Here is a 460,100-nt window from a genome sequence, read left to right on the forward strand (position 1 = left end):
ACAGGAGGGTGCGCGAGCTGTCGGTGTAATACTGCGCGGCGTAAGTGTCCTCGAAGGGGCGATACGCGTAGCAGATCACCATGACCTTGTCCTGCCACTGCCGGTCCGGTGGAACCCGGTGCTGCATCGTCGAGTAGAAGCAGTTGATGATGTCCTGCTCGACCTCGGGGGCCCCGATACCGATGCGATCCAAGAATTCCGGGACGCGGGTGTTCTTGCCCGATGCGTCGACCACGAATTCGGCCGGCACCACCTCGAAATCGCCGTCCTTGCTGACGGCGACCCCGACAATGGCGTTGTTCGCCCGGTCGAAGACGAGGTCGTCGACCTCCGACTCGTAACGGAAGTCGATCCGCGGCTCGTCGTCAAGGCGGCGCCGTACGCACCACTCGAGTAATGGCCGCCCCGCACAGACGATTTCGATATCGCTGGTGCCGGGCTTCTTCCAGCTTCCGCCCAAGCGGATTCGATACTGCGCTGCCATGTCGACCTTGAACGCGCCCTCGCGCACCATGTCGTCGACGATGCCGGGAAAGAAACGCTCCAACTCGATCTGGCCGGCGGTCAGCAAGTGGTGCAGGTGCCAGCCCTGTGCCGCTCCGGGCCTGCCCTCGCGGCGACGATGCGGGTCGTCCTTTTCGAGCACGATGACCCGATCGAAAGTCTCGGTGAGCACCTTTGCCGCGGCGATGCCCGCGATGCTGCCGCCGATGACCACCGCGGTCCCGCGACCGCGGCTGCGCACGTCGGCCATGTCGATGCTTGCGTGATCGAGGTGAACCGGACCGCGGCGCCGCGCCGCCCCACTCGGGACGAACTTCTCGTAGTAGAGCCCGACACGATGAAAACCGTTGTTGTCCAACCAGGTTCGGGTGGCTTCGACCATCGGGCCCGGACCGCAGAGGTAGACGTCGGCGTCGCCCCCGGACAGCATGTCCTCGTTCAGAAGATCCGTGACCAGGCCGGTCGGTCCGTGCCATTCGGCGTTCCGGTGCGCGACGATGACGTGCACCTCCAGTGCCGTCACCCGGTCGGCCAGCGCCTTGAGTTCGTCGAGCTTGCAGAGGTCTTCGCTACAGGTCACGCCGTAGAGCAGATAGACGCGGTGGGCGGTGTCGGCGCTCAGGCTCTCGGCCATCGCCAGGATCGCCGACAAGCCGGTGCCGCCGGCGACCAGGATCACCGGCCGAAGGACGGGGCGCAGGTGGAAGTCGCCTTTGCTGCACCGCAGGGCGATATGGTCACCGGGCTTGGCGCGGTCGCGCAGGTAGTTGGACATCACCCCGTCCGGCAGCAGCCGGATGATGAATTCCAGTTCACCGCCGCCGTCTGCGGGGTGCGCGTAAGAGTAGTTGCGCCAGGTATTGGTGCCGGGTACCTGCAGCTGGGCGAACTGACCCGCCTGGTAGTTCAGCGCCCCGGTCTTCGGCGAGACCTTCACCCGCAGCACCGCGGTGCTGGGCGACAACAAGTCGACCCCGGTCACCACGCCGTCACAGGCAATCAGCAGCGCCGCGTTGTCGTCTGCCGGATACTGCAGTTCGATCCGGCAGTCAGAGTTGGCAAACGTCTGACAGGTGAGGATCTTTCGCGCGTCCCGCTCCACGTCGGACAGACCTTCGGTGCGGCCCATCTCGTACTGGCCCGCGGTGCAGGTAGCGACACAGGTGCCGCAGATCCCGCTTTGGCACTCGCTGACGATGGCCACGCCGTGTTCCTCGGCGGCGTCCAGAACGGTCTGGTCTGGCCGTACCGGCATCGTCTTGTGCGTTCCGTCCGAATACCCGACGGTGACTTCGCGATCCGCCATTGGCTCGCCCTTTCCCGACCCGGAACCGCTAGACGATCGCAGCGACCGGCTTCTTGGCAATGCGCGCGTTGAGTCTGGGCATCACTTCTTCGGCCAGCAGCCGCAGTGACTCCTTCCACGGCCCCGGATTGTCGCTGTAGTCGAATCCAAGCACCAGCAGGTGACCGAACCCGCCCACTTGGTCATAGGTGGCTTCGAGTTTGTCGACCACCGTCTCCACCGAGCCGACCACGAAGGTGTTCTCGGCCAGGTACTCCGCCGTCACGTCGTCGTCGGGTACCGAGGGGTTGTGCTTGTAGAACTTGGTCATGCCGAACATGCGGAACGTCGGCAGCACATACTCGCGCATGGCACGACCCATCGTGCCGTCGACGGCGTAACGGAAGGCCTGCTCGTCGGTCTCGGCGACGAAAACCTCACGGACCAACCGCCAATCACGGCGGTCGGGAGTCCGGCCACTGCGTTCCGCGCCTTCCAGCACCGCATCCCAGTGCGTGGCGACGTATTCGGCGTTGAGGTCAAGGCTCATCGGTAGGTAGCCGCGCTCACCCGCAAGCTTGAGCGTCTCGGAGCCCGCGCTGAACCCGGTGACGCCAATGGGAGGATGCGGCTTCTGAAAGGGCTTGATATGACGCCGCATCAGGCCCTCGAACATCGGCGCGATCCCGTTGGCGTTCCAGTACTTTCCGCGGTGTTCCCAGGGCTCGTCTTCGGTCCAGATGCGCAGCATGATTTCGAGCGCTTCCCGAGTCATCTCGCGATGCTCGCCGTTCTTTCCGTCCACGTCGTACAGTGCCCAGTCGCCCGGGATTCCGCTGGCTCCCACACCCAGCATGAATCGGCCCTGGGCAAGGTGATCGAAATAGGCGACCCGATGGGCTAATTCGACCGGATGGTGGTACGGCAGCAGATGTGCGCCGGGCGCGAGTTTGATGTTCTTTGTTCGCAGCAGCGCCTGCGCCAACAGCAGGTCGGGAGCGCAGATCGGCTCCCAGGGCACGGTGAAGTGTTCCCCGACCCACGCTTCGACGTACCCGAGTTGATCGGCCAGTTCGATCATGTCGAGGTCCCATTGGGTGGCGTCGTAGAGGCTCTGCTCCGGTGGATGGGCCGGCATCAGGAATATTCCGATCTCCATGGGGCGTCCCTTCGGTGTTTTCTCGTTGACCGCGTGCCTGCTGCTGTAGGTATACCACAGTACTAGCAAGATACTTCGCTAGTTACAAGAGCCAATTTGCATGGGAGTTTGCCTGCATCGTGTTCACATAAGCGCGTATTGGCTATGGACATCTTGACGGAATGCCGCGTAACCTCGCACAGGTCACCCGTTCGAGCGCGCGGTGAGCGGTAAAAGGAGGCGCCATGAACGTCAACGGACTCCGTCCGGTCGATCGCCGGGAGAGTTCCGGGCCGCAATTCGACTTCATCGGATACGAGACACTCGATGACGGTCGGATCGCGGCGATCACTCTGGATCGCCCGAACCAACGCAACGCGCAGACGCGCGGAATGCTGGTCGAGTTGGACGCCGCCTTCGAGCTGGCCGAGGCCGACGACGCGGTCAGGGTCGTCATTCTGCGGGCGGCGGGTTCCGCGTTCTCGGCCGGTCACGACCTCGGGTCCGCCGACGATGTGCGGGAACGCTCACCCGGCCCGGACCAACACCCCACCTATCAGTGCAACGGAGGGACGTTCGGCGGGGTGGAGTCGCGCAATCGTCAGGAGTGGCATTACTACTTCGAAAACACGAAGCGGTGGCGCAACCTCCGCAAGATCACCATTGCGCAGGTCCACGGCACGGTCCTATCGGCGGGGCTGATGCTGGCCTGGTGCTGTGATCTGATCCTCGCGAGTGAGGACACCGTGTTCGCCGACGTCGTCGGGACGCGGCTGGGCATGTGCGGGGTGGAGTATTTCGGCCATCCGTGGGAGTTCGGCCCGCGTAAATCGAAGGAACTTCTGCTCACCGGGGACTGCATCGGCGCCGACGAAGCGCACGCGCTGGGGATGGTCAGCAAGGTGTTCCCGGCAAATCAATTAGGCTCTAGCACAATAGAATTCGCTCGACGAATCGCCAAAGTCCCCACGATGGCCGCGCTGCTCATCAAGGAGTCGGTGAACCAAACCGTCGATGCGATGGGCTTCACCACCGCGCTGGACGGCTGCTTCAAGATCCACCAGCTCAATCACGCCCACTGGGGTGAAGTCACCGGTGGCAAGTTGTCATACGGAACGGTTGAGTACGGACTCGACGACTGGCGCGCCGCGCCGGAGATCTTGCCCGCGTCCAAGCACCACCCGTGAGTCCGGACGCCATCCGTGGACATCACCTACCCACCCGAAGCGCAAACTTTCCGCTACCGGATTCGCGCGTTCCTCGCTGAACACCTCCCGCCCGGCTGGTCGGGGCCCGGAGCAATGCCGCCGGTCGAGCGCGAGGCGTTCGATTCGCGGTGGCGCCGCGCTCTGTTGGCCAGTGATCTGGTCGCCGTATCCTGGCCTACGGAATACGGCGGAGGTGGTCTCTCGCCGGTCGAACAACTGGTGCTGGCCGAGGAATTCGCCCGGGCGGGTGCGCCCGAGCGGGCCGAAAACGACCTGCTGGGAATCGATCTCCTGGGCAATACGCTGATCGCCCTGGGCGCGGAAGCGCAGAAGAAGCATTTCCTGCCGCGGATCCTCACCGGTGAAGATCGTTGGTGCCAAGGATTTTCGGAACCCGAGGCCGGCTCCGATCTGGCGTCGGTGCGGACCAGGGCCGTGCTGGACGGCCAGGAGTGGGTGATCAACGGGCAGAAGATCTGGACGTCGGCCGGTCTCACCGCCAACTGGATCTTCGTTCTGGTGCGCACGAATCCCGATGCGCCCAAGCACAAGGGTCTGTCCTTCTTGCTGGTGCCGATGGAACAACCCGGCGTCGAGGTTCGCCCGATCGTCAACGCGGCCGGACACTCGTCGTTCTGTGAAGTCTTTTTCACCGATGCCCGCACCGGATCCGCCAACGTCGTGGGCGGGATGGGTAACGGATGGCCGACCGCGATGACGGCGCTCGGGTTCGAACGCGCTTCGCAGCTCACCACCGCGGCCATCGATTTCGGACGCGACTTCGAGCGGCTGCGCGAACTCGCACGCGAACGCGGAATGAACACCGACCCGCATATCCGAGATGAGTTGGCGTGGTGCTTTTCCCGGATACAGATCATGCGGTACCGGGGCTACCGTGGCCTTACTTTGTCGCTGAACGGGCGACTGCCGGGCGCCGAAGCCGCGATCACCAAAGTCATTTGGAGCGAATACTTCCGGCGCTACACCGATCTGGCCGCCGAAATCTTGGAACTGGATGCGCTTGGCCCATTGGGTCCCGGCAACGGCGGGGCGCGCCTGGTTCCGGAAGCGGGCACGCCGAACTCTCCCTCCTGCTGGATGGACGAGCTGCTCTACTCCCGGGCGGCCACGATCTATGCCGGCAGTTCGCAAATTCAACGCAATCTGATCGGCGAGCAACTACTCGGGCTGCCCAAGGAACCACGTCGGGAAGCCAGGCAAGGCTGAAACCTCCAATGGACTTCCGTTACAGCACCGAACAAGACGACTTCTGCGCGTCGCTGCGTGGCTTCCTGCGCGAGCACGGTGGTGGTCCGCGCAGCACGGACGCGGCCCACGGCACCCGGCTGTGGCGACGGCTATGCACCGAGCTGGAGCTGCCGGCGTTACACACGCCCCCGGAATATGGCGGTATCGGCGCCACCCTCGTCGAGACCGCGATCGCATTCAGCGAGCTGGGCCGCACACTGGCCCCGGTTCCCTTCGCGGCGACGACGTTCGCGATCGAGGCGATTCTGCGGCTGGGCGACGACGAGCAACGCAAAAGCCTGCTGCCCGGTTTGCTTTCCGGTGAGCAGATCGGCGCGTTGGCGGCCAGCGGTCACCGGGTGACCGATGCGTCGGCCGCGACGGTGGCCGCGCAACGCCACGGCGGTGCGGTGGTGCTCACCGGCGAGTGCACCGCGGTGTTGCATGGCGGCATTGCCGATCTCTTTGTGGTTCCGGCCGTGGGCGACGACGCGAGAGTGCGCCTGCACGTCGTCGCCGCCGACTCGCCCGGCGTCACGGTCGTCGGTCTGCCCTCCTTCGACATCACCCGCCCCGTCGCCACGCTGCGGCTGGCGCAGGCCCCGGCCGATGCCTTGACGGCCGGCTCCCCCGACGACGTTCAGCGGGTCCTGGACGTGGCGCGGGTGCTGCTGGCCGCCGAGATGCTCGGCGGCGCCGAGGCGTGCCTCGAGCGTTCTGTCGAATATGTCTGCAGCCGAAAGCAATTCGACCGCCCCATCGGATCGTTCCAGGCAGTCAAGCATGCGTGCGCCGAGATGCTGATCGAGATCGATGCGACTCGCGCAGCGGTGATGTACGCCGCGATGAGCGCGGCCGGCGGCGACGAGCTGCGCATCGCGGCTCCGCTGGTCAAGGCGCAGGCCTCGGATACCTATGTGTTGTGCGCCGGCTCCGCCATCCAAGTCCACGGCGGCATCGCCTTCACCTGGGAACACGATCTGCACCTGTACTTCCGCCGGGCCAAGAGCACCGCCGCGCTTTTCGGCAGCAGCGCGCGCCACCGCGCGCTGCTCGCCGACCGCGCGGGCCTCTAGGAATCCGTGGCTGACACCGGCATCACTTTCAGCGACGTCCTGGCGCGCCATGCCCGGGTGCGGCCCGACAACCTCGCCCTGGTCGATTCACGCCGGCGGTGTACCTTCGCGCAACTCGACGAACGGGTGACGCGGCTGGCGAAGGTGCTGTCCGCGAACGGGGTCCGGCTGGGCGACCGCGTCGCCGTGGCCGGCCTGAATTGCCTTGAGCTGATCGAAGTCTGGCTAGCCACCCTGCGGCTGGGGGCCGTGGCGGTGCCCGTCAACTTCCGTCTGGTCTCCGACGAGATCGCACATGTCCTGGCCGATAGCGGTGCGGTCGTCGTGGTCGCGGACCCGGCTCGTGCGGCGGCCGTCGCGCCGGCGCGCGCCAAAGCGCCGTCGGTACGGACCGTCCTGACGATCGGTGATGGCCTGGACGAACTCATCGCCGGTGCGGACGGTCCCACTGTGAGCGTCGCGGTCGCGGACGAGGCGCCCGCGTTCATTATGTACACCTCGGGCACCACGGGTTTTCCGAAGGGCGCGGTGATCACCCACCGCAACCTGTACCTGCATGCCGTCAGCGTGATCGCCACGCTCGGTCTCGGCGGGGACGACAACTGCTGGATGGCACATGCGCCGCTGTTCCACGTCGCGGCCGTGTCGGGGATGTTCCCGACGTTCCTGACCGGCGGCACCGTCGTCGTCGCGCCATCGGGCGGCTTCGACCCCGCGGCGACCATGCGAATGATCGCCGACGAGCGGGTCACGTCATGCTGGATGACGCCGGCACAATGGCAGCTGGTGTGTGCGCTGCCCGACCCGCAATCGTGGGACCTCGGCCGGTTGCGCCGGGTGTGGTGGGGCGCGGCACCCGCGTCAACCACCTTGCTACGCACTATGTTCGAAGCTTTCCCGCACGCCGAGGTGATCGCCGCCTTCGGGCAGACCGAGTGCAGCCCGATCACCTGCCTGCTGCGCGGCGAGGACGCGATCCGCAAAATCGGATCGGTGGGCACCCCGATGCTCAATGTCGAGGTCCGCATCGTCGACGACGAAATGAACGACGTTGCGCAGGGCGAAGTCGGTGAGATCGTCTATCTCGGACCGTTGGTGATGAAGGAGTACTGGAACCGGCCCGTCGAGACCGCCGAGGCTTTCCGCGGCGGCTGGTTTCATTCCGGCGATCTGGTCCGACAGGACGGCGACGGCTACATTTATGTCGTCGACCGTAGGAAAGACATGATCATCTCGGGCGGAGAGAACATCTACAGCGCCGAGGTGGAGAACGTCGTGGCAGCGCACGACAAGGTCGCCGAGGTCGCGGTCATCGGAGCGCCCGACCCGAAATGGGGCGAGATCCCGATGGCGGTGATCGTCTCGCGCGATCCCGCGAATCCGCCGACCGACGACGAAATCGAGACGCACTGCCGCGCGCACCTCGCTGCGTACAAGCGTCCGCGCCGTGTCGTGATCGTGGAAGCCTTGCCGCGCAACGCCAACGGCAAGGTGCTCAAGAACGATTTGCGGCGCCGGTACGGTGCCCCGGATTCCTACGATGCGGGCCCGGTCGACACTCCCCTGTTGGAGGAGACGATCGGGGTGAACTTCGAGTGCACCGCGCGCAGCCACCCGAACGCCGAGGCGCTGGTCGATGTGGCCGGCGGCCGGCGGTGGACCTACGCCGAACTCAACGCCGAGATCGATTGTGTGGCAAGCGCATTGATGGCCGTCGGCATCGGGCCCGGGGACCGGGTCGGAATCTGGTCGCCCAACTGCCCGGAATGGGTCATCCTTCAGTACGCCACGGCCAAGATCGGCGCGATCCTCGTCTCGGTCAATCCCGCGTATCGAACGCACGAATTGTCGCACGTGCTGCGCGATTCGCAGACTCGGCTGTTGGTGTCGGCGACGACCTTCAAGACCTCCGACTATCGCGCAATGATCGCCCAGATTCGGGCCGAACTCCCGGAATTGGCCGACGTCGTGTTTCTGGGCACCGACGACTGGGACCGCTTGCGGCAGCGGGCCGATGCGGTAACCCGGGACGAATTACGCTGCCGGCTGGCCGGACTGAACCCCTCGGACCCGATCAACATCCAATACACCTCGGGCACAACGGGTTCCCCCAAGGGCGCCGTCCTGTCGCACCGGAACATCCTCAACAATGGGTACTTCGTCACCGAATGCATCGGACTCGGACCCGGCGACCGGCTGTGTATCCCGGTGCCCTTCTACCATTGCTTCGGCATGGTGATGGGCAACCTGGGCTGCACCACGCACGGTGCCACGATGGTGATTCCGGCGCCGGGTTTCGATCCCGCCGCGACGCTGGACGCGATCGAATCCGAGCGCTGCACCGGCCTCTACGGCGTGCCCACCATGTTCATCGCGATACTCGGCCACCCCGACCTGGCTCGCCGCGACGTGTCATCCCTGCGGACCGGGATCATGGCCGGCGCGTCGTGCCCGGTGGAGGTGATGCGGCGCTGCGTCGACGAACTGAACCTGGCGGAACTGTCCATCGCGTACGGCATGACGGAGACGTCCCCGGTGTCTTGCCAGACCCGGATCGACGACGACCTCGCGCACCGAACCGCCACCGTGGGCCGGGTCCATCCGCACGTCGAGATCAAGGTCATCGACGCCGGCAGCGGCGAGATCGTCAAGCGGGGCCAGCCGGGCGAGCTGTGCACGCGCGGCTACTCGGTGATGCTGGGCTATTGGCACGACGACGACAAAACTCGCGAGGTGATCGATCGCGACGGCTGGATGCACACCGGCGATCTCGCCGTGATGCACGACGATGGTTATTGCGCGATCGTCGGGCGCATCAAGGACGTCGTGATCCGCGGCGGCGAGAACGTGTATCCGCGTGAGATCGAGGACTTCCTGCACACCCACCCCGACATCGACGACGTACAGGTTGTCGGTGTTCCCGACGCCAAGTACGGCGAGGAGATGTGTGCCTGGATCAAGATGTGCCCGGACCGCCCGCCGTTAGACGCCGAAGCCGTCCGGGCCTACTGCGCCGGGAGACTCGCGCACTACAAGATTCCCCGCTATGTCCACATCGTCGACGAGTTCCCGATGACCGTCACCGGAAAGGTGCGCAAGATCGACATGCGGACCGAAACGGTCCGCATGCTCGGGTTATGACCCGACGCTAGGCGCCCAGCGCTGCCAGCGCCGCGTCGTAATCGGGCTCCTCGGCGATCTCGGGCACCAGCTGCGCGTAGGCGACGTTGCCGTCGGCGCCGATCACCACGACGGCCCGGCCGAGCAGCCCGGCCATCGGACCATCGGTGATCGTGATGCCGTAGTCCTCGCCGAAGCTGTCCCGGAACGCCGACGCCGTGGTGACGTTCTCGATGCCCTCCGCACCGCAGAACCGCTTCTGCGCGAACGGCAGATCCTTCGACACGTTCACCACGGTCGCACCGCCGCCGGCGGCCCGCTCGTTGAATTTCCGCACGCTCGTCGCGCACACCGGCGTGTCCACCGACGGAAAGATGTTCAGCAGCACCGACTTACCGCTGAACTGGTCGCTGCTGACCGCGCCCAGATCGGAGCCGGTCAAGCTGAAGGCTGGAGCTTTCGATCCGACGGCAGGAAGCTCGCCGACGGTGTTGATCGGGTTTCCACGCAAGGTTATTTGTGCCATGGGCACAGTCTGCCAAGGCCGACCGGGCGGCCCGGGATCAGGTCCCATGTCCTGATTCGTGGGGTACTAGGCCTAGACGACATGCCCCGCTACGGCCAACACTGAATCCATGGTTCGTAAGGTCGTTATCGTCGGCTTTCCGGGTGTGCAGGCACTCGACGTCGTCGGGCCCTACGACGTGTTCACCGGCGCATCGTTGCTGACCGACGGCGGCTACGACGTCGTCCTGGCCTCCGTCGACGGCCGGACGATCACCACGCCGACCGGCCTCGGATTCGTGGGCACGCCGCTGCCCGATCCCGACGACGAGATCGACACGGTCGTGTTGCCCGGCGGTGGTGGCTTCGACGCCGCTCGGCAAGACGCGAACCTGGTGGCCTGGGTCAAGGCCGCCGCGGCCAGTGCGCGCCGCGTCGTCACCGTCTGCACCGGCGCCTTCCTCGCCGCCGAGGCGGGGCTGCTGGACGGCTGCCGCGCGACCACACACTGGGCCTTCGCCGACCGGATGGCCAGGGAGTTCCCCGCCGTCGACGTCGATCCCGATCCGATCTTCGTCCGCAGCTCCGACACGGTCTGGACGGCCGCGGGTGTCGCGGCGGGCATCGACCTCGCGCTGTCGCTGGTCGAGGACGATCACGGAACCGAGACCGCGCAGACCGTCGCCCGCTGGATGGTGCTGTATCTGCGCCGCCCCGGCGGGCAGACCCAATTCGCGGCGCCGGTATGGATTCCGCGCGCCAAACGCACCTGCATTCGCGAGGTGCAGGAGGCCATCGAGTCGCAACCCGGCGATGCGCACAGCATCGGTGATCTGGCCCGCCGGGCGACGATGAGCCCGCGGCATTTCACCCGGGTGTTCACCGACGAGGTCGGCGAGGCGCCGGGCCACTACGTCGAACGGGTCCGGACCGAAGCCGCGCGCCGGCAGCTGGAAGAGACCGACGACACCGTCGTCGCGATCGCGGCCCGGTGCGGCTTCGGCACCGCGGAAACCATGCGGCGCAACTTCATTCGCCGTATCGGCGTTTCACCCGACCAGTACCGCAAGACCTTCGCCTGAGGCCTGAAAGGAGCGCACGATGACCCAAATCGCATTCGTGGCCTACCCCGGATTCACCGCGCTGGACATGATCGGCCCGTACGAGGTGCTGCGCAATCTGCCCGGCGCCGAGGTGCGATTCGTCTGGCACGAAACCGGGCCGATCACCGCCGACTCCGGCGTACTGGTCATCGGCGCCACGCATTCACTGGCCGAAACCCCTTCGCCCGACATCATTCTCGTGCCCGGCGGGCCGTCGACTCCGGTGCACGCACGTGACGAGGTGCTGCTGGACTGGCTGCGCGGCGCGCATCGAACCGCCAGCTGGACGGCGTCGGTGTGCTCCGGTTCGGTGATCCTGGCCGCGGCCGGGCTGCTCGAGGGCCGGCGGGCGACGTCGCATTGGCTGGCTATACCCATGCTGAAGGGCTTCGGCGCCATCCCGGTCAGCGACGAGCGGGTGGTGCGTGCGGACAACGTCATCACCAGTGCGGGGGTATCCGCGGGACTCGACCTCGCGTTCCGGCTGGCCGGTGAGATCGGCGGCGAGGGCCGCGCCAAGGCGATTCAGCTCGCGATCGAATACGACCCGCAGCCGCCGTTCGACTCCGGCCACATGTCGAAGGCGTCGGCAACCACGAAAGCCGCTGCCACCGCGCTGCTCTCGAAAGACAGCGCCAAGCCGGCCAACCTCAAGGCGACGACGATGATCGCCTGGGATCAGGCACTGGCGGCGGTCCGGTCCCGTCGACGCAAGCGACAGCCGGACCTCGCTGCGGTCTCTCCGAAGGCCTAGCTCGGGTTGGGTTGCAGGAACTCCGTCGACGCGAACTGCCCGCCGGCCTGCATCCAGGCCGCGACGGCACCGGGCGCATCGCGGTTCGGGTTGTAGATGTCCTCCTCGCTGGAGAACAAGCCGTTGCCGGCGTAGACCAGTCGGGTCCAGTTCGGGAACCAGAACGGCTCCCCGTTCGGGTCGGTCGGGTGGTCGAGCAGGTTCTTGATCATGATGACGACGGCGTCGTTCTCGTCGTCGTAGGCAATCCAGTCGCTGGGAAAGCGCATGTGCGGGAATGGGGCCATCACGGCAACGATCCATTCCCGGACCGCCTCGCGGCCGTGAAAGACGCCGTAGTGGTGTTCGATGTAGACAACGTCCTCAGTGAATAAATCCGCAAAAGGAGCCCAGTCGCCGGAGGCGCTGCACCCCTCCGCAACAGTCGTGTAGTGCTCGACGGCTTGCTCGATTTCGGCTCTGCTGAAGTTGCCCATAGCGGACACACTAGAACGTGTTCTGATTTTTGGTGGCCCGTCTGGATAGGGATATCGCATGAGCGTGTTGGACCTGTTTGATCTGCGCGGCAGGACGGCTCTGGTGACCGGGGGGTCCACCGGTATCGGCAAAAAGGTGGCCGAGGCATACCTGCAAGCCGGTGCCCAAGTGGCCATCGCGGCACGGCATACGGAGGTCTTGGAAACCGTCGCCGCAGAGCTCGCCACGGCCGGCGGCAGGGTCCTGCCGATCAGTTGTGACGTCACCCAACCCGATCAGGTGAACCGCATGGTCGAGCGGGTGACCACGGAGTTGGGCGGCATCGACATCGCGGTCTGCAACGCCGGGATCATCAATCTCAAGGCGATGCTGGACATGTCACCGCAGGAGTTCCAGGCCATCCAGGACACGAATGTGACCGGCGTATTCCTCACCGCGCAGGCGGCCGCCCGGGCGATGGTCAGCCAGGGCCGCGGCGGCGCCATCATCAACACCGCCTCGATGTCCGGCCACATCATTAACGTCCCGCAACAGGCGGGCCACTACTGCACCTCCAAGGCCGCGGTCATCCACCTGACCAAGGCGCTGGCCGTCGAGCTGGCGCCGCACAACATCCGGGTGAACAGCGTCAGCCCGGGCTACATCCTCACCGAACTCGTCGAACCGATGGCGGAGTATCACCGGCTGTGGGAGCCGAAGATTCCGCTCGGCCGCATCGGCCGGCCCGACGAACTCACCGGCCTCTACGTCTACCTGGCCAGCGACGCATCCAGCTACATGACCGGTTCGGACGTCGTCATCGACGGCGGCTACACCATCCCGTGATATCGAGTCACTGAACCAGGCAGGGGCGGCCGAAGCGGGTTCGTACACCCGGTGAATACAGGCCGCGCAATCGATCGCCGGCGGGCCGCACCGCACTGGCGTCGATCAGCTCGTCGCGCAGCTCGACGATGTGCGCCGCGCGCAACGGCCACGGTCCATGCTCGTTGGGCACCCACCACGTCCGGCCGGCCCGGCGGGTGTGCGCGCCCCAGCGAGCGGTGAGCCAGATCTCCAGCGGCGTCGGCTCCACCACATCCCCGATGGCGACGGTCAGCCGGCTGCACAGGCCGCGGTGCGGCCACCGGCGCACACTGTCATACGTGATGTGGCCGCTATCGCGGGTCAGCCGCATCTTCGCCCAGGTGTAGGGGACGCCGAGGCCGATCCGGGTGACGGGTACGACGGCCAGGCGAGCGGTTTCCAGCGACCGGAACAGGACGCCGTGCCGGCCGGCGTCGTCGATCGAATACAGCCGGACGTTGGTCTCCGGGAAGCTACCGAAGTACGGAAGTGGCAGCGCGGTACCGACTTTGGTGCTCGTCATCATGAACGGGACCAACGCCACATAGGTCAGCCCGTCGGCGAAAACGTCGGGACGCGTCCCCGGTGGATAGAGGTGCGCGATGCTGTCGGGTTGGACCGGCCAGTGCACGAACGTCAGGTCACTCCACCGCTGGTCGAAGGTGACCGGGCCGGGCAGCGGCGGTGGAGTGACGGGGTAGCCGGCGAGCGCCTCATCGGGTTGGCCGGATGCGGTCATCTGGTCATCGTGACATGCCCGCGCGGCCTATCCCTCGATCTCACCGGAGATCCCTCGCTCGATGCTGGCCTGGGTGGTGGCGGGCAACACGATCAGGCCGTCGAGTTCTTTGCGGGCCGACTCGTAGGCGTTCTGCCGTTCCGGCGGCGCGGCGGCGGAGTCCGACGCCATCCGCAGCAGGCTCTGGGCGCGCGCGATCCGCTGTTGTTCGTCGCGGGAGAAGTCGTTGCGGCGTCTGCGTATTGCCTCCGCCTCGGCGACGTTGAACGCGGTCACGTAATCCTCCACGGCGACCTGATAGCTCCCGGCGGCTTCGCGGTCGTCGAGCAGATCCTCGGCTTTGACGGGCCGCAACAGGTCGGCGCGCAACTTGGCCTTGTGAAAGGCGACGGTCAGCGGATCGCGCAGATTCGTCATCAGCGGGAAATCGAGCAGCTTGACGAAGTCGAGCTCGTACTCCAGCCAGCGTGCGTCGGTGCGCTGGTGCTCGTCCAGGATCCGACGCAGCGATCGCCATTGCGCGGCCGAGGTGTTGGCGGTGAGTTCGGGCGGCGCGGGCGCCGCGGGCTCGGTCGCTTCCTGGGCTCGGCGCTGATGGGCACCGAACGCGCGCACGGCACCGATGGCCAGGCCTACGAACGGCAGCAGCAGGATGAGCAACTCCGCCAGCCGGATGAGCAGACCCATATGGCCAGGATGCCACTCCGGACGAGTTGTTAATGCGAGCCCAGTGCGCCGCTGAGGTATTGAGCGCGGCAGGCCAGGCGGGCCAGCTTCCCACTGGTAGTGCGGGGAATAGCGCCGGCCGGCAGCAAGCGCACGTCGGAAACGGTCAGCCCATGGCGGTGCGATACCGCGGCCTTGATCGCCTCGGTCGCCGGCCGCGGATCGTCGCGACTGGTGCCTGCCGCGCGCTCGGCAACGATCACCACGCCGTCGTCGGCCGGCACCGAGAATGCCGTCGCATACCCGCGTCGCACCATCGGCGAGGCCTCGGCGGCGGTGGCCTCGATGTCCTGCGGGTAGTGGTTACGGCCGTCGACGACGACCAGATCCGCGATGCGGCCGGCGATGTAGAGCTCGTCGTCCAAATACACGGCCAAGTCGCCGGTCCGCAGCCACCAGCCGCCGGCCGTCGAGCCTTCGGCGCGGCTGCCCTGAGCCAGCCGCGATTGCAGTCGCGCGTGGAATGCCCGCTCGGTTTCCTCGGGGCGTCGCCAATAGCCGCGGCCGACATTGTCGCCCTGCAACCAGACCTCGCCGACCGTGCCGTCGGGCAGCTCCGCGGCCGTGTCGGGGTCGACGATCACGGCCCGCAGGCTGCGAGCGGGCCGGCCGCACGACACGTGCCCAACGGCGCCGGGCGCATCCGCGCCGACCCGGACCGCGCGCCGCGCGCCCAGCTGTTCACGATCGAGGTAAACAACCTTCGCCTCGGCGCTCGGTTCGATCGTGGAGATCAACAGCGTCGCCTCGGCGATGCCGTACGAAGGCTTAAATGCCTTGCGCGGCAACCCGTATGGGGCGAACGCTTTGTTGAACGTCGCGATCGCCTCGATGCTGACCGGCTCGGAACCGATGATCAGCACGACATTGCTCAGGTCGATCTCGTCACCCGCCGCCGGCAGGCCGCGCTGCGCCGCCCACTCGTAGGCGAAGTTGGGTGCGGCGGTGACGACGTTGCCTTCCCTCGAGCCCGCGGCCAACGCCTGAATCCACCGCTGCGGCCGGCGCACAAACGCGGTTGGCGACATCAGGGTCGAATGGCCGCCGTACACAGCGGGAAAGCCGATCATCGACAGCCCCATGTCGTGATAGAGCGGCAACCAACTCACGCCGTGGGTGTTCCGGTTCAGCAGACCGATCGACAGAATCATCTGCGTCAGGTTGGTGCCCACCGCTCGGTGCGTGATCTCCACGCCAACCGGCGGCCGGGTCGAACCGGACGTGTACTGCAAGTGGGAAACCTGATCGATGTCCACCGGCACGGGGGCGAACGACTCCCCCGCCGCGTCGGGGATCTGATCGATGACGACGACGTGCGGCTTGCGGGGCTGCGCGGTCTGGATCAGAAAGTCTTCGACCGCGTCCTTGGCCGCCGCGGTCGTCAGCACCACGGTCGGCTCGGAATCGCGAAGTGCTGTCTCCAAACGCTCGGCATGGCCCGGCAGTTCGGGCGCGAACAACGGCACCGCGATGGTTCCCGCCTTGATCGCCGCGTAGAAGCCGGCGACGTAATCGATGCCCTGCGGCGCGAGAATTGCCACCCGGTCGCCGTCGCCCGCGAAGTGCTGAACACGCGCGGCGATGGCTTGCAATCGGACACCCAGCCGGGCCCAGGTCACTTCGAGGACGTGTCCTTGCGCGCGGGCGTAGTCCAGGTAGCGGTATGCGATGGAATCGCCGACATTGCGGATGTTGCGCTCGATCAGAGAAATCAAGGTGGTCCCCGGCGGCATTGCGATGTTGCCGTCGGCGTCCAGGCAATCCTCTATTCGTAGCAGGCCTTTTGGAGCCACGGAGTCCTGTCGGGAACCGTCATCCATATCCGCAGTCTAGGTGCGCCGCGATACCGCCCTTTCGGATCCGGCCGTCGGCTAGAGTCCGAGGCGATACCGCCGCGGGGGCTGTAAGGAGCAACCGTGGACTCGTCCGATCAACAGCCCGAGACCCGCGAAGACGCACTGGCCCGAGTGCTCGCCTACCGCGCCCGGGGACGGGCCAGGGCGATGCCGGTTCGGGCGAGCTTTGCCGTGCTGGGCGGTGTGTTGCTCGTCGTCTCCATTCCGCTGATCGTGTTGCTCCCCGAAGCCGGGATCCCGGCGTTGCTGGTCGCTTTTCGCTTGCTGGCGGTCGAAGCGCTGTGGGCTGCGCGCGCCTACGCGTGGACCGATTGGCGCTTTTCCCAAATGCAGCACTGGTTCCATCGCCAGTCCCGCGGTGTTCGCGTCGTCATCATCGGCGCCTTGATTCTGCTGGCAGTGGCAATCGTCGTTGTCTTTGTCTACGAGTTCATTTAAAGCCACGCGGCGGCAACCAATCTAGAGTTACCTGAGCGTTTCCACTATTCAACGAGAGCACGACGCTGGCGCAGAGTCGCGGTTAAGGCGGGGCCATGACGACTACAAAAGACGAAAAAGACGAACATCTCGGACGTCGCGGCCTCATGCAGCGGCTCACCATGCTCTGCGTCCGGTACGTCGAACGCTTAATGCCGGACCCGTATTTGTTCGCGGTCATTTTGACTCTGATCGTGGTCGGACTCGTCGCGTTACTGGTGCGGGGTGCGACACCTTCCGCGGTTCTCAAGGCGTGGTACGGCGGAGTATGGGGAGCTCAGAACATCTTCACGTTCGCGTTCCAGATGGTGCTGATCTTGGTCACGGGTTACACACTGGCCGAGGCGCCCATCGTGAAGCGGGCCATCATTCGTCTCGCAAGCAAGCCGACGAATCAGGTTCAGGGCGCCTTGCTGTGCTTCGGCGTCAGTAGCGTTTTCTCGTTGCTGAACTGGGGATTGGGCTTGGTGGCCGGCGCGCTGGTTGCGCGTCAGGTCGCAAAGCGGCTTTCCGGTGTGCATTTCGGCTACCTGATCGCGACCGGGTTTATGGGCTACCTGGTCTGGACGCAGGGCTTGTCGTCGTCGATCGCGCTGGCGAACACCGATACGACCAGTCCTATCAACGTGATTCACAAGATGACCGGCACAATCGTGCCGCTGCGGCTGACGATCTTCCAGCCTTACAGCTGGGTCGCCGTCATCGCCATGGTCGCACTGGTCGCCGTCACGATCTGGCGGATGGAGCCCGACGAAAGTCTCGAGCCCGATCCCGCGGTGTTCGACGAAGAGCCCGTTCCGGATCCGCCACAGGGCCCGCCGACGTTCGCCGAGCGGCTGGAGAACCTCTGGATCCTCAACGTCCTCGTATTCGCCGCGGGCATAACGTATTTCGTGCTGAGCGACTTCGCGCTGAACATCTCGTCGATGATCATGTTGTTCACCGTCACCAGTGCATTGCTGCACGGTACGCCGATTCGCTTTATTCGCGCGTTCTCCGGTGCGGCGAAAGTGTCCGGCCCATTGCTGCTGCAATATCCCCTGTACGGCGGAATCGCCGGTCTGCTGGGTTATCTGCCGGCGGGGTCAGGTCGAGCGCTGCAGACGGTGCTCGCCGAGGCCCTGGTGCGCGGCGCGGATCAGTTCACGCTCCCATTCCTGACATTCGTTGGCTCCGTTCTCATCTCGCTGTTCGTCCCGTCGGGCGGTGGGCACTGGGCGGTGCAGGGGCCGATCGCGGTGGGCTCGGCACTGGCCATCGGCCAGCACTCGCCGGCGTATCTGGGACTGATCTCGATGTCGGTGGCGGTCGGTGAAGGTGTCGCGAACATGATTCAGCCGTTCTGGCTGTTGCCGGTGCTCGCGATCGCGAAGCTCAATGTGCGCCAGGTGATGGGCTTTACGGTGATCGCGTTCCTGATCGGTTTCGCGGTATCCGGCGCCGCGGTCCTGATTGCACCCCACGTCTTGTGACGTCGTCAGCCACGCCTCGCCTCTCGCCCATCGAGCGGGTGATCGCCGCGTATCGCACGATCGCCGAGGCCGACCGGCCCGAGGTCTGGATCACGCTGCGCGAACAGCCCGATGTGCTCAGCGACGCCACAGCCGTCGAACAACGCCTCGCCGCTGGAGAGCGCTTGCCCTTGGCGGGGCTGGTGGTCGCCGTCAAGGACAACATCGACGTGGCGGGGCTGCCGACCACCGCTGCGTGTCGGGAGTTCGCCTACCGGCCGGCTAGCACTGCGGTCGCCATCCAACGACTCCGCGACGCCGGGGCGGTCGTTCTCGGCAAGACGAACCTCGACCAATTCGGTTGCGGTTTGGCGGGTACCCGCAGTCCCTATGGCGCCGTGCGTAATTCGCGTCATCCGGAATTGGTCTCGGGTGGGTCGAGTTCCGGTTCTGCCGTCGCCGTGGCGCTGGGCATCGCCGATATCGGTATCGGCACCGACACCGCCGGGTCGGTTCGGGTCCCCGCTGCCTTGAACGGGCTGGTCGGCATCAAACCCACCCTTGGGATCATCCCCACCCACGGGGTCGTCGCGGCCTGCGCGAGTTACGACGCCATCGGCGTGCTTGCGGCCGACCTCACCCTGGCCGCCACCGCGGTCGCCGTGATGGCCGGACCCGATCCGCGCGACCCCCGCAGCCGCCCTTGGCCCGCCGATGTTCGCCTCGCGGCTCCCGACGCGCCACGGCTGGCGATCCCGGAAGCCGCGAACCTCGCCGCACTCAGTCCTGGCTACCGCGACGCGTTCGAGCAGTCCGTGCGTCTCGCGATCGATGCCGGGCTGAGCGTCAAACCGATCGATATCTCCGTGCTGCTGGACGCGGCCCTGCTGCTCTACGACGGCGCGATCGTCGCCGAACGCTATGCGTCGGTCGGCGAATTCCTCGACACCGCACCGGCGAGCGCCGATCCCATCGTTTCGTCGATCATTACCGCGGCGCGTGAGGTCACCGGTCCCGCCTTCGCCGCCGACCTGAACGCGTTGGCCCGCGCACGCGCCGATGCCGCGCGCCTGCTCGACGGTTTCGATGCTTTGCTGCTGCCCACCACCACCGAACATCCCACCCTGCGTGAGGTGGGCGCCGATTCCGTCGGGATCAGCCGTCGGATGGGCACCTACACCAATTTCGGCAATCTGCTCGACATGGCCGCGGTCACCGTTCCCGTCACGCCGACACCGGCGGGCACCCCGTTCGGAGTGACGGTCGTGGTTCCCGCCTTCGACGACCAAATCGCCGCCGACATCGGTGCACGGTTAACCGGCACCGCGTCCGCATTGTTGACTCGAACCGGCGTCGCCCTAGCGGTATTCGGCGCCCACCGACGCGGACAGCCGATGCACTGGCAGCTCGAGCAACTCGGTGCCCGGTTCGCCGGGCAGATCGCCACGACCGACGCCCGCCGGGGCGAACTGTTCCGGGTCTCCGAGGCCGGCCTGGGCCGCTTTGTGGAGGCTCTGCCTGCGCCCCTGGCCTTGACCAATATCGAACTCGAGGACGGCCGCATGGTCACCGGTGTCACCGGCACCGACTGATCCACGCGAAAGGCGTTGGTGGCGGACTACATCCAGAGTTTCGCGATCGAACCGGCCAGGGCTTCCGGGTCTTGCTCATCGGTGTTGCAGCTGATCGCTACCGATGTCGTTCGGTCCTTGCTGACCCGAAATGCAGTGACGAACCCACCCCATTCGCCGTCGTGATCGAGTGTTCCATTGGCTAGCAGGAAGATTCCCGCGCCGTACCTGTCACCGCCGCCCGCATCGGTGGGCACCGCCCCGCTCAGTTGCGCGTCAAGCAACGTGGCGCCGCCCACCCGGCCGGTTCGATAGTTGTCGGCCCAATAGACGAGCTGAGTGGGCGTGGTCACGATGCCGCCGTCACCGACCTGTTCCCAGCCGGTTGTAATAGCGTGGTAATCGTCGCTGTCCGCTTCATAGGCGACGGCCTTGCCGGGAATCGGTGCGGTGGGATCCACCACCATGGCCAGGCCGAGCGGATGGAAGATCTGTTCGGCAAGGAACTGCGGCAACGGTTCTCGCGATACCCGGCTGACGATCTCGCCGAGCAGCAGGTAGTTGGAGTTCGAGTATTCAAACTGGGAGCCGGGGGTGAACGTCAGCTTCGGCATTGCCGCCACCGCCCGCACTGCCTGTTCCTGGGTGGTGCGGTCGCTGAACGCAAACCCCTGCGCCTCGAGCAGTCCCACGTAGTCGGGGATGCCGCTCGTCTGGTGCATCAGTTGTCCGACGTTGACGGTGCCCGCCCACGACGGCAGTTCGGGCAGGTGCCGGGACACCGGGTCGTCGAGCGTCAGCTTGCCGGCGTCGACCAGCAACAGCGCCGCCGTCGCGGTGAACTGCTTGGATACCGACGCGATATCGAACACGGTGTCCGGGCGCAGCGGCGTTTCGGTCGACAGGTCGGCCAGGCCGCGCACCCCCGTCCACACGGCCTGGCCCTTGACACCCACTGCGGCCGAGCACCCCGGGGCCCCTTCGTCGATAGCGTCATTCAGCACCTTCTGGCTTGCGGCCTTCGCGACGTCAGTGTTCGCGGGGCCGGCGGAGGTGGTTTTCGGCGCAGCCTGCTGGCCACCGCCGCAGGAGCTGAGCGACAACACGATCGCGAGAAGGAGCACCGTGCGTTTCGCCATACCGTGAATGATGGCGTTTCCGGTCGCTATGCACTACATCCAGAGCTTGGCTATCGAGTCGGCCAGGGCTTCGGGGATCTGGTCGTCGGTGTTGCAGCTGACGGCGACCGAGGTCTGCCGGTCGTTGCTGACCCGGAATGCCGTGACGAAGCCGGGCGAGGCGCCGTCGTGGTCGAGGCTGCCGTCGGCCTTGATGTAGATGCCGGCGCCGTAGCGCACGGGGATGCCGGGGCCGATTTCCACCGCCCCCGCCAGCTGTTCCTCGAGCAGCCTGGGCCCGCCCACGCGACCGGTTCGGTAGTTGTCGCCCCACTGCACCAGCTGACTAGGTGAGGCTTGGACCGCGCCGTCGCCGATCTGCTCCCATGCCGATGTGGTCGTTCGGTATCCGTCGCTGCCGCCCGCATAGGAGACGGCCTTGTGCGGAACCTCGCCGACCGGGTCCATCACCATCCCCACACCGAGCGGGCCGAAGATCTCAGCGCTGAGGAACTGCGGCAGCGGCACCCCCGACACCCGATGGACGATCTCGCCGAGCAGCAGATAGTTGGAGTCGGAATATCGGAATTGAGTGCCCGGCTTGAAATTCAGCTGTGGCAGCGCCGCCACCGCCTGCAACGCTTGGTCCTGGGTGGTGCGGTCACTGACCGCGAACCCCTGCTTCACCAGCAGCCCTTCGTATTCGGGGATGCCGCTGGTGTGATGGATCAACTGGGCGATCGTGACGGTGGCGGCCCATTTGGGGAAGTCCGGCATGTGCTGGGAGAGCGGGTCGCCCAGTGTCAGCTTTCCCGCGTCGGCGAGCAACAGGATCGCGGTGGCGGTGAACTGCTTGGACACCGAGCCGATATCGAACACGGTGTCGGGGCTGATCTTGGCGCCGGTCGCCGTGTCGGCGATTCCGCGCACTCCAGTCCAGACGACGGTCCCTTTCGAACCCACCGCGGCCGAGCAGCCCGGCGTCGCGGCGTTGACCGCGTCTTCGAGCACCCGCTGACTCTTGGCCTTGATCAGTGAGTTGTCGTTGGTCGTGACGACGGCATTACTCGTCGGGGTGGATTTCCCTGCGGGGGTACCGGTCGGTCTGCCGCAGCCGCAGAGCGCTAACAGGAGGGCGCACAGCACCAGCGATGCCCGCGCGTGCCGATGGAGTCGCCGTACCGCGGCATGCCCTACGACGTCAGCAGGCAGGTTCGAAATCATCTGTCCACCAAAGTGTTTCATCGTGCATTCGAAATTCTCGCCCGGTGTCCGGACCCGGTCCGTGACAGTCGCCCGGACCTCCCACACGGTGAGTATGCATGCGCGGTGGCCGCCGTGTGCCGGATTTCACCGGCCTCGCCGCCGGCGCCAACGGGTCCGCACCGCCGGGCCGGGTTGCTGGCCCTGGCGGTAGGGTACGCGGCTATGTCAGGTCGCAAGTTTTCGTTCGAGATCAACCGGACCAGCAGCGCGCCTGCCGCAACCGTGTTCGGGCTGTTGGCCGACGGCGCCAACTGGTCGAGCTGGGCCAAGCCGATGGTCCTGCGATCGAGCTGGGCACGCCAGGGCGATCCGGCACCGGGCGGTGTCGGGGCGATTCGTCAGATCGGTGTGCCGCCGCTGCTGGCGCGGGAAGAGATCGTCGAGTACGAGCAGGATCGCCGGCAGGTCTACAAGTTGGTTGGGCCATCACCGGCCAAGGATTACCTCGGCGAAGTGGTCTTGACGCCGAACGCGGCCGGCGGTACCGACATCCATTGGTCGGGCTCATTCGTCGAGAGAATTCGCGGAACCGGGCCCGCGACGCGGGCGGCGCTGGGTGGTGCGGTCAAGCTTCTCGCGGATCGGCTCGTGAAGGCCTCCGAGCGCTAAGGGTTGTTCGCCTGTTGTTCGACCTGCTGACCCTGTAGTTCGTCTTGGAGGGCCTGCTGCTGGGCCGCCTCGTTTTGTTGTTCGGCCTGCTGCTCGGCCTGCAGCATCTCCTGCTGGGCCAATTGCTGTTGAAGTTGCGCTTCGTCGTCGCCGTCATCGGTGGCGAAGCCGCCGCCCGCGAGATTCGCCGGTGACTGCGGCAGCGGCGAGTCGATCGCGGTCAGGCGTACCTGTCCGAGCGCGGCGGCGGGATGTGCCGCGTCGGCGAACGCCAGCATCGCGATGGCCGCGACACCGGCAAAGATGACTCGCATGAGCTGGTGGTGCTGACTAGGGGTGGTCATCCTCCAGGTATGCGCCCCGTCCTTAGCTCTGAGCTGGGAAGCGGCTAGCGCCAGATTATGAAAACAGGCGCTGTCAGTTGAGCCGGCGTTTGTCGGCTCGCGCCCCAACTACTAAGCTGGCCTAAGTGATTGACGTCGTCATCGCCGGTGGCGGTCCGAACGGGCTGATGCTGGCCAGCGAATTGGCATTGAACGGAATCCGGCCGGTGGTGCTGGACGCGCTGCCCGGCCCTAATCCCATGCGGCGAGCCAACGGCGTTATCGGCCAAGGGGTTCGGATCCTGGACCATCGCGGTCTCTACGGCACCCTGGCCGGAACCGCGGAGCCGCCCCGGCTCAACCCTCGCGCCATGTTTGCGGCCTTCCCGTTGGATCTCACGTCGATCGCCGACTCGCAGGTCTTCCTGCTGCCCGTCCAGCAACCCAAGCTGGTACAGGTGCTTGCCGAGCGCGCCGTTGCACACGACGTCGACCTTCGATGGGGCCACGCGCTCACCGGCTTCGACCAGGACGGCGCCGGTGTGACGGTGGATGTCGACGGGCCCGGCGGCGCCTATCGGCTGCGGGCCAAGTACCTGATCGGCGCCGACGGCGGCACCAGCATGACGCGCAAGTTGGCCGGTATCGATTTCCCCGGGATGTCGTCGCACGACGTGGTCGCCCGGATGGGATTCGACATCGTGCCGCCAGACGAATGGATCGATCCGGTCAGCGGCGTGTTGGACGTGCCCGGGTACGGACGGATCCCACCGCTGGGGTTCCATCGGGTCGAGCGCGGCGTCTTGGCCCTCGGCGCGCTCGGGCGCCGGGCGGCCGTGATCTGTTTCGAATTGGACCCAACCGCCCGCGCGGAGCCCGCCGAGGACAATTTCGACGGGCAGCCGATGAGCCTGGAAGAACTGGAAGCCAGCGTCAAACGGGTGCTGGGCGCGGACCTGCCGCTGCGGCCGGTGTCGCCCGAGGCTGACCTCGACCTGCGGCGGTTCGCCGGCATCAACTCACGGATCGCGTCGCGGTATCAGGTGGGACGGGTGATCCTGGTGGGCGACGCCGCGCATGTCCACTCCCCGATGGGTGGACCGGGACTCAACCTGGGCCTGCAGGACGCGGTGAACCTCGGCTGGAAACTCGCGACGGTGCTGCACGGGCGCGTCGACCCCGCGTTGCTGGACACCTACGAAGCAGAGCGCCGGCCCGCTGCCGAGCGGGTCATCATGCACAGCCGGGCGCAGCTGGCACTCGTGCGGCCCGGGCCCGAGGTCACCGCATTGCGGCAGCTGTTCTCCGAGCTGCTCACCGATTCCGATATCGCCCGTCGCCTCAGCGACCTGATATCCGGGGCCGAAAACCGTTACAGCACAGACCCCGACGCGCATCCGCTCACCGGGCACTGGGTGCCCGACTTCGGCGTGACGGACGGCGGCCAGACCAGGCGTATTGCGGAGCTGGCCCGCACTGGACGGCCGGTACTTGTCGATCTCACCGACTCCGGCTGCGTGGCTGCCGCGGTTGCCGATGCCGCAGACCAGCTCACCGTCGCGCTCGGACATTCGGATCGCGAACTGCCAGCCACCGCGCTGCTGGTGCGCCCCGACGGCTATGTGGCGTGGGCATCCTCGGCGGCGTCGCCCGATGTGGTGGAACTGCGCCGGGCGCTCACGCGCTGGTTCGGACTGGGTGGGACTACTTGGCGTTGAGCTCGTCCTGGTACTTCTTGGTCATGTGCTCGACGGCCTGATTCTGTGACTCAGCGAGCCCTTCGCGGGCCTCGCTGGCGCGCGCGGCGGCATCGAGTGTCGGCTGCGCCTGGCCCTGGAAGTGCGGCATCACTTCGGCGGCGAACAATTCGGCCGACCGTTTGGTAGCCGCCGGGTCGGCCCACTCGTGGCCCATTTGCAGCATGCAGCCGAAGCCGCCGGACTGATCCCACATCCGCTGGACCTGCGCCCGCGCCCGCTCCGGGGTGCCGATCACGCCCGCGCCGTTCTCGTTGATGACGTCGATCATCTCGTCGATCTGTTCGCCCGGCATGGTCATCTGCGGGAAGGCGGCCACCTTCTGGAAGTACCGGAACCAGGGCTCCAGGCCGAACTTCACGTCCTCGCGCGCCTGCTTGTCGGTTTCGGCGATATGGAACGGCCCGACCAGGCTCCAGTTCCGGCGATCGACCGTGGTGCCGAACACCGCGGCGCGTTCTTCGACGATGTCCCAGTGATATTGCAGTGCGTTGAAGCCCTCGATGGTCAGCGTCGCGCCGATGGAGAGCAGGCCGATGCCGTGCCTGCCGGCGAGTCGCGCACCCGTCGGCGAGGCGACCGCTGCCACCGCGAGAGGGACCCCGCCGTCGGAATACGGGGCGAGCTGCAACTTGGCGTTGTGCAGTTCGTGCGTCGGCGTCTTGGCGCTCACCGTCTCGCCCCGCAGCAGCCGGACCACGATGTCGAGGTTGGTATCTAGTAACTCGCGGGTGTCGGTGGGTGTCAGCCCGATCATCGACGAGTCGCTGGGCAGCGAGCCGGGTCCCACACCGCCGATCACGCGGCCGTGAGTGAGGTGGTCCAGCATCATCAACCGGTCGGCGACCCAGAGCGGGTTGTGGTACGAGAGCGAAATGACGCCGGTGCACAGCTTGATCCACTTGGTCCGCTCGGCGGCCGCCGCGATGAAGATTTCCGGCGAAGCGATGATTTCGCTGCCGGCCGAGTGATGCTCGCCGATCCACGCTTCGTCGAAGCCCAGGGCATCGAGGTGTTGGACGAACTCGAGGTCGCGCTGCAGCGCAAGCGTCGGGTTGGTGCCCGCGCGGTGAAACGGCGCGATGAAATATCCGAACCTGAGCTTCGCCATCGAAGTTCTCCTTGCAGTCGCGTTGCGGAGAACCATAACTCAGGCCGGCGAGCCTCAGAACAAGATCAGCGGCGCGACGTCGTGGATTGTCTCAAGCGCCGCGGTTCGTGGATATTGCTCAGCCGAGGGGCCAAGTCGACATCAGTTGCCGCCACAGATGTTGCCGATGCAGCCACCGCCGCCGCCGGGTCCGCCGCCGCCACCACCGACGCCCGGGATGCCGCCGCTACCGCCGCCGGGCCCGCCACCACCGGTGGGACCGCCGGGGACGGTGCCGCCTCCGCCGCCCGGTCCACCACCCCCGGTCGGGCCGCCCGGGACGGTGCCACCGCCGCCGCCCGGCCCGCCGCTGCCGGTCGGGCTACCGGTATCCGGGGCCGTCGAGGGCGCAACGCTGGACGTCGTGGTGGTTGTGGTCGTCGTGGTGCTGCTGCTAGGAGCCTTGTTGCCGCCGCCGCCACAGCCAACCGTCAGAACGAGCATGGCCGCTCCGCCGAAAACCGCAACTGCCGTCCGAGCTTGCGTTCTCATCAGACTCCCCTCCCGAAACTCCTGTGAACTCTGTCGTTCGTACCCGCTGGTGTGTGCCGCCAACCGCACGAATAGGGGTGGACATGCCAGTGGCCCATCTCGTAGGCGAGATGGGCCACCGGTTGCTTGGATGCGGGTTTGGCGCCTAGCCGCAGTTCAGGCCCGAGATGCAGGCGGTGAGGACGGCCTTGTGCACGCCGTTAGCCGACACGTTCGGAGTCGCGGGCGCGACGTTCGACGAAACGTGGGTGGGAGCGGGGGGCGGGGGTGCGACTTCGCTGGGGCTGATGCCGCCGAGTCCGACGATGAAAGCAACTGCACCCGCCGCACCGAAGGTCGTGATCGTCATCTTGGTCTGAGACTTCATTGGAGTGTCCTTTCGCCGTTCTGCCAGGTCTGCTGCACGTCTGTACAATAGGTAATGTACACCTATGCAACTATTGCCGGAAGGGAAAGTGGCCGGTGTGATCGCTTTCACGTTTTGAGTCGGGTGCGACGCGCGGGACAGCACGATGACTGCCGTCGTCCGGCAAGAAAAGAGATCGCGGCACGCCGACCCGCGGCATCGCGAAATACTAAGCCCGCCAATGAGTTTCGCGGACTTCTAGGACTAGATGGCTAGTCGTCCTTGGTGATCAGCTTCCGCAGCGCCACCCGATCGGGCTTGAGCAGCTCGGCGATACGCGGCTTGTTCACCTCGGCAACAATGATCTCGCCGACCTCCGGGTAGACCTCGCTGAAGATGCCGTGGGACTTCATCTTCTCGGTCTGATAGAGGTTGTCCTCGGTCGGTGTCACGTAGTAGACCGCGTCGGCCTTGAAGCGGTTCACCAGCCAGAGGTGGATCAAGGTCATCAGCCGCTTCTGCCGCAGCTTCTCGGCGAAGGTGTTCTGGTCGCGCACCTGCAGGATGCTGCGGCCGTGCCGGTCCTTGATCGGATCGACGATCACATTGGCCAGCTGCTCATCGTCGTTGCCGAGGATCCCGAGTTCGAGCACGTCCGATCCGGCGCGGCGCGGCCGCAGCGTCACACGGAGCTTTTCGTCCAGCTGGTAGTGCTCGCTCCACAGCGCCAGCCACTCCTCCAGCAGCTTCTTCGGCACCTCGGTCTGGACCAGGTGCTGGTGCTGGGTCGAGCCCTTGCCCATTGCCTTCGTGGTCGCGGTGCGGCCCGACGAGGCGGCCAGCGCGGCGTCGCTGCGCGGCCCGCCGACCAGCGTCTGCGGCGTCCGGTACGGCGATTCGACCAGGCGCATCTTGCGCTGCAAACGAGCCAGCGCCAGCATGCCGTCCTGTCGGAGGTTGGTCGCGAACTCCTCGGCGGCGACGCCGTCGATCTGGTGTCCGCCGTAGGTGATGAAGTTGAAGACGAAGCCCATCTTGCCGAGCTCCACCGGGAACTGCTTCATCTCTTCGTCGGTCATGCCGGTGGTGTCCCAGTTGAACGACGGCGACAGGTTGTAGGCCAGCATCTGGTCGGGGAATTCGGCGTGGATCGCGTCGGCGAACTGTTTGGCGTCGGCCAGATCCGCGGTCTTCGTTTCCATCCAGAGGATGTCGGCGAACGGCGCGGCCGCCAGCGACTTCGCGATCGCATACGGGATGCCGCCGCGGACCTGGTAATAGCCCTCCGGGGTCCTCGCAAGTTCCGGGCTCCATTGCGCGTCGGCGCCCAACTCCCGCGCCTTCTCCCGGGCCGCGTAGTGCGACGTCCGCGCGGCGAACCGGCGCCACTCGTCGGGGCTCATGCTCGCCGGCTCGCCTTCGCTTTCGCCGAACGCCAGCACTTCGGCCACGGCATCGCTGTAGGTCATCAGGCCGGCGTCGTCCTCCCAGGCGGCCACGAACCGCGACTCGACCTGGTCGAACAGGTCGTCGATCGAGCCCTGTCCGTTCTCCCGCCACTGGGTGACACCTTCGGAGACCAGGGCGAAGATCCCTTGCCGCTCCAGCCACGCGTTGGCGATGCCGTACTCGCCGTCGGCGAGGGCATAGAGGAGATGACCGTTGAGCTCCTTGACACCCAGCTCGTAGAAACGGCGCATCAGCGCGAGGAAACAGCCCTTGTACGACGGGATGTCCAAGTTGGTGGCCCCGAGCAGGAACGCCTGGTCGCGTTCATCGGAGTTGCTGTCGATCAGGTTGGCCGCCTCGGCGTCGGTGCGCGCGACGATGATGCCCGGCACCCGCATCACGTCGAGCTGGAATCGGGCGGCGTTGAGGCGCTTGATCTGTTCGTCGGATGGCACCAGAACCTTGCCGCCCTGATGACCGCACTTCTTGGTACCCGGACGCTGGTCTTCGATGTGGTAGCCGGGAACGCCGACCTCCACGAACCGGCGGACCAGGTTGCGCACGTGCGGATCCCCGCCGTGGCCGGTATCGGCATCGGCGATGATGAACGGGCGGAAGTCGTACTCCTTGGCCGTCGCGCGTTGCTGCTCGCTCATCTGGCGCCGCTGGAACTGCTGGTTGCGGTCCGCGGTCAGCAGCGCGCGCACCAGCACCGCGGCATCTTCGGGCACCTGGCTCAGCGGGTAGCTCGCCAGGTCCGGCCCCGGGTCTTCGGTGGTGGACCCCTTGGCGGAGGTAGCCCAGCCGCCGAGGTAGATGCCCTCGATGCCCATTCGCTTCATACTCACCGCCTGCCCCGGTGAGTACGGACCGAAGGTCGTGATGCTCTTCTTCGCCGCGAAAAGCTCGCGCAGGCGGGGATAAAAGGCCGTCGCCGCCTCGCGGGCCACGGTGTAGTCGGTCGGTATCGTGCCGCGTTGCTCTACTACCTGGCGGGCCGTATAGAGGCGAATCTTCCCGGTGAAGCGTGGGTCGTCGAAGTATCGCTGCGTGGCGGCGACGTCTTCGTCGAACGGTGCGGGGACCTCAGTGTCCGCGTCGATGATGGCCATTGCTTTACGCTCCCCTTCCAGCGCGATTCCGCTGCACGTGAGTCTAGCCCCGGACCCGATATTTCAATCATGAGTAATTGACCGGGCGCCGAGCCGGGCCAAATCTGTTGCCACACGGTGTACTCCGGGCGCCTGCGGCCAGCGCGGTGGCTGCTTGGGCCCGCCTAAGCGATTGCGGTGCAATGCTTTTCGACAGATTTCGGGTGCCGGCGGTCCGGCGGACGGCCGTCAGGTGCCTACGCAGCAAACTGCATAGACGGGTAGATGTAAAGAAACCCAGCCTAGCCAGCAAACTTCGAGTAAGGTCGGTCCGGTGCAGACGGAATTGCGGTACGAGCGTTGGTATGTGCTGTTATCCACTCCGCTGGGGCTTGGGCCCAACACCAGCGAGGTGCGGGTCGAAGACGGGATTCTTCACGTGAAGATGGGTTGGGCGTTCGATGCCCATATCCCGATCGCGTCAATCAAAAGTGCCGAAGCGTCCGACGAGCGCACGTTCACCGCGGGCGTGCATTACTCGAGCGGTCGCTGGCTGGTCAACGGTTCTGGAAAAGGACTGGTGGCTTTGACGATAGAGCCGCCGGTCCAGGCGAAAGTCCCGCTGAGGACGGCGGCGCTGCGCTCGTTGGTGCTCAGCGTGACCGATCCGGAGGCGCTGATCGCCGCGTGCACAGTCGCGACCGCCTAGCTTGAACGTTGTTGTAACCAAGCCCGCTGGCGGCGGATGAACTCCGCGTCGACGATCTTCCCGTGACCCGGGACGTAGATCGTTTCTCGCCCACCGATCGCCCCCACCCGATCAAGCGTTGCCGGCCAGGCCACCAGATCGGAGTCGGCATCGATCCACGGGTCGGCGGACTCTTCGACGAGGTCACCGGTGAACACCACCTCGCGGTGATCGTGATCGTCCAGCCCCGGCACCACCACGATCAGGTCCGACGTGGTGTGGCCGCGACCCGGGTGAGTGACCCGCACATCGCGGTCGCCCAGGTCGATAGTGGCGTCATAGAGGCCGTGCTGCGGCGGCCGCAACGCCGCGATTGCCCGGTCGATCTCGGCGGCGTCGGCACCATAACTCAGGGCATGGGCGCGAATCCGGTCGTGGGCCGACGACAGGTAGTCGACAACTTCCGGCGCGCAGTAGATGTCGGCGTCCGTGAAGAATGCGGAACCCAGAACGTGGTCGAAATGCTTGTGCGTCAGCACAATATGGGTGACCGGGCCCCCGGTGAGCTCTCGGACGTCCTCGTCGATCGCGGCCGCCTCGGTCATCGTGGTGCCACTATCGACAAGTAAGGCGCCAGCACGTCCGCGCACCAGCCCGACGGTGACGTCGCAGAACGCAAGCCGGCAGCGGTGCACGCTGGGGGTCAGTCGTTCCCAGGCGAAGCGCACAGAAGGCAATTTAGCGCGCGTGCGGATGAGGCGGTTGACGTGTCGGGAATTTCCGACATATAGTGCCGAGCGTGGCGACTCCGGATCGCGTCTTTCTCGCCCTGGCGAACCCGGTGCGACGCGAGCTATTGGAGATTCTGACGCGGCAGCAACTTTCCGCGGGCGAACTCAGCGACCGGTTCGAACTCAGTCGCCCCGCGGTCGCCGAGCATCTCAAGGTGCTCCGCGACGCCGGGCTGGTCGCCGACGAACCGCAAGGCCGCCGCCGCATCTACCGCCTCACCGCGGAGCCGCTCGCCGAGCTCGGCGAGTGGCTGCATCCCTTCGAGAAGTTCTGGCGCGGACGGCTGGCCGCGCTCGCCGACGCGGCAGAGGAGCTGGAATGAACCAGACGACATCACCCGCGACCATCAGGGTCGAGCAATTCGTGGCCGCGCCGCCGGAGAAGGTCTGGCGATTGCTGACCGAACCCGATCTGCTGCGGCTCTGGTGGGCCGACGGTCAGGTGGCGGCGGTCGTCGGCCACCAATTCACCCTCGACATGCCCGGCTACGGCAAGCAACCCTGCAAGGTGCTCGAGGTCGACGCACCGCGCCGTTTCGTCTACACGTTCACCTCCGCGTGGACGCTGCGCTGGCGCCTGGAACCCGAGGGCACCGGCACCCGAGTGTTCTTGGAGCACAGTGGGTTTGACCTGAACGACACGAGGATGGCGGCGGCCTTCGACCGCATGGGACCCGGGTGGCGCGACGTCATCCTCCCCCGCCTCGCCGAATCCGCCACACCGGCGTAGGGAAGGATCGCGATGCGCGCAGTCGTCATCACCAAGCACGGGGATCCATCGGTCTTGCAGGTGCAGCAGCGCCCGTACCCACCCGCGCCGGGGCCGGGCCAGCTGCAGGTCGCGGTACGTGCGGCGGGGGTGAATTTCGCCGATCACCTCGCTCGGGTCGGGCTGTATCCCGACGCGCCGAAACTTCCGGCGGTCGTCGGTTACGAAGTCGCCGGCATCGTCGCTGCCGTCGGCGACGACGTCGACCCCGGCCGCGTCGGCGAACGGGTCTTGGCCGGAACACGATTCGGCGGCTACGCCGAAACCGTCAACGTGGCCGCCACCGATTCCGTGGTCCTGCCCGACACGCTGAGCTTCGAGCAGGGCGCTGCCGTCCCGGTCAACTACGCAACCGCCTGGGCTGCGCTACACGGCTACGGTTCACTGCGCCGTGGCGAGCGGGTGTTGATTCACGCCGCGGCCGGAGGCGTTGGGACGGCGGCCATCCAGTTCGCCAAGGCAGCCGGTGCCGAGGTCCATGGCACTGCGTCTCCGGCCAAACATCAGCGGCTCGCGGAGCTCGGCGTGGACCGTGCGATCGACTACCGCCGCGATGGCTGGTGGAAGGACGTCGGCCCCTACGACCTGATCCTCGACGCCCTGGGCGGGACGTCGCTGCGGCGGTCGTATGAGTTACTGCGGCCCGGCGGAAGGCTTGTGGGATATGGGGTTTCGTCGCTACAGGAGGGCGAGAAGCGCTCGCTGCGCCGGGCGGCCCCGCAGGTGTTGTCGATGCTGCGCGGTTTCAACCTGATGGACCAACTCTCGGCGTCGAAGGCCGTGATCGGCCTGAACATGCTGCGATTGTGGGACGATCGCGGCACGCTGGAACCATGGATCACTCCGCTGACCCAGGCCTTGCAGGACGGCACCATTACGCCGATCGTGCACGCGGCCGTCCCGTTCGACGAAGCGCCGACCGCTCACCGAATTCTGGCGGCGCGGGAGAACATCGGAAAGGTGGTCCTGGTCCCATGAACCTGACACTTCGGCGTATCGCCGTCGGCGGGCTGGCGTTGGTGCTCGCGGCCGGCGGCGGTGTGGCGCACGCGGCGCCGGACTCACCGCTGACAATCAGTAGTCCGGCCTTCGCCGACGGTGCGCCGATTCCGTCGCTGTACACCTGCAAAGGGATGGACATGTCCCCACCTTTGACCTGGTCGGCGCCGTTGGGAGCGGCCCTCGTCGTCGACGATCCCGATGCGCCCGGCGGAACATACATCCACTGGATCGTGATCGGAATCGCCCCGGGTTCGGGCAGCATCGGCGACGGCGGGACTCCACGTGGAGGGGTCACTTTGCCGAACTCCAACGGCCAGGACCTGTACGGCGGGCCCTGCCCGCCGCCCGGTAGCGGAGTGCACCACTACCGGTTCACCCTGTACCAGCTTCCCAACGACTACCAGTTGCCCCGTGGACTGGCCGGCGTGCAGGCCGCCCAGACCATTGCCGGCGCCGCGACCGCGCAGGCGCAGCTGACCGGAACGTTCAGCAGATGATCGGCTATCGGTCGTCCAGAATCTGATAGGCCGCGTTGTAGCCGGGAGTGAACGTAATACCCGGGCCGCCATGGCATCCCGCGCTGCCCAGGTACAGGCCATCGATCGGAATCGGCATGTCGAGGAAGCCTTTCGGGCCGGGACGGTTGGGCCCCATCAGATCCGGGTGCAACAGACCGTGGCAGAAGTCGCCGGCGGGTGCGCCGAACATCGTGTTCATGTGGTACGGCGCGAACGTGATATGGCGGATCATGATGTCCTTGAAGTTCGGCGCGAACTTGGTGATCTTGTCGATAACACGCTGTGCCATATCGTTTTTCAGGTGGCCATGCTGGTCCCGGTCGACTTCGACGGGGAATGCATAGGCGAATGCGCTCGCCGCGTGCTTGCCGGGCGGCGCCATGGCGGGATCGTGCACCGACGGGATCTGCATTCCCATCGACGGGTTGTCCGGAACGAGGCCCCGTCGGCAGACCTCCCACTGCCGCTGCTGCTCTTCGGGTGAGCCGAAGATCCCGACCGACTGTTGCATGCCCTCCTCGTTGAGGAATTCATACGGTGGCGCGAACTCGGGCAGCCCGTCCAGCGCGAAATGAAGTTGTACGAATGAGGCGCGGTGGTCGCGCCCGGAGACCCGGGAGACCAGTTCCGCGGGAACGTGTTCGGGTGCGATGAGCTCGGTGAGAGTCACGTCGGGCGACAGATTCGACACCACGATCGGCGCCGAGATCGTCGAACCGTCCCGCAGCCGGACGCCGGACACCTTCTGATACTCGACGAGGATCTCCTCGGCCTTGGTGCGGAAGCGGAGCTCGCCGCCATGGGATACGAAAAGCTCGCGCAGGTGTTGGGTGAGCGCGCCGATGCCGCCCTTGAGCTTGGTCATCATCGCGGTGCTGTCGTCGGGCACCGCAAGCGCGAACGCCAGGCACGCGGCACTGCCCGGGGTGTAGGGGCCGCGGTAGGTGGAGTTGACGGCCAGGAACGCCAGCATTCCGCGCATCACCGCGTGCTTGTCCTTGTCCGGCAGATAGCGGTCGATCACGTCCATCGACGCGCCGAACAGCATTTCGTGAATCGCTCGGCGCTCGGCGTCGTTGGTTGCGCAGGCGTACATTTCGTCGATCGTCTTGGGTGGCTGGCACACGTCGAAGCGGCCGAGCGCCCGTGCGGGTGCCTGGCTCCAGCCGATCAGCTCGGCCATGCCCATGACGGCTTCGACGCCGTGCTTCTCGCCTAGGTGGGTCATCAGCTGCATCGGGTCGCGATAGAAGATCATCGGCTCTTCACCGTTTTCGCCGATGTTGACCGACATCACGTCGGGCTCGATCGCGGGCAGCGTGTCGAGTCCGAGGTCTTTGGTGAGTTGACTTGCCATCGGGAACTGCACCGAGCCGGCGATCTCATAGTGGAAGCCGTCGATCAGTTCGACCGTCGCCGCCATGCCGCCCGCGTACGTATTGGCCTCCAGGCACACGGTTCGTAGGCCGGCGCGCTGCAGGATCGCCGCGGCGGTAAGCCCGTTGTGCCCGGCGCCCACCACGATTGCGTCGTATTCCGTCTTGCTCATAGTCCTGGCCCTGCCCTCCGTCGGTGGTCTGCGCGTGACAACAATATGTCAGTACTGACATAATTGGAAGATGTCAGTTCTGACGCAAGTGGTGAGATACGATCGGCCTGCCATGACTGTGCTAGCCGGTAGGCCGGCCAACCGCCACGAGCTGCGTCGACGATCGACGCACGAGGCGCTGCGCCAAGCCGCGCTAAAGTGCTTCGCCCACAAGGGCTTTGCGAACGTGACGGTCACGGAGTTGGCGGCCGAGGCCGGTGTCACCGAACGCACCTTCTTCCGGCACTTCCCGACCAAGGAGTCGGTGCTGTTCCAGGACTACGAGACGCAGTTGCAATGGCTGGCCGAGGCACTCGCGCAACGACCGGCTTCCGAGTCGCTCTTCGATGCCGTGCTGGCCAGTGTTGCGGCCTTCCCGCACGACCTCGAAGTGGTCCGGCAGGCCGCGACCGCGCGCACCGAGTTGATCAGCGCCGAGCGCATCGCCGGCCATTTACGGGTGGTGCAATCCTCGTTCGCCGCGGTGCTGACGGATTTCGTCACCAAACGGAACCCGGACGCGCCCGACATCGAGCTGGGCGCCGAGGTCGCGGGCTCCGCATTGGCCGCGGCTCTCGTTGTGGCAGTGGAGCATTGGGGCCGCAACGGCTGTACCGACGACCTCGGCGGGCTGGTGGCGGCCAGCCTGGATTTGGTCCGCTCGGGCCTGGCGCCGTTGGCTTAGTCCGCCGTCGGTGTGCGGGACGCGAGCCGCAGCAGACCCCGGCGCAACTCGTCATCGCGCTGCCGGGCATCGAGTTCGACGAGTGCGATTTCGGCGACCGCCGCAACGAGCAGCGCCGCGATCGGTTCCGGCGACGACCATCCGAGCGCCTGGAGGTCGGGCATCATCAGGGTGGCCGCACTGTGATTGCGTGCCGCGACCAAATCGGTCAATCCGGCCTCGGTGCGGGACTGAACGAGCAATGCCTTGGTGGCCGGTTCGGCCAGGCAGCCGTCTAGATAGGCGTTCATCGCGGCCTCGAGCCGGTCGTGTCCGGGCGGCAGCTCGGCCATGGCGGCCTCGATCGACTCCACGAGCTCGTCGTGAAATCGGATATGCAAGGCCCGCAGGTACTCGGCGCGGCTGGGCCAGTGCTGGTAGAAGCTGCCCTTCGCCATGCCGGCCTCGGCGACAATGGCGTTCACCGAGATCCTTGCCAGGTCAGCGGTTCCCAGCAGGCGCTGCCCCGCGTCCAGCAGCGCATTGCGTCCGGGCTCCGGCGATCTCACCGTAATCCCGCTTTCCGCTGGCTGCGTCGCGCCAGCATTTCGCCGTATTGCTCGCAGACGTCGATGACCCCGGTGAGTTGATACGTGATCCATCCCTTGTGGGTCGATGGCAGGTTCTTCTCGAATAATCGGTGACCGAGGATTTGCATGGCCCATCCGCCGATGAACATCGGGGCACCGACCTTTGGCTTGGCGAACATCAGCGGCAGCCCGGCCGCGATGATCGGGATGCCGAAGCGATGGGTCGTCCTGACCCCCTTCGACGTGTGTTGCGTGCGGTAGTAGGCCATCTTGTCGGCAAACGGCGCTTCGGGAGGCGGGGCTTGACCCATCGCGATTCCCTCCTTGTCATGACATTCCTATCGGGGTACCGTACGCCATGACCGACCAGTCGGTCAATCGAGTGAGAGGGACTCCCATGCCGACAATCCAAACCCGGGCAGGCCGGGTTGCCTATGACGAGATTGGCAGCGGGCCAACGGTTGTGCTGCTGCACGCAACGCTGCACGACCGCCGGGACTTCGACCCGATCCGCGAGGCGCTGGCCCGCCGCTACCGCACCATTGCAGTGGACTGGCCGGGGCACGGAGACTCGGATCCCGTGGGCTCGGCCGCTGAGCCCAGTGCCCCACTGTTCGCCGATGTACTCGAGGATGTCGTCGACGGCTTGGGTCTGACGCGGGCTGTGCTGATTGGAAATTCGGTCGGCGGGTTTGCCGCCGCGCGGTTGGCGATTACCCGGCCCGATCGTGTTGCGGGACTCGTCCTGGTCAACACCGGCGGCTTCGTGCCGTTGGGCCCGACGACGCGTGCCTTCTGCCGGGTCATCGGCTCGCCGGCGTTTGTCCGGCTCGGTGCGTCGGCATTCATCCGGGGCTACATGAAGGCCAAGAACGACAGCGATCGGAAGATCGCCGAGCGCGCGATCGCGGCGGCGAAAACGTCCGAAGGGATTCGGACGTTGACCGGGCTCTGGCGAAGCTTCGCGACGCCCGCACACGATTTACGAAGCCGCGCAGCGGAACTGACCGTCCCCACGCTCATCGTATGGGGCCGCAAGGACATCGCGATACCGCTGCGCGCCGGACGCGCCACGCATGACGCCATCGCGGGTTCGCGCCTCGAGATCCTGGACACCGGGCACGTGGTCTTTTCATCGGACCCGGCGGGCTTCTTGGCGGTCGCCGAGCCGTTTCTGGAATCGGTCGGTAGTAGCGAGATGGGTGCGCCTCGAAAGCCCTTATAGCACAAGTGATGTCAGTTGCGGTACTCGGCGGCCTCGACGAAGCGGCGCACGCCTACACTGGCTCTGGGACCGGCAACTCGGACCCTGCCAAGTCGCTGCCAAGGCGAGCGGACGCCGGATCAGGACTCCTCAAGACGGCCATCGCGGCTGAGCTGCCCAACTGGATACCGGTAGCGACCGCGTCGAAGTTATCGAAGTACTTGGACGATGCGGCGACGACCAGATTGTGACCGATGTTGTTCTGGTAGGCGATGTACAGCGTGTCGTTCAAAACCTTCATCGTGATGCAGTTCCCCACAATCTGCTGGGGAAATTGCCTCACGGCGAAACTGCTGCCGTCGTTTGAGGAGGCGATGAACAGACTCTGATCGGGTTTCTGTCCGGCGACGTAGAGCTTGCCATTGAAAGCGGCCATCGCGACGCAGCTCCCCAACTGGATGGAGGCAATTTGGGCGGCGCCCCAAATGTCGCCGTCGCTGGAGGTGGCGACGTGCATGGTCTGACTGGCGTCGTCGGCCTTGTAGGCCAGGAACAGCGTGTTACGCAAGACGGCCATCGCGGCACAGCTGCCCAACTTGATGTAACCAACCGTGGTGGTTTTCTCGGCAGTGTGGACCTTCAAATTGTGAGTGGCGTTGTCCTGGTAGGCGACGTAAAGCGTGCCATTGAGAACGGCCATCGCGATGCTATTCCCCACGAGCTCCTGAGGAAATTCATCCGTATCGAAGGCTCTGCCGTCAATTGCTGAGTGCAAGACCAGCATACGCGGATGGTTCGGATCGGTGACGTTCGGAGTGGCCACGTAGACCTTGCCATTGAATTGTTCGGTCGCGACGCAGCTCCCCAACTGCTCGTCGATGGTGGTGATACCCGACCAGTGGGTGCCGTTGTTGGACGAGGCGATCTGCATATTCTGACTGCTGTCGGTGGCCTTCCAGGCCAAGTAAAGCGCGTTATTGAAGACGGTCATCGCGGCACAGTTGCCCAACGGGACCGCGGGAGATGGGGTGGTGAAGACGTACTCCTCTCTGGGGGTGAGCACGACGAGTGTTCGACTGGAGCTGTCCTGGTAGGCGATGTGCAGCGTGCTATTCAAAACGGCCATCGCAATGCTGCTCCCCGGACTCTGCCCGGCTAATCCCTGGTGGGCGAAGCTGCGGCCGTCGCTTGACGAGGCAAAGATCAGAGCTGGCGGCAAGCCTGCAACCGGGCGGCCTTGAGCTGCGATGTAGAGCTTGCCGTTGAAAACGGCCATTGCGACGCAGCTCCCCAAACGGATATCCGTTTGGGATGGTGGCGACCAGCTGATGCCGTCGGCGCTCGTGGTGACGCACATGGTGCCGTCGCTGGCCGGGTAGACGACGTACAGCGTGCCGTTCAAAGCGGCCATCGCGACGCAGCTTCCCAGCGGTATTCCCGAAACGGTGCCGGTGGTCCATACGTTACCGTCGCTCGACTGGGCGTACCTCATACCACCCTGGGGCGTTGGGGTGACGAGGTTGAGCTGGTTATTGCGGACAGCCATTGCGACACAGCCGCCCAACGGGACGGATGGAGAAGGGGTCGTGGGTGTGCGGAAGTTGACGCCATCAAGAGTGGACGAGACGCGCAGCGACCCGTCGGGCGCCCGGAAGGCCAGGCACAGAAGGTGATTGAGCTCTGCGCTCGCGATGATGGCACCGACCTGGATCGGGGGCGCCACGACGAAATTGTGAAATGTGTAGCCACCGGAGTGTGCGATGCACAGGTTGTTAGTGCCGTCGTTTGCTGGGAAGGCGAGTCTGAGTTGCGTTAGGCAGCCGCGCGCATCGACGAGTCCATGTCCGTATTTCGGGTTGGGAACTGGGTCGCTGGGTTGGTCGCGCAGCGGCTTCGCGACGTCCTTGAGCCGCTGTTTGATCTGGGGAGCGGTCATCGACGGGTATGCGGTCCGAATGAGGCCGACAACGCCGCTTACGTACGGTGCTGCTAGCGAGGTGCCGCTACCCTCTTGTAGCCCACCGCCGTTCATAGTCGACTCGATACTGATGCCTGGGGCGACAAGGGTCAGCCAGTCGCCGTAGTTCGAGAACGAACAGCGGCGGTCGTTTTGGTCAGTCGCGCCTATGCAAACCACGTGGGCCATGGTGGCCGCATACATGCCCGGATACGGAGTGAAGGGGGCTGTCTGCCCGTCTGGAATGTTGCCGCTTGCAGTGACGATCAACGCGCCCGAGGTGCCGGCGGCGGCGATGACCCTCCTCAGGTTGACGTCGTCAGCGGTAGCTATAAAGGAGCAGTTGACGATCGCGGCGGGACCCGGAGGTGTCACGGCCCATTCGATCCCCTGTGCGACCGTAGCCGCATCCCCGTCTCCCACACCGGGCAGTGCTTTGACCGGCAGTAGTCCGCAGGTCCAGTTCACACCCGCGATCCCCGTGCGGTTGTTGCCAATCGCGCCGATGATCCCGGCGATCTTGGTGCCGTGGCCCTCGACAGCATCGTCGTCCTGGGGCGGATGACCGGGGTTGAGGATGTTCCACCCCGTCAGTAGCTGACCTGATAGCTCGGGATGGTTAAAGTCGCAGCCTGTATCGACGACCGCGATCACCACTCGCCTGTCGCCTGTCGTGACGTCCCAGGCCCCCGGACAGTTAATCTGCGGAGGTCCCCACAGGTCCTGGAAATTGGGGTCGTTGGGTATTGCGTTGACGGTGACGCGCGCGTGCGGTGATGACTCAACGACAGAAGGCAGCTTGTTGAGCACGGCGAGGACCACCTCTACCGTGTTTAGCTCCTCGAACCGGATGACCGCGATACCGGCGAGCTCCGGGAGCGCCTTCGCCTCAAATACGCGAAATAACGCTCGAGCACCGAACTGCTCCAACGCATCATCGAGTTCTTCGATTCCGATGCGGCTGGGAGGTGGCTCATCGGATCCCAGCGCCCTGGCGCGGTAGACAGGCAGTTGGCGCACGAATTCAGAGGCCTGCAGGTGAACAACAACCTCACCCGGGACGTAAGAGTTAGCGTCAAGATCGGCCATGGCGCGACCTCCTTAGATAGTCAGTCGCATTGGGGGCCTCAAAAGTAAGCGAATGACGGTGTCCTGCACCCCATACGTTGGGCAACGACGGCTTGAACCTAAGACGAACAATGTGACCGTCGTCACATTGAGTCGCTGCGTACGACTGGCATGTCGCAGCCGCATCTTCCGGCCTAACGTCGTGTCCGGGCGGGCACCGCCCCGCTGACCAGAGGAGAGAAAATGCCGCTGCTGTACTTCGACCTGATCGAGGGTCGCACGCCGTCGGAGCTCCAGGCGTTGCTGGACGCCGCGCATGACGCCGTCCTTGGCGCGTTTGCGGTGCCGCCGGGCGACCGCTATCAGGTGGTGCGCACCCATCCCGCGCACGAAATCGTGGCGTGGGACACCGGTCTCGGCATCGAGCGCTCGGCACGGCTCGTGGTGGTGCACGTGGTGAGCAGGCCGCGCACCCGGGCCATGAAAGAACGGTTCTACGAGCTGCTGGCATCGAATCTTTCCGACCTGTGCGGGGTCGACCCGACCGATCTCATCGTGTCGATCACCGAAAACGGTGACGAGGATTGGTCTTTCGGTCATGGGCGGGCGCAGTTCCTGACCGGAGAACTGCAATGAACACTCGGCTCACCGAATTGTTCGGCATCGAACACCCGATCCTGCTCGCGCCGATGGCGATGGCCTCCGGCGGCCGGCTGGCGGCGGCGGTGACCGCGGCCGGCGGGCTTGGCTTGATCGGTGGCGGGTACGGCGACGGCGACTGGCTCCGGCGCGAATTCGATTTGGCTGAGGGGGCAAGGGTCGGATGCGGATTCATCACCTGGAGCCTGGCGCAAAGCCCCGAACTACTCGATCAGGCTCTCGAATGGCAACCAGCCGCAATCATGTTGTCGTTCGGTGATCTTCGGCCATTCGCCGAGCGCGTGCGCACGGCGGGCGTCGCACTGATCGCCCAGGTGCAGAACCTCGAGCACGCATGCCAGGCCTTGGACACCGGCGTGGACATCGTCGTCGCGCAGGGCGGTGAGGCCGGGGGTCACGGCATGACCGCCCGGTCCACCTTCACACTGGTGCCCGACGTCGTCGACCTCGTCGCCGCGCGCTCCCCCGAAACGCTGGTCGTGGCCGCCGGCGGTGTCGCGGACGGCCGCGGACTTGCGGCGGGGTTGGCACTTGGCGCCGACGGCGCGCTGGTCGGCACCCGGTTGTGGGCCAGCACCGAGGCATTGGTGTCACCGCGAGCGCAGGAGCGCGCCATCGCGGCCAGCGGCGACGATACCTTCCGCACCCGCGTGTACGATGTTGTGCGACAGCTTGATTGGCCCGCCGACTACAACGCCAGAGCGCTGGGCAACCGATTCCTCGACACCTGGCATGGGAACGAGGACCAACTGTCGGAGGCCCTGCCCGAAGCAGTCGAGACCTTCGAGAAGGCCGTGGCCGCAGAGGATTTCGATGCAGCCGCCATCCTGGTCGGCGAGGCGATCGGACTCGTCCACGATGTTCGACCGGCTGCCGACATCGTGCGCGACATGGCGGGTGATGCCGCGCGAATCCTCGGCCGGGCGTGACGGTCAGTACAGGGGCGACCAGTCCGACGTGCGCAGCAACCGGCTCTCCCACTGATCGCGGTATTTGAGCGCTTCGAACATGTAGCTGCCCGGCGCCCGGTACTCGGGCGGCACCTCTTTGGTCAGCAGATGCACGAGTGCCGCGTAGTTGTTGGAGTCGTCAATCTTCTGCCACAGCATGGCTTCTCGTCGTTGATAGCTTCCGTGGGCGACTTGGAAACAGGCCTGGATGTCCAGTATCCGCATGCGTGCGGGCGCCGTAGAAAGCGGCCGATAGTAGATGTCGTGCCACGAGCGGATGTAGTCGTCGAGCGGCGAGGAGGGCCAGCCGGTGTCTTCCATGAAGAGGCTCAGGGGGTGTTTTCCAGCGTTGGTGGGCACAGCCGCCAGGTCGACCGACTGCAGCGGGGACCACGCCACCGGCAGCAGCAGCTTGCCCGTCACCTCGTGGCGCAGGTTGTCCAGTTCACGCATCCACGGTCGCAGGTCGCCCCGCTGGGTGCGCCGCGCCAGATTTTCCCAGGACGCGCCATCGGCGATACCCGTGATCGTGACCACGGTGTAGGAGGGCCCGGTGCCGTGTGCGTGGTTGGTGTACCAGAGCAGCCGGGCGTTGTCTTCGTTGGCCAGCGTGGGCATCCAGCCCTCGCGGTAGGCAGCCTCGAAGTCGTCTTGCCGGGTGCCCACCACCTTGTGGGTCTCGTGCAGAAACAGCACTTGGACTCCTAGGTGTCATTGGCGATCAGCGTGGCGAGCTGATCGCGGTTGACCTTGCCGGTTGCGCTGTAGGGGATGTTGTCGACGATCGCCAATCGCTCGGGGAGCTTGAAGTAGGCGATCAATTCCCGGCAGTGTGCGCGCAACTCGTCGAGTGTCACCGGGGCGCACACCACCACGGCGGCACCGACTCGCTGGCCCAACTCGTCGTCGGCGATCCCGGCCACCGCGACATCACTGACTGCCGGATGTGAACGCAATGCTTCCTCGACCTCGATCGGTCCGAATTTCTCTCCCCCACGATTGATTGTGTCCTTCAACCGGCCGCTAGGGAAGATGTAGCCGTCGGCATCTTGGCGGGCCAGGTCACCGGTGCGCAGCCAGCCCTCGGTGACGTTCTGGGTGGTGTTCACCCACAATTCGCCGACCGCTCCGGCCTCGACGTCGTCGCCCGTGTCGGGGTCAGCCACCCGCACGTCGACTCCGGGTAATGGCTGCCCCACGGAGCCGGCGCGCGCGGGGTCGCGGTGATCCTCCGGCAGCAAAGTTGTGTAAGCGCCCAGGGTTTCGGTCTGCCCGAATACGTTGGCCAGCCCCACGTGCGGCAGCGCCGCCATCGCCCTGCGCACCAGGCTCGGCGGCGCGGCCGCAGCCCCGTAGGCGATCGCGATCAGCGACGACAGATCGGTGCCGGCGAAGTCGGGATGGTCGATGATCCGCTGCAGCATCGTCGGCACCATGAAGGTCGTGGTGACGCGGTGCTGCGACACCAGGCGCAGCCATTCGCCGGCGTCGAACCGCGACTGCACGACCGCGGTGTTGCCCGAATACAAGCTGCCGAGGACTCCCAGCGCGCCGCCGACGTGGAACAGCGGGACGGTCAGCATGCTCACCGAGGGCTTCGCGCCCGCCCGGAAGGGTCGCGACATTCCGGTGATGCGCCTGGTGAGCTGACGTTCGCTGATGCTGACGGTCTTCGGGAGTCCCGTTGTGCCACTGGTGAATAGGATCAATGCGTCCCGGTCGTCAGCGGTATCCGGCGCGATGGCTTCGTCGGCGGGCTCCGAGTGGCCGACGAGATCGGCCAGCGTCAATACCGTGGGGGCGCCCGCTTCACGGACCCGGTCGACGTACTGCTCCCCCGCGACGGCCACGTCCGCGCAGGCGGCGTTCTTGCGCAATCCCTGCAACTCCGGCGGGGTGAGCGCGGGATTCATCAGCGCGGGTGCGGCGCCGATGCGCGCCGCGCCGAGCAATGCGGCGATCGACAACAGACTTCCACCGTCGACGACGGGGATGCGCTGTCCGGGCGTGACGCCGTGGGCGGCCAGGCTTGTCGCGGACTGCCGCACCGCCGTCGCCAGCTCGCCATAACTGACGGTGCGGCCATCGACGATCAGCGCGGGCCGGGCGGGATCGCCGCTCGCGGCTGCGTCGTGGATCGTCCCGGTGTTCATGGGCGCCTTAGTACAGGGGTGACCACTCGGAAGTGCGCAGCAGCCGGCTGCTCCACTGATCGCGCAGGTCCAGGGCGTCGTACATCCAGGTGCCAGGCGCGCGGTACTCGGCGGGGATATGGCTGCGGAGCAGGTCGAGCAGCGCGTCCGGCCGGCTGATGCGCTGCATCAGGATCACCTCGCGCCGTACGTGGCTGCCGAGGGCGGGCTGGAACGCGGCGTGCATCGTCAGCATGGAGGAAGGCTCCTCGAGGCCCCTGGCGTACACCTCGCCGCAGCGGACGATGTACTCCTCGAACTTATCCTCGTAGGGCCACATGGTGTCTTCCATGTAGAGGGTCATCTCGTGCTCGCGCCCGTCGGTCGGCACCTCGCCGAACTGCACGTCAAGCAGTGGCGACCAGGGCAGCGGCATCAGCAGCTTCGCGACGACCTCGTGGCGGAGTTCATCGAGACCCCGCATCCACTCCTGAAGGTCGCCCTTCTGCACCCGCAGGGTCAGCCGCTCCCATGCCGCGCCGTCACGAACCGCGGTCACGGTGACGACGGTGTACGCGGGGCCACTGCCGTGCGCCTGGTTGGCGTACCACAGCAACCGAGCGTCGTCGCCGTCCCCGAGCATCGGCATCCAGCCGTCGCGGAACGCGGCCTCGAAGTCGTCTTCCTTGCGGCCGCGCACCGTGTGTAGTTCGTGCATGAACAGCACGCACAGACCTCCCATTCGCGGCACCGGGCTGAAGACCGCTCAACGGACGGTAACCCCGGCAGTTTTGCGCGTCCAGGCCGGGTTAGTCATATGCGCAATTACGCCCGGTTGGTGACCTAGACAGCCGAGTTGAGAATCTGGTTTGCTCAAGTCGGTACCGTCCTTACCGGGCAGGAGTTACTCATGGCCAGGCTCGACGTGCCGGAGGGCCCAGGTGGCGAAGCCGCGATGATCTGGACGCTACGGCCGCAGCTCGGCGGCATGGTCGAACGGATGATCCGGGGCGCGTATCAGCAAAGCATGCTGCCGGCCGACGAGCGTGAGCTGGCCAGAATGCGGATCGCGCAGATCAACGACTGCGTGGCCTGCTCGGGCTTTCGCGCGCAGTCGGTGCTGGATGCCGGTGTCGCGCCCGAGCTGTACGACAACGTCGCCGGGTACGCGACCTATCCCGGATACACGCCACGCCAGCGCCTCGCGATCGAGTTCGCCGAGCGCTTCGCCAACGACCATGCGTCGATGGATGACGCGTTCTTCCAACGACTCCGAGAATCGTTCTCCGACGAGGAGATCCTGGATCTCACGCTGTGTGTCGCGGTATTTCTTGGGCTGGGGCGTTCCCTGACGGTGCTGGGCGTCGACCAGTCCTGCGACATCGACCTCTGACCACCCATCGGAAAGGAATCCATGGACATCGCCACCGTCGACGAACTGCTGAGCACCACACGGGCGGTTCGTAAACGCCTCGACCTGACCCGGCCGGTCGGGCGCGACGTGATTCTGGAGTGTATCCAGCTGGCGATGCAGGCGCCGACGGCCAGCAACACGCAGGACTGGCGCTGGCTGGTGATCACCGACGCGGACAAGCGCGCGGCCATCGCCGAGATCTACCGCAGCATCGGCTCGGAGTACCTGGCGTACGCGGTCGACAACGCGACGGACCCACAGACGCGGCGGGTGTACCAGAGCGCGGTGAGCCTCACCGACACGCTGGCACAGGTTCCGGTGCATGTCATCCCCTGCCTCACCCAGCGCATCGAGAGCGCGGAACCGGGCATCGCCGCGGCGGCATGGGCGTCGATCATCCCGGCGGGCTGGAGCTTTCTACTGGCCCTGCGCTCGCGCGGGCTGGGATCGGTGTGGACGACGATGCATCTGTTCAAGGAGCAGGAGGTGGCCGAGCTGCTCGGGATTCCGCCGACGGTCACGCAGGCCGCGCTGTTCCCCGTCGCCTACACGATCGGCACCGACTTCCGGCCGGCCACGCGGCCGCCCGCGGAGACCATCACCTACTGGGACAGCTGGATACCGGCTGATGGAGAAGGCTGATGCAGTCCTACACCGTGCGATTCCACGTCGACGCGCCGCCGAAAAAGGTATGGCGAGTACTACATCCGCCGGCGCCGCCCAATGCGCCGCGCCCGCGGGTGCTCGAGTGGCCGGGCGGCAGCATGGAAATCCTGAACGAAGGCAACGAAGCCGGCGAAGGCCTGGTCCGCACCTGCATCTTCGAAGTGCCCAAATACCTGCTGACCCGCGGCCGGGCGCGGTCCTGGGAGACCGTGACCGAGGCGGAGCTCAACAAGCTGTCGCGGTATGTGGCAGTGGGCGCGCCGCTGTGGTCGCGCGCCGAGGGCTACCACCAATTGGAGGAGCAGGCGGACGGCACCACCGTGCTGACCTTCCACGAGACGTACCACGCCTACAACCCGGTGCTGCGCTTCTTCCTCGAACGCCCGGTGCACGCGAAGATTTCGCGCGACAACCTCGCGGTCTATGAGCACGCGCTCGGATATGCGGGCACAGTTCGGCGGTTGGCCTAGGCGTTTTGCCGCTGCTCGGGCTGATTTCACAGCGATGTGAATTAGCTTCGTGACCCCGGTACCCTCGGTATCTATGGGTGGAGTACCTACTGCGGCGAAGTTGGCTGCTGCGAGTCTGATGGTCGCCGGCTGGGCCGCGTCCACCGTCGTTGCCAACGCCAATCCGGACGACACACCGGGCCCGGCACCGGGCCAATCAGCGTCGCCATCTCCGGCAGCCTCACCGGCGCCCGCGGCATCGCCATCGGCATCACCGGCACCGCCCGCGGGCGCGCCGAAGACGGTCATGGACAAAGACGGTCTTTACGCGGTGGGTACCGACATCGTGCCGGGCATCTACAGCAGCGGCGGTCCCATCGGGAACGGCACCTGCTACTGGAAGCGGACGTCCAATCCTGACGGCGCCCTGATCGACAACTCGCTCACCAAAAAGCCGCAGGTCGTCAAGATCGAACCGACCGACAAGGCCTTCAAGACGGACGGCTGCCAGCCCTGGCAGCTCACCCCGGACGCCGCTGCACCCGCCGACGTGCCCGGGCCGGTCGCGGGCGCCCAACTGCAAGGCACCCTGGGCACGCTCAACGGTCTGCTCGGGCCGAACGGAATGCGAGTACCCGGCACCTGAGGCTAGGGATAGCGTGGCGTCGTGGCCAGTGCGCAGCAGATCGTCGTCGTCGGTGCCGGAGTCAGCGGACTGACCTCCGCCCTGTGTCTGGCCGAAGCAGGGTGGCCGGTCCGGGTGTGGACCGCCGCTATGCCCAAGCAGACGACATCGGCGGTGGCCGGCGCGGTGTGGCTCCCGCCGCGGCCGGCTCAGCGAGCGACCAAAACACTGGCGTGGACCGAATATTCGCTCGGCGTGTTTCGCGAGCTGGCCACCGATCCCGACACGGGGGTGCAGCTGGCGCCGGCGCTCGGCGTCGCCGAATCGACCGCGACCGAGGCGATGTCGTCGGCCGCGCACCTGATTCCCGAACTGCGGCCGGCTGAGCCGACCGACCTGCCGGAGGGCTATCGGGTCGGGTTGCGCGCGACCGTGCCGATGATCGACATGCCGCACTACCTCGACTACCTCACAAAGCGACTCGCCGCGGCCGGCTGCCAGATCGAGGAAAACCCCGTGCAGTCATTGGCCGAGGCCGCCGACGCCGCACCGATCGTGATCAATTGTTCCGGCCTCGGCGCCCGGGCGCTGGTGGGCGACGAGACGGTGCGGCCGCTGTTCGGCCAGCATGTCATCCTCGCCAATCCTGGTCTGCGGCAACTATTTTTAGAGATCAGCAATGGCCCGGAATGGGTCTGCTACTTCCCGCACCCGCATCGGGTGGTGTGCGGCGGGATCAGCATCCCGGATCGCTGGGACACCACCGCCGAGCCCGACATCAGCGCGCGCATCCTGGCGCGCTGCCGGCGCATCGAGCCGAGGCTCGCCGAGGCCGAGGTGATTGAGACGATCACCGGCCTGCGGCCCGATCGTCCGTCGGTGCGACTGGAAGCCGAGCCGCTCGGGCGAGCACGCTGCATCCACAACTACGGGCATGGTGGTAATGGCGTGACCCTGTCCTGGGGTTGCGCCCGCGATGTAGTGCGCTTGGTCAGCCCTGATCGCTGACCGGTGATAGTGCTGTCTCCACGGTCGCGTACGTCGGCAGCAGCGGACGCAGCCCGCACGCGGCGATGGTTCGGTCCACGATGGGTTGGCACGTGACCAGCCGCAGCGTGACGCCGCGATTGCGACACTGCGCCGCCTCGTGCGCCAGCGCGGCGTAACCGCACGACCCCATGAAATCGAGGTCGCACACGTCGATTACGAATGGACCGGGGGCGACGGTTTCGGCGGCACCGCGGCTCAGCACGTCCTGCCAGGCGGTCTCGTTGCTGGCGTCGATGTCACCGCCGACGTGGACCACTACCGAGGAACCGGTGCGCTTGATGACCGTGCGCAGGCCGCTCGGCGCATGACCAAGGTACGACCCGTTGTTGGGCCGCGAGATTCCAATTTCGGCAGTGTCCATCTCTGCGACATCCCGTCGTCGTGGGCTGTATCGGGCGACGCCGTCCTTGTCCCGATAAGGTCGGCAGGGTTGTCGTCAAACCGACCGCCGTCGGTTTTTCGTCGTTGCTGACCATATGTGCAATTGAGATTTACCGAGGTGAAATTGCGCAAATTGCCCAATTTCCCTGCGCCCGGCTGGCGGCCGAAGGGCACTGAAACCCTTACTATTTCGGTAACGGTAGCAACGACGAACCGAAACGGCGGAACACCGTGAGCATCGATTACGCGCTTAACGCTCACATTGCCACCATTACGATCCACCGCCCCGAGACGCGCAACTCGCTGGATATGGAACACTTCCGCGATTTGGCACACGCATGGGCAGACTTCCGCGACGACGACGGCGCGTGGGTCGCCGTGGTCACCGGCGTCGGGCGGGATTTCTGCACCGGCGCAGATCTGAAGAAATTCATTCCCGAACTGACGGGCGACCTTCCCAAACCAGACGGCTGGGAGGCGCTTGACGCGATCCATGCCGTACTGCATCGCTTCCCGGTGTACAAGCCGATCATCGCCGCGGTGAACGGCACCTGCGTCGCGGGCGGCTTTGAAATGTTGGGCTGCACCGATATCCGTGTCGCTGTGCCCGAAGCGCGGTTCGCGGTGATGGAACCCAAACGCGGGCTCTTCGCCGGCGGCGGCAGCACGGTGCGGCTGCCGCGCCAGATTCCCTACGCCCTGGCGATGGAGCTGCTACTGACTGCCGACATGGTGGACGCGCAGCGTGCTCTTGCGATGGGGCTGCTGAACCAGGTCGTGCCGGCGGAGGAGCTGATGGCTACCGCCTACGACTACGCGGAGCGGATCGCGGCTAACGCGCCGCTCGCGGTCTTTGCGACCAAACAGTCCGCGGTCGAAGGGCTGACGCTCGATCTTGAGTCGGCCTACGACAACGAGACTCGGCACAGCGACCGGGTTTTCGCGACCGAGGACGCCAAGGAAGGCCCGCGCGCCTTCGCCGAGAAACGCCCACCGCGGTGGCAGGCGCGCTGACGCCTACCGGTTGGTGGCGCGGCGGACGTCGCGGCTCAACAGCGATAGCAACCAACTGACGATCGACAGCACGATCGCGGCCCAGATCGCGGTCCACCAGAAGTGATCGATCTGCAGTCCCCAGTGGGTGGTGTTTTGGGTGATCCAGGCCGTGACCCATAACATCAAAGCGTTGACGACGATGTGGAACAGACCCAGCGTCACGATGTAGAGCGGGATCGACAGGAACTGCACGATCGGCTTGATGAACGCGTTGACCAGGCCGAATACCACCGCCACCGCGAAGATGATGGCGACCCGCTGCAATGTCGTATTGCCCCCGACGAAGCTCAGGCCGTGGACCAATTTGGTGACGACCCACAGCGCGAATCCGGTCAATGCGGCGCGAATCAGAAAAGGGCCCATGCCGAACATCCTCTCACCGAAGTGGCTGCGGGGCAGCCATAGTCGAGCTAGTTCAGCGCGTAGAAGCGTTGTGCGTTGCGCCCGGCGATCTTTTCCCGAGCCTCTTCGCTGATGTCCGCGCGGGTGCGCAGGTGCTTGGTGCTCTCCGGCCACTCGCCGTCCCAATGGGGGTAGTCGCTGGCGAACATGATGAAGTCGGCGCCCAGCACGTCGATGACGCCGGGCAGGATCGGTTCTTCGGGCTCGCACGTGACGAAGATGTTGCCCGCGGACAGGTATTCGTGCGGATCGCGCCGCCAACCGTGCTCGACCCAATCCCCTCGCTTCTCGTAGTGCTCGTGCAGACGGTCGATGAAGAACGGGACCCAGCCCGCGCCCGCCTCGAGGAAAGCAACCCGCAATTGGGGATGGCGCTCGAAGACGCCGCCGGAGACCATCGCGGTCATGGCCGTCATCTGGTCGAACGGGAAGCTGATGCAGTGCACCTGGATGTAGTTGGTGAAGCGGTCCACGCCGATTTTCGGCAGATGAATTCCGGGGGCGCCGTGGACGCCCAGCGGCATCCCGAGTTCCACCGCGGCGGCGTAGAACGAGTCGAGATCGGGATGGTCCAGGTTGCGGGTCTTCAGCGCCGGCGGGACGAGAATTGCCACCAGCCCGAGGTCCTTGGCTTCGGTCATGACGTCAATGGCCAGCCGCCCGTGCTCGATCGGCGTCACGGCCACGCCCCGCAACCGGCCGCCCGACGAGGCGCAGTAGTCCGCGATCCACTGGTTGTAGAGCCGCGAGAATCCCGCCGCGAATTCGGGGTCTTCGAGGCTCGGCGCGCAGAGCCCAAGGCTCGGGTACAACACCATCGTGTCGATGTGATCGCGGTCGGCGTCACCCAGCACGCCGTCGGGAGACGAGCAGTTGATGTTGGGCGACTTGCTGATCCCGTGCTCGGGCGGACAGCCGGCGCCCGGGCCGCGGTCCTCCGGATAGTTGCGGCCTTCGATCATCAGCCGCAGACGCCTGTCTGTGCTGGGCTTTACGTGGTCGGGCCAGCGTTTGATCGCCTCGATCGTCAGCGAGGAATTTTCGGCGACATGTCCATCGGCATCGATGATTCGCATGTATCGCGAACTTACTCCGGCGGCGTGCATGGTCAAACGGCTCGCGTTGCGCCACGATGCTCACGTGACAACTCAACGCCTCAGTGGCGATCAACGAAACTCGTTCATTGCGGCGATGTTGGGCTGGACGATGGACGCCTTCGATTACTTCATCGTGGTGTTCGTGTATGCCGACATCGCGAAGACTTTTCACATCAGTAAGGCCGAGGTCGCCTTCGTCACGACCGCCACCCTGATCATGCGCCCGGTGGGCGCATTGTTATTTGGGCTGTGGGCCGACCGGGTCGGCCGGCGGACCCCGCTGATGGTGGACGTGATCTTTTACTCGATCGTCGGCTTCCTCTGTGCGTTCGCGCCCAACTTCACCGTGCTGATGATTCTGCGGATGCTGTACGGCCTTGGCATGGGCGGTGAATGGGGACTGGGCGCCGCGCTCGCGATGGAGAAGGTTCCCGTCGAGCGGCGCGGCTTTTTCTCCGGGCTGCTGCAGGAGGGCTACGCATTAGGCTATCTGCTGGCGAGTGTGGGATCGCTGGTGGTGATGGACTGGCTGGGGCTGTCGTGGCGCTGGCTGTTCGCCCTGTCCATCGTCCCGGCGTTGATCAGCCTGATCATCCGCTACCGGGTGCAGGAGTCCGAGGTGTGGGAAGCCGCCCAGGACCAGATGAAGCTCACCAACACCAAGCTGCGCGATGTGCTGCGCGACGGCAAGATCGTTCGCCGGTTCTTCTACCTGGTGGCGCTGATGACCGCCTTCAACTGGATGAGCCATGGCACGCAGGACGTCTACCCGACATTCCTGGGTGCGCACGCCAACCACGGCGCCGGCCTGGACAGCGTGACGGTCAAGTGGATCGTGGTGGTCTACAACATCGGTGCGATCGTCGGTGGCCTGTTCTTCGGCACGCAGTCGCAACGCTTCAGCCGGCGCTACACGGTGGTCTTTTGTGCGATTTTGGGATTGCCGATCGTCCCGTTGTTCGCCTACTCGCGCAGCGCGGCGATGCTGTGCCTCGGCGCGTTTTTGATGCAGGTCTGCGTGCAGGGCGCCTGGGGGGTGATTCCCGCGCACCTGACCGAGATGTCGCCGGACGCCATTCGCGGCCTCTACCCCGGTGTGACCTACCAGCTCGGCAACTTGCTCGCCGCGTTCAACCTGCCCATCCAGGAACACCTGGCGGAGACGCACGGTTATCCGTTTGCGCTGACCGTCACGATCGTGCCGGTGTTACTCGCCGTGGCGTTCCTGACACTGATTGGTAAGGATGCGACCGGAATTCGCTTTGGTACCGCCGAAACCGCTTTTCTACCAACAAAAGTGACGTGATCTAGTGGCGATCGCGAGCGCGGCGCAGCCGGGCGAGGCGGGTCGCCACCATCGGTTCACAGGGGTGCTTGCTCGCTCAGGGCGCGTCGCAGCATGTGCATCGCGACCGTCGCCGAGCGTTCGCGGACATCGGAGCGGTTCCCGGGCAGTCGCAGGGTTCGGGTGTCCGTGCGGCCTTCGGCAAGCCGCACGGTGAAGCAGACCGTTCCCACCGGCTTCTCCGGCGTTCCCCCGCCGGGCCCGGCGATGCCGGTGATCGCGACGGCGGTATCGGCGCCGAAGCGCTGCAACGCGCCGGCGGCCATCGCCTCGGCCACCGGTTCGGACACCGCGCCGTGCGCGTCGATCAGCGCGGCATCGACGCCGAGCAGCTGCACCTTCGCATCGTTGGAGTAGCTCACCACGCCGCCCATCACGTACTCGGATGAGCCGGGCCGGTCGGTCAGCCGCGCGGCCACCAGTCCCGCCGTGCAGGACTCCGCGGTGGCTATCCGGCGGCCGGACAGTAGCCGCGCGACCACGTCGTCCACCTGCGATCCGTCCTCGGAGTACAGCTGTTGCCCGTGCCGGTCGCGCAGCAGCCGGGTCAGTTCGGCGTAGGCCTCCCCCGCGTCGGGCTCGTAGCGGGTGACCATTTCGATCTCGCCCCGCCGCAGGCAGGTGGTGATCTCCAGCGCCTCGAATCCGGCGACGGAATTCTGCGCGTCCCGCAGCGTTTCGGCCAGCCCCGACTCGGGCAGCCCGAACATCCGGATGGTTTCCTGACGGTAGATCGTCCGGCCGGCGATCGCCTGCTGCGCAGCGGGAGTCTGGATGGCCGTGTGCCACATCGGCTGAAGCTCACGCGGGGGTCCGGGAAGCACGATCACCGTTGGCTTTCCGGGCACCACGACGCCGGGGGCGGTGCCCACCGGATCCAGCACCTGGGCGCCGGCGGGAACCATCGCCTGCTTGCGGTTCGCCGCGCGCACCGCATCGAAGCTTTCCGAATCGAAGTGCGCCATAAGCTTTTTGAGAATGTTGGCGATCTTGGCTTCGACTTCTTCGTCGAGCACCAGCTCGCGCTCGCAGAAGCGGGCCACCACCTCGACGGTCATATCGTCGGCCGTCGGACCCAGTCCACCGCTGGTCACGATCAGGTCCACGCCCTGCGCGGCCATGAAGCGCAGTTGCGCCTCGATGTCAGAGGGGCGATCGCCGCAGATGGTGATGTGGGCCAGCTCTACGCCCAGTTCGAGCAGCCGGTCGGCGATCCACGGGCCGTTTCTGTCCTGGACGCGTCCGGTGAGGACTTCGGTTCCGGTGACGACGATGCCTGCGCGTGCGCTCACCGGCACGAGCCTACGCACCCGCGCTGCCTGGCCGGCCGGGCGGCGTCGAGTGTGAATTCTTGCCGACCTGGACGCACACCCGACGCCGTCAGTGCACACGCGACGGGCGCCGAGCGGGCTCAGGCGAAGCGCCGCGGCCCTAACCCTCGGCGAGGTAGCGCTCGACCGTCGCGACTTTCTGGGTCATCGCGTCCTGGACGCCGACTCGCAGGTCCGCCTTGATCACCGTGCTGACCCTGGGGGCACGAGCGGCGACGGCCTCGACCGCGCGCTGCACGACCGCCATCACTTCCTCCCAGGTATCTCCCTCGATCACGGTGAACATGGAATCGGTCTTGTTGGGCAGCCCGGAATCGCGCACCACCCGCACCGCTTCGGCGACGATCTCGCCGACGCCCTCACCGACCCCGAGCGGGGTGACGGAAAACGCGACTAGGACAGACACGTGACGAGCGTACCCATCCGGCCTGGCAGCATCGAACCATGCGGGTTCTGGTGCAACGGGTCTCGTCGGCAGCGGTGGCGATCGACGGCCGGGTGGTGGGTGCCATCCGGCCCGAAACCCAGGGGCTGCTGGCATTTGTCGGCGTCACCCATAGCGACGATGTCGACAAAGCGCGCCGGCTTGCCGAAAAGCTTTGGAATCTACGTATTCTCGCCGACGAACATTCCGCGGCCGATATCGATGCGCCGATCCTGGTGGTCAGCCAATTCACGCTTTACGCCGACACCGCGAAGGGCCGCCGGCCATCGTGGAACAAGGCGGCTCCCGGCGCTGTGGCCGAGCCCATGGTCGCGGCGTTCGCGGACGCGTTGCGCGGGTTGGGCGCCCACGTCGAAACCGGCGTGTTCGGGGCGAATATGCAGGTCGAATTGGTCAACGACGGACCGGTAACGGTGTTTCTCGAACTCTGAACTGGCCCTCACAGGTACCTTGGATCTTGGCCTATCGAAACAGGAGGGGCGACCATGAGCACTGCGCCGGCATCCGGGCCCGAATTCGGCTCGCTCCGTTCCGATGACGACCAATGGGACATCGTCAGCAGCGTCGGTTACACCGCTCTCCTGGTGGCGGGATGGCGTGCACTACACGCCGTGAGCGCGCAACCGCTGGTCCGAGACGAATACGCCAAGGTGTTCATCGCAGCGTCACAGGACCCGTATTTGGCCGGTGTGCTTGCCAATCCGGGAACCACCGACGACGAGACCGCGTTTCCGCGTCTCTACGGTGTGCAGACTCGCTTCTTCGACGACTTTTTCGTTTCCGCGGCCGGCGCGGGCATTCAACAAGCGGTGATCGTCGCCGCGGGATTGGACTCCCGCTCGTATCGCCTTGAATGGCCGCCCGGAACAAGCGTTTTCGAAATCGACCTGCCGAAAGTCCTGGAATTCAAGGCTCATGTGCTGGGCGAGCACGGCGCGGTGCCCAAGGCGTCGCGGGTTGAGGTCGCCGCCGACCTGCGCACCGAATGGTCCAGGCCGCTGGAAGCGGCCGGTTTCGACACCGAAAGGCCCAGCGCCTGGTCGGTGGAGGGGATATTGCCCTACCTGACCGATGAAGCCCAGAACACGCTCTTCACCCGGATCAGCGGACTGAGCGCACCCGGCAGCCGAATCGCCATCGGCGCACTGGGATCGCGATTGGACCACGACCAGCTCGAAGCGCTGGAAACCAACCACCCCGGAGTGAATATGTCCGGCGATGTGGACTTCTCCTCCCTTACCTACGAGCCCAAGGGTGACCCCGCCGAATGGCTGGCCGCACACGGCTGGAGCGTGGAGCCGATCCGCAGCACCCTCGACTTGCAGGCCGGCTACGGCATGACACCGCCCGATGTCGACGTGAAAATCGACGGTTTCATGCATTCGCAGTACATAACGGCAACCCGGTAACGGATGGAGTCGACGTGGTGACCATGACGATGCTCTCGCCCGCCGATGCCATAGCCGAGATCGCGGTCAGTTCACCAGGACCGCGAGTCGGTGCTTTCTTCGATCTCGACGGAACGCTGGTCGACGGCTTCACGGCGGCGGTGCACGTCGGCGACCGGATCCGGCGCCGGCAGGTCGGTATCGGTGAGCTGGCCGGCGTGTTCGAAGCCGCGCTGCGATATCGATTCGGCCGCCTGGAATTCGAGCACCTCATCGTGCGGGCCGCCGGCTATTTGCAGGGCCAGTCACTGGTCGACCTCGACGAGTTGGGCGAGCGGCTGTTCGTCGAACGTGTTGCCCCACGCATGTATTCGCATATGCGAGAAATCGTGCAAGCGCATCAGGAACGCGGGCATACCGTGGTGCTCAGTTCATCTGCGCTGTCGATTCAGGCGCTGCCGGTCGCCCGCTTTCTGGGTATCTCCAACGTGCAATGCAACCGCTTCGAGCTTGACGAGCACGGATGCCTGACCGGCGGAATCGTCAAACCGATCGTATGGGGCGCAACGAAAGCATCTGCGGTGCAACTGTTCTGTACCGACAATGATGTTGCGGCGCAACACAGTTACTTCTACGCCGATGGTGACGAGGATGCGGCGTCGATGTCGGTGGTCGGCTATCCGCGACCGGTGAACCCCCGCTCGGGTCTGGCGGCCGCGGCCGCGGCGCACGGCTGGCCGGTGATGTGCCTCGCCTCGGTGCGGCGCCGGCCGATGCGGACGCTGCGCTATCTGGCGAACCACGTTCGCCGCGAGTCTCAGCGCGACGGCGACTAAGGCTTCAGCAGAATCTTCACGACGTCGCCCGATCGCGACTCGGCGGTCGCGTACGCTTTGGCGGCTTCGTCCAACGACATTGACGTGGTGAAGATGCCATCGACGTCGAGCCGGCCGGATTGCAGCAGCGGGATCAACTCCGGCCACGTCCGTTGCACCGGCGCCGTGGTGAATCGCATGCTCGTGCTGCGAATCAGGCAGCCCAAGGCGTTGAGCGGGAACGGATTCATGTCGTGCACACCGACAACCGAGACTGTGCCACCGGGCCGGACGGTGTTGATCGCATCGGTCAGGGAGGCATCCGTGGCGACGGCATCGATCACCGCGTCGGCGCCGCGTCCGCCGGTGGCCGCCATGATCGCTTCGAGGGCAGGCGCTTTGACCGGCGTCGCACCCCACTGCGCCGCGCGGTCCAGCCGGCCGTCGACCATATCGATCGCGAAAACCGTTGCAGCGCCCTGGAAAAACGCACTACGCAGCGCGCATAGGCCGACTGCGCCCAGGCCGATGACCGCGACGGTGCCGCCGAATGGAATGTCGGCGCGCTGTGCCGCAGCCCAGCCGGTGGCCAGGTTGTCGGTAAGAAGCAGTGCCTGTTCGGTGCTGATGCCGTCGGGCATCTTCAGCAGCTGAAAATCGGCGGCGGGCACGGCGAGCAGATCTGCTTGTGCACCACCCAGCAGGCCTCCGCCGAAGATCTGAAAGCCGGAGTAGCACATGACCGGATCGCGGGTGGCACACCCCGCGCAGCTGCCACAGCCCGTCACCGACGACACCATGACCTGATCTCCAGCCTTGACGGTGCGCACCTCGGGCCCGACTTCCACGACCGTGCCGACCGCTTCGTGGCCCAGCGCGATCGGGTCGGGCATCGGAAAATCGGCCTCGTAGAAGTGCAGGTCGGATCCGCAGATGCCGGCGGCGGCGACTTCGACGATCGCTCCGTCGGGGCCGGGAAGAGCGGGATCGGGACGGGTGTCGACCCGGATGTTGCGGGGTCCGTCGACGACTACCGTGCGCATAGCGGTGTGCTCACTTCCTTGTCGAATTACGAACTACGGCGTCGCACAATAAATTGGGACCAATCAGGCTCGCGCACCGCGGCCCAGTACTCGTTGAGGCGCCACGGGCTGACGGTGTGGATCTCCCCGTCGGCGTTCTTGAAGTAGGAGTGTTTGACCGCGGGATGAGACCACACCATTTTCTTGATCTGGGTCTGAGTCCGCTGGTGCCAACCGGTCGCGGCTTCGGTCTTGGGTTCCATCGAGTGCACCTCGGCGTCGGCCAGGCGCTGCAGGCACTGGTCGATGTAGCGCATCTGCAGTTCGGACTGGAAGATCAGGCTGCCGCCGTGCGCGAGGTGGGTGCCAGGCCCGTAGATGATGAAGAAGTTGGGGAATTCGGGGACCGTGATGCCCAGGTACGCGTACGGGCGGCTCCCCCACATCTCGTGTAGGTCAATTCCGTTGCGGCCGGTCACTTTCAGCGGCCACAACACGTCGGTGTGCCGGAAACCGGTGGCGTACACGATGACGTCGACCTCGTGCTCCACACCGTCTTGGGTGACGACTCCGCGGGGGGTGATCTTCTGGATCGCGGTGCGGACCAGTTCGACATTGTCGCGCTGCAGCGTCTGCAGCCAGCTGCCGTTGTCCTGCAGCGTGCGTTTGCCGCAGGCGGGATAGTCGGGCATCACCTTCGCCAACAACTGGTCGTCGTCGCCGACCTGGCTGGTGATCCACTGCGAGAACATCATTGCGGCAGCGGCGTTGATGTCGCTGACGGCCGCATCCTGATCGGCGTAGTTCGGATCGGCTTGGGCGGCGTCGAGGCCCTTATCCGATCCGGGCCACAAGACCAAGAACCGATACCAGCGTCCGTAGAACGGCAGGTTGCGCATCGCCCAGCGCACGCCGTCTCCGACTTCGTCGTGATACATGGGATTCGGGAACATCCACTGGGCGGTCCGCTGGAAGACAGTGAGATGCTCGACGTCCTCGGCAATGGCGGGCGCGATCTGGAAGCCGCTGGCGCCGGCGCCGATCAAGGCGACTCGCAAGCCGGCGACGTCGACCGAGTGATCCCAGGCCGCGGAGTGAAAGGACGGCCCCGCGAAGCTGTCGGCGCCATCGAATTCGGGGATCTGCGGCCGATTGAGCTGGCCGACCGCGGTGATCAGGGCGCGCACCCGAAGCGTGCTGGTCTGTCCGTCCGCGTCGCGCAACGAAACGCTCCAGATTCCCTCGCCGTCATTCCACTCGGCTGCCAGAACCTCGGTGTTCCAGCGGATGTGCTCGGCCAGGTCGTGCTTCTTCATCACCTTGGTGAAGTAGTGCTGCAGCTCGTCTTGCCCGGCGAAGAAGTGCGTCCAGTCGTTGTTGGGTTCGAAGCTGTAGCAGTAGAAATGGTTGGCGACATCGACCCGGGCTCCGGGATAGCTGTTCTCCCACCATGTTCCGCCGGGGCCGGCGTTCTTCTCCACGATCGTGAAGGGGATGTTCGCCTGTTGGAGCCGGACGCCGGCCAGCAGTCCCGATTCCCCGCATCCGACGACGAGGATCGGCAGGTCGGCCGCGCGCTCGGTGGGTATTGCCACCGGGCGGCGCGGGTCGGTCCCGTCCAGGTCGAGTTCTTCGGCGACCAGGGATTGGTAGTCGTCGGGAACGTGTTCGCAGGCCGCCCAGTCCATCATTTCGCGGATGAGTTCCGGGCTCAGCGGCTCCGGCTCGGGGCAGCCGCGGTCGCGATACTCGCTGATGACGGTCAGCGCCTCGGCGCGGGCACGGGCCTTGTCGTCTTCCGACATGAACCCCTGCACCTCGTTGAGGAAGATGCCCATTTGCTTGTAGTCGCGAATGAATCGCGGGTCGCCGGTGATGTGGACGAGCGACAACAGCAGCGTGGGGATGCTGACGTCCTCCAGGGCCGCCGCGATTTCCTCCGTTGACGTGGTGAAAGGGCGGCCGGAGTAGGGGCTGCGCATCGAGCCGATCCTTTCGGGAGACGGGGAAACCTATTACGCTACTCACCGTTTCGTAATTGGCAGCACTACGCTACCCGCTGCCGACGGAGCGGATCAAGAGTCGTCGCCGCAGGGCGCGCGCTCGGGAAGATTTCACGAAGGCGTAGGTGTTGATCTTGTTAGTATTTGGCTCGTAGCTGGCGGAGATCGCTGGTTACGCGTCGCGGCCACGGAGGCGGCGGCCCCGATTCATCCCGACGGTCGATTTCGGTTCATCGCGACAGTTAGGAACGGAATTGAAGCGCAACCGATTTGGTGGGGCGCTGAGCGTCTTGACTAGCGGTGTGCTGCTCCTGTCGGGGTGCGGGGCTGACGAGAATGCGGCCGGGCAGGATTCGACGCCGGTGACGGTGAATTGTGGCGGGAAGGCGAGGCTGAAGGCGAGCGGGTCGACGGCCCAGACCAACGCGATGACGCGGTTCATCAAGGCGTTCGAACAGGCCTGCCCCGGTCAGACCCTGGACTACACCGCGAATGGTTCGGGAGCCGGGATCAGCGAATTCATCGGCAACCAAACCGATTTCGGCGGCTCCGACTCACCGCTGGCAGGCAATGAGTACGCCGCGGCCCAACAGCGTTGTGGATCGCCGGCGTGGGATCTTCCGGTGGTGTTCGGGCCGATCGCAATCACTTACAACGTCAAGGGCTTGAATTCGCTGAATCTCGATGCTCAGACGGCAGCGAAGATCTTCAATGGGGCCATTACCACCTGGAACGATCCCGCAATCCAGGTGCTCAACAAGGGCGTGACGCTGCCCGCCGAGCCGATTCGTGTCGTGTTCCGCAGCGATATGTCCGGGACCACGGATAACTTCCAGAAGTACCTCGATGCGGCGTCCGGGGGCGTTTGGGGTAAGGGCTCCGGGAAGGCGTTCAACGGCGGCGTCGGCGAGGGTGCCAAGGGCAACGACGGCACCTCGTCGGCGGTCAAGGCCACCGAAGGGGCTGTCACCTACAACGAGTGGTCGTTCGCCAAGTCGAAGAATTTGAGCATGGCAAAGATCGTCACCCCGGCCGGTCCGGACGCGGTAGCGATCAGCACCGACTCGGTGAGCAAGACGATTTCGGGCGCCGCGGTCATCGGCCGGGATAACGACATGGTGCTCGACACCGTGTCGTTCTATAACCCCACGCAGTCCGGCGCCTATCCGATTGTGATGGCGACCTACGAGATTGTCTGCTCGAAGTATGCGGATCCGCAGGTCGGCACCGCCGTGCGCGCATTCCTAGAAAGCTCCCTCGGTGCCGGCCAGGACGGCTTGGCGGACAACGGGTACATACCGATTCCCAACGCATGGAAGTCGTGGTTGTTGGCTTCGGTCAATGCCGTCGCGTGACGCTGGACTTAGAACCGGTTCTCATCCGCGCGACCGCCGGTCATTGTGCCGATTTGGCATGGCTGCGGCCCTGTGCTGATTCCTCTGGCTGCGAAACAATAGGACGACTTGGGGTTCGGGTGCGGCCACGTCGCTGACCGCGCTGCCGACGGTGTCGAGGGCGAACGGGAGGTGACCGCTGTGGCTCCCTTACTCACGGCCTGCAGCGGCTTCCTCTTCGCGGTTTTGTGGATGGATTTGATGTTCGACGTCCAGGTTCTCGCGCATCGATCCGCCGGTGATGAACTGCCCGAGCCGGTGCTCGCCTCCATCGCGGGGTATTACCACCGCGCGACCACCGCGGCGCGCCCGATGAGTCGGCTGATCGCTCTGGTGATGTTGATTTTGTTGGGCGCGTTGGGGTTTCAGGCGACCCTGGGGCGCGATCCCGGTTGGCTACTCGTGGTTTCGGCCGGGCTCGCCGGTATCCCGACGATGCTGGCGCTGACCCAGACGGTTCCCGACGCGATACGGCTTGGACACCGCACCGACAGCGTGGCCGAGCAAAGCCACCTGGCGCGGTCGGTCTGTCGCGATCACCTCGTCTGCGTCGGGTGCATGCTTGCGTTCCTGGTCCTGTGGGTGGCCCGCGCCCTGGTCATCTGAGACCGCAGAGCAACGCGCCGTAGTCGCGGGGCGCTAGTCAGGGGCCCCTGGCCACGTCATGGCCGCGCGTACTAAACTAGAACACGTTCCAATTCGGCCGGCATCCCAGGAGTTTGTAATGCACACCCCTATTTGCGACGAACTCGGCATCGAGTTCCCGATCTTCGCCTTCACGCACTGTCGCGATGTCGTGGTGGCGGTCAGCAAGGCCGGGGGGTTCGGCGTGCTCGGAGCGGTGGGCTTCACGCCCGAGCAGCTGGAGATCGAGCTCAACTGGATTGACGAGAACATCGGCGACCACCCGTACGGCGTCGACATCGTGATCCCGAACAAGTACGAGGGCATGGACTCGAACCTGTCGGCCGAGGAACTGACCAAACAGCTTCAGTCGATGGTTCCGCAGGAATACCTGGACTTCGGCAAGAAGATCCTCGCCGACCACGGCGTCCCGGTCGAGGACAGCGATGGCGACACCCTGCAGCTGCTCGGGTGGACCGAGGCGACAGCCACGCCACAGGTCGAGGTGGCGCTCAAGCACCCCAAGGTGAAGATGATCGCCAACGCGCTCGGCACGCCGCCGGCCGACATGATCAAGCACATCCACGAGGCCGGACTCAAGGTGGCCGCGCTGTGCGGCTCCCCCTCGCAGGCGCGCAAGCACGCCGACGCGGGCATCGACATCATCATTGCTCAGGGCGGCGAGGCCGGCGGGCACTGCGGTGAGGTGGGCTCAATCGTGCTGTGGCCGCAGGTCGTCAAGGAGGTGGCTCCGGTCCCCGTCCTCGGCGCGGGCGGCATCGGCAGTGGCCAGCAGATCGCCGCGGCATTGGCGCTGGGCTGCCAGGGCGCATGGACCGGCTCGCAATGGTTGATGGTCGAGGAGTCCTCGAACACGCCGGTTCAGCAGGAGGCCTACGTCAAGGCCGGCAGCCGCGACACCGTGCGCAGCCGCTCGTTCACCGGCAAGCCGGCCCGCATGCTGCGCAACGACTGGACCGAGGCATGGGAGAACCCGGACAACCCGAAGCCGCTCGGTATGCCGTTGCAGTACATGGTTTCCGGCATGGCAGTGCGCGCCACGAACCGCTACCCCAACGAATCCGTCGACGTAGCGTTCAACCCCGTCGGTCAGGTCGTCGGGCAGTTCAGCAAGGTGGAGAAGACGTCGACCGTGATCGAGCGCTGGGTGCAGGAGTACCTGGAGGCAACGGCCAAGCTCGACGAGCTCAACGAGGCCGCCAGCGTCTAGCGACGACTACTCTTCGTCGACGTCGTACTTGCCGCCGGTGAAGACTTCCTTGGTCCGTTCCACGGCGTGAGTCGCGATGTCGATCGAGTTCTCGACGATGCCGCTGACCCCGCCCTTGAGGTCGCCGCGGATGATGTCACCGGCGTTTTCGACGATGTCTGAAGCCTTTTCGACGGCATTGGTCGCGATGTCCTTGACCGCGTCCACGGCGTCTCTGGGATTGACCGCCACCGGAGTCTCCTTATCGTTGCGGGTCTTGAAAAGAACCTAGCTACGACTCTAGAGGGTCAGTAGTTGACCAGGGTCCGCCAATAGTCCTCGGGGATCTCGGCGCCGGAACGCAGAACACGGGCCAGCCCCACGGCCATCGCGATGCCGAGCAGACCGAGCCACAGCCCCGCCAATCCGATAACCGCCCAGAGCGCGGCGGTGACGGCGGGCCACGGCGACAAGACCGCGAGCACCGGAGCGAAGAAGAAGCCGGTCCCGATGTACCAGGCCGAGCCGGCCCGATCGGACGCCAGCACGAAGCGCAGCCACCGGGGAACCGGACCTTGCGTCGGCCGACGTTCGCGCATGATCGTTATCCCGACGGCGGGAAGAACCCTGCTCCGGTGAACCAACCCTCTTGCCAGCCTTGAGCTCCCAGGCAGAGCATGGGGAGTCCCCGGTCCGACTGTGCCGCGCTCTGCGGGCCCGGGCACTTCGCGCCGGCCTGCTGAACGCCGTACAGCGGATACGAGATCACCCAGTAGCCGATGGTCGCCGCCGGGAACTGGTTGGCCGGCGGGAAATGGCAGGCTTCGGCCTGGCCGCTGGGGCCCCGGCCGAAGATGAAGCGCTCGTAGTTGTCGCACGGTGCGCCCAACGAGGCCTGATAGTTCATGTTCGGCACATCGCCCTCGTAACCGGCTGCCGCACACGGCGCCACCGCGACGGCGCCGGCCGTGATCACGGCGACGGCGAGTACTTCGCGAATCATCCGCTCCACCCCTTCGCGTAGGCGTCACCCGGTCCGTCGTGCCGGTGACCTGGACCAAAGCATATCTATTGTGGTCCAGGCCACAAGGCCTGGGCGACCGAACGCGGCCGTGGACCTGCCTGCTGCCCGCCGACGGTGTCCTCCCGGCGGCTTGCACCACGCCGTCGGTGAACATGTTGCAATTTGGTCGATCGAAGTTGTGTCAATGCTTCCCAACAGTGGTGTTGCAGTGGTTTATTTGGCACAAGCATTACGACTAGAAGACTTCGTATCGAGGAGTGGGCCTTGTCAACTACTAAGACGACCACCAAGCCGAGCCCGAACCTGCCTGCCGGGTTCGATTTCACCGATCCGGACATCCATGCGCAGCGACTGCCGGTGGAAGAACTGGCCGAGCTGCGCCGGACCGCGCCGATCTGGTGGAACGAGCAGCCTGCCGGTTCCGGCGGATTCGACGACGAGGGCTACTGGGTGGTGTCCAAGCACAAGGACGTCAAAGAGATTTCGCGGCGTAGCGATGTGTTCTCCAGCCTGGAGAACACCGCCCTGCCCCGCTACAAGGACGGCACTGTCCAGCAGCAGCGAGAGACGGGGAAGTTCGTGCTGCTCAACATGGACGCCCCGCAGCACACGCACCTCCGCAAGATCATCTCCCGCGGCTTCACCCCCCGTGCCGTCGAACGGCTTCGCGACGACCTGAACGAGCGCGCCCGGCAGATCGTCGCGAAGGCGGCCGCCGAAGGCTCCGGCGATTTCGTCGAGCAGGTGTCGTGTGAGCTTCCGCTGCAAGCCATTGCCGGGCTGATGGGGGTGCCCCAAGACGAACGCATGAAGCTGTTCCACTGGTCCAACCAGATGGTGGGAGACCAAGATCCCGAATTCGCCCGCAACGACGCGATGGGCGCCTCGGTCGAACTGATCACCTACGCCATGCAGATGGCCGCCGATCGGGCGCAAAACCCCGGGGATGACATCGTCACCAAGTTGGTCCAGGCCGACGTCGACGGTCACAAGCTGTCCGACGACGAGTTCGGGTTTTTCGTCATCCTGCTGGCCGTGGCCGGCAACGAGACCACCCGCAACTCCATCACCCAGGGCATGATGGCCTTCACCGATTTCCCGGATCAGTGGGAGCTCTACAAGAGGGAACGTCCGGCCACCACCGCCGACGAGATTGTCCGGTGGGCCACTCCGGTGACGTCGTTCCAGCGCACCGCACTCGAGGACTACGAGCTGTCCGGGGTGCAGATCAAGAAGGGGCAACGGGTGGTAATGGTTTACCGCTCGGCCAATTTCGACGAGGAAGTGTTCGACGACCCGTTCACGTTCAACATCCTGCGTGATCCCAACCCGCACGTAGGATTTGGCGGCACCGGCGCGCACTATTGCATCGGGGCCAACCTGGCGCGGATGACGATCGACCTGATGTTCAACGCGATCGCCGACGCCATGCCCAATCTGAAATCCGTCGGCAAGCCTGAACGGCTACGGTCGGGCTGGCTCAACGGAATCAAGCACTGGCAGGTCGACTACCACACCAGCGGGTCCGGGGAATGCCCCGTCGCCCATTGAGGCACTGAGTCGATCGGGGGGTAGTCCATGCCGACACATCAAGCCGTCCAAATGCAGTCCCCTGGTGCGCCTTTGGAGCTGGCAGAGGTTGAAACCAAACCGCCGGGCCGTGACGAGGTACGGCTGACGGTCACGGCTTGTGGTGTGTGCGGCACCGACCGTGCGTTCGCCAACGGCGGCTTCCCGAGCATGACGTGGCCGCTCACCCTTGGCCACGAAATCGCCGGAACCATAGCCGAACTCGGTGAGGGCGTGGAGGGCTTCGCGGTCGGCGAGCGGGTCACCGTCGGCTGGTTCGGCGGAAACTGCAATCGTTGCGGACCCTGCCGCAGAGGCACCTTCATCCATTGCGCGAACATGAAGGTCCCGAGCTGGCAGTACCCCGGCGGTTACGCGCAGTCGGTGACGGCGCCGGCCAACGCGCTGGCCCGGATTCCGTCCGAGCTGTCGGATGTGGAGGCGGCCCCGATGGGCTGTGCGGGCGTCACGACGTACAACGCCTTGCGTCACACCAAGGCGCTACCCGGTGACCGGGTCGCGATTCTCGGTGTCGGCGGACTCGGGCACCTCGGGGTGCAGTTCTCCCGGGCGATGGGCTTCGAGACCATCGCGATTGCCAGGGGCAGCGGCAAAGAATCCGATGCCCGGAAATTGGGCGCGCATCACTACATCGATTCCACCAGTGGCGACGTCGCCGCAGCGTTACAGGCGCTGGGCGGCGTGACCGTCGTGCTGGCCACCGCCTCGAGCTCGGCGGCCATGGCCGAAACGGTTGGCGGATTGCTGCCGCAGGGCGAATTGATCACCATCGGCGTCACCACGGAGCCGCTGCCGATCAGCCCGGTACAGCTGATCACGCCGGGTGTGAGCATCGTCGGCCACCCGTCCGGCACTTCGAAAGATGTCGAAGACACAATGCATTTCGCGGTGCTATCGGGAGTGCGGGCCTGGATCGAAGAGTTGCCACTGGCGCAGGCCGCCGCTGGATACGCCGCGATGGAGCAAGGGCGAGCGCGGTACCGCACCGTTTTGACCATGTGAATACAGTCGGTCTGTGACCGACGTGTGGACTCTCGACGCTGCTGACGGTGAACTGCGGCTACGTACCGGCGTCAAAGGCCGGGCCGCGCGGATGGGCCATCGCCTCACCATCGCGATGGCGCGCTGGACGGCTACCGTGCGATGGGCCGGCGCCGATCCCGTCGCGGCCGAGCTTACGGTCGAGGCGGACTCGTTCGGCGTGCTCAGCAGCCAGGGTGGTGTCAAGGGCCTCTCCGGTCCCGAGAAGGCGCTGGTGCGCTCCAACGCATTGAGCTCGCTGGGCGCGGACCGCTTCCCCGAAATCCGTTTCACCGCCGACGCCATCGAAAAAACCGAAAACGGCTACCGGCTCAGCGGCACGCTTGAGATCCGCGGAAAACGGCGAGAGCACGTAATCGATTTGCACACAGAAGATCTCGGTGACTCCTGGCGAATGTCTGCCGAATCCACGGTCCGCCAGTCCGACTACGGCATCAAGCCGTACTCGCTGTTGATGGGCTCGGTGCAGGTCGCCGACGACGTGACACTGTCTTTTACCGCGGTTCACGCCAAGGACGATTGAACGCCACGGGCAGTACTCGTCGGCGCGTGTATCCTCGGTGGGGATTCATTACCGCCGCTAAGTATCTATTACCTTGTCTCGCCGAAAGGGATCAAAATGCCTCGTACCGAAAACGATTCGTGGGATCTGGCGACCAGTGTCGGAGCGACCGCCACCATGGTGGCCGCCGGCCGGGCCGTCGCCACGAAGGCCGATAAGCCGCTGATCGACGATCCCTTCGCCGAACCACTGGTACGAGCCGTGGGAATCGAATTCCTGGCGCGATGGGCCAACGGGGAGATCGACGCGGCCGACATCGACGGTGCCGACGAGGCGTGGGGTTTGCAGCGGATGGCCGACCTGATGAGTGTGCGGACGCCGTACTTCGACGCGTTTTTCCGGGACGCGATGGACGCGGGTATCCGCCAGGCCGTCATCCTGGCGTCGGGACTGGATGCGCGGGCCTACCGGCTGTCTTGGCCGGACGGAGCCAAGGTATTCGAGATCGACCAGCCCGAAGTGATCCAATTCAAGAACTCAACGCTGGCCGATCTGGGTGCACAGCCGACGACGGAGCTGCGCGTGGTACCGATCGATCTGCGCCACGATTGGCCAACGGCGTTGCGCGAAAAGGGCTTTGACGCCTCCCAGCCCAGCGCATGGATCGCCGAAGGGCTGCTTGCGTTCCTGCCGCCGGACGCGCAGGATCGCCTGCTGGACAACATCACCGGCTTCAGCACGGCCGGAAGTCGGCTTGCTGCAGAGATTTTCGGCGCTCGCTCGGACGAAAGCGGTGAGCCGGCGCCGGACGCGGTTGCGATCGCCGGCGAGCGCTGGCGCGCGCACGGGTTCGATGTGGAACTCGCCGACTTGCGTTACGACGTTGAGCGCAATGACGTTGCCGCATACCTGGATCGCCACGGCTGGCAGACATCGGTCCGGACGCTGAATGAACTGTTCGCGGCCGACGGCCTACCCGAAGTACCTTCGACCGCAGGCAATCCGGCCGCTGACGCCTACTACTGCACCGCGATCAGGCAGTCCTAGGCCGCGGGGCCTTTAAGCGCCGCGCGTTAAGGCTGTGCCGGTGCAGCCGGCGTCGTCGGCTCACCGGTGTCGCCGGGGATATGCTCGAGCACTCGTGTCAAGTACGGTTGCGGGCCGTTCGGGTCGGGCTGCTGCTCGGCGGGAATACCCGCCTCCGCTGCGCCGGGCCTGGAAACCGGTTCACCGGTGGCAGCCCACCGCGGTGCGGGCGGCTCGGGTGCAACCGCGGGCGCCACGGCTTCGGCGACCTGCGGTGTCTGCTCGTGCACGACATGCTTGCCCGGGGCGCGTCCCGCGTCGGGAGCAAGCTGAATACCCACGGCAACGGCCAGCGACGAGACAAAAGTGATGGCGCCGGCGGCCAACACGGTCACCGCCCCCGCGTAAGACAAGTGGCCGGGCCGCCGTGGCGGCGCGGCCGGTGCGGGTTCGCTGGTCTGCGGGATCAGTTGCTCGTCGGTGAAGTCGGTGCTGCGAGCCGCGGCCAGTGCCGTGCCGCGCGCGACCGTCACCTGGGCCATGGTCTGCGCGAATACCGGCACCGGCAAAGCCTTTTCGAGCTGCCAGGAAAACCCGTCGATGTCGCTGTCCGCGCCCACGACAACCACGCCGCCCGGACGCCAACCGGTGCGGTCGAACATTCCGGTCAGCCAGGATCGCAGTCCGTCGAAGCCGCCGCTGATCTGTTTGACGACCGTTTGGGTGTCGCCGTCCTGCGTGTCGACCATGACGACCGTCGCCCGCTCGTGTTCGAGAAGGCAGACCGCCGTCCGCTCGTACCCGATGACGGGCGCGATCGCCCGCGCCAGGGTCTCGACAGCCTCGAGCAACCGAACCGGCACCACATTGTCGAACCCGGCGTCGGTCAACGCCTCCAGCAGCAGTGCGGCCTGGGCGGCCGCTTCGTCGTTCCACGTCACCCCGATGACGCGCAGATGGTGATCACTCGCATTGGCCTGCGCGTCCACTCGCAAGACCTCTTGTGCCACCTGCTCGGCGGTGCTCACGGCGGGTACGCCGTCCTCGGCGTGCAGCGCAGACTCTTGGTGGTCCAGGATCGTGCCGTCCGCGCCGTGTCCTTCAGCGAGGACCCACCCGAAGGTGGTCGGCGTCAGTGATAGCCCTAGTACCGTTTCCAAAATTTGCACCTCAATCGTCCCGGACTCCGCGGCCCCTGCCGAACCATCACGCACCCGAAAGTCCGCGGTGCGGTGATTCGTGAGGGCCGGAACGGACCGGGTTTGCGTTCGGTCTCCATCGGCTTGCTCCGAGAGAGCCTACGCGTTCGTGGAGGGTTCGGCTGCACCGATCTCAGAACCCGGGAAACTCGGGCGTGCCCGACATCGGCGACGGAATCGAACTAATTGTCGACCGCGTCACGTGGTGCGGCCACGGCTCACCGGCGCTGGTCCTCAGTCGTACCACGCATCAATGCGACTAACCGTCCGGCCGATTGGCCGGCGCCGTAGGGCGTGTCGAAATCGGTGGACGCCGCGAATTGACAACGTTTGTAGCCCACGTTGTCGCATGCCACTCCCCTGGTGCGTGGATTTCGAGGCAAAGTCTGCTACCTGGCGTTTTACCCGGCGAGAACCCCGAACGAGAGCGCGGAAGAGGGCGCGAGCTTTCCGGATCAGTTATTGCACTAGGGTTATTTCTGGTACCAGCCGAAACAAAACTGGGATGACAACGCGTCCCAATCGACATTTCAGCTATTCACACGGTAAATTCTGCCGAGGGCACCGCGCGACGACATACGACCGACAAGGGGCACAGGTATGACAGACGTGAGCGAGAAGATCCGGGCCTGGGGGCGCCGGCTTTTGGTCGGTGCGGCAGCGGCTGCGGCCCTGCCGGGTCTGATCGGTCTTGCCGGCGGCGGGCCCACCGCGAGCGCATTCTCGCGACCTGGCTTGCCCGTCGAATACCTGCAGGTCCCGTCGGCGGGGATGGGCCGCAGCATCAAGATCCAGTTCCAGAGCGGCGGCAGCGGATCACCCGCGGTGTACCTGCTCGACGGATTGCGGGCCCAGGATGACTACAACGGCTGGGACATCAACACCCCCGCCTTCGAGTGGTACTACAAGTCCGGCCTATCGATCGTCATGCCTGTTGGTGGACAGTCGAGCTTCTACACCGACTGGTACCGCCCGGCGTGCGGGAAGGCCGGCTGTTCGACCTATAAGTGGGAGACGTTCCTGACCAGCGAACTGCCCGGGTATCTGGCGTCCGAGAAGGGCGTCAAGGCCAACGGCAGCGCCGCGGTCGGCATCTCGATGGCCGGTGCTTCGTCAATGAACCTGGCGATCTACCACCCCGCTCAGTTCGTCTACGCCGGTTCGCTGTCCGGCTACCTCAGCCCGTCCACCGGGCAGAGCTGGATTGGCCTGGCGATGGGCGATGCCGGCGGCTACAAGAAGGAAGACATGTGGGGGCCGGACAGTGACCCCGCATGGCAACGCAACGACCCCTTGGTCAACGTGGGCCAACTCGTCGCCAACAACACCCGGCTCTGGGTGTACTGCGGCAACGGGACTCCGAACGAACTGGGCGGTGCCAACTTGCCGGCCACGTTCCTGGAGAGCAACTTCATGATCGGCGTCAACAAGAAGTTCCAGGACGCCTATAACGCAGCCGGCGGCCACAACGCCGTGTTCAACTTCCCCAACTACGGAACCCACAGCTGGGAGTACTGGGGAGCCCAGCTCAACGCGATGAAGGGTGACCTGCAGGCCACCTTGGGTGCGACCCCCGGCGGCGGTGGATAACCCCCTTAATTTCGGATGTCGCTACTGCGCTTGACGACAATCGTCAGGCGCAGTAGCGCGTTAAGGGCGTTGCTGACCGCGCTGCCGGTCGCCACACTGCTGACAACGCAGGCCCGAGCCGATACCGGCGCACTGACCGAGCTGGTCGACGCGGCCGCGCAGCGACTACAGGTCGCCGAGGCGGTGGCCGCCTACAAGTGGAATGCGCATGCGGCCATTGAGGATCCAGACCGCGTACGACAACAACTCGCCAAATTGAGCGCCGACGCCGCGGGTGAACACATCGACCCGGACTACGTCACCCGGGTGTTCGGGGACCAGATCAACGCCACCGAGGCAATCGAGCACAGCCGCTTCGCCCAGTGGAAGCTCAATCCGTCGAGCGCACCCGCAAATGCCCCCGACCTGTCGGTGTCACGGTCGAGGATCGACGGCCTCAACCAGACGATGCTGAACCAGATCGTGGTCCACTGGGACCTCCTGCACTCGCCGGCATGCGCCCCGCAACTCGACGCCGCACGGGCCGCCGTTATACGTACTCGCCTGTTAGACAGGCTCTATCAGCAGGCCCTGACGCTGGCGACGCAGTCTTATTGCACCTAACCATCCGGCCGCGGACAAGCCGCCGTTGAGGTGTGCCGCGCCGATTTCATTGCCATAGAAATGCCATAAATTTCTTATCTCGTGAATCAATCAAATCGGTAACGCTTTCTATACACATGCCGAATTGCTTGACATGAGAAACTTGGGGAAGCCTCTCGTGAAGTACGCCGTCGTCGGCGGGTTCATCGCGGCGACGCTAGGCCCGGCGACCGCCGAGGCCGGCGCAGCGCCGACACCCAACTGGGACGCAATCGCGCAGTGCGAATCCGGCGGCAACTGGCACGCCAACACCGGAAACGGCAATTACGGTGGGCTGCAATTCAAGCCGGCCACTTGGGCCGCATACGGCGGTGTCGGAAATCCTGCCGCAGCCTCTCGCGAACAGCAAATCGCCGTTGCCAACCGGCTTTTCGCCGACCAGGGTGTAGAGCCGTGGCCCAAGTGCGGTGCTCAGTCAGGCCTCCCGATCGGGTGGTACTCGCACCCCGCGCAGGGCATCAAGGAGCTCATCAACGGGCTGATCCAGGCGGCCATTCCGCACCCATGATCAAATCGGGCGCGGCCTAGGTTCACGGCCGAGCATGTGTTTGGATCGGGCCATGGAAGGTTCGGCAACAGTACATATGGCGGCACCCGCGGAAGCGATCTGGAACCTGATTTCAGACGTCCGCAACACCGGGAAGTTCTCGCCGGAGGTTTTTGAAGCCGAGTGGTTGGGTGATGCGACGGGCCCGGCCCTCGGTGCCAAATTCCGCGGTCACGTCAAGCGAAACGAGATCGGGCCGGTTTATTGGACGGTCTGCGAAGTAACGGCGTGCGAGCCCGGCCGTGAATTCGGCTTCGCGGTCCAGCTCGGCGACAGGCCGGTCAACAACTGGCACTACCGTCTGGCGCCGTCGGGTGCCGGTACGGATGTGACCGAGTCATTCCGGCTCACTCCCGCCCCGTGGCTCGGGGTCTACTGGTTGTTTGGCGGCTTTCTGCGCAAGCGCCGCAACGTCCGTGATATGACCAAGACGCTCAACCGCATCAAAGATGTGGTCGAGGCGGGTTGACCGGAAAGGCGTGTATGCCAGGCTTCGAAAATAAGGGCGCTAAATCGGTCTTCATCACCGGCGCGGGCAGTGGGATGGGCCGTGAAGGAGTCCGGCTCTTCCACGCCAACGGGTGGCGGGTCGGTGCCGTGGATCGCAACGTCGACGGATTGAAGGCGCTCGGCGAGGAGCTTGGCGACGAGCGCCTGTGGACTCGCACCGTCGACGTGACGGTCAAGGCGGATCTGGACGGAGCCTTGGCCGACTTCTGCGCCGACAACGCCGGTGGCGGGCTGGACATGATGTGGAACAACGCCGGGATCGGTGAGTCCGGCTGGTTCGAGGATGTGCCGTATGAGGCCACGATGCGCGTCGTCGAGGTGAACTACAAAGCCGTGCTGACCGGCGCCTACGGCGCACTGCCCTATCTCAGGAAGACTCCCGGCAGCCTGATGTTCTCGACGTCGTCGTCGGCGGCGACCTACGGCATGCCGCGCATCGCGGTGTATTCGTCGACCAAGCACGCGGTCAAGGGGCTGACCGAGGCGCTAAGCGTGGAATGGGAGCGCCATGGTGTGCGGGTCGCCGACGTGCTGCCCGGGCTGATCGACACCGCCATCCTTACCACGACGCCCAATCACTCCGCCGATGGCGGCGCACCGATGACCGGCGACGAGCTGCGTGCGACCGCGCCGAAGAAGGGCCTAATGCGGCTGATGCCGGCGTCGAGCGTGGCCGAGGCGGCGTGGGAGGCCTACCACAACCCCAAGCGCCTGCATTGGTACGTGCCGAAGAGCATTCGCATCATCGACCTGCTCAAGGGCCTGAGCCCCGAGTTCGTCCGCGGCCGCATCGCTAAATCGTTGCCCGGACTGATGCCGAAGCGGCCGTAAGGAGCCGAAGTGGTGCAGTACAGGTTGGTCGCGGTCGCATGTGTCCTGGCCGCCAGTGTCGCGGGCTGCGCCGAGCCCCAGACGACACCGCGTGCCGCCGCGCACCTGACCATCGACGGGGCCAGCCATGCGGCCCGCCCGCCCGCGTGCAGCCAGCTGCAGTCCTACCGGACCATCGACATCCGTGACCGCGACGGCCAGGTCGAAGCGGTCGTGCTACTCAGCGCTGCTCGGGTCATCCCGCAATGGGTGAAGATCCGCAACGTCGACGGATTCACCGGGAGTTTCTGGCAAGGCGGGGTGGGCGACGCTCGCGGCGACGTGACCAATGGCGAGTACACGATCACCGGCAGCGCCTACGGCATCAACAGCAGCAACCCCAACAAGGTCATCACCACGGACTTCAAGATCACCGCGGAGTGCTGAAACCGCCCATCGCAAGACGGCCGCTTCGGGCATACGCTTTGCGAGACCACGTCCGAGGGAGGCGCTGTGAAGGAGCGGTTGCACTGGCTTGCGATGCACGGATTCATTCGGGGCGTCGCGTCCATCGGGCTCCGTCGCGGTGACATGCAGGCAAGGCTGATCGCCGACCCGACGGTGGCCGCCGACCCGATGCCGTTCTGCGACGAACTGCACGCGCTGGGTCCCATGGTGCGCAGCCGCGTCGGCTTTCTGGCTGTCGATCATGGCGTAATCCACAGCCTGCTGCGATCCGACGACTTCCGGGCGCTGGTGCTCGGATCGAATCTGCCGGGGCCGGTGCGATGGCTGGAGCGCCACGCTCGCGACGATCTGCTGCACCCGCTGCGTGAACCCTCGTTGCTGGCCACCGAGCCGCCGGACCACACCCGCTACCGCAAGACGGTGTCGGCCGTGTTCACGTCGCGGGCGGTCGCCGCGCTGAGTGACCGAGTGGAGGAAACGGCGGCCAACCTCCTGGACGAGCTGGCCAACGAGTCCGGCGTGGTCGACGTCGTCGGACGGTACTGCTCGCAACTCCCGGTCGCCATTATCAGCGACATCTTGGGGGTGCCCGAACAAGACCGGCCCCGCGTCCTGCGGTTCGGCGAGCTGGCCGCCCCGAGTCTGGACATCGGATTGCCGTGGCGCCAATACCGCAGGGTGCAGCACGGGATCGCCGGATTCAACGCCTGGCTCGTCGACCATCTAGAGCAACTCCGCCGCTCGCCCGGTGACGATTTGATGAGTCAGCTGATTCGGACGGCCGAAAGCGGCGTGGGCGAAACGTATCTCAACGAAAAAGAACTCACCGGGATTGCGGCGCTGGTGCTGGCCGCAGGGTTCGAAACCACGGTGAACCTGTTGGGCAACGGGATTCGCATGCTGCTCGACACGCCCGAGCATGTCGAGACGTTGCGGCAACGTCCCGAGTTATGGCCCAACGCCGTCGAAGAGATCCTGCGACTGGACTCGCCAGTGCAGTTCACCGTGCGTAAGGCCGTCAATGACGTCGAGCTGGTGGGCAGGCAGGTCAACCGCGGAGACGTGGTGCTGCTCTATCTGGCTGCCGCGAACCGGGATCCGTCCGTGTTCCCCGATCCGCATCGCTTCGACATCGAACGCCCCAACGCGGGAAGGCATCTCGCATTCTCCGGCGGCCGGCACTTCTGCCTGGGTGCCGCACTTGCCCGCGCCGAGGGCGAAGTCGGGCTGCGGGCCTTCTTCGACCGCTTCCCCGACGTGCGGGCGGCCGGTGCTGGGACCCGTCGGGACACCCGGGTACTGCGGGGCTGGTCGAGTCTGCCGGTAGCGCTCGGCCGGGCGCGATCGATGGCTCCCGTCGACGTTTAGGGACTCAGGTAGCGGCTCAACCAGTCCAACAGGCGTTGCCACGCGTCGGCCGCGGCCGTTGCGTTGTAGCGGGGGCCGGTGTCGTTGAAGAAAGCATGGTCGGCGTCGGGTTCCACCACCAGGTCGTTGACCAGCCCGAACCGGTCCAGGGCGGCCTTGGCCGCGGCTTGCGAACCGGTGACCCTGCTGTCCAGGGCACCGTAGATACCCAGTACCGCCGCCTTAGACCCGGTGAAGTCGGGGTTCGGCGGTAACGGCCCGTAGAACGGCACCGCGGCCGACACTCCCAGCGCGCCGGCGCCCAGCAGTTGCCACACCAGTCCCCCGCCGAAGCAGAAACCGACCACCCCAACCTTCTGCCCTCGCGCCCGAAGCTTCAGCTCTGCGATGCCGGAGTTCATGTCGTGGGTGAACTGTTCCGGCGCGATAGCGCCGAGCGCCGCGGTCGCCTCGGCCGGATCGCGGAACGCGGCGGTGCCACCTTTCTCCGAGAGCAGGTCGATGGCGAGCGCCGAATACCCGGCTCCGGCCAGCCGGCCGGCGACCGATCGCACCCAGTCGTTGAGTCCCTTGTTCTCGTGGATGACCAAGACGCTGCCCTTGGGATTGGCGGCCTGCGCCCACGCGCCTTGCAGCTGACCCGCTGAGCCGGCCCACGAGATCGACGATGTGGGCAGTGCGTGCGCCATGCCGGGCGGTTGTGCTGGGCCAGTTGAGGTTTGGGGTGCCGACGGGGATTTGGGAGTGTCCGACTGTTCTTGCGCCACGGAGCAGGCGGCGAGTAGTGCGGCCGCTGCGGCGGTCCCCAATCCGAGCAGTGACAGCCGCCGCATGGCCTCGCGTCTGGTCAGCAGGCCATCGACGTGGTCGGTCGCGATCTCGTCGGCGATGTAGTGCTGCAGCGGGTGCACCTTCGCGAGTATCCGCCTGCGGCAGCGCGGTTGACACCCGTGCGGTGAGCGAGTTTATTTGCCGGTATGACTGAAGTTTCTATGATCGCGGTCGAGGATGTCGTAGTCGGGTTGTGGCGGGCGTTATCGCGGCGGGATTGGGATGCGGTCAAGACGTTCTTGGCGGACGACTGCCTCTACGTCGACATGCCGGTTCCGGCGGTGTCGGCGCGCGGTCCCGAAGACATCGTGAAACGACTCAAGATGGGCCTCGAGCACTTGGCCGGCTACGAGAACCATGACGGTGTGCTGTTGTCCAACGGCGCCGACGTAATGTACGAACACTCCGAAACTTGGACGTTCAGTTCGGGTGAACAAGGCGTCCTGAGATTCGTCACGGTACATAAAGTTGCCGACGGCAAGATCACCGTCTGGAAAGACTACTGGGACATGAATAGCCTGGTCAGCTTCGCGCCGCCGAACCATTTCGAGGCGTTGGCATCCGCCGATACATCATGGGTCTTTGATGCTACCGGTTTGATCTGAGGCGTCTTTGATCGCTCGTGGATGAATTATGCGGTTACTGGTTACCCGTGAGTATCGTCTAGCGCCGTGCAGCAGATCTCGGTTATGATCTGCACCGGCCGATCGGGTCTGAATGCGGTGGTGGGCGCCATTCATGCCAGCTATTTGTAGTTCGGAGTCTGGAGCGGCCATTTTTTGCGCCTCCTGACGCCGTGTCCCGGCTTGGCATGAGCCGGGTGATACCTGGATGAACGGAGTGCAATGTCGCGCATAACCAGCAAAGTCGGTGTCGCCATGATTCTTGGCTTCACCGCCATGACGGCTTCTGGATGTTCGCCGGTGCTGTCGCTTTTCTCTTTTTGACGCCGTGCTGCGCGGGGGAACTCCTCGGCGCTTCGGGCCTGATCTGAAACAGCGCGCGCTGGCGCCGCGGGTGCGACGGGCGCGCTGGTGGGTGGTATGTCCATCTCGGGCCGTCGCGCCGCCGCACCCGTGCGGCGGCGCCATATGAGTTTGCTGTGAACGGTGTTGGAGTGCGTGCGTCCGAGCGGGTTTGTTCTGCTCGACGACAGCCGCAGTTACTCACGGATACCTAGACCTGCAACTTAACTTGATTACTGTGTGCACCGGTTCGGGTCTGAATGCGGTGGCGGGCGCCTTCATGCCAGCTACCACTCTTGCGGGTTGGGGTTGGCCTTTTTTGCGTCCCCTGATGCCGTTGCCGCTCCGGCTTCATTTGAGCCGGGTGGGACCTTGATGAACGGAGTGTTTAATGTCGCGCATAACTAGCAAAGTCAGTGTAGCTTTGATCCTCGGCTTTACCGCCGTGACGGCCTCCGGCTGCTCGCCAACCTTTTCGCTGTTCTCTTTTTAAGCCCCGGACTACCTCGGGGTCCTTGCCGGGTTCCCGGCAACCCAAATCTGCGTTGCGATGATTTCGCTCGCGACCAGCCGTCGGATAAGAGTGCACGTCAAAGCAGTTTTTGACCGGTCGGGCGGCTCTGGGCATCGTTCGCCTCGGCGACACGGGCACATTACTTACTGGTAAAGCTGGCATGTCTAGCAGATCTCGGGTTACTATCGGCACCGGCCGAATCGGGTCTGAATGCGATGGTGGGCGCCTTCATGCCAGCTAATTGTTGTTCGGAGTCGGGAGCGGCCGTTTTTTGCGCCTCCTGACGCCATACGCCCGGCTCCAACTTGAGTCGGGTGCAAACTGGGACGAATGGAGAGCGTTATGTCGGGCATAACCAGCAAAATCAGTGTCGCCGTAATCCTTGGCTTTACTGCGATAGCGGCGACCGGATGCACGCCGGTCTTATCGCTCATCACCATATCCATGTAAGCCCGAGTGGCTTGTCGCACTGTGCGCCGGCCTCGCCCCGGTAAACGCTGGTTCAGCTGTTTGCTACGGCTCAGGGCCCTGTACACGACATGACGCCCTCGGGTAGGCATCATGTGTGTCCGCGCGGTGCGGGCGTTCGTCCACGCGGTCCCGGCAGTCAGTCGCTTCGAGCGGCGGGCGTGTGGAGCAGGCAGGTCGCCTGCGGCGTTTGGCGAACGCACCTGATGCGCCGAGGTACCGCAAGGGCGCTCTTTGAAGGGTGCCCTTGCGGTGTTCGTGCGCCGCAAGCTGCCCAGACGCCGCCAGCACGGTCGTGGCGGCTGCGGCGATCTGCGCGCCGCAATGTCGCCGTGTGAATGGCTGGGGGCACTTCCCCCGCCGCCGGCGTGCGTCCCGGTAGGCCCTCTCGCAGGGTCTACTGCCATCTTGGTGATGATCGTGCCGGACTATTAAGTGGAAACGCGGGGCTCCGCGTCTTCGTCGTGTTCAAAAGGGACTTCTTCCGGCAGAGCACAACCGGAGACCGGATTCCACGAGCGTCGATGCGCCAACCGCCACAAACGGCGTCGTGATCTGCGACGCTTCAAAGACATCGCGACGGGGAGGAGGACCAGATGCCGCGCTTCGAAACCGAAATGGAAGCCTGCCCCCATTGCCGACGAGCAGCCGAGGCCACGGTCGAATACGTCCGGGACGGCGACGGCAACGTCATCCGCAGGCGGGTACGTGACATTAACTGCCGATACGGCGACTGCCCGGGTAGCGAAGTGCCCCCGCACTGGGGCTAGCAGCAGCTGCCGTTTGAGTCCTCGCGGTCGCGGACACGCGGGGTATCAGCCGGCTTTCCGGGCGCACCCGGCCCGCATCCCCTTGCGCCAGCTGACTTCCCGGTGATCTTGATTTGAAAAACATTGTGCGACAGACACTTTCAGAGCGATATACCCATTCCCTGAGGGGTGGGTCGGAATCGTACCGATTGAATGAAAGAGGCCAAAAAAAGTTTGCGGTGATTTCGGGAAAATACTCGTGATCAAGCTCTTTGCCGTCGTATTGTACGTGTGTCTCGGGCATCAGATCGGCTCTCTGGCAACAGATTGTCCTTAGACGAAACGGGGGTAACACCATGTCACGTCTCAGCAGTAAAATTGTCGTCGCCTTGATCCTCGGCTTCACCGCGCTTACGGCATCAGGGTGCACGATCCCGCTCACCATCGACCCAGGTGGTTCTGGCTTAGTCTTCACGCCGTAGCAAGGCGCTCAGTAGTCGTGGGGTGACTCCGCGATAATCCTTGTGCAAGCAGGGATTATCGCGGATCCCTCGCTATGGCCCGGCCGGAACCGCCGCCAATACGTTCGTGGTATGCGTGTGGTGCATGCGTCGAGTTAGGGATGCATCGCACGACGGGCCGCGTCACGGGTTTAGGCATGTGGAGTTGGAGCGCGGTCGCTGGCCACAGTCAGGCTCACCGAAACCCACTGTGCAGCAAGGTTGATTCGGCGTATTCCATCAGCGGAGTGGTCCTGGTAAGGGCGATGCGCACGACAGCGCGACTGTGCTCGCGGCGTCTGCGCAGCTCTGGGAGCCAGGGCGAAGGCGGACCGGTAATGCTGTGGTACAACGTATTTCGGCTGCGCGCCGTGACCGTCTTCGGGCGCAGCTAACAACAGGTGCGCCCGAAGGGACGCGATCGGCTTATTGGCAACGGAGATGAATCAGACGGTTATCAGCCTGGAACGCAGGTGAATTGACCGCAATCGATCGTGAGTGGGACCGTGCACCCAGATGCTGTTGCACCGGTAAAGGCGAGGATCAAGGCGACGATGATTTTGCTGGTCTGACGTGACATAGCAGTTTCCCCCGTTCGTCTTTTTGAACGATCTGTTGCACAACCCTTGCGCGGGAACGTATTGTCCCCGGTTGGCGGGGCTCTTCTTGGGTGGGCCAATGAGTTTCGTGCAATAGAGACACGAAACGCCTTTGCTATGAGGCCAATTCGTGCAGCACGCAAAGCCGGACCGGGTCACGCTTGCCTTTGACCTTCACCCAGCCATGGCGGCTGACCCGCGCGGTCGTACCGAGCGCCGTCGAGGTGCTGGGGCCGACCACCACCTGACCCGGCTCTGCCAAGTTTTGCAGGCGCGCGGCCAGATTCATGGTGTCCCCGATCGCGGTGAAGCTGCGCATCTGCTCGGCACCGATGTTGCCCACCAGGGCCGGCCCGGTGTTGATCCCGACCCGAAACCGCGGCCAGTCCGCGTGCCCGAATGCCGCCTCCTCGACGACGGAGTGCAGCGCGAGTGCGGCGCCGGCGGCCCGCAAGGCGTGATCGGCCTGGCGAGCCGGAGCGCCCCAGATCGCCATCACCGCGTCGCCGACGAACTGCAGGACGGTGCCCCCCGCCTCGAGAATGATCGGAACCACCGCGCCGTAGTAGGTGTTCAGCATGGTGACCACCTGATCTGGAGATGTCGCTTCTGCGAACGGGGTGAAGCCATGCAAGTCGGCCATCAACACCGTCACCTCGGCGATCGCGCCGCCCAGTCCGGCTTGGTCGGGGTCGGCGAGCAGCGCGGTTGCGACCGCGGGCGACATGTAGCTGCGGAACAGGCCGTCCAGGTGGTGGTAAAGCCGGGCGTTTTCCAAGGCGATCGAGGATTGGGTCGCGAACGAGCGCAGCAGCGCGACGTCGGCATCGTCGAACGCGCCGTGTGCTCGATACGCCTCGATCACCCCGGCGACCTGGCCCTTGACCAGCAGGGGCAGCTCCAACGCGTCGTCGCAGGCTGCGTCGTCGCCGAAGCTGAGTTCGCCGTCGCGCACGATGCCCAATCGAAATCGGTCACCGGGGAAGGCGTCGGCGATGGCCGCCATGACCCGGTCAAGCAATGCGTCCTCGTCCTGGATGACACTGGATTCCCGGCCCAAGGCGATCAGCGTGCCCAGCTTGCGGACGCGCTCGCGTTCGGTGCCGAGCGCCTCCGCGCCGCGCTTGAGGACGGCGACCTGTTGTTCGGACAGCTCGAACCGGTCGGCAAGCCGTGCCGCGGCGGCGCCGGGCGCCACCTGGTCTCCGCGCTCGCGGCGCTGCAGCACGTCGACCATCTCCTCGAGCGCCACGGCGTAGTCGCGCCGCAGATCGGCGATTGTCTGTTGGGTGGCCAGTGAATCGAACAGCCCCCGGACCGAGCCCTCGCGGCGGAATTGAACCCGCGCGCTGTAGGCGATGAAGCAGAAGGCCAGCGTCATGAGCACGTGCCACAGCCACCACGAGGCATGCCAGCTCATGCCCAGTGCCAGCGCCACCGACGCCTCCGCCAGCAGCACGAAGGCGCTGAGCACCGACAGAACGACGACCGCGGGGCGTCGGCGATAGATCGGGAAGTAGGCCAGCGCCGCCACCGTGAACAGTGCACCGCCCACCAATGCCCCGACCTGCTCCATGCCTTCCAGCACGGCTTGATTCGGTAGCCGGTCCAGCATGCCGCACAGAATCAACACCGCGGAGGCCACCATCAGGACCCAGACCAGCGCCGACAACCGTCTTCGCCACGACCAGAGGCGGGCGTTTCTTGCCGGGGTGAAGTTGATCGACGAGGCCAGGGCGATCACACCGGCCAAGATGAGGCCCATCCGCGTCGGCAACATGAACTCCGCATCGGAGGTGTCCATCAGCACCCCGGGCGTGAACAGTGCGTGCACCCCGAAAAAGCCGGCTGTCGTGGTAAACACGAGCGACACCAGCCAAAGGCGGGCATCGTCGCGTGCGCGCGCCTCGCGGCCGATCAGGGTGCCCAGCACCACACAGACCAGGGCCGCCGACAGGACCAGCACGAAGTGCGCCACCCGGTTGTCCCATTCCAGGTCGACTTTGGGTATGTCGAGCAGCAGCCACAACGCCAGCATCGGAAGGGCCATATGTATCAGCCAATTTGCGGTACGCACCCGCGAACCCGGGTGTGCAGTGGCGCTGGTCATCCGCGGCCGGCCGCGCCAGCCGAACCGCCGGCTCATGGCCCGCATCGAACAAGCCACCCCCCTCGCTGGATTGCCTCAGGACCGGCCGCCCTCGGGCTGGTTCGATTCCAGCAAACGACGCGGTCGAACGGGAAATTCCCCTAGATCGGCAATCGCGAAGACAACGCGCGATGTCGTTGGGACCCCATCAACTAGACCGCACCGAGGCGATAGACGCGGGCGGCGTTCTCGCGGGCAATCAGGTCGACCACCCGGATCGCATCGGCCTCGCTCCAGTCGCCATCCTCGACGAATCCGCGCAGCACTCGGTGAATACCCTTGCGCCACAACGTAGCACCTAAATAGTGCAGTTCGACAGGCCCGAAGCCGTCCGACGAGTACAGGATTTTGCGAAACGGTGCCATCTCCAGCAGCCGGGCGATGAACGCCGGCGCCCGAGCGCCCAGGTAGTTGATGCTCAGTCCGCCGTCGAGATAGACGTTGTTGAAGGCCTGCGCAAGGTAGCCCGCCTCGCGCTCGAAGGGGTAGCAGTGCAGCAACATGATCGGGGTGTCGCCGGATTGCCGCAGAAAGTCGAGCAGATAGAGCGGATTGGCTTTGTGGAGATCGCAGTCGCGGTCGCCGAAGCCGATGTGGAATTGCAGCGGCTTGCCGAGCCGCAACGCCTGGTGCAACCCGAAACGCAGCAGAACTCGATCCTGCAACCGGGTTCCGCCGAGATCGCGCCACCGGTCGGCAGCCTCGACGACTTCGGCCGCGCGCGGCTCGGTGAGGTCGCCGTCGAAACCGCCGCGGTAAGCCAGGATGGACTTGGTGCCGACGGCACCGGCCGCACGCTCGTGCAGGATCTTTTCGAATGCCGACGGGTAATCGCCGGGCGTCGCTGCGGCCTGTTCGGCCACCTGCTCGAGGCGAACGATCTCGTGTGCACGGTTGCCGGACAGTGCGCGCAACTCCGGGATATCTGTTGTGCCAAGGCCGATTCCGGTGTCCACCAGCCAGTCGCTCACCCCGGCAGCCGGCAGAAACAGCCGCGCCAGCTCGCTCTCGGTGAATTCGCTGCGACGCTCCCAATAGACCTGTGGATCAACGTGTTGAGGCAGTTCCAGGACGGGGGCGCAGTGGGCACGCACCGCGAAACCGAGCTGTGAGTCGAAACCCGAGTCCGCCAGTGGCTCGGTATTGGCCTCGTTGAGCGCGTTTTCGAACCGTCGCCGATCCCCCGGCTCCAGCCAGCAACCGTGGACGTGGTGGTCGATTAACGCCACGTCGCCGATGTGGTGTGCCAGAGCCGACGAGTCAGCCACCGCTAGAGGCTCCACGCCATCCGGAATTTGTCCGCCAGCCGCTCCGGGCCGAGGTCGCCATAGCGCTCGTGCTCCAGGCGCCGGACCGCGACGACCATGTCGACCGCGGAATCGCCCAGGATGCTTCGCAACAACGCCGAATCATCCAGTGCGGCAATCATATCCACTTGGGAATGGGCAAGGTCCACGATACCGGCGCGCTCGCGCTCGGAATCGGAGAGCTTTGCGGGATCCACTGTCGTTTCCGGTGGTAACGCGGCGTTGCGCTGGATTCCGTCCAGCGCCAGCCCGAGGATCGCCGCCGATGCGAGGTAGGGATTCGCCGACGGATCGACGATCTTCACCTCGACATTTCCGCCATAGGCGCTGCCGGATCCGCCTTTGACGAAACGCACTGCGGCCTCGCGGTTCTCGATGCCCCAGCAGGCGTAGGCCCCGGCCCAATTGCCCGGCTGCATGCGTAAGCCGGAAACGATCGACCCACACAGCACACCCTGGGCCTCGGAGAGACCGTGAATCACCCCCGCGACCGCGCTCTCCCCCGCCGGCGCCATGCCGCCGGGGCCCGGCCCGCCGGAAAACAAGGGACCATCCGGCTTCGTCAGCGAGAAGTGTTGGTGTGCACCGGATCCGACACTGCCGGCGAAGGGGGCCGGGGATAGGCTGATGCGCAGTCCGTGGCGGCGGGCAGCACGGCTGATGATGATTCGGGTCAGCACCAACTGGTCGGCCGCGGCTACCGGCGGCAGCGGCGACAACGAGATCTCGAACTGGTTGGCCCCGTACTCGGGATGGAACTGCTCGATCCCGACGCCGGAGGTCGCGGCCGCGGCGATGACATCCCGGACGAACGCCTCGTGTTCGAGCACACCGGCGAGGCCGTACTGCGCCCACAGTGTGGACGGCAGCCGTCCGCCGCCGGGGTCGACCAGAACGAACTCGATCTCGTGGCCGACAACCGCCTCGATGCCGGCGTCGCCGAGGGCGGCATCGACCCGGCTCAACGTTCCGCGGCCACAGGTGGCAACCGGTGTGCCGTCCTGCTCGAAGAATCCCGCGGGCGCCCAGGCCAATCCGTCGCCAATGACGCGCAATGCCGACACGTCGATGCGCACGCGTTGATCGCCGATCACGCCGACGTCGTCGGTGAAGGCGATGCCGGTCTGGTCGATCGCGAAGGCATGCCACGAAGGGCTGGCACCGAGGCCGGGATCGGCGAAGGTGCCGGTGCGCCGGAGCGGCACGGCCTTCGCTTGGGTGAGCCCGGCGGGGTTCACGACGGTGCCGATGACGGTGTCGACGCCCTCGGCCTCCAGCTGGGCGACCGCCGTCGCGGCAAGGGGCGCGGCCGTCATCGCAGCCTTACCGGCGGGTGCGATTGACGCCTATGCCCGGCTGGGAAGGGTCAGCAGGCAGGTCTGGCCGATGTCGAGGGTCCGCAGCATCCGTCCCATGCCGACCCAGAGCGCGCATGACATGGCGAGGTCGGCGAGCAGCTCTTCGGAGAAGTGCTCGTTGGCCCGGCTCCAGAAGTCTTCGTCCTCGCGCAACTTGGTGTGCTCGGTGCCGAACCGGTGCGCGAACTCGGCCGCTAGCCGCTCCTGCTCGTTGAACCCGGGCCAGGTGCGCCATTCCAGCGCGTGCTCGTAAAGCTCTTCGTCGACGCCCGCGGCCGGCCCGTCGGCGTCGCGGGTGTTCATGCACACGGTGCACTCATTGTCGTGCGCGATCACGGCGCGGGCGATTTCGCGGGTGCGCATGGGCAGCCGGTTCTTGGTGTAGACCGCCTGGCTGAAGTTGGCGATCGCGCCGCCGAGGTCCGGGGACTTCGTGGCCCAGCTGTAGATGTCGTCGTCAGCGAATGTTCCGATTCGGCTCATGGCGTGATGGTACGCCCGCACCCCGGTTTTCTGGAACACGTTCTAGTGTGCGCCACCGGTTCCGGCCGGGAGCCGGGCGGTGCTGGGCGCGTCGTCGTGCCAATCGCGTTGGGCCAGAACGCGGTGTGCGATGTGCTGCAGCGCGGTTTCGACTTCGCGGCGGTCCGGACGGCCCTGATAGCTGGGCGAACGGGACAGCTTGTCGACGATCCAGGCCAGCAGCAACGAATAGACGTAGTCGACTTGCTGAGCCCCGGCCGGGGTCAGCCACATCTGATCGCCGTTGCGCTGCGCGTAGCCGCTCGCGACCAGGCGTCCGAAGGTGGGTTCCAGCACCTCGAACGGGATTCGCATCGACTCGCCGATATCGCTGAGGCGCGCCGTTCCGTACATCTGAGCGAAGCGGTAGATGCGCATCACGCCCCACAGTCCGGCCACGTCGAGGCGACAGTCGGGCCGCATCGAAATGCTGCGCAACCGCATACCGGGGTCACCGCGCAGCATGCGCGCAATCGCGTTCTCCAGCAGTCGTTCCGGAGTGTCGGTGGTCGGCATCCCGAATCCATCGCCGATATCGACTGCGCTGTTGTGGATGTCGCGCAGCGGGACCTCACGCAGGAACAACGCGAGGACAAACCCCAGCAGGGCGACCGGCGCGGCCCAGAAGAACACCTCGCTCAGCGACTCCGAATAGGCCTGCACGATAGGGGCGGCCACGTTGTGTGGCTGGCGGTGCAGGGCCCCCGGTGAGCTGACCGCTTCGGGCGGTGCGCCACTGGCCGCCAGGGCCGCGGGCATGCGGCCGTCGAGGAAGTTCGAAAACAGCGAACCGAATATCGCGGCGCCGAACGAACTGCCGATGGTGCGGAAGAACGTCACACCCGAGGTGGCGACACCGAGATCCTCGAAGTTCGAGGTGTTTTGCACGATGAGAACCAGCACCTGCATCGACAATCCGATGCCGGCACCCAGGACGACGAGATAGAGGGACTGAACCAGCGCCGAGGTGGACGGTGTCATCCGCGACATCAGCAGAAACGCCAGCGCCATCAGCGCGGTGCCGGTCACCGGAAAGACCTTGTAACGCCCGGTCTTGCCGACCAGGGTGCCGCTGCCGGTCGAGGTGATCAGCATCCCGACCACCATCGGCAGCGTGCGCAGCCCCGACGTCGTCGCGGAGACGCCGTTGACGTACTGCATGTAGGTCGGCAGAAACGTCATCGCGCCCAACATCGCGAAGCCGACCACGAACGACAACACGCAGCAAACCGTGAACACCGGGCTGGCGAACAACCGCATCGGCAGGATCGGCTGCGGGACACGGCTTTCGACCCAGACGAACGCGACCAGCGCCGCGGCGGCACCGACGAACAACCCGATGATCGTCGCCGAATCCCACGGGTAGAGGGTGCCACCCCAGCTGGTCGCCAGGGTGAGACCGGTCGCGCCCAGGCCGATCAACACGATTCCGCCATAGTCGATGACGGGCTTGGCGGACGACGCCAGCGCCGGAATAGCCGCGGCGGCAACGAAAATGACCAGCACCGAGACCGGAACGTTCACCCAGAACGCCCACCGCCAGGTCAGGTAGTCGGTGAAGTAGCCGCCCAGCAACGGGCCGACGACCGTCGTGACCCCGAAGACCGCGCCCAGGATGCCTTGGTAGCGGCCGCGTTCGCGCAACGGGACAACCTCACCGATCAGCGCGCTGGCCGTGACGGTGATCCCACCACCGCCGATGCCCTGCAGCGCACGCGATCCCACCAGCATGGCCATCGACTGGGACAGCCCGCACGACACCGACCCGATCACAAAGAACACGATCGCGGCCTGAAAGACGCGCTTGCGGCCGAACACGTCGCCGAGCTTGCCGACCAGCGCGGTGACGATCGTCGACGCCAGCAGATAACTGGTGACGACCCAGGATTGATGGCCCGCGTCGCCCAGATCGGCGACGATGGTCGGCAGCGCGGTCGCGACGATGGTCTGGTCCAGCGCCGCGAGCAGCATTCCCAGCACGATCGCGACGAAGATCAGGTTTCGCCGTTGCGGGGTGATCAGCGCGCCGCTGGCTCCCGGATCCCCGCCGATGGGATTGGCTTGGGTCGCCGCGCTGGATGCTGCTCTCGGGCTCGTCATGCCTGCCTTCCCGTCGGCGTCCGATGCTAACGGGTGCCCGGGGTAAACCCGCGGCAATCTCGCCGCGGGTTGATTAGTGGCAGCCGGTTACGCGATCGAGCCCGGCGGGCGGGAAACGCATTGCGCCAAGTACAGCGGCTCGCCCAGCTTCTCCATCAGCTGAAGCTGCGTCTCCAGATAGTCGACGTGGTTTTCCTCGTCGGCGATGATCTTCTCCAGCAGGAAGGCGCTGGTGCTGTCTTCTTTCGCGCGGCACATGATGACGCCGGGCTTCAGACGCGCCAGTACCTCGTACTCGATGGCCAGATCCGCCTCGAATTGCTCGCGCAGCGTCTGGCCGATGCGCAACGAGAAGAGGCGTTGGTAGTTCGGCAGGCCGTCCAGCAGCAAGATGCGGTCGGTGATCGCCTCGGCGTGGCGCATCTCGTCGAAGGACTCCGAACGGGTGTGCTCGGCTACCTCGGTGAAGCCCCAGTTCTCTTGCATCTTCGAGTGCAGGAAGTACTGGTTGATCGCGGTGAGCTCACTGGTCAATTGCTCGTTGAGTAGACGCAGAACGTCCGCATCCCCTTGCATGATCACTCCTCCGGTGTCAGGGCTGTATGTCGGAGCGCGGCAGGGGCGCTGGGCTGGAGCGCACCATGCCGGCCGTAACGGCACTTTGCCACGCAAATTGGAATAGTTCCAGCAAGGTATGGCTGCGCTCACTAGCCCAAATGGCTATACGGCGAGTAGTTAGGTTCGACTAACCTACTTAGGCTAGACTCACTTAACATGAGGCCGGTTCGGGCGACTGATCGCGTCTGTGAGGTGCGCTGATGTACGTGTGTCTGTGCGTCGGGGTCACCAACCACACCGTGGCCGAGTGCGTGGCCCGTGGTGCCTCCACCTCCAAGGAGGTGGCCGCCGCGTGTGGCGCGGGCGGTGACTGCGGACGATGCCGGCGCACACTGCGGGCGATCATCGAGGCGTCGAAAAAGGTCGAACCCGAGTTCGAGAGCGCGGCGTCGCTCTAGCCGCGTCGCGCTTCGTCAATTCCTTTTGCGCAGCGCGTTAACCATTCTTTCGTTCGGCGAATGAGGCCAGGGCCGCGGCATTGGCCTGAGCGCCCATCAGCTCGGCGAAGTGGGCGTTCTCTCGCGCGGTCGCGGCCACGATCTCGGGCCGGATCGGTTCGGTCATCGTGTGTTTGACGGCCATCAGGCTCGAAACCGGCCGGAAGGCAAGGATTTCGGCGTATCGACGGGTTTCGGTCAGCAGCTCTTCCGGCTCGCAGACCCGCCACACCAGGCCCATCCGCAAGGCCTCCTGCGCATCCACCCATTCCGAGGACATCAACAACCATGCGGCGTTCTGACGGCCCACCAACTGCGGCAGCAAGTAGGACGACGCCGCTTCGGGCGCCACGCCAAGACTGGTGAACGGACACTTCAGCCGCGCGGTCGACGACATGAACGCCAGGTCGGCGTAGCCGAGGATGGTGGCGCCGATGCCCACTCCGACACCGTTCACGGCGCAAATCAGCGGCTTGGGAAACGCGCTCAACGCGTCGATCATGCCGGGAAATCCGTGTTTGCCAGGAGTGAAGTCGGGGTCGGTGATGCGTGCCTGCATCTCGGCGAGATCGGTGCCGGCGGAAAAGCCGCGCCCGGTCCCGGTCAAGACGACGACCGCGATCTCCGGATCGTCCGCGGCGGCCAACAGCGCCTCGGCCGTGGCGTCGTAAAGCGCTTCGTTGAAGGCGTTGAGCGCGTCGGGCCGGTTCAGCGTCAGGGTGCGTACCCGGTTGGTGTCATCGATCAGCAGCGTCACCGCTGCAGCCTAACGTCGCGACGTCGGCGGCCTGAGCTCACCCGTTGCTGTAGACGCGGGTCGGTGCGATCAGCACCACGGCGCGACGTTCCAAGGCCATCACCCGGTCGTATTCGTCCCAGTCGTCGTGGGTTCCGCCGGCCGCGGTGAAGACCTCGCGAAGCAGCAGCCGCAACTGGTCGGCGTCGGCAAGCCACGGCTGCGAGTCGTCGGGGCCGACCAGCTCCGCGCGTCCTTCGGCGGTCGCCCATTGCCAGCCGTTGCGGTACGTGACGGCCAGCTGCGGTCGCTCCCGGAGATTGGCGAGTTTGACTTTGCCGTACGTGGTGAAGCCGAGGACCGGCTCACCGGTGTGTGGGTGCGGTAACAGACCGACGTTGACCAGCGATGCCTGCACGGTTCCGTCGGCGCGCACCGTCGAGATCACCGCCAGTCCGCTTTCCGCCGCCGCCAGCGCCACAGCGTCTTCGAGTGTGGTCATCTGTTCCCCTTACGTATGAAACGGCGTCCTGAACACGTAGCGGCTCGTTGCCGCCGAGTCGATGTTCTCGTTGGCGCCGAACGCACTAGTGCTGGCGACCATCCGGCCCAGGCGGTCCTTCAAGTCGTCATCGTCGGCGGCGCCGAAAAACGCGTGCAGATCGGCTATCGCCTCCGCGGGGAACAACTCCTCGACGATGCCCGAGATTCCCGGGGCGTCCGGAGTCAGCGCCCGCACCACCCAGTTCTGTGTGTAGCCGAACGTCGACTGGGTTTCGATCGCCACGGATGTCTGGTGCAGCTGCCATCGGTCCAGCCAGAACGCCTGCTCCATCTCGGCCGGCCGGCGCAGCAATACGACGTTCGCGAAACCGATTGTGCGACAACCGGGTTCGATATTCGGACCGGGTAGCGGGGTTGATTCGGTGACCAGGTAGGCGGCCAGCTGCTCACATTCCGCGGCAAGCAACTCCAACGCGGCGGTCAGCTGTTTGCCATAGCACTGCTGGGTCCACATGCTCACCACTGCGGCGACGGGCGGATCCAGCACCGTCATCGTCATCAGCGAGTTGCGCACCGCGTCGTCCCGGACGTTGATGGCCAGGCCTGGCAGGCCCAGATCTAACAGTGCATCCGCGACCGGACCCCGTTGGCGGGCACACCATTCGTCGTTCGAGTCGGCGCGCCTGAGCACCGCGATCACCTTTTCCATAGGCAGAACCTACAGCCGGTGCCTGGCCTATTTGACCAGGCGCACCTGCTGTTCACTGCCGACCGACTCCCCGATGATGGCGGCCAGCCTTCGATAGGATTCGTCGCGGCCACTCGACGAGCGGAACACCAGCCCGATTCGCCGGCCTGGGCGTGGTGTCGCAAACTGTGCGAGCCCGAGCTGGCTTCGAACGGCTTCGACGGGTGCGGCGCTCTGCGGAATCAGCGTCACCCCCAGCCCGCCGGTCACGCATTGCACCGCCGTCGCCAGCGAAGCGGCCCGGGTGTCGGCGAGTTCGGCTCGGACACCGGCCTTTTGGCAGACGTCGAGGGCCTGATCGCGCAGGCAGTGCCCCTCGTCCAGCAGCAGTAGCGGCAGGTCCGCCAGCGCCGACGCAGGCACCCGTCGTTTGCCCGACAGCGGGTGTCCGGGCGGTACCGCGAGCAGGAAATCCTCCTCGTAGATTCCGACCTCGGTGATTCCAGCGACGTCGGCGGGCAGGGCGATCAGGGCAGCGTCCAGCGATCCGCCGCGCAGGGCCGTCAGCAGGCGTTCGGTCTGGTCCTCGATCACCCGCAGGGTCAGCGCCGGAAGTCGACTGGAGAGTCCGGCCAGCACGGTCGGCAGCACGTAGGGCGCGACCGTCGGGATCATGCCGAGGCGCAGGGTGCCGTGCAGCGGATCCGACGTTCCCGCCGCGGCGGCCGTGAACGCCTCCGCGGCCTCGACGACGGCTTGGGCGAGCGGCAACAGTTGCGCACCTTCCGGTGTCAAGCGGACACGCCGCGTCGAGCGCTCGACGAGGTGGGTGCCCAGGCCCGTTTCGAGCGCGGCAAGCGACTGCGAGAGCGTCGACTGACTGACGCCGAGAGTCGTTGCAGCGCTGCCGAAATGATGCCTCTCGGCAATCGCTGCGAACGCCCGCAGCCCGGCCAGGGTCGGCTGAAAACTCTTATCGGTCATGGCTATAAGTATAGTGCGATATATCACCTTTACTTCAGGTGCCGCTCCCGGCAACATGGTGGAGGACACTCAAATTTGACTAATTCCAGAAAAGGAGCGGACATGACACTGCTAACGATCGGCGACCAGTTCCCCGCTTACGAGCTCACCGGGCTGATCGGCGGCGACCTGTCGAAGGTCGATGCGCAGCAGCCCGAGGACTACTTCAAGACCATCTCCAGCGGCGACCACGAGGGCAAGTGGCGAATTGTCTTCTTCTGGCCGAAGGACTTCACCTTCGTGTGCCCGACCGAGATCGCCGCGTTCGGCAAGCTGAACGACGAGTTCGAGGATCGCGACGCGCAGGTGCTCGGCGTCTCGGTGGACAGCGAATTCGTGCACTTCCAGTGGCGCGCCCAGCACGAGGACCTCAAGAAGCTGCCGTTCCCGATGCTCTCGGACATCAAGCGCGAACTCGCGTTGGCCACCGGAGTGCTCAACGCCGGCGGCGTCGCGGACCGGGTGACCTTCATCGTCGACCCCAACAACGAGATCCAATTCGTCTCGGCGACCGCAGGATCCGTGGGGCGTAACGTGGACGAGGTGCTGCGGGTCCTGGATGCTCTGCAATCCGACGAGCTGTGTGCTTGCAACTGGCGCAAGGGCGACCCGACGCTGGATGCCGGCGAACTGCTCAAGGCTTCGGCGTAATTGGAGGTTGTGATGAGTATCGAGAATCTGAAGGAAGCACTGCCGGAGTACGCCAAGGACCTGAAGCTCAACCTGGGCTCGATCGCCCGCAGCACCGTGCTGAACGACGAGCAGTTGTGGGGCACCCTGCTGGCCAGCGCCGCGGCGACGCGAAACACCCAGGTGCTGACCGAGATTGGCGCCGAAGCGGCAGACAATCTGTCTGCCGAGGCGTACCAAGCGGCGCTGGGGGCCGCGTCCATCATGGGTATGAACAACGTGTTCTACCGCGGGCGCGGCTTCCTGGAGGGCAAGTACGACGATCTGCGGGCCGGACTGCGGATGAACATCATCGGCAACCCGGGCGTGGACAAGGCGAATTTCGAGCTGTGGTCGTTCGCGGTGTCGTCGATCAACGGGTGTTCGCACTGCGTTGTCGCGCACGAGCACACCCTTCGCGAGGCCGGTGTGGATCGCGAGGCGATCCTGGAAGCCCTGAAGGCAGCAGCGATCGTTTCGGGTGTGGCACAAGCGATCACCACCGCGCAGACACTGGCGAGCGTCGGCTGATCGTCGCTTCGTGACCGCAGCCTGGGTAGCGCACGCGATCTGGTGGCAGGTCTATCCCTTGGGGTTCGTGGGAGCGTTTCCCACGCCCGAGGGATCGGCGCCGCCGGGTCCGGGTGAACACCGGTTGCGGCGGCTCGTCGAATGGTTCGATCACGCCATCGAGCTGGGGGCATCCGGTATTGCGCTGGGGCCGATCTTCGCCTCGCGCACACACGGTTACGACACCACCGACCATTACCGGATTGACCCCCGGCTCGGTGACGACGCCGATTTCGATTATCTGATCGCGCAAGCCCGCGCCCGCGGCTTGCGGGTGCTCCTCGACGGCGTCTTCAACCACGTCGGTGTCGACTTCCCGCGCTACCGCGACGCGACGCACGACGATGCGGCCGCGGGCTGGTTTCGCGGAAGCCCCGGTCGATTTCACACCTTCGAGGGCCATTCCGAGCTGATAACCCTCAACCACGGCAACCCGGACGTCGTCGACTACGTCGCCGACGTGATGGCGCACTGGTTGCGGCGCGGTGCGGATGGCTGGCGCCTGGACGCGGCCTACGCTGTCCCGCAACAATTCTGGGCGCAGACGTTGCCGAAAGTGCGCGAGCCGCATCCCGACGCCTGGTTCGTCGGCGAAGTCATCCATGGCGACTACGCGGCGATCGTCGAGGAAGCCACGTTCGACTCGGCTACCCAGTACGAGCTCTGGAAGGCGATCTGGAGCAGCCTCAACGACGGCAACTTCTTCGAGCTCGACTGGGCCCTGCAGCGGCACAGCACGTTTCTGGCGAGCTTCGCGCCACTGACGTTCATCGGCAACCACGACGTCACACGCATCGCCAGCAGCCTGGAGAACACCGACCATCTGCCGCATGCGGTGGTGCTGCTGTTGACGATCGGCGGTGTGCCCAGTGTGTACGCCGGCGACGAGTTCGGATTCCGGGCTGTCAAAGAGGAGCGCTACGGCGGTGATGACGCAGTGCGCCCGGAGTTCACCTCTCCCCCATTGCAATTGGGCGAATTCGGCGCCGAGATGTGGCGACTGCACCAGTTCCTGGTGGGACTGCGCCGGCGCCACCCTTGGCTGCATGCGGCCACCACCACGTCGCTGTTGCTGGCCAACCAGCACTACGTCTACGAGACGCGCAGCGGCGACGATGCGCTGCTGGTTGCGCTCAACATCGACGACGAGCCGCTGCGGCTGGTGCTGTCGGAGCTCGGCCCCGCACGTGCCGAGGTAATCGCCGGATCCGCCGCCCCACCCAGCGACGTCGTCGACGAGGTGACCGTCGAGCCGCACGGCTGGCGAATCCTGCGACCCGCCTAGTCGCGTAGCTGAGCCAGCGTCAGGGCGTCCTGTTGGCCGCGGTAGTAATTTTCGAGCAGCTTGGTGAAGTCCTGGCGGTCGTCGGTGGCGAGGGCGAACAGCGTCATCGACGAGCGCAGCTTGAGATCGTCGGGTGAACCGAAGATCTCGGTGATCGAGCGGCCGTGCACCTGATTGACCAGTTGGGTGCACTCACGCAGTCGCGGCCCCAGCAGCTCGTGGCCCAGATACGCGCGGGCCTCCTGCAGCGACGAGATGCCGTAGTGGACCGCCGTCGAGCTGCTGCCCAGACCGCGCAGCTGCGGGAAGACGAACCACATCCAGTGACCGCGTTTTCGTCCGGCGCGCAACTCCTCGACAACGGAGGGGTAGACCGGGGCCTGCGCGACAACGAAACGTGTCAGATCGAACGGGTCGTCGGCCGAGTCCATATGACTACGGTGACATACATGGCCGTCAAACGACGCATGCCCAAAGCCCGCGACCTGGCCCCGCTGATGCAGTTCAAGCGCCCGCAGCTCGACGCGACCAAGCGCCGGCTCGACGCGGCTTTCACGATCGACGATCTGCGACGCATCGCCAAACGCCGCACCCCGAAGGCGGCATTCGACTACACCGACGGCGCGGCCGAGGACGAGCTGTCGCTCGAGCGTGCCCGACAAGCCTTCCGCGACATCGAGTTTCACCCGACGATCCTGCGCGACGTCAGCAATGTGACCGCCGGCTGGAACGTGCTGGGTCAGCCCGTCGTGTTGCCGTTCGGCATCGCACCGACCGGATTCACCCGGTTGATGCAGACCGAAGGCGAGATCGCCGGAGCCGCGGCGGCAGCCAGGGCCGGTATCCCGTTCTCGCTGTCCACTCTTGGCACCTGCGCGATCGAAGACCTGGTGACCGCTGTCCCGCAGGGCCGCAAATGGTTTCAGCTGTACATGTGGAAGGACCGGGAGCGGTCGATGGCGCTGGTCAAGCGCGCCGCCGACGCGGGATTCGACACCTTGCTGGCCACCGTCGACGTCCCGGTATCCGGGGCGCGGTTCCGCGACAATCGCAATGGCATGACGATCCCGCCGTCGTTGACGCTGCGCACCGTGCTCGACGCGGTGCCACATCCGAAATGGTGGTTCGACCTGCTGACCACCGAACCGCTGGCCTTCGCGTCGCTGGATCGCTGGCCGGGCACCGTCGCCGAGTACCTGAGCACGATGTTCGATCCCAGCCTGACCTTCGACGACCTGGCCTGGATCAAGGAGCAATGGCCCGGCAAGTTGGTGGTCAAGGGGATCCAGACGCTCGACGATGCACGTGCGGTGGTGGAGCGCGGCGTCGACGGCCTGGTGTTGTCCAACCATGGCGGGCGCCAGCTGGATCGGGCCCCGGTGCCCTTCCATCTATTGCCGGCGGTCGCGCGCGAGCTCGGTAAGGACACCGAGATCCTGGTGGACACCGGCATCATGTCGGGCGCCGACATCGTGGCAGCGATCGCGCTGGGGGCGCGGTGCACGCTGGTCGGGCGGGCCTATCTCTACGGGCTGATGGCCGGCGGCGAGGCGGGCGTCGACCGCGCGATCGAAATCCTGGAGAGCGGGGTTCTGCGCACGATGCGGCTGCTGGGTGTCACCTGCCTCGAGGAACTTTCACCCGCCCACGTCACGCAGCTGCGCCGGCTGGGGCCGGTCGAGTAGGCGCGCCGGCTCCGGTTGCGGGCCTACCTGAAACCTGTCAAGGTGGTTACGTGAAATTCGGGTTCGTGTGCGGCCGGGCATGCCTCAACTTCGCGGGCACGCTCAAACATCGGCTCACCGTCCCCGAAGAGCGGTTAACTACTCCCGAGCTCCTGTCGGAGTGGGCCGTTCAAGCGGGGTTGGTGGATGCCGGCATCGAGGTCAGCGATGAGGATCTCGTCACCGCGATCGAAGTGCGCGAAGCGATCTACCGCACCGCAACCGCCCGGCTCGACGGCATCGAGCCGCGGCCGGCCGACGTCGACCTGCTGAACGCACAGGCCTCGCACCCTCAGCTGGCCCCGCGGTTGCTCCCGGACGGCACTACTCGCCGCGAGGGCACCGCGCCGCAACTGCTTGCCAGCCTGGCCGCTGATCTGCTCGGCCTGCTCGCGGGGCCCGACATCGACAACGTCAAGCGGTGTGACCACCCGAACTGCTCGCTGCTCTATGTCGACTCCTCGCGGGCGAAGAACCGGCACTGGTGCGGCATGGCCACCTGCGGCAACAAAGTCAAGGTGCAGGCCTTCCGGGCCCGCCAGCGCGCGTCGGCCAATTGAACCGCCGATTGAGCTAGGTCACACCGCAGGCCAGAGGGCCGTCGGGAACAAATGCCACTCGGCAAAGGTTGAGCGCAACAGACTAAACCTTTGGAGTGCAGATGTCTGAACCTAAATCAGTGCCGGTCCTGTTCGTCACCGACACGATCGTGTTGCCCGGAATGGTTGTGCCAATCGAGCTGGACGACGCCGCGCGAGCGGCCATCGACGCGGCGCGGGCCAGTGAATCGGGTGAGCTGCTGATTGCCCCGCGGCTCGAGGACCGGTATCCGTCGCACGGCGTAATCGCGAAGATTCTGCAGGTCGGACGCATCGCCGGCGGTGGCGGCACCGCGGCCGTCGTGCGCGGTGAGCGCAGGGCGCAGATCGGCGCGGGAGCCACCGGCCCCGGCGCGGCGCTGTGGGTCGAGGTGACCGAGGTCGACGACGCCGATGCCACCGACGAGATCAAGGCGCTGGCGGCGGAGTACAAGAAGCTGCTGCTGGCCATGCTGCAACGGCGCGAGGCCTGGCAGATCATCGACTACGTCAACAGCCTGACCGACCCGTCGGCGCTGGCCGACACGTCGGGGTACGCCTCGTACCTGACCGACGTGCAGAAGCGGCAGCTGCTGGAGACCACCGACGTCGCCGAACGGCTGCGCGTGCTGATCGACTGGACCGGCGACCACTTGGCCGAAGTCGAGGTCAACGACAAGATCGCCGACGACGTGCGCGAGGGCATGGAGAAGACGCAGAAGGAGTTCCTGCTGCGCCAACAGCTCGCCGCCATCCGCAAGGAGCTGGGCGAGGGCGAACCCGACGGGTCCGACGATTACCGGGCCCGGGTGGAGGCCGCCGAGCTGCCCGACAAGGTCCGCGAGGCCGCGCTGCGCGAGGTCGGAAAACTGGAACGCTCCAGCGACCAAAGCCCGGAAAGCGGCTGGATTCGAACCTGGCTGGACACCGTGCTGGATCTGCCGTGGAGCGTTCGCACCGAGGATTCGACGGATTTGGTCGCGGCGCGGGGCATCCTGGACGCCGACCACCACGGGCTGGACGACGTCAAGGACCGCATCGTCGAATATCTGGCCGTGCGTTCGCGGCGGGCCCAGCGTGGGCTGCAGGTCGTCGGTGGCCGTGGCTCCGGCGCGGTGATGGTGCTGGCCGGCCCGCCCGGGGTGGGCAAGACCTCGCTGGGTGAGAGCGTGGCCCGGGCGCTGGGCCGCAAGTTCGTGCGCGTCGCGCTGGGCGGCGTTCGCGACGAGGCCGAGATCCGTGGGCACCGGCGCACCTACGTGGGTGCGTTGCCCGGCCGGATCGTGCGCGCGATCGGCGAGGCGGGATCGATGAATCCCGTTGTGCTGCTTGACGAAATCGACAAGGTCGGTTCCGACTATCGCGGCGACCCGAGCGCGGCGCTGCTCGAGGTGCTGGACCCGGCGCAGAACCACACGTTCCGCGACCACTACCTGGATCTGGACCTCGACCTGTCCGACGTCGTGTTCTTGGCCACCGCCAACGTGATCGAGAACATCCCGTCGGCGCTGCTGGACCGCATGGAGTTGGTGCAGATCGACGGCTACACCGAAGACGACAAGGTCGCCATCGCCCGCGAGTATCTGCTGCCCCGGCAACGGGAGCGGGCGGCGCTGACCGGCGAAGAGGTCACCGTCACCGACGCCGCGCTGCGCAAGATCGCCGCCGACTACACCCGCGAACCGGGGGTGCGGCAGTTCGAGCGGCTGCTGGCCAAGGCGCTGCGCAAAGTCACGACGAAGATCGCCGAGGAACCGGTGATCATCGACGAGCCCGATCTGGTGGATTACCTTGGCAGGCCTAGGTTTACGCCCGAGTCCGCGGAACGCACGGCGGTGCCCGGCGTAGCCACCGGGCTGGCGGTGACGGGCCTGGGTGGCGATGTGCTCTACATCGAAGCCGGGGCAACGGATGGCGAGGCGGGGCTGCAGCTGACCGGTCAACTGGGCGACGTGATGAAGGAGTCCGCGCAGATCGCGCTGTCCTACGTCCGCTCCCACGCTCACCTGTTGGGCGTCGACCCCAAGGCGCTGGACCGGCGCATCCACGTGCACGTGCCCGCGGGCGCGGTGCCCAAGGATGGTCCGTCGGCCGGGGTCACGATGGTCACCGCACTGGTGTCGATGGCCACCGGACGTCAGGTCCGCTCTGACGTCGGCATGACCGGCGAGGTCACGCTGAACGGTCGGGTGCTGCCGATCGGCGGTGTCAAGCAGAAGCTGCTGGCCGCCCAACGTGCTGGTCTGTCAACGGTTTTCATTCCGCAGCGAAACGAGCCGGACCTGGACGACGTGCCGGCCGAGGTGCTCGAGGCGCTGACCGTCAAGCCGATGACCGACGTCGCAGAGATCGTCGCGCAGGCACTCGAACCAGCGGCGCAGACGGCGACCGTCGCCGCCTGATCTGAACGTGGCCGGGACCGCGTAGCAAACGCTGCGCGATCCCGGCCAAGGCCGTTAGAGTGCATGGATGGCCTTGATACTGCGCAAATTGCTCCGCATCGGCAAGCTTCCCGCCGACATGCGGAGCGAAGTCGAGCCTGAGGGAATCATCCACCTCGCCGAGTTCGTTCCCGTCACCTTCCGCTTCAGTGGTTCGATACCCGGGTTCGTCGCCAAGGGCGGAAATATCCGTAGCTACGCCGGTGCGCTGGTAATCACCTCCCAGCGCGTTCTCGGAACATTGTCGACGGTGCCCAAGCTCGCCGGCCGGGCCATCGACCAGCGCTGGGACGCCGCACCGGACGGCCCGGTGACGGCCGAGTTCTCGCAGGACGGTCTGGCGCTGCAGGTGGACGTGAGCAAGGTCGACCCGGCGTTCTCCGGGGAGCTGTCCCTGCACTACAAGACGACGATTCCCGAACCGGTGCTGACCAGCATCCCCCGCCGGTCCTTGGCGTTCACGGTTGCGCGCGAGTGGGTGTTGCGCGCCGTCGGCGTGCCTGCCCCGAGGCCCGCCTAAGGGCTAGGTTGGAGGGCATGACCGGTATCGGGGATCTCAAACGGCAAGTAGTGCATCGCGTTCAACGGCGGGTGGTCAATCCGGTGGGTCGGCAATTGCCGGTGACCATGCTCGAGACGACTGGCCGCAGGAGCGGGCAGCCACGCCACACCCCGGTCGGCGGGCGCGTGGTGGACGACAAGTTCTGGATGGTCTCCGAACACGGTGAGCACTCGGACTACGTCCGCAACATCAAGGCCAACCCCGCGGTACGCCTGCGCCTCGGCGGCAAGTGGCGCAGGGGCACCGCGCACCTGCTGCCCGACGACGACCCGGTGCAGCGGCTGGGTAATCTCCCACGGCTCAACAGCAGGATGGTGCGCATCATGGGCAGCGAGCTGCTCACCATTCGGGTCGATCTGGACTGACCTCGCCACGGGTGTCGGTGCGGACGATTAGCGTCGACGCATGGCATACGACCTCGAACTCGCCAACCGGATCCGCGAGTTGCTGGCACCGCAGCGCGGTGTCGACGAGAAGGCGATGTTCGGTGGCCTCGCGTTCCTGATCGGCGGAAATATGGCGGTGGCGGCCAGCGGCAAGGGCGGACTGATGGTGCGGGTCCCGCCCGAGGACACCGCCAAGCTGTTGGATCGCCCCCACGTCAGCCCGATGGTGATGGCCGGCCGCGAGACCCGCGGCTGGTTGCGGGTCGACGCCGAGGGCGTGAAAACCAAACGCCAGCTTGAGAGTTGGATTTCCCGTGGCGTCGAGTACGCACGCAGCCTGCCCCCGAAGTGACGTTCGCCGGCCCGCGGGGCGGTTAGGCGCGAGTAGGCTGGGGAACGCGACACGAACGGAGCAGCAGCATGGCCGGTTCGACTACATTCGTCATCGTCGGCGGCGGACTTGCCGGAGCTAAGGCAGTAGAAGCTCTGCGCGACAACGGTTTTGACGGACACATCATTCTGTTCGCCGATGAGGCGTGGCTGCCCTACGAACGACCTCCGCTTTCCAAGGAGTATCTCGCCGGAAAGAAGTCGCTGACCGACTTCACCGTGCACAACTCCGACTGGTATTTCGACCAGAAGGTCGACTTGAGACTCGGAACGCCGGTGTCCAGCTTGGATACCGCCGCCCACAGCGTTGGACTTCGCGACGGCAGCATCGCCCACTACGACAAGTTGCTACTGGCGACGGGGTCGGCGTCGCGGCGCCCACCGATCCCCGGATCGGATGCCGACGGAGTCCACTACCTGCGCAGCTATGACGACGCCGAGCGGCTGAATTCCGTTCTGACCAACGGGTCTTCGCTCGCGGTGGTGGGCGCGGGGTGGATCGGGCTCGAGGTGACCGCCGCGGCGCGGCGGCGCGGCGTAGAGGTAACGGTCGTCGAAGCCGCCAAACAACCACTGCTGGCAGCGCTCGGCGAGACGGTCGGCGAGGTGTTCGCCAACCTGCATCGCGACCACGGCGTGGATTTACGGCTGGAAGCACAGGTCGACGAGATCTCCGTGACCGACGGAACAGCGACCGGCTTACGGATGCGCGACGGTTCGACGATCGCCGCCGATGCCGTATTGGTGGCCGTCGGCGCCAAGCCGAACATCGAGATCGCCGAGCAGGCCGGGCTGTCCATCGCAGACGGCGGCGTGCGCGTCGATTCCACGCTGCGCACCAGCGATTCAGACGTCTTCGCGGTGGGCGACATCGCGGCCGCCGAGCACCCGTTGTTCGGCACCCGCATCCGCACCGAACACTGGGCCAATGCGCTCAAGCAGCCCGCGGTGGCCGCGGCCGGAATGCTCGGCAAGTCAGGCGAATACGCGGAGCTGCCCTATTTCTTCACCGACCAGTACGACCTCGGAATGGAGTACACCGGGTACGCACCCACCTTCGAGCGGGTGGTCTTCCGTGGCGACGTCGCCGGGCGCGAGTTCGTCGCGTTTTGGCTCGACGGCGAGAACCGGGTACTGGCCGGGATGAATGTCAACATCTGGGATGTGCTCGACGACGTCAAGGCCCTGATCCGGTCCAAGTCCGCCGTCGACCCCGACAAGCTGGCCGACCCGTCCTCACCCCTCGCTGATCTCCTGGGCTGACGTTCGGTCAGCCGGCACCCAGTCATGATCGATGACTTCCGGCGGGTGCTGCGCCTGCAGCCGTTCGCGTTCGGCGCGGCGGCGTTTGATCCGTAACCGGGCGTCGGCCGGCATCGTGACCAGTTCATCGCAGGTCAGGTAATTCACGTCATCGGCGACATCGATGAGGTCGGCTGTGACCCGGCGAGATCCTAGCTCGCGCAACGTCATTCGCAGCTCATGCGTGAACCGCATCGTGGTGTCGTGGGCAAGCTCGCGCGAAATCCGGGCGTTGGTGGCGATTCGCCGGCCCAGCGTCACGGGCGGGTCTGGCTCGCAGGGCTCACCGGCCGTCTCGGCGGCCGCCATCAACAGCATCGCCGGGTCGTCGCTGAAGACTCGGCTGGCCAGCTCACCTTCCCCGGGCCCACGGTGGCCGATCTTGGCGATCGCCGCATCCAGCAGGGCGGCGGTGGGGGGCGACAGCGCGCGAATGCTGGCGAGGTTGCCTTCCTGGGCCATCGCCCGCAGCGGCGGGTCGGCACGTAGCGCCGCTGTCAGCCCGGCGATCTCGTCGGCGACGCGGTCGCTTTCCATGATTGCGCTCACTCCGGGCACCCGGGAGCCCGCCGCGGTGTGCTCCAGTGCCGCCGCGGTGACACCGGAGTCGATCAACCAGAGCGCCGTAAGAATCCAGCCTTGGTGAATGCGGTCCCGCAGCAACCGGACTCGCACGCCAAGGCCCGCGTCGGGCAACAGGCCCAATTGCGTGGCATCCCAATGTTCGACTTTCGCGGCGGTGCTATACGCCCGGGTGTCGGCCTTGAGGTGGCGCATCAGAGCCAGCGACCGTGTCGTGGCGACCGCCTTGGCTACCGACCCGAGCGCTCCGGCCGCCAGCCGGGGCTGACCGAACGGCAGCACGTCACCGACCTGCGGCTGATCGAGCAGGGCGCGCTCGATCAGGGCCTCGTCGTCCCAGCCGAGCAGCTGGTGGGCGGCGACGACGTTGGCCGACACCCCGACATAGGGCCGGTGACCGAAGACCGCGATGGCCCTGCTGCCCCATTCGTCATCCACCACACCGCCCAACGCCAGCGCCTGACCCATCACCCGGCTGGCGGTGCGCAGCCCGCTCAACTGAACATCCAGGGTTATCGGGGTCAAGATCCCGGGCAGCGCCTCGGTGAGGCCGTTGGTGGCAAAGACCGGGAACCGCGGGTCGATGCGGTCGTCGAACTCGCCCTCGATGCCGTCCGGTGCGGCGCTGCGCAACTCGTCGGACGGCGCGGGGCGCGGGATAACCTCCACGGGAAGCGCCATCTGCACCCCGTGGCTGGTCGCACCGTCAGGACCCAGTCTGCGACCGACGAGCCCCCGCGCGGTATCGGCGACCGCGTCGAACGCCGGCCAGCCGAACTCGAACATCCAATCCTCTTGTACGGCAACAATATCCACCGGAGGAATCAGTTGCGACCAGCTGCGAATCCGGTGACTCCGGGACCGGGGATCGACGGCGCGCAACAATCGCCACGCGGTCACCACGTTGGTGGTGTCCGGAGTGGCCAGATCCACCACGCCGGTGCGGTCGGTATTCAGCGCAAAGACCAGAAAGCGCGCCAGGTCGTCGAGGTGCAGCACCCGCATCGGCTGCGCCGAGACCTTGGTACGCAGCAGGGTCGCCACGGTACGGCACACCATCCAGTCGAGCTGGCGGCCCACCGGCGGCGCGATCCGGATGATCAGACTCGGCCCCAGACTCGTGGACACCAGGTCCTCGGCGGGCTCGTACACCTGCGGGGACCCCGCGGCTTGGGACACGAACAGCAGGCGGGCACCGGCGCGGCCGGCCGCATGCGTCACATGCGCCACCCCGTTGATGCCGGCGCTGCCGGGTGCGTCCGCTTCGACCGGGGCCAGATGAATCACCGCGTCGGCTTCGTCGGCCAGTTCTTGCAGGACGGGGTCGCTCAGCGGTGCGCAGACGAACTCGACCGCCGGGTCCAGACGAGCGTCGGGATGCTCAGAAATGCCGGCGACCGAATGCCCGGCAGCAATCAGCTGCCGTGCAACCAGCCGCCCGACGGTGCCGGTGGCGTCGGTAACCAGGATGTGCACCTGGGCTCACCTCCCCCAACGTCCACTCCGACAATATGCGCGCCACTATCAGAGCGCGACTGTTACGCCGATTACAGTGCTCTGGCCTGGGATTTTATTTCCGGCCTGGGCTATCGCAGCGTGGCGCTGCCGTCCCCGGCGACGGCGACCTTGGCGCCACCGATGTCTTCACGAACAGTTGCCTGCGCCGCGTCGGGGTCGGCGATGACCGCGAGCGCCCGGGACCCGTCGGGCGTGCGCACAGCAACGAAAGCCTTCTGGGGCTGTCCGTCACGATCGAACGGCGTCGTCCACGATTCGACCGTGCCGACACCTTCCCACTGCACCAACCCTTCCCGGGTCGGCTCCCGCTCCACCACGGATTGCAGGTTTTCCCAACGGAATTCGGCCGGTGGTTCGGTGCTGTAAACCCCGAAGCTGTGCTTGGTCAGATAGCCGCCGTTCGCGGTGATCAGGGCGCGTCGTCCGGGATTGGCCACCAGTAGTTCGGCCACGGTGGCAATCGAGTGCATCACGTAATTGCTCCACGGGCCGCCGGCGAACGTCAGCCCACCCGTGACGGTCAGCGGGCGGGCGGGGTCGTCGGTGCTCAATCCGAGCTCGGCCGCCGCCACCTGAACGGCGGACGGGAAGCACGAGTACAGGTCGACGTAGTCGACATCGTCGATCCCCACGCCGGCGAGCTCCAGCGCCCGCGCGCCGGCGATCCGGATGGCCGTGGAACGGTGCAGCTCGTCGCGCTCGGCGATCGAGGGCGTGTCGTAGGCGTCGGTGCCGGCGTGCGGATAAATCCACTGTTCGGCGGGGATGTCCAGGCGTTCGGCCCGCTCGACCGACGTCAGGATCAACGCGGCACCCTGATCCACCATGTTGTTGGAGTTCATCAGCTTCGTATAGGGCCAGCTGATCATCCGGTTCTGCGGGCCGGGCCGCGAGATCTCGGCCGCGGTCGACGGCTTGTGGATCCAGGCGTGCGGATTGCCCACCGCGACGGCGTTGAAGCGGGCCCACAACTCGCCGATGCGGTTGCCGTGGTCCTCGACCGACTCGCCGTTGGCGATACGCAGCGCCTGCTCGAACAGCGGGTAGACGTAGGCCGGCCGGTCCAGCTTGATCCTGATCTCCGCGTCGCCGGCCATCGGGACGTCCTCGCCGCTGACCTGTGCCATCGGCACGGAATCATCCTGAGCCGTCCACTCGAGCCGGCCCCCCTTGGCCTTCAATCCTCGCCTGGTGCGCCAGGTTTCGGCGCCGGTGAGCAGCACCACGCCGGCGCGGCCCTGCTGGATGTCCAGGCAGGCCTGGTTCAGCAGCGTCTGCGGCACGTTGCCGCCGACCGGGCTGTACAGCGTGGTGAACTCCCTCGCGCCGATCCGCTCGCCGACCAGCAGCCCGGCGTCGCGGTAGGTCGCCGACAGGACGTTCACCACCCGGATGGAGTCCACGGCCTCGAGGACCTGGGCAGCGGCGGCTTCCCGGGCCGCGGCGACCATCAGGTCGACGGGTTCGACCGAACGTGTTTCCGGGTTGATCTCGTCACGGTGGTTGACCTGGCCGTACCCGATCAGCACGGGTGTTTTGGGGTCGACAGGCATGGGACGAACTTATCTTGGCGACGGCGCGGGCCCGGCCGGCGGTGTGACTACGCGCTGTCGGCGGCCGCGAAGAGCACCTGATCGGCGATGAGTCGGTCGATCTCCTCGGTGCTCATGCCAAGTAGTTTTCGACAGAGCTCGCGGGTGTCCTGACCCGGCAGCGGCGCGGGACGTTGTGGGGCCGGCGGGATGTGGTGAAACGGCGCCGGCCCGGTCTCGGCCGGCAGCGGCCGTTCGACCAGCGGATGCACCATGTCGCTGAGTAGCTGACGCTCGATCAGCTGCGGGTCCTGCAGAACGTCCGGCGGGCGGTTCATCGGGCCGGCCGGAACGCCGGCCGCCTGCAGCGCCTCGGCGGCGTGTCTCGGGGTATGCGTGCTGGTCCAGGCGGAGAGCAGCCGAACCAACTCCGCGCGATGAGCCGTCCGCGACTCCCCGGTCGCGAAGCGCGGATCGTCAGCCAGTGCAGGCTGCTCGAAAAGTGCTGTGAGACTGTGCCATTCGCTATCTGAGCGGATCGAGATGGCACACCATTCGTCATCGCCGGCGCACGGGTAGACCGCGTGCACGCTGGTGTCGTCGCAGACCTCGGCGACGCCGGCTCCCAAAGCGGCCTGGGTGACGTACAGGGTGTCCAGCTGATTGACGACGACCTCGGCCTGCGAGATGTGTACGTGGGCCGGCTCGCCGGTCCGATCGCGCCGGATCAGGGCGGCCAGCGCGGCGATTGCGGTGACCCGTCCCACGATGTGGTCGGGGAAGATCGTCGTCGCGTCGTAGAACGCATGCCGGGCGCCGGCGGCGCGGGCTTCTTCGGACGCTTCCTCCGATGTCCAGAGGCTGGTCACGCCGGTGGTGGCGCGGACCAGCGGGCCGTAGCCCATCCGCCTGCTCCATGGCCCCCGGTTTCCGAAGGCGCTGCTGCCCGCGAGCACGATGCGGGGGTTGATCTCGCGCAGCGTGTCGAACGAAAACCCAAGCGAGGTAAGGGTTCCCGGCTTGAAGTTGGCGAACACCGCGTCGGCCTCGGCGACCAGTCGGCGGAAGATCTGTTTGCCTTGCTCGCTACGCAGGTCGAGGCCCAGCGCCAGGTGATTGCGGTGCGTCCAGGCGAACGACTCGCTCATCACGGCGCCGACCCGCGATTGCCGCAACCCGTCGGGATAGTTGGCGCTTTCGACCTTGATCACCTCGGCGCCCAGGTCACCGTAGAGCCGGCTGAGTTCTCCGCCGGCCACGATCACGCCCAGATCGAGGATTCTCAAGTCTTTGAACGGATACTCGCCGGCCCGGCCAGACGGTGCTGCCGCCACCGGGTCGGCCAGCCAGTGCGGTTCGTCGGCTCCGACGGCCGGTGCCGGAGTCCGGAAGCCGGAGCGTTCATCGTCGACCACGAAGTATCCGGTCGGCACGTCGGTGTGTACCCCGGGGACGAGCTCGGCATTCGTGATCGCGCCCACGGCCTGGAAGTGCTCGGAGGCCAGGATCCGCGACGGCGTCAGCACCGCGGAGATCGGGACGCCGTGCGCCTGGCCCTCGGCAACCAGCTCCTTCATCGTCTTGTCGGCGAACAGCGCGTCGACCAGCATGCTGATCTGCGGCCACGCCGCGAACCGCGCACCCAGCGTGTCGTAGCTGGGATCCTGAAATTCCTCCGGCTCCCCCAGCCAGCGGCGCAGGCCGCGCCACTGCCGCGGCGCCATGACGCAGAGCCGGACATAGCCGTCCCGGCACGGACAGATCGGGTAGGGGTCCTGGTTTTTCGGGCGCCCCCGCCACGCGCTGGTGCGCTGTCCGGCAGTGGCCTGACCATGCGCGCCGAACGCCGGGTCGAGCGCCATGACGACCGCGTCGAAGCGAGAGAAGTCGATGTAATCGCCTGTGCCGCAACGCAGTCTGTCGTAATACGCGACGAGCGCGGCCCAGGCCGCCTGCACGGCGGCGGTGGCCGAGGCGATGCCGTCGGGCGGCAACACCGGGGTGCCGATGGTCGGTCCGGATCGCGACAGCGCACCGGACATCGCGAACAGCACCGGGTCGGTCGCGCGCCACGACGCGCGCGGACCGGTCGCGCCGAAGTCCGTGATCGACAGCACGACCAGATGCGGATAGCGATCGGCCAACTCGGCGCCCGAAGTCCCGAACGCGACGGCCTGCGCCCCGGCATCGACGACGATGTCGGCACCCTCGACGAGCTCGAAGAAGCCGCGGCGGTCGTCGTCGTCGCGCGAATCCAGCACCACGCCGCGCTTGTTGGCGTTGTGCACGGCGAACGGGATGCTGGCGCCGGCCAGCGTCGGCCGGTCGTCGCGAGCAGGGCTGCCGCCCGGGGGCTCCACCTTGACGACGTCGGCGCCCAGGTCGGCGAGCAGCCGGGTCACCGTGTCGGTGACGCCACCCGACACGTCGACGACGCGCACCCCGGCGAGCAACCTGTCGGCCATTCGCCCACCGTACCGGCCCGCCGCGGCCAAATGCACAGCCGCTCAACCTGGTTCGGATGAGCAGCGCCGACCGGCTACGCTGCGTAGTTTGTCGTCCGACACGCCGGAATGGAGAGATAGGGTCCTGAGCGCGCACTTGAGTTATGTCGAAGCCCTTTTGGTCGGCGCCGCGCAGGGCGTGACCGAACTATTTCCGGTCTCCAGCCTCGGCCACTCGATCTTGGTGCCGGCGCTGGTCGGCGGCCACTGGGCGCGCGACTTGGACGTCTCCGCACCCCAATCGCCGTACCTGGCGTTCATCGTCGGCCTGCACGTGGCCACCGCCGCCGCACTGCTGGTGTTCTTCTGGCGGGACTGGCTGCGGGTGCTGTCCGGATTCGTGTCCTCGGCGCGGCATCGACGAATCCAGACTCCCGACGAGCGGTTGGCCTGGCTGATCGTGGGCGCCACCATCCCGGTGGGCCTGGCGGGCCTGTTCCTGGAAAAGCTGTTTCGCACCACGCTGGGCAAACCGATTCCCGCGGCGGCCTTCCTGCTGCTCAACGGAATTGCCCTCTACGCGGGCGAGGTGCTGCGCCGCCGCGCGGTGGCGGCCCCGGCAGACCAGGATGTCGCCGACGACCGATCCGCGCATACCGGCGAAGCCGTCGACAACCGGCTCGCCGAGGTGCCGCTGGGTCGTGGCGTGTTGATCGGCAGCGCTCAGATCCTGGCGTTGCTTCCCGGTATCAGTCGATCCGGCATCACGATTGTGGCGGGTCTGTGGCGCGGCCTATCCCACGAAGACGCTGCCCGCTTCTCCTTTCTGCTGGCCACGCCGATCATCCTGGCTGCCGGGGTGTACAAGATCCCCGAGCTGTTCGGGCCGATGGGCGCCGGGATCGGTGGCCAGGTTTTGGCGGGCAGCCTCGCCTCGTTCGTCTGCGCCTACCTCGCCGTGCGCTACCTCACCCGGTACTTCGAAACCCGCACCCTGATCCCGTTCGCCATCTACTGCGCGCTGTTCGGGGCGGGGAGCCTGGCCTGGTTGACGTTGCGCTAGAGCGTGCATTGATAGCGCACTTCGCCCACGGGCACGTCGCCGTAGGTCGAGGTGCGTTGCGATCCATCGCAGCGCCAGCCGTCGCGCTCGTAGAACCGTCGAGCGCGGGCATTGCCGTCCAGCACCCACAGGGCAGCCGACGTGACGCCCACACCGCGCAGCTGCGTTCGGGCGGCGGTCATCAGCAAGCGGCCGACGCCGGTGTGCAGGTATGCCGGATCGACGTAGATCTCCATCAGCTCACCGAAATTCGTCAGGTCGTCGTCGCGGCACAGGTCGGTGGTGACCAGGCCGCACACGGTCGAACCGTCCACCGCGACCTGGGTGGACGGTTGCTGAAACCCCATGCGGCCGAACGTGTATCGCTCAGCCCAGGCGTCCGGATCGAGGCTGTCGAGATATTCCTGGGCGAGCAGTCCTTGGAAGGCCCACTGCCACGACCGGACATGGACTCGGGCCGCGTCATGCGCGTCGGCCGGGACGGCTCGTCGCACGCTGGTCATCGTTGCAGTATCGACGCCTGACATCGGCCGTGTCATTGCGTCGCCCGACGCCGAGTGCTGTGCTGGGGAGATGGCAGACACGGCATCCATTGGTCTCAAAGTCCAGGGCAAGGTCATCGTGATCACCGGCGGCGCACGGGGAATCGGGCTGGCCACCGCGACCGCGCTGCACAACCTGGGTGCCAAGGTCGCGATCGGCGACATCGACGAGGTCAGGGTCAAGGAGTCGGGCGCCGCGCTCGGCCTCGACGTGTACGGCAAGCTCGATGTCACCGACCCGCACTCGTTTTCGGAATTTCTCGACGAGGTCGAACGCCAACTCGGCCCGATCGACGTGCTGGTCAACAATGCCGGCATCATGCCGATCGGCCGCATCATCGACGAGCCGGACGCCGTCACCCGGCGCATTCTGGACATCAACGTCTACGGCGTGATGCTGGGCAGCAAGCTGGCGGTGCAGCGCATGGTCCCCCGCGGCCAGGGCCACGTCATCAACGTCGCGTCGCTAGCCGGCGAGATCTACTCCGTCGGTCTGGCGACCTACGGCGCCAGCAAGCACGCCGTGATCGGCTTCACCGATGCCGCCCGGCTGGAGTACCGGCCCGCCGGCGTCAAGTTTTCGATGGTGTTGCCGACGTTCGTGAACACCGAACTGGTCGCGGGCACCGCGGGCATGAAGGGATTCCGGAACGCCGAGCCGTCCGACATCGCCGACGCGATCGTCGGGCTGGTCGCCCACCCCAAGCCGCGGGTGCGGGTCACCAAGGCGGCCGGTGCGCTGATCGCGTCGCAGAAGTTCCTGCCGCGGGTGGTCTCCGAGGGGCTGAACCGCGTCATGGGTGGTGAGCACGTCTTCACCGACGACATCGACGTCGACAAGCGCCAGGCCTACGAGTCCCGTGCTCGCGGCGAGGAGTGACTTTCGCTCCTAGCGGCCGTCATCGGCGGCGCGGAGAATCGGGCAGGTGAGCTTGCAAACCCAGACAACCGCACCCGAAGCACTCTCCGACGACGAACTCATCCTGATCGACAAGTATTGGCGTGCCGCCAACTACCTGTCGGTCGGGCAGATCTATCTGCTGGACAACCCCCTGCTCACCGAGCCGCTGGCGGCTGAACACGTCAAACCCCGGCTGCTCGGGCACTGGGGCACCACCCCCGGGCTCAACCTCGTCTACGCGCACCTGAACCGGATCATCCGCAACCGCGACGCCAGCGTCATCTACGTCACCGGACCGGGTCACGGCGGTCCGGGCCTGGTGGCCAACGCCTACCTCGAGGGCACCTACACCGAGGTGTACAGCGGCATCCGCGAGGACGCCGAGGGCCTGCGCCGGCTGTTCCGGCAGTTCTCCTTCCCCGGTGGTATTCCCAGCCATGTCGCCGCGCAGACCCCGGGGTCGATCCACGAAGGCGGCGAACTCGGCTACGCGCTGGTGCATGCGTTCGGCGCCGCGTTCGACAACCCCGATCTGGTGGTCGCGTGCGTGATCGGTGACGGCGAGGCCGAGACCGGACCGCTGGCGGCCGGCTGGCATTCGAACAAGTTCCTCAATCCGGCCGTCGACGGGGCCGTACTGCCGATCCTGCACCTCAATGGCTACAAGATCGCCAATCCGACTGTGCTGGCCCGCATCCCGCACACCGAACTCGAATCACTGTTGCGCGGTTACGGCTACCGGCCGATCACGGTGGCCGGCGACGACCCGGCCACCGTGCACCGCGAGCTGGCCGCCGCGCTCGATGACGCGTTCGACGACATCGTGGCGATTCGGCGGGCCGCGCGCAGTGGCGAGACGACCGAGCGGCCGGTGTGGCCGATGATCGTGCTGCGCACCCCGAAAGGCTGGACCGGGCCCAAGGTGGTCGACGGCAAACACGTCGAGGGCACCTGGCGCGCACACCAGGTGCCACTGGCCGAGACCCACGACAACCCCGCTCACCGCGCGCAGCTGGAAGAGTGGCTGCGCAGTTATGCGCCCGACGAGCTGTTCGACTCCCGCGGCGCGCTGCGCCCGGAACTGCGCGAGCTGTCGCCTACGGGCCAGCGGCGGATGAGCGCGAACCCGCATGCCAACGGCGGGCTGTTGCTGCGCGAGCTGGATCTGCCGGACTTTCGCGACTACGCAGTGCAGGTCCCCGAGCCGGCGACGACGACCCACGAGGCCACCCGCGTGCTGGGGACGTTCCTGCGCGATGTCATCACCGGAAACCTGGACCGCTTCCGGCTGATGGGGCCCGACGAAACGGCGTCCAATCGGCTCTCCGCAGTGTTCGAGGCGACGGGCAAGGTCTGGCTGTCCGAGACCGAGCCCGACGACGACCACCTGGCGCCCGACGGCCGGGTGATGGAGGTGCTGTCCGAGCACCTGTGCCAGGGCTGGTTGGAGGGCTATCTGCTGACCGGCCGGCACGGGCTGTTCAACTGCTACGAGGCGTTCGTGCACATCGTCGACTCGATGATGAACCAGCACGCGAAATGGCTGTCCACCAGCCGCGAACTGCCCTGGCGAAGGCCGATCGCGTCGCTGAACTACTTGTTGAGCTCGCACGTGTGGCGGCAGGACCACAACGGCGCCTCGCATCAGGACCCCGGGTTCATCGACCTGGTCGCCAACAAACGTGCTGAGGTCGTGCGGGTGTACCTGCCGCCGGACGGCAACACGCTGCTCTCGGTGGCCGACCACTGCCTGCGCAGCCGCGACTACATCAACGTCATCGTCGCCGGCAAGCAACCCGCCCTGGCCTACCTCGACATGGACGACGCGATCGCGCACTGCACCCGCGGGCTGGGGATCTGGGAGTGGGCGAGCACCGCGACCGGGGAGCCCGACGTGGTGCTGGCGTGCGCCGGGGACGTCCCCACTCTGGAGACGTTGGCCGCCGCCGACATCCTGCGCCGCGAACTGCCCGACCTGGCGGTGCGGGTGGTCAACGTCGTCGACCTGATGCGCCTGCAGCCGGACTCCGAGCATCCACATGGGTTGCCGGACAAGGAATTCGACGCGCTGTTCACCCGCGACAAGCCGGTCATCTTCGCCTATCACGGCTATCCGTGGCTGATCCACCGGCTCGCCTATCGCCGCGCCAATCACGCGCAGTTCCACGTGCGCGGATTCAAGGAGCGGGGCACCACGACGACGCCGTTCGACATGGTGATGCTCAACGACCTCGACCGCTTCCATTTGGTCATGGACGTCATCGACCGGGTGGACGGCCTGGCCGGCCGGGCCGCGCTGCTTCGGCAGCGAATGGCCGATGCGCGGCTGGACGCCCGGCGCTACACGCGCGAGCACGGCGAGGACGACCCGCAGATCGCGCAGTGGAAGTGGGAATCGATGTGACCTGGGCGGCAACGACGTGCAGGTAAACTCGGCCGGGATGTCTGAGCACGCCGCAACGGCCTTCGATGCCGTTGACCTTCACCCGATGGTGTCGCAACTGTCGGCGCTGCACCGGCTGCGGCTGTACTTCGATATCGGCGTCGTCGTCGCGGTGCTGGTCCTGACGAACCTGATCGCGCACTTCACCACGCCGTGGGCCAGCGTCGCGACCGTGCCGGTGGCCGCCGTGGGACTGGTGCTGTTGATGCGCTCCTCGGGTCTGGACTGGGCCGACCTGGGCCTGGGCCGCGAACACTGGCGCTCCGGCATGGGTTACGCGCTCGCCGCCGTCGCCGTGGTGGCGTCGGTGATCGCCGTCGGTGTACTGCTGCCCATGACACGGCCGATGTTCCTGAACAACCACTACGCGACGGTCTCCGGTGCGCTGATCGCCTCGATGGTCATCATTCCGCTGCAAACCGTGATCCCCGAGGAGCTGGCCTTCCGCGGCGCGTTGCACGGCGCGCTGCATCGGGCCTGGGGGTTTCGCGGGGTCGCGCTTGTCGGCTCGTTGTTGTTCGGGCTCTGGCACGTCGCCACCTCGCTGGGGCTGACCAGTCACAACGTCGGCTTCACGCGGCTGTTCGGCGGCGGCTTCGTCGGGATGGCGGCCGGGGTGACCCTGGCGGTGCTGGCGACGGGCAGCGCGGGCTTCGTCTTCAGCTGGTTGCGCCGGCGCAGTGGCAGCCTGATCGCGCCGATCGCGCTGCACTGGTCACTGAACGGGCTGGGCGCGCTGGCCGCGGCCCTGGTCTGGCATCTGTCGGCCTGAGCCGCGCTACACCAGCAGCACCGCGGCACCGGCGATGCGGCCCGCACTGAGATCGGCCAGCGCCTGGTCGGCTTGCCCGAGTGGATACTCCGGCGTCGTCACCTCGATGCGATGGCGCCCCACGAAGTCGAGAAACTCCCGCGCGTCGGCCCGGGTGTTCGACGTGACCGAGCGAATTTGGCGTTCCTGGAACAGGTGACGCTGATAGTTCAGGGCCGGGATATCCGACAGGTGAATCCCGGCGATCGCCAGGGTGCCGCCGCGGTCCAGCGCTTCGCAGGCGGGCAGCACCAGATCGCCGACCGGGGCGAACAGGATCGCGGCGTCCAGCGGCACCGGTGGCGGATCCGCGGCACCCTGGGCCGACGCAGCACCCAGCTTCAGCGCCAGCTTGCGGGCCTGCTCGCCGCGGGTCATCACGTGCACCTCGGCACCCTGCGCCAACGCGACCTGCGCGGTGATGTGCGCGCTTCCGCCGAAGCCGTAGAGACCCAGCCGGCCACCCGGCGGTAGCTCGGCCCGCAGCAGTGAGCGGTACCCGATGATGCCGGCGCACAACAGCGGCGCGAGCTCGCTGTCGCTGTAGCCACTCGGCAGGTGGTGTGCGAAAGCCGCTGGGACCGTCGCGAATTCGGCGTATCCGCCGTCGGCGTCCCAGCCGGTGTAGCGGGATTGCGGGCAGAGGTTCTCGTCGCCGCGCCGACAGTACTTGCACACACCGCAGGTGTGGCGCAGCCAGGCGATGCCGACCCGATCCCCCACGCCGAACCCGTCTCCGGCGTCGGCACCGACCTCGACCACCTCCCCCACGACCTCGTGGCCGGGGGTGACGTGCTCGCGGTGCACCGGAAGATCACCCTCGGTCACGTGCAGGTCGGTGCGGCACACCCCGCAGGCGCGCACGGCCACCAGCAACTCGGAAGGCGCGGGCCGCGGCACTTCGGTGGTGACCCGCTCCAGCGGGTTGGTGTCCATCGGCCCGGGCCGATGCACCCGCCACGCGGTCATCGTCGTGGTGGTCGCCTGCGGGGCCATCACCCGATAATGCCGCTATGCGTCGCCGATCCGCATGAGCACAAGGACCTCTATAACGTCTTGGTGCGCGAGGTGGCGAACTTGTAGATCAACAGCAGGATCACCGCGCCGACCAGCGCACCCAGGAACGAGTGCTGGATGGGTGGGTGAATGTCGAATTGGTGCGGCGGGAAGACGATGCTGCCCAGGGTGCCGCCGACATACGAGCCGACGATGCCGAGCAGCACGGTGGCGACCCAGCCCATCGGCTGCTTGCCCGGCACCAGTAGCCGCGCAATCAAGCCGACGACGAGGCCCAAGACGATCAGCCAGATGATGTGCATAATCATGACCGGCTCCTTCGGTATTAGCTGACAAGGGGACCTGGACCGTATACCCCGCGGTGGTCAGCTCAACCTCATCGCCGATTCGCGACATGTCTTGTGGTGCCGAGGCTTAGCGCTTTCGCACCAAGCCGACGATCCAGAGCAGGATCACCGAGCCCAGCAGCGCGGTGAAGAACGTGAACCATCTGCGGCCGTGTTCCACATCGAAGTGCAGCCAGCTGAGCAGCATCCCGCCGATGAACCCGCCGATCACGCCGACGACGATGTTCAGCAAGATGCCGGCGCCGCCGCCTTTCACGATCTTTCCGGCGATCCAGCCGGCGAATCCGCCGATGACGAGGTAGGCGAACCAACTCACTGCCGTCGGCGGGGCAAGGGCGAGGTACTCGGAAGTTGCTATGACGCGCATGCGGGTCTCCCGATGGTGGGTCAGGCGGGAAGCGTCTGCTGCGGCGTGGGGCTCGGGGTCGGAGTGACCTCGCTCGCGGGTGCCTGGCCCGGTGCGGCCGGTGCGGGGGCACCCGGGGCCGGAGCTCCCGGAGCCGGACCAGGCGCGCCGGGAGCCGGCGCCGCTGCTGCCGGCGCGGTGAACGGCAGGATCGACTCGGCCAACGCTTTGGCCCCGACCTTGTCTACCGGGTTGTTGCCGGTCCCGAGCCACACCACAAACCAGCGCTGGGGTGGTCCGGCGGTGGCCGCGTTGGGCGCGCTGACGACGCCAGTCCAGATTTGTCCGTTCGGCTTGCTCGGATCGCTGAACTTGACCTCGTAGAACGACGAGCTCCCGGTGATCCCGTTGGCACCGGTGAGCGGGCCGGATTCCTGGTTGATCCGGGTGCCCGGATACGGCATGAAGAACTCACCCATGTCCGAGCCCAGCCGCACGGCGGCCTTGCCGTCGTTGGCTTCCGCACTGGCATAAAGCTTTTGGTCCAGGCGACCCATCACGATGCGAGTGTCGTTCGCGACCGGCGCCGGCTGACCGGGCTGCGGCGGCGGACCGATCATCTTGCTGAGCAGCGCCGAGCCATAGTCGAGGTGCGAGGCGTCCGACTCGGCCCAGCCGCCGGGAAGCAGGTAGCTGAACCCACCGACCACGTTGGTGACTCGGGCGGCGTTCGGGTCGACGGGCGGCGGCGCAGGAGGCGCGTTCGGATCGACCGGCGGAGCCGGCGGGGGCACCGGCGCGTTCGGGTCGCCTGGTGCCGGTTGACCGGCGGGGGCCGGTGACGCGCCCGGCACTGGCGCCGCGGTCGTCGGCGCGGGTGCACCGGCCGGGGCCGGTGCGGTGGTCGTTGCCGGAACCGGAGTCGGGACCTCGGGATCGGCATTCGCGGGGGCCGGCAACGCGAAGGTGACGGCACTGGCACTGGCCACCGTGGCGATCGCCAGCGTCGCCCACAAACCTTTGCGCCGTTGCGAGTTTGTGTCCACCTGATCCATGGCGACGAACCTACCGTGTTACCGCTGTGACGCAAGGGTGCCGTGCTGGCGATGCGAGGCGGTTTTCGCGATGTTGCCGGAGCGCGACCTACGTCAGGTCTGCGCAGTTCACCGCGGGTCGGTGTGTCGCGGTGCGGCCGGATACAGCGACACTTCGAGCGCTTTGACCGAAAACCACACCCGGTCTCCGGGTGTCAGCCGCAGCTCGGCGGCGGCGTCGACGGTGATCTCGGCGGCCAATCCCGGGGCTCCGTCGGGCTGCTCCTGGGCGCGTACCACGACCGCGGGTCCGCGAACGTCTAGCTCCGCCACGGTGAGGTCGACGCAGTTGCGGGGACTGCCGTGCGGCAGGTCGCGGTAAACGGCCACCGCCGTCGGCGGGAACACCGCGATCGCATCCTGTCCGCTGGTCAGCTCGGCGCCCAGCCGCTCGGCGGGCGTCCCGTACCAGTGGACGCCGGTGCGGGTGTGCAGCGAGCCGTCCGGCCCGATGGTTCCGTTGACCAGATTGACGCCCGCGATGCGGGCACCGAAATGGCTGCGCGGCGCGGTGAGCACCTCGGGCACCGGTCCGACTTCGGCGATCTTCCCGCCCTCGAGCACCAGCGCCCGATCGGCCAGGGTGAACACGTCGAGCAGATCGTGGGTGATCAGGATGACCGCGCAGCCGCTGCGGGCGACGGCGGTGCGCAACACCGCCCGGATAGCCGCGGCGGCCCCGACGTCCAGGCCGGTCAGCGGTTCGTCGAGCAGCAGCACATCGGGCTCGGCGGCCAACGCTCGCGCGATCGCCACCCGCTGGGCCTGACCGCCGGACAGCTGCCGCGGTTTGCGGTCGGCGAACTGCTCGGCGTCCACCTCGCGCAGCCAGCGCAGGGCCACCTGCTTCTCGTCGGCGCGAGCAGACCGGAAGAGGCCGCGACGGCTGTGCGGCCCGAACGCCACGTTGGCGGCGACGCTCAGGTGCGGAAACAGCAGCGGGTCCTGTAACAACAGCCCGACCCGGCGGTCGTGCGTCGCCACATCGATCCCGGCGGCCGTGTCGGTCAACACCCGATCCCCCAGCCGCACGACTCCCTCATCGGGGTGAACCAGGCCGGCGATGACGTGCAGGGCGGTCGACTTACCCGCGCCGTTGGGTCCGAGCACGGCGAGTACCTCGCCTGCAGACACCGAGAACTCCACATCCAACTGGCGGTCGGCGACCACCGCGCGAAGCTGCAACTCGCTCACGGCCCCGCTACCTCGCGTCTGTTCCGGTCAGCCGGCGAGCACCCAGCCCGAGTACCACCAGCGCGGCCACCGCGACGAGCAGAATCGACAGTGCCACAGCGGCATTCGCGTCGGTCACGCGTTGCAGGTAGATCTCCAGCGGCAGGGTGCGGGTGACCCCCTCGCGCGAGCCCGCGAAGGTCAGCGTCGCGCCGAATTCCCCCAACGAACGGGCGAACGCCAGCACCGCGCCGGACATCAAACCCGGCAACAGCAGCGGCAGGGTGACCCGCCACCACACCGTGCTCGGCCGTGCCCCGAGCGTCGCGGCGACCACCTCATAGTCGGATCCCGCGGTGCGGGCCGCGCCCTCGAGGGAGATCACCAGAAACGGCAACGAGACAAACGTCTGGGCCAGCACCACGGCGGTGGTGCTGAAGGCGATGCTGATCCCGGCGGCCTCCAGGTACTGCCCGATCAATCCGAGCCGCCCGAATGCGTAGAGCAACGCGATGCCGCCCACCACCGGCGGCAGCACCAGCGGCAGCAGGATCAGCGGCCGCAGCAGCCGGACCAGCAGCGCCGTGCTGCGGGCCAGCACCAGGGCCATCGGCACGCCCAGGAGCACGCACAACACGGTGCTCGCGGCCGCGGTCTTGAGGCTGAGCAGCAGCGCGGTCTGCGACGACGAGCTGGTGATCAGCGACCAGAAATTCGGCCAATCAACCTTGATCGCGATCGCCAGCAGCGGCAACACCACGAAGGCGGCCCCGACGGCGGCGGGGACAAATACCCACCGGGGCAGGTTCGTGGGTCGGCGCACGATCAGGGTTTTGCGAAGCCCGACTGCGCCAGGATCTTCTGGCCCGCATCCGACGTCACCAGGGTCACGAACTTCTGCGCCGTCGCCGCCTGCGGCGCCTTTTTCAATACCCCGATGGGGTAGACGTTGACCGCGCCGGCGGCCTCGGGAAAGTTGACCGTCGCGACTTTGTCCTTGGCGTTCTTCGCGTCCGTGACATAGACCAGCGCGGCGTCCGCCTGACCGCTGGTGACCTTGTTGAGGACATCGCTCACGCTGGGTTCCTCGCTGACCGGGTTGAGGTGCACCCCGGTGCTGTTCTCGATGCGCAGGGTCGCCGCTCCGCAGGGCACCGGCTTCTGACAGACCACGACGCTGGTTCCCGGTTTGGCCAGGTCGGCAAAGGAGCCGATGTTGCGCGGATTGCCCGGCGCGGTGACGATGACCAGCGTGTTGGCGGCGAAATTCGTCGGGCTCCCGGCCAGCAACCCGGCCTTGATGACGACGTCCATCTGGGCGGTATCCGCCGACGCGAAGACGTCGGCGCTCGCGCCCTGCGTCAACTGCGTGGCGAGTTCGGAGGAGCCCGCGAATTCGAATTCGACACCGCTGCCGGGATTGTCGGTTTTGAACTGCTGACTGAGCTGGGTGAACGCGGGCTTGAGTGAGGCCGCGGCGAACACCACGATCGAGCCCGTCGGCGACGGCGATTGACCGGGTGACGACGACGGCGTCTTCGAGCCACACGCCACCAAGCCCGCGACGAGCGTCGTGGACACCAACCCGGCCAGAATCCCGATCCGACGCATGGTCAGACCTTAACTTGCGGCTGGTTAAGAGGTGCCGACCAAAGAGTTATCGAAATTTGTCTGCGCGTCGCGGCGTCCTTAGTTTCCCCTTAGAGCTACTGTCCAGTAACATCGACGTAGATTTAGGCCATACGCGCTGAGGTCCCGGGCATTGGCCCTGTGGGTTCAACGTTGAACACGAGGAGGTCACGGCAGTGGAGGTGCTGGTCACCGGCGGCGACACGGATCTTGGGCGGACAGTAGCCGAGGGCTTTCGCGATGACGGTCACAAGGTGACCCTCGTGGGTGCGCGGCGCAGCGATCTCGAGGTCGCCGCCAAAGAGCTGGACGTCGACGCGATCGTCTGCGACACCACCAACCCGGCCAGCCTCGAAGAGGCTCGTGGGTTGTTCCCCCATCACCTGGACACCATCGTCAACGTGCCCGATAGCTGCTGGGACGACGGCGACCCTCGCACCTACTCGATATCCGACACCGCCGCCGTGTGGCACAACGCCCTCGACGCGACCGTGCTGTCGGCGGTGCTGACCGTCCAAGCGGTCGGTGACCACCTGCGCTCCGGTGGCTCCATCATCAGTGTCATACCGGAAAACCCGCCCGCGGCCAGCGTCGACGCCGCGATCAAAGCCACGCTGTCGAGCTGGGTTGCCGGACAGGCCGGCATCTTTGGCACTCGCGGCATCACGGTCAACGCCGTGGCGAGCGGGCGCAGCGCCCAGGCCGGATACGACGGCCTTTCGCGTACACCGCCTTCGGTCGCAGAAGAGGTCGCCCGGTTGGCGTTGTTCCTGACGACTCCGGCGGCCCGCCACATCACCGGCCAGACGCTGCACGTCAGCCACGGTGCGCTCGCACGTTTTGCCTAGAGCGCATTTCGCTTCATTTCCCTAGCTGCTGGCGACGGTGAGAGCCGCGGCTGCCCGGCTTGGTTCTTCAACGAGGACGACAAGCCGGCCCAGATCCCCAGTGCGCCTGGGATTCTGGTGATGGGCAACTCCAAAGTCGTTGCCCAACAGATCAAGACGAAAGTGCTCGACGTCGGCGTCGAGGGCCTGATTATTAGTCTCGCCGCGCATGGGTACACACCAGGTGTCATCACTACCGCCGCCGAGCTGTTGCGGCCACTGCTGGACATGTAACCGAGGTCGCATTCGGCGTCGGACATGACGCGAATCACGTTGCCGCGACCAGCGGCAACGTGCCGATGTGGTTGATTGCACAGGCTTACTACCTGGGTTTCGGGGCGGCCGGGTGACTACCGTTATAGCTAACTGACACCGCGCGAGACGAAGCCCCACCAGGAGCATCCAAACCAATGAGCCCTCAGCAAGAAGCTACAGCTGAACCGAAGCGACGGCACCGAGTTGTGATCATCGGGTCGGGATTCGGCGGACTCAACGCGGCAAAGAAACTCAAACGGGCCGACGTCGACATCAAGTTGATCGCCCGCACCACGCATCACTTGTTCCAGCCGTTGCTGTACCAAGTCGCCACCGGGATCATCTCCGAGGGTGAGATCGCTCCTCCGACACGGGTTGTGCTGCGCAATCAGCGCAATGTCCAGGTGCTGCTCGGCAACGTCACCCACATCGACCTGGCCAACCAAACCGTCGTCTCGGAGTTGCTCGGCCATAGCTACGAAACTCCGTACGACAGCCTGATTGTCGCCGCCGGTGCCGGTCAGTCGTACTTCGGCAACGACCACTTCGCCGAATTCGCGCCCGGTATGAAGTCGATCGATGACGCGCTCGAGTTGCGCGGCCGCATCTTGAGCGCCTTCGAACAGGCCGAGCGGTCAAGCGATCCCGAGCGCCGCAGGAAGCTGCTGACCTTCACCGTCGTCGGGGCCGGACCCACCGGCGTCGAAATGGCCGGGCAGATAGCCGAATTGGCCGAGTACACCCTGAAAGGTGCGTTCCGGCATATCGATTCGACGAAGGCTCGGGTCATACTCCTCGACGCCGCCCCGGCGGTCTTGCCGCCGATGGGCGAAAAGCTCGGTGAGCGGGCCAAAGCGCGGCTGGAGAAGATGGGCGTCGAGATCCAGCTGGGTGCGATGGTCACCGACGTGGACCGCAACGGCCTCACGGTCAAGGATTCCGATGGCACCATCCGGCGGATCGAATCCGCTTGCAAAGTCTGGTCGGCCGGTGTGCAGGCCAGCCGGTTGGGGCGCGATATCGCCGAGCAGTCGCCCGCCGAACTGGACCGGGCCGGCCGCGTCAAAGTGCTGCCCGACCTGTCGGTCCCGGGGTACCCGAACGTGTTCATCGTCGGCGACATGGCCGCCGTCGAGGGCGTGCCGGGGGTCGCGCAGGGTGCGATCCAGGGCGCCAAGTACGTGGCCAGCGCGATCAAGGCCGAACTCGCCGGGGCCGACCCCGCCGAACGTGAGCCATTCCAGTACTTCGACAAGGGTTCCATGGCCACGGTGTCGCGGTTTTCCGCGGTGGCCAAGATCGGCCCGCTGGAGTTCAGCGGTTTCATCGCCTGGCTGATCTGGCTGGTGCTGCACCTGGTGTATCTGGTCGGGTTCAAGACCAAGATCACCACGCTGCTGTCCTGGACCGTGACGTTCCTGAGCACGCGGCGTGGCCAGCTGACGATCACCGACCAGCAGGCGTTTGCGCGCACACGGATTGAACAGCTGGCCGAATTGGCCGCGGAGGCCCGGGAGTCCGAGACTGCCCGAGCCGCGAGTTAGCCGACCAGCCGGCCGGCCTGCCACGTGCTGAGCGTCCCGCCACCGGCCAACGTCAGGACGGTCGATTCGCTAGGCATGTCCGTGGATTCCATTGCTGGGTAGCATAATTCGCTAATAGTCGCTCGTGGTGCCGCGATGCGGTCGTCGGCCACCGACCCGGCGCCCAGTTCCACCCGGTGCCGCAGCAGCGGGCGGTCGTGACGGTCGGCCCGTAGCGATCCTGACCAGAAGCCCTCGCACTCATTGCATCTGCCGATCTGCACGCGCTCGCGCAAGCGAATCCGGCCGTCATCTCGCAGTACCACCGCCACCGTCGACACATGCCGCGCATCGGCGGCCACGACCGTCGGCTCGAGATCGACATCGAGACTCCCGCTCACCTCGATGTACCAGTCGGCGTGCGATGTCAGCGTTTTCGCCCCGGGCAGGGCCACGGTGGCGGCGGCGCTGCGTAGTTTCAAAACCGCGCCGGTCTCGACGACGACCCGGATGTTGATCGTGTCGCCGCCCAACGGGGTGGCGGCTGCCGACACCAGGTGCACCGTGTCGGGCGCGGTGCAGCGGGCCTGCATACCGCCGCTGCACTGGATGCGCGGCAAGCGGTCACGCGACGCGACCAGCAAAACGTCAGAGTGCATTGGCCGACAGCTGCGCATGCACCCAGGCCAGCACCTCGGTGGCGGCCGGGTCCTTGGTCAGTGACTGCAGCACAGTCGGTCGGCCGTCGCGCACGGCGTCGGCGTCGCGAGCCATCACATCCAGGTCGGCGCCCACCAACGGTGCTAGATCAATCTTGTTGACTACCAATAGATCCGAATACGTCACCCCTGGACCGCCCTTCCGTGGCACCTTGTCGCCGCCGGCCACGTCGATGACGAAGATCTGGACGTCCACCAGGCCCGACGAGAAGGTCGCGGTCAGGTTGTCGCCGCCGGACTCGACCAGGATCAGGTCCAGCGCCTGGTGCGCGGCGATCAAGTCGTCGATCGCGTCGAGGTTCGCGGTGATGTCGTCGCGGATCGCGGTATGCGGGCAGCCGCCGGTCTGCACGGCGGCGATCCGGTTGTTCGGCAGCACAGCGTGTTTGCGTAAGAAGTCGGCGTCTTCGGTGGTGTAGATGTCGTTGGTCAGCACCGCCAGCGACAGCTCGTCACGCAACTGCCGGCACAGCGCGGCGACCAGTGCGGTCTTTCCGGAGCCCACCGGGCCGCCGACGCCGATGCGCAGCGGCTCCCCCGGCTGCCTGACGCGTTTCGGCCGTTCGGTGTGCGGATGCGGATGGCTGTGGGAATGTGCTGGCATGGCGTTCCTTTCAGGACACGAATAGCGGCCGTTCGCGTTCGGTGTGGCGCTGGGCCAAGGTATCGAGCAAAGGGTCCGACAAGTCGGCCAGTCCGGCGGCCGCCTGCGCGGCGGTGCGCTCGCACACCTCGGCCAGCCGGAACGTCAGCGCCGCGACGTCAGCCGGGTCCAGGGCGAGCAGCCGCTGGGCCGCGGTTGCCGAGCCCGTCATCGTGGTGTAGACGATCGCCAGCGCGCTCTGCTCCGGGTTCAGACCGCTCACGGCGCCCACTCGTCCGGCCGCGACCGCGAGGTGCGGCTGTGCACCGAGTTCGTCGCAACAGATGTCCGGCCAGACCCGTCGTGCCAGCCTCGCCAACCCGCGGCCCTGGCTGCGCGATGCCTGCCGAGCCGCGGGCGCCGGGGTGCGGGCATCGGTCTCCAAATCGGCTTGCCCGGGGTCGAGCTCACCGCGGTGAACCGCCACCGCGATGGACGCGGTGACCAGCCCGTGGCAGCGAATTCTGCGGCGCAAGAAGGCTTCCAGGGTGTCCAGGTTGGTCACCAGGCGGCTGGTGACTGCCTCCTCCACGCCGCCGGAATGCACGTGAGCGCCGGCCGGGAGTCGCGAATCGGCCAGGGTGAGCAGCGTCGCCAGTGCAGACATGTGAGTCAGAACAGGAAATAGCGTTGGGCCATCGGCAGTTCGGCGGGCGGCTGCTCCTGCCAGACCTCGCCGTCGACGCGCACGGTGAACGTATCCGGATCCACTTCGATGTCGGGCAGCGCATCGTTGAGCGGCAACGCGGCTTTGCCGAGCGCCCTGGTGTTGCGTACCGCGACCAATCGCCGGTTTACCGAGAGCTTCTCGGCCAGGCCCGCCTCGATCGCCTGTGGCGCAACGAAGTGCACGGAGGTGGCCGCGGCGGCTGCCGGTGCGGCGCCGAACATCGGACGCGGCAGCACCGGTTGCGGGGTCGGGATTGATGCGTTGGCATCACCCATCGCCGCCCAGGCGATCATGCCGCCCTTGAGCACCGCGTGCGGCCGGACCCCGAAGAACTCCGGCTCCCACAGCACAAGATCGGCCAGCTTGCCGACTTCCACCGAGCCGACCTCGCCGTCGAGTCCGTGCGCGACGGCCGGGCAGATGGTGTATTTGGCGATATAGCGCCGCACCCGCAGGTTGTCGCAGCCGGCGCTGTCGCCCGGCAGTGCCCCGCGCCGGCGTTTCATCACGTGCGCGGTCTGCCAGGTGCGCAGCACCACTTCCCCGATGCGGCCCATCGCCTGCGAGTCGCTGCCGATCATCGAGATCGCGCCGAGGTCGTGCAGCAGGTCTTCGGCCGCCATCGTCGACGGCCGAATCCGGCTCTCGGCGAAGGCCAGATCCTGGGGTACCTGAGGGTTGAGGTGATGACAGACCATCAACATGTCCAGATGCTCGTCGAGGGTGTTCACCGTGTGCGGGCGGGTCGGGTTGGTGGAACTGGGCAGCACGTTCGGCTGGCCGGCAACCCGGATGATGTCGGGAGCGTGGCCGCCGCCGGCGCCCTCGGTGTGATAGGTGTGGATCGAGCGGCCGGCGATCGCGGCCAGCGTATCTTCGACGAAGCCCATCTCGTTGAGGGTGTCCGTGTGCAACGCCACCTGAACGCCGGAATCATCCGCGACGGTCAGGCAGGCGTCGATGGCCGCGGGGGTGGATCCCCAGTCCTCATGCAGCTTGAAACCCGCAGCGCCGCCCCGCAATTGCTCCCAGAGTGCCTCGCCGTTGACGGTGTTTCCCTTACCCAGCAGCGCAAAGTTCACCGGCCAGCCGTCGAGCGCCTCGAGCATCCGGGCCAGGTGCCAGGACCCCGGGGTCACGGTGGTCGCCTTGCTGCCCTCTGCGGGACCGGTGCCGCCGCCCAGGATCGTCGTGATCCCAGACCCCAGCGCCTCGGACATCAGCTGCGGGCAAATCAGGTGCACATGACAGTCGACGGCGCCCGCGGTGACGATGCGGCCGTTGCCCGCGATGACTTCGGTACTGGGTCCGACGACCAGATCCGGATGCACACCCGTCATCGTGTTGGGGTTGCCGGCCTTACCCAACGCAATGATCCGGCCATCGCGAATACCGATGTCGGCCTTGATGATTCCCCAGTGATCGACGATCACCGCACCGGTGATCACGGTATCGGGTGCGCCCTCGGCCCGAGACGCACGTCCCTGGCCCATCGACTCGCGCAGCACCTTGCCGCCGCCGAACACCGCCTCGTCACCGGCCAGTCCCGGTCCCCCGCTGTGGTCTTCGGTGATTTCGACCAGCAAATCGGTGTCGGCCAGCCGGATTCGATCGCCGGTAGTCGGGCCGTACAGCTGGGCGTACTGCTCCCGGGACAGGTATGCCATCAGATGTCCAGTCGTCCAGGCGGATTCAGCGTCAGGCCGTGCACCTCGCGACCGCCCCCGAGCGGGACGAGGCCCACGGTCCTGGCGACGCCGGGTTCGAACCGGACCGCGGTGGCCGCCGGAATGTCCAGCCGGAAGCCGTGGGCCGCGGCGCGATCGAACGACAGCGCCGAGTTGGCCTGCGGAAGGTGGACGTGACTACCCACCTGCACGGGCCGATCACCGGTGTTGAGGATCTGTATCTCGATCCGTTGCGCGCCCGCATTGATTTCGATATCCCCAGCGCCGTAAAGGATTTCGCCCGGAATCATAGGATCGGGTGGTGGACGGTGACCAGCTTGGTGCCGTCCGGAAACGTCGCTTCGACCTGCACGTCGTCGAGCATCTCCGGTACTCCCTCCATCACGTCATCGCGACCGAGCACCTCGCACCCGCTGGTCATCAGCTCCGCAACGGTGCGGCCGTCGCGTGCGCCTTCCAGGATGTGGTCGGTGATGAGCGCGACGGCTTCGGGATGGTTGAGCCGCAAGCCCCGGGCACGGCGGCGGCGGGCCAGCTCGGCAGCGTAGGACAGCAGCAACCGTTCCTGCTCGTGCGGCGTCAGACGCATGCTCTGCGATATTGCCATGCCACCGCATCGGTTGCCTCCCGTGGACGCGGCGGTGACGCTCAGCCGTCGCTGCGCTGGACCTCGAGATTCTGCAGCCGCACTTGGCCCCGAGCGACGACGCGTTTGTTGTCGTCGGTGATGGTGACCAACCACAACTGCTGGCGCCGGCCGCGGTGAATCGGCTCACTGGCGCCGAACACGGTTCCCGAGCGGATCGACCGCAGGAAGTCTGTGTTGTTGTTCACACCCACGACCTCGCCGCCGCCCTGGGTGGCGAGCCAGATAAAGGCGGACACGCTCGCCATGCTCTCCACCATCGCGCAGTAGACACCGCCGTGGACGAGGCCCATCGGCTGCAGCAGTTTGGGTGTGACCTCTAGCTGGGCGCGGGCGCCGTCGGGGCTGAGCTCGGTGAACCGCAGGCCCAGCTCGTTATCGAATGGTGCGGTGAAACCGTGGGGAATCACCGCGTCTGGCGACGTTGACACGCTCTGTTGTCTACACCATCGCCAAATCCGGTGATCGCGAAGAGGTGGCAAAGAACAGGCGAGCCCCGTGCACTAAGGCACGGGGCTCGCCGATCGAGTAGACCGGGGGTCACAGCAGCCCTCTGGACACTCCGGCGGCCTGTTGCGCTCGACCTCCATGAGTATAGGCAAGGCTGCCCTAACTTTGCAAGGGGTAGTCTGGACCCAGCCGACCGGGCGCAGGCGTACGGATGGTCGGACACCGATTAGGCCGGATGTCTTTACGACCGGCGGTAGTAAGCCGGAGTACGCTTGTTTCAACGCTGATGGAGATGAACGAACTATGGCCAAGCTGACACGGCTGGGGGACCTGGAACGCGCGGTGATGGACCATCTGTGGTCCACGCCCGAACCGCAGACGGTCCGTCAGGTGCACGAAGACTTGTCAGCGCGCCGCGACCTCGCGTACACGACGGTGATGACCGTGCTGCAGCGGCTGGCCAAGAAGAATCTCGTATCCCAGATCCGCGACGACCGGGCGCATCGCTACGCACCCGTGCACGGCCGCGACGAGCTGGTCGCCGGCCTGATGGTGGATGCGCTGTCCCAGGCCGAGGACTCCGGCGGCCGGCAAGCCGCGCTGGTGCACTTTGTCGAGCGTGTCGGCGCTGATGAGGCCGAGGCGCTGCGGCGCGCGCTCGCCGAACTGGAAGCAAATCAACGCAATACGCGATGAGCTGGCGCTAGACCCGCGGACTGAGGGACACTGGTGATGTGTCCGCGTTGGCCTTTACTTTCCTCGCGGTGCTGCTGATCGGCCCTACGCCAGCCCTATTAGCGCGAGCGTCCTGGCCACTGCGTGCACCGCGTGCGGCGATGGTGCTGTGGCAAGCCATCGCGGTGGCCGCCGTGCTCTCGGCGTTTAGCGCCGGTATCGCGATCACCACCCGAATCCTGATGCCCGGCCCCGATGGCCGGCCCACGGCCAGCATCGTCGGTGCGGCCGGGCGGCTCGGCTGGCCGTTATGGACGGCCTACATTGCCGCGTTCGCGCTGACCGTACTGGTGGGGGTGCGCTTGGTGGTCGCGGTCCTGCGGGTCGCGATTGCCAACCGGCGCCGGCGGGCTCACCACCGGATGGTGGTCGACCTCGTCGGGGTAGGACACGACGCGGCCCTTGCTCAACCCTGTGCCCGCACCCGCGACCTGCGCGTCTTGGAGGTGGCGGAACCGCTGGCCTACTGCTTGCCGGGCGTCCGCAGCCGGGTCGTCGTCAGCGAAGGGACGCTGACCACCCTCAACAACGAGGAAGTCTCGGCCATCCTGACCCACGAGCGGGCTCATCTGCGCGCCCGGCACGACCTGGTTTTGGAAGCGTTCACCGCCGTGCACGCCGCCTTCCCGCGGCTGGTCCGCAGCTCCAATGCGCTGGGCGCCGTGCAGCTGCTGGTCGAACTGCTCGCCGACGACGCCGCGGTGCGCGCGGCCGGACGCACTCCCCTGGCCCGCGCGCTGGTGGCCTGCGCCGCCGGGCGGGCGCCGTCCGGTGCGCTGGCCGCGGGCGGTCCCAGTACCGTGGTGCGGGTGCGCCGGCTGTCCGGAAGGGGCAACAGCGTGCTGCTTTCCGTGGCCGCCTACCTGGCCGCGGCCGCCGTTCTGGTGGTGCCCACCGTCGCGCTGGCGGTGCCCTGGCTCACCGAGCTCAAGCGACTGTTCAACCTCTAGCGCAGGCCACGGCGAATCCCTTTGGCGGACCGTAACTCCGCTGTGCCACAGTGTGACGGAAACCGTGTAGCAAAAGTTCTCCAACCTTGAGAGGCGAAGACATGAGTGCCCAGGATTCCAAGGATTCGAAGACTGGTACCGCGCAGATCGGCGTCACCGGGCTGGCAGTCATGGGCTCGAATCTCGCCCGCAACTTCGCCCACCACGGCTACACCGTGGCGCTGCACAACCGGTCGATCGCCAAGACCGATGTGCTGCTCTCCGAGCACGGCGACGAGGGCAACTTCGTCCGCTCGGAAACCATCGCGGAATTCCTGGACGCGCTGGAGAAGCCCCGCCGGGTGATCATCATGGTCAAGGCGGGCGACCCCACCGACGCGGTGATCAACGAGCTCGCCGACGCCATGGAAGAAGGCGACATCATCATCGACGGCGGCAACGCCCTCTACACCGACACCATCCGCCGCGAAAAGGCGATTCGTGAGCGCGGGCTGCACTTCGTCGGCGCCGGGATCTCCGGCGGCGAGGAGGGCGCACTGAACGGTCCGTCGATCATGCCGGGCGGGCCGGCCGAGTCCTACAAATCGCTGGGCCCGCTGCTCGAGGAGATCTCCGCGCACGTCGACGGCGTGCCATGCTGCACCCACATCGGCCCCGACGGCGCGGGCCACTTCGTCAAGATGGTGCACAACGGCATCGAGTACTCCGACATGCAGTTGATCGGCGAGGCCTACCAGCTGCTGCGCGACGGGCTGGGCAAGTCCGCACCCGAGATCGCCGACGTCTTCGCCGAGTGGAACAAGGGCGACCTGGACAGCTACCTGATCGAGATCACCGCCGAGGTGCTCAAACAGACCGACGCCAAGACGGGCAAACCGCTGGTCGATCTCATCCTGGATGAGGCCGAGCAGAAGGGCACCGGCCGCTGGACCGTGAAATCCGCGCTCGACCTGGGCGTGCCGGTGACCGGTATCGCCGAGGCGGTCTTCGCCCGTGCCCTGTCCGGGTCGGTGGCCCAGCGCAAGGCCACTACGGGGCTGGCCTCCGGCGACCTCGGCGAAAAGCCATCCGACGCAACGCAGTTCACCGAGGATGTGCGCCGCGCGCTGTACGCATCGAAGATCATCGCGTACGCCCAGGGTTTCAACCAGATCCAGGCCGGCAGCATCGAGTACGACTGGAACATCACCCCCGGCGATATGGCCACCATCTGGCGTGGCGGCTGCATCATTCGGGCGAAATTCCTCAACCGCATCAAAGACGCCTTCGACGAGAACGCCGACCTGCCGTCGCTGATCGTCGCGCCGTACTTCCGCGAGGCCATCGAGGCCTCGATCGACAGCTGGCGCCGCGTCGTGGTGACCGCCACGCAGCTGGGCATTCCGATCCCCGGGTTCGCCTCGGCGCTGTCGTACTACGACGCCCTGCGCACCGAGCGGCTGCCCGCCGCGCTGACCCAGGGCCTGCGCGACTTCTTCGGCGCCCACACCTACGGGCGCATCGACGGCGACCCGGACAAACGCTTCCACACCCTGTGGAGCGGAGACCGCACCGAAGTGCCGGCCTAACGGGCAACTAAGGTTTTGATCGAGGGGCGCTAAAGGGTGGGGCGAGTGCGATGAAGTTTCTGAACGGAGACCGGCCCGGCTACGACCTGACCTATAACGACGTGTTCATCGTGCCGAATCGGTCCGATATCACGTCGCGGTTCGATGTCGATCTGTCCACCGGCGACGGGTCTGGCACCACGATCCCGGTGGTCGTCGCCAACATGACGGCGGTGGCCGGGCGGCGGATGGCCGAGACGGTCGCGCGGCGCGGAGGCATCGTGATCCTGCCGCAAGATCTCCCGATCACCGCGGTCCAGCAGACCGTCGAGTTCGTCAAAAGCCGTGACCTGGTGCTCGACACCCCGGTCACGCTGTCGCCCGACGATTCGGTGTCGGACGCGTTCGCGCTGATCCACAAGCGGGCACACGGCGCCGCGGTGGTGGTCTTCGAGGGCCGCCCCATCGGCTTGGTCACCGAAGCGTCCTGCGCCGGCGTGGACCGCTTCACCCGGGTTCGCGACGTGGCCGTGTCCGACTTCGTGAGTGCCCCGCTGGGCACCGAGCCGCGCAAGATTTTCGACCTGCTCGATCACGCCCCGATCGAGGTCGCCGTCATCACCGCGGCCGACGGCAAGCTCGCCGGCGTCCTGACCCGGACGGGGGCGGTGCGTGCCGGTCTGTACACCCCGGCCACTGACGCCGTGGGCCGGCTACGCGTCGGTGCTGCCGTCGGCATCAGCGGCGACGCGGGCGCCAAGGCCCGTTCGCTGGCCGAGGCCGGCGTCGACATGCTCGTCATCGATACCGCGCACGGGCATCAGCAACGGATGCTGGACACGATCAAAACCGTGGCGTCGCTGGAGTTGGGTCTCCCGCTGGCGGCGGGCAACGTCGTGTCGGCCGACGGCACCCGGGACCTGCTGAGCGCCGGGGCCAACATCGTCAAGGTCGGCGTCGGGCCCGGCGCGATGTGCACCACCCGGATGATGACCGGCGTCGGGCGCCCGCAGTTCTCGGCTGTGCTCGAATGTTCTGCTGCTGCACGGGAACTCGGCGGTCACGTCTGGGCTGACGGCGGGATCCGCCATCCGCGGGATGTTGCGCTGGCCCTGGTCGCCGGGGCGTCGAACGTCATGATCGGCTCGTGGTTCGCCGGCACCTACGAGTCGCCCGGCGACCTGATGCGCGACCGCGACGACCAGCCGTACAAGGAGAGTTACGGCATGGCATCCAAGCGTGCCGTAGTGGCCCGCACCGGCGCGGACAGCGCGTTCGACCGCGCCCGCAAGGCGTTGTTCGAGGAGGGCATTTCGAGGTCGAAGATGGGGCTGGACCCCGACCGGGGCGGCGTCGAGGACCTGCTCGACCACATCACCTCGGGCCTGCGCAGCACCTGCACCTACGTCGGTGCGTCGACCCTGACGGAGCTGCACGAGCAAGCCGTCGTCGGTGTGCAGTCGGCCGCGGGCTTCGCCGAGGGCCACCCGCTTCCGCTGGGCTGGTGACGCCGCTAGTGCAGGAAGGCACGTCGTAGCCGATCGGGCCAGATGTCTTCGCTACCATGTGAATTTCTAGATCTACTCGCCCGCAGCAGCGCGCTGCGCGGCATCAAGCGAAAGGGATGACGTGCCGCAGGCACCCGTCGCGCCCGCCGGCTTCCGGGCGAAACGGCGACCGGCTCGACTATCGTCTCCCGGGCCATCGCGATAGCCGCACCCGCCATGAACCTCACAGTCACCCTCGTCAGCGTGCTCGCCATTGCGGGGCTGACCTTCGGCAACGCGATATTCGTGGCGGCCGAGTTCTCGCTGACGGCGTTGGACCGCAGCACCGTGGAGGCCAACGCGCGCAAGGGCGGTCGGCGCGACCGCTACATCCAGCGCGCCCAGGACCGGCTGTCGTTCCAGCTATCGGGTGCTCAGCTGGGCATCTCGATCACCACGCTGGTGACCGGTTATCTAACCGAACCGATGGTCGCCGACCTGCCGCACCCGTGGCTGGACGCCCTTGGTGTGTCGGATTCGGTGGGCGACGGGATCACCGCGTTCATGGTGATGGTGATCGTGACATCGGTGTCGATGGTCTTCGGCGAGCTGGTGCCGAAGTACCTCGGGGTGGCGCGCCCCCTGTCGACCGCGCGTGCCGTCACCGGTTTTCAGCTGATGTTCTCGTTGCTGTTCACTCCGGTGATCCGGCTGACCAACGGGGCGGCGAACTGGATCGTGCGGAAGATGGGCATCGAACCGGCCGAAGAGCTGCGGTCGGCGCGCTCACCGCAGGAGTTGCTCTCGCTGGTGCGTAGCTCCGCGCGCGCCGGCGCCCTGGATCCCGCGACCGCCGCGCTGGTCCGGCGATCGCTTCAGTTCGGCGCCCGGACCGCCGAGGAATTGATGACGCCGAGGTCGAAAATCGTGGCGCTACAGACCGACGACACCGTTGCCGACCTGATTGCCACGGCCGCCGAATCCGGGTTCTCCCGCTTCCCCATCGTCGACGGCGATCTCGACGAGACGGTCGGCATCGTGCACGTCAAGCAGGTGTTCAACGTTCCGCGGGCAGAGCGCGCGGCGACACTGCTGACCGCGCTCGTGCAGTCGGTGCCGGTGGTGCCGTCGACCCTGGACGGTGACGCGGTGATGGCCGAGATCCGGGCCAACCCGCTGCAGACCGCGTTGGTCGTCGACGAATACGGCGGCACCGCGGGGATCGTGACGGTCGAGGACTTGATCGAAGAGATCGTCGGCGACGTCCGCGATGAACACGACGACGCCACACCCGATGTCGTGGCGGCGGGCAACGGCTGGCAGGTGTCGGGGTTGCTGCGCACCGACGAGGTGGCCGCCGCCACGGGTTTTCGAGCGCCCGAAGGACCATACGAAACGATCGGCGGCTTGGTGCTGCGCGAGCTCGGCCACATCCCGGTGGTCGGCGAAACCGTCGAGCTGACCGCGCTCGACGGAGACGGCTTGTTGGACATCTCAATTCGCTGGCGGGCGAAGGTGATTCAGATGGACGGCCGGCGGATCGATCTGCTGGAGCTGACCGAACTGAGCACGAGTACCGAAAACGCGGAGCAGGGCCAACGATGAACGACACGCTCGGAGTGCTGCTGGCGATCATGCTGATCGCGACGAATGCCTTCTTCGTGGGCGCGGAGTTCTCGCTGATCTCGGCCCGGCGCGACCGGCTCGAGGCACTGGCCGAACAAGGTAAGAAGCGAGCGGTCACCGTGATCCGCGCGGGTGAGCAGCTGGCCTCGATGCTGGCCGGCTCGCAGCTGGGCGTCACGGTGGCCTCGCTGCTGCTCGGGCGCATCGGTGAATCGGCGGTCGCCAACCTGTTGCATTCGGCGTTTGGGCTGACCGGGATGCCCCTGGCGTTGCGGCACACGTTGTCATTCGTGATCGCGCTGGGGTTGGTGGTGACGCTGCACGTGCTGCTGGGCGAGATGGTGCCCAAGAACATCGCGCTGGCCGGCCCGGAGCGCACGGCGATGCTGTTGGTGCCGCCCTACCTGGCCTACGTGCGTGTCGCGCGGCCGTTCATCGTCTTCTACAACAGATGCGCCAACGCGATCCTGCATCTGCTGCGCGTGGAACCCAAAGACGAGCTCGACATCACGGTCTCACCGGACGAGCTGAGCGCGATGATCGCCGAATCGGTGTCCGAAGGCCTGCTGGACCCCGAGGAGCACACCCGGCTGACCCGAGCGCTGCAGATCGGCAGCCGGGTGGTCGGTGATGTGGCCGTCTCGCTCAACGACGTGCGGGCGGTGCCGGTGGCAGCGCCGGGATCCGGGCCCACGATCGGCGACGTCGAAAGCGCCCTGGCGCAGACCGGCTACTCCCGCTTCCCCGTCGCGGCCGCTGACGGGAGGTTCATCGGCTACCTGCACATCAAAGACATGTTGACGCTCGGCGACGATCCGCACACGGTCATCGACCTCTCGTTGGTCCGCCCGCTGCCGCGCGTGAGCATCACCTTGCCGCTGGCCGATGCCCTGTCGCGAATGCGCCGCACCAACAGCCACCTGGCACTGGTGACCGACGGCCGCGGCGTGGTGGCGATGGTGGCGATGGAGGACCTGATGGAGGATCTGGTCGGCAGCATGCGCGATGCACAGTGAAACCATCCGCCGGGCCGCCCACCGAAGAGGGCCTGGTCCAGCCCGTATGATTGAACGGCGCCGGTCCCAAGGTGGGGGCGAGGGGCAGGGTGCGGCGGCGGAACACGCGTTGCCAGAAGGCGCTCCCCAGGGCCCGTCGGGAAGCCCGCGGCAAAGCCCGTCAAACCGCATCATGACCTGCCCATTGCGGGTTGGACGTATGGGATCGTTCGGGCCGTCGGCCGGTAGGCTGACGGCGTAGCTAGTTGGGGCCAGTCGGGAGCGAGTGGGACCAATGAGGCAACTATGGAGGAGAAAGATGACTGACCGCGTGTCGGCGGGGAATTTGCGCGTTGCCCGAGTGCTCTACGACTTCGTGAACAACGAGGCCCTGCCCGGCACGGATATCGACCCGGACAGCTTCTGGGCCGGCGTCGACAAGGTAGTCACCGATCTCACCCCGCAGAACCAGAGTTTGCTGAACACCCGCGACGAGCTGCAGGCCCAGATCGACAAGTGGCACCGGCAGCGTGTCATCGAACCGCTCGACGCCGAGGCCTACCGTCAGTTCCTCACCGACATCGGGTATCTGCTCCCCGAGCCCGACGACTTCACGATCACCACCTCCGGGGTGGACGACGAGATCACCACGACCGCCGGCCCGCAGCTGGTGGTGCCGGTGCTCAATGCACGCTTCGCGCTGAATGCGGCCAATGCCCGGTGGGGCTCGCTCTACGACGCCCTGTACGGCACCGACGTCATCCCGGAGACCGATGGCGCCGAAAAAGGCAGCAGCTACAACAGGATTCGCGGCGACAAGGTGATCGCCTACGCGCGCAACTTCCTCGACCAGGCGGCGCCCTTGGCGGCGGGCTCGTGGGTAGATGCGTCGGGATTGAGCATCGAAGACGGCCAGCTGCAGATCGCCATCGGTGCGGATTCCACCGAATTGGCCAGCCCGGAGAAGTTCGTCGGTTACCGCGGTGAGCTCGGCTCCCCCAACTGGTCGGTGCTGCTGGTCAATCACGGGCTGCACATCGAGATCCTGATCGACCCGGAGTCGCCGATCGGCAAGACCGACGCGGCCGGCATCAAGGACGTGGTCCTGGAATCCGCGATCACCACGATCATGGACTTCGAGGACTCGGTCGCCGCCGTCGACGCTGACGACAAGGTGCTGGGTTACCGCAACTGGCTGGGCCTGAACAAGGGCGACCTGGTCGAAGAGGTCAGCAAGGACGGCAAGAGCTTCACCCGGGTGCTCAACCAGGACCGCACCTACGCCACCCCGGACGGCGGCGAGCTGACCCTGCCCGGGCGCAGCCTGCTCTTCGTCCGCAATGTCGGGCACCTGATGACCAACGACGCGATCGTCGACGCCGAAGGCAACGAGGTGTTCGAGGGCATCATGGATGCGCTGTTCACCGGTCTGACCGCGATCCACGGGCTCAAGGCGGGCGGCGGAAATGGGCCCCTGACCAACAGCCGCACCGGTTCCATCTACATCGTCAAGCCGAAGATGCACGGTCCCGCCGAGGCGGCGTTCACCTGCGAGTTGTTCAGCCGCGTCGAGGACGTGCTGGGGCTGCCGCAGGGCACGATGAAGGTCGGCATCATGGACGAGGAGCGGCGCACCACGCTGAACCTCAAGGCGTGCATCAAGGCGGCCGCCGACCGGGTCGTCTTCATCAACACCGGCTTCCTGGACCGCACCGGCGACGAGATTCACACCTCGATGGAGGCCGGTCCGATGATCCGCAAGGGTGCGATGAAGAACACGACCTGGATCAAGGCCTACGAGGACGCCAACGTCGACATCGGGCTCGCCGCCGGTTTCTCCGGCAAGGCCCAGATCGGCAAGGGCATGTGGGCGATGACCGAGCTGATGGCCGACATGGTCGAGCAGAAGATCGGCCAGCCGAAGGCCGGCGCCACCACCGCGTGGGTGCCTTCCCCGACGGCGGCCACCCTGCATGCGATGCACTACCACCAGGTGGACGTGTTCGCCGTGCAGAAGGAGCTCGAGGGTAAGAAGCGCACGACGATCGACGAGTTGTTGACCATCCCGCTGGCCAAGGAGCTGGCTTGGGCTCCCGAGGAGATCCGCGAGGAGGCCGACAACAACTGTCAGTCCATCCTGGGCTACGTGGTGCGCTGGATCGACGAGGGCGTCGGCTGCTCGAAGGTGCCCGACATCCACAACGTCGCCCTGATGGAGGACCGCGCCACGCTGCGGATCTCCAGCCAGCTGCTGGCGAACTGGCTACGCCACGGCATCATCACCAGCGAGGATGTCCGCGCCAGCCTGGAACGGATGGCCCCGCTGGTCGATCAGCAGAACGCGGGCGACGCGGCATACCACCCGATGGCGCCCAACTTCGACGACAGCATCGCGTTCTTGGCCGCCCAGGAATTGATCCTGTCCGGTACGCAGCAGCCCAGCGGCTACACCGAGCCGATCCTGCATCGACGACGGCGTGAGCTCAAAGCCCGCGCTGGTGCCTGATTCGGGCTCTACCCGCCGCAATGCTTCTGATGACTAGACTCGGCGCCGGTTTCACCACTGGGCAGATGACGGTTCGACGGAAAGGCAGCGGGCGCCGGTATGGGTAGGCACAGCATGCCCGGGAAGTCGGCTGACGAGCCTTCCGACGACTCCTCGACACCCAAGTTCACCGCTCGCGACCTCGTTTCCCGCTACCAGGAGGAGCGGGATAAGCCGGATCCGCGGGACATCGACGAGGACGACGACGACTACGGCCACTACTCGGACCCGGACGACGACGACGGAGACGGCGACGAGCAGGACACCGACGCGAACATCACTGACGACGAGGGCCACCCGGACGACGACTTTCGCCGCGCGCCCCAATTCGGCGACAGTGCGGACGACGACTACGCCGACGAGTCCTCCCCCGGCGCTGATGCGCGCTTCGGGCAAGACGACGAATATCCCGAATTTCCGCCCCGGCCGGAGGGTTCCGGGCCGGCCGACCCCAAGTCGGGTCTCTTCGAGTCCGGCCACCGCGTACTCGGTGACTGGCGGGGCGGACACCGCAGCGCCGGCGGGCGACGGGGAGTCAGCATCGGGGTGATCGTGGCCCTGGTCGCGGTCATCGTGGTGGTCGGCACCGTCATCCTGTGGAGTTTCTTCGGGGACGCGTTGTCCCATCGCTCGCGCACGGCCGCCGCGCGCTGTGTGGGAGGCAAGGAAACCGTTGCCGTCGTTGTCGATCCGTCGATCGTCGACCAGGTGCGGCCGTTCGCGGAAAGCTACAACTCCTCGGCCGGCCCGGTCGGTGACCACTGCATGGTGGTGGACGTCAAGCCGGCCGGCTCCGACGCCGTCATCGCCGGCTTCATCGGCAAGTGGCCGGCGGAATTGGGTTCCCAGCCGGCGCTGTGGATCCCGGGCAGCTCGGTGTCGGCGGCGCGACTGGCGGCGGCCGCGGGCCAGAAAACGATCAGCGACAGCCGCTCACTGGTGACGTCGCCGGTGCTGCTCGCCGTTCGGCCCGAACTGCAGCAGGCGCTGTCCAACCAGAACTGGGCCGCATTGCCCGGCCTGCAAACCAACCCGAACGCCTTGGCGGGGTTGAAGTTACCGGCGTGGGGATCGCTGCGACTGGCGTTGCCGACGAGCGGTAACAGCGACGCGGCCTATCTGGCGGGCGAAGCGGTGGCGGCCGCATCGGCCCCGCCCGGTGCGCCGGCCACGCAAGGCACCGCCGCACTGCGGTCGTTGACGAGCGCTCAACCCAAACTGGCCGACAACTCGCTGACCGAGGCGATGAACGCGCTGCTGAAGCCCGGCGACGCGGCGACCGCCCCGGTGCATGCGGTGATCACCACCGAGCAGCAGATATTCGAGCGCGGCCAATCGGTGCCGGACGCCAAGAACACGTTGGGCTCCTGGCTACCGCAGGGCCCCGCACCGGTCGCCGACTACCCCACCGTGCTGCTCAGCGGCTCATGGCTGTCGAAGGAACAGGCCTCGGCGGCGAGCGAGTTTGCCCACTTCATGCGCAAGCCCGAACAACTCGCGAAGCTGGCCAAAGCCGGTTTCCGGGTGAACGGTGTCAAACCTCCGAGCAGCCCGGTGACGAGTTTCGCGGCCCTGCCTGCCACGCTTTCGGTGGGCGACGACGCCATGCGCGCCACGCTGGCCGATGCGATGTCCGCGCCGTCCAGCGGGCTGGCCGCGACCATCATGCTCGACCAGTCGATGCCCGGCGATGAAGGCGGGAAAACCCGGCTGGCCAACGTGATCGCAGCGCTGCAAGACCGGATCAAAGCTCTGCCGCCGACCGCGATTCTGGGATTGTGGACTTTCGACGGCCACGAGGGCCGCTCGGAGATCGCGACCGGCCCACTGGCCGATCCGGTCAACGGCCAGCCCCGCCCGGCGGCCCTGGCCGCCGCGCTGGACAAGCAATATTCGTCGGCCGGCGGCGCGGTGTCGTTCACCACGCTGCGCATGCTCTACCAAGATATGCAGACGAATTATCGTGCTGGACAATCAAATTCGATTCTGCTGATCACGGCTGGGCCGCATACGGACCAATCCCTGGACGGGCCTGGGCTGCAGAATTTCATTCGCACCAGTGCCGACCCGGCCAAACCGATCGCCGTCAACGTGATCGACTTCGGCGCCGATCCGGACCGGGCCACGTGGGAAGCGGTGGCACAGCTCAGCGGCGGCAGCTACCAGAACCTGGCGACCTCGGCGTCGGCCGACCTGGCCACGGCCATCAGCACATTTTTGAGCTGACGCAGCGAGTCTGCCAGCCACTGCACAGTCGCGTGCATCAAGCTGGCTGATACGGCGTGGCCGGTGGTCCCGACGGTCTGACGGTGGAGGCGGTAATGAACGGCGAGGGTGGTCGGGGCGACGATCTGGGCGTGCTGGCCGGTCGGCTGCTTTTTGCGGTGCAGGGCGAACTCTTCCACCGGCTGCGCGACGAGGGATTCGACGACATCGTCCCCCGCCATGGCGCCGTGCTGGCGTTCCTGCGTCCCGAAGGTGTTCGGGCGACCGACCTGGCGCGGCAATCGGGTCACGTGAAGCAGGTGATCGGCGTGATCATCGACGACCTCGAAGCGCTGGGTTATGTCGTACGCACGCCGGATCCACTCGACCGTCGAGCCAAGCTCGTGGTACCCACCGGTCGTGGCCGCCGGCAGATGGATGCCGCCGACGCGATCATGGCCGACATCATGAAACGACACGCACGCAATCTCGGCGCGGCCAACTTCCGCGGGTTCCTCGCCGACTTTCGGGCAGTCATCGACCACCAGCTCGCCACGACGGCCGACGACGAGGGCCCGATCGCGCCGATCTAGGTTCGATTCGCGCAAACGTCAGCCGCGTGCAGGCTATTTGCTGGACAGATAGTAACGCATAGTTATAGTCAGAAATAGTTACTAATACCCCCGGCGTTCAACTAATCGTGATGCTCGGGTGGGGGCATCGGAGCGCGAGGGAGATGACATGCCTGGGACGAGATTGGTCTTGGTCCAATGAACGAGTCCGCGGCGATCCAACGCCGATTCGAGCTGATCGACGGCGCCGGCGGGTCACCTTCCGGCCCGGCTGATATTGAGCCGGGTTCTCGATCCACGGGCGGGCGGGTGCCAAATGCCTCGGCATTAGCGCAATTTCTGCGTAACCGTCGCGAACAACTGCAGCCGACCGACGTCGGACTGCCCAGTGGGGGTCGCCGCCGGGTCGTCGGGCTGCGCCGCGAAGAAGTTGCGGCACTGGCCGGCGTCAGCGTCGATTACTACCTGCGCATCGAGCAGGGGCGCGAGAAGAGTCCTTCAGATCAGGTCTTGGACGGAATCGCGCGGGCATTGAAGCTCGACGACGATGACGCCGCCTACTTGCGGGACCTGGTGCGGCGGCCGCGATCCGGAAAGCGCTGCCCGAAGGATCTTGCGCCGGAGATCCATTCGCTGATCAACAGTTGGCCGTTGACGGCGGTGCATATTCATGATTGCTCACTGAATTTGGTGGCGGCCAATCCCATTGCGGGCGCTGTTTTTCCGCAGCTAGATATTGGGGACAACGCGCTACTATCGCTGTTTCTGGACCCGGGGTCCCGGAACTTCTATCGCAACTGGGACAGACTTACGACCAGGGCGGTGTGCTGGCTTCGCGTTTATGCGGTGCGCAATCCGGACCCGGGTTTGACCGCAGTGATCGACGAACTCCTCAAACGAAGCGAGCGCTTTCGGATGCTGTGGTCGCGCCCCGATGTCACGCACGACAACAGCGGGAAAAAGAAAGTGATGCATCCGCAAGTCGGGCCGATAACGCTGCACTTCCAACATATGACGCTCGAGCCGAGCGGACATGTGCTGGTTCCGTTCTGGGCGCAACCGGGATCGTCTTCCGAGCGCGCCTTGCGGCAGCTCTGCGGAGCATAACCTCGAATTGCATGGGGGGTGCAATGCACCCAGGAACATTTCGGCCTGTGCCGATATGCGCGGCTGGCCGACGATTGGAACGTGGACGCGAACAAACGCAGGCCAATATGCCTTTGTGCCAACGGAATCGAGGGCGCAGTGACAACGTCGAAAGTCATCCTCGATCCGTTTGCCGGAGACTGCTTTGGCGGTCTGTTCGGCACGTATCGTCGGGTCCGTGGGGGAAGAATCCGTCGATTACGACGAGAAAGATGGCTATTGCGTGCTGATAGCTGCGTTCGAATCCCGTTGCGAGACAAATTGATTCTCGACTTCTAGGAGTATTCGCATGCAAACAATCAAGACGATCGATGTCAAAGGTCGGCGTACCCGCGTCTTCATCGAGGGCGACGCGGACCGGCCCCCAATCCTGTTGCTGCACGGCCTCGGTCGCAGCTTGGAGGACTGGGAGCCGCAGTTTTTGCCGCTCCGACAGGCCGGCTATCGCGTCATTGCGCCCGACCTGCCGGGCTTCGGATTCTCGGACCGCCTTGCGACCTCGACCACGCTGCCCGGTCTTGCGCGGGCCGTGCTCGAAACCCTTGATGTGATTGGTGAGTCCGGGCGCGTGCACGTGATGGGTAACTCGATGGGCGGTGCGGTTGCTCTGCAGATGGCGGCTCTGGCCCCCGACCGGGTGGCCACGCTGAATCTGGCGGGCAGCGCCGGATTCGGTTCCGAGGTCCATCCGCTAATCCGGTTGCTAGCCATACCGGTCATCGGTGCGCTGGTGGCCCGTCACCCCACCCGCGCAGGTGCTCGGATGCAGGAACGACTGATCTACGTCGACTCCTCCTTTGCGACCGAGGAGCGGATAGATCACGCGGTGACGCTCGCGCGGCAACCCCAGGCCGGTGTGGTTGTGCACGAAGCCGCTCGATGGGCGGTCGGCATCAGGGGCGTCAGGCCGCAATGGCGAGAGGAATTGATGTCCAAGCTGTCCAAACATCCTCGTCCGACGTTGGTCGTCTGGGGCGATCGCGATCGCATCCTGCCGGCAAAGCACATCGACGCCGCACAGCGGTTCCTGCCACACGCCAGGGTGCACGTCCTGCGAGCGGTCGGCCACGTGCCACAAGTGGAAGCCGCCGAGCGGTTCACCGAGTTGAGCCTCGATTTCCTTCGTTCGCAGCCCGCACTGTCCGCTTGATCTCGATCACCGAATAGCACCGAGAGGGGAAGAACTATGGGCATGCTTGACGGCAAGGTCGCCTTCATCACCGGCGCCGCGCGGGGACAGGGACGAAGCCACGCCATTCGTTTGGCCGAGGAGGGCGCCGACATCATCGCCGTCGACCTCTGCGGGCAGATCGACTCGGTTCCCTACGCATTGGGTACCGAGGAGGACCTCGAACAGACGGTGAAAGCTGTCGAAGCGGAGGGCCGGCGCATCGTTGCCCGCACGGCAGACGTTCGCGACGTGTCCCGGCTGCGCCAGGTCGTCGCGGAGGCCACCGATCTACTCGGCCCGGTCGACATCATCGTGGCCAACGCCGGAATCGCCGCGCCCGGCCCAATGGCGTCCGATCCCACGTTGGTCTTCCGCGACATCGTCGACGTCAACCTGATCGGCGTATGGAACACGGTGATGGCCGCCGTGCCCAGCATGCGGGCGGCGGCCAAGGGCGGCGCGATCGTCCTGATCAGTTCCACCCAAGGGCTCAAGGGCACGGGCGGCGACGGGTCGGCAGGGGCTACCGCGTACACCGCCACCAAACACGGTGTCGTCGGGTTGATGCGGTCCTTCACGTACTGGCTGGCCAAGGACAACATCCGGGTCAACACGCTGCATCCAACCGGTGTCGAGACACCGATGATCATGAACGAGGCCGTGGACGCCTGGGTGGCCGAGAACCCGGAAGTGATGGTGGCGGTGACGAATCTTATGCCGGTGTCCATGATGCAGCCGGAAGATGTAAGCGACGCGGTCCTGTGGCTGGTCAGTGATCACGCCAAATACGTCACCGGCGTAGCTCTACCGGTCGACGCGGGGTTTGCCGTGAAATAGACTGGGGCGCTTGGGTATTGGATGAGGAGACGATGTGACGAAACGGACGGCGCTGGTGACCGGCGCCAATGGAGGCATCGGCTCGGCAGTGTGTGATCAGTTGCGTGCCGACGGTGTAGCGGTCCGCACGATGGATGTGGCGGGCCCTGCCGACGTGATCGTGGACTTGTCCGCCGACCCGATTCCGGTCGAGGCGACACAGGACGTCGACATCTGCGTGTCGGTCGCGGGCGTCGTCAGCACCTTCGCTCCGGCGCATTCGATGTCGGCGAAGAAGTGGTCACGCGATATCGACGTCAATCTCACCGGATCGTTTCGCGTCATTCAGGCGTGCCTGGCGGGGATGCGGGAACGGCGGTTCGGGCGCATCGTCGCGATCTCGAGCATCGCGGCCCAACTCGGATCCCCCGGCAAGGTTGCCTATGCGGCGTCGAAAGCCGGCCTCTACGGGATGATACGAACCATCGCGATCGAGAACTGCTCGCTCGGTATCACCGCCAATTGTGTGTTGCCGGGCATGATCGGCACCCCACCGGTGCTGTCACTGCCCGAGGCCGACCAAGAACGCATTAGGGCCGCGGTGCTCAGCGGACGCTTCGGCCGTCCGGATGAGGTGGCCGATCTGGTCGCCTTCCTTGCGCGCGATGCCTCCGGTTACATCACGGCACAGGAGATCGCCATTGACGGTGGGCTGCAGTTGAACTCGCTCTATGTCGGCCCCACCCGCGCCGATGGTTGACAGTCGCGTGGCAGCTGCGGCGGGCACCCGGAAGGCGCGTGGTGCGCCGCTCGACGTGGTGGTCATCGGCGCCGGTGTCAGTGGGCTCTGCGTCGCCCATCAGCTGCAGCGTGCCGGGTTTACCTACCGGGTTCTCGAGCAGGCACGCGACATCGGCGGAACCTGGCGCGACAACACCTATCCCGGATGCGGATGCGATATTCCCGCACCGCTGTACTCCTTCTCCTTCGCCCAGCGGGCCAACTGGTCGCGGCTGTTCGCATCCCAGCCCGAGATCCTGCAGTACCTGCACGAGGTCGCCGCGCAGCGCGGCGTCACACAGCACATCGATTTTACGACCAGGGTGATCTCGGCGCGCTGGGGAGAATCCCGGCAATCCTGGACGGTGGAGACCTCGTCGGGTGCCGTGCTGGAATGCCGCTATCTGGTCTCGGCGACGGGGTTGCTTCGCCGCCCCCGCTATCCCGACGTCGCCGGGGGCACCACCTTCGCCGGCAACGCGTTTCACTCCGCCCGGTGGGACGATTCCGTCCCGCTGCGGGGCAAACGCGTCGCGGTGATCGGCAGTGGCGCCAGCGCCATCCAATTCGTGCCCCGCATCGCGCCGGATGTCAAGCAGCTCACCCTCTTTCAGCGCACCCCTGGGTGGATTGTGCCGAAAGCGGATCGGACGTTCTCACGTCGTCAACAGCAGCTGCGCAGATTCGCGCCCTACCGCTGGTACACCAGGGCGCGGCTGTTCTGGATCCACGAGCGGCGTGTCGACGGTTTCGTCGATACCGCCACCGGGATGGCGGATGCCGAGCGGCTGGCACGAACGATGTTGCAGCGCAAGATCACCGATCCGCGGTTGCGGGCAGCTCTCACGCCGGACTACGCAATCGGCTGTAAGCGCCTGCTGATATCGAACGACTACTACCCTGCGCTGAGCCGCGACAATGTCACCGTGGTGAGCTCGCCGATCGCCGAGATGACGGCCGACCAGGTGAAGACCGCGGACGGGCAGGCGCACGCCGCCGACGTCGTCATCTATGCGACCGGGTTCGACACCCAATTCGCATTCTCCGACATCGAGATCGTGGGACGCGACGGTGAACGGCTGGCTGATCGTTGGCAGCTAGGGCCCTCGGCCTACCTGGGCACGACCGTGTCGGGGTTCCCCAACTACTTCGTCATGCTCGGCCCCAATTCGGGGCTCGGCCACAACTCGCAGATCTTCATGATCGAAGCCCAGACGCGATACGTCCTGAGCTGCCTCAAGATGGCCCGGCGCCGAAAGCTTGGCGTCCTGGCGGTTCGGCCGTCGGTCGAGCAGACGTTCAACGACTGGTTGCAGGGACGTCTCGCCCATTCGGTCTGGCAGGCGGGAGGATGCCGCAGTTGGTACCAGCATCCGGCCACCGGCAAAAACACCGCACTCTGGCCGTCCTCGGCAATTGCGTTCTGGCGCAAGACACATCGAGTGCGGTTGTCGGACTATCACGCCAGGCCCCGCATCGATTCCCGCGATGCCACCGCAGTCGCCCGGAGCAGGTGAATAAGCGCCCTCCCCTCGCCTATCGCGGCGGACCCACCGGGGGCCTACCATCGTGAACATCGATGGAGGAGCGTGGGTCATGGGTCAGGAGTTCAGGCCGGATTTCACGCCGGATCCACGGTTGTATCCGTTCGGGCCGCGCTGGTTCGACAGCTCTCGGGGACGCCTCCACTACATCGACGAAGGAACGGGCCCGCCGCTGCTGCTGTGCCACGGCAACCCGACATGGAGCTTCTTGTATCGCAATATCATCACGGCCCTACGCAGCCAATTCCGTTGCATCGCACCGGATTATCTGGGTTTCGGGCTGTCGGATCGCCCGGCGGAATTCGGGTACAAGATCGACCAGCATGCCCAGGTGATCGGCGAATTCGTGGATCATTTGGGGCTGGACGGCTACCTGACGATGGGTCAGGACTGGGGCGGACCGATCAGCATGGCGGTCGCGGTCGAGCGTGCCGAGCGGGTGCGCGGCATCGTGTTGGGCAACACCTGGTTCTGGCCGGTCGACGTGCTGACGACCAAGATCTTCTCGCGCGTGATGTCCAGTCCCCCAATGCAAAAGGCGATCCTGGAGCGCAACTTCTTCGTGGAGCGACTGATCCCGGCGGGCACCGCGCAACGGCCGGGGACCGCCGTGATGGATCACTATCGGGGCGTTCAGCCGAGCCCGGCGGCACGCGTGGGGGTAGCCGAGATGCCCAAGCAGCTGCTGGCCGCCCACCCGCTGCTGGAACGGCTGAGCCGTGACGTACCGGCCAAGCTCGGTGCGAAGCCGACGCTGCTGGTGTGGGGCATGAAAGACTTCGCATTTCGGCCCGGTCCGAGCATCCCGCGCATGCGGGCCACCTTCCCCGATCACGTCCTGGTCGAGTTGCCCGCGGCCAAGCACTTCATCCAGGAGGACGCGCCCGACGAGATCGCCGCGGCGATCATCAAGTGCTTCGGATAAACGGCCTAGAGACTAGGCGGCATGCTTGGCCAGTGCGATGCCGACTCGCACCTCGATGGCGCTGAACGTGATCGTGGGTGCCCGCGGTGGGGCCGCTGACCGGTAGGTCTGGCCCGTGGGTGTGGTGAATTCGGCTGTGTGGGAGTGGGTTTCGTCGATACTGGAGGTTACTCGCCAGCCGTCGGCCTCCTTGGCGTAGTTGCACCGCTCGCACGAGCCGAGACCGTTGGCCGCGGTGGTAGGTCCGGCCTCGGCCCAAGGTTGCGCATGGTCGCGATGTCGGATCGGCGCATCGCAATAGGGCGTGCGACAACGTTGGTCCCGCAACTCGATAAAGCTGGCCAGACCACGCGGGAAGAGCCGCGCGCGTGACTCCATCGCCACTAGCGCCCCAGAACGGGGATGGGCATAGAGCCTGCGCAGCGTCGCTCGGGACCGCCGGTCGGTGACGACGCGAGAAACCATTGCGCGGGCCACCGCTGCCGGAATGGGACCGTAGCCGCAGATGTCGGCCGGCGTGGTGGCATCGCCCAGCAGCGTTTCATCCGAGAGGACGAGGTTGACCGCTATGGGCGTGGGGACCGCGGCGTCGCGCCCGGTGACCCGCTCGCCGAGGGTGTCCACCATCACTTGTCCACGTGAGCGTCCATCGCTGCGCATATCGGCTTCGCGACGCAGCGTCGCGTACACCGAAACTCCCTGGGCCACCGGCAATAACGCGGTCAGATAGGTCATGGTGTCGGGCGCCGGCCGGATGGTGACGGTGCGTTCGCTCTCGGCCCTCGCAGCTCGTTCGACGACTGCATCTGGGTCGAGCCGGTAGGCGACCGCTTTGGCCGCCGCGGCCACTCGCGCATCGCCCATGGCGTTGAGGCTGGCCGGGTCGGCGCACAGCTCGGCATCTAATGTGCGACGGTCCTCGACGTCCAAGCAAGCGCTCTCACGCACTATCAGCGTGGCCCGCCACTCCGAGAGTGCGCCGGATTCGAGTGCCGCCAGAGTATGAGGCATCTCGTGTACCAGGGCTTTAGCGAAGCCAAGATGTCGGACGCCCCGGGCGGGCGAGTCCCGTCGCGCCAACGCGATCTCGCTGGCCACCCCGCGCCCGCGCTGGGCCGCGGGCATCCCGGCACCCGCCTCGGCGGCTCGGCGTGCCGTGTCAAGCGCGGCCGCCGCTCGAGCCTGGTGCGCGGCGGCAGCGGATTTGATTCGCTCCAGGTCAGCGATGCGCGCGATCAGCGCCGATTGATGGGCCAGTGAGGCGCCCTCCGCAAAGTCTAAATCGAACATGTGTGCGATGCTACCGTGATCCACTGACATTGATTCTGTTCAGGGACCGGAGGGCTCGCGCCAGCGTGCCACGGGCGTCCGAACGGGCTGGTCAACTCGTACTTGAGCGCAGCCCACTCACGTGACAGACGCTGGTAGCTGTCCAACAGCTCCATCAGCTCTGGAAACGTCGCGCCGCGGGTTACCGCAGCGTCGAGGTGGTCGAAGACTGTCTCGTTCCGGGCACTTGTCGAACGCATGCCCGGACACTATGGCCGCACACCGACATCGTTCGTGCCGATGGGCGTCTCATCATGCGTACGTCTCGATCGGTGGGCACGAGCACATGAGGTTGCGGTCCCCGTAGGCGCCGTCGATACGACGCACCGGCGGCCACACCTTGGGCCGGAAGCCCTTGCCCAGCGGGTAGGCGGCCCGTTCCCGCGTGTAGGGGTGATCCCAGTCTTCGACCAGCAGGCACTCGGCGGTGTGCGGTGCGCCCCGCAGCGGATTGTCGTCGGCGGGCCACTCCCCTGCGCCGACTCGATCGATCTCGGCGCGGATGGCGATCATGGCTTCGCAGAATGCGTCGATCTCGCTGCGATCCTCGCTCTCGGTGGGTTCCACCATCAGCGTGCCGGCGACCGGGAAGCTCATGGTCGGCGCGTGAAAACCGTAGTCCGCCAACCGCTTTGCAACATCGTCGACGGTCACGCCGGTCGACTTGGTGATGCCGCGCAGGTCCAGGATGCATTCGTGGGCCACCATGCCGTTTTCGCCGGTGTACAGCACCGGGAAGTACTCGTCGAGCCGGCGGGCGATGTAGTTGGCCGAGGCGATCGCGGTCAGCGATGCCGCCCGCAGCCCGTCGGCGCCCATCATCCTGATGTAGGCCCAGCTGATCGGCAGGATCGAGGCCGATCCGTACGGCGCCGACGACACCGGGTGACCGTCGGGTAGCTCGGGTGCGTGCGGGTGACCCGGCAGGAACGGCGCCAGATGTGAACGCGCAGCGACCGGACCCACACCCGGACCGCCGCCACCGTGCGGGATGCAGAACGTCTTGTGCAGGTTCAGGTGGCTCACGTCGCCGCCGAACTCGCCCGGCCGGGCCAGGCCCACCAGGGCATTGAGGTTGGCGCCGTCGACGTACACCTGGCCGCCGGCGTCGTGCACGGCCGCGCAGATCTCGGTGATGTCGTGTTCGTACACCCCGTGCGTGGACGGGTAGGTGATCATCAGCGCCGCCAGCCGATCGGCGTGCTCGCCGATCTTGGCGCGCAGATCGTCGAGATTGACATCGCCGTTGTCGTGGCAGCCCACCACGACCACCCGCATTCCGGCCAGGGCGGCCGACGCCGCGTTGGTGCCGTGCGCGCTGGACGGAATCAGGCAGACGTCGCGGTGTGGTTCGCCGCGGCTCGCGTGATAGTCGTGGATCGCCAACAGGCCGGCGTACTCACCTTGCGATCCGGCGTTCGGTTGCAACGAGACCGCGTCGTAGCCGGTGATGTGCACCAGCCAGGTCTCCAGATCGCTGATCAGGCGGCGCATCCCCGGCGTGTCGGCCGCCGGCGCGAACGGGTGCAGCCGGGAAAACTCCGGCCAGGTGATCGGCTCCATCTCGGCGGCGGCGTTGAGCTTCATCGTGCACGAGCCGAGCGGAATCATGCTGCGGTCCAAGGCGATGTCCTTGTCCGCCAGGGTGCGCAGGTAGCGCATCATCGCCGTCTCGGTCTGGTACTGCGTGAAGGCGGCGTGGGTCAGGAATTCCGATGTGCGCGTGGCGATATCGGCGAAGGCCGGTTCGGCGGGCGGCGCTCCGAACGCCTCCAGCACCGTGGCCACGTGGGCGTCGGTGGTGACCTCGTCGCAGGACACCGACACATGGTCGGCGTCGACGCGCCAGAGGTTGATGCCCCTGGCTTTGGCCTTGGCCAGCACTTCGTCCGCGCGTCCCGGCACCCTTGCCAGCACCGTGTCGAAGTACGTGTCGTACACCAGTGCCTCGCCCAATGCGGCGGCGATGGATTGGGCGCGGCCATGTACCCGGCGGGCGATCGCGGTCAGTCCGTCGGCGCCGTGGTAGCTGGCGTACATCGCGGCCATCACGGCCAGCAGAACCTGCGCGGTACAGATGTTGCTGGTCGCCTTGTCGCGGCGGATGTGCTGCTCGCGGGTCTGCAGCGCCAGGCGATAGGCCGGTGAGCCGTCGGTGTCGACCGAGACGCCGACCAGCCGGCCCGGCAGCTGACGGGCGTGCGTGGCGTGTACCGCCAGGTATCCGGCATGCGGGCCGCCGAATCCCATTGGCACACCGAATCTTTGGGTGCTACCGAAGGCGACGTCGGCACCGATCTCGCCCGGCGGGGTGATCAACGTGCAGGCCAGCAGGTCGGTGCCGATCGCGACCAGTGCGCCCCGCTGGTGAGCCTCGGCGATCAGCGCGGACCAATCCGTGATCCGGCCGCTGGCTCCGGGCAATTGGGTGATGACACCGAAGAAGTCGCCGTCCGGCAGGCCGTCACGCAGATCGGCGGTGACGATCTCGATACCCAACGGTTTTGCACGGGTGGCCAGCACGGCGGCGGTCTGCGCGAATATGTCGGCGTCGACGGCCAGCCGGTTGGCCGCACCGCGCGCCGCCCGGTGCATCAGCGTCATGGCCTCGGCGGCCGCGGTGCCCTCGTCGAGCATCGAGGCGTTGGCGATTTCGAGCCCGGTCAGATCGCTGACCATCGTCTGGAAGTTCAGCAGCGCTTCCAGCCGGCCCTGGCTGATCTCCGGCTGGTACGGCGTGTAGGCGGTGTACCAGCCGGGGTTTTCCATGATGTTGCGCAGCAACACCGGCGGGGTGAGCGTGTCGTAGTAGCCCTGCCCGATCATCGACACCGCCACCGTATTGGTTTCGGCCAGTGCTCGTAGCTCGGCGATCGCTTCGGCCTCGCTGGCGGCCGGCGGTAGTGCGCCCAGACCCGGTGCGATACCACCGTCGGAGAGTTTGTCGAGAATGCCGGCCGGGAGGGCCTTGGCGGCCAGTTCGTCAAGCGAGCCGATACCGATCACGTCGAGCATGGCCTCGATGGCCTGGCTGTCCGGCCCGATATGGCGGGCTGCGAAGCTTGATTCGTTGAGCACTGGCACTCCTGACATGGAAAGAGGGACTATCGGCCCTCTCCCTCTGTCCCTACCCATGTCATGGGCGCCTGAGAGATTCGGCGCGTAGTCCCCCCAAGCGCCTTTCCCCATCGGCGGGTGTACCGCGCGAAGCGGCACCGCTTTCCAGAGGCATCGTCGCCTTGGCGCGGTCCTGTTGCCTGAGAGGTTGACGGAGAGGTGTTGCTCCTTCGGCGTCCATGGCTGGCGGCCACAGAACTCTCCCGCGCGGGCGTGATGCACCGCCCAGTTTACCCGGGAGTGAAGCCCGATACACGAAATAACCCAACAATGCGTGTCGAGCAAATAAACAGTGGGTAGCTAGCCGATTTTGCGGTCGCGATGCTTGCGCCGCGAGGCCAGCTCGTCCTCCGGCGCCGCAATCGACTCGCCACCATCGGCGCGCTCACCTGGGAAGTCGGCGATAACGCCGGTCAACTCCCGCATGGCGCCCGACACGGCGATGCCGAACACGCCCTGGCCGCCCTGCAGCAGGTCGACCACCTCTTCGGCCGACGTGCACTCATAAACGGTGGTGCCGTCCGAGAACAACGTGATGTTGGCCAGATCCTCGACGCCGCGCTGACGCAGATGGTCGACGGCGACGCGGATGTTGTGCAGCGAAATGCCGGTGTCGAGCAGCCGCTTGACGATCTTGAGAACCAGGATGTCCTTGAAGGAGTACAGCCGCTGGCTGCCGGATCCGGCCGCGCTGCGAATCGATGGCACTACCAACGAGGTGCGTGCCCAGTAGTCCAGCTGCCGGTAGGTGATTCCGGCGATCTGGCAGGCGCTCGGCCCGCGGTAGCCGACCAGCTCGTCCGGCACCGAATCGTCAGGAAATAGCCCGGGCTGCACGGGGCCGCTGGCCACGGTGACGCTCGGTTCACCGTTGGTCGCGGCGTCCGCGTGGTCAGCAAGGTCCAGCTGTTCTTGACGTGGCTGGTCGCTCACAGTGGTTCCTCTCGCCGTTCACGCTCTCGTCACTAGCTGCGTCCACTGACTGCCGGTACAGCAGCGTTTGGCTAAGGCCCGAGTGCTTGAGAGCTTACGCTGTTCGATCGCCGCCGTGCCTTAACTCGTCCTCAAAGTATGGCCGCCTTAAGGGCTACCGGCGTGCTATCCATCAGGCGTGTCGACATCACAGTGTCAGATGAGACGGATCCGTGATATCGACGGCCGAGCTAACTGCGGGCCGGCGACCCTACTGACCCGCTGTTTCACGATGTGCGTCGATGCGGGGCCGTTGGGATTGCGGGCTTAGGTGGCCTTGAAGTCGTCGGGCGACACGCTGTCGAGAAACTCCTTGAATTTCTCCACCTCGTCCTCCCGCACGGCGGTGTTGGACTCCTCGTCGCTCTCGTCGGGGATCAGCAGACCCGCCTGGGCGAGAACGGCCTCCTCGACGTAGATCGGGACACCGACCCGAAGCGCGATCGCCACCGAGTCCGAGGGCCGCGCCGACACGGTGATGTTGCGGTCGAAGACGAGGTCGGCGTAGAAAGTGCCTTCCTGCAGATCGACGATCCGGACCTCTTTGAGTGAATGCCCAAGTGCTGCAATGAGATCCCGAATCAGATCATGGGTCAGCGGGCGGGGCGGCTCGACACCTTGTTGCTCGAGCGCAATGGCGGCGGCTTCGGACTGTCCAATCCAAATCGGCAGGTAGCGGTCACCGTTGGCCTCACGCAACAACAGCACCGGCTGGTTCTGCGGCTGCTCGACGCGAATGCCGACAACACGAACTTCACCCATTTGTGTCTGTCCTCCGCACATGCCGCCGTGTCCGACTTTCACTCGGCGCGACGACCCGGTGGAGCACCCTTCCTCTCCGTGCCGCCGAACACCAAGTGTTGAGGGAAGTCTAGTCCTCAGCGTCGCAGAACGTCGCGAACGGCCGACTTGATCAGCGACGTGTGCAAAGTAATTGCGAGTGCGGCAACCTCGCGCGCCAGGTCGTCGGCGCGATCGCGGGCGCCCGCCTTGTCGGCCTTGATTAGCGGCCCGGCGATTTGGGCGATCAGGTCGGACTGGCGGTCGGCGGCCGAGCGGAAGGCACGCAGATGCCGCGGCTCGACGCCGTAGTCGGACAACGCTCGTGCGCACTGCAGGATTACGACGGTGTGCTCGTCGAAGAATCCCCCCGGACCGTTGGTGATCACCCCGGCTTTGGCCAGTGCGGTCAGCAGGTCTTCGTCCACCCCCGCGCGTTCCAGGAGGTCCTCCCGACTCAACCGGATGCGAGTGGGGGCCACCGCGGCCGCGTCGGGTCCGGTCTCGGGGGCGGCGTCGCTGTCGGTCACCGAAACCAATCGCGGTACGCCATAAGGCGATCCGAACGGCGGCAATTCGCCGTCGGGCTGGGCATCCAGCTGCGCCCGGATCACCTTCAACGGTAGGTAATGGTCGCGCTGCGCGGTGAGGATGAAGCGCAGTCGCGCACAGTCATACGCGGTGAATCTGCGGTATCCCGACGCGGCGCGCTGCGGTGTCACCAGTCCCTCTGCTTCCAAGAACCGAATCTTGGAGATCGTGACATCGGGGAAATCCGGCCTCAACAGGTCCAAGACCGCCCCAATCGACATCCCGGCCAGGGCCGAGCTATCGGGTGCGCTCACTAGCCTCCGGATCCTCCGTCGTCGTCACCTTTGGGTCCCGTCAGGAACACCAAGCGGAACTTGCCGATCTGTACTTCGTCACCGTTAGCCAGCACTGCCGAGTCCACCGGCTCGCGATTGACGTAGGTGCCGTTGAGGCTACCCACATCGACCACGTGGAATTCGTTGTTTTCCAACCTGAATTCGGCGTGGCGGCGGCTCACGGTGACGTCATCGAGGAATATGTCGCTGTCGGGGTGCCGGCCGGCCGAGGTGATGGCCTGGTCGAGCAGAAAGCGCGATCCAGCGTTGGGCCCCCGCTTGACGACCAGCAACGCCGAGCCCGCCGGAAGTCCTTCGACCCCGGACACCGTGCTCTCGGAGCCCGACTGCGTGGGGGCGTCCAGTTCGTTCAGGAAGTCGGCGCGGAAAACCGAAGTCGTTTCCACGGTGACTTCGTCAGAAGTCTGGTCATTGTCCATATCCGTCACGCGCTGCTCCTCACTGGCCGCTGTGGCGTTGTCTGACCGGGCCGTTCGGCCGGCTGCCCACTAGGTTTCTGCAACGGTTTCTGCAACCCTGTATTGCCGATTACTTGCCTTTTAACGCTGTTGTGTTGACCGTACCGCGCGGTGGTTCCGAATGCGCTAGCCACCGGCAGGATCGAAAGTCGATCGGTCGGCCGGCCCCCTCTCCCCGGCGCGCAGGGTTGGCAGGGACATTAGCAACCGTCACTCGGTCAGTGTGCCGCGGTAGGCCTCGGCATCGAGCAGCGCGGAAATGGCGGACTCCAACTCCGAGCCGTCCGAGACCTGGATGTCCAGCAGCCAGCCGGCTTCGTAGGGATCGGAATTGACCAGCTGTGGACTGCCTTCCAGGTCGCCGTTGACGGCAGTCACCGTGCCGGACAGCGGCGCGAACAAGTCCGAGACGGATTTCGTCGATTCCACTTCGCCGAACGATTCGCCCGCGGTCACCTCGGTGCCCACGTCGGGCAGCTGGACGAAAACGACGTCGCCCAGCGCCGATTGCGCGAAGTCGGTGATTCCGACCCGCACGGTGTCGTCACCGCTCCGGCGAACCCACTCATGTTCGGCGGTGTAGTGCAGATCGGGCGGGATATCGCTCACGGTAATCCTGTTCTGGTCTTCCAATAGGGACGTGCTCACTTGACGGGCTGAGCGTATTGGTGCGGTTTTGGTTGTCGCAAGGTGGTCACGTCGATGTGGTCGCTCTGCTGCACGGACATTTTTCCGCCGACCCGCTTGATGCTGTCCTCGGCACCGCCGGGAATGTTCATCGCCGCGGCGAGCGTGGGCGGATCGCCAATCGCGAGAATCGAATACGGCGGCGACAGCGCCTTCGTGTCGATGGTCAGCGAACCGGGCGTGCCGACCACCCAGGTGTCGACGCCCACCCGCACCGACTGGTGTCCGCCGTTGACCTCGATCGCCTCCGCGCCGGCGGCCCGCAACTCATTGATCACGTCAAGCATTACCTCGGGTGATACCCCGGGACCGGGGTCATCGACGGTGATGGTGACGCCGGGCCCGGTCGCGCCCACGGCGCCGACCAGGATGGACAGCGCGGCCAGTCGGGCCTGCGCACTTTGGATCGCGGCCTGGTCGGTGTTGCCGGACGCCTGCAACGAATTCAGCGTGTTCTGCAGTTCGTTGACTTCGCCGTTGAGCGTGCCCTCACGCTGTCGCAGCGAATCCAGCAGGACGAGTAGATCCGCGGGGCGCGCCGTGTCCAGGGAGTCGCCCGACCGGGTCTGGCGGACCTGGGTGACGATGGCGACGCCCAGGACCAGACAGAGCAGGACGGCCAGGGTGCCGAACATCAACCGCGACCGCCCACTGCGCAGCATCCCGGACAACCCGGTCCGGCCCACCGCTCCGATCTCGGGGCGCGGACTCTTCGCGGGCAGTTCGTGGCGACCACGCTGCGCGGCGTCGTCGGCATCGGGTCTGGAGTCGTCGTGCCGGGTTGGCGCGTCAGCACTTTCGCCGGGCGTGCCGTCTGGCTGGTCCTCGCTCACGCTGACCTCATTTCGGTCACGCCCCGAAGAGCCGGCGCCGCAGCGCGGCGGCGTTGCCGAAGATGCGGATGCCCAACACGACGATGATGGCCGTGGACAACTGCGTCCCGACGCCCAGCTGGTCGCCCACGTAGACGATCAGCGCCGCCACAAAGACGTTGAACACGAACGAAATCACGAAGACTTTGGGGTCGAAGATCCGCTCGAGGTAGGCGCGCAGTCCGCCGAAGACCGCGTCGAGCGCGGCGACGACCGCGATGGGCAGATACGGCTGGACGACCTCGGGCACAGCGGGATGGAAAACCAGACCCAGCACGATGCCGACCACAAGCGCCGCGATACCGATCATGCGCGGCTTCCCGTCCGCATTCCCCCCTGGGGGCGCTGTCTTGCGAGGACTTTTCTCACTAGGGCCCAATCTGTTTGGCGAACTTGACTTCCCGGACCGATCCGGCCGGCAGCGAGAGACCGTCGGAGACGTCCACCGCGATGCCGACACCGTAGGAGACCTCCAGCAGCCTAAGACGCTGCAATCCGGGGCTGCCCTCGAAGACGTCGCGCATCGCGTTCGGCGGCCCGACCGCGAGGATCGTGTACGGGCTGCTGGTCGGGTTGTTGTCGACCAGGATCGCTCCCCCGGCCTGGCGGATCGTCACATTCGGTCCGATCCGCACGCCGCCGACCGCTACCGCCTCGGCACCGCTGGCCCACAACGAGTTGACCACGAGCTGCAGATCGCGGTCGAGGATGATTTGCCGGCTGCCGTTCACCCGCTGCTTGGACACATCGGAAAGATTCGGGCTGGCACCGGGATCGGTAATTTTCACCGTCAATCCGGGACCGATGACCGCTGTGCTGGACGCCGCCAGGCTGAGGCTGTCCAGGCGGCTCAGCAGCCGCTGGCCCTCGGCGTCGTCCGCCAGCGCGAGTCGCTGTACGTCGTCGACCTTGCTCGACAGCACGCTGCGCTGCTGAGCCAATTTCGTGTCGGATTCTTCCGTCGACCGCACGCTGCGCGCCAGCACCTGCTGAGCCGTGTGCACCCCGGGTTCAACCGAACGGGCCTGCGCGACCGCGGCGGCGAAGACGGTGGCGACCAACATCGCCGCCAGGGCCTGCCAGAGCCAGCCGAAGACGCGCGTCCGCCCGCGCTGCGGTGTGGTTTCGGCGGCGCGCCGCTGCGCTGCGGCGGCGTAACCGGGATCCAGATGCTCGGACAGCAGCGCGCGCAGCAGCGACGGCACCGGGATGAGTGTCGGGCGCGCCGCGGCGTGCGCACTGCGGCCAGCATTGGGGTCGTAGCCGCCGAGCATGCGGTCCGGTTCAGCCATGCTCACCCGCCTCAGACGCGATCGACCGCGTCGGGGGCTGCGTGACCTTGGGCATCCGGCGCATCACCAGAACCATCTGGACCGCATACAGGATGAATGACCACAGGTAGGCGTACATACCCCAGATCAAAAAGCCCCAACCGCAGGCGCCGATCACCCGGCTCCACAACGCGTCCCACGTACCCAGCAAGACGAGTGGAAAGCCGGACATCAGGGCGAAGGTCGCGGCCTTGCCGACGTAGGTCACCGGCAATGCCGACAATCCGCGACTGCGCAGCAGCGGCAACGTCGCCGCCAGCAGCACGTCGCGCGCCAGCAGCGTGATGACGAACCACCACGGCACGATCCCGGTCAGCGCCAGCACGACGGGCACCGTCACCATGTAGAGCCGATCGACCGCGGGGTCCAGCAGGACGCCCAGCCGCGACGATTGGTTCAGCGTGCGGGCGATTTTGCCGTCGGCCCAGTCCGACGCGCCGCTGAACATCAGGATCGCGACCGCGAGTGCGTTGGCGTGCGCGAACATCAGCACGTAGATGAAGACCGGGATGAGCACCAGGCGCAGGGCGCTCAACAGGTTGGGCACTGTCAGCACCCGGTCTGGCGGAACCGGCTCCATGAGCCGTGACATTAGCCCGGTGACGATGCTGTCCGCACCGCGGGACGAGCCGCACGATGCGGTCTAGCGGAATACCCCGGGCAGGCTCAGCGTGGACAACGTGTCGTCGGACAACGGGTTGTCGTTGACCATGTATGTCCACGTCGACGTCGGTCGTGCCAGCTTGGACAGATCCAGGCCGGGTTCCTCTTCGAGGACGTTCGCCGTCTCGAATGTCTGCTGAGCCGCCTCGATCGCGTCGGCGGCAAGCGAGGCGAACGCGTCGACCGCCATCCGGTGGAATTCGTCGAGCGGGTTCTGCCGGCCCAGCGCGCGCAGATGGATGCTTTCGCGGATGTCGGCCAGATACGCCAGATGATCGGCCCAGCCGCGGTCGAGGTGATAGAGCATGATCTGCCGGCAGATCGTCTCCAGCCGTTCCTCGGAGATTCCCTCGGTCTCGGCCAGCTCCTCGTAGCGCTTCGGCGCCAGGTCTTCAAGCTCTTCGCGCGCAGTTGCGGTGCGCAGCAACGTGTTTCGGCGATCGACGATGATTGCGCGCTGTTGGGCGATCAGCTGGTTGTAGCGCCAGGTGTTCGCGTGGACGTCCAGCAGCCGGCCCTCGGCGACGCGCTGCGCGTGATCGAGCAGCCCGTTGGTCTTCGGGCTGACGATCATGCCGTCCTCGTCGGTCTGCTCCGGCAACTTATTGCGGTCGAGGTTGGCCGCGACGACGTCGTCCTCCCAGCTCGAGAAGAACACCGACGAGCCCGGGTCGCCCTGGCGTCCGGCACGACCACGCAACTGGTTGTCCAGCCGCTCGGTGTGATGCCGGCCGGTGCCGACCACGTGCAGCCCGCCCAGTTCGGCGACCCGGTCGTGATCGGCTTCGTCGGATCCGCCCAGGCGGATATCGGTGCCCCGCCCGGCCATTTGGGTGGACACCGTGACCACGCCGTACTTGCCGGCCTCGGCGATGACCTGGGCTTCCTCGGCGTCGTTCTTGGCATTCAGCACGACCGCGGCCACGCCCCGGCGTACCAGCCGCTCGTGCAGATCCTCGGACTCCGCCACATCGCGGGTGCCGACCAGCACCGGTTGTCCGGTCTCGTGCACCTCGGCGATGTGCGCGACGATCGCGTCGTTCTTGGCCGCGGCGGTGACGTACACCCGGTCGGACTCGTCTTCGCGAATGTTGGGCTCGTTCGGCGGAATTGGCGACACACCGAGCTTGTAGAACTGGCGCAGCTGCTCGCCGGCGGCCAGCGCGGTGCCGGTCATCCCGCACACCGTCGTGTAGCGGTTGATCAGCGCCTGCACCGTGATGGTGTCGAGCACCTCGCCCGTCTCGGTGGTCTCGATGCCCTCCTTCGCCTCGACAGCGGCCTGCAGGCCGTCCGGCCAGCGCTGCAGCTGCGCGATGCGCCCGCGGGAGGAGTTGATCAGGTGCACGGCGTCGTCGCGCACGATGTAGTGCACGTCGCGGTGCAACAGCACGTGGGCGTGCAGCGCGACGTTCACCTCGGTGAGCGTGGTGACGACGTGTTCCTCGGAGTACAGGTCGATACCGCCGAGCGCCTTCTCGACCTTGCGCGCGCCGACATCGGTCAGGTGCACGTTGCGGCTGTCGGAGTCGGTGTCGTAGTCCGTGTCGGGGGCGAGCTCGCCGACGAGTTTGATGATCTCCAGCCGCGGCGTCTCCCGGTGGGTGGTGCCGGCCAGCACCAGTGGCACCAGCGCCTCGTCGACCAGCACGGAGTCGGCCTCATCGATAAGGGCCACATCGGGATTCGGCGACACCAGGTCGTCGACGTCGGTGACCAGCTGATCCCGCAACACGTCGAAACCGATCTCGTTGACCGAGGCGTAGGTGACATCGCAGTCGTAGGCTTTGCGGCGCTCGTCGCTGGTCGACTCCGCGGTGATCCAGCCGACCGTCAACCCCATGGCCTCGAGCAGCGGGCCCATCCATTCGGCGTCGCGGTGGGCCAGGTAGTCGTTGATGGTGACCACATGGACGTGCCGGCCGGCGATCGCGTATCCGGCGGCCGCGATCGCGCCGGCCAGGGTTTTGCCCTCACCGGTCGCCATCTCGATCACGTCGCCGTCGAGCATGCGCAGCGCGCCGAGCAGCTGAACGTCGAACGGCCGCAATCCCGTTGACCGCTCCGCGGCTTCCCGGGCGATTGCGAGGAACTGCGAGATGTCCTCGGAGTCCGCCAGATCGTCGAGGTTGAGCAACCCGGTCGCCTTGCGCAGCTGCTCGTCCTTGAGATCGGCGGCCTTCTCGTCGTATTCAGACGAGTCGCTGACCTGCGAGAGGGAGCGCGAGCGGTTCTTTTCCGTACTAGCGCCGAGCAGCTTCCAAAATCTGCTGCTCAGGCGGCCCGGTTGGGTGCGGGTGGTCTTTGGCACAGGTCAACGGTACGCGGTGAGCAGCACAGCTCCGGTTAGGCCAGGTTCGATCGGCGGGGATAGGCGATGGCCGGGTCGGTGAGCACGTTGACCACCGCGGGCAGGCCGCAGGCGAAGGATCGTTCCAGCGCGGGCCGCAATTCGACGGGCGCCGACACCAGCTCGCCGTGGCCGCCCAGGGCGCGCACCACCTCGTCGTAGCGGGTGCCCGGACGCAGCTCCGCCACCACCGAGTAGCCGTAGATCGCCTCCATCGGATGCTTTTCCAGCGCCCAGATTCCGTTGTTCCCGATCACCGACACGACCGGCACTTGGTGGCGCACCAGGGTGTCCCACTCCATGCCGCTGAAGCCGAATGCGCCGTCGCCTTGCAGCAGCACGACCTGACGCTGCGGGTGAGCCAGTTTGGCCGCCAGCGCGTAGCCGGGGCCCGACCCCAGGCAGCCGAACGGGCCGCTGTCCAGCCAGCAGCCCGGCTGATAGCTGTCGATCACCCGGCCCGCGTAGGAACCGAAATCGCCGGCATCGATCACCACAATGGCGTCGCGGTCCAGCATCGGCGCCAGTTCGGCGTACACCCGCATCGGGTGCAGCGGGATTCGGTCGTCACCGAGATCCGCCGCTTCCTGACCACGCGCGGCGGTCTCGGCGGTCCGCAGCGCATCGATCCAGTCGCCGTGGTCGGTGCCGCTCGGCCCGGACAGCGCCGAGAGAATGGCCGTCAGGTCGCCGTACAGACCCGCGGCGATCGGCCGGGGATGCTCCCGCTCGGGTTCGACCCGATCCGCCACGATGAGTTGGGTTTCGGGCCCGAACACCTTGCCGAAGCCAAGCCGAAAATCCATCGGCACCCCGACGACGAGGGCGACGTCGGCCTCGCCCAGCGCCTTGGCCCGCGCCCGCGAGAACGCCAACGCGTGATCGGCCGGCACGACGCCGCGGGCCATCCCATTCATCAGCACCGGGATCCGCCGCTCCTCGGCCAGCCGCAGCAGCGCCGCCTCGGCGTGTCCCCACCACACGTTGGTGCCGGCCATGATCACCGGCCGCTGGGCGGCAGCCAGCAGGCTGGCGGCGCGGTCCAGCGCGTCGCCGTCGGGGGCTTGCGGCGTCGGCGGCACGGTCAGCGCGCCGGGGCGGCCGTCGTCCTCGGAGACGGCGAACACGTGATCCATCGGCAAATCGACGAATCCCACCCCCGACGGCGCGCCAACGGCGGCGCGCAGTGCCTCGTCGACGAGCCGGCCCGTATCGGCGGCGGACTGCGCGGTGGCCGCGAAGCGAGCCAGCGGTGCCACAAACGGCACGTGGTCGATCTCCTGCAGCGATCCCATGCCCCAGCGCTGCGCGGGCGCCCGTCCGCCGAGCACCACCAGCGGTGACTGGTTTTGCTGCGCGGCCGCCATCGCGCTCATCCCGTTGGTGACGCCGGGGCCTGCGGTCAGCGCGGCCACGCCCGGCACCCTGGTCACCTTCGACCAGCCCTCGGCGGCGAACGCGGCGGTCTGCTCGTGGCGGGTGTCGATGAGTCGAATGTCCTCGTCGCGGCAGCCGTCGTACAGGGAAAACAGGTGGCCGCCGGACAACGTGAACAGGGTGTCGATACCGCTGGCCCGCAGGCGCCGGGCGATGAGTCGGCCGGCATGGACAATCTGGCTGGACGGAGCGTCGATGCTCATCCTGGCAGCCTATCGGCCGGTCTCGGGTACCTTCGCGGGGAAGCATTCGCCATGAGGCTCCGCACGATGCCTCGATAGCAAGGAGACGTCGACCTTGGGCCCGAAGCTGTTCAAGCCATCCATCGACTGGTCGGAGGCATTTACTGATTCCATGCGGTGGCTGGCCATCGCCTGGGCGATCAGCGCCGTTTGTGTCCTGGTGGTGCTGGTCGCGTTCCGGTATTTAACGCCCTGGGGCCGGCAGTTCTGGCGGATCACCCGTGGGTACTTCGTCGGCCCGGCCAGCGTCAAGGTGTGGCTGGCACTTGGGGTGCTGCTGCTGTCGGTACTGCTCTCGGTGCGCCTGAGCGTGCTACTCAGCTTCCAGAGCAACGACCTGTACACATCGCTGCAGAAGGCATTCGAAGGCATCGCGTCGGGCGATGATGAGGTGAAGAAATCTGGGATACATGGATTTTGGATCTCGCTGGGAATCTTCTGCCTGCTTGCGTCGCTGTGGGTCGCGCGATACATGGTCGACATCTATCTGACCCAGCGCTTCATGATCGCGTGGCGCATCTGGCTTACCGCGCACCTGACCGACGACTGGCTGGACGGCAAGGCCTATTACCGGGATCTGTTCATCGACAACACGATTGACAACCCCGACCAGCGTATCCAGCAGGATATCGACATCTTCACCGCGAATGCCGGCGGCACCCCGAACAACCCGTCCAACGGGACGGGCGGCACCTTACTGTTTGGGGCCGTCAATGCGGTCGCCTCGGTGATCTCCTTCGCCGCCATCTTGTGGAACCTGTCGGGCGGCTTCAATATCTGGGGCTTCAATTTCCCGCGTGCGATGTTCTGGACGGTATTGATCTACGTGCTGATCGTGACGATCGTCGCGATTTGGCTTGGGCGCCCACTGATTTGGCTCAGCTTCAACAATGAGAAACTCAACGCCGCCTTCCGTTATGCGCTGGTGCGCTTGAGAGACGCCGCGGAGGCCGTGGGTTTCTACCGCGGCGAGCGGGTCGAGCGAGCACAGTTGTGGCGGCGCTTTACGCCGATCATCGACAACTACCGAAAGTACGTGCGGCGAACCATTATCTTCAACGGCTGGAACTGGTCGGTATCGCAACTCATCGACCCGTTGCCGTTGGCGATTCAGGCGCCACGCCTGTTCGCTGGGGAAATCGCTTTCGGTGATGTGACCCAGACGGCCACGGCATTCGGCCAGATTCACGAATCGCTGTCGTTCTTCCGGAACAACTACGATGCCTTCGCCTCGTTTCGGGCGGCCATCATCCGATTGCACGGATTGGTCGACGCCAACGCCCAGGGCCGTGCGCTGCCCGCGGTGCTGGTCAAACCCAGCCAAGACAAGACGGTAGAGCTCGCCGGTATCGAGGTGCGCACGCCGGCCGGAGATCAGCTGATCGACGCGCTCGATATCGAACTCGACAGCGGCGACACGCTGGTGATCACCGGGCGTTCCGGTGCCGGTAAGACCACCCTGCTGCGCAGTCTCGCCGAATTGTGGCCGTACGCGTCCGGGACGCTATGCCGCCCGGACGGCGACAACGCGACGATGTTCCTGTCGCAGCTGCCGTACGTGCCGCTGGGCAGCCTGCGCGGCGTGGTGTGCTACCCGAACCCGACGGACGCCGTCTCCGACGGCGAGCTGCATGACGTGCTGACCAAGGTGGCGCTGGCCCCGCTGATCGCGCGGCTCGATGAAGAGCAGGACTGGGCCAAGGTGCTCTCGCCGGGTGAGCAGCAGCGCGTGGCGTTCGCCCGGGTGTTGCTCACCAAACCGCGGGCGGTCTTCCTGGACGAGTCCACCTCCGCACTCGACGAGGGACTGGAATTCGCGCTGTATCAGCTGCTGCGCAGCGAGCTACCGGAGTGCGTCGTGGTCAGCGTCAGCCATCGCCACACCGTCGAGCAGCATCACGAGCAAGAACTGCAACTGCTCGGCAGCGGCCGTTGGCACCTCGGACCGGTTGGCCAGGAGCCCGCGACGGTTTAGCGGTGTGCGGCCGCGTGCGTTCCGGCGCGGCGACCGAAGAACGATCCCTCGCCCAGCTGCGTGCCGCTGGCATAACCCTTGCCGTCCTGGGCGATGTTGGACGCACACGCGCCGACCGCGTACAGGCCGGGCACCACCGTGCCGTCTTCGCGCAGCACCTGACCGTCCACCGAGGTGGCCAGCCCGCCGACGGTGAATCCGGCGTACATCGCCTTGCCCAGTGACATGTCGAACGCACCCCAGGGGCCTTTGTCTTGCGCCGCAAGGAATTCCGGCTGCTTGTGGAAATCCGGGTCCTCGCCCTTGGCCGCGAACTCGTTGTAGCGGTCCAGCGTCGCGACCAGGTTGCCTTCGGGGATGCCAAGTGCCGCTTCCATTTCGGGGACGGTTTCCCAGCCGTCGATCAGTGGCACCAGCGGCATCGTCGGGTGCTCCAGGTGCGCCTCGTCGACGATCAGGAATGCGGCGCTGTCCGGTTGATCCATGATGAAGCCAGACGTGCGGGAGTGATAGCAGTCCTCGGTGACGAACCGCTGGCCCAGCTTGTTCACGATGATCCCGGTCAGCAGAATCGACGGCGGGTACGGCGGAGCGGTGATGAAGATCTGGTCCATGTGCTGGGTGGCGCCGCCGGCCGAGACCCCCATCCGGATGCCGAGGCCGTCGTCGTAGGTATTGCCCAGCACGAACGGCTTCTCGGCGAGCTTCGGCGTGTACTTGGCTACCATCTCCGAGTTCATCACGAATCCCCCGGCGGCAATGACGACCGACTTTGCCTTGATCGCACCGGTTTCGGCGAACTGCTTCCACGTCGCACCGGTCACCGCCCCCAAATCATCCACGATCAGTTCGGTGGCACCGGTCTCGTAGCGGATTTGCACACCCAAGCTCGCGGCCCGCTTGACCAACAGGTCGATCACCATGCTGGCCCCGCCGGTGTCGCCGGGCACCGGCACCTTGTGGCCGCGCGGTGCCGGCACTGCCTGCTCCAGGAAGGGCCACACCTTCTCGTTGCCGGTGAACATCAATCCCTCGGTGTTGGGCTGAATCACCGCTTTGCCCGGGAAGTAGCTGCGCTCGAACTGGAAACCCAGATCCTCCAGCCAGTTGAAGTGCTCGACGCTGCCGTCGCTGTACGCACGAATCTTCTCGTGGTCGGGTTCGCGAGACACTGCGACGAGGTACTTGTACATCTCCTCGGCGGAGTCGTCATGGCCGGTGGCCTGCTGGACCGCGGTGCCGCCACCCAGGTAAAAGTGGCCGCCGGCCATGGACGTGGTCCCGCCCGCCGCGGCGGCGCGCTCGACGACCAGCACCCGCGCGCCGGCGGCCGCCGCACTCACCGCCGCGCATCCGCCGCCGATGCCGAAGCCGATCACGAGCACGTCGACGTCGTCCGACCAGGACGTCACCGTGTCCGCGTTGACCGTTGCTGGGATCTCGGTGCTCATTGGCGCCACTCCTCCTGATCGCGTTGATCGCGGCGTTCCCCTCGTCGCTGCGCGGCTGGGGGTGCCCCCACTGCACCGTCGCCGGCGCAGCTCACCCTTGCTCCTGTTTGATGTAGTCGTAAAACGCCCTCATCTCGGGCGAAATGTATGCGATCTCCACAAACGGCACAGCCGCCTGCGGGGCTGCGAGGTAAGCGAATTGGATTCCGCCGGGCATCACGCCCTGCTGCACCACCTCGGCGCCGTGGTTCGCGGCGTCGGCCAGTGCCGCATCGAATTGCTCGGGGCTTTCGGCCTCCATGCAGATGTGGTGCAAACCCGGCCCACAGGCGCGAAGAAATTCACTATAGACGTTCTCCCCGCTGACCGGTTCGATCAGCTCCAGCTGCATGTCGCCGAGATAGCTCAAGGAGATGCTGGCGACGAAGTCGGCCGGCTTGCCACGGTAGCTGCAGCTATCCGGAGCAAAGTGCACCTCGGGTATCCGCACCCACTTCCGGGCGCCTAATAGGCCGGTGAGAGCCGTTTCGGTGGCATCCAGATTCTGGGTAACCCAGGCGATCTGTATCGGTGATTGAACTTCAAGCGTCATCGTTTGGCAGGATAGCCCAGTCTGTCGGCGCCCAGAAAGGGCCAGAAAGTCTTTGCCGTAATCCGGTGCTCGGCGCCTGGAAACGTCGGGTGAACATGTTCTAATTCGGCCGGCCGGCTCGGTGCGGTCAGTGCTGGGCGAGCATGTCCACCAACAGGCCGAGCTGAGTGTCGAAGACGGCCTCCGGATCGGTCACGGTGTCGGCGCCGTACTGGCCGAACACCTCGAGGCTGATGGCCCCCAGCACCCCGGCCCAGAACAAGAAGCACTTGGCGATGACGGCGTCGTCGCCGGGAAAGCTGAACTCTTGCCGGATCCGGTCGAAATCAGACGACATCGGTTGGGAGACAACAGTATTGGTCAGCCTGATATCTCCGGTGGTGATCCCGGCGGCGATGGCGTCGAAGATGGCTCCCACCACGCGGGTGCCGACGCCGACGGTGCGCTCGGCGGGCGCGTGATATCCGGGAACCGGGCTGCCGTACAGCAGCGCCCATTGCTCGGGATGCTCCACCGCCCAGCGCCGCGCCGCCCGGGCGATGGCGACGACGTCGTCACTCCACAGTTCGTCCGCGGTGTCGCGGGCCCGGTCCACCGCGTTGGCCAGGTCCGAATAGGCGTCGATGAGCAGCAGGGTGAGCAATTCGTCTCGGCTGGACACGTATCGGTACACCGCCGAGGAGACCATGCCCAGGTCGCGCGCGATCGCACGCAGCGACAGCCCGGCCGCGCCGCGATCGACCAGGTGGCGACGGCCCAGCTCGACGATGCGCGTCTCGATCTGTTCCCGCGACTCCTGGCGTTTGCCCACGTGGCCAGTGTGACACAAATCGAGATCACCGCTCTTGCTTTTCGATGAGTGTTGTGCCATTGTGACCAAGCAAGAGAGCACTGCTCTCAAGTGTTCCGAATGCCGGCCGAGAGGATCCACGATGTCCACCCGCTACGAAGAACCCAACCGGGCCGCCCGCGCCGGTAACGCCGTCATCCGCTTGCTCGCCGACCTCGGGGTCAGCATCGCCGGAACCCGGGCGCTGCGGGTCCGGGGACGCAAGTCGGGCAAGCAGCGCGCCGTGGTGATCAACCTGCTGACCATCGACGGTGTGGACTACCTCGTCTCGCCGAGGGGCAACACGCAGTGGGCGCGCAACGTCAGGGCCGCCGGCGTCGTCGAAGTGGGGCCGCGCTGGCGGCGGCGACGCGTCGAGGCCATCGAGGTCGACGACGCGGCCAAGCCGGCGTTGTTGAAGCGCTACCTGGACAGGTGGTACTGGCAGGTCAAGGGCTATGTGGCCGGCCTGACGCCGGAGTCCAGCGAGGACGAGTTCCGGGCCGGCGCACCGTCGATACCGGTGTTCGTGCTCAGGTCACTCTGACGTGGCTAGCCGGGGTTGACTTGCCCTGACATGTCCTGGTGAACCTGTTCCGAGGTGGACCGCCACGACACGGCCGCGGGAAAGTCGCCCCACATGCTGTTGAAGATGCCGACGATCTGTCCGGGACCGCCGCCGGCCAGGTAGACCGGTCCGCCCGAGTCGCCCGGGTGGCTCTGGACGCCGTGGGACATGGTGAACCAGCCGTTGTTCACGGCTTCGACGGTCCCGCAGGTCTCACCGGTGGACACGCCGAAGTGGCAGACCGCCTGCCCGGGGGAAAGCGCGACGTTCGGGCTCGACACCAACGCACGTCCGCCCGGCAGAATGTTGTTCAGCGGAATATTGGGATCCAGCGCGATCACCTCGTAGTCGCTGATCGCCTGGTCGACGGCGACCGTCGAGCCGCTGGGGGTGTCGTCGCGAAAGGTCGCGAGATGGCCGATCGGGTTGCGGTTCTTGTCGGTGACGATGTTTCCGGTGCTGCGGCAGTGCCCCGCGGTGTAGGCGATTCTCGCGGCCTGATCGACGTAGCCCAGCGTGCACAGCCGGTTGTCCTGCAGGATCTCCATGCCCGGGGACACCACCACCGCGTCCGCGTGGGCCGTGGCGGCCGGCACACCAGGCGTGCAGGCCAGGGCAGTAACCGCGGCCGCCAGTACGCGAAGGGCCATGCGATACACCATGGACGGACTCCGTTCCGTCAAGGCCGGCGCGTGCTCCGACCACAAGTTGAGATTACGTCGTTACTGATTTGTCATCGACCGATTCGCGGTCGGCGTTACAACGACGAGGCCAGCCGAACGGAGTCGTCGGTCTGAGCAGCCAGGCGCGGAGTCCAGCCGGGCGGTCCGAATACATAGCCCAGCCGGTCGCGAAGCCGGCTCGCCGAGCGCCAGTCGCGGGCGATCGCGACGTATTCGCGCGTCTGCAGGTTCCAGATGTTGAAGGTGTCCACCTGCTTGGTGAGGCCGTAATGCGGGCGGAACAGCTCGGCCTGGAAACTGCCGAACAGGCGGTCCCAGATGATGAAGATGCCGCCGTAGTTCTTGTCGAGGTACACCTGGTCCATGCCGTGGTGCACCCGGTGGTGTGACGGTGTGTTGAAGACGAACTCGATCGGCCGTGGGAGCTTGCCGATTCGTTCGGTGTGCACCCAGTACTGGTAGATCAAATTCACCGAGAAGGCGAAGAACACCATCCAGGGCGGAATCCCCAACAGCGGCAACGGAATCCACATCAGGATCTCGCCGCTGTTGTTCCACTTCTGGCGAAGTGCGGTCGCGAAGTTGAAGTACTGGCTGGAGTGGTGGGCCTGGTGTGTGGCCCAGATCAGCCGCACCCGGTGGGCGATGCGGTGGTAGGCGTAGTACAGCAGGTCGACGCCGACGATCGCGATGACCCAGGTGTACCACTGGTCTACCCGCAGGTGCCACGGCGCCACGTAGGCATAAATCGCCGCATACCCGAGCAGAGCCAGGGTCTTCCAGCCGGCCGTGGTGGCCACCGAAACCAGCCCCATCGAGATGCTCGCCCACGAATCGCGGGTCAGATAGGCACCCGACGCCGGCCGGGGGTCCTCGGCCTCGAGGCGCTCGAGCTTGCGTGCCGCGGTCCACTCGAGAATCAGCAACAGCAGAAAAAACGGTATCGCGAACAGCACCGGGTCCCGCATTTGCGGAGGTAACCCGAACCAGAACCCGGTGGCGGCATTCACACAGATAGATTACGACGGTCGGCTGCCGATGCCGGCCACCCCGACCTGTGAGGTGGTGAGCACGTGACCGCTGTGCTGGTGGTCGGCTCCGGTTTTGCGGGGTTATGGGCGGCGCTGGGCGCTGCCCGACGACTCGACGAACTCGCAGTGCCGGCGGGGACGGTCGATGTCACCGTGCTGAGCGCTACCGGATTCCACGACATCCGGGTCCGCAATTACGAGGCGGATTTGAGCGCCTGCCGCATCCCGCTCGCCGACGTTCTCGAACCCGCCGGCGTGGCTCATGTCGCCACCGAGGTGACCGCGATCGACGCCGGCGCGCGCACCGTGGCCACCGCGGACGGTGCGGTGTACGGCTACGACCGGCTGGTGCTGGCCTCGGGCAGTCGGGTGCTCAAACCCGCCGTACCGGGTCTGCCGGAGTTCGGCTTTGACGTCGACACCTATGACGGCGCCGTCGCGCTGCAGCGGCATCTGCAGCGGCTTGCCGACGCTCCCCCGGCACCTGCGGCGGCGACGGTCGTCGTGGTCGGGGCCGGGCTGACCGGCATCGAGACGGCGTGTGAGCTGCCGAACCGGTTGCGCGCGTTGTTTTCTCGAGAGCATGTCACTGCGCGGGTGATTCTCGTCGACCGCAATCCGCTGGTCGGCTCGGACATGGGATCTTCGGCCCGGCCGGTGATCGAGAAGGCATTGTCGGACAATGGGATTGAGACGAGAACGGGGGTCGGTGTCGCCGCGGTCAGCCCCAGCGGCGTGTCGCTGTCCTCGGGTGAGCAGCTGGAAGCGGCGACGGTGGTGTGGTGTGCCGGGATGCGGGCCAGCTCGCTGACCGAACAGCTGCCGGTCGACCACGACCCGTCGGGTCGGGTAACCGTCGATGACTACCTGCGGGTGATCGGGGTCGAGTCGATCTTCGCCGCGGGAGACGTGGCGGCGGCCCGCATGGATGACCAGCACCTGTCGGTGATGTCGTGTCAGCATGGGCGGCCGATGGGCCGTTATGCCGGCTACAACGTCATCAGCGACCTGTGTGGCGAACCGATGCTGCCCCTTCGAATCCCTTGGTATGTAACGGTTCTCGATCTGGGACCGGCTGGCGCCGTCTACACCGAAGGGTGGGACCGGGTGGTGGTCTCGACGGGTGCGCAAGCCAAGACCACCAAGCAGACCATCAACTCGCGGCGGATCTATCCCCCACTGACCGGCATCCGCGCCGACCTGCTGGCCGCGGCCGCACCGGAGCTACAGGCCCGCCCGTAGTCTCGTCACTCGGATTGCAATTCGTCCCCGGCGTACCACTGCACCGCGCGAACTCCGGGTTGCAGGGACAGCTCGGCCACCAATCGTTCGAGCTTGGCCGGTGTGCGACCATCCACGAGAAGGTGTGCGGTCAAGGTGATCTCGTCGTCTGCGGCCTGTCCGGTGTGGATGCCGCGCAGCGTGAGGTCGTTGCTGCTGGCGTGCTGGACCAGTTGAGCGCGGGCGTACTTCTCGGATTTTGGGCGACAGATCGCCTGCACCAGGAAGGGTTGACGGCCCTCGTCTTCTTCGGAGTCGTTGTCGTGGTCGATCGCCCGCCCCAGCGGGCGGCCCACCACGTGGATGGTGATGACGGCGGCGGTCGCGATCAGGGTGAATAGCAGGTTGCCGGAGGCAGCCAGCACGCCGATCGCCGCGGAGCACCACAGCGTAGCGGCGGTGTTGAGGCCGCGGACGTTGACGCCCTCGCGCAGGATCACTCCACCACCGAGGAACCCGATACCGGACACCACATAGGACGCGACCCGGGTGGGGCTGCTGTCCTGGGTGGCAACCGCGTACAGCACGAACAAGGTCGCACCGGCGGCGACCAGTGCGTTCGTTCGCAGGCCGGCCCGGCGCGCTCGCCATTGCCGTTCCATGCCGACCAGGGCGCCGCAACCCACCCCGACGCCCAGCCGGAGCGCGAAATCGGCGACGCTCAGCGTTTGCGTCATGCCGGTGTCCTTCCCCGAAGCCCTTCCCCGTGGCTATGCGGCGAGTAAACCACCATTAGGTGAACGAGAGATGGATTCCAGCCCGACCCGTTGCGCGGCGGACATCCGGACGAAACCCAGTGTGCTGCGCGGCGATCCGCCTATCGCACCGCGGCCTGTTGACTGCCGCCGAGTTGTTGGGGGCAGTAGTACTTCGCCGAAATTCCCACGAACAGGGTTGCATGGTCCGTGGTCAATCCGGGGTTTTCCTTCTGCAGGTTTTGGATGAGGTCCGAGCCGGCCTTGCCCGCTCCGATCCAGCCGCACACCGCTTTGCCGAACGCGACGGCCCGACCCGAGTCGGTGTAGTGGATGCCCGCGCTGCGCACGGTCGCCAGGAATTCGGCGTCGTCGGCGCCGACATCCGGATCGCCATGGGCGGGCGCCGCCAGGCCGATCATTGCGGAGACACCGAGTAGCGCTAGAAGCCGTCGCATCAACTCAGCCGACTCCTTATCAGGCCTTCGAAAGTTGGTGCGGGCAATAGAACTTCGCCGAGATCAACGCGAAGTTCGATGCCATCTCCATATCCATGCCGGGATTGCGGCTCTTCACGTCGTGGAGCAGCTCCAAATTGTCCTCGCCGTTGTTCAAGCAGGAGCACACTGCTCGTCCTGCCGCGACGGCAGCACCCTCGCTGGAGAAGCTGAAGCCGGCTTGCCGCAGTGCGGCAAGGAAGCCCGCATCATCGCCATTCGGCTCCGGCACGGGATCGGCGTACGCCGGCCCTGCGAGACCGATCATGGCGGCAACGCCAAGTATCGCCATTAGCCGTTTCATAGTTCATCGTCCTCCCATCGCGAGGGCATTTTCGGTTCTAGGGTGATAGTCAAAGTCCTTGTCCCCTATCCTAATTGCGCTTCTTCGGACGGGATGACCTTGGACTTCCCCTTTTTCAGGTGCACCGCGTGGATTCCGGGCTTCTTGGCCAACTGCTCAAGCAGCGCATCGAGACCTGCTTGATCGACGTTGTGGTGCTGCACCGTTTCGGGTTTCTCCGATATCTGTGCGACCAGCCGTTTGAGGTTTTCCGGCGAGTTCTTGTCCTTCAGATCTTTGATCGGGGTCATCCGATTGCGGATACTGTTGCCCACCACGGTGGGACCTCCCGCGCCGAGTGCGCTGCCCAGCATCCCGGCCATTCCCATCGAACTGAACAGACTGCCCTCGCCGAGCGCGGCCGCGGGAATGGCCTCCGGACCGGCGGCCGTCAACGCGGCCGCCACCGTCCTGATGGCCGGGGTGGCCGAGGCCCAGCTGGGTGGGACTGTCAATGATCCGACCAGGGTGCCGCGGGAAAAGCCGGCCGTCGGGGTGATCGCATCGAACAAGGTGCCCCGGCTGAAGCCCAGTGCGCCCAGGCCGGCTCCCAGCGCGTCCTTCGGGAGTGCGCCATACGCCGCGGGTGGGGCGAACTTGAGCCACTGCGACACCGGGAAGTTGATCAGCAGACCTATGTCGTTGTACTGCGTGGTGAGTCCCAGCGGGATCTTCAGGGCGTTGTAGAACTGCGTGTAGAAATTTGCCCCGCCCGGAACGGTATTCAGCAGGTTCGTCCAGAAGTTCTGGTAATCCGTGGCCAGCTGTGCGAGCCACGCCAGTGGACCGCTGTAGCCGCTGGGCGTCGTGGTGGCCGCGGCGGCCAACGTAGTCGCCGCGTTGCCGGCCGCGGTGTTGGACGACGCGGTGACCGCGGCCGCCTGCATCGCAGGCGCCTCCTCGTTGGTGGTCTGGGGTGCCGGACTGAACTCCTCCAGGCTGTTGGAGGCCGTAGCCGAAGAGGCGAAGTAGGTGTCCATCGCCTCGCCGTCTTGGGCCCACATCTCGCCGTATTGCGCCTCGGTGGCCGCGATCGCCCCGGTGTTCTGCCCGAGGAGGTTGGTCGCCATCAGCTGCGCGAGTAGTTCACGGTTGGCCGCGATCAGCGGCGGCGGCACGTGCGCGGCGAATGCCGTTTCATACGCGCCGGCCGCCTGGGTCGCTTGGGCCGCGGTTTGGGCGGCCTGCGCGGCGGTCTGTTGCATCCAGGCCACGTACGGAGCGGCCGCGGCCGCCATGGCAAGCGATGACGGGCCCACCCAGGGCCCGGTGGTCAGATTCGAGAGCACCGACGAGTAGGAGGTCGCGATCGACTGCAATTCGGCGGCCAGGTTCGCCCAGGCCGTCGCCGCCGTCACCAACGACTCCGCTCCCGGACCGGTGTACATGCGGCCCGAGTTGAACTCCGGTGGAAAGGCTCCGTAGAACATGTCGTTACCCCTTACCTGGCGGCGAACGGTTGGCTGGACGGTGCTGGGCTGCTGTGCGTCGTGTTCATCGCGATCAGTCCTCCAGAGCCGGTATGACGATGATGGTGGCGGCGGCGGGGTCGGCTTCGGCGACGAGGCCGCCCAGGGCGGCCGCCGTGGCGGCATTGCCGCTCACCGTGTGGGTTGCGGTGGCGGCAACGGCGCGGCCGGCCAGGCTGGATAACGCCATCTGGCTGAAAACGCCTTCCTCACCGATCAGTGAGGCGGCCGGGACACCGGCCGCCAGGTTGCTGGGCAGCGCCTGCGCAAGCATCCTGATGTTCGGCGCGGCCTCGGTCCAGCCCTGCGGCACCGACATGCTTCCGACCAAGGCCGACTTGCCCATCGACCCGGTGACCGGGCTGCCGCCGACCGCGGAGCTGAGCATCCCCCGCACGGCGGCGCTCCTCGTCAACGGCTCCAACTGGCCCGAGATGTATTTCGGCCCGGCCAGATAGGCCTGGGCAGCCTGCCCGTTCTGGGCCCAGGCGTAGGTCTGTCCGAACGACAGGAACGGACCACCGGGGATGGTCGTCCATGACTGGGGGGAGAACACGCCGGTGATGGCGCTCCAGATGGTGTTCCAGTTGGTCACGGCCGGCGGCACGGTCAGCCCCGTCGACGGGGCGGCCGCCGCCGCGGCGTTCGTCGACACGGCCTGGGTGAGGTTGAGGGCGGTGTTGGTGCCCGACGCGGTGCTCGACTGGCCCACCGCGGCCGCCTGCAACCCCGAACCCGAGTCGTTCGTGGTCTGCGGCGGCTCGCTGAACGGCTGCAGCTGCGACGCCGTCGCCGACGAGCCGGCGTACCCGTACATCGCGGCGGCGTCCTGCGCCCACATCTCCATGTACTGGGCTTCGGTGGCCGCGATCGCCGGGGTGTTTTGGCCCAGGATGTTGGTGGCGATCAATGTCGCGAGCAGCGAGCGGTTGGCCGCGATGACGGGCGGCGGCACCGTCGCCACGAAGGCCGCCTCGTAGGCACCCGCCGCCAGCTTGGCCTGGGTGGCCGCCTGCTCGGCCTGAGCCCCCGTCGCGCTCATCCACTGCACATACGGTGTAGCCGCGGCGGCCATCGCGATCGAGGAGGGACCGGTCCAGGGCCCCACGGACAGGCTCTGAATCGTCGAGCCGTACAGAGCCGCGGTCGAATAGAGCTCGGCGGCTAACTCGTCCCATGCCGCCGCGGCGGCCAGCATCGGCCCCGATCCCGCACCGACATACATTCGACCGGAGTTGATCTCCGGTGGTAACGCCCCGAAGTCCAACATTTCTTACCTCCGCTCCCTCATTTGGCCGCCATGGTAGGCGTCGTTTCGCAACCCTCGCCGCAAACCCGCCGCAGCTCTAATGAAATCCATCGAATCCGCGTTGTATACACGTGTTTAACGACGATGGGACCGTGCTGTCCCGACTGAGAATTTCTCAGGATCCCCGTCCGGTCTCAAAGCGAACTCGTGGCATCAATATTGCGATCATTATGAGCAGAATTTATTGGCGATGCGTTCCCGCCGGGTGATCGCGGTGTAAAAAAGAAATCTCATTGGGTTAAGTGCTCGTGTGAGAACTTCGACGTGATTCAGCTAACAATAGCTAGGACTAAACTAGCAGCATATACACACTGACACCACCATCTAGCGACGGACCATGGAGGGGTCCGCGCTATTCGAAATTGCTTAATACACGGCGATCGGCACTAACCCGGATCGCGTTAAGAGTCATTAGTTGAGGATATTTATCGACGCGAACGCGATTTCTCTAACCTCCCATCGAGGTGCGCTAAGGAATTTGATTTCAGGAACGCAAAAATAGCGCGATGAAGCGTCGCACTTTAAATTTGCTTAGGATTTCAGATGACGTGTCGGTTTTATCCTCGCCGGCAACCGACAGCACTATCGGCACTTACCTCATTACGGGTAAGCCATTCAGCCTTGGGCCCGCAGGAATTGGCGCACTCTTATATCGCCGGCAATTCCGACGTGGCGGGCCAATGAACATCTGGCGCGCCGTAGCCGTGACACCGCCCCAAAAGTCCCCTGCGGCAAGAGCATCGCCGGTGCTGGACCGGGTCTGCGCCTCAGGAGCAGCGGCCTGCGCTCGGATCAGCGCGCCACGCGCGTCGATAGCGCCGAATTGAAGGTCAATGGTTCATAGCGTGCTCCCCTAAATTTCACCTAACGTAAACATGTAGAACTGCTACGAGGCTTATCGATTTCTGCGGGTTAGCTGTGGGCTGACGGGCCACGAGTAAGTGTCATTGCCGTTAGCGAGGGTGGCAGCCGACCGGGTACACCCACGCGGGCGTCGGTGTCCGACAGCTATCGGCGACAGCGGGAAGAGCCAGCGCTCGTGCTCAGCTGCTGGGGTAAATGCCGGCGCCGCGGGGGTCGGAGCCGCCGCTGTCGGTAGACAGGTGCTCGGGGCAGTAAGCCATGGCGGCCGCCTTGGCGAACTTGGCGGCGCTGGTCATCGTGAAAGCCGGGTTGAGATCTCGGATGTCTCGGATGATGTCCAGCTCAGGGGTGCCGGAGTTAGCCAAGTCGCAGACCTTTTGGCCCGCTTTGATCGCATGCTCCGGGTCGTGATAAGTGATGCCTGCGTTGTTGAGCGCGGCGAGGAAGGTGTCGTCAGCCGGGTCGGCGTGTGCCGGTGCGGCCAGGCCGATCAGGGTGACGACGCTTGCCAGAAACGGGAGGGCCTTCATATGTCGTCAACCGGCGGCAGGCGGGCGTCCGATAATGCGGGGGCGGAACCCGTATATCGGCTCGGCGAACTCGTCCTCGTGCGCACCCGGAAGGCCGGCCAGCGGCACCCCGGGCATGCCCACTGCCCCGGCTTCTTCCATCACCATCGGGGTCGCCGCGCCAAAGCTGTGGTACGCGCCCGCCCCTACCTGAGTCGTTGCCGCCACGGTGCTCACCGTCGCTCCGCTCGCAGCCCACGCCGGCGGGACGGACAAGCCCCCCACCAGGCTCGCCTGTCCCACTGCCGCAGTTGCTGCCGCGCCCGGCAGGCTCGTCACTGACGACACAGCGGCGGCACTGCCTAGACCCGCGGACAGATCCTCCAGGCCGGACGTGGTCAGGCCACTTACAGCCGCGTTCTCTGCGGCTGCGGCAGCCGGATCGATCATCGTCGTCGGGTTCAGAATGCCGTTGGTGGTGAAGGCGTTGGACAGGCCGGAGACGCTGTTGTTGTTCAGGAAGGCGCCCAGCAGATTCTCACTATTAGGTTGATTGCTCAGCAGATTGAGCAGCCCGGAAAGTCCGGTGGTGTCGTCACCCGAGCCGGGCGTGAATATGCTGTCCCCCGCACCGGCGGCAAGCGGGGCGGCCAGGGCGTTGTTGACCGCGTCGGCCTGCAAGGCCGTTCCGTCGGCGGTCGTGTCGGCCTGCGGATCGCTGAACGCCGTCATTTGGCTCGCCGCGCGCGACGCGGTTGTGTAACTGGTCATCGCGGAGGCGTCCTGGGCCCACATCTCGCCGTATTGGGCCTCGGTGGCCGCGATCGCTCCGGTGTTCTGGCCGATGATGTTGCTGGCGACCAGGTTCGCCAGCTGAACGCGGTTGGCCGCGACCAGGGGCGGCGGCACCGTCGCGGCAAACGCGGCCTCATACGCGGCGGCGGCCGCGTTGGCTTGCGCGCCGGCCTGCTCGGCCTGGGCGGCGGCGGTTTCCATCCACGCGATATACGGTTCGATCGACGCCACCATCTTCGCCGAAGCCGGGCCCAGCCAGCCCTCACTGACGAGCGACTTGATCACCGCGTCGTAATTGGTTGCCGCAGCACGCATTTCAGCAGCCAGCGCGTTCCATGCCGCCGAGGCCGCCAGCATCGATCCCGATCCGGCGCCGGCATACATTTTGGCCGAGTTGACCTCGGGCGGTAATGCCCCAAAGTTCAGCATGACATCTTCTCCTGAAGTCTCTTATCCGGCGGCCGGTGGACGGGGCATGACGACGGGGCGAAACCCGTACCTGGGGATGGCGCGGCGCAGCCGGCGGCCGGTGCCACCCAGTGGCCCCGCGACGCCTCCCGGTCCGCCTGCCGCGGGCGTGCCGGATGTCCCGATGTCACTGAGACCGGTTACCGGCGCCGGCCCTTGACCGGGCGTGATGTTGGCCGCGGTAGCCCAGCTCTGCGGCACCGACATCGAACCCACCAGATGCGCGTTGCCTATTGCGGCAGATGCGCCACCCAGGCCGGTTGTGCTGGATGACAGGTTGGCGGCGGAAGTGACGCCTTCGGCGCCGACGGCGAAGTCGTCTAGACCGCCCAGCGTCGTGGCCGTCGCATGCAGGAAATTGAAGTTCTGCACCGTTCCAATGATGGATTGCGGGTTGAACGGACCGCCGGCAAGCGAACCGTTCAGGATCGAGTTGGCGAAGAAGTTGCTTTGCAGGAACTGGCCCAGGGCCGTGTTGTTGTTCCCGTCCAGAAATTGCGTTAGGTACCAGTACAAGCCTCCCGACGCTTGCGGCGCGGCAAGAGCATTGACGTCATTGGCTGAAACATTGCTAGCCGACAACAGCGACTGCGCATTCCCGGCAGCCGTATTTGCCGCCTGGCTGACAGCTTCGTTTTGTCCCTCCGCCGCGTCGGGGGTGGTGTTCGTCTGCGGCGAGGTGAACGGCGTGATCCGTGCCGCGGAGTTCGACGCGACGGCGTAGCCGTTCATCGCCCCGGCGTCCTGCGCCCACATCTCCATGTACTGCGCTTCGGTGGCCGCGATCGCCGGGGTGTTCTGCCCGAAGATGTTGGTGGCCACCAGATTCGCCAGCAGAGTGCGGTTGGCCGCGACGACCGGCGGGGGCACCGTCGCCCCGAACGCCGCCTCAAACGCCGACGCGGCCGCGCTGGCTTGCATGCCGGTCTGCTCGGCCTGTGCGGCCGTGGTGTTCAGCCAAGTCAGAAAGGGTGCGGCCGCGGCCAGCATCGACGCCGACGACGGGCCGAACCAACCTGCGCTGGTCAGCTCTCTGATCACCGACTCGTAATCGGTTGCCGCGGAACGCATTTCGGCAGCAAGCGCGTTCCATGCGGCGGCAGCCGCGAGCAACGGCCCCGAGCCGGGGCCGGAATACATCTTTGTCGAATTGACTTCCGGCGGTAACGCCGCAAAATCGAACATGGTTCCCCCTCGGCGCTCAGCAGGTGGCCGCTACGTTGGCTGCCTCAGTAGCCGCACACGAACCGACAGTGGTCTGTACGTCGACAATGGTCATCGGAGTTCTCCTCAGGAATACGGGTGAGCCGGAGGCGCGACCCTAGCCAGGACATACACCGATTCCGCAACGTGGGTAGGCGACCCGGTGCAAACCGATAGGCAAGAGCGTGGTCGGCTCGAACGAAAAGTCATCGATCGAGAATAGGGATTATCACCTGGATTAATTTCGTTCTCACCTCCTCATCGCCTGGGCACACCGAGATGCCTTTTATTCTGCACGAAGAGGCGAGGACACCCGGCGCATTCGCCGGATCCGGCACCCCTCTCATCAGAGCTTCGGCACCACACTGCGTATCCGGCGAAACGCCAGAAGCCACTTGGGCTCAACCCTTAAGCCGGGAAGAGCTGTCCTGACCCTGGGCGTCTTTCGACGTTGGAGGTCAGTGGCCTGTATCCGTAATGGAAGCCTCACCTAACGAGGTGCTTGCACCGCAATCGTGGCATTCGAGACACAGTCAGTCAAGCTTGCTGCGAGGCGTTCGCAACAATTCACTGCGCCGCTACACCGATTCCATACGGGAGCCCCGTGGCCGTGTTAGGAGACGGCTTAGCTCGACTTCTTCTCGGCGACTGCCGCGCTGAGGCCCTCGAGCAGGTCTTCCCCGCTGAGCTCCCTGAACCGGAGCAGCTGAAGCTCGGTGAATTCGGTGGTGTCGGCGGCCAGTACCGCGTCGAGGTCCTCGTCGTCGAGACGGAAGCTCCGGTGGTCGCGGGCCTTCTCCACCACATTGCGCACGAAGCCGGCATTACCGAGCGTGTCGATACCGCGAATCAGGTCCCCGTCCTCGGAGTAGCTCTCGTCGAGGTAGAACCTGGTGTACGACGGCAGCAGGTCCTGGGCCGCTTCCTCGGTGATGACGTCTTCGTTCTCCTGGCCCATCAAGCGGGTCAGGGCCACCAGCTCGTCCGGCGTGTAGCTGAAGAACTCGATGAGGGTCGAAAAGCGCCGTCGCAGACCCTGATTCACCTCGAGCATCTTGTCCATCGCCTTGGCGTAGCCGGCGCCGAAGACCACCAGATCGTCGCGGTGGTTCTCCATGTACAGCAGCAGGGTGTTGATGATCGCGTTGCCGTACGGGTCGCCCTGTTGGTAGCCCTTTTCGTGCAATGTGTGCATCTCGTCGAAGAAGACCGCTCCGCCCAACGCCTCCTCGAGCATCTCCTCGGTGTTCTTCTCCGCGTCGGCCATATAGCGGCCCAACAGCTTGGTGCGGCTGGTTTCCACCACCACCGGCTTGCGTAGCACGGTCAATCCGCACAGCTGCTTGCTGAACGCGCGCGCCACCGAGGTCTTTCCGGTCCCGGGTGGGCCCAGCAACAAAGTGTGGCGCGAGGTCACGGGCACCGGAAGGCCCATTTTTGCGCGGGCAAGATTCACCCTGGTCGTGGACTTGATGAGTTTGATCTCTTGCTTCGCTCGCTCCATGCCCAGCATGGCGTTGAGTTCCTCGTCGCCCTCTTCCAAGTACTTGGCCGCCGTCTCGGCTTGCCGAGCCGCCTCGTTCTCTTCGCGGGTCGGGGCGCTGTCCGGGTCCCACGGGTCGGTGCGGGCCTCGATGGTCTCCGGATCGGTGAGCAGCAACTGGTAGTTGGGGTTGTCCAGAGCTTCGCGGGCCGGACCGAACTTGGGGTCCCGCGAGTACACCCGGCGCAGCACCTCGACGGCTTCTTCCTCGCGTCCGAGGTGCCGTAGGCACATGCCTTGGGTGTACAGGGCGACGTTGGCCGCGCCCGGTACCCGATCCGCCTCGGTGGCGTCCTGGCTGCGCCGAACCGCCTCCTCGAACACGCCGAGCGACGCCAGCGCCGTGGTCGCCATCGCCGCGCCGGCGGCCTTCAACTCGGGGTTGCGCCAGATCTTTCCCTCGGGGAATTGCACGAGCACGTCCGGCCATCGCCCGGCGCGGAAGTACAGAATGCCTCGCACGTAGGCGATCAGCTCTTCGTCGATGGGTTGGCGGGGTTCGATGCCATCGAGCAGCTTGACGGCTTCCTCGTAACGCTTCGCCTCGGCGAGCACCGCGGCGTACGCGCACGCGAGTGACTCCACGCTGAGGACCGCCAGTCGCAGAAACAACCCGTCGGAGACGTCGGGATGGAACTGTATTTCCGTGACACCGAGCCGACGGGTTTCCCAACCGAACGTGCTGACCGCCGCCCAGGCTCCGGAAACCACCTCGATGCTCTGGTCACCCGCCAGCAGCCGTGCCAGCCAGGCGTCGCACATCGCCGGGTCGCGCGTGGTGGCCGTGGTGAACATCCGCAGCGCCACCTGCGGGTTATGGCTGGGCTGTAGCCCGTTGACGGAGATTCCCGACGCCAAGAGGCCGGCAACCATCGCGTTACGGGCGTCCTCCGCCGCTGATTGCGGGCGGCTCATTGACCTGCAAGCAAGCGCTCAGCGCCCTCCCGCACCTGGCCTACCTGAAGCACTAGATCGTCGTCCGAAAGCAGCCCCCGGGTGGGCACGACCAGCAGCGGGCGGGTCGTCGGCGCGGGCAGGCTGGCGCGCACCGCGGCCAGCTGGCGGCCGGTGAGCCGGTTGAGCCCGGACGACACGCCCCTGGGCAGCCGGCTATCGCTGTGATAGCGCACCCAGCCCGACACCTCGGGCTGACCGTCGTCGGCGGTGAGCTGGATGGTCACCACGGTTGCCTCGGCGTCGGGCAGCCATAGCTCCTCCAGCGTCTCGGTGGTGATGTCCGACGGCGTCAACCAGAAGCTGGTCGCGAACCCGTTGAAGTGCTTGAGGTAGCGCCAGCCGGGGCGGCTCCAGGTCGGTTCCAGGTCCGCGAGCACGGCGCTGTCGACCTCGGTGATCTCCTCGGAGGTCAACGGCCGCGGCGAGCAGCCCGGTGCGTCGAGATCCTGGACCAGCCGCTCGGTGGCCGCGACCAGCGTCGAAGCCAGCGAATCACGGGCCGCGACCGCTGCGACGTTGGACTGCGGGTTCATCCGCAGCACCAGCCAGGTGCGGCGCACGTACGACGCGGGCTGATCACTGACCAGCCCCCACTCTTCGGGCCCCAACTTGTCGAGCTTGGACAGCTCCGCGGCGTTGCCGCCGCGGCGCATTTGCACCGAAACGATGTCGATGCCGTCGAGGTTGACGTCGAACTGACGTAGTCCGGTGGCGACCGATCGCACCAGCAGGCTGGCCGGCGGTGCGCTCTTCTGGCGGTGGCGCACTGCCGCGTCGTCTTCGCCGTCGAGTGCGATCACGGTGACCAGGCGTCCGTCGTACTCCCGCACGCCGACCTTGTCGCGTCCGAATCGGCGCTGGTAGTCGAGCGCGGGCGTGCACCCCGCAGCCAGCGTGGTGCCCGGGTCGGCGGACCAGTCCCAGAGCCAGCCGGCCAAGCCGGAAGTCACGGTGAGGCCGTGATGGGTGACCAGCGACAGCAACACGATGATCGCCGAGATGCCGACCCCCACCCACCAGGCGATGTGGTACTGGCCCTGCCACGAGTCGGGGCAGTGACTGGCGATCAACAGGATCCCGACGACGACCAAGAACACGACCGTGACTCGCGCCCACGACAAAGACAACCCAAACCTGCGCTGAGCCTTCATTGCTTTTACTGCTCCGCCCTTATTGTTGCTGCCTGCGGCGTTTCATCAACGTCGCGATCCCAAATACTGCACCGCCGATCAGTAGTGCACCGGTCAACCCCCCGGCCGCCACCCACACCGGCAGCATGTCGCGGTGCGGGGGCGGTTTGGGCACGTTCAACGGTATCGACAGTTGCTGTGGCGGCTTGATCGGGCCGTCGGGAATGTCCCAGGTCAGCGCTGCTACCGGGTCGACGACGCCGTAACCGAGCTGGTTATCCACCCCGCGGGAAGGTGCCCGCGCGGAGCGCTCCAGCCGGTTGATCACTTGGTATGCGGACAGCTGGGGGTACTTGGCACGGACGAGCGCCGCCACCCCGGACACGATCGCGGCCGAAAAGCTGGTGCCGCTGGGGACCAGCAGCGAGTTGTCGGGCCCGTCAATCGCGTTGATCAGACCGTCGTCCCGGGGTGAGAGCCCGATGACGTCGCTTCCGGGTGCCGCGATCCCGACCCACGGACCGGCGACGCTCGATGGGCCCTGCCCCTGACTGCCCTGCGTCTGCGCGTGACCTTCCGAATCCACCGCACCTACGGTCAAGACGAAATCGCTGAACCAAGACGGCGTCACCACGGTGGTGACGGCGTTCCAGTCGCGCGGGTCTTTGGGCTTCAGCGGGTCGAAGATCGGGTTCTGCTTGCAGTCCTTTTTGCTGGTGTCGCCGGCGGCGGCCACGATGACGGCGTTGCGCTCGACCGCCGCGTAGCGGACTGCCGCTCCCAGGGCGCGCTGGTCGATGATGTTGCGCGCGCTCATGCAGGTCACATCGGAGATGTTGATCACCGAGGCCCCCATGTTGGCGGCGTGCACGATCGCGCGTGCCATCGTCTCGACGCCGGAGATCTTTGCCGAGGTCTGCGGGTCCTCATCGCCGGTGTAGGCGTCCTTGAGGCCGAAGGCCCCGCTGGACTGACGGATCGAGATGATGTCGACATCGGGGGCGATGCCGCTGTAGGCATCGGGGCCCGCGGACGGTGCCGGCGGTGGCGGAGGAGGCGGCGGAGGTGCGGGCGTCGGTGTCGGTGCCAGCGGGTGCGGATTGCCGACCTGAATCGTCTGCCCGCCACCGGAGTAGCTCGGAATCGTCACCGTGCCGCCGCCGTGGTTAGCGGCACCCGGCACCACCGGCGGTCCCGGCGGTGCTCCCTGCGGTGCCTGTGACGGTGAGGCCGGCGCGACCGGCGCAGGTGCACCCTGTGACGGTGAGGCAGGCGCAGGCTCCGCCGGCGGCGGTGGCTGGGGTGCCCACGGTGGCGGAGCCTCGGAAGGCGGCGAAGCGGGCACCATCGTCACGGTCTGGGGCAACGGCGACAGCGTCACGGTCTGCGGCGGCGGAGCTTTCGGCGGCGCTTCCGTGGTGGGAATGGTCACCGGCTTGCGCGGTCCCGCCACCGGTGGCGGTGGCGCGCCATTCGCCGGCGCCGCACCGATCATCGACGCCACGATGGTGCCGTGGGCGTCGCAGTCGGACAGCCCGTCGCCACCCATGATGTAGTCCCCGCCGGGAATCAGATGCGGAAACCGGGGGTGCGGAGTTACACCCGTGTCGATGACGGCGACCTTGACCCCGGCGCCGCGACCGAACTGCCATGCCTCCTGCATATTCAGCATGTCCATGTACTTCGGCTGCAGCTTGAAATCGGTGCCGGGCAGCACCCCGACCTCGGTGCAGTACGAGTTCTGCTTCATCGGCGCCGGCGGCCCCGGCGGACCGTCCGGCGGCACCGCCGCCGGGTCGATCGTCGGCGGCGATATCGCGTACGCGGGCGGTAACCCGGCTAGTGAACCCGATGTGAGCAGGAGTGCGGCGATCGCCGCACAGGATGCGCGCCTACGCCACACCTTGCCGTTACCGGTACCGGATTGCTGCATAAACATTCATCAACCACAACGCCAGCGGGAAGATCGGCATCAGGCAGATGTATTCGATCCATTCCACAAACTTGCGGAACAGCGGGCTGTAGATGCTGTTGGGCACGGTCGCCGCGGACACCAGGCCCGCCGCGGGCAGCAGCACCAGGATCCCCACGCAGATCGACACCGACAGCGGCGACTGCAGCTCCAGGGCGTAGCGCACCACGACCGTCGCCACGATCGCCACGGACGTTCCGGCCAGGGTGATCGCCTGCAGGCGATCCACGTAGGAGCGGCCGCGCAGCATCAGGAAACCAGCGCTGAAGCCGGCGAGTAGCAACGGCAGCCACCGTTGCCCGGTGTGCGGATCCGACAGACCCACCAGCGAGACCACCATCAGGACGCCGAATCCGAGCAGCAGGCCCGACAGGAACGACCGGGCACGTTCGGCTTGCAACAGCACATCGCGTACCGACGCGGGTCCCTCGAGGACCGGCGGGCCGCCGCCGGTGCGGGTCACGGTGGTGGGCAGATCGGGCCGGGCCTCGAAGACCCAGCGGCTGGTGGCCGACGGGAACACCGGCAACCGGATGCCGGACAGCCGCCGCGACATGGCCGGTGCGCACTGGTAGCCGATTACGCAGACCAGCACGGTGGTCGTCAGCATTGTCACTGCGCTGGTCATCGCGACCATCCGCGCCAGGGCCGCAATCGTTGTCAGCGAACTGACGGCAATGATCGCGGTGTACAACCCCAGCCGTCGTCCGGTGAATCGGAGCGCCAGTATCGCGGCAATGGTGAGGACACCGAAGCCCAGCACTGCGTGCGGCGATCCGACACCACCGGGTGGCGCCCCGGCGGCGGCAACCGCCAGCGGTCCGAGGCTGCTTACCAGCATGATGTCGGCGACACGCCGGTCGGCCTGCGATTGAGCGCGCATCAGCAGCATCATCGAAACGCCCAGCACGATCGCGGCGATGACCGCGGCGTAGATGGTGGTCAGCCACGAGTTGTGGTGCCAACGCCACCAGCCCAGCAACGCCGAGGCGAGGAAGACGCCGCCGGCTACCATCGCGGCGCCGACCTGCACGGCAACGACCGGGTCGATCGCGGCGAACCGCTTGCTCAGGTTCTGCGAGACCGCGGTGGAAATGTGCTCGATGACCTGCGAACGCTTTTCGGTGTCGGCGACGAACCGGATCCACAAGCGGTCGCCGTCGAGCACGTCTTGCTCCGTCAGCGACTGAGTGGCCCGCAAGGGCGACCCGTCGACCAGGCACAATGCCCACTTGCCGCGACCGGTCGCTTCCAGCGGGGTCTCGCCGAGCTCGCGCAGGCGACTGTTGACGACCTTCAGCAGCGGGTCGGTCATGACCGAAACCGGGGCGTTGGCGTCCAATAGGACACCGATCTGGACACCCGCGCCGGCCATGATGCCAACGACGACTGCCCGTGGCTGTGAGATTCCCTCAATATCAGTCTGTGGCGCATCAGCTACCGCAGTCATCGGGCTGCACCCCCTGTCGTGGTGAATGTGTGGCTCCGGGTCGCCAGTCGCGCGGAGGGCTCTGTCGATCTACTCACCGGGGCTCCGGAAAGTAGTAGTTCGACGTTTTCCAATTTCATTTACCCTGCCTCGCGATTCGTGAATCCGGTGACACTGTCTTTCATATTTGCTGCTTATTATGAATGAAGTATGACGCCTTCGTGGCCTGGCCGCACCCCGAGTTCAAAAGCGTTACAAGCCTTAACAATTGATACTTCTCGTTACACCCTGCTGTGGGTCTTCCACTCGCCGTAGGGAAGCGTGTCCAGCACGGTCTTGACGCCGACTTGGACCAGCTGCGGGGTAGCTGGGCAGATGGCGAGCCAGGCCTCCCCCGAACCTGCGGTCCGCGCCTGTTGGTAAAGCGCGATACGGCCACCCGACCCATCTTTTAGTGATAACACCGAGGCGCTGGGGCCCTTGGCGTCGTCTCGGTATTGGCGCGCATACACAGCAACCTCGGCGGCCGGATCCGAAAGCGCCTGGCCAAGCGCGGCAACGGTGGCGGCGCTGATGCCCATTCGGCGCAGATCTCCACCGGAGAACACGTTGAAGCCGGACTCTTGCCACGACTTGGTGGCTTCCAGCATGTCGTCGAGCGGCACGTTGACCGCGTTGATCGCGGCGGGCTCTGCGTGGTGAATCGACTCCAGGCCGTCCAGCACGAGGGCCGCGATCGACGCGCTGTCCGCGACGGCGACGTCGTCGACGGTGATATCGGCACCAACGCGAACCGCCGAGACCCAATGCTGGCCGCGTCGGGCGAGTACCACCCGGAACTCGTTGTCGGGGATATCGCGCGAGCCCGGGGGCTGAGTCTCGTCATCCACGACGCCGTAGAGGAGCTTGCCTCGCGACAGCAGTGCGATGACCTCTAGGTCGGGCGCGGAGAGCACCCGCATCCGCGCCGCTACTTCTTCATTGACGTCGTCGCCGACGACAATGCCCTGCTCACGCATCACCTTCATGCCGGGATGATCGTTGAGCCAGTCACTGCTGTCGGTCGATACGTAGGGCCGGCACCGCAGCTCCGGAGCGACGTGCCGAATATCGAGTAACGCCTGGAGCATCCAGAAGCCGTCGACGTTGACGGTGATGTCGGTGCGAGTGCTCTGTTGGTCCATCAATACCCCAGACGGTTGTTGTGCACGGTAACCGCAGGACGCGGCAGCACACCGAACGGAAGGTGTGCTGCCGCGCCTGAAGTTTTGGGTGTCAGGCCCAGCTGGACCCGACGGCGCTGTCAGTGCTGGCCATGTTGTTGCCCGCGGACTGCACCTTCTGCCCGTGCTGGTTGGCCTGCTCGTAGATCACCTGGAAGTTACGACCCAACTGGGTGATGAACTCCTGGCACGCCACCGAACCGGCGCCACCCCAGAAGTCACCGGCAGCCAGCACATCGCGAACGATGGCCTGGTGCTCGGCCTCCAACGAAGCGGCCTGCGCGCGGATGAGGGCGCCGTGCGCGTCCACATCTCCGAACTGGTAGTTAATGCTCATAGCGTTTTTCTCCTATTGGTCTGAAGGTTACGCAGCCGTAGCTATAACGGCTAGTGGCCGAGGGCCTGCTGCGAGGCCTGCTCTTGCGTCTCGTAGTTGTTGGCGTCACGGATCAGTCCGTCACGCACGCCGTGGAGCATGTTGACAATGTTGTTGAACGCCTGGTTCATCTGACCCATCGTGTCGTAAGACGTCGCCTGAGCCTGACCACTCCAGCCCGCACCGGCGATGTTCATCGACGACGACCACATCTTGCGGGCCTCGTCCGACACCGTCTGCGCGTGCATCTCAAAACGGCCCGCCATCGCACGCATCGCGTGCGGGTCGGTCATAAAACGTGTTGCCATGTTGCCTTTCTCCTTAATATCTTGCGACTCGAGATTTTGTTGTGATGGACAGTGCTGGTTCGGGTGAGTTACGAGTGTCGATGCAACTGCCGAACCGGATACCTAAGGATGTTCCCCCTCCTAACCAGCACCCACCGGACCGTCTACTCAGTGAGACGGCTTGCCCGACCGCTGGATGGCTGGCGTGGAACCCACGTCGATGTGAGTGTCCTTAGCCTCAAATGACGAAACCGGTTAGCCCGCTGCTGCGGCGTTGGCGGCTTCAGTCGCGGCGTAAGAGCCGGAGCTGGTCGACAGCGTGTTCACGAACTGCTCGTGAATCGCCGTGGCCTGGGCGCTGACTGCCTGGTACATCTGTGCGTGTGCGGCGAACTGAGCGGCGGTAAGTGCCGAAACTTCGTCGGCAGCTGCCGGCACGACCCCGGTCGTCGGAGCCGCCGCAGCCGCGTTTTGGGCGCTCAGAGCAGATCCGATCCCCTGCAGGGTCCCGGCTGCCGCGGCCAAAGCCTCCGGCTGTGTCGTCACGAACGACATAGTTTTTCCTCCTCCATAATCCCCAAACTCTCTGATGAGAGTAGTTGAACGTGTTCCGTAAAGCCTGGTCCGTGGACCGCCCGTTTGCAATTGTTCACGGAACGGTACGGCGAATTCACCTTTGGTAACGACACAGTAACAGCGTAAGGCCTCATTTGGGGCCCCTGAGCAGCGAAATCACAGCACTGGCGCGGTCTGACCTCCCTGGTTGTCGAATGCCTGCTGGCAGGCGCGTTGCCGAGCGTTGAGGTGGTACCCGCGGCGATAAAATCTCGTCGCCGATAACTCGCCCGAAGCCCGATAGGTAGCTAACGGTTTGTCGCCGCCCGTGGGTGCCCTGCCGGCACTCGCTACCGCGCATGTCAGATCCCATAAACGTGCCTGTATGCGACGCGCACACAACCGCGTTCCAGCAACTACCCGCGTCACGGTCGCGCGCCCGGGAGAACACTCTGCCGCTGGGTGATTCGGTCGGTCAGCCGGCGAAGGGTGGGCGGGCCATGACGGTGGGGCGGAAGCCGTACCGGGGGCCCGCGGCGCCGACGCCGTGCGCGCCGCCCATGCCGGCCAGGGGCATGCCGCCGAGCAGGTTGCCCGAGCCGGCGGCTTCGGGGGCCGCGCTGATCGCGCTGACGGGCACGGCCGAGGCGTGGCTGATCGCGGGTGCGGCTCCAGACCACATGGCCGGGACCGACAACCGCCCGACCGAACCCGCGTTGCCCAGACCGGCTGCCACCGCCGGCGCCGCGTGGGCGCCGCCGCCGAGCATGCCGCCCAGACCGGCCAAGCCCTTGGGAGCCGCCGAGGCCGCGCTGGCGACCGCACCGCCGAGTTGCCCGGTACTTTTGGCGATCTGCACACCACTGTTACCCATACCAACGGAGAAGTACGGCAGACCCTCGGTGTTATAGGCGAAACCCACGAACGGGCTCAGACCGTTGACGAACGTCGCGAAGCTGCTCGGCAAAATGGTCTGCCCGGTCAGCAGGAACCACGCCTGAGTGAACGGATCCGTGGTCGTGGCCGCCGCCGCCGCGGGAGCCGCCGCGGCCTGCAGCGTGTTGGGCGTCTGAGTGATCGCATCCGCGGTCGTCTTCGCGGCGTTGCCCGCCCCGGTGGCCGACGCGGCCGACGTCGCCGCGCCCTGCTTGGCCTGGGCATCCGCGGTGGTCACCTCGGGAGCGTCTTGGAACGGAGTCACCTTGGTCGCGCTGGAGGACTGAGCCGCGTAGTTGTACATCGTGCTGGCGTCCTGGGCCCAAAACTGACCGTACTGCGATTCCAGCTGGGCGATCACGCTGGTGTTTTGGCCCAGCACGTTGGTTTGGCGCGCCTGGGTCAGCAGGGCCCGGTTCTGCGCGATCAGCGGCGGGGGCACCACCGAGGCGAACGCGGTCTCGAACGCCGCCGAGGCCGAGCTCAGCTGCTGGGCAGCCTGTTCGGCCTGGGACGCGGTGGTCTTCACCCACGTCACGTACGGAGTCAATGCCTGGACCGCGGCGGCCGAGGCCGGCCCCAGCCACTCCTCGCTGGACAGCTGAGAGATCACGCTCTCATAGCCCAAGGCGGCCGAATTCAGCTCGGCAGCAAGGGAATTCCACGCCGAGGCCGCCGTGATCAACGACGTCGAACCCGCGCCCGAATATAGGCGCGCAGAGTTGACCTCCGGCGGCAACGCCCCAAAATCAATCGACATAACTGTGCCTCCTGGATGCTGGCCGGACTGGATGGTGGTTCACGTTGCTCGCGGTGAATTCAATGAGTTTGACATGAGTTTCGACTTGGCAAAAAGTTAGTTGGCTGGCGCCCATGGCCGCTCGCATCGCGACCCTTAGCGCATTGCGGTCGCGCCCAGGCAAGCCGCGCCGGGAAGATGCGCATGCGTTGGCCAGGCGCGGCGTGGCAGATGCTCCGTCACGTGCTTGACGTGTGGAAACAATCGCATTCCGGACTGCGATCATCGGGTGGCCTCCATCGACCGGGCCGCCGATTGCGCAGACTCCCCAGGCCGGCGAACACCGCCGCGGGGATAAAATCCGGTCGCGGCTAAAGCCCTGGGCGTGAGAAGCCAAGATTCGGCGTTGACCACGAGTTATCCGGCCGATGGTGGTCGGACAAGCACGTTGCGCTTGAAGCCGTACTTGTGGGTGAAGCCGGCGGCGGCGCGTCGTCCGGCACCAGTCATGGGCATGCCTTGCAGGAGGCCATTGTTGGCCGGTCCCGCGGCGCTGGTGGCGTAGTTGACCATGGTGGCCTGAATGGCTTGTTCCTCGACCGCGGCGGGTGCGGCGCCGGCCCAGGTGGAGGGCACCGACAGTCCGCCGACCTTGGCCGACGAGGCCAGGTGCGCCGTCGCCGCCACTCCGCCGGGATGGCCGCCGCCCAGGGCGGCGAGGCCGGAGAACTGCGGTGTCGGGTACCACGCACCACTGGCGCCGGCCGTGGTACCGATACCGAACGTCGTCTGCTGCTGGATGGAATAACCGAAGCTGCCCAAACCCGTCCCGAAGTAGGGCAGGCCGCTGAGCTGTTTGAAGATGGTCTGCGGGACGTTGGGACCCCATCCCATCGGGTTGTCAGGAGTGGGAATGGTGAACCAATTGGACCACCACGGGGGATCGGTCGCCGTGGCGGAGGGATCGGCGGCCGCCGTTGCGTTCGTCGAAAGTTGTTGCGCTGCTTGCGGAACCGCGTTGGTAGAGCCCACTTGCGTGGTGGCATTCGCCGCGCTCTGCCCGGACTGGCCGGCGGGCTCGGAGGCGGCTTTACTCACCGCAAGGGCCTGGTCGGCGGTTCCGTCGGGGGTGGTGGTTTGCGGCGACGACGTGAACGGAGGCAATTCCGTGGCGGTCGCCGAAGCCGCGGCGTAGCCGTACATGGCACCGGCGTCTTGGGCCCACATCTCCAGGTACTGGGTCTCGGTGACCGCGATCGCCGGCGTGTTCTGCCCGAAGAAATTGGTCGCGATCAAATTCGCCAACAGCACCCGGTTGGCCGCGATCACCGGCGGCGGCACCGTCGCCGTGAACACTGCCTCGAACGCGGCCGCGGCCGCGCGGGCCTGCGTGGCAGTCTCCTCGGCCTGAGCGGCCACCCCGCTGAGCCAGCCGACGAATGGTGACACCGCTGAGACCATCGCCGACGATGCCGGCCCGATCCATGGTCCGCTGGTCAGTTCCGAAACGACCGAGCTGTAGCCGCTGGCAGCCGTGGCCAATTCTGCCGACAGCCCATCCCAACCCGCGGCTGCGGCCATCAGCGGACCTGACCCGGGACCCGTATAAATCAGGGCCGAAGTGATCTCTGGCGGTACGGCGCCGTAGTCCATCTACGCAGCACCCGGTTCGAACGGCATGTGTTCCTCGCAAGTGGAATTAGTCGACGACCTTGACCGAATTGTTCGGTTGCGAGGCTAAGGGGCGTGACTGTGTCCCAGGGGTCGCGCGCCTCCATCGATCACGCGACAGCCGCGCCGACGCATGCGGTTACGCGACAGCGGTTCAACAGGGAATTCGAGGTGCGCCCGGCCGCGTTTGCGCTTCATCACCTGCGCGAATGCCAGGCGGCACCGCCGTCGGGTGGTTGCCGGTCGCGAACGTTGGTGGTGTTGCGGCGGGAAGGAAAACTACGGCGACGGATAAAAATCCGCTCGCGGATAAAACCTGGGTAGCACCACTTTGCCGCGGCGCGTCAATGGCCGCGAAACGTGCCTCCGGCGCGTGCTACCCGGCGAAGGGTGGGCGGGCCATGACGGTGGGGCGGAAGCCGTAGCGGGGGCCCGCGGCGCCGACGCCGTGCGCGCCGCCCATGCCGGCCAGTGGCATGCCGCCGAGCAGGTTGCCCGAGCCGGCGGCCTCGGGGACCGCGCTGATCGCGCTGACCGGAACGGCCGCGGCGTGGCTGACCGCGGGAGCAGCCCCGGACCACAAGGCCGGGACGGACAACCGGCCGACGGCGCCCGCGTTGCCCAGACCGGCCGCCACCGCCGGCGCCGCATGGGTAGCGCCACCGCCGAGCATGCCGCCCAGACCGGCCAACCCTTTGGGAGCGGCGGCCGCCGCGCTGGCGACTGCGCCGCCGAGTTGCCCGGTACTTTTGGCGATCTGCACACCGCTGTTACCCATACCAACGGAGAAGTACGGCAGACCCTCGGTGTTGTAGGCGAAACCGGCGAACGGGCTCAGACCGTTGACGAAGGTGGCGAAGCTGTTGGGCAACGTGGTCTGCCCGGTCAACAGGAACCACAGTTCGGTGAACGGGTCCGTGGGCGTCGTCGCGGCCGCTGCTGCTTGTGCCGCGGGAGTCGCCGCGGACTGCAGGGTGCTGGGCGTCTGCTGGATCGCACTCGCCGTCGTGCTCGCGGCGTTGCCCGCCCCGGTGCTCGCCGCCGACGAGGTCGCGTCGCCCTGCTTGGCCTGGCCGGAGGGGTCGGTGACCTCTGGTGCCGATTTGAACGGGGTCACCTTGGTCGCCGAGGCGGACTGAGCCGCGTAGTTGTACATCGTGGTGGCGTCCTCGGCCCAAAACTGACCGTATTGGGCTTCGAGTTGCGCGATCACCCCGGAATTTTGACCCAGCGTGTTGGTTGCCTTCGCCTGGGCCAGCAGGGCGCGGTTTTGTGCGATCACCGGCGGCGGCACCGCCGAGGAGAACGCGGCCTCGAACGCGGCCGCTGCCGAGGACAGCTGCTGGGCAGCCTGTTCGGCTTGAGTCGCGGTGGTCTTGACCCACGTCACGTACGGGGTCAACGCCTGGACGGCCTTCGTCGAGGCCGCCCCCAGCCACTCCTCGCTGGACAGCTGAGTGATCACGTTCTGGTAGCCCATCGCCGCCGAATTCAGCTCGGCAGCAAGGGAATTCCATGCCGAGGCCGCCGTGATCAACGACGTCGCACCCGCGCCCGCATATAGGCGCGCAGAGTTGAACTCCGGCGGGAACGCCCCAAAATCAATCGACATGCTTGAGCCTCCTGGATCCCGGCCGGGTTGCCTGACGCATTGATTTGATCGCGAATACCGTTCTGGATCTATGCGTTTCGACTTTTGACGACGCCCGTTGTCGGGTGTCCACGGCCGTTGCCTACGTGCCTGCCGCGCTGGCACTCTGGCAGTTGGACATATCGGGCCGAGGGGTTACGGGTGAATCGGGAGGTGAGCGAAATGCGCTCAGCCGGAACCGATCAGCGACTCGTACCGGAATCCGGGACTCCCCCGTTCCCGGTTCGGCCGGCGCCCCGAGTCAGGAAAAGCGAAATGCACGCAGGACGGCTACGCGGCCGTCATGCGTGCATTCGCAGTGAATCGAATGGCTACCCGGCGAAGGGTGGGCGGGCCATGACGGTGGGGCGGAAGCCGTACCGGGGGCCCGAAGCACCGAAGCCTTGGCCGGCACCCATGCCGGCTAGGGGCATGCCGCCGAGCAGGTTGCCCGAGCCGGCGGCTTCGGGGGCCGCGCTGATCGCGCTGACGGGTACGGCCGAGGCGTGGCTGATCGCGGGTGCGGCTCCAGACCACATGGCCGGGACCGACAGTCGCCCGACCGAACCCGCATTGCCCAGACCGGCTGCCACCGCCGGCGCCGCGTGGGCGCCGCCGCCGAGCATGCCGCCCAGACCGGCCAAGCCCTTGGGAGCCGCCGAGGCCGCGCTGGCGACCGCACCGCCGAGTTGCCCGGTACTTTTGGCGATCTGCACACCGCTGTTACCCATACCAACGGAGAAGTACGGCAGACCCTCGGTGTTGTAGGCGAAACCCACGAACGGGCTCAGACCGTTGACGAACGTCGCGAAGCTGCTCGGCAAAATGGTCTGGCCGGTCAGCAGGAACCACGCCTGAGTGAACGGATCCGTGGTTGTGGCCGCCGCCGCCGCGGGAGCCGCCGCGGCCTGAATCGTGTTGGGCGTCTGAGTGATCGCATCCGCGGTCGTCTTCGCGGCGTTGCCCGCCCCGGTGGCCGACGCGGCCGACGTCGCCGCGCCCTGCTTGGCCTGGGCATCCGCGGTAGACACCTCGGGAGCGTCTTGGAACGGGGTCACCTTGGTCGCCGAGGCGGACTGAGCCGCGTAGTTGTACAGGGTGCTGGCATCCTGGGCCCAGAACTGACCGTACTGCGACTCCAGCTGGGCGATCACGCTGGTGTATTGGCCCAGCACGTTGGCCTGTAGCGCCTGGGTCAGCAGAGCCCGGTTCTGCGCGATCAGCGGCGGCGGCACCACCGAAGCGAACGCGGTCTCGAACGCCGCCGAGGCCGAGTCGAGCTGCTGGGCAGCCTGTTCGGCCTGGGACGCGGTGGTCTTCATCCAGGTCACATACGGAGTGAGAGCTTGGGCGGCCTTCGTCGAGGCGGGCCCCAGCCACTCCTCGCTGGACAGCTGAGTGATCACGTTCTCGTAGCCGAGAGCAGCCGAATTCAGCTCCGCGGCAAGCGAACGCCAGGCCGAGGCCGCCGTCGTCATCGACGTCGAACCCGCACCGGAATACATACGGGCGGAGTTCACTTCTGGAGGTAGCGCCCCAAAATCAATCATCGTGATCCCCTTAGCCCGCCGCGGCCGCGTTGGCCGCCTCTGTCAGCGCATATGACCCCGAGCTCGTGCTCAAGGTGTTGACGAACTGCTCGTGTATCGCGGTTGCCTGGGCACTGACCGCCTGATACATCTGGGCGTGTGCAGCAAACTGCGCCGCCGTCAGCGCCGACACCTCGTCGGCAGCGGCCGGTACCACACCAGTCGTCGGGGCTGCGGCCGCAGCATTTTGGGCGGTCAGCGCCGAACCGATCCCCTGCAACGTGCCCGCCGCCGCCGCCAACGCCTCTGGCTGCGTTGTCACAAACGACATGTGATTCCCTCCTCAGTAACCGTCCGGCGCAAACACCGGCGGGGTTTCTTGATGATGACGTTAGTTCGATCGCAGTTGGACATACGGCGTCGCTGCGAACTGTTCAGACCCGGACAACCTCTGTTCATCTGGCAGACACTTCTGTTCGTCGAGATTCCAATAGCTCATGGCCGTTAACCCGCCGATGGTGGCCGGACAAGCACATTGCGCTTGAAGCCGTATTTGTGGGTGAAGCCGGCGGCGGCGCGTCGTCCGCCACCGGTCATGGGCATGCCTTGCAGGACGCCATTGTTGGCCGGTCCCGCGGCGCTGGTGGCGTAGTTGACCATGGTGGCCTGAATGGCTTGTTCCTCGACCGCGGCGGGTGCGGCGCCGGCCCAGGTGGAGGGCACCGACAGTCCGCCGACCTTGACCGACGAGGCGAGGTTCGCTGCTGCCGCGACGCCGCCGGGGTGGCCGCCGCCCAGGGCAGCCAAACCGGCGAACTGCGGTGTCGGGTACCACGCACCACTACCACCTGCCGTGGTACCGATACCGACCGTCAACTGCTGCTGTATCTGGTAGCCGAAGGCTCCAAGACCCACACCGAAGTAGGCCTGCAGACCCTGCCGCAGCGTGTTGAAGAAGCTCGGGTTCAATCCCATCGGGTTGTCCGGAGTGGGAATGGTGAGCCATCCCGACCACCAGGGCGGATCCTGCGCGGCGGCCGGATCGGCCGCCGCGTTGACCGAGACTTGTTGCAGCATTTGGGGCACCGTGCTGTTGGACGCCAACTGCGTGGTGGTGTTCGCCGCGGTCTGCCCGGTCTGACTGGCCGGCTGGGAGACGGCTTGGGACACCGCTTGGGCCTGGTTTGTCACTCCGTCGGGCGTGGTGGTTTGCGGCGACGACGTGATCGGGGGCACTTCGGTTTCGATCGCCGATGCGGCCGCGTAGGTGTACATGGTGGCGGCGTCTTGGGCCCACATCTCCATGTACTGGGCTTCGGTGACCGCGATCGCCGGGGTGTTCTGCCCGAAGAAATTGGACGCGATCAAATTCGCCAACAACAGGCGGTTGGCCGCGATCACCGGCGGGGGCACCGTCATCATGAATGCCGCCTCGAAAGCGGCAGCGGCCCCCCTGGCCTGCATAGCGGTCTGCTCGGTATCGGCGGCCATTGAGCTCAGCCAGGCCATGTAGGGCACGACCGCGGCCAGCATCCGCTGCGATGCGGGCCCGATCCACGGCCCGCTGGTCAGTTCGGAGACCACCGAGTTATAGCCGCTGGCCGCCATGGCTAGTTCCGCCGACAGCGCGTCCCAGCCTGCGGCCGCGGCCATCATCGGCCCCGATCCCGGGCCGGCATACATGCGTCCGGAATTGATTTCGGGCGGTAACGCTCCGAAGTCCAACACCGTGTCCTCCCTCAATTGGCCGCGATTGCGGTGGCAATCTCGGCTATCGCGTAAGAACCTTTACGAACCATTGGTGGCTGCCTCAGCACCTGCTAACCCTGGACCGCTGACCCCTGGGAAGCCAGTCGCATCCGTGGGCCAGCAAACCCATAGGGCAGGTAACCCGGTAGGCTCTGATGCATCCGTTCGCCAGCCCCGGAATAGTGGTCTACCACCATGTTTTCCGGATAGTTGGTCAGGAACGTCATGCCCATCCTGCCTCGATTACCCCCGCCATCAGCAACCGAGCGACAGCTCACTTGGGCTGAACTGCCGCTCGAGGAAAACATTAATGGCTTATACCCACGCCACCGACCGGCGATGCCAACTATTCACACCAGGCCAACCATTGTTCACTCCCGGCCAACTGGCGTTCATTTACAGCGCCTAGCTGTTCACCTGTGGTTCGCTCCTCGGTTTAGGCGCGGTCGCCGCCGGCGCCATCAGTCCTCGTCGATGAAGAGCGCCATCTCCGGGCAGGAGGCGACACCGTCGCGCGTCAACTCCGCATCCTTGGGAGGCACCTCGTGATCTTCGAGGATGGAATAGCCGGACTCGTCGATGGGGAACAGTTCCGGATCGACGGCGTAGCACTGGGCGTGGCCCACGCATTTCGACTTCTCGAGACGAACCCTCACAAGGTTCCCTCCCCCGCCACGTCCGCGGAATCGCGCCAGCTCAGATTTGACGAATCGCTTGGTAAATCAGTCGTTCTGAATTCTAGAAGATTGTCCGACGCTCGCGGTCGGCCAGTTCCACGGTCCACCAGCCGGATTGGAGCATGTGCGAACCACGTGCAATATTGATGTGCCACCGAAAAGCCGGTGGCGGCATAGTTCCAAGCGCGGCCTCGCTGAGCCGGGGACTAGGAACGAAATACCTGACGACAAGCGGAGATCGGGCGCATGAGCATCTCTGGCGAATACCAGCCAGGCGAGTTCTACTTACCGCGGCTGGAATACGCCAACTTGCCCATGGCCGACGACCGGGGTGTCGGATGGAAGGTGTTGCGAGACGCCGGCCCGGTCGTGTTCATGAACGGCTTCTACTACATAACGCGGCGCGAGGACGTGCTGTCCGCACTGCGCAATCCTAAGGTTTTCTCGTCGCGATTGGCGCTTCAGCCCCCCGGCTATCCGCTGCCGGTGGTGCCGCTGGCGTTCGACCCGCCCGAGCACACCCGCTACCGCAAGATCCTGCAGCCGTACTTCAGCCCGCACGCGTTGAGCAAGTCGCGGCCGGTGCTCGAGCGTCACGCCGCCGAGATGATCGCCGCCTTCGCCGACCGTGGCAATTGCGAGGTGATGGCGGATTTCGCGAACCTGTATCCGTTCCAGGTGTTCCTCGACCTCTACGGTCTGCCGCTGGAAGATCGCGATCTGCTGATCAGCTGGAAGGACGCCCTCATTGCGGATAATCCCTATCTGAGCCAAGAGGACCTCAACAAGGGCCACCTACTCTTGAACTACCTCACCGACGTGATTGCGCAGCGTCGGCAGAACCCGGGATCCGACATGCTGTCCCAGGTCATGACGGGCGACGGCGAGTTCAGCGATCTCGAACTGCTGGGGATGAGCCACCTGCTGATCCTGGCCGGGTTGGACACCGTGACCGCGGCGATCGGATACGCCATATACGAATTGGCCCGTAGGCCGCAGCTGCGCGACATGCTTCGCGACAACACAAGGCAGGCGAGGGTTTTCATAGAAGAGATCGTCAGGCTCGAGCCGTCGGCACCGGTGGCCCCCCGGGTGACCACCGAGTTCGTCGAAATCGGTGGCATGACGCTGCCCCCGGGCACTCCGGTGCGGTTGTGCATGGCGGCGATCAATCGCGACGGCACCGACTCGGTGTCCACCGACGACATCGTGATGGATGGAAAGGTGCACCGGCACTGGGGATTCGGCGGCGGGCCGCACCGCTGCCTCGGTTCTCATCTGGCGCGCATCGAGCTGACCGTGATCGTAACGGAATGGCTCAACCAGATCCCCGACTTCGAAGTGCCGCCGGATTACAAACCCGAAATCCGGTTTCCGTCAAAGACATTCGCGCTCAAAGCACTGCCGCTGAGCTGGAATTAACCGCGGTCAACCCGCGGCAATCCCAACTCAGCGGCTGCTGTCCTACTTGCTGACTTCGGTTGCGGCCACCTGGACGAACACGCCGGTGTCCTCGGCCATCAGCAGGCCTCGACCACGGGGCAGCGGGCCGCCCTTCATCTTGCCGCGGATGAAGCCCTCGTCCGGGTCGGCGTCCATCACCAGCAATGGCGTATTCGCCTGATGCAGGGCCCGCAGAATCGGGTCGCTGCCCGCCGACGACCAACCGCCGAAGGTGCGGGTGACGAGGACGTGCAAGCCGACGTCGGCGGCCCGGGTCACCCACGGAGCGATCTGATGCAGCGGCGAATCGAAGCCCGGTGGCAGCTGCTGGATGTCGTCGACGATCAGGAAGATCTCCGGACCGCTCCACCACGACCGCGACAGCAACTCCTGGGCGGATAGACCGGGCGGAGGTTGGCGACTCGCCAGCACCGCTGCCAGCTCACCCACCAGCGCTTGCACGCCGTCGAGGTTGTAGGCGAACTTCTCCACGTATTCCGTGCCCAGGACGGTCAGCAGCTGACGGCGCGGGTCGACCAGCCAGACCTGCGCCGACGGCTTCCCTGCGGGCGGCGTCGGTGCGGTGGTCGAGCCCGGCGCGTATAGCCGGCCGATCTCGGACATGATCGTGGCCAGCGTCGTGGTACGCCCACATTCGCGTCGGCCCGTCACCATCAAGTGCGCGTTCTCGTTGAAGTTCAGGTAGACCGGCGCCAAGTCCAATTCCGAGATGGCCCAGGTGATTCCGCCGACACCAACACCTTGGCGATGGTCTCGGGCAGCGAGCTCCCGGACCTGCTCCACACCGAACCGTGCCGGCAGACGGCGCACCGGAGGTGCTTGACCGCTCGCGAGCCGGCTGACGGACGCGACCACACTGTCGGACTCGAAGATCTTGTCCGGGGTGCTGGCCAGCGCGGGCCGGGCCACCAACGTGTGCAGGCCCGCTTGCGGGTCGCTGTCGAGTCGGACGTAGTTGACGGCGACCATGCCGCGCCCCGGCTTGACCGGAACATCCTTGGCGAACCGGGACCGCACCAGCTTGGCGTCTTCGACCGCGGCCAGGCGCAGCTCGATCCGGGACCCGAATCCGCTACGCACCGGCGGCCGCAGCTCCGATTCGCGGTCGGCGGTGACCACAACGTGCACCCCGAAGGAGGGGCCCTGGTTGATGATCTGGTTCACCTGCTCGATCAGCACCTCGTTTTCCTCGGCCAGTGCCCGGTAGTTGTCGATCACCAGGTAGACGTCGCCGAAGCCGTCGTTGGGCACCGGGCCGGCCTCGCCACCGAACTTGCGCCGCCGGAAGACGTCCATCGAGGCGATTCCGTATTCGAGGAAGCTGCGTTTGCGCTCGCGCACCAGCGCCAGCAGTTCGGCTACCGTCCGGCGGACACCGTAAGGGTCCGTCGGGCCGGCGACCTCACCCACATGCGGAAGACGCGCGATCGTGGTCAACGCGGTACCGCTGTAGGCCAGGCAGTAGAACTGGATCTGTTCGGGCGTGTGGGTCAGCGCGGCCGCGCAGATCAGCGTCTGCAGGGCCGTGGTCTTGCCCGCACCACCGGCGCCCAGGATCAAGACGTTGGCGCCCGGCCCGGAGGTGTCCACCGTCCACGGCGGCTGGTCGTGCTTGAACGGCCGGTCGATGATCCCGATCGGGAACGTCAGGTCCCGCGCCGAGCCGTATTCCTGGTCCCAGGGTTGGCCGAGGAACCGGTTGACCAACTCGTCGATCGCGACGGGCTGCGTCAGCGGCGGCTGCCACAACCGGTAGGGCTCGAAGTCGATCTTGCGCAGCTGATTGATGATCTCCGTGCCGACCTTCGGCGTCCTGATGCCTTCGTCCTCGTCTTCGCTCTCGGCGGCGTCGGCCTCGTGCACCTCGCCATTGGTGAGGATCGGCGGCGGCTCGATGTCCGGCCCACCGACACTGACCTCGAGCGGGGTGAACGAGTTGGTGAACAGCTGCGGGCGAATGTAATCGATGCTGTGCACCAGAATCGGCGCCTCGTCGCCGTCGATGGTGATCCCGCGCGAGTAGTAGTCGCGCCACAGGAATTCGGCCTGGAACCGGACGATGTCCTCGAGGCTCCGGCGGAAGTAACCCAGACCGGCTTGGGCGGGCAGGTTCACGGCGTTGGGCACACCCGCGGCCTGCGCCGCCCCCGCGGTACGGGCCTTCAGCACCAACCGGTAACCCATGTTCTCCATGAGCTTTTCGGCGCGGCTCTCGATGGTCTGCGACGCCATCATCAGGTGGATCCAGTACGCGCGGCCCTGCCGGCCGATCGAGTCGAGCACGTCGACCGCGGTCGGCATGATGCGGAACCACTCGTAGAACTCGTCGATGACCACGACAAGCATCGGCAGCGGCGGCATGTCCTGCCCGCGGGCGCGCATCCGGGAGCGCACCGAGTTGTATTCCTTGGCGTCGTCGACCCCGGCGTTGTCGCATACCGCCTTGCGGCGGGCGATCTCGCCCCACAGCGCGTCCAGGAAGCGCTCCATCAGCGCCTGGTCTTCCTCGAGGTCGGTGATGATCCGCGAGACGTGCGGCACCCCGTTGAAGGGCTTGACCGCCGACCCACCCTTGAGGTCAGCCAAGACGAACTGCAGTTCCTCGGGCGGGTGGGCGAGCATCAGTGACTCGATCACGGTGCGCACCAGCGTCGACTTACCGGAACCCGTCGTCCCGGACATGACGCCGTGCGGGCCGTCGCCGCCTTCGTCCAGCGACTTCATATCGAGGAACAGCAGTTCGCCGTTGTCGGAGCGATTGCCGAATGGCACCCGCAACCGCGAGCGGCCCATCGTGTCGGTGCGGGCGGCCCACAGCGCGTCGAAGTCGATCTCGCCGGGATCGTCAACTCCGTAGTAGGCCAGGATGTCTCGCGCACCGATTTGGGTAACCCGCTGGCCGATCTCCTCGTAGGCTTCCGCGAGGCGCCAGTGCGCCAGCTTCTGCCCGAACTCCTCGGCCTCGGCGGCGCTGATCTGGTCGGTCAGCGCGAAGAACCACGGCTTGTCGTCGATCACCATCCAGGTGTCGCGGTCACGAGGCAGTGCCTCGATCACGCCCTTGTCGTCGAACCGCAAGGTCCGCTCCGGGACCGACGTCCACATCGAAGAGCCGGTCAGGTCGAAGAACGTCACACCGTCCACACCTTCGGCGCTGATCACGTACTCCCATTGGGGGTCAACAACATCGGCGATGATCACCGTGTGCGGCGTCGGCGTCTGGGCCGACGAGCTGGCGTGGCGAGGCGTGAACGATCCACGGCCGGCGAACAATTCGGCTTGCTCGGCGGCGAACTCGCGCACCGAGCTGTAGACCATGCGTGCGCTACCCGCTGCGTCCTGGCGCCGGGAATCGCCGAAGTGCGGCAGCCACTTGACCCAATCCCATTCGTCCAAGTCCGAACTGACCACGACCATCTGCACGTGGTCGGGGCCGTGGGAGAACGCCAGCTGACAGACGATGGCTCGCATCAACGCCAAAACCTGCGGACGCTCACCGATCAGCGCATACCAAGGCTCCACGAGCAGGGAAACCATCTTGGGCAGGTTGTATACGACGCTCTGATAGCGACCGAATTCCTGAAGTGCCTTACCGGTCACGGGCTCCAGCTCGATGTCGGTAGGCATGTTCTGGGGCTCACCCCAGGTCACTTCGGGACGGGTCATACCCACGCCGACGCGGACGACACCGAAGTTGAGGTCCTTGCCGTCCGGCTTGCGCTCCCACATCCGCGGCGATCCCACCGCAGCGCTGAGCGTGTCGGGAGCCGGGTGGAACCACCGGTAGTTGGCGTCCATGCTGTCGGCCGACTCGTGGGCGGTCTCGCGCAGCATGTCCAGCATCAGCATGAACTGGGCGCGCATCGAGTCGAGCTTCGGGCGGCTCATCTGCTGCTGACCACCGAACCGGCCGCCGAACATCATCATCGCGACGCCACCGATCATGAAGATCGGGAAGATCGCGCCGGCGCCGCCGAACACATGGGAGCCACTCGCGAAGGTCATGGCGATCATGCCGATCAGCAGGCCGACCACCAGAACGCCGACCACGACCATCCACCACGGCTTGCCCTCTGGCGGCGGAATGCTCAGCGGAGTCGGCAGGACGATGTTTTCCGGCTTGATTACCGGAGGCTTCTCCGGTGTCGGCCGGGCAAATCCACGCTTCACTTCGGTACCACCAACTCTGCAGGGGACATATCCATCGGGAGGGTGTCGTGCTCGACCAGCGCATCGGCCCGCGACAGCGTCGGGCCCTGCGGAAGAAGCCGGAGCGCGACCCACGGCGCCAGGCTCGGTTGGGTTTGCAAACCCAACGCCTCACGCACATCGCGGGTGTCATCCACCCCAAATCGGGCGCCGGCATCCGTCACCCACCATAGCGATTCGGTGGTCTTGGCGCCGGGATCGTTGCCGGTGACGGCGACGAAGTTCGCGAAGTTAGGACCGAAGTAGACCTGGTCGGCGGTGCGCCCGGTGGTATCCGATTTCACCAGCGACACAACTTTTTTCGACTCGGACTGCGACACCGGAATGGTCGGCCCGGACACGACCTGGATACGGGCCCGGTTCTCGCCGCTGGTCTTCTCCCACCACCAGCAGGTCGCGGGGTTCTCCCGAAGATCCGTGACATTCAACGGGTTGTCCGGATACGACGACAGGTCCAGCTTGTTGACCACCGGCATCTTGGCCAACGCAGCGGGTTCCACGGTCACCGGCTTGCTGTTGTTCGCGCCGCCGGCGTTCTGCATGATCTGCGCGACCAATGGCGGCAGGGTCTGCACCCCTTCGGGCAATACCAGCGAATACTGTTGTGGCCCACTGATTTGCGGCGTGACGAGGATCGTCCCGACCGGGCCGGGGGCGGCGGGGAAGGTCGCCGCGCTGCCCGCGTTCTGGACCTCGGGCACCGTCAATTCGGGGCCCACCGGCAACGCGTCAAACAGGGCGCGGCTCATCGGCTTGGCCATGCTGATTTGTTCCGGCGTCAACCCGAGCGGCAACAGCACGGAGCGGTTCGCCGCGTCGATACGAGACCGGCGCCCGTCCCGGATCACCCAGGTGTCCCCGCTGTAGCTCAACACCACGGCGTCCGAGCCGTTCAATACGTGTCGGCGGTTACTGAGGTCGGGCGTGCCGTCGATCACCGTCACGGTCACACCCGACGGCGAGCTGACGCCGGTCGAGCCCGCCACCGTGTCGCAGATCAGCCACGACGACGAGGACGGGGTCTTGGGCCCGAACGTCGACGGTGCGCCGGGGATGCCCACCATCGGGCCGCGCGGGATGTTGGCGATTTGGCTGGACCGCACCAGGTGCGGGTTGTCCGGGCGTCCGGTGATCAATCGCGCCGAGGCCAGGTTCAGCGCCGGGTACAGCTTCTCGCCGACGCGGACATACAACGCACCGGAGTCGCGGTCGGCGATGATCGGCGAATCCCCCACCTGACCGGCCGGGCTGATGAACGAGTACAGCAGTGCACCCAGGCAGATCACCACCGCTGCCGACACCGACGCCACGATGGCCAAGGTCTGGCGCCGTCCCGGCTCGACCTCCATGCGGACCCGCCAGCGGGTCAGCGCCATCGAGGTCCGGCGAGCAAGGAACTGATAGCCGGTCACCTGCGTGCGCGTCGATAGCCCGAGGCCGTACCCCGAGCCGCGCTGCCCGCGACTCTCTTCCGCCACTAATTCACCATCCGGTCTGTTGGAACGCCTGGACACCGTCCAGCGCGCGAATCACATCGATAACCGTAAGCCACACGCAATGACCTCGCCATGTAACGCAATGTGGCGTTCACTTCCAAGCTTCGTCACGTCCATCAGTCCAGCCGGCGTAAGTTGCCAGCTGCGGTCCGGCCCAGCGGCGGCGAACACCACTGAGCTGGCAGTTTCCACGTACCCCGCTGGATCCCCCGGCCGAACGATTCCTCTTTCCAATGGGATCGTAGCGGCGGACGGCCAACGCGTCCTGTCGAGCATGCGTCGCGCCGACGACTTCGCTGACCTGGTACGCATCGGCCGCCGGCAAACGAGGCGGCGGCCGTCGGGCGGCCCGCGTCGTGCCGGGCGGCGTTTGGCAGCAAGATGGGCGGCATGAATGAGCTCGCACCTTCGTTGGTCGAACTTGCCGGCCGCTTCGGCATTGCCACTTGGTACGAGGACTGGACGGGCCGCCAGGTTCAGGTATCGGAGAGCACGCTGGTCGCCGTGCTCGCGGCGCTCGGTGTCGAGGCAGGCACCGAGCAGTACCGCAACGAAGCCCTGACCAGCCAATTGCGCACCTACTGGTCACGTCTATTGCCGGCGACCATCGTCGCGCGGACCGGTGCCGCGACGCGGTTCTGGGTGCACGTCACCCACGGTGATCCCGCCGAGGTGTTGTTGCGGCTCGAGGACGGCACCGTGCACGGCGGGGTGCAGCAGGTCGACAACTTCACGCCCCCGTTCAACCTGGACGGGCGCTGGGTCGGCGAGGCCAGCTTCCTGTTGCCACCGGATCTGCCGCTAGGTTACCACCGCCTGCATCTGCGGTCGAGGGGCATCGAAACCAGCGCCGCGCTGATCGTGACGCCCGACTGGCTCGGCCTACCGGAGCAACTGGGCGCGCGCCGCGCCTGGGGCCTGGCCGCCCAGCTGTACAGCGTGCGGTCCGAGCAATCCTGGGGTGTCGGCGATCTGACCGACCTGACCGACCTGGCCGTCTGGTCGGCGTCCCGGCACGGCGCCGACTACCTGCTCGTCAATCCGCTGCACGCGGCCACCCCGACGATCCCGATGGAGCCGTCCCCGTACCTGCCGACGTCGCGGCGGTTCTTCAATCCGCTGTATCTTCGCGTCGAATCAATCCCCGAATTCGCCGACCTGGCCAAGCGGGGCCGGCTGCGGCGGCTGCGCGACGACGTCCAACAGCAGGCCGGAAAGCTCGATGCCATCGATCGTGACAGTGCATGGACGGCCAAGCGGGAGGCGCTCAAGCTGGTCTATCGGGCACCGCGCTCGGCGGGCCGCGAGCTGGCCTATGCCGCCTTCCGCGAACGTGAAGGTAGCGCGCTCGACGACTTCGCCGTCTGGTGCGCGTTGGCCGAAAAATACGGCGGCGACTGGCATTGCTGGCCGAGCTTCCTGCAGCATCCAACCGCTATCGGGGTGGCCCGGTTCGCCGAAAAGCACGGGGATGCCGTCGATTTCCACCGCTGGCTGCAATGGCAAATCGACGAGCAACTGGCCGCGGCCCAGTCACAGGCGGTCCGGGCCGGCATGTCGTTGGGCATCATGCATGACCTGGCGGTCGGCGTGCATCCGAACGGGGCTGACGCTTGGGCCCTGCAGGATGTGCTGGCGCTGGGTGTGACCGCGGGCGCGCCGCCCGACGAGTTCAATCAGCTCGGCCAGGACTGGTCGCAGCCGCCGTGGCGGCCCGACCGGCTGGACGAGCAGGAGTATCGGCCGTTCCGCGCGCTGATCCAGGCGGTGTTGCGCCATGCCGGCGGCGTTCGTATCGATCACATCATCGGGTTGTTCCGCCTCTGGTGGATTCCCGAGGGCACGCCACCCACCGAAGGCACCTATGTGCGCTACGACCACGAAGCGATGATCGGCATCGTCGCACTGGAAGCGCACCGCGCCGGGGCGCTGGTGGTTGGCGAGGATCTCGGCACGGTCGAACCGTGGGTCCGCGACTACCTATTACTACGGGGTCTGTTGGGCACCTCGATTCTGTGGTTCGAGTTGGACCGCGACGGGACCGGCGGTCCGCTGCCCGCCGAACGCTGGCGCGAGTACTGCCTGTCGTCGGTCACCACCCACGATCTACCGCCGAGCGCCGGCTATCTGGCCGGCGATCATGTCCGGCTGCGCGAGTCGCTGGGATTGCTGACCCGGCCGGTGGCCGAAGAGCTCGAGTCCGACCGGGCGGAGTTGGCGGCCTGGATGGCCGAGCTCCGCCGGGTGGGGCTGCTCGGCGAGCACGACGACGACCCCGAGCAGATCGTCCTCGCCCTCTACCGCTACCTGGGCCGAACCCCGTCCAGGTTGTTGGGCGTGGCGCTGACCGACGCGGTCGGTGATCGCCGGACCCAGAATCAGCCCGGCACCACCGACGAGTATCCCAACTGGCGGGTTCCGCTGACCGGCCCCGACGGCCGGCCGGTGATGCTCGAGGACGTATTCACCAATCGCCGGGCCGCCACGCTGGCCGACGCGGTGCGTGCCACGCTCGCACCGCCAACCATCTAGCCGAACGCCTGTCAGATGACCCTCTCAGCGAACGACCGATCCGCACTCAGCGATGTGGTGCAACGATATGCGGCTGGGGTTGACGACCGTCAATTCGATTCCGTGGCAGCACTTTTCACTGTTGATGCCGAATTGACGGTGCCTGAGCCACCGGCCGTGCTCAGGCCGGTTCATTCGCATCGCGGTCGGCCGGCCATCGCAACGGCGGTCGCGGCGGTGGCCGCGGTCGCGCGCACCGAGCACGCGATCGTCGGTGAGGTGTACGACGCCGGGCCGGGGTCCGGCACGGCACGCGGGCGGATCGCCTGCGTCGCACATCACTGGACTCAGCGCGCCGACGAGGTGCTCGATGCGGTCTGGCATCTGCGCTACGACGACGAGTACGAATTGACGGACACGGGGTGGCGGATCACGCGCCGATCGTTGACCGTCAATGCCATCGAAACGCGGCCGGTACGTCGCTTGTTGGCATGGGATCCGGACTAAGCGCACTCGCCTTGAGTCGCGGGTCACCGCGTCGAAATCGTTTGGCTACCCGGTGTTTCGGGTAGTTAGTGCTGATGAGGCGCAACAATCGAAGCCACCCAGTCGAGCATGACCGGACCAGCGCCCGGTTAGCCGACGAACCCCCACAAGACTCGGTGCGCACGCCCGGACTCGTCGTGGTCGGGGCTGCGGTGTTCGCGCTGGTGGTGTGCGTCACCAATTTCGCGCTTGGCGAGGTGGGCGTGGGTGTTGCCGCCGCGATCATCGGACTGATGGCTCTCGGGGCTGGTCTGGACTGGCTTTCCATGGACCGCAGGCGAATCCGCCAGGCCCAACGAGATTGGTTCGTCAGCCACCCGACGCGATAACCCCTCGGTTACTGCATGGCGGCTACTGCATAGCGGCGAGATTCTCCACCGACTTGCGCACGTCAGACCGGAGCATTCTGGCCACGATCTTGCCGACCGGCCCACTGAGTACCCCGCCATCGAGGTTGGCGGTGAGATCAAATGTCGACCCCGGTTGCATGTCGGTCACCGCCATCGCCACGGTAATCCGGATGCCACCCCGACCGCGGCCTTGCAGCTCAATCGAATTGGGCTCGTCGTAACGCGTCACCGTCCAGTTGACGACGTTGCGGAATCCCTTCACCTTGATGCAGGACGAGACTTTGGTGCCCTTCTCGATCGTCGACGGCAGTTCGCCGCGCCAACCGCCGAAGATCGTCATCCACTCGTCGAATCGACCCAGATCGGAAGCCAGTTTCCAGGCAGCGTCCGGGTCCAGGTCCGACGTCGTCGAAACATCCACTTGTGCCAAGGTTTCATCGCTCCTCTTGAGACCGTGGGGTTGCGTACCCGCGGTCGGTGATCCGATAAACCCGCGCTCCGCGTCTGGTTCGTGCCGCTGACAGGCTTCCGGGGCCGTTGCGGGCCCCGGAAGCAATTTGCCAGTGACGAACCGATGCCAATGATTACGTCGGGCAGACGCCTTTCACCCAGTCGCTGACTAGTTTGTTGTTTTTCGTGTAGTCCGGGTCATCGAAGTGAGCACCGCCGGTGGTGACGAAGTGTTCGATTGCGTCCTTGACCTTGGCCGGCGGGTTGTACTTCTCGAGGGTGTCGGCAGCTTTGCGCGCGGCAGCGTTGTCTGACGCGGTCAGCAGGTCTGCGTTCGCGCCGGTGACGTCGACGCATTGGCTGATGTCCAGCGTGGTAGTTGGTGCCGCCTCGGTGGTTTCACTCGACGAGGAGCTCGACGTGGCCGACGCTGAACTGGAACTCTTTGTCGTTGATCCGGACGGAGTTGTCGTTTTGCTGCCGGACGAACAGCCCGATATCGCTAGTCCCGCAATCAGCGTTGCCGCGATCACCCACCGATGGGTCATGTGAACCTCCTATGTATACGAGCTATCAGGCTGAAATGGGCACTGCACGGCCGTAGACTAACCCACCGCTCTTGGCGGCGTAACGAATTCGACGGTCGGCTTTCAGCGGGGAATTTCGTTTGCCCGAACCGCTGGGCCGCTATTGCTGGGTAGCCGCATGGCTACGGCCAGGCCTCGTTCAACTTCTCCGCGACATCGATGATTTGGGCGGCTTGCGATTGGGGTGCGTCGATTTCGTCGGCGACGTATTGGGCGATGAATCGGCGAATCTCACCGTCGACACCCGCCAGGATGCGCAGTATCTCGCCGCGGAATGACTTCGACGAAACGTTGACGGTGATATCGGAGGGCCGCGGTTTCGCGACGTCGACGATCAGGACCAGCGGTTCGGCGGCACGTGCTGTCGCGCGCAACGCGATGTCTCCGGAGACGACAAACCGCTGCTTGTCGAGCCGCAAATCCAGCAGCAGATCAATCGACAGCGGAATGTGAATGACGAAAGTGATGCTGTCACCCAAACGTCGTGTGACGCGGGGGTCCTGGATCTTGACGTTTGCACTGACCTTGGCGATCCCGCCCGGTCCCTGAGCGATTGGCTCCATCGCGAATTCGTTGCCGGCGATATCGGCGAATGCGGCGGCGACCCGCTCGGGGGTAACGGCGACTTCGAAGAATCTGCGTCCGAACTCTTCGTAGGTGACGTAGTCGTGATTTTGCATAGGCTTATACCGTCTCACGCCACTTGCTGGAAACTTCGCTGATCTGTCCGCGTCGCAGTAATTTCACGTCCCCGACGCCCTGCTCAGATGCGGCGACCGCGACGTTCTCATCCGTCCCCGCCGCATTGGTGTTGTGAACAACACCACACGTCGGCGCTTCGATTCGGTGTGTCGGCCGGTGGCCTGGGAGGCTGGACGACGGAGGTGTTGGAGTGTGATGGGCGCCCACGAATTGATTGAGCCGCGCTCAGCCGTCTCCCGGGTCGAGGGGGTACTCGCCTGGCTTGGCGGCGGACACTGGCGCGAATTAGGGGAACGTCACGAGCGGTCCACCCACGCCGTCGCGGGCGCGGTGGTGCTGCTCGGAGCGATGCTGGCTTGGTTGGTTGCGGCCTTGGCCGTCACCGCGTCGGCACGCTGGCCGCTGATAGCCGTCGTCGCGCTGACGCTCGGCTTCGGTCTGCTGGTTGGCGCGGTGACGCGCGGCATCGCGAGCGGCCCCCACCGCGGATGGCCCGACATCGCGGGGCGGATCGTCGTTGCGGCGGCAGTCGGCGTTGTCGTCGGCGAACTCGCTTCACTCGTCGTGTTTTCCCGCTCGATCGATCACCGTCTCGAGGATCGCGCCCTGGGTACCGCCGACTCGGCGCCGGCGGTCGTGCAGGCGTCGGCAGCGCTGCAACAGACACGTGCCGCGCGCGGCGGGCTCGACGACGCGATCGCACAGGCCCGCAACGGCCAGGACAAAGCCTTGGTCGTCGCGCGCTGCGAATACCACCCCAGCCCGGCGTGCCCGCAGACTCGCATCACCGGCGATCCCGGCGCCGGGCCCGAAACCCGAACGGCGAACCAGCTTCTCGCCGATGCGCAGCGTGAGCTTGACAACGCGTTGGCGGCTCGCGATCGCCAGGCACCAGAATTGGACGCCACGATTTCTCGCGAACAGCAGGCCGTCAATGAAGCGCGGCAACGCGTGCTCGCCGACGCCGGCCCGGGCGGCCTCGGCGCGCGCTGGATCGCGATGAACGACCTGACGCTCGCCAGTGTCGGGGCGTTGACGTTGCGGCTGTTGACTATCGCGTTTTTCGTGCTGGTGTACATGCTTCCGCTGATCCTGCGGACGTGGCGCGGCGAGACCACGCACGATCGTCACGCGACCGCACGCGCGGAGCGTGAGCGCGCCGAGCTCGACGCGGACACCGCAATCGCGCTCAAGCGGGCCGAGATTCGCCGCGAAGCCGAGATCTTATGGGCCGAGCACCAACTCACTCAGGCCCGCCTGGCCATCGAGGCGCAGACCGAGATCGACCGCGAGCAGCAACGCCGTCGGGTCACCGAAGCCATCGAGGGGCCGCAGCCGGCGCCGTCGGTGCGGACCTTCGAGGCGGTGCAGGACGATATTTACCTGCCGATCGCCGCCGAGGCGGAGGCCGCCAGTCGGGCCATCGCCGAATTGCCCGCCGGCGCACCGGATTCTGATGTGGAGATGCCGCCGGAGGTGGAGAACCTCCCGGCGCCGGTCGAGCCGGCCGGTGAGGTTGAGCCGCTGGACGAGCGCGCCACGCCGTTGATCCCGTCGCTGCCCGACGCGACCAGGGCCGCGGCCCGCTGGATTCGCCCACTGGTGCCGCCATTCGTCGCACGGGCCATCGACAACACCACCGCTCCGCTGCGCACCGCGCGCCACGTGTTCGAGGAGGTCGAGGAGATCACGTTCGCGCTCAGGCGCACTCGCAAGGTGACCTTCGACGCCGAGAGCTCCGAGACCGGCGAGCAACCGGCGCGGTCGTCGGCGCCCGCGCAGGCGCGCCCCGGGCGGATCGCGTCATCGCGCGAGCAGCACGAGACTCATGACTACCCCGCCCAGCAATTGGATCGCCACTCCTCTTTGCGGCTCTCCGTCAAAGACGCCGACGACCTGCCGCTGGGACCGGCGGACAGCGATCGCGCACGGGAGTTGACGGAGCGCGACGGCCCAGGCCAGCTCCACCCGCCCGAAGGCCCGCGCCAACTTCCTCCCGGGAAGTAGCCGCGGATCAGCTGACGGCGAGCTCGAGTCGTTCGAGGCGGCGAACCAGCAGGCTGGGTAGCCAGCATCCAACGTCGGCCTGCTCGATCGTCGAGGTCCGATCCAGCAACAGGCGCAATACGATCCTGGCTTCCAGGCGCGCCAGCGCGGCACCCACGCAGAAGTGCAAGCCTTTCCCAAAGCTCATGTGCGCCTTTGCTTCACGGTTGAGAGAGAACTCTTCGGGCTGCTCGAAATGAGCTGGATCTCGGTTCGCCGCCGCCCATAGCAGCAACAGGTGCGAATCGGCGGGCAGGTCGACACCGGCGAGGGTGGTGTCGTGTCGCACATGACGGTAGTGACCGCGGAACGGCGGCTCGCAACGCAGCGTCTCCTCAATGAATACCGTTAGTAGATCTGGGTTTTCACGGACCTGCTGCTGGATATCGGGGCGATTCGCGAGTATCCAGGCCGCGCTGCCCAGCAACGACGCCGTGGACTCTCCCCCGGCGGCGAACAAGATGATCATCATTACCTGAGCGGTGACGACATCGAGCTCGCCGGAGGCATGCGCGGTGGCAAGTTGGCCCAGGAGATTGCCTTGAGGATTGGCCGCGGCGAGCCGGAATTGCTGGTTGATATAGCCGGTGAGCTCCATGACGGCGGTACCCGCGGCGGCCAGCTGCTCCTCGCTGACCAATCCCTCGAGAAGTTGGGTGGTCGCATACCCCCATTTCACCAACTGGGCGGTGTCGGTGCTGGGCAAACCGATCAGTTCGGCCACCACCATCATGGGCAGGCGATTGGCCATCGCGTCCATCCATTCGATGCGTCCGTCACGCAGCCCCTCGTTCCACAACCGGTCCGCGGTCTCGGCGACGAACTGCTCGATCGCGTGGATCCGTTTGGCCGCCAGGTGGCGCACCATCAGCTTGCGGTGCAGGGCGTGGGCCGGATCGTCGCCGGTGGCCAGCACGTGGGTGGGTCCGTCGAGTGGGTCCATCTCGAGCGCCCTGACCGCCCCCTCGGCCGTGTAGGTCATCGCGGCGGTGAGGTTCGACGAAAATACCTCGGGCCGGCCGATGACCTCGTGAATGGCGTCCCAGCCGCACACGGCATAGAACTCGGAGTCGTCGATTCGGTGCACCGGCCCGGCCGCGCGCATGCGCGCGTAAAGAGGGTAGGGGTCCTGCAAGGCTGCGGCACTGAACAACGAGCCGGCGGGGGCGATGACTGTCACGGTCTAAGCGTGGGAAGCGGATATGCCCACGTCAATGCCGGTACAGCAAATTGAAAATGGCTTCTCGCCGGTGTCGTTGCCGGCTGTCTCAGGGTGGATCCGGGACCTGCGGCTATTTTGAGATAGGTATCTGTTGTCGTCTCAGCGTGAGATAAAGTTATGCACGCTTCTCGCACGGAAGGGCGGCGACCGATGTCGCGTGATGACTGGTTGGTCGGGGGCGATCGTCGCAAGGTCGCCATCGAGCGCATCTATGCGGCAGCCACCGAAATGATCACGCGCAACGGGCCGGATGGCTTCGATATCGACACGCTGGCCAAGCGCGTTCATTGTTCGCGGGCCACCATCTATCGCTACGTCGGCGGCAAGGCCGAAATCCGCGATGCGGTCATCACCCGCGCAGCGTCTCGCATCGTCGAGACGGTACGGCAGTCCGTCCAGAACATCAGCGGTGCGGAGCGGGCCGTCACCGCCATCACCGTGGCGCTCAGGCTGATCCGGGCCGATCCGCTGTACCAGCTGATGATCCGTCCGGTCCGGGCCGGCGACATTGCCTGGTTCACGGGTTCACCGCTGTTGGCCGGGTTTGCCAAGGAACTCACCGGACTCACCGACGGCGACGCGCACGGCGCGCAGTGGGTGGTGCGCGTCGTGCTGTCGTTGATGTACTGGCCCGTCGGCGACCACGAGGACGAGCGCGAGCTGGTGCAGCGCTTTGTGGCGCCCGCCTTCACCAGCTTGGGCGCAACGCCGTTACTCGTCGCCGAAAGCGGCGTAGAGCTCGGGTAAGAAGCCAGCCAGGTGGTTCATCTCCTGCGCGCAGTGCACGAGCAGATTCCGGGCGTTGGCCTCCGGGTTACCAAGAATGCGAGACGCGATGGGGCGCAGGGCCATTGAGGCGACACCGGGAGCATTACGCACCGCGATGTACGGCCCGCCCATCCAAAAACGGGACCGCATTTCGGACCCGCTCGGGGTCGACCGGACGTGGTGGATGAACCAGCCGACATCGACCGGGGCGTCACTGGCGCCCAGCCGCGCACAGATCGCGACCGCATCCGCGCTGTCGGGTGGGCAGTCCATGTCCGACGGGTCGACGAATTGGATTGCGCCATTGAGCATTGTCGAGCCGATGTACTCGCTGATCAACGACCAACGGCCGATATAGCGCTGGGCGCCCTGGCGACCGGCGTCGTCGCCGTCCTTCCACGCCGCGGAGAGATGCGCCCGCGGGTGCCACAACTTGTAGCGGCGGGTATCGCTGCCATGCCAGCCGAACCACCACGACCACATCGCCGGCGTGACACCGGGCATGTCGGTGCGCACCGAAACCTGATAGCTTCCGTCGTCGAGAACGCCGTAGCCGTTCTCGGTCTGCTGGTAGCCCGCCTCGGCAACGGTTGCGGCTTCGTCGAACGCCACCAATGCCATCCCACCCTGCGGACCATGCTGGAGCGCCTCGACGACATGTGTTGGCAGCGCAGCCATTTCGGGATTGAAGAATTTGCCGAACGGCGTGTTCACGTCGTCGTTGCGATAACCAAGGTACAGATCGCCGGCCATCAGAGTCGTCCCATCCACGCGTTGAACAGACCATCCGGGTCGTAGGCCGCCCGTATCTTGTCCAGGCGAACCATGGCTTCGTCACTGGCGAATCGGGCCGGACGCTGGCCGAGGTTTTCGTCGGCCAGCTGAATGCCGGTGGCCAGGTGCGACATCGCGGCCATGTTGGACCGTGCCCAGTCCCCGTACTTCGCGTCGTCGGATTCGTTCTGCCAGGCGCCGTAGAGCGCCAGGTAGACCTCGTCTTCGATGCTGTAGGCCATGTCCGGTCTCGCCGGCGACGGCCCCCAGTTCAGCCACAGGAAGTGCGACGGGTGGTCGGGAATCGTGTCGATGATGTTGTGAATGCCCGGCAGCAGGTCTTCGGCCGTCGCCGACGTCCACATGTTGTCGGCGGCGTAGCGGTGGTCGGACAGGTAATTGCTCATCACCGCGGTGTACCAGGTGGGCATATCCGTTGGCATGTAAGGAATTTTGACCAGTGCCTTGTCGACGACCGGCACCGTTCCGAAGATGGCCAGGGCCTGCTCGGCTTCTTTCTCGTTATCGGCGAAGGCCGGCGACGCGAAGGTGATGGCCGGGGTCTCGAGGTTCATGCTCGGGACGCTTCGGCTTGCCACGATCTGCATTTCGACGCGACGGTCCACCTCGGCGCTGACATTGCGGGCCCACGTGTAGATCTCGTCGGCGAGCTCGATCGGATAGACGTAGACGCTGGTGCCGCAGGCGCCGGGGCGGGGGTACAGCTTGAGATAGAACGAGGTGACCACGCCGAAGAAGCCCGGACCGGCACCGCGTGCGGCCCAGTACAGGTCGGCGTGATTGTCTGCGTCACAGTGGATCTGCTCGCCCTCGGCGGTGATCACGTCCAGGCCGATGACGTTCTCACACGCCAGGCCCCAGACGCGGCTGTTCCAGCCGTACCCGCCCTGCAGCAGGTAGCCGCCGACGCAAACGCCCTTACAGTGCCCGGCGGGAAAGAAGAGATTTTGCGCTTCCAGTTCAGCCATCAGGATGCTGCCGCCCTTGCCCGGACCGACCACGGCGACGCCCTTGGCGGCATCGATGGTCGCGTGGTTGATCCGGTTGACGTCGAGCAGCACGGCTCCATCGCGGAGGTGGTTGGCCGCCCAGCTATGACCGCCGGAACGGATGTTGACCTTGAGGCCGTTGGCCTTGGCGTAGCGCAGCGCGCTGACGATGTCGTCGGTATCGACGGCCTGAACGATCAGCTCCGGATAGCGGTCCGGCACCCGCTGGTTCCAAACTGTGCCGCGCCGGGCGGCTTCGTACCCGTCGTCGCTGCGAAAGTAGTGCCGCCCTGCAGGTAGCGCACTCATCTGGACTCCTCTGATCCATAGTCCGGTTCTTTGTAGTTCGGAATGCGGAACACTATAGTGGAAGTGTGCCGCCCATGGAACCCGCTTCACCAACAAATCGCGATGAAGGCATCCAGGTGCTGCGTCGTGCCGCCGCCGCTTTGGACGAGATCGCCGGCGAGCCCGGACGACTCCGGCTCGTTGACCTCGGTGACCGCCTGGGGCTGGCCAAATCGACGGCGCGCCGGCTTCTGGTCGGCCTGGTGGAAGTCGGGTTGGCCAGCGTCGATGCACAAGGCCATTTCTCGCTGGGCGAGCGCTTGCTGGGTTTTGGCAGCGCCGCGGGAGCGCACGTCTCGGCAATCTTCCGGCCGACCATCGAACGGGTAGCGCGCGCAACCGACGGTGAAACGGTCGACCTCTCCGTGCTGCGTGGCCAGCGGATGTGGTTCGTTGACCAGATCGAGTCGTCGCACCGGCTGCGCGCGGTCTCTGCCGTCGGCGTCCGATTCCCGCTAGAAGTGACCGCTAACGGCAAGGCGGCGCTGGCGGCGCTGGACGACGGCGAGGCCGAAGCGATGATCTCCCGGTTCAGTTCGCCGGTGGCCGATCGGTTGCGTCGCGAGACCGCCGAGATCCGGCGGACCGGCATCGCCTTCGACCGGGGAGAACATACCCCCGGAATTTCGGCGGCCGCTATCGCGCGACGGACCTTGGGCGACAACGTCGTCGCCATCTCGGTGCCGGCACCCACCGAGCGCTTCCTGGAAAAGGAGCAGCGCATCGTCGCAGCATTGCGCACGGCAACCGACTCACCGGCCTGGACTCGTTGACGAGGCGTGAATACGCGGTGAAGCTCCGCTACGTACTGCCGCTATTACTGCCAGGATGACTGGAATTCAGAGACCGACGCTGCGACCCGCCGGCTAACGGCCACAGGGTCATTCGGACGCGGCGCGTCCGCGAATATTGTGGCGAGTCCATCGACCGCACGATCGGCTAACGGTTGCCATTCGGCCTGCCAGCGTGCAAGGACGTCGCGGTTAGCCGGATTAGCGGCGACGCTGTAGCGGGCCAACTCGGTCGACCATGCCTGGCTGCGGATGGTGTCCACCCGTGACTCTTGCAGCAGTGCAGCCGTCAACCCGTCGCCATGTGATGCGGCCAACTCGGCGAAGGACTCCTTGAAAAGTGCGTCCAGGGTTGGCTTGACAACCAAGTTCAGCGCGACGAAGGCCTCACCCCAGTCGTAGGCGAGCAGCAACCGTTCGAGAGTTTCCCGTGCTGGCTGCCAGGCTTCGTCCAGCTCCCAAATCCGGCGTGTTGCCTCAGAGTTGGCCAGGTGCGGGCCGTGGGCCAGCGACAACGACTTAGCCCGATAGGCGATCCACTGCAATGCTCTCAACTCGTCGGCGGCCTGGAAGAACGAAGCGTTGGTGATGTAGGCGCTGGGCGCAAGCTGGCCGAGGTACAGACCGGTGATCTGCAGGACGTGGTAGACGAAGCGGGCTGGCACATACCCACGTTCGAGGATCGCCACCCACGCCGGGTCGAGTTGCTCGTCGTGGTTGAGGGTTTCGTAGTGGTCGACCACTCCCTCGGCGTAGATCTCTCGGTCGTGCTGTAGCGCGATGTAGCGCCGGTAACTGAGCGCCGCCGGGTCACGAAACCCTTCCCAGTCGTCGGCGCGCAGCGGAGATCCTTCACGGTGTTTGATGTACCAGCGATTGATCGCGGTCTCGGGATCCAGGTCGAAGGGCGCGGGTTTGCGGTTGAAGTGATAGTGGAAGTTGCCGGTTGCGATCTCGTATTCGGTGGGCTTGCGCCGGGTGTTACCGGCGATGCTCCAGGTCTTCAGTCGACGCGGTGCGGTGGTAGTCATCGCCTCAGTCCTCCCGTTCCAGGTACCAGTGCAATTCGTGGTCGCCCACATAGCGCATCCGGCCGGCGAATCCGGCGATTGCGGGCTCCAGCGAAGCCAGCGGGATCGATTCGCCTGCAACGTACTCCAGGCTGTCGCTGGTTACTTTGAGGAACCATGGCGCGTGGATTCGGACATAACCGGAATGATCCTCGACAACGATGTCGGCGTCCGGGTTGTCGAGCTGAATCGCCTCGGTCAGGGCGGCGACGATGTCGGGGTCGAAGCCCCGAACGATCGGCCCGACGAGTTTGTGTTCATCGGTCGACGACGTCATGGCTTGCTCCCCTCTGCGGTACTGCGACCGCGATGCGATCGCCGTCGCGGCGTACTTGATAACACTCCAGTCGGCAGTTATCGGGATTGAGCCCGGAGCCCGTGCTGAGGTCGAATTCCCAACTGTGGGCTGAGCAGGTCAACACATTGCCGTCGATATCCCCATCGGCCAGCGGAAAACCTGCGTGCGGGCAGTTTCCGGCAAACGCGCGAAGTTCACCGTTTCGCAAGTGCACCAGCAGGATCGGCAAGTCATCAACATAAAACTCACCGACATCACCCGCCCAGAGGTCGTCGATAGCGGCTACGATCTTCCACTCGCGAGTCCAGCCCAGCTCCTCGTCACTCGCCATAGAACACCTCGAGATGGTCCATGGGTTCTACACCCGAGGCGCCAATGATGTTGTCCGAGGCCAGGATCCGACCGTCATGGCGGACGCGAAGCGGTGCGTCTTGACGTGGGACCCGGTGGCCAACCACGTGGTGGGCCACCTGTTGGCCCACCTGCTCGACGGTGTCGGCGTCGTCGACGGGGATGAGCAGCTCGAGGACATCGCCCTCGAAGTTCGCGGTGAGTGGAAGTAGCGCCATCTCAGGACTCCTCAGTGGTGCGCGGCCCAGGCATAGTCGTCGGCATCTTTGCCCTGTTCATCGGGCGAGAGGCTGAAATACCGCAACACCGTGCCCAAGTCGGGTGGGCTGATCTCCCCGGAAAGCACCCGGTCGATTAGCGACTGGTGCCCGGCAAACCGGTCGGGCCGTTGGGCGAAAATCCAGCGGCATGGTTCGGAGCAGAAGAGATATTTGCGTCCGTTATGGACATAGACCGGTGGTGTCGCGTCGGTGTGCGCGCCGGCGATAACCCCGGCCGCCCGCACGATCGGCAGCTGGCACAGGTTGCAGGTGATGGGCAGGGTTTCGGGCAGCGTCGCGGCGATGTCGCCATTGCGCACGTTCTCGGTGATGACGTCCCACTGGCGGCCGAAGTTTCGGTTCCAGCCCGGATATTTCTCCTCCAGCCAAAGCCGCTCCGCCGCTGAGGCACCGGCGTCGGGGTTCCACCACACGGTGGGGCGGTAATACCACACCCCCAGATGAATCGCGTGGTGATACCAGGTCAGCTCGTTGATGAATTCATCCCAATACCAAGGATATTCGAGGCCGTAATCCCGAAACTGGTCGGCGAATTGCTTGACCACCCAGTCCTCGATGAACTCCTTGAACGACATCCGGCGGCTTTCGAGCGGTGTGTAGTAGTCCATGGACAGTCCGGTAAGCAACGCGAAGATGCGCCATGACCGCCAAAACATATGGTCGATCAGAAATTGGCCCCACTCTTTTTCACCGTTGTCGATGAAGACCTTGATCGTCGGTTCGCCCTGCTGGGCGTGGCGTGCTTCGTCGGTTTGGATCGATGAGATCAGGGCGCCGAATTCCAGGTCGCCGACGTCGATCGCATCGGCGGCCATGCCGAGGAATTGCAGATTGGTGAACCCGGTTTCCAGCGTGAAGGTCAGCTGTAGCGCGATGGACGCGGCGTCGTTGGCGACGAACATGTCGTCGAACAGATAACGCACCGCCAGCACAATCCAGTCGTTGGTGTGATAGGCCTTTAATGCCCAGTCGGCGCGTGGCTCCCTGTCGAGTAATCCGTGGGCGAAGAACCCTTGAATCTGGCCGTGCCGGACCTCGTCGAGGGTGCCGAACGTGGCGGTATTGCGCCAGGCCGCAGCACGTCCGAAACGTCCCATCCTGGCTTCGGCGATCGATGCCAGATATTCGGGCATGGTGATTGCGCCGTAATGGGCCACGATCACCGATTTCCAGCCCGGATCAAGTTGATCGAACAACTTTGACCGCCGGACGGTGTTCTTCAGCGAATACGTCGTGGTGTCCTTGGTGACCTGGTTGTGCACGTATTCGCGGTAGCTGACCTTGTAGGGCTCATCCCATTTGAGCCAGCCCTCGGTGGGGACGCGGTGGGTTCCCGATAGGCCTTCGGGGAACACCTCCTCTTCGGTCACGTACCGGAAGGTCCAGTTGGTGTCGCGCGAGAGGTCATACCAGTCACTGCGCAGTAGCTTCGGCATGAGCTGAGTCCTTGTGTCGGTGTTGGACCGTGCGCCAGTGCATCGGGCTGTCGATACCTGCTAGATCCTAGCTAAGATAGAAAGGAGTCCTACATATTCGATCACGCTGATTTGTACGGTCATCGCCGATAGCCCAGTCAGCAACGATGTGCCGTGAAGAACGAACTCACTGAGGAGCGTGCCGCATGCACCACATCGACCCGCCCGTCCGGGCGGTGCAGCCTGGCTACCTAGCCGGAGCCGACTCCTGAAGCACGACGGGGAACGCCACCCCAGCCTCGATTCGAAGATTGTCGCCGCACTCGACCGGATCGGCGATTCGCTGCACGTGCTGGCGAGACGGGCGGCGGAGCGGCAAGACCTGTCCAGCACGCAGATGCGCGTACTCGTATGGCTGTACGTCGGGCCTCCGCCAACCGCGCGCAGCACCGCCCTGGCCCGCGAACTGAACGTGTCGGACCCCACCGTGAGTGACGCGGTCGCCGCTCTGACACGCAAGCAACTGGTGGCGCGACGCCGCGACCCCCTTGACGGTCGCAGCCAGCAACTGGTGCTCACGCCATCGGGACGCCGCACCGCCGCGATGGTCTCTCGGTGGACGGCCCCGGCAGAGGTTGCCGCCTCACGGCTTCGTCGCGCCGACGCAGAGGTGCTCCTCGACTCTCTGGTCAGGCTGCTAGGGGAATTGCACGACGCTGATCTCGTTCCGGTTAGTCGGGCGTGCAGCACCTGCGTCCAGCTGGAAACACTGGACGCGCAACAGCGCAAATATTGGTGCAGGTTCTATGACACTCCCCTGCCGGTGGACGAACTGCGAGTCGACTGCGTCGACCACGTCGCCGCACCAAGTCATTGACGCTGGGCCCGACTTTGGCCGCCAACTGCGAAGACTCGGTATCGAGTCAGTGGACCGGGTTTATCGCCCGCGCGATCCTCTTCCGGCGGCGCCGCAAGCCCCGTGACCGCGCCGGCCACTGCAGCTCGAGCGCGAAAGAGTCGTGCTCCAACGGCTTTGGTTCGGTGGGTTCTTGGCGTGGGTTGGCACGGCCGTGGTACCCCCCAGGGACCCCGGCCGCGCCAAGTTCGTGATCACGCCTCAGCAGCTCAGTGCTGCCGCTCCGCTGAACAGTTGACCCCACTCGTGGCGCGCAGCCGACTGCGCCTCGGTGAAGCTGGATGTCTTTTCGCCGCCGCCCGCGAGGTGCACCAGCGCCCACGCCATCGCGAATACCGGAACCTTGTGACGCAAAGCCGCCGTGTGCAGTTCGTCGAAGGCTGTCTCCGAACGGCACCGGCGAAGTCCGATGATGATCCCCCGCGCAGTATCGAGAATGCGGCTGGAGTTCGGGCCACACGAAGTCTGTGCGGGAACCCAGTTCGCCATGCTGTGCATACCTCCTGTTGCGCCCCAACGAAAATCCGCTACTCGGCATAGCGAACAAGAATCCGTGCGAGAGGGCATGACTCGCCATCGTGATTCTCAAAGGCGCACTGTGCCATGATTTGTGGAACGGCGTCGTTACGCCATAGCGGCGTATACATCGATACGAGCTTGTGACCGTGTCGATACCGGATTCGGCGCCAATCAGGCTGGGGTGTAACGCAGCTCGCATTTTGGCGGCGACGCTAGCCTACAGGATCGAGTTGAGGTCCTTCGCCTTGGCGATGTCGTCCCATTCGACGCCGAGCTCGAGCAAAATCTCCTCGGTGTGCTGCCCATGTTCTGGAGCACGCGCGGGAAGTGGCGGAGTTTCGTTGAATTGGACCGGCGCAGAAACGATTCGGTATTTCTCGCCATAATCGTCAACATTTGTCACGACGTAGCCGTTGGGCTCTACTTGCGGGTCGTTGAGGGTCTCACGCGGCGTGGCTAGTGCACCCCACACTCCTGGTTCGCTTTCGAGCACCTGCTGCCAGTGTGCGAGGTCATGACTGGCAAACGCATTCGCGACGATCTCGGTCGCCGCGGCCGCGTTCGCGATCAGATTGCTCGACGGTACGAAGCGCTCGTCGGTGGCTAACTCGGAAAGGCCGATGCGCTCGCAGAAGCCGGCCCAGAATTTGTCGGGTTGCAGGAAGACCAACTGGATCCACCTGCCGTCCTTGGTTTTGTAGCGATTCACCAGCGGATTGATGGCCAATCCGGGCGGTGCCCCCGGAATGCCGTCGATATCAAAGAAATCGGCGGCGCAGATCGACGGCGCGATGGACCACATCGCCTGTGCCAGCAGGGAGGAGTCGACGATCGTCGGGTTGCCGGTACGTTCCCGGTGGAACAGCGCCGCGCACACACCACCGGCGAGCGTGGCCCCGCCCTGCAGGTCACCGAAACCGGGTCCCTGGACTGCGGGCGTATCGGTCCCGAACGGCGTGAGCGTGTAGGCAACCCCGCCGCGGGCCAGGTAGGTGGCCGCATCGAAGCCGCCGCGATCGCGGTCCGGGCCGCGGACCCCCAAGCCGGTGCCGCGGGCAATGATGATCTTCGGGTTGAACGCACGAATGTCATCGACGGTCAGTCGGGCTCGCTCCAGTGCGCCGGGCAGCCAGTTGGTCAGGAACACGTCCGCGGTGGCCAACAGGCGGCCGAACAACTCGCGACCCGTTTCGGATTTGATGTCGATCGCGATGCTGCGCTTACCGCGGTTGCCCAACTCGAGGATGAAGTCGGCATCCGGGCGGGCCGCTTCGCGGGTGAAGCCGCCGACAACCAGGGCGCGGCCCGGGTCACCGAACGCGACGCCCTCCACCTTGATGACGTCGGCGCCCCAGTCCGCCAAGGCCGCGCCGGCCGACGGGACGTAGGTCCATGAGGCCAATTCGACCACTCGCACCCCTTGCAGGACGCCACCGTGTACGCCTGACATCGCCAACCCCCTAGGTCCGCACCTGTCCTTGCTATTTTAGATATTCTAGTTACTGTAAAGGACATTGATAGCCCGGCTACAGGCCACGCGCAGGTTTACGTGAAGAGATGCGATGGAGCCGATCATTGGTCAGATCCCGATCCCCGATGCGGTAATCCTGTGCGGCACTGGAACTTGCGACAGCCGGACGATTCAGCCCCGCAACACAGCACTTTTGCCGGCACTCAAACGGGCACGGCAATAGGCACCGGGACGAAGGATCAGCGATGGGCAGGGTAACGGGCAAGGTAGCCGTGATCAGCGGCGCCGCGCGGGGTCAGGGACGGTCGCACGCGCGGATGCTGGCCGCCGAAGGTGCAGACATCATTGCGGTGGATCTATGCGCGGATATCGACACCAATGAGTATCCGCTGGCCCGGCCGGAGGATCTGGACGAGACGGCGCGGCTGGTCGAAAAGGAGGGGCAGCGCGCCTTCACCGCTATAACCGACGTTCGCGACCGGGTGGCCCTGTCCGCCGCGATCGACGAAGGCGTCGCCGAACTCGGGCACCTCGACATCGTGATCGCCAACGCGGGCATCTGCCCGCTCACCGCGGGTCTGCCGCCGAAGGCGTTCGCCGACGCCGTCGACGTGGACCTGGTCGGCGTGCTCAACCTGGTCCACGCGAGCCTCAAACACTTGCAGGCCGGCGCGTCGATCATCGTGATCGGTTCCAACGCGGCATTCATGTCGTCGATGAACACCACCGGCATCGACGGCGGTCCCGGCGGGGCCGGCTACGCCTTCGCGAAACTCGCTGCGGCTCATTATGTTAACGATTTCGCCCGAGCACTGGCGCCGTTTTCCATTCGGATGAACGCGGTACATCCGACCAACGTCAACACCGATATGTTGCACAGCCCGCCGATGTATCGGGCCTTCCGGCCTGATCTGAAGGAACCGACGCGCGAGGACGCCGAACCCATTTTCCCATTCGTCCAGGCGATGCCCATCCCCTACGTCGAACCCGAAGACATCAGCGAGGCGGTGCTATTCCTCGCCTCCGACGCCGCCCGCTATATCACCGGACAGCAGTTGCGCGTCGACGGCGGCGGCTTCCTCAAGGTCAAGCCATGGTCGGGCGCATGACGGCGGTGGCACCATTCACACTGCACCACAATGGAACTGCGCGATGACCGACACTGAATCCCCCGAAGTGCAAAAGCGCCTCTACGAGCTGATGGTGCTGATGAAGGCGGCCGACGACCGGCTGTCCAAAGGGATCGGCACCGGCGAGTTCATGTGTGTGTACTGGCCGTCGCGTGGTCAGGAGGCGATCGCCGCCGCGATGGGTGTCGCGCTGCGACCCGACGACCAGCTGGTGACGACTTACCGAGGGCTGCACGATCTGATCGGCAAGGGCGTCCCGCTCGAGGAAATCTACGGCGAGATGATGGGACGCACCGTCGGCGCCAGCCGCGGCAAAGGCGGCACCATGCACATCGCCAAACCCGAGGTGGGCGTGATGCTTTCAACCGGAATCGTCGGTGCCGGACCGCCGGTTGCCGTCGGGCTGGCGATGGCCGCCAAACGCAAGGGCCTCGACCGTGTCACCGTGGTCAGCTTCGGCGACGGCGCCACCAACACCGGTTCTTTCCACGAGGCAGCCAACATGGCCGCGCTCTGGGATCTGCCCATCGTGCTCGTCTGCCAGAACAACCTGTACGCCGAAATGACGCCGACCCGCGACACGATGAAGCTCGAGCAGGTCGCCGACCGGGCCGCCGGATACGGGATGCCGGGCGTTCGGGTCGACGGCAACGACCCGCTTGCGGTGAAAGCCGCGCTCGACGAGGCACTGCGGCGGGCGCGCGACGGCGCAGGGCCCACCTTCATCGAGTGCGTGACATTCCGTTTCCGGGGGCACTATTTCGGCGACCGGATGTCCTACATCCCCAAGGAACAACTCGAAGCGGCGCTGGCCGCCGACCCGGTACCGCGCTTCGGCCGCCATCTTGTCGACTCGGGCGTCTGCGACGAGCGGGAACTCGCGCGCATTGACGACGAGGCGCGGTCCACCGTGGAATCCGCGCTGCAGACGGTGATCAGCGCCGACGCCCCGACGATCGACGAACTCGACCAAGACGTGTACGCAACCCCGATCAAATTCCCGGTGTAGGTATGGACGAAAAAGAGATGACGATGCGCGAGGCGCTGAACCTCGCGCTGGATCAGGCGCTGCAGGCCGATGACCGAGTGTTCTTGCTCGGCGAGGACATCGCCGATCCGGGTGCGTCGGGACCGACAGCGGGATTGTCGACAAAGTACGGCCACGACCGGGTGCTGGACACGCCGATCTCGGAAGCCGCGATCGTCGGTGCGGCGATCGGCGCCGCGATCGACGGACTGCTCCCGGTGGCCGAGATCATGATTATGGACTTCATCGGCATCGCCGCCGACCAGCTGATCAACAACGCCGCCAAGCTGCGATTCATGACCGCCGGCCGGACGACGGCGCCGATCACCATTCGTACCCAGGTGTACGCCGGGCTGGCCACCGGCGCCACGCATTCGCAGAGCCTGGAGGCGTGGTTCATGCATATCCCGGGGATGAAGGTGATCGTGCCGTCCACCCCGCGCGACGGCAAAGGCCTGCTCACGGCGGCGATCTTCGACGAAGACCCTTGCCTGTTCGTCGAAACCATCCGGCTGCAAAGCAAGAAGGGCCCGGTGCCCGTCGACCCCGGATTTTCAATTCCCCTCGGCCAGGCCGATATCAAGCGGCCGGGCACCGACGTGAGCCTGATCAGCTACGGACGCAGCGTGCACGATGCGCTGGCGGCGGCGGCGACTTTGGCCGAGCAGGGTGTCAGCGCCGAAGTCGTCGATCTGCGCACCCTGGTGCCGCTGGACATCGAGACCCTCGTCGCATCCGTGCGGCGCACTCGCAGGGCCGTAATCGTCCATGACGCAGTCCAATTCGCCGGCCCCGGCGCGGAGATCGCCGCGATCCTGGGATCTGAATTGTTCGGCGAACTCGCCGCACCCGTCGAGCGGGTAGCCGCCCGGTTCGTGCCCAACCCGGCCGCGGCGGCGCTCGAGGCGCAGGTCTATCCGTCACCGGCCCGCATCGTCGAAGCGGCCCAGCGCACCTGCAAGAGGGCGAATGCGCATGGCTAACTTCGTTATTCGCATTCCACGGGTCTCGGTCGCGGTGTCCGAAGCCGAACTCACCGGGCTGCTCGTCGACGCCGGCGAACACGTCGAGGCCGGCACGCCGATCTACGTGATCGCCACCGAAAAAGTGGAACAGGAAATCGAAGCCGGAGCATCCGGCACCGTCCAGTGGACGGGACAGATCGGGACCACCTACGACATCGGCGCCGAAATCGGCGTCATCACTTCGTAACTGGCGAAAGGGTAAAAATGGACCTCAACGAGACGCGCGAGCGCATCATCTACCAGAAAGATGGTCCGATCGCGAAGATCACCCTGAACTGGCCGGAGAAAGCCAACGCTCAGGACCAGAAGCTGGCCGAGGAGGTCGACGCCGCCCTGTTGGATGCCGACCGCGACTACGACATCAAGGTGCTGGTGCTGAAGGCCAACGGCAAGGGGTTCTGCTCGGGCCACGCGATCGGCAACAACGCCGTGGACTACCCGGCCTTCGTAGAGAACGCCATGGTGACAGGCCATCCGTGGAAGGCGCAGTCGGATCTGTTCGTCAAGCCGACCCTGAATCTGTGGGAGTTCTCCAAGCCCACCATCGCCCAGGTGCACGGCTACTGCGTGGGCGGCGGTACCCACATGGGCCTGACCACCGACATCGTCATCGCCTCGGAAGATGCCTACTTCTCCTATCCGCCCCTGCAGGGATTCGGCATGCCATCCGGTGAATGTTCCATCGAGCCTTGGGTGTTCATGAACTGGCGCCGCGCCGCCTACTATCTGTTCACCGCCGAGGTGATCGACGCCAAGAAGGCGCTCGAGGTTGGCCTAGTCAACGAGGTGGTCAAGCGGGAGGACCTGGACGCCCGCGTGGACGCGATCGCCCGCCACATCGCCCAGGCGCCGTTGACGACGCTGATGCTCACCAAGGCAAATCTCAAGCGGGCGTGGGAACTGATGGGAATGCGGGTGCACTGGCAGAGCTCCAACGACCTCGTCGCGCTCGCCTCGATCAGCAAGGACGTGCAGCAGTTGATTCAGACCGTGTTCAAGGACAAGGTGTTGCCGTCCGAGCACGCCCGGCGCCAGGCCGCGGCCGCCGCCCAGACCGACGGCGCCGCAGCGACGTAGGTCTGCTGGTGAACATCGCCGATCACGCGCTCGCGGTCGCGAAGTCGCCGGCTCTGATTGCCGACGGCGGCGCGATCTCGTTCGGCGAGTTGTTTGAAAGGAGCCAGCGGGTCGCCGCGGCGCTGCACGAAGCGGGGTTGCGCCGCGGCGACGGTGTGGCCCTGGTGCTGCCGAACCGCCCGGAATTCTTCGAAATCACCTGGGGCTGCCAGCTTTCCGGGCTCTACTACACCGCTGTCAACACGCATTTCACTGCCGACGAGATTGCCTATGTGATCGGCGACTCCGATGCGAAGGCGGTGTTCGTCGACGCGTCGCTGCCCGAAATCGCCGCTCACGTGCGCGATGTGAACACGGCGGTCGACGTCCACATCAGCGTGGGCGGCGGGCTGCCCGGCTGGTGCGGCTACCAGGCCACTCTCATGGCGGCCGGTGAGGCGCCACCGGTCTCGGACGGGTCGGAGATGCTCTACTCGTCGGGGACCACGGGACGCCCCAAGGCGGTACGCCGGCCGCTGCCGGCCGACGGCAACGGCTCCTGGGCCCAGTCGGTCCTGGAGATGGCGCTGACTCACCGCTACGGCATGAGCCCGTCGAGTGTGTACCTGTCCCCCGCACCGCTGTATCACGCGGCCGGGGTGAACTACACCATGGCGGTCAACCGGGTCGGCGCCGCGTCGATCATCATGCGCAAGTTCGACGCCGAGACGGTGCTGAGGCTGATCGACACCCACCGCGTGACGCACGCCCAGTTCGTTCCGACGATGTTCGTGCGAATGCTCAAGCTGCCCGAGGCGGTGCGGCGCAGCTACGACGTCTCCAGTCTGCGCTGCGTGATCCACGCGGCCGCCCCCTGCCCGGTGGACGTCAAGCAGCAGATGATGGACTGGTTCGGTCCAATCATCCACGAATACTACGGTGGCACAGAAGGATTCGCGGGGACGACGATCGGCCCCGAGGAGTGGCTCGCCCACCCCGGCTCGGTGGGCATACCGATGGCGCCGGTGCATGTGGTCGGCGACGACGGCCAAGAGCTTCCCCTCGGCCAGGCTGGAGAGCTTTACTTCGAGGGTGGACCCGATTTCGAGTACTTCAAGGATCCCGCCAAGACCGCGTCGGTGTACAACGACCGCGGTTGGCGCTCCTTGGGAGACATGGGATACGTCGATGAGGACGGGTATATGTACCTGACCGATCGGTCGACGTTCATGATCGTCTCCGGCGGGGTTAACATCTACCCGCAGGAGGCGGAGAACCTCCTGGTCATGCATCCCAAGCTGGTCGATGCCGCGGTCTTCGGCGTACCCAACGACGAGTTCGGCGAAGAGGTCAAGGCCGTCGTGCAGCCCGCCGCGGGCGTTGCGGCCGGGCCCGACTTCGAGGCCGAGCTGATCGCGTATTGCCGGGCCCACCTGGCCGGCTACAAGTGCCCGCGCACAGTCGAATTCGAACCGGAATTGCCTCGCGATCCGAACGGCAAGCTCTACAAGAGGCGCATTCGCGAGCGTTACTGGCAGGGGCGGGCATCACGGATCGTGTGACGCTGACACAAGGGATGACGAGATGGCTGTAGAGACAGGTTCGAGACGAGCCCAGGTGGACTGGACCGCGTTGCCGGTGCCGTGGGCCGTGCAGGCCGCCGACCGAATTCCCAAACAGCGCTACTACGACCCCGATTTCTACGCGCTCGAGGCCGAGATGTTGTGGCCGCGGGTGTGGCAGATGGCCTGCCGGCTCGAGGAGATACCCAAGCCCGGCGACTACGTGGAGTACGAGATCCTCGACGAGTCGATCATCGTGGTCCGGGTCGACGGCGACACTGTGCGGGCCTACCACAATGCGTGCCGGCACCGCGGGGTAAAGCTGGTGGAGGGCAACGGAAATCGGCGCACCTTCGTCTGCCCGTTCCACGGCTGGTGCTGGGGCATCGACGGGCGCAATACGTTTGTGCTGCGGCCCGAGGCCTTCGCCCCGGACAATATGCGCCCGGATGACCTCGAACTCGTCTCGGTCCGCTGTGAGCTCTGGGGTGGCTGCGCATGGATCAACCTCGACGCCGCGGCGCCCCCGCTGCGCGATTGCATGGAACCGTTCGCGTCGATCTATGACGCCTGGCACGTGGAAACGCTGCGCACCGAATGGTGGCAGTCGTGCCGGCTTCCGGTGAACTGGAAGCTGGCGACGGCGGCGTTCATGGAGGGCTACCACGTTCCGCAGACGCACCCCCAGCTGCTGCCGTCGAGCATGCCCACCACATCCGCGAAACCTGGCCTGGCGCAGACCAACCTGTATTTCATGCGCACGCTCGGCGAAGGCATGGCGGGTATGACGCATGAGAACGACGTCCGTATCGCCGAGGGCTTGCAGAACATCGAGCTGCCCGCCGATTCGGCCGAGGCCATGGCTACCTGGCGCAGGACGCTCAACGACGCGATCGTCAGCTGGCATCGTGCCCGGGGCTGCGACATTCCCGATTTGAATGACCTTGCGCGGCGCGGGATCACCGAGGCGATCAATTTCGCCTTCCCGCATTACTTCGTGCTGCCGCAGTACAGCAGCGCCTCGTCCTATCGGATCCGGCCACTGGGTCCGGAGGAGACACTGTTCGAGATCTGGTCGCTCACTCGCATCCCACCGGATCAGGTGACCGGCAAGCCCACACCGCCCGAACCCATGGCGCCCGACGACCCGCGCTGGCCGCCCATTCCCGCCCAGGACTTCTCCAATCTGCCGCGACAGCAAAAAGGACTGCACTCCAAGGGGTTTGAATTCATGCGATTGTCCGACCAGATCGAAGGACTGATCTCGAACTTCGAGCGGGTCATCGACGGGTTCCTCGCCGGCCTGCCGTATGACACGCTGGTTCCCGCGATTCAGAAGACCAATACCACCATCGACGTGCCCATCGCGGATCTCGGGTTCGGCTCATGACCACTGCATGGGACCGCTCGGTAGATCTGCTGATCGCGGGCAGCGGCGGCGGCGGAATGGTCGCGGGGCTGGCGGCACTGGACAGTGGACTCGAGCCCCTGATCGTCGAGAAGCAGGCCCTGGTCGGCGGATCGACCGGGCTTTCCGGCGGTATCGTCTGGCTGCCGAACAATCCGCTGATGCGCGCCGACGGCATCGCCGACTCGCACGAAGACGGGCTGGCCTATCTGGCCGACGTGGTCGGTGATATCGGTGCGGCGTCCTCGCCGGTGCGGCGGGAGATGTTCCTCACCGGGGGCTACGAGATGATCAACTTCCTGATCCGCAAGGGTGTTCGGCTGATCCGCTGCGCCGGTTGGAGCGACTACTACCCGAATCACAAGGGCGGCAACGAGTCCGGCCGGGCCATCGAGGGAATTCCGTTCGACGCCGCCGAACTCGGCAGCTGGCACGACAAGGTGCAGCCGCCGCTGGCCAAGAACTACGGGTACGTGGTGCTGACCAACGAGCTACGCTCGGTTCAGTACTTCAACCGAGCCCCGCGCGCATTCGCGGTTGCCACCAAGGTGTTCCTGCGCACCGCCGCGGCGCGAGCACGCCGCACCCAGATCCTTACCAACGGCGCCTCACTGATCGCGCAGATGCTCAAGGCGCTGATCGAACTCGGCGGAAATCAAACACCCCTGTGGACGAACGCCGCGATGGAGGACCTGATCGTCGAGGACGGCCGCGTCGTCGGCGCGCGCGTCAACCGGGACGGCGTCACGCTGAACATCGAGGCGCGCAAGGGAGTGCTGCTGGCCGCCGGCGGTTTCGGGCACAACAAGGAGATGCGCCGCCGCTACAGCGGCGACCAGCCCAACGAAGGACAGTGGTCGATCGCCAACGCCGGCGACACCGGCGAGGTGCTCGAAACCGCGATACGGCTCGGCGCGCAGACTGATCTTCTCGACGAAGCGTGGTGGCTGCCTTCGGTTTTCATCGCCAACGGAGGCGCGGTCGCCGCGTCCCTGGGCTCGGGGCGACAGCGGCCCGGCGCCATCTATGTCGACTCGACCGGCCGGCGGTTCTGCAACGAGTCGAACTCCTACGTCGAGGTCGGCAAGGCGATGTACGCCAACAAGGCGGTGCCCTGCTGGATGATTTTCGACGACGGGTACGTGCGCCGATACGTCACCAGTGCCAATCCGCTGAAACGCAATCAGCACCTGCCGCCCGAGCTGATCGAAAAGGGTGCGGTCAAACGCGGCGTCACGATCGCCGACCTGGCCCGCCAGATCGACCTGCCCGCCGACGAGCTGTCGCGCACGATCCAACGATTCAACCGGTTCTCCGCCAAGGGCCTGGATCCCGACTTCGGGCGCGGCCAGTCGGCCTACAACGACTGCCTCGGCGATCCGGGGTATCGGCCCAACGCCGCGATCGGCCCGCTGGAAAGCGCGCCGTACTACGCGACCAGGGTGCTCCCGTCCGACGTCGGAACATGCGGGGGTGTGATCACCAACGAACACGCCCAAGTGCTCGATCAGCAGGACCAGGTGATCGACGGTCTTTACGCGACGGGCAACACGACCGCAACCGTGATGGGCCGTACATACCCGGGTGCCGGCGCGAGCATCGCCAGCTCCATGGTTTTCGGGTACGTCGCCGCGCGGCATGCGGCCGGGCGCAAAATCGCCGGCGAGAAGAGCCGCTAGTCCGCTAGTCCCGCGCCGAGCGTGAAGCCAGTTTCACGTTCGATCGCGAGGGTGAAGACAACTTCACGTTCGATCGCGATCCTTTTCGTCGCGGTCGACGAAATCGCGTGGCTTCATGCCCGATTGCAGAAGTTCGGCGCGCCGCGCCTGAACATCGGTGGCGGCGCCGACCATGTTGGTCAGGATGTGGCTGACCTGAAGGTGCACGCGCATACCCATCAACTCCCATGCGCGCTTGACGTTGTTCTTCACCGCCATCAGTGTGGTCAACGGGATTTGGGCGATCTTGCGCGCCATCTCCTCGACCGTGTCCTCCAGGTCTTCTCGCGGCACCACCCTATTCAGCAGCCCCCAATCGAGGGCTTGCTGGGCGGACAGCGTGGGCGCCAGCAACAACCAGTCCATGGTGCGATGCCAATTCATCAGCAACCACGGTTCAATCATGGTGTGCCCGCCGGGTTCTCCGAGGCTTTGGGCAAGCGGCATCTGGAAATACGCATCGTCGGACGCCACGCAGAAGTCGGTCAACAGCCCGAGATAGATCCCGCCCCCCATGCAATAGCCGTGAATCTGGGAGATCGTCGGCTTGGGGAACTCCCACAGGTACAGCGTGGGCCACAGAAACAGGTCGGCGGTGCCTTTGTACAGGTCCTCGAAGGTGTTTCCGAAATCCGGATAAGGGTTTTCGTCGGGCCCCCAGCGCGCCACGTGGCCGCCGCAGAAGCCCTTGCCGTTGGCCTTGAGGATGACCACCTTGATCTCGCTGTCGCGGTCCGCCTCGTGCAGGCAATTGTCGACTTCCGTGACGAGGACGGCGTCCTTGGTATTGGCCTTGTCGACCCGATTCAAAATGATCCGCGCAATCGGCGGTTCGCGTTCATAGATGACCGCTTCGAGCTCACGCCGCTCCATCATCGGGACATTACCCTCCCCGCAACTCATTTAGCGGTTGCGTGATCTTGAGGTGAGGAGTGAGCTGTATTGAGTGCGCACCGGGCTGCGCCACCCCCGACATCTCGACAAGAATGGGGCTCTATATGGCGACTCCGTTGGACCGGGTAACCCATCTCGACCTGGTGGCTCGGCTGAAGTCCGCGTACCCCGATCTTCCCGACGCACCAACGCCGGATCTCATCGACCACGAGCGCTTCACGGCCTATGCCAAGACGCCCCATGACGTCGGTGGGGAGCCGGACGCCCCCATCGCATGGGAGAACAAGCAATACGAGATCTGGGAAGAGAACACCTACATCATGTGTGAGGTGCTCGGCTGGCGCGGAATCTGGCTGTCGGAGGAACGACGCCGGATGGGCAATGTCGACCTGGGCCGCGCCATCTATCTGGGTCTGCCCTACTACGTGCGCTGGTTGCTCGCGGTGGTGCGTGTCCTCGTCGAGAAACACCACATCGGGCTGAGCGAGCTGGCCGAACGCATGGTCGAGGTGAAGGCCCGCTACGACGGCGGGTTGCAGGGTAAGCCCTTGGAGGCCAAGCCGAAATTCGAAGGCGACCCGGCCACGGTCACGCGCAATGAACACCACATCCACGCCGTCGGCAAGGGCGACCCGCAGATCTTTGCCGGACAGGCCGGCGAGCCGAAGTTCCGGGTCGGCGACCAAGTCCTCGTGAAGGACCTGCCCATCCTGCTCTATACCCGTACCCAGGAATACGTGCGGGGCGCAAAAGGCGAGATCGCCGTCGTCACATACGAAAGCCCCGCCGCCGAGGACGAGACCTGGGCCGGGCCCGATCAAAAACCCGAGTGGTTCTACATCGTTCGGTTCAACCTCTCGGAGCTCTGGCACGGCTACACCGGTCCCACCAATGACACGTTGCAAACCGAGATCCCGGAGCGGTGGCTCGAAGCGGTCGAAAGGACCTCAGCATGACCGATCACGATCACGATCACGATCGCACCGCCGCGCCGATGGTGGACGAGATCACCGACTTCGAAGTCCTCGAGATCGCCCTTCGCGAATTGTGTATCGAGAAGGGAATTTTCACCGCGGAGGAACACCGCCGCATGACCGAATACGCCGAGCAGATCGGGCCGACTCCGGCGGCCCAGCTGGTGGCGCGGGCCTGGCTCGACCCCGCGTTCAAGGAGCTGGTGATTTCCGATCCGCTCACCGCGAGTAAGGAAGTCGGCGTCGACTGGCTGGACCCGACGGGTTTCGGCACGCCGAGCGACTTCACGGCCTTCCACGTGCTGGTGGATACGCCGACTCTGCACCACGTCATCGTGTGCACGTTGTGTTCCTGCTACCCGCGTCCGATTCTGGGTAATTCGCCCGAGTGGTACCGCACGCCCAATTTCCGCCGCCGCATCGTGCGCTGGCCGCGTCAAGTGCTCGCCGAATTCGGACTGTACCTACCCGAAGAGGTCGAGATTCGGGTGGAGGACTCCAACCAGAAGCACCGCTTCATGGTGATGCCCGTGCGCCCCGGGGGGACCGAAGGCTGGACCGAGGACCAGCTGGCCGAAATCATCACCCGCGACTGCCTGATCGGTGTGGCACTGCCCAAAGCCGGAGTGACGACGAACGCGATCACCGAAACCCGGCCGGCGATCCATCCGGTCGACAGCTGATTGCCGGGGTCGCACGGATGAGTACCAGCGAAGGTGTGCAGACGGGCGCTGACTCCACGATCGCCCCGCTTGCGAAAATCGTTGAGCGAAACCAGGTCTGGAGCCGCATGGCGGCCAAACACGGAGTCGACAACCCGACACCCCCTTGGAAGACGAGCCTTGACGGCATTTGCGACGCGCTCGATCAAAGTGCCTGTGGCCCAGAGGTACTCGGCTTCGTCGACCGGCGCAACGAAGAGGACACCCTGTCGGCGACGGTGTATGCCGAACTGCCCTACCCGGAAAACCGATTGGTCGCGCTGGCTCATTCACTCTTGGCGCGTGGTGTGATCGACGAGTCCGAACTCGAAGAACGCATGGCAGCGGTGCGGGCCAGGCTCGAATCCTGATCGATCGCGGCGACGCACATCACACGCTGCTTTTTCGTCGTTGTGCTTTGGGTGCGCTATGCTGGCACCAACGTTGGCCTCACAGCTAGATGTCAACTACGTCGTGGAACGCTTCTTCATCCCACCTGGTGCCACCCCGAAATTCGGGCTAACTCACCACGTTCAGATGATCCGTGCATCCGCACTAGCTTGTCTCGCGGCGATCGATTTTGCCCTCCGGCAATCTCGCCAACTTGTGCTGAGAACCGCGCGACAACCGGCGGTCCGGCATGACCGATGCCTGAAAGGCACCGAAAAGTGACTACCGACAAAACCTTTGCCGAACTCGGCGTGCGCGGACAAATCGTCAGCACGCTCGCGGAGCGCGGCATAGCACATCCCTTTCCGATCCAGATCGCGACCCTGCCGGACACGCTGGCCGGCCGCGACGTACTCGGCCGCGGGAAAACGGGCAGCGGTAAGACGCTGGCCTTCTCGATTCCGCTGGTGAGCCGACTCTCCGAAGGCGGCCGCCGCCGGTCGCGGCCATCGGGTTTGGTGCTCGCACCCACCCGTGAGCTGGCGAGCCAGATCACCGCGACGCTCGAACCGCTGGCAGCCGCGTGCGGTCTGCGCGTCACGACGATCTTCGGCGGTGTCTCCCAACACCGTCAGGTGGTGGCCCTCAAATCCGGCGTCGACATCGTGGTGGCCTGCCCGGGCCGGCTCGAGGATCTAATGAAGCAACGACTGATCAGCCTCGATGCCGTCGAAATCACCGTGATCGACGAAGCCGATCACATGGCCGATCTCGGCTTTCTGCCCGGCGTCACCCGAATCCTCGCCGCGACGCCGAATGGCGGCCAGCGGCTGATGTTTTCGGCGACCCTGGACAACGGCGTCGACAAGCTCGTCAATCGCTTCCTGCGCGACGAGGTGCTGCACTCCGTCGATGGGGTCGACTCGCCGGTATCCGAGATGACGCATCACGTGTTCCACGTCGCCAATGCGGATGCCAAGAAGGAAGTTGTGCACCGGCTCGCTTCCGGAACCGGCCGCCGAATTCTGTTCATGCGCACCAAGCATCAAGCGCGCAAACTCGCCAAGCAGCTCACCGAATCGGGAGTTCCGTCAGTCGACTTGCACGGCAACCTGTCTCAGCCTGCGCGCGAGCGCAACCTGGCGATGTTCGCCTCGGGCGGCGCCCGGGTACTGGTGGCAACCGATATCGCGGCGCGCGGCGTGCACGTCGACGAGGTCGAACTTGTCGTGCACATCGACCCGCCGGCCGAGCACAAGTCTTATCTGCACCGGTCCGGACGCACGGCGCGGGCGGGCAGCGCCGGTGACGTCGTCACCGTGGTCCTGCCCGAGCAGCGACACGACACCCAGGCGTTGATGCGCAAGGCCGGTATCAAGGTCGCGCCTCAGCAGGTGACCGCGACGTCGGAGGCAGTGCAAGCGCTCGTCGGCGAAACCGCGCCGTATCAGGCGCCCGCACCCGCCACCGCGCCGTCGCGCTCGCCGCAGCAGCATCGACCGAACGGGGGCGGGCAACGGGGCCGCCGGAATAACAGCCGGTCTCCGAAAAGCACTTCCGCCCGCACCGAACCGGCGATCTCGCACCGCAGCAACACACCTAACCACCGCACCGCTACGCCGACGCGGCGAGTCGATCGTCGTCGATCGAGCCGCACGCAAGGGTAGTTTCGCGGGGCCTCACGCCCGCGCCAGCAGCCACGCTTGCCCGTGGCCCTCGCCGGCGGCGATGACGTCCAGTTCACCGAAGGCCGCCGCGAGCTCCCCGGGCGCCGCGCGAAACGGACCTGGTTCGGCCCCGACTTCGCTCAGCGCCGCCGCGGCCAGCAGTCCGCCCGGTGCCAAGCGATCGATGATCGCCTGGTCGAGGCGGCGATCGCGGAACTTATGGCAGACGATGACGTCGACGGGTGGCCCGTCCGGCAGGCCGTCGTCGAGATCCACGACGTCGAACCTGCAGCGCTCCTCGACGCCGCTGCGTCGGGCCAGTTCTCGTGCCTGCCCAATGGCCACCGCGGAGACGTCCAATCCGACGGCCTCCAGACCCCGCTGGCCCAGCCAAACGGTGGCGTATCCCCGGCCGCAGGCGATGTCCAGGGCCCGCCCGGTGGTCGGGAAGATGTCCGCATAGGCGGCAAACGCGGCGGGAGGTGCCACGGCACCGCCGGAGACCGGTCCCTTGCTCGCGTACCGCTCGTCCCACCGGAGCTGGTCCTCACGGGTCACAGCGGTCACCTTACGACTCGCCCGGCACCAGAATCCAACACCCACAAGTTCTGGACAGCTGTCCGCATTTGACGCGGCGGGCCGCGTTTGCCCGTCCACCAGGCCGGGCGAGAGAGATGTCGTTGCTGCTGTACCGCGCCGTTTAGCGGCGATGGGGCGCCGTTGTTGGCCGCGGGCATTCGGTTTCCTACACTGGACGAGTGTCTAGAGAAGTGGCTCCCGCTGCCAGGACGGTGGACGGTGCCACGGGTGCCCGCCGCTCGGATCGTCGGCCAGGGCAAACGATCCGCAAGGTCCTCGACGCCGGGCTGGCGGAACTGCGCGCATCGTCCTTCGCCAACCTGACGATGCGAGCCGTTGCCGCCCGTGCCGGGGTATCCCCGGCCAGCGCATACACCTACTTCCCGTCGAAAAGCGCGCTGGTGGCCGCCGTCTACCTGCGTTTTCTGCGCGAGCTGCCGCTGCACACAGATGTCAACGACACCACCAAGACCCGGGTGAGCGCGACGCTGCGGGACATGGCGGTGGCCGTGGCCGACGAACCCGAGTTGAGCGCTGCCTGCGGAGCGGCGTTGATGGCCGACGATCCCGCCGTACAGCCGCTGCGCGAACAGATCGGCGAAGAAGTGTCCAAGCGGATCGCCGCCGCGCTGGGCCCGGGCTGGCCGCGCGCCGTGAAATCCACCCTGCAGATGACCTTCGCCGGTGCGCTGATGACAGCGCGGTTTGTCGACTACGAGGAGATCGCCGGGCAACTCGACGAAGCGGTCAACCTCATCTTGGGAGCTTCGGTTGCCTAACCCCGCCGGGTCTCGCCGGCGAAACTTTGAGGAGAGCTATGGGTGAAAACGGATTCAACCTGTCGACCGTGTTTTCCACTCTGGCACAGGCGCTGCCCAAGCAACGCGTGCTGTTTTGGCGCGGCAGGGAATGGTCCTACGCCGAAATGGACGCGCGCGTGGACGGCGTCGCCCACTACTTGGCATCGCTGGGACTGGGATGTCACACCGAACGGGATCGCCTGCAGGGCCACGAATCCGGCCAGGATCACATCGGGCTGTACCTGCGCAACGGCAACCACTACCTGGAGGCGATGATCGGGGCCTACCGATCGCGAATCGCACCGTTCAACGTGAACTACCGCTACGTCGATGCCGAACTCGTCTATCTGCTCGCCAACGCGCAAGCCCGGGCCCTGGTCTACAACGCCGAGTTCGCACCTCGCGTCGCATCGATCCGCGATCAACTCCCCCACCTGGAATTCCTGATCCAGGTGGCCGACGATTCCGGTCAGCCGCTGCTGCCCGGCGCGGTGGACTACGAATCGATCGTCGAAACCCCTTCCCCGCCCAGCGGAATGCCCACTCCCAGCGGGGACGACCTGTACATGCTCTACACCGGCGGCACCACCGGAATGCCCAAGGGCGTGCTGTGGCGGCAGAACGATGTGTTCGTATCCTCAATGGGAGGACGGCCTTTCGGCTCCGATGAGGCGATGAAGTCCTACGACGAACTGGCCGAGCGCGCGTCCGCGGCGCCCGGTTTCGCATCCGTGCTGCTGATCCCGCCGCTGATGCACGGCGCCGCGCAGTGGGGCGCGTTCCAGATCATGACGATGGGCGGCTGGGTCACGTTCCCCGACGACGTGCACAGCATTCGGGCCGACGAGATTCTGCGACTGGTCGAACGCGAACGGGTGATGAGCATCCCGGTCGTCGGCGACGCGATCGCGCGCCCGCTGATCGACGAGATCGAACGCGGTGACTACGACCTATCGGGGCTGATCAATATCAGCAATGGCGGGGCCGCATTGACCCCCAGTGTGCGCAAGCGCTTTCTCACGGCGCTGCCGAACCTGCTGGTGATCGATAGCGCCGGGGCCTCCGAAACGGGCCTGCAGATGAGCGCCCTGCCGACGCAGTCGGAGCCCACCGCGGTGGCCACGTTCACCCCGGGGTCCGAGACCGGGGTTTTGGCAACAGATTTCAGTCGTGAGATAGGGCCGGGCGGCGGCGAGGGATGGCTGGCGCGGCGCAACATGATCCCGCTCGGCTACCTCGGCGACGCGGAGAAGACAGCACGCACCTTCCCCGTCGTCGACGGGGTGCGCTGGTCGATTCCCGGCGACCGGGCCCGGTTCCTCGCCGACGGGCGCATCGAGCTGCTCGGGCGCGACGCCGTGACGATCAACTCCGGCGGCGAAAAGATCTTCGCGGAGGAAGTGGAGGCCGCGATGGCCGAGCACCCCGGTATCTACGACGTCGTCGTCACCGGCCGGCCGTCGGAGCGCTGGGGCAACGAGGTCGTCGCGATCGTTCAACTCGTCGAGGGCCAAGATCCCTCCGACGCGGACCTGCTGGAGACGTGCCAGCAACACCTCGCGCGATACAAGCTGCCGAAGGCCATCGTCCGCACGGCCAAAGTCCAGCGCTCGCCGGCCGGTAAGGCCGACTATCGGTGGGCCAAGCAGGTCGCCGCCGAGAGCCTGCCCACCACAACAGGATCCGGCTAGACCAGCGTCGGGTCCGGCTCGCCGGCCCGCAACCGCCAACGATCATCTAGCTGCGACGATATGATCTAGCGGTGATGATGACCGACGACACGTTTGCCGCCCGTTAACGATGCGCAGTCACGGTTGGGCAGGGAATACCCCCGCTTCCGATGAGGAGGCGATCGAGCGGATCCTGGATGCGGCGGACAAGATCATCGACGAGCGCGGTTCGGCCATGCGGATCGCCGACGTCGCCCGCGCGCTGGGCGTGACCCGCCAGACCGTGTACCGGTATTTCCCCGGAACCCAGGCATTACTGGTCGCAAGTGCGATGCGGTCGGCCGACGGCTTCCTCGATCATCTGGCGGCCCACCTCAAAGGCATCACCGACCCTGTCCAGGCGGTGACCGAGAGTTTCGCCTTCGCGGTGGAACAGCTGGCCTCCGACAACCAGCTCGAGGTGGTGCTCAACCGGCGCCACCGCGGCGGGCAGACGATCTCCATCGTGTCCGACACCGCGCTGGCCTTCGGGCGATCGATGCTGCACCGCTTCGATATCGATTGGGAGCAGCACGGTTTCGACGACGCGGGCCTGGACGAGTTGAACGAATTCACCCTTCGGTTGCTGCACTCGTTCCTGGCCGACCCGGGCCGGCCCCCGCGCAGCGGCACGGATCTTCGTCGCTACCTGATCCGGTGGATCGGACCGGCGATTGCCTATCCGCAACTCGAGCAGGCAATGGACCCGCTGCGGACTCCCGAACCCCGAGTCCGGCGGCGGCCGTCGGCGGCGTCCTGATTCGCAGGCCAGCTGCCCAAGGAGGAGTAGACATGGTCGGACTGGGACAGATCGCACTGGACGGTGCACCGGTTTTCGGTGCGGCCATGCTCGCGGTTGCGGCCGTGCAATTCCGAGGGCCCGATTATCGGAAAATGATCCAGCAGGACATGGAACTGCTCGATCGCCTGCCACCCGAGTCCACCGAAAGGCGCGATGCGCTGCAGAACTCGATCGATGCCCGCATCGACGACCTGGTCGACTCCGCGAACCGCAGCCGCGCCTGGCGCCGGGCCGCGATGTCGTACCAGGGCAACTGGCGCGATGTGGTGGTGTTGCTCTGTGCGGTGCTCTTCACGATCGTCTGGTGGGACGTCGACCACAGCCGAGGCAACTGGCTGCCGATGGCCATCCTGCTGGTCATGCTGTGCGTCGTGGCCGCCGCCTACGCATTCCGCGGCGTGCTCCGCGCAACCAGTGCGTTTGTACACAAGCGGCGCGCCGGTGAGGCGGAAGCACCAAAGTAGCTGCGCCACAACAGTTTACCGATCAGCTGCCGGCAAGGCCGACACGCCTGGCGACACGAAAACGCATAACAGGCGCTCGTGGTGAAAATGTGACAAAATTCAACGCGTGAAGGCGCACGCCCTCCCCGTTTTATTTTGTGCCGCTACAACGTCCATGTGGGCGCTGCTGATCGCCCCTATTCATTCCGTGTCCGCAGAACCGTGCCCCGACGTCGAGGTCGTGTTCGCCCGAGGCACCGACGAGGCGCCGGGAGTGGGCTTCATCGGTGACGATTTTGTCGAGGCGCTACGGGCGCGCCTTGGCGCGAAGTCGCTCACCGTGTACCCGGTCGATTACCCGGCGACCATGAGCTTTCCCAGGGCCGTCGACGGCATCAGCGACGCTGGCGCTCACATTCAACAGACAGCGGCGGCCTGCCCCAAAACCCAAATGGTGCTGGGCGGATACTCTCAGGGCGCGGCCGTGATGGGCTTCGTCACCGCCAACCAGGTGCCCGACGGCGCCCGCGTTGGGCAGGACCTGCAGCCGATGCCCGCGGAGGTCGCCAACCACGTTGCCGCGGTCGCGCTGTTCGGAAAGCCGGCGACGCAGTTCATGAGCATGATCAATCAGCCGCCGGTCACCATCGGCCCGCTGTACGCGCCCAAGGCCATCGAGATGTGTGTCCCTAACGATCCCATCTGTGCCGGCTCGGGCGACTTCTCCGCCCATCGGCTCTACCAGCAGGTCGGGATGATCGATCAGGCAGCAGATTTCGCGACGAATCGCATCGCCGAGGCAACTCCCCCGACACCGACGCCGGCACCGGGACCGACACACGGATCGACACCGACGCCGGTACCGGTGCATTCGACTGCACCCTCGGCCACGCCGTCACCCACGCCCGCGCCGGTGGCATCACACCATCCCGGACCTCCCCCGGGACCTGCCGCGTAAGCCGTCGGGTGACAGATCGGCAGGCGCCACCGGCCGACAGCGTCGGGTCCGTGGCGTTTGACGCCGCCGATCGGTTGGCGATCATCAACCTGTTCGGCGCCTACGCCCACACCTACGACGAGAACCGGCTGGACGAATTCCGTGCGTTGTTCACCGAGGCGCCACAATTCGGCCTGCTGCATGAAGGCACCGAGATTTCGCAGGACGTCGACACCGTCATGAGTCTGCTCGCGGTCAGGAAAGCGAAATTCAAGGCCGAGAACAACCAACGTCGCCATGCGCTGAATTCGCTGTGGTTTTCCAGGCAAAGCGCGAACGAAGCGAGCGGACGCTGCTATGTCCAGGTGTTCGCCATCAAAGACGGCGGGCCGCCCGCTGTCGACCTCACCGGGAGCTACGAATTCACCGCGGTCAAGCAGGACGGTGTGTGGCGGTTCAGTCGGTGGATCGTGTCGATGGACCAGGTGCAACTAGCCGAGTGAATTTGCCGCGAAACGCTTTGGTCTGCAGAGCAATTCACTAATAGCGGGGTGCTGCCTCGAGAACCTCGACGGCCGCGTCGATGTTGGGAATGATCGTCGGGCCGTAATGGCTCACCAGCTGTCCGAGTGCGCGAGCGATATGCGGACCGACGATGCCGGCGGCCAGGACCTCCTCGGCCAAGACGATGCCATTGACGATGTGGCCGGCGCGCAGGCGCCCGTCGGCGGTGAGTTCGTAACGCCAGTCGCCGATTTGGACCCGCTCGGGCGCGGACCGGAAAAAGCCCCGCCGCGCCGGGGTCAGAATGACGCCGGGCACACCGCAGAACACCCTGATCACTTGTCCGACTCCGCCGGGACCGGCCAGGGCTGCACCGATCGCGTGGCTGGCCCGCTCATGGTCGTACGTCGTCATCAATCACTCATCGGAAGCACGAACGACGGTGTGATGGTTTGCGGTTCGCCGGTGCGGCGCACGGCGGTGCCGGCCACGTAGAACTCGACGGTGTGATGTCCCCAGGCGTAGTTCGAGATGGCGAAATGCACACCGACGACGCCGGTTGCACCGTCTCGCTCGGCCTCGCTCTGCATGCGCGACATGGCCAGCTCCCTGGCCTGATAGCTGCCCTGTGTCCACTGCGGCATCTCGGCGTTGCGCCCCACCTGGCTCAGTGTCTTCAGAAAGCCTTGGACGGCAATGTGAAACACGCAGTTGCCCATCACGAATGCGACCGGCGCGAACCCAGAACGCAGCAGCGTGGTCAGATCCTGGCCGGACAGGTGGCTGCTGAATGCCTGCCCGTTGGGCCGTCGGAACGCTCCGGGCTTCTCGACGTATCGCACCGCGGTTCCCACCGCGATGAATTCCAGATGCTCACCCTCACCTTGGTGGCGCCAATCGAGCCGGACACCGACCACTCCGTCGGCGCCCAGCGAATCGGCCTCGGCTTGCATCCGCGACATCGCGTTCCAGCGCGCCCGGTAGGTCGCGTCGGTCAGCACGGGCAGCTCCGACTGCTGCCGGATCCCGGTGAACTGGTAGCCCACGTGATAGACCGAAACACCCATCACGAGTTCCATCGGCTCGAATCCGGCGCCATGCAGCAGTGCGAATTCATTGATCGAAAGATCAGAGGTGAATAGCTTTCCGGCGTGCGACAGACGTTCGCTGGCGACGGGGTCGAGCTGGTTCGGTTGCATTGTCAAATACCCTCCTGCGGTTCGCAGTCAGCGTAGGCCGCAGTGCCTTCGAACACACGCATATCGTGCGACATTGTCGACCGAACGGGATGCGCGGTGTCGCCGCCGACCGGTGGCCGCCGTGGACCACGCGCTGCTGCGGTCACGCCTCCGGCGGGTAGCTGTCGTCGGATGGAATGTCGTCGCACTCAAGGAGTTCCTTGAGCGCGTCGGGGAACGCATCGGCCATATCCCACAGGTCGGGCAGCAGATCGGGGCAGCCGACCAGGCCGATCCCGAGTTCGCCGTTGAGCGACATCACCGTGATGTTGAGTCCGGCGTCGCCGATGATCGGTCCGAGGGGGTACATCGCGTCGACACGGCAGCCCAGGAAATACAACTGATCGCGCGGGCCCGGCACATTCGACAGGATCAGGTTGTACGCGCTGCGGTTGATCGGAATCCGCGGCAGCAGCCGCATCGCCGCGCCGAACATCGTCGGGCCGCCGAACTGCGTCCAGTCGTGCAGCAGGGTGGGACCCAGAGCCGCGGTGTGTTCTTTGGCGGCCCTGTTTCCCGCGGCGATAGTGCGGATGCGTTCGGCGGGTTCGCTGATTTGGCTTTCCACCCGGCAGAACATCCAGGTGGTCTGGTTGCGCCCGGGACGGTCGGACTTGCCGTGCACCGACACCGGCACGGTGGCCACCAACGGGTTGTCGGGCAGCTCTCCGCGCTCCAGCAGGAAGCGCCGCAACACCCCCGCGCACAACGCCACCACCACGTCGTTGACGGTCACCCCGAAGCGGTCCTTGACGCGCTTGACGTCGCGCATATCCAGCTGGGTGTAGGCGATGTTGCGGTAGCGCGTCACCGAGCCGTTGAACGGGGACGGCGGGGCCGAGAACGGCGCGGCCATCGTGCGGCCCTCGCGCGCCCGCAGCACCGTCTGCGCCAGCGTCAGGATCGTCGCGGGCACCACGGTCGCCAGCCGCAGCGGCCGGCGGGCAAATCCCATCAGCCCGCTCGCCGCGATGTACAAGGGATTGCCGCTGCCCGCGCCGCCGACCGCCTTCGGCGCCGGCGCGTCCGGCACCAGGCTGCACAGGTGGGCCAGCAGGTTGGCCCCCGCGACCCCGTCGACGAGCGCATGGTGAACCTTGAGCATCATCACGACGGCATCACTGTTGGCGCCGCCCTGCAGGACCCACATCTCCCAGAGCGGTCGATCCCGGTCGAGCGGCAGCCCGGCGATGTACCCACAGATCTCGGCCACCTCGCGGCGCCCCCCGGGCGCCGGCACGCCGACATGCTGCACATGGCGTTCCAACTGGAAATTCTCGTCGTCCACCCACACCGGGTGGTCCACGTTCAGCTGGTTGTCGGCGAGCTTCACCCGGAATTCCGGCACCGCCGCAACGCTTTTCGCGAGCGCGGCCCGGAACGCGCCGTAGCTGTAGCCCCCCGGCACCGTTGACGTGTCCAACTCCAGCAGGCAGCACACATTCAACGGTTGTGTCGGCGTCTCCAAGTAGAGAAAAAACGCGTCAAGCCCACTCAGTCGTTCCATAGCCGCCTGCTCGACTAGTGACTTTGTAAAACCCCCCGAACCCCTAGGAGTCTAGGTAGCTGACCAGTGGTCGGCTACACCACGAGTGGGCGCACTCGGTTAAATTTTGAAGACATACCGCCCCGGTATTCAGCTCGAAGTGCAGGCGATCGAGGCCTGCAGACCGCACCAGCGATCAAGTACCGCCGATACCTGCGTTGCGTCGGGTGTGCCACGCGTGGCCCACGCGATATAGCCGTCGGGCCGGATCAGCATCGCTGCCGGGAGTTTGGGGTCCACGTGGACCACATGATCGACGCCCGGCCGGTCCAGCCCCGGGATTTGCGCGGAGGTGACCAGCACGAATCGTCCCGATCGCAGCACTTCGTAGAGCCGGGTGCCGCCGCAGTCGACGTCGGGCATCCGTCGCCCCACGAGCCGGTTGTCTGCCCTGCGCCGCGGATAGGCGATGCCGATACCGCTGAGGCGTTCGGCCAGCCTTCGCCGGCCATAGGAGAAGTGGGTGAGGGCGCGCATGGCCAGTCGTTGCAGCACTCGGCGTGCCGCGGACTGGCCCAGCACCAGCTGATTGAGGGTGTCCGTCAGCGCCAGCACGCTGGCGCCGACGGGATGCCGCTCGGATTCGTAGCTGTCCAGCAGCCAATCCGACGCCGACCCGCGCACCGCGGCGGCGAGCTTCCAGCCGAGATTCATCGCGTCGCCGATACCGGTGTTCATGCCCTGGCCGCCGATCGGCGAGTGGATGTGGGCCGCGTCGCCGGCCAGGAACACCCGGCCCACCCGATAGTGTTCGGCCTGTCGTCGTTCGCTGAGAAACCTTGAGCTCCAACGCATCTCGCTCAGTCCATAGTCGTCGCCGGCGATCCGGTCGAACGCATCGCGAATCTCGGTCATCGTGACGGGTTCGGTCAGCGGTGCCTGTTCGCGCTGCCGATCCCAGGCCGTCACCCGATACCAGCCGTCGCCGAACGGGATGACCAGAACCAAGCCCTGGTTGTTGGTCCTGGCGAAGAGTCTGTCGTCCGGCGGCCGGGTCAGCTGCACATCCGCCAGCAGGATGTGGGTCTGGTACTGCTTGCCCGCGAACGGGACACCAAGCGCCCGGCGGACGGCGCTGTGGGCGCCGTCGCAGCCGACCACGTACCCCGCCCGCACACTGTCGTCGTTCGCCAGGCCGATGACGACCCCGTCCCGGTCTTGCCGGAGTTCGACGACTTCGGCACCGCGGACAAATGTGACGCCGAGCTGCTCGGCGCGCGCGGTCAGCAGCTGTTCGGTTCCGCTTTGCGCGACGATGAGCAGCGTCGGGTAGCGCGTCCGGAGGTCTTTGGCCAGCGAGAGCGTCACTCCGGGCGCGGGTGCGACGGCGGAGACCTGGAACCCGCGCGAGAACTCGTCGTCGGCAAGTCCGCGGGCATCGAGCAGCTCCAGGGTGCGCGCGTGCACGGCGAATGCCCGGGTGATGTTCGGCAGGTCGGTTCGCTTTTCGAACACCTCCACCCGGATTCCGCGCATGGCGAGTTCGCACGCCAGCATCAGACCGGTGGGACCTGCGCCGATCACGGCGACTTCGATAGTGCGCATCGCAGACTCCTTCGTTCGAGGTGCCCCCAGCGTCGCGCCGATCGGCGCGCGTCGAATCCGTGAAGCCACCAGTCCGATCGCCGGTAGCCGCCCTACGATCGATGCTGTGCTGCACGGCCGTGAGCGGGAATGCGCGCAGGTCGACGAACTGCTGGCCGCCGCGCGCGAGCGACGCAGCCAAGCGCTGGTGGTGCGCGGCGAAGCCGGTGTCGGCAAGTCGGCACTGCTGGACTACGCCGCCCGGCGGGCCTCCGACCTGCAGGTGCTGCGCACGTCCGGCATCCAGACCGAATCGCAACTGCCGTTCGCCGCGGTGCACAACCTGTTGCTGCCCGTGTTGGACCGCTGCGACGCGATCCCGGAACGGCAGCAAGCCGCGTTGCGCAGCGCCTTCGGTCTGGGCGCGGCGATCGCCGACGACCGGTTCTTGATCTCGCTCGCCGTGCTGAGCATCCTGGCCGAGACCGCGGAGACGGCTCCGGTGCTCTGCCTCGTCGACGACGCGCAGTGGCTGGACGGCCCATCGGCCGACGCGTTGACGTTCGCCGCGCGCCGGATCAAGGCCGAGGGCATCGTCGTCCTCTGCGCAGCCCGCGACGATGCGACGACGCCTTTTGCCGCGCAAGGCTTGCCGGAACTGCGGCTGAGCGGACTCGATCCGGCGGCGGCCGGCACGCTGTTGGCCGAACAGACCGGCGTTGCGGTCGCGGCACCGGTTCGCGACCGGCTGGCGGCCGACACCTTGGGTAACCCGTTGGCGCTGGCCGAACTGGCCAGATCGCTGTCCGCCGAGCAAATTGCCGGGCGTGCTCGGCTGCCAGACCAATTGCCGGTCAGCACCGACCTCGAACGGTTGTATCTCGACCGGGCGGCCGAACTGCCCGCGGATACCCAGACGATGCTGCTCGTGGTCGCGGCGCACGACAACGGCCAACTCGGCGGGATCTTGCGTGCCGCGCGGGAGCTGGACGTCGATGAGGGCGCTCTCGATGCGGCGGAGACATCGGGGTTGTTGCGCGTCGACTCGGCGATCGTCTCGTTCGTCCACCCGCTAGCCCGCTCGGCGATCTACCGCGGCGCAACCTCGCGGCGTCGCCAGGAGGTCGAACGGGTGCTGGCCTCCGTCCTCGATGACGCCACCGACGCCGACCGTAAGGCTTGGCACCTGGCGAATGCGGCGGCCGGACCCGACGAGGACGTGGCAAGCGCGGTGCACGGCGCCGCCGAACGAGCGCGCACGCGTGGCGGGCATGCCACCGCGGCGACGGCATTCGAACGGGCGGCCGCACTCACCGCGGCGCCCGACCTACGCGCCACTCGGTTGACGGATGCCGCCGATTCCGCGTGGTTGGCGGGTCAGCCCGACCGGGCCCGGGCACTCCTCGACCAGGCGGGCTCCCTGGCGTCGGCGGCAACGCTGCGCGCCCGTGTCGAGCATCTGCGCGGAACAATCGAGGGGAATTGCGGCGCCCCGTCGGCCGCGTACGCGATTCTCGTCGGTGGTGCGGAGCCGGTGATGTCCGAGGACCCAGTCCGCGCAATCCAAATGCTCAGTGAAGCCGGCCAGCTCGCATGGGCGGGCGGCGATCTGGCGCGCATGACCGAGGTGAGCGGGCGGCTCGCGAGCCTCGCCGAGGAACGTCCCGACAAGAACGCGGCCAACTTCGTTGGCGCACATGTACTTACCGGCCTTTCGGGATTGCTGCGCGGCGATACCAGCACCACCGCGGCGAGGTTGCGCGACGCAGCCGATCTGGCCGGCGCCACTAAGGAGCCGCGCGCGCTGATGGGGGCGGCGGCCGGCGCGATGTTTCTTGGCGATGACGCGCGCGCCATCGATCTGTTCTGCACCGCGGTGGCGCTGACCCGCGGAGCGGCCGGGGCGGCGAACCTGCCGCTGCTGCTCGCGCCCCTGGCCATGGTGGAAACCCTGACCAGCCGCTACCCCGCCGCGATCGCGGACGCTACCGAGGGGCTACGGCTGGCCGAGGAGACCAGCCAACGCAACCCGGCCGCGCATCTGCGCGGCATCCTGGCCATTGTCGCCGCCGTGCAGGGCCGCGAACAGGAATGCCGTGATCACGCGGGTGCGGCACTGACCCAGGCGATCGGTCAACGCCTCGGGCCGCATGCGGCGATCGCGTCGTGGGCACTCGCGGTGCTCGACCTCGGCGCTGGTCGTCCCGCCGAAGCATTCGAGCGACTGGAGGCGTCGGCCAGCGCCGCGCCGGGTGAGGGCAATCAGATGGTAATGCTGTTGGCCACCGCCGATCTGGTGGAGGCAGCCACCCGCACCCAGCACCGGGCGGCCGCCGCGGCGGCCACCGACCGGCTGCAGGCGTGGGCCACCGACACCGGCGCGCCGTGGGCCCGTCCGTTGGTAGCCCGCTGCCACGGGTTGCTGGCCACCGACGACGACCAGGATCGGCACTTCGCCGAGGCGCTGCGGCTGCACGCCCCGGCCGGTCGTCCTTTCGACATGGCTCGCACCCAGTTGCTGTACGGAGAGAGCTTGCGGCGCCGCCGACGTCGGGCCGACGCGCGCAAGTTTCTGCGCGCCGCACACGAGACGTTCGAGCGGCTCGGCGCGGCGCCGTGGGCCGAGCACACCGGTGCCGAATTGCTCGCCACGGGTGAGACCGCGCGCAAGCGCGACGTCAGCACCGCCGACCAGCTGACTCCGCAGGAGTTGCAGATCGCCCGATTCGTCAGCGAGGGCGAGACGAACCGGAGCATCGCCACGCTGATGTTCCTCAGTCCTCGCACCGTCGACTATCACGTGAGCAAGATCTTCACCAAGCTCGGTCTGTCGTCACGTGCCGAGCTGATGCGGATGTTCTTGCGCGACGACACCTTCGCGCGCCGAGACCCTGGATGAACCGATCACGGTTCGGTCTCGTTAACCGGGTACCAGCGCCTTGGGCGCCGTGCGGGTAGCGGCAGACACGCGCTGACCACGCGCGGACCCGCAGGAGGATCATGTTCAGAAGAGTCGACACCTCCGATGGCCCCAAGCACAAACTGCTGACCATCGAACTGCGTGATGTGGTGCGCGAATACCAGATTGGCGGACAAACGGTCCGCGCACTCGACGAGATCAGCCTGCGGCTCGAGGGCGGGCAGTTCGTCTCGATGGTCGGGCCTTCCGGTGCCGGCAAGAGCACGTTGCTGCATTTGCTCGGCGCGCTGGACTCCCCCGATTCCGGGTCGATCGAGTTCGACGGCGACGAAATCGGCCGGCTCAATGACCAACAGCAGTCGCAGTTTCGCCATCACCGCGTCGGGTTCATCTTCCAGTTTTTCAACCTGCTACCGACGCTGTCCGCTTGGGAGAACGTCGCGGTACCCAAGCTGCTCGACGGCGTGCGGCTCGGTAAAGCCAAACCGGATGCGATTGCGTTGCTGGAGCGGGTGGGTCTCGGACACCGGACCCAGCACCGTCCGGCGGAACTCTCGGGTGGTCAGATGCAGCGGGTCGCGGTGGCGCGGGCGTTGATGATGGATCCACCGCTGATCCTCGCCGACGAACCCACCGGAAACCTCGACTCCACCACGGGCGCTTCGATATTGACGCTGCTCGGCGACGTCGCGCACGAAGCCGGCCGCGGCCGCCTGGTGGTGATGGTGACCCACAACCCCGAAGCCGCGGAGGCAACCGACCGGGTGATTATGCTGCAGGACGGGCGGGTCGTCTCCAACGAACGATCGGCGGTCCTGGTGTGAAACCGGGTTCCGCGCTCAGCGCCGCCGCAAGCCGGCTCCGGGTGTTCAGCTTGCGTGAGCTCGCCGTGCACCGGCGGCGCACGGTCGCGTCGATCGCGGTAATGGCCGTCTCCGCAATGTATTTGGTTGCGGTATTCGGTATCTTCGGGTCGATCACCGGATCGGTCAATCGCCTCAGCGATGGGATCGCCGGCATCGCCTCGCTGGAGGTCTCCGGGATCACCGACGCAGGATTTCCCGACGCGATCGCCGCCGATGTTGCCGCGGTTCCCGGAGTGGCGACCGCGGCGCCCATGATCCGGACGCCGGTGTCCACCTCGTCCGGGCCGGTGCTGCTGTTCGGCGCCGACGATCGCCTCGCGGCGTTGGGTGGTGTCCTGAAGGACGCGTTGAAGAACGGTGCACCAGATCAGTTGAAAAACGGTGCGCCAGATCAACTGACGAATCCACCCGGGCCCGCGAACGGGGTTCGGGTGGGTCCGGGAGTCGGTCGTGCCAAAGGAGAGACGTTCCAGCTTGGCTCGAGTTCGGTCACGGTGACTGAGGTGCTCGCCGGCAAGGATGTTGCGGCGCTCAACGGCGGACACTACGTCCTCGCGCCACTTGCGCTGGCGCAGAACATCACCGGTCGTCAGGGTCAGCTCGACTCGATCCTGATCACGCTCAAGCCCGGTGTGGATCTGGGCCAGGTCCGCACCGCCGTCAGTGCGGCGGTCAACGGCCGCGCCATCGTCGCTGACCCGAGTATGAGGGCTACCCGGGCCGGCGACGGTGTCAAGCTGATGAACTACATGGCCCTGATGGGCGCGATGGTGGCGCTGATGGTCGGCGCCTTCTTGATCTACACCACGATGACCATGGCGATCACCCAGCGCCGGCCCGTCATCTCGCTGCTGCGCGCGATCGGCGGCCGGCGCACCGTCATCGTTCGCGACATGCTGGCGGAAGCGGCAATCCTCGGGGTGATCGGCGGCGTGATCGGATCGGCCATCGGAATCCTGATGGGCCGCCTCGCGATTGGCCAATTGCCACCGGCCATGACACAAGGCCTGGAAGCCCGCATCGAATACTGGCTACCCAGCTACGCGATACCTGTCGCGGTCGTCACGACCGCGCTCACCAGCGTGGTCGCTTCGGCGATGGCCGCACGGCAGGTGTACAAGGTCGCCCCCATCGAGGCGTTGGCACCCGTCGGGGTATCGGCTGCCGACCGCGTGCCGCGCTGGCTGCGAGTCGTCTGCGGCGTTGGGGCGGTAGTGATCTTCGCGGTGTCGATCGCGATCGTCATCACCCAGCGCGGCGTGTTGGCGTTCATCGCGATGTCGGCCGTCTTCTCCGCGGAGGTCGCACTTGGTTTCGCACTCACGATGCCGATCGTCGGCGCCGCGGCCGCAACCGCGCGAATATTCGGCACCGTCGGCGCCCTTGCCGCGGCGACCATCGAACGCGCGCCGCGCCGGGTGTGGGCGACGGTCATGACGGTGGTCATCGCGGTCATCACGACCGTCACGATTACCGGCACGAACAACGACATGATCCGATCCGCGCGTGGCATCTTCGCATCGGTGGTGGATACCCCGGTGTGGGTGAGCGCGAATCCGCCGGATACCTATCCCACTGATGCTCTGCCGCAAGGACTTTCCGACAAGCTGGCCGCCGTGCCGGGCGTCGCGCATGTCACCGAGGGTGCGTTCGGGTTCGCCGAGGTCGGGGGCACGAGGGTGATGCTCGACGGGTTCTCCGCCGGGACCGCCGATCCGCTGTTCCGGGCACTCGACCCACGGGTGCGCGACGACGTGCTGGCCGGTCGCGGGGTCGTACTCTCGCAGAATCTGGGCAAGACCCTGCACGTTCGGGTCGGCGACCCACTCCGCATGCAAACGCCGCACGGCGTGCAGCAGGCGACGGTGCTGGCCCTGGTGCCCTATTTCTCGACGGTCATCGGCACCCTCGGTTTGAGTCTGGATCAGATGCGGACGTGGTTCGACCGCCCGTCGGCGACCACCCTGCAGATCGCCGCGGCCCCGGGCGTGGATTCGCGTCGGCTATTGACCGATATCCGTGCGGCCGTGCCCGCCCCGAACTACGCCTACGACGGCAACGCCGAGCTGGCGGGGCTCGAAGCGCCGATGCATCAGAGCATGTTCATCGCCAACGCCGTCTGGATAATCGTCGTGCTGGTGGCCGCGGTCGCGCTGCTCAACACGTTGACGCTCTCCGTGCTGGAACGGCGCCGCGAACTCGGGGTGCTGCGCGCGATGGGATCCAGCCGCCGGTTCACCCTGCGGATGGTGCTGGCCGAGGCGGCCGGAATCGGTGTTGTGGGCGGTGTTTTGGGACTGGTGTTGGGGTGCGCCGACCAGTGGCTGTTCAGCCTCGTCAGCGGCGACATGATGAATTTCCACGTCACCTTCCACCCCAGCTGGATGGCGTTTGCCTTTACCCTCGGCGCTCTGGCGATCAGCCTGCTCGGTTCGGTACCGCCGGCCCGCCGCGCGGCCCGGCTCAACATCATCGAAGCGGTCGGTGTCGAGTAAGAACTACTCCACGAGCGTGGCGAAGCCCTGCAGATGGGGTTTGCACGGAAACGGCACCGGGGTGCGCGGGATGCGGCGAAGTCCGGCGGTATCGAATCCGGCGGCCGCAATCGAGTCGACTGTTCGCCGGTTCGGTTCACATCCCGCGGCCAGCCAGGACCATGGCTTGGCGACCAGATCCTGCAACCGGCCCGTCGCGCCCTCGCCGCGCACGTGCTCGAGGACGACCAGCCGGCCGCCCGGCACCAGGACCCGCCGGATCTCCGTCAGCGTCGCGGTGACATCGCCGACCGAGCACAACACCAACCCGATATGAACCGAGTCGAAACTGTTGTCGCCGAACGGTATTGACTCGCCGGTCCCTTCGACGATATCGGCGGTGATTCCGTGGCGAAGCGCCAGATGAGACGCCATCTGCCGGAACGCGGCCACCGGCTCGACCGCGGAGATCGACGTCACCGCCGACGGGATGAACTTCAGGTCGGTTCCCGGTCCCAGACCCACCAGCAGCAGCCGGCCGGTCGCGTGCGCAATCGCGTCTCGGCGATACCGGTTGTAGAAGAGGCGATCGAAAACCGGCTGGCCGAACCGATATATGTAGGGAAACAACGGATTACCGGGCGTTATCGGCTACCTAGGTCCATTCGAAAAGGCGGGTACTCGTCACGCATCAACGATACATACACCGCGACCCGGTAGCGCCATCGCACAATGCCCATCAGCAGATCGAACATGCCCTGCGGGATCGTTCCGGTGCACAACAACCCCACCGCGGCCATCACACAGAGCACCTGCAGCACCGGCTCCAGCGCCCAGCACAGGAGTATCTGCGGGGCCCCCAAAAGCCACGTCTTCACCAGGACGGCCCAATTCGTCAGGTGCTCGGGATATTCGACGTCGAGCTCGCCCGGATAGTCGGGCCGGGCCGCCAGCGTAAAGGGTGGGTATTTGTCAGTGCTGTTCATCGGAAATCGGTAGTTCATGACCCGCCAGGACCAGCGCAGCACGCCGACATTGAAGTTGAAGATCGGGCGTGGATACCGCCCGGTGAACAGGATCGCGACACCTGCCACGACCGTCAGGATTGGATACACCAGGTAAAGGAGAATCAGGATGGGATAGTGCGGCACGGCCAGCACACACCACTTCACGAGCCAGAGCCAGCGCGAAGGGGAATCGAAATCACCACGCACGCGGACGGTCTCGACCGGCGCGCGGGCCGATTCGATCCCGACGACACGGGGTTCGGTCACGGTGATCACCTCCTGATCGGAGTCGCTTCCGCCAGATCGCGATCGACCTTCGCCGCGATCCGCGGGTGGCTGGTCATCCGCACGAAATGGGTCAATATCGAGGTGTGCAAGCGATCCGACATCAATGCCGCCGGCCGCAACACGGACTCGCGATGCGAGACCTGCAGCGACGCCACCCGGGACACCGCGCTCACTTGACGTCGCCGGGTCTTCTCGTATGAGCGCAGCGCACGGGAAAGCTCGGCCCGGCTGCTGCCGCCGTCCAGACCCGAAATCGTCTTGCACAACACCATGGTGTCGAGCAGGGCCTGATTCGTTCCCTGCGCGAAAGTGGGCGGCATCGTGTGGGCGGCGTCGCCGAGCAGGGTCACCGGCCCAGCACTCAACGGCTCGGATACCGGATGCCGGAAATGCGGGTAGGGCGACTGCGCCAAATCGGCGTCGGTCAGTTTCCCGAGCACCAGGTCAACCGAATCAGACCAGCCGGCGAAGGTGGATCGGATCGCCTCGATCGGGCGATGTGGCCGAATGAAATCGTGCGACCACGGCAAGTCGAACCACCACTGCACGCATCCGCCGCCGGCCGGCCAGACGCCGGTGTTTCCGGTAGCACCGATGACGAGGTGAGCGGTCTCCCGGTCGATCAGCTCGGGAAGGCTGACGAGCCCCTGCCAGCTGCACCAGCCTGTCGGTTCGGCGGGTGGCGCGCCGACCACGTCCCGGATCACCGAATGCAGACCGTCGGCACCGATCAATAGGTCGCCTTCGGCCACACTGCCGTCCTCGAACCCGACCGCTACGCAATCCGGCATCGTGATGACCTGGGCGGCGCGCGCGTTGCATCGGACGCGACCGGTCGGAAAGTCCGCCAGCAGCCGTTCCAGCAGCACCCGGCGGGGAACCATCCGAACGGCCGCGCCCAGTTGTTTGACCATCGCGTCCACGTCCAGCGTGGCGATCCGGTGTCCCCTCGACGTCAGCAGGCGCACGCTCGACAGCGGTTGACCCGCCCCGTCCATGTCGACGCCCAGCTGCCGCAGTACCACCCCGCCGTTGGACCAGATGGTCACCGCGCCGCCACCTGCCCGCGTATCGGCGCGCTGGTCGAAGACGGCGACCTCGTGTCCGTTCCGCAGCAATCCGCGGGCGACAGAAATACCGCTCACTCCCGCGCCGATCACCAGGACCCGAAGTGGTCGCCCCGACCGCGCCTTCGAGGATGGTAAACAGCTGATATGACTGCTGGTGCTAGCGCGATCACGCTGTTCCATCCGCCCTCTGATCCTGCGCGATTCGGCCAGTGGGTGGTCGGCTATCTTGCTTCGGCTCGTCACTCTCCTGGACACGTAGGTGCGCGCGAATCGGTTCAAGGGAGCAGGCCGCTCGATTGGGCGGTCGAAGTCACTTTCCGCGATTCCGATCTGCTCGACGCTTGGCTGGACAGCAATGAGCGTCAAGCCGTTCTGCGCGAAGGCGAAACGCAGGGCTGGTGGCGGTGCGCAACCGAACTGATCCTCATGCAGGGTGAATCGCCGGCCGCCAACGTCGGGGTATTCCTGCACAGCGTGACACCAGGCAAAGAAGTTGAATTCATCGAAACCCAAAGCGAACTCACACGCAGCATCGTCGCATTTCCCGGATACGAAGGCACGGCGGTCTTTCCGGCTGATTCGTCCGGACAACAGTGGATGTCGGTGCTTCGATTCCGTCGCGCGGATGAGCTGACGAACTGGATGCGCTCGCGAGAACGGCAGGAAGCGCTGCCCCGCCTGCGCGGCGGATTGACCGGCGACTTCGCCGAATTGGCACGCAGCGCACCGTTCGGGTCCACGATTCGAATTGCGGACGGACAGACCAGGATCACGCCGGCATGGAAGACGGCGATGCTGGTGCTGCTCTGCCTCTACCCCTCCGTGATGCTGCTGTCGAAGTCGCTCTCGCCCGCGCTGGGCAACCTTGGGGTCAGCCAGTCGGTGTCCGTATTCGCCGGCAACGTCGTCAGCATCGTTGCGCTGCAATGGGTCTTGGTCCCGGCCGTTTCACGGCCCTTCCGGCGCTGGCTCGACCCAATCGATGGGGCGTCCACCCGGATCAGCGTGGCCGGTGCGGCGACGATAGCGGTCGCCTACGCCGCGCTCCTCACGCTTTTCCAGCTCGTGGGCTAGCCGCGCGCGCCAATCATCTTGTGCAGGTCTTCGATCCCCCACGGCTCGGCGTCATGGTGGTCGCGATACCCCAGCAGGGACGGCGTGGGCCGATCGAAGCGGCCGACGAATCCGCCTGCGGCAACCAGGATCTGGCCCGTCACATCACGCGCCAGATCGCTTGCGAGATAGGCGTAGAGCGGGGCCACAAACGCGGGCGGAGCACTATCCAGCGAGGCTTGCATGGTCACGTCGTCCAGCAATCCACGGCGGTGCAAATCCGCGATGTGCTTTTCGTACTCGGCTCCGGTGGACAGTCGCGTCCGCGCGCCGGGGCACACCACGTTGGCCCGCACGCCTTTGGCTTTCAGCTCCGCGGCGATGGCCACCGTCAAGCCGTTGACCGCACCCTTGCCCGCGGGGTAGCCGGTACCGCCGTAATCGCCGAGAAAGGCCACCGAGCTGGTGTTGACGATCGTCCCGTGTCCCTGCGCGACCATCGCGCGCGCCGCGACCCGGCAGGTGTGAAACACCGTGCCGACGTGGGCGTCGATCAACCGATGGAACTCGTCGGGCGTGATGTCCAGGATCGAAGATCCGGGCGGCTCGGCAATCCCGGCGCAGTTGATCAGGATGTCGAATCGCCCGAACGCGTCGCGGCAGGTGTCGACCAGCGCCACGGCGACGGCCTCGTCGTCCGCGGCTCCGACCACCGCGGTGGCTCGCCCGCCGGATGCCGTGACCGCCGCGACGGTTTCCGCCACGGCATCGGCGTCACGACCGTTGACGACGACGCCGACGCCCAGTTCGCCCAGTAGTTCGACGACCGCGCGGCCAATGCCACGGCTACCCCCGGAAACCACCGCAGCGCGCCGGGCCAGCTGGCCCTGGTCGCTCATCGGCACCGCCCGCCTGCAGCGTCTTCCCGATGATGCTGGCAGGCGCGCTCCGCGGCGCTGGTCACCGACATTTGCCGAAGAGTACGCGTTTGCTGTGGACCAGCGATTTCCAGGTCGGCGGAGCCGGATCGGGACACCCGCAGGTTGCTCGGCGTCGGGCGATTGCCATCAATCACCGATCCATGGCGCCGGGGGGTAGTATGTCAAGTTAAGTCCGTCTGGACGCATCGCCGTTTAGCTAAAAGCGGTTCAGTCAGCCGTACGACCGCTGGGCTGTGGCGCTGGTGATTCATGACTCCCGGATCGCACCCCTGCGTGGCGCACGCGCTGTCAACACCTGATCCGTGTCAACGGGTCTGGTGCAGTGGAGTGCCGTGCACACGCCTACGCGCACGATACCTCGCTGCAAGCCACCTCAAGGAGAGTGTGCTAGCGATGCAAATCCATTGGTGTGCAAAGTATTTCGCACGGCAGCTAATCGGGACTAGGCGGTTGGCCAGATGACCGAAGTCCTTGCTCCACCCCGGCCCACCCGGTCGGCCAGCAGTCGGAAAGACGATTCCTACGACGACGTCATCGAGATGTTCCGGGCGCTGAGCGCCCTGCCGGCCGAATCGCACGAATACCTTCGTCAGCGCGAACGCATCGTGACCCGGTGCCTCCCGCTGGCTGACCACGTCGCTCGCCACTTCGGGCGACGCGGTGAAAGTCTCGAGGACCTCACCCAAGTCGCGCGGTTGGGGCTGATGAACGCCATCAACCGGTTCGACCCCGACAAGGGGCCCAGTTTTATCGGGTTCGCGATTCCCACCATGATGGGCGAGGTTCGGCGCTATTTCCGCGATTTCAGCTGGGGCATGCGGGTGCCACGCCGGCTGCGTGAACTGCACGTCCAAATTGGCAGGGCGACAGCGGATTTGGCCCAGAAGCTGGGCCGGGCCCCGACCGCCCGCGAGCTGTCGGAGGAGCTCGGAGTCGCTCACAGCGAGATCGTCGAATGCCTCGTCGCCGGCGACGCCTACCAGCTGGACTCCCTGGACGCGCCGATGGGCGCCGACGGATCCGGTCGGGCACGCCTGGTGGCCGACACGGTCGGTGGCATCGACCCCCAGATCGACCACATCACCAACCGCGAAGCGGTGCGCTCCCTGATAGCCGAACTCCCGGAGCGCGAACGGGAGGTTCTGCACATGCGGTTCTTCGAATCGATGACACAGAGCCACATCGCGAAGCGCATCGGGGTGTCTCAGATGCAGGTGTCGCGCATTCTGGCGAATACCCTGACCACCCTGCGTGACCAGCTGGAATAGCCCGACACATCGGTGCCCGGCCGCTCTGGCGACACCGCACGGTACTGTGCGTTTCGGGGTGAAATCGACTCCGTTGCCAGATCGAGCCTGGAAGGAGCACGATGCGATGAGGCTTTCTCAACCCGCGGTCACAGGGGTCGTCACTGCGGCAGTGCTGGCGTTGACCGTGTCCGGCTGCGGCGGCAATCAGAAACCTTCGCCTTCAACATCAGGATCGGCCACCTCGTCTAAGACCAGTGCGGCGCCGACCTCTTCGACTGCCACGGCGCCGGCCGCCGATTACACCGGCTGGTTGATCCAGGTGACCGACATCGACGCGCCGGTGCCCTTCACGGGCACCCCGCCGACGAGCAACCCCAACGGCCAGCCCGGCGCGGCGACGATCTTCAATACCCAAGACAACAGCCACACCATCAAAGACACCATCCAGGTGCTGGCAGACCCCGGTGCCGCCACAAGCGCGCTGAACGCCGCGAAATCGGCACAGGGTGGCGCAATCAAGCATCCGGCCACGGACTCGGTGAAGATCGGCACGGACGGAACGGTGGTGTCCGGTAATTCCCCCGACAACTCCAAGGGCATCGCGGTCTTGCTGTTCACCGAGGGCAAGGCCTTTGTCACGCTCGAATTCGACGGTCCGCCTGACACGCTGCCGCCCCCCGACTTCATCAACGACATCGGCCAAAAGCAAGATGCGGCCGTGAAGAAGGGGCTCGGCGGCTGAGTCAGGGTTGCCGTCGGTCACCCGGCGCTGCGCCGCGGGCTGCTTCGGCGGCCGTCGCAATGATGTTGGCGGGTGTGGTGGCCGGCTGTGGCGGCGGTTCCAGGCCAGTGACATCAACAGTCCCGAAAGCTTCACGGCGACAACACCAATCAACAATCCGGACGGCCGGCCGGGCGTCACCACCAGCTTCAGCAACCCGGACCGCACGCACGTAATCGTGGACAGCATCCAGGTTTTCCCGTAAACACGGATGGGGCGTGGCCGCCGTCCGTGACACGCATTAAATAAATGGCTTGATTTAATCCGCCGCGCAGTGTTCACTGAGGCGGTGAAAGCCGAGCGAACAGCGCGCTCCGACAGATCGATGGGTACGCGAGAGGCGATCTTGTCGGCGGCCGAATGGTTGTTTGCCGAGCGCGGAATGTATGCCGTGTCCAACCGGCAGATCAGCGAAGGGGCCGGGCAGGGCAACAACGCCGCGGCTTGCTATCACTTCGGTACCCGGACCGAATTGTTGCGCGCAATCGAAGGCAAACACCGCGAGCCGATCGAAGAACTCCGCGCGCAGATGCTGGACGATATCGGCGATTCGACCGAGCTGCGGGACTGGGTGAGCACCCTGGTGCGACCGCTCACCGACCATCTGGCCGCGCTGGGTGCGCCCAGTTGGTATGCGCGTTTCGCCGCACAGGCGATGGCCGACCCGACCTATCACCACGTCGTCACCAAAGACGCCCTGATGTCACCGAGGTTGGTGCAGACCATCGACGGCATCAACCGATGCCTGCCCGACCTGCCCAAGCGAGTGCGATCCGAGCGGATCGTCATGGTCCGAAATCTGCTGATGCACACCTGCGCCGAGCACGAAGGCGCACTGGCCGAGCACGGGCCGCGATCGCGTTCCAGTTGGCCGGTCGCCGGCGAGGGATTGATCGACGCGATCGTCGGGTTGTGGCGCGCGCCGGTCCATGTGAGCGCGGCGGGCGACTGACCACCCTTAGCGAGGAGCACGATGACCGACATCTCAACTGATCCAGCTACCGACATTCCGGACTTCCCGATGACGCGGGCTGCGGGCTGCCCGTTCGCTCCTCCCCCGGAATCGTTGGCGCTCAACGCAACCAAACAGCTGAGCAGGGTGCGGATCTGGGACGGCAGCACACCGTGGTTGATCCACGGCTACGACGCGATCCGGTCGCTGTTCACCGATTCACGCACCAGCGTCGACGACCGGTTGCCCGGCTATCCACACTGGAACGAGGGAATGCTGGCGACGGTGCACAAACGCCCGCGCTCGGTGTTCACCTCCGACGCCGAAGAGCACACCCGCTACCGCCGGATGTTGTCAAAGCCCTTTACTTTCAAGCGTGTCGAGGGGCTGCGCCCGGCAGTGCAGAAGATCGCCGACGAGCGCATCGACGCGCTGCTGGCAGGTCCTAAGCCCGGTGACATCGTCAGCACATTGGCGCTGGCCGTCCCGACGCTGGTGATCAGCGAGATGCTGGGCGTGCCTTACGAGGACGCGGATTTCTTCCAGGAACAAGCGCACCGGGGCACTGGGCGCTACGCAACCGAAGAGGACACCGCCCAGGGTGCCGCGTCATTGGCTAAATACATGGCCAAGCTGATTCGGACCAGGATGGAAAGTCCGTCGGAGGATCTGGTGTCCGATCTGGCGGAGCGGGTCAACGCCGAAGAGATCAGCGTGCGCGAGGCCACCCAACTGGCACTCGGCGTGCTGATCGCGGGCCACGAGACCACCGCGAACATGATCAGCCTCAGTATCGCCGCCCTGCTCGAGCATCCCGATCAACGACAGTTGTTGTGCGAGACCGATGATCCGAAGGCGATCGCGAACGCGGTCGAGGAGCTGATGCGCTACCTGAGCATCATCCAAACCGGCCAGCGTCGCATCGCCGTCGAGGACATCGAAATCGGGGGCGAGACGATCCGTGCGGGTGAGGGCATCATTCTCGATGTCGCACCGGCGAATTGGGATAACCGCCAGTTCCCCAACGCCGACCGGCTGGACCTGGCCCGCGACGATGGCGCACACGTCGGGTTCGGCTATGGCCGTCACCAATGCGTCGGACAGCAGTTGGCCCGCATGGAATTACAGATCGTGCTGCCCACGCTGCTGCGCCGGGTTCCGACCCTGCAGCTGGCCGTGCCGGTCGAGGAGCTTCCGTTCAAGCACGACACGTTGGCCTACGGCGTCTACGAGCTTCCCGTGACATGGTGAAGCCGGATCTGACGCTGGCCGTGCCGGATCTGGCCGGCAGGCTCGCAGTCGTCACCGGGGCCAACAGCGGTCTGGGATTCGGCCTGGCGAAGCGATTGGCCGCCGCGGACGCCGACGTCGTGATGGCGATCCGGAGCAACGCCAAGGGCGAGGCCGCGATCGGCGAAATCCGTCGCGAGGTGCCCGCCGCCAAGCTCAGTATCAAGCAGCTGGATCTGGCGTCACTGGAAAGTGTTGCGGCACTGGGTCAAGAGCTGACAGCCGAGGGCCGGCCGATCGACGTCTTGATCAACAACGCCGGCGTGATGACCCCGCCACAGCGGCAGGAAACCAGCGACGGATTCGAGTTGCAGTTCGGCGCCAATCACCTGGGCCACTTTGCCCTCACCGGGCATCTGCTGCCGCTGCTGCGCGCCGCGGCGTCGGCGCGGGTCGTGACCGTCAGCAGCATCGCCGCCACCCAGCCGAAACTGACCTTCGACGACCCGAACGCCCGGCACGGCTACAAACCGATGGTCTCCTACGGTGTCGCCAAGCTGGCGCAGCTGATGTTCGCGGTCGAACTCAACCGGCGTAGCGGCCAGGGCGGCTGGGGCGTCATGTCCAACGCCGCGCACCCGGGGCTGAGCAAGACCAACCTGCTCAGCGGCGCATCGTATGGACGGGACAAACCGACGCTGCAAGCGCGGCTCACCCAATTGACCTGGCGGCTGCTGCCGTTCATGTGGCTTGACATCGACGAGGGCATCAAACCGACCCTCTACGCGGCGGTGTCGCCGGACGCCGAAGGGGGCCGCTACTACGGCCCGCGGGGCTTCTACGAAACCGCCGGGGGCGGAGTCACATTCGCCGGTGTCCCGCGGCTCGTCCGCAATGAAACAGAGATGCAACGACTGTGGCAGCTCTCCGAAGAACTCACCGGCGTCACCTACCCGGACTGACTCGAACAAAGGCAGGAGAACAATGGCGTTCGTCGGTCGCACTGACGTTAAAGATCCAGGCGCCCAGCAGGACCAGTGGGAACGGTTGGCACGTCGGCGCGAGCGCCTCTATGCCGAGGACGCGCAGTTCACCGCCACCCGCCCCGACGAGCACATCGCCGCCGCGGCGCGCGCGCCCGGGCTGCGGATCGGCGAGGTCATGGCCACGGTGTTGCAGGGCTACGCCGACCGGCCGGCCCTGGGACAGCGGGTTCGCGAAGTGGTTACCGATCCCGCGACCGGACGCTCGAGACTGAACTTCCTGCCGCGCTTTGAGACTGTCAGCTACGCCGATCTGTGGGCGCGTGTCCAAGCAGTGGCCGGTGATTGGCACCAGCACCAGCAGCATCCGGTGCGGACCGGCGATTTCGTCTGCGTGCTGGGCTTCGCCAGCATCGACTACACCGTGATCGAGTGCGCCTGCATTCACCTCGGCGCGGTGGTGGTGCCGCTGCAGACCAGCGCACCGGCCGCCCAGCACGCACCGATCCTCACCGAGACCCAACCGCGAATCTTCGCCGTCGGGATCGACAACCTCGAGAGTGCCGTCGCAGCGGCCCTGACCGGCACCGCGCCCCAGCGCCTGATCGTCTTCGACTACGAGGCCCGCGACGACGACCAGCGCGCCAGCTACCAGGCCGCTCGCGACCGGCTGGCCGCCTCGGGCAGCGGGCTGGTGATCGAAACACTCGATGATGTTGTGGTGCAAGGAAAGTCATTGCCGGCCCCGCCGCTGCACGTCGCCTCGGCCGACGACGACCCGCTGGCGTGGGTGTTCTACACCTCCGGCAGCACCGGCACACCCAAGGGCGCGATGTTCACCGAGAGCCTGTGCATCGGCACCTGGCTCGCGCAGTCCGATCAGCCCGTCATCACGTTGAGCTACATGCCGATGAGTCACCTGATCGGGTACGGCTACGTGATTTTGACCTTGGCCAACGGCGGCACCAGCTATTTCGCCGCCAAGAGCGACCTGTCCACCCTGTTCGACGATCTGGCGATGGTGCGGCCGACTTCGTTGAGCCTGGTGCCGCGGGTCTGCGAGATGTTCTACCACCACTATCAGGGCGAGCTGGACCGGCACAGCCTAACTTCAGGCGGGTCGGAGGACGCGGCCGCGGAACTGACCACCGCTATCCGCGAACAGATTCTCGGCGGCCGCGTGCTGGCGGTGGGCTGCGGATCGGCGGCGCTGTCCCCGGAAATCAAGGAGTTCATGGAGATCGTGCTCGACCAGCACCTGCTGATCGGCTATTCGTCCACCGAAATCGCGGGCGGGATGATCGTGGCCGACGAGCATGTGCTGCGACCGCCGGTGATCGACTACAAATTGCTCGACGTTCCCGAACTGGGCTACTTCAACACCGACAAGCCCTACCCCCGTGGGGAATTGGCGGTCAAATCGGCCCGCTTCATGGCGGGCTACTACAACCGCCCCGACCTGACGGCCACGATGTTCGATGCGGACGGTTACTACAAGACCGGCGACATCATGGCCGAAGTCGGTCCGGACCAATTGCGCTACGTTGACCGCCGCAACAACGTCATCAAACTTGCCCAGGGCGAGTTCGTCGCCGTTTCCCGGTTGGAGGCGTTGTACTCGACCAGCCCGTTGATCCACCAGATCTATATCTATGGCAACAGCGAACGTTCCTTCCTGCTCGCCGTGATCGTGCCCATCGATGCGGGTATCGGCACGTCGGCGATCGCCGAATCGCTGCGGCATATCGCGCGCGACAACGCGCTCAACGGCTACGAGATCCCCCGCGATTTCCTGATCGAGACCGAGCCGTTCAGCTTGGCCAACGGCCTGTTGTCCGGCGTCGGAAAATTCCTGCGGCCCAAGCTCAAAGCCCGATACGGCGAGCGCCTGGAGCAACTCTACGCGGCCATGGCCGACGACCAACTTCAGCAGCTGCGCGCGTTGCGCACCGGCGGCGCCGACCAGCCGGTGCTGGCGACTGTCAGCAGGGCCGTGCAGGCCACCCTGGGCGTGCCGGCGGCCGACGTCTCGCCGGAGGCCAGGTTCATCGATCTCGGTGGCGATTCGCTGTCCGCGCTGACCTTTTCGACCCTGTTGGCCGACATCTACGGGGTCGACGTTCCGGTGGGCGTGGTGGTGGACCCGACCGGGGATCTGCTTCGCATCGCCGACCACATTGAACGCCATCGCAATTCCGACGTGCTGGGGCCCAGCTACGCATCGGTGCACGACAGCGCCGGCCACGAGGTATCGGCCGCAGACCTGCGCCTGGACAAGTTCATCGACGACGACATTCTGAAGGCCGCGATGTTGTTGCCCACCCCCACCAGTGAGATCCGCACCGTTCTGCTCACCGGCTCGACGGGCTTCCTGGGGCGGTTCCTCGGCCTGGAATGGCTGCAACGACTGGCCGATTCGGGCGGCACCCTGGTGTGCCTGACGCGCGGCGCCGACGCCGCACATGCTCGCCAGCGCATCGAGGCGGCGCTGGATTCCGACCCCAAGCTGCTCGACCGCTTCCGGACCCTGGCCGAAGGCCATCTCGAGGTCGTGGCCGGCGACATCGGCGAACCCGGCTTCGGGCTCGACGACACGACCTGGCGGCGCCTGACCGAGACCGTCGACCTGATCGTGCATCCGGCTGCCCACGTCAACCACGTGCTGCCCTATCAGCAGTTGTTCGGCCCCAATGTCGTCGGCACCGCCGAAGTGATCCGGTTGGCGATCACCGCCAAACTCAAACCGATCCATTACATCTCCACGCTGGGCGTCAGCGCCGTGGCTCATCAGCTCGTGGATGAAGACACCGACATCAGGCGCTCGGTTCCCGCGTGTGTCGTCGGCGACAGCTACGCCAACGGGTACGGCATCAGCAAGTGGGCCGGCGAAGTGTTGATGCGCGAGGCACACGATCTGTGTGGGCTGCCCGTGGCGGTGTTCCGGCCGGGCATGATCCTCGCCGACAGCCGTTACGCGGGACAGCTCAACGTGCCGGACATCTTCACACGCCTGCTGTTCAGCCTGGTGGCCACCGGCGTTGCCCCGCGGTCGTTCTACCACGCCGGTGATGCCAAGCCGCACTACGAGGGCCTGCCGGTCGACTTCCTCGCCGATGCGATCGCCGCGATCGGACCCCGGCACGGCAGCAGCTTTACCACCTACAACACCACCAACCCGCACGACGACGGCATCTCGATGGACACGTTCGTCGACTGGATCATCGCGGCGGGTTACCCGGTCGAAAAGATCGACGATTACAAGAGTTGGCTGACCCGCTTCGAGACGGCAATGGGAGCGCTGCCCGAACGGCAGCGCGCCCAGTCGGTCCTCACCGTGCTGGACGTCTACCGTGAACCCATGCTCGCTATCGCCGGCTCACCGGTACCCGGCGCGCAATTCCAGTCCGCGGTCGAACAATCGGGTCGCGCGATCCCGCACGTCGCCCAACAACTGATCGAGAAGTACCTGGCCGACCTGGAACAGATCGGTGTGCTCACCCGGTGATCCGCAGCGAGAAGTGATCCCAACGAAGGGACGATGATGTCCAGCCCAGCCCACACTCTCTACCCGCAAGGCATGATCGGCGCACCGAAGCACCGGCACGGACAGGCCGCGGAATTCGACACCGGCCTGCCGCCCGGCACCGAGGTGTTCTCCGCCGACAACCACATTTCGGTGGCTGACGACATCTTCTACGAGCGCTTTCCCGACGACCTCAAAGATCAGGCACCCCGGATCTGGTATGAGGATGGCGCGTATCTGCTTGGCCAACCCGGACAATCGATGGTGGTCGGCGATTTCAGCGCGGTGCTGATGCAATACGACGATCTCGCGGGCGCGGCCACCAACAACGTCGAAGCACGGATTCGTGAGCTCGCCGAAGACGGCGTCGACAAGGAACTGGCCTTCCCCAACGCGGTGTTGGCGCTGTTCCACCACCCCGACCACGAGATTCGTGAGCGCATCTTCCGCGTCTACAACGAGCACATCGCCGGGGTTCAGGAGCGCTCGGACGGCCGTTGTTACGGAGTCGGGCTGATCAATTGGTGGGATCCGCGCGGCGCTCGTCGTACGCTGACCGAACTGAAATCGTTGGGGCTCAAGACATTTCTGATGCCGATCAGCCCCGGCAATGACGAAAACGGCCAGCCCATCGATTACTCCAGTACGGCGATGAGCGGGGTTTGGGACGAGATCGAAGAGGCCGGCCTGCCTATCACCCACCACATCGGCGAGAGTCAGCCGAAGTTTCCCAGCGAGGTCAACAGCGTCGCGGTCGCGATGATGGTCAACATCGACTCGTTTCGGGAGATGTTCTCCAAGTACGTCTTCGGCGGCATCCTGGACCGGCACCGGCGCCTTCGGGTCGGCTGGTTCGAGGGCGGAATAGCCTGGGTGCCAACGGCTCTGCAAGACGCCGAGCATGTCCTTGCGTCCTATCAACACATGCTGGGCCACCTTCCCGAGCACGATATCCGCTACTACTGGAACATGCACATGTGCGCCTCGTTCATGGTTGACGGCCTAGGCCTGCGACAGATCGACGAGATCGGAATCGACAAGGTGATGTGGTCGTCCGACTACCCGCACAACGAAAGCACGTTCGGCTATTCGGAGCGGTCGCTGGCAGCGGTGGTCGACGCCGTCGGCCCCGAGGATGCCGTGCGGGTTGTCGGCGGCAACATCAAGAAATTCCTGGGGATTTGAGCATGACGAACACGATCTCTGCCCGCCGCTCGGTCCTCGACGCACCCGACGAGCCGGATTTGGTTCGCATGCGCACGGAGGTCGGGGCGCGGTTGCGCTCCGCGATGGTCGAGCACGGCGTTGACGCACTGATCCTGCTGATGAACGGCTACGTCGGATACGCGACGGGGGCCAGCTGGCCGCTGCTGGACGCGGGACTGTCGCACGTGGAGCGTCCGGTCGCGGTAGTGCTGGCCGATGACGTGCATCCGCACCTGTTCATGCCGTTGCGCAGCGGTGCGTCCGCGGATGCACCGGTACCGGACGACCATTTACACGGCCCCGCCTACCTCGAATTCGACCACGGCGTAGAAGATTTCGCGCGGCAACTGGCGGGGCTGATCCCGCCGGGAGCGAACGTCGCCGTCGACGAGCTCACCGGGGCAATGCGACGGGCGGGACCCACGCTCTTTCCCGCAGGCCCGCCGACGGATGCGGCCATCGTCGTCGGCGCCGCGCAATTGGTGAAGACCCGCGACGAGCTGGCCTGTCTGCGCAAGGCGGCCCGCATCACCGAGCACGCCATTGTCGACGTGCAGAAGGCCCTGGTGCCCGGCGTCCGGCAGATCGATCTCTCGGCCACCTTCGTGCGTCGTGCGTTCGAGCTCGGGGCCACCACCAACATGCTGGAAGCCATCTGGCAGGTGATGCCGAGTTCACGGGAAGCCGGGGTGTGGACCACCCACGGCGATCTCGCGCTCCCGCTGCTGCCCACCGACCGCGAACTGGCCGCCGGCGACGTGCTGTGGACCGACATCAGCATCACCTACCACGGATACTGCTCCGACTTCGGGCGCACCTGGATTGTCGGCGAGCAGCCCACACCCCGCCAACAAGACCAGTTCCGACAATGGCGAACCGTCCTGGACGCCGTCCTCGCCATGACCAAAGCCGGTGTCACATCAGGGGATTTGGCGCGCACCGCGATCGCCGCCAACGGCGGCCGCAAACCGTGGCTGCCGCATTTCTATCTGGGCCACGGTATCGGCACCTACCCCGCCGAAGCACCCATGATCGGCACTGATCTCGGCGAGGAGTTCGACGACAACTTCGTTTTTCCCCCCGGCATGGTTCTGGTTTTGGAGCCCGTGATGTGGGAGGACGGCACGGGAGGCTACCGCAGTGAGGAGATCGTGGTGATCACCGAAGACGGCTACGCGCCGATTACCGACTACCCCTATACGCCGTATGGCGACTGAGGTTCTGCCCGACACCCGGGCACTGCGATCCGGGCGCCGGGAACGCGCGCTGGCCCAAATGGACGAGCACGGCCTCGACATCCTGGTGCTCGGCCGCCAAGCCAACATTCGCTATGTGACTGGCGCGCCCCAGCTTTGGATAGCCGGGACGCGACCGTTCGGTCCGATGTGCGTGCTGGTGCGCGCCACCGGAGACATCTATCTCAACAGCACCGACGACGAGGGCGTCCCGGAGGAGATCGACCACGATCACCTGTACGGGCTGGCCTGGAACCCGATGACGCTGATCGACGTGCTCAAGAAGGTGGATGGCGCCGAGACGGCGCGCCGCGTCGGAACCGACGCGATCACACCGACGTTCGCCGCGTTGCTGCCCGACGCGTTCCCGAATGCCGAACTCGTCGATGCCGAGCCGGCCATGCGCGCGGCGCGGCGCATCAAGACACCCGACGAGATCGCGGCGATGGACAGCGCATTGCGGATCGCCGAGCACGGACTCGCCACTGCCCTGGGCGAATTGGCGCCGGGCGTATCGGAGCAGACCTTGGCCGGCGTCATGATGGAGGCGATGGCCGCGGGCGGGATCAGCACGCCGGCGACCCAGGACGCAGCGTGGGTGACCTCGCGGGAACGGCCCTGGCATCGCGGTCAGGCCGAGGCGCGGCCGGGCGACCTGGTCGCATTCGCCGCCGGGGCCCTGGCCAATGGCTACGTCGCCGAGGTAGGCAGAACGTGGCCCGTCGGCGATGTTACTGAAGCACGGGGTCTGTTCGAACGGTCGAAGACGCTGTACGACAAAATGGTTGCCGCCTGTCGTCCCGGTGCGTCCACTCGTGATCTGCTTGCGGCGTACGAGGCGGCCGGCGAGCCGATACCGCCGATGCCGATCGCACACGGGTTGGGATTGGGTTTCGATCCGCCGGTGGTGTCCGAAACCCTTTTGGCCGCGGGCGAACACGACGAGCTCGAAGCCGGCATGGTGCTCGCGATTACCGGCTACGTCTGGCAGCAGGGCATCGGCGCGGTGTACCGCCGCGATACCGTCCTCATCACCGGCGACGGCGTCGACGTGCTGACTACCAGCCCGTCGTGGGGTCACGGGAGCTAGGCGACGCGCCCTTTCTCGGCCAGCATCCGAGACTCGTAATCCCTTGTGTCACTTTAGATTCGCCTGTCACAGCGGCGGTCTTTTTGTCGGTGGTCGCCGATAAATTTGGGGTGTGAGCACGGATCGCGAGGCGTTGACGGCAGCATTTGACACTATCGACGCTGCCTTCGATGATCTCGTCACCCAGGACTGCGACGCGTTGGTTACGCGCGAACAGTTCGCGTTGCTGGAACGGTGCGAGAAGGTGCGCCGCCGGCTGCCGGCCGTCGAACATCCTTTGATCAATAATCTGGTCCGGCAAGCCACGCCCCAAGAGATCGGCGGCAAGCTGTCGCATGCGATTGCCGAAGCAACGTTGATCAGTCGTTCCGAAGCGTCTCGGCGCATCCGGGAAGCCGCCGACCTGGGGCCGCGGCGCGGGTTGACCGGCGAACCGCTCGCACCGGTGTTGGCAGCCTGTGCCGCCAAACAGCGTCAGGGCACGCTCGGGCCCGGTCAAGTAGCGGCGATCCGCAAGTTCTACCACCAGTTGCCCGGCTGGATTGATGAGGCCACGCGCGAGCAGGCCGAGATCAAACTGGCCATGGAAGGCACCAAGTTCCGGCCCGAACAAGTCGCGGAGCTGGCTGCGATTATGTCCGATTGCCTCAATCCTGATGGCAACTATACCGATGAGGATCGTGCGCGGCGCCGCGGACTGAGCCTGGGCAACCAAGGCCGCGACGGGATGTCGGAGTTACGGGGCTGGCTGACCCCTGAGGCCCGTGCCACTGTGGAAGCGGTGTGGGCGAAATTAGGCGCTCCGGGAATGTGCAATCCCGACGACGAAAGCCCTTGCGTGGAAGGCAGTCCCAGCGAGCGGTCCATCGAGCGCGATTTCCGCAGCGCGGGCCAGCGCCAGCACGACGCGCTGAATGCGGCACTCAGAGGACTGCTTGCTTCGGGCGAACTCGGGCAGCACAACGGGTTGCCGGCTTCGATCATCGTCACCACCAGCCTGGCCGAGTTGGAGGCCGCCGCCGGTCGCGGCCTGACCGGTGGTGGCACCATCCTGCCGATGAGCGACGTGATCCGATTGGCTCGCCATGCCCGCCACTATTTGGCGATCTTCGACAAGGGCAAAGCCTTGGCGTTGTATAGCACCAAACGGCTGGCATCACCGGCGCAGCGAATAGTCCTGTACGCCAAGGACCGTGGCTGCTCGGCCCCGGGCTGCACCGTCCCCGGTTACTACTGCGAAGTGCACCACGTCACCGATTGGGCTACGTGTCACACCACCGATGTCGACGACTTGACCTTCGCCTGTGGGGCCCAACACCGGCTGCTGAGGCCCGGCGGCTGGACCACCCGGAAGAATTCCAGGGGTGATACTTGAATGGATTCCGCCCCCGCACTTGGATCGGGGCCAACCACGCGTCAACACTTTTCACCATCCCGAGAAGCTGCTCCAAGACCGAGACGACGACGCGCCGTAACTCATGAAGCTTCCTCGGCCAGGGCGGCATCGAGTAGATCGCCCACGCCATACCGCTCCCATGCGCTTAGCAAGTTGCACAGCATCTGCAGCGGCGCGCGTACGCTCTCGTCATCCCGGATGCGCGGGTCCTTACGCGTGCTGGGCGCGGTGTCGAATCGCTTGCGTATCAAGGCCGGCACGTCCAACAGCCAGGCGACGCCCATGGCGGCGGCGTAGAGCAGAGTGTGGCGGCGCAACCGGTCCGCATCCAGCTGCGGGCCCCCGTGGCGGCGCACTTCGGTGACGAACAGCTGCAGTAGTCCATCGAGATGGACATCCCACAGCTCGGTTTCCGCGCCCGACATCGCACCCCAGATGGCCATGCCCACATTCATCTGGCTGACGCATCCCCAGTCCATCAGACCGCAACGCAACACGTTGTCGGCGTCTCGCCAAAACCACGCATTGTCGATGTTGGCGTTCCAATGGCACAGCGCGACATAGTCTGCGTCGTCGGCCAATTGGCGCGTGACCGCGTGCTCGTGGTGCGCAAGGCGGGGCACGTCGTCGCGAAGGCGTGCCAGGAATTCCGGCGCGCGAACATTCGCGGGCAGCAATCCAGGATGGGTGTCGGCGAGTTCGGCGAGCTGATTCATCCGCCGTTCCAGCTTCTCCACGGACAGCGGTGCCCGTTCCCCCACCGTCGCGGCCGGTACGTCCAGCGGAAAGCCTTCGGCCGGAAGCAGCCCGGATCGATGGGTTCCGGCCAGCCGGGCCAGGGCGGTGAGCAGCGCCCGGTAATGCTCCAGCGGCTCGGGCATGTCGTAATCGAGGCACTTGTGATACTGCCGTTCGATTCCATTGTCGCCGAATCGGATTCGTTCGGTGATCAGAATTCCGGTTCCGCTCTGGCGGTGATAGTCGCCGAACAGCGCGCTGGGCACCGCGATCGGAAAATCAGGTGCCCGCGACAGCGCGGCGAATCGCACCTCCGGCTCCATCTGTGTCTTGCCCCGATCACGGATCGGGTTGTCGAGGTCGCGGGAGAACTTGACGAACAAGTCGGTGTGCAGATCCGTTGCGGCCGTGTCATATTCGACCGACAGCAGGACTTTGCGGCCTGTGCTGCCGCCGCCTATCTCGGCGAACTCCGTTATCCGGGTGACGGAATTGCCGTTCGTGAGTACGCCGGATGCGCGGAATGCGTCGGTGAGAAACCGGGCACCACCCTCATGCAACGACGCGGGGTCGGCGGGAAACGTCAGCGCGGACTGTTCACCGACGACCCAGTGCGACGTCACGTGGTTACCAGGTCTGTTCGGCGGCGCGCACCAGCATGTGGTTGACCGCCACCCGCCGGTCGCGGGTCACCATGAACAGCACCGCGTCGGCGATGTCTTCGGGCCGCATCTTGACCATTCCGGCCGTCTGCTTTTCGAACGCTTCCCGCGACGCGTCGGCCAGGTGACTGAAGATCTCGGTATCGACGGTGCCGGGACCGACGACTCCGACGCGGACCCGCTTGCCGAGCACTTCTTGGCGCAACCCCTCGCTGAAGGCGTTCACGCCGAACTTGGTGAGCGAATACACCGCGGTGTTGGGCCGGGCCACCCAGCCGGCGGTCGAGCTGATGGTGACCAGGTCCGCGACGCCGCGTGCCGAGTCGGCGGCCGCCTCGATCAAATGTGGCAGCGCCGCGCGAGTGGCGTAGAGAACCCCTTGCACGTTGACGGATACCATCTGGTCCCAGTCCCGCAACAGCGCCTCGGTCGCGGGCGCGGACTGCATCAGGCCGGCATTGTTCACCAGGATGTCGAGGCGCCCCAACTCCGCGACGGTTTGCCGCACCGCGGACGCCACCTGTTCGGCGTCGGTGACGTCGGCGGGCACCACCAGCGCTGTGCCGCCTGCGGATTCGATATCGGCTTTCAGGTCGGCCAACCGTTCGGCACGGCGCGCCAGCAGGGCGACTGCCGCGCCCTCGGCGGCCAGCGCTTTAGCTGCCGCCGCGCCGATGCCGCTGCTCGCACCGGTCACCAGGGCCACGGCCTGTGTCAGTTTCCCGGTCATAACCCGCCCAACGTCGGTGCTGCGGCCAGTATTTTGTGCAGAACATAGTCGGTGTCCTCGCCCAGGTCGGGGGCACCCCGAGTGATCAGGGCCGGATTCCGCGCCATCCGCCAGGCCGGGCCCAAAACCGGGCGCTGGCCTTCGCGGTGATCGGAGACGAAGCGATACAACTCGCGATCCCAGAGTTGCTGATCGCCGATCACGTCAATGGCAGTGGCGCTCTTGGTGGCCGGCACTCCCGCCGCACGCAGTCGATGCGCGAGGTCCTCGGCGTCGAGCTCACGGGTCAGCAGTGCGAGGTCGGTATCGAGTGCCTCCACGTGCTTGCGCCGTTCGGCGAGCCCACCGTAGCGAGGATCGTCGGCCAGTGCGGGGGCATCGAGCAGTTCGCAGAGCCGGCGCCATTCGTCGTCGTTGGCGACGGCCACGCTGATCCAGGAGCCGTCCGCACCGGGATAGCATCCGTGCGGGCACAGGTCGGGATGATTGTTGCCGTCGGGCCCCAGTCGTCGTCCCGTCAGGCTTTGTTCGAGCAGGCAGTCCCCGATCATCGAGGAGAGGGTTTCGACGGCCGAGATGTCGACGAATTGTCCTGTGCCGCTGAGCTCGCGGTGCAGCAATGCGACCACGGCCGCGTAGGCGGCTGCGGCGCCGACCGTGGAATCCCCGTAACGCATGCTGGTTCCGAGCGGCGGCCCACCCGGATAGCCGACCAGCGGGGCAAGTCCGGCCAGCGCCGCGAAGCAGGGCGCGTACCCGGTTTGGTGACCGAGGGGCCCGTCGTTGCCCCACATCTTGATCGAGACCGAGATGATGTCCGGTTTGATCTCCGTGAGCTGCTGATACCCCAAGCCCTGGCGCTCCATCGCGCCCGGCCGCAGGTTGTTGATCACGATGTCGCTGTGCGCGATCAGCTCGCGTAATTGCGCCATGCCCTCGACCGACTTGATATCGAGGTCCACGCTGAGGATCTCGGGATTGATGCTCAGAAAGAACGGTGCGTGGTTGATGTCCGTACCGCCGTAGGCGCGCATCTCCTCGGGCAGGGCCGCCGATTCGACCTTGATCACCTCGGCGCCCAGCATCGCCAGCAACTTGCCGGCGTACGGGCCTGCCCACACCTTGGTGAGCTCGACGACCCGCACTCCTTGCAGCGGCCCACCGCGCGCGGTCTTCGGTGGCTTCAGCTGTGGTGCCCGCACCGCGGGCGGCGGATGTGGCGAATCGAGCCGGCCCAGGACCGCCGCGGTGTGCTCACCCAAAGTCGGTGCAGCACTGGTGATTTCTGCCGGCGACGCGGAGAGCAGGTACGGCACCGTGGGGTATGCCGCGTCACCCAGCGCGGGATGGGTGACGTTCTGGAAGAAACCGCGGTGCCGGTACTGCGGCGAGTCGTGCAGATCGGCAGCCTCGTTGACCGGAACCAACGGCACGCCCAGACGCTGTGCTTCGTCGGCTGCCGTCTCTTTGTCCAAGGCGGCGACCCAGGCCGCGAAACCCTGCTGGAACGCCGCGACCTTTTCCGGGGTGACCGAGAACTCGAGCCAATCGTCGTCGAAGTCGTCAAGCCAAACCGGTTGCCCCATAAGCTTCTTGACGCCGAGCCAGTGCGCGCGGCTGGTCATGTACAAATAGACGAAGCCATCGGCGCAGGCGAAGAACGACGCCGGGCCCTGCTGGTCGTAGTCGTCGCGGGTGCCCAGGGCGGGGACTTCGCCGGTGACCAGGCGCCCCAGAATGCAATCGGCGCGGGAGACCAGCACCGCATGCTGGGAAATGTCGATGGCCTCACCCCGGCCGGTGTGCAGCCGCCCGAACAGCGACGCCGCCACACAGAGCGCCGCTTCCAGTCCGGCCTCGTAATCCGCCATGAACCGCCCCGGCCCCTGCAGCGGCGGCTTACTCGCATCCGGATGGCTGGGAGTGTGATATCCCCAGCCGCTGGCATGGAATACGTTGATGCTCCTTGCATTTGCGTACTCGGCCGCGGCTTTCTCGCCGAACGGGGTGATCGAGCAGGACACCACATTCGGGTGCCGGTCCGCCCAGCTGGTCGTGCCGTCGTCGAGCACCGCGTCGGCACCGGCGATCAGCTCGTGCCGACGCGGATCGGTGGCATCAAGCTCGACGGACTGCTTGTTCGTGTTGAGGTACGCGAACAACGCACTGCCGTCGGCCCCCGTGGCGTCATCCACGATGGGAGAAAACGCCCGGGTGGAACTGCCACACCCGGGCGCCTCGACCTTGATCACCTCGGCGCCGAAGTCGGCCAGCAGTTTTCCGCAATACTCGACCGCTACCGACCCCGCCAGCTCGACGACTCTGAAACCCGTCAGCGCCGACATGCGAGCTCTCCCAAAACGGTCAGGGCTTCGCGCGCCCCGAGCGGCTGAGGCGCCACTCCGGCGGGAAGTTCATGTCGTTGTCCTTCACCACATTGTTGAGGCCCTTTTCGAAGGTGCCGGCGGTGAGGTCAACCGTGTTGTCCACGTCGTTGGAGATCATCGGCAGCATGCCCTCGACCATGCCGACCAGCAGGCTGCCGAAGTACTCGCCCTTGTGCTGCTTGTAGAGCTCCAGGAAGGTCTTCTGCACGGCGACCGTGTCGGTCGGACGGGACTTCGAACATGCCATCGCGTACTTCAGCGTCTCGTCTTCCAGCTTATCGCGGGGCACGACGCTGTTGACGAAGCCGCACTCGTACATCTCCTCCGCGCTGAACGGTCGTCCGGTGAACAGCATTTCGGAGAACTTGCGCAGCCCCATCGTCTCGGCCCACCACCACAGCCGGGGTCCCCAGCCCACGTAGCGGAAGGCCGGGTGCCCGAACAGGGCATCGTCGGAGGAGATCACCAGGTCGGCGTCGCCGGCCTGGTAGAAGTGCCAGCCGTAGCAGTAGCCCTTGGCCTCGATAATGCTGACCTTGCGCAACTCCTGCAGGGGGCGGTTGCCCGCTCGGGCCTTGGCGTAGAAGTCGGTCACCGTGGACAGGTACCGGTACGAGCCACCGGGCGGATACTTCACGTCGTCGTCGTTGATCGCGAGCTCGTGCAGCAGGGGCATGCCAGGGTTCTCGATCATGCCGCGTTGTTCGGGCAGGTCGCCGCCGCTACCGAAATCCTCTCCCTCGCCACGGATCACGACGACCTTGACGTCGTCGTCCACATTGCACTTGTGGATCAGGTCGGCGTAAACCTGCCGCATCCCCAGGCTGGTGGCGTTCTGCGCGTCGGGACGGTCAAAGGTGATGTAGGCGATCCGGTTCGCCTTGTCCTTCTCGAACTTGATGTATTGCTCGGCTTCCTGCTTCATCTTTTCGTAGTCGTATTCAGGCATGAGTTTTCTCCACTTCGCTGTGCTTAATTTAGTTAGTGCTTATTTGAGCAAACTGCCCGCGTCGACGGGAAGTGAAACGCCTGTGACATAACGTGATTCGTCAGAGGCGAGGAATAGGACAGCATTGCTGATGTCGATCGGGTCCAGCCAGGGCACCGGCAAGGTGTGCATCATCTGCGAGATAGGCGCGAAGTCATCGGGCCCAGGCTCGGCCAAATCCGGGCGGAAGAGCCGGTAGGTGTTGTCGTTCATCACCATCGTGGTGCTGACCTGACTGGGTAGCACCGAGTTGACCCGGATCATGTCCTGGCCCAGTTCGACGGCGAAGGCCCGCATCAGTCCGATGACGCCGTGCTTCGCGGCGACGTAGTGGCCGGTGTTCTGGTAGGCCTTCTGTCCGCCGACCGAGCTGGTGAGCACGATCGATCCGCCGCGGCCACCCGAAAGGATGTGCGGTACACCCGCTTTGACGGTGTGCCAGACGCCGCTCAGGTTGATGTCGATCATGTCCTGCCACACGTTCTCCCGAATCTTGTGCAGCCTGCGGCCATCGGTGCCCACGCCCGCGTTGGCGACAATGATGTCGAGCCGGCCCAGTTGCTCGACGCCACTGTCCACGGCGGCTTTGAGCGCCTCGTAGTCGCGGACATCCACCTGTGCGGTCACGATGCGCCGGTCGAGGTTCTTCACCAGGTCGGCGGTTTCGGCGAGATCCTCGGGGGTCGAATGCGGGTAGGCCAAATTGTCGATCGGCCCGCAGATGTCGATCGCGATAATGTCGGCGCCCTCCTGCGCCAGGCGCACCGCGTGACTGCGGCCCTGCCCGCGCGCGGCACCGCTGATGAAGGCGACCTTGCCCTCGACCCGGCCGGTCATTAGGGCACCACGGTTGGCAGGGTTTCCCAGCCCCGCACCGACGAGGTCGGGCTGAGTGTGGCGTTGGCCAAATCGGGCTCCCACTCCGGGAAGCGCTTGAGGATTTCTTCCAGGGCGACACGGCCTTCCAGGCGCGCCAGGGCCGAGCCCAGGCAGAAGTGGGCACCGACGCTGAAGGTGAGGTGGGGCCGGGCGACCCGGTGAATGTTGAATTCGCCTGCGTCGGGACCGAACTGCCGCTCGTCACGGCAAGCTGCCCCGAGCAGCATCAGCATCACGCTGCCTGCGGGCACCGTCTGGTCGTAGAGGCTGACGTCGCGCGTCACATAGCGCGCCATGTGTGGTGCGGGCGGCTCGAAGCGCAGCAACTCCTCGATTGCCTGAGGGATGAGCGAAGGGTTGTCCACGAGTTCGCGACGCTGGTCGGGATGCTCGGCGAGAACCTTGCCCGCCCAACCGATCAGCCGCGTTGTCGTTTCGTTGCCCGCTCCGGCCACCACGTTGAGGTACACGAGAATCTCTTCGCGGGTCAGCCGCCGCGTGACGCCCTTATCGTCGACGAACTCCACGTTGAGCAACTCGGTCATGATGTCGTCGGACGGATTGTCGGCGCGCCAGTCGATGTAGGCCTCGAATTGCTCGCCCACCGACAAGCCATGTTCGGCGGCGCTCATCGGCTTCCCGGGCTCGGTACGCAATTGGGCATTGCCGCGATCGCGGATGTACTCCTGGTCTTCTTCGGGAATGCCGAGCAGCGCGCTGATGACCTTCATCGGCATGATCGCGCCCAGGTCGGTGACGAAGTCGAACCGGCCGGAGCCCACCAACGGATCCAGGGATTGCGCGCAGAACTCGCGGATCATCGGCTCGAGCGCGGCGATCTTGCGGGGGGTGAACATCCGCGACAGCAGCTTGCGGTGCACGTCGTGGATCGGCGGGTCCTCGAAGATCAGCATGCCCGACGGGATCTCGAGGTTGGCCTTGATCAGCTCCATGATCACGCCGCGGGCGGAGCTGTACGTGCCGTGGTCGATGATGCCCTTGTTGACATCGGCGAACCGGCTCAGCGCGTAGAAATCGTATTCCGCGTTGTAGTACAGCGGCGCCTCGTCGCGCAGGCGCGCGAACATCGGATACGGGTCGGCGATGAGCTCGACATCGTACGGATCGAAACGAACATGGCTCTCGGTGCTCGCCGTCACGAAATCCCTCCTAGCACTACCGATTCCGGACGCCGGCACGATCGAGACATCGCTCGATGAGCGCCGGACCCGGTTCGGGCAATTTGTACACTCCGCTTAAATGTGTTTGCTTTCGCAAACGCACGGGCTCGGCTGACAGCAGGCTCGCCGACGGCCCGTGAACGTCGGCTTACTCTATTCTCGTAGAGAACCATATAGCGGATGCTGTGGCAAGACCCAAAGGCACGAAAACCGGCGCGTCGGCCGTCTGATCCGGCGGTGTCCGCGCTCACCCGGAGGCGGCCGCGCGGCGGCCGCGCGCCGAGTGCACATCGCCGGCCGCAGTCAGGCCGCCCCGGTCCGGACTCTTCAGGATGCCGGTGGCGATGGCCGTCAAGACCGCGTCGAGTTGCTCCGGGGTGTCGACAATCCGGTCGCCATGGGCGGCCCGCATCAACAGACCGTTGATGAACGTCAGCGTGACGTTGCTCAGGTCCTCGACCACCGCCGATTCCAACTCGGCCCCGTGCGGCATCAGTTGCACGAGGATCTCGCGGTGCAACTTGGTGAAGGCGTCCGTGGCTTGCTGCAGAATCGCGGCCATCGCGGGATCCCGCGCCGCTTGCATCGTCAGCTCGTAGCGGGCCTTGGTCCAGGACAACTGCGGCTCGGTGCCGGCTTGAATCACCACCTGCGACAACAGTGACGGCGTGGGGTTGTCCCCGGTACTGCCGGCGCTGTCCGCGATGGACTGCAGCCGTTCCAGATCCAGCTCGGCCAGCCGTTCGGCGACGGCTCGCAGCAGTGCGGAGCGGGTCCGGAAATAGAACGACGTGGTGCCGTCGGGAACGGCGGCCTTGCGGTCCACCTTGAGATGACTCAATCCCTTGGCCCCGTCGGCGGCCAACAGTTCGATCGCCGCATCGCACAGATCGCGGCGGCGCTCCGCGGGGTTGGGCTTTCGTCTTTTCACCGACGCGGATGAGTATCGAGCCATGAACACAGGCTTTCGTGGCAAGGATCTAAAGTGAATATTCGCTGACGTGCAGCACGACCATACTCTATGTTCGTAGTGTCCGTAAAGCACGCGTCGCTAGTGCAACGGTGTCATCACGATTCACGCTGATCCCGTCCTGTTGGGCGACAACGGGCGGTTGACCCACTTTGCTTGAGGTCGATGCTCTCGACGACGACCGCTCGGCTGACCTGCGCCATTCTGCTCGGGGCGCTGACGTGCGGCTGCCATACGACCCAACACCCGGCCGCACCCGCCACCTCGACCAGCACCGTTACGTCGACGATCCCACCCGTGGCGCCGGTGGTAAGGATTGCGCCGCTGCCGGTTCGGCCGGTCGAGAAGTCGCAGCCGACCACACCCGAGAAGTGCCCCGCGACGAATCCGGCCGCCCCGGCACCGCCGGACTCCGTCCTGGTCACCTGCGACCTCGCGCGGACCACACGGTATACGTTGGGGCCCGAGACGATGCGACTTGAACTGACCCACGTGGACGCACCCAAGCCGTTGACAGCGGATTTCTATCAGGTGATTCTGACCGTGGACCCGGCCTCGGAGACCGCATGGGCGGCATTCACCGCGGCACACCTGCACGCCCACATCGCGTTCGTCCGCGACGATCTGGTCCTGGAGGCACCGATGATCCAAGAACACGTCACGTCTGGGCAGATCGCGCTGACAACCCAAACGGCTCAGGCGGCCGCTCAGTTGGCCCAATTGGCGGGCCGGCCCGCGTGACCGAACTCGCCATTGGTTTCCTCAACGGATTCGGCCTTCCGCCAATAGAGTTCGTCGAACTGGCCGCAGATCTCGGCTGCCGCTACATCTCCGCGGTGGTGCAGGGCGCACCGTTGGTGCCGCTCGGCTATGCGCCGTTTTCCCTCAAGGACGACCCCGCGCTGCGAAAAGACGTACTGGCCGCGATGCGGCACCATGGCGTGGCGGCCTCGCTGGGCGACGGGTTCCTGGTGCTGCCCGACACCGAAACCAGGTCATTCGGTGCGGATCTCGATGTATTGGCCGAGCTCGGGGTACCCCGCATCAACGTCGTCAGTCTCGATCCCGATCTCGGCCGCACCTTCGACCAGTTCGCCGCGCTGACCGAGCTGGCCGCCCAGCGCAGCATCCAGACCGTCGTCGAACCGGTACCCGGGCTCACCGTTGGTGACCTGCCCACCGCACTGGCCGCACGGGAATACGTGGGACGAGCGGACTTTCGATTGCTGATCGACACCATGCATCTGGTGCGCTCCGGGGCCGGCGCCGCCGATCTCGCGGCCGTCGACCCCGAATACATCGGCTACGCCCAACTCAACGACACGACGCTGCAGCCACGCTTGGAGAACTACATGGAGGAAGCCATGTTCGAGCGCATGGTTCCCGGCGAGGGTGAGCTCCCGCTCATCGACATCCTGTCCGTGCTTCCCGACGACATCGTGCTCGAAATCGAAGTACCCAGAAGGTCATTGGCGTTGGCAGGGGTCAGCCCGATCGACCGGGTGCGCCCGTGTGTTGAGGCAGCGCGCCGCCTATTGGCCGAAATCGTTCGCCAGCAGTAACTTTCAGCTCGGTTCGCGAAGCGGCAGGCCCGCGGCGCGGTAGATACCGTCGATGACGGTCATGTTCTCGATCGCGTCCTGCGGGGTCGTTTTCACCGGCTCACCGCGCAGCACCGCCGCGGCGAACGCGTCGAGCTGGTAGGCGTACGAGGCCCGGCGCGGAAAGCCTTCCACGCGATTGTCGTCTGCGGTTCGCACCGAGAGCCGATGGAACATCTGTGGCATCGCCGGATTGAGCACATTCAGCTGCCCGCGTTCGCCGACCACCTTCGCGCTGATATCGAAAAGACGACGCGACCACATCGAGCAGCGGACGCGACCCGTGTGTCCCCCGGCGAACCGCAGCTCGGCCGTCATTGCCCGGTCGATCTGTGGATCATGCAGTTTCGCCTGCGCCGAAACGACTTCCGGAGTCGAGCCACCGAACGTGCGGACCATGTGGACCGTATAGCAGCCGGCGTCCATCGTCGCGCCGCCGGCCAGCGCGTAGTTGTACCGGATGTTGGAGAACCTCGGCAACGGGAAGCAGAGCGTGGCCTCCACGTGCTTGAGTTTGCCCAGCTCCCCCGAAGCGATGATCTCCTCAGCCCGCAAGGTCAGCGGATGGTAGCGATAGTGGAAGGCCTCCATCACCACTCGATCCGACGTCGCGGCCAGGGCTGCGATCTCGCGGGCCTCCGCGGCGTTGGCGGTGAACGGCTTTTCACACAGCACGTGTTTACCGGCGGCTAGTGCGGCTCGGGTCCACTTGCCGTGCAATCCGTTTGGCAGCGGGTTGTAGATCGCATCGAGGTCCGGATCGGCGATCAGCGCGTCGTAGTCGTCGTGCACCCGGGCGATATCGTGTTTCGCAGCGAAGGCCCGGGCACGCGATTGATCGCGGGCGGCCACCGCGGCGACGACCACCTCGGCGTTGGTCTTGGCGGGTTTGATCAGCGCCGAAGGCGCGATCGCGGCGGCACCCAGGATGCCGATCCGCAGTGGGGCTTCGTTACCAGACACGGAATCGACGCTAGCAGCCGAAGGCTTCGGGTCAGCGCCGGGCGAATGCCGGGGCCCGCTCGGGTCGGACCCCGACGCCGATGAAATACGCGGGGATGAAGGACAGCCACGGCAGTCGCTGCATCACCGTCAGGAAGGCCGCCGGCGGGGTCGGGTTGCCGCCGCGCAACAGCGGACCGAGGCCCCGCTGCAGGAACCGTTGCACGCCTTGGGTTACCGCGGTCGGGAACAGCCGCCGGCGCCGGACGGCCGCCAGGTCGCGATCGCTGACCCGATGCTGCCGCAGCGGCTCGGCCAAGATGGTCGCCGCTGCGACGGCATCCTGGACCGCCAGGTTGATGCCCATGCCGCCCAGCGGGGACATCGCGTGCGCGGCGTCGCCGATGCACAGCAGCCCGTCGGTGTGCCAGCGCCGCAGTCGATCGACCCGGACGTCGAGGTGTTTGATGTCGTCCATGGATGTCAGCGTCTCGACGGCCGCGGCCGATTCCGGAATGAGCGCGGCGACATCGCGGCGAAACGCCTCGATGCCTTTGGCTCGCAGCTCCGGGTCGGTGCCCTTGGCCCCGATGTAGGCGATCTGGTTATAGCCCTCGCGCGGGATCACCCCAAGAGCCTTGCCGGGACCCACCCGCGGCAAAAACGAGAACTCCTGGTCGCCGTCGCGCGGCAGGCTGAACCACCACACGTCGAAGTTCACCGGGAATTCGACACTCTGCAGACCGGCGGCACGGCGCACCGTCGACCATCGGCCGTCGCACCCGACGGTCAACTCGGCCTTCAACTCACCCTGCCCGTCGGGGCCTTCGTAGTGCACCCCGGTGACCCTGCCGCCCTCGCGCAGCAGCCCGGTCGCCTCCGTCTTCATCCGCAATGTGAAGGTCGGTTCCTCCTGTGCTGCATCGGCGAGCAGATTGAGCAGGTCCCATTGCGGCACCATCGCGACAAACGGATGGGGTTGGCGCAGGCGACTGAAGTCGACATAGGTCACCGACCGGCCGTCTGCTTCGAATTTCGCGCTGTGCAGCTCGCTGTGCGGCAAGGCCGCGAAGCGCTCCCACAGGCCCAGCTCGTCGAGCAGCCGCAGCGTGGTGGGATGCACCGTGTCACCCCGAAAGTCGCGGAGAAAGTCGCCGTGCTTTTCCAGCAGCGTGACCTCGACACCGGCCCGAGCCAGCAGCAGCGCGAACACCATCCCGGCCGGTCCGCCGCCGATCACCGCGCATGTTGTCGTCTCGCTCATAGTTCCCCCGAAATCTATTGCCGATAACGAAGTTAGCCGAGTAGCTGCGGGTCGGCGTCGTACACCGAAACCGGCTCGGTGAGCACCCCGTTCTCCTCGACGTAGCGGTCCCACAACTCGAGAAGCTCGGCCAGTTTCTCGGGATGGGTGGCGGCGAGGTCGTGGATCTCGCCCCGGTCGCGGGAGAGGTCGTAGAGCTGCCACGCGCCCGGCCCATAGGGTGGCGGCAGGTAGAGGGCCTTCCAGTCGCCTTGGCGGATCGCGCGGCGGCCGAACAGCTCCCAGCCGGTGCCGCTCTCCCCCGGGTGCACCGCCTCGGTATCGCAGGACAGGTATGGCACCAGCGAGCGGCCGAGCATCGGTTCGACGTCGCGGTCGCGGTAGGAGGTGCCGGGATGCTCGACGCCGGCCAGTTCCAGCACGGTGGGAGTGATGTCCATGACGGTCGCGAACGCCGAGCCGATCGCGCCCTGGCGCGCGAAGCCCGGCCAGGTGACGAAGCCGACCACCCGGATCCCGCCCTCAGTGGTGAACGCCTTGTGCAAACGTGACGGCGCCGTCGCCGCTTGTGCCCAGCGGGGGCCGTACCAGATGAACGACGTAGGCCGACCCAGGTTGTCCAGGCTGTTGTCGCAGTTCTTTTTGATCTGCGCGACGATCTGCGGGCCGCGCAGCGGCATCGCCTCGACGATCGCGCCCTCGGCGCCGTTGTCGGACATGAACATCACGACGGTGTTGTCCAGCTCGCCGGTCTCGGCAAGGTAGTCGATCACCCGGCCGATGTTCCAGTCCATGCGGTCCACCATTCCGGCGTAGACCTCCATGGAGCGGGCCGAAATTGCGCGCTCCTCGTCCGTCATATCGGCCCACTCTGGGGCGCCATCGGCCACAACCGGATGCGGCTCGACATCGGGGGCACACAGGCCGAGGCGCTTGAGCGCCGCCAACCGCTCCTCGCGCAAGGCATCCGGGCCCGCGTCGTAACGACCGCGATATTTGGCGACGGATTCGTCGGGCGCCTGTAGCGGCCAGTGCGGCGCCTGAAACGGCAGGTATGCGAAGAACGGGCGATCGTCGTCCTCGGCGCGTTCGCGGAAATAGCCGAGCAACGTGTCGGTGTAGGAATCCGATGAGTAGAAGTCTTCGCCCACCGTGACGAACTGGTCGTCTTCGGTGTAAAGCGTTGGCACCGGCGAGAATCCACGGCCCGCGGCACCTCCGTAGTGACTGGCACCCGCCGGCAGCAGTGCAAACGAACGCTCGAATCCCCGTGCCCACGGCGATCTTTCAATCGTGTGGCCCAGATGCCATTTGCCCGACATCAGCGTCAGGTAACCGCCATCGCGCAAGAGCTCGGGCAGCGCGACGACCCGGTCGTTGAGATAACCCTCGTAACCGGGCGCGCCCTGAAATCCGGGGACCGCGACCTCCAGCATCGTGCCGATACCGGCGACGTGGTGGTCGGTTCCGGTCAACAGCATCGCCCGGGTGGGCGAGCAGGCCGGCGCGGAATGGAAATCGGTGAGCCGGATACCCGCGTGGGCGAGCCGGTCGAGGTTGGGGGTCTCGATTTCACTGCCGAACGCGCCGATGTCGGAAAAGCCGAGGTCGTCTGCCAGGATCACCAAAAAGTTGGGCCGCTTCACGCTGAAGCATCCTGTCAGGTCCGGCACCCGAATGGAACGTCGGGGAACTGACTAGGCTCGATTTTGCGAAACACCGAGCCCGGACAACGACGAAGGGGCGCGCCATGTTGGCAGAATTCGAGATGTCCATTCCTCTGGTCGCCGCGCCGATGTCCGGCGGCCCGACCACGCCGGCGATGGTGTCGGCCGCGACCGGCGCCGGCGGCCTGGGCATGCTCGCCGCGGGCTACAAAACCGTGGCAGCCGTCGAAGCCGAGCTCAAAACTGTTCGTGCCGAGGGAATCCCGTTCGGCATCAACCTCTTTGCGCCAAACCCGGTGCCGGTCGACCCGGACAGTTACCGGGCATACGCCGCGATCGTCCAGCAAGAGGCCGACCAGTTCGGCCTCGCCCTACCTGCCGATCCCATCGAGGACACCGACCGATTCGACGAGAAGGTCGCGCTGTTGCTCGATGACCCGGTGCCGATGGTGTCGTTCACGTTCGGCATCCCGCCGCACAGCGTGATCACCGCGCTGCAGCAGGCCAATACCGTAGTGGTCCAAACGGTGACGACGCCGGACGAGGCGGCACAGGCACATGACGCCGGCGTCGACATGCTGGCGCTGCAGGCGGCGGTCGCCGGTGGGCATTCCGGAACGCTTTCGCCGCTGCGGCCGTTGCAACCGGTTCCGATCGTGGATCTGGTCAAACAGGTCACGGCGACCGTGCCGCTGCCGGTGCTGGCGGCCGGCGGGCTGGCCACACCCGACGCGGTGGCCGACGTGATCCGCGCGGGGGCCGCAGCGGCCATTGTCGGCACCGTTTTGCTGCGCGCCACCGAGAGCGGTGCGTCGGCAACTCACCAGGCCGCCCTGACCGATCCCGCTCGGACCGAGACGGTGTTGACCCATGCCTTCACCGGACGCCCCGCCCGCGGGTTGCGCAACACGTTCATCGACGACCACGAGGCCCAGGCACCGTTCGGCTATCCCGCACTTCATTACCTGACCAGCCCGCTGCGCAAAGCCGCTGCGGCAGCAGGGAAACCCGACTACGTCCACCTGTGGGCAGGCACCGGATACCGGCACGCGACCGCCGAACCCACCGCGGACATCCTGCGGCGGCTTGCTTCTAATCTGTGATTATTCGCGGCTGAAGAACTCAGTTGCTCAGGTACAGGTACCAAAGGCCATCCGAATGCTGGACACATGAGAAATGAGTCCAGGTCCCGGGGTGGACGACCTCGACGTGCGGACCGTCCGCCATACAGCCCGCCTGAGTCGCGTAGTTACCCTCAACCAGAATCTCATCGGCGTTGCTGATACCCACGCCGGTGGTCATTAGCCCAGCAAACGCCAGGACACTAGCGGCTATCATCTTTCTCACGGCAAACCTCCTGTTCATGCTCACGCATATCTACGCGCTTGAGGCCCCGACACCCCCAGCTGTGCCTTGACGCTACCCCCTCCCGATCGGTAATGCAGCAAATTAATGGAATTTGCGAGATCACCCGACCCGCCTGCTGTGACCAGTCAGTGCCGTCCAGGCAGTACTCGGCGCGGTTCAGCGTCTCGTAAGCACCTAATGGGGCCGCGCCGAACATTGAATTGTTCGGATAATGCAGGCCGCAAACTACCGATACGCGAGGTGAAACAATGGTGTATAAGCGGTACTTTCGATATGCGCTCAAAGCTCACAGCCGTTAAATTGTGCGGGTGGACACCTCGCCAGCCGATGTGACCAAGATCCGGCACACGGTCGACGCACCCCACGGTGCGGTTACCGAACTGGCTCCTACCGACGCGCCGACTGTCGTTGCTTCCGATCGGACGACCGCACCCATTCAGCTCGCCCAGCCCGCGCACCGTTTCTGGACCAAGGAACTTGTTTTGGCGCTCGCGGGAATGCTGGCCACCCTTATCGTCGCAGTTGCCGCCTCGTATTTCGCGTACCAAACCAGCGTTGCTACGGCTGAAACCGTGCGCAAACAAAGCGAAGTCGAATTTGCGCGAAATGAGCGCAAGAGCACCTATACAGAACTCTTGGCCAAGATGCAGATCATGGTGGCCATCGAGCAAGAGGTCGATATTTCTCGATACAACCGAGTGGCCGACCCACTTACCGAACCAGCCTTCCTTGACGAAATCGGTAAATGGGAATCCGCAAGCCTCCAATTGTCCAATGCCGCGGCGGCGGTCGACTTGGTCGGATCGGCATCCATGCGGCTTCGGACGCTGGCCCTGCGCGAGGCCAACAACTCCCTCTCCACTGCCTACGCGGCGCTGAATACCGAATATCTGCGCACCCCGATGGATCGCCAGAAAGTCGACGCGGCGATCAGGGAGTTCGATTCACGACGCACCGCGATGATTCGGGCCCGAGTGGACCTTATCGACGAAGCTCGCGCGGATCTGGGGATGTTGGGCAACCAGCGGTGAGCCCGCCAAAGCTCTAGAACTCAAAGCGGTTGAGCATGTCGTACGGGCCGAACGGCGAGGCACTGACGAATCGGTAGATCCAGCGCACCAGGGTGCTGTCGATCTTCTGGTAGCCGGTCAGTGCCGATGTCTGATCGACCATTCGCAGCTTCGGATTCCACGTTTCGATGTCGCGCGCGTTGCCGATGCCCCACTTGATGATGCCCCTGGTGAGCACTTTCGACATCACCGGCGCCAGTGCCGAGAGCGTGTCGAATTGCAGTTCGCCGCAATCGAATCGGTCCAGCAGACGTGCGAACAGCTGATGGACTCCACTCTCGTCCACGTACATCAGCAGGCCCTCGGCGACGACGAGTGTGGGGTGGCCGGTGGGAATCTGATCGAGCCACTGCCGATCGGTCACCGACGAGCCGATCATCCGGTAGCGCTCGGTTTCGTCATACAGTTGCCGGCGAAGCTCGATGACGCTGGGCTGGTCGAGGTCGAACCACAGCACCGCCGGCGGTACTTCGAGGCGGAAGACGCGGCCGTCCAGGCCAGCGCCCAGGTGCAAGACGACCGCGTCGGGATGGCGCGCAAGGAAATCAGCGCACCATATGTCGAGCTGCTTTGCACGTAGCGCGACCAGGTACTGGTTGGACGCCGGCAATGAGTTCCGGTGGATGCGTTTGAAGTCGTAGTCGATCCGGTCGACGGCCTCCGCGGCGGCCTCGTCACCGAGAATCGGATGCCGGGAACGGCTTTCGTGGGCACGCAGGTACAACGTCACGAGGTTCGTCCACTCCACCGAGCCCCAACGCACCGAACTGAAATCAACCTTGGCCGACGTCACTGTCCCCTCCTGGATTAGCGCCGTAACTCCGTACGGACAGCGAAGCGCATCCGAGGCCAAGATGGCCACCCCCAAGTCCGCGGCGGGACAAACGGGCTGGTCACGGCGGCTGCAGGCGCCTCCAATCGAAGGGTGCCCATCCAACCGCCCCGGTGCTCCGAAGACCTATCGAGCGAGGGTTGTGGCGGGTGACACCGCTAGGTTCAAGAAAGGGGCCTCTCGATGCGACAGGTGACGTTCAAAATGGTTGCTGCTGGCGACGGTTCACCGCCAACTTCAACCGGATACTGCTATTACCTGGTGGCCCACGCCGTCGCGACGGTGTTGCTGCTGATCACTCTGGTTGCCGCGGTATGGCAATTCATGGATTGGGTCGTGACGCCGTCGTGCCTCGAAGCCTCGGCGACGACGTCGGTGAGCACGACGCCGGTTGCCTCGAGGACCACGAAGGCCGAAGAAATCCGCAACAGCCCCGGCCAGCCCGGCGTCGCCCACAGCACGTGGACCGAGCGACCGGCGTCGTACCGCACCGCGGCGCAGACGGAAGCGCTGGCCGACGCCGGTGACTGCCCCTGCCCGAAGGCCGGCAAGTGATCCGTCAGAACGCCTCGGGATCCTGCTGGACGGCGGCCGGCACCGGATGTTGGTACAAGCGCGACGCGTTCTCCCAGGTGAACTTGCGGATCGCGTCCGCCGGCAGATCACCGATCTCATCGTGGATCGTCTGTTGAGTGTGCGGCCAGGTCGAGTCGCAGTGCGGGTAATCGGCTTCGAGCATGATGTTGTCCATACCGATTCGGTCCCGCTGGACGAACGACGACTTGTCCTCCACTGCGCAGAACCAGAAATTACGGGTGAAAACCTCTGCGGGAGTGAGCTTCTCCCCCAGCGCCTGCCAGGTGCCGTACATCGCGTGATAGCTGAGCATGTGGTCGAGGCGGTCGAGTAAGCCTGCCACCCAACCGATTCCGCCTTCGGACAGACAGATCTTGAGATCCGGGAATCTGCTGGGCAATCCGGAGTACAACCAGTCGACGGCCGCCGAAATGGCGTAGGCGAAGAACAGCACGCCCTGTACGTCCGGCGGCGCGTCCTCGGTGGTCGACGGGGAGGAACCCGAAGATCCGATGTGCAGATTCACCACCGTTGCGGTCTCGGCGCACGCGGCCATGATCGGATCCCAGTGTCCCGAGTGGATACTCGGCAAGCCGAGCATCGCGGGGTTCTCGCTGAACGTCACGGCGTGGAAGCCGCGCTCGGCGTTCTCGCGGATCATCTTGGCGCCCAATTCGGGGTCCAGCAGCCAGGGCAGCTGGCAGGGAATGATCCGTTCGGGATACGACCCGGCCCACACCTCGAGGTGCCAGTCGTTCCAGGCGCGAACCGAGGCCAGCGCCAGATCGCGATCCTTGGTCACCTGCTGCAACCGCTGGCCGGCGAATCCGGGCAGGAACGAGGGAAAGTTCAGCGACGCGTAGATGCCGTTGAGGTCCATGTCTTTGACGCGTTCATGGATATCCCATGCACCCCTGCGCATTTCGTCGAATCGGACCGGCTCGAAGCCGTACTCGGCCACCGGTCGCCCGACCACGGCGTTGAACCCGACGTTGGGCAGTTCCCGATTGTCGTAGACCCAGGTCTGTCCGCCGCTGTCGGTGTCGACGACCCGCGGCGCGCGGTCGGCGAACTTTCGTGGCAGCCGGCCGGTGAACGTATCTGGTGGTTCGACGATGTGGTCGTCGGCCGAGATCACCGTGTAACGGCGCGGCGCCCGGGGCGGGTCCGGCAGGAAGGTGACGGAGCGGTCGTCGCCGGTCTTGGCCGTGGTGAAGTTCAGGTTCGAGGCCAGCTCGTCGATCGATTTCATCAGCGGCGATCCCCTTGCGCGTCGAGTGGGTGGTGATGGCTCCGAGTGGGCTCAGCTGAGTACATCGGGGTCCGCCTTGATGGTCATCCGCGCTGCCCCGGCCCAGTACACGTCTGCGGCCCGCTCGATCAGCGATCGCTGCATGCCCACCATGTCGGACCAGTTCATCGCGACCGGCTCCTTGCCGGTGAGCAGGACGTCGTAGGCCAGCTTGCATACCCGCTCGATCGACGCCGCCCGGTACACCGCCTCGGCCAGGTTGCGGCCGGTCGCGATGACGCCGTGGTTGGCCAGAATCGTCAGGTTGGCACCGCCGATGCGCGCCGCGAGATCGGCTGCGCGGCCTGGGCTGTCGATCTCGCCGTCGTAGGCGCCGACCAGGCACAGGTCGTCCAGAAACAGCGAGCCGGTCTGGTGCACCAGCTCGGGCAGTCTGCCCAGTGCGGCGAGCACACACACGTAATACGGATGATTGTGAATGACCACCCGGGCGTCCTCGCGGGCCCGGTGCAACTCGGTATGAATATGGATCGCCGGAGTGACATCCCACCGACCGCGGACCACCCGAGCTTCACTGTCCACCAAGCAGATATCGGACGCGGTCAGTTCCTGCCACCACAGGCCCCACGGATTGACCAACATGTCGGTTTGTCCGTCCAGCTGCCAGGTGATGTGTCCGGCCATGTTCTCGGAGAACCCGATCCCGGCCAGGTGGCGGAAAGCCACGGCGAGCGCCTGCTCGTTGGACAGCTCGACACCGATCGGCGGCACCACGGACGGTGCCCACACCTCCAGGCCACCTCGTCGTGGATTAGGCGTGTTCATGGTCGGCCTCCATCCTTGCTCGAATATCGTGGCGGAGATCGCCTTTGGCGACCTTTCCGCCAGACGACCGGGGTATCTCGTCGACGACGATGAGGCGTTCGGGCAGCAGTTCCTTGGAAACCCCCAGTGCCAACAGGTGGTTGACGAGCGCGGGCAGGTCGACGCTCGCGGAGTCGGCGAGTTCGGCGTAGAGGCAGACCCGTTCCCCGAACACCGGATCGGGCATCGCCACCGCCGCCGCCAGCGCGATCGCCGGATGCGTCATCACGGCGTCCTCGACCTGCGATGCGCTGATGTTCTTGCCGGCGCGCAGGATGAAGTCGGACGTTCGGCCGGTAATGGTCAGGTAGCCCTCGGCGTCGAGCTCACAGATATCGCCCATCAGCATCCACCCGTCGGGGGTGAACAGCTTGTCGTGGTCGGTACCCCCGAGATAGCCGAGGCTGGTGGCCGGGCCTCGGCACGCCGGCTGGCCCCGTCCGGTCGCGGTGACGTCTTGATCGCCGTCGAAGAGCCGGACCGCCATTTCGGGAACGATCCGGCCTCCGGTACGAAGTCGACGGTCCAGCGGGTCATGCACGGTTGTCGCGCTGAGCAGGCCGGTTTCGTTCGAGCCATAGAATTGCAGGATCTTGGCACCGGTGAGCTCTTCGAATTCGGCCGCCGGCCGATACGGTATCGCCTCGCCGCCGGTGAAAACGACACGCAGCGAGCTCAGGTCGTAATCCCGGGACGTGCGGTCGGCCATCAGCATCGTCAATTGCGAGCTCACGCAACATAATACGGTGACCTTGTGCCGGGCTATCGCCTCACACGCCGCGCGCGCGGTGAACCGCTCCAGGATCACCGAGCTGGCACCGAGGTAGATCGGGGTGGTGTGGCTGGTCCATATTCCGAAGCCGAAGGGCATGGGGATGACCGGCAAGAACACGTCGTCGGATGTCAGCAGCCCGTTCGCAACGGCCTTCTGGTGAAAGTAATGCCACCGGTTCTGCGTGTGCACGACGCACTTGGGCAACCCCGTCGTCCCCGACGTGGAATTGATCAGGAAAACATCGTCGGCACCGAGTTGAGATTCGACGGCAACCGCCCGGGGCCGTACGTCGCTGTCGAGGCGCGGCAGACCCGCTTCCTGACCCAGGACCAGCAGGGGAACCGATGATTCTGAAGCGGCCCGGGTTGCGGCTTCGCTGTACTTGGGGTCGCTGATCAGGATGGTCGGCTGCGCATTGCGCAGTAGTGCGCCCACCTCGCGGGTACCGGCGCGGGCGCCGATGCCGACGACGACGGCGCCGCACCGTTCGATCGCAACGAACAGCACGTGGATCGCCGCGGAGTCGCTGTGCCACACCGCAACTCGATCGCCACCCGCAATGCCGAGGCCAGTCAGTTGGCCAGCTAAATTGGTTGTCGCAGATTCGAATTCACGCCACGTCAGGGCGGTGCCGGGTTCGTCGCAATACGCGGAGCGATCCGGTGATTGTTCGGCGTTGCGGCGCACCGCGTCCGACAATGTCGAGTCGGACCACCATCCGGCCGCGCGAAACCGGGCCGGGTCCTCGTCGGTGAATGCCGGCGAGCCCACGGTATCCAGCTCACCGGCGCTCATTACCAAATGATAGGAACACCGCTCGTGATTCGGTTGGCGGGTCAGCGCCGAGCTACCCGGCTATGGATGCTGCGGCAATGGCAGAGGATCTCCCGGACCATGCACAAGACGCGGGGGCCGCTTCGGGGGCGGCGGCCGGTCGGGGTTGATGGGCCCACAGTTCAGGCCGGAGATGCAGCCACCGCCGCCGCCGGCGGGCTTGACCGGTAGGGCGCCGCCACCATCCCCGGGGGGCGCGGGGACGACAGTCGACGAAGGGACGGTCGCGCTACGCTGCGACTGGTCAGGTGCGTCAATACCGCCGAACGCCAGGGCAAGTACGGCCGCACCACCGCACAACGCGGCTACCGTCCTGCCTATGTAGATCGCCACCCCATCCACAGTAACCTCTTCGCGCGAATCCGTTGACCGCCTACAACCCATGCGCCGGGGTCGCAGTCGACGGCGGGTCCGCGTTGGTGTGCGGCACACCGACACCGCCGAAACCGCCGAGCGCCAGGGCAAGTCCGGCCGCACCGCTGCACGCTGCGGCGACCGTCCTGCCCGTGCGGTTGAGCACGTGCAGAATTTTAGATCTTTTGCGGCATGCTGTGTAGAGCTCGCGGTCGCCGGGCAGCCGAGGAGACGGTCATTATGGAAACCAGGCAATCTGCCATCCGGTCGGGACTGCAAGCCAAACGACTCTGGCCGGGCGTGCTCAGCGGCGCGGCCGCGGGCGCCGCAGGCACCACCACCTTGAATGTCATCACCTACCTAGACATCGCGGTGCGGGGCCGTCCGACCAGCAGCACACCGGAACGGACCGTCGAAGCCATGGCAAGGCTGTTCGGCGTCACGGTTCCCGGCAGCGGCGACGTGCTCGCCCACCGGATCTCGGGCCTCGGCGCGCTCACCGGCTACGCCGCGGGCATCGGGATGGGCATCATTCTCGGGGTGGCGTATGCCCTGGGCTGGCGGCCCGGATTGCTGGTCGCCACGCTGGTCGCGTCGGCCCTCGCGCTGGTGGGCACCAACGGGCCGATGACCGTTCTCGGGGTCACCAATCCGCTTACCTGGAGCCTCGTCGACTGGATCAGCGACCTGATTCCGCATCTGGGCTACGGCATAGTCACCGCCCTGGTGTTGTACTACCTCGCACCGCTGTGCCGGCCCCCGGCCGAAACACGCCCCTGACGCAGCATCCCCAGTTCGCCTTCACCATCCGACGCAAACGGATGGGCGCCGCGCGCACGCATGCTTTCCGCCCGCTGCGGTGTTCAACTTTGAAGCCGAAGATGGCGTATGTCCCGAACGGGAAAGGACTACGGCACATGGCCGCAACAAACCGCCAATTCTGGGCGGAACCGCTCGCGTGAACACCGCACAGGTCACCGGGCTGCTCGAGCGTTATCGCTCATCCGGCCGTACCTTCACGGCCGGGGGCATTTCGTCGTTTGCCCTTGACGACGGCCCGCCCGACGCACCTGCGGTGGTGTGCGTGCATGGCGTTCCGTCCTCGGCTTACCTCTACCGCAAGGTGGTGCCGGCAATCGCTGCCAGCGGGTTACGCGCCATTGCGATCGACCTGCCCGGCCTTGGGCTTGCGGAACGGCCCATCGATGCCGACTACACCTGGACCGGACTTGGCCGATGGTTGCTGTCGGCGATCAACGAATTGCACCTCGACCGCTTCCACCTGGTCGTGCACGATATCGGCGGGCCCATCGGATTCGAGGCGGCCAACGCCGTACCCGAGCGGGTGCTGTCGATGACGTTACTGAACACACTCATCGAAGTGGAGTCGTTCCATCGACCATGGCCGATGGAACCTTTCGCGCACCGGGGCATCGGAGAAGCCTGGCTGGCGTCCCTGCGCGTGCCGGGCGCCTTTCTGTCCATCATGCGACTCTTCGGGGTGAGCCGCCGCGTGCCGAACGCCGAAATCGCCTGCTGGCTACCGCTGCTCTTCGGCGACGACGGCGGGCGGGCATTCCTGAAAATCATGCGCGGTTTCGAGCTGAACGGCGCCAAGCAGCAGCAGTACCTTGATGCCGTCCACCAACGGCCCCACCCGGTGCAAATCGTTTGGGGAGCACGCGACGCGATGTTGCCGTGGCGACGTCAAGGCGTCCAGGCGCAACGCGCCACCGGCGTAACGGAGCCGATCCTGCTGCCGGGCAAGCACTTTCTACAAGAGGATTACCCCCGCGAGATTGCCGACGCGGTCAGTCATTTCGTGACACGTCACGGCTAGGTCCAAGCCTATTCGGCACGCCTGAAAGCGCTTGCCCTCGAGCTGCAGCTAACGGCGCCGACAAGCGGCTAGCTCGGCTACTGTCTGCACTGTGCTGATCGGATTCCTACTCGCTCTGGGCTGCTCGGTGTGCTACGGCACCGCCTCGGTACTGCAGGCCGTCGCGGCGCGGTCGGTGGAATCCAGCGGCAAGTCCGGCGTCGACGCGATGCTGCTGCTGCGCGCGCTGCGCCAGTGGCGCTACCTCGTGGGCATTGGACTGGACGGACTCGGTTTCGTACTGCAGGTCGCGGCGCTGCGATTGGTGCCCATCTACGTCGTCGCCGCGGCGCTGGCCGCCTCGATCGCGGTCACCGGCATCGTGTCCGTCTGGGTGCTCTCGGCCCGGCTCTCCAGGGCCGAGTGGACGGCCGTGGGTGTCGTCTGCCTGAGCCTCGTCGCACTCGCTGCTGCCGCCGGGCCAGGACACTTCCGCCATGGCCCACCCGGACTCGGCTGGGCGCTGATCGGCGTCGTCGTCGTGATATTCCTCGGCGGTGCAATCGCCGGCCGGTTGCCCGACGGTGAGCGCTCGCTCGCACTGGGCCTGGCCGCCGGCAGCGGGTTCGGCGTCGTCGAGATCGGGGTGCGCATGCTCGAGGAGATCGATCCGACCAAGGCCGCCTTCTACACCAACCCGGCGCTGTACGCCGCGGCGGGAGGCGGCGCCGCGGGATTCCTGCTGTTCACGTCCGCACTGCAACGCGGATCGGTCACCACCACGGTGGCCGCCATGGTCGTCGGGGAGACCATCGCGCCCGCACTTGTCGGCGTGCTATGGCTGGGCGATACCGCGCGACCCGGCTGGGGCTGGGTGGTCATCCTGGGCTTCGTCGTGGCGGTGGCCGGCACCCTGGTCCTGGCCCGCTTCGGCGAAGCGCCCAGCACGGCGGAGTGAGCTACGAGGGCGCTGTCTCCGAAACTGGTTGCACGGCATACATATACGTGGTGCCGCGCGGCTCTCGGGTCAGTAAGATCCCGTCCTCGGCACTGATGCCGGTAGCGGTCAGCTCGCGCTTGAGGATCTTGTTGGTGGCCGTCGCCGGCAGGTCGTCGTTGATGCGCACGTAGCGCGGCCACGCCTTCGGTGAGAGGTCGCCTTGTGCGGCCAGGAACTCCTCGAGATCGGTTGGCCGCAGATCCATCCCGCGACGAAGCACCAGCGCCGCCATGACCTGGTCGCCGACCCGCTCGTCCGGCACGGCATACACCGCGACCTGGCTAACCTGCGGCAGGCGTTCCAGGATCCGCTCGATCGGTGCCGCCGCGAGGTTCTCGCCGTCCACCCGCATCCAGTCGGCGGTGCGGCCGGCCAGGTAGATCCAGCCGTCGGAGTCGCGGTAGGCCAAATCGCCGGCCCAGTACATGCCGTGTCGCATCCGCTCGGCCGTCGCATCCGGGTCGTTGTAGTAGCCGACGAACGGCCCCGCCCCCTGGGTGTTGACCAGTTCGCCGACGGCGTCGTCGAAGTTGGTCAGTGCGCCGTGTTCGTCGAACTGCGCGACGGCACACTCTTTCAGGGTCGTCGGGTTGTAGATGCCGACTCCGGGATAGGGCTTGCCGATCGAGCCCGGCGGCGTGCCGTCTTCGCGCACCACGATCACCGCGAATTCGCTGGACCCGAAGCTGTCGACCACGCGGCACCCGAAACGCCGTGCGAATTCCGCGATATCGCGATCCGTTGCCTCGTTGCCGAACGCCATGCGCAGCGTGGTGTCGGCGTCGTCGGGACGCTCGGGGGTGGAAAGGATCAGGGCTAGTGGCTTGCCGACGTAGTTCAGGTAGGTCACGCGGTAGCGGCGGACGTCGTCGATGAACCGCGTCGGTGAGAACTTGGCGGGGACCATCAGCGCACCGCTGCCGATGGCGACGGCCCAGCCGGCGGCAACGCCGTTGGAGTGAAACAGTGGCATGGCCAGGTAGCAGACATCGTCCGCGGTGACGTCGTATTGAAAGATCAGACTGGCGCCGCACATGATCGCCATCCCGTGCGCGAACCGCACGGCCTTGGGATTGCCGCTGGTTCCGGAGGTGAAGATCATCATGAACGTGTCGGCGGCGGTGACCTCGCGGTGCGGAGTCAAAGCCGGCGCCGCGGCGACCGCATCGGCGTAACCCGCTGCGCCCACGTCAAGAACGTGAATTCCGTTGAGATCCAAGCCCTCCAACAAGGGCAGGTGCTCAGCGTCGACGAGGATGATCTGGCAGTCGGAACGCTGGATGTCGGAGAGCAGCGCGGGCCCGCGACGGGTGGTGTTGAGGCCGCACAGCACATAGCCGCCGAGCGCGGCGGCGGCCATCGCGCGCAGCATCGCCGGTGAATTGCCCAGCGCGGCACCGACATGCAACGGGCGGGCCGGATCGGCGAGGGTGATCAGCGCGGCGGCCTCGGCCTCGGCCTCGGCGAGGTGCTCGCGCCAGGTCCAGCTCGCCTCGCCGTACGCGATCGCGTGAGTGTCGTCGTGCCTGCGCTGCCGCAATAGCTGCTGAACCGTCTCCGGCACTGTCTCACTTCCTCTTTGACGTCATCGGGTGGTCAACACCAATCCGGCGTAATCGTGGTGGGCCACATCGTCGCACTGGCGCCGGTAGGTGCCGAACCCTCCGATGTAGGGCATGAAGGTGCGCTTCTTGCCTTCGATGTTGGCGCCCAGATACCACGACGACGCCGCCCTGGGGAACAACGTCCGCTCGGCGGCCTGGGCCACCTGAGCTGTCCAGGTGCGGGCCGCATCGAGGCGTGGCTCGACCTCGCTGACCCCCTGCTGTCGCACGGCTCGCACCAGATCGATGACCCAGTCGACCTGAACCTCGGCGTGCAACACCATGTTGGCCAGCACCGAGGGGCTGCCCGGCCCGCTGATCGTGAACAGGTTCGGCAGACCCGGCACCATCAGACCGAGGAAGGTCAGCGGGCCGTCGCTCCAGATGTCCCGTAATCGCTCTCCCCCGGGCCCGCTCGGGTTGATGCGGGTCAACGCCCCGGTCATGGCGTCGAAGCCGGTGGCGAAGATCAGCACGTCGAGGGGATATGTCGCTTGGGTGGTTCGTACACCGTGCGCGCTGATCTCGGTGATGGGCTCGCGGCGCAGGTTCACCAGCCGTACGTTGTCGCGGTTGAAGCTGGCGTAGTACCCGTTGTCGGTGCAGATCCGTTTGGTTCCGATCGGGTGGTCGACCGGGATGAGGTCGGTTGCGACGGCGGGATCGGTGACGATTTCGCGGATCCGCTCCTCGGCGAATTGCCGGGCGACGTCGTTGGCGGCCAGGTCGCTGGTCTGGTCGGGGAAGGTCTTGGCGAAAAGAACGCCACCCTCGCGCCAGCGCTTCCACAGCGCGTCGGCCCGCTCATCAGGTTCGGCGTCGACGGCGTTCTTGTGGTAGGTGCCGTGCGGCGTGCCGGCCGCCGCGTAGGCGGAGGCGCGGCGACGCTCGGGATACTGCTCCTGGATCTCTCGTTGTTCCTCGACCGACCACGGCCGGTTTGGCATCGGGATGGTGTAGTTCGGGGATCGCTGGAATACGACAAGGTTCTGCGCTTGAGCGGCGATGATCGGCGCCACCTGAATCCCGGATGATCCCGTGCCGATCAGGCCGACCAGCTTGTCGCGCAGATCGGGATCGTCACGCGGCCATGCGGCCGTGAAATACACTTCGCCCGAAAAGTCTTCAACGCCTGCGATATTAGGCCGGTTCACCGCGGACAGGCAGCCGGTTGCACACACCAGAAACTGCGCCGCATATGTCTGTCCGGTCGCGGTCTCGATCTGCCAGCGAGCTCGATCGAACGCGGCGCCGACCACGTCGACACCGAATCGGTAGTGGCGACGCAGATCAAAACGGTCCGCGACGTGCCGCAGGTAGGCCAGGATCTCCGGCTGGGCGGCAAAGCGTTCGCTCCACTGCCAGCTTCTCTGCAGTTCGTCGTCGAAAGAATAGGAGTAGTCCACACTTTCGACGTCGCACCGCGCTCCGGGATAGCGGTTCCAGTACCAGGTGCCGCCCACATCGGGGGCCGCCTCGAGGGCGATCACCGAAAGGTCCGAAGAGGCCAGTCGGTGCACGGCGTAAAGCCCGGCGAACCCGGCGCCGATCACAATGACGTCGCATACCTCGGTCATGTCGGGGCACCTCGGTAGGCCGGGAGCAGTAGCTCACGCAGGTCGGCACAGACCAGATGCTGCGCCGATGCGGCCGGTCCGAAGGACTGGATGGTCATGAAGCCGTGGAACAGTCCGGGAAAGTCCCGGTGCACGACCGGCACCCCCGCGTCGCGCAACAGGCGCGCATACTCGCCCCCCTCGCTGTGCAGGGGATCGCACCCGGCGGTGACGATCACGGCGGGTGCCAGGCCCGCATGAGAGGCCGCCCGGGCGGGAGCGACCAGGTAGGGGGGGTCGACAGCCGTTGCAGCACTGAGGTATTGGCGCCAGTACCACTGCATTGCGGCGCGGGTGTTGAAGTATCCGGTGGCGTAGCGGTGGTAACTGTCGGTGTCGAAAGTCGGATCGATCGCCGGGTAGATCAGCAACTGCGCGACAGGTTGGGTGACTCCGCGGTCGCGGCACAGGATCGCGGTGACCGCGGCGAGATTGCCGCCGGCGCTGTCACCGGCGACGGCGATGCGGGTCGGGTCGAGACCCAGCTCGGCGGCGTGCTCGACCACCCAGCAGAACACCGTGAACGCGTCGAGCACCGCGGCGGGCGCGGGATGTTCCGGAGCGAGACGGTAGTCGACCGACACCACCACGGCCCGGCTGCCGCGGGCCAGGGCCCGGCAGAATCCATCGTGGGATTCCCTGTCGCAGAAGACGAATCCGCCCCCGTGGTAGAACACGATCGCGGCGCGGTCCGTCGCGTCCTCGCCGTGCGGGGAGTAGATGCGTACTCCGATGGCGCCGTCGGGGCCCTGCACCGACCGGTCGGTGGCGCTCTCGACGTCGTCGGAGTTGGTGACCGGCATGCGCCGTGCGGCCACCGCCGCGCGCGCCTGCGCACCGGTCATGGTCTCGACGCGCGGGAATCCGGCGTTCAACTGGTCGAGCATTGCCTGCACGACATCGTCCATCTGCACCTCCGACCTCACCGTTGAGGTCACGCGGGCCGGTATCTCAAGAGGGTGATGCCGGCCTCGGGCAGATCGTAGAACACCGGCTCCACCCGCATGCCGATCCGGATGTCGCTCGGGTCGATGTCGACCAATTCGGTGCTGATCCGCGGACCGGCGTCCCACTGCACCACGGCCAACAACTGCGGTACCGCGTCGGCCCAGGGCGGGCCGGTGGGTCGGCGAGCGACGGTGAAGGTGTACAGCGTTCCCGCACCATCGATTTCGCGCCATTCCAGGTCGTCGGCCAGGGTTCCGGGGGCAAGCGTGCGCGGATAGAAGACGTAGCGTTGTAGCGAGGGCGAGTACTGCACCACGATTCGGTGCTGGGCCAGGCCATCCCAGAAGGGCTTTGAGACCGGGGTGGGCTCGGGAACCGGCGTAGTCAAGGCGTCAGTCCCCCCGCATGATCAGTGCGACCTGCTCGCTCATGATCCCGCCGTTGCCGGTGACGAATGCGGTGTGGCAGTCCGGCACTTGGGCGTCGCCGGCTCGTCCCATCACCTGCCGCGCGCCATCGACGACATGATGCATGCCGCCGGCCATACCGGCCTGACCAAACGACAGCTGACCGCCGGCGGTGTTGAGCGGGAAGTCGCCGCGGTAGGTGAGATCGTGCTCGGTAACCCAGGACATGCCTAGGCCTTTGGCGCAGAAGCCGGCGTCTTCCAGGCTCATCAGCACCGTGATCGTGTAGCAGTCGTAGATCGAGGCGACGTCGACATCGGACCGATCCAGCCCTGACATGGCAAACGCCTTGTCGGCGGCACGTGCGATCGGGGTATGCAGCAGGTCGTCGGCGTAGGTCGGGGTCTTGAAGGCGATGTGCTCGCCAAAACCCTTGATCCACACCGGGCGACGGCGGCCACGGCGGGCAATGTCGGCGTTGGCGAGCAGGACCCCTACTCCCCCGTGCACCCGCATCACGGTTTCCAGCATGTGGATCGGGTCGGCGATCATCGGGCTGTCCAGGACGTCGTCGACGGTGATCGGGGTGCCGTGGAAAACCGCGCCGGGATGTGCGCAGGCGTTGGTGCGTTGGTCGACCGCGATCTTGGCGACCGCGGCGGGATCGTAGCCGAATTCCGCGGCGTAGCGCTGGGCGATCTGTGCGTACGGGGCATTCTGACCCAGGTTGCCGTACGGGATTTCGAACTCGGCCTGCGGCGACCCATAGTTGTTCGACGACGCCCCATACCAGTTCGGGGCGGGCGCCGGGCGTTGTTCGGATTGGGGCACCGATGCCGAACCGGGCACCACGGCGAGCACCGCCTCGCAGATGCCGAGTTCGATCGCGGCGGCGGCGCGCCAGATCATTCCGGCAGAGGTGGCCCCGCCCAGATCGACGCGCTCGCCGAAATCAAGGGCCAAACCCAGGTATTCGCACAAAGTGGCCGGGGCGAACATCGCCGATTCGGCCACGCCATGGGTGAGCAGACCGTTGATGTGCGCCGGATCGACACCGGCATCCTCGACGGCCATCTTCGCCAGCAGCGCGTACTGGTCGAGGGTGAACAGCGGCGGCCCGGTCGGACGGCGCTGCGCCGGCAACTCCGCGATGCCGACGATGGCCGCTTCGCCTCGCAATCCCGTCACGAGGGCGTTCCGCTGATGTTTTCTCGAAGGGGTAACTCGACCGTCGCGGTTCCGGGCATCAGGACGGTGTCGTCGCGGCGGCCGGCGATCTCGAGGTCCACCAGGCCGGCGCCGCTCGTCAGGCGTTTGCCGGTGACCACTCCGCCGAACGTCAGCGGCTCGCCGGGCAACGCGGTTGCCCGGTTCTGCACCGAGAACGACACCAGACGACCGCGCCCGCCGATCCAGTCACCGACCGCACGGGCCAGCAGCGCCGCCTGAAGCGGGCCGTGCACCAATACGTTGTCGTAGCCTTCGACATCGCGTGCCCACTCTTTGTCGTAGTGAATGCGGTGACCGTTGTAGGTGGCGGCGCTGAAAAAGAACAGCTGGGTTTCGTCGGCGGTGACGGTCAGCGCGGGAATCTGCTCACCCACGTCGATGTCGTCGTAAAACACCTGCTCACTCATTGTGTTCCTAGGGTCGGGCGATCATCGACGTCGAAGCTTCGGCGACCAGCTCGCCGTGCTGGTTGCGGTACACCGTGTGCCAGGTCACCAGGACGAATTTGCCGGAGCGTCCTTGCTTTTCGACGATCGACTCGATGGTGCGAACCATTTCGATCTCGTCGCGGTGATAGGCCGGCAGGTGAAAAGTGAAGCTTTCGCCGCCGGCCATTCGTTTCGGTGCCCGCGGAAACCCGAGACCGCCGGACACCGCACCGGAGGAACCATCGGGCCGCAGCGAATCCAGATGCGCGACGCCGAGCACGGCGTACTGCAGATACAGCGGCGGGCAGAATATGTCGCGAAAGCCGTTGGCGCGAGCGTAATCCGGGTCGAAATACAGCGGGTTGTGGTCACCGACCGCCGCCGCCCACCGCTGCCAATCGCGCCGGTTCACCTCACCGGTCGCGGTCGCGGCGACGGTACCCACGCGCGACGCCGACTCGGCGTCGATCAGGGTGTCCTCACTCACGGATCTCCTCCAGGGTTTCTGCCAGCCAGGCCGCGGCGACGTCTGCCCCACCGCCGAGAGTTGAACCGAGCCTTGCCCGCTCGGTCCACAAGTGCAGATCTGTTTCGGTCACATAGCCGATCCCGCCGTGCAATTGATGGGCGTCCAGCGTGACCAGCCGGGCCGCCGTACCGGCATGCATGCGCGCGATGGCCGTTTGCCGGGTCGCCAACCCTCCGCGCGCGATCCAGAAGACCGCGGAGTGCGCGGCCAATCGCGCCGCGGCCAAGGCTATGTGCATGTTGGCGATCAGATGCTGCGCCGCCTGGAAGGAGGCGATAGGACGGCCGAACTGATGGCGAAGCTTGGTGTACTCGACGGTGCGGTCCAACACCGCCTGTCCGACGCCGACCAGGTCGAGTGACCCCAACGCCACCGCCGCATTGGCCAAGCGGCGCAGCGCCGTTCGGGTGTCGCCGTCGGTTTCGTCGAGCAGCGCGTCGGCGCCGACGGTCACATCGTCGAACCGCACCGCGAACGCGCGGTATCCGCCGGCCATGGCCAGCGGGTCGATGCTCACCCCGGCCGTGCTGGTGTCGACGGCGAAGACCAGCGTGCGGTCGCCCGCCGAGGCTGACACCACGATGAGATCGGCAACGTCGGCGTCGGCGACGTAGTCCGCGACCCCGCCCAGCCGCCACCCGGTCGAATCGGGAGCGGCGCGCAGCGCGGCCGAAACATCCGCGGCGTCACGGGCGTTCCACAACGCCGTGGTTCCGCGGGCAGTCCCACCGGCCAGCGGCGGCAGCAATGCCGTCTTGACGTCCGGCGAGCCAAGCTGGTCGATCGCCAGCGCCGCGGCAATCGTGCTGTGCACCGCCGTCGGACACAACCCTCGGCCGGCTTCGGTGTAGAAGACCGCGAGATCATCCAGCGAGCCACCCGAGCCGCCGTACTCCTCGGCGACGGCGAGCCCGAACACGCCGGCGTCGGCCAATGCCTTCCACAGCGTCGGGGTGCTTCGATCCGCGCCGGGTTGTCCGAGCCCACGCACAAGACTGGCCGGGCACTCCGCGGCCAACAGCGCGCGCACCGACGCGGCGAACTCACGCTGTTCGGCGGTGGGGATCGCTTTCATGCGTCACCGCCCATAGGAAGGCATTCCATGGCCGCGCTGGGCGATGACATCACGCAACACCTCGTTGGTGCCCCCACCGAAGCGCATCAACGGTGCGGCCCGGTACAGCCGTTCGAATTTGCCTGCCAGGGGCGCGGTTTCGCTGCGGTGCGCGAGCAAGCCGTCGGGGCCGAGCAGATCGAGTGCCAGATCGGCGATGCGCTGCCGCAGCTCACTGGTGAAGACCTTCTCGACGCTGACCTCCACGGTCGGAATCACGCCACTGTCCAGGATCGAGGCGGCCTCGTAACCCATCAACGTCGCCACCTCGACGTCGGCTTCGGCCTGCGCCAGCCGACGCCGAAGGGCCGCGTCGTCGGCAGGCACGGAACCGTCGCGCCGCGGGCTGCGGGCAAGTGCGCGCAGTTCGTCCACGGCGCGGCGCATATCGCCCGCATTGGTCAGCGCACCGCGTTCCAGATCGAGCGCGCCGGTGATGTAGGTCCAGCCGCGGTTGACCTCCCCCACCAGGTTCGTGACGGGGACCCGCACGTCGTCGAAATGCACCTCGTTCGTGCGGTAGCCAGACCACGCGTACAGCGGGCGGATCGCGACGCCCGGGCTGTCGATCGGCACGATGATCACCGAAATCCCGCGATGGCGCACACCATTCGGGTCGGTCCGCACGCACAGCCACTCGTGCGTGGCACGCTGTGCCCCGCTGTTCCAGATCTTGCTGCCGTCGATTACCCAGTGCTCGCCGTCACGTGTCGCGCGGGTGCGCAGGCTGGCCAGGTCGGTTCCGGCCTCGGCCTCGGAATAGCCGACAGCGCAGATCATTTCGCCCTTGGCGATCAGCGGGAGCCACTCGTTCTTGTTCTGCTCGGTCCCGTGCCGCATGATCATCGGTGCCACCGAGGTGACCGTGAGGTCGGGTCCGGGCACGCCCCAATATTCGAACTCGCTCATCAGCAGGTGTTGATGCACCGCGCCGAGACCCAGGCCGCCATACTCCCGTGGCCAGTTCAGTCCGAACCAGCCCTTGGCACCGATCTTGCGGCGAAATCGCGCCACCTCGCCATTGGGGAATTCCAGATCGTGCTCGGCCAGTTCGTCTCGTAGTTCTGCCGTGACGTTCTCGGAGAGGAATTCGCGAACCTCGGTCAGCCATGCGTTTTGCCCGGCGTCGAGTTCGAAATCCATTCCGGCCCCTTTGCCCTTTCACCCAGCCGCGTCAGCGTAACGCCGCTGCGAGATTTCGCCCGCTGTTTCGCACTGACGTTACGCCCGCGCGCGCCCGCGCTCGGCGCGCCCCACGGACAGCGTCACCCCTATTCGCTGACATTCGTCATTGACAGGTGGCAATGAATGGGGATACGTTTCTGCCATGCCGCCGACGACACCGGCCCCGGGGACTGCCCCGGTCGTGAACGTTCGAGAGGCGCAGCGACTGCAAACGCGCGCACGTCTTTTCGACGCCGCGGTGGCCGAGATCGGGCGATCCGGATTAGCGGGCGCCGACGTCGCGGCGATCGCCGCGGCCACGGGTGTCGCGCGCGGCACCTTCTATTTCCACTTCCCGACCAAGGAGCACATCCTCGTCGAGCTCGAGCGGGCCGAAGAAGCCAGGATCGTGGCGAAACTCGTCACCAAGACGAGCGGGGCCGGCGATCTGCTTTCGATGCTCCGGCTGCTGGTGCGTCAAGTCCTCGCCGCCGAGGACCGGCTCGGCCCAGTGCTCTTCAGGGACATGCTGGGGTTGCACTTCTCCGCGACGCGCCCCATCGAGGACGAGACCGCCGAACACCCTCTGGCCGAGTTCGTCATCGCCGCAATCGGCGATGCCCAGGCCGCGGGGAAGGTGTCGTCGGACGCCGACGCGGGCGAACTCGGCGTGATCTTCATGACCGGCCTGTTCGCCTTGCTAGCCACCGGCGCAACGTCGAAAACGCGTGCCGCGCTGTTGGACCGATTCGTCAAAACCATCGCCAAAGGAATGGAGGCAACATGACCGGCACGGGTATCGACGGCTACCGGGATTACCTCACGCACCGGGATGGCGACGCTGATCTATTGCATCGCCGGCTCGCCAACCGTGAAGACTTCTTCACATCATTGGAGGCCGACCCGGTGCGCTCGAACCGTCGGATCGATCGGCGGGTGTTCATGCGGAACCTGCGCCGCCGCCGACCCGAACCGGGGCTGTCCCCCGAAATGCTGTTCCTGCTCGCGACCGCGAAGCTCAACCAGGCGGAGCGATTCGGCGTTGACTTGGGCGACACTTATGGGCGCATCGGCGGCGAGGACGAGCCACCCGAGCGTATCTACCTTGCGCTCGAAGAGCACTATCACACCCGGCTGTTGGCCTACGTGCTCGACATTTTCGGCCTGCCGTTCCAGGTCGTGGTGCCGCCGTTCGTGATGCGCCAATTCGTCAAGATGGAAGTATTTCTCCCCGAGCGATTCGGTTTCCCGTTCGTGGGCGCCGCAGAAATGGCCGGCTGCATCATGTTTGACGAGTTGCGCCGCGTCGGCGTCGAAATGTTCGCTGACGAACCAGACGTCGCCGCGCGGATCGACCGTCTCTACACCGAGATCCTGACCGACGAACTGGGGCATGTCGGCTATTGCGCGGCGCGCTGTAGCAATGCGGAGCGGGCCGTAATGCGTTGGCTCTACCCGACTTTCGGGCGTCTGTTCGCCCGCCAAACCGCCGAGATCAGCCTTCTCATCGATCGAGAAGGACTGCGCGCCCGCCTCGACGCGCCATTCGATGCGGCCCTACTCGCCGACGGTATTCCGAACGAGACATTTGTTGCCGCGCACCCCTGATCGCCCGCTCGCCGAAATCTCGTTCTGTAAATATGCTGTCAAGCTCCCGTTAAAACCCGCCGCGCGTGTCGCCGAAATGGCGCCGGGCTGGGATGATCTTGAAATTGGCTGATCGAAAATTCGGGAGAAGTCATGCCAACTATTGAGTCGCGTCTCCGCCAGGAGCTGCGCAACTATGCCGTGGAATTGCGTCAGCTGGCGTACACCCTGCCCGGCGGGGTTGGCGAGCATGACCTTCTTCAGCTGTCCGCTCGGATGCATGCCGCGTCCGAGCAGGCAGTCCGCAGGGGGGCCTAGCCACCCATTCGGGATCGCCGACCCTCATTGTCGAATGGTCAGCGCCCACCTTTGAGGCGAATCTTCCAGCGCACGAAGCTCAGGTAGAAAACGCTGATCGCGATCAGCATGCCCATGTTGAACCACCACGTGCCGGCATTGTGGTGCCAGAGTGCGTCCTTCGGGACCTGAGGGCCGGGTTCCAAATGGGTCAGGTCGATGGTGGACGCCGACGCCGCGAAACCCCATCGTGCCGGGGTGACCCAGGACATCTGGTCGAGCCCGATGCGACCGGTGACGGGAATCATGCCGCCGGAGAACACCAGCTGTGACATCACCGCAACCACCAGCAGCGGCATGATCTGATCGTTGGACTTGGCGATCGCCGAGAGCGCCAACCCGAGCATCGCCGAGGCGACCGTTGTCGCCGCGACATCGACGAAGAGCTCCAGCGGAGCCTTCCCCAGCGCCGCGGCGCCCCGCGTCGGTCCGCCCTTGCCCAGCAGCGTGATGACGGTGACGATGCCCGACTGCACCACCGCGAACACGGTGTAGACGCAGACCTTGGCCAGCAAGTAGGCGGTCGTCGAGAGGCCGACCGCCTGTTCTCGCAGGAAGATGGCGCGCTCGCCGATCAGGTCTCGGATCGTCAACGCGGTCCCCATGAACACCGAGCCGACATTCAACAGCACCAAGATCTGCCCCGGTTCAGTGGGCGCGTTGCCCACCGGGTTCGGCATGCCGAAGCCCACGTCGCCCGGCACGGACATCGACAGCGAACCCATGATGAACGGCAGCAACGCAAGAAAGACGAAATAGCCCCGGTCGGAGACGATCAACCGGATCTGGCGTCGCGCGATCGTGGAGAACTGCCGCAGCAGACTCGTGTGCGACGGATCGCCGATCTCGGCCGGTTGTTCCGGCGGCGGCGGTGGCGGTGGCGGGCCGGTGCGCGCCAGGTATTGCGCCTTGGCTGAATCGGGATCGCCGGCGACCGAACTGAAGATGTCGGCCCAGTTCGTCGTCCCCATGGCCGCACCGATTTGGGCGGGCGGCCCGCAGAACGCGGTCTTGCCGCCGGGCGCCAGCAGCAGTACCTGGTCGCAGACGTCCAGGTAGGTCAGCGAATGGGTGACCACCAGCACCACGCGGCCGGCGTCGGCCAGCTGCCGCAGCATCGTCATGACCTGGCGGTCCAGCGCCGGGTCCAGACCGGACGTCGGCTCGTCGAGGATCAGCAGCGACGGACCGGTCAGCAATTCGAGCGCCACCGAAGCACGCTTGCGCTGACCGCCGGACAGCTTGTCGACCCGGGTGTGCAGGTGCTGGGTCATCTCCAGCTCCTCGAGCACTCGGGCAACCACCTGCTCGCGGTCGTCCTTGGTGGTGTCGGGCGGCAGCCGAAGTTCGGCCGCGTACCCAAGCGCCTGTTCCACGGTCAGCTGACCGTGCACCACGTCGTCCTGCGGCACCATCCCGATCCTGCTGCGGAGCGAGGCGTATTCGGCATGGACGTTGTGGCCCTCGAACGCGACAGTGCCGTTGGTGGGGTGGGTGTAGCCGGCCACCAGCCGGGCGAAAGTCGACTTGCCGGCACCGGACGGACCGATCACCGCCGTGAGGGTTCCGGGACTGGCGCCCAACGAGATGTCGTCGAGCAGTGTCTTGTTGTTTTCGATCGTCCAGGTCACCCCGCGCACGTCCAGACCGCCGAGGCGGGTCTGTGCCGCGGTGTCGGCATCGCGGCGGGCCAGCGCCCCGCCGGCGAACACCAGGTCGATGTTGCCGATCGTGACGACGTCGCCATCCGTCAGCAGCGCGGAGTCGACGCGCTGACCATTGACGAAGGTGCCGTTGATGCTGCGGTTGTCGTGGATCTCCGTGCCGCCCGGCGTGGTGATCAGGGTCGCGTGGTGACGCGACGCCAGCACCTCGGGAATGACGATGTCATTGTCATTGGCCCGGCCGATCTTGATCGCGCCCGGCGCGTCCCCTCCGGCCTTGCCCGGCCGCAGGATCTTCATCATCGACGTCGCGAGATTCGCGCCGTCGCCACCGACGCGGCCTGTCATGGCGGTCGGAGGGTCGACCGGCGCGGCCGGGGGAACGTGCCCGGGCTCGGCCCGGTAAATGTGCGGCGAGGACATCGGACTGCTGGCCGGTCCGGCCGGTTGGGTGCCCGTCGGGTGCGACGGCACCGGCGCGGCCGGATGGCTCGGCTGCGAACCGGTCGGATACGTCGGGAGCGGCCCCGATGGTGCACCGGACTGCTGACCACCGGGCGGATATGTCGGGAGTTGGCCCGACGGCGCCCCGGGGTGCTGCCCGCTGGGCGAATGCGTCGGCATCGGCCGCGACGGGCTCGCCGGTGGCTGCGGGGGCAGGCCCTGTGCCACCGAGCCGGTCGGTGGGCGTCCTTGATGCAGCCGCGGGTCGTAGGACCCAGTCGAAATCGGGATTGATGTCGTCAGGGGCGGGGTTCCGGCGGAACCCCGATGGCGGCCGACCTCGAAGGTCACCGTCGGCCCGTCCGGGTTGCCGATATTGACGCGCTGGCCGTCCTGGATGTCGACGGCCGGGACCCGGCGGTTGTTGACGTACAGGCCATTGAGGCTGCCGTTGTCGATGGCGATCCACCGGCCCTGGTCGAAGCGCAACACCAGGTGAATCCGGGAAATCAGCGGATGCGCGACACGGACGTCCGCCCGCAAGTCACGCCCGATGACCACATCGTTGCCGGGTGCAAAGGTCCGTTCGGATCCCTCGTACCGCACGGTCAGCACGGGTGGGGCTGCTCGGCTCACGAGCCCCACTGTATCGGCGTCGGGGCCGTTCCGGGGACTGGTCGTCGATTCGGGTTACCGCATCGTTCTTTTTTTGCGGCCTGCAGCGTGGCGAAGGCTCAACCGGTTTGGTTCGCGCCGTCGCGGACAGCCCGCCGCGCATGTGGCGGCACGCCGTGCGTTCGGACGGTCGCGTCGCCCGGACCTCGGGGAACTTTGAATGATCGGAACTCCCTACGAATAGACCTGTGGGCCAGTGCTTTTCGAGACCGTCGCGTCGGGCAGAACATCGGCCGCCAACGGTAAGTGGTGAGTAGGCACGTCCCGGACCGGTGAATTCGGCCTCGATGCCAATCGATTTCAGCGAGTGCTCGAAGATATGAGCATGGAGCAGCCACCTCACGCCGGTTCGTTGCTGAGCGACCGGATCGCGGTGGTGACCGGCGGCGGGGGCGGTATCGGCGCGGCAACCGCACAGCTATTCGCAGAGCACGGCGCCCAGGTCGTCATCGCCGATATCGACGACGAACTCGCCAGGCGGACCGCCGACCAGATCTCGGCGTCGGGCGGGGTGGCGTGGGCGATCGTCACCGACGTGCGAGACGCCGACCAGGTTGCCGCCCTGGCGCGATCGGTGCTGGATCGGTTCGGCCGCATCGACGTGTTGGTCAACAATGTCGGCCATTGGTTGCGGCACCCCGGCGATTTCGTCGACACCGACCCGCAACTGTGGGACGAGCTCTACCGGATCAACTTGCACCACGTCTTCCTGGTCACCCATGCGTTCCTGCCAGCGATGGTCGGTCAACGCCGTGGCTCGATCGTCAACGTCTCCTCTGTCGAAGGGTTGCGCGGCTACCCCGAGGATCCGGTCTACGCCGCGTTCAAGGCGGCCGTCATTCATTTCACCCGCAGTCTCGCGGTTCAGGTGGGCCGGGACGGGGTGCGGGTCAACGCCATTGGACCCGACGTCACCGAATCGTTGCAGGTGCCCTACTCGCAGTGGCTGTCCGCAGACGAGCAAGCGCTGTGGCCCCAATGGGTTCCGGCGGGACGGATGGGCCTGCCCGAGGACCAGGCCCGGGTGATCCTGTTTCTGGCCTCGGACCTGTCGGCCTTCGTCACGGGCCATACGATCCCGACCGACGGCGGTACCGGTGCGGCCGGTGGCTGGTTCCGTTCGTCGCGGCGGACCGACCGAGAGTGGACGAACCGACCGATAGCGCCCTGATAGCTCAGACGTAGGCCAATGCGGCGTTTTCCAGACGAATTCGTACGTTCAGCAGCAGCGCGTTGGCGATGCTGAACGCGATCGCCGTCAGCCACGCCGAATGGATCAGCGGGAGCGCCGCGACCTCGGCGACCACCGCGATGTAGTCGGGGTGGCGCACCCATCGATACGGACCGCGCCGAACCAGCGGTGCGCCCGGAATCACGATGAGCCGCGGATTCCAGTGTCGCCCCAGGGCCGCGGCGCAGCGCCAGCGGACAACGCAGCTGAGCACCACGACGGCGATCATCGGCCAGCCCAGCAAGGGGACGAACGGTCGCCCCAGGGACCAGACTTCCACTAGGCACGAAACCAGCAGCAATGCGTGCAGGCTGACCATCGCCGGGTAGTGGTCTAGGCCGAATTCCCTGCCCCCGTGGGCGATTGACCATTGAGCATTTCGGTGCGCGACGACGAGCCCGGCCAGGCGCTCAACGCCGATCATGGCGATGAATAGGTAGTAATACATGGCTTCTCCCCCCGTCCCCAGTGCAGGTGATATCGCGTTCTTGCCTATTGCTACGAGGATCTGCCCTTGAGGGTTCAGCAACTACGGCGAGCGTGAACTAGACAACACCGCGCGGCATTTGGACTATGGCCCGGTCCCCGTTGTGCCGATCGCCATAACCGTTGGCAGGGTTGCGTTTTCCGCGTGTCAGAGGCTCTGCGCGGCTTCGTATCGTGCTTGATCCTCGAGGACCGTCACCGGTATCCCGTTAAGCGCACCGTTACCGGATGGCTCGTCGATAAAGGTGGGCAGCGAAAGCGCATTGGTGTTGGCGCCGGGTGAGCTGTTGGCGACCGACATGCGGGTGCCCGGCTTGCCGTGTCCCCATCCGTGCGGCATCGACACCACACCGGGTTTGATCGCGTCGGTGACTTCGACGGGCACTTTGATCTCGCCGGCCTCCGATTTCACCGTGACGACGTCGTTGTCGCTCACGCCGCAGCGCGTCGCGTCGTCGGGGTGAATCAGCAGCGTGCACCGGTCCTTGCCCTTCATCAGCGCGGGCACGTTGTGCAGCCAGGTGTTGTTCGACCGCAGGTGGCGACGGCTGACCAGCACCAACGGCTCGGCGGGCCGCTGCATCCGCGCGGCCAGCCGGGGCAAGTCGTCGAGCAGGTATTGCGGAGCCAGCCGGATCTTCTTGTCCGGGGTGCCCAGAATCTCCGGCAGCTGCGGCACCATCGGCCCGAAGTCGATGCCGTTCGGATTCGCCTTGAGCAGGTCCAAGGTGAGCCCGCCGGGATTCTTGCCGTATTGATCCCCGAAGGGCCCGGTGCGCAGCGTGAGGTCCAGCATCCGCTCGGGGCCGCCGTGGTCGTAGAGCTTGCGGATCTCGGCGCCGTCGACACCCCGGGTGAAGGCCAGGTAGTCGAAGAAACCGTCGTCGATCGCGGCGACGTCGACGTCTTCGGCCGGTGTGCCGGTGCACAGGCCGGTCAGCCGGATCAGGATCTCCCATTCGTGCGGGCGATCACCCGGGTCGAACACCGGCGCGGAGTAATTCGCGATGCTGTGGATCGCGAACAGCAAGATCAGGTCGTCGTGGTGGGGCTGCTCGAGCGGGGAGAGCCCGGGCAGGATCACGTCGGCATGGCGCGTCGTCTCGTTGAGCCAAAGATCGACCGAGATCATCGCCTCGAGCAGCGGCAGCACTTGGTCGAGCTTGTCGCCGCCGGGCGTGGACAACACCGGGTTGCCCGCGATCGTGATCAGCGCCTTGAGTTGCCCGTCGCCGGGTGTGGCGATTTCCTCGGTCATGCACGACACTGGAGCCTGCCCGAGCACTTCCTTGGCGCCGCGCACCCGGGTGTGCCAGCGGCCGAATTCCGGGAGACCGCCCTCGAGGCCGGGCAGCGGCTGCGTGGTGATCGACCAGGCCGCCGGCTTGGGGAACATCGCCCCGCCGGGGGTGTCGAAATGGCCGGTCAAAATGTTGATTACATCGACCATCCAGCTCGCCAGGCTGCCAAACTCCTGGTTGCACAAGCCAATTCGGCCGTACACCACCGATCGCTCGGCGGTGGCAAGCTCGCGCGCCAAACGCCGGATGCTGTCCACGTCGATTCCGGTGACGTCGCTGACCCGCTCCGGCGGCCAGTCCGCGGCTACTGCGCGCATGGTGTCGACGCCGTCGACATACGGCCCGGGATTCACCAGGTCCTCGTCGAACAGCGTGTGCGCGACCGCGAGCAGCAACGCGGCGTCGGTGCCCGGCACGATCGGCAGCCACTCGTCGGCCTGGGCCGCGGTCTGGGTACGCACCGGGTCGATCACGATCACCTTGCCGCGTTTGCGAATTCCGTCGATCAGGCCCATCACGTCGGGTGCGGCCAGCAGTGAACCCTGCGACGCGGCAGGGTTGGCGCCCATAATGACCAGCAGGTCGGTGCGCTCGATGTCGGGCACCGGAAAGTTCCACCAGAGGCCGTACATCAGGTGCGACGACAGGTTCTTCGGCCACTGATCGACCGTTCCCGGTGAATACGTGACCGGCATCCCCGACATGCCCATCAGCACGCCGGCGTAGCGGGCCAGCGAAAACGAGTGCGCCAGTGGGTTACCGGTGTAGGCGGTGACCGCACCGATCCCGTATTTCTCGATCACCGGCGTCAGTAGTTCGGTGCAGCGACGAAACGCCGCGTCCCAGCTGACCTCCTGCCAGGCCCCGTCGACCTTGATCATCGGGCTGCGGACGCGGTCCGGGTCGTGGTGTACCGCGCCCAGCGATACGCCCTTCGGGCAGAGGTGTCCGCGACTCCACACGTCGTCTCGGTTGCCGCGAATGCCGGTGACCATTCCGGCCTCGACGTGAATCTCCAAGCCGCACATAGCTTCACACAGCGGACAGGTCCGAATATGTTTGCCGTCAGCTCCCGGTTTCATCCACCCACTGTATTGCGCTACCCCGGGTAGCGGAAGTAGCAAAAACGGAGGTCAGCCGACCCAGGGCCCGAAGCCGCCAACCTTCTCGATGTGGATGCGATTGAGGTATCCCGGCGGCGCGTCGTCCGGCGGGAACTGCACGCCCGGCTGTCCGAGCACGGCATTGAGTTCCGTCAGCAGCTCGGGGGCACCGCCCTCGACGATCCGTGCGGTCCCGTTGACGGACAGGTAGGGACGCGGCTTCGTTTCCGCGTGCGGACCGTCCACCGCCACGATCGTGACGGCCACCCGCGAATCGTTGCGGATGTTGCGGAGCTTCTTGTAGTCGGCCAGGTGGGCGCTGACCAGCTCGTCCCCGTCCGGCGTCGACTGCAATGCGACCCAGACCAGGCTCACCTGGGGGCTGCCGTCGGGATTGATGGTGACCAGCGTGGCATCAGCACCCTTGCCGATCAGGTTTCGTGCGGCGTCGTTGAGTTCCATGCGTTGTTCTACCGCTGCACGCCGCGATTCATTCCCGTTCGGGACGCCGGCGGGTGTAACCACCGGCGCTATTCCTTGAGAGACATTTGAATCTGACAAGTTACCTATACATCCGCGGCGCATCGGCCCTAGCGTCGACTACGTCCGAAAGACCTGCCCCAGGAGCTAGGAGCCGGAGGCGCGGCCATGACCGATCAGCAGCCCCCGATGAACATCGAGTATCTCCGTCGCGAGGTGCTCGCCCGGATAGACGCACACCCACTCGATGATTGGTCCCCCGCCTTGTTACGGGCCATGATAGCCGTCTTCGACCTGAACGGAGTCATGCCCAAGCCGCTCCAGCGCTTCCAGCCTCGTATCGTCCAGTAAGCACATTGCCCGCCTGACTAAGGTGCTATGCGGGGGCCTGCGCTCGGGTGAGGAGTCACGGCGATGGAGATATGGGAACTGGCGGCCCGTGAGCAGATCCGTGACACGCTCGCCCGCTACAACTGGTCCGGTGACGCCGGCCGGCTTGACGGGCTTGCCGAAACATTCTGCCCAGACGGCATTCTCGAGATTCGCGGCGCCGAGCCACTGCGCGGCCGATCCGAGATCGTCGCGTTCCTGGGCGGGGTCACCGGGAAGATCGCGGTCGACGCGGACGTGAAGCCGGTCGTTCGGCACAACGTCGCCAACGTCTTGTTCACCTCGTTGACTCCCGACGAGGCGCAGGTCTCGTGTTACTTCACCGTCGCCACCCATATCGGGCTGGACCATTTCGGCCGCTATCGCGACGTCCTGGTGCCCGACGGTGACGCCTGGCTGATCAAGCACCGCAAGGTGTCGACGGATTGGGCGGCCGCCGACTCGGCGATGGGCCGGCCGTCACCCGGCGGGTGATGGCTTTGAGTGTGCATCCAGGACGCCCTCAGTGCACACTCCACACCGTCAACGCACACTCAAGGCGGCGTCGCATACCGATCAGCGGAACACCGCTCACGCGTTGCGCGGCGGCATGGCAGGGTGACATGCGTGGCAAATACCTCTGCAGCGACCGTCGAGCATGACCTGCGTGAAATCTCCACCCCGAAGGGCGCTTTGCGCTACTACGACTGCGGCCCAGAATCCGGTCCGGTGCTGCTGTTCCTGCACGGCTCCGGCCCCGGGGTCACCGGCTGGCGCAACTTTCGCGGGATTCTGCCCACGTTCGCCGAGCACTTCCGCTGCCTGATCCTGGAATTCCCCGGCTTCGGGGTCACCGACGATTTCGGCGGCCACCCGATGGTCACGGCGTTCGGCGTTGTCGCGCCGTTCCTGGACGCGCTCGAAGTCGACAAGGCACACATCGTCGGCAACTCAATGGGTGGCGGCGTCGGCATCAACTTCGCCATCGGCAATCCGGACCGCATCGACCGTCTGGTGACCATCGGCGGCATCGGTACCAACATCTTCACTCCCAGCCCCAGTGAGGGCATCCGGCTGTTGCAGGAGTTCGTCGAGGACCCGACCCGGCAGCGGCTCGTCGACTGGCTCAAGTCGATGGTCTACGACCAGACCCTGGTGACCGACGAACTCATCGAAGAACGCTGGCAGCTGGCCACCGATCCCGTCACGCTGGACGCCGCGCGCCGGATGTACGGCAAGGCGGCATTCGCCGCGATGAACTCCGCGATGGCGGCCTCCGACCGGCCGTTCCCATGGGCGACCATGCACAAGCTGGCCGCGCCCACGCTGCTGACGTGGGGCCGCGACGATCGGGTGAGCCCGCCTGACATGGCGCTGATTCCGATGCGCACCATCCCCAACGCGGAGCTGCATATCTTTCCGAACTCCGGGCACTGGGCCATGATCGAAGCCAAGGCGGCATTCGAAAGCACGGTCCTGGGATTCCTGTCCCGCGACTAGGGTGCTCCCGCAAGGCCTTTCAACAGCAAGGCGTGCGCGTCGGGATTGCCGTCGAGCACCCGGCTGGTGCGAGTGGTGATCTGCCATTGTTCGTCGATGCGCCGCAGCGCGAAATGATGTGCGGTGGCGCGCCATACCCGATATCCGTCGCCGTCGCGTACCAGCACCAGGGATTCGCACACCGCCACCGCCTCGTCACCGGTGACCGTGACGACGCACGGCCCGAGGAAGTGCGAGCAGCCCTTCTTCACCAGCTTCTGGTGGGCCTCCGAGCTGATCATCGCGTGCACATCGGCCCGGCCCTGCATGCGCCAGCCGTCGACGTCGTACACGCCGTCGGTGGCCCACAGGCGCGCGCTGGCATCCGGGTCGCCGGCGTCGACCGCGGGGCCGTAGGACGCGATCAACTGCCGGATGTCGCGGTCGTCTTCGAGCCGGCGCAGCCGGGCTGCCAATTCCGCCAAGTCCGTCACGGTCGTCTCCTCATCGCTGGGTGGCGCCCGCGTCGACGGGCAGGATGATCGCGGTGATGTAGCGCGCCTCGTCGGAGGCCAGGAACAGTGCGGCGTTGGCGACATCGACCGGGTCGATCCACGGCACTGCAAGCATATTCATCGACTCCGCCGCCTCGGCGAATTCCGCACGGGTGGGCGGGCGGTCCAAGTCGGGCCGGAACGCGCTGCTGACGACGTCGTTCTGGATCATCGGCGTGTCGACGTTGGTGGGGTTGATGCAGTTGACCCGAAGATTGTGTGGCGCAAGTTCATTGGCCAGGCTACCTGGGCGCGACCGATCCCCCGTGCCGCGCCGGTGATCAGAGCAACCTTGTCGGCGAGCCGTCCGGTCATGTCGTCTTCTGGGTCAGGCCGGCGTCGACGACGAGCTGCGTGCCGGTGATATAGCGGCCCTGATCGGAGGCCAGGAACACCACCGCGTTGGCGATATCGACGGGCTCCACCCAAGGGACCGGCAGCAGGTTGCGCGCCTGCAGCACCTCGGCGGCGTCGGCCGCCGTCGGGTTGGCCAGATCGGGCCGCAGCTTCCGGTACATCTGCTCGTTGAGCACCATCGGTGTCGCGACCGCCCCCGGGTGCACGGTGTTGACCCGGATGCGTCGCGGCCCCAGCTCGTTGGCCAGCGTGCGGGCCAGCCCGACCACCGCGTGCTTGCTGGCCGTGTAGTGGGCGGTATTGGCGGTGCCGCGAAGGCCGTTGGTGGAGCTGATCAGAACGACGGATCCGCCGTCGGCCCCGATGTGCGGCACGCCCGCCCTGACGGTGTGCCACGCCCCGGTGAGGTTGATGTCCAGCGTGCGCTGCCAAACCCGCGGGTCGAGTTCCCAGGACGGGCCGCCCGGGGCGTGGATACCGGCGTTGGCGATGATGACGTCGAGCCGGCCCAGTTCGGCGACTCCGCCGTCAATCGCTGACGTCACGGCCGCGAGGTCGCTCACATCCGCATAACCTGTGACGCAGCGCCGGCCCCGACTTTCGACTTCCGTTGCGGTACCGGCTAACTCGTCGGCCAGCGCGGCGACATCGAGGGCAATCACGTCGGCACCCTCGTCGGCGAAGCGCTGACAGTGCACCCGCCCGGTGCCTTTGGCGGCGCCGGTGACCACGACGACCTTGTCGAGTAATCCAGTCATTGCTTGATTAGATCGAAGCCGCGGTAGTCGGCGCCGGCGACCTCGGCGCAGATGTCGTTGTAGGTGGCGAATCCGCCGACGAACAGCATGAAGCCCCTGGGCTTTCCAGGGACGTTGGCGCCCATGTACCAGGAGTTCGCCTTGGTGAACAAGGTCGTCTCGGCACGACGGGCGCATTCGGCGCCCCAACCGTCCACGCTGTCCACGCCTGCTTCGATCGCGGCCCACCCATGGCTGTCGAGGTAGCCGATCGCCTGGGCGATCCAGTCCACCTGGGCTTCGGCGTGCAGCACCATGTTCGCGAGCACGGCGGGAGCGCCCGGGCCCGAGATCAGGAAGAGATTGGGGAACCCGTCGACGCCCATTCCGAGATAGGTGCGCGGTCCGTGGGCCCAGTCCGCGCGCAGCGTGGCACCGCCACGCCCGACGATGTCGATGCTGCCCAGCGCCCCGGTCATCGCATCGAAACCCGTTGCCAGCACGATCATGTCCAGGTCGTAGTGCGTATCTCCCGCGTTGATTCCCGCGGCGTCGATCGAGTCGATCGGCGTGTCACGGACACTGATCAGCGAAACGTTGGGCCGGTTGAACGTTTGAAAGTAGTTGCTGTCGGTACAGATTCGCTTTGTCCCGATCGGATGGTCGGTGGGGATCAGCAGGTCGGCAACCGCCGGATCGTCGATCACCGCGCGGACCTTCTCCTCGTAGAACTTGCGAGCCTCCTCGTTGGCTTCCAGGTCGGTCATCTGGTCCGGGAATGTCTTCGAGAACAGCACCCCGCCCAGCTCCCATCGTCTTTCGAATGCCGCGCGCCGCTCCGCTGGGGTGAATTCCATCGCCGGCTTCGCGGCCGTAAGGTGCGGCGAGCCGCCGCCACTGCGCCACGACAACCGGCGCCGCTGCGCGTAGCCGGCCTTGATCTCGTCGAGCTCGTCGGCCGACAACGCTGCGTTGCCGGCCGGGACGCTGTAGTTCGCGGTGCGCTGAAACACGTACAGATGCGCGGCTTGCTCGGCAATGATCGGAATCGATTGGATGCCAGACGATCCGGTGCCGATGACCGCCACCCGCTTGCCGGTGAAGTCGACCGGTTCCCGCGGCCAGTGTGCGGTGTGGTGGGTCTCGCCGGCAAAGGTATCCAGGCCGGGGAAATTCGGGGTCATCGCGGCCGACAACGGCCCGGTCGCCATCACGGCGAACCGCGCCGAGAGCGCCAAGCCGGTGTCGGTGTGCAGCGTCCAGTGCAGTGTCGTCTCGTCGAACACGGCGGAGACGACGCGGGTGTCGAAGACGATGTCGCGGCGCAGGTCGAGCTTTTCGGCCACCCAGTTCAGGTAGTCCAGGATCTCGGATTGGGTGGCGTACTTCTCCGTCCAGTTCCACTCCTGCTGGAGTTCGTCGGAGAACGAGTAGCAGTAGTCGACGCTCTCGACGTCGCAGCGCGCGCCCGGATACCGGTTGTAGTACCAGGTCCCGCCGATCTCGGGCGCGGCCTCGAGCACCCGCACCGAGAGCCCCTGCGCGCGCAGCTTGTGCAAGGCATATAGGCCGGCGAAACCGGCGCCCACCACGACCACGTCGAGAGATTCAGTCACCAGCAGCACGCTATTGGGCGGTCCGCCGCCGAGCGCCGGCCTTCCCGGTCACCGGACGCTCCAGTCGAGTTTTCCCGGAGATCGGGCGGGCGCGGGCGCGCCGCTGAGTCGGGCGCGCACGATCGGCCGCATGGCAGACGTTGCACACCTAGAGCTCGAGCTGGACGGGCGCCGCCACCGGTTGCGCTGGCCGCGCGGCCAGATCCTGATCGATCTGTTGCTGGACGCTGGCATCGACGCGCCGCACTCGTGCCGGGAAGGCCGCTGCGGTTCGTGCGTGGCGACCGTCGTGGCCGGAGAAGTCGAGATGGCGGCGTGCGAGGTGCTGGGACCCGAGGATGTGCGGGAAGGCCTGATTCTGGCGTGCCAGGCCAGGCCGGTGAGTGCGGCTGTGCACATCGAGTTCTGACACGCATTTCCGCCCGCTCATCGGGATTTCCTTTGGGACGGGCGAGGACTGCGGTAGACCATTACTTAGCCCACACACGTAAGGACAACGATATGAGCGACCGGGTACTCGACCAGGTAGTGGCGATGGCGGACCAATTGCGCGACCAGGCCGCCGAGGCCGAACAAATTGGCCGGCTTACCGACGACACCGTCAAGCTGATGAAGGGCGCCGGCCTGATCCGGCTGCTACAGACCAAGCAATACCAAGGCTTCGAGGTCCACCCCCGCGAGTTCGCCGAGACGACGATGGCCACCGCGGCATTGGATCCGGCCGCCGGCTGGATCGTCGGCGTGGTGGGCGTGCACCCCTACCAGTTGGCCTACGCGGACCCGAAGGTCGCCGCCGAGATCTGGGCCGACGATGTCGACACCTGGATGGCCTCCCCGTACGCGCCGCAAGGTGTGGCGAAGCCCGTCGACGGCGGCTACCTCTTCACCGGCCGCTGGCAGTTCAGCTCGGGCACCGACCATTGCGACTGGATCATCCTGGGCGCGATGCGCGGCGACGAAAAAGGCATTCCGTTGATGCCGCCGCAGATGCTGCACATGATCCTGCCGCGCAAGGATTACGAGATCGTCGAGGACTCGTGGAATGTGGTGGGGCTGCGCGGAACCGGCTCCAAGGACGTGATCGTCAAGGATGCGTTCGTCCCGAGCTACCGGACGATGGACGCCACCAAGGTGATGGACGGCACCGCCCAGCGCGAGGCCGGCATGACCGAGCCGCTGTATCTGATGCCGTGGTCGACGATGTTCCCGCTGGGCATCTCCGCGGCCACCATCGGCATTGCCGAGGGAGCGCTCGCCGCGCACCTGGACTATCAGCGCGAGCGTGTGGGTGCCACCGGAACCGCGATCAAGGACGATCCGTACGTCATGCACGCGATCGGTGAGGCCGCCGCCGACATCAACGCCGCCCGCCAGGAACTGCTGGCCAACGCCGACCGGATCTACGACATGGTCGCGGCCGGCAAGGAGGTGTCGTTCGCCGATCGCGCGGCCGGCCGCCGGACGCAGGTGCGCGCGGTGTGGCGCGCGGTGTCGGCCGTTGACGAGATCTTCGCCCGCTCGGGCGGCAACGCGGCGCGAATGGACAAGCCGCTGCAGCGGTATTGGCGTGACGTCCACGTCGGGCAGATGCATGCCATCCATGTCCCCGGCACCACCTATCACGCCGCAGCACTGAGTTCCCTTGGCGTCGAACCGCCCGAGGGTCCGCTGCGGGCGTTGATCTGAACAGGAGCCTTCGATGACGGACCTGAAAAGCCTTGGCTACATCACCATTTCGACCAACGACATCGACCGATGGCGCCGCTTCGCGTTCGGCGTGCTGGGTTTCGCCGAGGGCAAGGGCCCCGACGAGTCCGCACTCTATCTGCGGATGGACGAGCGCGCGGCGCGGCTGATCGTGCTGCCGGGTGAGACCGATCGGGTGCTCACGATCGGCTGGGAGGTACGCGACCACCCGGCGCTGCAGCGGGTCAAAGCGACCCTCGACGGGGCCGGGGTGCCGTTCAAGCAGCTGTCGGTCGAGGAGGCCGAGGCCCGGCGGGTGGAAGAGGTGATCACGTTCGACGACCCGGCCGGCACCACACTCGAGGTGTTCCACGGGGCGGTGCTCGATCACAGCCCGGTCGTCACCCCGTTCGGCGCAAGATTCGTCACCGGCGATCAGGGCCTGGGCCACGTGGTGGTGCCCGCGATGGATCCCAACGGCGTGTTCGACTTCTACACCGACGTCCTCGGTTTCCGGTCACGCGGCGCGTTCCGGGTACCGCTGCCGAAAGAGTTTGGCCCGGTACGGGTTCGCTTCCTCGGGATCAACGAACGTCACCACAGCATGGCGCTGGTGCCGGCCGCGCATATGCGCGACCCACGCCTGGTGCACATCATGGTCGAGGTCGACGCCCTTGACGCGGTCGGACAGGCACTAGACCGAGTCAACGCCGAAGGCTTCCAATTGTCGTCGACGCTGGGCCGCCACACCAACGACAAGATGATCTCCTTCTACGTCCGGGCGCCCGGTGATTGGGACATAGAGTTCGGCACCGAAGGCATGCGGGTCGACGAAAATTATTACACCGCAGAGGAAATCACCGCCGACAGCTACTGGGGCCACCAGTGGGTCGGCGAAATGCCCGCGGCGATGCGGCTATGACCCCTGACACCGACGTGACGCCGGTTGCGGCGTCGTCGATCACCGCATGGGATCACGAAGCCGACGTCGTCATCGCGGGGTACGGCGTCGCGGGTGCGGCGGCCGCGGTCGAAGCGGCCCGCTCCGGGGCTGACGTTCTGGTCTTGGAGCGCACCGGCTCCTGGGGCGGCGCGGCGGCGATGGCCGGCGGGTTCATCTACCTCGGCGGTGGCACACCGTTGCAAAAGGCTTGTGGCTTCAGCGATTCCGTCGACAACATGGCGGCGTTCCTCAACGTGGCAATGGGGCCGGGCGCCGACGCGGACCGCATCGCCGACTACTGCGCCGGCAGCGTCGCCCATTTCGATTGGCTGGTCGGCTGCGGCGTGCCATTCAAGGCGGAGTTTTTCTCCGAGCCCGGCTGGGAGCCGATGGGTGATCAGGGCCTGATGTACAGCGGCGGCGAAAACTCCTACCCGTTCAACACCATCGCCACCCCCGCGCCACGCGGCCACGTGCCGCAGATGCAGAACAAGAAGCAGGGCGAAGCCAGTGCCGGCTACATGCTGATGAAGCCCCTCGTCGAAACCGCAACCGCGGCAGGCGCTCGCGCGCTCTACGACGTGCGGGTGCAGTGTCTGATCGTCGAGTCCGACGGCCGGGTCGTCGGCATCCGGGCCCGTCAGTACGGCACCGAGATGACGATCCGGGCGCGCACCGGCGTGGTGCTCGCGACGGGAAGCTTCGCCTACAACGACGCGATGGTGGCGCGTTACGCGCCGCGGATCGCCGGACGACCGGCCGCGTCAATCGAGCAGCACGACGGGCAGGCAATCCGGATGGCGCAGGCGCTCGGCGCCGATCTGGCCCACATGGACGCCACCGAGGTCGCGATCTTCATCGACCCACAGCAGCTGGTGCGCGGAATTCTGGTCAACGGCCGCGGTCAGCGCTATGTCGCCGAGGACACCTACCCGGGCCGCGTCGGACAGCTCACGCTCTACCACCAGGACAACACCGCCTACCTGATCATCGACAGCGATGCCCAGGACGAGGCGATGGCGTCGTGGTCGCCCAAGTTCATGCTGCGGGAGGCGACCTGGGTCGCCGACACCGTCGCCGACTTGGAGCGCGACATCGGCCTGGCACCCGGCTCACTGCAGGCAACGGTCGCCGCCTACAACGAGGGCGCTGCGCGCGGTGAGGATCCACTGCTGCACAAGAAGCCGGAGTGGATCAAGCCGATCGGCACCCCGGTCGGCGCGATCGACCTGCGCGAGAACACCGGCGGCTTCACCTTGGGTGGGCTGGCCACCACGCTGGATGCCGAGGTGCTGCACGTCAGCGGCGAACCCATCCCGGGGCTGTTCGCCGCGGGCCGTTCGACCGCCGGGCTGGCCGCCTGGGGTTATGCCAGCGGTGTCTCACTCGGTGACGGCAGCTTCTACGGTCGCCGCGCCGGGCGGTCGGCCGCCAAGGGCTGACCTGCACCGATCACCCAGTCCTCTTTCGCGCGAGCCTAACCCCACTGCGAATTTCCGCGCGATATTTCGCATTCACGTCGGACTCGCGGACTTTTCTTTGTCGCGTGGTGTGTGACAGCGCCCACATCCGTGTGGTACACATATATTCCTAATAGGAATATGCCACCCCGACACACTTGGAGGACCGATGTCAGGGACCGTGCGCTCCGTCGCGACCGCAGAACCGAGCACTCCCACGGCCGTCATCGACCGCATTTCGCTGGTCCTCGACGCATTCGACGGCCCGGGGCGGCTGACCCTGGCCCAGATCGTGCGGCGCACCGGCCTGCCGCGTTCCTCGGCGCACCGGATGCTCGAGCGTCTGGTGCAACTGCGCTGGCTGCGCCGCAGCGGGCGCGACTACGAGCTCGGGATGCGCCTGGTGGAACTCGGGTCGCTGGCCGTGCATCAGGACCGCCTGGTGCGTGCGGCCGGTCCGCTGCTGGGCGAATTGCACCGCGCCACCGGGCTGGTCGCACACCTGGCGGTGCTGGACGGACCCGATGTGGTCTACCTCGACAAGGTCGGGGACCGACGGGCCGACGCGATCCCCACCCGGGTCGGCGGCCGGCAACCCGCGCATTGCACCGCCGTGGGCAAGGCGATCCTGGCCTACCGCGGCGAGGATGCCGACGCCGATCTTCAGGTCCGCAGGACCAAGTACTCCGTTTCCACCAGCTCCCAGCTGGCCGCCGAATTGGCCAAGGTGCGCGCCCATGGGGTGGCGTTCGAGCGCGAGGAGTCGCTGCTCGGATTCGGTTGTGTCGCAGCGCCGATCGGCGGCCCGGGCGAGGCCGTCGCGGCGGTATCGGTGTGCGGGCCGATGAGCCGCATGATGTTCGATCAGCGACTGACCGCACCGGTACGCATGACGGCGATGGGCATCTGGCGCAACGTCGAGGACGGTCCGCGACGGGTGGCACCTACGCTGCAGCCGCTACGTCCGCTGCTTCCCCAGCGTCACCGTCCCGCGCCCGCGCTGCAATACGCGTGAGCCCGTTCGCCGGCGGCGTCGCAGTCATCACTGGGGCCGGCTCCGGTATCGGCGCGGGCCTGGCCCGCCATGCGGCCACGCTGGGAATGACGGTGGTGCTCGCCGACATCAATGCCGACGCTGTTGCCGCCCTGCGCGAAGAGCTCTGTACCGCAGCAGGATCGGCGGTCGACGTGGTCTGCGACGTGCGTGATCCGGACGCGGTCCAGCAACTGGCCGAGCGCACCTATCGCGACATCGGAGCGGTGCGGCTACTGGTCAACAACGCGGGCGTGGAGCAGTTCGATTATCTGTGGGACACGCCGGTGGCCAACTGGCAGCGGGTCGTCGACATCAACGTCAGCGGGGTGTTCCATGGCGTGCGTGCTTTTCTGCCGAAGATGATGGCCACCGACCAGCCCGCGTGGGTGTGGAATCTGTCGTCGGTCGGCGGCGTGGTCGCAATTCCGTTGCAGGCGCCCTACATCGTGAGCAAGCACGCGGTGCTGGCGTTGACGGAGTGCCTGTATCTCGATGTGCAGTCGGCCGGGCATGGCCACCACATTCATGTGCAGGCGGTGTTACCGGGGGCGGTGAAATCCAACATCTTCGAGTCGGCCGGCGGTGTCGACCCCGGCGCGGGTGGCGACGACGCCGTCGCCGAGGCGCAGCGCGCGGCGATGCTAGACGTCAAGGCCGCGGCGATGGATCCGGCGGCGGCCGCGGCGACGATCTTCGAGCAGGCCGCCGAGGGACGGTTCTACTTACTCACCGAGCCCGAGTATGTCGGGACGGCAATGACCGAGCGGGCGAATGTGCTCGCGGCACAAAGTCATCCGTCGCTCTGAGTCACACGGATCACTTCAGTTCCCGGACGCCGGGATGGGCGATTTGCCCGCCTCCGAGCGACAATGTCGCCGCCGCCGAGCGCTGGCCATGCGAGATCAGTGGAATTGTCGCTCGGAGGCGGGCAAATTGTGCTTGCCCATCCGCGCCGTGGCTTGTGTGGCGGTTGATACTCAAGCCAAGGGCGTTATAGCACCGACTGTTTCATCGACGATAGCCAGATCGCCGTCGCGCACCGCCTCGACAATCGACTCGCGCAGGGCCGAACACACCAGAAACACCCCACGGCCGGCGTGCGCCGACACCTTCAGGACTTCGGCCCGCTCGGTGCACCGGCCCGTGGCGTCGGCGTTCCACTGCACGCTGGTTTGGTTCCAGGTGCTCTTGCGGACCAGCACCCGCGCGCCGCAGCTGCCGCACGCCACGGGCAGCATCGGCATCTCGTGGAGCCGATTGTCCTGCCGCACCGGCGAATCGAGCGCCATCACACTGAGCCCTGGGCCGCCATATTCGCTTCGACCTCTTTCATCCACGCCTGGTACGGCCGGGTGGTGTCCAGCTCGAACTCGAAGCGGTCCACCATGTCCGGCTCCACGTCGGCGGCATCGACGTAGAACTGCTGATACCAGCGACGCAGCTGATAGACCGGGCCGTCCTCCTCGACCAGCAGCGGATTGTCGATGCGCGCCTTGTGCCGCCAGATCTGGACGTCCTGCTCGAAACCGAGCTTGATGTAGTCGCCGAGTGTGATCGCGGTCCGCATGGCCTCATCGCCGGGCAGCGTCTCGGATTTCTTGACGATGATGCCGTATTGCAGCACAAAGGAATTCGAGTCGATCGGATAGTGGCAATTGATCAGGATGGATTGGGCGTCACCGGTCTCGTAGTGGTAGGTCAGGTCGTCGATCATGAAGGACGGCCCGTAGTAGGACGCCACCGAGGTGTTGCCCAGCATCCGTGAGCCTTCGGTGCCACCCATGTCCGGGCGTCCCTCACCGTTCATGTACTGCGTCGCGACGTGTCCTTCGAAGATGTTCTTGAAGTAGGTCGGCAACGCGCCGTGGATGTAGTAGAAGTGCGCCATATCCACGACGTTGTCGATAATTTCGCGGCAGTTGCTCGTTGCTACGACCGTGGTGTACCAATGCCAGTCGGTCCATTCGTCGCTGGTGGCTCCCTCGATGCGCGGGATCGTCACCTCCGGCGGCGGCGGTTTGCGCTCCGGGTCGTTCCAGACGAACAACATGCCGTCCTGTTCCAGCGTCGTCCAGGTCGCCGTGCGGGCCAGCTTGGGTGCGCGCCGGGCGTAGGGCACCTGCTTGCAGCGCCCGTCACCGCCCCAGCGCCAGTCGTGGAACGGGCAGGCGATTTCGTCGCCCTTCACCTCGCCCTGGGACAGGTCGCCGCCCATGTGCCGGCAGTAGCTGTCGAGGACATTGATCTTGCCGTCCCCGCTTTGGAAGACGACAAGCTTCTGACCGAAGGCGTTGATCGCGTGCGGCTTGCCGTCACCGAAATCTCTGATCAACCCCAGGCAATGCCAACCGCGGGCAAACCGCGTCGGTGCGGCCTGGGCTTCAATGAGCCGAATTTCGTCGGTGTCATGCATAGCCATGATTTAACTCCGCAGTACGCCCAAATGGGGTCTGCCTGTTCCACTCATCAGGACGACTATTCCTACGCCGCGCGGCCCCGGCATACCGTTCTCGACGTGACAACACACAGCGCGACGATTCCTGCCGGGCTTCCCGTGGCCGACACGAGCGTCGACCTGCTGGTCGTGGGCTCGGGCACCGGGATGGCCGCGGCGCTGGCCGCCCACGAACTCGGGCTGTCGGTGCTGGTCGTGGAGAAGGCGTCGCACGTGGGCGGCTCGACCGCCCGGTCCGGCGGCGCGCTCTGGTTGCCCGCCGGTCCGGTGCTGGCCGAGGCCGGTGCCGGCGATACGCAGGAGCACGCCGCCACCTACCTGGACTCGGTGGTGGCGGGTTCGGCGCCCCGGCAGCGCTCGACGGGATTCTTGACGCATGTGTCCGCGACGGTCGACATGCTGCGGCGCACCACTGCGCTGCGATTCTTCTGGGCGCGCGACTATTCCGATTACCACCCCGAGGAGCCCGGTGGCAGCGCGGCGGGCCGCACCTGCGAGTGCCATCCGTTCGACACGTCGCTGCTCGGCGCCTACCGCACCCGGTTGGAGCCGGGCCTGATGGAGGCGAGCGTCCCGGTGCCGACGACGGGTGCCGACTACCGCTGGATGAATCTGGTGGCACGGGTGCCGCGCAAGGGAATTCCGACCTTCGCCAAGCGAATCGCGCAAGGCGTGGGCGGCCGGATACTGGGCCGGCGTTACGCCGCGGGCGGTCAGGGCCTGGCGGCCGGCCTATTCGCGGGTGTATTGCGCGCCGGTATCCCGGTGTGGACCGAAACCAGCCTGCTTCGCCTCGATCTCGACGGTGACCGTGTCCGCGGCGCGGTGGTGGCGCACGGCGACCGCGAGGTGCTGATCAGCGCCCGGCGCGGAGTCGTGCTGGCCACCGGAGGTTTCGACCACAGCATGGACATGCGGTGGAAATTTCAGTCGGAATCGCTGCGCCCCAACCTGAGTCTCGGCGCGGCGGCCAATACCGGCGACGGGATCCGCGCCGGGCAGGAACTCGGCGGCGGCATCGATCTGATGGACCAGGCGTGGTGGTTCCCCGCCGTCGCGCCACTGCCCGGCGAGGCGCCCACCGTGATGCTGGCCGAACGGTCACTGCCGGGCAGCCTGATCGTGAACCAGCATGGCCGCCGATTCGCCAACGAGTCATCGGATTACATGTCCTTCGGCCAGCGGCTGCTCGGGCTGGAGCGATCCGGCAGCCCGGTCGAATCGATGTGGATCATTTTCGACCAGCAGTACCGCAACAGCTATGTCTTTGGCGCCCAACTATTTCCGCGGATGCGTATCCCGCAGGCGTGGTACGACGCCGGCATCGCGGTGCGCGCCGACAACTTCGCCGAGCTGGGCGCCCGGATCGGGGTGCCGGTTTCGGAGTTCACCGCGACGGTCACCGGCTTCAACCAAAACGCCGCTGCCGGTGCCGATCCCGACTTCAGCCGGGGTCGTAGCGCCTACGACCGCTATTACGGCGACCCGACCATCTCGCCCAATCCCAACCTGCGCGCCTTGACCAAGGGGCCGTTCTACGCCGTCAAGATGGTGCTCAGCGACCTGGGCACCTGCGGTGGATTGAGGGCCGACCACCGGGCGCGCGTCCTTCGCGAGGACGGTGCGGTGATCAACGGGCTGTACGCGATCGGCAATACCGCCGCCAACGCGTTCGGCACCACGTATCCGGGCGCGGGGGCGACGATCGCGCAGGGCCTCGTGTACGGCTACATCGCGGCCCGGGACGCGGCCGGCGCCGACTAATCGGCTTCGCGCTTGGCCTCGACCTGCTTTTCGACCTCGCGCCAGTAGCCGGGCGTGGTCCGCGCTTTGCCCGAAGAACCCTTCGGCGCCGTCTGCAATGTGCGGTCGGCCTCGTCGATGTCCTTCATCATCTCGAGCGCGAACTCGCGCTCGGCCGCGTAGTACTTGGCCGCCCAGCGCAGCGCGAGCACCGAATACGCCCACGCGGGTTCGGCTTCGGCCCCCTCGGCGTCCTCGACCGCCTTGCGGTGGCAGGCCTCGGTGTAGGCCACATACTCCTGCAGTAATTCCTTGAGCCGCGCCGGGTTACTCAGATGCCCCAACGTCATCCGCATCAGCACGCTGTGTTTGAGCACCGGCGGATCCACCGGCGCGTCAGTGGCCCACTCGGTGACCGCGGCCAGCCCCGCCGCGGTGATCTTGTAGAGCCGGCGGCTGCGGGTGCCCTCGTCGCGCTCGACTCGAGACGTCGCCAGGCCCAGGCCCTCCAGCTTCTTCAGCTCGGTGTAGATCTGGCTGAACGAGGGGCTCCAGTAGTAAAGGTCGACGCTCCAGTCGATCCACTTCTTCAGGTCGTAGCCGGAGACTTCCTCTTCGTAGGACATCATGCCCAGCAAAGCCCAGCTGGTCGCCGCCAGTCCCGCTTTGCTCGGCTTTACGCTGGTCTCCGCCACGTCGCCAGGTTAACAACCCTGGGTGCCGGCGTGGCTGGCACTGACCGCTGGCCGGGACACCGCAATGTGACCGGTTTTGGTGACGACTGCTCCCGAGTGGGCTTTGATTTCTTTGTCGGCCGTCCTGGAGAAGGAGTTCCCGCGTGAAATTCGTCTTTCCTCTGCCGCATATGCTCCGCCTCAAGGCCACCATGCAGCCCTGGGAACCAGAGGTCACCGGGCCCGACCAGACCCGGATGGCGAAGTGCGCCGACCGCTGGGGGTACGACATGATCGCCTTCCCAGAGCATCTCGTGATACCGGCCGAGCACGTCGAATTGTCCGGGCCGCACTATCTGCACTCGACGGTCGCCCAAGCCCATGTCGCCGGTGCCACCGAGCGCATCGCCATCAATTCCTGTGTCACCGTCTTGCCGCTGCAGCATCCGATCGTCCTGGCCAAGGCGTTGGCCACCGCCGACTGGATGAGCGGAGGCCGGATGATGGTGACCTTCGGAGTCGGTTGGCTGGCACGGGAGTTCGAGCTGCTCGGTGTGCCGTTTCACGAGCGGGGCCGAATCGCCGACGAATACCTCGCTGCGATCGTCGAATTGTGGACCAGCGACACCCCACAATTCGAGGGTCGTTACGTTTCCTTCGACAACATCGCATTCGAGCCGAAACCCGTTCAGAAACCGCACCTTCCGATCTGGATCGGCGGTGACGCCGACGCGGCACTGCGCAGGGCGGCCAAACATGCCTCCGGCTGGTGGGCATTTCTGACACCTCCCGAGCAGATCGCCGAAAGAGTGGACTACATCAAATCCCAGCCGTGCTATGACGGTCGGCCGTTCGACGTGATGCACGGCATGGGAACCAATCGGGTCGGCGAGGGTCACGTTGTCCGCAAGGGCATCCGCGACCGGCCGGGCATGAGCGCCGAGCAGATCATCGACAGGTTGAACTGGTTCGCCGAGCAGGGTGTGACGGTCAGCGCCGTTCCCATTCCCGCGGTGCGCGGCGTCGAGGAATATCTCGACTATGCGCAGTGGGTGATCGAGGACATCAAGCCGAACGTCCGTTAGCTGGAGCAGGTGACCTTTTCGCCGCTGTGGGAGATGGAGCCTCCCACGCAGTAGGACACGTGTCCTAGCGGCGGCGGTACCGCACAGACACCATGGAGTTGTCCGCACGATCAACGGGCAGTTCGCACGTCCGGTGTCGCGGCGGTCAACTCCCCGGACGAAAGGTGCGGACAATCGTGGCTCGAAGATTCGCTGTTGCCGGTCGAACACAAGGTCTCTACGCGTCGCATCCGGCCGGAAGCGCGCTACCGCCACGGTTGTTATGCCCCGGCCATCCTTTGCTGGCCCCGATTCAACTGGGCGCGTTGTACGCACCCAACCGGATACTGATGGCACCGATGACGCGCACCCGCGCGTCCGACGACGGGGTGCCCACCCGGCTGATGGCCGATTACTACGCGCAGCGGGCGAGCTCGGGGTTGATCATCAGCGAAGGGACGTTCCCGTCGGCGCGCGGCCAGGCGTACCCCGGCCAGCCCGGTTTGCACACCGACGCGCAGCAAGCCGGATGGGCACGGGTCGCCGAAGCGGTCCACGCGGCCGGCGGTCGGATTGTGGTGCAACTCATGCACTCCGGCCGTATCTCGCATCCCGATATCCTGGACGGTCAACGGCCCGTTGGACCGTCGGAGATCCGACCGTCCGGCACGGTGCACACCAGCACCGGCAAGAAGGCCTTCGTTGTTCCGCATGAACTCACCGCCCACCAAATACGCTGCGTGATATCCGATTTCGTCACCGCAGCGTGTCGCGCACGCGCCGCCGGCGCGGACGGCGTCGAGATCGACGCCGCGAACGGATACCTGTTGAGTCAATTTCTCACCTACGACGCGAATTATCGGCGCGACGCCTACGGCGGGTCCGCGCAGGATCGCGCGCGGCTTCCCACCGAGGTCATCGGCGCGGTCGCGGACGCGATCGGTCCCGACCGGCTGGGGCTGCGCATCTCTCCGGGCAATCCGGAGAACGACATTCACGAACCGGACCTCGAGGCGCACCTGATTCTCGCCAAGAACGCTCGCGAACTGAGGCTGGCGTATCTGCACGCACGGGTCCCACCCGAACGCCCGATCTACTCCTGGTTGCGTCGCCGCTGGCCGGACCGCCTGTTGCTCAACCGCAGGTTTCAGACGACGACCACTCGTGAGCGGGCCGTCGACGTCGTCACGACCGGCACGGCGGACGCCGTGACGATTGACCACGCCTATCTGGCGAATCCGGATCTGGTGCGGCGATGGACGTACGGCGCAGAACTCAATGAGGCCCGGATGGAATTCCTCTACACCGGTGGCGCGTTGGGCTATACCGACTACCCACCTTTGTGACGAGTAACCAAGGTCACACTCACTGGGCGCGACCCCCTCAACGTCCGGGTGATGTTCGGCTTCGAAGAAGAGATAAAGACGGAAGGACACACCATGACGAGCGGATCGCTGCACGACACGCACTTGGCCGAGATGGGCGATGACCCGGACGAGCGGATGGCCCGGCGCGTGGCCGAATTGTTCGACAATGATCCGCAATTCCGCGCGGCTGCTCCGCGTCCCGAAGTGATCGAGGCGGTCGCCGCACCGGGCCTGCGACTCACCGAGGTCTTGGAGACGATGGTCGAGGGCTACGCCGATCGGCCGGCGCTCGGCGAACGCGCGCGCGAATTGGTCACCGATGCCGCGGGCCGCACCTCCGCGCGACTGCGGCCGCGTTTCAAGACCCTCACCTACCGCGACGTGTGGGACCGGGTGCGCGCGATCGCCAGCGCCTGGCGCAACGACCCCGAGAACCCGGTCGTCCCGGGCGATGTCGTCGCGACAATCGGATTCTCCAGCGCCGACTATTTGGTCGTCGACATGGTTTGCGCGTATTTGGGGTTGGTGACCGTGCCACTGCAGCACAACGCCCCGGTCGCGCGGCTGCGCCCGATCATCGAGGAGTGCGAACCGAAGATCGTCGCGGTCAGCGCCGAATATCTTGATCTGGCGGCCGAATCCTTGTTGACCAGCACCTCGTTGCGGCAGGTGATGGTGTTCGACTACCAAGCCGGGGCCGATGAGCAACGGGAGAACTTCGAACAGACCCGGGTTCGCTTGCAGGGGTCGGATGCAGCGGTCGTCGTCACCACGGTGGACGATGTCATCGAGCGCGGGCGCGAAATGCCCGCCGTTGCGCCATTCACCGACGGCAGCGACGAGCGCCTGGCGATGATCATGTACACCTCCGGCAGCACCGGAACCCCCAAGGGCGCCATGTACACCGAGCGGACGATTACCACGCTGTGGACGTCGATACTGTTCCTCACGCCCGGACTGCCCGTGATCAACGTGAATTTCATGCCGTTGAATCACCTCGGCGGCCGGTTGCCATTGGCTTCGGCATTCCTCGCCGGCGGTATCAGCTATTTCGTCCCCGAATCCGATCTGTCCACCCTGTTCGAAGATTGGACGCTGGTGCGGCCCACTGAAGTCGGTGTGGTGCCGCGGGTGGTGGAGATGCTTTACCAGCACTACCGCGGCGTGGTCGACCGCGGGATCGCCGAGGGGGCAGATCCCGCAACCGCCGAGCAAGATGCGCTGACCGAACTGCGCGAGCACGTGCTGGGCGGGCGGGTTCTGGGCGGTTTTGTCGGCAGTGCGCCACTGGCCGCAGAGATGAAGGCGTTCCTGGATTCGATGCTGGGCGTGCACGTTACGGATGGCTATGGGCTGACCGAGACCGGGATGCTGACCCGGGACGGCATAATCTCACGCAAACGGGTCATCGACTACAAACTGGTCGATGTGCCCGAGCTCGGTTACTTCCTCACCGACCGGCCTTACCCGCGTGGGGAATTGCTCGTCAAGACCGACACGATGACGCCGGGCTACTACAAGCGTCCGGAAATCACCGCCCAGGTTTTCGACGAGGACGGCTTCTACAAGACCGGCGACGTGATGGCCGAGATCGAGCCCGATCACCTGATCTACGTCGACCGCCGCAACAACGTTTTGAAGCTGGCTCAGGGCGAGTTCGTCGCGGTGGCCAACCTGGAATCCATCTATGCCGGGGCGCCACTGGTTCGGCAGATCTTCGTGTACGGCAACAGCGAACGGGCCAGCCTGCTCGCGGTCATCGTGCCCACCCCCGAAGCGCTCGCCGAATACGGTAACAGCCCCGCGCTGAAAACGGCTGTACACCAATCGCTTCGGCAGACCGCGGCGGCAGCAGAACTTCAATCCTATGAGGTGCCCGTCGATTTCATCCTGGAAACCAAGCCGTTCACCGACGAGAACGGTTTGCTTTCCGGTCTGGGTAAGCAGCTACGCCCCCGGCTCAAGGGCCGCTACGGCGAGGCACTCGAGCGGCTGTACAGCGAAATCGCGGCCGCACAGGTCGACGAGATCCGGGTACTGCGTGAGTCAGCGGCCGACCGGCCGGTGGTGGAGACGCTGGCCGGTGCTTGCCGAGCCTTGCTGGGCATCTCGGACGCCGACCCCGAAGCCCACTTCACCGACCTCGGCGGAGATTCGTTGTCGGCGTTGAGCTTCTCCCGCCTGCTGGAGGAGATCTTTCGCGTCGAGGTTCCGGTGTCGGTGATCACCAGCCCGGCCAACGACATCGCGCAGATCGCCGACTACATCGACGCCCAGCGCGGTACCGGCATCCAGCGTCCGACGTTCAGCGCCGTGCACGGGTCAGGCGCAACCGCTATAGCGGCCGATGATCTGACGCTGGACGAGTTCATCGACGTCCAAACATTATCTACCGCACCGTCTTTGCCGCATACCACCGGCGCGGCGCATACCGTGCTGCTGACCGGCGCGAACGGCTGGCTGGGAAGATTCCTCACTCTGGAATGGCTGGAACGACTCGCCAAGCGGGGTGGCAAGCTGGTCACGATCGTGCGTGGCCGCGATGCCGATGAGGCCAGGGCACGCTTGGAAAAGGTGTTCGACAGCGGGGATCCCGAGCTGCTGAACCGGTTCCGCGAGCTTGCCGCCACGCATCTCGAGGTGCTGGCGGGCGATATCGGCGACCAGGATCTGGGCCTGGACCCCGCCACCTGGCAACGGCTGGCCGACACCGTCGACCTGATCGTGCACCCGGCCGCGCTGGTCAACCACGTGCTGCCCTACGATCAGCTGTTCGGGCCCAATGTCGTTGGCACCGCAGAGCTGATCCGGCTGGCGATCACGACCCAGATCAAGCCGATCACCTACTTGTCCACGATTGCGGTGGCGATGACGGTGCCGCCCGGCGAGTTCCAGGAAGATGGGGACATCAGGCAGGTGAGCCCCACCCGGCCGCTCAACGACGACTACGCCAACGGGTACGCCAACAGCAAGTGGGCCGGCGAGGTACTGCTCAGGGAGGCCAACGAGCTGTGCGGCCTGCCGGTAGCGGTGTTCCGGTCGGACATGATCCTCGCGCACACCCGATACCGGGGCCAGCTCAACGTGCCCGACGTCTTTACCCGGCTGATCTTCAGCCTGCTGGTGACCGGCATTGCGCCGCATTCGTTTTACGAACGCGACGGGGTCGGCAGCCGGGCCCGTGCACACTACGACGGCTTGCCCGTCGACTTCATCGCCGAGGCGATCACCACGATCGGCGCCCGGGTCACCGCGGGCTACCGCTCGTTCGACGTGATGAACCCGTACGACGACGGCGTCTCGCTGGATGTGTTCGTGGACTGGCTGATTCGGGCCGGCAACAAGATCCAGCGCATCACCGACTACGACGAGTGGCTGGCCCGGTTCCAGACCGCGCTGACGGGTTTGCCCGAGCGGCAACGTCAGCAGTCGGTCCTGCCGTTGCTGCACGCGTTCCGCAAGCCCGAGAAGGCCGTCCGGGGCGCGGCCGCACCGACCGAGGCGTTCCACGCCGCGGTGCGGGCCGACAACATCGGCCCCGCCAAGGACATCCCGCACATCTCGGCGGAGTTGATCGACAAGTACGCCGACGACTTGCGCCAGCTCTCGTTGCTCGGCTGATCTGAGACGCGGCCGGGAAAATCGTAGACAGGACTGCATGATGGAGATCAGTATCTTTAACATCCTCGGCGACGGCGACGGACCATCCGTGGTAGACGCTTATATCGACGAGGTTTCACGCTTGGCCGCGGAGGGCTTCACCACTATCTGGACGGCCCAACTTCCTTGGGAAATCGATCTACTCGCCGTGCAAGCGGTTGCGTTGCGTGAGGTTCCGGGTATCGAGCTGGCGGTGGGAGTGCTGCCGATCCAGGTCGCCCATCCCACGTTGACAGCCCAGCGCGCGTTGACCCTCAGCGCACTCTCCGGTGGGCGGTTCAAGCTCGGGCTCGGGGTCAACCACCCGCAGATGAGCGAGGACTTATGGGGAATCCCCTGGGACAAGCCGGTACGGCGGATGAACGAATATCTCGACGGCGTGCTACCCCTGCTCGCCGGTGAGGCAGCGCACGCGATCGGCCAGACGGTAACGACTCGTGCCTCGCTGCGCGTGTCAGGTACCTCGGCTCCCCCGCTTTACCTCGCCGCCTTGGGACCGCAAATGCTGCGGGTCGCGGCCCGCCGCACCGCAGGAACATTCACCTGGATGACCGGGCCCAAGACGCTGGCTACTCATGTCGGCCCGACCCTGCGCGACGAGGCGGCCGCAGCCGGACGACCCGAGGGCGCAGTCAAGGTAGTGGCCGGGTTGCCCGTCTGCGTCACCGATGACGCGGACGGCGCCAGGGCCCGGGCCGCCGAAGAATTCGCGATCTACGGCACGCTGCCGTCCTATCGCGCGATGCTGGACCGCGAGGGTGTAACCGGTCCCGAAGAGATCGCCCTGATCGGTGACGAAGTCGCTGTCGCCGAACGCATCGATGAAATACGCGGCGCCGGTGTCGATGAATTCGCGGCGTATCCGTTCGGTGACGACGAAAGTGTCACCCGAACCCGGGCTCTATTGCGCAGGGTCACCGCGACGGCGCCCGCCGGCTAGCGGATCCGCAGCCCCCGTTTGCGCACCCAGAGCACCGCCACGATGGTTCCCGTGGCCCACACTGTCAACGCAATCCCCAGGTGTACAAAGCTTTTCGTGTCGCGACCGAACACCGGCCAGATCAGCGCGGGTATCTGTGTCCAGAGCACCTGATGCTCTAACCCGTTCATCGGGTCGGCGAAGTAATACACCGCGTAGGGCAGCGTCAGCGCAGCGATCCAGCCGCGGGTGCGGCGACGGTCGCCCCGCTGCCGCCACCGCCGCGTCAGCGGCACGACGCCGACCGGGTGCAACGCCGAGAAGACGTTGCCCACCCCGAGCCAGGACACGATCGGCACCGCGACCGTCGGGATCGTGATGGCCAGGCGCTCCGGGGTTTCCAGCCACAGCGTCAGCACCACCGCCGTCACCAATGTCGGCAGCCCGACGATCACCAGTAGTGCGAGGTTCTTGATCAACAGCACCCGCCAGAACGGCACGCCGTCGGACACGGCCTGAATAACGCGATAGTGATCCGCGCCGAGCAGGTTCGTGGTGGTGACATCGGCGAGGATCCACGACGAGAAGTAGGTGCCGACCAGGACCACCCAGTCTTGGTGGCGGCCGAGCGTCAGCGGCTGCACCGCCAACCAGCCCACGGCGAAGGCCAGGTTGGCCACCACGCCCATCAGCCAGGTGCGGGGCGGGGTGAAGGCCCAGCGGATTTCCGCCGCAACGGCCGGCCACAGACTGCGGTGCAAACCCTTGGCTGCCCGTTTGGCCGCGGCGGGACGAGGTGCCGACGCCCGCACCACCGTTCGCAAGACGGCACGCAACCGCGGGTGCATCGTCTCTTGCAGCTCCACCAAGTCAACCCCCACGCGAGCGAAAACCCGCTGTGCCAATGCCTTTCGCTTCGTTGACCAACGGACTACTCAGGCGTTGCCTCCGATAAACCGCCGGTGCAGTTCCTCGGTGAGCACGTGGATCTGGCGGGTGAGCTCGGTGTTGGTCTTCAGTTCCAACTCCTGCGTCTGAAAGTCGTGGTCGGCCCTGGTCTGCTGGAAAGCCGCCTGACGGTTCTGGCCGATCATGACGAACGTCGACAGGAAAATCGCTTCGAGGGATACGACCAGGGTCAGCGTCGGCCATGGACTGGATTCGACAAACAGCATCCAGACGCCGAACAAGGCCGCGTGCAGCCAGACGAAATTCATCGATCCGGCAAAGGCCGTGATCCGGTCCGCCAAGCGCAACTGAAAATTGGCGCTGCGCCGCTTGGCCTCATCTACCACGGCGGGGTGATGGATCTGACCGCCGCGCAGCAGCCGGCGCGGAATCAATTGTGGGCTGTGTCGATGGCCATCGGCTTGTGTCGTCGTCATGAGCCGTTCCTTTCTGCCACGGTGCTACGCGCGTTTCCCGTCCGCTGAGCCGCTCCGGCCGTGGACGAGGCCGCGGGCTAATGCTAGTTGCCGAACGGCCGCGCAACGGTGAAGACGTTGACGCTCAGCCGGCCTTCGCGGTGACGACGATCGACTCCTCGCCCGGGTGCCAGGCTTTCGTGAACGTGGTGACGCTGACCTGCTCGTCCGGGTGGTCGGCACCGGGGTCGTTCAGGTGCACGACCTGCTTGTCGGCGTCGATCCCGGTGACGACAAGGTAGTGATCGGCCTTCTTACGCTGGTCGTCGGTGTTCCAGATGACGGCGGAATTGACCCAGGCAATGGCCTTGCGTCCGTCGCGCAGGTATTGCTGCAGTGCGGGCATCCCCGTCGTTTCGGGGTGCTCGGTCCAGTACATCGCGGATTTGATGCCGTAATGGTCGAGCAGCACGACCAGATCCGCCATCTCGACGCCGCCGTTGCCGTTTGCGTGGCTGGGATCGGCCGAGGGCGCGTAAATCGGCCCCGGATTGGTGCCCGACGGTGTGTGCTGCGCCAGGGTGATCATCTGCTGTTCCGTCGGCTCGTTCCCGGTGAGCTCACCGACCACGTCGGCCACCGACATCAGCCCGCAATTGTCCTCCAGCGACTGCGCCCGCCAGTACTTGGCAGCGGCAGCCGGATCGCCGTAGATACCCGCGCTCGCGGCCGCCGACGTGATCGCCGAGGACGGGGCCGATGCCGTCGTCGAATGGCATCCCGATACGAGTGGCACACCAGCCACACCGAGGAAAGCGAGCACCGCCGCCGCGCGCACGGCGGGAGCGATCCGGGAGTTGAAGATGGTGCCGATCGGCTTAGTGAACCACCAATTCACCTGCCGCGTCCGGGTTCCCCGCACCTGACTACGGTGCCCCGGGCGGCTCAATAGAACGTGTTACAGTTTGCCGATTCCGGCCGGTGGTGCCAGCATCCGGTCGCTTCAGGCGAGGAGGCCCGCATGGATTCCAGCGCCGTTGGCCGCGCGCATGCCGTGTCATGGAAAAGCCCTGCAGCAGAAATGAATTCGGCGTAATGGCGGCGCGCAAGCGCGTCGTCGTGGCGGGGCTGGGCGACGTCGGCCTGTTGACCGCGATCCGGCTGGCCAAGCACGCCGACGTCGTCGGAATTTCGGTGAAGTCCGCGCTGGTAAGCGGGCAGGAACTCGGGGTCCGGATCTCCCGCCCCGGCGATTGGGCACGCGACTACTGGATTCCGTTCGACCGGTTCCGCGGGTTGGATCGGGTGCGCACGGTTCAGGCCACGCTGACCGGAGTGGACTTGGCTTCGCGAACCGTGTTCGGCCGGGGCGGCGACGGCGCGACGATCGCCGAGGAGTTCGACGCCCTGGTGATCTCCACCGGGGTGACGAACGGCTTCTGGCGTCAACCGACCATGCAATCGGCGGCCGAGATCGGCGCCGACCTGCACGCCGCGCACAATCGCCTGGCCGGCGCCGACTCGGTGATCGTCGTCGGAGGCGGTGCGGCAGCGGTCAGCAGCGCGGTGAATATGGCAACCACGTGGCCGCAAAAGCAGATCGACCTGTACTTCCCCGGAGAGGCCGCGTTGGGCGAGTATCACCCCCGGACCTGGAAGCGGATCCAGGGCCGGCTCACCGAGCTGGGTGTGGGCCTGCACCCCGGGCACCGCGCCGTGATCTCCAACGGCGCTGGCGGCCAGGAGATCACCAGTGAACCCATCAGCTGGAGCACCGGGCAGCCGCCGGCCCGCGCAGACGCCGTGCTCTGGGCGATCGGCCGGGTACAACCCAACACCGACTGGTTGCCGCCCGACCTGCTCGACGAGCACGGCTTCGTTCGCGTGTCGCCCGAGCTGGAAGTGCCCGGCCATCGCGGCGTTTTCGCCGTCGGCGACGTCGCGGCGAGCGATCCCCTGCGCAGTTCGGCGCGCAACCGCGGCGACTCGTTGGTGGCCCACAACATCCGTGCCGAGTTCGCGGGTCGACGACTGCGCACCTACCGAACGCCGGGACGACGGTGGGGTTCGCTGGTGGGGATCCAGTCCGACGGGCTGGAGGTCTTCCTGCCCACCGGCCACGCGTTCCGGCTTCCCGCCTGGTCGGTCCAGCGCGTGGTGATGCCTGGGGTCGTCCGGTGGGGCATGTATCGCGGGGTGCGGGCAAACAACCCGCTCGGCTAGCGGCTCTGCGGCGCCGGCAGGCCCTGGAACGGGTCTGGACCGGGCAAGGTCTGTCGGCATGGATAACGGCGTCTGAATGTTATGCCGAATCGCGACGGTCAGCGGATACGCAGCTGATTTGATTCGCGACATGAAGGTTGGCCTGTTGGCGCCCCCGATCCATCCGTTCGAGGCATACCGCATGACGGTGGAATTCGCCGAGGAGGCGAAGGTCGATTCCGTGTGGACCCCCGACCATTTGTTGGGATGCGCTCACCCGTCCCTGTGGCCCGACATGGCCCTGGCTACGGAGTCGCCGGATCCCGACGCCTGGTACGACCCGTTTGCGTGCATCGCCGCGGTCGGGCGTGAATCGGATCTTCCGATGGGAGTGTGTGTCACCGATGCGATCCGCCGCCGAGCGCCCGACATCGCCCGCACCGCGCTGACGCTGCACCAGCTCTGTCGCGGCGGGTTCCACCTGGGCGTCGGCGCCGGAGAGGCCGAGAATCTGGTGCCTTTCGGCTATGACTTCTCCACCCCCGCCGCCGACCTGGAAACGTTTCTGATCGAGCTGCGCGCACTGCTGGACCGTGGCGTCATGTCATCGGGCTTGTCAGGCCGCGCGGGATTGCCCTTGCAACGTGCGGATCTGGGGCCGCCGCAGGTCTGGGTAGCCGGACACGGGCCTCGGCTACTGCGCCTGACTGGTCAGTACGGGGATGGCTGGATACCGGCATGGCCGATGAGCCCGTCGACCTACGGGGACAAACGCCGCACGATCGCCGAGCACGCCGAGCGCGCCGGACGCCCGATTCCGGAATCCGGACTGCACATCGCGATGATCATCGGCGAATCCCGCGACCACGTCGCCGATCTCATGGAGCGCGACCCGCTCGGCAAGCTCGCCGCCCTGATGTGTTCCGCGGAGACGTGGGCCGACTATGGGCTGGCGCATCCCGCGGGCGAGGCATGCCGTGGCTTGGTGGACCTGATCTATCACAACCTCGATCCCGCGGAGCTGCGCGAGTTCGCGCCGAGGATCCCGTTTGAGCTTGTCGAGGAATTCATGTTCATGGGTAACGCCCGCGAGATCGCCGATCGGGTGGGCGGATACGCCGACAACGGTCTCGAACACATCATCTTGGGCAATGGGACCGGAACGGTAGGCGGGATCGACGAGATCATGGCCAACACCGGAGAGCTGCTCGCCTTGACACAAGCTCTGCGCAAGTTGTAGCGCTCGACTTTCGCGCACGCTGACGGGTTCGACCGTTTGTGTGCCACGATGATTGCGTGCGCGCATTCGCCTGCCCGGTGTGCCACGGGTTCGTGACATTCGAATCGCAACGTTGCCCGAATTGCCAGGCCCCGTTGGGATTCCACGCGCCGTCGATGGCCATGGTCGCGACCGCGTCGGGTGCCGCGATCGTCGACGGTCGCCGCTGGATCGGGTGCACCAAAGCCGCCGACCTGGGCTGCAATTGGCTGGTCTCCAAGGAGCAGCCGGATCATGCAAGCCGGGGACGTTGCCTGCCCGACTCACTGATCCGGCGCGAGCCGGCCGCCTATGACACCATCGCGGTCGAGAAGCTGGTGTCCACCGCGGTGGACCTGCGCAGACTCATCTATCAGCTGTTAGACCTCGGACTTCCGCTGGATCCGTTCTGGCGGACCGATGGCGGCCTCGCATTTGACCTGCTGTCCAGCTACAGCACCGGAGAGAAAATCGTGATCGGCCATGCCGGTGGGGTGATCACCATCGACCTGACGGAGTCGCTGGACGCATATCGGGAATCACTCCGCGTGCACCTCGGCGAGCCGTACCGCACGATGCTCGGGCATTTTCGGCACGAGGTTGGTCACTACTTCCAGAACCTCTTGGTCGAGACCGGTCCTGGCGTTCGTTATCTGGACGAATGCCGGGAGCTCTTCGGCGACGAACGGGCCGACTACCAAGCCGAAATCGCTCGCCACTACCAATTCGGGGCACCCGAGAACTGGGACGAGTCGTTCATTTCGGAGTACGCGACGATGCATCCGTGGGAAGACTTCGCGGAATGCTTTGCGCACTATCTGCACATCACCGACACGATCAATACCGTGCGCGAGGCGGGTTTGATTTTGGTCGCCGAACGCGCAAGTGTCGCCGTTCCCCGCGACATCGTTCCCCTCGCGTCTTACGCCGACGCCCCCATCGAGCAACTGCTCGATGACTGGAAGTGGCTGGCGCTGTTTTTCAACCGCATCAACACCGCAATGGGCAAGCAGCCGCTCTACCCCTTCGAAATCCCGCCCCCGGTGATCCGCAAACTGGGCTTCGTGCACAAGGTGATTCGGGAGATCACCGTCGCAAATACAGACAAATCGTTAACCCCCACTTAACCATTCGTTCGTTCGACGTGCGCCCCTGCAACGCTCGTTGTCGAGTTTCAACCAAGGCGGGTGCCGGCCGCCGGGTTTAGAGTGGGTCGGTGGACGACCAGCCCGGAATCCAACTGAACCGCCGAACATTTGTCGGCGCTTCCCTCGCGTTGGGTGGTGCGGTTGCCGCGGGCCCCGGCGCTGCCGAATCCGATTCGTCCGACGAAAGCCACACCGCCGTCGTGCGCGCCCAAATCAACGGCGAACAAAGAGAATTCACCGTCGACAACCGCACGTCGCTGCTGGACATGCTGCGCGAACGCGCGGGGCTCCCCGGCACCAAGAAGGGCTGTGACCAAGGCGCATGCGGCGCGTGCACCGTGCTGGTTGACGGGCGGCGGATCAACTCGTGCCTGACCTTCGCCGTCATGCACGACGGCGCGCAGATCACCACGATCGAGGGCGTGCCCCGCGACGGCAGGCCGCATCGGCTCCAGCAGGCGTTCATCGATGAGGACGCGTTTCAATGCGGCTACTGCACGCCCGGACAGATCATGTCCGGGATCGGCTGCATCGCCGAGGGGCACACCGGTTCCGCAGCGGAAATACGAGAATGGATGAGCGGCAACATCTGTCGATGTGGCGCGTACACGAACATCGTCAACGCGGTCGCGACCGCGGCGCGAAACGACTGACTGGTGTTTCCGTTCCGCTACGTCAGGGCCGCTGACGAGCCATCGGCGTTACGGGCCGGGGCCGTGGGCGCACGCTACATCGCCGGCGGCACCACGCTGGTCGACCTGATGCGGGAAACCGTCGAACGTCCCGATTCGCTGGTCGACATCAACGCCCTCCCCTACCGATCCATCGACGTGCTACCGGGGAAGATCACCGTCGGGTCCCTGGTGCGGATGTCTGATCTGGCATCGCATCCCGCGGTCCGCCAACAGATTCCGATGATCAGTCAGGCACTGGAGCTCAGCGCCTCGGCTCAGCTACGCAATATGGCGTCGATCGGGGGCAACCTCCTGCAGCGCACCAGGTGCCTTTATTTCCGCGACGTGTCGGCCCCGTGCAACCGACGCACACCCGGCACCGGTTGCTCGGCGATCGACGGGTTGCACCGAACACAGGCGATATTCGGCACCAGCCGGCAATGCATCGCCACCCACCCGTCAGACCTGGCCGTGGCCATGCTTGCAGTCGACGCCGTGGTGGTCGCTCACGACACGACCGGGGAACGCCGAATTCCCTTGGCGGATCTCTTCCGTCAGCCGGGTGATTCACCGCATCTCGAGCACAACCTTCGCCCCGGGGAGCTGATCGTCGCCGTCGAGCTCCCGGTCGGTCCCGAGGCCCGCCGGTCCGGCTACCTCAAGGTCCGCGATCGACAGTCCTACGAGTTCGCATTGACCTCCGCGGCCGTCGCACTCGATATCGGTGCCGGCATCATCCGCAGCGCAAGGGTCGCGGTCGGTGGAGTCGGCACCGTGCCGTGGCGATTGCCCGCTGTCGAGAAAGCGCTAACCGGACGGCCGCCGGTCCGCGACGTCTTACGCAGCGCGGCCGAGCTCGCCGGTGCAGGAGCAACACCGTTGCGGGAAAACGCGTTTAAAGTCGAACTTCTCAAACGCACCGTCGAGAGACAGCTCACCCTGCTGGCGGCGACGCCATGACCCACGCGATAACCGGCGCACAATTCGTCACCGGCCAGCCGGTCACCCGGGTTGACGGCCACTTGAAGGTGAGCGGGAAAGCGCCGTACGCTGCCGACAACCACATCCCCGGCTTGCTGTACGCAACGCTGGTGTGCAGCACGGTGTCTCGCGCCCGCGTCGACAGGATCGATTCCGCCGTCGCACTGCGCCAACCCGACGTACTGCGAGTGCTGACCGACTTCACCGGTATGAAGTTGCCGTTCGACATACGGCAGGTTTCCTACTTCGGCCAACCGGTCGCCGTGGTGGTTGCCACCACTCTGGAGGCGGCGGCGCACGGGGCGTCGGTCGTCGACGTCCATTACTCGGTGCGCCCCCAGTTGACGGATATCGATGCGCCGCAGGCCGTTACCCGGCACCCGGAGATCAATCTCGACTACGCGCGCGGCGACGCCGATGACGCCGTCGGCCGTGCACCGGTGGTGACCGACCTGGAGTTCGCGATCGCACGCAACAACCACAATCCGATGGAATTGCCTGCAACCATTGCCAGCTGGGAGGGTGACCAGCTCACGGTGTGGGACAAGGTGCAAGCCATCGACGCTGCCCGTGAGGCTTACGCCGAGTCGCTGGGTGTGCCCAAAGACCGGATACGGGTGATCTCGCCATTCGTCGGCGGGGCGTTCGGAAGTGCCGGGCAGACCTGGCCGCATCAGCTGCTGGCGGCATTCACCGCCCGGCGCATGCAGCGCCCGGTCAAACTCGTGCTGACCCGCAAGCAGATGTACAGCGGAATCGGCTACCGGCCCACCAGCCGCCAACGAATGGCCATCGGGGCAGACCGGTCCGGGCAACTCTCCGCGATGATTCATGAAGGACGCACCGAAACGGCGAAGTACGGCACTGCGTACGAGGACCGCCTTGTCGTCAATCCACGATTCCTCTATCGCGTCCCCAACATGCGTTCGACGTATCGCCTTGTGCCGCTTGATGTCAACATGCCGACCTACATGAGGGGGCCCGGAGCGGTCACCGGAATGTTTGCGCTCGAGTCAGGCATGGACGACCTCGCCCACCGGCTGGGCATCGATCCGGTCGAATTGCGGGTACGCAACGAACCCGATGTCGATCAGACCAACGGCAGGCCGTTCTCCACCAGACGACTCACCGACTGCCTCCACCAAGCAGCGGCGACCTTCGGCTGGGACCGGCGCAACCCCACACCCGGGGCCACCCGCGAAGGCGATCACCTGGTCGGGATCGGCATGGCCGCTGCGGCCTACCACACGCAACGTCTCCAATGCGGCGCCATTGCACGAATATTGGCCGATGGCACCGCCGAGGTGCAAAGCGCGACCAGCGACATGGGCCCCGGAACGTATACCTCGATGACGCAGATCGCCGCGGACGCCCTGGGTATGCCACTCACCCGGGTTCGATTCGACCTCGGCGACAGCCGATTTCCGCCGGCACCAGCGCACTCCGGCTCGCGGACCATGGCGAGCGTGGGCTCCGCGGTGTTTTCAGTCTCAAATATGCTGCGCGACAGATTTATTCGTACGGCCGTGACCGACCCCGGATCGCCGCTCATCGGTCTGCGCCCGAATGACATCACCGTCACCGATGGCCGCATGATCGCAACGATCGGACCCGAGCGCAGCGAGTCGTACCAGGATTTGTTGCGTCGGCGCGGCTGGCCTTCGCTGGAGTCCGAGCAGACGTGGATGCCCGACGACGCCGACCAGCGGTACTCCATGTACGCCTACGGCGCGGTATTCGCCGAAGTCGCCGTCGACCAATTACTCGCGACAGTGCGGATCCGGCGCATCTATGCCTGTTACGACGCTGGCCGGGTGATCAATCCCAAACTCGCGCACAGTCAGGCTATCGGCGGCATGGTCGGCGGAATCGGGATGGCGCTGTTGGAAGCAACGCAACTGGACCACCGTGACGGCCGAATCGTCAACGCGAACATGTCGGACTATCTGGTGCCGGTCAACGCCGACGTCCCGGCGCTGGATGCGACTTTCTTACCCGCGGAAGACACCCTCGCCGACCCGATCGGCGTCAAAGGGCTCGGCGAGCTGGTGATCGTGGGGGTGCCGGCCGCGATCGCCAACGCGGTGTTCAACGCCACCGGAAAGCGCATCACCGAGTTACCCATCACGGTGGAAAAGCTGCTGTAAATCGGCCTGTATTCGGCTGGTCGCGGCCGGTCGCGGCGGCCATTGCGGTCGGTGTGATTCCAATTCGGGCCGAATGGGAATAGAGAGCGGGTGGGCGAGCCGGGGGTGAGTGCGTTTGAAAAGTTGGTGGCACTGCTCAACTACCCGATGTTCGTGGTAACCACGCAGGCCAACGGCCACACCGCCGGCTGCCTGGTGGGCTTCGCCTGCCAGGCCAGCATCAGTCCGCCTCGTTTCCTGGTCGGCCTGTCCTCGCAGAACCACACGTTCCGGGTGGCCGCCAACGCCACCCATCTGGCGGTACATGTGTTCGATATCGAACACATCGACCTCGTCGAACTGTTCGGCAGCCAGACCGGCGACCAAACGAACAAGTTCGACCGCTGCCGGTGGCATCGCGGCCCGGCGCAGCTACCCATCCTGGACGACGCGGCCGCCTGGTTCGTCGGCAAGATCGTCGATCGTTTTGCCCTCGGCGACCACGTCGGGCACCTCCTCGAACCGCTGGACGGCGACCCGCCGGATGACGACGAGCAAGACGAGCAATGGGTGTCCTTTGACGACGTCCGCTCCCTGGACCCGGGCCACGAGGCATGACCGCCTCCGAGCATCACCGCCAGCAGGCGAACACGGTGCACGATTCTCCCCGCGTGGGCACCGTCAGCGACGTCGCCGAACTCGCGTCGTTCTACGCCGAGCCCCCGGACGGGGTGCGCGTCAACATGATCTACAGCGCCGACGGCGCCGCCGTATTCGGCGGTCGGGTCGGGCCGTTGTCGAGCCAGACCGACCAACAGCTGCTGAAGGTGCTGCGGGGATTCGCCGACGTGGTGCTCGTCGGCGCCGCCACTGCGCGCGCCGAGGACTACGGTCCGGTGCAGCTCAGCGAGACGCAGCAAGCCGAACGGCAGCGCGCGGGGAAGAGCAAGCCGCCCCCGATCGCCGTGATCAGCCAAACCGGCGAGCTCCCGGCCAGACTCGTCAGCGACCCGAGCCAACCGCCGCTGTTGGTGACCTGCGCGGAATCCGCGGCGCGGCACAACCGCAGCAGCGAACAACGATGCGGCGTATTGGTGGCCGGCGAGGACACCGTAGACGTCGCGCGGGCCGTTGCGCTGCTACGCGCGCACGGCCTGTCCCGGGTCCTCTGCGAGGGCGGGCCGACGCTGCTCGACGAACTCGTGAACGCCGACATCATCGTGGAGGTCTGCGTGACGTTGGCCCCCAAGCTCGCCGCGAGCCAACCGGTGGGCCATTTACGCCGGCCGTCACGATTGCCGCTGCCGGCCGCGTTGCGGCTCGAACACGCACTGGCCTACGACGACTATCTGTTCTTGAAGTATCGCCGCTGATCACGAACTGTTTTGCTGGGCACCGAGCTCGCCGTGCCATTAACCCTGCGGGTATCCCCGGCGTACGGTGCGGTCGAGAATGCCCAGCGTCGCCCGCAGTGCGCCCTCGGAGATCACCGGGAAAATCCCGGCTTCCCGCCACTTCGGATCGATCTTCGACCAGTCGTAGAACGAGGTCACCACGGTGCCCGCGGCATCCTCGGTCGGCTCGAGCTGGAAGCCGTAGATGTGGCCGATCTGGGGGCGCAGCTGGCCGAGAACCGTCCATGAGATCAGTCGATCTCGGTCGAATTCCGTGATCTCGACGGTGACGTCGTACCTGCCGAGCTGCGGGTAGTCGTTAAGGGCCTCGCGGTCCATGTGCACGACGAAGCTCTCGCCGGCCGCCGCCACCGGATTGCCGTCGGCGTCTTGCAGCATTCCCGTGGAGTCGATCGCCACATGGCCCTGCGGGTCGCATAGGAGCCTGAAGATATCGGGCGCGGGCGCCGGAATAGTGCGCTGAATCTCGATCCGTTCGGTCATGCGTCCTCCCAGCCAACGTTGATGGGTCGCCGGTAACTCTACGACGCCCGCGCCGCTCGCTGTCCGAAACCGGATGCCCCGCAACGTTTGCCTCGCCGTCCCGGAGCACCCGCGTTGTTCTGCTCCGATGGCGCCAAGCACGGTGCTGTGTCACGGTGGATTGATGTGGCGGTGCAATTCCCAAGCAAGCGTCCGGGCCTACCCCCCGGCCGGGCGTTTCACGGGCGAGTCCGGGGCGTGCGCCCGGTTTCGGTGCGGTGACGCAAGTTCAAACGGTCGTCGAATTGCCTGTGCGACATCACCTTCAGCCCACCGCCGGCTGCCTTCGCGCACTTCCAGAGGAGGACCATCGGCCAGGTGAGCAATTCAGACGACGATGACGGCTACCGCAACATTGCGGTGAACGGACTGCGGCCCAACGAACTTCGCTGGGCGCTAAACCACGATTCCGTTCATGGCATTGCGTACGCGTTCAAAAATCCCGTCGCGGTCGCCGACTCCAGCGATGATCCCGACGACGACCGACAGACCTACTTGGTGCGGATCAAACGCGACCAGTTAGCCACAGCGCTGGGAAATATCAACGAATGGATCGTCAAGAATCCCGGTAAAGCCGGGATGCACGCGTACGGGTTCCTGCGGGCGCTATCGCGAGAGGGCCTCAGCGAACGCCGGACCGGTGACGAGGAGCGCCGCTGATCGGCGAATTGAGCGACGACCGGTCACAAGCGCGTTTGCGGCCGCGCTAAGCGGCACGGCTTATCGAATTAGCTGGCATTCTCTATTCACCATGCCGCCGGTTGGCCCAAACTATTAGCCTTATGCCTGGCATAGAGGAGTCGGCGATGGGTGACACCGCGGGTTCGCGGGAGGGCTCGCAGTTCGGGCCCTATCTGCTGAGACGGCTGGTGGGTCGCGGCGGGATGGGCGACGTCTATGAGGCCGAGGACACGGTCCGGGAGCGGGTCGTCGCGCTGAAGCTGATGTCGCAGACGCTGTCCACCGATCCGGTCTTCCGCACCCGCATGCAACGCGAGGCGCGTACCGCGGGACGGCTGCAGGAGCCTCATGTGGTGCCGATTCACGACTTCGGCGAGATCGACGGGCAGCTCTATGTCGACATGCGCCTGATCGACGGCCTGGACGCGGCCACCATCCTGAGCCGGTACGGACCGCTGAAACCGCCGCGCGCCGTGGCGATCGTGCGCCAGATCGGCTCCGCGCTCGACGCCGCGCACGCGGCCGGTATCACGCATCGCGACGTCAAACCGGAGAACATACTGATCAGCGGTGACGACTTCGCTTATCTGGTCGACTTCGGCATCGCCAGCGCCACCTCCGACGAGAAGCTGACGCAGTTCGGCACCACGGTGGGCACCTTCAAGTACATGGCCCCGGAACGGTTCAGCGACACCGAAGTCACCTACCGGGCCGACATCTACGCGCTGGCCTGCGTCCTCTATGAGTGCTTGACCGGATCTCCCCCGTTCCAGGGTGATCAGGTCAGCGTGATGAGCGCGCACCTGCACCAGTCGATCCCGCGGCCCAGCGCCACGCGGCCGGGCATTCCGGCCGCCTTCGACCAGGTGATCGCGCGCGGCATGGCCAAAGACCCGCTGGACCGCTACCCGACCTGCGGCGATCTGTCGGCGGCCGCGTATGCCGCCCTGGCCACGCCCGATCAGGATCGAGCGACCGACATTCTGCAGCGCAGCCAGGCCGAACTGCCGGCCGCGTACGCGGGTCAGGCGCCTCTTGGATTTGCGCCGCCGCCGTCCGGCCTGGGGGGCCAGGCTCCGTCCTGGGGCACGGGTTGGCCGGGGTCGGCTACCGGCTCACCGGCTCCCCCGAGCGGACCCATCCCAGCGCAGACGGGGTGGCCCGGTGCTCCCGGCTGGGGCACGGGTGACGCGTCCAGCGTGGGGATGTCGTCGTGGGGGCAGCCGCCACCGCGGCGCGGGCGCAATGCGTGGCTGTGGGTCGGCCTTGCGGCTTTCGTGGTCCTGGCGCTGGTGAGCGCGGTTCTCGTGGTCGCCCAACCGTGGCGGTCGTCGGGCCCGTCCTCGTCAAAACCACCCGCGGCACCGGACGCGGTGGAGCTCCGCGTCCTCGACGACGGTGTGTTGGTGGGCAGCTCCGCGGCACCGGTCACCATCGACATCTTCAACGAACCCATGTGCCCGCCGTGCGGCAGCTTCATCCGGTCCAACGCGGGCGATATCGAAACCGCGGTGAACAACAAGAAACTCGCGGTCCGCTACCACCTGCTGAACTTCCTCGACGACAAGTCGCACAGCAAGAATTACTCGACTCGGGCGGTGGCGGCGACGTACTGCGTTGCGGATCAGAACGATCCGAAGCTCTACATGGCGTTCTACGCGGCGATCTTCGCCAGCGCCTTCCAGCCCCAGGAAGGCGCCCCAGAAGATCGCACCGACGGCGAACTAGCCCAATTGGCCAAGACGACCGGGGTCGACGCCAACGCGATCAACTGCATCAAGTCGGGTGGAGACGTCGCGACCGCCAAAGCCAAGGCCGAGGCCGGCGACACGACGCTGGCCGGGTTCAATGCCACTGGTACACCGTTCGTTTGGGACGGCACTAAGTCCCTCAATTACCAAGACGCGACCTGGTTGACCAAGCTGCTCGGGTAGTTCAGGGACGAACCGCCTCGACCTCGTTGACCTCCGCCAACGCTTGTCGCACCTCAGCCGGAACCGACGTGTATACCGCGAAGAGGTCACAAAAACCGTTTTGCGCATCGCATTCGATGACCTTCGCGAAGGCCTGCCTGCCCGCAACCTCGAGCATGAGGTCGTCAAACGCAGAGACCGTCACCTGGGTGCGAATCCGTACGGCCTCTTCGCCGCTGGCGATCACCTCGGCCCGGTGCTCTGCGCCGACGATCTTGTCCTTGATGATCGACATGCCAATCGGTTTGGGCACCGCAAGACTGGTCAAGGCCCGGTTCGCGCTGGGCAGCGCGAGGTCGTACTCGCCGGCCAACCCTCTGATGTCGTGCACGGTCACCGGGTCGGTGAAGCCTTTCGCACGCATCTGGAAGGAACCCAAAGTACTTGCGATGCCGCTGATCTCGCGATAGGTCCAATCCGAGACCAAGACCTGACCCCCGACGGTATGCGACTCGATGCGCGCGACCAGGTTGACGGTCTTGCCGACGGCGGTGTACTTCTGCCGCCGCCGCGAGCCGATGGTGCCGACCACGACCTCCCCGGTATGCACACCGATACCCAGCGCGAGTTCGGGTAGTCCCTGTTCCCGATGATCGGCGTTGATCTCGTTCATCGCGAGCTGCAACTCGAGTGCCGCGGCGACCGCGTGCTCGGGCGCCCTGTCGTCGGTGATGGGTGCACCGAAGAAGACGAGCAAACCGTCGCCGAGGATTTCGTTGATCGTGCCGTTGCGGAGGAACATCACCTCGGTGGCGCGCTCGAGGAAACCGTTGAGCACCTGCACCACCTGCTCCGGTGCAAGCACTTCGGACAAGGCGGTGAAACCGCGGATGTCCGCCATCAGCACGGTCAGCGTGAGCCGCTCGCTGCTCATGCTTCCTTCCGGCCGCGCCAGCAGCTGCCCCTTGACCTCTTCGGAGACGTAGCGGCCGAAGATCTCCTCGACGCGGTGCTTCTGTTCGGTCAGTTCGAGGGCATGCCGCTGCGCGTCCTGGCCGGCCTGAAGCTCGCGCACGATCGTGACGGCCTTGGTGATCGTGGTGCGCAGGTCGACCACATCGAGGGGCTTCACTTGAAAGTCGAACGCGCCCCGCATCATTGCCGCGCGGACGTTCTCGAGGTCGTTGTACGCGGTGAGCACGATGGTCTTGAGCGGGCGGCCCAGCTTGGTCACCTCGGTGAGCAATTCGAGGCCGTTCATCTGAGGCATGTTCAGGTCGGTGATCAGGACCTCGAGATCCGGACTCGCAGCGACCAACTTCAACGCGTGCACCGGATCCGTCGTAAAGATCAGGTCGTACTCGCCGCGCTGCAATTCCTTGCGAAAGCGGCCCTTGAACAGTGCCCCGACGTCTTCCTCGTCATCGACGACCAGAAGCCGCACCGGGTGCTCGCCCTCTGGCACAGTGGCTCCAATCGACGAAGTATCAGTGACGTGCCGACATACGGTTCGGGTTTCGTTCGCCAGCCCGTAATGCGTCGTGCACCTACACCGCATTCTCCGCGTCGGCCGAAGTTCACTCGCATCGTAACCGACATCTACTCGGGCCCAGCGCGATTCCAGACTGCCAGGACCTATCTTGCTGTTGAACGGCAGGTTACATTCCGGGGGCATCGGCCTGACGATTCACTGCCCCAACGGAATTCGAAACCGACCTGTTCTGGCGGTTGCCGCGCATGGGGGGCACCGATGTCCCTACACTTCGCATAAATACCAACACCGGTGAGGCAGCGTGGAACAAGACAGCACTCCGCCCAACGTCCGGCAGCCGTGGCCAACGACCAAGGTCTTTTGGAACCTCGCCGCAGCGATGGTCGGCTTCGGAATCCTCGTCGCAGTCGTGGGACGAATTTCCCTGCTCGGGCTGGGAATCGACGCCAAAGAAGCATTTCGCCCGCAGCCAGTCTTCATCAGCATCACCGCAGGAATCTTGATCGGCGTGGTGAATTATCTGATCGTCAGCCGGGTGGTGCGCCATCGGCTACACGTGGTCTCCGCTCGACTCATGGCGGCCCAACGCGAAATCGCCGACAGCGTGGGAGCCGATTCGTGGGAGCCGCTGACGTTGCGCTACGGCCTCCCGGTCTACAGCGACGATGAGTTCGGCCGGACGGCCGCGTCGTTCAACTATCTGCTGAACTCCCTGGATGAGAGCCAACTGGCCGAACGCGAACTTCGACAGAGCCTGGTCGAACAGGCCAAGCTCGCCGCGATGGGAACACTGACCGCCGGCGTCGCCCACGAAACGAAGAACCCGCTGAACTTTGTCAAGAACTTCGGCGAGTTGAACCTCGAGCTCTGCGCCGAGCTCCGGGAAGTGTCGAACGAGGACGGCGAAGAGCTGGTCACCGACATCGAGGACAACACCACCAAAATCGTTCACCACGCCCAACGGGCCCTCGACGTGATGGCAACGATGCTTCAGGTCGGTCGATCGCATGCCGGCGACGCACAGCCGTGTCATCTCAACCGGATCGTCGAGCAGAGCGCCGGGCTCGCCGAGCATTCGTGGCGGGCCAGTCATCAGGGCGCGCGCTGCGCCATTCAGATCGGCCTCGACGACGACGACCCGATCGTGCGCGGCTTCGAAGGCGACCTCGTCCAGGTGATGATCAATCTCGTGATGAACGGGCTCGAGGCTGCCGGATCGGACCCCGACCGGGTCGGCGAGGTCCGAATCACGGTGCAGCACGACGACCAATGGACGACGGTCGCCGTGACCGACAACGGATCGGGGGTTGCCCCGGACGCCCTAACTCGCATCTTCGAGCCGTTCTTCACGACCAAGTACCGCATGGGAGGCACCGGGCTTGGTCTTTCGATCAGCAAGAACATCGTCGACAACCGGCACAACGGCGAGCTTTCAGTCAGCAACGTGCCCGGGGCCGGCGCTCGGTTCGTGGTAAAACTTCCGCTGGAGGCGCTGGCGGCCAAAGCAGGGGCACCTGCCTAGAACGATTGACACCCAATCGATTTCACACCGATAAGGGGCTGAAGACGAATGAACGGAACTGACACCGCGGTCGCCGTGCAGGCAACGCACATGCTCGTGGTCGACGACGAAACCGATGTCGTGACGCTGTTTCGGCAGCGCTTCCGCCGTGAACTGCGCTCCGGGCAGCTCATCATGCAGTTCGCCGACACCGGGCGCGCGGCCGTCGAGGTACTCGAGATGCTCGACCCCGACGTCATCCTGGTCTTCAGCGACATCGAGATGCCGGAGATGAACGGCCTCGAACTACTCGAGCACGTGCGAGAAAAGTGGCCGCATGTCCGTATCTACCTCGCGACCGCGTACGACAGCCCGAGCTACACCCAGCGCGCGGCCGATCTCGGCGCCCACGGCTACTTCACCAAACCGCTGGACTTCTCGGCACTGCGTCAGATCATGTTCGCGACTTGAGCCTCGGCGGTCGCACCGACCAGGTGTGGATTCGCTTCCAGCACGGCACGAGTCGCGACCCGTCCGGCTTCCACCGCGGCATCGATCTTCTTGAAATCCAGCGGACCAATCGTTGAGATGTCCGGCTCGACGATGGCCGCGATGCGGGGCAGCTCGCGCAGGTTGCCGGTGGAGGCCGCCAGGTCAACGGTTCGCAGCAACGTCTCTTGCAGCGGCGGCAGGGCGACGTCGGTCCCGGTCAGCAGCCGCCGGACAAAGCCGGGCGGCTGAACGATTGCGGGGAGCAAGCCAAATCCCTTAGAAGGCAAGAATTTTCGCCGGAGATCGACACAGATGACTTCACCGTCGCCGTCTGCGCACATCACATCGGCCGGAAGGTTGTTCAACAGCCCCCCGTCGATGAGCAGGCGCTCGCCATGTTGCACCGGCGGAATGAGACCCGGAATCGAGATCGACGCGCGCACGGCGAGCGTGAGCGATCCCCGACGATGGATGATCTGCTCGCCGGTGATCATGTCCGCGGAGACCGAGAAAAACCCTTTCGGCAGGTTCTCGATCAGGCTGCCGCCGAAGAAGTCCTCGAGCAAACCTTCGATGCGGGTGCCGCGGGTGAGCGCTATCGCGGGAAGCGTGTAATCGCCTAGTGGGCTGCTTTTTCCGACGAACCGGTATGCCGCGTCCGTCGCCTCATCCGCCGTCATGCCCTGAGCGAAGGCCGCGGCGGCAATGGCACCGGCACTCGTTCCGCCGAAGCGGTCGACGACAATGCCCGCCCGGGTCAGCTCTTCGTAGACGCCGAAGTGCGCCAACCCCCGAGCACCCCCACCCGCCAGCACGAGCCCATAGGAGCGGCCGGCGATTCTGCGGGCTACCGCGGCGATTCCGGCATCGTCACCGCGATGATGCGACACCGGATTCAGCAGATCCCACCAACTGGGATCCAGCTCGGTCAACGCGATCAGGTGCACCGGCCCTTGGGCATTGATTCGATCGAGCTCGTCCGGCGGCTCGGCTTGGTCGACTAGAACTACGAGCCGATCGCTTTGCGCGACAACGTATCGCCTCCAGAGCTCACCCGAACCCCGGTCGGCCACCACCAACACCCAATCGTGGCTGCGCTCGGCCCGATCGAGGGTTTCGGCGAACGCCTCGACGATCTCGCTGTGCGCCGTGACCCCTGCGGTTTGGTCAACGGGCGGTGCGACCACGGCGATCGAGCCGTAGCCGCCCAGCCGCGCCGCGATCGCCTCGACGATCGGTGCCGCGACCGCGTAGCCGGCCGAGACGACGCCGATGACCCGTGGCGCCGAAGAGATGTTTGCCGACTTCGAGTCGCGCAGCATCCTGGCCATCACCCGAACCATCGCCAACTGCAGCTGTGGAGCGTTGGCGAGCACCTCACTGAACGTTTCGCCGGCGATGCGCCAGACCACGCCGTCGCGGAGTGCTTGGACCCCGGCCGAGCGCACCGATCCGGAGATCACACCCAGGTCCCCGATGGAGTCGCCGGCCGCCATCTCGCGGATCACTTGTCCATCGGCACCGACGGCCGCGAATCGCCCTGAGTCGATTACGTAAATGGCGTCGGACGGCTCACCCAAACGAAAGAGCCATTCGTAGGCTCCGATGTGCTGGCGGTCCACCGCGCTCGCCAGGTCGTTGAGTTGTTTCGCGTCAATGTCGGCGAGTATCGGAACATTCCGCAGCGCTTTTCGCGCATCGGCGACTCGCCACTCCCGTCGAGTACTCATGGGTTGACCGTAGCCGCGGCCGGGCTCACAGAACGCATACTCTTCCTCCCCGGCGCTCCAAAAGGGTTCGGGTGTACCTTTCGAAATTCCGCCGACTCTCGGGCGAACTAATCCCCCGTTTGCCGCCGTCAACGCTGCGGACTCAACGAAGCATTCGGTCGCCAATACTACGTCGACCGCTGCGCGCTCGAATCCCTTTGGGGCGGAATCCAACCCAGCCGCCGAGCGAGACGGCACGATGGCCCTAATCGCGCGAGGGCAAACGTCATCGTCGATTAACCCGCGGTTTACCCACAATTTTGCGTCTGTAGGCCATTTCAGGATTTCCGAACTCGCCGGGGTGGTTTCCGGTAATGTCCGCAGCGTCACCAATTGCCGGTACGAAGGACAGCCGTGAGCGCGAAGGACCAGCGGGTCAGCGTGGTCGCGGCAGACCTAGTCTCCGGGAAAGGCAACGTATGGGTGACGATTGGCGAACTGGCGCCAGACCCCGGCTGATGACGACGTGTCATGAGACCGCAGCGACGTCGTGACTGCGGAGGAGCATTGGCATTAACCGGCTTTCAGTTGAGCGGACTGACACGGCGAGCAGCGAGGCAATCATGACTTCCTCTATTGAGATGCCGGACCCGCAGCCCGGCAACCCACTGGCCTACCTCGTCTTGCACGACGGCGGCGTTGAACGCGGTGTGCCGATTATCGATCAACTGTTTATCGGTCGCGAGTGTGCGGGGATCAGCGAATCGCGCAGACTGGTGATCCGCGATCCCGAGATCTCCCGGACCCATCTCGAAATCCGGTTGGACGCCGTCGCTGATCAGGCTTTCGTGATCGACACCAGCACCAACGGCACATTGCTCAACGGCATGCGGTTGGCTCGCGCCGTTCCCGCGCCGCTGCGGCCCGGCGACGAGATCCGGATCGCCGATGCCGCGATGGTCTTCCGCTCGCAGCGGTTCACCGCGGCCGCGATGGCGCCCGGCGTCACGCGCACCAGGATCAGCCAGACCGCCATGGTGATGGTGGTCGGCGACATCATCAACTACTCGACCATCTCCGAAGTCACCGAAGGGGAGGTCATCGCGCAGAGCCTGCACACGCTGTGGCATGAAATCGGCGGTGTCCTGCAAGCTCATCGCGGCACGCTGAACCACTACGCCGGCGATGCGATATTCGCGATCTGGGAGGCCAGCCAGTTCCCGGATGCCGGTGAACGCGCGATCGATTTCGCGCTCGCCGCGAACCAGCTTGTCGGGGAGCTCGGGCCGAGATTGCCGTTGCGCAGCCCGGACGGTTCGCCGATCCGGATGGGTTGGGGCGTGGTGGTTGGCATGGTGGCACTGGCGGCCATGACGAGATCGGTCGAGGCGGTGATCGGCGACTCCACCAACGTGGCGTTCCGGCTGGCCGGCCTTGCCGGGCGCCAAGGGCGCGCGTCGGTGATGGTGACCAACGGCGTGCGGCGCACCGTCGAGACACAATTCACGTGGGGAGAGGGCGAGCAAGTCGAGCTCAAGGGTCGAAGCGGGAAAGAGACCGTATTTCCCGTCATCGGCCGTGGGCCGGCCACCGGGTCGACGACTTTGCCGGGGAGAAACACTGCGGCGGATCCGGGCGATAGTCCCGAGACCACCGCGGAGATGCCCATCCGAAAAGCCGACTGAGCCGCCCGCCGGCTTCCACCCCAGGGGTCAATCATGGATCTCGGAACGTCCCATGCGCCACGCCGATCCAATGCCGCGGACACGGCGACTACGGATGACGCTGTGGCGAACGGCAATACGACCGCGAAGCCGTCGGAAAAGCGTCAGCTGATGGGCTCGCTGACCGTGCGCCGTCAGCCCTCGTCGACGGCGGTGCTGTTGGTGGCGGCGTTCGGTGCGTTCCTCGCCTTCCTCGACTCGACGATCGTCAACGTCGCGTTCCCGAACATCCAGCAGTCGTTTCCGACCTACCCGATCGGCGACTTGTCCTGGGTTCTCAACGCCTACAACATCGTGTTCGCGGCGTTCCTCGTGGCGGCGGGCAAGCTCGCCGACTTGCTCGGCCGCAAGCGAATGTTCATCTGGGGCGTGGTGCTGTTCACGGCGGCATCGTGGCTGTGCGCACTGGCCAACACCGTCGAGCAGCTGGTCGCATTCCGGATCCTGCAGGGCGTCGGCGCGGCGCTGCTGGTACCGGCTTCCCTCGCCCTGGTCGTCGAGGGTTTCGACGTCGCGCGCCGCGCCCACGGCGTCGGATTGTGGGGCGCCGCGGCGGCCATCGCATCGGGTCTCGGCCCGCCGATCGGCGGCGCGATCGTGCAGGTGTCCGATTGGCGCTGGGCGTTTTTGGTGAACGTGCCGCTGGGCGTCATCGCGGTGGTGGTGGCCCGTCGCGAGTTGGTCGAGAGCCGTTCGCCAGGGCAACGGCGAGTACCCGATCTGCGCGGGGCGTTGCTGCTCGCCGCCGCACTCGGCTTGTTGACCCTCGGGTTGATCAAGGGGCCGGACTGGGGCTGGTCGAGCGCCGGGACGATCGGGGCGTTCGTCGCCGCCGCGGTTGCCCTGGTCGGGTTCGTGGTCAGCTCCCGGTTCCACCCGTCGCCGCTGATCGAACCCGCCTACCTGCGCGTGCAATCGTTCGTCACGGGCAACGTGCTGACGATCATCGCGGGCGCCGGTTTCTACGGCTACCTCCTCACACATGTGCTGTTCCTCAACTACGTGTGGGGATACAACCTGCTCAAAACGGGGCTCGCGGTCGCTCCCGCCGCGCTCGTCGCGGCCGTCGTGGCCGCGGTGCTCGGCAAGATCGCCGACCGGCGCGGACACCGCACGATCATCTTCATCGGCGCGCTGATCTGGGCCGGCAGCCTGGTCTGGTACGTGCAGCGGGTCGGCACGCATCCGAACTTCCTCGGCGAGTGGCTGCCCGGCCAGCTGCTGCAGGGACTCGGGGTCGGCGCCACGCTGCCGCTACTCGGCAGCGCCGCCCTGGCCCGCGTTCCCAAGGGCGGTAGCTACGCGACCGCGTCGGCTGTGGTCAGCAGCTGCCGCCAACTCGGCGCCGTGATCGGAATTGCATTGCTGGTGGTCCTGATTGGCACACCGGCTCGGGGTGAGGCCGCCGACGCCCTGCGCCGAGGCTGGGTGATGGCAGCGATCTGCTTCACGGCGGTGGCCATCGGCGCATTGTTCCTCGGCCGCACCGGGCAAGTCGCGGCTGCGGCCGTCGATGCCAAGCAGCCACCTAAACTCGAACGACGTTCGCGCGCAACGGCTGTCGCGCGCCATGAGCAGGTGCTCGCGGTCGGCCGCGACGACGACCTGCTGGAGAGCCTGCCGCTGTTCGCCGGCCTGGATACCGAAGCTCTTGCCGACCTGCGACACAGCGCCGAAGAGATAGAACTCACGGCGGGCTCCTATCTGTTCCAGGCCGGCGACGCGGCCGACTCCCTGTACGTGGTGCGTAACGGCCGCCTGCAGGCGGTGCAACAGGGTGTCGCGATCCGGGAGCTGGGCCGTGGCGAGGTGATCGGCGAGCTCGGGCTGCTGACCGGCGCACCCCGGTCCGCGGCCATCCGGGCGGTGCGCGACTCCACGCTGGTGCGGCTCACCAAGGCCCAGTTCGACAAGATCGCCGACGCCCGCGTACTCGGCGCGTTGGTGCGCGAGCTGGCCACCCGGCTGCATCAATTGCCACCGCCGACAACGTCGAACCTGACCTCCTGCGATGTGGTCGTCGCGGTCGTCGGCGTCGACGCCGATGCGCCCGTGACGATGGTGGCCCACGAATTGGTGCATCTGCTGTCGGGCTATCTCCGCGCGGTGCGGCCGGGCCGCGTCGACCGCGCAGGGCTGGAGCGCGCCGAGCGGGCCGCGGACAAGGTGGTGCTACAGGCGCAGGTCGACGACGCGGAGTGGCGTGACTTCTGCCTGCGCGTCGCCGATCGGATCGTGCTCGTCTCGGGAAACCCGGCGCCACCGGCCGATCCGCTGCCCGAACGCGCGATCGGCGCGGACCTGCTGCTGGCCGGTCCGCCGGCCACCCGCGAGCACCGCCGCGCCTGGGAAACGCTGATCACGCCGCGCTCGGTACTCACGCTGCACACCGACGGTTCGGCCGAGGATCTGCGTCCGCTGGCCGCGCGCATCGTCGGACGTTCGATCGGTTTGGTCCTGGGCGGCGGGGGCGCGCGGGCGTTCGCTCATCTCGGGGTGCTCGAAGAGCTGGAAGCCGCCGGGATCGTCGTCGACCGGTTCGCCGGCACCAGCATGGGCGCGATCGTCGCGGCGCTGGCAGCCAGCGGACTGGACGCGGCGGGCGTCGACGCCTACGTGTACGAGTACTTCATCCGCACCAACCCGATCCGGGACTACACCGTGCCGGTGAAAGGCCTGACCCGCGGGCGGCGCATTCCCGCGCTGTTGCGTCGCGCCTACGGCGAGCGGCTGGTGGAGGAGCTACCCAAAGAGTTCCGGTGCGTCAGCGTCGATCTGCTGCGGCGGCGCACCGTCGTGCACCGACGCGGCCCGGTTGCCGACGCCGTGGGGTGTTCGCTACGTCTGCCCGGGATCTTCCCGCCCTACGTCTATGGCGGCACGCTGCACGTCGACGGCGGGGTGCTCGACAACCTCCCCGTCTCGGCGCTGGCGAGCACCGAGGGACCGCTGGTCGCGGTCGCGGTTGGTTTCGGCGGCGACGCGACGGTATCGACGACTGAATTCGCTGATCCCCCACGTGTTCCCGGGATCGGCGAAACTCTCGTTCGCACGATGATGATGGGCAGCGGGTTGGCCGCGGCCGCGACACTGGCTCAGGCCGACGTCGTGATCCGGCCCAGCACCCGCGGCGTCGGGCTGCTGGAGTTCCACCAGATCGACCAGGCCCGCGAGGCGGGCCGCGCCGCCGCCCGGGAGGCGTTGCCCCAGATCCTCGCGCTCGCGCACCGCTGAGTTCGACGCACATGCCCGGAACACGCTGCGGCATAACGCAGTTCGCTGAGTCCTGAGGCGCGCGGCGCTGCCGGTCGACGAGCCGGGCACCCTGGTGTCGCCTGGAATTCACCAGCCGTTCGCATCGGCTGGGCCCCACGAGCACGAATATCGGTGACCAGTGCGGAAACACCGGGACCCGCCGACGGTCGCACGATCGCGCATGCGCCACCGCGATGTTGTAGTTTTCGAGCGGTGGTGTTGGTCGAGGCTTACCGTCATGGTTGCCAGACCGTGAATAGGAGTCAGCGATGAGCGGCGCGCAGGGCTCGCGGTTGGGGACGATGTTCGGTCCCTACTACCTCAAACGGCTACTGGGCCGCGGCGGCATGGGCGAGGTCTACGAAGCCGAGCACACGGTCAAGGAGTGGACGGTAGCGCTCAAGCTGATGTCGCATGCGTACAGCCAAGATCCGGTGTTTCGCAAGCGGATGGAGCGCGAGGCCCGCATCACCGGCCGGCTGCTGGAACCCCACGTGGTTCCCATCCACGACTACGGCGAAATCGACGGGCAACTGTATTTGGAGATGCGCCTGATCGAGGGCATCGACCTGGGCAGCCTGCTCGAGCGGGACGGGGCGTTGGCTCCGCCTCGCGCGGTGGCCATCATCCTTCAGGTCGCCTCGGCGCTGGATGCCGCGCACGCCGCCGGGGTCACGCACCGCGATGTCAAACCGCAGAACATCCTGATCACCCGCAACGACTTCGCCTATCTGGTCGACTTCGGCATCGCCAGCGCGAAAACCGACGAGAAGCTCACTCAAATGGGTACCGCGGTGGGGACCTGGAAATACATGGCCCCCGAACGGTTTTCGAGCGACGAGGTGACTCCCCGGGCCGATGTCTACGCGCTGGCCTGTGTGCTGTTCGAATGCCTGACCGGGGCACCGCCCTATCCCGCCGACAGCACGGGGGTGCTGGTCACCTCGCACATGATGGAACCCATCCCGCTGCCCAGCATGCAGGGCTTCGGTGTGGACCAGGCCTTCGATGCCGTGATCGCGGGCGGCATGGCCAAGAAGCCGATCGAGCGCTACGCCAGCGCCGGTGATCTGGCCGAGGCGGCGCACGACGCGCTGTCCCGGCCGGAGCGCGACCGCGCCGCAACCATCCTGCGGCGCAGCGAAACCTCGGCCAAGCGACAAGACACCCAGCCAGAGGCCGAAGTCCAGGCGTCGACCTCGCCGGACACGCGATACAACCCGCTGATATCCGGACCCGAAACCCAGCCGGACAGCCCACCGCCGCCGCTGACATCCGCATCGGACAGCGGCACGCTGCCCACCGGCGAGCAACCCGGTGCCACTGAGGCGGCGCAGCCACGCAAACGCAGCCGCTGGCCGATCCTGGCCGCGGCGGGTGCCGCGGCCGTCGTCGCCATTGCCGGCGTCGGCATCTGGCTGACGCTGAAACCCGCTCCCCAGCAGCAGCCGCCGCCGAAGCCGAGCGCCGGGAAAACCCCCGCGCCGTCGAGCCAGGCCCCCAGCAATGACCAGGCCCGGCTGATCAGCCTGCTACCGCCCGGCTACCTGGCCGGAACGTGCACGCCGGCCACCCCCGAATCGGGAAGCATTTGGACCAACGCGGTGGCAATGGTGTCCTGCGGGCAGAACACCCAGCCCGGTGGTCCCAGTCATGCCACCTACGGCCTGTTTCCGACGCCGGACCGACTGAAGAAGGCCTTCACCGACAGCATCGCCAACGTCAGCCTGGTGAACTGCCCCGGCGAGGGAGCCTCCCCGGTGAGCTGGCACTACGACCAAACCCCCAACGAGCAAGCCGGTTTGATCGCGTGCGGCACCTACAACGCCCACCCGAACGTGATTTGGACCAATGAGGAAAAACTCATGCTCAACGACGTCGCGGGCGACCCCGCCACCGTCGAGGACTTGCACACCTGGTGGGATGCCTACGGCTGATCCGGTGCCCAACGCGACACCGGGACGAACTCCGTCGGGTTCGGCGACACCAGCGCCGAAAGTTTTTTGAGGCAGACGGACGGATCGACGTCGTCAAGGTCGATCCCGGCGAAGGTGTCAGCGTCAACCCGCGCGCTGATCAAGCACGGCCGAATCCGTTGACCCGTATTCGGATCCATCGTTTCGACCACCCCGTTGAAGATCACCACCTCGCATTGGCGCTCGCCGTCGAACGCGAAGACGGTCGCCAAAGATAGCAGTGTGAGCTGCGCAATGGTACTGGCGTACAGGGCTTTTACCTGCCCCGCCGGTCGCGGGGTCTCGACAACCGTCTCGCGGCTCTTGACGTACCGGTACGTCTTGGCAGTCGGGACGACACCGGCGCCGGGCAGTTCATATTCGATCACCAATTGGCGTGCTGCCGAGACATATTCGACGGCAAGCTTGGGGGTGATGCCGCGTGGCAACGGTATAGCCGCCAAGACGGATTCGACGCGGTTGGCAAACTCGGCCGGAGCCGACGGCGACGCGTCCGGCAGTTGCCGCAATCCCGTCCGAAGCAGCTCGGTCAGCGCCGCCACCTGGGATTCGATTTTCGCGTTCTGCCGGTCCACCTGAGCGGCCACGCCGTCGAGGTTGTAGATTTCGCTTTCCAGGACAACGCCTTTGGGCCAGCAGCTCAGCTGCCTTTCGCGCTGGCGTGCCAGCTCGGCGGCCTTGGTCCTCGCTTCGGCCGCCTGCATCGCCGCATAGAGAGCCTTGGTCGTCTCGAGTTCTTTCAGTCGCTGTTGTTCGCGCACCGGGTGCCGGCGGCGGGCCAGCTGATATTGATAGCGGGCCTGCCCCAGCTGCCGTTCGGCATCGGGCAATCGGTCGTAGGCCGGCGGCTGTACGAAGTCCGCCAGCCGGGGCAACGGTTCAGCGATCTCCAAGTAGCGGATCCGCATTTCGCAGGCTTCGGCGTTTCCGCGGGCTTTGCTGACGGTGTAGTACTTCTCCAGCATCCGGCACGCCGACTCCCAGTTCTCGATGCTCGTTCGCTGCGAGGAGCGCCACAGGTTCCAGAGCGCGTGGTACGCCTCCAGTTCGGCGGCACGACGCTGGCCGTCGTCGAATGGCCCCATGCTCTCCCCTGACCGGGTGACTTCCGTCCCTTCAGAACTTAACGCGTCAGGTGCGGCATGTGCAGCGGGGCGCTGTCAGGGACGTGGGGAGTCGCCGGGCGTGGGAGCCTCGGATTATCAAGCTCCGCGAGCGCGGTCGACCCCCACGCCCGACGACGGACTCAGAGGATGTAAAGCATCTCCTGGTAGGTGGGCAGCGGCCACAAGTCGTCGGCGACAACGGCTTCCAGCGCGTCGGCGGCGGTACGCACCGCTTCCATCGCCGGCAGCAGCGACTCTTGGGCATGCGTGGCCTCGTCGAGTGCCGATTCCGCCGAGTGATCCGACAGGGCTGACTTCAGCGAGGCCAGGCCCGCCGCCAGATCGGCGATTGGGGTCGAAACCGACTCCAACACAGCAGTGTTCGGCTCCACACCGGCCTTCTTCAAAGCGGCGACGTTCTGCGCGAGCTCGGTCTGGTAGCGCATGGCGGCGGGCAGGATGACGGTCGTCCCGAGCTCCAACGCCAGCTTGGCCTCGACCGCAATGGTCAGGGCGTACTGCTCGAGACGCACCTCGTAGCGGCTGTGCAGCTCGCGTTCGTTGAACACACCGTATTTCGCGAAGAGTTCGATCGCGTCCGGTTTGATCAGCTCCGGAATGGCGTCCAGGGTGGTCTTCAGGTTCGGCAGGCCGCGCTCGGCCGCCTCGGTCTGCCAGTTCTCCGAGTAGCCGTCGCCGTTGAACACCACCGCACCGTGCTCGGTGATGACCTCGGTGAGCAGCTTCTGCACCGCGCTGTCGAAGTCCTCACCGTCGCCGACGGCCTGCTCAAGCACGCTGGCCATGTAGTCCAACGAGTCCGCCATGATCGTGTTGAGCACGATCAACGGCACCGCAACCGTCTGCCCGGAGCCGGGCGCACGGAACTCGAACCTGTTGCCGGTGAACGCGAACGGGCTGGTCCGGTTGCGGTCGCCCGCGTCCGTCGGCAGATGGGGCAGGGTGTCGACACCAATGATCATGGTGCCCTTGCCCTTCGACGAGGTGGCAGCACCCTTGGCGATCTGGTCGAACACGTCGGCGAGCTGTTCACCGAGGAAGATCGAGATGATCGCGGGCGGCGCCTCGTTCGCACCCAGTCGGTGGTCGTTGGTGGCCGACGCGACCGACACCCGCAGCAACCCCGAGAACTTGTGCACGGCGCGGATCACCGCGGCGCAGAACACCAGGAACTGGGCGTTCTCGTGCGGAGTGTCGCCCGGGACCAACAGCGAACCCAGCTCGGAGTTGCCCAACGAGAAGTTGACATGCTTGCCCGACCCGTTGACGCCGGCAAACGGCTTCTCGTGGAACAGGCATTCCATGCCGTGCTTCTTGGCGATCGTCTTGAAGATCGTCATCAGCAACTGCTGGTGGTCGGAGGCGATATTGGCGCGCTCGAACATCGGCGCGATCTCGAACTGACCGGGGGCCACCTCGTTGTGCCGGGTCTTGGCGGGAATGCCGAGCTTGAACAGCTCCCGCTCGGTGTCCATCATGAAGCCGAGGACACGCTCGGGCACCGCGCCGAAGTAGTGGTCGTCAAACTCCTGGCCCTTGGGCGGCTTGGCGCCGAACAGCGTGCGACCCGCGTTGACCAGGTCCGGACGCGCGAGGAAGAAGTGCCGGTCGACCAGGAAGTACTCCTGCTCCGGTCCGCAGAACGAGACGACGTGGTTCAAGTCCTTATGGCCGAACAGCGTCAGGATGCGCTCGGCATGCGCACCCATCGCCTGCTGGCTGCGCAGCAGTGGCGTCTTGTAGTCCAGTGCCTCACCGGTCATCGAGACGAAAACCGTCGGAATGCACAGCGTGTTGCCGTTCGGGTTCTCCAGAATGTAGGCCGGGCTGGTGGCGTCCCAGCCGGTGTAGCCGCGCGCCTCGAAGGTGCTCCGCAGCCCGCCGGACGGGAAGCTGGAGGCGTCGGGCTCACCCTGAATCAGGGTCTTGCCGGCGAACTCCGCGAGCGTGGTCCCGTCGCCGACGGGATCCAGGAAGCTGTCATGCTTCTCGGCGGTCAGGCCGGTCATCGGGTAGAAGACATGGGCGTAGTGGGTGGCACCCTTCTCCAGTGCCCAGTCCTTCATGGCTATCGCGACGGCGTCGGCAACCGTGGGGTCGAGCTTGGTGCCTTTTTCGATGGTCGCAACGATGGACTTGTACAACGCCTTAGGAAGCCGTGCCTGCATTTCAGCCTTGGTGAAGACGTTGGATCCGAAGACCTCGCCGGGGGCCTCACCAGGTACAAAACTGATAGCCGGGGGGACGTATGCCTCGACGTTATTGATCGCCTGCAGGCGTACTGCGTTTCCGCTCAATGGAGTTTCCTATCGCTGAGGGGGGTCAACGACCGTCCCTTGCGGGAAGGTGGACCGGCCCCACCCTAGGAACATTCGATTCCGAACTTGTTACGCGCGCGTCAACGATGCGCTTCAAGCAGGGCGAGAATGAGACGACGTCAGGCCGCGGCGTGGGCCCGCTTCCGGCGCACCAGCAGGGTCGTTTTGACGATCAGGAACACCACCGCCACCCCCATGAGCAGCGTGGAGAGCGCATAGGCGCCGTACTCGGCGCCGCGGGCGTAGCGATCGTTCACCAGCAGCGTCAGTGTTTGCGACTCCCCCGGCAGGTTCGACGACACCATGATGACCCCGCCGAATTCCCCGAGCGTGCGTGCGGTGGTCAGCACCGTGCCGTAGATCAGGCCCCATTTGATGGTCGGCAAAGTGATCCGCCAAAACGTCTGCCACGGGCCCGAACCCAGCGTCGCCGCTGCCTGTTCCTGCTCGGTCCCCACCTCCTGCAGCACCGGTTGGACCTCGCGCACCACGAACGGCAGGGTGACGAAGATGCTGACGAGGATGAGGCCGGGCAAGCCGAAGATGACCTTGATTCCGAAATCGTTCTCCACGAAGCCCAGCGCACCCGCCGATCCCCACAGCAGGATCAATGCGACACCCACGATGATGGGCGATACCGCAAAGGGCAGGTCGACGACCGCCTGCAGCGCGGCCCTACCGCGGAACCGGCTGCGGGCAAGCAACAATGACGTGAGAACACCGAAGACGACGTTGAGTGGGACCACAACGGCGACCACCAGAAGCGACAGGTGCAGCGCCGAGATCGCCGCCGGCGTGGTGATCCATGCGTAGAACTGGCCAAGCCCGGGCTCGAACGTCCGCCACAGGATGATCGACACCGGCACGATCAGCATCACGCCGATGTACGCCAGCGTCACGGATCGGGTGAGGTAGCGGGCCCACGATGACGACGTCACGCGGCCTTTTCCTCACGTTTGGCCGTGCGCCCGCCCACGATCCGCAACAGCACCAGCACGGTAAACGAGATCGATAGCAGCACAATAGATATAGCGGCCGCGCCGGTGCGGTCGTCATTCTCGATCAAGGAGCGTATCCACTGCGAAGAGACCTCGGTCTTGCCCGGCACCGCGCCACCGATCGTCACCACCGAGCCGAACTCGGCGATACAACGCGAGAAGGCCAACCCGGCACCGGTCAGCAGCGAGGGCGCCAGCGACGGCAGCACGATTGTCGTGAAGACCTTTGGGCCGCTGGCACCCAGCGATGCCGCCGCCTCCTCGACGTCGCGATCGATCTCCAGCAGCACCGGCTGAACGGCGCGCACCACCAACGGCAGCGTCACGAACGCCAGCGCCATCCCCACCCCGGGCGGCGTGTGCTGCAGATGAATGTGCACGGGGCTGTTCTTGCCGTACAGGGCCAGCATCACCAGGCTGGTCACGATCGTGGGTAGCGCGAACGGCAGATCGATCACCGCATCGATCAGCCCCTTGCCGAAGAAGTTGTCGCGCACCAGCACCCACGCGGTCGCCAGCCCGAACACCACGTCGAGAATCGTCACCGCGACGGAAATCCCGAACGTCACCTGGAACGACTGCACCGCGGCATGCGAGGTGACGGCCAGCCAGAAGGCCTGCCAGCCGCCGCCGGCGGCCTGCCACGCAATGGCCGCCAATGGCAACAGCACGATCACCGAAAGCCACAGCGACGTCACCCCGACCCGAAGTGACGTGAGACCGGGCCTGTTCGTTAGCCGCAGTCCTTCCGGCGGTTCCGGAAGTTGGCTACCGGGCTGGGCCAACTCGGGGCGGATGGCCTCCGGGTTGGGAACTGTCGCGGTGGTCATCCGGTGGCCTGCACGTAGACCCTGGTGATGCTGCCGGTGTTCTTGTCGAAGAGTTGCGCGTCCGCGGCGGCCCAGCCGCCCAGGTCGTCGATCGTCCAAAGTTTTACCGGGACGGGATACTGGTCCCGGAAAGTGCTGGCGACGGCCGGATCGATGGGGCGGAATCCGGCCTGCGCCCATAGCTTCTGGGCCGCGGCGGTGTATTGAAAGTTCTTGAAGGCGGTCGCGACGTCGAGGTGCGCGCTGGTGCTGACCACCGCCACCGGGTTCTCGATCTTGAAGGTTTGGGACGGAATCACGTGTTCGACGGGTTTGCCCTGCCGCTCGGCGGCAATGGCTTCGTTTTCGTAGCTGATCAACACGTCGCCGCTGCCTTCAGCAAAGACGGCGGTGGCAATCCGCCCCGAACCGGGACGCAGCTTGACGTGTTCGTGCACCAACTTGCTGATGAAGTCGATACCCGCTTGGGCATCCGCGCCGCCACGACTTTTCGCCGCATACGGGGCCAACAGGTTCCACTTGGCCGAGCCCGAACTGAGCGGGCTCGGGGTGATGACCTCTACGCCGGGCCGCAATAGATCATCCCAATCCCGGATGTTCTTCGGATTGCCTTTGCGCACAACCAATGTCACGACCGACCCGAATGGATTGCCGTGGCCAGCTTGGCGGTCCCAATCCGCCGAGACCTTTCCGGCTTTCACCAAACGGGTGATGTCGGGCTCGACCGAGAAGTTCACGACGTCGGCCGGTTTCCCCTCGACGACCCCGCGCGACTGGTCGGCAGACGCCGCGTAAGACGTGATCACCTGTACGCCCTTGCCTTCTTGGGTGCCGTTGAATGCCGGAATCACCGCGCTCCAACCGGGTTCGGGAACGGAATACGCGACGAGGGTGATCTTGGTGTTGGCGTTGCTCAGTCCGCTGCCACCCACGGCATCGCTGGCACCGCCGCCACACGCCGCGACAAAACCGACGACCGAGAGAAGTGAGACGACATGGCGGCAGCGCGGTGCGATACCGATGTGGTCAAACATTGGCCGGCCTTCCAGTGCGGGACTTGGGTGCGTCGATCCCGTTGCTGCGGAAGGGCACTAGGGCATCCGAAAATTCGCCTACTCGAGACCGGACCGCGAACGGACAGAAGAGTCAGCGACAACAGCGCACGCCGGCGCAGCGCTGGAGAGAACCGGCTGCCGCGTGCATGGCGCGAGCGTAGCAAAGCACGCGTACCCGCACGCCTGTGCCGCAACGCGGTATTCGTCGTAGTCAGGGCTGCGCCAGGCCGGCCGAGCATCGATTTGCGCGGCTGTGACGCGGCCTTCGCGTATCCAACGCGCAGCGGCCTGCTCGGGCCACTGCGGCGGCCACGTAAAAGTCACGGTGATGAAAAGAGCCCGACACCAGCCGGTACCTGCTCGGGCACAGCGATCTCAGGCCGGCATCATTTCGGCGCGTTCGTCCACGATCTTCGCCGAGGTCGGATTTAATGCTCCGAAAGAGGGCGACCAGTAACCCTTTTCTCATACCGTTGCGCGCCGCCACCGCGGCTCGAGAAAAGGACGCCGATGGCCCGCATCCTGACGACGAAGGTCGCCGCGGCCGCGCTGTTCTGCGTCACCGCCGCGACGTCATCGATCACCTGGGCCGCCGCGGTGCACGCCGCCCCGGGTCCACCCGTGCCGGATGCCGACCACGAGGCGGGCTTGTACGGCGACCCGGCGGCCGCCGCGCCCTATTGGCGGCGCCAACACGGTTCGGACTGCGGTGAGATCGCGGTCGCCGATGTCGTCGGCGAGCTCACCGGCCGCCAGCCCACCGAGCGACAGATCACCGCTGCGGCCGAAAATGCCTTCGGGGCAACGGGTTCCACACCGATATGGAATCCGCCGGGCAACACCGACATCCGGGATTTGCCGCTGCTGCTCTGGCACTACTGGGTCAGGGCCGACAACATCCAGACCAATATCGCTGCCCTGCAACAGAATCTAGCCGATAAGCGCAAGGTGATCGCCCTCGTCAACGCCGAGACCATCTGGAACCGTCCCGGCAACCACGCCCGGGCGAACCACTTTGTGGTGGTCACCGGTATCGACACCAAGGCCGGCGTGGTGCATCTCAACGACAGCGGCATCGATACCGGGCGCGACGAGCAGGTGCCCATCGCCACGTTCGAGCGGGCGTGGGCACCCAACTACAACTCCGCCGTCGTGACGAAGGGAAGCTAAACCTGTTTCAGGACAGGCTTTTCATGGAGTCCGACGGGATCACTGCGGATCCGCGCCGAGCATTGGCGAGGCTGCACGACTCGGCCAGCTCGGGCCCATAGGTAGCCGCACCGCACTCACATTCCCAGCAGATATGCCGGCCGCAGGAACACGGAATGGTGGCCACGATCATGTGTCCCGGCAAAAGCCAGTGACCACGTGCACACCGTTGTGGTGGTCTGTCCATCCATTGCGTTCGCGAGCCATGCGCCAGATCGTTGACATGAACACTCACGGGCACCACCCTCCCATTGGCATTGGCGCCAAGCCAGGGCGATGTACGAATCGTTACCGTCTCGTTGACCGTGTCGTTGTCTGCGAATTCGCGCGAAACGATCAGTTCTTCTCGAGGGTTACCTGGTTGACGTCGATTTGGCCGGTGCGGAACGCGTTGGCCCGGCCGGTCAGGTAATGCAGGTATCGCTCGTAGACCTCTTCCGACTGCATCTCGATGGCCTCGTCGCGGTGCGCCTCGAGCGCCGCGGCCCACAGGTCGAGGGTCTTGATGTAATGCGGCTGCAGCGGCTCGCGCAGCGTCAGGGTGAAACCCGCGCCTGCCGCGTGCTGCTCCACCGGGTCGATCGACGGCAGGCCGGTGATCGTGTGCAAGAACATGACGCCATCGTCGGGCAGGACGGTGTAAGCCATTTCGAAGAAATCGTCGTAACGGTCGTAGCTACCCTGCTCGAATGCCCCGATGGACACGATCCGGTCGACCGGCTCGGTGAACTCCTCCCAGCCCTGCAGCAGCACCCACTTGCTGCGCTCGGTGTCCATTTCGTCGAACATTTTCTGGACGTGGGCGGCCTGATCGCTGGATGTCGTCAGGCCGACGACGTTGACGTCGTACTTCTCGATCGCCCGGCGCATCGTGGTGCCCCAGCCACAGGCGACGTCGAGCAGTGTCATGCCGGGCCGCAGATCCAGCTCGGCCAGCGCCAAATCGATCTTTGCGATTTGGGCCTCTTCCAAGGTCATGTCATCGCGCTCGAAGTACGCGCAACTGTAGGTCTGGGTGCGATCCAGGAACAGGCGGAAAAAATCGTCGGACAAGTCGTACCGTGCCGGTACTTCGTCGACGGTCGGGATCAATCCCTGAGTCATGATTGCGTAGCCTTTCCGGACCCAGGGTCCCCCCGCGTGACAACTAAAGTTTGCACATAGATACCCGGGCGCGCGCGGCGCAAACCACATTCAAAGCGAGTTCTCAGCTGTCAGCCGTGCTTTTTGCGATTGCCGGCATTTGCCGATGAATTCCGGGCAGACCGCCAGTCAGACCTTTGAGTCGGAAAAATCGAGAGCTTCGAGAAAGAGGGTGGATCCCATGTCTGCGAACCACACGGCCCTGCCGCCGATCGTCGATGCAGCGACGTGGCGCGCCGAGCTCGACGAACTGCGCAAGCGCGAGAAGGCCGCCACCCGCGAACTGGATGCGATCGCCGCACAGCGGCGCCGGCTGCCGATGGTCGAGCTACCCGACTACACCCTGATCAGTGCCGACGGGCCCGTCCGCCTCGCCGACGTGTTCGGTGGCCGATCGCAGCTCATCACCTACCACCACATGTGGTCGGACGGCGCGCAGTGGCAGTGCGGCGGGTGCACGGGTTTCACGTCGCAGTTCACCCGACTCGAATTCCTCGACAACTACGATGCCCGTTTCGTCATCGTGACCAATGGCCCAATCGAGGAGGCACTCGCCTACCGGGAAAAGGTCGGCAATCGGATGCAGTGGTACTCCTCGTCGCAGAGCGCATTCGGAGCGGACATGGACGCACCCCCGGGCGGGGGCTTTGCGGTCAACGTGTTTCTCCGCGACGTTGACACCGTGTATCGCACCTGGCACACGAATGGGCGCGGCACCGAGCAACTCAGCCACTCGTTCGCGCTGATCGACCTATTGCCGTGGGGCCGCCAGGAGGAATGGCTCGATTCGCCCGCCGGCTGGCCGTCGCGGCCCACCTACTCCGGCTGGCTGGACTCCCCCGACATCGCCCGCGCCTACGGGACAGCAGGCTAACGCCCGCCGTCGACGACCTTCACCGTCTTGTGCGGATAGCGTCGCTCCGCAAATTCCTTGGCCTTGGAATTCGGCAGCACGTACAAGGTTTCCTTCTTGTCCTGCAACGGTTTTAGTACCAGGTCCATGAAGCTCTTGCGGTTGTCCAGATAAGGCTCGATGACGTCCTCGCCGGCCGGGCAGACGGCCAGGCAGTAGGCCGCCTTATAGTTCGGCTTGAACGACAGGCTTTGCCACATCGACGCGTTCTCCGAATCGGTTACCCGCGAACGGAAGTCGGCCGCGTCCGTACTATCGGCAACGGTCTGCACCCAATCCGTGAAGCCACCCATGAACTCGCGGTAGTTGTGCGTCGAACAGGCCAGCCAATCGAAACTGCCATCCTTGCCGATCGCGCCGACTGGGCACGCCGCGACGCACAGCTTGCATTCCAGGCACGGGCTGTAGTCCAGCGGCTCGCCGTAGCTGCTGATCGGCGCGCCGACCAGGATCGTGCCCAGCAGGATGAAGTTGCCGAACTTCGGGTGAATCACGTTGCGGTGGATGCCCATCACCCCGAGGCCCGCCGCCACGGCAACGGGTTTGTGCGCCACCACCCAGATCCGGCCCGGGTAGTTGTCCATCTCCATCGGAAAGGTCGCCGACGGGTTCAGCACCCGGTAACCGGTGTCCTGCAGCCGGCGGACGATGCGGTAGGCCGCTTCATTGAGCAACTCACCGCTGCGGTGGAACTCCTGGTTGGCGACGCTGCGCGCCGTCGATCGGATGTTGTCGCGGTTCATCTTGACCACCAGCGAGATGTAGCTCTTGGTTCCCGGCAACGCGGCTTCGACGTGCTCGACCTCCGAAGCCAGGTCGGGGTTGTCGACGCTCGCGAACGCCACGTCGTCGACGCCGGCGTCCAGGCACAGCTGGCGCAACCAATCCGCGTCGAGTACACCGGGTTTCCGCGTCGGGCGCGATCGCACCTTTTGCACGGTGGGGTGTTCCGCCAGCCGGGCCGGGAGTTTCTCGGTCATGCTCGGTATAGTACACAATACCTAGATGGTGGCGGTCCCCATCCGGCAGGCACACGAGGCGGTGATCGCGACGTCGGCATGAGCGCGTGCCAGCGTCAATTGCTGCTCGATGATCGTGGCCTCAGCGGTGCGGCCCAGACGCCGCAGGCACTCGTGATAGCCGTGCAGGCTCCACACATTGCCCGGATGTTGGCAACATCTGCGCACCGTCGGATCGAGGCCGAGATCGGCGGCGTAAACGGCGGCCGCCTCGGCCACCCTGCCCTGTTCCAGCAGCAACGCGCCATAAGCGTGGCGGGTCGGTTGCATCCAGCCCCAGGGCTCGTCGTAGGGAAGGGCGTCGTCGAGTTCCACCGCGCGGCGAAGATGACCGAAAGCCAGATCGAATTGCCCCTGCCGGTAAGCGATCTCACCGTCGAGCATCGCGCCGGCCACCGCGAGAATGTCACGACTGGTGTTGTTGAACAGATACCGCGACGCGGGAATGCGGGCGTACGCCGCGATGAAGGCTTCACGCTCGGTATCCGCTTGCGCCAGCAGGCCTTTGGCGGCATAGGCCACGCCGCGGCCATAGTGGATCGTCGCCGCCGTGGTGCAGTACAAATCCTGATCGCTCGGCAACGACTCGGCTATCAGGTCATCCCAACGGCCGAAGCGGACGAAGACGTGCACCCGAAGCGGAACGAAGGCCTCCAGCCAGTCGGCCATCGGCGGTGATTCGATGGACAGCAATTCCGGGGTGAGTTGCTGGGCGAGTTCGTCGGCGGCCGCTAGCGCGACGCGGAATTGCCCGGAGAACATCGCCCCGTACACGACGAAGTGCAAGTCGTGTGCCCGATAAGCCGAGTAAAAATTCAGCGCCCCTTCGCGTTCGAGAAACCGGCGATCCGCGCGCACCGCGTCCAGGTTCGACACCACCGCGTTGCGGTAGTCGCCGCACAGCACATCGATATGGGTTGGCATGTGTTCGAGATGACCGGCGTCGGGCACCAGCCCGCGCAGCAGATCGGCCGCCGGCAGCGCCTCTTCGGGGTGGGCGGACAGCTCCATCGTGTGCAAGTAGAGATGCAGGATGCCCGGGTGGGCTCGACCACCGGGAGTCGTTAGCGCGGTCTCCAGAATCTGTTTGGCCTCCACCACCCGGGAACCCGGGGCGGGCTGCCCGGTGTGGGTGTCCCACAGTGCCCAGGCCGTCACATTGACCAACGCATCCGCCGCAAGGGCCGCGACGTCCATGTCGTCCGGGTAGGCCGACGCCAACCTCGACATCGACTCCGCGTAGGCCGCGTTGCCGTCGGCCAGCGCCGCGGTGTCGGTCACGTCATCCGCCGGAAAGCGAGCGGCCAACGCCTCGATCAGGCCGCGCTCAACGGCCGTCGCGCGCCCGCCGATTGCCAGCCGCAGCTCGCCACGCGCCCGAGTCAGCGACGCGGCCAGCTCCACCTGGTCGAACGCGTCCCACGCTTTGTTGTAGTTGGGCCCCACCGAGTAGGCGATGCCCCATCGCGCGATGGCAAGGTCGGGGTCCAGGCCGAGCGCCGTCTCGAAGCACCGCACCGCCTCTTCGTGGTTGAACGCATACGCCCACACCATGCCGCGGTCGAACCACCGCTGCGCCTGAGCCGATGTTGTATCGACGGCCCGGTGATAGGAGCCAAGGTCGTAGTACGACTCGACGTCGCCGCGTGGGACCGCCACGTCGCCGACGATAACCTAGGCGGGCGAGTCGTTCTCGGCATCGGCCACTGTCAAAGGCAGCGCCAGATCTTCCAGGGCACGCTGCTCGGCCGCGATCCCGAGCCATAGCTCGACCAGTCCGGCGACCGCCATCACGATCGCCCCGATCAGGAACGACCACAGCACCTGACCCCGATCGCCCGAATTGATCAGCTCACCGAACAGCACGGGGCCGGTGATGCCGCCGATCGCGGTGCCCACCGCGTAGAAGAACGCGATCGCCAGCGCCCGGGTCTCCATCGGGAAGATCTCGCTGACGGTCAGGTACGCCGCGCTCGCACCCGCCGAGGCCAGGAAGAACGCCGCCGCCAGCACGATGATGAAGGTCCAGACACCGCCGGTGTCGTTCACGAACACCGCCCCAAGGACAACCGCGATCACCGCGGAGCCGATGTAGGTCCCGGCGATCATCGGTTTGCGGCCGATCGTGTCGAACAGCCGCCCGAGGACCAAGGGGCCGAGGAAATTGCTCAACGCCCACACGATGAAGAACACCGGCACTTTTCCGGAGGGAATGCCGTAGAAGCCGCTCAACAGCGTGCCCAGGTTGAACGTCACGCCGTTGTACAGGAAAGCCTGACCGATGAACAGCGCAAGACCGAGGACCGCGCGTTTGGGATACAGCTTGAACGCCACCCGGGCGATCTCCACAAACGGAATCGCTTGGCGCTGGCGAATTTTCAGCGGCTCGCCGTGCGGCTCGGGCAGCGGTTGTCCGGTTTCTCGCTGCACGGCTTGTTCGATCTCGCCGACGATCTGCTCGGCTTCCTCGTCGCGCCCGTGAATGAACAACCATCTCGGGCTTTCCGGCACATTGCGCCGGACCAGCAGGACGAAGATGCCGAAGATGGCTCCGATGCCGAATGCGAGCCGCCATCCGATGTTCGCCGGGAAGTTCGACGTGTCCAGCAGCACCAGCGCGCCGGCGGCCCCGGCGGCCGAACCCAGCCAGTAGGTGCCGTTGATGATCAGGTCCACGCGACCGCGTACCCGGGCGGGGATCAACTCGTCGATCGCCGAATTGATGGCCGCGTATTCGCCGCCTATACCGGCGCCGGTGAAAAAGCGCGCTATGAAGAAATACCAAGGCGCGAAAGCGAATGCGGTCGCCACGGTGGCGACCAGGTAGACCGCCAGGGTCAGGATGAACAGATTGCGCCGTCCGAACCGGTCGGTCAGATGGCCGAAGAACAACGCACCCAGGCATGCCCCGGTGATGTAGATCGCCGCCGCGTAGCCGATCTGCGCCGGGTTGAGCTCGATGCCGCTGCCCTTCTCGGTGAGCCGGGCCGACACATTGCCGACCATCGTCACCTCGAGCCCATCGAGGACCCACACCCCGCCGAGCCCCACCACGACGCGCCAGTGAAACCGCGACCACGGCAGCCGGTCCAGTCGGGCCGGGACTTGCGTCGTGATGGTTTTCGTTTGCGCGCCTGGGCTCATGCTGTCTCCGTTCTCGGTGGATAGAGAGGTACCCGCCACCGCGCGTCGCACGCCGCGGAAAAGCCAGCTCGCATATGAGTGCCGGCCCGCGTGAGAAATGCCGCAGTGGCAGGCCGCGCGCAGCGCGCGACCGATCTGGACAGTGATGCTTCGTCGCTATCCGCTGACATGGTCGGGCGGTCGGGGTGTGCCGGGCATCGTGGCGGACCCTACCAGTGCGCCACCTCGCCGCTGGTCAGCGCGGCACCGGAGATCTTGTTCTCAGGCCGAGAGGTGGGCACCCGGGACGACGGGAGGAAATTCGGGTCGCAGCGAGGTGTGCACATCGTCCTGCTCGATGCGCGCCCACTGGTGGGACGAGAAGTACCACGTCCACTTGCCCGTCGACGGGCCGATCTTGAGCACCGCGCCGTCGGTGTCGAAATGGAGTTCGTCCCCGTACGTAATTTCGGTGCCATCTGCCCAGGTCACTGTGAAAGTCATGGGGGCACGTTACCCGGCAGACCTAGCCAATACTTGTACAAAGGCCGACAACTTATTGGTGCCCGGGACCTCGATTTGGCTGCAGCATCGTGATGACGGCGTCGACCATTTCCGGGTTGCCGATGGGATTCGGTAAATCGGGCCCCGGGCATCGCCCCCAAAGCAATAGGGTCCGTGCCGCAGAGTGACATTCCACGACCGGATGTGAATGGTCACGTGAGGCGAGTTCGATTGTTGTCACCGGGCCTCCCGTTACCGTGATGTCGGAGGCACCGGGTGAGCGCAGGATGACCGACTCATGCTCGCCGCCGCGGGGCGGGAATACGTTCGGCTTCATGGCCGCGACCGTTGTCGCGGCATGGACACCGATGCGTACGTCGCTGAGTGCTTTGATGCTGGTTTCGTCGCTACCGACGATGTCCCAGCGGTGAAGTATCAGTTCGCTTTCGACGTGCAGCGTCAACGCCCGCGCGTCCAAAAGGGCGCCCGTGAAGGCTACGCGGCGATCCCTGCCGTGCATGCGCAGCCGCTCGATGGCAACCGTCGCTTTGAGCGCTTCCTCGAAGAAACTGCTGCGCAACCGCTTTGGATGAAGCGCTCGATATGGCCGCTCACGCTCTTCGAAGTCGCGGGTGGGGCGCGGCGGCGCCCCGGCAAGTTCGAGCTCAACGAGTTCCGCGATTTCGGCGGATCCAGCAGCTAGATGAGCGGTGAGTTCGTGGACGGTCCATCCGGCACACCGCGTGGGTGCGCCCGGGTCGGCCGCGAGCATGGCTTCCACGAACGGGATGAATGCCTCCTGCGCCGGAGTCCTCGCGAACCGCAGCAGCCTTGGGCTCCCCGGGAACTCGGCAAGCGCGCGAGCGAAACCCAGTTGAACCGGATGCCATCCGAGAGCGGTGGTCAGGAATCTGTTCACAGTTGCCACAAGATCACGCCGAGACGCTCACCTGCTGGCGCTTTTGCGACATCAAAGTGGCCCCGCCGCACACCGCCCGGGATTGAGCCAGGTGTGTCCAATGAGCGCGCCGCAACGACCGGCGGATGTTAATGTTGGCGCCTATTTCGGTGGTGTCTATGCAGATGAGACTAAGTTTCGTGCGGAGGTGGGCATGGAATCCCCGCTGATGCCTGGGCGGCCGCCTATCTTTCCGTCGGCCCCCCGATCCGGCGCCTCCGACTATGTCGAAGGTATGGAGCGCCTCTTGCAGGCCGTCCAGGACCTCTCGCTGGCTCGCAGCCAGGCCGACATTCAGCGAGTTGTCTCGTCGTCGGCGCGCGAGCTCACCGGGTGCGACGGCGCCACGTTGGTGCTGCGCGACAACGGCAAGTGCTTCTACGCCGAAGAGAACGCGATCGGCCCGCTGTGGAAGGGCAGCCGGTTCCCGATGACGTCGTGCATCAGCGGGTGGGCGATGCTCAACCGGGATGCGGCGATCATCCCGGATATCTATCTCGACGCGCGTATCCCGCACAACCTCTATCGCCCGACGTTCGTCAAGAGCCTGGTGATGGTTCCGATCCGCAGGCTCGACCCGATCGGAGCGATCGGCAACTATTGGGCCGAGGAGCATCAGCCGACCGAGCAAGAAGTCCGCTTACTGCAGGCCCTGGCCGATTCGACCTCGATTGCGATCGAGAACATCCAGGTCTACTCCGAACTGGAGCAGCGGGTTCGCGACCGCACCGCCGCGCTCGAGCAGGCCAACGAGGAGATTCGCCAGCTCTCGGTGACCGACGAAATGACCGGACTCACCAACCGTCGCGGCTTCTATCTGCTGGCCGAGCAAAAGCTCCGCGGGGCGCACTACCTGGGCCATAGCTGCGTGCTCGCCTTCCTCGACGTCGACGGGCTCAAACGAGTCAACGACGAACACGGACACGAGGTCGGCGACCTGCTGATCAAAGACGTCGCCTACGCGCTGGGCGACACGTTGTGCGAGTCCGACATCTTCGCCCGCCTGGGCGGTGACGAATTCTGCGTGATGGTCACCGAAAGCGCCAGCGACACCACGACATTGCGAGAGCGGGTCGCCGAAGCGTTTCGGCGCTTCAATGAGACGAGCGAGCGGCCCTACCGCCTTTCTGCCAGCATCGGCCTGGTGCGCGCCCCCGCCAGCGGGCCCACCGTCACCGTGGATGAGCTGCTCGCGCAAGCCGACGAGTTGATGTACGAGGAGAAGAAGACCAACGCGAGCTCGCGCGGTTGGGCCGGCCAGGTCTGAAATCTCCTGGCCACGAACCGGATTCGGCTTACTAGCCCGCGCCCTTGCCGTTGTCAACCCGGTAGACGGCGCCATGGATGGCCATCGCGGCATCGCTGGCCAGGAACGCGACCACATTCGCGACATCGAGGGGCGCCATCATGCCGCGCGGTGAGGCCGTGCGCATGATCAGGTCGTAGTTCGGATCCTCGGGCGCCGTGAACTGTTCGAGTTGCGGCGTGAGCATGCCGCCGGGACATACCGCGTTGACGCGCAAGCGATCCGCCGTGTACTCCACCGCCAATGCTCGAGTCAGCCCGATGAGCCCATGCTTGGCAGCGCAGTAGCCGGCCGAGTAGGCCTGCCCTTCGACGCCGGCAATGGAGGCGACGTTGACGATGTTCCCGCCCCGTTCCAGCAGCTGAGGCAGTGCGGCCCGGCACAGATAGAACGGACCGTTCAGGTTGACCGCGAGATCCTGTGTCCAGTCGTCGTCGGTCATCGACTCCGTTCGGCGCATCTGGTGCTTACCGGCGATGTTGACCAGGACGTCGAGTCCGCCGAACTCCCGGACGCACTGCTCGACCGCGTCGTTGCAGGCCCGCGCCGAACCCACATCCACCGATGCGTAGGAACCGTGCTCCACGTCGGCGAATACCTCGGCCAGGCGCGCGGTATCGCGGGCTATGCCGAAAACCGTTGCGCCCTGCCGGGAAAACAGCTTGGCCGTTTGGGCGCCCAGGCCCGACGATGCACCGGTCACGAGCGCGACCTTGCCTTGCAACGCTGTCATACCGGTTCTCGTCCTCTCTAGCCGCGCACACGCGCCTCGCCCCGGCGAGTCGTGCCACTAGCAAACCAACTCTCGCGGCAGCGCATACCACCAGGGCCCCAGCACACTTCAGACCAGGCTGGCGCGCCTCAATACGACCGCAACGCCGTCGCGCAAGAGTTCAACCGGTTCAACGGATCTCATGGTCCGCCGGATGCGTCGCGCGGCCACCACCATGGCGAAGTTCAACGCAAGCCTGCCGATCGCGACCCGACTCGTGCGCTTTCTCCAGGTCGGCGGCGTCGAGCCCGCGCGCCGACCGACGTAATAGCCGGCGCATGTCGCCGTCGCGAGCGCGCAGATCAGCACGAGAACCGCCATGATGACGAGCGTCCTTTGCCCCTGTCGCGGGGAGGTCACGCGCGGGATACACCTCGGCCAACAAATGCGGTGCTCAGCGGTTCGGGTCGGCTGACGGATCCAGAAAGCCAGAGCCAAGAGACGCCCGGACCGAGTGTCGTACTAGGAAACCATTGCCGCCGCGGGCCGCAGCCGCACGGGCAAGTGTTTGATTCCGTGCAGCGCCATGCTGTCATGCATCGTCGGCACGCCGGCCAGGCTCAGGTCGGGGAACCGCGCAAACAACGCCTGCAGGCCGATGTGCAGTTCCATTCGCGCCAGCGCCGCGCCGAGGCAAACGTGGATGCCACTGCCGAAGCTGACGTGTTCGCGGGCGTTGGTGCGAGTGATGTCGAATTCGTCGGGGCGTTCGAAGATCGCCGGATCGCGGTTGGCCCCGCCCAGCAGCAGCAAGATGAACTGGCCCGGGCGAACGGTGTGCCCCTGTATGTCGAGCGTCTCGGTGGCGACCCTTCCTCCCCATTGAATGGCAGTCTCGTAACGCAACATCTCCTCGACCGCGTTGGACCAACCCTCGGGATTTGTCCGCAGCCGTTCCAGCTGATCGGGGTGCCGAACGAGCGTCACGATCGCCTTGCCCATAACATGCGTCGTCGTAATGAACCCCGCACCGAGCAGCAGTGCCGCGAACAGGCGGACCTCGTATTCGGACAGGTCACCGTCCTGCAAGACGGCCGCCAGGATGCTGTCGTTGTCGCCGCGCTGACGCAGCCGCTCGACGTGCATCGCAAGGTAGTGCTCGAACTCGCGCGCCGTATTGACGGACACCTGAAAGTCCCGCCAGGATGCCGCCGCGCTGGAGATCAGCCTGGTTGCCGGCTCACCTACTTGGTACAGCTGCGGAGTCTCCTCGCGGGGTATGCCCAGCATTTCCGCTATCACTTCGATCGGAATTCGAGAGGCGTACGCGGCGACCAAGTCGCATTCGGCCTCGCCTTGCAAACCGTCCAGACCATCCAACAGATCGGTGGCGACATCCTCAATCCGGTCACGAAGGCCCTCGAGTGCACGCGGAGTAAATGCCCGCGATACCAGGCGACGCAACCGCGCATGCTCGGGCGGATCGGTGACCAGCATCGACGGCGGCTGAATGGCGTTCAGGACGTTCGGCTTGGTCTTGGCCAGGATCCACCGCGCAAAGCGAAACGGTGACTGATCCCGCGGTTTGATCGTGCGGAACCGGTCGTCTCGCAAGATGTCACGGACGATCTGCGCGTCTGCGGTGGCGAAACCACCTGGGATCGAAAAGATGCGCCCGCGCAGGCGTACCTCTTCGATTAGTCGATATACGTTTTCGGGCTGGCTGGTATCGATCGCCAGCTGCGCCATTGGATCACCCTGGCGCGCCATCAGTTTCAGCGTCGCGCGGGAAACCCCGTATCCCGCCGCCCAATGAATCCGGTCCTTGATGGCCATGTTCATGCGCGCACCTCTGACAATCGAATATGTCGAGGGTACTAGCCGACAGCACCAAATTGCCGCTAAATGCGCATCGAAAACAGGTTGCCGCGTTCAATCAAGGCGGCTCACACCACTTTCGATCAGCCCCAGAAACGGCTCTTCTTCGTTCTTTCGTCGCCCTGCACGTTGGTCCACTCGCCCGGCGCGTAACGGTAGGGCCGCTTGGCGCCAGTGCGAATGACGTCAAGGGTGCCGTCGTTGCGCTTGACGTAGGCGTCACCGAATCGCATATAGCTGTCGGTTACTCCGTCTCGAAGTGTCACCGTGCACGTCATGGTCGAACCTCCTGGTGGGCCGACACCTGCCGGCAGTGATCAACCCTGACGAGGGGACGGAGCTAAGGCGAATTCGCTTGGCCGACTTGTCTTGCTCGCAAAGAGCTGCTTGATACTCCCGACGGTACGCCGTTTACGGTCATGGGGGCGAGGGTCACACGAGGACCCGTCGGTCCGCGAGGACCCGACGCGCCAGTCCCAGATACGCATTCGCGATCACTGGCCAGGTCATCTCGGGCGCCAACCGGCGGCCCTCGGCCGCCATCGCACCGGCGAGGCGGGGCTGCGTCAGGACGCGATCCAAGGCGGATACCAGCGCATCCGGATCGTCGTGCGGGACAACGATGCCGGCCCCACTGCCTAGCAGTTCGACGGCGTGTGGGAAGGCGGTCGCCACAATTGGCCGGCCGCTCGCGATGGCGCCGACCAGCACGCCGGAGGTGACCTGATCAGTCGAGTCGTAAGGCAGTACGACGACCGCGGCGGACTGGATGAGCGCGGACAGCATCGGAAGGTTGCGATAATTCGCATCGAAGCGCACAGAATCCGCCACGCCCCTGCGCCGCGCCTGTTCGATGCAAGCGTCGCGGTACGCGTCGCCCTCGGCGGCGAGCACCTTTGGGTGCGTTTGACCCGCAACCACATACTGCGGACGGCCGGGCAGACCAGTAAGCGAGCCCATCGCATCGATCACCCGCTCGATGCCCTTGCCCGGCCCCAGTAGGCCCCAAGTTAACAGCGTCGGTCGACCGTTGCGCACGCAAGCGTTCGTCGAGACGGTCGCCCCGTGCGGGATGGTGACCACTTTGCGGCGATCGACGGCGAATTCACCGCGCAGCCGCTCGCTGGCCGCGTCGGACATCACAATCACCTGATCCGCGCGCGCGACGACCGCCTCGAGGGCCGAACGTTGTTGGCGTGTCGGGTTTTTGAGAATGGTGTGGGCGATCACGATCGACGGGACACGCAGCCCGTCGATGACATCCACTACCTCGTATCCCTCAACTCCGCCGTAGATGTCGTACTGATGCTGGATGACCGCAACGTCTTTCTGATTCAGCAACTCGATGCATGCCGCGACGGATGCCGGCGAGCCGTTGACCAGTTCGCCAATGACCCGAGCACTCGAGCATGGCGACCCGTCGGACACGCGCACGACGCCGACGTCAGCCCCATAGGTGCTCAGCCAATGCGCCAGCGCGGCGGTGAATGTCGCCAGGCCGCAGCGGGTCGGTGGATAGGTGCTCAGGATGCCGAAACTCGGGGAGCGAGAAACTCCCTGACCCACAACGGATTCCATCGATGGGTCAAATGCAACTAAAGCGGTCACTGCGATCCCAACTGCGGTTGTCACCTGCGTGGCCGGCGGGAGCGGTTGCTCGGCGCGGTCAGCCACAAGGGCGGACTCGAGCCCGGACTAGCTGGGTTTGCGATTCTTGTCACAATACACCCCAGCCTGGGCCGTGACGACAAAGGGGCCAATGGTGTAGAGCGAATGGCTGAGCCAATACCACAGTCCGTCAATAGGTCTTGCCGCGTGAATGGTTGGCAGCGTGCGACGTCATCTCGCTGACGACGGAACGGCCTTGCCCGCGAGGAGATTTCTGCGCGGCCGCAACCAGAAGATCGACAGAGTGCACGATCCCCGTGGCGATGTCGTCAACCGCGGGCACGTGATCGGGGCAGGCAGACACGCTCACATCCAGGACGTCACCACGCGAGGTCAGCGCAATGCTTAACCCCGCGCCCTCAGTCAGTGGTGCCACGGTATGCATGCCGGCAACCCTGGCGCCGGCGCAGTAGGCCGGCGCCGGATCACCGACACTGTAGGAGACAGTGCCGTGGCTTATCGGCGCGAGTTGGCGCCGCAGGCCCGACCGCGTGTAAAGCTGCATTCCGAGGCGGGCCACAGCCGGCGGTACAAGTGACGTAATCTCCGCGAGATCGATTGTCGTCCAGCTACCTTCGGTACCAGAGACGCGAATGGCGTTCAATCGCTCGGTGGCAGTATGAAGGTTTGCGAGAACCTGCACAGGGTCGTCGAGATGTACCGGAATGCGAAATCGCCCGACAGTAAATGCCTTACGGGTTTTCGGGATATTTGTGGTTGGCAGCTCGAACGGCATGCGCATCAGCAGCGGATCGGCGGGCACCGTACCGTGCTGTTGCAGCCAAGCGCGCAATGACAGCGTGCATGCAGCCAGAACGACATTGGTAATGCTGCCCCCGAAAGAGTTGCTGACCGCCTCCGCGGCTGTCAGCGGTACGGAGGCGAAAGCCACCTCGCGCCGCTTCGTCAGAGGCGCATTGAACGCTGTGCGCGGCACGGGTCCGCTCGTCGACGACGGTGCCGGGATGTTCCGATCGCGGCTGGGCGTGCGGTGCAGCCGACGACTCCCCACCTGCAGCGCACCGGACACTGCGTCGGCGACTAGCCGCATGCCGGTGAAGTTACGCTCAACAATCTCGGTCAGCACATCGGCAACAAGGTCACCGACAGACGGCGCCGAGCCCAGGCTCGGCTCCGCCGGCTGACGATTGGCCGGCTTGGCACGCGGGCCAGAAGCTAGCAGCCGCGGCCACAACGACACCGTTCCGGCGGCACCATCATCCAGTACCGGCGACGTCTTCACCGCCAACGCCCACTGGCCACCCGCGAGGCCGTTGATACTCCACGCTTCCCAAAGCCCTTCGCGGCAATCGAGTCGCCGGGTACTCAAATCCGCAATAAGTTCGGCGAACTCGCTCCGACCGCCGGGCGCGCGGACCGTTGCGCAATGAATTTGCGGAGACGGGTCGTAGTCGTCAATCTCAGCCCAGACCGGCTGCCCGAGACCCAGCGGCTTGGTCACCAGACGGCTGCGGAAGCGCGCCAGTTGCGGTAGTGACGCAGCCACCAATTGGTGTAGCCGCTGATGGGTGAGCCGATCGGACGCAGCGAGGATTACCAGCGAGATGGTGTGTGCCGGCGCTGGTGTGTGCAGCGAAAACGCATCGGTCGCCGACAATCGCGTAACCATTACTGCATCATCTCCTTGGCGACGAAACCTGTTGCGCCAGTGGCTTCCAACCAACGCACAACCACGCTGCACCCGATCTTGGTCAGCAAGGTTTTTCTATTCGCTTGGTACCCGGCGATCGCCGCCTGACGCAATCGGCGACGGCACGACTGAAAAAGGGTCACACGCGGAATACCCAGACGCGGCTGACCCTACTCCGATCTGCCATCGCGCCGTGACTGCTACCCATCGTTAACGAGGTTCGCAAGGAAGGTGGGTAACCGGCCAGCACCGAAGTCGTAAAACCGCGCCCATAGCGGCTCGATCGAGATGCGCACCATCTGCTGGTACGTCGACCGCACATTGCGTTCGAACTCGGCGAGCCGGGGTTCGTCCATTGACCTCGTGGCTGCCGCGAGGTATTCGTCGGTGACGCCGTCGACGGTTTCCAGTGTGGCCAGGCCGCGCACCAAGAGGGCCTTCGCCTCTTCTGGCGCGGAGCCGGTGTCAATCGTCAGTGCGACCTCCGGGCGTGACGAAAGCGCGCGAGCCTTCGGGGAGGTCGGCGCTGTGGACACAACGATGCGTTGGCCGGACCAGTAAAACCCGACCGGGACAACCCGAGGGAAACCATCATGTCCGTTGTAGGCGAGCCGGGCCATGGAACCGGCGAGCAGCTTTTGGGCGGCGGGGTGGCCAAGCTCTTGAGCCAACTCCTGCGCGTTCATCACGCATGTAGTCCTACTCGGTTCGACCGGGCAGGTCACCTCGGCGCGCACGGGGTCATCAAGGACATGGAGTAGTGAATTACTCGTGCCGACCCGGATGATCTCGCGTGACAATTCTCAGGCACATCAATTCGGACCAGCTCTGCGTCTGGAGGTAGGGCAATGCTAGGAATCGGTAAACACAATCGCAGCGGCGCGGGCGACAACACTCTGTTGCTGGCGGCGAAAATATCAGGGCTCTTCGTGGTCGGGGCGGCGATTATCAGCGCGATCCCGCCCTCCATCAATTTGCTCAGCAGCCACGACACTCCTGTCCCCGTTAATCAAACGGCGTCGACGACCACCACTTCGTCGAACGGACGGCCGGGCACCGGGCTCACCTTGGGTCCGCTAGCCAACGGGAAACTCTCCGTGGCAGGCTCCGCCCAAAAAGACGTCCTCGGCATGTGGGTCGTGATCGGCCCAAAACCGTTGGGCGGGTACGACACCGGCTGCGGGAATGTCGCTGATGGGCGGTGGCAAGCTCAGGTGTCCACCGACCCATCGTGGCCGAATTATCCACTGACGACCGTCCCTGCCTACGGTTCCTGCGCCAGTGCTGGAAGCGCGGCCGGCCTCAAGTTCACTTTGCAGGGAACCGAGACGACGACGCCGACACCGCCGCCGGGCCAGGTATTGGATTGCACGAGACAATTCGGCCCCAGCTGCCTGACCGGCCCGGGCTTCGGACCGGCGACGACCTACCAGCCGAATCATTGACGACGTATCGACTGCTACTCGGTTGTGATGCCAGCCAGTTCGTGTGCCACCGCGCCAAATGCGCGCAGCGTGTCCAACAGCATCTGCGGATCCCCCGCGTCCGGCTGGGTGGATAGCTTGGCCGCGACCAGTTCAGTGGGCCGGTCGACATAGATCATCTGACCGCACATGCCCTGGCACAGCACGACGTTGCTGCCCGGGTAGGGAAACCACACCTGGTTGCGATACATGCCGCCGGGCATTTGGGTGTCGTCGGGGCTGGCGGCAAACGCCGCACGCGAGTCCGGGCCGCCGTCGAGGGTGTCGGCAATCCACGCGGCCGGCACCACTTGCTGTCCGGTCAACGAGGCACCCTCGTGCAAGAACAGCGACCCGAACCGGATCATGTCGGTCAGACAGGCATTGATGCCGCCGTCGAAGAATCCGGTGCCCTCGGTGTCTACGGCGATGCTGGCATCGCATAAGGCACCGATTCGGCTCCACAGCAGTTCCGACATCAGCTCGGGCATCCGTTCGCCGCCCGCCACCTCGCAGATCCAGCCGAGCACGTCGGTTTCACACGAGCGATATTCGAACGGGCCGCCGTGCGCCGACTTCTGCCGCAGGGTCAGCAGGAAATCACGCAGTGTCGAGGGGACGTCCGAACCGCTCGTTGGTGCCCACCCCATCGCCTGGTCGAGCACGTGAATCTCCGCGGTCGGATGAAGGTAGTTGTCCGAGAAGGCGATACCCGATCTCATGTCCAGCAGGTGGCGCACCGTCGCACCGTCATAGCCGCAGTTCGCAAGGGCGGGAACATATTTCGTTACCGGCGCGTCAACCTCGATCGCACCGGCCCCGTGTAGCGCGCCTACCACGGCGGCCACCAGCGACTTGCTCACCGAGAACAGCAGGTGTCGGGTCTCGGCACCCAAGCCGTCGAGGTATTCCTCGGCCACCAGCGCACCGCGGTAAGCGATGGCCCATCCGTCGGTGGCGGTGCCGGCCATCACCGCGCCCACGGTGGTGGCCGAGCCGTCATCGCCGGTCACCGCGATCTCGGCGACCGGGGCACTCGCTGCGGGTAACACTGCGGTGGCGCCGGTCCCGCGCGAGATGACCGCCGTCGGCACGAAGTCGTCGATGTGCTGGAACGACCAGTGCGCGTAGGGCGGCGACAGCCAGTTGTCCAGCGAGATACCGGCCGGACTGCTCACGCTCGTGCGACGAGCCGCGAGACGATCGGCGCGGCCGGCGACAGGGGCGTCGAAACGAATTTCGCCTTCATACCCTTGACCCAGCGCTGGCAGCGCTCGCTGAGCCGATAGTCGTCGGTCTGCAGGTGTGAGCGGGTGACGAGCACGCCAAGTTGGGCGCCCTCGGAACGTAAGTCGCCCGGCGCCGCGACCCGCATGTAAAAGGCCTCGGACCCATCGAGCAGCGTGGCCCAGTCGTTGGCGGACCGGTTGAAGGAGACGCGACCCTCGTCGTCGATGCGCCATACGCCGGTGCGCGGCGTCGCGGTGAAGATCTCGAGATCCGGCGAGGTCTCGGTGATGATCACCTGGCCCCAGACCTCGTCCTCGCCATAGCCGCGCTCCCAGCGTGCGTTGATCTCCCCGATGTCGACCTCGTAGTCCACGTCCATGTACTCGAGCAGATGGAAGAGGAACAGCGGCATGTCGGCGTAGGCCTCGGTGGTCAGGTTCGTCATCGGGCTGGCGCCACTCAGGCGCGGATTCACCTCGCCGAGGTAGAGCTCGTCGGAGTCCAGGTCATGAAGTAGATCCACCTCGAAGTAGCCGCGGTACCCCTCGCGGCTCATGACATCGCCCAGCTTTGCCACCATTTCTCGCGCGGCGTGCGTCTGTGTGGGCGGCAGCACCTCGCGCCAGATGTCATTGCCGCACCAACTGCCCCGTTGCGGAGTCAACTCCGAATAGCCGACCAGGCTCGTCATCGCGGGGCCGATCACGGTGCCGTGGCGGGTCACGGCACCCTCGAGGCACACCTCCACGTTGCGGATCCGCTTCATCACCTTGAGCTCTTGGCCGACCAGGTCACCGGTGTGCTGGTCCCAGTCACCCTGACCGTGCACAAAGAACGTCCCGCTGCCGGCGTTGCCGTAAGCGATCGAGATGACGAGGTCATCTCCCAATCCGGCGTCTTGCGCGAGCGCCAGCAATTCGTCGTAGGAGCCGGCCCGGCCGATCGTGTTAGGCACGCTCGGTACCCCCGCCTCGTTGGCCAGGCGCGTCATGATGATCTTGGAGCCCAGGCGCTCGCGCAGCTGTACCGGCGGATGCATGACCTCGAGACCCGCCTGCCGGGCGAGGGTCTGTATCTCCTCGTTCATCATCACAAAGCAGCACTTGCCACCGGGACCTTTGCCGGCGATGAACTCGAGCGTCTCGGGATCGGACAGCAGGTGGCTGCACACCTCGTCCATGGAGTCGAAATCACGTCGGTCGCGGCGCCGGGGCACGAACACGCGAGAGTGGGTGCCCTCGAAAGAGTCAAAGTAGGTCAGGTAGAAGAAGTTTCGTATCCAGCGATCGACGCCCAGCAGGTTGAACGGCGTCGGCGAGATGAAGTACAGCGGCACCTTGTTCGTGTGAAAGAACGCGCGTATGTCCGAAAGGCCGTTCAACGTGCGACGTGGCTCTGGCTGCATCCCACCAGTGTGCTTCGTATTCGTGCCAACGCCAACACGTGGAGCAACATGCTGCGCCCCAACCACTTCGAGGACATCGTGAAGCGGGACCCGTGGCGGGACCGATTCAATTCGCGAGTTGTCGACAGCTATTCGGCGTCACCGATGGCATCAAGGCGCTCGCCCACCCGAGCCAGCGCCTCGTCGAAGATCTCCACCTTTTCGCCGCGCTTCTCGTTGGCGGGCTGGGCCGAGCCGCGGGCACCTTCGGCCTCCACCCGAGCCGCACCCTGACGCCGCAGCAGGCTGAAGTTCTTGTCGCGCGCTTGCCTCAGCCGGCTCTGCAATTCCTTCAGCGACTGCTCGTCCATGCGCGCGAGAGCCTCGGGATGACTCTCGCCGATCAACGAGCTTTCCTGCTGGGTCAGGTTCACGTGGTGGTTGCTCACCGTAGATACATAACCCGCACCGCACGCACCGGCATCGAATCGCCGGACGCAACGCCGAACCGTCACGCCTCGGCCATTTGGAGTTCACATCCCGGTGCCTCACGGGGAGAGCTGAACGTGGCCTCCCGGTGGACGTGGCGGAGGCGGCGGCTGTGGAGGCGGTGGAGGTGGCGGCGGTTGCGGTGCAGGCTCCTCCGGTTGCGGTCCGGGACCCTGCGGTTGTGGTGCGGGTGCCTGCTGTTGCGGCGGAGGGGACACCGGCCGTTGCGGTCGAGGGGGCGGTGACGCGACAGGTGGCTCGAGCGGCCTTGCCGTCGGTGCCGGGAGCGGCGGTGGTGGATCGGGGGTGAGGTCGCCCAAGGGAGCCGGCTTGATCAGTGCGACAGGCACCATGCCGTGCTTGTCAGCTGGCGCCACCGGTAACTGCGCCACATCGACCACGCCGGAGCCGCTGGCTAGCAAAGCGATGATCACCGCACACCGAGCCTGTATTCGCCGCCGACGCATGGCCATCGCGCGAGACGGCGCCATCCCGCCACGGTTCGATCGGGTCATACGCTCCCGCAGCCGTCGCGCGCACTCCGATCCGTGGGTTCGCGCGAAAGTCCAGTGGTGATTCACGGTTCCAGCCAGTTACGATGTCCATCATTGCAGGCAGAGCTGCCTCCATTGTTACCACTTGGTGTCGGTTTAATGAGACGTCGAGCAGGTGACACCGAAGAAATGGGAATCCTGCCGTGCGCACGCGCATCACCAACCTCGCAAACGCACTGGTTAGCGTCTCGGTTGTGCTGACCGCCGCGATTGCTTGCGCGGGCACAGCAAGCGCCGACGCCCAGGAGGACCAGTTCGTGGCGTTGCTGGCTCAACTACAGATACCCGTCATCGATAACGTGCCCGGGCTGGTCTACCGAGCCCGTGAAATCTGTGGCGAACTCGATCACGGCTCCTCGGTCCAGTCTGTGATAGACGAAGAGACGAACACGACATACTCGGGCAGTCCGCAATTGCGCCTGTACCCCGATCGCGTGACCCGCACCGCAACAAAATTCGTCACCGCATCGGTGACCGTCTACTGCCCCGGCCATCAAGGCCAGCTTCCGTAGCGTATATTGTTGCGGTGCAGCGGTTTTCATCGCTTGCATTGCGCCCCATGAAGATTCACCACCTCAGCGGCACACACTGCGGAATCCAACCGTCGAACAGCGGGCCCGTCGACAGGCCGTAGGCTTTGGGATGCCACGCTTTGGGGACATCGCCGCCTTTGAAGTCGAACGAGAAAAACGGGATCTCGGCAAGCCACACCTCGAAGAAGATGGCAAGCAGATCCCGGGCCAGGTGCGACGCTGGACACCGATGCGGGCCTCCCCCAAAACTCCAATGCCGATGCGGACCATCCAGTTTCATGTCCTGACCTGACATGGAGTCGGCCTCGTCACGGTGCACCAGACCGACACACAACTCGACAGGAGACCCGGCTGGGATCGTCGTTTCGCCGATCGTCACATTGCGAGTGGTGATTCGTGAAACGGTGTTCGCCCCGCCGTCCATGCGCAGTAGCTCCTCGATGAAAATGGCGAGCCGGCCTGGATTTTCGCGCAGCTCCTGCTGAAGCATCGGCTTCCGCGCCAGCACCGCCAGTCCGGCCGCGATAGATAACGCCGCGAACATGAAACCGCGCACTACCGACCCCATCAGTCCCATGACCTCTTCGTTGCTGAGCGGTTCATTGGCCAGGCGGCTGATCACATCATGGCCACCCAGCGGGGCTTGACGGATCAAGCCAACCACCTCGGCGCTGACCGCATCGATACCAATGTGCCGCGGCAGCCCGCAAGCCAACGCGGACGCCGCGTGACACAGAACCACGGCGACAAGCACACCATTGCAGCGATCCTGTTTCGCGACGGTGCCGATGCTTTCTTCGATGAGCCCACGTATGGGCTTCAACATTTCCCGCGAACTGCCGGGGTTGAGCACATCGACCAAGATTGCGTGATACGGGCCGAACGGCGGATTGCCGGGCATCATTTCGCCCTGGCGGCTGGCGAAAACTTCGCCGTCGCGTACAGCGGCAAGCACATCGTCGCGGTGCCATAGCGTGTACGTGCCGTCATGCCCCCGCAGCACTCTTTGACCGGCTCGCTCTGCGGCAGCGTGCCACTCCCGAAAACCCGTGGCTGCATCCTCGTCGGAGCGCATGACGTCCCGCGTGGCGTCGCCCCCGGACCCTGTCACCGCGCACTCCCGACTTTCCCGATCGGCGGCCGACGCGAAGCCCGCACCAACCGCGCTACCTGCAACTTCAAGCCGCCACTCTATCCGCAAGATTGGCCACACCGCATTGCACCGATCGCCAAGGATTTCTAGAGGATCTCGCAAGTGACGCAGCCCACGGTGAGTTCGTCCACACAACAACTCACGAGGTTCGCCATGATCAACCACCGAATATCCGTCTTGATCGCCTCGGGCGGTGCCAGCGCCGCCCTCTTCGCCAACGCGGCGGTGATGCCACCCACTGCGCAGGCAGCAGCGCCCGACCGTTACGCCGTGATCGCCTACTCGCCCGTGACCGGGTGGACAGGTTGGGAGAACAACGGCACCACCATGGAGGAGGCCACCCACATAGCGCTTGGCAATTGCCAGGTACACGGCGCCGGCTGCACTGTCGCGGCGTGGACCCGAAACGCCTGCGTCGCTTTAGCGCTCGGATCGGGCCGATGGGGCGCCCATTGGGGGCTGACCCCGGCGGACGCTCAGAACGCGGCGCTGGCCATGGTCCCTAACGGCCGCATCGTCGAGCTCCATTGCACCGGGTGATGGTGAGTGAGTCCACTCGTTGCTCGGTCGTCCCGAGGATCATCGGCCAGCCACGTCATCAACAGGCCAGCCGACTGCGGCCAATCGCCGCTTCACGCGCTCGGTATCTTCTGGCGATGGCATCTCGTCGGTGAGCTTGGTGATTGCGACCCGCACGTCTGTGACGTCCACCGGCTTGTTGTTGTGGGAGATGACCGCAGCGGCGACCGCGATGACATCGTCGTCGGAAAGGCGGCGACGAAGCAGCGCAAGTAGAGGCACGTAGTCGCGCGTCGGAATGCCTTCGGGGTAGCCGGCACGCAGGAAACCAACAACCCGCATCACCACATCCGACAGCGTCATCAACTTCCTCGCTCTACGACTCCCCGGGTTAACAACCCTTGCTGATCCCACCACAAGTGGGGAACCCCTTTCACCATAAGAAACGGTTTGTTAGCAGTGCGTCCAACGGGGCCACCTTGTGTACCAGTTCTCTTAAGGTTGCAACATGCGCACCGCGTTCCACGAGCAGCTCGATTCGCTCACCGAGACCCTGAGCCAGATGTGCGGTCTGGCAGGTGTGGCGATGGAAGGGGCGACGCAGGCGCTGCTGCAGGCGGACCTGACGATGGCAGAAGCAGTGATCGCCAGCCATACGCGCCTCGCCCAGATGCGAAGTGAGGCCGAGGATGCCGCATTCGTGTTGCTCGCTCTCCAGGCGCCGGTCGCAAGCGATCTACGAACCGTGGTTGGGTCCATGCAAAGCGTCGCCGATGCCGAACGGATGGGCGGCTTGGCCTTACACGTGGGCAAAATCGCGCGCCGTCGCCATCCAGACCCCGCATTGCCTGAAGAGGTGAGTGGTGACTTCGCCGAGATGGGTCGGATTGCGGTGGATTTGGGCCGAAGTGCACGAGACGTCGTGCGCTCGCGCGATCCGGAGCAGGCCGCACAGATCAGCCGGGATGACGACGAGATGAACCGGCTTCACCAACACCTGTTCACCGTCCTCAAAGAGAAAGACTGGCCGCACGGTGTATCAACCGCCGTCGATGTCACTCTGCTGGGCCGCTTCTACGAGCGCTTCGCCGACCATGCCGTCGAAATCGGGCGTCGCGTCATCTTTCAGGCAACCGGAGAAGCCCCCGGTGAGTAAGTGAGCCGGTTATTCACAGCTCGCGCAATCCGCTGGCACCCGCGCGTTCAGGAAGGTATCGTGCGGGCGGCGCGCGAGGCCCGATGGGTGAGGCGGTACTTGTTCATGACGAAGCGCGCCGCGCCTTAGCAATGAGTCAGCTCAGACGAGTCGGCTACAGCGAGACACGTCTAGACCCATCGGAGTCGGTCTCCAACTTTGCAAGCGCCTGCTGAAGGAGCTGCACGTTAGCTGCTCCGACGCGATCGACGAAGTGAGCCAAGGCGGCGCAGCGTCCCGTTGAATCGGCAATCTCATCTAGCGCACCGAGCATCGACTCGGCGACCAACTCGTCAGGGCCGCGCACTGCCGCATAGCGGTACGCACGATCGTTGCGGTACTGGACGACGAGGCCTTTGTCAGCGAGTCGCCGCAGGACCGTCATCACCGTGGTGTAGGCGAGATCGCGCCTCACCGAGATGGCGAGGTGTATGTTACGTACGGTCTGCGGCTCTGGACCGCTCCATAACTGCTCCATCACGCAGCGTTCGAGCGGACCCACCAACTTTCGGTTGGGCATGGCCACACTCCTGCCCCCGATCAGTTCCGGTTCTGACGGGATTACGGTATCCACGCCGCCGGTCGCGAGGGGTCACCCATCGGGTGGATGCGCGGGGGGAACCAATGTTTCTCGCCCCATACCAACGCTTTTCGGTGGACACCCCTAATTCTTGATGTGCTCGGTGTAGCGGCCCTTCGGCGATTTTTGCGCACCGGGCCGAGCGGGTCGGTGTACGAAACGGTTGATAATCGGACGCAAAACTGCCAGGGAATCTCCTGCAAATCACTTGCAACCAATTCAACGTCGGCGCTAGCTTTTGCACGACATGGTTGCAACCGCGCCAAAGGAGCCGTCGTGATTAGTGGTGCTCAGCGGAGATGCTCAGTGTGCGTTGGATTGCGATGCGGATCGCATTGACACCCGCGGAATGGGGGCGTCTAGCGGTAATGCTCGCGGTGATCGTCGCGCTGCATCTCATCGGCTGGTTCACCCTGCTCCTGATCGTCGAACCGGCGCGACTCAGCGTGGGCGGCAAGGCTTTCGGTATTGGCGTCGGGCTGACCGCCTACGCTCTCGGGCTGCGGCACGCCTTCGACGCCGATCACATCGCCGCCATCGACAACACCACCCGCAAGCTGATGAGCGACGGCCTGCGCCCCCTCGCCGTCGGGTTCTTCTTCTCGCTGGGCCACTCCACCGTGGTGTTCACCCTGGCGATGCTGCTGGCGATCGGGGCCAAGGCGATCGTCGGGCCGGTCGAGGACGACTCCTCGGCGCTGCATCACTACACCGGCCTGATCGGCACCAGCGTCTCCGGCGTCTTCCTCTACCTGATCGCCATCCTCAACGTCATCGTCCTGGTCGGAATCCTGCGGGTGTTCCTGCGGTTGCGCCGCGGCGAATACAACGAGGCCGAGCTGGAACGGCAATTGGCCAGCCGTGGATTTCTCAACCGATTCCTGGGCCGCTTCACTCGTTCGATCACCAAGTCCTGGCACATGTATCCGATCGGTCTGCTGTTCGGCCTGGGCTTTGACACCGCCACCGAGATCGCCCTGCTGGTCCTGGCCGGCACCAGCGCCGCGGCCGGGCTGCCCTGGTACGCGATCCTGTGTCTGCCGGTGTTGTTCGCCGCCGGCATGTGCCTGCTGGACACCATCGACGGCTCGTTCATGAACTTTGCGTACGGGTGGGCGTTTTCCAATCCGGTGCGCAAGATCTACTACAACATCACGATTACCGGGCTGTCGGTCGTCGTCGCCCTGTTGATCGGCAGCGTCGAACTGCTCGGCCTGTTCGCCGAAGAGCTGGGCTGGCGGGGTCCGTTCTGGGACTGGCTTTCCGGCCTCGATCTCAACACCATCGGCTTCGTCGTCGTCGGCATCTTCGTGATCACCTGGGTCATCGCACTGCTCGTCTGGCGCTATGGCCGCATCGAGGAGAAGTGGGCCGCGCCCGCCCAGAGCACGCCCTAAGCGCCGAAGCGCCGCAAACGAAACGCGTCAAAGCCTTGACTCTCGGACTCCGCTTCCTACTGCAGGCGGCAACCGTTCCAGCACTTACGCTTTCGTCTCCCCCATCCGGGGGTGCCTGCCCGACAAAGACCGACCGTAGGGTATCGCCAACCCCGGCTGCACCTGGCGGTGCAGCCCAACCTCACGCGGGATCAAGGCAGAAAGAGACACAAGTGACGGTCCGAGTAGGCATCAACGGCTTCGGTCGAATCGGACGCAATTTCTACCGTGCGTTGTTGGCCCAGCAGGAGAAGGGCGGCGCCGACATCGAAGTGGTGGCGGTCAACGACATCACCGACAACAGCACCCTGGCGCACCTGCTGAAATTCGACTCCATCCTGGGCCGGCTGCCGCACGACGTCAGCCTCGAAGGCGAGGACACCATCGTGGTGGGCCCGGCCAAGATCAAGGCGCTGGCGGTCCGCGAGGGCCCGGCCGCACTGCCGTGGGGTGACCTGGGCGTCGACGTCGTCGTCGAATCCACCGGTCTCTTCACCGCCCGTGCCAAGGCGCAGGGCCACCTGGACGCCGGCGCCAAGAAGGTGATCATCTCCGCGCCAGCCAGCGACGAGGACATCACCATCGTGCTGGGCGTCAACGACGACAAGTACGACGGCAGCCAGAACATCATCTCTAATGCGTCGTGCACCACGAACTGCCTCGGTCCGCTGGCCAAGGTCCTCAACGACGAGTTCGGCATCGTCAAGGGCCTGATGACCACCATCCACGCCTATACCCAGGACCAGAACCTGCAAGACGGGCCGCACAAGGACCTGCGCCGCGCCCGCGCCGCCGGCCTGAACATCGTGCCGACCTCCACCGGTGCGGCCAAGGCCATCGGCCTGGTGCTGCCCGAGCTGAAGGGCAAGCTCGACGGCTATGCGCTGCGGGTGCCGATTCCCACCGGTTCGGTCACCGACCTGACTGCGGAGCTGACGAAGGCGGGCACCGCCGACGAGATCAACGCCGCGATGAAGGCGGCGGCCGAGGGGCCGATGAAGGGCATCCTGAAGTACTACGACGCGCCGATCGTGTCCAGTGACATCGTCACCGACCCGCACAGCTCGATCTTCGACTCCGGTTTGACCAAGGTGATCGACAATCAGGCCAAGGTGGTCTCTTGGTACGACAACGAGTGGGGTTATTCCAACCGGCTCGTTGACCTGGTCTCACTGGTCGGTGAACCGCTGCATCAGCGGTGACGCCCGTGGCCTCTCTGGCGACGTTGCACGACTGCTTGCTGCTCGACCTCGACGGCACGCTATTACGCGGAACACGCGCGATCGACGGTGCCGCTGAAGCGCTTTCCCTGGCGACAACTCGCAACCTCTTTCTGACGAACAACGCCTCACGTAGCGCAGCCGACGTCGCACAACACCTGTGCGAGTTAGGATTTAGCGCAAGCGCGCACGACGTCATCACCAGCGGTCGATGCGCGGCACTCCTGCTGGGTGCCGAATTGACACCCGGCTCCAGGGTTCTGGTCGTAGGCTCGGAGGCATTGGCAGCCGAGGTCAATGGCGCCGGCCTGCAGCCAGTCCGGCGCTGGACCGACGGCCCGGTTGCGGTGGTGCAGGGGTTCTCGCCAGACATCAGTTGGCCTGATCTCGCCGAAGCGGCCCTGGCGATTGGCGCCGGGACACCCTGGGTTGCAACCAACCCCGATCTCACGCTGCCGTCCGAGCGTGGCCTCGTGCCCGGAAACGGTTCTCTGGTGGCGGCGCTGCGTGCGACCACCGGCGCTGAGCCGCGAGTGGTCGGCAAGCCGCACGGTTTCATCTTCCGGGAGGCGCTGTCCCGCGGCGACTTTCGGCGGCCGTTGATGGTCGGCGATCGGCTGGATACCGACATTGCCGGCGCAAACTCCGCCGGGCTGCCCAGCCTGCTGGTGCTCAGCGGGGTGAGTAGCGCAGCTGACGCGATCAGCGCGCAGTCACCGCAGCGGCCGACGTATATCGCTGCGGACCTGCGCGGAATCCATCAGGACGCAGCTAGTCTCAGCTATCACCGGCGGTAGGCTCTGGCCCTCTTGAGAGGTCGACACCAGCGTGCCCCGCCCGACCACCCGACCGGGGGATGAACCGACGGCGCGCAGATCCAAACATATGGGTAGGTATCTTGCTGCCCGCCGGAGGTCCCCGCACATGCTCACCCGTCACACCACGCTGGTCAAATTCCTGATCGAGGAACGTCGGCGCCACCCCGATGCCAGTGGCGAACTGAACTCGCTGATCCTCGATGTCGCCCTCGCCTGCAAAGCCATCTCGACCCGGGTGGCGCAGGGCGAGCTCGGCGGTGTCTTGGGTGCCGCCGATGTGGTGAACGTGCAGGGCGAAGAGCAGCAGAAGCTCGACGTGCTGGCCAACGACTACTTCTTGCGCGCCAACGAGTGGGGTGGTCAGGTGGCGGGAATGGCCTCCGAGGAGCTGGCCGACCCCTATCTACTGCCGGCGCAGTATCCGCGCGGCAAGTACTTGCTGGTTTTTGATCCGCTCGACGGCTCGTCGAACATTGACGTCAATGTGTCAGTGGGAAGCATCTTTTCGATTCTGCGTGCGGCCAGTCCGGGTGCGGACCCATCGCCCGAGGACTTCCTGCAGCCCGGCTCGCAGCAAGTGTGCGCCGGCTACGCGATCTATGGCCCGTCGACCATGCTGGTGCTCACCGTCGGCACGGGCGTACACGCCTTCACGTTAGATCCCACGCTTGGGGAATTCATCCTGACTCGGGCGTCGATCCAAATCCCTGATTCCACTCGCGAATTCGCCATCAACGCCTCCAACAGGCGGTTCTGGGAACCCGCGGTGCAGCGCTACATCGACGAGTGCCTGGCGGGCCGGACAGGTCCGCGCGGCAAAGACTTCAACATGCGCTGGGTCGCGTCGCTGGTCGCCGAGACGCACCGAATCCTGAGCCGCGGCGGCGTGTTCCTCTACCCGCGCGATACCAAGGACCCGGACAAATCGGGACGTCTTCGGCTGCTGTATGAAGCCAGCCCGATCGCGTTTCTGGTCGAGCAGGCGGGCGGCGCGGCCAGCACCGGCCGTGGACGTCTCCTCGATGCCGTCCCGACGAGCCTGCATCAGCGGGTGCCTCTGATTTTCGGAGCGACCGATGAGGTCGACGTGATCGAGGATTACCACCGCCGGGACTACGTAAGGCCTTCCACCTCACCGCTATACGGCGTCCGAGGTCTGTACCGCAGCGGAGTCGGCTAAACCAATCGACAAATCGTACTTGGAGGAAACACATGTCGCGTCTGCACCCGATCATTTCGGTTACCGGTTCCTCCGGGGCGGGGACAACCTCCGTTATGCGGACTTTCGATCAGATCTTCCGCCGCGAAGGCATCAATGTCGCGTTTGTCGAGGGCGACAGCTTTCACCGGTACGACCGAGTCGCGATGAAGGCGGCGATCGCCGATGCTCACGCGCGCGGCGATCACTCATTCAGCCATTTCGGTCCGGAGGCTAACCTGTTCGACGATCTGCAAAGCCTCTTTGAGACGTACGGCGAGACCGGTACCGGCAAGGTGCGGCGTTACCTGCATGACGAAAAAGAGGCCGAACCCTATGGACAGGAACCGGGCACCTTCACGCCGTGGGAGGAGATTCCCGAGGACACGGACATGCTGTTCTACGAGGGGCTACACGGCGCCATCGTCACCGACGACGTGGACGTCGCGACGCATGCCGACCTGCGGATCGGCGTGGTGCCGGTGATCAACCTCGAATGGATTCAGAAGTTGCACCGCGACAAGGTGACCCGCGGGTACACCTCTGAAGCGGTGACCGACACCATTCTGCGGCGTATGCCCGACTATCTGAACTACATGTGCACCCAGTTCTCAAATACCGACGTCAATTTCCAGCGGGTGCCAGTCGTCGACACGTCCAATCCGTTCATCGCCCGGTCGATACCCACCGCCGATGAGTCGATGCTGATCATCCGATTCCGTGACCCGCACGGTATCGACTTTCCGTATCTGATTGCCATGTTGCATGATTCGTTCATGTCGCGCCCCAACACAATCGTGTGCCCCGGCGGCAAGATGGATCTGGCCATGCAGCTGATCTTCACACCGATGGTGCTGCGCCTGCTGGAACTACGCAATGCGCAGCTGGCGGCGGCGCACTAACCCCGCGTCAGTGTCGGCGATACCAGGTCGGCCACGGTGCGTCCGATCGCCGGATTGATGACGTCGAGAACGGGTTTCGGATACACACCCAGGATGACGAGCAACGCCAGCAACGGCCCGACAACGGCCAGTTCACGCGGCCGCAGATCACGGAACGCGGCATCTCCCTGCTTCCTGGGGCCCGTCATCACCCGCTGGTAAAGCCACAGGATGTAAATCGCTGAGAACACCAGCGCAGTCGCGGCCAGCACCGCGCACACCGGGTACCGGTTGAATGTGCCGACCAACACCAGAAACTCGCTGACGAAGGGCGCCAGGCCGGGTAGGGCCAGTGAAGCCAGGCCGGCGATCAGGAATGTTCCGGCCAGCACGGGAGCGACCTGCTGCATTCCGCCATACTCCGCGATGAGGCGGGTGCCTTTGCGGGACACCAGAAATCCGGCAATTAAAAACAGTGCGGCAGTCGCCAGGCCGTGATTGACCATGTACAGCGTCGCGCCGGATTGCCCCTGATCCGTCATCACGAAAATTCCTAGGACGATGAACCCGAAATGGCTGATGGACGTATAGGCGATCACGCCCATGATGTCGCTCTGCCCGATCGCGACCAGGGCACCGTAGATGATCGCAATAACCGCAAGCGTAACGACGAACGGCCGAAACAGAATTGCGCTGTCGGGAAATAGTTTTAGGCAGTATCGCAGCATCCCGAAGGTACCGATCTTGTCGACAACGGCCATCATCAACACCGCGGTTACCGGCGTGGCTTCGGTGGCCACCCCGGGCAACCACGTGTGCAGTGGCCATAGCGGCGCCTTGATGGCGAAGGCGAACATGAAGCCGGCAAACATCAGGTGCATGACGGCTGGATTCGGGGCGACCGCGCCCGTCGACACTGCGGCAACGATAGCGCGGAAATCGAAAGTCCCATCCACCGCTAGGTTCAAGCCAATTAGCGCGGCCAGCATGAGCAATCCGCCAAACAGGCTGTATAGCAGGAACTTCAGCGCGGCACGGGGGGCACCCGGTCCCCCGTAGCGGCCGACCAGGAAAAACATGGGGACCAGCATCGCTTCGAAGAAGACAAAGAAGAGCAGGACGTCCAGCGCTAGCAGCGAGACGAGCATCATCGACTCGACCACTAGCATCAGCGCCAGGTAGCCGCGGGGTCGCTCGACGTCATTCCACCCGGCGACCAGTAAGAACGGCATCAGCACCGTGGTGAAGATCACCAGCACCAAGGCGACGCCGTCGACACCGACGATATATCCAGCCCCGAAAGACTTGATCCATGAATGGCTTTCGACGAATTGGTAGCGGGGCTCCGTCGGATCGAAGAGAACGGCCGACATGCCGGCGATCACCAGGACGCCGGTCGAGATGCCGACAGCGGTGTACTTGGCCACGACCGGCCGGTTGGGCGGCACCGCCAGGACCAGGAAAGCTCCCGCCAGAGGCGCCAGCCACAAGGCACTCAACAATGGCAAGTGAGTCATGACAGCCTTCCCACGACCATGCTCAACAGCAGCGCGGTGGCACCGAGGAAGATCGCCAGCGCATAGGAGCGCGCAAATCCAGTCTGGATCCTCCGGATCTGTGTCGAGCCGGCACCGACGAGCCGCGCAATGCCTTCGACCGCAGCGTCGATTCGCAGGCGTTCCACGTCGACCAGGTTCCGCGAAAGGCGTTGGCCGGGGCGCATGAACGCGGCCTCGTTCACGCTGTCCCCAAACAGATCATGACGTGCGGCCACAACTAAGGTCGACACCCATTCCGAGGCGATGGTCTGCACCGGGCGAGTGGCATAGCTGCGGTAGCCGATTGCGACACCGAGAGCGACGATGGTCAATGTGAGACCCGTGAGCGCCCAGTCGGGCTCGGCCGACGGCGACTCGGCCGAGTGGGCGTGGTCGGTCACCGGTTGCAGCCAGCGTTGCAAGGTTCCGCCGATGGCAAGCACCGCCCCGCCCCCGAGTGAGCCCAGGGCCAGCACGACCATCGGTGCCGTCATGACGACAGGTGATTCATGCGGGTGGGCGCCCGGCTTCCAGCGAGGTTGGCCGAAGAATGTCATGACCATGACCCGCGTCATGTAAAACGCCGTGAGCCCGGCGCCGAGCAATGCCACGGTGCCCAGCACGGCGCCACGGATACCGGCTGCCGCGAAGGCGGTTTCGATGATCGCGTCCTTAGAGAAGAATCCCGCCAGCGGAGGGGCGCCGATAATCGCCAAATAGCCCAGCCCGAAGGTGGCGAAGGTGATCGGCATCGCCTTGCGCAGTCCGCCGTAGCGGCGCATATCGGTCTCGTCGTCCATACCGTGCATCACCGATCCGGCGCCCAAGAACAGCCCGGCTTTGAAGAAGCCATGGGTGAGCAGATGCATGATCGAAACCGCGTAGCCGGCAGGCCCCAGACCGGCGGCCAGCACCATGTAACCGATCTGCGACATCGTCGAAGCGGCCAGGGCCTTCTTGATGTCGTCCTTGGCGCAGCCGACGATCGCACCGAACAACAGCGTGACCGCCCCGACGGTCACCACCGCCGCGCGGGCGACGGGGGCCGCATCGAACACCGGACCCGAGCGCACGATCAAATACACACCGGCAGTAACCATGGTCGCGGCGTGGATCAACGCGCTGACTGGAGTCGGTCCCTCCATCGCGTCACCGAGCCACGACTGCAACGGAACCTGTGCTGACTTGCCGCAGGCGGCTAGCAGCAAGGCCAACCCAATCAGGGTCACAGTGTGCTGCGAAGCTGACGGCACCTTACCGAATACCCCTACATAGGAAAGGTTCCCAAGGTTGGTGAACATCAGCGCCAGCGCCAGCGCTAATCCGACATCACCAACTCGGTTAACGATGAAGGCCTTCTTGGCCGCGGTCGCCGCAGCCGGTTTATCCGACCAAAACCCGATGAGCAGGTAGGACGCTAAACCCACACCCTCCCAGCCCAAGTACAGTACGAGATAGTTGTCGGCCAACACCAACAACAACATCGCCGCCACGAACAGGTTCAGGTAGCCGAAGAATCGGCGTCGCGCCGGGTCGTCGCGCATATAGCCGACCGAATACAGGTGGATCAACGCGCCGACGCCGGTGATCAGCAACACGAAACACACACTCAAAGCATCCAGTTGCAGGCCGAAGTCGACATTGAGCGTGGCCATCGGGACCCAGGTGAACAATGTCTCGTGCAACACGCGATCTGGCGCGGCGCGCTGCAACATCTCCGCGAAAAGCCATACCCCCCAACCGAAAGACATCAGCACGGTCGCACACCCAAGTAGATGCCCCCATGCATCGGTGCGCTTGCCGCCGATCAAAAACACCACCGCCCCGGCTAGCGGCAACACAATCAGCACCCACGGCATCGGCACCATGCGTCAGTGCCCTGTTGCCGGGGTGTCGTCCCCATCGGCGCGCGACCGGGTGCGGTTGAAGAGCACGACAATGGCTGACTCGACCACCACCTCGAAGGCGAACGCCAGCACGACGGCCACCAGAACCATGATGAGGAGATAAGTGTCCACACCTAGTAGCCTGCGCATTCCGGCCGGTTCGCTGATCCCCGAATCGGGGGAGACACCAGGTGGTTTCGCAGCCGTCTTCAGCGTCGCAGCGCGCTCAAGCCCGTCAGCCCCGGGTCGAAGGTCGCCCGCGCCGCCACCGAGGTGGCGGCTGCTGCCACCACCACCGCGGCATCACCTTCGTGCCCTTTGGGAAAGACGATCTCGGCGCTGTCGGGTCCGTCGCGGTGGGCCATCAGCCAGTCGTAGAGCAGCCAGTCGACGGCACACGTCACGGCGAGTGGATCGGCCCCGGCGCTCCGTGACGCCGCGATCACCGAGCTGAGCGCATCCAGGTGCTCCCGGCGTGCGCCGTCCTTGTTCACCCCCGAGCTGTCGAACATCAGCATCGACAGGGTGAGCGGAAAGCGTTGTCCTGCTTCGGTTCTAACCACCCAACGGCCACCCAGCCAGGGCCGGGTCGGATCCACTTGCTGCATCTCTCCGAAGCCGCCCACCACCCCGAGGGTGGGATCATCAAGCTGCCCGTCGAACGGTGCCGGTCCCAGCAGCCCGAGCGGTTGCCGGGCGCGGATGGAGAACAATGCAGCGGTTCCGATGATCTTTCCGGCGCGCAGGTCGGGCTTGACCTGGGCGAGATCGGTGGCCGACGCGTACTCGAGGCACAACCGGTCCAATGTCCGATGCAGGTCGAGCAGGTCGTCGCGCTCGCCAGCATCGGCGGGACCCCTCCCCCCACCAAGGATTTCGCCGAACCGTTCGGCAGCGATGATCAACGCGTCATCAAGCGCCTCCAGGTGGGTGGCCACTAGCCGATCGGCCTCATCGTCATCCACCACCAGCCGCTGAAGCGAGATCGGCACGCCGGCCGATGTGGCCCAATAGAACCCGATCTGCCCGTCGATCTGGACGATGCGCGGCCTCACCGCCGCCGCCAAATCACGACCCGGTTGTTTCCCGAGTCCGCAACCGCCAGTTGGTCCCCACACAGCGACAGCCCGTACGGCCAACACAAGGTGTCGCGCTGCACCGACGTCCAGCGGTTCTCGCCGTTCGCGCCGAAGTGTGGCTGTGCCAGCACGTAATCAGCCGGGCGACCGTCAGTTGGAATCCCGTCCCACAATAGAATTCGGTTGTTGGCGGTGTCGGCCAACGCCAGTCGATTACCCGCCAGACCGATCGCGTAGGGAAACCGGAACCGGTCCCCCGTATGCGGACCGTACGGCCATTCCTGCGCACTGGCGAAGTCCGGCTGGCCCAAGAGAATCTCCGCGGGTGCGTCGGCTTCCGGCGCAGGCGACCAGCCCAAAATGCGGTGGTTCCCCGCGTCGGCGATCAGCAGCAGATCGTCGTGTCCGGCGATGTCGTGTGGCCAGCGGAAGCTGGCTGGGCCTGCCAGCTCTCCCCTGTTCTCTTCCCGGTGGGACGGATTCGGTTGGCCGAGCACCACATCGGCGGGCTGACCCGGATCGGGAATCCCGTTCGACCAACCCAGAACCCGACGATTGCCGGTGTCGGCGACCCAGAACATGTCGCAGATCATCGCGATCCCGAACGGCCAGTAGAACGATGAGGCACTGCACTCGGCGCCGGCGTTGGGCTCCACCGAGGAGGCGTCGCGCTGCCCCAACACGACATCCGGTGCGATATCACTGCGTTGAGGGACGCTGTCCCAGACGAGGATCCGGTGATGCCAGGCGTCGGCCACGATGAGTCGTCCGTCATGCACCAGGACGCCGGTGGGCAGGTTCATTCCGCGTTCGGGTCCGCGGCCGCCGGCCGCGCGCCCTTCGGTCGAGCCATCCGGCTGACCCAGAACCACATCGGCCGGCTGCTCGTCGACCGCCGGGACGCCGTGCCACACCAGAACCCGATGGTTTCCGGAGTCGGCGACCACCAAGTGCTCCTCCCCCAAGAACACTCCGCGCGGCGAATACATCCACGCCATGGTGGGTTCGGCCGCCGGCAGCGCGAGTCCGCCCGGGGCCGGCGCGCCCAGCCACACCTCGGTCGACCACCCATCGGTGAGGTCCAGGTCGGGCACCGGCTCGACCCGCGGCGGCAAAGCGGTGATGTTGCGCCGGACCGTGTAGCGGCTCATCCGCGCACTCGTACCCAAACGTCTCCGTTGTCAATGCGCAGCGGCAGCTGTTCGAGTTGTGCGCCGGGCGCACTCAGGCATTCGCCGGAGGACGCGTCATAGCAGAATCCGTGCCACGGGCAGGTGAGCGTGCCGCTGTCCACGTCGAGGATGGCGTTGTCCAATGGCATTGCCTCATGCGCGCATTCGTTGCGGTAGGCGGAGAGCCGATGCTCGACGCTCAGGACAATCACGTCGGCAGTTTCTCCGGAATCGGCGGTCAGGCTGCACACCGTCACATCACCATCGGCCACCTCGGCCGCAGATCCGACTCTGGCCCAGCCGTCGCGTGCGGGGCCGATGCGCAGCGCTTCGAGCGGAATCAAGGTCGGCGATGGCTCATTGGGAAGCACCTCGACCGCCGAGATGGCTGGCACGCCCTCCACCAAAGCTTGCTCGACGAGGTTGCGCAGCGTCACCGACGACATCGAGCAGCCGTTGCAGGCTCCGTCGAGCCGCACGTAGGCGGTGCCGTCTTCCACCCGGCTGAGGGTGACATCGCCTCCGTGGCTTTGCAACTGGGGTCGCACCGATTCCAGCACTCGGTTGGCGTGGGTGAGCGGGTCCGGTCGGATGATCTCGTGCAGCGACAGCAGCAGGTGCACGATCGGATCGTCGACCAGTTCGAAGAGCACCGCACGTGCGGCGTCGTCCTCGCGCATCCGGCGCACCATGGTCACCAGTCCGGCGCGATGCACGGCCTCGAGAGCCGACTTGAGTTCCTCGGCCACGGCCCGGGCCTTGGGGTCGAGCTCGGCCAGCGCCGCGACGGCGTCGTCGACCCGTTTGGCCAGTTCCTCGAGCCGGGGCTCGGACACCACCGTCATGTGAGGTCCTCGGAGCGCAAAAGCGCCACCTGCCGGGCGATCTCGTCCAGCACGCCGCGCACCGTACGCACCGAATCGTGGTCCTGCTGCTCCTCGAACAGGAACCGCGCCTCGTAAAGTTTTGCCTTGGCCTGATCGAACATCCCCAGGTGGGCCAGCGCGTTGCCCTGGTTGGCCAGCACCCGGGCCCGGCCCAACGGGTCGGTCTCGCGATCGCGGGCGGCGAGAACGCCTTCGTAGAGTTCCACCGCCTCTACGAGATTGTCGGCCTGGTGCTTGGACGGCGTGTACACCAGGGAGTTCGCCAGATTCAGCTGAACGCTCGCCCACTGTTCCGGGTAGTGCTCGGGGGTGTAGACCTTCAGCGCGGAACGCAGCGATTGTGCGGCCACCCCGAGGCGCAGCTGGCCGGACGCCTCTACCATCGGCATCGTCAGATACGCGGTCGCCAGGTTGGCGTGCGCGGACGCCCACAGCAGCGGCGACTCCTCCCGCAACACCAGCTGCAGCGCCGAGTGGTAGTGCGGTATCGCCTGGGCTAACAGGCCCGGATTGTCCTGGGCGCGTTCGTGTATCAGGCCCGCGACGGTGAGATGCAGCTCGGCCCGGGCAACGCGCAGACCGTCGGCGCCGTCGAGCAGACGCAACGCCCGTTCCAACCGCGACTGCGCCGACGGCTCATCGCTGTCGAGGCAGATCGATCCGGCCGCCCCGATCAGCATGCCTTCAAGACAGGACGACACCTCGGCGGCGGCCAGGGCGCCCTGCTCTAGCAACGCAACAGCCGTCACTGGATCCCTTTGCGCGACGGCGTGACTAGCCTGTGCAGACAATGCCACGGCGGCAAGTTCGCCGGTGGCGCCGTCGGCCTCGGGCGGAGTGTCGCGCTCGCCGATCGTGAACAACACCAGGTCGACCAAGATGCCGAATTCGCCGAGGTCCGCCCGCAGCTTGTCGGTGTCGACACCGTCGGGTTGTAGCACGAACCGGTTGTATCGCGTGACTGGGTCATCTGCGTTCAACTGGCCCAACGCCGCCTCGACATCACCGGAATGGGCGAGCTCCAGCGCCGACAGCCCGTGCGGCCAGACGGCGGGTTCGTTCCCGTCCAACAGCGCCGACCGCACCGGGTCGTTCTCAGCGCCGGCGGGAATCAGCAGATACCCCAGCGGCAGCGGGAAAGCGCCGAGCGCTTGCGGTCTGGTGGCCACACCGGTGGCGATCTCAGCGGCGGAAGTCATGGCATTCATCCATTGAGTGGTCCTCGGATATCGCGTTCGGCGGCACGTTTGATCAGGTTGGCCGACAACTCGGCACGGCGCTTGGTGGAATGACCGTCGATCCGCTTTCGCACCACACCGTCGGCGAATACCACGATGATCTCGACATACCAGCGTCCGCTTTCCTCGACAACGACGGTCTGAACGTCGAGCGCCTCGTCGGCCGAGCTGTCGGCGCGAGCCACCGTCGGCGGGCGTTCCGGCTGCCCACCGTCTGTCGGCCGCTCAGCCATCAGAATCACCCCGGCGGCTCCCGCCGGCCCTGCAACGGAATGCGCAGCGACTTGGTTGCATCGTCCCAGAATGCACCAGCGACACCCGAAATTGCGCGGTCAGCGATCACCTCGCGAATAAGCAGCGACCGGTCACCCGCGGGGTTGCGCTGCTTCAACAACAGTCCTCCACTGCGCGGACCGCGCAGCGGGATCAGCCACAGGTCGCCGTCGCGGAGCACGGCCACCACAGCGTCGGAGGGAAATCGACTGGCCGCCAACGTTGCATCCAGCCGCAGGTAACCGTCGGCGGTGAATTCGACGGTGGCCTCGCCGGCTGCGGCAGGCCGAAGTGCGGCGAGATGGTCGGCCTCGATCCGGTCGATGACCAGCTCCATCGCGGCCTGTACCGGTGCGGACAGATCTGCACCGAGCTCGACACCTTCCACCCCGACGAGATAGACGGTGATGTCAGTCGGACAGTCATCGCCGAGCGCCCAGCGGGCGAACGCGATCGCATGGTCCCAGCGAAACGAGTGGGTATGCAGGCCCTGTAGCGGCGGCAGGTCCGCCAGCTCCGCTCCCGGCACCTTGAAAATGGTGCCCGGCGCCGAACCCGTCGCCGCCGCGTCGATGATCACCACGCGATCGGCGCCGCGCATCTGGAACGCCACGTCCATGCCCGCGGTACCGCCGTCGACCAGGCGTGCCCCCTCGGGGACCCCGCGTTCCCAAAGGTGGCGGACCAGAACGGGTCCGACACCGTCGTCACCGCGCAGCAGATTGCCGCAGCCGACCACCAACACCGCACAACCGGGGGGCGCGAGGTCGTCGGTGTCGTCGGCGGGTCCCAAGCCGCAGTCAAAGGAAGTCAGGATCACACCATCCCGTTGATCACGAACCGAGATAACTCTTTACCCGTCTTGCCGTCATAAGCGTGCACCGTGCACACCAGGCAGGAGTCGAAGCTGCGCGCGACATGGCCGAGTTCCACCGGGTCGTCGGGGTCCACGATCGGCGAACCGACCAGCGCACTCTCGATCGGGCCGAGCACCTGTCCACTGTCTCGTGGGCCGATGTTCCACGCGGTTGGGGTCACAACTTGATAGTTCTTAATCTTGTTGTCCTCGAGCACGATCCAGTCCGAAAGCGCACCGCGAGCGGCCTCGGTCGAGCCGAACCCCATGCCCTCGGCGTGCTCGATGGGCTTGGAGTAGAAGCTTTCCTTGAGGTTGAGTTGATCGAGCCACTCGCGGGTCCACTTGTAGTACTTCGGGCCCTCGTGCATGCGTGCGAGCTGGCGGACCATGACGCTCGGTCCGATCTTGTTGAACATGTCCACGAACAGCGGGTCGTTGTCCTGGTGTGCGGCGGCATTGGGACCACCGGCCGCCATCCGGCGGGCCAGGGGGCCGGCTTCCAGCGGGATATTGCCCAGGTTGCCCACGGCATACCGGGGCGACTTGGCCCAGCTGTACTTGCCGTCTTTGCGGCCCTGCTCGGGATCGATCGGAATGGTCTCGCCTTCGAATGGATGCAGCGGGCGGCTGCCCTCGTAGAACGAGTGGGTGACGTCCTCGCGGACGTTGGCCTGGTCGAACTCGTACCACTTACCCTTGGCGTACACGCCGGAACGGCCGATCAGCGCGGCATTGCGCCCGGCGATTGTCGGGTTCTCATACAGCGACGGGTTGAAGTAGGTGCCCGTGGAGATGTAGTTGCCGACGCCGGCGCCGTACTTGTCCAGGCCGACGTCCAGGCAGTAGCGGATGAAAAAGCCGCAGTCACTATTGTATTGGGATTCGTTCTCGTCCACCCAGGCCAGCACGTCTTCCCAGGTCTTGTTCTCCAGCCAACGGTCGATGGTGCAACCAAGCCATCGCGCTTCCAGCCAGTTGTCTTTCCAGTGCTCGAGGATCGCGATCGAGCGGGTGACGTCCGATAGCGTTGGCGCGCACATCACCCCGCCGGGCACCATGAAGCTCGAGTGCGGCCACTGCCCGCCGAAGATCGCGTACACCTCGACGGGCTTTGCTGAAAGCACAACGCCCGGTTGGTAACTCGTGCCGACGTACGGGGCAAACCGGCGCACCGCTTCGTCGTAGAGCTTGGACTTGGCGTAGTTCTTGTTGGTCAGGTCGATCGCGAACAGCGCGTAGAAGTAGCGTGGGATCGACTGCAGCGTCTCGCATGCCTGGCAGATGTTGCGCACCAGGGTGGCGTTGGGCGGCACATGCGTTCGCCACGCGGTGTCCAGCGCGTACGCCGACTTGTAGAGGTGGCTGCCGCCGCAGATGCCGCAGATGCGCGGACACACGATGAGGCCGGCCTGCGGGTCCTTGCCGCGCAAGATGATTTCGAAGCCCCGGAACATCGCGGCCTCGGTCCAGGCCGACGTGACGACGCCGTCCTCGACGGTGACGCGGACGTCGAGGTCTCCCTCGACGCGGCCCAATGGACTGACATAGAGGTCGAGCGCAGTCATAAATGATCCTCTCTAGGGCTTACCAGGATTTGGTGCACTACCAGGGCTGTGGGCGTGCCGGTCCTCAGACCACGAACATGTCTTCTTTAGACCATTGCGGCGCGGCGATCCGGGCGGCCGCAGCGTGCGCCATATAGGTCAGGTGATCCGACCCCTCGGGGACTTCCCTCGGGATCATGCCGGACACCTTCTGCGTCTTGAACACGGTCCCCGGCGCCAGATCGAAGTGCGGGAATTCCGGCTCGGTGCAGCCCAGGCACGGCATGCCGGCGCGGGTCTTCGACGACTGGCGGTTCCACAGGATCCGGTTGCATGGTGAGTGGGTCATCGGGCCGCGGCAACCGAATTCGTAGAATAGGCAGCCGGTGCGGGTGCCCTCGCCGAACGCCATCGTCGACTGCTTATACTCGAAGAATTGCACTCGGGTGCAACCGGTTTGGGTGAACGTCTTGAAGAACGTCTCGGGCCGGTGCAATTCGTCGAGGGTGATGTCGCCCGCCCGACCGGTGGCCAGCGCGACGAGGATCTGGGTAATCCAGTCGGGATGGGCCGGACACCCGGGAATGTTGATCACGGGCAGGCCCATCTTGGACCGGAAGTCGGGACCCAGAAATCCGCCCTTGTCGCGCTTGTGGAATTGCAAACCCGTCGACGCCGATGGATTGGGCTCCATGGCCGGGATGCCGCCGAAACACGCACAGTCACCGATCGCCACTACGATCTGCGCGGCCGCGGCCAGGTCGGTCACCCAGTCCTTCATCGCACGATCCGCGAACATGTCCATGCGACCCGTGCCGTTGGGCGCCTCGATGACCGTGCCCTCGAACACGAAGATGTCCAGCGGCCGCTCGCCATTGGCGCAATCCCAGAAGACCTTCTGCGCATTCTTTCCGAGTTCGAGCCCCAATGACGGATGCCATAAGAGATCCAGTCCGAAATCGACAATCAAGTCGACAACATTTGGCTCCTCGGCATTAAGAAATGACATCGTATTCCCGCTGCATGCGCCGCCTTGAAACCATAAAACGGAAGCCATACGAACTCCTCTCGAAATAGCGGACGAGGGCGCGACCGCATCGGTGAATAGTGGGCTGAATGTCTTTTACTGCGGGAGATGCCTGCCGAATGCCCGCGCTACCTGTACTAGGAAGCCCAGGCCCCGGCTGACGTCTTGGTCCTTGCTGACCCGCCACAGTCCGAACAACCCCTTGGGGCCCCCCGGGTCCGCCGCGGCGGCGGTCTTGCCCTCAACGAGGGCCTGGCCCACCTCCGCCAGAACATCGACGGCCCGCGGATCGACAAGCGGCGACTGCAGGATCTTGCTCAACGCCGGCGTGGCGGTCACCAGCGACGACGCCAGTTCCGACAAGCTCGCCGCAAGCGCCCGCAGGTCGACCGACCGCAGCTCGGATGCCACGCCGTCAAAGCTCGGCAGGCGGGCCGCCGACGCTCCTGCGCGCAGCTCGTCGACGGTCGAGGCCAACGTCTCACTGATCTCGTCACCCCGACGAACAAAGCCGTCGAGGCCGGTCAGCAGGATCGCTAGCAGATCGGCATGGTCGAGCAAGTTGTTGAGCGACGCGGCGACCGTCGGGTCGTCGAGCCGGTCGCGCAGCTGGTCGAACGGCGACAGAGTAGCGATCTGGCCGTTTGCCGACATGGCACCTCCTAGGCGGATCGGGTGGGCTGTGCCCCGATTCCGAAAGGGCCGTAGCGGACTGTGGCCCCGATCACAAACTAGCGGCCGTTCGACGTTCTGCCTATCGTTATCGCGCAGCAGCTGTCAGGATTGCGAAGAGTTAAGCGCGTTGGTGCGCGCTCAGCCAGCGGGAGACTTGCATGATTGCCACCGATTATTTAATGGACACTTCACAATTCGATGGCGTGTCGATGGAGTCACAAGCAGGCGATACGCGGTGTCACGGCTAACCCGTCTGGGGTATATCGACGTCCGCCGCACGGCGAATCCGGTGCGGCGCAAGGTGCGCTCGCGGGGTGTCCCTCCGGCCTTGGCGGACAACGAGATCTTCTACACCGAGAACCCGACCGAAGCCATGCGATTGATGGCCAAAGCGTTGGCGCCGTTGTCGTTACATGTAGGACCCGACGACGCCGCGGGGTTTGCTGCGACCATGCATGGCGTACGGCTACGCAACGTCAGCATGCTGTACCTCGACGTGCATGTCGCGGCGACGGTCGACATTCCCGCACTCGGCCAGTACTTCGGGGTGCACATGCCTATGAACGGACGTGCGTTGGTAGATCACCGCGGCCGTAGCTTCGAAGCCAACACAATCCGCGCGTTAGTGACCAGCCCCGGCGAGGCGCTGCGGATCCAGTTCGACCACGACTCCCCGCAGTTGCTGATCCGGGTAGAGCAGCGCGCCATGGCCGCCCACCTCACCCGGTTGCTGGGCCGAAGCCTGACCAAGCCGTTGGAGTTCGAACCCGATTTCGACCTCGCCAGCGAGGCCGCGATGCGTTGGCACACCGCGGTTCAGCTCATCCACAGCGAGGTGTTCCACCCCGGATCGCTGATCCAGCGGGGCCAGGGCATCGGTGCGATCGAGGAATTGGTGATGAGCACCCTGTTGCAGCTGCAGCCGTCCAACTATCACGAAGAGTTTCTCCAGCCAGCTCAGCCAGATCCACGACGCGTCGTCGTTCATGACGCCATGAACTTCATCGACGACCATCTCGCTGAGCGCATCACGATGGACGAAGTCGCCAAGGCGGTCCATATGAGTGTCCGTTCCATCCAGCAGGGCTTCCGCGAGGAACTGAACATGACGCCGATGACCTACCTTCGCGAGCGCCGGCTGGAGCGGGTCCACGAGGAGCTCATGGACGCGATGCCCTCCGACGGGATTACCGTCACCGCCGTCGCCGAGCGATGGGGCTTCAACCACCTCGGAAGTTTTGCCGTGGAGTACCGCAAGCGGTGGGGCGAGGCGCCGTCAGATACCTTGCGGCGCTAATCCCGCGGCCGGTGGCCGCTACGACGCGCGAGGCACTGCGCTGACCTGCCGCCAGCCGAGTTCGGGACGGGAGGTCAGGTGGTGGATGAGCAACTCGGTGGCCATCGGCGGCGTGGCCTGGCTGACGACATGCCAGGGCCGCTTGATCGGAGTGCCCGGGACGGGTAGTTCCACCAGCGTGCCCGAGTCGAGCTCGCGCTGCACCGCCTGCCTCGACACCAGCGTGACGCCCAGCCCCGCAACGGCCGCCGACACCACCGCGCCGTGCGAGCCGAGCACCAGCTGTGGCGGCGCAACATCGAGTTCCTCGAGCAGCGTCATCAGCGTCGAGCGGGTGCCGGACCCGTGCTCACGCAAGAGCCAGGTGGCCGTCACCGGCGCGAAGCCGTCGGCCAGTTCCGGGCGCCCGACGACGATCAGCGTGTTCGGGCTGATCGCGCGGACCCGGACCTTCTTGCGCAAGTCTTCCGGCGGCCGACCCGCGAACACCAGATCGACTTCGTGGCGCGACAGCATCGGCCACAGAGCGCTGCGCGCGGCCACCTCGACGTGCAGGACCACCCCCGGATGTTGCTCGCGAAACGACGCCAGCGCCGCCGGGATCAGCAACTCCCCCGCCGACGTCACCGCGGCCAGCCGGATCGAACCGTTTTCCGGATCTGCCTCGCCGCGCGCGGCCAGAATCGCCTCGTCGTGCAAGCCCAGAATGCGGCGCGCGTACTCCACATAGCGCAGACCGGCCGGCGTCAATCGCACTCCCCGGCCGTGCCGATCGACCAGGGTGATTCCGATGTCGCTGCTTAAGGCTCGCAACGCCGAGGAGATCGACGACTCGGTGACGACCAGACGTTCGGCGGCGCCGCGCACCGAGCCGGTGTCAGCCACCTCGACCAGCGCCCGCAGCCGCGCATTTGTTGTCATGCCGTCTCCCGTGTCTCGAACACCCGGCTGGCCAACAGATCTACCGCTTCGATCGTGGTCAGCTTCGCCAGGCCGACCGGTGTGTCGGCCTCGGCAAGTAGCCGGCGCGCATGCCGGAGCCGGGCCCGCTCCAGCGCGTTGCGCACGCTGCGCGCGTTGGCGAACCACGGCTGGTCGCGGCGAAGGTGGAGGTAGTTACGCAGCACGCCTCGGGCCTCGTCGGAGAATCGGTAGCCCAAGCCGGCGATCATCAGGCCCGCGATGTCCTCGAGCTCGCCGACCGTGTAGTCCGGGAACGTGACGTGGTGGGCGATACGGCTCTGCATTCCGGGGTTGGCCGAGAAGAATTGGTCCATTTTGTCGGAGTAGCCGGCCAGGATCACCACCAGGTCGTCCCGGTTGTTCTCCATCACCTGCAGCAGGATCTCGATGGCTTCGCCGCCGTAGTCGCGCTCGTTTTCGACCTTGTAGAGGTAGTAGGCCTCGTCGATAAACAACACGCCGCCCATCGCGCGTTTGATGACGTCCTTGGTCTTGGGCGCGGTGTGCCCGACGTACTCTCCGACCAGGTCGTCGCGGGTGACGCTGACCAGATGACCGCGGCGCAGGTAGCCAAGCCGGTGCAGCAGGTTGGCCATCCGCATTGCCACCGTGGTCTTGCCGGTGCCGGGGTTGCCGGTGAAGCACATGTGCAGAGTCGGTTGCGCTGCCTGCACGCCGAAACGTTCCCGCGCGCGGTCGACCAGCAGCAGCGCCGCGATCTCGGCGATGCGGGTCTTCACCGGCTCCAGGCCGACCAACTCGCGGTCCAACCCCGACAGCACCTCGTCGACACCCGAGGTGGCCCGGGCCGCCGCCAGGTCGACGACGGCATCCGGGTCCAGGGTCTCCGGCTCCGGTTCCGGCTCGGAGAGGGCCGGCCGGTAGCCGAAAGCCGTCATGACGACTCGTACCTCTGTCCGCTTGGCCGCTCGGTGGCATAGGCGTACGTGGTATATCCGATTTGGCGGTCGGCCCGTTCGGCACGGTCCAGCCGGAAGCCGGGCTCCTCGACGGGCCGGTTGACGATGAACGACAGCGCCGTCGTCTGCCGGCCCAAGCTCGCGTCATACGCGTTCAGGCGGATGTAGCTGTTCGGGTTTGCCGCCCGGCAGGCGTTGACCTCGAGCAGCACGCCGGCCGCGTCCTTGAGGTCGAACATCGGGAGCCCCCACATCTCCCAATAGATGTTGCGCGGATGCGGGTCGTCGGTGAATTCCACCGACAGCGGCCACTCGTGGTCGAGTGCGTAGCTGATCTGGGCGGTGATCTCCTCGTCAGTGAACTCGGGCAGATACGAGAAGGTGCCCTGGGTGATTCGCATGATTGGCTCCTTTTTGGCTGGCTTAGGCCCGAGTCGGCACCGCGACGACGTCGGGGGTGTCGGTGGATTCGTAGTTGAAGGTGATGTCGCCCCAGGTGGCCAGTGCGGTGTCCAGCGCCCGGCTGCGTGAGGCGGCCTTCTTGAGGATTTCCGGCCCCTCCTTGTAGTAGTCGCGGCCCTCGTTGCGGGCCTTGATCATGGCCTCCAAGGCGACCCGGTTGGCCTCGGCGCCGGCAGCGATTCCCATCGGATGACCGATCGTGCCTCCGCCGAACTGCAGAATCACATCCTCACCTAGATAGTGGATGAGCTGGTGCATCTGGCCAGCGTGGATGCCGCCGGAAGCAACCGGCATGACGCCGGGCATGGACGCCCACTCCTGGTCGAAGTACAGGCCCTTGACCGGGTCGGCTTCGACGCTGTCGAGGCGCAGCGTGTCGTAGAACCCGGCGGTGGTGTTGGGGTCGCCCTCGAGTTTGCCGACCACCGTTCCGGCGTGGATATGGTCGACGCCAGCCAGCCTCATCCACTTCGAGATGACACGGAAGCTGACGCCGTGCGACTTCTGCCGGGTGTAGGTGCCGTGCCCGGCCCGGTGCAGGTGCAAGATGACGCTATTGTCGCGGGCCCACTTGGCCATGGACTGGATCGCGGTGTAGCCGATCGTCAGATCGATCATCACAACCACCGACCCGAGCTCGGCCGCGAAGTTCGCCCGCTCGTACATCTCCTCCATCGTTCCGGCAGTGACGTTGAGGTAGTGGCCCTTGATCTCCCCGGTCGCCGCCTGCGCCCGGTTGACGGCCTCCATACAGAAGAGGAAGCGGTCTCGCCACCGCATGAATGGCTGGGAGTTGATGTTCTCGTCGTCCTTGGTGAAGTCCAGCCCGCCACGCAGTGCCTCATAGACGACGCGGCCGTAATTGCGCGCCGAGAGCCCCAGCTTGGGCTTGGTGGTGGCGCCCAGCAGCGGCCGACCGAACTTGCCGAGGTGTTCGCGTTCCATCACGATGCCGTGTGCGGGGCCCTGGAAGGTTTTGACGTAGTGGACGGGTATCCGCATGTCTTCCAGACGCAGCGCCTTGAGCGGTTTGAACCCAAACACGTTGCCGATGATCGAACTGGTCAGGTTGGCAATTGAGCCCTCTTCGAACAGGTCGAGGTCGTAGGCGATCCACGCGATCCACTGTCCGGGGGCGTTCGGCACCGCCTCGACCCGATAGCACTTGGCCTGGTAGTGCTCGAACGTAGTGAGCCGGTCTGTCCAGACCACCGTCCACGTCGCGGTGCTCGATTCACCGGCAACGGCGGCGCCGGCCTCCTCGGGAGGAACCCCCGCCTGCGGGGTGATCCGGAAGGCGCACAGGACGTCGGTGTCCTTCGGCAGGTAATCCGGCTGCCAGTAGCCCATCTCTGCGTACGGGATTACTCCCGCATTCCATCTATCTGTCATGGCTCGCATGGTGTCAACGAAATGATCAATCTGTCTATCAAGAATAGACCACTAATACTTAGGTAAATAGTTAGGTCTCAGGTTACCCCCATCCTTTCCACCATTCGGGTGACGCCGCACTATCGGCGCTGCTCTTACGGTGTGCGCACACCGAGAGACAGGACGCATCGATGAGCAAGTGCAGGAAGATCGCCCAGGCCATGACCGCGCCCGGCAAGGGCATCCTCGCCGCCGATGAGAGCATCGCGACGATGTCCGCCCGTCTCGAGCAGGCGGGCGTCACCGCGACCGCGGACAGTCGGCGCAGCTACCGCGAAATTCTGGCCAGCACGCCCGGCCTCGCCAACGGGGTCTCCGGGATCATCTTCTGCGAGGAGACCCTGGGTCAGGTGTTCAGCGATGGTCGGTCGTTTCCGCAGGGGGTCCGCGAACTGGGCATGCTGCCCGGCATCAAAGTCGACACCGGCGCAAAGCCCTGCCCGGGTCTGCCGGGCGAGACGGTGACCGAGGGGCTGGACGGGCTCCCCGCCCGACTGGCCCGCTTTGCGGACATGGGCGCGGCGTTCGCCAAGTGGCGGGCGGTGTTCACCATCACCGAAACCACCCCCAGCTGGGGGGCCATTGCGTGCAACGCCAATGCGCTCGCCCGCTACGCGGCGGGCTGCCAGGAAGCGGGCATCGTGCCGATCGTCGAACCCGAGGTGCTGATGACCGGCGACCACAGCATCGCCCGTTGCGCCGAAGTGACCGCTGAGGTGCACGCCGCCGTGCGCCAGCAGCTGGGCCTGTTACGCGTTGACCTGGCCGGCATCGTGCTCAAACCCAACATGGTGATCGAAGGCGAAGATCACCCCGCGCAGGCCACGGCGGAAGAAGTCGCCGCGGCCACGGTTTCGGTGCTGCGTGCATGGCCGGCCGAACTCGCCGGTGTCGCGTTTCTGTCCGGAGGGCAGTCGCCGACGCGTGCTACCAGCAACCTGACGGCGCTGCAGGCGCACCGCACACCCTGGCCGTTGACCTTCTCCTTCGGTAGGGCCTTGGTGTCACCGGCACTCGCGGCGTGGCGCGGTGATGAGACGCGGATCGGCGCGGCACAGGAGGCGCTGTCCGGCCACGTGTCGGCCAACACCTCCGCCGTGCGCCTGCGAAACGCGCTTCAGCCTGCCTGATTTGGGATACCCGCGCCGCCCAGCGGGACGGTCACCGTGACAGTGGTACCCGATCCGGGCGTCGAGCGCACGGCCAACCGGCCGCCCACCAATTCGGAACGTTCTTTCATCGACAGCATGCCGTAGCTGGTGGGCGCCCCGGCAGACAACGGATCGAATCCGTCGATGCCGATCCCGTCGTCCGCAACCTCCAATCGGGCAACGCCCGCGTCGACGCCGAAGCGCACGGTGGCCGTCATCGCGCGGGAATGCTTCACGACGTTCTGCAGGCATTCCTGCGCGATGCGGTACAGGGCCACCTCGACGTGCTCGGGCAGCCGCTCGTCGGCCAACTCCAGGTCGAGGTCTACCTCCGGGATGCTCGATACCAGGCTGGCCAGCCCGCCGGCCAGACCGAGGTCGTCCAGCACGGGCGGTCGGAGTCCGCCGATCGCCGAACGAGCTTCCGCCAGCGTGAGATCGACGAGGTCACGGGCCTTTTCGAGCTGTGTGGTGGCCTCGGCGTTGTCGTCGGTCTCGACCGCGTGGGCGGCCGCATCGAGCCGGTAGCTCAGGCTCACCAGCCGTTGAGAGATCCCGTCGTGAATATCGCCGGCCAACCGCCTGCGCTCGGATTCCTGCGCGGCGATCACCTGTTCGGCGAAGCTGCCGTGCACCCGTTCCCGCGCGGCCAACTGCCGGTGCACCCGCGCTTGGTCGAGCGCGCCGGCTGTCAACCGCCCGATCGCCAGCAACAGCTGGATGTCGCGGTCGGTGAACTCCCGGCGGGCCACAGTGTGCACATTGAGGACGCCGACGAGCCGGCCCAACCCCGTCTCCATCGGCACCGATGCCATAGAGGTGAAGTCCGAGCCGCGCAATGCCGCAATTGGGACATAGCGAGGGTCTTCGTCTTTCCCGCTGGTGATGACGACGGGTTCACGGTGTTGGGCCACCCAACCGGAGACTCCTTCGCCGAGCCGCAGCTGCACCTGGCCGATGTATTCGTCGAATGGTGGTGTCGCGCCGGCCAAAGTCAGCGATCCGCCGGAATCGTCAAGGACGTGCACGAAGCACACGTCGGACGCTGTGGCCGCGGTGATGAGTCGAGCGACCGCCGCCGCCACCGGCTCTATCGCTGGGCCGCTGCCGGTGGCGGCCACGATGTCGAGGAGCAGCGCAACCTCGCGGTCGGCATCCACCAGGCCCCGCACCGATCCCGTCATTGGTAGATCCCCTCGCGCAGCGCCACCGCCACCGCCGCGGTGCGGTCACCGACGCTCAACTTCCGATAGATGGAGCGCAGGTGGCTCTTGACCGTTTCGTCGCCGATAACGAGTTTGCTGGCTATACCGCGATTCGACAGGCCAGCTACCACGAACGACAGGATTTCGCTTTCCCGCTGGCTCAGGCCCTGCCGCGCGCCCGGCCAGAATTCGTCACGCTGCAGCCGGGCGGCGGTGTCGGCGGCCCGCGCGGCGAGGCCGGCGTCGATGGCGGTCGAACCGCTCTGGACATACTCCAGCTGCCGCACGAGTTCGTCGCTGTTGATGCCCTTCAGCAGATAGCCGGACGCCCCGACCCGCAGGGCCTGGAATAGGTACTGCTCGTCCTCGTACACCGAGAGCAGGATGACCTTGCTGGCGGGGTTGCGTTCGCGGATGGCACGGCACAGGTCCAGACCGCTGGCGCCCTGCATTCTGACATCGCAGAGCACGATGTCCGGTTGCAGGCTTTCGACGATCTTGAGTGCATTTTCGGCGCCCACCGCCTCGCCGACGACCCGCACCCGGTTCCGGAAAGAGGCGAGCATCGCTTTAAGGCCCTCGATCACCATTTCGTGATCGTCAACCAATACCACTCGAACGGGTCCGGTAATCGGCACTGCACTGACCGCCATCAGAACACGATAATTGCCGAACGCCGATGCCGTCATCTCCTTTTCCTTTGGCCGAGTTTCGCCGGTCAGAGCGTCACCCCAGATTCCCCCGCGTTGGGGGATTCAGCGATCCCGCAAGCCGGCCTACCGTGCTGGCAACGAGTTTGAGGGAGGATTCGCTTTGATGACACCAACGTTGGTCGCGTCAGTGCTGCCGGCAGACTTCGCCGACCTGGGCCGCGACGTCGCGGAGATCGAGCGCGCCGGAGTCGACCGGATCCAGTGGGATGTCATGGACGGCCGGTTCGTCCCCAATCTGACCTTCGGTCCCGACGTGATCGCCGCCTGCCGCGACCGGGTCGCAATGGATTTCGAGGCGCACCTGATGGTCGAGGATCCCGACCCGATGTTGCCGCGGTGGGTGATCGAGGCGGGTTGCGGAATCGTGATCGTGCATGCCGAGGCGTGTCGCCATCTGCACCGCACCCTGTCGAGCATCCGCGGTCTTGGCGCCCGGGCCGGCGTAGCCCTCAACCCGGCCACCCCGCTGAGCGCGGTCCTCGACGTGCTCGACGTCACCGACCTGCTGCTGATCATGACGGTCAACCCGGGGTTCGGTGGCCAGCGATATTTAACCAGCATGGAATCCAAGATCGCGGCCGCCCGAGCTGAAATCGACCGTCGCGGAATAGATATCGAGCTCGAGGTGGACGGCGGTATCGGGCCGGACACCATCGCCGCTGCCGCGGCCGCCGGGGCCGACGTATTCTGCGCCGGTTCGGCACTGTTCGCCGGACCGAACATGACCGAGCGGGCGAACGCGCTGCGCGCAGCCGCCGTCCACGAGACCAACGGAAGGCTGGTGGCACCGTGACCATCACATCCAGAACGACCAGCGCAGCAGAAACGACGCCGGTCCCTAAGGTGACCGAATCACCAACCGGCACAGACGCATTGGACCGGCTAGCGATCAACACGTTGCGGTTCCTGGCCGCAGATGCTGTACAGACCGCCAACAGCGGACATCCCGGCCTACCGTTGGGTACCAGCGCGATCGCCTGGACGTTGTGGTCGCGGCACCTGCGCCACGACCCCGCCGATCCGCGCTGGCCCGACCGCGACCGCTTCGTGCTGTCTGCCGGCCACGGCTCGATGCTGCTCTACTCCCTGCTGCACGTGTTCGGTTACGACCTGCCGGTCGACCAACTGCGGAAGTTCCGGCAGCTGGGCTCGCTGACTCCCGGACACCCCGAGTACGGTCACACCCCTGGCGTCGAAACCACCACGGGCCCATTAGGACAAGGGATTGCCAACGCGGTCGGGATGGCGCTGGCCGAGCGGATGCTGGCCGCACGGTGCAACACCGATGAACACACCGTCGTCGACCACCGCACCTGGGTGCTCGCCGGCGACGGCGACTTGATGGAGGGAATCAGTCACGAAGCCGCGTCGCTGGCCGGGCACCTCCGGCTCGGCAAGTTGATCGTGATCTTCGACGACAACGACATCACCATCGACGGACCGGCGTCACAGAGTTGCACCGACGACGTCGAGGGCCGGTTCACCGCCTATGGCTGGCGAGTGCTCAGCGTCCCTGACGGGAACGACGTGCCCGCCCTCGACCAGGCGTTCACCGAGGCGGTTCGTGGAGACGGCAGGCCTACGTTCATCCGGGTGGGCACCACCATCGGCTTCGGGGCGCCCGGGATCGAAGGCACCTCGAAAGCCCATGGGAGCCCGTTGGGTTCGGAGGTGCTCCATGCGATGCGCACCCGTCTGGACTGGCCCGACGAGCATTTCCACGTACCACTCGCGGTCAGTGCGACCGCGGCCTTGGCGGCCGCGCGGGGCGGTGCGGCGCGTGCGCAGTGGGCTCAGATGCATGCCGCCTGGCAAGTCGACCATCCGCAGCTCTCAGCGGACTTCCCGCTCGACACGGTTCCCGCCGCCGACGACCTGTCGGTGCTGACGCCGCTGGCTGACGGCTTGGCTTCGGGTGGAAAGTCGGCGACGCGCAAGGCATCCGGCGCGGCACTGGCAGCGCTGGCTGCCGTCTATCCGGGTCTGGTTGGCGGATCCGCCGACCTGGCCGCCTCGACCAACACCGCGATCCCCGGTGGTGACATCGCCCCGGATGATTATGGCGGCCGCACAATTCACTTCGGGATCCGCGAGCACGCGATGGCGGCGGTGATGAACGGCATCGCCTTGCACGGCGGGCTGCGTCCGTTCGGAAGCACCTTTCTGGTGTTCGCCGACTATCTGCGCCCGGCTTTGCGACTTTCGGCGCTGATGAAATTGCCGGTGGTGTATGTGTTTACGCATGACTCAGTGCATGTCGGTGAGGATGGTCCTACACATCAGCCGATCGAACAGATGGAGTCGCTCCGACTGATTCCGGGGCTGACCGTGCTGCGTCCGGCCGACGCCGCTGAGACCGCATTGGCCTGGCAACTGGCAGCGGATAATACCGACGGCCCGACGGCTTTGGTGCTGAGCCGACAGGATCTGCCGGTACTCGGCGGCGCTGGGCTGGAAGACATCCGCCACTACGGCATGCGGGTTGTGCGACCGGTCGCGGACACCGCCCATGTGGTGCTGGCGGCCAGCGGCTCGGAGGTCGCCTTGGCCCTCGAGGCTGCCGAATTGCTCAGCGAGCATGGGATATCGGCGATCGTCATCTCGGTGATGTGGCGCGAACGTATCGCGGCCGCGCTGGACGCCGACGGCACCGCGCTGCCCGATCTGCCGGTGGTGTGGATCGAAGGCGGCGTGACCACCGGCTGGCGAGCACTGGCGCGGCCGGCGGACGCGGTAATCGGTATCGAACGCTTCGGCGAGAGCGGGCCGGGTCCCGAGGTGGCAGCACACCTGGGCCTGACCGCGGCGGCAGTTTTCGACGCTGCGCTACGCAGCATCGCCGCGGCATCCGGATGACTCGTGGCGCTGGAGGCGGTCATCTTCGACGTCGACGGCACGCTGGCCGATACGGAAAGGAACGGACATCGGTTGGCGTTCAACGACGCGTTCGCCCAACACGGTTTGGACATTAACTGGACACCGGAGGCCTACGGTCGGCTGCTGGCAATCGCGGGCGGTCGTCACCGCATCCGATATGACCTGCGGCAGAGGGGGTTTGGCAGCCGCGCCGGTCGGTTGGCCTACGACATACACCGGACCAAGACGGCACTGTTCACCGATCGCATTCTCAACGGCGAGATCTCCGGTCGGCCCGGCTTGGCCCGGCTGATCACCGACCTCTCTAATTCCGGTGTGCGCGTCGCCGTCGCGACGACGGGTCGCCGGCGTACGGGTCGCCGGCGTTGGGTCGAAGCCCTGGTGCGCCACGTCGTCGGGCCAGGAATTGCGGAGGTGATCGTCACCGGCGACGACGTCCGACTGCTCAAGCCCGACCCCGAGGCATACCTCAAGGCGCTCGATGGGCTCGCATTGACGGCTGAAGCGGTTCTGGCGGTGGAGGATTCATCGATCGGGCTGTGCGCGGCGCGGGCTGCAGGACTGGCCGCGCTGGTGGTGACCAATGGCTACACCGTCGAGCAGGACTTCACCGGTGCTGCGGCGGTGCGGTCCGCGTTTGATACGCCCGGACAGCTCCTGGCCGGCGATTGTCGCGCCGTGCACCGGCGATGGTGGGCGGCCCAGGACTAGCAGATGCGTGGAAGTTGCTCACCCAGTTGACGTTCGATGACTTGTGTGGTGCCAAATGGCGTCTTGCCCACCACCAGGCCGGGGTGTTCGCCGACAACGCGGCCGATGATAGCGGCGTTGGTTCCCTCGGGCCGTGACCGCATGGCGTCCAGCACAGCCTCACTGTGCGCGGGGTCGATGAAAGCCACCATCTTGCCCTCGTTGGCCACCTGCAGCGGGTCCAGCCCCAGAAACGAGCATGCCGACGAAACTGCCTCGGGGATTGGGATTTTCGTCAGATCGAGTTCGATACCGACCGAGGCAGCGCGGGCGATCTCGACGACCGCGGCAACGAGACCTCCGCGAGTGGGGTCTCGTAACGCGTGCACCGCGGCACCGGCGGTGCCGAGCATGGCCGCAACCATTTGGTGCAGCGGTGCGCTGTCGGTCGTGACGACGGTGCCGAAGTCGATGCCCTCTCGCACGCTCATGATGGCCACGCCATGTTCGCCCAGGGAGCCCGATACGATGATGTGGTCGCCAACGCGGGCTCGCTCCGGCCCGACGTGCACCCCCGCGGGCACCACGCCTACCCCGGCGGTATTGACGAAAAGCTGGTCCGCAGCACCCCTTGCGACGACCTTGGTGTCGCCGGTGACGACGCCAACGCCGGCTTTGGCGGCCGCCTTACCCATGGTCTCGGCGACGGCGCCGAGCACATCAAGCTCGAGCCCTTCTTCCAGGATGAACCCGGCAGTCAGGGCGACGGGCTGCGCGCCGCTGCATGCTAAGTCGTTGATCGTGCCGTTGACCGCAAGGTCGCCAATGTTCCCACCGGGAAAGAACAGCGGTTGCACCACATAGGAATCGGTGGTCAGCGCGATGCGTCCGCCCGTGATGTCGAGCAATGCCGAATCGCGGGCGGCGCCCACCGCGCCGCCGAACGCGGGCAGGAAGAGGTTTTCGATCAGTTCCTCGGATAGCACGCCACCACCGCCGTGCCCCAGCACGATGCGTTTCGTCTCGCGCAGCGGCAGCGGACACACCCAGTCGGCCGGGTCGATGGCCACGCGAGACTCAGGCATGGGCAGTGGCTTCCAACCGCCGGAATTGGTAGTAGGCGGCGCAGGCGCCCTCGCTGGATACCATGGTCGCGCCCAGCGGGGTGCGCGGTGTGCACGACTTCCCAAACGCCGGGCATTCGTTGGGTTTCAGCAGGCCCTGCAGCACCTCACCGCTGCGGCATTCCGCGGATTCGGAGACTCGCAGGTGGCCCACCCCGAATTTCAATTCGGCGTCGAACTGTGCGTAGCGCGGCGAGAGGGTCCATCCGGACTTGGGGATCATGCCGATGCCGCGCCACTGCCGATCGGTCACCACGAACACAGCCGCGAGGGTCTGCTGGGCGACCGCGTTTCCGGCGGTGGTCACCGCGCGCGGATAGGCGTTGCGCAGCTTCGGCGTGCCGGCCTCGAGAAGGTCGACGACCTGTCGGACTCCCTCAAGCAAGTCCAGCGGTTCGAATCCGGTGACCACGATGGGAACCCGGAACTCATCGACCAGCGGGCCGTATTCGCTAGTGCCCATCACCGTGCAGACGTGGCCGGCCGCAAGAAATCCCTCGACCCGGTTGGCCGGTGAGCTCAGGATGGCTGTCATGGCCGGGGGAACCAACACATGTGAGACCAGCATGGAAAAGTTGGTCAGCCCGAGACGCTGTGCATGTACCACCGCCATCGCATTTGCCGGGGCGGTGGTCTCGAAACCGACCCCAAAGAACACGACCTGCTTGTCGGGGTTGTCGGCGGCCACCCGGGTGGCGTCCAAGGGCGAATAGACGATTCGCACGTCGCCACCCCGAGCACGCACGCCGAACAGATCCTGACTACTGCCCGGCACCCGCAGCATGTCTCCAAAGGAACAGAAGATCACGTCGTCGCGTGCCGCAATCTCCAGTGCGCGGTCAATCATCTCCAGCGGCGTCACGCAGACCGGGCATCCCGGACCGTGAATGAATTCCACCGCGCCGTCCAGCAATTGGTCAATGCCGTTGCGGATGATCGAATGTGTTTGCCCACCACAGACTTCCATGATGGTCCAGGTCTTGGTGACGCGCCTCTTGATGTTATCTACCAAGGTGCGCGCGGCCGCTGGATCGCGGAATTCGTCCAGATATTTCATGCTGGCTCCCTTCTACCCTGGCCCTCGTCACCGGCCAGTTCCTCGTCAAGCACGCCCAGGTCGTGGAACATTCGCAACGTCTCCTGCGCCGATGCCTCGTCCAGTCGGGTGATGGCGAATCCGGCGTGCACGATGGTGTATTCACCGACTTGCATATCCGGCAGGTAGGCGAGACACACGGTTTTGGTGGTACCACCGAAGTCGACGGTGCACATCCGAGTTCCCGCCTCGTCCCAGGTGTCGACGACCTTGCCGGGAATTCCGAGACACATGGCTATGTCCCCCTTTCTTGCCGTCGTGCGGCGATAACGGCCTGGCCCAGCGCAAGTCCGCCGTCGTTACACGGCAACACCGCATGAGTCAACACCTCGAAACCGTTGCCGGCCAGTTCATTACGGAGTCCGTCGCGCAGCAGCCGGTTAACGAACACCCCTCCGGTCAACCCGACGGTGCCGACGCCGCCGACCACCTGGCCGACCGCTTGCGCCGTCGCACGGATGACGGCGGCGTGGAACCCGGCGGCGAGGTCGGCTGCCGTCCTGCCGGCTCGCAAACCCCGCACCAACGCCGTGATCAACGGCACCGGGTCCAACACGCCGGCGGCCACCTCGAAGTCCAATGGCGCCGGCCGACCGAGGCGCGCCAGATGTTCGAGTTCGACGGCCGCCTGCCCCTCGTAGGTCACGTCGTGGCACACGTCGAGCAAGCTGGCTACAGCGTCAAACAGGCGCCCCATGCTGCTGGTGGCGACGCCTCCGATGCCGCCTGGGATCTGCTGGGCGAGCACTCGGCGCGCCTGCTGGCTCAGGCGGGCGACCGCCGGAATGTCTTGTGCCCATTCGACGTCGGCCCGGTACAGGAGGTCCAGGGCGATCCGGCCAGGGTGGCGTACCGCGCCGTCACCGCCGGGCAGCGCAAACGGTTTCAGGTGCCCGACCCGCGTGAAAGCCACCGGGTCGGTAACCATTAGGAGCTCGCCACCCCAGATGGTGCCGTCGGTGCCATATCCGGTGCCGTCGAACGCGACCGCAAGCATTGGCGAGTCGAGCCGGCCGTGCTCGGCCAACAGCGATACCGCGTGGGCGTGATGATGTTGCACCTGCAGCACCGGCCGGTCCTGCCGCTGCGCCCAACGAGTCGTGGCGTACGCCGGATGCAAATCGCATGCGATGAGCCGGGGTTGGCGATCGGTCATGAAGGCCAGGTGTTGTTCGGCCGATTCGAAGCAGCTCTGAGTCCGCGGGTCAGCCATGTCGCCCAGGTGCGACGACAGGTGTGCGTTTCCGTCAGAAGACAACAAACAAAACGTCGTCTTGAGGTCCCCACCGGTTGCCAGGACCACGGGGGCACCGGCCACGGCTGGTGTCGATACTGGAAGCGGCGCATATCCGCGGGAGCGTCGAATCGGCACCGGGCCGCCGTCGCCGTCAACCGTGAGAACCGAATCCTCGCACGGCACATGGATGGGACGGTCGTGGCTGAGCACCGCGTCCGCCAAGCCGTCGATCCAGGCCAGGTCGGTATCGCGGAAGACGATCGGAGACCCCCCGTTGTTGGCAGAGGTCATCACCAGTGTGACCGGACCCAAACGATCGAAGAGCAGGTGGTGAACGGGCGAATAGGCCAGCATCACGCCGATTTCGGACAGGCCCGGCGCCACGCAGGCCAGCTTCGAGTCGTCACGGGCGGGCAGCAGAACTATAGGCGCCGCAGGCGACTGAAGCAGTTTCGCAGAAGCGTCGTCGACGTGACAGATGCGTTGCGCCACAGCGATATCGGCAACCATCACGGCGAAAGGTTTAGCGGGTCTGCCCTTTCGGTGCCGCAGGTGGGCGACACTATCGACATTGTCGGCGCGACAGGCGAGATGGAACCCGCCGATGCCCTTGATTGCGACAATCAGGCCGTCGTCGAGCGCCTGCGCGGCGGCGGCGAGCGGTTCGCGGCTGTCGCCCGGGCCCCGCCAGGACAGGGTCGGCCCGCAGTCGGGGCAGGCGATGGTTTGCGCGTGGAACCGTCGGTCGGCGGGGTCTCGGTACTCGGCCGAACACGTGGCGCACATCGGAAAATGCGCCATGGTGGTCGCGGGCCGGTCGTAGGGCAGGTCGGTGATCACCGTGTAGCGCGGACCGCAGTTGGTGCAAGTGATAAAGGGGTGACCGTAGCGGCGGTCGGCGGGGTCACGGACCTCGCGCAAACAATCGGCGCAGATGGCAACATCCGGCGGCACCAAGGTGCGGCGGTCGTCGCGGCCCCGGCTGCCGATGATCCGGAACCCAGACTCGCCGTTGGGAGGCAGCGAGACGATTTCGATGGAATCGATGCGCGCCATCGGCGGCCGGTCGGCGCTGATCGCGGATACCGCCGCCTCGACCACTTCGGGCGCACCCTCGAACTCGCAGTGCACCGATCCGGAGTCGTTGTACACACATCCGGCGAGGCTGTGACGTGCGGCGATGCGCGCAACAGCGGGGCGAAATCCAACGCCTTGGACCACGCCGGCGATGTCGAGGCGCAGCCGCACACTGGCCACCGTGCCACGCGGACTGCTCTCCACAGAACCTCCAGGAGCATGGCCCCCGCGCCTATGGGCTGGCGGCACGGGCGGTCACGCTCAGGCTAGACGAGCCCAAATGTGCCGACAATCACAATTTCGCACACAAAGCCTGCGTTTTTCCGCACTTAATTTTCGCGACACTGTTGTCACCTGTGAGGCAGCATGATGTGGTGCACGAACTTTCGCTGTGTCATGCCATCACTGGTGTGGTGAAGCCCCACGCGGCGGGTCGTCACGTCGATGTCGTCCGTGTCCAAGTCGGCGCGCTGCGACAGGTGGTGCCCGATTCCCTGACGTTCTGTTGGTCGTTGGTGTGTCAACACTTTGATGACAACATGGTCGATGCCGAGCTGGAACTCGACCTTGTTCCCGCCGAAGTACTGTGCCACACGTGCGAACAGCGGTCGCGGATTGAGTCTCGATGGTCGGTCTGCTGTCCGGGTTGCAACAGCACAGACATTGACGTGTTGTGCGGCAACGAGTTCTTGGTCACGTCGGTCGAAGTGTCATGAAAGGGCAAGTGAGTGGGTAGATTTCACCGCCACGACGACGGCACCGTCCACAGCCACGACCACGATCGCGACGGCCACCAGCACCAGCACGATCACGATCACGGCGACCACAGCGCGTATGCCACCGGCTCGCAGCGCATCGAGGTACTCGAGTCCATATTCGCCGAAAACGACACCCGCGCCGCCATCAACCGGCACGCCTTCGAGACCAACCGCATTCGCGCCTTGAACCTGATGAGCTCGCCTGGCTCCGGAAAGACCACGGTGCTGGCCGCCACCCTGGACGCACTCGCCACCGAACTATCCCTCGGCGTGATCGAGGGCGACATCGCCACCGACCTCGACGCCGCAAAACTCGACGGCCGAGGCGCACAAATATCGCTGCTAAACACCAACAATGGCTTTGGCGGCGAGTGCCACCTAGACGCCCCGATGGTCAACCGAGCACTGCAAGGGCTTGAGCTTCCGAAGCTCGACCTGGTCATCATCGAAAACGTCGGCAACCTGGTCTGCCCGGCCGAATTCGACGTCGGAGAGCACGCCAAGGCGATGGTTTACTCAGTCACCGAGGGGGAAGACAAGCCACTGAAATACCCGGTCATGTTCCGGTCGGTCGACGTCGTGCTGCTCAACAAGATCGACCTGGTCCCGCACCTCGACGTCGACATCGCGACCTACATCGGCCACATCAGACAGGTGAATCCGACCGCAGACATCTTTCCGATAAGCGCGCGCACCGGCGAGGGCATGACGACATGGTTTGACTGGTTGCGACAGTTCTGCTCGTTGAGCTCGGTCCAAGGACACTTGGCCACATAGGCTCTGCGGTTGGACCCGCTACTGGAATCGATTGCCGCGAAGGCTTGACCGTCGCTATGACACGCGTGGACCTCGCGTGGAATACACAGAGAGCCAACGGCTTTCAATTTTCATCACCCGACGATGTTCCAGCTTAAGCCAGACCAAACCAGCTACGATCGCTGATACTCCGACCGTAACCAGCGTCAGCAGCCACTCCTGGTGCCGATAGGCTGCTGCGGCCACCCCGCCAACCAGTGACGCGACGCCCAGCACTATCGCCATCAGCCCCGGCCAACAAAGTCGGTCTATTAGGAATTCGCCGGCATGCGGACACGTCGTGCGGAAATGATCGGTCGGATCTGCGGTGTCGCCCATGGCTTCTCCTCGGTAGAGCTGAGACGAAGCTAGTCGTGATCAATCGAACGGCCGTCCCCCATCCGGGTGGTCCACGAAGTGATTTGCGCCTTCGGGTCTCAGGTTCGCGGTCTTCCTTGAGCCCGCGGAGATTGCGCTCGACTCAGACGCCGAGCAGCGAGAGCACATTGTGGTCGAGCACAGCATGGGCGAAGCGGGTGCTCATCGCATCGCGGATCTGGGCCGGCTGCATTGCCTCGGGCGTCATGGCGTAGATGATTCCGTACAGAGCGTGGCGACGATAGGAGTCCCACGCGACGTCGAACGTCTCCGCGTCCGCCCCGCGCGCCTCGAGGTAAGAGCGGAGCAGCTGTTCCTCGTCGCTGCGACGGCCCTCGCTGCTGAGCGCGCCGATCAGAAAAAGGCGAAGTCGTGGTAGGCGTCATCGCACGGAACCAGACGACCTGAAATTACGCGACTTATGTCGAATCTGCGTCACATGTCGCATGTTTTTCCAATGCCAGCGGACGCCAGGCAGTCGAACCCTGCGTCGATGGTCTCGCGGACACTCAGGCCATTGGCGCGCCGCATGAGCAGCGCGGAGCGTGTAACCCCGATCATGGCCGTCGCGATCACGTAGCAGCGGATGTCGGACTCCGGGTCGAGGCCCCAAGCCTCGGCGAAGAACCGTGCGATCTCGTGCTCCCAATCGAGCATCATCGCCGTGAACCGAGCCTGCAGCGCGGGGTCTCTGGTCCAGACCTGCAGGTGCGCCGCCACGAGTTCGTCGTCTGACTCCTCGAAGCTGGTCATCGTGTCGGTCAGCACGTCCCGCGCGACCGACCACGGATCGTCCGTCGGGAGCGCCTCGCGGAATCGCTCGCGCGCGAGCGCGAAGAGTTCGAGGACGTCGCCCATCGCGACCTCCTCTTTGCTGGCGAAGATGCGATGGAACGTGGCCCGGTGGAAATCTGCGGCCTCGGCGATCTCCTCGACGGTGGTGGCCTCGAACCCCCGCTCCAGGAACAGGTCGAGCGCGGCCTTGGCCAGCGTACGGCGCGTTTGCGCCTTCTTGCGCTCTCGGCGGCTGGTCGGCTCGGCCATCACAGCAACATACGGCGTCAAGCAGTGTCGTTGATGTGCCGGGGTTCGGGAAAAGAGGAACGTCGCGCGCCGCGCCGCCTGCCTGCTCGACGAGCTGCAGGATCACCACCTGGTATGACCTAACGGGGTTTGCCTTCCTCGCTGCTCCCCGACGAAGTGCGGCGAATCAACAACCGGCGCCGTGACCGACCGCCACCTCCGTCAAGTGCCCACACCGCATCCCCGTATCCAACCAAACCGAGAATCCCTGCCGCGTGGCCTCATGACAGAAATAGATGTCCTGCCCCGGCACCACCGGCGACGGACACCACATCGGCACATCCGGATCCCACCGCTCGATCACCCTCCGCCGGATCGCGGTGAACCCCATCGCCACCGCATCCACCTCGAACAACCGACGGTCACTTTCTTCGAGCCACCCCCGCAACACATCCGGCTTCACATTCCGGTACATCGGCTGCGCCCGCGCATTACCCAGGGTGTAGGCGTTCACAAAGTGCGGCGGCTCATGCATGAAATTCAGGGAGCCGACGATATCGACATCCTCGTCGTAGCCGGTGACCCGCAGGAACGCATCCAACGGCGGGATGATGTCGTCCTCGAACACGACCAACCAATCCCACTCACCGAACGCTGACACCGCCGTGTTCGTGATCCCGTCCATCGCGCTCGGCAGCGGCACCCCCTCGGTAGACACCACCCCCACACACGGGCTTTTGTCCATCAACATCCAGTTGTAAAACCAAGCCACCGAGACGTGTCGGTACATCGGCATCCCGACCACGATCTTCGGGCCAGGACTAGCGCACTGCAGCGGCAACAAGATGCGCTTCACGAAACCCCAGAACTCATAATCCGGGCACCCTACCCGGAACAGACCGTCAGGCGAATGAATGAAGAATGACGAAAGTTACAACCCTCTAGGCGATCTCCGTGTCCGGCGATCTGCCGCCGGCCGCGGGTTGTTGCTGCGTGGTGTCAAGTCAGAGCTTCTACGCCGATTCAAGGTTGCTCAAATCTATTCTCCCGCTGTGGATTCGTAATTTCTTTCTGTTCCTGCCGTTTCCCTTTCCTTTACCCTTTCCCGGCCCAACCCACAAGCGGCGGGCAACGAAAATCGGAGAAGCCTGTACACGTAGATCAACTCTCCGCAGACCGGCCGGCGACGCTTTGTCGAAACACTTAGCAGCAGCAGCGTTTTCATGCAATTGGACCGTGGACCTTAAGCGTGCGGTCGCTCTGCGTTTACGCGTACGGCGTTAGATCCTCTTGTCCTGCTGAGGAATCGGCGCGTTTGACTCGGAAATGAGTAAGGCCATGGATTTTGGTTTGCTGCCGCCGGAAGTCAATTCCGTTCGGATGTATACGGGACCGGGCGCGGCGCCGATGCTAGCGGCGGCAGCGGGCTGGGACGTAGTGGCAGCCGAGCTGGAGTCGACTGCCGCCAGCTACTCGTCGGTCATCTCGTGGCTGACTGACCTGGCGTGGTGGGGCCCGTCCTCGACGAGGATGTCGGCGGCAGTGATGCCCTACGTCGGGTGGCTACGCGTCGGCGCCAAATCGGCCGAGCAAACCGCCGCACAGGCGTACGCGGCGGCGGCAGCCTATGAAGCCGCATTTTCAATGACGGTGCCCCCGCCGGTGATCGCGGAGAACCGGGCATTGCTAATGGCGTTGATTGCCACCAACTTTTTCGGGCAGAACGGCCCCGCGATCGCGGCGACCGAGGTGCACTACGCCGAGATGTGGGCCCAAGACGCGGCCGCGATGTACGGCTACGCCGGTGCCGCTACGTCCGCGAGCACGCTGGAGCCGTTCAGCGAGCCACCGCAGTCCACAAATCCGGATGGGCAAAATGAGCAGGCTCGTGCGGTGACCCAAGCCGCCGGCAACGCCACCAGCGCCCGCACCCAATCGCTAGCGCAGCTCGGCTCGCAGGCCGGCTCCCAGCAACTCGGCTCGACCGCCGCGGATCAGCTGGTCTCGGCCGCCGGTAGTGATCCCATCCTCGGCCAGGGCACCAGCATCATCACTACCGGGGCAGAAGGCAGCGCGACAATCCACGCCACCCCCGGGTCCACCGTCATCGTCACCGTTCAAAGCGGCGCCGCCACCGTCACCCTGACCAACACCAGCTCTTCCATTTTCCTCACAGCGACCAGCGGTCCGTTCACCATCCCCCAAGGCAGCACTGTCTTTGTCACCGAGGGCAGCACCGTGTCCGTTGACGTCGTGAGCGGCACCGCGAACATCATTCTCGGGGACGGCCCCGCCACCATCACCACACTCACCACGCCCCTCGCCTCCACGCCGGCCACGGCCGCGCCCGCGGTAGCCGCGAGCAGCACACCAGGCCTGGCCGGCACCGCGGGTATCCAACCTCAGTTGAACGTCGACGCGCTGTTGGGGACCGCAGTGTGCACCCCGGCCCGTGCGGAGTTGCTGGACGCGACTGCTGCGGCGGCGCCCGCGGCCGCGCTTGCTGGATGACCTTGTAGCGCATCGTGAATCGGGCGGCCAACTGCGCGGCCTGCAATCCAGCGGAACAGAAAAGGCCACTCCAGAAGGCTTTACGTGGTCGGGCTGACAGGATTTGAACCTGCGACCACTTGACCCCCAGTCAAGTGCGCTACCAAACTGCGCCACAGCCCGCGCGCCGATGAGTCCACCGGCAGCAGCTCGAAAGCCTACCTCAGCCCAGCGGCCAACCCGATATTGCCTGGTTGACCTGCGAGTCTCCTAGCCGCCGGTCTTCGCGAACCAGGCGTCGACTTTGGCGACCCAGTCCAGCAGTGCCTGGGCGAGCTCGGTTTCGCGGCGGTAGAACCGCTGCGACGGCACGGGCACGCTGACCGCGACCTTCTGATCGCTCACGCCCTTGAGCACCGCGCCGACCGCGCAGATGCCTTCGCTGTGCTCTTCGTGGTCATAGGCAATGCCCTCGACCCTGATGCGTTCGAGTTCCTTGTGCAGCGCCGCCGGCGTCGTGATGGTGTTCGCGGTGAGCCGGGCGAGTCGGCTCGGCACGGCCCGCGCTTGCTCCTCGGGCGCCAGGCTGGCCAAAAGCGCCTTGCCGTTGGCGCAGCAGTGCAACGGAAACGACTCTCCCACCGCGCTGATCGCGCGCAGCCGGTGCGGCGAGACGACCTGGTCGACGAAGGTCGCACGATCCCCGTCCAGGATCGACAGGTCGACGGTCTCCTCCAGCTCGCGGGACAGCTCCTCGATGAACGGGTGCAGATCGACCACGACGCTGCGGCGCACGGTGCTGGCCATCCGGGCGATCTCGGGGCCCAGCCGATAGCGACCCCGCGCCGCGCGCGAGGCCACCAAGCCTTCGTCGTCCAGCGCATTGAGGATCCGGCTCACCGTCGAGCGCGCCATTCCCAGCCGTTCACCGATCTCGGCTTGGTTCAGCCCCCCGGGATGCGCCTGCAGCAGCCGCAACATCTCGGCCGCGCGGGCGATGACCTGAATTCCGCTGCCGCGAGCCTCTTGTGAGTCGACGCTCACGTCAGGCCCCAGTCTCGAGACGGTAGGTTCCGGTGGGGTCGAGGATCGCCACCAGCCGCACGATACAACCATCGCCGCCGACCCAGCGCCACGGGAACGCCGCGAAGGTGACGCGCTTGCCGGTGACCTTGTCCAAATCGCCGCCCACATTCTCGAAGCCGTAGATGCCCTTCGACAGGATCGCGCGGTGGCACGGCTCCCACTCCGGGAAATCGTCGAGCACCTTGCGGCCGGTCTGCTCTTCGTATTCCTTGACCGCCCAAGGCAATAGACCACCGGTGTGCTCGGCCGGGCCGTGCGGGGCGATCGCGGTGGCCATCGGATGGTCGAGCGCTTGGGTATCCGTACCGACGGCCTTCATGCCCTTGGCCGCGAACCACTCCCCGGCTTCCCTGTAGAAGCCCGGCGAGTAGGCGTAGTACTCGGCACTGTCGGCGTAGGTGTGGTGCCAGCCGGTGTTGACGATGACGATATCGCCCGGCCGGATCGCGGGAGTGGCATTCTCCAGGTCCTCGGCGGTGACGACCTCCCACTTCTTTTTCGGGATCGACACCACGACCCCGGTGCCGAAGAACGCGCTCAGCGGGATCTCGTCGAGCAGCGGCGTGCCTTCGATGACATGGCCCGGCGCGTCGATGTGCGTGCCGGAATGCATGACCGTGGTGATCTTTTGAGTCAGCACGCGGCTGCGCGCCATGTTGTGCAATCGTTCGATCTTGACGTCCTCGAAGTACGGCCACGCCGGTACGCCGTGACCCCACGGATGGGACAGGTCGTAAAACTCCAGCGTCGACTCGGCTTGGCCAAGCGGCCAGGTGAAACTCACGACAGTGCCTTTCGGTTCATCAGCATGCGGTGTAACCGCCGTCCAGATACATCACCTGGCCGGTGTAGAAGCTCGACGCATCGCTGAGTAGATAGATCAGGGCGCCGACGAAGTCTTCGGGTTCAGCGAAGCGGCGCAACGGGATTCGGGCGAACATGGCCTCGCGGGTTTCGCGCCCGTTTTCGTCGTCGGCGTACATCCATTCTGTCAGCTCGGATCGGAAAACCGTTGGCGCCAGGGCATTTACCCGAATACCCTGCGGACCCCACTCGGAAGCCAAAGACTTCGCCAACAGGTCGGTGGCCGCTTTCGACGGGCAGTAGGCGCTGTAGCCCGCGGGATGACCGAGGCTGCCGCGCACCGACGAGACCAGCACGATGCTGCCTCCCCCGCGCTGCTGCAGCAGCACTCGTCCGGCCGCCTGGCACACCAGCCACGCGCCGCGCGCGTTCGCCTTCATCACGTCGTCGAAGTCGTCGACGTCCATCTCGGTGATGGGCGCGACGTGGTTCATGCCCGAAGCAACCAGGACGCCGTCCAGCCGGCCATGCTTAGCGACGGCCGCGTCGACCATGGCCTGGGCGTCGGCCGGGGTATCGGGGCGGCGGACCACCACCGCCAGATCGTGCCGGCCGGTCTCGTCCACGAGCTCGGCCAGCCGGTCGGTGTTGCCTCCGGTCAGCGTCACCCGAGCCCCGGCTTCGGCCAAGGCCCGGGTTGCCGCGCTGCCCAAGGAGCCGGTCGCACCGGTGATCAATATCGACTTGTCCTTGACGCTGAAGCGATCCCCGCTCATCAGTACTCCGTAAATCCCGCAGTACGGGTATATCAACCCGCTATACAAGAGACGTTAACGTCGCTTAGCGACAAAAGTCAAAGCTGATTCCTGTGATGTAGGCGGCATTGTCCGCATCGTGGGATTAACTAACCGAGGAGCCGTTGAGTGTGCATTCAGGGCGGCCAGTGTGCACTCAGGGCGGCCTGGTTGCACACTCGACGCAAACGCGGGGACGCGACGTGGCGAGGGGCTAAAGGCGCGAGTCAGCGGCGCTTGGCGGATCGCTTTTCGCGTACCCGCACGTTGATGCGGATCGGGCTGCCGGCGAAGCCGAAGGTCTCGCGCAGCCGCCGCTCCAGGAAGCGCCGGTAGCCGGCCTCGAGAAAGCCGGTGGTGAACAGGACGAACGTCGGCGGGCGGGCGGCGGCCTGGGTGGCGAACAGGATGCGGGGTTGCTTGCCGCCGCGCACCGGCGGCGGTGTGGCCGCCACGATCTCCTTGACCCAGGTGTTCAGCGGGCCGGTAGCAATCCGGGCGTCCCAGGACGCCAGTGCGGTCTCCATCGCGGGCACCAGCTTCTGTACAGCGCGTCCCGTCTTGGCGGAGATGTTGACCCGCTCCGCCCATTGCAGCTGGGACAGCTCGCGGTCGATCTCACGGTCCAACAGCTCGCGCCGGTCCTCGTCGACGAGGTCCCATTTGTTGAAGGCCAGCACCAGCGCCCGGCCGGCCTCGATCACCATGGTCAGCACCCGCTGGTCCTGCTCGGTCAGCGTCTGCGAGGCGTCGATCAGTACGAGTACCACCTCGGCGGAATCGATGGCCGAGTGGGTGCGCACCGACGCGTAGAACTCATGCCCGCTGGCCTGGCCGACCTTGCGGCGCAAGCCCGCGGTGTCGACGAAACGCCATATTTTGCCGCCCAATTCGATCAGCGAGTCCACCGGGTCAACCGTGGTTCCGGCGACATCGTGCACGACCGAGCGCTCGTCGCCGGCCAGCTTGTTGAGCAACGAGCTCTTGCCGACGTTGGGCTTGCCGACCAGCGCCACCCGGCGCGGACCGCCGGGCGCCGGTGCCGCCTCGGACACCTGGGGCAGCACGGCGAGCACCTCGTCGAGCAGATCGGCCACACCGCGACCGTGTATCGCGCTGACCGCGTGCGGTTCGCCGAGACCCAGCGACCACAAGGCCGCCGCGTCGGATTCCACCTTCTCGCTGTCAACCTTGTTGGCGGCCAAGAAGACTGGCTTGCCGGAGCGCAACAGAATCCGGGCGGCAGCCTCGTCGGCGCTGGTGGCCCCGACGGTGGCATCGACCACCAGGATTACCGCGTCGGCGGTACGCATCGCGATCGATGCCTGTTCGGCCACCAGCTTTTGCAGGCCCTTGGCGTCGGGCTCCCATCCCCCGGTGTCCTGCACGACGAACCGGCGACCGGTCCACAGCGCGTCGTAGAAGACCCGGTCGCGGGTCACACCGGGAATGTCCTGCACCACCGCTTCGCGCCGGCCCAGGATCCGGTTGACCAGTGTCGACTTGCCGACATTGGGCCGCCCGACGATTGCCACCACCGGCGCGGGGCCGGGCTCGTCGAAGTCCGCCGAGTCGGAATCGACTACTTCCCAATCGCTTTCGTCCGACCAGGTGCCGTCCTGAGTCACCGCACTGCCTCGCTTCGCTGCTTGACCAACTCCAGCAGGTGGTCGATCACCTGCGCCTCGGTCATGTCGCTGGTGTCGACGGTCACCGCGTCGGACGCCGGACGCAACGGCGACAGCGTGCGAGTCGAATCGAGGTGGTCGCGACGGCGCACGTCGGCCAGCACGCCGTCATAGTCGTCGGCCAGACCCGCGGCGACGTTCTGGTCGTTGCGGCGCCGGGCGCGGGTTTCGGCCGAGGCGGTCAGGAAGATCTTCACCGGCGCGTCGGGCAAGACCACCGTCCCGATGTCGCGGCCCTCGACGACGACATTGCCCGGCCCCTGGGCCATTTCGCGTTGCAGCGCAACGAGCCGGGTCCGTACGGCGGCCACCGATGACACCGCCGACACCGCGCCGGTGACCTGGTCCCCGCGAATCTCGGACGAGACATCCTCTCCGGCAAGGAAATAACGATCCCCGTCGGGGTGGTAGTCGACCGACATCTGCACCGACTCGACCACCCGGGCGACCGCGTCGGCGTCGGCCGGGTCGATACCGGCACGCAAGACGGCCAGTGTCACCATCCGGTACATGCCACCGGTGTCCAGGTAGCGCGCACCCAGTGCGTCGGCCAATCTCTTTGACACCGAGGACTTTCCGGTGCCGGCCGGGCCATCGATGGTCACCACAACGCCGTTCGTCACAAGCCCACCGCTTTGTACAGTTGGCCGATCTCGCCCTGGCTCAACGCGCGGATGCTGCCCGGCCGCTGCTTGCCCAGCGATACCCCGCCGAGCTCGGTGCGCACCAGTGCCTCCACCGGGAAACCCACCGCCGCCAGCATCCGGCGCACGATCCGATTGCGCCCCTCATGCAATGTCAAGCGCACCAGCGTCTTTCCGGGAATGGCGTCCACCAACGCGAAGTCGTCGACGCGCGCCGGGCCGTCCTCCAACTCGATCCCGGCTCGCAATCGCTTGCCCAGCCCGCGCGGCACCGTTCCGGAGACCGTCGCCAGATACGTCTTGGGCACTTCGTGGGAGGGGTGCATCAACCGGTGGGCCAGCTCGCCGTCGTTGGTCAGCAGGATCAGGCCCTCGGTGTCGGCGTCCAACCGTCCCACGTGAAAGAGCTTCTTGTTGCCCCGGACTCGCTGCTCGACCAGGTCGCCGATGCACGGCCGGCCCCGATCATCGGACATCGTCGAGTGCATCCCCCGCGGCTTGTTCAGCGCCAAATAGACCTGCGCTTCGTCGACGGAGATCCGGGCGCCGTCCACCCGGATCACCGAGGCGTCGGGATCGACCCGGGTGCCCAGCTCGGTCACCACCTGCCCGTCCACCTCGACACGGCCGTCGATGATCAACTTCTCGGCTGCCCGGCGCGATGCAATTCCGGCTTGGGACAACACTTTCTGCAGCCGGATGCCCTGATCTTCGGTCATCAATCCTGGTCCACGTCAAACGACAGCGACTGTTCGGGCGTCCGGCCGCCCGACAGTTTGATGAAACGTGGCTCGCTGTCCAGGGATTCGGTCAGGTCCTCGATCGTGTCGACGTCCGGAAGCAGCGGCGCGATATCGGGCAGATCGGTCAGCGACTCCAGCCCCAGCCGCTCCAGGAACATCTCGGTGGTGGCGAAGGTGACCGCGCCGGTGTCCTCGTCGGCGCCGGCCTCGGTGATCAGGCCGCGCGCCAGCAGGGTGCGGATGACGGCGTCGACATTGACGCCGCGCACCGCGCTGACCCGCGCGCGGGTGACCGGCTGCCGGTAGGCCACCACGGCCAGCGTCTCCAGCGCGGCCCGGGTGAGTTTGGACCGTGCACCGTCCAGCAGCAGTTTCTCCACGTAGGGCGCGAACCGGGAGCGGGTGTACATCCGCCATCCCTCCCCGGTCTTCCGTAGGTCGATGCCGCTGTCGCGCGCGGTGAATTCGTCGGCCATCAGCTGCAGTTTGGCGGCGATGCGGTAGACGGGTTGCTGTGTGGTCGCGGCCAGCGCGTCGTCGGTGACCGGGGTGTCGACCACCAGCAGCAGGGCCTCCAGCACGGACCGAAGCTCGTCGTCGTCCAGCGGCACGGCCTCGGCGATGTCCGGGATGCCGACGTCGAGATCGAGGTCAGGCATGTCTTCAGTCACGAACGCCATTCCTCCTCATCGCTACGTCCCCCGCAAGCGGGAGGTGCCCCCACTGCATCGTCACGGCGCGAGTCATTATTCGTCCCGCACTTCGGTGGTCGGACGCTCGCCGGTCCATGAAATCTGGAGCACACCAAGCGGCTCCGACTGGTCGAATGCTACCGCCCGGGACCGATACAGCTCGAGCAGCGCCAAGAAGCGTCCCACGACCTCCATCGGTATCTCGCAGTCGGCGACCAGCTCGGAAAACGTGGCCCATTGGCCGCTGCCCCGCGCTTCGAGCATCGACAGCAACTTCTGGGCCTGCTCGGGCACCGAAACCTTGAGCTCGTGCAGGTGGCCGATGGCCACCGTCGGCACCGGCCGCGGACTGAACGCGACCGCGGCGATCTGGGCGAAGCGCTCGGCGTCGACACCGATCATCACTTCCGGGAGCAGTTCGGTGAACCGGTCCTCCAGCGACACCGCGCGCGGGTAGCTGCGCAGCGCGGTGGCTTCCAGCTCGGCGAACATCTCCGCGACATGCTTGAACGCGCGGTACTGCAGCAGCCGGGCGAACAGCAGGTCACGCACCTCGAGCAGGGCGAGGTCTTCTTCGTCGTCGATCTGGCCGGCCGGCAGCAACCGCGCGGCCTTGAGATCCAGTAGGGTCGCGGCGACCACGAGGAACGCGGTGGTCTCCTCCAAATCCATTTGGCGACCGATCTCGCGGGTGTAGGCGATGAAGTCGTCGGTGACCTGGTGCAGCGCCACCTCGGTCACGTCGAGACGATGCGCAAAGATCAGCTGCAGCAGCAGGTCGAACGGCCCCTCGAAGTTGGTGAGGCGGACCTGGAAGCCGTTGTGCGGTGGCGCCTCACCATTGGCTGTGTCGTTCACGCGCCAAATCGGTCGATGAATTCGCGGGCCAAGGCGCGATAGGCGATGGCGCCGGTCGACTTCGGCGCCCAGGTGGTGATGGGTTCGCCCGCCACGCTGGTCTCCGGGAAACGCACGGTGCGGGTGATCACGGTGTCGAACACTAGGTCACCGAAGCGCTCGACGACGCGGGCCATCACCTCGCGGGCGTTGACGGTGCGCGGGTCGTAACGAGTCAGCAGGATGCCGCTGATCTCGAGCTTCGGGTTGAGCCGGTCGCGCACCTTGTCGACGGTATCGGTGAGCAGCGCCAGGCCGCGCAACGAGAAGAACTCGCACTCGGTCGGGATGACCACGCCGTCGGAGCAGGCCAGCCCGTTGACGGTGAGCAGTCCCAGCGACGGCTGGCAGTCGATCAGGACGTAGTCGTAGCGGTCCAGCACCGGATGTAGCGCCCGGCCCAGCGTCTGCTCCCGGCCCACCTCGTTGACCAGCTGGATCTCGGCGGCCGACAAGTCGATATTGCTGGGCACCAGGTCCAGGTACTTGACCCGGGTGGACATCAGCACGTCGTCGATCGAGATCCGCGGCTCCACCAGGACGTTGTGAATCGTCTGTTCCAGCTCGTAGTGCGGGACGCCCAGACCCGCGGACAGCGCGCCCTGCGGATCCATGTCCACCAGCAGCACCCGCCTGCCGTACTCGGCGAGCGCGGCGCCCAGGTTGATCGTCGACGTGGTTTTCCCGACGCCACCCTTCTGGTTGCACATCGCGATCACCTTGGCGGGGCCGTGCGAGGTGCGCGGTTGCGGTTCCGGGATCGCCCGCGGCGGGCGCCCCGTCAAGCCGATCTCGACGGCGCCGTCCGGGTGCTCGGTCGTCATGCCCGGGGTGTTGCGAAGGTGAACATCGTCCGAAAGTCTAACGGGTAGGCGCTTGTAAACCGGGCGACCCGCAGGCGATATAACCAGGGAATATGTGCGGATATCGCCATTGGCGCCGTCCAGGGCGTTAAGAGTTAACTTCAGTCACACCAGCAACATTCGACCCACGCCGGGCGGGTCTATCGTGGGTGCCTATGGACCTCAAACGACGGATACCGCTGCTGCGGTGGTCGGTATGGCGCATGGCCGCCGGAGCTCGCAACATCACCACGACGGGCCAGATCGGCGACGGACGCGAAGCGGCCGCCGTCGACTACGTCGTCAACAACGCCCGGGCCGGCGACATCGACGACGTGCTGGCCACCATCGACAAGTTCGCCTACGAAAAATCGCTGCTGATCAACGTCGGCGACGAGAAGGGCCTCCTGCTCGACGCCGCCCTGCGCCGCGCCGACCCCGCGCTGGTCCTGGAGTTGGGCACCTACGTCGGCTACGGCGCGCTGCGGATCGCGCGGGCCGCGCCGAACGCCAAGGTGTTTTCCGTCGAGCTCGCCGAAGCCAACGCCGCGAACGCCCGGCGGATCTGGGCGCATGCCGGTGTCGCCGACCGGGTGACGTGTGTCGTCGGCACCATCGGCGACGGCGGCCACACCCTCGACGTGCTCGCGACCGAGCACGGATTCGCTTCTGGCGCACTTGATTTCATCTTCCTCGACCACGACAAGGACGCCTACCTCAACGACCTGTTGAGCATCATGGACCGGGGCTGGCTGCATACGGGCTCGATCGCGGTCGCCGACAACGTTCGGGTGCCGGGCGCACCGAAGTACCGCGAGTACATGCGCCAGCAGCAGGGCAAGCTGTGGAACACCGTCGAGCACAAGGCTCACCTGGAATACCAGTCGCTGGTGTCCGACCTGGTGCTGGAGTCCGACTACCTGGGCTGAGTCACTGCGCGCGGGGGTGGGCTCCGGCCCACACTTCGCGCAGCGCATTCACGGTGACCAGCGTGTAGATCTGGGTGGTCGTCACCGAGGCGTGGCCGAGCAGCTCCTGCACGACACGCACGTCGGCACCGCCCTCCAGCAGGTGGGTGGCGAATGAGTGCCGCAGCATGTGCGGCGACACCCCCGAGTGGATCCCGGCGCGCTCGGCGGCGTCCTGCAACACCTGCCATGCGCTTTGCCGCGACAGCCGTCCACCGCGGGCGTTGAGGAAGATCGCCGCCGTGCCGCGGCCCCGCCGAGCCAGCTCCGGGCGCCCGCGCACCAGGTAGACATCCAGTGCCTGCACGGCGGGACGTCCGATCGGGACCAGCCGTTGCTTGCCGCCCTTGCCGCGTAGCAGCACCGACCTGGCCTGGGTATCGATGTCGTCGACGTCGAGGCCGACGGCTTCGGAGATGCGTGATCCGGTGGAGTACAACAGCTCCAGCAGCGCCCGGTTGCGCAGCGTCAGCGGACCGTCGGACGGGCTCTCCCCGCCGGCGCCTTCCAGCAGTGCCAGCACCTCGTCGATGGTCAGGCTTTTGGGCAGCCGGCGACCCGGCGTCGGAGGGCGCACCGCGCGTGCCACATCCAGTTCGGCCAGGCCCTCGGCGGCGGCGAACCGATGCAGGCCCCGCACCGCGATCAGCGCCCGTGCCGCCGACACCGCCGACAGGCCGACTGCCCCGGAGTCGGGATCGCCGCGCCGCAACGCCACCAGGAACTCGCTGACGTCGTCTTCACCGACCTTGGCCAGATCGTGAATCCCGCGGTCTTCCAAGTGCTTTGAATAGCGGCGCAGGTCTCGCCGGTAGGAGCTGAGCGTGTTGGCCGCGACTCCCCGCTCGATCGTCAGGTGGTCGAAATAGCCCTGCATTTGCATCTCGAGCGTGAGCGCAGTCGTCATCGCTGCGCCTGCTCCGCTTTTTGAGCGGCGAAGGCCTTGGGCCGGTCCGGCCACGGGATGTCCACCGGGCGCGGCTGCGCGACCCCCGTCGTCACGGCGTGCGTGGCCAAAATCCCGCCCACCGCAATCGAATTGACGATCTCACCGCTGAAAACGAGGCGTACCGCCTCCTCGATGGGAACCCAGCGCATCGTCATGTCGGCTTCTTCGTCGTGCGCCTCGGGACGCCCGACCTCGGTGAGTCCGGTGGCCAGGTAGACCCGCACCGACTCGTCGCTGTATCCGGGCGCGGTGTCGAGGTCAACGAGCACTTGCCAGCTGTCGGCCCGCAGGCCGACCTCCTCCTCCAGTTCGCGCGCCGCCGAGAGCTGGGGTGCCTCACCCGCAGCGTCGAGCAGACCCGCCGGCAACTCCCACAAGCGCCGGCCGAAGGTGTGTCGATACTGATAGACCATCGCGATGCTGTGATCGCGATTCATCGCCACGATGGCCACCGCGCCGTAGTGCTCGAGAACTACCCGCGCGGCAGTGTTACCCCCGGGCATCCGCACCTGGTCGCGGCGCAGGGCGAAAATCTTTCCGGTGTAAACCGTTTCGCTCGACGCCGTCTCGAAAACGTGATCAGCCACGAGTGGCGGGTTCAGGTATCGACCGCTCGGCGCTGTCTCGATGCTGGTTGCCGTTGGACGAGTGCTCGGGGATTTCCACCGGAAGCAGCTCGCCCTCTTTGTAGTCGATGGCCGCGCCGACGAATGCCACGAACAGCGGGTGCGGCCGGGTGGGCCGGCTCTTCAGCTCGGGATGGGCCTGGGTGCCGACGATGAACGGGTGCACGTCGGACGGGTATTCGACGAACTCCACCAGGTGGCCGTCGGGCGAGGTCCCGGAGAACCGCAGCCCGCTTTCGGCGATCCGGTCGCGGTAGACGTTGTTGACCTCGTAGCGGTGCCGGTGCCGCTCGGACACCTGGGTGGCCCCATATGCTTGCGCCACAATCGAATCCGGCTCGAGCACCGCGGGGTAAGCCCCCAGCCGCATGGTGCCGCCGAGGTCGGCTTCGCCGGCCACGATTTGCTCCTGATCGGCCATCGTCGAGATGACGGGATCCGGTGTGGACGGTTCGAATTCGGCCGAGTTGGCCTCGGTCAGACCGACCGAGCGGGCGGCTTCGATCACGATGCACTGCAACCCGAGGCACAGACCGAAGACCGGCAACCCGCGCGTCCGGGCATACCGGATCGCACCGATCTTGCCCTCGATGCCGCGGATACCGAATCCGCCGGGGATCAGCACACCGTGCACGTCGGCCAGCGCCGCCGCGGCACCAGCGGAACTCTCGCAGTCGTCGGAGGGCACCCACACCATCTCCACCTTGGCGTGGTGCCGAAACCCGCCGGCGCGCAACGCCTCGGTCACCGAGAGGTACGCATCGGACAGGTCAACATACTTGCCCACCAAGGCAATTCGCACGGTTTCGTGCGGCTCGTGCACTCGGCGCAATAAGTCGTTCCACTGGGTCCAGTCGACATCGCGGAACGGCAGGTTGAGCCGGCGCACCACGAACGCGTCGAGCTCCTCGCGGTGCAGCACCTTGGGGATGTCGTAGATCGACGGCGCGTCCGGGGTGGAGATGACACCGTCGATGTCGACGTCACACATCAACGCGATCTTGTTCTTCAGCGGCTCGGGGACGTCGCGGTCGCAACGCAGGATCAATGCGTCGGGCGTGATACCGACGCTGCGCAGCGCGGCCACCGAGTGCTGGGTCGGCTTGGTCTTGAGCTCACCCGAGGGCGCCAGGTAGGGCACCAGCGATACGTGCAGAAAGAAGACGTGCTCGCGACCGAGATCGTGGCGGACCTGCCGCGCCGCTTCCAGAAAGGGCTGTGACTCGATGTCGCCGACCGTGCCGCCGATCTCGGTGATCACGACGTCCGGGCGGTTGCCGTTGGCGTCCGGCTCGGCGATAGCCCGGATCCGCCGCTTGATCTCGTCGGTGATGTGCGGGATCACCTGGACGGTGTCGCCGAGGTATTCGCCGCGGCGCTCCTTGGCGATCACGGTTGAATACACTTGCCCGGTAGTGACATTCGCCGAGCCGGACAGGTTGCGGTCCAGGAACCGCTCGTAGTGGCCCACGTCGAGGTCGGTTTCGGCGCCGTCCTCGGTCACGAAGACTTCGCCGTGCTGGAACGGGTTCATCGTGCCCGGATCCACGTTGAGATACGGGTCGAGCTTTTGCATAGTGACGTGCAGTCCGCGCGCGGTCAGTAGCTGTCCGAGGCTACTGGCGGTCAGACCCTTACCGAGTGAGGATGCGACACCACCGCTGACGAAGAGGTGCTTGGTGGTGGTTTGCGGATGCCTACGCACTAAAGCGACCTCCGTGAAGACGGGCAGGGCGTCGTTATCGTCGAACTTTGACTTGCAGGGCCTGCCGACCCACGGAAATCCACCCTAACACCAGCAACCCCACGGCGCGGCTAACACGCCCGGCAATCGGATAGCCGGCCGGCGAATCGCTACTGCGGAACGGTGATCGACGCGGCGCCGTGACCGGTGCCGTACTGCCCGACATGCCCGCCATTGAGCAGGTCATGCAGGCCGAGGATCGCGGTGATCCGTCCGGGCGCGGCGTCGACGTCGTCGACGGTGCTGATCGCGGAATTGATGCCGGCGTCGGCGCGCGCGACCGCGACCGCGGCACCGCCCGTCGACGATCCGTCCCGCCCGGCCAGCAACACGCCCGAGCCGTGTGGCGCCAGCGCCGCGCCGAAGCGGGCCACGCTGACGCCCTGATTGCCGGCATCCTGCGGCAGCGCACCGCCGGTGACGATCAGGGCGGCGTTGGCCGCTGCCAGGTGCTCGCTGGGCTGGTACGTGACGAATCCGGTCTCGCGCAATGCTGTCAGCACGGTGTCACGCTGAGTTTCGTCGACGGGCGGGATTGCCGGGTTGGCGTTGATCAGCAGGGCGATGCCCAACAGATCACCGGCCTGCGATCCCTGGTCGACGAGTTTGGTGCTGAGCTGCTGACCGGCGGGCAGCACCGACGAGTTCACCACGGTCCGCAGCTTCTCCGCGGAGTTGGCGTCGACGAATTCCTGGGTCAGCGACACCGTCCCGGTGACCGTTCCGCCGGCCTGGCCAACGATCTTCGAGACCGCCGCGACGTCGTCATCCTTGGCATCCGGCGTGCGGAACACGACGATGGATTTGCCGGCCAGCCCGTCATGCACGATCCGGCCCATCATCTGGCTATCGAAATTGTTTGCCGCGCTGAGCTTCTCGTTCAGGACATTCTTCTGGTCGTTGAGCCCGTTGATCTGCGTATAAAGATCCCGCTTCTCGTCCCGCAAGCTCGACAGCAGGGTGTCGGACAAGAAGCCCGAACCCAGGACGACGCCGATGGCCAACGCGAGGAACACCGCGGCCAGCGAGAAGGCATGTTGGCGTAACGAGATCATGAGCGCACGTCCTTACAACTGACTACGTGACCAAGTGCTGAATCCACAGCGAGAAGTGATTCCAGTAGTCGGTGACCCAGTGCAGCACCACGCCGTCGGTGCGCGACACCCACAGCGCCACGATGACGGCGATCAGCATCGTCAGCGCCAGCAGCGCGATGGCACCGCCCGAGATGTGGTTGCGGTAGAGGGTGGCGACCGCCTTGGCGTCGACCACCTTCTCCCCGACCCGAAGCCGGGTCAGGAACGTCGACGGGTTGCTCTGGGTGCGCGTCCGGTCGAAGAACGTCTCGATGTTGGCGGTGTGACCGGCCGTCACGAGCAGCGCCGCGCCGTGGTGGTCGGCCAGCAGCAGGGCCAGGTCGACGGCCGAACCCGCGGCGGGGAACGTCATCGCCCCGACCCCGAGGTCCTGAATCCGCTCCAGCCCGGGCGCGTGGCCGTCGGCGTCGGCCGGCAGCACGACGTGGGCGCCGCACTTGAGGGCGTCGGTGCTGATCTGCTCCGGGTCCCCGACGATGAGCTGCGGACGGTAGCCCCCCTTGCGCAGCACGTCGGCGCCGCTGCCCACGCCGATCAGGACCGGCTGGTACTCCTTGATGAACGGCTTCAGTGAGCGCAGGTCGTCGGCGGCGCTGTCCTCGTCGGCGACGATCACCACATGGCGGCGACGCATGTCGAGGTCGACGTCGGGAATGCCGATGCCGTCGATCAGCAGCGGGCTCTCACTCTTGATGAACTCAATTGTGTTGCCGGCGAACGCCTCCAGGTGGGCGGCCAGGCCGCTCTTGGCCTCGCGCATCAGGTCGGCGATGTCGTGGTCGGTGCGCTCGGTGCCGCGGATCAGCCGACGCTCGCCTGCGTACACCCCGCCTTCATACAGGCGAATCTTGGAACCGTCCTTGACCTTCTTGAAGATGTCCGGTCCGGTCTCGTCGATCAGGGTGACGCCGTTGTTGACCAATACTTCCGGGCCCATGTTCGGGTAGCGGCCGGAGACCGACGGCGATGCGTTGACGACGGCGGCGATGTCGGCCTCCACCAGCGCCTCGGCGGTGATGCGGTCCAGGTCCAGGACGTCGAGCACGACGATGTCACCCGGGCAGACCCGACGCAGCAGGCGGTCGATGTTGCGGTCGACCCGTGCGGTGCCGGTCAGACCCGGCCGGGAAGCGTTGCGAGTTAGCAGCCCTGACATCTTCATGGGGGCGATTCTGGCCGCGATGAACGGCTCAGGCGGGGAGGCGCGCCGTAACATTAGCCCCAGAAGTTATCTAGAGTCACATCCGTAACAGGCGGATCCCGGTATGGTCTCGGTCCACTTTTGCCGGACCCGACGGTCAGATCTCGTCGTTCTGGGCCCCGTCGAGTAGCTCCCGGGCATGGGCCCGACCGCTGTCGGATTCGCCCAGACCGGCCAGCATCCGCGCCAGCTCGGCAACCCGCTCGTCGTCGGTCACCCGCCGCACCACACTGGTTCCCCGCGGGCCGGCCGGATGCACCACCAGGTGCACGTCGGCGTAGGCCGCGACCTGAGGCAAGTGGGTAACCACGATGACCTGGTGGGTGCGCGCCAACCGCGCCAACCGCCGCCCAATCTGGACGGCCGCGCGACCGCCGACACCGGCGTCGACCTCGTCGAACACCATCGTGGTGCCCGCCGCCGACGCGGCCAGCACCACTTCCAGCGCCAGCATCACCCGGGACAGCTCACCGCCGGAGGCGCTCTTGGCCAACGGCAGCACCGTGATGCCGCGGTGCGCGGCGAAGCCGAACTCGACCAGGTCGACGCCATCGCCACCCGCGCGGGCCAGCTCACCGGAGGGCAACGTGAGTACGGCCGGGTCGTCCTTCTCGACGGCGACATCGGTGCTCACCTCGATGGTGAACTCGGCGTCGGCCATCGCCAGCCCGGACAGCTCCGCCGTCACCTCCTTGGCCAGCCGCTTGGCTGCCTTGCGGCGGCACTTACTCAGATCGACTGCGGCTTCGCCTAATTCACCGGCAAGCTCGTCGGCGCGGCGTTGCAGCACCGCCAGCCCTTCCTCGGAGACGTCGAGTTGCGCGAGCCGCTCGCGCGACTCGGCCGCCCACCGCAAGACCCCGTCGACGTCCGCGGCGTACTTTCGGGTCAGCGTGCGCAGCTCGGCTTGCCGGGCCAGCTTGGACTCCAGCGCGCTGGCATCGACCGGCAACTCTTCCAAATAGCCGCCGAGCTCCTGGGCCGCGTCGTCGACCACGGTCTGTGCCTCGCGGACCTGCTGGGCCAGCGCCTGCAGCTTGGCGTCATCGGTGGATTCCAGTGCGGCCCTTGCCCGCCCGAGGCTATCGGCAGCGCTGCCACCGGACAGATCCTCGGTCGACAACGCGGCGCGGGCGGTGGCCGCGGCCTCGCGCAGCGTGTCCAGCTCGGAAAGCCGCACGATGTCGGCGACCAGGGCGTCGTCCTCACCGGGTTGGGGGTCGACGGCGTCGATCTCGTTGAGCGCGAAGCTCAGCCGGTCGGCTTCCAGGGCGAGTTCGCGCATGCGGTTGCGGCGGTCGAACAGGTCGCGCCGCGCCGACAGCCAGGCGTCGCGCAGTTTGCGGTAGCGCTCGAGCACCGGGCCGGCCTTCGCGAACCGGTCCAGCGCGCCGCGTTGTTCCTCGGGGCGCATCAGCCGCAGCTGGTCGTTCTGGCCGTGCAGGGTCAGCAGCCCGGTAGTGAAGTCGCCCAACGATTTTGCGGGCACGCTGCGGCCGCCGAGATAGGCTCGCGACGGTCCGTCGCGGCTGACCGAACGCAGCGCGATCACACTGCCGTCCTCGTCGCGCTCCCCGCCCGACGCGTCCAGCATCTCGTCCAGCTGCGCGATCACGGCGTCGTCGAGATCGGTTGTGGTGAAACGGCCTTCGACGACCGCGCGTTCGGCACCCGAGCGCACCCGGTTCGCGTCGGCGCGGGCACCGCCGAGCAGATGCAGCCCCGTCACCACCATGGTCTTGCCGGTGCCGGTCTCACCGGTCAGAACGGTCAGGCCGCGGTCGAACTCCCCGACCGCAGAGCTGATCGCACCCAATGACTCGATGCGGATTTCAGTCAGCATTGCGTCAGCACCGCTGCAGCGCCGTTACTTTCCGCGCCAACCGGTCACGGGCAACCGGAACTTACGCACCAGCCGGTCGGTGAACGGCGCGCTGTCCAGCCGTGCCCATTTCACCGCGGTGCCACAGCGCCTCACCTCGAGTCGGCCGCCCGCGGGGAGCACCATCTCGCGGCGGCCGTCACAGAACACCAGGGCGTCGTTGCCGCTCGCCTCGATCTCGATCGCGATCGTTGCGTCCGGGCTGGTGACCATCGGCCTGCCGAACAGTGCGTGAGCGTTGTTGGGCACCACCAGGATTGCCTCGAGGTCCGGCCAGAGCACCGGGCCGCCGGCGGAGAACGCGTAGGCGGTCGATCCGGTCGGCGTCGATACCAATATTCCGTCGCAGCCAAAGGTCGACACCGGCCGTCCCTCGATTTCGACGACCACGCCCAGCACTCCGAGCCGCGGACCCTTCTCCAGGCTGGCCTCGTTGAGCGCCCACCCCTGATCGATCACGCGCCCGCGGTGGCGCACCGCGATATCGAGCGTCAGGCGCTCTTCGACCCGGTAATCCTGGGCGACGACATGTTCCAGCACTCTGTCGATGGCCTCCGCCTCGGCCTCGGCCAGAAAGCCGATGCGGCCCAGGTTGACGCCCAGCACCGGAATATCGGCGTTGCGGGCAAGTTCCGCCGCGCGCAGGAACGTGCCGTCGCCGCCGAGCACCAGCACCAGCTCGCAGCCTTCCGCGGCACTGGGCTCGGCGTCGACCACCTCGATTTCCACACCCATCGCCCGCACATCGTCGGGAGACAGCGGCAGCGGTCCCCGGTCGACCGCCTCGGCGGACAGCACACGCAGCGCAATATCGTTGGCGCTCAATACTTTCTGAACACGGCGCGCGGTCTCGGTGGCTTCTTCCCGTCCGGTGTGCACGACCAGCAGGATGGTGCGTTCGGCGGTCATTGCGGGCCCTCGCCTACCGCGCGCTGCACCGCATCGACGAGCCCGTCGCCGGTCAGCCCCCGATCGGTGTCGGCGCGCAGCCACAGGAAGTACTCGACATTGCCCGACGGTCCCGGCAGCGGACTGGCCGTGACGTCGACGGTGTGCCAGCCCAGCTCGCCGGCGCGTCCCGCGACGGCGAGCACCGAGTCGGCGCGCAAGCCGGGGTCGTGCACGACCCCGCCCGCGCCGACCTGGCCCTTCCCGACCTCAAACTGCGGCTTCACCATGGGAACGATATCCGCGTCGGGGCCGGCGCAACCAGCCAGCGCGGGCAACACGGTGGACAGCGAGATAAACGACAGGTCAGCCACCACCAGGTCGACGCGCCCACCGATCGCCTCGGGCGACAGGTCGCGAACGTTGGTCCGCTCGACGACGTTCACCCGCGAATCGGAGCGCAGCGACCAGGCCAACTGCCCGTAGCCCACGTCGGCGGCCACCACCTCGGCGGCGCCCCGGTCCAGCAGGACCTCGGTGAAGCCGCCGGTCGACGCGCCGGCGTCCAGGCAGCGACGGCCCGCGACCGAGATCCCGAAGGCATCGAGCGCGCCGATCAGCTTGTGCGCCCCCCGCGACACCCACCGGCGTTCGCCGTCGTCGGCGACGACCAGGGCGGCGCTGGCCGCGACGGCGGTGCCGGGCTTGACCGCGGGCATGCCGTCGATGCTGACCTTCCCGGCGCCGATCAACTCGGCGGCCTGCTGACGGGATCGGGCGAGCCCGCGCCGCACCAGTTCGGCGTCAACGCGGGCGCGTCGTGCCATGCCCGCACCTCAGCCCTTCTCCGCCGACTCCAGCGCGGCCAGCAGCACATCGTGCGCTTCGGAAAGCCGGCGTGCGATGTCTTCGAGCTCGGCGAGTGACGGCGCGTTTTCCCGGTTCTCCGGGTCGGCTAAATCGGGTAACTGCGCCAACAGGTTGTCGATGTCGGCGCGAATCTGTGCAGGATCGATATTCATTGCGGTTCTACGGTAGTCACCCGCTAGTCGGCATGCACGAGAGACCAGCGCTCGAGCGCGTCGCGGGCCCGGTCGTCGCCGGGCCGGATGCGCGCCGGCCGCCCCTGGGAATCGGAGTGCCCGGCACCCCACACCGCGCTGGCGACGGCGCGCACGATCGACAGCCCGTCGCCGTCGTCGTTGCCGTTGCCGTTGACCGTGACGGCACCGTCGCCGACGTCGATCGCCCAGCCGGGCTGCGGCCCGACCGCGAGCAGGTTGCTGTCCTGGTGCAGCGCGCGCAGGTCGTGGCCGATGTAGGTGGGCCGCTGCGCGGGTACGGCGTACACCGCGTCCCGCGCGCTGCTGACTCCGGTCAGCACCATCAGGCTGGGGAACTTCGCGGCGTTGGCACCCTCGATGTCGGTGTCCAGACGGTCGCCGATCACCAACGGCGCGCGGTAGTCCCCGCGGGCGACCGCATCGTTGAGCAGTGTCGGCGCGGGCTTTCCGGCCACCGTGGGTTCGGCTCCGGTCGCGGCCCGCAGCGCGGCCACCAGGGATCCGTTGCCGGGCAGCAGGCCCCGCTCGGTGGGCAGCGTGGGGTCGACGTTGGCCGCCACCCACAGCGCGCCGGCCCGGATGGCCAGTGCGGCTTCGGCGAGATCGGGCCAGCCGATCGTCATCGACAGGCCTTGAACGACGGCGACGGGGTTGTCGTCGAAGCGGCGCACCGGACGCAGTCCGACGGCGGCGATTTCATTGGCCAGGGAGTCGGTGCCGACGATCAGCACGGGCGAATCCGGCGGCAGCTCACCGGCGAGCAGGTGCGCGGCGCTTTGGGCGCTGGTGACGACGTCGTCGCCGGTGGCGGTGAAGCCGAGGTCGCGCAGGTGGGTGGCCACTTCGTCGGCGCTGCGGGAGGCGTTGTTGGTGACGAACAGCTTGCGGCTGCTTACTTCGTCAAGGGTCTGCACCGCGCCCTCGGTGGCGCGGTGGCCGCGAAACACTGTTCCGTCCAAATCAATGAGCAGGCAATCATATTCCTGCGCAATGCCTTTCACGCGTCTTCTTCCGAGCCCAGCTCGCCGACCCGGTCTTCGGCGTCGGTGATGCCGTCGATGTCGGCGGCCGCGGAGTGCAAAAACCATTGCAGCGCTTCGTCATCGCGCCCGAGCGCCAGCAAGGTGTCGGCGTAGGCGTAGAACAACCGGGCGGCCATCGAGCCGCTGCGACTCGGGTCCAGTTGCGGCGTGGACAACAGCGCCAGCGCCTGCTCGAGCTGCCCGAGATCGGAGCGGGCGCCGGCGACCACGATGCGCAGCTCGTCGGCGGCGTCGCCGCTGAGCTGGGCCGCCTCGTCGCCGCGGGCCAGTTCGATCGCCCGCTCCGGACGGCCAAGGCCGCGTTCGCAATCCGCGATCAACGGCAACAACGGGGACTTGCTGCCCATCCGGCGGGCGGCACGCAACTCGGACAGCGCCTGCGCCCAGTCGCCGTAGCGATAGGCGGCGATTCCGACGGCTTCGCGAATCGCGCCGATCCTGCTGGACCTCGCCCGCGCAGCACGGGCGTGGTTGAGGGCGGCTTCCGGGTCTTCGTCCATCAGCTCACCCGCGGCAACCAGGTGGCGCGCGACCGCGTCGGCGGTAGCGCGGTCCAAGGTGCTCAGTTCACCGCGGATCTCGGGGGCCAGTTGCTTGGCGTCCACGTCGGGCGGTATTGGGGGCGCGTTGTCCGCCGGACGATCACCGTCGCCGGTGGTGTTCCGCGGCTGGGCTGAGCGCCCCCGGCCCGATCCCGACCATCCAGACGCCGAGCGCGGACGTCGTTCGCCGTTGTGACGCTGCCTGTCGTCGGCCACTCGTGTCGTTCACCTCGATTGCTCGCGTACTTCTGAAGAGGATACGGGCACCGAGGCAGAGCTCTTGCTAGACCTTGAACCGGTCCGGAATCAGCGGCGCGATCATCGCAGGACAGAACGTGCCGATCGCGATGATCGTGAAGATGCCGGCATTTTTCTCGGTCATCCCGCTGCCGGTGGCCACTTCCGAGACGACCGAGTCGAACGAACCGCCCGGCTGGATCAGCATCGGGCACACCGATTGCCCCTGTGCCAGCGTCGTGGCCGGCTGAGTGACGGCAATACCCGCATTGGTCAGCGCCGACAGGAAGGTGTTGCCCGCCATGTCGGCGCGGATGGGTGCGGCCATCGTCGCGGCTGCGGCAATCAATGCCGTGGTCAGCGCCATAAAGCCACCGGCCTTCGCCTGTGCGCCGACCCGTAAGGTCCCCTGGTAAACCATTGATTGCGCCGTCATCTCTCGCTTCTCGTCGATTGTTCGCGGCTGCGCAAAATCACTGTGACTACAGTGGCCAACGAGTGTCACGTTTAGGACACGGCCAGGTAAAGGTTTGCACACCACCGCGTTTTGCTCCGAACTTCTTGACGAGCCCAGGTGCAATATAATCCGCCTTTGCTCGCCCACCGCAGCCGCCGGGTCGGATTAACACGCTAAATATGTTGCTGCGCAAGCAATTTGAATCTACCGACGCCCGTCGGGCCGGACGATGCCGTCCCCCGAATGGGGGACACGGGATTTCCTCCCCTAATTCAACCGGTTGTGGGATACCAGCACGCCGCAAATCCGGGAAAACTGGTTCTCACAGCGGGGATCTCGTCGCTCCTTCCAAACGAGGCTCCCCTCCTCTCATATCGGCTTCCCCTCCGATTGGCGAGGTCCCCGCTGAATACTTTTTCTAGACCCTTTCGATGCCGGCGATGTTGCGCTTGCCGCGACGCAGAACCAGCCACCGGCCGTAAAGGAAATCCGAATCCTGCGGAGACCATTCGTCGCTGTCGACCCGAATGTTGTTGACCGAAACGCCGCCCTCGCCGATCGTGCGCCGCGCGGCGCCCTTGCTGGCCGACAGGCCGCTGGACACCAACAGGTCGACGATCCCGTCGGGCCCACCGGGTTTGAGCTCGGCGACCGACGCTTCGCGCAGCGCGGCCGCCAGCGTCGCCTCATCGAGACGGTCCAGCTCGCCTTGGCCGAAGAGCGCCTTGCTGGCGTGCTCGACGGCCGCGGTGGCCTCCTCGCCATGCGCCAGGACGGTGAGTTCGGTGGCGAGCCGGCGTTGGGCGGCGCGTTGTTGCGGACGCTCGGCGGTGGCCTGCTCCAGCTCGGCCAGCTCCTCGGCGGACAAGAAGGTGAACCACCGCAGATACCGGATCACGTCGGCGTCCGCGGTGTTGACGAAGTACTGGTACCAGGCATACGGACTGGTCAGCTGCGGGTCCAGCCACAAGTTGCCGCCGCCGGTGGATTTGCCGAACTTGGTGCCGTCGGCCGCCGTCACCAGCGGCACCGTGAGCGCATGCACCGTCGCGCCGAGCTTCTGTCGCACCAGCCGGACCCCGGCGATGATGTTGCCCCATTGATCCGAGCCGCCGATCTGCAGCGCACAGCCATGGCGCTGGTGTAATTCGACGTAGTCGTTGGCCTGCAGGAGCATGTAGCTGAACTCGGTGTAGGAGATCCCGTCGCCGTCGAGTCGCCGCCGGATGGTGTCGCGATCCAGCATCACGTTGACCGAGAAGTGCTTCCCGAGATCCCGCAGGAACTCGATCGCCGACATCGGGCCCGTCCACTCGAGGTTGTTGGCGACGATCGCGCCGCTGGGTGAGTCGTCGAAGTCGACGAAGCGTTCCAGCTGTCCGCGAATCCGCTCGGTCCATTCGGCGACGGTGCCGGCCTCGTGCAGACTGCGCTCGCCGACCTCACGCGGGTCCCCGATCATGCCGGTGGCGCCGCCCGCGAGCACGATCGGACGGTGTCCGGCCCGCTGAAAGCGCCGTAGGGCCAGCAACGGCACCAGATGCCCCGCATGCAGGCTCGGCGCGGTGGGGTCGAAGCCCGCGTACACCGTCAGCGGTCCGCGCTGCACTTCGGCGGCCAGGGCATCGAGGTCGGTGGACTGCGCGATCAGCCCACGCCAGCCCAGCTCGTCGAGGATCACGGGTAAGAGGCTAGTCGCTGGCGCCCGGGGCAGGTGCCCGCGGACTTCGCCGATACGCCGAGACCTCTGGTCGACCCGCAAGCCATAGCCGCCACGGCCGGTCGGCGGCCTGGCTGACGCCCACCCGTGGGCCCGCCACCGCGCCGTCGACCGCATTCAACGTCAGCGTCACCGAGCTGTCCGGATCGAACAAATCAATCCCGTTGTCGGACATCGCAATTCCCAACGCCGAGCACAGATTTCCCGGACCACGCGCCAGCGCGGCGGCGCGGATGGCGGCACCGCGGCGTCGCTGGGCAATGTCGAGACCGTCCTCGATCACGGCGGCGCGAAGCAGCACCGCCGCGGCCGTGCCGTCGGGCCCGCACGAGACGTTGGCGCAGGTGTGGATCCCGTGGCTGAGGTAGGTGTACAGGTGTCCCGGGGGCCCGAACATCACCCCGTTGCGGCCGCTGCGCCCGCGGTAGGAGTGCGCCGCCGCGTCCGGCCAGGGACCGTCGGGAACCCCTCCGTAGGCCTCGACCTCGACGACGATCGCGCGCACGCCCCGCGCGGTGAGGGTGGCACCCAGCAGACGGTGCGCGGCCGCGACCGGGTCGACTACCAGCTCGCTCGCACCCACCCACCGAACCTACCGAGACCACAAACATGGCAAACTCCCGGTTGCCGCGAGGCGAAGGAGCCCAAATAATGCATGCAATCGACCCCGCCGCCACCGCATGGCTGCTGGCCAGTACCGCACTGGTCCTACTGATGACCCCCGGCCTGGCGATCTTCTACGGCGGCATGGTCCGCACCACCGGGGTGCTCAACATGATGATGATGAGCTTCGTCTCGATCCCGCTCGTCACGGTCGCATGGCTGCTGGTCGGCTACACCCTCGCATTCTCCGAGGACGGGGCGGGCGGCTTCATCGGCAACCTCAGCCATCTCGGGATGCTCGGCATCACGCCCGACACCGCACACGGCACGGTCCCCGAATTGCTCTATGCCACCTTCCAATTGACCTTCGCGATCATCACCGCGGCCCTGGTCAGCGGCGCGATAGCCGACCGCGCCCGCTTCGCCGCCTGGATCGTGTTCGTTCCCGTCTGGGCGATCGTCGTGTATTCGGTTGTCGCGCACTGGGTATGGGGGCCCGGCGGCTGGCTGGCCAAGCTCGGCGTGCTCGACTACGCGGGCGGCCTGGTCGTCGAAATCGTCTCCGGTTCCTCGGCACTGGCACTGGCGCTGGTGCTCGGGCCGCGCATCGGCTTCAAGAAAGACTCGATGCGCCCGCACAATCTGCCGTTGCTCTTCGTCGGTGTCGGGCTGCTGTGGTTCGGCTGGTTCGGGTTCAACGCCGGGTCGGCGTTGGCGGCCAACGGAACTGCCGCGGCCATCTTCCTCAACACGCTCGTCGCGGGCTGCCTCGGCATGCTCGGCTGGCTCACGGTCGAGCAGATCCGTGACGGCACGCCGACGACGTTCGGGGCGGCATCCGGTGTGGTCGCCGGCCTCGTCGCGATCACCCCGTCGTGCGGAACCGTCAACACGCTGGGCGCGGCAGCCGTCGGCCTCGCCGCGGGCGTCGTGTGCGCGTTCGCGGTGACCGCGAAATTACGCTTCAACTATGACGATTCGCTCGACGTCGTCGGTGTGCACTTCGTCGGCGGGGTGGTCGGGGTCTTCCTGATCGGACTGCTGGCCACGGCCGTCATGACGTCGGGCCCGCAGGGACTCTTCTATGGGGGTGGCTTCGGCCAGCTCGGCAAGCAGGCGCTCGCGATCGTCGTCGTCGCGTCGTATGCGTTCGCGGTGACGTTCGTCCTCGCGAAGGTGATCGAGCGGGTGATGGGCTTCCGGCTCAGCCCCGAAGACGAGACCACCGGCGTCGACTTCACTCAGCACGCGGAAACCGCGTACGCCGAAGGCGTGCACGGTCATCTGCCGTTGCGCCGCCCCGGCTCCCCCTAAATCCGCCGCGCCACGCCCCCTTGACACTTCCGCGCCCGAGGCGGATATTCATCACATGATGATTTCATCTCGTGATGAATTAATCCCGGACGGCAGCGAGCCCGCCGTCGACATCGACCATCTGCGGGTTATCCGCGGCAAACGCCCCGCTCTGCACGACTTCTCGGTGCAGATCGGGAAGGGCAGCATCACCGGCCTGCTCGGCCCCTCCGGCTGCGGCAAGACCACGCTGATCCGCTGCATCGTCGGCACGCAGATCGTGACGTCGGGCACCGTGACCGTGCTCGGCAAACCCGCCGGCTGCCCCGAACTGCGTCGCCGCGTCGGCTACCTGCCGCAGGACCCGACCATCTACAACGACCTGCGGATCGTCGACAACGTTCGCTACTTCGCGGCGCTCTACGGCTTCGACAGCCACGCCGCCGACGACGCGATCGAGCGGGTCGGGCTGACCGATCACCGGACCGCGTTCAGCGCCAACCTCTCCGGCGGCCAGCGCACCAGGGTGTCGCTGGCGTGCGCATTGGTCTGCCAGCCGGAGCTGCTGGTGCTCGACGAGCCCACGGTCGGGCTGGATCCGGTACTGCGGGCCGACCTCTGGGAGCAGTTCAACGACCTCGCCCGCGCCGGGACCACCCTGCTGGTCTCGAGTCACGTGATGGACGAGGCAGACCACTGCGGTGACCTATTGCTGATGCGCGACGGGAACTTGGTCGCCCACACCACGCCGACCCAACTACGAGAGGACACCGGATGCACGTCACTGGAGGACGCGTTTCTGTCCATCATCAAGCACAGCATGCGCCAAGCCGGTTAGGGCTCAAGGGGTACACCGCCACCACGACGCGGATTCTGCGCCAGCTGGCCGCCGACCACCGTAGCGTGGCGATGATCCTCGTGGTGCCGGTACTGGTTATCACGTTGATGTACTTCATGTTTCACAATGCGCGGCATCTGCCGGGCACGCCGTCGCCGTTCAACAACGCGTGCCTGATCCTGCTGGGCCTGTTCCCGCTGTTCGTGATGTTCATCATCACGGCGATCACCATGCAGCGGGAACGCGCCTCGGGGACTTTGGAGCGCATTCTGACCACTCCCCTGCGCCGGCTCGACCTGCTGATCGCCTACGGCACCGCCTTCTCGATCGCCGCGGCGGCGCAGGCGACGGTGGCGTGCACCGTGTCGTTCTGGTTCCTGGGTTTCGAGACCGCGGGCAGCTGGGTGTGGGTGTTCGTGATCGCGATCGTGAATGCGGTGCTCGGTGTTGGCCTGGGACTGCTGTGTAGCGCGTTCGCCCGCACCGAGTTTCAGGCCGTGCAGTTCATCCCTCTGGTGATGGTGCCGCAGTTGCTGCTGGCCGGCATCATCGTCCCGCGCGCGCTGATGCCAGACTGGTTGCAATGGATCAGCAATGTCCTGCCGGCCAGCTACGCGCTGGAGGCCCTGCAACAGGTCAGTTCGCATACCGAGTTGACCGGTACCGCGGTGCGCGACATCGTCGTCGTGGCGGGTTCTGCGTTCGCGGCGCTGTGCCTGGCCGCGGCGACACTGCGGCGCCGGACGCCATAACGTGACGGCGACCAACACCGGGCGCAGGCGGCCAGGGCGGCCGGCCGGGAACTCCGACACCCGCGAGCGGATCCTGACCAGCGCACGGGAATTGTTCGCCCGCAACGGTATTGGCCATACCTCGATTCGCGCCGTGGCCGCCGCGGCCGGTGTCGACTCGGCGTTGGTGCATCATTACTTCGGCACCAAGGAGAAGCTGTTCGCCGCGGCCGTGCGTATTCCGATCGACCCGATGGACATCATCGTTCCGTTGCGCGAAATTCCGGTCGAGGAGATCGGCTACAAGCTGCCGTCAATGTTGTTGCCGCTGTGGGATTCCGAACTTGGCACCGGGTTCATCGCGGCGCTGCGGTCCATCGTGGCCGGGTCGGAGGTCAATCTGTTCCGGTCCTTCATCCAGGAAGTGATCGCCGTGGAGGTCGGATCCCGGGTCGACAACCCCCCGGGAAGCGGAATCATCCGCATCCAATTCGTCGCGTCCCAGATGGTCGGCGTGGTGATGGCCCGCTACATCCTGGCACTCGAGCCGTTCGCGTCCCTGCCGTCCGAGCAGGTCGCGGCGACCATCGCGCCGAATCTGCAGCGCTACCTCACTGGCGAGTTGCCGGACGGCCTCGTTCCATGAGACCGGCGTGCTCGTCGTCGTCGACATCGCGCGCCTCGTCGATCAGCAGCACCGGGATGCCGTCCTCGATGCGGTAGGCGCGACGCAGTCGCGGGTTGTAGAGCAGTTCGTCACCCACGAGCAGCAACGGGCCGTGGTCCTGCGGGCAGACCAGAATGCTCAGCAGCGTGTCGTCAAGCATCGTTGCCCTTGTAGGTGGCGCTCAGTTCGGCCCGCACCGCCGGCGTCAGCTTGCGGTACTGCCCGCTGGTGGAGTCGAAATACCAGGCGTGGCGCCCGGATTTGGGAATCCCGGCCGCGCGCAGCGCGCTGACCGTCGGACGGTAGGTCGCGCTCAGCGCCATCTCCGTCACCACGTGCACGATGTCGGGCCCGAGCCCGACGGGCAGGTCGGCGAACGCTTCGGTCAAATCGGCCGCCGTGATGCTGGCTCCCGGCAACAGCGTCACCGCCGACACCGCCACCTCCAGGTTGCCGAACGGCACGTTGTAGGTCGCCGCGAGGTCCACGCCGTTGATCAAACCAAGCGCATCGGTGACCGCATCGGAATAGACCAACCCGCGCCCGGTGTGCACCACCGAGCCGCGCCTGCCCAGCAACCAGTAGTCCCCGTCCTCGTCGCGGCGGAACAGGTTCTCGGTGGAGATCCAGGTGTCGGCGGGCGCGAAGACGCCGCGTTTGACCGACGCCGTCGGATCGATCGGTCCTCGGGACGCCGCGAGCAACACGCCGACCTGATTCGCGTCGGCGACCTGCACGAAGCCCCGTTCGTCTTCCAGGATCAGGTCGTGTTCGGTGTCGTAGGCGCCGAGCTCGACACGGCCGGCGCCGGGCAACGGCCGGCCCTTGCTGCCGATCTTGGCGCCGGACACGTTGGCCAGCACCGCCTGTCCGTCCGTGGTGGCGAAGAACTCGACGACGTGCGCGGGGGCGAACGCGTCGACGACCCGCTGCCACAATCCGGTCGGCATACCCGAGCCGATGAACAGCCGCACCGGGTGGTTGCCGTGCAGCACGAAGGCGGGATCGTCGACGATGTCGCGCAGCATCGCCCAGGTATAGGACACCACGGTGACGCCGTACTGCCGCACCTCGTTGACGAACCGGTCGGTCTGCAGGCCGCGCGACAGTGCGATGCGGGTTCCGCCGACGACCGCGCCGCCCAGCGCGACCAGCAGCGCGGACTCGTGGTGCAGCGGGGTCAGGCAGTACACGGTGTCGCGGCGGTCCAGGGCGGCCGTCGAAGCGGTCCCGAAGGCCGACACCGCCCATCGGTAGTTGGTGATCTGCTTGGCGACCAGCTCGCCACCGGCCGTGTTGAACGCGATGAACGCCAGGTCGCGGGCCAGCCCCGGGTTGGGCCGGTACCAGGCGGGCAGCTCGACGGCGTCCGGGTCGATCTGCTCCATGTCGATGACGTTGCCGTCATCGGGCAGGTCCAGGTTGCGCGTCTCACCGCCGCCCAGCACCAGAACCTGACCCGGCCATTGACGCGCGGCCTCCAGGTTGGTGGGGTCGGTCAGAATCTCGGTGACCCGCCCGAGCCGGACCGATGCGGTCAGGTCGGCCTCCGGGTGCATCACCACGGCGACCGCGCCGAGCCGGGACAGCGCGGCGATCGCGACCATGGCACTGGGCCGCGTCTCCATCAGGACGCCGACCCGGTCGCCCTGCCGAACCCCGACCTGGATCAGGCCGCGGACGACGTTGTTGATACGCCGGTCGACCGCCTCATAGGTGTGCACCCGGCCGTCGAACAGCAGGAACTCGCCGCGGGGCGCGTTGCCAGCCTGTTCGCTGATGATGCGGCCCAACGAGATTCGGGTGTGATCGTTGATCTGCCCGAGCCGGGCCAGCCGGGGCAGCGTGCGCGCGGTCTCCACGGCCAGGGTCCGCACGGATTTGTTGGCCGCGACCACCGCATCGGCCGCACCGCGCATCAGCCCCAGCGCC

Annotated in this window: 429 protein-coding genes, 1 tRNA gene, 6 pseudogenes and 2 riboswitches (2 of these 438 running past the window's edge); of the genes and pseudogenes, 190 read left to right on the forward strand and 246 right to left on the reverse strand. The window is 65.8% G+C overall.

Annotated features, from left to right (window positions below; translation table 11 throughout):
• Together LMQ14_RS12860 and LMQ14_RS12865 are read right to left on the reverse strand one after the other, a co-directional pair.
• Positions 1 to 1,810, reverse strand: the 5' portion of a protein-coding gene (locus tag LMQ14_RS12860) for an FAD-binding oxidoreductase (RefSeq protein WP_267735081.1). 725 nt of this gene lie to the left of the window's left edge; 1,810 of the gene's 2,535 nt are visible here — the first part of the coding sequence; its start codon is at positions 1,808 to 1,810; the stop codon falls past the left edge of the window.
• 28 nt (positions 1,811 to 1,838) lie between these two features.
• Positions 1,839 to 2,948 carry an LLM class flavin-dependent oxidoreductase gene (locus tag LMQ14_RS12865; RefSeq protein WP_267735082.1) on the reverse strand — a complete coding sequence of 370 codons (1,110 nt, stop codon included), beginning with the start codon at positions 2,946 to 2,948 and terminating at the stop codon, positions 1,839 to 1,841.
• 224 nt (positions 2,949 to 3,172) lie between these two features.
• On the opposite strand from LMQ14_RS12865, the gene LMQ14_RS12870 reads away from it, so the two are divergent.
• The 5 genes and pseudogenes from LMQ14_RS12870 (at position 3,173) to LMQ14_RS12890 (ending at position 9,600) form a co-directional block, all read left to right on the forward strand.
• A complete protein-coding gene (locus LMQ14_RS12870; protein ID WP_267735083.1) occupies positions 3,173 to 4,114 on the forward strand; it encodes an enoyl-CoA hydratase in 942 nt (313 codons plus the stop codon).
• A gap of 15 nt (positions 4,115 to 4,129) precedes the next feature.
• Entirely contained in the window at positions 4,130 to 5,362 is a 1,233-nt protein-coding gene (locus tag LMQ14_RS12875) for an acyl-CoA dehydrogenase (protein WP_267735084.1), read from the forward strand.
• A gap of 8 nt (positions 5,363 to 5,370) precedes the next feature.
• A complete protein-coding gene (locus LMQ14_RS12880; RefSeq protein WP_267735085.1) occupies positions 5,371 to 6,459 on the forward strand; it encodes an acyl-CoA dehydrogenase family protein in 1,089 nt (362 codons plus the stop codon).
• A 57-nt stretch (positions 6,460 to 6,516) separates the two neighbouring features.
• Positions 6,517 to 7,923, forward strand: a pseudogene (locus LMQ14_RS12885) (AMP-binding protein); the annotation flags it as partial.
• A gap of 42 nt (positions 7,924 to 7,965) precedes the next feature.
• Positions 7,966 to 9,600, forward strand: a complete 1,635-nt coding sequence (locus LMQ14_RS12890) for an AMP-binding protein (RefSeq protein ID WP_267735490.1) — start codon at positions 7,966 to 7,968, stop codon at positions 9,598 to 9,600.
• A gap of 7 nt (positions 9,601 to 9,607) precedes the next feature.
• On the opposite strand, the gene tpx is transcribed toward LMQ14_RS12890, so the two are convergent.
• A complete protein-coding gene (tpx, locus tag LMQ14_RS12895) occupies positions 9,608 to 10,105 on the reverse strand; it encodes a thiol peroxidase (protein ID WP_267735086.1) in 498 nt (165 codons plus the stop codon).
• A gap of 109 nt (positions 10,106 to 10,214) precedes the next feature.
• Here tpx and LMQ14_RS12900 point away from each other — a divergent pair, with 109 nt between their 5' ends.
• Entirely contained in the window at positions 10,215 to 11,165 is a 951-nt protein-coding gene (locus LMQ14_RS12900; protein ID WP_267735087.1) for a GlxA family transcriptional regulator, read from the forward strand.
• A gap of 19 nt (positions 11,166 to 11,184) precedes the next feature.
• Complete coding sequence (locus LMQ14_RS12905; RefSeq protein ID WP_267735088.1) at positions 11,185 to 11,940, forward strand: DJ-1/PfpI family protein; 756 nt, start codon at positions 11,185 to 11,187, stop codon at positions 11,938 to 11,940.
• Here the strand turns inward: LMQ14_RS12905 and LMQ14_RS12910 are convergent.
• The gene (locus tag LMQ14_RS12910) at positions 11,937 to 12,416 is read right to left on the reverse strand and encodes a nuclear transport factor 2 family protein (RefSeq protein ID WP_267735089.1); all 480 of its coding nucleotides are present in this window, start codon (positions 12,414 to 12,416) and stop codon (positions 11,937 to 11,939) included. The genes LMQ14_RS12905 and LMQ14_RS12910 overlap by 4 nt on opposite strands.
• 58 nt (positions 12,417 to 12,474) lie before the next feature.
• Between LMQ14_RS12910 and LMQ14_RS12915 the strand changes: the two genes are divergently transcribed.
• Entirely contained in the window at positions 12,475 to 13,242 is a 768-nt protein-coding gene (locus LMQ14_RS12915; RefSeq protein ID WP_267735090.1) for an SDR family oxidoreductase, read from the forward strand.
• A 7-nt stretch (positions 13,243 to 13,249) separates the two neighbouring features.
• Here LMQ14_RS12915 and LMQ14_RS12920 read toward each other — a convergent pair whose 3' ends face one another.
• Genes LMQ14_RS12920 through LMQ14_RS12930 form a run of 3 tightly spaced genes read right to left on the reverse strand, consistent with a single transcriptional unit; the run spans position 13,250 to position 16,548 of the window.
• A complete protein-coding gene (locus LMQ14_RS12920) occupies positions 13,250 to 14,002 on the reverse strand; it encodes a DUF2071 domain-containing protein (RefSeq protein WP_267735091.1) in 753 nt (250 codons plus the stop codon).
• A 27-nt stretch (positions 14,003 to 14,029) separates the two neighbouring features.
• Positions 14,030 to 14,689: a hypothetical protein gene (locus LMQ14_RS12925; protein ID WP_267735092.1), complete on the reverse strand. Its 660-nt coding sequence runs from the start codon at positions 14,687 to 14,689 to the stop codon at positions 14,030 to 14,032.
• A gap of 29 nt (positions 14,690 to 14,718) precedes the next feature.
• The gene (locus tag LMQ14_RS12930) at positions 14,719 to 16,548 is read right to left on the reverse strand and encodes a fatty acyl-AMP ligase (RefSeq protein WP_267735093.1); all 1,830 of its coding nucleotides are present in this window, start codon (positions 16,546 to 16,548) and stop codon (positions 14,719 to 14,721) included.
• 96 nt (positions 16,549 to 16,644) lie between these two features.
• Here LMQ14_RS12930 and LMQ14_RS12935 point away from each other — a divergent pair, with 96 nt between their 5' ends.
• From LMQ14_RS12935 to LMQ14_RS12945, 3 genes are all read left to right on the forward strand, one after another.
• Positions 16,645 to 17,022, forward strand: a complete 378-nt coding sequence (locus tag LMQ14_RS12935; RefSeq protein ID WP_267735094.1) for a hypothetical protein — start codon at positions 16,645 to 16,647, stop codon at positions 17,020 to 17,022.
• 95 nt (positions 17,023 to 17,117) lie between these two features.
• Positions 17,118 to 18,533 (forward strand): TIGR00366 family protein, encoded by a 1,416-nt coding sequence (locus tag LMQ14_RS12940; RefSeq protein ID WP_267735095.1) that lies wholly within the window; start codon positions 17,118 to 17,120, stop codon positions 18,531 to 18,533.
• A complete protein-coding gene (locus LMQ14_RS12945) occupies positions 18,530 to 20,104 on the forward strand; it encodes an allophanate hydrolase (RefSeq protein ID WP_267735096.1) in 1,575 nt (524 codons plus the stop codon). The genes LMQ14_RS12940 and LMQ14_RS12945 overlap by 4 nt, the downstream gene beginning before the upstream one ends.
• Before the next feature lie 26 nt (positions 20,105 to 20,130).
• Here the strand turns inward: LMQ14_RS12945 and LMQ14_RS12950 are convergent, their stop codons facing one another.
• Positions 20,131 to 21,222: a serine hydrolase domain-containing protein gene (locus tag LMQ14_RS12950; protein ID WP_267735097.1), complete on the reverse strand. Its 1,092-nt coding sequence runs from the start codon at positions 21,220 to 21,222 to the stop codon at positions 20,131 to 20,133.
• Between the two features lie 33 nt (positions 21,223 to 21,255).
• Complete coding sequence (locus LMQ14_RS12955) at positions 21,256 to 22,425, reverse strand: serine hydrolase domain-containing protein (protein ID WP_267735098.1); 1,170 nt, start codon at positions 22,423 to 22,425, stop codon at positions 21,256 to 21,258.
• A gap of 204 nt (positions 22,426 to 22,629) precedes the next feature.
• Here LMQ14_RS12955 and LMQ14_RS12960 point away from each other — a divergent pair, with 204 nt between their 5' ends.
• Positions 22,630 to 23,076 carry an SRPBCC family protein gene (locus LMQ14_RS12960; RefSeq protein ID WP_267735099.1) on the forward strand — a complete coding sequence of 149 codons (447 nt, stop codon included), beginning with the start codon at positions 22,630 to 22,632 and terminating at the stop codon, positions 23,074 to 23,076.
• On the opposite strand, the gene LMQ14_RS12965 is transcribed toward LMQ14_RS12960, so the two are convergent.
• Positions 23,073 to 23,390, reverse strand: a complete 318-nt coding sequence (locus tag LMQ14_RS12965) for a hypothetical protein (RefSeq protein ID WP_267735100.1) — start codon at positions 23,388 to 23,390, stop codon at positions 23,073 to 23,075. The genes LMQ14_RS12960 and LMQ14_RS12965 overlap by 4 nt on opposite strands.
• A gap of 155 nt (positions 23,391 to 23,545) precedes the next feature.
• Between LMQ14_RS12965 and LMQ14_RS12970 the strand changes: the two genes are divergently transcribed.
• Positions 23,546 to 25,117, forward strand: coding sequence for an FAD-dependent monooxygenase (locus LMQ14_RS12970; protein WP_267735101.1), 1,572 nt, complete (start codon positions 23,546 to 23,548; stop codon positions 25,115 to 25,117).
• On the opposite strand, the gene LMQ14_RS12975 is transcribed toward LMQ14_RS12970, so the two are convergent.
• The 4 genes from LMQ14_RS12975 to aceA form a co-directional block, all read right to left on the reverse strand.
• The gene (locus tag LMQ14_RS12975) at positions 25,104 to 26,267 is read right to left on the reverse strand and encodes an LLM class flavin-dependent oxidoreductase (RefSeq protein WP_267735102.1); all 1,164 of its coding nucleotides are present in this window, start codon (positions 26,265 to 26,267) and stop codon (positions 25,104 to 25,106) included. The two genes, LMQ14_RS12970 and LMQ14_RS12975, sit on opposite strands and share 14 nt — an antisense overlap.
• A gap of 141 nt (positions 26,268 to 26,408) precedes the next feature.
• Positions 26,409 to 26,798 (reverse strand): hypothetical protein, encoded by a 390-nt coding sequence (locus LMQ14_RS12980; protein WP_420714645.1) that lies wholly within the window; start codon positions 26,796 to 26,798, stop codon positions 26,409 to 26,411.
• 145 nt (positions 26,799 to 26,943) lie between these two features.
• Complete coding sequence (locus LMQ14_RS12985) at positions 26,944 to 27,165, reverse strand: hypothetical protein (protein ID WP_267735103.1); 222 nt, start codon at positions 27,163 to 27,165, stop codon at positions 26,944 to 26,946.
• 251 nt (positions 27,166 to 27,416) lie between these two features.
• Positions 27,417 to 29,705: an isocitrate lyase ICL2 gene (gene aceA, locus LMQ14_RS12990; RefSeq protein ID WP_267735104.1), complete on the reverse strand. Its 2,289-nt coding sequence runs from the start codon at positions 29,703 to 29,705 to the stop codon at positions 27,417 to 27,419.
• A 313-nt stretch (positions 29,706 to 30,018) separates the two neighbouring features.
• Here aceA and LMQ14_RS12995 point away from each other — a divergent pair, with 313 nt between their 5' ends.
• On the forward strand, positions 30,019 to 30,393 hold the full coding sequence (locus LMQ14_RS12995) for a hypothetical protein (protein WP_267735105.1): 375 nt from the start codon (positions 30,019 to 30,021) through the stop codon (positions 30,391 to 30,393).
• Here the strand turns inward: LMQ14_RS12995 and LMQ14_RS13000 are convergent.
• Complete coding sequence (locus tag LMQ14_RS13000) at positions 30,390 to 31,100, reverse strand: MBL fold metallo-hydrolase (RefSeq protein ID WP_267735106.1); 711 nt, start codon at positions 31,098 to 31,100, stop codon at positions 30,390 to 30,392. The two genes, LMQ14_RS12995 and LMQ14_RS13000, sit on opposite strands and share 4 nt — an antisense overlap.
• Before the next feature lie 71 nt (positions 31,101 to 31,171).
• Here LMQ14_RS13000 and LMQ14_RS13005 point away from each other — a divergent pair, with 71 nt between their 5' ends.
• From LMQ14_RS13005 to LMQ14_RS13020, 4 genes are read left to right on the forward strand one after another with little or no spacing between them, the layout of a single operon-like run.
• The gene (locus tag LMQ14_RS13005) at positions 31,172 to 31,486 is read left to right on the forward strand and encodes an ArsR/SmtB family transcription factor (protein ID WP_420714646.1); all 315 of its coding nucleotides are present in this window, start codon (positions 31,172 to 31,174) and stop codon (positions 31,484 to 31,486) included.
• Positions 31,483 to 31,893 (forward strand): SRPBCC family protein, encoded by a 411-nt coding sequence (locus LMQ14_RS13010; protein WP_267735107.1) that lies wholly within the window; start codon positions 31,483 to 31,485, stop codon positions 31,891 to 31,893. The genes LMQ14_RS13005 and LMQ14_RS13010 overlap by 4 nt, the downstream gene beginning before the upstream one ends.
• A 12-nt stretch (positions 31,894 to 31,905) precedes the next feature.
• Complete coding sequence (locus tag LMQ14_RS13015) at positions 31,906 to 32,910, forward strand: synaptic vesicle VAT-1 family membrane protein (RefSeq protein WP_267735108.1); 1,005 nt, start codon at positions 31,906 to 31,908, stop codon at positions 32,908 to 32,910.
• Complete coding sequence (locus tag LMQ14_RS13020; RefSeq protein WP_267735109.1) at positions 32,907 to 33,431, forward strand: YbhB/YbcL family Raf kinase inhibitor-like protein; 525 nt, start codon at positions 32,907 to 32,909, stop codon at positions 33,429 to 33,431. Before LMQ14_RS13015 ends, LMQ14_RS13020 begins: the two co-directional genes overlap by 4 nt.
• 4 nt (positions 33,432 to 33,435) lie before the next feature.
• On the opposite strand, the gene LMQ14_RS13025 is transcribed toward LMQ14_RS13020, so the two are convergent.
• Positions 33,436 to 35,001, reverse strand: a complete 1,566-nt coding sequence (locus LMQ14_RS13025) for a phytoene desaturase family protein (RefSeq protein ID WP_267735110.1) — start codon at positions 34,999 to 35,001, stop codon at positions 33,436 to 33,438.
• Between the two features lie 112 nt (positions 35,002 to 35,113).
• On the opposite strand from LMQ14_RS13025, the gene LMQ14_RS13030 reads away from it, so the two are divergent.
• Positions 35,114 to 35,725: a TetR/AcrR family transcriptional regulator gene (locus LMQ14_RS13030; protein ID WP_267735111.1), complete on the forward strand. Its 612-nt coding sequence runs from the start codon at positions 35,114 to 35,116 to the stop codon at positions 35,723 to 35,725.
• Here the strand turns inward: LMQ14_RS13030 and LMQ14_RS13035 are convergent.
• Together LMQ14_RS13035 and LMQ14_RS13040 are read right to left on the reverse strand one after the other, a co-directional pair.
• On the reverse strand, positions 35,722 to 36,273 hold the full coding sequence (locus tag LMQ14_RS13035) for a TetR/AcrR family transcriptional regulator (protein WP_267735112.1): 552 nt from the start codon (positions 36,271 to 36,273) through the stop codon (positions 35,722 to 35,724). The genes LMQ14_RS13030 and LMQ14_RS13035 overlap by 4 nt on opposite strands.
• Positions 36,270 to 36,605 (reverse strand): DUF962 domain-containing protein, encoded by a 336-nt coding sequence (locus tag LMQ14_RS13040; protein ID WP_267735113.1) that lies wholly within the window; start codon positions 36,603 to 36,605, stop codon positions 36,270 to 36,272. Before LMQ14_RS13040 ends, LMQ14_RS13035 begins: the two co-directional genes overlap by 4 nt.
• Before the next feature lie 86 nt (positions 36,606 to 36,691).
• Here LMQ14_RS13040 and LMQ14_RS13045 point away from each other — a divergent pair, with 86 nt between their 5' ends.
• Positions 36,692 to 37,519 (forward strand): alpha/beta fold hydrolase, encoded by an 828-nt coding sequence (locus tag LMQ14_RS13045; protein ID WP_267735114.1) that lies wholly within the window; start codon positions 36,692 to 36,694, stop codon positions 37,517 to 37,519.
• Positions 37,520 to 37,571: 52 nt separating this feature from the next.
• Here LMQ14_RS13045 and LMQ14_RS13050 read toward each other — a convergent pair whose 3' ends face one another.
• Entirely contained in the window at positions 37,572 to 40,544 is a 2,973-nt protein-coding gene (locus LMQ14_RS13050) for a S8 family serine peptidase (RefSeq protein WP_267735115.1), read from the reverse strand.
• Positions 40,545 to 40,766: 222 nt separating this feature from the next.
• Here LMQ14_RS13050 and LMQ14_RS13055 point away from each other — a divergent pair, with 222 nt between their 5' ends.
• Positions 40,767 to 41,159, forward strand: coding sequence for a tautomerase family protein (locus tag LMQ14_RS13055; protein WP_267735116.1), 393 nt, complete (start codon positions 40,767 to 40,769; stop codon positions 41,157 to 41,159).
• Entirely contained in the window at positions 41,156 to 42,112 is a 957-nt protein-coding gene (locus LMQ14_RS13060) for an NAD(P)H-dependent flavin oxidoreductase (protein WP_267735117.1), read from the forward strand. The genes LMQ14_RS13055 and LMQ14_RS13060 overlap by 4 nt, the downstream gene beginning before the upstream one ends.
• A 3-nt stretch (positions 42,113 to 42,115) precedes the next feature.
• Here LMQ14_RS13060 and LMQ14_RS13065 read toward each other — a convergent pair whose 3' ends face one another.
• Genes LMQ14_RS13065 through LMQ14_RS13075 form a run of 3 tightly spaced genes read right to left on the reverse strand, consistent with a single transcriptional unit; the run spans position 42,116 to position 45,007 of the window.
• Positions 42,116 to 42,829: a hypothetical protein gene (locus tag LMQ14_RS13065; RefSeq protein WP_267735118.1), complete on the reverse strand. Its 714-nt coding sequence runs from the start codon at positions 42,827 to 42,829 to the stop codon at positions 42,116 to 42,118.
• A gap of 8 nt (positions 42,830 to 42,837) precedes the next feature.
• On the reverse strand, positions 42,838 to 44,286 hold the full coding sequence (locus LMQ14_RS13070) for a class I adenylate-forming enzyme family protein (RefSeq protein WP_267735119.1): 1,449 nt from the start codon (positions 44,284 to 44,286) through the stop codon (positions 42,838 to 42,840).
• 7 nt (positions 44,287 to 44,293) lie between these two features.
• A complete protein-coding gene (locus LMQ14_RS13075; protein ID WP_267735120.1) occupies positions 44,294 to 45,007 on the reverse strand; it encodes a hypothetical protein in 714 nt (237 codons plus the stop codon).
• Positions 45,008 to 45,175: 168 nt separating this feature from the next.
• On the opposite strand from LMQ14_RS13075, the gene LMQ14_RS13080 reads away from it, so the two are divergent.
• The 5 genes from LMQ14_RS13080 to LMQ14_RS13100 all read left to right on the forward strand — a co-directional run bounded on the left by LMQ14_RS13080 (position 45,176) and on the right by LMQ14_RS13100 (position 48,427).
• The gene (locus LMQ14_RS13080) at positions 45,176 to 45,658 is read left to right on the forward strand and encodes a carboxymuconolactone decarboxylase family protein (protein ID WP_267735121.1); all 483 of its coding nucleotides are present in this window, start codon (positions 45,176 to 45,178) and stop codon (positions 45,656 to 45,658) included.
• A 21-nt stretch (positions 45,659 to 45,679) separates the two neighbouring features.
• On the forward strand, positions 45,680 to 46,321 hold the full coding sequence (locus LMQ14_RS13085) for a nitroreductase family protein (protein WP_267735122.1): 642 nt from the start codon (positions 45,680 to 45,682) through the stop codon (positions 46,319 to 46,321).
• Positions 46,321 to 46,815, forward strand: a complete 495-nt coding sequence (locus LMQ14_RS13090; RefSeq protein WP_267735123.1) for an SRPBCC family protein — start codon at positions 46,321 to 46,323, stop codon at positions 46,813 to 46,815. Before LMQ14_RS13085 ends, LMQ14_RS13090 begins: the two co-directional genes overlap by 1 nt.
• A 73-nt stretch (positions 46,816 to 46,888) precedes the next feature.
• Positions 46,889 to 47,440: a hypothetical protein gene (locus LMQ14_RS13095; RefSeq protein ID WP_267735124.1), complete on the forward strand. Its 552-nt coding sequence runs from the start codon at positions 46,889 to 46,891 to the stop codon at positions 47,438 to 47,440.
• Positions 47,441 to 47,461: 21 nt separating this feature from the next.
• Complete coding sequence (locus tag LMQ14_RS13100; RefSeq protein WP_267735125.1) at positions 47,462 to 48,427, forward strand: FAD-dependent oxidoreductase; 966 nt, start codon at positions 47,462 to 47,464, stop codon at positions 48,425 to 48,427.
• On the opposite strand, the gene LMQ14_RS13105 is transcribed toward LMQ14_RS13100, so the two are convergent.
• On the reverse strand, positions 48,411 to 48,830 hold the full coding sequence (locus LMQ14_RS13105; RefSeq protein ID WP_267735126.1) for an anti-sigma factor antagonist: 420 nt from the start codon (positions 48,828 to 48,830) through the stop codon (positions 48,411 to 48,413). The two genes, LMQ14_RS13100 and LMQ14_RS13105, sit on opposite strands and share 17 nt — an antisense overlap.
• 251 nt (positions 48,831 to 49,081) lie before the next feature.
• On the opposite strand from LMQ14_RS13105, the gene LMQ14_RS13110 reads away from it, so the two are divergent.
• Entirely contained in the window at positions 49,082 to 49,864 is a 783-nt protein-coding gene (locus LMQ14_RS13110; RefSeq protein ID WP_267735127.1) for an enoyl-CoA hydratase/isomerase family protein, read from the forward strand.
• A gap of 3 nt (positions 49,865 to 49,867) precedes the next feature.
• Here LMQ14_RS13110 and LMQ14_RS13115 read toward each other — a convergent pair whose 3' ends face one another.
• Positions 49,868 to 50,269: a phage holin family protein gene (locus tag LMQ14_RS13115; RefSeq protein ID WP_267735128.1), complete on the reverse strand. Its 402-nt coding sequence runs from the start codon at positions 50,267 to 50,269 to the stop codon at positions 49,868 to 49,870.
• Between the two features lie 47 nt (positions 50,270 to 50,316).
• Positions 50,317 to 51,384 carry an amidohydrolase family protein gene (locus LMQ14_RS13120; RefSeq protein WP_267735129.1) on the reverse strand — a complete coding sequence of 356 codons (1,068 nt, stop codon included), beginning with the start codon at positions 51,382 to 51,384 and terminating at the stop codon, positions 50,317 to 50,319.
• A gap of 28 nt (positions 51,385 to 51,412) precedes the next feature.
• On the opposite strand from LMQ14_RS13120, the gene LMQ14_RS13125 reads away from it, so the two are divergent.
• Entirely contained in the window at positions 51,413 to 52,711 is a 1,299-nt protein-coding gene (locus tag LMQ14_RS13125) for an MFS transporter (RefSeq protein ID WP_420714682.1), read from the forward strand.
• A gap of 56 nt (positions 52,712 to 52,767) precedes the next feature.
• Here the strand turns inward: LMQ14_RS13125 and LMQ14_RS13130 are convergent, their stop codons facing one another.
• Complete coding sequence (locus tag LMQ14_RS13130) at positions 52,768 to 54,048, reverse strand: competence/damage-inducible protein A (protein WP_267735493.1); 1,281 nt, start codon at positions 54,046 to 54,048, stop codon at positions 52,768 to 52,770.
• A 133-nt stretch (positions 54,049 to 54,181) separates the two neighbouring features.
• Positions 54,182 to 54,487 carry an MTH1187 family thiamine-binding protein gene (locus LMQ14_RS13135; protein ID WP_267735131.1) on the reverse strand — a complete coding sequence of 102 codons (306 nt, stop codon included), beginning with the start codon at positions 54,485 to 54,487 and terminating at the stop codon, positions 54,182 to 54,184.
• 38 nt (positions 54,488 to 54,525) lie between these two features.
• On the opposite strand from LMQ14_RS13135, the gene dtd reads away from it, so the two are divergent.
• From dtd to LMQ14_RS13150, 3 genes are read left to right on the forward strand one after another with little or no spacing between them, the layout of a single operon-like run.
• A complete protein-coding gene (gene dtd / locus LMQ14_RS13140; RefSeq protein ID WP_267735132.1) occupies positions 54,526 to 54,957 on the forward strand; it encodes a D-aminoacyl-tRNA deacylase in 432 nt (143 codons plus the stop codon).
• A gap of 54 nt (positions 54,958 to 55,011) precedes the next feature.
• Positions 55,012 to 55,935: a class I SAM-dependent methyltransferase gene (locus tag LMQ14_RS13145; protein ID WP_267735133.1), complete on the forward strand. Its 924-nt coding sequence runs from the start codon at positions 55,012 to 55,014 to the stop codon at positions 55,933 to 55,935.
• A gap of 23 nt (positions 55,936 to 55,958) precedes the next feature.
• Positions 55,959 to 56,750 (forward strand): HAD-IB family hydrolase, encoded by a 792-nt coding sequence (locus LMQ14_RS13150; protein WP_267735494.1) that lies wholly within the window; start codon positions 55,959 to 55,961, stop codon positions 56,748 to 56,750.
• Here the strand turns inward: LMQ14_RS13150 and LMQ14_RS13155 are convergent.
• Entirely contained in the window at positions 56,747 to 57,772 is a 1,026-nt protein-coding gene (locus tag LMQ14_RS13155) for an alcohol dehydrogenase catalytic domain-containing protein (RefSeq protein ID WP_267735134.1), read from the reverse strand. The two genes, LMQ14_RS13150 and LMQ14_RS13155, sit on opposite strands and share 4 nt — an antisense overlap.
• Before the next feature lie 26 nt (positions 57,773 to 57,798).
• Complete coding sequence (locus LMQ14_RS13160; RefSeq protein WP_267735135.1) at positions 57,799 to 59,733, reverse strand: flavin-containing monooxygenase; 1,935 nt, start codon at positions 59,731 to 59,733, stop codon at positions 57,799 to 57,801.
• Between the two features lie 275 nt (positions 59,734 to 60,008).
• Between LMQ14_RS13160 and pstS the strand changes: the two genes are divergently transcribed.
• From pstS to LMQ14_RS13175, 3 genes are all read left to right on the forward strand, one after another.
• Entirely contained in the window at positions 60,009 to 61,109 is a 1,101-nt protein-coding gene (gene pstS / locus LMQ14_RS13165) for a phosphate ABC transporter substrate-binding protein PstS (protein ID WP_267735136.1), read from the forward strand.
• Positions 61,110 to 61,289: 180 nt separating this feature from the next.
• Entirely contained in the window at positions 61,290 to 61,754 is a 465-nt protein-coding gene (locus LMQ14_RS13170; RefSeq protein WP_267735137.1) for a hypothetical protein, read from the forward strand.
• Between the two features lie 118 nt (positions 61,755 to 61,872).
• A complete protein-coding gene (locus LMQ14_RS13175) occupies positions 61,873 to 63,003 on the forward strand; it encodes a nitronate monooxygenase (RefSeq protein WP_267735138.1) in 1,131 nt (376 codons plus the stop codon).
• Between the two features lie 6 nt (positions 63,004 to 63,009).
• On the opposite strand, the gene LMQ14_RS13180 is transcribed toward LMQ14_RS13175, so the two are convergent.
• Genes LMQ14_RS13180 through LMQ14_RS13190 form a run of 3 tightly spaced genes read right to left on the reverse strand, consistent with a single transcriptional unit; the run spans position 63,010 to position 63,985 of the window.
• Positions 63,010 to 63,234: a hypothetical protein gene (locus tag LMQ14_RS13180; RefSeq protein WP_267735139.1), complete on the reverse strand. Its 225-nt coding sequence runs from the start codon at positions 63,232 to 63,234 to the stop codon at positions 63,010 to 63,012.
• Between the two features lie 56 nt (positions 63,235 to 63,290).
• Complete coding sequence (locus LMQ14_RS13185) at positions 63,291 to 63,581, reverse strand: hypothetical protein (protein ID WP_267735140.1); 291 nt, start codon at positions 63,579 to 63,581, stop codon at positions 63,291 to 63,293.
• A 5-nt stretch (positions 63,582 to 63,586) separates the two neighbouring features.
• Positions 63,587 to 63,985, reverse strand: coding sequence for a hypothetical protein (locus LMQ14_RS13190; RefSeq protein ID WP_267735141.1), 399 nt, complete (start codon positions 63,983 to 63,985; stop codon positions 63,587 to 63,589).
• A 285-nt stretch (positions 63,986 to 64,270) separates the two neighbouring features.
• Between LMQ14_RS13190 and LMQ14_RS13195 the strand changes: the two genes are divergently transcribed.
• The 4 genes from LMQ14_RS13195 (at position 64,271) to LMQ14_RS13210 (ending at position 68,186) form a co-directional block, all read left to right on the forward strand.
• On the forward strand, positions 64,271 to 65,557 hold the full coding sequence (locus LMQ14_RS13195) for a cytochrome P450 (protein WP_267735142.1): 1,287 nt from the start codon (positions 64,271 to 64,273) through the stop codon (positions 65,555 to 65,557).
• A 27-nt stretch (positions 65,558 to 65,584) separates the two neighbouring features.
• Positions 65,585 to 66,598: an alcohol dehydrogenase catalytic domain-containing protein gene (locus tag LMQ14_RS13200; protein ID WP_267735143.1), complete on the forward strand. Its 1,014-nt coding sequence runs from the start codon at positions 65,585 to 65,587 to the stop codon at positions 66,596 to 66,598.
• Positions 66,599 to 66,620: 22 nt separating this feature from the next.
• Positions 66,621 to 67,160, forward strand: a complete 540-nt coding sequence (locus LMQ14_RS13205; RefSeq protein WP_420714683.1) for a YceI family protein — start codon at positions 66,621 to 66,623, stop codon at positions 67,158 to 67,160.
• Positions 67,161 to 67,256: 96 nt separating this feature from the next.
• Complete coding sequence (locus tag LMQ14_RS13210) at positions 67,257 to 68,186, forward strand: class I SAM-dependent methyltransferase (protein ID WP_267735145.1); 930 nt, start codon at positions 67,257 to 67,259, stop codon at positions 68,184 to 68,186.
• A 26-nt stretch (positions 68,187 to 68,212) separates the two neighbouring features.
• Here LMQ14_RS13210 and LMQ14_RS13215 read toward each other — a convergent pair whose 3' ends face one another.
• Positions 68,213 to 69,325, reverse strand: a complete 1,113-nt coding sequence (locus tag LMQ14_RS13215; RefSeq protein WP_267735146.1) for a DUF7159 family protein — start codon at positions 69,323 to 69,325, stop codon at positions 68,213 to 68,215.
• A gap of 639 nt (positions 69,326 to 69,964) precedes the next feature.
• Between LMQ14_RS13215 and LMQ14_RS13220 the strand changes: the two genes are divergently transcribed.
• From LMQ14_RS13220 to LMQ14_RS13250, 7 genes are all read left to right on the forward strand, one after another.
• On the forward strand, positions 69,965 to 70,954 hold the full coding sequence (locus LMQ14_RS13220) for an esterase family protein (RefSeq protein ID WP_267735147.1): 990 nt from the start codon (positions 69,965 to 69,967) through the stop codon (positions 70,952 to 70,954).
• A gap of 15 nt (positions 70,955 to 70,969) precedes the next feature.
• Positions 70,970 to 71,557, forward strand: a complete 588-nt coding sequence (locus LMQ14_RS13225) for a chorismate mutase (RefSeq protein ID WP_420714647.1) — start codon at positions 70,970 to 70,972, stop codon at positions 71,555 to 71,557.
• Positions 71,558 to 71,690: 133 nt separating this feature from the next.
• Entirely contained in the window at positions 71,691 to 72,104 is a 414-nt protein-coding gene (gene rpfC / locus LMQ14_RS13230; RefSeq protein WP_267735148.1) for a resuscitation-promoting factor RpfC, read from the forward strand.
• Between the two features lie 34 nt (positions 72,105 to 72,138).
• Positions 72,139 to 72,612 carry an SRPBCC family protein gene (locus tag LMQ14_RS13235; RefSeq protein WP_267735149.1) on the forward strand — a complete coding sequence of 158 codons (474 nt, stop codon included), beginning with the start codon at positions 72,139 to 72,141 and terminating at the stop codon, positions 72,610 to 72,612.
• Positions 72,613 to 72,626: 14 nt separating this feature from the next.
• Positions 72,627 to 73,484 (forward strand): SDR family oxidoreductase, encoded by an 858-nt coding sequence (locus LMQ14_RS13240; protein ID WP_267735150.1) that lies wholly within the window; start codon positions 72,627 to 72,629, stop codon positions 73,482 to 73,484.
• 12 nt (positions 73,485 to 73,496) lie between these two features.
• Positions 73,497 to 73,910, forward strand: a complete 414-nt coding sequence (locus tag LMQ14_RS13245; RefSeq protein ID WP_267735151.1) for a lipoprotein LpqH — start codon at positions 73,497 to 73,499, stop codon at positions 73,908 to 73,910.
• A gap of 66 nt (positions 73,911 to 73,976) precedes the next feature.
• A complete protein-coding gene (locus LMQ14_RS13250) occupies positions 73,977 to 75,299 on the forward strand; it encodes a cytochrome P450 (RefSeq protein ID WP_267735152.1) in 1,323 nt (440 codons plus the stop codon).
• On the opposite strand, the gene LMQ14_RS13255 is transcribed toward LMQ14_RS13250, so the two are convergent.
• A complete protein-coding gene (locus tag LMQ14_RS13255) occupies positions 75,296 to 76,210 on the reverse strand; it encodes a dienelactone hydrolase family protein (RefSeq protein ID WP_267735153.1) in 915 nt (304 codons plus the stop codon). The genes LMQ14_RS13250 and LMQ14_RS13255 overlap by 4 nt on opposite strands.
• Before the next feature lie 81 nt (positions 76,211 to 76,291).
• On the opposite strand from LMQ14_RS13255, the gene LMQ14_RS13260 reads away from it, so the two are divergent.
• Entirely contained in the window at positions 76,292 to 76,735 is a 444-nt protein-coding gene (locus LMQ14_RS13260; protein WP_267735496.1) for a nuclear transport factor 2 family protein, read from the forward strand.
• A 1,938-nt stretch (positions 76,736 to 78,673) separates the two neighbouring features.
• Positions 78,674 to 78,847 (forward strand): 5'-phosphate oxidase, encoded by a 174-nt coding sequence (locus LMQ14_RS13265; protein WP_267735154.1) that lies wholly within the window; start codon positions 78,674 to 78,676, stop codon positions 78,845 to 78,847.
• A 1,193-nt stretch (positions 78,848 to 80,040) separates the two neighbouring features.
• On the opposite strand, the gene LMQ14_RS13270 is transcribed toward LMQ14_RS13265, so the two are convergent.
• The 6 genes from LMQ14_RS13270 to bfr form a co-directional block, all read right to left on the reverse strand.
• On the reverse strand, positions 80,041 to 82,071 hold the full coding sequence (locus LMQ14_RS13270; RefSeq protein ID WP_267735155.1) for an adenylate/guanylate cyclase domain-containing protein: 2,031 nt from the start codon (positions 82,069 to 82,071) through the stop codon (positions 80,041 to 80,043).
• A 155-nt stretch (positions 82,072 to 82,226) separates the two neighbouring features.
• On the reverse strand, positions 82,227 to 83,342 hold the full coding sequence (locus LMQ14_RS13275; RefSeq protein ID WP_267735156.1) for an amidohydrolase family protein: 1,116 nt from the start codon (positions 83,340 to 83,342) through the stop codon (positions 82,227 to 82,229).
• A 2-nt stretch (positions 83,343 to 83,344) separates the two neighbouring features.
• Positions 83,345 to 84,697: a glutamine synthetase family protein gene (locus LMQ14_RS13280; protein ID WP_267735157.1), complete on the reverse strand. Its 1,353-nt coding sequence runs from the start codon at positions 84,695 to 84,697 to the stop codon at positions 83,345 to 83,347.
• A gap of 30 nt (positions 84,698 to 84,727) precedes the next feature.
• Positions 84,728 to 85,222 (reverse strand): carboxymuconolactone decarboxylase family protein, encoded by a 495-nt coding sequence (locus LMQ14_RS13285; protein ID WP_267735158.1) that lies wholly within the window; start codon positions 85,220 to 85,222, stop codon positions 84,728 to 84,730.
• 42 nt (positions 85,223 to 85,264) lie between these two features.
• Positions 85,265 to 87,361, reverse strand: coding sequence for an MDR family MFS transporter (locus tag LMQ14_RS13290; RefSeq protein WP_267735159.1), 2,097 nt, complete (start codon positions 87,359 to 87,361; stop codon positions 85,265 to 85,267).
• A gap of 87 nt (positions 87,362 to 87,448) precedes the next feature.
• Positions 87,449 to 87,937 (reverse strand): bacterioferritin, encoded by a 489-nt coding sequence (bfr, locus tag LMQ14_RS13295; protein WP_085220549.1) that lies wholly within the window; start codon positions 87,935 to 87,937, stop codon positions 87,449 to 87,451.
• Between the two features lie 242 nt (positions 87,938 to 88,179).
• Between bfr and LMQ14_RS13300 the strand changes: the two genes are divergently transcribed.
• Positions 88,180 to 88,377, forward strand: a complete 198-nt coding sequence (locus tag LMQ14_RS13300) for a (2Fe-2S)-binding protein (protein WP_267735160.1) — start codon at positions 88,180 to 88,182, stop codon at positions 88,375 to 88,377.
• Between the two features lie 37 nt (positions 88,378 to 88,414).
• Here LMQ14_RS13300 and LMQ14_RS13305 read toward each other — a convergent pair whose 3' ends face one another.
• From LMQ14_RS13305 to LMQ14_RS13320, 4 genes are read right to left on the reverse strand one after another with little or no spacing between them, the layout of a single operon-like run.
• The gene (locus tag LMQ14_RS13305) at positions 88,415 to 89,173 is read right to left on the reverse strand and encodes an enoyl-CoA hydratase/isomerase family protein (protein WP_267735161.1); all 759 of its coding nucleotides are present in this window, start codon (positions 89,171 to 89,173) and stop codon (positions 88,415 to 88,417) included.
• A gap of 37 nt (positions 89,174 to 89,210) precedes the next feature.
• Complete coding sequence (locus LMQ14_RS13310; protein ID WP_267735162.1) at positions 89,211 to 89,654, reverse strand: TIGR03618 family F420-dependent PPOX class oxidoreductase; 444 nt, start codon at positions 89,652 to 89,654, stop codon at positions 89,211 to 89,213.
• A gap of 9 nt (positions 89,655 to 89,663) precedes the next feature.
• Positions 89,664 to 90,365 carry a hypothetical protein gene (locus LMQ14_RS13315; protein WP_267735163.1) on the reverse strand — a complete coding sequence of 234 codons (702 nt, stop codon included), beginning with the start codon at positions 90,363 to 90,365 and terminating at the stop codon, positions 89,664 to 89,666.
• A gap of 27 nt (positions 90,366 to 90,392) precedes the next feature.
• Positions 90,393 to 91,328, reverse strand: coding sequence for a hydrogen peroxide-inducible genes activator (locus LMQ14_RS13320; RefSeq protein ID WP_267735164.1), 936 nt, complete (start codon positions 91,326 to 91,328; stop codon positions 90,393 to 90,395).
• 102 nt (positions 91,329 to 91,430) lie between these two features.
• On the opposite strand from LMQ14_RS13320, the gene LMQ14_RS13325 reads away from it, so the two are divergent.
• Genes LMQ14_RS13325 through LMQ14_RS13335 form a run of 3 tightly spaced genes read left to right on the forward strand, consistent with a single transcriptional unit; the run spans position 91,431 to position 93,891 of the window.
• Positions 91,431 to 92,018, forward strand: a complete 588-nt coding sequence (locus LMQ14_RS13325) for a peroxiredoxin (protein WP_267735165.1) — start codon at positions 91,431 to 91,433, stop codon at positions 92,016 to 92,018.
• Between the two features lie 12 nt (positions 92,019 to 92,030).
• On the forward strand, positions 92,031 to 92,567 hold the full coding sequence (locus LMQ14_RS13330) for an alkyl hydroperoxide reductase (protein ID WP_267735166.1): 537 nt from the start codon (positions 92,031 to 92,033) through the stop codon (positions 92,565 to 92,567).
• A 10-nt stretch (positions 92,568 to 92,577) separates the two neighbouring features.
• Positions 92,578 to 93,891, forward strand: coding sequence for an alpha-amylase family protein (locus tag LMQ14_RS13335; protein WP_267735167.1), 1,314 nt, complete (start codon positions 92,578 to 92,580; stop codon positions 93,889 to 93,891).
• Here the strand turns inward: LMQ14_RS13335 and LMQ14_RS13340 are convergent.
• Positions 93,888 to 94,322: a DUF1810 domain-containing protein gene (locus LMQ14_RS13340; RefSeq protein WP_267735168.1), complete on the reverse strand. Its 435-nt coding sequence runs from the start codon at positions 94,320 to 94,322 to the stop codon at positions 93,888 to 93,890. The genes LMQ14_RS13335 and LMQ14_RS13340 overlap by 4 nt on opposite strands.
• Before the next feature lie 18 nt (positions 94,323 to 94,340).
• Here LMQ14_RS13340 and LMQ14_RS13345 point away from each other — a divergent pair, with 18 nt between their 5' ends.
• From LMQ14_RS13345 to LMQ14_RS13375, 7 genes are all read left to right on the forward strand, one after another.
• Positions 94,341 to 95,576, forward strand: coding sequence for an alpha-hydroxy acid oxidase (locus tag LMQ14_RS13345; protein WP_267735169.1), 1,236 nt, complete (start codon positions 94,341 to 94,343; stop codon positions 95,574 to 95,576).
• A gap of 50 nt (positions 95,577 to 95,626) precedes the next feature.
• Positions 95,627 to 96,175, forward strand: a complete 549-nt coding sequence (locus tag LMQ14_RS13350) for a CGNR zinc finger domain-containing protein (RefSeq protein WP_267735170.1) — start codon at positions 95,627 to 95,629, stop codon at positions 96,173 to 96,175.
• A gap of 101 nt (positions 96,176 to 96,276) precedes the next feature.
• Entirely contained in the window at positions 96,277 to 98,595 is a 2,319-nt protein-coding gene (lon, locus tag LMQ14_RS13355; RefSeq protein ID WP_267735171.1) for an endopeptidase La, read from the forward strand.
• A 67-nt stretch (positions 98,596 to 98,662) separates the two neighbouring features.
• Complete coding sequence (locus LMQ14_RS13360; RefSeq protein ID WP_267735172.1) at positions 98,663 to 99,154, forward strand: hypothetical protein; 492 nt, start codon at positions 98,663 to 98,665, stop codon at positions 99,152 to 99,154.
• Between the two features lie 17 nt (positions 99,155 to 99,171).
• Positions 99,172 to 99,561 carry a nitroreductase/quinone reductase family protein gene (locus LMQ14_RS13365; RefSeq protein ID WP_267735173.1) on the forward strand — a complete coding sequence of 130 codons (390 nt, stop codon included), beginning with the start codon at positions 99,172 to 99,174 and terminating at the stop codon, positions 99,559 to 99,561.
• A 40-nt stretch (positions 99,562 to 99,601) separates the two neighbouring features.
• A complete protein-coding gene (locus LMQ14_RS13370) occupies positions 99,602 to 99,934 on the forward strand; it encodes a TfoX/Sxy family protein (protein ID WP_267735174.1) in 333 nt (110 codons plus the stop codon).
• A 68-nt stretch (positions 99,935 to 100,002) separates the two neighbouring features.
• Entirely contained in the window at positions 100,003 to 101,235 is a 1,233-nt protein-coding gene (locus LMQ14_RS13375; RefSeq protein WP_267735175.1) for an NAD(P)/FAD-dependent oxidoreductase, read from the forward strand.
• Here LMQ14_RS13375 and LMQ14_RS13380 read toward each other — a convergent pair.
• From LMQ14_RS13380 to LMQ14_RS13390, 3 genes are all read right to left on the reverse strand, one after another.
• Positions 101,209 to 103,332 carry an NAD-dependent epimerase/dehydratase family protein gene (locus LMQ14_RS13380; RefSeq protein ID WP_267735176.1) on the reverse strand — a complete coding sequence of 708 codons (2,124 nt, stop codon included), beginning with the start codon at positions 103,330 to 103,332 and terminating at the stop codon, positions 101,209 to 101,211. The genes LMQ14_RS13375 and LMQ14_RS13380 overlap by 27 nt on opposite strands.
• 110 nt (positions 103,333 to 103,442) lie before the next feature.
• On the reverse strand, positions 103,443 to 104,927 hold the full coding sequence (locus tag LMQ14_RS13385; RefSeq protein WP_267735177.1) for an acetyl-CoA acetyltransferase: 1,485 nt from the start codon (positions 104,925 to 104,927) through the stop codon (positions 103,443 to 103,445).
• Between the two features lie 47 nt (positions 104,928 to 104,974).
• Entirely contained in the window at positions 104,975 to 107,371 is a 2,397-nt protein-coding gene (locus LMQ14_RS13390; RefSeq protein WP_267735178.1) for a CoA transferase, read from the reverse strand.
• A 124-nt stretch (positions 107,372 to 107,495) separates the two neighbouring features.
• Between LMQ14_RS13390 and LMQ14_RS13395 the strand changes: the two genes are divergently transcribed.
• The gene (locus tag LMQ14_RS13395) at positions 107,496 to 108,413 is read left to right on the forward strand and encodes an undecaprenyl-diphosphate phosphatase (protein WP_267735497.1); all 918 of its coding nucleotides are present in this window, start codon (positions 107,496 to 107,498) and stop codon (positions 108,411 to 108,413) included.
• Here LMQ14_RS13395 and LMQ14_RS13400 read toward each other — a convergent pair.
• Positions 108,410 to 108,916 (reverse strand): GNAT family N-acetyltransferase, encoded by a 507-nt coding sequence (locus LMQ14_RS13400; RefSeq protein ID WP_267735179.1) that lies wholly within the window; start codon positions 108,914 to 108,916, stop codon positions 108,410 to 108,412. The two genes, LMQ14_RS13395 and LMQ14_RS13400, sit on opposite strands and share 4 nt — an antisense overlap.
• Before the next feature lie 70 nt (positions 108,917 to 108,986).
• On the opposite strand from LMQ14_RS13400, the gene LMQ14_RS13405 reads away from it, so the two are divergent.
• From LMQ14_RS13405 to LMQ14_RS13415, 3 genes are all read left to right on the forward strand, one after another.
• A complete protein-coding gene (locus tag LMQ14_RS13405) occupies positions 108,987 to 109,835 on the forward strand; it encodes an SDR family oxidoreductase (protein ID WP_267735180.1) in 849 nt (282 codons plus the stop codon).
• 46 nt (positions 109,836 to 109,881) lie between these two features.
• The gene (locus tag LMQ14_RS13410) at positions 109,882 to 112,260 is read left to right on the forward strand and encodes a phosphoketolase (RefSeq protein ID WP_267735181.1); all 2,379 of its coding nucleotides are present in this window, start codon (positions 109,882 to 109,884) and stop codon (positions 112,258 to 112,260) included.
• Positions 112,261 to 112,345: 85 nt separating this feature from the next.
• Positions 112,346 to 113,071 (forward strand): CPBP family intramembrane glutamic endopeptidase, encoded by a 726-nt coding sequence (locus tag LMQ14_RS13415; protein ID WP_267735498.1) that lies wholly within the window; start codon positions 112,346 to 112,348, stop codon positions 113,069 to 113,071.
• 6 nt (positions 113,072 to 113,077) lie between these two features.
• On the opposite strand, the gene LMQ14_RS13420 is transcribed toward LMQ14_RS13415, so the two are convergent.
• The 7 genes from LMQ14_RS13420 to modA form a co-directional block, all read right to left on the reverse strand.
• Positions 113,078 to 114,106 carry a zinc-binding alcohol dehydrogenase family protein gene (locus LMQ14_RS13420; protein WP_267735182.1) on the reverse strand — a complete coding sequence of 343 codons (1,029 nt, stop codon included), beginning with the start codon at positions 114,104 to 114,106 and terminating at the stop codon, positions 113,078 to 113,080.
• A gap of 50 nt (positions 114,107 to 114,156) precedes the next feature.
• Positions 114,157 to 114,435, reverse strand: a complete 279-nt coding sequence (locus LMQ14_RS13425) for a GlsB/YeaQ/YmgE family stress response membrane protein (RefSeq protein WP_267735183.1) — start codon at positions 114,433 to 114,435, stop codon at positions 114,157 to 114,159.
• Positions 114,436 to 114,541: 106 nt separating this feature from the next.
• Positions 114,542 to 114,841, reverse strand: coding sequence for a GlsB/YeaQ/YmgE family stress response membrane protein (locus LMQ14_RS13430; RefSeq protein ID WP_267735184.1), 300 nt, complete (start codon positions 114,839 to 114,841; stop codon positions 114,542 to 114,544).
• A 20-nt stretch (positions 114,842 to 114,861) separates the two neighbouring features.
• Positions 114,862 to 115,875, reverse strand: coding sequence for an alanine and proline-rich secreted protein Apa (locus LMQ14_RS13435; protein ID WP_267735185.1), 1,014 nt, complete (start codon positions 115,873 to 115,875; stop codon positions 114,862 to 114,864).
• Between the two features lie 108 nt (positions 115,876 to 115,983).
• The gene (locus LMQ14_RS13440; protein WP_267735186.1) at positions 115,984 to 117,108 is read right to left on the reverse strand and encodes a sulfate/molybdate ABC transporter ATP-binding protein; all 1,125 of its coding nucleotides are present in this window, start codon (positions 117,106 to 117,108) and stop codon (positions 115,984 to 115,986) included.
• Between the two features lie 7 nt (positions 117,109 to 117,115).
• Positions 117,116 to 117,910 carry an ABC transporter permease gene (locus LMQ14_RS13445; RefSeq protein ID WP_267735187.1) on the reverse strand — a complete coding sequence of 265 codons (795 nt, stop codon included), beginning with the start codon at positions 117,908 to 117,910 and terminating at the stop codon, positions 117,116 to 117,118.
• A 2-nt stretch (positions 117,911 to 117,912) separates the two neighbouring features.
• Complete coding sequence (gene modA / locus LMQ14_RS13450; RefSeq protein WP_267735188.1) at positions 117,913 to 118,698, reverse strand: molybdate ABC transporter substrate-binding protein; 786 nt, start codon at positions 118,696 to 118,698, stop codon at positions 117,913 to 117,915.
• A gap of 194 nt (positions 118,699 to 118,892) precedes the next feature.
• Between modA and LMQ14_RS13455 the strand changes: the two genes are divergently transcribed.
• The 3 genes from LMQ14_RS13455 (at position 118,893) to LMQ14_RS13465 (ending at position 121,402) form a co-directional block, all read left to right on the forward strand.
• On the forward strand, positions 118,893 to 119,564 hold the full coding sequence (locus tag LMQ14_RS13455) for an SDR family oxidoreductase (RefSeq protein WP_267735189.1): 672 nt from the start codon (positions 118,893 to 118,895) through the stop codon (positions 119,562 to 119,564).
• Between the two features lie 120 nt (positions 119,565 to 119,684).
• Entirely contained in the window at positions 119,685 to 119,837 is a 153-nt protein-coding gene (locus LMQ14_RS13460) for a hypothetical protein (protein ID WP_267735190.1), read from the forward strand.
• Positions 119,838 to 120,013: 176 nt separating this feature from the next.
• Positions 120,014 to 121,402, forward strand: a complete 1,389-nt coding sequence (locus LMQ14_RS13465) for an NAD(P)/FAD-dependent oxidoreductase (RefSeq protein ID WP_267735191.1) — start codon at positions 120,014 to 120,016, stop codon at positions 121,400 to 121,402.
• Here LMQ14_RS13465 and LMQ14_RS13470 read toward each other — a convergent pair.
• From LMQ14_RS13470 to LMQ14_RS13500, 7 genes are read right to left on the reverse strand one after another with little or no spacing between them, the layout of a single operon-like run.
• Entirely contained in the window at positions 121,399 to 122,040 is a 642-nt protein-coding gene (locus tag LMQ14_RS13470) for an urease accessory protein UreD (RefSeq protein WP_267735192.1), read from the reverse strand. The genes LMQ14_RS13465 and LMQ14_RS13470 overlap by 4 nt on opposite strands.
• Positions 122,030 to 122,704, reverse strand: coding sequence for an urease accessory protein UreG (gene ureG / locus LMQ14_RS13475; RefSeq protein ID WP_267735193.1), 675 nt, complete (start codon positions 122,702 to 122,704; stop codon positions 122,030 to 122,032). The genes LMQ14_RS13470 and ureG overlap by 11 nt, the downstream gene beginning before the upstream one ends.
• 10 nt (positions 122,705 to 122,714) lie before the next feature.
• On the reverse strand, positions 122,715 to 123,350 hold the full coding sequence (locus LMQ14_RS13480) for an urease accessory protein UreF (protein ID WP_267735194.1): 636 nt from the start codon (positions 123,348 to 123,350) through the stop codon (positions 122,715 to 122,717).
• Between the two features lie 5 nt (positions 123,351 to 123,355).
• Positions 123,356 to 125,080, reverse strand: coding sequence for an urease subunit alpha (locus LMQ14_RS13485; RefSeq protein WP_267735195.1), 1,725 nt, complete (start codon positions 125,078 to 125,080; stop codon positions 123,356 to 123,358).
• Positions 125,080 to 125,391, reverse strand: a complete 312-nt coding sequence (locus LMQ14_RS13490) for an urease subunit beta (protein ID WP_267735196.1) — start codon at positions 125,389 to 125,391, stop codon at positions 125,080 to 125,082. Before LMQ14_RS13490 ends, LMQ14_RS13485 begins: the two co-directional genes overlap by 1 nt.
• Positions 125,388 to 125,690 carry an urease subunit gamma gene (locus LMQ14_RS13495; RefSeq protein WP_267735197.1) on the reverse strand — a complete coding sequence of 101 codons (303 nt, stop codon included), beginning with the start codon at positions 125,688 to 125,690 and terminating at the stop codon, positions 125,388 to 125,390. The genes LMQ14_RS13490 and LMQ14_RS13495 overlap by 4 nt, the downstream gene beginning before the upstream one ends.
• 59 nt (positions 125,691 to 125,749) lie before the next feature.
• Positions 125,750 to 126,178: a PaaI family thioesterase gene (locus LMQ14_RS13500; RefSeq protein ID WP_267735198.1), complete on the reverse strand. Its 429-nt coding sequence runs from the start codon at positions 126,176 to 126,178 to the stop codon at positions 125,750 to 125,752.
• A 322-nt stretch (positions 126,179 to 126,500) separates the two neighbouring features.
• Between LMQ14_RS13500 and LMQ14_RS13505 the strand changes: the two genes are divergently transcribed.
• The 15 genes from LMQ14_RS13505 (at position 126,501) to LMQ14_RS13575 (ending at position 145,241) form a co-directional block, all read left to right on the forward strand.
• Positions 126,501 to 126,893, forward strand: coding sequence for a BlaI/MecI/CopY family transcriptional regulator (locus tag LMQ14_RS13505; RefSeq protein WP_267735199.1), 393 nt, complete (start codon positions 126,501 to 126,503; stop codon positions 126,891 to 126,893).
• A 38-nt stretch (positions 126,894 to 126,931) separates the two neighbouring features.
• Positions 126,932 to 127,882, forward strand: coding sequence for a M56 family metallopeptidase (locus LMQ14_RS13510; protein ID WP_267735200.1), 951 nt, complete (start codon positions 126,932 to 126,934; stop codon positions 127,880 to 127,882).
• A 101-nt stretch (positions 127,883 to 127,983) separates the two neighbouring features.
• Positions 127,984 to 129,450 (forward strand): NADP-dependent phosphogluconate dehydrogenase, encoded by a 1,467-nt coding sequence (gene gndA / locus LMQ14_RS13515; protein ID WP_267735201.1) that lies wholly within the window; start codon positions 127,984 to 127,986, stop codon positions 129,448 to 129,450.
• Positions 129,451 to 129,500: 50 nt separating this feature from the next.
• Positions 129,501 to 130,937: a GuaB1 family IMP dehydrogenase-related protein gene (locus tag LMQ14_RS13520; protein ID WP_267735202.1), complete on the forward strand. Its 1,437-nt coding sequence runs from the start codon at positions 129,501 to 129,503 to the stop codon at positions 130,935 to 130,937.
• 216 nt (positions 130,938 to 131,153) lie between these two features.
• Positions 131,154 to 132,521: a hemolysin family protein gene (locus LMQ14_RS13525; protein WP_267735203.1), complete on the forward strand. Its 1,368-nt coding sequence runs from the start codon at positions 131,154 to 131,156 to the stop codon at positions 132,519 to 132,521.
• Positions 132,518 to 133,558 (forward strand): hemolysin family protein, encoded by a 1,041-nt coding sequence (locus tag LMQ14_RS13530; RefSeq protein ID WP_267735204.1) that lies wholly within the window; start codon positions 132,518 to 132,520, stop codon positions 133,556 to 133,558. The genes LMQ14_RS13525 and LMQ14_RS13530 overlap by 4 nt, the downstream gene beginning before the upstream one ends.
• Before the next feature lie 298 nt (positions 133,559 to 133,856).
• Positions 133,857 to 136,043 (forward strand): malate synthase G, encoded by a 2,187-nt coding sequence (locus LMQ14_RS13535; protein WP_267735205.1) that lies wholly within the window; start codon positions 133,857 to 133,859, stop codon positions 136,041 to 136,043.
• 99 nt (positions 136,044 to 136,142) lie between these two features.
• Positions 136,143 to 138,308, forward strand: coding sequence for a substrate-binding domain-containing protein (locus LMQ14_RS13540; protein ID WP_267735206.1), 2,166 nt, complete (start codon positions 136,143 to 136,145; stop codon positions 138,306 to 138,308).
• A gap of 56 nt (positions 138,309 to 138,364) precedes the next feature.
• Positions 138,365 to 138,880: a MarR family winged helix-turn-helix transcriptional regulator gene (locus tag LMQ14_RS13545; protein WP_267735207.1), complete on the forward strand. Its 516-nt coding sequence runs from the start codon at positions 138,365 to 138,367 to the stop codon at positions 138,878 to 138,880.
• 177 nt (positions 138,881 to 139,057) lie between these two features.
• A complete protein-coding gene (locus LMQ14_RS13550; RefSeq protein WP_267735208.1) occupies positions 139,058 to 139,966 on the forward strand; it encodes a helix-turn-helix transcriptional regulator in 909 nt (302 codons plus the stop codon).
• Between the two features lie 328 nt (positions 139,967 to 140,294).
• Positions 140,295 to 141,155 (forward strand): alpha/beta fold hydrolase, encoded by an 861-nt coding sequence (locus tag LMQ14_RS13555; RefSeq protein ID WP_267735209.1) that lies wholly within the window; start codon positions 140,295 to 140,297, stop codon positions 141,153 to 141,155.
• Positions 141,156 to 141,191: 36 nt separating this feature from the next.
• On the forward strand, positions 141,192 to 142,013 hold the full coding sequence (locus LMQ14_RS13560) for a mycofactocin-coupled SDR family oxidoreductase (protein ID WP_324291120.1): 822 nt from the start codon (positions 141,192 to 141,194) through the stop codon (positions 142,011 to 142,013).
• Between the two features lie 34 nt (positions 142,014 to 142,047).
• Complete coding sequence (locus tag LMQ14_RS13565; protein ID WP_267735210.1) at positions 142,048 to 142,752, forward strand: SDR family oxidoreductase; 705 nt, start codon at positions 142,048 to 142,050, stop codon at positions 142,750 to 142,752.
• A 7-nt stretch (positions 142,753 to 142,759) separates the two neighbouring features.
• On the forward strand, positions 142,760 to 144,289 hold the full coding sequence (locus LMQ14_RS13570) for a flavin-containing monooxygenase (RefSeq protein ID WP_267735211.1): 1,530 nt from the start codon (positions 142,760 to 142,762) through the stop codon (positions 144,287 to 144,289).
• A 79-nt stretch (positions 144,290 to 144,368) separates the two neighbouring features.
• Positions 144,369 to 145,241: a haloalkane dehalogenase gene (locus tag LMQ14_RS13575; protein WP_267735212.1), complete on the forward strand. Its 873-nt coding sequence runs from the start codon at positions 144,369 to 144,371 to the stop codon at positions 145,239 to 145,241.
• Between the two features lie 12 nt (positions 145,242 to 145,253).
• On the opposite strand, the gene LMQ14_RS13580 is transcribed toward LMQ14_RS13575, so the two are convergent.
• The 13 genes from LMQ14_RS13580 to LMQ14_RS13640 all read right to left on the reverse strand — a co-directional run bounded on the left by LMQ14_RS13580 (position 145,254) and on the right by LMQ14_RS13640 (position 160,327).
• On the reverse strand, positions 145,254 to 146,531 hold the full coding sequence (locus LMQ14_RS13580) for an HNH endonuclease (RefSeq protein WP_267735213.1): 1,278 nt from the start codon (positions 146,529 to 146,531) through the stop codon (positions 145,254 to 145,256).
• Positions 146,532 to 146,822: 291 nt separating this feature from the next.
• Complete coding sequence (gene gcvP, locus LMQ14_RS13585; RefSeq protein ID WP_267735214.1) at positions 146,823 to 149,648, reverse strand: aminomethyl-transferring glycine dehydrogenase; 2,826 nt, start codon at positions 149,646 to 149,648, stop codon at positions 146,823 to 146,825.
• Positions 149,649 to 149,805: 157 nt separating this feature from the next.
• Positions 149,806 to 149,903, reverse strand: a riboswitch (glycine riboswitch).
• A gap of 84 nt (positions 149,904 to 149,987) precedes the next feature.
• On the reverse strand, positions 149,988 to 150,620 hold the full coding sequence (locus LMQ14_RS13590; protein ID WP_267735215.1) for a MerR family transcriptional regulator: 633 nt from the start codon (positions 150,618 to 150,620) through the stop codon (positions 149,988 to 149,990).
• Positions 150,621 to 150,926: 306 nt separating this feature from the next.
• Positions 150,927 to 151,421: a bifunctional nuclease family protein gene (locus LMQ14_RS13595; protein WP_036469133.1), complete on the reverse strand. Its 495-nt coding sequence runs from the start codon at positions 151,419 to 151,421 to the stop codon at positions 150,927 to 150,929.
• 116 nt (positions 151,422 to 151,537) lie between these two features.
• Positions 151,538 to 152,284 (reverse strand): MerR family transcriptional regulator, encoded by a 747-nt coding sequence (locus LMQ14_RS13600; RefSeq protein ID WP_267735216.1) that lies wholly within the window; start codon positions 152,282 to 152,284, stop codon positions 151,538 to 151,540.
• Positions 152,284 to 152,745: a glycogen accumulation regulator GarA gene (gene garA / locus LMQ14_RS13605; RefSeq protein ID WP_420714684.1), complete on the reverse strand. Its 462-nt coding sequence runs from the start codon at positions 152,743 to 152,745 to the stop codon at positions 152,284 to 152,286. The genes LMQ14_RS13600 and garA overlap by 1 nt, the downstream gene beginning before the upstream one ends.
• A 249-nt stretch (positions 152,746 to 152,994) precedes the next feature.
• Positions 152,995 to 153,393: a glycine cleavage system protein GcvH gene (gcvH, locus tag LMQ14_RS13610; RefSeq protein WP_267735500.1), complete on the reverse strand. Its 399-nt coding sequence runs from the start codon at positions 153,391 to 153,393 to the stop codon at positions 152,995 to 152,997.
• Positions 153,394 to 153,428: 35 nt separating this feature from the next.
• A complete protein-coding gene (locus LMQ14_RS13615; RefSeq protein ID WP_267735218.1) occupies positions 153,429 to 154,304 on the reverse strand; it encodes a DUF881 domain-containing protein in 876 nt (291 codons plus the stop codon).
• Between the two features lie 16 nt (positions 154,305 to 154,320).
• Entirely contained in the window at positions 154,321 to 154,653 is a 333-nt protein-coding gene (locus LMQ14_RS13620) for a small basic family protein (protein WP_036469126.1), read from the reverse strand.
• Between the two features lie 58 nt (positions 154,654 to 154,711).
• Positions 154,712 to 155,635, reverse strand: coding sequence for a DUF881 domain-containing protein (locus tag LMQ14_RS13625; protein ID WP_267735219.1), 924 nt, complete (start codon positions 155,633 to 155,635; stop codon positions 154,712 to 154,714).
• Positions 155,628 to 156,254, reverse strand: a complete 627-nt coding sequence (locus LMQ14_RS13630) for a CDP-alcohol phosphatidyltransferase family protein (RefSeq protein ID WP_267735220.1) — start codon at positions 156,252 to 156,254, stop codon at positions 155,628 to 155,630. Before LMQ14_RS13630 ends, LMQ14_RS13625 begins: the two co-directional genes overlap by 8 nt.
• A gap of 63 nt (positions 156,255 to 156,317) precedes the next feature.
• Positions 156,318 to 158,648, reverse strand: a complete 2,331-nt coding sequence (gene secA2, locus LMQ14_RS13635) for an accessory Sec system translocase SecA2 (RefSeq protein ID WP_267735221.1) — start codon at positions 158,646 to 158,648, stop codon at positions 156,318 to 156,320.
• 35 nt (positions 158,649 to 158,683) lie between these two features.
• Positions 158,684 to 160,327 carry an acetolactate synthase gene (locus LMQ14_RS13640; protein ID WP_267735222.1) on the reverse strand — a complete coding sequence of 548 codons (1,644 nt, stop codon included), beginning with the start codon at positions 160,325 to 160,327 and terminating at the stop codon, positions 158,684 to 158,686.
• A 94-nt stretch (positions 160,328 to 160,421) separates the two neighbouring features.
• On the opposite strand from LMQ14_RS13640, the gene LMQ14_RS13645 reads away from it, so the two are divergent.
• Positions 160,422 to 162,341 (forward strand): ABC transporter ATP-binding protein/permease, encoded by a 1,920-nt coding sequence (locus LMQ14_RS13645; RefSeq protein ID WP_267735223.1) that lies wholly within the window; start codon positions 160,422 to 160,424, stop codon positions 162,339 to 162,341.
• Here LMQ14_RS13645 and LMQ14_RS13650 read toward each other — a convergent pair.
• The 3 genes from LMQ14_RS13650 to LMQ14_RS13660 all read right to left on the reverse strand — a co-directional run bounded on the left by LMQ14_RS13650 (position 162,338) and on the right by LMQ14_RS13660 (position 165,195).
• Positions 162,338 to 163,792 (reverse strand): FAD-binding protein, encoded by a 1,455-nt coding sequence (locus LMQ14_RS13650; RefSeq protein ID WP_267735224.1) that lies wholly within the window; start codon positions 163,790 to 163,792, stop codon positions 162,338 to 162,340. The two genes, LMQ14_RS13645 and LMQ14_RS13650, sit on opposite strands and share 4 nt — an antisense overlap.
• A 91-nt stretch (positions 163,793 to 163,883) precedes the next feature.
• Positions 163,884 to 164,384: a VOC family protein gene (locus tag LMQ14_RS13655; protein ID WP_267735225.1), complete on the reverse strand. Its 501-nt coding sequence runs from the start codon at positions 164,382 to 164,384 to the stop codon at positions 163,884 to 163,886.
• A 127-nt stretch (positions 164,385 to 164,511) separates the two neighbouring features.
• Positions 164,512 to 165,195: a TetR/AcrR family transcriptional regulator gene (locus tag LMQ14_RS13660; protein ID WP_267735226.1), complete on the reverse strand. Its 684-nt coding sequence runs from the start codon at positions 165,193 to 165,195 to the stop codon at positions 164,512 to 164,514.
• Positions 165,196 to 165,316: 121 nt separating this feature from the next.
• Between LMQ14_RS13660 and LMQ14_RS13665 the strand changes: the two genes are divergently transcribed.
• The gene (locus LMQ14_RS13665) at positions 165,317 to 165,760 is read left to right on the forward strand and encodes a nitroreductase/quinone reductase family protein (protein WP_267735227.1); all 444 of its coding nucleotides are present in this window, start codon (positions 165,317 to 165,319) and stop codon (positions 165,758 to 165,760) included.
• A 5-nt stretch (positions 165,761 to 165,765) separates the two neighbouring features.
• Here LMQ14_RS13665 and LMQ14_RS13670 read toward each other — a convergent pair whose 3' ends face one another.
• Positions 165,766 to 166,443 carry a hypothetical protein gene (locus LMQ14_RS13670; protein ID WP_267735228.1) on the reverse strand — a complete coding sequence of 226 codons (678 nt, stop codon included), beginning with the start codon at positions 166,441 to 166,443 and terminating at the stop codon, positions 165,766 to 165,768.
• A gap of 95 nt (positions 166,444 to 166,538) precedes the next feature.
• A complete protein-coding gene (locus LMQ14_RS13675; RefSeq protein WP_420714685.1) occupies positions 166,539 to 167,432 on the reverse strand; it encodes a sterol desaturase family protein in 894 nt (297 codons plus the stop codon).
• Between the two features lie 105 nt (positions 167,433 to 167,537).
• Between LMQ14_RS13675 and LMQ14_RS13680 the strand changes: the two genes are divergently transcribed.
• Entirely contained in the window at positions 167,538 to 168,737 is a 1,200-nt protein-coding gene (locus LMQ14_RS13680) for an NAD(P)/FAD-dependent oxidoreductase (protein WP_267735230.1), read from the forward strand.
• Between the two features lie 5 nt (positions 168,738 to 168,742).
• Here the strand turns inward: LMQ14_RS13680 and LMQ14_RS13685 are convergent, their stop codons facing one another.
• From LMQ14_RS13685 to LMQ14_RS13795, 23 genes are all read right to left on the reverse strand, one after another.
• Entirely contained in the window at positions 168,743 to 169,453 is a 711-nt protein-coding gene (locus LMQ14_RS13685; protein WP_267735231.1) for an MgtC/SapB family protein, read from the reverse strand.
• 140 nt (positions 169,454 to 169,593) lie between these two features.
• On the reverse strand, positions 169,594 to 169,929 hold the full coding sequence (locus LMQ14_RS13690; RefSeq protein WP_267735232.1) for a DUF732 domain-containing protein: 336 nt from the start codon (positions 169,927 to 169,929) through the stop codon (positions 169,594 to 169,596).
• 19 nt (positions 169,930 to 169,948) lie between these two features.
• Positions 169,949 to 170,272: a DUF732 domain-containing protein gene (locus LMQ14_RS13695; protein WP_267735233.1), complete on the reverse strand. Its 324-nt coding sequence runs from the start codon at positions 170,270 to 170,272 to the stop codon at positions 169,949 to 169,951.
• Between the two features lie 65 nt (positions 170,273 to 170,337).
• Entirely contained in the window at positions 170,338 to 171,741 is a 1,404-nt protein-coding gene (locus LMQ14_RS13700; protein WP_267735234.1) for a PPE family protein, read from the reverse strand.
• A 73-nt stretch (positions 171,742 to 171,814) separates the two neighbouring features.
• Positions 171,815 to 173,050: a PPE family protein gene (locus tag LMQ14_RS13705; RefSeq protein ID WP_324291121.1), complete on the reverse strand. Its 1,236-nt coding sequence runs from the start codon at positions 173,048 to 173,050 to the stop codon at positions 171,815 to 171,817.
• Between the two features lie 1,082 nt (positions 173,051 to 174,132).
• Positions 174,133 to 174,483, reverse strand: coding sequence for a DUF732 domain-containing protein (locus LMQ14_RS13710; protein WP_267735235.1), 351 nt, complete (start codon positions 174,481 to 174,483; stop codon positions 174,133 to 174,135).
• 6 nt (positions 174,484 to 174,489) lie between these two features.
• On the reverse strand, positions 174,490 to 175,686 hold the full coding sequence (locus tag LMQ14_RS13715; protein ID WP_324291122.1) for a PPE family protein: 1,197 nt from the start codon (positions 175,684 to 175,686) through the stop codon (positions 174,490 to 174,492).
• Between the two features lie 21 nt (positions 175,687 to 175,707).
• Positions 175,708 to 176,910 (reverse strand): PPE family protein, encoded by a 1,203-nt coding sequence (locus LMQ14_RS13720; protein WP_267735236.1) that lies wholly within the window; start codon positions 176,908 to 176,910, stop codon positions 175,708 to 175,710.
• Between the two features lie 349 nt (positions 176,911 to 177,259).
• Positions 177,260 to 177,433: riboswitch (M-box (ykoK) riboswitch) on the reverse strand.
• 120 nt (positions 177,434 to 177,553) lie between these two features.
• On the reverse strand, positions 177,554 to 179,386 hold the full coding sequence (gene eccA, locus LMQ14_RS13725) for a type VII secretion AAA-ATPase EccA (protein WP_267735237.1): 1,833 nt from the start codon (positions 179,384 to 179,386) through the stop codon (positions 177,554 to 177,556).
• Positions 179,383 to 180,579, reverse strand: a complete 1,197-nt coding sequence (gene eccE / locus LMQ14_RS13730; protein WP_267735238.1) for a type VII secretion protein EccE — start codon at positions 180,577 to 180,579, stop codon at positions 179,383 to 179,385. The genes eccA and eccE overlap by 4 nt, the downstream gene beginning before the upstream one ends.
• Before the next feature lie 19 nt (positions 180,580 to 180,598).
• Positions 180,599 to 182,491, reverse strand: a complete 1,893-nt coding sequence (locus LMQ14_RS13735) for a S8 family serine peptidase (protein ID WP_267735239.1) — start codon at positions 182,489 to 182,491, stop codon at positions 180,599 to 180,601.
• Positions 182,469 to 183,980 (reverse strand): type VII secretion integral membrane protein EccD, encoded by a 1,512-nt coding sequence (gene eccD / locus LMQ14_RS13740; RefSeq protein ID WP_267735240.1) that lies wholly within the window; start codon positions 183,978 to 183,980, stop codon positions 182,469 to 182,471. Before eccD ends, LMQ14_RS13735 begins: the two co-directional genes overlap by 23 nt.
• A gap of 260 nt (positions 183,981 to 184,240) precedes the next feature.
• Positions 184,241 to 185,143, reverse strand: coding sequence for an ESX secretion-associated protein EspG (locus LMQ14_RS13745; RefSeq protein ID WP_267735241.1), 903 nt, complete (start codon positions 185,141 to 185,143; stop codon positions 184,241 to 184,243).
• 91 nt (positions 185,144 to 185,234) lie between these two features.
• Entirely contained in the window at positions 185,235 to 185,519 is a 285-nt protein-coding gene (locus tag LMQ14_RS13750) for a WXG100 family type VII secretion target (RefSeq protein ID WP_066824871.1), read from the reverse strand.
• Positions 185,520 to 185,569: 50 nt separating this feature from the next.
• Positions 185,570 to 185,866 (reverse strand): WXG100 family type VII secretion target, encoded by a 297-nt coding sequence (locus tag LMQ14_RS13755; RefSeq protein ID WP_066824874.1) that lies wholly within the window; start codon positions 185,864 to 185,866, stop codon positions 185,570 to 185,572.
• Between the two features lie 234 nt (positions 185,867 to 186,100).
• Positions 186,101 to 186,400 carry a PE family protein gene (locus LMQ14_RS13760; RefSeq protein ID WP_085224224.1) on the reverse strand — a complete coding sequence of 100 codons (300 nt, stop codon included), beginning with the start codon at positions 186,398 to 186,400 and terminating at the stop codon, positions 186,101 to 186,103.
• A gap of 475 nt (positions 186,401 to 186,875) precedes the next feature.
• Positions 186,876 to 188,096 (reverse strand): PPE family protein, encoded by a 1,221-nt coding sequence (locus tag LMQ14_RS13765; RefSeq protein WP_324291123.1) that lies wholly within the window; start codon positions 188,094 to 188,096, stop codon positions 186,876 to 186,878.
• Between the two features lie 396 nt (positions 188,097 to 188,492).
• A complete protein-coding gene (locus LMQ14_RS13770) occupies positions 188,493 to 189,728 on the reverse strand; it encodes a PPE family protein (protein WP_267735242.1) in 1,236 nt (411 codons plus the stop codon).
• Between the two features lie 394 nt (positions 189,729 to 190,122).
• The gene (locus LMQ14_RS13775; RefSeq protein ID WP_324291124.1) at positions 190,123 to 191,358 is read right to left on the reverse strand and encodes a PPE family protein; all 1,236 of its coding nucleotides are present in this window, start codon (positions 191,356 to 191,358) and stop codon (positions 190,123 to 190,125) included.
• Positions 191,359 to 191,708: 350 nt separating this feature from the next.
• The gene (locus tag LMQ14_RS13780) at positions 191,709 to 192,926 is read right to left on the reverse strand and encodes a PPE family protein (RefSeq protein WP_324291125.1); all 1,218 of its coding nucleotides are present in this window, start codon (positions 192,924 to 192,926) and stop codon (positions 191,709 to 191,711) included.
• 10 nt (positions 192,927 to 192,936) lie between these two features.
• Complete coding sequence (locus LMQ14_RS13785) at positions 192,937 to 193,236, reverse strand: PE family protein (protein WP_085225334.1); 300 nt, start codon at positions 193,234 to 193,236, stop codon at positions 192,937 to 192,939.
• Positions 193,237 to 193,409: 173 nt separating this feature from the next.
• A complete protein-coding gene (locus tag LMQ14_RS13790) occupies positions 193,410 to 194,633 on the reverse strand; it encodes a PPE family protein (RefSeq protein WP_324291126.1) in 1,224 nt (407 codons plus the stop codon).
• Positions 194,634 to 195,115: 482 nt separating this feature from the next.
• Positions 195,116 to 195,310, reverse strand: a complete 195-nt coding sequence (locus LMQ14_RS13795; RefSeq protein ID WP_267735243.1) for a ferredoxin — start codon at positions 195,308 to 195,310, stop codon at positions 195,116 to 195,118.
• A 267-nt stretch (positions 195,311 to 195,577) separates the two neighbouring features.
• On the opposite strand from LMQ14_RS13795, the gene LMQ14_RS13800 reads away from it, so the two are divergent.
• Positions 195,578 to 196,753: a cytochrome P450 gene (locus LMQ14_RS13800; protein ID WP_267735244.1), complete on the forward strand. Its 1,176-nt coding sequence runs from the start codon at positions 195,578 to 195,580 to the stop codon at positions 196,751 to 196,753.
• 42 nt (positions 196,754 to 196,795) lie between these two features.
• Here LMQ14_RS13800 and eccCa read toward each other — a convergent pair whose 3' ends face one another.
• Positions 196,796 to 200,965 (reverse strand): type VII secretion protein EccCa, encoded by a 4,170-nt coding sequence (eccCa, locus tag LMQ14_RS13805; protein WP_267735245.1) that lies wholly within the window; start codon positions 200,963 to 200,965, stop codon positions 196,796 to 196,798.
• Positions 200,962 to 202,482 carry a type VII secretion protein EccB gene (gene eccB, locus LMQ14_RS13810; RefSeq protein WP_267735246.1) on the reverse strand — a complete coding sequence of 507 codons (1,521 nt, stop codon included), beginning with the start codon at positions 202,480 to 202,482 and terminating at the stop codon, positions 200,962 to 200,964. Before eccB ends, eccCa begins: the two co-directional genes overlap by 4 nt.
• Positions 202,483 to 202,890: 408 nt before the next feature.
• Here eccB and malQ point away from each other — a divergent pair, with 408 nt between their 5' ends.
• From malQ to LMQ14_RS13825, 3 genes are all read left to right on the forward strand, one after another.
• Positions 202,891 to 205,032, forward strand: coding sequence for a 4-alpha-glucanotransferase (gene malQ, locus LMQ14_RS13815; protein ID WP_267735247.1), 2,142 nt, complete (start codon positions 202,891 to 202,893; stop codon positions 205,030 to 205,032).
• A gap of 15 nt (positions 205,033 to 205,047) precedes the next feature.
• Positions 205,048 to 205,518, forward strand: coding sequence for a nuclear transport factor 2 family protein (locus LMQ14_RS13820; protein WP_267735248.1), 471 nt, complete (start codon positions 205,048 to 205,050; stop codon positions 205,516 to 205,518).
• Between the two features lie 74 nt (positions 205,519 to 205,592).
• Entirely contained in the window at positions 205,593 to 205,886 is a 294-nt protein-coding gene (locus LMQ14_RS13825; protein WP_267735249.1) for a LapA family protein, read from the forward strand.
• A gap of 22 nt (positions 205,887 to 205,908) precedes the next feature.
• On the opposite strand, the gene LMQ14_RS13830 is transcribed toward LMQ14_RS13825, so the two are convergent.
• The 3 genes from LMQ14_RS13830 to LMQ14_RS13840 form a co-directional block, all read right to left on the reverse strand.
• Complete coding sequence (locus LMQ14_RS13830) at positions 205,909 to 206,337, reverse strand: SRPBCC family protein (protein WP_267735250.1); 429 nt, start codon at positions 206,335 to 206,337, stop codon at positions 205,909 to 205,911.
• Positions 206,338 to 206,491: 154 nt separating this feature from the next.
• Positions 206,492 to 206,905, reverse strand: coding sequence for a hypothetical protein (locus LMQ14_RS13835; RefSeq protein WP_267735251.1), 414 nt, complete (start codon positions 206,903 to 206,905; stop codon positions 206,492 to 206,494).
• A 161-nt stretch (positions 206,906 to 207,066) separates the two neighbouring features.
• Positions 207,067 to 207,624, reverse strand: a complete 558-nt coding sequence (locus LMQ14_RS13840) for a hypothetical protein (protein WP_267735252.1) — start codon at positions 207,622 to 207,624, stop codon at positions 207,067 to 207,069.
• 217 nt (positions 207,625 to 207,841) lie between these two features.
• Here LMQ14_RS13840 and LMQ14_RS13845 point away from each other — a divergent pair, with 217 nt between their 5' ends.
• On the forward strand, positions 207,842 to 209,653 hold the full coding sequence (locus tag LMQ14_RS13845) for a DUF4407 domain-containing protein (RefSeq protein WP_267735253.1): 1,812 nt from the start codon (positions 207,842 to 207,844) through the stop codon (positions 209,651 to 209,653).
• A 7-nt stretch (positions 209,654 to 209,660) separates the two neighbouring features.
• On the opposite strand, the gene LMQ14_RS13850 is transcribed toward LMQ14_RS13845, so the two are convergent.
• A complete protein-coding gene (locus tag LMQ14_RS13850; RefSeq protein WP_267735254.1) occupies positions 209,661 to 210,872 on the reverse strand; it encodes a cytochrome P450 in 1,212 nt (403 codons plus the stop codon).
• Positions 210,873 to 211,064: 192 nt separating this feature from the next.
• Here LMQ14_RS13850 and LMQ14_RS13855 point away from each other — a divergent pair, with 192 nt between their 5' ends.
• Entirely contained in the window at positions 211,065 to 211,661 is a 597-nt protein-coding gene (locus LMQ14_RS13855; protein ID WP_267735255.1) for a TetR/AcrR family transcriptional regulator, read from the forward strand.
• Here LMQ14_RS13855 and LMQ14_RS13860 read toward each other — a convergent pair.
• A complete protein-coding gene (locus LMQ14_RS13860; protein WP_267735256.1) occupies positions 211,626 to 212,435 on the reverse strand; it encodes a DAPG hydrolase family protein in 810 nt (269 codons plus the stop codon). The two genes, LMQ14_RS13855 and LMQ14_RS13860, sit on opposite strands and share 36 nt — an antisense overlap.
• Entirely contained in the window at positions 212,435 to 213,775 is a 1,341-nt protein-coding gene (locus LMQ14_RS13865; protein WP_267735257.1) for an FAD-binding oxidoreductase, read from the reverse strand. The genes LMQ14_RS13860 and LMQ14_RS13865 overlap by 1 nt, the downstream gene beginning before the upstream one ends.
• A 65-nt stretch (positions 213,776 to 213,840) precedes the next feature.
• Between LMQ14_RS13865 and LMQ14_RS13870 the strand changes: the two genes are divergently transcribed.
• Entirely contained in the window at positions 213,841 to 214,587 is a 747-nt protein-coding gene (locus LMQ14_RS13870; protein ID WP_267735258.1) for an IclR family transcriptional regulator, read from the forward strand.
• A gap of 44 nt (positions 214,588 to 214,631) precedes the next feature.
• Here LMQ14_RS13870 and LMQ14_RS13875 read toward each other — a convergent pair whose 3' ends face one another.
• From LMQ14_RS13875 to LMQ14_RS13895, 5 genes are read right to left on the reverse strand one after another with little or no spacing between them, the layout of a single operon-like run.
• Positions 214,632 to 215,636 (reverse strand): aromatic/alkene monooxygenase hydroxylase subunit beta, encoded by a 1,005-nt coding sequence (locus LMQ14_RS13875; protein WP_267735259.1) that lies wholly within the window; start codon positions 215,634 to 215,636, stop codon positions 214,632 to 214,634.
• Between the two features lie 4 nt (positions 215,637 to 215,640).
• A complete protein-coding gene (locus LMQ14_RS13880) occupies positions 215,641 to 215,952 on the reverse strand; it encodes an MmoB/DmpM family protein (RefSeq protein WP_090602119.1) in 312 nt (103 codons plus the stop codon).
• Positions 215,933 to 216,304 carry a Rieske 2Fe-2S domain-containing protein gene (locus tag LMQ14_RS13885; RefSeq protein WP_267735260.1) on the reverse strand — a complete coding sequence of 124 codons (372 nt, stop codon included), beginning with the start codon at positions 216,302 to 216,304 and terminating at the stop codon, positions 215,933 to 215,935. Before LMQ14_RS13885 ends, LMQ14_RS13880 begins: the two co-directional genes overlap by 20 nt.
• Complete coding sequence (locus LMQ14_RS13890) at positions 216,294 to 216,542, reverse strand: toluene-4-monooxygenase system B family protein (protein WP_267735261.1); 249 nt, start codon at positions 216,540 to 216,542, stop codon at positions 216,294 to 216,296. Before LMQ14_RS13890 ends, LMQ14_RS13885 begins: the two co-directional genes overlap by 11 nt.
• 11 nt (positions 216,543 to 216,553) lie before the next feature.
• Positions 216,554 to 218,041, reverse strand: a complete 1,488-nt coding sequence (locus tag LMQ14_RS13895) for a YHS domain-containing protein (protein ID WP_267735262.1) — start codon at positions 218,039 to 218,041, stop codon at positions 216,554 to 216,556.
• A 178-nt stretch (positions 218,042 to 218,219) separates the two neighbouring features.
• Here LMQ14_RS13895 and LMQ14_RS13900 point away from each other — a divergent pair, with 178 nt between their 5' ends.
• Positions 218,220 to 218,897, forward strand: a complete 678-nt coding sequence (locus LMQ14_RS13900; RefSeq protein WP_267735263.1) for a MarR family winged helix-turn-helix transcriptional regulator — start codon at positions 218,220 to 218,222, stop codon at positions 218,895 to 218,897.
• 240 nt (positions 218,898 to 219,137) lie between these two features.
• Here LMQ14_RS13900 and LMQ14_RS13905 read toward each other — a convergent pair whose 3' ends face one another.
• Entirely contained in the window at positions 219,138 to 219,425 is a 288-nt protein-coding gene (locus LMQ14_RS13905; RefSeq protein WP_267735264.1) for an ANTAR domain-containing protein, read from the reverse strand.
• A gap of 247 nt (positions 219,426 to 219,672) precedes the next feature.
• Complete coding sequence (locus tag LMQ14_RS13910; RefSeq protein WP_267735265.1) at positions 219,673 to 220,905, reverse strand: CaiB/BaiF CoA transferase family protein; 1,233 nt, start codon at positions 220,903 to 220,905, stop codon at positions 219,673 to 219,675.
• Positions 220,906 to 221,171: 266 nt separating this feature from the next.
• On the opposite strand from LMQ14_RS13910, the gene LMQ14_RS13915 reads away from it, so the two are divergent.
• From LMQ14_RS13915 to LMQ14_RS13950, 8 genes are read left to right on the forward strand one after another with little or no spacing between them, the layout of a single operon-like run.
• Entirely contained in the window at positions 221,172 to 222,035 is an 864-nt protein-coding gene (locus LMQ14_RS13915) for a mycofactocin-coupled SDR family oxidoreductase (RefSeq protein ID WP_267735266.1), read from the forward strand.
• Positions 222,036 to 222,078: 43 nt separating this feature from the next.
• Positions 222,079 to 223,065 (forward strand): thiamine pyrophosphate-dependent dehydrogenase E1 component subunit alpha, encoded by a 987-nt coding sequence (locus LMQ14_RS13920; RefSeq protein WP_267735267.1) that lies wholly within the window; start codon positions 222,079 to 222,081, stop codon positions 223,063 to 223,065.
• A 2-nt stretch (positions 223,066 to 223,067) separates the two neighbouring features.
• On the forward strand, positions 223,068 to 224,066 hold the full coding sequence (locus LMQ14_RS13925; RefSeq protein ID WP_267735268.1) for an alpha-ketoacid dehydrogenase subunit beta: 999 nt from the start codon (positions 223,068 to 223,070) through the stop codon (positions 224,064 to 224,066).
• Entirely contained in the window at positions 224,059 to 224,295 is a 237-nt protein-coding gene (locus tag LMQ14_RS13930; protein ID WP_267735269.1) for a lipoyl domain-containing protein, read from the forward strand. The genes LMQ14_RS13925 and LMQ14_RS13930 overlap by 8 nt, the downstream gene beginning before the upstream one ends.
• Positions 224,296 to 224,312: 17 nt before the next feature.
• Positions 224,313 to 225,185 (forward strand): enoyl-CoA hydratase-related protein, encoded by an 873-nt coding sequence (locus LMQ14_RS13935; protein WP_267735270.1) that lies wholly within the window; start codon positions 224,313 to 224,315, stop codon positions 225,183 to 225,185.
• 8 nt (positions 225,186 to 225,193) lie between these two features.
• The gene (locus LMQ14_RS13940; RefSeq protein ID WP_267735271.1) at positions 225,194 to 226,726 is read left to right on the forward strand and encodes an acyl-CoA synthetase; all 1,533 of its coding nucleotides are present in this window, start codon (positions 225,194 to 225,196) and stop codon (positions 226,724 to 226,726) included.
• Between the two features lie 22 nt (positions 226,727 to 226,748).
• On the forward strand, positions 226,749 to 228,116 hold the full coding sequence (locus LMQ14_RS13945; protein ID WP_267735272.1) for an aromatic ring-hydroxylating oxygenase subunit alpha: 1,368 nt from the start codon (positions 226,749 to 226,751) through the stop codon (positions 228,114 to 228,116).
• Positions 228,113 to 229,813, forward strand: a complete 1,701-nt coding sequence (locus tag LMQ14_RS13950; protein WP_267735273.1) for an FAD-binding protein — start codon at positions 228,113 to 228,115, stop codon at positions 229,811 to 229,813. Before LMQ14_RS13945 ends, LMQ14_RS13950 begins: the two co-directional genes overlap by 4 nt.
• 63 nt (positions 229,814 to 229,876) lie before the next feature.
• On the opposite strand, the gene LMQ14_RS13955 is transcribed toward LMQ14_RS13950, so the two are convergent.
• Positions 229,877 to 230,725, reverse strand: a complete 849-nt coding sequence (locus LMQ14_RS13955; protein ID WP_267735274.1) for an enoyl-CoA hydratase-related protein — start codon at positions 230,723 to 230,725, stop codon at positions 229,877 to 229,879.
• Between the two features lie 125 nt (positions 230,726 to 230,850).
• Here LMQ14_RS13955 and LMQ14_RS13960 point away from each other — a divergent pair, with 125 nt between their 5' ends.
• From LMQ14_RS13960 to LMQ14_RS13975, 4 genes are all read left to right on the forward strand, one after another.
• A complete protein-coding gene (locus tag LMQ14_RS13960; RefSeq protein WP_267735275.1) occupies positions 230,851 to 231,702 on the forward strand; it encodes an SH3-like domain-containing protein in 852 nt (283 codons plus the stop codon).
• Positions 231,699 to 232,403: a thiocyanate hydrolase subunit gamma gene (scnC, locus tag LMQ14_RS13965; RefSeq protein ID WP_267735276.1), complete on the forward strand. Its 705-nt coding sequence runs from the start codon at positions 231,699 to 231,701 to the stop codon at positions 232,401 to 232,403. The genes LMQ14_RS13960 and scnC overlap by 4 nt, the downstream gene beginning before the upstream one ends.
• 17 nt (positions 232,404 to 232,420) lie before the next feature.
• Positions 232,421 to 232,792: a thiocyanate hydrolase gene (locus LMQ14_RS13970; RefSeq protein WP_267735277.1), complete on the forward strand. Its 372-nt coding sequence runs from the start codon at positions 232,421 to 232,423 to the stop codon at positions 232,790 to 232,792.
• A 297-nt stretch (positions 232,793 to 233,089) separates the two neighbouring features.
• On the forward strand, positions 233,090 to 234,478 hold the full coding sequence (locus LMQ14_RS13975; protein ID WP_267735278.1) for a DEAD/DEAH box helicase: 1,389 nt from the start codon (positions 233,090 to 233,092) through the stop codon (positions 234,476 to 234,478).
• A gap of 12 nt (positions 234,479 to 234,490) precedes the next feature.
• Here LMQ14_RS13975 and LMQ14_RS13980 read toward each other — a convergent pair whose 3' ends face one another.
• The gene (locus LMQ14_RS13980; RefSeq protein WP_267735279.1) at positions 234,491 to 235,036 is read right to left on the reverse strand and encodes a class I SAM-dependent methyltransferase; all 546 of its coding nucleotides are present in this window, start codon (positions 235,034 to 235,036) and stop codon (positions 234,491 to 234,493) included.
• 200 nt (positions 235,037 to 235,236) lie between these two features.
• Between LMQ14_RS13980 and LMQ14_RS13985 the strand changes: the two genes are divergently transcribed.
• The 6 genes and pseudogenes from LMQ14_RS13985 to LMQ14_RS14010 all read left to right on the forward strand — a co-directional run bounded on the left by LMQ14_RS13985 (position 235,237) and on the right by LMQ14_RS14010 (position 240,251).
• Positions 235,237 to 235,836, forward strand: a complete 600-nt coding sequence (locus LMQ14_RS13985) for a TetR/AcrR family transcriptional regulator (protein WP_267735280.1) — start codon at positions 235,237 to 235,239, stop codon at positions 235,834 to 235,836.
• Positions 235,837 to 235,874: 38 nt separating this feature from the next.
• The gene (locus LMQ14_RS13990; protein ID WP_267735281.1) at positions 235,875 to 237,548 is read left to right on the forward strand and encodes an acyl-CoA synthetase; all 1,674 of its coding nucleotides are present in this window, start codon (positions 235,875 to 235,877) and stop codon (positions 237,546 to 237,548) included.
• Between the two features lie 109 nt (positions 237,549 to 237,657).
• Positions 237,658 to 238,326, forward strand: a complete 669-nt coding sequence (locus LMQ14_RS13995) for a TetR/AcrR family transcriptional regulator (protein WP_267735282.1) — start codon at positions 237,658 to 237,660, stop codon at positions 238,324 to 238,326.
• A 32-nt stretch (positions 238,327 to 238,358) separates the two neighbouring features.
• Positions 238,359 to 238,832 carry a hypothetical protein gene (locus LMQ14_RS14000; protein ID WP_267735283.1) on the forward strand — a complete coding sequence of 158 codons (474 nt, stop codon included), beginning with the start codon at positions 238,359 to 238,361 and terminating at the stop codon, positions 238,830 to 238,832.
• 154 nt (positions 238,833 to 238,986) lie between these two features.
• Positions 238,987 to 239,604 (forward strand): annotated as a pseudogene (locus tag LMQ14_RS14005) (cutinase family protein); the annotation flags it as partial.
• Between the two features lie 215 nt (positions 239,605 to 239,819).
• Entirely contained in the window at positions 239,820 to 240,251 is a 432-nt protein-coding gene (locus LMQ14_RS14010; RefSeq protein WP_267735284.1) for a nuclear transport factor 2 family protein, read from the forward strand.
• A 37-nt stretch (positions 240,252 to 240,288) separates the two neighbouring features.
• On the opposite strand, the gene LMQ14_RS14015 is transcribed toward LMQ14_RS14010, so the two are convergent.
• The 4 genes from LMQ14_RS14015 to LMQ14_RS14030 all read right to left on the reverse strand — a co-directional run bounded on the left by LMQ14_RS14015 (position 240,289) and on the right by LMQ14_RS14030 (position 244,581).
• On the reverse strand, positions 240,289 to 240,666 hold the full coding sequence (locus tag LMQ14_RS14015; protein ID WP_267735285.1) for a DUF5073 family protein: 378 nt from the start codon (positions 240,664 to 240,666) through the stop codon (positions 240,289 to 240,291).
• On the reverse strand, positions 240,666 to 241,451 hold the full coding sequence (locus LMQ14_RS14020) for a heavy metal-binding domain-containing protein (protein ID WP_267735286.1): 786 nt from the start codon (positions 241,449 to 241,451) through the stop codon (positions 240,666 to 240,668). Before LMQ14_RS14020 ends, LMQ14_RS14015 begins: the two co-directional genes overlap by 1 nt.
• A 142-nt stretch (positions 241,452 to 241,593) precedes the next feature.
• Positions 241,594 to 242,997: a WS/DGAT/MGAT family O-acyltransferase gene (locus LMQ14_RS14025; protein ID WP_267735287.1), complete on the reverse strand. Its 1,404-nt coding sequence runs from the start codon at positions 242,995 to 242,997 to the stop codon at positions 241,594 to 241,596.
• A 129-nt stretch (positions 242,998 to 243,126) separates the two neighbouring features.
• Positions 243,127 to 244,581, reverse strand: a complete 1,455-nt coding sequence (locus tag LMQ14_RS14030; protein WP_267735288.1) for an FAD-dependent oxidoreductase — start codon at positions 244,579 to 244,581, stop codon at positions 243,127 to 243,129.
• Positions 244,582 to 244,687: 106 nt separating this feature from the next.
• Between LMQ14_RS14030 and LMQ14_RS14035 the strand changes: the two genes are divergently transcribed.
• The 3 genes from LMQ14_RS14035 (at position 244,688) to LMQ14_RS14045 (ending at position 250,841) form a co-directional block, all read left to right on the forward strand.
• Entirely contained in the window at positions 244,688 to 247,459 is a 2,772-nt protein-coding gene (locus tag LMQ14_RS14035; RefSeq protein ID WP_267735289.1) for a helix-turn-helix transcriptional regulator, read from the forward strand.
• A 146-nt stretch (positions 247,460 to 247,605) separates the two neighbouring features.
• Complete coding sequence (locus tag LMQ14_RS14040; protein ID WP_267735507.1) at positions 247,606 to 248,304, forward strand: ABC transporter ATP-binding protein; 699 nt, start codon at positions 247,606 to 247,608, stop codon at positions 248,302 to 248,304.
• Positions 248,301 to 250,841 (forward strand): FtsX-like permease family protein, encoded by a 2,541-nt coding sequence (locus LMQ14_RS14045; RefSeq protein ID WP_267735290.1) that lies wholly within the window; start codon positions 248,301 to 248,303, stop codon positions 250,839 to 250,841. The genes LMQ14_RS14040 and LMQ14_RS14045 overlap by 4 nt, the downstream gene beginning before the upstream one ends.
• 3 nt (positions 250,842 to 250,844) lie before the next feature.
• Here LMQ14_RS14045 and LMQ14_RS14050 read toward each other — a convergent pair whose 3' ends face one another.
• The 3 genes from LMQ14_RS14050 to LMQ14_RS14060 form a co-directional block, all read right to left on the reverse strand.
• Positions 250,845 to 251,468 carry a class I SAM-dependent methyltransferase gene (locus LMQ14_RS14050; protein WP_420714686.1) on the reverse strand — a complete coding sequence of 208 codons (624 nt, stop codon included), beginning with the start codon at positions 251,466 to 251,468 and terminating at the stop codon, positions 250,845 to 250,847.
• Positions 251,465 to 252,034 carry a DUF4389 domain-containing protein gene (locus LMQ14_RS14055; protein ID WP_267735508.1) on the reverse strand — a complete coding sequence of 190 codons (570 nt, stop codon included), beginning with the start codon at positions 252,032 to 252,034 and terminating at the stop codon, positions 251,465 to 251,467. The genes LMQ14_RS14050 and LMQ14_RS14055 overlap by 4 nt, the downstream gene beginning before the upstream one ends.
• Positions 252,035 to 252,099: 65 nt before the next feature.
• Entirely contained in the window at positions 252,100 to 253,260 is a 1,161-nt protein-coding gene (locus tag LMQ14_RS14060) for an FAD-dependent oxidoreductase (RefSeq protein WP_267735292.1), read from the reverse strand.
• A gap of 138 nt (positions 253,261 to 253,398) precedes the next feature.
• Here LMQ14_RS14060 and LMQ14_RS14065 point away from each other — a divergent pair, with 138 nt between their 5' ends.
• On the forward strand, positions 253,399 to 254,259 hold the full coding sequence (locus LMQ14_RS14065) for an antibiotic biosynthesis monooxygenase (protein ID WP_267735293.1): 861 nt from the start codon (positions 253,399 to 253,401) through the stop codon (positions 254,257 to 254,259).
• Here the strand turns inward: LMQ14_RS14065 and LMQ14_RS14070 are convergent.
• The gene (locus tag LMQ14_RS14070; RefSeq protein ID WP_267735294.1) at positions 254,256 to 255,137 is read right to left on the reverse strand and encodes an SDR family NAD(P)-dependent oxidoreductase; all 882 of its coding nucleotides are present in this window, start codon (positions 255,135 to 255,137) and stop codon (positions 254,256 to 254,258) included. The two genes, LMQ14_RS14065 and LMQ14_RS14070, sit on opposite strands and share 4 nt — an antisense overlap.
• A gap of 500 nt (positions 255,138 to 255,637) precedes the next feature.
• Here LMQ14_RS14070 and LMQ14_RS14075 point away from each other — a divergent pair, with 500 nt between their 5' ends.
• The 10 genes and pseudogenes from LMQ14_RS14075 to LMQ14_RS14120 all read left to right on the forward strand — a co-directional run bounded on the left by LMQ14_RS14075 (position 255,638) and on the right by LMQ14_RS14120 (position 268,904).
• Positions 255,638 to 256,447, forward strand: a complete 810-nt coding sequence (locus tag LMQ14_RS14075) for a SigB/SigF/SigG family RNA polymerase sigma factor (RefSeq protein ID WP_267735295.1) — start codon at positions 255,638 to 255,640, stop codon at positions 256,445 to 256,447.
• Positions 256,448 to 256,553: 106 nt separating this feature from the next.
• Complete coding sequence (locus LMQ14_RS14080; protein WP_267735509.1) at positions 256,554 to 257,171, forward strand: hypothetical protein; 618 nt, start codon at positions 256,554 to 256,556, stop codon at positions 257,169 to 257,171.
• A 313-nt stretch (positions 257,172 to 257,484) separates the two neighbouring features.
• Complete coding sequence (locus LMQ14_RS14085) at positions 257,485 to 258,162, forward strand: TetR/AcrR family transcriptional regulator (protein WP_267735296.1); 678 nt, start codon at positions 257,485 to 257,487, stop codon at positions 258,160 to 258,162.
• Positions 258,163 to 258,183: 21 nt separating this feature from the next.
• Positions 258,184 to 259,413: a cytochrome P450 gene (locus LMQ14_RS14090; RefSeq protein WP_267735297.1), complete on the forward strand. Its 1,230-nt coding sequence runs from the start codon at positions 258,184 to 258,186 to the stop codon at positions 259,411 to 259,413.
• Positions 259,407 to 260,354 (forward strand): SDR family oxidoreductase, encoded by a 948-nt coding sequence (locus LMQ14_RS14095; protein WP_267735298.1) that lies wholly within the window; start codon positions 259,407 to 259,409, stop codon positions 260,352 to 260,354. Before LMQ14_RS14090 ends, LMQ14_RS14095 begins: the two co-directional genes overlap by 7 nt.
• Before the next feature lie 22 nt (positions 260,355 to 260,376).
• Entirely contained in the window at positions 260,377 to 263,880 is a 3,504-nt protein-coding gene (gene car / locus LMQ14_RS14100) for a carboxylic acid reductase (RefSeq protein ID WP_267735299.1), read from the forward strand.
• 36 nt (positions 263,881 to 263,916) lie between these two features.
• Complete coding sequence (locus LMQ14_RS14105; protein WP_267735300.1) at positions 263,917 to 265,083, forward strand: amidohydrolase family protein; 1,167 nt, start codon at positions 263,917 to 263,919, stop codon at positions 265,081 to 265,083.
• Between the two features lie 2 nt (positions 265,084 to 265,085).
• Positions 265,086 to 266,321 carry a M24 family metallopeptidase gene (locus LMQ14_RS14110; RefSeq protein WP_267730217.1) on the forward strand — a complete coding sequence of 412 codons (1,236 nt, stop codon included), beginning with the start codon at positions 265,086 to 265,088 and terminating at the stop codon, positions 266,319 to 266,321.
• Positions 266,311 to 267,429 (forward strand): M24 family metallopeptidase, encoded by a 1,119-nt coding sequence (locus tag LMQ14_RS14115; RefSeq protein ID WP_267730218.1) that lies wholly within the window; start codon positions 266,311 to 266,313, stop codon positions 267,427 to 267,429. The genes LMQ14_RS14110 and LMQ14_RS14115 overlap by 11 nt, the downstream gene beginning before the upstream one ends.
• Before the next feature lie 112 nt (positions 267,430 to 267,541).
• A pseudogene (locus tag LMQ14_RS14120) lies at positions 267,542 to 268,904 on the forward strand (HNH endonuclease signature motif containing protein).
• A 1-nt stretch (position 268,905) separates the two neighbouring features.
• Here the strand turns inward: LMQ14_RS14120 and LMQ14_RS14125 are convergent.
• The 7 genes and pseudogenes from LMQ14_RS14125 to LMQ14_RS14155 form a co-directional block, all read right to left on the reverse strand.
• Positions 268,906 to 270,186 carry a hypothetical protein gene (locus LMQ14_RS14125; protein ID WP_267730219.1) on the reverse strand — a complete coding sequence of 427 codons (1,281 nt, stop codon included), beginning with the start codon at positions 270,184 to 270,186 and terminating at the stop codon, positions 268,906 to 268,908.
• Positions 270,187 to 270,190: 4 nt separating this feature from the next.
• The gene (locus LMQ14_RS14130) at positions 270,191 to 270,955 is read right to left on the reverse strand and encodes an SDR family NAD(P)-dependent oxidoreductase (protein WP_267730220.1); all 765 of its coding nucleotides are present in this window, start codon (positions 270,953 to 270,955) and stop codon (positions 270,191 to 270,193) included.
• Positions 270,952 to 273,323 (reverse strand): annotated as a pseudogene (locus tag LMQ14_RS14135) (CaiB/BaiF CoA transferase family protein). Before LMQ14_RS14135 ends, LMQ14_RS14130 begins: the two are co-directional and overlap by 4 nt.
• A complete protein-coding gene (locus LMQ14_RS14140) occupies positions 273,320 to 274,291 on the reverse strand; it encodes an enoyl-CoA hydratase/isomerase family protein (RefSeq protein ID WP_267730221.1) in 972 nt (323 codons plus the stop codon). Before LMQ14_RS14140 ends, LMQ14_RS14135 begins: the two are co-directional and overlap by 4 nt.
• A 39-nt stretch (positions 274,292 to 274,330) precedes the next feature.
• Entirely contained in the window at positions 274,331 to 275,167 is an 837-nt protein-coding gene (locus LMQ14_RS14145; RefSeq protein ID WP_267730222.1) for a mycofactocin-coupled SDR family oxidoreductase, read from the reverse strand.
• The gene (locus LMQ14_RS14150; protein WP_267730223.1) at positions 275,167 to 276,369 is read right to left on the reverse strand and encodes a cytochrome P450; all 1,203 of its coding nucleotides are present in this window, start codon (positions 276,367 to 276,369) and stop codon (positions 275,167 to 275,169) included. The genes LMQ14_RS14145 and LMQ14_RS14150 overlap by 1 nt, the downstream gene beginning before the upstream one ends.
• Positions 276,370 to 276,637: 268 nt before the next feature.
• On the reverse strand, positions 276,638 to 277,345 hold the full coding sequence (locus tag LMQ14_RS14155) for a TetR/AcrR family transcriptional regulator (protein WP_267730224.1): 708 nt from the start codon (positions 277,343 to 277,345) through the stop codon (positions 276,638 to 276,640).
• Positions 277,346 to 277,525: 180 nt separating this feature from the next.
• Between LMQ14_RS14155 and LMQ14_RS14160 the strand changes: the two genes are divergently transcribed.
• Positions 277,526 to 278,101 (forward strand): SecDF P1 head subdomain-containing protein, encoded by a 576-nt coding sequence (locus LMQ14_RS14160; RefSeq protein ID WP_267730225.1) that lies wholly within the window; start codon positions 277,526 to 277,528, stop codon positions 278,099 to 278,101.
• Entirely contained in the window at positions 278,098 to 278,922 is an 825-nt protein-coding gene (locus LMQ14_RS14165) for a sugar phosphate isomerase/epimerase family protein (protein WP_267730226.1), read from the forward strand. Before LMQ14_RS14160 ends, LMQ14_RS14165 begins: the two co-directional genes overlap by 4 nt.
• 3 nt (positions 278,923 to 278,925) lie before the next feature.
• Here the strand turns inward: LMQ14_RS14165 and LMQ14_RS14170 are convergent, their stop codons facing one another.
• From LMQ14_RS14170 to LMQ14_RS14180, 3 genes are read right to left on the reverse strand one after another with little or no spacing between them, the layout of a single operon-like run.
• Positions 278,926 to 279,924, reverse strand: coding sequence for a Gfo/Idh/MocA family protein (locus tag LMQ14_RS14170; RefSeq protein ID WP_267730227.1), 999 nt, complete (start codon positions 279,922 to 279,924; stop codon positions 278,926 to 278,928).
• Positions 279,925 to 279,955: 31 nt separating this feature from the next.
• Positions 279,956 to 281,167 (reverse strand): FAD-dependent oxidoreductase, encoded by a 1,212-nt coding sequence (locus LMQ14_RS14175; RefSeq protein ID WP_267730228.1) that lies wholly within the window; start codon positions 281,165 to 281,167, stop codon positions 279,956 to 279,958.
• Positions 281,168 to 281,199: 32 nt separating this feature from the next.
• Positions 281,200 to 282,813 carry an arylsulfatase gene (locus tag LMQ14_RS14180; protein ID WP_267730229.1) on the reverse strand — a complete coding sequence of 538 codons (1,614 nt, stop codon included), beginning with the start codon at positions 282,811 to 282,813 and terminating at the stop codon, positions 281,200 to 281,202.
• A gap of 104 nt (positions 282,814 to 282,917) precedes the next feature.
• On the opposite strand from LMQ14_RS14180, the gene LMQ14_RS14185 reads away from it, so the two are divergent.
• Entirely contained in the window at positions 282,918 to 283,937 is a 1,020-nt protein-coding gene (locus tag LMQ14_RS14185; protein ID WP_267730230.1) for an NAD(P)H-dependent flavin oxidoreductase, read from the forward strand.
• A 19-nt stretch (positions 283,938 to 283,956) separates the two neighbouring features.
• Here LMQ14_RS14185 and LMQ14_RS14190 read toward each other — a convergent pair whose 3' ends face one another.
• Positions 283,957 to 284,136, reverse strand: coding sequence for a hypothetical protein (locus tag LMQ14_RS14190; protein ID WP_267730231.1), 180 nt, complete (start codon positions 284,134 to 284,136; stop codon positions 283,957 to 283,959).
• Positions 284,137 to 284,510: 374 nt separating this feature from the next.
• On the opposite strand from LMQ14_RS14190, the gene LMQ14_RS14195 reads away from it, so the two are divergent.
• Positions 284,511 to 285,233 carry a hypothetical protein gene (locus LMQ14_RS14195; RefSeq protein WP_267730232.1) on the forward strand — a complete coding sequence of 241 codons (723 nt, stop codon included), beginning with the start codon at positions 284,511 to 284,513 and terminating at the stop codon, positions 285,231 to 285,233.
• Between the two features lie 13 nt (positions 285,234 to 285,246).
• Here the strand turns inward: LMQ14_RS14195 and LMQ14_RS14200 are convergent, their stop codons facing one another.
• Positions 285,247 to 286,065, reverse strand: coding sequence for a class I SAM-dependent methyltransferase (locus LMQ14_RS14200; RefSeq protein WP_267730233.1), 819 nt, complete (start codon positions 286,063 to 286,065; stop codon positions 285,247 to 285,249).
• A gap of 222 nt (positions 286,066 to 286,287) precedes the next feature.
• Between LMQ14_RS14200 and LMQ14_RS14205 the strand changes: the two genes are divergently transcribed.
• Entirely contained in the window at positions 286,288 to 286,659 is a 372-nt protein-coding gene (locus LMQ14_RS14205) for a hypothetical protein (RefSeq protein ID WP_267730234.1), read from the forward strand.
• A 4-nt stretch (positions 286,660 to 286,663) separates the two neighbouring features.
• Here LMQ14_RS14205 and LMQ14_RS14210 read toward each other — a convergent pair whose 3' ends face one another.
• The 4 genes from LMQ14_RS14210 to LMQ14_RS14225 form a co-directional block, all read right to left on the reverse strand.
• Positions 286,664 to 287,932 carry an amidohydrolase family protein gene (locus LMQ14_RS14210; RefSeq protein ID WP_267730235.1) on the reverse strand — a complete coding sequence of 423 codons (1,269 nt, stop codon included), beginning with the start codon at positions 287,930 to 287,932 and terminating at the stop codon, positions 286,664 to 286,666.
• A 51-nt stretch (positions 287,933 to 287,983) separates the two neighbouring features.
• Complete coding sequence (locus LMQ14_RS14215; protein WP_267730236.1) at positions 287,984 to 288,757, reverse strand: class II aldolase/adducin family protein; 774 nt, start codon at positions 288,755 to 288,757, stop codon at positions 287,984 to 287,986.
• Positions 288,744 to 290,366, reverse strand: a complete 1,623-nt coding sequence (locus tag LMQ14_RS14220; protein ID WP_267730237.1) for a class I adenylate-forming enzyme family protein — start codon at positions 290,364 to 290,366, stop codon at positions 288,744 to 288,746. Before LMQ14_RS14220 ends, LMQ14_RS14215 begins: the two co-directional genes overlap by 14 nt.
• A 412-nt stretch (positions 290,367 to 290,778) precedes the next feature.
• Positions 290,779 to 290,925, reverse strand: coding sequence for a hypothetical protein (locus LMQ14_RS14225; RefSeq protein ID WP_267730238.1), 147 nt, complete (start codon positions 290,923 to 290,925; stop codon positions 290,779 to 290,781).
• A 74-nt stretch (positions 290,926 to 290,999) separates the two neighbouring features.
• Here LMQ14_RS14225 and LMQ14_RS14230 point away from each other — a divergent pair, with 74 nt between their 5' ends.
• The 3 genes from LMQ14_RS14230 to LMQ14_RS14240 all read left to right on the forward strand — a co-directional run bounded on the left by LMQ14_RS14230 (position 291,000) and on the right by LMQ14_RS14240 (position 293,536).
• Entirely contained in the window at positions 291,000 to 291,539 is a 540-nt protein-coding gene (locus tag LMQ14_RS14230; protein WP_267730239.1) for a hypothetical protein, read from the forward strand.
• Positions 291,540 to 291,717: 178 nt separating this feature from the next.
• Positions 291,718 to 292,599 (forward strand): alpha/beta fold hydrolase, encoded by an 882-nt coding sequence (locus LMQ14_RS14235; protein ID WP_267730240.1) that lies wholly within the window; start codon positions 291,718 to 291,720, stop codon positions 292,597 to 292,599.
• Positions 292,600 to 292,690: 91 nt separating this feature from the next.
• Complete coding sequence (locus tag LMQ14_RS14240; protein WP_267730241.1) at positions 292,691 to 293,536, forward strand: DMT family transporter; 846 nt, start codon at positions 292,691 to 292,693, stop codon at positions 293,534 to 293,536.
• Position 293,537: 1 nt separating this feature from the next.
• Here LMQ14_RS14240 and fadD1 read toward each other — a convergent pair whose 3' ends face one another.
• From fadD1 to LMQ14_RS14285, 9 genes are read right to left on the reverse strand one after another with little or no spacing between them, the layout of a single operon-like run.
• Positions 293,538 to 295,142: a fatty-acid--CoA ligase FadD1 gene (gene fadD1 / locus LMQ14_RS14245; protein WP_267730242.1), complete on the reverse strand. Its 1,605-nt coding sequence runs from the start codon at positions 295,140 to 295,142 to the stop codon at positions 293,538 to 293,540.
• 21 nt (positions 295,143 to 295,163) lie between these two features.
• Complete coding sequence (locus LMQ14_RS14250; RefSeq protein ID WP_267730243.1) at positions 295,164 to 296,759, reverse strand: flavin-containing monooxygenase; 1,596 nt, start codon at positions 296,757 to 296,759, stop codon at positions 295,164 to 295,166.
• Positions 296,756 to 297,706: an alpha/beta hydrolase gene (locus LMQ14_RS14255; protein WP_267730244.1), complete on the reverse strand. Its 951-nt coding sequence runs from the start codon at positions 297,704 to 297,706 to the stop codon at positions 296,756 to 296,758. Before LMQ14_RS14255 ends, LMQ14_RS14250 begins: the two co-directional genes overlap by 4 nt.
• A gap of 26 nt (positions 297,707 to 297,732) precedes the next feature.
• The gene (locus LMQ14_RS14260; protein ID WP_267730245.1) at positions 297,733 to 298,134 is read right to left on the reverse strand and encodes a Zn-ribbon domain-containing OB-fold protein; all 402 of its coding nucleotides are present in this window, start codon (positions 298,132 to 298,134) and stop codon (positions 297,733 to 297,735) included.
• Positions 298,135 to 298,138: 4 nt separating this feature from the next.
• Positions 298,139 to 299,341, reverse strand: a complete 1,203-nt coding sequence (locus LMQ14_RS14265) for a thiolase family protein (RefSeq protein WP_267730246.1) — start codon at positions 299,339 to 299,341, stop codon at positions 298,139 to 298,141.
• Positions 299,338 to 299,790 carry a MaoC family dehydratase gene (locus LMQ14_RS14270; protein WP_267730247.1) on the reverse strand — a complete coding sequence of 151 codons (453 nt, stop codon included), beginning with the start codon at positions 299,788 to 299,790 and terminating at the stop codon, positions 299,338 to 299,340. Before LMQ14_RS14270 ends, LMQ14_RS14265 begins: the two co-directional genes overlap by 4 nt.
• A 7-nt stretch (positions 299,791 to 299,797) precedes the next feature.
• Positions 299,798 to 300,298 carry a MaoC family dehydratase gene (locus LMQ14_RS14275; RefSeq protein ID WP_267730248.1) on the reverse strand — a complete coding sequence of 167 codons (501 nt, stop codon included), beginning with the start codon at positions 300,296 to 300,298 and terminating at the stop codon, positions 299,798 to 299,800.
• The gene (locus tag LMQ14_RS14280) at positions 300,291 to 301,415 is read right to left on the reverse strand and encodes an acyl-CoA dehydrogenase family protein (RefSeq protein ID WP_267730249.1); all 1,125 of its coding nucleotides are present in this window, start codon (positions 301,413 to 301,415) and stop codon (positions 300,291 to 300,293) included. The genes LMQ14_RS14275 and LMQ14_RS14280 overlap by 8 nt, the downstream gene beginning before the upstream one ends.
• 3 nt (positions 301,416 to 301,418) lie before the next feature.
• On the reverse strand, positions 301,419 to 302,597 hold the full coding sequence (locus tag LMQ14_RS14285) for an acyl-CoA dehydrogenase family protein (RefSeq protein WP_267730250.1): 1,179 nt from the start codon (positions 302,595 to 302,597) through the stop codon (positions 301,419 to 301,421).
• Positions 302,598 to 302,781: 184 nt separating this feature from the next.
• Between LMQ14_RS14285 and LMQ14_RS14290 the strand changes: the two genes are divergently transcribed.
• The 3 genes from LMQ14_RS14290 to LMQ14_RS14300 all read left to right on the forward strand — a co-directional run bounded on the left by LMQ14_RS14290 (position 302,782) and on the right by LMQ14_RS14300 (position 304,523).
• The gene (locus LMQ14_RS14290) at positions 302,782 to 303,405 is read left to right on the forward strand and encodes a TetR/AcrR family transcriptional regulator (RefSeq protein ID WP_267730251.1); all 624 of its coding nucleotides are present in this window, start codon (positions 302,782 to 302,784) and stop codon (positions 303,403 to 303,405) included.
• Positions 303,402 to 304,226: a hypothetical protein gene (locus LMQ14_RS14295; protein ID WP_267730252.1), complete on the forward strand. Its 825-nt coding sequence runs from the start codon at positions 303,402 to 303,404 to the stop codon at positions 304,224 to 304,226. Before LMQ14_RS14290 ends, LMQ14_RS14295 begins: the two co-directional genes overlap by 4 nt.
• 132 nt (positions 304,227 to 304,358) lie before the next feature.
• Positions 304,359 to 304,523, forward strand: coding sequence for a hypothetical protein (locus LMQ14_RS14300; protein ID WP_267730253.1), 165 nt, complete (start codon positions 304,359 to 304,361; stop codon positions 304,521 to 304,523).
• Positions 304,524 to 304,561: 38 nt separating this feature from the next.
• Here LMQ14_RS14300 and LMQ14_RS14305 read toward each other — a convergent pair whose 3' ends face one another.
• A complete protein-coding gene (locus LMQ14_RS14305) occupies positions 304,562 to 307,315 on the reverse strand; it encodes an FHA domain-containing protein (protein ID WP_267730254.1) in 2,754 nt (917 codons plus the stop codon).
• Between the two features lie 355 nt (positions 307,316 to 307,670).
• On the opposite strand from LMQ14_RS14305, the gene LMQ14_RS14310 reads away from it, so the two are divergent.
• On the forward strand, positions 307,671 to 308,516 hold the full coding sequence (locus tag LMQ14_RS14310; protein ID WP_267730255.1) for an SDR family NAD(P)-dependent oxidoreductase: 846 nt from the start codon (positions 307,671 to 307,673) through the stop codon (positions 308,514 to 308,516).
• A 4-nt stretch (positions 308,517 to 308,520) separates the two neighbouring features.
• On the opposite strand, the gene LMQ14_RS14315 is transcribed toward LMQ14_RS14310, so the two are convergent.
• The 3 genes from LMQ14_RS14315 to LMQ14_RS14325 all read right to left on the reverse strand — a co-directional run bounded on the left by LMQ14_RS14315 (position 308,521) and on the right by LMQ14_RS14325 (position 311,928).
• On the reverse strand, positions 308,521 to 309,024 hold the full coding sequence (locus LMQ14_RS14315) for an isoprenylcysteine carboxyl methyltransferase family protein (RefSeq protein WP_267730256.1): 504 nt from the start codon (positions 309,022 to 309,024) through the stop codon (positions 308,521 to 308,523).
• Between the two features lie 186 nt (positions 309,025 to 309,210).
• Complete coding sequence (locus tag LMQ14_RS14320; RefSeq protein WP_267730257.1) at positions 309,211 to 311,445, reverse strand: molybdopterin-dependent oxidoreductase; 2,235 nt, start codon at positions 311,443 to 311,445, stop codon at positions 309,211 to 309,213.
• Between the two features lie 51 nt (positions 311,446 to 311,496).
• Positions 311,497 to 311,928: a PPOX class F420-dependent oxidoreductase gene (locus tag LMQ14_RS14325; RefSeq protein ID WP_267730258.1), complete on the reverse strand. Its 432-nt coding sequence runs from the start codon at positions 311,926 to 311,928 to the stop codon at positions 311,497 to 311,499.
• Between the two features lie 186 nt (positions 311,929 to 312,114).
• Between LMQ14_RS14325 and LMQ14_RS14330 the strand changes: the two genes are divergently transcribed.
• The 3 genes from LMQ14_RS14330 (at position 312,115) to LMQ14_RS14340 (ending at position 313,815) form a co-directional block, all read left to right on the forward strand.
• Positions 312,115 to 312,297: a hypothetical protein gene (locus LMQ14_RS14330; protein ID WP_090601910.1), complete on the forward strand. Its 183-nt coding sequence runs from the start codon at positions 312,115 to 312,117 to the stop codon at positions 312,295 to 312,297.
• A gap of 63 nt (positions 312,298 to 312,360) precedes the next feature.
• Entirely contained in the window at positions 312,361 to 312,810 is a 450-nt protein-coding gene (locus LMQ14_RS14335) for a nuclear transport factor 2 family protein (protein ID WP_267730259.1), read from the forward strand.
• Between the two features lie 123 nt (positions 312,811 to 312,933).
• Entirely contained in the window at positions 312,934 to 313,815 is an 882-nt protein-coding gene (locus LMQ14_RS14340) for an alpha/beta fold hydrolase (protein ID WP_420714512.1), read from the forward strand.
• Here LMQ14_RS14340 and LMQ14_RS14345 read toward each other — a convergent pair.
• The 4 genes and pseudogenes from LMQ14_RS14345 to LMQ14_RS14360 all read right to left on the reverse strand — a co-directional run bounded on the left by LMQ14_RS14345 (position 313,812) and on the right by LMQ14_RS14360 (position 317,058).
• On the reverse strand, positions 313,812 to 314,288 hold the full coding sequence (locus LMQ14_RS14345; protein WP_267730261.1) for a nuclear transport factor 2 family protein: 477 nt from the start codon (positions 314,286 to 314,288) through the stop codon (positions 313,812 to 313,814). The genes LMQ14_RS14340 and LMQ14_RS14345 overlap by 4 nt on opposite strands.
• Positions 314,289 to 314,298: 10 nt before the next feature.
• Positions 314,299 to 314,592, reverse strand: a pseudogene (locus LMQ14_RS14350) (SDR family oxidoreductase); the annotation flags it as partial.
• 67 nt (positions 314,593 to 314,659) lie between these two features.
• Positions 314,660 to 315,463: a mycofactocin-coupled SDR family oxidoreductase gene (locus tag LMQ14_RS14355; RefSeq protein ID WP_267730262.1), complete on the reverse strand. Its 804-nt coding sequence runs from the start codon at positions 315,461 to 315,463 to the stop codon at positions 314,660 to 314,662.
• The gene (locus LMQ14_RS14360) at positions 315,460 to 317,058 is read right to left on the reverse strand and encodes a flavin-containing monooxygenase (protein WP_267730263.1); all 1,599 of its coding nucleotides are present in this window, start codon (positions 317,056 to 317,058) and stop codon (positions 315,460 to 315,462) included. The genes LMQ14_RS14355 and LMQ14_RS14360 overlap by 4 nt, the downstream gene beginning before the upstream one ends.
• A 130-nt stretch (positions 317,059 to 317,188) precedes the next feature.
• Between LMQ14_RS14360 and LMQ14_RS14365 the strand changes: the two genes are divergently transcribed.
• The 6 genes from LMQ14_RS14365 to LMQ14_RS14390 all read left to right on the forward strand — a co-directional run bounded on the left by LMQ14_RS14365 (position 317,189) and on the right by LMQ14_RS14390 (position 322,989).
• Positions 317,189 to 317,467, forward strand: a complete 279-nt coding sequence (locus LMQ14_RS14365; protein WP_267730264.1) for a 2Fe-2S iron-sulfur cluster-binding protein — start codon at positions 317,189 to 317,191, stop codon at positions 317,465 to 317,467.
• Between the two features lie 92 nt (positions 317,468 to 317,559).
• The gene (locus LMQ14_RS14370) at positions 317,560 to 318,744 is read left to right on the forward strand and encodes an acyl-CoA dehydrogenase family protein (RefSeq protein ID WP_267730265.1); all 1,185 of its coding nucleotides are present in this window, start codon (positions 317,560 to 317,562) and stop codon (positions 318,742 to 318,744) included.
• A gap of 13 nt (positions 318,745 to 318,757) precedes the next feature.
• Positions 318,758 to 319,666: a biphenyl-2,3-diol 1,2-dioxygenase gene (gene bphC / locus LMQ14_RS14375; RefSeq protein ID WP_267730266.1), complete on the forward strand. Its 909-nt coding sequence runs from the start codon at positions 318,758 to 318,760 to the stop codon at positions 319,664 to 319,666.
• Positions 319,663 to 321,129, forward strand: coding sequence for an FAD-dependent oxidoreductase (locus LMQ14_RS14380; RefSeq protein ID WP_267730267.1), 1,467 nt, complete (start codon positions 319,663 to 319,665; stop codon positions 321,127 to 321,129). Before bphC ends, LMQ14_RS14380 begins: the two co-directional genes overlap by 4 nt.
• 187 nt (positions 321,130 to 321,316) lie before the next feature.
• Positions 321,317 to 322,162, forward strand: a complete 846-nt coding sequence (locus LMQ14_RS14385) for an IclR family transcriptional regulator (protein ID WP_267730268.1) — start codon at positions 321,317 to 321,319, stop codon at positions 322,160 to 322,162.
• Complete coding sequence (locus tag LMQ14_RS14390; RefSeq protein WP_267730269.1) at positions 322,159 to 322,989, forward strand: SDR family NAD(P)-dependent oxidoreductase; 831 nt, start codon at positions 322,159 to 322,161, stop codon at positions 322,987 to 322,989. The genes LMQ14_RS14385 and LMQ14_RS14390 overlap by 4 nt, the downstream gene beginning before the upstream one ends.
• 171 nt (positions 322,990 to 323,160) lie before the next feature.
• Here LMQ14_RS14390 and LMQ14_RS14395 read toward each other — a convergent pair whose 3' ends face one another.
• Positions 323,161 to 323,472 (reverse strand): ferredoxin, encoded by a 312-nt coding sequence (locus tag LMQ14_RS14395; RefSeq protein WP_267730270.1) that lies wholly within the window; start codon positions 323,470 to 323,472, stop codon positions 323,161 to 323,163.
• Complete coding sequence (locus LMQ14_RS14400; RefSeq protein WP_267735510.1) at positions 323,472 to 324,596, reverse strand: Rieske 2Fe-2S domain-containing protein; 1,125 nt, start codon at positions 324,594 to 324,596, stop codon at positions 323,472 to 323,474. The genes LMQ14_RS14395 and LMQ14_RS14400 overlap by 1 nt, the downstream gene beginning before the upstream one ends.
• A gap of 102 nt (positions 324,597 to 324,698) precedes the next feature.
• Between LMQ14_RS14400 and LMQ14_RS14405 the strand changes: the two genes are divergently transcribed.
• Positions 324,699 to 326,402 (forward strand): 3-ketosteroid-delta-1-dehydrogenase, encoded by a 1,704-nt coding sequence (locus tag LMQ14_RS14405; protein WP_267730271.1) that lies wholly within the window; start codon positions 324,699 to 324,701, stop codon positions 326,400 to 326,402.
• On the opposite strand, the gene LMQ14_RS14410 is transcribed toward LMQ14_RS14405, so the two are convergent.
• Positions 326,399 to 327,010, reverse strand: coding sequence for a PadR family transcriptional regulator (locus LMQ14_RS14410; protein ID WP_267735511.1), 612 nt, complete (start codon positions 327,008 to 327,010; stop codon positions 326,399 to 326,401). The two genes, LMQ14_RS14405 and LMQ14_RS14410, sit on opposite strands and share 4 nt — an antisense overlap.
• A gap of 209 nt (positions 327,011 to 327,219) precedes the next feature.
• Here LMQ14_RS14410 and LMQ14_RS14415 point away from each other — a divergent pair, with 209 nt between their 5' ends.
• From LMQ14_RS14415 to LMQ14_RS14430, 4 genes are all read left to right on the forward strand, one after another.
• Positions 327,220 to 328,140 (forward strand): TIGR03619 family F420-dependent LLM class oxidoreductase, encoded by a 921-nt coding sequence (locus LMQ14_RS14415; RefSeq protein WP_267730272.1) that lies wholly within the window; start codon positions 327,220 to 327,222, stop codon positions 328,138 to 328,140.
• Between the two features lie 338 nt (positions 328,141 to 328,478).
• The gene (locus tag LMQ14_RS14420; protein ID WP_267730273.1) at positions 328,479 to 329,465 is read left to right on the forward strand and encodes an alkene reductase; all 987 of its coding nucleotides are present in this window, start codon (positions 328,479 to 328,481) and stop codon (positions 329,463 to 329,465) included.
• A gap of 132 nt (positions 329,466 to 329,597) precedes the next feature.
• The gene (gene car, locus LMQ14_RS14425) at positions 329,598 to 333,107 is read left to right on the forward strand and encodes a carboxylic acid reductase (RefSeq protein WP_267735512.1); all 3,510 of its coding nucleotides are present in this window, start codon (positions 329,598 to 329,600) and stop codon (positions 333,105 to 333,107) included.
• A 40-nt stretch (positions 333,108 to 333,147) separates the two neighbouring features.
• The gene (locus LMQ14_RS14430; RefSeq protein ID WP_267735513.1) at positions 333,148 to 334,086 is read left to right on the forward strand and encodes a TIGR03564 family F420-dependent LLM class oxidoreductase; all 939 of its coding nucleotides are present in this window, start codon (positions 333,148 to 333,150) and stop codon (positions 334,084 to 334,086) included.
• Here LMQ14_RS14430 and LMQ14_RS14435 read toward each other — a convergent pair.
• The 3 genes from LMQ14_RS14435 to LMQ14_RS14445 all read right to left on the reverse strand — a co-directional run bounded on the left by LMQ14_RS14435 (position 334,083) and on the right by LMQ14_RS14445 (position 336,351).
• Positions 334,083 to 334,913 (reverse strand): hypothetical protein, encoded by an 831-nt coding sequence (locus tag LMQ14_RS14435; protein WP_267735514.1) that lies wholly within the window; start codon positions 334,911 to 334,913, stop codon positions 334,083 to 334,085. The two genes, LMQ14_RS14430 and LMQ14_RS14435, sit on opposite strands and share 4 nt — an antisense overlap.
• Positions 334,914 to 335,000: 87 nt before the next feature.
• Complete coding sequence (locus LMQ14_RS14440; protein WP_267730274.1) at positions 335,001 to 335,450, reverse strand: DUF1003 domain-containing protein; 450 nt, start codon at positions 335,448 to 335,450, stop codon at positions 335,001 to 335,003.
• Positions 335,451 to 335,574: 124 nt separating this feature from the next.
• A complete protein-coding gene (locus LMQ14_RS14445) occupies positions 335,575 to 336,351 on the reverse strand; it encodes a C39 family peptidase (RefSeq protein WP_267730275.1) in 777 nt (258 codons plus the stop codon).
• Between the two features lie 173 nt (positions 336,352 to 336,524).
• On the opposite strand from LMQ14_RS14445, the gene LMQ14_RS14450 reads away from it, so the two are divergent.
• The 8 genes from LMQ14_RS14450 (at position 336,525) to LMQ14_RS14485 (ending at position 345,191) form a co-directional block, all read left to right on the forward strand.
• The gene (locus LMQ14_RS14450; RefSeq protein WP_267730276.1) at positions 336,525 to 337,652 is read left to right on the forward strand and encodes an FAD-dependent oxidoreductase; all 1,128 of its coding nucleotides are present in this window, start codon (positions 336,525 to 336,527) and stop codon (positions 337,650 to 337,652) included.
• Positions 337,653 to 337,782: 130 nt separating this feature from the next.
• Complete coding sequence (locus tag LMQ14_RS14455; RefSeq protein ID WP_267730277.1) at positions 337,783 to 338,871, forward strand: LLM class flavin-dependent oxidoreductase; 1,089 nt, start codon at positions 337,783 to 337,785, stop codon at positions 338,869 to 338,871.
• A 56-nt stretch (positions 338,872 to 338,927) separates the two neighbouring features.
• Positions 338,928 to 340,016: a zinc-binding metallopeptidase family protein gene (locus tag LMQ14_RS14460; protein WP_267730278.1), complete on the forward strand. Its 1,089-nt coding sequence runs from the start codon at positions 338,928 to 338,930 to the stop codon at positions 340,014 to 340,016.
• Positions 340,017 to 340,105: 89 nt separating this feature from the next.
• Entirely contained in the window at positions 340,106 to 340,690 is a 585-nt protein-coding gene (locus tag LMQ14_RS14465; RefSeq protein ID WP_267730279.1) for a (2Fe-2S)-binding protein, read from the forward strand.
• Positions 340,691 to 340,693: 3 nt separating this feature from the next.
• Positions 340,694 to 341,671, forward strand: coding sequence for an FAD binding domain-containing protein (locus LMQ14_RS14470; protein WP_267730280.1), 978 nt, complete (start codon positions 340,694 to 340,696; stop codon positions 341,669 to 341,671).
• Positions 341,668 to 343,839 carry a xanthine dehydrogenase family protein molybdopterin-binding subunit gene (locus tag LMQ14_RS14475; RefSeq protein WP_267730281.1) on the forward strand — a complete coding sequence of 724 codons (2,172 nt, stop codon included), beginning with the start codon at positions 341,668 to 341,670 and terminating at the stop codon, positions 343,837 to 343,839. The genes LMQ14_RS14470 and LMQ14_RS14475 overlap by 4 nt, the downstream gene beginning before the upstream one ends.
• A gap of 147 nt (positions 343,840 to 343,986) precedes the next feature.
• Positions 343,987 to 344,436, forward strand: coding sequence for a flavin reductase family protein (locus LMQ14_RS14480; RefSeq protein ID WP_267735515.1), 450 nt, complete (start codon positions 343,987 to 343,989; stop codon positions 344,434 to 344,436).
• Between the two features lie 35 nt (positions 344,437 to 344,471).
• Positions 344,472 to 345,191: a pyrimidine reductase family protein gene (locus LMQ14_RS14485; RefSeq protein ID WP_267735516.1), complete on the forward strand. Its 720-nt coding sequence runs from the start codon at positions 344,472 to 344,474 to the stop codon at positions 345,189 to 345,191.
• A 39-nt stretch (positions 345,192 to 345,230) separates the two neighbouring features.
• On the opposite strand, the gene LMQ14_RS14490 is transcribed toward LMQ14_RS14485, so the two are convergent.
• The gene (locus tag LMQ14_RS14490; RefSeq protein WP_267730282.1) at positions 345,231 to 345,716 is read right to left on the reverse strand and encodes a polyketide cyclase; all 486 of its coding nucleotides are present in this window, start codon (positions 345,714 to 345,716) and stop codon (positions 345,231 to 345,233) included.
• A 357-nt stretch (positions 345,717 to 346,073) separates the two neighbouring features.
• On the opposite strand from LMQ14_RS14490, the gene LMQ14_RS14495 reads away from it, so the two are divergent.
• Entirely contained in the window at positions 346,074 to 346,415 is a 342-nt protein-coding gene (locus tag LMQ14_RS14495; RefSeq protein WP_267730283.1) for a hypothetical protein, read from the forward strand.
• A 146-nt stretch (positions 346,416 to 346,561) separates the two neighbouring features.
• On the forward strand, positions 346,562 to 348,370 hold the full coding sequence (locus LMQ14_RS14500) for a serine/threonine protein kinase PknE (protein ID WP_267730284.1): 1,809 nt from the start codon (positions 346,562 to 346,564) through the stop codon (positions 348,368 to 348,370).
• A 1-nt stretch (position 348,371) separates the two neighbouring features.
• Here LMQ14_RS14500 and LMQ14_RS14505 read toward each other — a convergent pair whose 3' ends face one another.
• Complete coding sequence (locus LMQ14_RS14505) at positions 348,372 to 349,814, reverse strand: adenylate/guanylate cyclase domain-containing response regulator (RefSeq protein WP_267730285.1); 1,443 nt, start codon at positions 349,812 to 349,814, stop codon at positions 348,372 to 348,374.
• A 328-nt stretch (positions 349,815 to 350,142) separates the two neighbouring features.
• On the opposite strand from LMQ14_RS14505, the gene LMQ14_RS14510 reads away from it, so the two are divergent.
• Both LMQ14_RS14510 and LMQ14_RS14515 read left to right on the forward strand, forming a co-directional pair.
• The gene (locus tag LMQ14_RS14510) at positions 350,143 to 351,363 is read left to right on the forward strand and encodes a sensor histidine kinase (protein ID WP_267730286.1); all 1,221 of its coding nucleotides are present in this window, start codon (positions 350,143 to 350,145) and stop codon (positions 351,361 to 351,363) included.
• Between the two features lie 48 nt (positions 351,364 to 351,411).
• On the forward strand, positions 351,412 to 351,813 hold the full coding sequence (locus tag LMQ14_RS14515; protein WP_267730287.1) for a response regulator transcription factor: 402 nt from the start codon (positions 351,412 to 351,414) through the stop codon (positions 351,811 to 351,813).
• On the opposite strand, the gene LMQ14_RS14520 is transcribed toward LMQ14_RS14515, so the two are convergent.
• Positions 351,792 to 353,564, reverse strand: a complete 1,773-nt coding sequence (locus tag LMQ14_RS14520; RefSeq protein WP_267730288.1) for a cyclic nucleotide-binding and patatin-like phospholipase domain-containing protein — start codon at positions 353,562 to 353,564, stop codon at positions 351,792 to 351,794. The two genes, LMQ14_RS14515 and LMQ14_RS14520, sit on opposite strands and share 22 nt — an antisense overlap.
• A gap of 602 nt (positions 353,565 to 354,166) precedes the next feature.
• Between LMQ14_RS14520 and LMQ14_RS14525 the strand changes: the two genes are divergently transcribed.
• From LMQ14_RS14525 to LMQ14_RS14535, 3 genes are all read left to right on the forward strand, one after another.
• Positions 354,167 to 355,228, forward strand: coding sequence for an adenylate/guanylate cyclase domain-containing protein (locus LMQ14_RS14525; protein WP_267730289.1), 1,062 nt, complete (start codon positions 354,167 to 354,169; stop codon positions 355,226 to 355,228).
• Between the two features lie 150 nt (positions 355,229 to 355,378).
• A complete protein-coding gene (locus tag LMQ14_RS14530) occupies positions 355,379 to 358,501 on the forward strand; it encodes an MFS transporter (protein WP_267735517.1) in 3,123 nt (1,040 codons plus the stop codon).
• A 290-nt stretch (positions 358,502 to 358,791) separates the two neighbouring features.
• Positions 358,792 to 360,459 carry a serine/threonine-protein kinase gene (locus LMQ14_RS14535; protein WP_267730290.1) on the forward strand — a complete coding sequence of 556 codons (1,668 nt, stop codon included), beginning with the start codon at positions 358,792 to 358,794 and terminating at the stop codon, positions 360,457 to 360,459.
• Here LMQ14_RS14535 and LMQ14_RS14540 read toward each other — a convergent pair.
• From LMQ14_RS14540 to LMQ14_RS14560, 5 genes are all read right to left on the reverse strand, one after another.
• A complete protein-coding gene (locus tag LMQ14_RS14540) occupies positions 360,450 to 361,583 on the reverse strand; it encodes a hypothetical protein (RefSeq protein ID WP_267730291.1) in 1,134 nt (377 codons plus the stop codon). The two genes, LMQ14_RS14535 and LMQ14_RS14540, sit on opposite strands and share 10 nt — an antisense overlap.
• A gap of 161 nt (positions 361,584 to 361,744) precedes the next feature.
• Complete coding sequence (locus LMQ14_RS14545; RefSeq protein ID WP_267730292.1) at positions 361,745 to 363,922, reverse strand: glutamine synthetase III; 2,178 nt, start codon at positions 363,920 to 363,922, stop codon at positions 361,745 to 361,747.
• Positions 363,923 to 364,062: 140 nt separating this feature from the next.
• Positions 364,063 to 364,881 carry a sulfate ABC transporter permease subunit CysW gene (cysW, locus tag LMQ14_RS14550; RefSeq protein WP_267730293.1) on the reverse strand — a complete coding sequence of 273 codons (819 nt, stop codon included), beginning with the start codon at positions 364,879 to 364,881 and terminating at the stop codon, positions 364,063 to 364,065.
• Positions 364,878 to 365,771: a sulfate ABC transporter permease subunit CysT gene (gene cysT / locus LMQ14_RS14555; RefSeq protein ID WP_267730294.1), complete on the reverse strand. Its 894-nt coding sequence runs from the start codon at positions 365,769 to 365,771 to the stop codon at positions 364,878 to 364,880. The genes cysW and cysT overlap by 4 nt, the downstream gene beginning before the upstream one ends.
• On the reverse strand, positions 365,768 to 366,805 hold the full coding sequence (locus LMQ14_RS14560) for a sulfate ABC transporter substrate-binding protein (RefSeq protein ID WP_267730295.1): 1,038 nt from the start codon (positions 366,803 to 366,805) through the stop codon (positions 365,768 to 365,770). Before LMQ14_RS14560 ends, cysT begins: the two co-directional genes overlap by 4 nt.
• A gap of 531 nt (positions 366,806 to 367,336) precedes the next feature.
• Between LMQ14_RS14560 and LMQ14_RS14565 the strand changes: the two genes are divergently transcribed.
• Positions 367,337 to 367,996, forward strand: coding sequence for a hypothetical protein (locus LMQ14_RS14565; protein WP_267730296.1), 660 nt, complete (start codon positions 367,337 to 367,339; stop codon positions 367,994 to 367,996).
• Positions 367,997 to 368,371: 375 nt separating this feature from the next.
• On the opposite strand, the gene LMQ14_RS14570 is transcribed toward LMQ14_RS14565, so the two are convergent.
• Positions 368,372 to 369,139, reverse strand: coding sequence for a class I SAM-dependent methyltransferase (locus LMQ14_RS14570; protein ID WP_267730297.1), 768 nt, complete (start codon positions 369,137 to 369,139; stop codon positions 368,372 to 368,374).
• Positions 369,140 to 369,359: 220 nt separating this feature from the next.
• On the opposite strand from LMQ14_RS14570, the gene LMQ14_RS14575 reads away from it, so the two are divergent.
• Complete coding sequence (locus LMQ14_RS14575; protein WP_267730298.1) at positions 369,360 to 370,052, forward strand: DUF899 domain-containing protein; 693 nt, start codon at positions 369,360 to 369,362, stop codon at positions 370,050 to 370,052.
• Here LMQ14_RS14575 and LMQ14_RS14580 read toward each other — a convergent pair.
• The 5 genes from LMQ14_RS14580 to LMQ14_RS14600 all read right to left on the reverse strand — a co-directional run bounded on the left by LMQ14_RS14580 (position 370,049) and on the right by LMQ14_RS14600 (position 375,665).
• On the reverse strand, positions 370,049 to 371,071 hold the full coding sequence (locus tag LMQ14_RS14580; protein WP_267730299.1) for an epoxyqueuosine reductase: 1,023 nt from the start codon (positions 371,069 to 371,071) through the stop codon (positions 370,049 to 370,051). The two genes, LMQ14_RS14575 and LMQ14_RS14580, sit on opposite strands and share 4 nt — an antisense overlap.
• Positions 371,072 to 371,092: 21 nt before the next feature.
• Positions 371,093 to 372,769, reverse strand: coding sequence for a hypothetical protein (locus LMQ14_RS14585; protein WP_267730300.1), 1,677 nt, complete (start codon positions 372,767 to 372,769; stop codon positions 371,093 to 371,095).
• A gap of 15 nt (positions 372,770 to 372,784) precedes the next feature.
• Positions 372,785 to 374,254 (reverse strand): MFS transporter, encoded by a 1,470-nt coding sequence (locus LMQ14_RS14590; RefSeq protein ID WP_267730301.1) that lies wholly within the window; start codon positions 374,252 to 374,254, stop codon positions 372,785 to 372,787.
• Between the two features lie 261 nt (positions 374,255 to 374,515).
• Positions 374,516 to 374,737 (reverse strand): hypothetical protein, encoded by a 222-nt coding sequence (locus tag LMQ14_RS14595; protein WP_267730302.1) that lies wholly within the window; start codon positions 374,735 to 374,737, stop codon positions 374,516 to 374,518.
• Between the two features lie 52 nt (positions 374,738 to 374,789).
• Positions 374,790 to 375,665 carry a maleylpyruvate isomerase N-terminal domain-containing protein gene (locus LMQ14_RS14600; protein WP_324291056.1) on the reverse strand — a complete coding sequence of 292 codons (876 nt, stop codon included), beginning with the start codon at positions 375,663 to 375,665 and terminating at the stop codon, positions 374,790 to 374,792.
• 199 nt (positions 375,666 to 375,864) lie between these two features.
• On the opposite strand from LMQ14_RS14600, the gene LMQ14_RS14605 reads away from it, so the two are divergent.
• The gene (locus LMQ14_RS14605; protein ID WP_267735519.1) at positions 375,865 to 376,962 is read left to right on the forward strand and encodes a GGDEF domain-containing protein; all 1,098 of its coding nucleotides are present in this window, start codon (positions 375,865 to 375,867) and stop codon (positions 376,960 to 376,962) included.
• 31 nt (positions 376,963 to 376,993) lie between these two features.
• Here LMQ14_RS14605 and LMQ14_RS14610 read toward each other — a convergent pair whose 3' ends face one another.
• The 10 genes from LMQ14_RS14610 to LMQ14_RS14655 all read right to left on the reverse strand — a co-directional run bounded on the left by LMQ14_RS14610 (position 376,994) and on the right by LMQ14_RS14655 (position 387,436).
• Positions 376,994 to 377,734, reverse strand: a complete 741-nt coding sequence (locus LMQ14_RS14610; protein ID WP_267730303.1) for an SDR family NAD(P)-dependent oxidoreductase — start codon at positions 377,732 to 377,734, stop codon at positions 376,994 to 376,996.
• A gap of 108 nt (positions 377,735 to 377,842) precedes the next feature.
• Complete coding sequence (locus LMQ14_RS14615) at positions 377,843 to 378,094, reverse strand: hypothetical protein (protein WP_267730304.1); 252 nt, start codon at positions 378,092 to 378,094, stop codon at positions 377,843 to 377,845.
• 141 nt (positions 378,095 to 378,235) lie between these two features.
• A complete protein-coding gene (locus LMQ14_RS14620) occupies positions 378,236 to 379,555 on the reverse strand; it encodes a cytochrome P450 (RefSeq protein ID WP_267730305.1) in 1,320 nt (439 codons plus the stop codon).
• Between the two features lie 119 nt (positions 379,556 to 379,674).
• Positions 379,675 to 379,869: a hypothetical protein gene (locus LMQ14_RS14625; RefSeq protein WP_267730306.1), complete on the reverse strand. Its 195-nt coding sequence runs from the start codon at positions 379,867 to 379,869 to the stop codon at positions 379,675 to 379,677.
• A gap of 154 nt (positions 379,870 to 380,023) precedes the next feature.
• Positions 380,024 to 381,169: a glycosyltransferase gene (locus LMQ14_RS14630; protein ID WP_267730307.1), complete on the reverse strand. Its 1,146-nt coding sequence runs from the start codon at positions 381,167 to 381,169 to the stop codon at positions 380,024 to 380,026.
• A 220-nt stretch (positions 381,170 to 381,389) separates the two neighbouring features.
• A complete protein-coding gene (locus LMQ14_RS14635; protein WP_267730308.1) occupies positions 381,390 to 382,877 on the reverse strand; it encodes a wax ester/triacylglycerol synthase domain-containing protein in 1,488 nt (495 codons plus the stop codon).
• 233 nt (positions 382,878 to 383,110) lie between these two features.
• The gene (locus LMQ14_RS14640) at positions 383,111 to 383,596 is read right to left on the reverse strand and encodes a pyridoxamine 5'-phosphate oxidase family protein (protein WP_267735520.1); all 486 of its coding nucleotides are present in this window, start codon (positions 383,594 to 383,596) and stop codon (positions 383,111 to 383,113) included.
• Between the two features lie 773 nt (positions 383,597 to 384,369).
• The gene (locus LMQ14_RS14645; RefSeq protein ID WP_267730309.1) at positions 384,370 to 385,551 is read right to left on the reverse strand and encodes a serine hydrolase domain-containing protein; all 1,182 of its coding nucleotides are present in this window, start codon (positions 385,549 to 385,551) and stop codon (positions 384,370 to 384,372) included.
• Entirely contained in the window at positions 385,548 to 387,008 is a 1,461-nt protein-coding gene (locus LMQ14_RS14650) for a biotin carboxylase (protein WP_267730310.1), read from the reverse strand. Before LMQ14_RS14650 ends, LMQ14_RS14645 begins: the two co-directional genes overlap by 4 nt.
• 128 nt (positions 387,009 to 387,136) lie before the next feature.
• Positions 387,137 to 387,436 carry a hypothetical protein gene (locus tag LMQ14_RS14655; RefSeq protein WP_267730311.1) on the reverse strand — a complete coding sequence of 100 codons (300 nt, stop codon included), beginning with the start codon at positions 387,434 to 387,436 and terminating at the stop codon, positions 387,137 to 387,139.
• A 152-nt stretch (positions 387,437 to 387,588) separates the two neighbouring features.
• On the opposite strand from LMQ14_RS14655, the gene LMQ14_RS14660 reads away from it, so the two are divergent.
• A complete protein-coding gene (locus LMQ14_RS14660) occupies positions 387,589 to 387,786 on the forward strand; it encodes a hypothetical protein (RefSeq protein WP_267730312.1) in 198 nt (65 codons plus the stop codon).
• A 387-nt stretch (positions 387,787 to 388,173) separates the two neighbouring features.
• Positions 388,174 to 388,542, forward strand: a complete 369-nt coding sequence (locus tag LMQ14_RS14665; RefSeq protein ID WP_267730313.1) for a DUF732 domain-containing protein — start codon at positions 388,174 to 388,176, stop codon at positions 388,540 to 388,542.
• Between the two features lie 55 nt (positions 388,543 to 388,597).
• Here the strand turns inward: LMQ14_RS14665 and LMQ14_RS14670 are convergent, their stop codons facing one another.
• Positions 388,598 to 389,638, reverse strand: a complete 1,041-nt coding sequence (locus LMQ14_RS14670; RefSeq protein WP_267730314.1) for a hypothetical protein — start codon at positions 389,636 to 389,638, stop codon at positions 388,598 to 388,600.
• Positions 389,639 to 389,818: 180 nt separating this feature from the next.
• Between LMQ14_RS14670 and LMQ14_RS14675 the strand changes: the two genes are divergently transcribed.
• Positions 389,819 to 390,256: a DUF4189 domain-containing protein gene (locus LMQ14_RS14675; RefSeq protein WP_267730315.1), complete on the forward strand. Its 438-nt coding sequence runs from the start codon at positions 389,819 to 389,821 to the stop codon at positions 390,254 to 390,256.
• A gap of 39 nt (positions 390,257 to 390,295) precedes the next feature.
• On the opposite strand, the gene LMQ14_RS14680 is transcribed toward LMQ14_RS14675, so the two are convergent.
• Positions 390,296 to 390,598 (reverse strand): DUF3349 domain-containing protein, encoded by a 303-nt coding sequence (locus LMQ14_RS14680; protein WP_267730316.1) that lies wholly within the window; start codon positions 390,596 to 390,598, stop codon positions 390,296 to 390,298.
• A gap of 145 nt (positions 390,599 to 390,743) precedes the next feature.
• Between LMQ14_RS14680 and phoU the strand changes: the two genes are divergently transcribed.
• On the forward strand, positions 390,744 to 391,391 hold the full coding sequence (gene phoU, locus LMQ14_RS14685; RefSeq protein ID WP_267730317.1) for a phosphate signaling complex protein PhoU: 648 nt from the start codon (positions 390,744 to 390,746) through the stop codon (positions 391,389 to 391,391).
• A gap of 154 nt (positions 391,392 to 391,545) precedes the next feature.
• Here phoU and LMQ14_RS14690 read toward each other — a convergent pair whose 3' ends face one another.
• Complete coding sequence (locus tag LMQ14_RS14690) at positions 391,546 to 391,950, reverse strand: BlaI/MecI/CopY family transcriptional regulator (RefSeq protein WP_267730318.1); 405 nt, start codon at positions 391,948 to 391,950, stop codon at positions 391,546 to 391,548.
• 359 nt (positions 391,951 to 392,309) lie between these two features.
• Between LMQ14_RS14690 and LMQ14_RS14695 the strand changes: the two genes are divergently transcribed.
• From LMQ14_RS14695 to LMQ14_RS14715, 5 genes and pseudogenes are all read left to right on the forward strand, one after another.
• Complete coding sequence (locus tag LMQ14_RS14695; protein ID WP_267730319.1) at positions 392,310 to 393,407, forward strand: HoxN/HupN/NixA family nickel/cobalt transporter; 1,098 nt, start codon at positions 392,310 to 392,312, stop codon at positions 393,405 to 393,407.
• A gap of 212 nt (positions 393,408 to 393,619) precedes the next feature.
• Positions 393,620 to 394,648 carry a type I glyceraldehyde-3-phosphate dehydrogenase gene (gene gap, locus LMQ14_RS14700; protein WP_267730320.1) on the forward strand — a complete coding sequence of 343 codons (1,029 nt, stop codon included), beginning with the start codon at positions 393,620 to 393,622 and terminating at the stop codon, positions 394,646 to 394,648.
• A 5-nt stretch (positions 394,649 to 394,653) separates the two neighbouring features.
• Positions 394,654 to 395,448 (forward strand): annotated as a pseudogene (locus tag LMQ14_RS14705) (HAD-IIA family hydrolase); the annotation flags it as partial.
• A 142-nt stretch (positions 395,449 to 395,590) separates the two neighbouring features.
• Positions 395,591 to 396,664 (forward strand): class 1 fructose-bisphosphatase, encoded by a 1,074-nt coding sequence (locus LMQ14_RS14710; protein WP_267730321.1) that lies wholly within the window; start codon positions 395,591 to 395,593, stop codon positions 396,662 to 396,664.
• 32 nt (positions 396,665 to 396,696) lie between these two features.
• The gene (locus LMQ14_RS14715) at positions 396,697 to 397,584 is read left to right on the forward strand and encodes a phosphoribulokinase (RefSeq protein ID WP_267730322.1); all 888 of its coding nucleotides are present in this window, start codon (positions 396,697 to 396,699) and stop codon (positions 397,582 to 397,584) included.
• Here LMQ14_RS14715 and LMQ14_RS14720 read toward each other — a convergent pair.
• The 12 genes from LMQ14_RS14720 to LMQ14_RS14775 all read right to left on the reverse strand — a co-directional run bounded on the left by LMQ14_RS14720 (position 397,581) and on the right by LMQ14_RS14775 (position 409,720).
• Positions 397,581 to 399,080, reverse strand: coding sequence for an NADH-quinone oxidoreductase subunit M (locus LMQ14_RS14720; RefSeq protein WP_267730323.1), 1,500 nt, complete (start codon positions 399,078 to 399,080; stop codon positions 397,581 to 397,583). The genes LMQ14_RS14715 and LMQ14_RS14720 overlap by 4 nt on opposite strands.
• The gene (nuoL, locus tag LMQ14_RS14725; RefSeq protein WP_267730324.1) at positions 399,077 to 400,969 is read right to left on the reverse strand and encodes an NADH-quinone oxidoreductase subunit L; all 1,893 of its coding nucleotides are present in this window, start codon (positions 400,967 to 400,969) and stop codon (positions 399,077 to 399,079) included. The genes LMQ14_RS14720 and nuoL overlap by 4 nt, the downstream gene beginning before the upstream one ends.
• A 3-nt stretch (positions 400,970 to 400,972) precedes the next feature.
• Positions 400,973 to 401,119, reverse strand: coding sequence for a hypothetical protein (locus LMQ14_RS14730; protein WP_267730325.1), 147 nt, complete (start codon positions 401,117 to 401,119; stop codon positions 400,973 to 400,975).
• A gap of 77 nt (positions 401,120 to 401,196) precedes the next feature.
• Positions 401,197 to 402,042 (reverse strand): hypothetical protein, encoded by an 846-nt coding sequence (locus LMQ14_RS14735; RefSeq protein WP_267730326.1) that lies wholly within the window; start codon positions 402,040 to 402,042, stop codon positions 401,197 to 401,199.
• A complete protein-coding gene (locus LMQ14_RS14740; protein WP_267730327.1) occupies positions 402,039 to 403,217 on the reverse strand; it encodes an NHL repeat-containing protein in 1,179 nt (392 codons plus the stop codon). The genes LMQ14_RS14735 and LMQ14_RS14740 overlap by 4 nt, the downstream gene beginning before the upstream one ends.
• Positions 403,214 to 404,083, reverse strand: a complete 870-nt coding sequence (locus LMQ14_RS14745) for a NifU family protein (protein WP_267730328.1) — start codon at positions 404,081 to 404,083, stop codon at positions 403,214 to 403,216. Before LMQ14_RS14745 ends, LMQ14_RS14740 begins: the two co-directional genes overlap by 4 nt.
• Positions 404,080 to 405,324 carry a hypothetical protein gene (locus LMQ14_RS14750; protein WP_267730329.1) on the reverse strand — a complete coding sequence of 415 codons (1,245 nt, stop codon included), beginning with the start codon at positions 405,322 to 405,324 and terminating at the stop codon, positions 404,080 to 404,082. Before LMQ14_RS14750 ends, LMQ14_RS14745 begins: the two co-directional genes overlap by 4 nt.
• 5 nt (positions 405,325 to 405,329) lie before the next feature.
• A complete protein-coding gene (locus LMQ14_RS14755; protein ID WP_267730330.1) occupies positions 405,330 to 405,596 on the reverse strand; it encodes a hypothetical protein in 267 nt (88 codons plus the stop codon).
• Between the two features lie 5 nt (positions 405,597 to 405,601).
• Positions 405,602 to 406,375, reverse strand: a complete 774-nt coding sequence (locus LMQ14_RS14760) for a hydrogenase maturation protease (RefSeq protein WP_420714687.1) — start codon at positions 406,373 to 406,375, stop codon at positions 405,602 to 405,604.
• A 77-nt stretch (positions 406,376 to 406,452) separates the two neighbouring features.
• Entirely contained in the window at positions 406,453 to 408,060 is a 1,608-nt protein-coding gene (locus LMQ14_RS14765; protein WP_267730332.1) for a nickel-dependent hydrogenase large subunit, read from the reverse strand.
• 64 nt (positions 408,061 to 408,124) lie between these two features.
• Entirely contained in the window at positions 408,125 to 409,096 is a 972-nt protein-coding gene (locus LMQ14_RS14770) for a hydrogenase (protein ID WP_324291057.1), read from the reverse strand.
• 66 nt (positions 409,097 to 409,162) lie between these two features.
• Positions 409,163 to 409,720, reverse strand: coding sequence for a DUF1641 domain-containing protein (locus LMQ14_RS14775; RefSeq protein ID WP_267730334.1), 558 nt, complete (start codon positions 409,718 to 409,720; stop codon positions 409,163 to 409,165).
• Between the two features lie 256 nt (positions 409,721 to 409,976).
• Between LMQ14_RS14775 and LMQ14_RS14780 the strand changes: the two genes are divergently transcribed.
• Positions 409,977 to 411,038: an AraC family transcriptional regulator gene (locus tag LMQ14_RS14780; protein WP_267730335.1), complete on the forward strand. Its 1,062-nt coding sequence runs from the start codon at positions 409,977 to 409,979 to the stop codon at positions 411,036 to 411,038.
• An 18-nt stretch (positions 411,039 to 411,056) separates the two neighbouring features.
• On the opposite strand, the gene LMQ14_RS14785 is transcribed toward LMQ14_RS14780, so the two are convergent.
• The 4 genes from LMQ14_RS14785 to LMQ14_RS14800 are packed head-to-tail and all read right to left on the reverse strand — an operon-like array spanning position 411,057 to position 414,775.
• Positions 411,057 to 411,959 carry a LysR family transcriptional regulator gene (locus LMQ14_RS14785; RefSeq protein ID WP_267730336.1) on the reverse strand — a complete coding sequence of 301 codons (903 nt, stop codon included), beginning with the start codon at positions 411,957 to 411,959 and terminating at the stop codon, positions 411,057 to 411,059.
• Positions 411,956 to 412,900 carry a CbbX protein gene (gene cbbX / locus LMQ14_RS14790; RefSeq protein WP_267730337.1) on the reverse strand — a complete coding sequence of 315 codons (945 nt, stop codon included), beginning with the start codon at positions 412,898 to 412,900 and terminating at the stop codon, positions 411,956 to 411,958. The genes LMQ14_RS14785 and cbbX overlap by 4 nt, the downstream gene beginning before the upstream one ends.
• Positions 412,897 to 413,322, reverse strand: coding sequence for a ribulose bisphosphate carboxylase small subunit (locus LMQ14_RS14795; protein WP_267730338.1), 426 nt, complete (start codon positions 413,320 to 413,322; stop codon positions 412,897 to 412,899). The genes cbbX and LMQ14_RS14795 overlap by 4 nt, the downstream gene beginning before the upstream one ends.
• A 22-nt stretch (positions 413,323 to 413,344) precedes the next feature.
• Positions 413,345 to 414,775, reverse strand: coding sequence for a form I ribulose bisphosphate carboxylase large subunit (locus LMQ14_RS14800; protein ID WP_267730339.1), 1,431 nt, complete (start codon positions 414,773 to 414,775; stop codon positions 413,345 to 413,347).
• 170 nt (positions 414,776 to 414,945) lie between these two features.
• Here LMQ14_RS14800 and LMQ14_RS14805 point away from each other — a divergent pair, with 170 nt between their 5' ends.
• On the forward strand, positions 414,946 to 415,944 hold the full coding sequence (locus tag LMQ14_RS14805; RefSeq protein WP_267730340.1) for a class I fructose-bisphosphate aldolase: 999 nt from the start codon (positions 414,946 to 414,948) through the stop codon (positions 415,942 to 415,944).
• Here the strand turns inward: LMQ14_RS14805 and LMQ14_RS14810 are convergent.
• Positions 415,932 to 417,149 carry a GAF domain-containing sensor histidine kinase gene (locus LMQ14_RS14810; RefSeq protein ID WP_267730341.1) on the reverse strand — a complete coding sequence of 406 codons (1,218 nt, stop codon included), beginning with the start codon at positions 417,147 to 417,149 and terminating at the stop codon, positions 415,932 to 415,934. The genes LMQ14_RS14805 and LMQ14_RS14810 overlap by 13 nt on opposite strands.
• Positions 417,146 to 417,823, reverse strand: coding sequence for a response regulator (locus LMQ14_RS14815; protein WP_267735521.1), 678 nt, complete (start codon positions 417,821 to 417,823; stop codon positions 417,146 to 417,148). The genes LMQ14_RS14810 and LMQ14_RS14815 overlap by 4 nt, the downstream gene beginning before the upstream one ends.
• A 163-nt stretch (positions 417,824 to 417,986) precedes the next feature.
• On the opposite strand from LMQ14_RS14815, the gene rpe reads away from it, so the two are divergent.
• From rpe to LMQ14_RS14830, 3 genes are read left to right on the forward strand one after another with little or no spacing between them, the layout of a single operon-like run.
• Complete coding sequence (rpe, locus tag LMQ14_RS14820) at positions 417,987 to 418,676, forward strand: ribulose-phosphate 3-epimerase (protein WP_267730342.1); 690 nt, start codon at positions 417,987 to 417,989, stop codon at positions 418,674 to 418,676.
• Between the two features lie 50 nt (positions 418,677 to 418,726).
• Positions 418,727 to 420,739, forward strand: a complete 2,013-nt coding sequence (gene tkt / locus LMQ14_RS14825; RefSeq protein ID WP_267730343.1) for a transketolase — start codon at positions 418,727 to 418,729, stop codon at positions 420,737 to 420,739.
• A 3-nt stretch (positions 420,740 to 420,742) separates the two neighbouring features.
• Positions 420,743 to 421,471 (forward strand): HAD-IA family hydrolase, encoded by a 729-nt coding sequence (locus LMQ14_RS14830; RefSeq protein WP_267730344.1) that lies wholly within the window; start codon positions 420,743 to 420,745, stop codon positions 421,469 to 421,471.
• Here the strand turns inward: LMQ14_RS14830 and hypE are convergent.
• From hypE to hypF, 4 genes are read right to left on the reverse strand one after another with little or no spacing between them, the layout of a single operon-like run.
• On the reverse strand, positions 421,468 to 422,535 hold the full coding sequence (gene hypE / locus LMQ14_RS14835) for a hydrogenase expression/formation protein HypE (protein WP_267730345.1): 1,068 nt from the start codon (positions 422,533 to 422,535) through the stop codon (positions 421,468 to 421,470). The genes LMQ14_RS14830 and hypE overlap by 4 nt on opposite strands.
• Complete coding sequence (gene hypD, locus LMQ14_RS14840) at positions 422,528 to 423,631, reverse strand: hydrogenase formation protein HypD (protein ID WP_267730346.1); 1,104 nt, start codon at positions 423,629 to 423,631, stop codon at positions 422,528 to 422,530. The genes hypE and hypD overlap by 8 nt, the downstream gene beginning before the upstream one ends.
• Positions 423,628 to 423,903 carry a HypC/HybG/HupF family hydrogenase formation chaperone gene (locus tag LMQ14_RS14845; RefSeq protein WP_267730347.1) on the reverse strand — a complete coding sequence of 92 codons (276 nt, stop codon included), beginning with the start codon at positions 423,901 to 423,903 and terminating at the stop codon, positions 423,628 to 423,630. Before LMQ14_RS14845 ends, hypD begins: the two co-directional genes overlap by 4 nt.
• A 2-nt stretch (positions 423,904 to 423,905) precedes the next feature.
• Entirely contained in the window at positions 423,906 to 426,188 is a 2,283-nt protein-coding gene (hypF, locus tag LMQ14_RS14850) for a carbamoyltransferase HypF (protein ID WP_267730348.1), read from the reverse strand.
• Positions 426,189 to 426,358: 170 nt separating this feature from the next.
• On the opposite strand from hypF, the gene LMQ14_RS14855 reads away from it, so the two are divergent.
• The gene (locus tag LMQ14_RS14855; RefSeq protein WP_267735522.1) at positions 426,359 to 426,700 is read left to right on the forward strand and encodes a hydrogenase maturation nickel metallochaperone HypA; all 342 of its coding nucleotides are present in this window, start codon (positions 426,359 to 426,361) and stop codon (positions 426,698 to 426,700) included.
• Between the two features lie 12 nt (positions 426,701 to 426,712).
• Positions 426,713 to 427,519: a hydrogenase nickel incorporation protein HypB gene (gene hypB, locus LMQ14_RS14860; RefSeq protein WP_267730349.1), complete on the forward strand. Its 807-nt coding sequence runs from the start codon at positions 426,713 to 426,715 to the stop codon at positions 427,517 to 427,519.
• 54 nt (positions 427,520 to 427,573) lie between these two features.
• Here hypB and usfY read toward each other — a convergent pair whose 3' ends face one another.
• From usfY to LMQ14_RS14875, 3 genes are all read right to left on the reverse strand, one after another.
• A complete protein-coding gene (gene usfY, locus LMQ14_RS14865; RefSeq protein WP_267730350.1) occupies positions 427,574 to 427,876 on the reverse strand; it encodes a protein UsfY in 303 nt (100 codons plus the stop codon).
• Positions 427,877 to 428,350: 474 nt separating this feature from the next.
• Positions 428,351 to 428,959, reverse strand: a complete 609-nt coding sequence (locus LMQ14_RS14870; protein WP_267730351.1) for a TetR/AcrR family transcriptional regulator — start codon at positions 428,957 to 428,959, stop codon at positions 428,351 to 428,353.
• Positions 428,960 to 429,125: 166 nt separating this feature from the next.
• A complete protein-coding gene (locus tag LMQ14_RS14875; RefSeq protein ID WP_267730352.1) occupies positions 429,126 to 429,794 on the reverse strand; it encodes a hypothetical protein in 669 nt (222 codons plus the stop codon).
• Between the two features lie 482 nt (positions 429,795 to 430,276).
• On the opposite strand from LMQ14_RS14875, the gene LMQ14_RS28165 reads away from it, so the two are divergent.
• Positions 430,277 to 431,449: a PPE family protein gene (locus tag LMQ14_RS28165; protein ID WP_324291058.1), complete on the forward strand. Its 1,173-nt coding sequence runs from the start codon at positions 430,277 to 430,279 to the stop codon at positions 431,447 to 431,449.
• A gap of 85 nt (positions 431,450 to 431,534) precedes the next feature.
• On the opposite strand, the gene LMQ14_RS14885 is transcribed toward LMQ14_RS28165, so the two are convergent.
• From LMQ14_RS14885 to LMQ14_RS14930, 10 genes are all read right to left on the reverse strand, one after another.
• A tRNA-Pro gene (locus LMQ14_RS14885) sits at positions 431,535 to 431,611 on the reverse strand.
• 87 nt (positions 431,612 to 431,698) lie between these two features.
• Positions 431,699 to 432,409, reverse strand: a complete 711-nt coding sequence (locus LMQ14_RS14890; RefSeq protein WP_420714688.1) for an IclR family transcriptional regulator — start codon at positions 432,407 to 432,409, stop codon at positions 431,699 to 431,701.
• Positions 432,410 to 432,473: 64 nt separating this feature from the next.
• Positions 432,474 to 433,298, reverse strand: coding sequence for a cyclase family protein (locus tag LMQ14_RS14895; protein WP_267730354.1), 825 nt, complete (start codon positions 433,296 to 433,298; stop codon positions 432,474 to 432,476).
• A 19-nt stretch (positions 433,299 to 433,317) separates the two neighbouring features.
• Positions 433,318 to 434,094 carry an SDR family NAD(P)-dependent oxidoreductase gene (locus LMQ14_RS14900; protein WP_267730355.1) on the reverse strand — a complete coding sequence of 259 codons (777 nt, stop codon included), beginning with the start codon at positions 434,092 to 434,094 and terminating at the stop codon, positions 433,318 to 433,320.
• Positions 434,095 to 434,339: 245 nt separating this feature from the next.
• The gene (gene der, locus LMQ14_RS14905; RefSeq protein ID WP_267730356.1) at positions 434,340 to 435,740 is read right to left on the reverse strand and encodes a ribosome biogenesis GTPase Der; all 1,401 of its coding nucleotides are present in this window, start codon (positions 435,738 to 435,740) and stop codon (positions 434,340 to 434,342) included.
• Positions 435,737 to 436,423 (reverse strand): (d)CMP kinase, encoded by a 687-nt coding sequence (gene cmk, locus LMQ14_RS14910; protein WP_267730357.1) that lies wholly within the window; start codon positions 436,421 to 436,423, stop codon positions 435,737 to 435,739. The genes der and cmk overlap by 4 nt, the downstream gene beginning before the upstream one ends.
• Entirely contained in the window at positions 436,420 to 437,163 is a 744-nt protein-coding gene (locus LMQ14_RS14915; RefSeq protein WP_267730358.1) for a pseudouridine synthase, read from the reverse strand. The genes cmk and LMQ14_RS14915 overlap by 4 nt, the downstream gene beginning before the upstream one ends.
• Entirely contained in the window at positions 437,163 to 437,858 is a 696-nt protein-coding gene (gene scpB, locus LMQ14_RS14920) for an SMC-Scp complex subunit ScpB (protein WP_267730359.1), read from the reverse strand. The genes LMQ14_RS14915 and scpB overlap by 1 nt, the downstream gene beginning before the upstream one ends.
• A gap of 75 nt (positions 437,859 to 437,933) precedes the next feature.
• Positions 437,934 to 438,737 carry a segregation/condensation protein A gene (locus LMQ14_RS14925; RefSeq protein WP_267730360.1) on the reverse strand — a complete coding sequence of 268 codons (804 nt, stop codon included), beginning with the start codon at positions 438,735 to 438,737 and terminating at the stop codon, positions 437,934 to 437,936.
• On the reverse strand, positions 438,734 to 439,600 hold the full coding sequence (locus LMQ14_RS14930; RefSeq protein ID WP_267730361.1) for a ParA family protein: 867 nt from the start codon (positions 439,598 to 439,600) through the stop codon (positions 438,734 to 438,736). The genes LMQ14_RS14925 and LMQ14_RS14930 overlap by 4 nt, the downstream gene beginning before the upstream one ends.
• 194 nt (positions 439,601 to 439,794) lie before the next feature.
• On the opposite strand from LMQ14_RS14930, the gene LMQ14_RS14935 reads away from it, so the two are divergent.
• Complete coding sequence (locus tag LMQ14_RS14935; RefSeq protein ID WP_267730362.1) at positions 439,795 to 440,547, forward strand: O-methyltransferase; 753 nt, start codon at positions 439,795 to 439,797, stop codon at positions 440,545 to 440,547.
• 1 nt (position 440,548) lies between these two features.
• Here the strand turns inward: LMQ14_RS14935 and xerD are convergent, their stop codons facing one another.
• From xerD to LMQ14_RS15005, 14 genes are all read right to left on the reverse strand, one after another.
• Complete coding sequence (gene xerD, locus LMQ14_RS14940; RefSeq protein WP_267730363.1) at positions 440,549 to 441,493, reverse strand: site-specific tyrosine recombinase XerD; 945 nt, start codon at positions 441,491 to 441,493, stop codon at positions 440,549 to 440,551.
• Positions 441,490 to 442,122, reverse strand: coding sequence for an NUDIX domain-containing protein (locus tag LMQ14_RS14945; RefSeq protein ID WP_267730364.1), 633 nt, complete (start codon positions 442,120 to 442,122; stop codon positions 441,490 to 441,492). Before LMQ14_RS14945 ends, xerD begins: the two co-directional genes overlap by 4 nt.
• Positions 442,115 to 443,866, reverse strand: coding sequence for a CTP synthase (locus LMQ14_RS14950; protein ID WP_267730365.1), 1,752 nt, complete (start codon positions 443,864 to 443,866; stop codon positions 442,115 to 442,117). Before LMQ14_RS14950 ends, LMQ14_RS14945 begins: the two co-directional genes overlap by 8 nt.
• Positions 443,867 to 444,015: 149 nt before the next feature.
• Positions 444,016 to 444,960, reverse strand: coding sequence for a copper transporter (locus tag LMQ14_RS14955; RefSeq protein ID WP_267730366.1), 945 nt, complete (start codon positions 444,958 to 444,960; stop codon positions 444,016 to 444,018).
• A gap of 22 nt (positions 444,961 to 444,982) precedes the next feature.
• A complete protein-coding gene (steA, locus tag LMQ14_RS14960) occupies positions 444,983 to 446,164 on the reverse strand; it encodes a putative cytokinetic ring protein SteA (RefSeq protein WP_267730367.1) in 1,182 nt (393 codons plus the stop codon).
• A 136-nt stretch (positions 446,165 to 446,300) separates the two neighbouring features.
• On the reverse strand, positions 446,301 to 448,046 hold the full coding sequence (gene recN, locus LMQ14_RS14965; protein WP_267730368.1) for a DNA repair protein RecN: 1,746 nt from the start codon (positions 448,044 to 448,046) through the stop codon (positions 446,301 to 446,303).
• A 24-nt stretch (positions 448,047 to 448,070) separates the two neighbouring features.
• Positions 448,071 to 448,994 carry an NAD kinase gene (locus tag LMQ14_RS14970; RefSeq protein ID WP_267730369.1) on the reverse strand — a complete coding sequence of 308 codons (924 nt, stop codon included), beginning with the start codon at positions 448,992 to 448,994 and terminating at the stop codon, positions 448,071 to 448,073.
• Positions 448,991 to 449,800, reverse strand: coding sequence for a TlyA family RNA methyltransferase (locus LMQ14_RS14975; protein ID WP_267730370.1), 810 nt, complete (start codon positions 449,798 to 449,800; stop codon positions 448,991 to 448,993). Before LMQ14_RS14975 ends, LMQ14_RS14970 begins: the two co-directional genes overlap by 4 nt.
• A 9-nt stretch (positions 449,801 to 449,809) precedes the next feature.
• Positions 449,810 to 449,995 carry a hypothetical protein gene (locus LMQ14_RS14980; protein WP_267730371.1) on the reverse strand — a complete coding sequence of 62 codons (186 nt, stop codon included), beginning with the start codon at positions 449,993 to 449,995 and terminating at the stop codon, positions 449,810 to 449,812.
• 23 nt (positions 449,996 to 450,018) lie between these two features.
• The gene (locus LMQ14_RS14985; RefSeq protein ID WP_267730372.1) at positions 450,019 to 451,038 is read right to left on the reverse strand and encodes an HAD-IIA family hydrolase; all 1,020 of its coding nucleotides are present in this window, start codon (positions 451,036 to 451,038) and stop codon (positions 450,019 to 450,021) included.
• Positions 451,035 to 451,838 carry a tetratricopeptide repeat protein gene (locus tag LMQ14_RS14990; RefSeq protein ID WP_267730373.1) on the reverse strand — a complete coding sequence of 268 codons (804 nt, stop codon included), beginning with the start codon at positions 451,836 to 451,838 and terminating at the stop codon, positions 451,035 to 451,037. Before LMQ14_RS14990 ends, LMQ14_RS14985 begins: the two co-directional genes overlap by 4 nt.
• Positions 451,839 to 451,905: 67 nt before the next feature.
• Positions 451,906 to 452,226 carry a DUF732 domain-containing protein gene (locus LMQ14_RS14995; RefSeq protein ID WP_267730374.1) on the reverse strand — a complete coding sequence of 107 codons (321 nt, stop codon included), beginning with the start codon at positions 452,224 to 452,226 and terminating at the stop codon, positions 451,906 to 451,908.
• 508 nt (positions 452,227 to 452,734) lie between these two features.
• Positions 452,735 to 453,997 (reverse strand): tyrosine--tRNA ligase, encoded by a 1,263-nt coding sequence (gene tyrS / locus LMQ14_RS15000; RefSeq protein WP_420714513.1) that lies wholly within the window; start codon positions 453,995 to 453,997, stop codon positions 452,735 to 452,737.
• A 10-nt stretch (positions 453,998 to 454,007) separates the two neighbouring features.
• Positions 454,008 to 454,619, reverse strand: a complete 612-nt coding sequence (locus tag LMQ14_RS15005) for a DNA-3-methyladenine glycosylase (protein WP_267730375.1) — start codon at positions 454,617 to 454,619, stop codon at positions 454,008 to 454,010.
• 68 nt (positions 454,620 to 454,687) lie between these two features.
• On the opposite strand from LMQ14_RS15005, the gene LMQ14_RS15010 reads away from it, so the two are divergent.
• Genes LMQ14_RS15010 through LMQ14_RS15025 form a run of 4 tightly spaced genes read left to right on the forward strand, consistent with a single transcriptional unit; the run spans position 454,688 to position 458,147 of the window.
• Positions 454,688 to 455,953, forward strand: a complete 1,266-nt coding sequence (locus LMQ14_RS15010; protein WP_267730376.1) for an ammonium transporter — start codon at positions 454,688 to 454,690, stop codon at positions 455,951 to 455,953.
• A gap of 55 nt (positions 455,954 to 456,008) precedes the next feature.
• A complete protein-coding gene (locus tag LMQ14_RS15015) occupies positions 456,009 to 456,770 on the forward strand; it encodes an ABC transporter ATP-binding protein (RefSeq protein ID WP_267730377.1) in 762 nt (253 codons plus the stop codon).
• On the forward strand, positions 456,707 to 457,522 hold the full coding sequence (locus LMQ14_RS15020; RefSeq protein WP_267730378.1) for an ABC transporter permease: 816 nt from the start codon (positions 456,707 to 456,709) through the stop codon (positions 457,520 to 457,522). The genes LMQ14_RS15015 and LMQ14_RS15020 overlap by 64 nt, the downstream gene beginning before the upstream one ends.
• Before the next feature lies 1 nt (position 457,523).
• Positions 457,524 to 458,147 (forward strand): TetR/AcrR family transcriptional regulator, encoded by a 624-nt coding sequence (locus LMQ14_RS15025; protein ID WP_267730379.1) that lies wholly within the window; start codon positions 457,524 to 457,526, stop codon positions 458,145 to 458,147.
• Here LMQ14_RS15025 and LMQ14_RS15030 read toward each other — a convergent pair.
• Positions 458,113 to 458,328, reverse strand: coding sequence for a Trm112 family protein (locus tag LMQ14_RS15030; protein WP_267730380.1), 216 nt, complete (start codon positions 458,326 to 458,328; stop codon positions 458,113 to 458,115). The genes LMQ14_RS15025 and LMQ14_RS15030 overlap by 35 nt on opposite strands.
• Positions 458,321 to 460,100: the 3' portion of an acyl-CoA synthetase gene (locus tag LMQ14_RS15035; RefSeq protein ID WP_267735524.1), read on the reverse strand. Its footprint extends 1,187 nt past the window's final position; only the last 1,780 of its 2,967 coding nucleotides appear in the window; the start codon falls outside the window, past its right edge; the stop codon is at positions 458,321 to 458,323. The genes LMQ14_RS15030 and LMQ14_RS15035 overlap by 8 nt, the downstream gene beginning before the upstream one ends.

Origin of the sequence: Mycobacterium sp. Aquia_213 (assembly GCF_026625985.1) — a bacterium.
GTDB lineage: Bacteria > Actinomycetota > Actinomycetes > Mycobacteriales > Mycobacteriaceae > Mycobacterium.

Coding starts and splice junctions, on each gene's coding strand:
- LMQ14_RS12865 (WP_267735082.1), bottom strand. CDS start 2,948: ATGGAGATCGGAATATTCCTGATGCCGGCCCATCCACCGGAGCAGAGC.
- LMQ14_RS12870 (WP_267735083.1), top strand. CDS start 3,173: ATGAACGTCAACGGACTCCGTCCGGTCGATCGCCGGGAGAGTTCCGGG.
- LMQ14_RS12880 (WP_267735085.1), top strand. CDS start 5,371: ATGGACTTCCGTTACAGCACCGAACAAGACGACTTCTGCGCGTCGCTG.
- tpx (WP_267735086.1), bottom strand. CDS start 10,105: ATGGCACAAATAACCTTGCGTGGAAACCCGATCAACACCGTCGGCGAG.
- LMQ14_RS12900 (WP_267735087.1), top strand. CDS start 10,215: ATGGTTCGTAAGGTCGTTATCGTCGGCTTTCCGGGTGTGCAGGCACTC.
- LMQ14_RS12905 (WP_267735088.1), top strand. CDS start 11,185: ATGACCCAAATCGCATTCGTGGCCTACCCCGGATTCACCGCGCTGGAC.
- LMQ14_RS12910 (WP_267735089.1), bottom strand. CDS start 12,416: ATGGGCAACTTCAGCAGAGCCGAAATCGAGCAAGCCGTCGAGCACTAC.
- LMQ14_RS12915 (WP_267735090.1), top strand. CDS start 12,475: ATGAGCGTGTTGGACCTGTTTGATCTGCGCGGCAGGACGGCTCTGGTG.
- LMQ14_RS12920 (WP_267735091.1), bottom strand. CDS start 14,002: ATGACCGCATCCGGCCAACCCGATGAGGCGCTCGCCGGCTACCCCGTC.
- LMQ14_RS12925 (WP_267735092.1), bottom strand. CDS start 14,689: ATGGGTCTGCTCATCCGGCTGGCGGAGTTGCTCATCCTGCTGCTGCCG.
- LMQ14_RS12930 (WP_267735093.1), bottom strand. CDS start 16,548: ATGGATGACGGTTCCCGACAGGACTCCGTGGCTCCAAAAGGCCTGCTA.
- LMQ14_RS12940 (WP_267735095.1), top strand. CDS start 17,118: ATGACGACTACAAAAGACGAAAAAGACGAACATCTCGGACGTCGCGGC.
- LMQ14_RS12950 (WP_267735097.1), bottom strand. CDS start 21,222: ATGGCGAAACGCACGGTGCTCCTTCTCGCGATCGTGTTGTCGCTCAGC.
- LMQ14_RS12955 (WP_267735098.1), bottom strand. CDS start 22,425: ATGATTTCGAACCTGCCTGCTGACGTCGTAGGGCATGCCGCGGTACGG.
- LMQ14_RS12960 (WP_267735099.1), top strand. CDS start 22,630: ATGTCAGGTCGCAAGTTTTCGTTCGAGATCAACCGGACCAGCAGCGCG.
- LMQ14_RS12965 (WP_267735100.1), bottom strand. CDS start 23,390: ATGCGAGTCATCTTTGCCGGTGTCGCGGCCATCGCGATGCTGGCGTTC.
- LMQ14_RS12975 (WP_267735102.1), bottom strand. CDS start 26,267: ATGGCGAAGCTCAGGTTCGGATATTTCATCGCGCCGTTTCACCGCGCG.
- LMQ14_RS12980 (WP_420714645.1), bottom strand. CDS start 26,798: ATGAGAACGCAAGCTCGGACGGCAGTTGCGGTTTTCGGCGGAGCGGCC.
- LMQ14_RS12985 (WP_267735103.1), bottom strand. CDS start 27,165: ATGAAGTCTCAGACCAAGATGACGATCACGACCTTCGGTGCGGCGGGT.
- aceA (WP_267735104.1), bottom strand. CDS start 29,705: ATGGCCATCATCGACGCGGACACTGAGGTCCCCGCACCGTTCGACGAA.
- LMQ14_RS13010 (WP_267735107.1), top strand. CDS start 31,483: ATGAACCAGACGACATCACCCGCGACCATCAGGGTCGAGCAATTCGTG.
- LMQ14_RS13015 (WP_267735108.1), top strand. CDS start 31,906: ATGCGCGCAGTCGTCATCACCAAGCACGGGGATCCATCGGTCTTGCAG.
- LMQ14_RS13020 (WP_267735109.1), top strand. CDS start 32,907: ATGAACCTGACACTTCGGCGTATCGCCGTCGGCGGGCTGGCGTTGGTG.
- LMQ14_RS13025 (WP_267735110.1), bottom strand. CDS start 35,001: ATGAGCAAGACGGAATACGACGCAATCGTGGTGGGCGCCGGGCACAAC.
- LMQ14_RS13030 (WP_267735111.1), top strand. CDS start 35,114: ATGACTGTGCTAGCCGGTAGGCCGGCCAACCGCCACGAGCTGCGTCGA.
- LMQ14_RS13040 (WP_267735113.1), bottom strand. CDS start 36,605: ATGGGTCAAGCCCCGCCTCCCGAAGCGCCGTTTGCCGACAAGATGGCC.
- LMQ14_RS13045 (WP_267735114.1), top strand. CDS start 36,692: ATGCCGACAATCCAAACCCGGGCAGGCCGGGTTGCCTATGACGAGATT.
- LMQ14_RS13050 (WP_267735115.1), bottom strand. CDS start 40,544: ATGGCCGATCTTGACGCTAACTCTTACGTCCCGGGTGAGGTTGTTGTT.
- LMQ14_RS13055 (WP_267735116.1), top strand. CDS start 40,767: ATGCCGCTGCTGTACTTCGACCTGATCGAGGGTCGCACGCCGTCGGAG.
- LMQ14_RS13060 (WP_267735117.1), top strand. CDS start 41,156: ATGAACACTCGGCTCACCGAATTGTTCGGCATCGAACACCCGATCCTG.
- LMQ14_RS13070 (WP_267735119.1), bottom strand. CDS start 44,286: ATGAACACCGGGACGATCCACGACGCAGCCGCGAGCGGCGATCCCGCC.
- LMQ14_RS13075 (WP_267735120.1), bottom strand. CDS start 45,007: ATGGGAGGTCTGTGCGTGCTGTTCATGCACGAACTACACACGGTGCGC.
- LMQ14_RS13080 (WP_267735121.1), top strand. CDS start 45,176: ATGGCCAGGCTCGACGTGCCGGAGGGCCCAGGTGGCGAAGCCGCGATG.
- LMQ14_RS13085 (WP_267735122.1), top strand. CDS start 45,680: ATGGACATCGCCACCGTCGACGAACTGCTGAGCACCACACGGGCGGTT.
- LMQ14_RS13090 (WP_267735123.1), top strand. CDS start 46,321: ATGCAGTCCTACACCGTGCGATTCCACGTCGACGCGCCGCCGAAAAAG.
- LMQ14_RS13095 (WP_267735124.1), top strand. CDS start 46,889: ATGGGTGGAGTACCTACTGCGGCGAAGTTGGCTGCTGCGAGTCTGATG.
- LMQ14_RS13105 (WP_267735126.1), bottom strand. CDS start 48,830: ATGGACACTGCCGAAATTGGAATCTCGCGGCCCAACAACGGGTCGTAC.
- LMQ14_RS13115 (WP_267735128.1), bottom strand. CDS start 50,269: ATGGGCCCTTTTCTGATTCGCGCCGCATTGACCGGATTCGCGCTGTGG.
- LMQ14_RS13120 (WP_267735129.1), bottom strand. CDS start 51,384: ATGCGAATCATCGATGCCGATGGACATGTCGCCGAAAATTCCTCGCTG.
- LMQ14_RS13125 (WP_420714682.1), top strand. CDS start 51,413: ATGGTCAAACGGCTCGCGTTGCGCCACGATGCTCACGTGACAACTCAA.
- dtd (WP_267735132.1), top strand. CDS start 54,526: ATGCGGGTTCTGGTGCAACGGGTCTCGTCGGCAGCGGTGGCGATCGAC.
- LMQ14_RS13145 (WP_267735133.1), top strand. CDS start 55,012: ATGAGCACTGCGCCGGCATCCGGGCCCGAATTCGGCTCGCTCCGTTCC.
- LMQ14_RS13150 (WP_267735494.1), top strand. CDS start 55,959: ATGACGATGCTCTCGCCCGCCGATGCCATAGCCGAGATCGCGGTCAGT.
- LMQ14_RS13155 (WP_267735134.1), bottom strand. CDS start 57,772: ATGCGCACGGTAGTCGTCGACGGACCCCGCAACATCCGGGTCGACACC.
- LMQ14_RS13160 (WP_267735135.1), bottom strand. CDS start 59,733: ATGCGCAGCCCCTACTCCGGCCGCCCTTTCACCACGTCAACGGAGGAA.
- LMQ14_RS13175 (WP_267735138.1), top strand. CDS start 61,873: ATGCACACCCCTATTTGCGACGAACTCGGCATCGAGTTCCCGATCTTC.
- LMQ14_RS13185 (WP_267735140.1), bottom strand. CDS start 63,581: ATGCGCGAACGTCGGCCGACGCAAGGTCCGGTTCCCCGGTGGCTGCGC.
- LMQ14_RS13190 (WP_267735141.1), bottom strand. CDS start 63,985: ATGATTCGCGAAGTACTCGCCGTCGCCGTGATCACGGCCGGCGCCGTC.
- LMQ14_RS13200 (WP_267735143.1), top strand. CDS start 65,585: ATGCCGACACATCAAGCCGTCCAAATGCAGTCCCCTGGTGCGCCTTTG.
- LMQ14_RS13210 (WP_267735145.1), top strand. CDS start 67,257: ATGCCTCGTACCGAAAACGATTCGTGGGATCTGGCGACCAGTGTCGGA.
- LMQ14_RS13220 (WP_267735147.1), top strand. CDS start 69,965: ATGACAGACGTGAGCGAGAAGATCCGGGCCTGGGGGCGCCGGCTTTTG.
- LMQ14_RS13225 (WP_420714647.1), top strand. CDS start 70,970: ATGTCGCTACTGCGCTTGACGACAATCGTCAGGCGCAGTAGCGCGTTA.
- rpfC (WP_267735148.1), top strand. CDS start 71,691: ATGAGAAACTTGGGGAAGCCTCTCGTGAAGTACGCCGTCGTCGGCGGG.
- LMQ14_RS13235 (WP_267735149.1), top strand. CDS start 72,139: ATGTGTTTGGATCGGGCCATGGAAGGTTCGGCAACAGTACATATGGCG.
- LMQ14_RS13240 (WP_267735150.1), top strand. CDS start 72,627: ATGCCAGGCTTCGAAAATAAGGGCGCTAAATCGGTCTTCATCACCGGC.
- LMQ14_RS13260 (WP_267735496.1), top strand. CDS start 76,292: ATGATCGCGGTCGAGGATGTCGTAGTCGGGTTGTGGCGGGCGTTATCG.
- LMQ14_RS13265 (WP_267735154.1), top strand. CDS start 78,674: ATGCCGCGCTTCGAAACCGAAATGGAAGCCTGCCCCCATTGCCGACGA.
- LMQ14_RS13270 (WP_267735155.1), bottom strand. CDS start 82,071: ATGAGCCGGCGGTTCGGCTGGCGCGGCCGGCCGCGGATGACCAGCGCC.
- LMQ14_RS13280 (WP_267735157.1), bottom strand. CDS start 84,697: ATGACGGCCGCGCCCCTTGCCGCGACGGCGGTCGCCCAGCTGGAGGCC.
- LMQ14_RS13285 (WP_267735158.1), bottom strand. CDS start 85,222: ATGAGCCGAATCGGAACATTCGCTGACGACGACATCTACAGCTGGGCC.
- LMQ14_RS13290 (WP_267735159.1), bottom strand. CDS start 87,361: ATGACGAGCCCGAGAGCAGCATCCAGCGCGGCGACCCAAGCCAATCCC.
- bfr (WP_085220549.1), bottom strand. CDS start 87,937: ATGCAAGGGGATGCGGACGTTCTGCGTCTACTCAACGAGCAATTGACC.
- LMQ14_RS13300 (WP_267735160.1), top strand. CDS start 88,180: ATGTACGTGTGTCTGTGCGTCGGGGTCACCAACCACACCGTGGCCGAG.
- LMQ14_RS13310 (WP_267735162.1), bottom strand. CDS start 89,654: ATGACCACACTCGAAGACGCTGTGGCGCTGGCGGCGGCGGAAAGCGGA.
- LMQ14_RS13315 (WP_267735163.1), bottom strand. CDS start 90,365: ATGGAAAAGGTGATCGCGGTGCTCAGGCGCGCCGACTCGAACGACGAA.
- LMQ14_RS13320 (WP_267735164.1), bottom strand. CDS start 91,328: ATGACCGATAAGAGTTTTCAGCCGACCCTGGCCGGGCTGCGGGCGTTC.
- LMQ14_RS13325 (WP_267735165.1), top strand. CDS start 91,431: ATGACACTGCTAACGATCGGCGACCAGTTCCCCGCTTACGAGCTCACC.
- LMQ14_RS13330 (WP_267735166.1), top strand. CDS start 92,031: ATGAGTATCGAGAATCTGAAGGAAGCACTGCCGGAGTACGCCAAGGAC.
- LMQ14_RS13340 (WP_267735168.1), bottom strand. CDS start 94,322: ATGGACTCGGCCGACGACCCGTTCGATCTGACACGTTTCGTTGTCGCG.
- LMQ14_RS13345 (WP_267735169.1), top strand. CDS start 94,341: ATGGCCGTCAAACGACGCATGCCCAAAGCCCGCGACCTGGCCCCGCTG.
- lon (WP_267735171.1), top strand. CDS start 96,277: ATGTCTGAACCTAAATCAGTGCCGGTCCTGTTCGTCACCGACACGATC.
- LMQ14_RS13360 (WP_267735172.1), top strand. CDS start 98,663: ATGGCCTTGATACTGCGCAAATTGCTCCGCATCGGCAAGCTTCCCGCC.
- LMQ14_RS13365 (WP_267735173.1), top strand. CDS start 99,172: ATGACCGGTATCGGGGATCTCAAACGGCAAGTAGTGCATCGCGTTCAA.
- LMQ14_RS13370 (WP_267735174.1), top strand. CDS start 99,602: ATGGCATACGACCTCGAACTCGCCAACCGGATCCGCGAGTTGCTGGCA.
- LMQ14_RS13375 (WP_267735175.1), top strand. CDS start 100,003: ATGGCCGGTTCGACTACATTCGTCATCGTCGGCGGCGGACTTGCCGGA.
- LMQ14_RS13385 (WP_267735177.1), bottom strand. CDS start 104,927: ATGCCTGTCGACCCCAAAACACCCGTGCTGATCGGGTACGGCCAGGTC.
- LMQ14_RS13390 (WP_267735178.1), bottom strand. CDS start 107,371: ATGGCCGACAGGTTGCTCGCCGGGGTGCGCGTCGTCGACGTGTCGGGT.
- LMQ14_RS13400 (WP_267735179.1), bottom strand. CDS start 108,916: ATGACCAGCGTGCGACGAGCCGTCCCGGCCGACGCGCATGACGCGGCC.
- LMQ14_RS13405 (WP_267735180.1), top strand. CDS start 108,987: ATGGCAGACACGGCATCCATTGGTCTCAAAGTCCAGGGCAAGGTCATC.
- LMQ14_RS13415 (WP_267735498.1), top strand. CDS start 112,346: ATGGTGTCGCAACTGTCGGCGCTGCACCGGCTGCGGCTGTACTTCGAT.
- LMQ14_RS13420 (WP_267735182.1), bottom strand. CDS start 114,106: ATGGCCCCGCAGGCGACCACCACGACGATGACCGCGTGGCGGGTGCAT.
- LMQ14_RS13425 (WP_267735183.1), bottom strand. CDS start 114,435: ATGATTATGCACATCATCTGGCTGATCGTCTTGGGCCTCGTCGTCGGC.
- LMQ14_RS13430 (WP_267735184.1), bottom strand. CDS start 114,841: ATGCGCGTCATAGCAACTTCCGAGTACCTCGCCCTTGCCCCGCCGACG.
- LMQ14_RS13435 (WP_267735185.1), bottom strand. CDS start 115,875: ATGGATCAGGTGGACACAAACTCGCAACGGCGCAAAGGTTTGTGGGCG.
- modA (WP_267735188.1), bottom strand. CDS start 118,698: ATGCGTCGGATCGGGATTCTGGCCGGGTTGGTGTCCACGACGCTCGTC.
- LMQ14_RS13460 (WP_267735190.1), top strand. CDS start 119,685: ATGGGCAACTCCAAAGTCGTTGCCCAACAGATCAAGACGAAAGTGCTC.
- LMQ14_RS13465 (WP_267735191.1), top strand. CDS start 120,014: ATGAGCCCTCAGCAAGAAGCTACAGCTGAACCGAAGCGACGGCACCGA.
- LMQ14_RS13470 (WP_267735192.1), bottom strand. CDS start 122,040: ATGCACTCTGACGTTTTGCTGGTCGCGTCGCGTGACCGCTTGCCGCGC.
- ureG (WP_267735193.1), bottom strand. CDS start 122,704: ATGCCAGCACATTCCCACAGCCATCCGCATCCGCACACCGAACGGCCG.
- LMQ14_RS13480 (WP_267735194.1), bottom strand. CDS start 123,350: ATGTCTGCACTGGCGACGCTGCTCACCCTGGCCGATTCGCGACTCCCG.
- LMQ14_RS13485 (WP_267735195.1), bottom strand. CDS start 125,080: ATGGCATACCTGTCCCGGGAGCAGTACGCCCAGCTGTACGGCCCGACT.
- LMQ14_RS13490 (WP_267735196.1), bottom strand. CDS start 125,391: ATGATTCCGGGCGAAATCCTTTACGGCGCTGGGGATATCGAAATCAAT.
- LMQ14_RS13495 (WP_267735197.1), bottom strand. CDS start 125,690: ATGCGTCTGACGCCGCACGAGCAGGAACGGTTGCTGCTGTCCTACGCT.
- LMQ14_RS13505 (WP_267735199.1), top strand. CDS start 126,501: ATGGCCAAGCTGACACGGCTGGGGGACCTGGAACGCGCGGTGATGGAC.
- gndA (WP_267735201.1), top strand. CDS start 127,984: ATGAGTGCCCAGGATTCCAAGGATTCGAAGACTGGTACCGCGCAGATC.
- LMQ14_RS13520 (WP_267735202.1), top strand. CDS start 129,501: ATGAAGTTTCTGAACGGAGACCGGCCCGGCTACGACCTGACCTATAAC.
- LMQ14_RS13525 (WP_267735203.1), top strand. CDS start 131,154: ATGAACCTCACAGTCACCCTCGTCAGCGTGCTCGCCATTGCGGGGCTG.
- LMQ14_RS13530 (WP_267735204.1), top strand. CDS start 132,518: ATGAACGACACGCTCGGAGTGCTGCTGGCGATCATGCTGATCGCGACG.
- LMQ14_RS13535 (WP_267735205.1), top strand. CDS start 133,857: ATGACTGACCGCGTGTCGGCGGGGAATTTGCGCGTTGCCCGAGTGCTC.
- LMQ14_RS13540 (WP_267735206.1), top strand. CDS start 136,143: ATGGGTAGGCACAGCATGCCCGGGAAGTCGGCTGACGAGCCTTCCGAC.
- LMQ14_RS13550 (WP_267735208.1), top strand. CDS start 139,058: ATGAACGAGTCCGCGGCGATCCAACGCCGATTCGAGCTGATCGACGGC.
- LMQ14_RS13555 (WP_267735209.1), top strand. CDS start 140,295: ATGCAAACAATCAAGACGATCGATGTCAAAGGTCGGCGTACCCGCGTC.
- LMQ14_RS13560 (WP_324291120.1), top strand. CDS start 141,192: ATGGGCATGCTTGACGGCAAGGTCGCCTTCATCACCGGCGCCGCGCGG.
- LMQ14_RS13575 (WP_267735212.1), top strand. CDS start 144,369: ATGGGTCAGGAGTTCAGGCCGGATTTCACGCCGGATCCACGGTTGTAT.
- LMQ14_RS13580 (WP_267735213.1), bottom strand. CDS start 146,531: ATGTTCGATTTAGACTTTGCGGAGGGCGCCTCACTGGCCCATCAATCG.
- LMQ14_RS13595 (WP_036469133.1), bottom strand. CDS start 151,421: ATGGGTGAAGTTCGTGTTGTCGGCATTCGCGTCGAGCAGCCGCAGAAC.
- garA (WP_420714684.1), bottom strand. CDS start 152,745: ATGGACAATGACCAGACTTCTGACGAAGTCACCGTGGAAACGACTTCG.
- LMQ14_RS13620 (WP_036469126.1), bottom strand. CDS start 154,653: ATGATCGGTATCGCGGCGCTTGTGGTCGGCATCGTGCTGGGTCTGGTT.
- LMQ14_RS13625 (WP_267735219.1), bottom strand. CDS start 155,635: ATGGCTGAACCGGACCGCATGCTCGGCGGCTACGACCCCAATGCTGGC.
- LMQ14_RS13630 (WP_267735220.1), bottom strand. CDS start 156,254: ATGGAGCCGGTTCCGCCAGACCGGGTGCTGACAGTGCCCAACCTGTTG.
- LMQ14_RS13640 (WP_267735222.1), bottom strand. CDS start 160,327: ATGAGCATCGACGCTCCGTCCAGCCAGATTGTCCATGCCGGCCGACTC.
- LMQ14_RS13650 (WP_267735224.1), bottom strand. CDS start 163,792: ATGAGCACCGAGATCCCAGCAACGGTCAACGCGGACACGGTGACGTCC.
- LMQ14_RS13655 (WP_267735225.1), bottom strand. CDS start 164,384: ATGACGCTTGAAGTTCAATCACCGATACAGATCGCCTGGGTTACCCAG.
- LMQ14_RS13665 (WP_267735227.1), top strand. CDS start 165,317: ATGTCCACCCGCTACGAAGAACCCAACCGGGCCGCCCGCGCCGGTAAC.
- LMQ14_RS13670 (WP_267735228.1), bottom strand. CDS start 166,443: ATGGTGTATCGCATGGCCCTTCGCGTACTGGCGGCCGCGGTTACTGCC.
- LMQ14_RS13675 (WP_420714685.1), bottom strand. CDS start 167,432: ATGCGGGACCCGGTGCTGTTCGCGATACCGTTTTTTCTGCTGTTGCTG.
- LMQ14_RS13685 (WP_267735231.1), bottom strand. CDS start 169,453: ATGACGCAAACGCTGAGCGTCGCCGATTTCGCGCTCCGGCTGGGCGTC.
- LMQ14_RS13690 (WP_267735232.1), bottom strand. CDS start 169,929: ATGCGACGGCTTCTAGCGCTACTCGGTGTCTCCGCAATGATCGGCCTG.
- LMQ14_RS13695 (WP_267735233.1), bottom strand. CDS start 170,272: ATGAAACGGCTAATGGCGATACTTGGCGTTGCCGCCATGATCGGTCTC.
- LMQ14_RS13700 (WP_267735234.1), bottom strand. CDS start 171,741: ATGTTCTACGGAGCCTTTCCACCGGAGTTCAACTCGGGCCGCATGTAC.
- LMQ14_RS13705 (WP_324291121.1), bottom strand. CDS start 173,050: ATGTTGGACTTCGGGGCGTTACCACCGGAGATCAACTCCGGTCGAATG.
- LMQ14_RS13710 (WP_267735235.1), bottom strand. CDS start 174,483: ATGAAGGCCCTCCCGTTTCTGGCAAGCGTCGTCACCCTGATCGGCCTG.
- LMQ14_RS13715 (WP_324291122.1), bottom strand. CDS start 175,686: ATGCTGAACTTTGGGGCATTACCGCCCGAGGTCAACTCGGCCAAAATG.
- LMQ14_RS13720 (WP_267735236.1), bottom strand. CDS start 176,910: ATGTTCGATTTTGCGGCGTTACCGCCGGAAGTCAATTCGACAAAGATG.
- eccA (WP_267735237.1), bottom strand. CDS start 179,386: ATGAGCCGCCCGCAATCAGCGGCGGAGGACGCCCGTAACGCGATGGTT.
- eccE (WP_267735238.1), bottom strand. CDS start 180,579: ATGAAGGCTCAGCGCAGGTTTGGGTTGTCTTTGTCGTGGGCGCGAGTC.
- LMQ14_RS13735 (WP_267735239.1), bottom strand. CDS start 182,491: ATGCAGCAATCCGGTACCGGTAACGGCAAGGTGTGGCGTAGGCGCGCA.
- eccD (WP_267735240.1), bottom strand. CDS start 183,980: ATGACTGCGGTAGCTGATGCGCCACAGACTGATATTGAGGGAATCTCA.
- LMQ14_RS13745 (WP_267735241.1), bottom strand. CDS start 185,143: ATGGACCAACAGAGCACTCGCACCGACATCACCGTCAACGTCGACGGC.
- LMQ14_RS13750 (WP_066824871.1), bottom strand. CDS start 185,519: ATGAGCATTAACTACCAGTTCGGAGATGTGGACGCGCACGGCGCCCTC.
- LMQ14_RS13755 (WP_066824874.1), bottom strand. CDS start 185,866: ATGGCAACACGTTTTATGACCGACCCGCACGCGATGCGTGCGATGGCG.
- LMQ14_RS13760 (WP_085224224.1), bottom strand. CDS start 186,400: ATGTCGTTCGTGACGACACAGCCGGAGGCTTTGGCCGCGGCAGCCGGG.
- LMQ14_RS13765 (WP_324291123.1), bottom strand. CDS start 188,096: ATGTCGATTGATTTTGGGGCGTTGCCGCCGGAGGTCAACTCTGCGCGC.
- LMQ14_RS13770 (WP_267735242.1), bottom strand. CDS start 189,728: ATGGACTACGGCGCCGTACCGCCAGAGATCACTTCGGCCCTGATTTAT.
- LMQ14_RS13775 (WP_324291124.1), bottom strand. CDS start 191,358: ATGTCGATTGATTTTGGGGCGTTCCCGCCGGAGTTCAACTCTGCGCGC.
- LMQ14_RS13780 (WP_324291125.1), bottom strand. CDS start 192,926: ATGATTGATTTTGGGGCGCTACCTCCAGAAGTGAACTCCGCCCGTATG.
- LMQ14_RS13785 (WP_085225334.1), bottom strand. CDS start 193,236: ATGTCGTTTGTGACAACGCAGCCAGAGGCGTTGGCGGCGGCGGCGGGC.
- LMQ14_RS13800 (WP_267735244.1), top strand. CDS start 195,578: ATGAGCATCTCTGGCGAATACCAGCCAGGCGAGTTCTACTTACCGCGG.
- malQ (WP_267735247.1), top strand. CDS start 202,891: ATGAATGAGCTCGCACCTTCGTTGGTCGAACTTGCCGGCCGCTTCGGC.
- LMQ14_RS13820 (WP_267735248.1), top strand. CDS start 205,048: ATGACCCTCTCAGCGAACGACCGATCCGCACTCAGCGATGTGGTGCAA.
- LMQ14_RS13825 (WP_267735249.1), top strand. CDS start 205,593: ATGAGGCGCAACAATCGAAGCCACCCAGTCGAGCATGACCGGACCAGC.
- LMQ14_RS13835 (WP_267735251.1), bottom strand. CDS start 206,905: ATGACCCATCGGTGGGTGATCGCGGCAACGCTGATTGCGGGACTAGCG.
- LMQ14_RS13840 (WP_267735252.1), bottom strand. CDS start 207,624: ATGCAAAATCACGACTACGTCACCTACGAAGAGTTCGGACGCAGATTC.
- LMQ14_RS13845 (WP_267735253.1), top strand. CDS start 207,842: ATGGGCGCCCACGAATTGATTGAGCCGCGCTCAGCCGTCTCCCGGGTC.
- LMQ14_RS13855 (WP_267735255.1), top strand. CDS start 211,065: ATGTCGCGTGATGACTGGTTGGTCGGGGGCGATCGTCGCAAGGTCGCC.
- LMQ14_RS13860 (WP_267735256.1), bottom strand. CDS start 212,435: ATGGCCGGCGATCTGTACCTTGGTTATCGCAACGACGACGTGAACACG.
- LMQ14_RS13865 (WP_267735257.1), bottom strand. CDS start 213,775: ATGAGTGCGCTACCTGCAGGGCGGCACTACTTTCGCAGCGACGACGGG.
- LMQ14_RS13875 (WP_267735259.1), bottom strand. CDS start 215,636: ATGACTACCACCGCACCGCGTCGACTGAAGACCTGGAGCATCGCCGGT.
- LMQ14_RS13880 (WP_090602119.1), bottom strand. CDS start 215,952: ATGACGTCGTCGACCGATGAACACAAACTCGTCGGGCCGATCGTTCGG.
- LMQ14_RS13885 (WP_267735260.1), bottom strand. CDS start 216,304: ATGGCGAGTGACGAGGAGCTGGGCTGGACTCGCGAGTGGAAGATCGTA.
- LMQ14_RS13890 (WP_267735261.1), bottom strand. CDS start 216,542: ATGGCGCTACTTCCACTCACCGCGAACTTCGAGGGCGATGTCCTCGAG.
- LMQ14_RS13895 (WP_267735262.1), bottom strand. CDS start 218,041: ATGCCGAAGCTACTGCGCAGTGACTGGTATGACCTCTCGCGCGACACC.
- LMQ14_RS13905 (WP_267735264.1), bottom strand. CDS start 219,425: ATGGCGAACTGGGTTCCCGCACAGACTTCGTGTGGCCCGAACTCCAGC.
- LMQ14_RS13910 (WP_267735265.1), bottom strand. CDS start 220,905: ATGTCAGGCGTACACGGTGGCGTCCTGCAAGGGGTGCGAGTGGTCGAA.
- LMQ14_RS13915 (WP_267735266.1), top strand. CDS start 221,172: ATGGGCAGGGTAACGGGCAAGGTAGCCGTGATCAGCGGCGCCGCGCGG.
- LMQ14_RS13920 (WP_267735267.1), top strand. CDS start 222,079: ATGACCGACACTGAATCCCCCGAAGTGCAAAAGCGCCTCTACGAGCTG.
- LMQ14_RS13925 (WP_267735268.1), top strand. CDS start 223,068: ATGGACGAAAAAGAGATGACGATGCGCGAGGCGCTGAACCTCGCGCTG.
- LMQ14_RS13930 (WP_267735269.1), top strand. CDS start 224,059: ATGGCTAACTTCGTTATTCGCATTCCACGGGTCTCGGTCGCGGTGTCC.
- LMQ14_RS13935 (WP_267735270.1), top strand. CDS start 224,313: ATGGACCTCAACGAGACGCGCGAGCGCATCATCTACCAGAAAGATGGT.
- LMQ14_RS13945 (WP_267735272.1), top strand. CDS start 226,749: ATGGCTGTAGAGACAGGTTCGAGACGAGCCCAGGTGGACTGGACCGCG.
- LMQ14_RS13950 (WP_267735273.1), top strand. CDS start 228,113: ATGACCACTGCATGGGACCGCTCGGTAGATCTGCTGATCGCGGGCAGC.
- LMQ14_RS13955 (WP_267735274.1), bottom strand. CDS start 230,725: ATGGAGCGGCGTGAGCTCGAAGCGGTCATCTATGAACGCGAACCGCCG.
- LMQ14_RS13960 (WP_267735275.1), top strand. CDS start 230,851: ATGGCGACTCCGTTGGACCGGGTAACCCATCTCGACCTGGTGGCTCGG.
- scnC (WP_267735276.1), top strand. CDS start 231,699: ATGACCGATCACGATCACGATCACGATCGCACCGCCGCGCCGATGGTG.
- LMQ14_RS13970 (WP_267735277.1), top strand. CDS start 232,421: ATGAGTACCAGCGAAGGTGTGCAGACGGGCGCTGACTCCACGATCGCC.
- LMQ14_RS13990 (WP_267735281.1), top strand. CDS start 235,875: ATGGGTGAAAACGGATTCAACCTGTCGACCGTGTTTTCCACTCTGGCA.
- LMQ14_RS13995 (WP_267735282.1), top strand. CDS start 237,658: ATGCGCAGTCACGGTTGGGCAGGGAATACCCCCGCTTCCGATGAGGAG.
- LMQ14_RS14000 (WP_267735283.1), top strand. CDS start 238,359: ATGGTCGGACTGGGACAGATCGCACTGGACGGTGCACCGGTTTTCGGT.
- LMQ14_RS14015 (WP_267735285.1), bottom strand. CDS start 240,666: ATGACGACGTACGACCATGAGCGGGCCAGCCACGCGATCGGTGCAGCC.
- LMQ14_RS14020 (WP_267735286.1), bottom strand. CDS start 241,451: ATGCAACCGAACCAGCTCGACCCCGTCGCCAGCGAACGTCTGTCGCAC.
- LMQ14_RS14025 (WP_267735287.1), bottom strand. CDS start 242,997: ATGGAACGACTGAGTGGGCTTGACGCGTTTTTTCTCTACTTGGAGACG.
- LMQ14_RS14030 (WP_267735288.1), bottom strand. CDS start 244,581: ATGCGCACTATCGAAGTCGCCGTGATCGGCGCAGGTCCCACCGGTCTG.
- LMQ14_RS14070 (WP_267735294.1), bottom strand. CDS start 255,137: ATGAGCGACCAGGGCCAGCTGGCCCGGCGCGCTGCGGTGGTTTCCGGG.
- LMQ14_RS14075 (WP_267735295.1), top strand. CDS start 255,638: ATGACCGAAGTCCTTGCTCCACCCCGGCCCACCCGGTCGGCCAGCAGT.
- LMQ14_RS14080 (WP_267735509.1), top strand. CDS start 256,554: ATGAGGCTTTCTCAACCCGCGGTCACAGGGGTCGTCACTGCGGCAGTG.
- LMQ14_RS14090 (WP_267735297.1), top strand. CDS start 258,184: ATGACCGACATCTCAACTGATCCAGCTACCGACATTCCGGACTTCCCG.
- LMQ14_RS14095 (WP_267735298.1), top strand. CDS start 259,407: ATGGTGAAGCCGGATCTGACGCTGGCCGTGCCGGATCTGGCCGGCAGG.
- car (WP_267735299.1), top strand. CDS start 260,377: ATGGCGTTCGTCGGTCGCACTGACGTTAAAGATCCAGGCGCCCAGCAG.
- LMQ14_RS14105 (WP_267735300.1), top strand. CDS start 263,917: ATGTCCAGCCCAGCCCACACTCTCTACCCGCAAGGCATGATCGGCGCA.
- LMQ14_RS14110 (WP_267730217.1), top strand. CDS start 265,086: ATGACGAACACGATCTCTGCCCGCCGCTCGGTCCTCGACGCACCCGAC.
- LMQ14_RS14115 (WP_267730218.1), top strand. CDS start 266,311: ATGGCGACTGAGGTTCTGCCCGACACCCGGGCACTGCGATCCGGGCGC.
- LMQ14_RS14130 (WP_267730220.1), bottom strand. CDS start 270,955: ATGACCGGGAAACTGACACAGGCCGTGGCCCTGGTGACCGGTGCGAGC.
- LMQ14_RS14140 (WP_267730221.1), bottom strand. CDS start 274,291: ATGCCTGAATACGACTACGAAAAGATGAAGCAGGAAGCCGAGCAATAC.
- LMQ14_RS14145 (WP_267730222.1), bottom strand. CDS start 275,167: ATGACCGGCCGGGTCGAGGGCAAGGTCGCCTTCATCAGCGGTGCCGCG.
- LMQ14_RS14155 (WP_267730224.1), bottom strand. CDS start 277,345: ATGGCTCGATACTCATCCGCGTCGGTGAAAAGACGAAAGCCCAACCCC.
- LMQ14_RS14160 (WP_267730225.1), top strand. CDS start 277,526: ATGCTCTCGACGACGACCGCTCGGCTGACCTGCGCCATTCTGCTCGGG.
- LMQ14_RS14175 (WP_267730228.1), bottom strand. CDS start 281,167: ATGAGCGAGACGACAACATGCGCGGTGATCGGCGGCGGACCGGCCGGG.
- LMQ14_RS14185 (WP_267730230.1), top strand. CDS start 282,918: ATGTTGGCAGAATTCGAGATGTCCATTCCTCTGGTCGCCGCGCCGATG.
- LMQ14_RS14190 (WP_267730231.1), bottom strand. CDS start 284,136: ATGACCACCGGCGTGGGTATCAGCAACGCCGATGAGATTCTGGTTGAG.
- LMQ14_RS14205 (WP_267730234.1), top strand. CDS start 286,288: ATGCGACAGGTGACGTTCAAAATGGTTGCTGCTGGCGACGGTTCACCG.
- LMQ14_RS14210 (WP_267730235.1), bottom strand. CDS start 287,932: ATGAAATCGATCGACGAGCTGGCCTCGAACCTGAACTTCACCACGGCC.
- LMQ14_RS14215 (WP_267730236.1), bottom strand. CDS start 288,757: ATGAACACGCCTAATCCACGACGAGGTGGCCTGGAGGTGTGGGCACCG.
- LMQ14_RS14220 (WP_267730237.1), bottom strand. CDS start 290,366: ATGAGCGCCGGTGAGCTGGATACCGTGGGCTCGCCGGCATTCACCGAC.
- LMQ14_RS14230 (WP_267730239.1), top strand. CDS start 291,000: ATGGAAACCAGGCAATCTGCCATCCGGTCGGGACTGCAAGCCAAACGA.
- LMQ14_RS14250 (WP_267730243.1), bottom strand. CDS start 296,759: ATGACCGAGGTATGCGACGTCATTGTGATCGGCGCCGGGTTCGCCGGG.
- LMQ14_RS14255 (WP_267730244.1), bottom strand. CDS start 297,706: ATGGACGATGTCGTGCAGGCAATGCTCGACCAGTTGAACGCCGGATTC.
- LMQ14_RS14270 (WP_267730247.1), bottom strand. CDS start 299,790: ATGAGTGAGCAGGTGTTTTACGACGACATCGACGTGGGTGAGCAGATT.
- LMQ14_RS14280 (WP_267730249.1), bottom strand. CDS start 301,415: ATGAAAGCGATCCCCACCGCCGAACAGCGTGAGTTCGCCGCGTCGGTG.
- LMQ14_RS14285 (WP_267730250.1), bottom strand. CDS start 302,597: ATGGATTTCGAACTCGACGCCGGGCAAAACGCATGGCTGACCGAGGTT.
- LMQ14_RS14290 (WP_267730251.1), top strand. CDS start 302,782: ATGCCGCCGACGACACCGGCCCCGGGGACTGCCCCGGTCGTGAACGTT.
- LMQ14_RS14295 (WP_267730252.1), top strand. CDS start 303,402: ATGACCGGCACGGGTATCGACGGCTACCGGGATTACCTCACGCACCGG.
- LMQ14_RS14300 (WP_267730253.1), top strand. CDS start 304,359: ATGCCAACTATTGAGTCGCGTCTCCGCCAGGAGCTGCGCAACTATGCC.
- LMQ14_RS14310 (WP_267730255.1), top strand. CDS start 307,671: ATGGAGCAGCCACCTCACGCCGGTTCGTTGCTGAGCGACCGGATCGCG.
- LMQ14_RS14315 (WP_267730256.1), bottom strand. CDS start 309,024: ATGTATTACTACCTATTCATCGCCATGATCGGCGTTGAGCGCCTGGCC.
- LMQ14_RS14320 (WP_267730257.1), bottom strand. CDS start 311,445: ATGAAACCGGGAGCTGACGGCAAACATATTCGGACCTGTCCGCTGTGT.
- LMQ14_RS14325 (WP_267730258.1), bottom strand. CDS start 311,928: ATGGAACTCAACGACGCCGCACGAAACCTGATCGGCAAGGGTGCTGAT.
- LMQ14_RS14330 (WP_090601910.1), top strand. CDS start 312,115: ATGACCGATCAGCAGCCCCCGATGAACATCGAGTATCTCCGTCGCGAG.
- LMQ14_RS14335 (WP_267730259.1), top strand. CDS start 312,361: ATGGAGATATGGGAACTGGCGGCCCGTGAGCAGATCCGTGACACGCTC.
- LMQ14_RS14355 (WP_267730262.1), bottom strand. CDS start 315,463: ATGACTGGATTACTCGACAAGGTCGTCGTGGTCACCGGCGCCGCCAAA.
- LMQ14_RS14365 (WP_267730264.1), top strand. CDS start 317,189: ATGGCAGACGTTGCACACCTAGAGCTCGAGCTGGACGGGCGCCGCCAC.
- LMQ14_RS14370 (WP_267730265.1), top strand. CDS start 317,560: ATGAGCGACCGGGTACTCGACCAGGTAGTGGCGATGGCGGACCAATTG.
- bphC (WP_267730266.1), top strand. CDS start 318,758: ATGACGGACCTGAAAAGCCTTGGCTACATCACCATTTCGACCAACGAC.
- LMQ14_RS14380 (WP_267730267.1), top strand. CDS start 319,663: ATGACCCCTGACACCGACGTGACGCCGGTTGCGGCGTCGTCGATCACC.
- LMQ14_RS14385 (WP_267730268.1), top strand. CDS start 321,317: ATGTCAGGGACCGTGCGCTCCGTCGCGACCGCAGAACCGAGCACTCCC.
- LMQ14_RS14395 (WP_267730270.1), bottom strand. CDS start 323,472: ATGGCGCTCGATTCGCCGGTGCGGCAGGACAATCGGCTCCACGAGATG.
- LMQ14_RS14400 (WP_267735510.1), bottom strand. CDS start 324,596: ATGCATGACACCGACGAAATTCGGCTCATTGAAGCCCAGGCCGCACCG.
- LMQ14_RS14410 (WP_267735511.1), bottom strand. CDS start 327,010: ATGATGTCCTACGAAGAGGAAGTCTCCGGCTACGACCTGAAGAAGTGG.
- LMQ14_RS14420 (WP_267730273.1), top strand. CDS start 328,479: ATGACGCGCACCCGCGCGTCCGACGACGGGGTGCCCACCCGGCTGATG.
- car (WP_267735512.1), top strand. CDS start 329,598: ATGGGCGATGACCCGGACGAGCGGATGGCCCGGCGCGTGGCCGAATTG.
- LMQ14_RS14430 (WP_267735513.1), top strand. CDS start 333,148: ATGGAGATCAGTATCTTTAACATCCTCGGCGACGGCGACGGACCATCC.
- LMQ14_RS14435 (WP_267735514.1), bottom strand. CDS start 334,913: ATGCACCCGCGGTTGCGTGCCGTCTTGCGAACGGTGGTGCGGGCGTCG.
- LMQ14_RS14440 (WP_267730274.1), bottom strand. CDS start 335,450: ATGACGACGACACAAGCCGATGGCCATCGACACAGCCCACAATTGATT.
- LMQ14_RS14450 (WP_267730276.1), top strand. CDS start 336,525: ATGGCGGCGCGCAAGCGCGTCGTCGTGGCGGGGCTGGGCGACGTCGGC.
- LMQ14_RS14455 (WP_267730277.1), top strand. CDS start 337,783: ATGAAGGTTGGCCTGTTGGCGCCCCCGATCCATCCGTTCGAGGCATAC.
- LMQ14_RS14475 (WP_267730281.1), top strand. CDS start 341,668: ATGACCCACGCGATAACCGGCGCACAATTCGTCACCGGCCAGCCGGTC.
- LMQ14_RS14480 (WP_267735515.1), top strand. CDS start 343,987: ATGTTCGTGGTAACCACGCAGGCCAACGGCCACACCGCCGGCTGCCTG.
- LMQ14_RS14490 (WP_267730282.1), bottom strand. CDS start 345,716: ATGACCGAACGGATCGAGATTCAGCGCACTATTCCGGCGCCCGCGCCC.
- LMQ14_RS14500 (WP_267730284.1), top strand. CDS start 346,562: ATGGGTGACACCGCGGGTTCGCGGGAGGGCTCGCAGTTCGGGCCCTAT.
- LMQ14_RS14515 (WP_267730287.1), top strand. CDS start 351,412: ATGAACGGAACTGACACCGCGGTCGCCGTGCAGGCAACGCACATGCTC.
- LMQ14_RS14520 (WP_267730288.1), bottom strand. CDS start 353,564: ATGAGTACTCGACGGGAGTGGCGAGTCGCCGATGCGCGAAAAGCGCTG.
- LMQ14_RS14525 (WP_267730289.1), top strand. CDS start 354,167: ATGACTTCCTCTATTGAGATGCCGGACCCGCAGCCCGGCAACCCACTG.
- LMQ14_RS14530 (WP_267735517.1), top strand. CDS start 355,379: ATGGGCTCGCTGACCGTGCGCCGTCAGCCCTCGTCGACGGCGGTGCTG.
- LMQ14_RS14535 (WP_267730290.1), top strand. CDS start 358,792: ATGAGCGGCGCGCAGGGCTCGCGGTTGGGGACGATGTTCGGTCCCTAC.
- LMQ14_RS14540 (WP_267730291.1), bottom strand. CDS start 361,583: ATGGGGCCATTCGACGACGGCCAGCGTCGTGCCGCCGAACTGGAGGCG.
- cysT (WP_267730294.1), bottom strand. CDS start 365,771: ATGACCACCGCGACAGTTCCCAACCCGGAGGCCATCCGCCCCGAGTTG.
- LMQ14_RS14560 (WP_267730295.1), bottom strand. CDS start 366,805: ATGTTTGACCACATCGGTATCGCACCGCGCTGCCGCCATGTCGTCTCA.
- LMQ14_RS14565 (WP_267730296.1), top strand. CDS start 367,337: ATGGCCCGCATCCTGACGACGAAGGTCGCCGCGGCCGCGCTGTTCTGC.
- LMQ14_RS14570 (WP_267730297.1), bottom strand. CDS start 369,139: ATGACTCAGGGATTGATCCCGACCGTCGACGAAGTACCGGCACGGTAC.
- LMQ14_RS14575 (WP_267730298.1), top strand. CDS start 369,360: ATGTCTGCGAACCACACGGCCCTGCCGCCGATCGTCGATGCAGCGACG.
- LMQ14_RS14580 (WP_267730299.1), bottom strand. CDS start 371,071: ATGACCGAGAAACTCCCGGCCCGGCTGGCGGAACACCCCACCGTGCAA.
- LMQ14_RS14590 (WP_267730301.1), bottom strand. CDS start 374,254: ATGAGCCCAGGCGCGCAAACGAAAACCATCACGACGCAAGTCCCGGCC.
- LMQ14_RS14595 (WP_267730302.1), bottom strand. CDS start 374,737: ATGACTTTCACAGTGACCTGGGCAGATGGCACCGAAATTACGTACGGG.
- LMQ14_RS14605 (WP_267735519.1), top strand. CDS start 375,865: ATGCCTGGGCGGCCGCCTATCTTTCCGTCGGCCCCCCGATCCGGCGCC.
- LMQ14_RS14610 (WP_267730303.1), bottom strand. CDS start 377,734: ATGACAGCGTTGCAAGGCAAGGTCGCGCTCGTGACCGGTGCATCGTCG.
- LMQ14_RS14615 (WP_267730304.1), bottom strand. CDS start 378,094: ATGGCGGTTCTCGTGCTGATCTGCGCGCTCGCGACGGCGACATGCGCC.
- LMQ14_RS14620 (WP_267730305.1), bottom strand. CDS start 379,555: ATGAACATGGCCATCAAGGACCGGATTCATTGGGCGGCGGGATACGGG.
- LMQ14_RS14625 (WP_267730306.1), bottom strand. CDS start 379,869: ATGACGTGCACGGTGACACTTCGAGACGGAGTAACCGACAGCTATATG.
- LMQ14_RS14630 (WP_267730307.1), bottom strand. CDS start 381,169: ATGGAATCCGTTGTGGGTCAGGGAGTTTCTCGCTCCCCGAGTTTCGGC.
- LMQ14_RS14640 (WP_267735520.1), bottom strand. CDS start 383,596: ATGAACGCGCAGGAGTTGGCTCAAGAGCTTGGCCACCCCGCCGCCCAA.
- LMQ14_RS14650 (WP_267730310.1), bottom strand. CDS start 387,008: ATGCAGCCAGAGCCACGTCGCACGTTGAACGGCCTTTCGGACATACGC.
- LMQ14_RS14670 (WP_267730314.1), bottom strand. CDS start 389,638: ATGCGCTCCGACGAGGATGCAGCCACGGGTTTTCGGGAGTGGCACGCT.
- LMQ14_RS14680 (WP_267730316.1), bottom strand. CDS start 390,598: ATGACGCTGTCGGATGTGGTGATGCGGGTTGTTGGTTTCCTGCGTGCC.
- phoU (WP_267730317.1), top strand. CDS start 390,744: ATGCGCACCGCGTTCCACGAGCAGCTCGATTCGCTCACCGAGACCCTG.
- LMQ14_RS14690 (WP_267730318.1), bottom strand. CDS start 391,950: ATGCCCAACCGAAAGTTGGTGGGTCCGCTCGAACGCTGCGTGATGGAG.
- LMQ14_RS14695 (WP_267730319.1), top strand. CDS start 392,310: ATGCTCAGTGTGCGTTGGATTGCGATGCGGATCGCATTGACACCCGCG.
- LMQ14_RS14710 (WP_267730321.1), top strand. CDS start 395,591: ATGCTCACCCGTCACACCACGCTGGTCAAATTCCTGATCGAGGAACGT.
- LMQ14_RS14715 (WP_267730322.1), top strand. CDS start 396,697: ATGTCGCGTCTGCACCCGATCATTTCGGTTACCGGTTCCTCCGGGGCG.
- LMQ14_RS14720 (WP_267730323.1), bottom strand. CDS start 399,080: ATGACTCACTTGCCATTGTTGAGTGCCTTGTGGCTGGCGCCTCTGGCG.
- nuoL (WP_267730324.1), bottom strand. CDS start 400,969: ATGGTGCCGATGCCGTGGGTGCTGATTGTGTTGCCGCTAGCCGGGGCG.
- LMQ14_RS14740 (WP_267730327.1), bottom strand. CDS start 403,217: ATGAGCCGCTACACGGTCCGGCGCAACATCACCGCTTTGCCGCCGCGG.
- LMQ14_RS14745 (WP_267730328.1), bottom strand. CDS start 404,083: ATGACGGTGGTGTCCGAGCCCCGGCTCGAGGAACTGGCCAAACGGGTC.
- LMQ14_RS14750 (WP_267730329.1), bottom strand. CDS start 405,324: ATGACTTCCGCCGCTGAGATCGCCACCGGTGTGGCCACCAGACCGCAA.
- LMQ14_RS14755 (WP_267730330.1), bottom strand. CDS start 405,596: ATGGCTGAGCGGCCGACAGACGGTGGGCAGCCGGAACGCCCGCCGACG.
- LMQ14_RS14765 (WP_267730332.1), bottom strand. CDS start 408,060: ATGACTGCGCTCGACCTCTATGTCAGTCCATTGGGCCGCGTCGAGGGA.
- LMQ14_RS14770 (WP_324291057.1), bottom strand. CDS start 409,096: ATGGCTTCCGTTTTATGGTTTCAAGGCGGCGCATGCAGCGGGAATACG.
- LMQ14_RS14775 (WP_267730334.1), bottom strand. CDS start 409,720: ATGTCGGCAAACGGCCAGATCGCTACTCTGTCGCCGTTCGACCAGCTG.
- LMQ14_RS14785 (WP_267730336.1), bottom strand. CDS start 411,959: ATGACAACAAATGCGCGGCTGCGGGCGCTGGTCGAGGTGGCTGACACC.
- cbbX (WP_267730337.1), bottom strand. CDS start 412,900: ATGACGGCTTTCGGCTACCGGCCGGCCCTCTCCGAGCCGGAACCGGAG.
- LMQ14_RS14795 (WP_267730338.1), bottom strand. CDS start 413,322: ATGCGAATCACCCAGGGCACCTTCTCGTATCTGCCCGAGTTCACTGAC.
- LMQ14_RS14800 (WP_267730339.1), bottom strand. CDS start 414,775: ATGACAGATAGATGGAATGCGGGAGTAATCCCGTACGCAGAGATGGGC.
- LMQ14_RS14805 (WP_267730340.1), top strand. CDS start 414,946: ATGAGCAAGTGCAGGAAGATCGCCCAGGCCATGACCGCGCCCGGCAAG.
- LMQ14_RS14810 (WP_267730341.1), bottom strand. CDS start 417,149: ATGACGGGATCGGTGCGGGGCCTGGTGGATGCCGACCGCGAGGTTGCG.
- LMQ14_RS14815 (WP_267735521.1), bottom strand. CDS start 417,823: ATGGCGGTCAGTGCAGTGCCGATTACCGGACCCGTTCGAGTGGTATTG.
- rpe (WP_267730342.1), top strand. CDS start 417,987: ATGACACCAACGTTGGTCGCGTCAGTGCTGCCGGCAGACTTCGCCGAC.
- hypE (WP_267730345.1), bottom strand. CDS start 422,535: ATGCCTGAGTCTCGCGTGGCCATCGACCCGGCCGACTGGGTGTGTCCG.
- hypD (WP_267730346.1), bottom strand. CDS start 423,631: ATGAAATATCTGGACGAATTCCGCGATCCAGCGGCCGCGCGCACCTTG.
- LMQ14_RS14845 (WP_267730347.1), bottom strand. CDS start 423,903: ATGTGTCTCGGAATTCCCGGCAAGGTCGTCGACACCTGGGACGAGGCG.
- usfY (WP_267730350.1), bottom strand. CDS start 427,876: ATGGGCGACACCGCAGATCCGACCGATCATTTCCGCACGACGTGTCCG.
- LMQ14_RS14870 (WP_267730351.1), bottom strand. CDS start 428,959: ATGGCCGAGCCGACCAGCCGCCGAGAGCGCAAGAAGGCGCAAACGCGC.
- LMQ14_RS28165 (WP_324291058.1), top strand. CDS start 430,277: ATGGATTTTGGTTTGCTGCCGCCGGAAGTCAATTCCGTTCGGATGTAT.
- LMQ14_RS14890 (WP_420714688.1), bottom strand. CDS start 432,409: ATGTTGCGGCTGCTGCAGGCGCATCCCGGGGGGCTGAACCAAGCCGAG.
- LMQ14_RS14900 (WP_267730355.1), bottom strand. CDS start 434,094: ATGAGCGGGGATCGCTTCAGCGTCAAGGACAAGTCGATATTGATCACC.
- LMQ14_RS14915 (WP_267730358.1), bottom strand. CDS start 437,163: ATGACCGAAGATCAGGGCATCCGGCTGCAGAAAGTGTTGTCCCAAGCC.
- LMQ14_RS14930 (WP_267730361.1), bottom strand. CDS start 439,600: ATGACGACCGAGCACCCGGACGGCGCCGTCGAGATCGGCTTGACGGGG.
- LMQ14_RS14935 (WP_267730362.1), top strand. CDS start 439,795: ATGGACCTCAAACGACGGATACCGCTGCTGCGGTGGTCGGTATGGCGC.
- xerD (WP_267730363.1), bottom strand. CDS start 441,493: ATGACGACTGCGCTCACGCTCGAGATGCAAATGCAGGGCTATTTCGAC.
- LMQ14_RS14955 (WP_267730366.1), bottom strand. CDS start 444,960: ATGATCTCGTTACGCCAACATGCCTTCTCGCTGGCCGCGGTGTTCCTC.
- steA (WP_267730367.1), bottom strand. CDS start 446,164: ATGAAGATGTCAGGGCTGCTAACTCGCAACGCTTCCCGGCCGGGTCTG.
- recN (WP_267730368.1), bottom strand. CDS start 448,046: ATGCTGACTGAAATCCGCATCGAGTCATTGGGTGCGATCAGCTCTGCG.
- LMQ14_RS14970 (WP_267730369.1), bottom strand. CDS start 448,994: ATGACCGCCGAACGCACCATCCTGCTGGTCGTGCACACCGGACGGGAA.
- LMQ14_RS14975 (WP_267730370.1), bottom strand. CDS start 449,800: ATGGCACGACGCGCCCGCGTTGACGCCGAACTGGTGCGGCGCGGGCTC.
- LMQ14_RS14980 (WP_267730371.1), bottom strand. CDS start 449,995: ATGAATATCGATCCTGCACAGATTCGCGCCGACATCGACAACCTGTTG.
- LMQ14_RS14995 (WP_267730374.1), bottom strand. CDS start 452,226: ATGGCGCTGACCACGGCATTGATTGCCGCAGCCGCGACGATGGCCGCA.
- LMQ14_RS15010 (WP_267730376.1), top strand. CDS start 454,688: ATGCATGCAATCGACCCCGCCGCCACCGCATGGCTGCTGGCCAGTACC.
- LMQ14_RS15015 (WP_267730377.1), top strand. CDS start 456,009: ATGATGATTTCATCTCGTGATGAATTAATCCCGGACGGCAGCGAGCCC.
- LMQ14_RS15020 (WP_267730378.1), top strand. CDS start 456,707: ATGCACGTCACTGGAGGACGCGTTTCTGTCCATCATCAAGCACAGCAT.
- LMQ14_RS15030 (WP_267730380.1), bottom strand. CDS start 458,328: ATGCTTGACGACACGCTGCTGAGCATTCTGGTCTGCCCGCAGGACCAC.